Raw genomic sequence first — 350504 nt, 5'->3', positions numbered from 1 at the left:
GCACTGGTTTTTCTTAAGAGTCACAACAGCGCGTCGTTGTGTGGGGCGTATTATAGGCATTTCAGATGCCTTTGCAAGATCTTTTTGTAAAAAAATGTAAATTTTTTGCTATTTGCTTACAAACGCAGCAACACAACGAGAAAAAATCATTTTAAAACGGTAATTCCATCAAATCCCCAGAGAGCCAACGCTTGTTCTAATTGATATTTATTCTCTACATCTTGCGTACAAAAAACCTGATTTTTTACCTCAGATTTTGACCGCACTTCTAATTTATCAAGTAAATACTGCAAACGTCTGGCAATAGCGAATCCTGGGTCCATAAAATTCTTCACTTGAGGTAAGCAAATTTGAATTTCATCTTTAATTAAAGGGAAATGGGTACAGCCTAAACAAATCGTATCTAAATTCTCTATTGAGGCCCAAGGACTTAATTCATTTTTCAATGCAATCAAATCAACCGATTTCCCTTGGATTTTATGCTCTGCGATTTCAACCAGTTTAGTTGAGCCTAATCGTTCAACGACACAATGGGCGGCAAACTGATGAATAAGCTCATTAACATAAGGGCGTTTAACCGTGCCCTTTGTTGCCAATAGACCAATATGTTTCGTTTGAGAGATTTCTGCTGCAGGCTTGATGGCTGGCACGGTACCTACAATCGGAATAGAAAATTGTTCACGCAAAGGCGGTAACACCACCGTACTCGCGGTATTACAAGCAATCACAATGGCATCAAGTGGATAATCTTGATTAATTTTTTTACAAATATCCAATGTTCGCTGAATAATTGTTTCTTCTGATTTTTCTGAATAAGGAAAGCCTGCATTGTCAAAGCAATACAAATAATGGTTATCTGGCATGAGCTTTTTCGCTTCCCGATAAACGCTTAAGCCCCCCATTCCTGAATCAAAGAAAAGTACCGTTGATTTATTCATTTAAAAAACTCTTTCAAAAATAACCGCACTTTAGGCATTCGAATAAATTTCTCGATTATTTAGCCAACGACGGATTAAACTTTCTGCCACATCCGGATATTTCACTATTAATGCTTTAGCATAATGTTGAACGGTTGGAATCATTTTACGATCGCGCATTAAATTCGCCACCTTAAATTCGGCGATCCCTGTCTGCTTAGTGCCCAATACCTCACCCGGGCCGCGAATTTCTAAATCTTTTTCCGAAATCACAAAGCCATCTTGGCTATCGCGTAGTACCTGTAAACGTTTTTGCGACACTTTACCCAATGGCGGTTTATACATTAGGACACAAAAAGAAGCCGTGCTGCCACGTCCTACTCGCCCACGTAACTGATGGAGTTGTGATAAACCTAAGCGCTCAGCATTTTCAATGATCATGAGACTGGCATTCGGCACATCTACGCCCACTTCGATTACGGTTGTGGCCACAAGCAAATCGAGTTCTGCATTTTTAAAGGCCGCCATAATATCTTGTTTTTCTTGCGGTTTCATTCGCCCATGTACAAGACCAATTTTAAGCATCGGCAACGCTTTCGTTAAATCTTCCCAAATTGCCTCTGCAGCTTGCGCTTCTAATATTTCAGATTCATCAATTAACGTACAGACCCAGTAAGCCTGACGTTTTTCATTAATACAGGCGTTTTTGACTCGAGTAACGATTTCATCACGACGCTCTTCTGAAATAACAACTGTCGTAATCGGCGTTCTACCTGGAGGCAATTCATCAATAATCGACGTATCAAGATCGGCATAAACCGTCATCGCTAATGTTCTCGGGATCGGTGTTGCTGTCATAATCAGCTGATGTGGATAAAATCCTGCTTTTTCGCCTTTTTCTCGCAACATTAATCGTTGATGCACACCAAAACGATGCTGCTCATCAATAATCACCAAGGCTAAATCCGAAAATTCTACTTCGTCTTGGAATAACGCATGCGTGCCCACCACCATTTGTACCGCACCAGACTTAATTTTTTCCAATTCAGCTTGGCGAGCTTTCCCTTTCACCTTACCCGCTAGCCAGCCGACGTCAATACCAAAAGGCTCTAACCAACGTCGGAAATTATTCGCATGCTGTTCCGCTAAAATTTCCGTTGGCGCCATTAATGCCACTTGTTTACCATTATCAATCGCTAATAAGGCGGCTAAGGCTGCCACTAATGTTTTCCCTGAACCTACATCTCCTTGAACAAGTCGCATCATCGGATAATCTTTCGCTAAATCCTGTTCAATATCTGCCACGACTCTATTCTGTGCATTTGTTGGTTTAAAAGGCAAAGATGCAAGAAAATGTTGCTTCAAATCGGTTTGATAATGTAATGGTAACGCTAAAAATTGCTGCGTACCTAACCGCACTTTTTGCATCGCAAGATTATGCGCAAGAAGCTCTTCAAAGATAAGTCGTTGTTGTGCCGGATGCTGCCCTTTCTCCAAAATATCTAATGAGATATCTGGCGGTGGTCGATGCAAAAATCGAATAGCATCCTTTAAGCTAAAAGGATGCGGATTAAATTCATTAGGTAAAATTTCCGTTAATTGGATTTTATCGAGTAAAGCCAATGCTTGATCGGTTAGCTTACGTAATGAATTTTGTTTTAAACCTTCCGTTGTGGAATAAATAGGCGTGAGTGTTTCCTCTAAAACCAGTGGCGCATTATCCCTAATGATTTGGTACTCAGGATGATGTATTTCCGCCATAAAACGCCCGCGTTTAATTTCACCAAATGCTTTGACACGCGTACCAATCTGAAAACTATTTTTCATTCCCGCATTAAAATTGAAGAAACGGAGCATAATTTTGCTCGTTCCATCTGAGAGACTTACGGTTAAAATAGGACGTCGCCCAAAGGCAACTTCACAGGTTTGGACAACACCTTCAATGGTGGCATATTGTTCAGGGCGAAGATCGGCAATAGGCGTAATTCTCGTGCGATCTTCATAACGGATAGGTAAATGAAAAAGCAAGTCTTGGAGATTATGAATTCCAATACGGCTTAATTTATCGAAGATTGCCGCACCTACACCAGATAAAGTGGTTAAAGGAACGGCATCGAGAAGTTGTGTGCTCATTATGCTTCATTAATATTGCGCTTCAAACGAATCACACTGGTAATTTGTTTGATTTTTCGCATAATGTTTTCTAAATGATAGATATCTCTCGCGCCAACTTGGATAATAACTAATAGGACATTATTTTCTAATTCTTCTGTCCAAATACTTTGAATATTACTTTCGCAAGTCGTGACTGCTGTCATAAGACTACCTAATACATTTTGTTCATTAAGCATTTCAATGTGTAATTCGGCATCAAAATTGACCGCACTTTCAGACTCTTCCCATTTCGCAGCGGTGAAATCCTTCGTATTGCTTGATGTTAAATTAGAACAAGCTTGATGATGCACCACTACTCCTTTTTTCGCAGTGCTTAATGCCACGATCGGATCACCCGGAATTGGATGACAACATTGAGCAAAAGATGCTTTCATTTCGCCATCTCGGCTTAATGTTAGCGTGCTTTGTGTATTTTCAGGCACACCATCCACATCAATTTCAATGGCTTCATCCATTAATTGATGGGCAATAACGCTCGACATTTGATTGCCGACACCAATTTCTACAAAAAGCTCATTGAGGCTTGAGAGATTTAATTCATTCAGTACGGCTTGGATTTTATCTTCAGAAACCTCTGAGAGATAATGTGGTTTCAACGCCATTTCTAACTGTTTTTTGCCTGTTTGAACCGCATCATCTGCACGCAATAATTTTAAGAAATGACGAATACGGGTTCTTGCTCGAGCGGTCACCACAAAGTTTAACCAACTAACGCTTGGGTGAGCGTTTTCACTGGTCACAATCTCAACGGTTTGACCAGATTCTAAAGCTTGTGATAACGGATAAGGTTTATGCTCTACTACTGCCGCAACACAATGATTTCCCACATCAGAATGTACAGCATAAGCAAAATCGACAGCTGTTGCGCCCATTGGCAATTCCACGATGCGACCTTTCGGCGTAAAGACATAAATTTCTTTCGGGAAAAACTCGGATTTGACATTCTCAATAAACTCGAAGGAGTTACCCACGTTTTGTTGAATATCCACCAGGCTTTGTAACCAACGTTGTGCGCGGACTTGAGCGGTGGTGCTATCGTTTTTACCGCCTTCTTTATACACCCAATGGGCGGTAATTCCCATTTCGGCAACCTGTTCCATCTCTTCAGTTTGCAAGTGAACTTCTACAGGCACCCCATGAGGACCAATCATTGAGGTTTGTAGCGCTTGGTAGCCATTTGCACGTGGCACAGCAATATAATCTTTCACCTTGCCTGGGCGAGGTTTATACAAACTATGCATTTGCCCCAATCCGCGATAACAATCATCAACTGAATTCACAATGACACGGAAAGCATAAATATCCATAATTGAATGGAATTTCTGATCTTTCGTGCGCATTTTTTGGTAGATTTTATAGAGATGTTTTTCTCGCCCCCAAATACGACTTGGAATACCTGCATTTTCAAGACGCTGTGAGATATCATTAGAAATACGTTGGATCAACTCCTGACGAGAACCACGTGCCTGTTCGACGAATTTTTTAAGCACTTCATAACGGCGAGGATGCATGGCTTCAAAAGATAAATCTTCTAATTCATTTTTGATATGCTCAATGCCTAAACGATGGGCTAATGGACAGTAAATCTCTAGGGTTTCTTTTGCAATGCGACGACGTTTATCTGGACGTAATGAGCCCAGTGTTCGCATATTATGGGTACGGTCAGCCAGTTTGATTAAGACGACACGAATATCTCGAGTCATCGCTAAAATCATTTTACGGAAGTTTTCAACCTGTGCTTCTTGGCGGGTACGGAATTTCAATTTATCCAGTTTAGATACGCCATCTACAATTTCGGCTACGCTAGCGCCAAACTCATCTTTTAATTGGGATTCGGTATAAGGGGTATCTTCGATAACATCATGCAATAATGCCGCCATGACAGCTTCATGGTCTAAATGCATTTCCGCAATGATTGAAGCCACTGCAACTGGGTGCGTAATGTAAGGTTCGCCACTTGAGCGAAACTGTCCTTCGTGAGCATCTCGCGCAATGACGAATGCACGTTTGATTAATTCAATTTTATCGGCGGGCAAATACCCCTGAACAATTCGATCTAAATTGGCAAACAATTCCAAAGGACACCTGACTTTTTGTAGAGAGAAAGACTAGGCGGCCAAAATAAGCTTAATTTTGACCGCACTTTAATGAGATTATTCTGTGATTAACGCCACTGCCACTTCTTCATTACGTTGAGAAGCTGCTGCATCTAAATACTCTTTTGCATCCATGATTTCTTGGTTGATTAACCCTTTTTCGATTTCACGTAATGCAATGACAGTTGGTTTATCGTTATCTTCTGGCACTAACGGCTCACTTTGATGTAGCTCTAATTGTCTCGCACGACGAGCGGCGGTTAAAATTAAATCAAAACGGTTACCAATTTTTTCTACTGCATCTTGCACAGTCACTCGAGCCATGTTTTACTCCGATGTTAAAAATAATGTCTATAAAGAGAAATATTGTACTCAATTCAAGGTTATTTTGCTAGTAGCTGGTGAATTAAGTCTGCATTTTCTGTTTGTTGATAAGCTTTAGTCAAACGTTCTGCCTGCAAAATACTTTGCAAATCAGCCAATGCCTGTTCAAAATTATCATTCACAATAACGTAATCATATTCGTCATAATGGGAAATCTCGCTAATTGCTTTCGACATTCGTTCAGCAATCACCTCTTTAGTATCCTGTCCACGTCCAACCAAGCGACGTTCTAATTCAGGCAATGACGGTGGCAAAATAAAAATACTTTTTACAGAAGGTACCTTTTGACGAATTTGCTGTGCGCCCTGCCAATCAATATCTAAAAACACATCAATGCCTTTTGCTAAGTTTTCTTCAATTGCTGGCAATGAAGTGCCGTAATAATTGCCACCAAACACTTTTGCATATTCTAAGAAATGGCCTTTTTCAATTAAACGCTCAAATTCTTCTACGGAAACAAAATAATAATGCACACCATGACTTTCGCCTGGGCGAGGTGAACGTGTTGTGTGTGAAATCGACACCATTTTTTTCGTGCCTTGATTTTTCTCTAATAATGCTGAAATTAATGATGACTTGCCCGCCCCACTTGGTGCAGAAAGAATATATAAATTACCTTGAGACATAATTGAAACCTCTTCTTGTTGTTTGTTTTTATTATACAAAAAGAAAATGAAAAGTGCGGTCAAATTTTCATTTGTTTTACCAAATTGTTAAAAAGTGATCGAGATCACAAAAAAGTGGTATATACCCTTTTTTTTATCAAAATGCCCATGCTATAATCGGCGGGAACTCGTTAGAGCAACGATTTTGTTTAACTTAAAAAATAGAAGGTGAAAATCTTATGGCTATTAAAATTGGTATCAACGGTTTCGGCCGTATCGGTCGTATCGTATTCCGTGCAGCACAACATCGCGATGACATCGAAGTTGTAGGTATCAACGACTTAATCGACGTTGAATACATGGCTTACATGTTGAAATACGATTCAACTCACGGTCGTTTTGACGGTACTGTTGAAGTTAAAGACGGTAACTTAGTCGTAAACGGTAAAACTATCCGTGTTACTTCTGAACGTGATCCTGCAAACCTTAACTGGGGTGCGATCGGCGTTGATGTTGCAGTTGAAGCAACAGGTTTGTTCTTAACTGATGAAACAGCACGCAAACACATTACTGCTGGTGCGAAAAAAGTCGTATTAACAGGTCCTTCTAAAGATAGCACACCAATGTTCGTACGTGGTGTAAACTTCGGTGCATACGCAGGTCAAGATATTGTGTCTAACGCATCTTGTACAACAAACTGTTTAGCACCTTTAGCACGTGTTGTTCATGAAACCTTCGGTATCAAAGATGGTTTAATGACTACTGTTCACGCAACCACAGCAACTCAAAAAACTGTTGATGGCCCATCAGCTAAAGACTGGCGCGGTGGTCGTGGTGCATCACAAAACATCATCCCTTCATCTACCGGTGCAGCAAAAGCAGTGGGTAAAGTATTACCAGCATTAAACGGTAAATTAACTGGTATGGCGTTCCGTGTTCCTACTCCAAACGTTTCTGTAGTTGACTTAACTGTAAACTTAGAAAAACCAGCAACTTACGAACAAATCAAACAAGCAATCAAAGATGCAGCTGAAGGTAAAACTTTCAACGGCGAATTAAAAGGCGTTTTAGGTTACACTGAAGATGCAGTAGTTTCTACAGACTTCAACGGTTGTGCTTTAACTTCTGTATTTGATGCTGATGCGGGTATCGCATTAACTGATTCTTTCGTTAAATTAGTATCTTGGTACGATAACGAAACTGGTTACTCAAACAAAGTATTAGACTTAGTTGCACACGTATACAACTACAAAGGCTAATCAAAATAGCTAAAAAATTAACCGCTCTTTTTAGAGCGGTTTTTTTATTTCTAATCAATTTAGATTTTCTCAATATTTTATATATTCTTTATTGCTCATTTCAATATAAAAATAGAAAAATAATATGTCTATTATTTATTCTATATTCACAAAATAATAACATTTTACTAGATTTTAAATTTATTTCGTTTATATTAGCGTACAGTTGTTCGCTCAAATAAGGCTTATATGTATTTAGAACGTCATTTCGTCAATCGAATTCGCCAACAGGCAAAAATTCGTCAAAATGCAACCGCACTTCGCCATAAAATTAATGGCTTATGGAAAGATATTTCGTGGAACGCATTTCAACAACAGCTTGACCAGCTCTCATTAGCTTTGCTTGCTTGCAATATTCAAGTACAAGATAAAATTGCGATTTTTGCACACAATATGTCTCGTTGGACTATTGCCGATATTGCGGCACTTCAAGTCCGTGCTATTACCGTTCCCATTTATGCAACCAATACTGCACAACAGGCCGAGTTTATTTTAAATCATGCCGATGTCAAAATTCTGTTTGTTGGTGATCAAGAACAATATGATCAAGCGTTAGAAATTGCACATCAGTGTCCACAATTACAAAAAATTGTGGCCATGAAAGAACAAATTCAACTGACAGAAACTACCCTTTCCTGTCATTGGGACGATTTAATTCAATTAGGTACAGCCGAATTTCAGACTGAATTTGAAACTCGCTTAGCAAATAAGGCAATGGATGATTTATTCACGATCATCTATACCTCTGGCACAACAGGTGAACCCAAAGGCGTCATGCTCGATTACAGTAACTTGGCGCATCAACTTGAAGCCCATGATATTGCATTAGATGTTAATCAAGATGAGGTTTCACTTTCTTTTTTACCATTTAGCCATATTTTTGAGCGTGCTTGGGTTGCCTATGTGTTACATCGCGGAGCAATCCTTTGTTATCTCGAAGATACCAATCAAGTACGTGAAACATTAACAGAAGTGCGCCCAACCTTTATGTGTGCAGTACCGCGTTTCTATGAAAAAATTTATTCTGCCGTGCTTGATAAAGTGCAAAAAGCACCTTTTATTCGTCAGATGATTTTCCATTGGGCGATTGCAGTGGGGCAAAAACGTTTTGATCTTCTCTCTCAAAATAAAAAAATCCCGTTCTTCTTGCAAAAACGTTATGCGCTTGCCGATAAACTGGTGCTGTCTAAACTGCGTTCATTGTTAGGCGGACGTATCAAAATGATGCCTTGTGGTGGCGCAAAATTAGAACCGACCATTGGCCTTTTCTTCCATAGTATTGGGATTAATATCAAACTCGGTTATGGCATGACAGAAACCACGGCTACCGTTTCTTGCTGGGATGACCATCATTTTAATCCGAATTCTATCGGTAAATTAATGCCAAATGCCGAAGTTAAAATTGGGGAAAATAACGAGATTCTAGTGCGTGGCGGTATGGTAATGAAAGGTTACTATAAAAAGCCTGAAGAAACAGCACAAGCCTTCACCGAAGATGGTTTCTTGAAAACGGGAGATGCAGGTGAATTTGATGCTGAAGGTAATTTATTTATTACCGACCGCATTAAAGAATTGATGAAAACTTCTAACGGTAAATACATTGCGCCACAATATATTGAAGGGAAAATTGGTAAAGATAAATTTATCGAACAAATTGCGATTATTGCCGATGCCAAAAAATATGTTTCAGCGTTGATCGTACCTTGTTTTGATAGCGTAGAAGAATATGCGAAAAAACTGAATATTAAGTATCAAGATCGCATGGAATTACTCAAACACTCTGAAATTATCAAGATGTTTGAACAACGTATCGAAAGCCTCCAAAAAGAATTAGCGCACTTCGAGCAAGTGAAGAAATTTACGCTACTCTCTCAAGCATTTAGCGTAAAACTTGGTGAAATAACACCTACACTCAAATTACGCCGAAAAGTGATTATGGAACGCTATCGTCATATTATTGACTCGATGTATTCCAACAACAAAGAAAACAAGGAAAATAAAGAATAAAAAAAGTGCGGTGAATTTCACCGCACTTTTATTTTAACGAAAATGATTTATTCGACTTCTACTAATACACCAGCTTGACAAGGTTTCAATACCCCAACCTCACTAAGCTCAATATCAGCTTTTTTCGCAATCTCTAAGATTTCAGCCTCACTTTCTGGTTTAACCGCAATCAACAAGCCACCAGAGGTTTGAGGATCGCAAAGCACTGCCTTTTGATAATCCGTAAGAGGAGCAATTTTATGACCATAGCTTTCAAAGTTACGGTTGGTTCCACCTGGTACACAACCTTCTGCAATGTAATCTGCTACGCCATCTAATAATTTGATTTTATCAAAATGCACAACCGCATTGAGATTTGAGCCTTCACAGATTTCAGCTAAGTGCCCCAATAAACCAAACCCCGTTACATCCGTCATAGCTGTTACGCCTACAACTTCTGCAAATTGACTACCAATCAGATTCATTTGGCACATTGCTGCTGTTGCCAATCCTTGATGTTCAGGTTTTAATTTACCTTTTTTCTCTGCAGTAGTCAGCACGCCTATACCTAATGGTTTGGTTAAATAAAGCTTACAATCCGCTTCTGCTGAGGCATTACGTTTGACACGATCCGTTGCAATAACGCCTGTTACCGCTAAACCAAAAATCGGTTCTGGCGCATCAATCGAGTGTCCACCCGCTAGCGAAATCCCTGCTTGATGACAAGCAAAACGGCCACCATCAACAATTTTCTGTGCCACTTCTGCCGGCAATTTATTAATCGGGAAACCTAAAATGGCAATTGCCATAATTGGCTTACCGCCCATTGCGAAAATATCACTAATGGCGTTGGTTGCCGCAATACGTCCAAAATCAAAAGGATCGTCCACAATAGGCATGAAAAAATCCGTGGTACTGATAATTGCAGTACCATTACCAAGATCATAAACCGCAGCGTCATCCGCTGTTTCATTTCCCACTAATAAATTGGGGTCAGCAAATTTTTCGAGTTTAGTCTGTAAAATTGTCCCTAACACCTTAGGCGAAATTTTACAGCCTCAACCTGCGCCGTGGCTGTATTGTGTTAAACGAATCTCATCCGTCATATTCAATCCTTTGTAAAAATAACGTACTTCTTAAAAAAAGAGCGGTCAGAAAAAGTCATATTTAGGAGGCTAACTTCTCCACTTTTGCTTGCTTGATCATGTTATCGCTGACTTCTAAAATGGTAATTCTTAAGCCATTGATTTCACAAATAGTTCCTTCATCCGGAATATCTTCAAGATGCTCTAGAATCAAACCATTAAAGGTACGTGCATCTTCTGTATCCAATTCCCAACCGAACATTTTATTCAAATCACGAAGATTTGCCGACCCTTCAATAATCATCGAACCATCAGATTGCTGAACGACTTCTTGTTCAATAGTCGGCGCAGTAGTGGTTGTAAAATCACCCACAATTTCTTCTAAAATATCTTCAAGCGTGACTAGTCCTTTAATGTCACCATATTCGTCCACCACTAAACCGATACGTTCTTTTTTCGTACGGAAATTCGCTAATTGTGTTTTCAGTGGTGTCCCTTCTGGAATGAAGTACACTTCATCGACGGCACGTAGTAAAGTTTCTTTGGTAAATTCATTTTTTTCTAATAACAAACGAAACGCCTCACGCACACGTAAAATCCCTAATACTTGCTCATCAAGGCTGCATTTATACAACACAATTCGGTTATGTGGTGCATGATTAAGCTGGCGCATAATCGCTTTCCAATCGTCATCAATATCAATCCCTGCTATTTCATTACGTGGCACCATGATATCGTCGACGGTCACCGTTTCCATATCTAAAATAGAGAGCAACATTTGTGGATGCTGTTCATCCGGTGTGGCTTCTCCCGCTTCTGACACAATACTACGGAGTTCTTCACGGCTAATCACTTGTTTTTGCATATCGGGTTTTAAACCCACCATTCGCATTAACGTTTTCGTGAAAATATTCATTAACCAAACTAATGGATAGAATACTTTTAACAATAGCGACAAAATGTGACTTGAAAAAAAGCCCACTTTCTCTGGGTGCATCGCCGCGACGGTTTTAGGGAAAATTTCAGAAAAAACAAGCATCACAAAAGTTAATAAACCTGTTGCAATAGCCACGCCCGCATCGCCATATAAACGCATACCAATCATGGTTGCAATAGCTGAGGCACTGATGTTAACAAGGTTATTAAAGATCAGAATAAAACTTAACAAGGTATCAGGCTTTTCGAGCAGTTTTTCTGCTTTTTGCGCCCCTTTATTGCCTTGTTCCGCCATAAAACGAAGGCGATATTTATTGAGAGAGAGTAATCCGGTTTCTGAGCCGGAAAAATAGGCTGATAAAACTAAACAAATAATGAGTGTAATAAATAAAGTACTAAGGGGGATACTGTCCAAGGGTAAATCCTTTTGTTCGTTAATCAACAAAAAGTGCGGTTATTTTCACCGCACTTTTTACCTGTTCTTTGATTTTGATTAAATCAAACGGCTACCAAAATAGCCAATCGTGAGCAGAATGATACCTGAAATTGCGTAAATAATCATCCTTTTTCCACGCCAGCCTAGTCGCCAATGACCAAAACAAGCAATCCCAAAACTAATCCAAGCAAGGAAAGAGAAAATCGCTTTGTGCAGATTTTCTGGAGTTACCGCTTGTAATACATGATAAGTGCCCGAAATTAGCGTCAGCGTGAGTAAAACTTCTCCCATCGCAAATAAACAGAAGAAATGACGTTCTACCGCCATTAATGGTGGAATTGCTGGTGAAAATTGGATTTTACGCTTTTTCAAATTACGGTCTAACCAGACCAACTGAATCACATAAAGCGTTGCAATAAAACAAACCGCATAGGTAAAAAGCGACAAGCCGATATGGAACAACATCAATGTGTTCTGATTCAACATTTGGATGATGTGGCTTGATAAGAATGTCGCAAAGATCAAGCTAATGATCGAAAACGCATACACAATTGGTAAAACAAACCACATTGTCGAAACGAGAAACATTGAAAGCGTCGCCAATCCGGCAATAACTGCGCTCATTAAGGACGCAATTCCCATTAACGTAAAACGTTGTCCTGAGGCAAGATCCTCTAACAAAGGGAACGTGCTGACAGCATGTAGAATAATGGCTGCAAGTGCGGTCAGAAAAAACGGGATTTTACTTTGACTCAACTTCCCTTCTGACGAGTTCATCAAAAACGGGGCGATCAGCAATAGACTAAGAATGTAAAAAATAATCGAAAAAAGGGCAAACCACATAATGCGTTCTCTTTACTAGGAAGTATTCTTATTTTAACGGATCTTTTCTCTAGATCGCCATAATTTTATTTGAAATGATGAAAAACGCCCAAATTTCGGTATAATCACGGCAATTTTTTAAGAAAAAACAGGATTTAAAATGTTTGAGAATTTATCGGATCGCCTTTCCAAAACGCTACGCAACATTAGCGGTAAAGGTCGCTTAACTGAAGATAATATTAAAGAAACCCTACGCGAAGTACGTATGGCTTTATTAGAAGCAGACGTTGCGTTGCCTGTCGTACGTGAATTTATCGCCAAAGTAAAAGAAAGCGCATTAGGCGAAGAAGTCAATAAAAGCTTAACACCAGGCCAAGAGTTCTTAAAAATTGTTCAACGTGAACTAGAAAAAGCAATGGGGGAAGCTAATGAAAGCTTAAACCTGGCGACACAACCACCTGCAGTTATTTTAATGGCGGGTTTACAAGGTGCGGGTAAAACCACCAGCGTGGGTAAATTAGCTAAATTCTTACGCGAACGTCATAAAAAGAAAGTGCTCGTGGTATCTGCCGACGTATATCGTCCTGCGGCGATCAAACAGCTTGAAACCTTAGCACAATCTGTTGGCGTGGATTTCTTCCCATCTGATGTTAAACAAAAACCGGTAGAGATTGCAAAAGCGGCACTTGCTGACGCTAAACTCAAATTTTACGATGTATTAATCGTGGATACCGCGGGTCGCTTACACGTTGATAGCGAGATGATGGATGAAATCAAGCAAGTTCATGCAACATTAAATCCAATTGAAACGCTCTTCACGGTTGATGCGATGACCGGTCAAGATGCGGCAAATACCGCAAAAGCCTTCAATGAAGCCTTGCCTCTTACTGGGGTTATCTTAACCAAAGTGGATGGTGATGCGCGTGGCGGTGCGGCTTTATCCATTCGTCAAATCACCGGCAAACCGATTAAATTCCTAGGTGTGGGCGAAAAAACAGAAGCCCTCGAGCCATTCCATCCTGATCGTGTAGCATCGCGTATTTTAGGCATGGGTGATGTGCTTTCCCTTATCGAAGATCTGGAACGTTCAGTGGATCGAGAAAAAGCGGAAAAAATGGCGCAAAAATTCAAGAAAGGCGATGATTTCACCTTAGACGATTTCCGTGAACAGCTCCGTGAGATGAAAAAAATGGGTGGCATGATGTCTATGCTTGAAAAATTACCGGGTGCGAAAAACTTACCGGATCATGTCAAAAATCAAGTAGATGACAAAATGTTTATCAAAATGGAAGCTATCATTAATTCCATGACCTTAAAAGAACGTGCCAATCCAGATATTATCAAAGGATCTCGCCGTCGTCGTATTGCATTAGGTTCTGGCACACAAGTTCAAGATGTGAATAAGTTGCTGAAACAATTTGACGAAATGCAGCGTATGATGAAAAAAATGCGCAAAGGTGGCATGGCGAAAATGATGCGTGGCATGCAAGGCTTAATGGGCGGAGGCGGCTTAGGTGGCCTTGGTGGTTTAGGCGGTATGTTTAAACGTTAATTCCTTCTTCAAATAAAGTGCGGTCAAAAATCAATAGGTTTTTGACCGTATTTTTTATCTTTTTATTCAGCATTTCCTATTACCTGATTAAATTACTCAGTTTTAGGTAATATTTTCATCAATTGATAGCCGATATAATTGCTCAAGTATTTTACTTGGCGTAAAATCTAGGTCCTGATGATTATCTACGACATTTAATCATCAGGAAGTGATATTTTCTAATAATCTAGGAGTGATAAAATGGGACAGTATAAAAAGTTCTGGTACCTATTAGTCGCCGTATTGATTGGAGCCTTCTCCATCCTCGGTTACTATGGGTTCGAAGTTTATCGTGAAGCACCACCGATTCCGCAACAATATGTTTCTGAATCTGGCGAAAAAGTGATTACTCACGATGATATTTTACATGGTCAAACCGCTTGGCAAACCACTGGTGGTATGCAAGTGGGGTCTGTTTGGGGACACGGTGCATACCAAGCACCAGACTGGACGGCAGATTGGCTTCACCGTGAATTAACTAACTGGTTGGATATTACAGCGAATCAAGAATTTGGTAAAAACTTCGCTGATTTAAATGATGAACAACAAACGTTATTAAAAGCGCGTCTAACCAAAGAATATCGTGGTAGCAAAGTTGAAAACGGTACCGTTGTGCTTTCAAACACCCGTTTAGCGGCAATGGAAAAAACAGCGCAATACTACATCTCTTTATATGGTGATGATCCTGCAACCAAAGTGACCCGTGAACACTTTGCGATGAAGGATAATACCCTTCCTGATTTACAAGCTCGTAAAGACTTAGCTAAATTCTTCTTCTGGACCGCATGGACTGCATCTGCTGAACGTCCAAATACTCACGCAAGTTACACCAACAACTGGCCACATGAGCCGTTAATTAATAACGTGCCAACACCAGAAAACGTGATTTGGTCTATTGCGAGTGTGGTATTCCTCATTGCAGGTATTGGTTTCGTGGTATGGATTTGGTCATTCAAAAAACGTGAAGATGAAAAAGAACCACCAACACCTGAGTTCGATCCACTCACAAAATTACAACTTACCCCTTCTCAACGTTCATTAGGTAAATACCTCTTCACTGTGCTTGCACTTTTCCTCTTGCAAGTCACATTAGGTGCGGTTGTTGCACACTATACAGTTGAAGGTCAGGAATTCTATGGTATTGATATTTCTCAATACTTCCCATATTCATTAGTGCGTACATGGCATATTCAAGCTGCCTTATTCTGGATTGCAATGGCATTCTTAGCCGGTGGTTTATTCCTTGCACCAATCATTAATGGCGGTAAAGATCCGAAATTCCAAAAATTGGGTGTGGATGTTCTATACTGGGCATTAGTGGTATTAGTCGTCGGTTCATTCACTGGTAGCTACTTAGCAATTGCTCATATTCTCCCTGAAGAATGGAGCTTCATGTTCGGTCACCAAGGCTATGAATTCATTGACTTAGGTCGTTTCTGGCAAGCAGTGAAATTCGCAGGCATCTTATTCTGGTTAGTCTTAATGCTTCGCGGTACAGTGAATGCATTCAAACAACCTGGTGATAAAAACTTATTGGCATTATTCTTCGCCTCAGTAATTGCGATCGGTTTATTCTATGGCCCTGCATTATTCTATGGCGAGCACACTCACATTTCTGTGATGGAATACTGGCGTTGGTGGGTAGTTCACCTATGGGTAGAAGGCTTCTTTGAAGTATTCTCTGTAGCGGCACTCTCATTCATCTTTGTAAGTTTAGGTTTAGTTTCACGTCGTACTGCAACTGTGGCAACCATTACTGAAGCGGCGTTATTCTTAATCGGTGGTATCCCTGGTACTTTCCACCACTTATACTTCGCAGGTGCAACCACTCCAATTATTGCTGTAGGTGCATCATTCTCTGCGCTTGAAGTGGTACCTTTAGTGTTACTAGGTCATGAAGCTTGGGAACACTGGGCAATGCAACAAAAAACACCTTGGATGGACCGTTTAAAATGGCCTCTTTACTGCTTTGTAGCCGTAGCGTTCTGGAATATGTTAGGTGCTGGCGTATTTGGTTTCTTAATCAATCCACCAATTTCGCTTTACTATATCCAAGGCTTGAACACGACTGCTGTTCATGCTCACGCCGCATTATTCGGTGTGTATGGCTTCTTAGCACTAGGCTTCGTATTCTTAATCGCTCGTTATTTACGTCCGGATACACCATTTAACGATAAGTTAATGAAATGGGGCTTCTGGTTATTAAATGGCGGTTTAGTATTAATGATCGTATCAAGCTTATTACCAATCGGTATTATTCAAGGTTATGCAAGTATCTCTGAAGGCTTATGGTATGCTCGTAGTGAAGAATTTATGCAACAACCTCTATTCGATACCCTACGCTGGGTTCGTTTCGGTGGCGACGTGGTATTCATCTTCGGCGCACTCGCTTTCTTCTGGCAAATCTTTACGATGATTTTCTTTAAACCGAAAAAAGCAGCGTAACTAAATTTATTATCGTACAAAAGCGGCTAAGTAATTGGCCGCTTTTTATTTGTGAAAAATTCGTTAAATTTTCTGACTCTACTTTGATCTCCATCAAACTATTTACCTTCTTTTAAGTATGATTAAATTTGTCTTTAGATCTATACTTTCCATACTTTTCAACTTTTCTTATAACATTTCAACATGAGTGACAATCCATTCAACGCTAGTTGGTCATCAAAGGGCAATACGCTATGTCTAGGTCATTGGGATATTACTTATCTTGGTTTACCTGTGGTACTGCCACTTGAACGCCGTGATAAAGATATGGGAACAAATAATATTTATAATTTCATGGATCCCGAAGATGAGCTTTATCGAGAAGGCTTAATGGAAGATGATTGGATTGTGGAAAACATCGATTGGCTTTCGGATGTTTTTATCGAGCACAATATCCCTTTAGAAGAAGAAACCATGCGTGCATTCTATCAAGCGGTGAATAAGGAAGACTGGCGATGTGGGAGCTGTGGTGGATGTATTTAATAGCAAAGTGCGGTAAATTTTATCCCCGTTTTTATACCGAACTGTCATAATAAAAACACTAGGAAATTCAATATTTCTGATATAAAATTCTCCGATTTGTTTTTTAAAAGGGAGAAAAAAGATGAAACTTGTTGAAGTTAAACATCCGCTTGTTAAACATAAATTAGGCGTGATGCGCGAAGCTGATATTGATACCAAAAAATTCCGTGAACTTGCAACTGAAGTGGGTAGCTTACTTACCTATGAAGCCACTGCCGATCTTGAAACAGAAAAAGTGATTATTGAAGGTTGGAATGGTCCTGTTGAAATTGAACGTATCAAAGGCAAAAAAGTCACTGTTGTGCCAATTTTACGTGCGGGTCTTGGTATGATGGACGGTGTATTAGAGCACGTTCCAAGCGCTCGTATCAGTGTAGTCGGGATTTATCGTAATGAAGAAACCCTTGAACCTGTTCCTTATTTCCAAAAACTTGCGAGTGATTTAGAAGAACGTTTAGCTATCGTTGTGGATCCAATGCTCGCAACCGGTGGTTCAATGATCTCCACAATTGATTTATTAAAAGCAAAAGGTTGCCAACACATCAAAGTATTAGTATTAGTCGCGGCACCTGAAGGAATCAAAGCATTAGAAAAAGCGCATCCAGATATCGAACTTTATTGCGCATCTATTGATGATCACTTAAATGAACAAGGCTACATCATTCCAGGCTTGGGTGATGCAGGCGATAAGATTTTTGGGACGAAATAATTCCCTTTTAATAAGACGGCATTTATGGCCGTCTTTTTTCCGTGCGTGAAAACACAAAAGCTAAAAAAGCATTAAAACCGACCGCACTTTCAGTTAATTCAAACCGAGAGTTGAAACTAAATGAGTAATCAAACTACAACCGCACCTGTTGAGGTGCAAAGCATGGGCAAACAAGCGTTTGTCGGTTTACAGATGTTATTTGTGGCCTTCGGCGCCTTAGTATTAGTTCCCTTAATCACCGGATTAAATTCTAATACAGCCCTTCTCACAGCCGGTATCGGTACACTACTTTTCCAACTTTGTACCGGTAAACAGGTTCCTATTTTCTTAGCCTCCTCTTTTGCCTTTATTGCACCTATTCAATATGGCGTACAAACTTGGGGCATTCCAACCACAATGGGTGGACTTGCTTGTGCAGGCTTCGTCTATTTCGCACTATCAACTTTAGTAAAATTGCGTGGTAGTGCTGCACTTGAGCGCATCTTCCCGCCTGTTGTTGTGGGTCCTGTAATTATCATTATCGGTATGGGACTTGCCCCCGTTGCTGTGGATATGGCATTAGGTAAAAACAGTGCATATAGCTATGAGCATTCGGTATTGGTTTCAATGATTACCTTGGTCACTACCCTTTCTGTTGCAGTATTTGCTAAAGGTATGATGAAACTGATTCCAATTATGTTTGGTATCGTTGCTGGCTATGTGGTTTGTTTATTCTTAGGATTAATTAACTTCCAACCTGTTTTAGACGCAAAATGGTTTGAATTACCTGAGTTAACCAAACCAGAATTTAATTTAGAAGCTATTCTTTATATGCTACCGATTGCTATCGCACCAGCAGTTGAACACGTGGGTGGTATTATGGCAATCAGTTCTGTAACAGGTAAAGATTTCCTTAAAAAACCAGGCTTACACCGTACTCTATTAGGGGATGGTGTAGCAACGGCTGCAGCGTCATTAGTAGGTGGTCCACCAAATACCACTTATGCCGAAGTAACGGGTGCAGTCATGCTAACTCGCAACTTCAATCCAAATATTATGACTTGGGCTGCGGTATGGGCAATTGCGATTTCCTTCTGTGGTAAAGTAGGCGCATTCCTTTCTACTATTCCAACCATCGTAATGGGGGGCATTATGATGTTGGTATTCGGCTCGATTGCCGTTGTTGGGATGAGTACCTTAATTAAAGGCAAAGTAGATGTAACTGAACCTCGCAACCTTTGTATCATTTCGGTAGTTATGACCTTCGGTATCGGTAATATGTTTGTCAACGTAGGCGATGTTGTTTCCCTAAAAGGAATTAGCCTTTGTGCCATCGTTGCCATTGTGCTGAACTTGATTTTGCCAAAAGCGAAAAATGAAGTAGAATAAAACTTCCCAAACAAAAGGGTTAAATGAAAATTTAGCCCTTTCTTTTTTATTTTAAATCAACTCGTTAATCCGTGAATCAGCAACTTTCTTTACCTATTCATCAAATTGATGATGAAACGCTTGAGAATTTTTATAGCGATAATAATGCATTATTGCTCAATTCTTTACGCCAAAACATGACTGATTTACAACAGCAATTCTTCTACCTTTGGGGAAACCAAAGCGTCGGAAAAACTCATCTTCTACGCGCACTCTGTAATGAATATATTCAGAAACAACGGAGCGCCATTTATGTCCCATTGAGCAAATCACAATATTTTTCTACTGCAGTTTTTGAGAATTTGGAGCATCAAGAATTAGTTTGTTTAGATGATTTGCAAACAATTATTGGAAATTCAGAATGGGAAATTGCCTTATTTGATCTCTTTAATCGTATTAAGGCTAATGGCAAAACTTTATTAGTTGTCAGTGCAGATCAATCTCCAACGGCTCTACCCGTTAAATTACCGGATCTTGCTTCTCGCTTAAAATGGGGAGAAAGTTATCAATTGATTCCACTCAGCGATGAACAAAAATTTGCAGTATTGAAACAGAATGCCCATCAACGAGGCATCATACTTTCAGATGAGACTGCCAATTTTATATTCACGCGTTTAGATCGTGATATGGCAACACTAAAAGAAGCATTAGTGAAACTCGATGAAGCCTCACTACAAGCCAAACGAAATCTGACGATTCCTTTTGTGAAATCGATTTTAGGCTTATAAACAAGCAAAAAAATAACCGCACTTTTTCAAGCGCGGTTATTTTTTCTTTATTTAATTACCAGCAATGGTGACAATAGCCAAATGCCGGCATAATGGCCACTGGATAACGAGAATAGCCTGTCATTTTTGGACGATGATCGCTTGCATTCACTTCATTTGGAACGCTATCTCTTTGTGCGACTCTCGCTTTTTCTCGAGCAGTAACAGTATTACCACTTGTTACTCGAGCATTATAATCTTGTACAGTATTCATATCATACGCAGCTGCGCCATTACCAATACTTGAAGCTTCCTGAGGTGCTGTACACGCAGTTAAAACAGCTAACGCTGCAATAGAGATTAATTTTTTCATAAATTTTACCTTTTGTTACAAACCACTTTATTAAGTGTTTCTCTGCCTTCTTTGATCCGTTCGTTCGCTTTTCTTCTAACATTAGGATCTTCGTTATTTTCAATGTATTTCGCTACATTGGCATTCTTTATTGCATAAACAGGCACATACTGCGAAGTTTTCGTTTCGCTCTGTTTATAAATTGTCGCCCCTAAAACGCTTCCATAATATTCACTGGCATCATTTGGCTTAATGTAATAATTACTAGAATTTGTTACATCTACACCATCTGTGCTTTTAAAACCACTACAGATTCCCGCGGGTGACAGAAACGTTGTTTTGGATGCCGCAACTTCGTTAAATTTATATACTTCAAATTCAACACTATTGGCCAGCTCTTCCATATCTTTTTCAGATTTAGGATCTAAACTTCTTTGCCCTTTTCCATCAATATATTTCACTGTTTCAGAAATATTACTTTCAGAAACATTAACTGAAAGATTATTTTCAGGCGTTTTTACCTTTGTTGCATATACAACACTACTACCTTCGGCTGAAACAACTGACGCTGCTAAAATACAAAAAGAGTAAATCCCAATTTTTTTCTTAATATGACTCATAATAATTTGATTTTCTACGTTAATAATTATTTTCGTATAACTCAATAGGTAAATAATCTGGGTCTCGAAAGAAAGTGTACTTCATTCCAGTTAATTCATCAACCCTAATCGGTTCACAATTAATGCTATTTTCCAGAAGATAAGCAACATATTCATCAATGTTATCGACTTTAAATGCCAAATGCCGTAAACCACAGGCTTCAGGGTTGGTGACTCTTTGAGGCGGATTTGGGAAAGAAAATAGCTCTATTTGACTCCCATCAGGAAAACTTAAATCTAATTTATAACTATCTCGTTCTACCCGATAAGTTTCATTTAGCTGTTTCGCCCCTAAAATCTCCATATAAAAATGCTTCGAACGTGCATAGTTCGAAGCAATAATTGCAATATGGTGAAAACCTAATAATTGAGGTTTCATTATTTCTCCGGTGTGACGCTTTTTGCTTTTTCTTCTTCCTGTAAAGCAAGGGCATCACGTGCAGCACGAATACTCTTCTCAAGCATTGGCACACGAGGATCATCTGGTTCCAATAAACGTAACATCATTGCCCAGGTGACGGCTGCCATTTTATAATCCTCACCTTCAAAATAACTGAAAGCCAGTAAACTTAATGCTTCAGGATTAGAATGATCTTGACGAATAATCTCACGTAAAAGCTGATTACCTTTCAGTTTATCCGTTTGATCTTCAGAAGACATTAACATACGCGCATAAGAAAGCTTATAATCTAAATTATCCGGCTCAAGCTTATTCGCTTGTTGGTAACTATCAAAGGCTAATTTTCCATTACCTAAATTCATCCCTACCTGACCTAACAACCACCATTTTTTAGCATCCTTTGGTGTTTTTTGTAAATCCAAACGAAGTGCGGTCGAAAATTGTTGCATTTCTGCATCCGTCATTGGGTTTGTGTCTTCTTCTTTGATTCGTTCAAAGAAATAAGGTAATTTTGCCAATGTTTTTTCCATCATATCTTCGGCTTTCCAAGATCCCAAAGGGAAATAAGCCCCGCCAGCAATAATGGCTAAACCTAATAAACCAGAAACAAACCACAACTTACCGTAATTTTTGGCATTTTTATCGATCGTTTGTGTTTCTTGTTGAGGAATATCTTCTAATAATGTTTTTTGTAGCTCTTGTTTGAGTTGTTCAACGTTCTCAACTAAGCCTTGCTGATTATCTTGGTCAATCTCTTTTAAGCGAGAAAAATACAATGCTTTATTTAATTCATCACGCTTTTTGTCTTCTTTCGCTTTAACTGAGCGCAACAAGGGATAAAAACAAATCAATGCCACCACTAACGTGAGCACAATAATACTTAATGCAAAATTCATTATTTATCCTTTTCTTTGAGTAAAGCCGATAAACGAGCATTCTCTTCATCATCTAAAATCGCGTCAGAATTGACCGCACTTTGGCTTTTTGATTTACGTTTAAATATAAATAAAATCCCAATCAACACTAACAAAATTGGGACAATCCATAATACGATTGTTGAAGTCGTCATTGGTGGATCATAAGTCACAAAATTGCCATAACGTTGAATCATATAATCGACAACTTCACTTCGTTTTTTACCTTCTTGTAACAACTCAAACACTTTGCCACGCATATCTACCGCAATAGTTGCATTAGAGTCGGCAATATTGTTATTTTGACATTGAGGACAACGCAATTCTTGTGTTAATTGATGATAGTCTTTTTCTTGCTCTGGTGAGGCAAAATTCAATGCATCAATAGAAGCAGTTGCAGAGATACTCACAAAAAGTGCGGTTAAAAAAAGCCATGATTTTTTCATTATGGTTTCTCCGCGAGTTTGTCATAAATCGGTTTTAAGGTCTCATTCCAAACGCGTTCATTCACATCTCCTGCTAAGCGATAATGAATCACGCCTTTGCCATCCACGATAAATGTTTCTGGTGCGCCGTAAACACCCAAATCTAATGCAAAAGAACCTTTTTCATCTTTAAGCACAAGACTATAAGGATTGCCCAAATCTTTCAGCCATTTTATGGCTTTTGGTGATTCATCTTTATAGTCGATACCAATGATTGTTACACCTTGTTTAGCCAATTGATTCAAGTATTGATGCTCTGCATAACAAGTTGGACACCAAGTTGCCCACACATTTAATAGAATCGGTTTGCCTTGTTGGAAAATTTCATTACCGTAGGTTTTATTTTCCAATAAATCTGTTAATGTTTTCTGTGGCACAGGTTTTCCCACAAGCGCAGATTCTAACGCTTTTGGATCATCTCCTTGCGCATTACGTCCTAACTGAACTAAAAAAGCTGCAGCCACGGCAAGAAAAATAATAAGTGGGATAAGTAGTTTTTTATTCATAACACTATCAATTTCACATCTATTTCTAGGGGCATACGCCCCTTATTACAATTAAGACTGTTTAACTAATCGACTAAAACGATAACGACGGTCAAACATACAGAGCAAGCCACCTAATGCCATAAACAATCCGCCAATCCAAATCCAACGGATAAATGGTTTATAGTAAAGACGTAATGCCCATGAGTTATCATCTATTTTTTCACCTAAAGCGACATAAAGATCACGAGTAAAGCCCCAATTAATTGCTGCTTCCGTCATTGGCATTTTACTGACGGTATAAAAACGTTTTTCAGCAAATAATGTTGCTTCCGGTTTACCTGCTTTTGAAATGTCGATTTGTGCTTTACCGCCCATATAGTTAGGACCATTTGCATCACTCACGCCTGCAAATTTGAAGTCATAGTTAGCAATCTGTACCGTATCACCCACAGCCATTCGCACATCACGTTCTACACTGAAGTTTTGGCTAAAGGCAATTCCCCAAACGGTCATCGCTACACCAAGGTGAGCTAAAATCATCCCCCAATGGGAACGAGAAAGTTTAGTAATACCTTTAAAGAAAGATTCGCGGTGTGTTGCACGTTGTTTCATTTCATAGAGACTCAGTAACACAATAATGACGGACATCATGGTACCAAGCACAGCACTGACGGTGAGTTTATTTTGTAGGAAATACGGTAAAGCAAAACCTGCAATCGCCATCACAATGGCACTCACAACAACCGGTGTACGAATTTCAGAGAACTGATCGCGACGCCATTTTACTAACGGTCCAATACCCAGTAATAAGGCAAACGGAGTCATAATAATCAAGAACATTTGATCAAAGAATGGCGCACCGATCGAAATAGATCCCAAACCTAATTGTTTATGAACTAACGGCAATAACGTTCCTAAGAACACCACACAAAGTGCGGTCATTAATAGGATGTTATTTAATAATAATAACGTTTCACGAGAATAGCGCTCTGCATTATCACGCGAACGAATTTGGTTGCCTTTATAAGCATACAAGGTTAACGAGCCACCTATCACTACAACCAAATAAGCAAGAATATACAAACCACGTGTTGGATCTGAAGCAAAGGCGTGTACTGACACTAAGATACCGGAACGAACTAAGAATGTACCCAGTAAGCAAAGGGAGAACGCCAAAATCGCTAAAAGCACAGTCCAAGCTTTAAAAGAGCCACGTTTTTCAGTCACCGCTAAAGAGTGGATTAATGCGGTTCCCGCAAGCCAAGGCATTAAAGAAGAGTTTTCTACTGGATCCCAGAACCACCAGCCACCCCAGCCGAGCTCATAATATGCCCACCAAGAACCGAGCACGATCCCGAGTGTTAAAAACACCCAAGCAGCGATCGTCCAAGGACGTGACCATCTAGCCCAAGCTGAGTCTAATTTACCCGTCATTAATGATGCGATCGCAAAGGCAAAAGCAACAGAAAAACCAACATATCCCATATAAAGTAATGGTGGGTGGAAAATTAAGCCCACATCTTGCAACATTGGATTGAGTTCTCTGCCATCTACTGGGAAGTCAGGGAATGTACGGGTAAACGGATTTGAGGTAAATAATACGAAGAGTAAAAAGCCGATGCTAATAATCCCCATAATACCTAATACACGAGCTACTGCTTCCTGTGGCAAGTGTTTGCTAAATAAGGCTACTGCTGCACCCCAAAGTGTTAATAACCAAATCCAAAGTAATAATGACCCCTCATGTGAGCCCCAAACTGCAGATAAACGATAATAAATCGGCAAGCTGCTGTTAGAGTTATTTACCACATATTGCACACTGAAATCATTTACAGCAAACAGATAGAACAATGCTGCAAACGCAATGGTTAAAGTAAAAAATAAACCATAAGTCATTGGACGAGCCAATGACATAAGTTGCGGATGACCTTTTTCAGCCCCCCATAATGGGAGAATGGCTAAAAAGAATGAAACGGCAAGGCTTAAAGCAAGCGCATAATTTCCTAATTCAGCAATCATTAGCGACCTTCTTGCGATTTTTGCTGGGTTTCTTTATAACGACGATCGGCTTCACTCTCGCCTTTTAGTTCTGCCCCCATTGGTTTATGCATTTTCTGCATTTTCTCACCTAATTCTGGCGGCACATAATTTTCATCATGTTTAGCAAGCACTTCTGTTGCTTCTAATAAGGTTGGTTCTTTTAACACACCTTGCGCAACAATACCCTGTCCCTCACGGAAAAGATCCGGCAGGATACCTTCGTATTCAACTGTAATTGATGGACCAATATCATTCACATCAAAGCGAACTTTGAGACTTTTCGGATCTCGATTAACAGAGCCTTCAACCACCATACCACCAACACGAATACGTTGCCCAACTTCAGGTTTTTGATCAGGATTTCCGTCTTTCCCTTCTACAACTTCCGAAGGGGTATAAAATAAATCAATATTTTGGCGAAGCGCATAAAGCACCAAACCTGTCGCAATCGAAATACCTAAAATCACAAAGATGATGATCGAAAGTCTTGATTTACGTCTTGGATTCATAGCGTATTTCCTTTATTAGCTTGGTTTAAACGGGCTTCACGTTGTTGCTCGCGTAACACTTCTTTTAATACTGCTTTACGCCCCTTGACGCTTTGTATCGCCAAAATGATCATTGCCACGAGGCTAATGCCATAGGAAAGCCACACATAAAAACCGTAGCCTCCCATATTGATAAAATCACTCCAACTTTGGAAAAACATTTTCCGCTCCCTAAAATAAAAATAAAAAACTATTTCAGCTTACTTGCTAACTCTTTTACCCATGGGCGTTTGCTGTCTTCTTTTAGCAATTCAACGCGGTAACGCACAAGCGTAAAGCAAATGGATAAAAATAAAAATCCAAAAATACATAAAATCAGTGGAATTAACATCGGTGTTGCAATCGAAGGTTTTTCAAACTTAGTGATACTTGCCCCTTGATGTAAGGTATTCCACCACTCTACGGAGAAGTGAATGATTGGTAAATTCACCACACCAACAATACACAAGATACCCGCTGATTTTGCGCCCACAGCACGATCAGAAAATGCAGAATAAAGCGCTAATACACCGATATATAAGAAGAAAAGAATGAGCTCAGCAGTTAAACGTGCATCCCATACCCACCAAGTTCCCCACATTGGTTTGCCCCAAATTGCACCTGTTACCAAGGCAATAAAGGTAAACATTGCACCAATCGGTGCCATGGCTATCATTGAAAGATGAGCGGCTTTAATTTGCCAAACTAACGCAATAATGGCAGCCACAGCCATAGAACCATACACACCCATTGACCAAATTGCTGCAGGCACATGGACATACATAATTCGGAAACTATTGCCTTGCTGATAATCTGCCGGAGCATAAGCTAAACCCCAAACGATGCCAACAGCCAATAATAAAACCGCAATCACACCAAAAAATGGACTTAATTTGCCACATAAGTGATATTGGGTTTCATGTTTTGCGTAAGGATGTAACCACTTCCACATAAAAGATCCTTAATTCAAAAAATAAAAAACAGTTAAAAATCTGACCACACTTTCACCGTCATGATGATTAATTATCTAAACTAATTCGTAGTGCAGCGGCAATAGCAAAAGGCGATAAGGTTATCGCACCAGCCAAAATTGCACCTAAAATAGCAAGCTGTCCACCATAAGGGAGATTTAACGTAGCGGCATCTAAAATTGCTGAAGCAAAAATTAAAACCGGAATGAATAATGGTACCACAAGTAAACTCAGCAATACGCCACCTTTACGCAACCCCACCGTCAATGCCACTCCAATTGCGCCAATACAGCTTAAAATCGGTGTACCCACTAAGAGTGTAAGCACCAATGCCCACCAAATATTCACTTCTAACGAGAGCAATAAGGCCGCAATAGGAGAAAGTAGAATCAACGGCAAACCAGTTAACAACCAGTGTGCAACGACTTTTGCAAGTGCCGTTAATGCTAAAGGTTGAGCCGTGAGCATCAATTGTTCTAAAGAGCCATCAATAAAGTCATCTCGGAACAAGCGTTCAAAAGACAGCAAGGCAGAAAGTAATGCGGCCACCCAAGCAACTCCAGGTGCAATGCGAGAAAGTAATTTAGGATCCGGCCCAATGACTAATGGAAACAACGTGATCACGATTAGAAAGAACCAAAGCGGATTTAAAATTTCCGCTTGCTTACGGGTCGCAATCTTCAGCTCTCGCTTTATAATCTGTAAAAATATCATAAAAATCTAAGGGTTATATTTATAATCAGCAAGATTGATTTTCTTCAATAGGCTACTTGGTACTTCCTGATGGCTCGTTAAAATCACCATTCCACCTTTTTTAGCATGATTTTCAAAAAGTGCGGTCAAAACTTCAACCCCTTTTTTGTCTATTGCTGTAAAAGGTTCATCCAAAATCCAAAGTGGTGCTTCCGAGATCCATAATCTCGCCAAGGCAATGCGCTTTTGCTGACCCGCTGAAAGTTGGGCTGCCGGCAAATCTTCACGTCCAAGTAAACCTACTGTTTCCAAGACATCCCATAAAATATCGGTGCCTTGCTGGCTTTGACTAATCTGCTGATAAAATTTTAAATTTTCCCATGCCGTTAATTCAGGTTTCACTCCAGAATGATGGCCGAGATAAAGTAGCTGATGATGGTATTCTTCGCGTTGTTTTGTAATCTCTTCTGAATTCCACTGCACTTTACCTTCTACTGGTTGTGCAAGGCCGGCTAAAATCCGCAATAAACTTGTTTTACCGATACCATTGTGTCCTTCAATTTGCACGAAATCACCACTTTGAAATTGCAGTGAAAGATCAGTGAACAACACGCGATCGCCACGTTGGCACGCCAATTGTTCTAATTGAAGTTGATGAGCAGGAAACATAGTCTCAGCCTTAAAAATAAAATCTTGTGAAAAATCAGCGGGTATTCTACCACAAGGGGAAATTTTGACGAGATTTTAAGGACTAAAAGACATAACTATTTAGGCGTAGATCGGTGTATTTATTGATTTAAAACAAACTAAATTTTCCTAGCTTTTTCATCAGATAATCAAATAATTAAAAGATTTACTGATCTAAATCAAATTTTCTGCTACTATTTAGTTACTTTTTGATGTTGTTTTATCAAAAACATTACCTTAACTTCATTTAAAAAAGGAACATATTATGTCTTATACTCTACCTGAATTAGGCTACGCTTATGATGCGTTAGAACCACATTTTGATGCACAAACAATGGAAATTCACCACTCTAAACACCACCAAGCATATGTAAATAATGCAAATGCAGTGTTAGAAACTTTACCTGCTGAATTTTCTGAAATGTGTGCAGGCCAATTAATCAGCCAATTAGATAAAATCCCAGCTGAAAAACGTACTGCATTACGTAACAACGCAGGCGGTCACGCAAACCACAGCTTATTCTGGAAATCATTGAAAAAAGGCACTACTTTACAAGGTGATTTAAAAGCAGCTATCGAACGTGATTTCGGTTCTGTAGAAAACTTCAAAGCTGAATTTGAAAAAGCAGCAGCGACTCGTTTTGGTTCAGGTTGGGCATGGTTAGTGATTAACCAAGGTAAATTATCTGTTGTTTCTACCGCAAACCAAGATTCTCCATTAATGGGTAAAGAAATCGCAGGTTGTGAAGGTTTCCCACTTTTAGGTTTAGACGTTTGGGAACACGCTTACTACTTGAAATTCCAAAACCGTCGTCCAGACTACATCAAAGAATTCTGGAACGTAGTGAACTGGGATTTCGTGGCAGAGCGTTTAGCTAAAAAATTAGCAAACTGCGGATGTTCAGCTAAATAATAGCCTCTCAAAATGTAAAAAATCGCCTTTTTTAGGCGATTTTTTTATTAGTTAAATCCAACGTCTGACTTTTTTCTTATAAGCTAAATAAGACTCACCAAACTTCTTCTCTAACCAGTATTCTTCAGGCTTAATTTGCCATTGTGTGATGAAATAAATAAACAGAAAAATACCAATAAAACTGACCGCACTTTGCAAATAAACCGCCCATGCCACTAACAAACCCGTTAAGCTTAAATACATTGGATTACGGCTAAAGCGATAAATACCATTTGCTACAAATACATCACTTTTTTCTAAGTGAATTGGATTGATATTTGCTTTACTTTTATAAAATTGCCAAAGGCTGAAAAAAGCGATGACAGAAGAAACCGATACAATCAAATAAACTGCTAATACATTGATTTTTAACGGATAAGGATTAGGCAAATATGCCATGATAAGTGCACAGCCAATAAAAATGATGGGTGGTGGCACAATCGGTTTCTGAATCATCAGATCAAAAATCCAATAAAAAAGCCCGAGCAATTCGGGCTAATTAAAATATTACAGATTATTTAATTTCATCTGCGCCATTTGTTTTTCTAACGGGTTACCGTTTTTCTGTGCATTTTCAAAACTTGCTTTAGCACCATTCACATCGCCTTTTGCGACTTGAATATCACCCGCTAAAAGATCTTTACGCGCACTAAAGCCTTGGTTTTTCACTTGATTTAGACTTGCTAATGCGGCATCAAATTGACCTTGTTGGAATTGCACAGCAGACAAACGAAGCGCAGCAAGAGACGTTAAGATATCATCTTGTGATTGAGCAATCGCTTGTTTCAAGCTGTTTTCAGCAGAGGCGTAATCTTGTTTTGCTACAAAACCTTTTGCTTCATCTAATAAACTAAATACCGCATAGCTGGTTTTATCATGTGCTTTCACAAATTCAGCCACTTTAGCTTGCTGTGCTGCCGCATCTTTGTTTGTGGTATAAACTAACGCATCATATTCAGCAGACGCTTGCATGATTTGATTAGCTTGATAAGACTGCCAATAACGCCAGCCCAACATCCCGCCTACGCCAAGGATGAAAGCAGCAATAATGGCTTTGCCATTGTCTTTCCACCACTCTTTTAACTGATTCAGTTCTTGTTCTTCTTCAATGGTATATGCCATTTTCCTATCCTTCTAAAATTAAAATTGAGCTTTCACGTGTTCAATTAAATTGGCCACATCAATGGTTTGTTGCTCAGCTGCGCCAAGTAAGTGTTTTACCACCACTTGATTATTTTGCACTTCGCTTTCACCAAGCACAAGGGCAAGGGTTGCACCTGATTTATCAGCGCGTTTAAATTGTTTTTTGAAATTACCGCCGCTGCAATGCAACATGGTGCTTAAGTGCGGTAATTCTGAGCGAAGTTTTTCAGCGAGTTGGAATGCGGCTAATGTTGTGCCTTCACCTTGATAAACAACGTAAATATCTACCGCACTTTTTACCGGAATCGATTTATTCACTTCTTGAACAAGTAGCACTAAACGCTCTAAGCCCATTGCGAAACCGACACCACTGGTTGCGTGACCACCAAGTTGCTCAACTAAGCCATCATAACGTCCACCACCACATACGGTGCCTTGTGCACCTAATGCAGATGTCACCCATTCAAATACGGTTTTATTATAATAGTCTAAGCCACGAACCAATTTTGGATTAATTTCATATTGAATGCCAACCGCATCTAATAAACCACATAACTGTGCAAAATGCTCGCGACTTTCATCATCTAAATAATCCAATAATTTTGGCGCGCCGTCCAATACATCTTGTAATGCTTGATTTTTAGTATCCAAAATACGTAATGGATTTTTTACAAGACGTTCTTTCTCTTCTTCGCTCATTAAATCTTGGTGATTTTCTAAGAAAGCCACTAATGCAGAACGATAGTTTGCACGTGCTTCTAATGAACCAATCGAATTTAATTGAAGTGAAACGTGTTGATCAATCCCTAACGCTTTCCACAAACGTGCAGTTAAAATAATTAACTCGGCATCAATTTCAGGGGTTGCGATACCAAATACTTCCACACCTGCTTGATGGAATTGACGGTAACGACCTTTTTGTGGACGCTCATGACGGAACATTGGTCCCATATACCATAAACGTTGTTCATTGTTGTAAATCCAACCGTGTTCAATCGCAGCACGTACACATCCAGCTGTGCCTTCTGGGCGAAGCGTTAATTGTTCATCATTATCCCAGAATGTGTACATTTCTTTTGATACAACATCGGTTACTTCACCGATTGCACGAGCAAATAATGGCGTACTTTCCACGATTGGCATACGCACTTCTGAATAGCCGTAGCTGCTTAAAACTTGGCGAACCTGCCCTTCAATCCATTGCCAAAGTGGAGATTCAGTTGGGGAACAGTCATTCATCCCACGAATTGCTTGAATATTTTTTGCCACGAGTTTTCCTTAAATAATTCGATTTTTTGGATCTTGTTGTGCAACTTTGGCACGAATTTTTGCTTCTAATTGGTCAATAATCGCGTCGTTATCAAAACGTTCTTTTTGACGCTCGCCATCTAAATAATAGCCACTTTTCTTATTACCACCGGTAACACCGAGGTCAGACACTAATGCTTCACCCGGGCCATTTACCACACAACCGATAATAGACACATCCATTGGGGTAATAATATCTTCTAAACGTTGTTCCAGTGCATTCACCGTGCCGATCACATCAAACTCTTGACGAGAGCAAGTTGGACAAGCAATAAAGTTAATCCCGCGAGAACGAATACGTAACGATTTTAAAATATCAAAACCAACTTTGATTTCTTCTACAGGATCGGCGGCTAAAGAGACACGCAAAGTGTCACCAATACCTTCTGCTAACAACATACCCAAACCAATCGCTGACTTCACAGAGCCCGCACGTGCGCCACCGGCTTCCGTAATGCCTAAATGTAACGGCTGTTTAATGGCTTTTGCCAGTAAACGGTAAGATTCCACCGCAAGGAAAACATCTGATGCTTTTACGCTTACTTTAAATTGATCGAAGTTTAAACGATCTAAAATCTCAACATGGCGTAACGCTGATTCTAATAAAGCTTCTGGTGTTGGCTCACCAAATTTCTCTTGAATGTCTTTTTCTAATGAGCCAGCATTGACACCGATACGGATAGGGATATTTTTATCACGCGCGCAATCCACCACTGCACGAATACGATCTTCACGACCGATATTGCCTGGATTAATACGTAAGCAATCCACCCCATATTCAGCCACTTTTAACGCAATGCGATAGTCAAAATGAATATCCGCCACTAATGGCACATTCACTTGCTGTTTAATGATTTTAAAGGCTTCGGCGGCATCCATAGTTGGGACAGAAACGCGCACAATATCTGCACCGACACGTTCCAAAGATTTAATCTGCGCAACGGTCGCTTCAACATCAGTTGTGCGAGTATTTGTCATGGATTGTACGGCAATCGGTGCATCACCACCGATTGGTACATTGCCCACATAAATTTTTGTCGATTCACGACGTTTGATAGTAGGTTTTACTGCTGACATTCTTTCGTAAATTATTCGTTAAGGTTTTGGTAATTTAAATTTAGCCACACGGCCATCAACTGTAAGCGGATACGCTTCGCCTTTATAAGTAATACGAACGTTACCCGGCGCACCAATAATCAAGGCGTATTCGTCACCATTAAAGGTTAAGGTTTCACCTTGTTTATATTCTTTTTGCGCTAATACTTTACGGTTTTGATCTTTAACACTAATCCAGCTTGAATTCTTTGTGATCTCAATAACGAGATCGCCTTTCGCTGTGGTTGGTGCTTCAGAAATAGCGGGGTTTTCAACCGCACTTTGTGTATCTGGCACAGTTTGCTCTGTTGTTGGTTCAGTGTTAGGTAACGTTTGTTCCACAACAGGTGCTTGGGCTTGTTCAACGGTAGGTGCTGAAGTTGCAGCGGTTGAAACTTCTATATTTACTGGTTGAGCTTGATTTTCTTGAGTCGTTGAAACAGCGGGTTCAGCAGCATTATTTGTTTTTTCCGCTACAGGCGTAGTTTCATTACTTGACACCGCAGGCTGACTATTTACTGTTACTGGAATTTCATTCGAATGAGTAGCCGGTAGCTCTGCTGTTTTTTCTTTTTCAACGTAGGTTTGCACTAAATTATCACGTTCTTCGTTTGATTTTTGATAATTTTGCCACCACCATAAGCCAGTCATTCCAACAGCAGCGAGTAAAATAATTGTTGTGAGTGTGCCTACCCAACGGCTGTGAGAAGAATATTGGTTAACTGAACGAGTCGCACGTGTATTTTTACTTAAATCATTTTTATGTGCTTCACCAAAAGTTAAATGTGTCCATTCAGCATCAGGAATACGTAAAAATTTCGCATAACTGCGAACGTAACCTCTCAAAAAGGTTGAAGGTACATTTTTTTGGACAAATTCATTATTTTCTAATTTTGCCAAAATGCTTGGACGTAAAGAAATAGCCTTTGCCACATCTTCTAGAGAAAGGTTTAGTGCTTCGCGTGTTTGGCGAAGTTTATCCCCAAAGGAGATTTCAGTTGTTTCAGTTTGTTCGACGATTGTATTCATAGGTATAAAAATAGAGAAATAGAAATAAAAAACTAAATACCAAATTTTAAAGTCGAAAGGGGCTTTTGGCAATGATTATTTGAGCGTGCGGAGCTTTTCCGCTCTAGAAGGATCAACTTGGCGTAATTTATCCAACGCTTGTTGATAAACATCGATTTGTTTTCCAGCAAAAGCACAAAGTGCCATGTTTTCGTAAGTATCGGCTTGATGATAATAATTTGGTGCTGCAAGTGCCGCATTAAATTGTGAATAAGCTTGTTCAAACTCACCTTGCCCACATAGAAATGCACCAAAGTTGTTATACACATCGCCTTGCTTATCATCTAACTTAATCGCCTGTAAATAAGCTTGCTTCGCTTTTTCCGTATCGCCTTGTAATTGATAAAAATGCGCAAGTGCCGAGTGCACAAGATAATAGTGGTCATCATGTTCAAAGGCTTTATCTAAATTCAGTTTTGCTTGAACAAAATCCTCTTGTTGCAGATAGCCTAATGCCAATTCAACTCGGGCTTTTGCTGCTTGTTGTTTATTAAAATCAACAGAAGACTGAGAAACGCAAGCAGAAAAAACAAAAGGAAAAATGACCGCACTTAGAATGTTAATTGGGATTAATTTCATCTTATCACTCCTCTATCTTATCACTCTTCTCCTGGCCATTTTCCCTTTACAAGTATTGCTATATTTAGCTTAGTTAACAGCTTTTACGTCAATACCTTCACCAAACTTACGTTTCATTGCTGTACGTTTGGTTCGGTCGATCACATCCCCCGCCAACTGACCACAAGCGGCATCAATATCATCACCACGAGTTTTGCGCACAATTACCGTAAAACCGTATTCCATTAATGTTTTTTGGAAACGATCGACACGGCTATTTGAGCTTTTACCATAAGGCGCCTCTGGGAACGGATTCCATGGGATCAAGTTAATTTTACACGGGGTATTTTTTAACACTTGAGCTAATTGATGCGCATGCTCCGTGCCATCATTCACGTGATCTAATAACACATATTCAATTGTCACTTTACCATGGTTAGCATTCGATACTTCTAAGTATCTGTGTACCGAATCCATCAACATTTTGATGTTATATTTTTTATTGATAGGCATAATTTCATCACGCAACTCATCGTTCGGTGCGTGAAGCGAGATTGCTAATGCTACATCAATCTTTTCGCGTAACATATCGAGTGCAGGCACGACACCTGAAGTGGATAACGTCACGCGTCGTTTAGATAATCCATACGCAAAATCATCCAGCATAATTTCCATCGCGGGTACAACATTGGCTACATTTAACAATGGTTCCCCCATGCCCATCATCACCACATTGGTAATCGGACGTACACCCGTCACACCAAAATTACCGATAATTTTTGATGCGCGCCAAACCTGACCGATAATTTCAGACACCGTTAAATTACGGTTAAAGCCTTGCTGTGCTGTCGAACAGAAAGTACAAGCTAAGGCACAGCCTACTTGAGAAGAGACACAAAGTGTCGCACGATCTGCTTCAGGAATATAGACCGTTTCAACTTGCTGTTCACCTACCTGCATCGCCCATTTAATGGTGCCATCTGCAGAGCGTTGCTCAACCGCCACTTCTGGCGCTTTAATTTCAGCGACCGCTTTTAATTTTTCTCGTAATTTTTTATTAATATTGGTCATATTGTCGAAGTTATCTTCGCCAAAATGATAAATCCATTTCACTAATTGATCCGCACGAAATGGTTTCTCGCCTAATTCAGCAAAAAACTCACGCATCTGCTGACGCGTTAAATCCATTAAGTTAATCTTTTTTGTATTCGTTTCGGATGAAAGGGGTTGTTCTAACATAAAGCCTCGTTATTACACATTACGGCGATGATGTTACTCAGAATTGAGCAACAAAAAATTCGCATATTAAAAATGAGCCGAGATTTTACAGATTTACCGACGGATAAGCTAGCAGATTTGAAAAACAAAGAAAATTTTGACCGCACTTCTTTGCGATCGCTATCGCAAAAATCAAAAAAAACAAAAGAAAAAAGTGCGGTTAAAAAACTTTAAATTTTTTCTCTTTCACACATCCCAAACCCTTACAAAAACTGATAGAATACAAGCTTTGTTTTATTCTCTAAGTTGGCTATATTAAAAGATATGTTAAAAAAAGTGCTTTCTGTATTGTGTTTAGTGCCAGCAATGGCAACGGCACAATCTTATGTCGTGTATGATTTCACCCATGATCGCGTGCTCGAAAGTAGCTCACCGAATCATGTTCAACCTATCGCATCCGTCACCAAGTTAATGACTGCAAATGTGTTTCTTGAAAATAATCGAAACGCAAATTGTACTGCATCAATTACTGACGACGATTACGATTACATTAAAGGCACACATACAAAATTACCAAAATACACGCCGATTTCTTGTAATGAATTATTAAAAGCGATGCTTGTCCATTCTGACAACTATGCTGCTCACGCCCTTTCTCGCTCTGCAGGCATGAGCCGTTTGCAATTTATCCAAAAAATGAATGAGAAAGCGAGAGAATTAGGTATGCGCTCTACCCGCTTTTCAGATAGCTCAGGTTTATCTGACAGCAACATTTCAAGTGTGATGGATCTCGTAAAACTGGCTAAATACTCTCTTAACAAAGCACAAATCAAAAACCTATCGAATATGCCAAGCGCTTTCATTCAAGCTGGCGGACGTAGCGTTTTTGTTAAAAACACCAATAAATTAGTGCGTGAAGAAGTGTTTGATGCGGCAATTAATAAAACGGGTTATATTCGCGAATCTGGCTATAATTTAGTCTTTGTGAATAAAAATCCATGTAATCGCGCTACCATTGGGGTGATCAGTTTAAATAACCATTCATCTGCGTTTCGTACTAACTTTACTAAAGGAAAATTGGAACAATACGGTTGTATCGCAGGGCGTAGCATGCACAACTTTACCGTTGATGAAGCCCAATATGAAGAAGGCTATGATGAAGCGGGTATGGATCGCCTAATCCAACAAGTTGGTGGTTAATCATTTCAAAAAGAGCGGTCAATTTTGCACAAAATTTTCCGCTTTTTAATTTTAATCACCTATCGATTTGATAATTATTTTCATTTGAAAACTTTATAAAAAATGATATTATTCTGCAGAATGCTAATCGATCATTATTTTTAAGGAGATCTCATGAAGCATTTATTTAAAAGCCTATCTGTTATCGCTCTAGGTTTAGCAGCTTTACAAGCCGAAGCGAAATTTAAAGTGGTGACCACATTTACTGTGATTCAGGATATCGCACAAAATGTTGCGGGCGATGCCGCGACGGTGGAATCTATCACCAAACCTGGTGCAGAAATTCACGAGTATGAACCGACCCCTAAAGATATTGTAAAAGCTCAATCTGCTGATTTAATTTTATGGAACGGATTAAATTTAGAGCGTTGGTTTGAGCGTTTCTTCCAAAATATCAAAGATAAACCAGCCGTTGTGGTAACCGAAGGCATCACGCCACTTTCTATTTATGAAGGTCCTTATAAAGATGCCCCTAACCCACACGCTTGGATGTCGCCATCTAATGCGTTGATTTATGTCGAAAATATCAAAAATGCATTAGTTAAATACGATCCGCAAAATGCTGATACTTATCAAAAAAATGCAGCGGCGTATGCAGAAAAAATCAAACAGCTCGATAAACCTTTACGTGAAAAACTCTCACTGATTCCTGCCGACCAACGTTGGTTAGTGACCAGTGAAGGTGCCTTTAGTTATTTAGCGAAAGATTACGATCTCAAAGAAGGCTATTTATGGCCAATTAACGCTGAACAACAAGGTACGCCTCAACAAGTGCGTAAACTTATTGATTTAGTGAAAAAAAATCACATTCCAGTGGTATTTAGTGAAAGTACCGTGTCAGCCAAACCTGCTCAACAGGTAGCGAAAGAAAGCGGTGCTAAGTACGGCGGCGTGCTTTATGTAGATTCTCTTTCTGCCGCTGACGGTCCTGTACCAACTTATATTGACTTACTGAATGTCACTGTATCCACCATAGTCAAAGGATTTGAAAAATAATGACCGCACTTTCCGCTTCGATTTCCGTTAATGATGTAACTGTGCGTTACAACAACGGGCACACTGCAATTTATGATGTTGCCTTTGCATTACAAGGAGGAACCATCTGTGCTCTTGTCGGCGTAAATGGGAGCGGAAAATCAACGCTATTCAAAAGCATCATGGGCTTAATCAAGCCACAGCAAGGCAATATTGCGCTTTGTGGTTTGCCAATTAATCGAGCATTGAAACAAAATTTGGTTGCCTATGTGCCGCAAGCGGAAGAAGTCGATTGGCAATTTCCAGTCTCCGTTTATGATGTTGTCATGATGGGACGCTACGGCTACATGAATTTCCTACGCATTCCAAAAGCTGAAGACAAACAAAAAGTGCTCGAAGCGATGCAACGAGTAAACATCGAGCATTTAGCTGAACGGCAAATCGGCGAGCTTTCTGGTGGGCAAAAAAAACGCGTATTTTTGGCTCGTGCATTAGCACAACAAAGTAAAATTATCTTGCTTGATGAACCTTTTACAGGTGTGGATGTTAAAACCGAAAATGCCATTGTGGAACTCCTTCGCCAATTACGTGCTGAAGGCCATTTAATTTTAGTTTCTACCCACAACTTGGGTTCTGTACCAGACTTCTGTGATCAAGTGGTGATGATTAACCGTACTGTGATTGCTGCCGGTAAAACGGAAGATACATTCAATCAGCATAATTTGGAAAAAGTCTTTGGTGGTGTATTACGACACATCAAATTATTGGGTGAAGATCTGCATAATGATGAAGATAAACGTGCAGTCACCGTGCTTACGGATGATGAACGCCCAGTTGTCTTCTATGGTGAAACCAAAAATGATCCGCCAGCAACGGCTGTAAAATCTTGTCGTCTGCCTCCGTCTGACAAGGAATAAGCTATGCTTGAATATTTACTGGAACCTTTCTCCTATGAATATATGCAAAAAGCCATGTGGATAAGTACCGCAGTCGGTGGCATTTGTGCCTTTCTTTCTGCGTATTTAATGTTGAAAGGTTGGTCATTAATTGGTGATGCGCTTTCTCATTCCGTGGTTCCAGGTGTGGCGATAGCTTATGCCTTTTCACTCCCCTATGCTTTAGGTGCTTTTTTTGCCGGCATTTTGGCCGCACTTTCCATTTTATGGATCAAATCCATTTCTAAACTCAAAGAAGATGCTGTTATCGGCTTTATTTTCAGTACCTTTTTTGCCTTAGGTTTACTGATTATTTCCTTGAATCCAACCTCGATAAATGTGCAAAACATCATTCTCGGTAATATCCTCGGGATTGCCGATGAAGATATTTATCAAGTAGCCATCATTATGTTGATTTGCTTGGTCTTATTGCTTATTTTTTGGAAGGATCTATTACTGATTTTCTTTGATGAAACGCAAGCAATTACAGTTGGACTTTCACCACTGTTTTACAAAGTTCTCTTTTTTACACTCTTGAGTGCTTGTGTTGTTGCCGCATTGCAAACTGTCGGGGCGATTTTAGTGATTGCGATGGTAATCACACCAGGCGCAACCGCCTATTTACTTACTGACAAGTTCAAAACCCTCATCAAAATTGCTGTAACATTAGGCGCAATCACTGGTTTCGTCGGTGTCTATTTAAGCTATTATCTGGATGGCACAACAGGTGGTGTCATCGTAACATTACAAACCGTGTTATTTTTATTGGCTTTTCTATTCTCGCCTAAATACGGATTAATGAGTCAAAAACGACGCAAGGCGGTGGCCCATGAGTGAAATATTCGCTATTTTCGTTGAGCCATTTCAATTTGCCTTCATGCAAAATGCGCTACTCACCGCATTAGTGGTTGCTGTTATCTGTGCGCTACTCTCTTGCTATTTAGTATTGAAAGGATGGTCATTAATGGGTGATGCCATTTCCCATGCCGTCCTACCTGGTATTGTTTTAGCTTTTTTAGCTGGTATTCCATTAGTCATTGGAGCCTTTGTCTCAGGTATTGCCTGTGCCTTAGGTGTAGGTTATTTAAAAGAGAACAGCAGAATCAAAGAAGATACCGCTATGGGGATTGTATTTTCGGGGATGTTTGCCATTGGGTTGGTGCTGTTCACTAAAATCCAAACATCACAACATCTTACACATATCTTATTCGGTAATGTATTGGGTGTAAGCCGACAAGAGTTGATTCAAACGGCTATTATCGCCTTGATCATTTTTATTTTACTTGGATTAAAACGTCGCGATTTTCTACTTTATTGCTTTGATCCTAGCCATGCTCGTGTTGCGGGTCTCTCGCCTAAATTATTGCATTATGGCTTGCTCACATTACTCGCGCTCACTATTGTGAGTACGATGCAAGTCGTTGGGGTTATTTTGGTTGTAGCGATGCTAATTGCACCAGGCATCACTGCTCTCACACTGACGAATCGCTTCGATAAAATGCTCGTTATCGCAATCATCAGCGCCGTAACTGCAAGTCTATTAGGCGTACTACTTAGCTATCATTTTGATGCCTCTACTGGTGCTTGTATTATTTTATTGCAGGCTGCATTCTTCTTAATGGCGTTGATTTATAGCAAAATAAAAGTGCGGTTAAATTTCTAAATAAAAAAGCTAATATTTCTGTTAGCTTTTTTTGTTAACCATTGCGTTTTAATAATATCAGTGCTTCATAATGCGCTGTATGCGGGAACATATCAAATAATTGAATTTGAGTAAGTTTATAATTGGTTAGATACTGCAAATCTTTTCCCATGGAAATCGCGTTACAGCTGGAATAAAGAATAAAGTGCGGTTGCATTTCATTGAGAAACTTAGAGAGTTCCTTTCCGATACCTCGACGAGGTGGATTGACGATCACCAAATCCGGTTTATTTGCATCTTGTGTTAAAGCAAAATTAGCCGCATCCAAAGATTGAAATTTAACGTTGTTTAGCCCTAACACCTGAGCGGATTGCGTCGCCGCTTGAATAGCAGATGGGGAAATTTCAATCCCGGTCAATTCCACTTCTTGTTGATGTTTATCCTGTAAAGCTTTAGCGCAATGAAGTCCAAAACCTCCAACGCCACAAAAGAGATCCCAAAGTTTAGTAATCGGTAAATCTTGCACCCAATCTTGTGCCGTTGCATATAGCCCTTGTGCTACAAGTGGATTCGTTTGGAAGAAACCTTGAGGGCGAATAAACAACGGAATACCGTTAAAACTTTCTGATAAAGTATGTTGGTCAGTCAAAAAGATTTCTTTCTCACCTTCTAAGATCGCCGCATGTTGAGGTTGGATATTCACGCTCACCACTTCAAGTTGTGGTAATTTTTCCAATAAGCCTGCAAATTCACGTTGAATTAACGATAATTTAGTTTCTGAGCGCAATACAAAACGCAACATCAATTTTTTTGTATGTTGGCTTTCTGTAAGCAGAATATATTTCAGCTCACCTTTTTGCTTAGCCACGTTATAAGGGACTAAGCCTGCACGTCCAATAAAATCTTTTAGAATCGGAAAGAGTTCAGCAAAGCGTTTTGGATAAAGCGGGCAATCACATAAATCTACCGCACTTTGTGGATCATTAGGGGCTTGTAAAATACCTAAAATGGGACGTTCCACCGCGCCACTTACCACCATTTTCGCTTTATTACGAAAGGCAGTCTCGGAGGAATAAAAAGGCGGATGCCAAATTAAATTATCACAATCTAATTTGGCAAGTTGTTGTTTTAGATGCTCTTCTTTCTTGGCGAGTTGCTGTTCATAAGGCATTTCAAGCCATTGACAAGAACGGCAATCGCCTTTTTGATAATGATGGCAATCAATCATTTAGAAGCAAGCCACTCTTGTTGAAGTGCGGTCAGTTTTTGATGATTTTCAATCCAACGCGAAGTTTTTGTGAGTTCTGACCAATCAAAGGATTTTTGTTTAAAGAGCGATTTCAAGCGAGCTTGGCGTGCTGCGAAATGCTCTGTTGTTTCCTCTAACTTCAGATTATCAAGCACTTGAATAACACCTTCACGTTCATTACAAAGCAATAATAAGTCACAACCAGCCTTCAAGGCTTTTTCACTGCGAGCCACAAAATCGCCCATAAAGCCTGCGCCTTTCATGCCTAAATCATCAGAGAAAATCGCCCCTTGGAAGCCCAACTGTTTACGCAAAATCTCTTTTAACCAATAACTCGAACCGCTTGCTGGCTGGCTATCACATTGTGTATAAATCACGTGAGCCGGCATAATCGCATCAAGCTTACTCTGTTGAATTAATTGCTGGAATGGCAAAATATCATGATTAAAAATCACTTCTTTTGCGCGCTCATCATAAGGGGTTTCAAGATGAGAATCAGCTAAAACATGGCCGTGTCCCGGGAAGTGTTTTCCTGTTGTTGCCATGCCCGCCTGGTGCATACCATCAATAAAAGCTGCTGCTAAATTGACCGCACTTTTTACATCACAGCCAAAACTACGATCACCAATCGCACGACATTCGTGACCTAAATCCAACACCGGAGCAAAACTCAAATCAATATCTAACGCCACCATTTCAGCCGCCATTTGCCAACCCGCTTCTTTTGCTATTTGCTGTTGCTGAGCTGAGTCCTCAACTAATGCCGCAAAAGCCTGCATCGCAGGGAGCTGAGTGAAACCTTCACGGAAACGTTGCACGCGACCACCTTCTTGATCGACTGTGACCAATAAAGGCTTTTTCACTCGTTGACGAATGGATTTAATTAGTGCTTGAACTTGCTGACGATCATAAAAATTGCGGGTAAATAAAATCAAACCAGCAACTAAAGGATGTTCCAGTAATTCAACTTCTTCTTGTTTGAGCTCATGACCTTCAAGGTCAATTAATAATGTGGACATAAACTATTGTAAGTAAAGACGATAATTGCTACTTTCTGTGCTTGGTTTTGGTAGCTCAAACACTTTCTTTTCTTGTGGTTGCAATAAAATATTGCCTGATTGGCTTTCTTGCTGATTCGGCCAAACTTGCGTTACACCTTGTGTGTTATACCAATAAAGGTGGTAAAGCACATTGAGTTGTTGTGTAGTTTTATTTTTTAAAGCCGCGGTATTATCCGACAAATCAACATCTAAAGCGGGTGCTAAATTTGCCGCCATATTTAAAATTGGTTTATTTGTTCCCACAATATTTGGTGCAGATGAACAAGCCGTTAAAAATAATACCGTTGCTGTAATTAGGATCTTTTTCATTATTTTGCCAACATTCTACCTAAAGGTTCACCACCAACAAGATGCATATGAATATGGAATACTTCTTGTCCACCGTGTTTATTACAATTCACAATCAAACGATAACCGTCTTCGGCAATGCCTTCTTCTTTAGCAATTTTAGCCGCGACAGTAAATAAGCGACCCAAGGTAACTTCATCTTGTTCTGTCACATCATTAACCGTTGGAATGACTTTATTTGGGATAATCAAAATATGGGTTTTCGCTTGAGGTGAAATATCTCGGAATGCGGTCACTAATTCATCTTGATAAACAATATTGGCGGGGATTTCTTTGCGAATAATTTTGCTGAAAATAGTTTCTTGAGCCATAGTCTTCTCCTTGTTTTATATAAAAAAGTGCGGTCAAAATTTACCGCACTTTGCTTTTATTTTCCATCAGAAATTGATGATGAATGACATTTCAATCGGCTTAGTGAGCCGCACCTTCTTCTGAATCATCTTGATTAATAAAGCTGGTATTAATCTCGATTTGTGCTTTTTCACGCAATGCTTGCATTAACTGTCCTTGCAATTCGCCTTGACGCGCACGAACAAGTTGAGTGCTAAATTTCGCTAATTCTTGTTCACTTAAAGTAGGCTCTTCTACACGTTCAAGAGCAACCACAACCACATCACCTTTGCTGTTACGAGCAACTTGATAAGCCGCTTTGCCATCTTGTGGTTTTGCAATGGCAAATACACCTTCATAAAGCACCGGATCTTTATTATCCACTAACGTAAAGGTTTGTGGCTCACCAAAACTAATACCTGCTGGTAGTTTGGTTGGATCGGCAGATAGCGCTTTAACGGCTTGCTCTGCTTTTTCAGTCAATACTTTATCGGCTTTTTCACGTTTTAAGAATTGCTCAATCGTTGCTTTCGCTTCATCAAGGCTTTGTAAACCTTCAGCTTTATGATCCACTACACGCACCACAACAAATTCATTTTCACCAACCGTTAATGGCTCAGAATTTGCTCCACCGTTTGCAATATCTGATTCAAAAATGGTAGAAGTCACATTTGGGAAATTTAACGCCGCAGGGACATTATTTTTACCGAAATAATCTGTTTCCTCCACTTTCACGCCTGCTGCTTCTGCTACTGCAGCTAAAGAATCACTGCTTTCTGCTGCTTTTGCACGAACCGCTTTTTCTACCGCTTGGAAACGACTTCCTGCTAAGTTTTTACGTACGATATCCGCGATTTGCTCTTTTACTTCGTCTAAAGTACGTTCTTTACGATCTTGCACTAAAATAATATGGTAAGCCCCATCCACATTAACTGGTGTGCTATATTGACCAACATTTAATAATAATGCTGCATCTTCAAAGTTTTTCGGTAATTCGTTGTCTTTTACCCAACCTAATTCACCGCCTTGTGCACCAGAAAGTTTATCTACAGATTTCGCTTTTGCTAACTCAGCAAAATCAGCGCCTTTTTGCAGTTCTTGATAAACCGCATCCGCTTCTTTCTCAGTTGCTAATTGGATATGCGCTAATTTTTGGCTAATGAATTGCGCTTTATTTTCTTGATAATATTGTGCAATTTGTGTTTCAGTTACAGGTTGTAATTTACCTAATTCATTCGCTGAAACGCGAATATATTGCACTTTCGCCTGTTCAGGTTGAACAAGCGATTTCGCATTCGCATCGTAATACGCTTTAATTTCTTCTTCTGTCACCTTTTGTTTTGCCACTTCATCAGCTAATGGAAGGGTTGCAAGACGAGCGATACGTTTTTGGAAAAAGGTTTGTGCACTATCTTTTACTTGAGCCGGCACAACAAATTCACTGTCAGCCAAACCGTTTTGCATTTGTTCAAGTGTTAATGCATTACGTAAAATAGCCGCATAAGTATCGGACGTTAAACCATTTTGAGTCAATAATTGTTGATAACGGGTATTATCAAATTTACCGTTAGATTGTAAGTTAGGATCGCTTACAATCGCACGTTTGATCATGTCGTCACTTACACCTAATTTTAATTCTTTGGCATATTGACGGATTAATTCTTGATCAACTAAACGTTGAATTAAATTTTGACGAAGTGCGGTCACAAATTCCACAGAGTCGGTTTTCGCTAAGAAACTCTCGCCTTCTTGTTGTGCTCGCGCTTCAAACTCTTGGTTGTAACGATTTAAAAAATCTTGTTGAGAGATAGTTTCGCCATTTACTTTTGCAGCAAAACTCTCGTTGCCACCATACAAATAGCCTGACATCCCACCGATTAAAAATGAAACTGGAAGTAAAGCAAAGATCGCTTTCCCGATAAAGCTATGGGCGACGCCATGCATTTTTTCAATTAACATTCAATTATTACCCTTTTAAAAAAGACAAAGTTCGTAAGATTATAATCTAAAAGGCGAAAATTCGCACTTAAAAAACACCATGTTCGTGTAGGATTTTCACAGCTATGACTAATAACACTAAACCACCAAAAATCTCTGCTTTGCTTTTGAATTTTTTTCCTAAAAAATGACCGCTCTTTACTCCAATAAAAGAGATGACAAAGGTTGTTAAACCTATGATGAAGACAGCCAATAAAATGTCCACGGAAAGAAAAGCAAAAGAGACACCAATGGCTAACGCATCAATACTCGTTGCCACACCAAGTGTTAGCAAGTGTTTTAAACTAATCAATGAGGGAGCGGGTTCATCATTCGAGCTAAGTCCTTCTCGAATCATATTCACACCGATGAGCGCAAGCAAAACAAAGGCAAGCCAATGATCCCAATTTTGAATCATCTGACTAAATTGCAGTCCGACAACATAGCCTATCGCAGGCATGATGCCTTGGAATAGCTCAAAACAGCATGCGATAGCTAATGCTTGTTTCCATCGAAAAGCGCGCATTGCTAAGCCTTTAGAGATGGAAACTGCAAAGGCATCCATCGAAAGACCAAGTGCAATGACCCACAACATATGAAAAGTCATAAACTACAGTTTATTTTCCAATACAGAAAGAACTGAAAATATTGCCGAGCAAATCATCCGAAGTAAATTGCCCCGTAATTTCACTTAAGTTAGCTTGTACTAAACGAAGTTCTTCCGCCAATAATTCACCTGCATGAAATTCAGTTAATTGGACTAACCCAATTTGTAAATGTTCAGCCGCTTTTTCTAAGGCATCAAGATGACGACGGCGTGCTAAGAAACCACCTTCCATCCCTGTTTGGAAGCCCATAGCCTGTTTTAAATGCTCACGCAATAAATCTACACCCTGATGTGTTTGGGCGGATAAACAAACGGTCGTTGTTCCATTTTCTTCTTTTAGCCCAACGGCCTCGCCACTTAAATCTACTTTATTGCGAACGATAGTCACCGGCATATTATTAGGTAATTTTGACAAAAATTCTGACCGCACTTTTTCAATATTTTGGCTATCAGGATCGCTACTGTCTAACATTAAGATAATACGATCGGCTTGCTCAATCTCCGTCCAGGCACGCGAGATCCCGATACGTTCAACTTCATCTGTCGCTTCACGAAGCCCTGCGGTATCAATAATATGTAAAGGCATGCCATCAATATGAATATGCTCACGCAACACATCACGAGTGGTTCCTGCAATATCTGTCACAATGGCGGCCTCTCTGCCCGCTAAAGCATTCAGTAAACTTGATTTACCTGCATTTGGACGACCGGCAATCACCACTCTCATCCCTTCACGCAAAATCGAGCCTTGTTTTGCTTCGCTACGGACTAAATCAAGCTGAGTGATAATTTCTCGTAATTTTGCTTCGATTTTACCGTCTGCCAAAAAGTCAATTTCTTCATCGGGGAAATCAATCGACGCTTCCACATAAGTACGAAGATAAATCACGGAATCCACTAACTGATTCACTTTATTAGAAAATTCACCTTGTAATGATTTTAATGCTGAACGAGCAGCTTGCTCCGAAGTGGCATCAATTAAATCCGCGATCGCTTCTGCTTGAGCTAAATCTAATTTATCATTTAAAAAAGCCTGTTCAGAAAACTCACCGGGACGCGCAAGACGAACTCCATCAAGTTGTAAGATTCGTTTTAGCAACAAATCTAATACCACTTGTCCACCATGGCCTTGCAATTCCAATACGTCTTCACCGGTAAAGGAATTCGGTGATTTAAAATAAAGCGCAATGCCTTGATCTAAAACTGTACCATCAGCATCTTTAAAAGGTAAATAGTCTGCCATTCTTGGTTTAGGACATTTACCCAGTACCGCTTGTGCCACTTCAACCGCTTTCGGGCCGGATACACGCAAAATACCAATACCGCCACGTCCTGGCGCTGTCGCTTGTGCAACGATTGTTTCTTTCATAAAAACTCACTAAAAATTGACCGCTCTTATTGCGGTTATCTTGAGGAAAAATTAATTGGAAAGAGCATTAAGTTTCATTACTTCAGATGCATCAATATAGGAGACCGAGCTCGTTCTTTTTTTATAAATTTGGAGTATTTGCCCATTCTCTACCAAATTATAAACCTTTTTAGAAGTGAATCTTTCATTTCCATATTGATTAGATGAAATATAAATACTATATATCGATTTGTTTTTACGCTTATAAGTAACCTCGGCTAGATAGTTTTCTTCTTGCCCCAAAATAGAAACATAGAAAGTTAAGAAGGTGTTTGAGAGTAAGAAAAAGCAACAAAAAAACAACCACAGAGAAAAATATACCCTAATATGTTATAAAAAATATTTTCTTTGGGTTTCTTTTTATTGGAAGCTCTTTTAGGCTTTGCTTTCCTTTGTAAAAGGACATTTTCTACTTCCCAATAAATCATGACTGAAAAAAGAAGGATGCTTAATAAAAGGGAAACATAAACATCAAAACGAGCACCAAGAATTAGGCTTTTATCCGAAAGAGTAGGATATATAATTAGCCCAATTAAAATAAATAACGAAATAACTTTTAGCCTTGTATTGAACATCATAAATATATGTAAAAACCGCACCCAAAGGTGCGGTTAGTGATTATTTTTTACGGGTATGTAGCCCTTTTTTCTCTAAACCACGGTAGATCATTTGTTGTTGTACGATAGTGATTAAGTTAGACACTAACCAGTAAAGTACCAGACCTGCTGGGAACCAGAGGAAGAAGAACATGAAGATCAACGGCATGAAGTTCATCACTTTTTGTTGCATAGGATCGGCAACTGGAGTCGGTGACATTTTTTGTAACAAGAACATTGATCCGCCCATTAAGATTGGAAGAATGTAGTAAGGGTCTTGTGCCGATAAATCTTGAATCCAACCAAAGAATGGCGCATGACGAAGTTCAACTGCTTCCATAAACGTCCAGTATAATGCAATGAAAATTGGCATTTGGAGGATTAATGGTAAGCAACCGCCAAGTGGATTTACTTTTTCTTCTTTGTAAAGTTTCATCATTTCTTGGCTCATACGTTGACGATCATCACCAAAACGTTCGCGCATTTCTTGCATTTTTGGTTGCAACATACGCATTTTCGCCATAGAAGTATATTGTGCTTTTGTAAGCGGATACAAAATCGCTTTCACCACTAAGGTGACACAAATAATTGCCACACCCCAGTTAGATACAATACTTTGAATGAAAGTTAATAACCAGAATAATGGTTTCGCGATAAACCACGCCCAACCGTAATCAACGGTTAAGTCTAAGTGGTTAGCCACTTCCGCCATTTTGTTCTGCAATTTTGGACCAGTCCATAATGAGCTGGTAATTGTTTCTGTTGCACCCGCTGGAATAGATACCACTGGACCACGATAACCAATAGACGCAACGTTATTTTTGCTGTCTGTAATACTATAAAGTTGGTTATTTACATCTTGATTTGGGATCCAAGCTGATACGAAATAGTGTTGTAACACAGCAACCCAACCTGCTTTGGTATCGATAGAAAGATTTTTGTCTTTCATATCGCTGAAGCTGTATTTTTTGTAATTTGTTTCAGAAGAAGAATACGCACCACCGGTATAAGTAGGCATTGCCACGTTACCGCTACTTTCAACTAATGTATGTTTTAATTGGCCATAAGGTTCAACTTCAATTGCGCTACCACTTTGGTTCACAATTTCAAAGTTGACACCAACATCGTAACTATCACGTTTTAACACAAAGATTTTACGATAAGTCACACCATCTTTTTCAAATGTTAATGGCACAGAAAGTTCATTTTGACCCTCTGCTAATTTGAAATTGTCGCCAGTAACTTGATATTGCGCGCGACCTGCTTTTGTATCGATCCCGTTTTTACCGATTAAGCCACTTTGTGCAATATAAACATGATCGTTTGTATCTTTTAACAAGACGAAAGGCTCTTTTGAACCTAATTCTGCATCATATTTTAATAATTCAGAACTGATTACATCACCACCTAATGTATCCACTTTCAAACGGAATACATCATTTTCTAATGTGATAATGTGACCTTTTGTTTGTGAATCTGCCACTACTTCAGCAGATGAAGAAGAACTTGCCGGGACATCAGAAGAGGCGGCTGTTGTTTGTTCCGTGGTCTGTTGTTGAACAGGTGGATTTTTATCAAGTTGCCATTGCTGATAAACAAGGAAAGAAATAAAGAGTAGTGCAAGCACTAATAGGCTACGTCTTGAGTCCATTATTTTTTCTCATCGTTATTATTAATCTTTTTCGGCGGAACAGGATCGAATCCACCGGCGCTTAAGGGGTGACATTTTAATACACGTTTTAGCGTAAGCCAACTACCTTTTAACAATCCATGTGTTTTTAACGCCTCAATACCATAACAAGAACAGGTTGGCACAAAACGACAACGCGGCCCAATTAAAGGGCTAATCGCTACTTGATAAAACTTAATTAAAGCGATGAGGATTTTTGTGCCAAACGAATGTGACGTGCCCATAATTTATCCAAAGTTTGTAAAAACGTTTTATTATCAAGCTGACCAATGCCACGTTTCGCCACAAAGACAAAGTCACAAGAAGGCAAATTATGTTGGGATAAACGAAAACTTTCACGAACTAAACGTTTGATACGATTACGATCATGCGCTCGTTTAAGATGTTTTTTAGCCACAGTTAAACCTAAGCGTGGATGCTCAAGATTATTTTTGCGTGCGAGAATGGTAATTTCAGGGGTGCTTGCTCGAAACGGTTGTTCGAAGACATTTTTGAATTGAGTGGGAGTTAACAATCGTAACTCCCGAGAGAAGTTTAGCTTAATCACTAAAAGAGGTGATTATGCAGATAAACTCTTACGACCTTTAGCACGACGACGAGCTAAAACTTGACGGCCGTTTTTAGTTGCCATACGAGCACGGAAACCGTGAGTACGGCTACGTTTTAATACAGAAGGTTGAAATGTACGTTTCATTGTAATCTACCTAAATCAAAATGGTTTACTGTTTTGATATTCAAAACACAACAAGGGTTATAAAAAATAGACCGCAATTTTAATCATAAATTGGGCTTTCGTCAAATAAGAAAAGAGAAAATTCCGAAATAATCTTCCGTTTCTTCTAAAATCGTGGGGATTATACGGATTTTGGACAAAATCTCAAGCAACCTTTTTGTCTTTTTTTGATGAGCAACAGAAGATCTTTTGCCTAAATTATTGTAAAATTCTCTCCGATTTTTAACCGCACTTTTGCGGCTTTTATTTTATACGCATATAACATAAGGATAATTTATCGTGAGCCTTTCTACCCTATGGCAAGATTGCTTATCACAACTACAAGATCAAGTTTCTCCGATGGATCTCAGCACTTGGTTACGCCCATTACAAGCGGATGTCATCTCGCAAGATCAAGTAGTGCTATATGCGTCCAATATGTTTGTGAAAAGCTGGGTAGAAAATCACTACTTGGCACAAATTCATCAAATTTGCCAAGGCCTTACTAAAAATCCAAATTTACAAATTATTGTAAAAGAAGGGGTAAAACCCGCTCCCAAAGTGGCTGAACCTGCCCAGACTCAAACAGCTAATAATCAAGAAAGTGCGGTCAGTTTTCAGCAAGAATCTGATGCGACAACTAAATTTGAATCACATCTAAATCGTAAGCATTTATTTGAAAACTTTGTTGAAGGTAAATCAAACCAACTCGCCCGCGCTGTCGGTCAAAAACTCGCTCTCGCACCTGGCGAACCAACGGCAAACCCATTCTTTTTATATGGCGGGACAGGCTTAGGTAAAACCCACTTATTACACGCAATCGGTAATGGTATTTTAGCGAATAAACCGAATGCTCGCGTGCTTTATATCCATGCCAATAATTTTATGCAGCACATGGTAAAAGCGATGCGTGATAATAAAATGGATCAATTCAAAAAATTCTATCGTTCTCTTGATGCATTATTAGTGGATGATATTCAATTCTTTGCAGAGAAAGAAAAAACACAAGAAGAATTTTTCCATATTTTCAACAATTTATTTGAAACTGGTCGTCAAATTATTTTGACCTCTGACCGCTATCCAAAAGAAATTGAAAAAATTGAAGAACGCCTAAAATCTCGCTTCGGTTGGGGTTTAACGACTGCGATTGAACCACCTGATTTAGAAACTCGTGTTGCGATTTTGCTGAAAAAAGCGGAAGAACATCATATGGAGCTGCCAGAAGAAGTGGCATTCTTTATTGCCCAACGCTTACGCACCAATGTTCGTGAATTAGAAGGTGCCTTAAACCGCGTGAAAGCGATGCAAGACTTCAAGGGGGGGCACATTGATATTGATTTTGTCCGTGACACATTAAAAGATATTCTTGCCTTACAAGAACGTTTAGTAACCATTGAAAATATTCAGAAAGTCGTGGCAGAATACTATCGAATTAAAGTGGCGGATTTAAAATCAAAAAGCAGAGCAAGATCCGTCACTCGTCCCCGCCAAGTTGCGATGGCGTTAGCAAAAGAATTAACCAATAAAAGCTTACCGGAAATTGGTCGAGCCTTTGAACGTGATCACACGACTGTCTTAAATGCCTGCCGTGAAGTGCCTAAATTCCGTGAAAAAGACAGCAGTATTCAAGAAGACTGGGCGAATTTAATTCGCACATTATCTGCATAAGGAGCCAATGATGCAATTCAGCATTTCAAGAGAAAATCTACTAAAACCCTTACAGCAAGTTTGTGGCGTATTAAGCAATCGTCCGAATATTCCTGTATTAAATAACGTGTTATTACAAATTGAAGATAACCGTTTGACTATTACAGGTACAGACCTTGAAGTTGAGCTTTCTAGCTATACTCAACTTTCTTCTTCAACTGCGGATGGCTCGTTCACCATTCCGGCTAAAAAATTCTTAGATATTTGCCGCACCCTATCAGATGAATTTGAAATTACCGTTACCTTTGAAGAAGATCGCGCCATTGTAGAATCAGGTCGCAGTAAATTTAATCTCACTACTCTGCCCGCTGAAGAATATCCAAATCTAACGGATTGGCAATCTGAAGTGGATTTTGCCTTACCGCAAAGCACCTTGCGTCGTTTAATTGAAGCAACCCAATTTTCAATGGCAAACCAAGATGCCCGCTATTTCTTAAACGGCATGAAATTTGAAACGGAAGGTAATTTATTACGTACTGTTGCAACTGACGGTCACCGTCTTGCGGTTTGTACGATCGAATTAGATCAAGATCTGCAAACCCATTCAGTTATTCTCCCTCGCAAAGGTGTATTAGAACTGAATCGCTTATTAGAAAGCAGTGACGAACTTGCTCGTTTGCAAATCGGCACGAATAATCTTCGCATTCACTTAAACCACATTGTGTTTACCTCAAAACTCATTGATGGTCGCTTCCCTGATTACCGTCGTGTATTACCACGTAATGCAACTCGTATCGTAGAAGGTAACTGGGAAACCTTAAAACAAGCTTTTGTACGCGCTTCTATCCTTTCAAATGAACGTGTACGTAGTGTGCGTTTAAACTTAAGTGAAAACCAACTTAAAATTACCGCCTCTAACCCAGAACATGAAGTGGCAGAAGAAACCGTGGATGTGAATTACCAAGGTGAGGAAATGGAAGTTGGCTTTAATGTGACTTACATTTTAGATGTATTAAACGCCTTAAAATGCCAACAAGTACGTATTCGCCTCACTGATGCGTCATCAAGCTGTTTAATTGAAAACAGCGAAGATGCAAGCGCAGAATACGTCATTATGCCAATGCGCCTCTAGAAATAATGGCCATTTCCCGCTTAATTGTTGAAAAATTTAGAAATTTGAATGCCGTGGATCTTGAATTTGATCACGGCTTTAACTTTTTAGTCGGTAATAACGGTAGCGGAAAAACGAGCTTATTAGAAGCAATTTTTTATCTCGGACATGGACGCTCTTTCAAAAGTGCGGTCGCAAATCGCATCATTTCTTACGACGAACCTCATTTCACGCTTTTTGGTCAAATTCAAGAAAGCCAGCATCAATGGTCTGTTGGCTTACAAAAACTTCGTCAAGGTAATACCATTGCGAAAATAAATGGTGAAGACGGTAATAAAATTGCCGATCTCGCTCACCTTTTACCGATGCAATTAATTACGCCAGAAGGACTTACCCTATTAAATGGCGGACCTAGTTTTCGACGTGCATTTTTAGATTGGGGCTTATTCCACCACCATAATAGCTTTCATTCCTCTTGGGTCGCCTTAAACCGTTTATTAAAGCAGCGAAATGCCGCACTCAGTCAAAATCAGCCTTATTCTGCAATAAAAATATGGGACATTGAATTAGCTAAATTAGCCCATCAAGTGAGTGATTGGCGCGCTGAATACGCGGAGGCTTTACGTCCTGAGATCGAAAAAACCTGCCAGTTATTTTTACCTGAATTAGAAATTACTGTTAGCTTTCATCAAGGCTGGGAGAAAGAGACAGAATATGGCGAATTATTGGCGCAAAACTTTGAGCGAGATAAAGCCATTGGCTATACGGTTTCTGGTCCACAAAAAGCCGATTTCCGTTTTAAAGCCAATGGACTCCCCGTGGAAGATGTACTCTCTCGTGGTCAATTAAAATTATTGATGTGTGCGCTACGTTTAGCCCAAGGTGAGCATTTAATGATTCAAAAACAACGTCATTGTATCTTTCTAATTGATGACTTTGCCTCAGAGTTGGATCAACATAAACGTGCGCTTCTAGCTGAACGCTTGCAACAAAGTGGTTCTCAAGTCTTTGTTACGGCCATCACGCAAGGTCAACTCAAAGAGATGCAAGTGGGAAAAGGAAAATTGTTTCAAGTGGATACCGGTAAGATCACCGAATTGCAACCATAAAAAATAATCCGATCGGTTTAAGGATCGGATTACGTTTAAAACAATGCTATTTTTGACCGCACTTTAGTTTGGTTTCCATTCACCATTCAATACGGTACCTATCACATCATAATCTTTTGTGAATACAGCCAAATTAGCCACTTTACCGGCTTCAACAGAACCTAAACGATCATCTACGCCAATCGCTCTTGCCGGGTACAGGTTACTCATGCGAATTGCTTCCGCTAATGGAATTTCTACATACTCTACAGCATTCTTAATAGATTCCATCATGGTAATCGATGCACCCGCAATCGTACCATTTGCATCGTAGCAACGACCTTCTTTCACATAAATCGGTTTTCCTACAAAAGTGAAAGTTTCCAATTCAGGTGGTGCACCTGCAGCTGCAAGAGAATCGGTTACAATGCAAAGTTTGTCACCTTTCGCTTTTTTATCTAAGCGAACATTACCAAAATTCACATGCACACCATCTACAATAATTCCCGTGTAAACATCGGAATCTAACACTGCGCCAACTACGCCCATCGCACGTCCTGAACTGATCGGTGACATCGCATTATGCAAGTGTGTCGCAAAGGTTGCCCCTTTATGAAAGGCGGCTTTTGCTACTTCATAAGTCGCATTAGAATGACCTATAGATACGATAATCCCCGCTTTTACAAAGTCAGGAATATATTGCACCGTTGGGTTTTCAGCGGCAATGGTCAGTTTGGTGATAACATCCGCGTTATCACATAAGAAATCTTTCATCTCTGGCGTCGCTTCACGGATATATTCCGGGCGGTGTACGCCTTTTTTCTCAAGACTTAAATAAGGTCCTTCGATATGTAAGCCAAGCGCTTGGTTTTTATGCTTATTTAAATATTCACGCATAATATTTACTGCGCGTTTGATATCTTCATCTGGTGCAGTAATAAACGTTGGTAAGAAACTGGTACAGCCTGATTTTAAGTTCGTGGCTTGCATAATTTCTAATGTTTCCACGCTTGTTTGATCGTTAAACATCACGCCGCCACAGCCATTTAATTGCAAATCAATAAAACCCGCTGTGAGATTATGCCCTTTCAAATCAATGGTTTGAATTCCACTTTCTAATTCGCTTTGTGGAATAACGGCTTGAATATATTCCCCTTCAATAACTACCGCATAATCTCTTAACACCTCATTTTTAGTGTAGATTACGCTGTTAATTAATGCATACTTCATCATACCTTCCTAAAATCAAATTAAAATTAACCGCACTTATAATACACTATGAATCGCGCGACCTTCCAATTCAGTAAAATATTTCACTGTTTTGACTTTCAATTCTTGCAATGCAGGCTCATCACATACCAAAACGAAATGACGATGAAGCTGTAAAGCACTCACTGTCCAAAGGTGATTAATACTGCCCTCTACGGCTGCTTGTACAGCTAACGCTTTATTATGACCCGTTGCTAAAATCATCACTTCTTCTGCATCAAGTAATGTCCCTACACCGATTGTTAAGGCATATTTTGGTACTTGATTTACATCATTATTAAAGAAACGAGAATTCGCGATAATAGTATCTGGCGTTAAAGTTTTAATACGGGTACGCGAACTTAAAGAAGACGCAGGTTCATTAAAGGCAATATGCCCATCAACACCTACACCGCCCATAAATAAATGAATTTTGCCATAAGATTTAATTTTTTCTTCATAACGACGGCATTCTTCATCATGGTCATTGGTATTACCATTTAAAATATTGATATTTTGCGGTTGAATATCAATATGATTGAAGAAATTATTATGCATAAAGCTGTGATAACTTTCTGGATGCTCTTTTGGCAAGTCCACATATTCATCCATATTGAAGGTCACCACATGTTTAAAACTCACTTCTCCCGCTTGATTTAATTTAATCAATTCTTGATAGGTCTTAAGTGGCGTCCCACCTGTTGGTAAACCTAATACAAAAGGACGTTCTGCGGTAGGTTTAAAATGATTAATTCGATCAGCAATATGACGCGCCGCCCAACGGCTGACTTGTTGTTCATTGTTCAGAGGAATGAGACGCATAATAACCTTCCTTATCAGTACCACACCGACATTCTTTCCTCTCCGATAGAGAGAGGAAAGAAGTAAGTGCGGTCACTTTTCCATTAATTTATAAATATTTTGCTTTTAACTCTTTCGCTTTCGCTAATTGCTCTGGCGTTGCTTTCGCTGTCATTGGCTCACGGCAATAACCTGCATCCACGCCATCTAGTTTCAATAACTCTTTGATAGTGAGATATAAGCCATTCGCTAAAATGCCTTCGATAAGATCATTGGTCACATGTTGCACTTGAAGCGCATCAGCCAATTTACCTTGTTTGGTTAATTCAAAGATTTGTCTTGCTCGTACACCGTTTACGTTGAATGTACTACCGATCGCACCATCTACACCAAGAGATACAGCTGGAACCATCATTTCATCAAAACCAGCCCAAATGAGGTGATTTGGATAAGCTTTTTTCAAACGTTCTAATAAATAGAAGTCCCCAGCGGTAAATTTCACACCAAGCACTTTCGGGTTTTTATAAAGTTCGCCAAATTGCTCAATGCCCATATTCACGCCAGTTAAGAACGGAATTGAATACACGATCATGTTATTGCCTGTTTCCGCAATAATGGTGTCATAGTAATGTTTGATTTCAGGGAAACTGAATTTATAGTAGAAAGGCGTTACCGCAGAAAGACTGTCATAGCCTAATTCGGTTGCATATTTACCTAATTCCACTGCTTCATGTAAGTTCACGCTACCCACTTGTGCGATTAATGCGACTTGGTCTTTTGCTTCATCTTTCGCGATACGGAAAATTTGTTTTTTCTCTTCCGTAGAAAGCATGAAGTTTTCACCTGTTGAGCCGCCTACATATAAACCATCAATTTTCATCTTATCAATGTTATAGCGAATAATTTCACGCAAACCTTTTTCATTGATAGAGCCATCTTCATTGAATGATACTAATAACGCACTAAAAATACCTTTTAAGTTACGCATTTTTCTCTCCTATTTAATACGTTGTTCTAAAATGACATTTAATGTTTTTTGCTTTATTTTGACCGCACTTTCCTGCGATGCCTGTACCAATAAAGCATAAATCAAATCTAATACGAATAATTGAGCAATCTTCGTGCCGATAGAGTCGCCTTGTAACTTGCCTTGCTTATTGCCATTCACTAAAACAAGATCGGCATATTCAGTGATTGGAGAACGCAAGCTGTGTGTAATCGCAATGGTTTTGGCGCCATTTTCTTTGGCGATTTTCATGGTATGAGTGGTTTCTTGAGAATAACCAGAATGGCTCAAACCAATTGCCACATCTTTTTTCGTCAATAACGATGCCTGCATATACATAAAATGGTTGTTACCTGTCGCATCCACTTGCACACCGATACGCATCAGTTTATTTTTGGCATCTTCCGCAGTAATACCTGATGTACCCACACCAAATAAAAAGACACGATTCGCTTGCTGAATGGCTTTCACTGCTTCTTCCAACTGCTCAAAATCTAATAAATTAATGGTTTCATCCATCACGTTATTGATGGCAGATTTCAGCTTATGCGCAATATTCAATGAGTTGTCAGAATCGGTAATATCTGAATCTAATACAGTGTTATCTTTGCCATCTTTCGTGGCAAGCTCAATAGATAATTCTAATTTAAAATCACTGAAACCTTTAAATCCAAGAGTGCGGCAAAAACGCACAAAGGTCGCTTCCCCGACTTCTAAATGAGCCGCAATTTCAGCTAGAGGACATTGCACCGCAAGATCAGGATTCAATAAAATCGCATCCGCAATTTTCTTTTCAGTTTTCGTTAAACTGCGATATAACGAGCTGATGGTATTTAAAATATTGCCATTTTTAGCCATAAACCACTCCCGTATTTTTTGCTTGTAATAAGCAGTCTTTTACCCAGTAAGCTGCACCAATCAAGCCAGCATCTTGCCCGAATTTAGCACTTTCTAATTCACAATGATAAACATCAGGAAGCTCACTTAATAAAGATTGAACCAACGGTAAATAACCTTCTGCTAATCCGACACTACCGCCAACCACGACTTTCTGCATATCTAAGCCGATCTTCAAATCCGCAATCAAATTCGCAATGGCTTGGGCTGAACGAGTCACAAGTGCGGTCGCTTTTTCATCATTTTGACGAAAACGTGCAAAAACTTCTTTCGGATCACAAGGATCATCCCATTGAGAAGAAACTGCTTCAATCGCTCGACCTGATGCAATGGCTTCGACACAACCACGGCGACCACAGCCGCAAACGGGGCCATTAGGATCGGCCAAAGTATGACCTATATGCCCTGCAATGCCGTTTGGCTCAGTAAGTAAACGATGATTTAAAATTAAACCGCCACCCACGCCTGTGGAAACCGTAATAAAGGTAAAGTTTTGCACATCATCAGGATTTTGTAGTTGATACTCTGCATAGGCTGCAGCTTGCACGTCATTAAGCAACCCAATCGGTTTATCAGTATGCTGTGCAATGCTGTCTTTTAGCGGGAATTGGGCTAATCCACCCAAATTTTTAGGGTTAAGTGCAGTCAAAACGCCTTGGTTAATAATGCCCGTTGAAGCAACGGCAACATAATCAAACTGCCCTTCATATTCTTTTAACAACTGAGCAAGGGTTTGATGCATCGCTTGTGCGGCATCATCCTGTGGCGTGGAAATCTGTTTTCGCTGTTGAATCTCACCATTTTTTACTATAGCAGAAGCAATTTTCGTGCCACCAATATCTAATGCCAAACAACGCTGTAATGTCTGACCACTATCCACTGTTAATGACATGTCTTCTTCCTTTATTTTTTTGCTGAATGAATGGCTTTAGCAAACCAGCTTACAATATGCTCTAAACGCGTTAATGCAGAACCAACTGTCACGCAATAAGCACCAATTTCAATGGCTGTTTTCGCCAACTCTGGGGTGTTATAACGTCCTTCCGCCATGACACGACAGCCTGCCGCTTTCAAATCTTTGACTAATTGATAATCTGGCTCTTCCGGTACAGCACCACCTGTGTAGCCAGACATCGTACTACCCACGATATCAAAACCGAGTTTTTGACAATACAAACCTTCTTCTAAATTCGAACAATCTGCCATGGCTAAACAGCCTAATTCGTGGATTTTTTTGACCGCACTTTCAATATCTACCGGTCTAGGACGATTTGTTCCATCCACAGCAATAATATCTGCACCCGCTTTCGCTAAATCTTCAATATCATGCAAAAATGGGGTAATTCGCACTGGGCTGTCAGGTAAATCACGTTTCACAATACCAATAATCGGCACATTCACGGTAGGGCGTGTTGCTTTGAGATTTTCTACGCCCTCAATGCGCAATCCCGCTGCGCCACCAATAACAGAAGCCTGCGCCATCGCCGCCACGATTTCTGGTTTATCCATCGGGCCGTCATCGACAGGCTGACAAGAAGCAATAAGACCAAATTTGATTTTATCTAAGACTTCATTATGTGATAATTTCGACATATAAACTCCTATATTAGACAGTAACACTTGGTGTCCTTTTGGCTCTTTCGTCATTATAGTAAAACTCACGCCATAAAAAAATATTTTTTGAAGTTTAATTTCAAAATTTGTGATCGGCTTCTCAAATTTAAGATAAAGTGACAACATCTATACAAAATATTCTTTTTTACTTTAAAATATGAAGTAATGCTTCATTACTTATAAATAGGAGAAAAAAATGAATGTGTTAGGTTATGCGCAAAAAATTGGGCAGGCCTTGATGGTACCTGTCGCTGTTTTACCAGCAGCTGCTGTACTGATGGGTATCGGTTATTGGCTTGACCCTGATGGCTGGGGTGCAAACAGTCAACTTGCTGCATTTTTAATTAAATCAGGCGGTGCTATCATCGATAACATGGGCCTGCTTTTTGCCGTTGGCGTTGCTTTCGGTTTATCTAAGGACAAACATGGTTCTGCTGCGCTTTCAGGTTTAGTGGGTTACTATGTGGTAACCACTCTACTTTCACCAGGCAGTGTTGCTCAACTACAACATATTGATGTAAGCGAAGTGCCTGCTGCCTTCGGAAAAATCAATAACCAATTTATTGGGATTTTAATCGGGGTAATTTCGGCTGAACTTTATAACCGTTTCTATCAAGTGGAATTGCCAAAAGCACTTTCCTTCTTTAGCGGAAAACGTCTTGTGCCGATTGTTGTCTCTTTTGTTATGATGCTTCTTAGCTTCGTATTGCTCTACATCTGGCCATATATTTTCGGCGGTTTAGTGTCATTCGGTGAAAGCATTAAAGACTTAGGCGCAGTTGGTGCAGGTCTTTATGGTTTCTTCAACCGTTTACTCATTCCGGTTGGCTTACACCACGCATTAAACTCTGTATTCTGGTTTGACGTAGCTGGTATCAACGATATTCCAAACTTCTTAGGTGGTGCGAAATCACTTGCTGAAGGTACGGCAACAGTTGGTGTAACGGGTATGTATCAAGCCGGTTTCTTCCCTGTCATGATGTTCGGCTTACCGGGTGCGGCATTAGCGATTTATCTCAGTGCTAAACCAAGCCAAAAAACAAAAGTGGCATCAATTATGCTTGCGGGTGCATTTGCCTCATTCTTTACGGGTATCACTGAACCGTTAGAATTCTCTTTCATGTTTGTTGCGCCAGTGCTTTACTTCATCCACGCGGTATTAACCGGTATTTCCGTCTTTATCGCGGCGACAATGCATTGGATCGCAGGCTTCGGTTTCAGTGCAGGTCTTGTGGATATGGTGCTTTCATCACGCAACCCATTAGCAGTTGAATGGTATATGCTAATCGTACAAGGTTTAGTATTCTTCGTGATTTACTACGTGGTATTCCGTTTAGCAATCAAAGCTTTCAACCTAAAAACATTAGGTCGTACCGAAGAAGCGGAAGAAACCACTACTGCACAACCAGTAGCAAGCCAATCTCGCGAAGAAAGAGCGGTCAAATTTATTGATGCTTTAGGTGGTGCTGACAACTTCAAAAATATTGATGCTTGTATCACTCGCTTACGTTTAAGCTTAGTGGATCAACACAAAATTAATGAAGAGCAACTCAAGTCTCTTGGTGCAAAAGGCATCGTGAAAATTGGTAATGATGGCTTACAAGTGGTTCTCGGCCCTGAAGCTGAACTTGTGGCAGAAGCCATGAAACAAAAAGTGAAATAACACACACCAAATGAAATACCGACTCAGAAATGGGCCGGTATTTTTTTGTCAAAAATAAAGCAAAAAATGACCGCACTTTAACTGAAAATTTCTCGTTTGAAGTGATTTTGATGAATATTTGAAAATTGAAGATTGTTTTGAAGGGTGGTGGAACTAAGCAGAATTGGTCTTAACAGCAAGTGGCTTACTGCATCGCATCCCTGCGGGATTTCTACCTAGCCCACCATAGATTTAAAGCATCTCTGGGGTTCCAGTCTGCGATATAAAATTAAAAGATTAAGCATCTTTCAAAAGCCACTTATATATTCAGGAGACCAATCCTGACTTCCAAACAAACCACGTTGGAAGGCAGTATTATGATAGAAGTCTTCCGCAATTTTGTCAATTAAGATATTGCACTAAAAGAAGTATTTTTTCGCTTTTCGTATAAAAATTAACAAAGCCATTTCAACTATCACATCAATGTAACAAAAACAAAATAACCGTCTGATTAGAGACGGTTATTTTTGCTATCTTGTGCCATAAACCACAATGGTTTTGCCGTGTGCATGAATGAGATTTTGATCTTCCAGCATCTTAATTATTCGCCCTACGGTTTCACGCGAACAGCCTACCATCTGGCCGATTTCCTGACGCGTAATTTTAATCTGCATACCATCAGGATGCGTCATCGCTTCAGGTTGTTTTGCCAAGTGCATAAGCGCCTGAGCAATACGTCCAGCTACATCTAAAAAGGCCAAGTTCGTCACTTGTCGAGATGTATTTTGCAAACGTTTTGATAACTGAGCAGTAAGGAACATTAAAATCTCAGGATTAATTTGAATCAGCTGACGATATTTTTTATAGGAAATTTCCGCAATTTCACAAGGCGTTTTCGTTTTCACCCAAGCAGAACGTTTCGAGCCTTCATCAAATAAACCGGCTTCACCAAAAAATTGTCCGGCACCTAAATAAGATAAAATCATCTCTTTGCCTTCATCATCTTTCGATGAAACCATCACGGTTCCTTTAATTAAGAAATATAAAATATTCGCATCTTCCCCTGCATGGATTAAGGTCGATTTTGCAGGATATTTATGCAAATGACAGTGAGTTAGGAACCAATCCAGAGCAGGATCACGTTGTTGATCATCGTCCTGCGGCTTTTGTTCTTCTAATAATTCTATATTTTCTGACATATAAGCTCCTATTGATTTATTTTAGAAATTCCATTTTATCTTTTATATCAATGGATTCATGTAATTCTGACCAAACAATCACTGCACTTCCATTGTGAATTTTGTTTAGTAGGTGTTGTTTTTTTTGTTCTAAAGAAAATTCGTGTGAACCATAATCGGTACCTTCCCTAAGTATCACACTTTCCACTATATTTTCTAACGTTTCTGTTGGCAATTCTTGCCACGGAATAATCATATATTTATCAACTAAAGTCAATTAAGCAAAAAGTGGTTCAAGAAAACGCCATTGCTGTTCAAAACTTTGATTAGCGCCTAAACGGAAATTTGTTCGGACATAACGCATAAATTGTCCTTCACAAAGCGTCACTAAATGACCTGCAATAATACGTTCATCCACGTTAAAACCACGTCCTTCACGTAATTTTCGCATTTGTAAAATATTCACAAATTGCATTTCAAGACGATCGAAAAATTGGGCGACACGAGCCTGTAGAAGTGGTTCTTCAAACATTAAGGCATGTCCCGTTAAAATACGAGTTAAACCAGGGTTTTTACGCGCAAAGTCAAGGATCATCTGCATAATGTCACGCACACGATTCATGGTGTTTGTTTCATTACGAATTGATGCTGTAATACGGCTAAATAAATTCGCTTCGATATTATCGATCAACGCTTCAAACATTTTGGTTTTACTTGGGAAGTAACGATAAAGTGCGGCTTCTGACACCCCTACTTCTTCCGCCAAACGCGCCGTCGTCATCCGCTCCATTCCGCGTTCAGAATGCAACATATGGGTGAGCACCGTCAACACTTGTTGACGACGTTCTTTTACCGTACGCTTTTCGATTTTTGGCGGTTTGATTTCCGCCGCAATCTCATCAACTTCTACGAGAGATAATTGTTCTACCATAGTTTATTTTTTACCTGAATGACCAAAACCGCCTTCACCACGTTCCGTTTCGGTAAATTCACTAACAATATTGAATTCAGCTTGTACTACCGGCACAAAAACTAATTGGGCAATACGATCACCGACTTCGATTTTGAACGGTTCACTACCACGATTCCATACTGATACCATGAGTGGGCCTTGATAATCTGAATCAATTAAGCCCACTAAGTTACCTAATACAATACCGTGTTTATGGCCTAAACCAGAACGAGGCAGAATCACCGCAGCTAGATTTGGATCGGCAATATAAATTGAAAGGCCTGTTGGGATAAGTTTAGTTTCGCCTGGCTGAATCTCAATCCCCTCTTCAAGCAATGCACGTAAATCTAAACCTGCTGAACCTTCAGTTGCATAGGTTGGTAAAGGAAATTCGTTGCCAATACGGCTATCTAAAATTTTTACATCAATTTTCTTCATGCTTATTATCCTTTAAAAGAAATCTTAAATACAAAAGTGCGGTCACAAAATCTAACGAATTTTGAGCCTATTTTATTTGTGATAATGCTCAACAATTTCAGCGACCAACACTTCTGCCAATGTATTTTTATCGGCTAACGGCAATGCTTTTTCGCCTGTTTTCCAAAAAATCTGCAAGGCATTTTGATCTTGTCCGAATACTTGCCCACCCGATACATCATTCGCACAAATCATATCTAAATTTTTGCGTTGAAGTTTGCTCTTCGCATACTCAGCGACATTTTGCGTTTCAGCGGCAAAGCCCACCACAAATGGACGATCTTTTTCTAAACTTGCCACAGTTGCGATAATGTCTGGATTTTTCACCAATTTAAGAGAAAGCTCATCGTTATCATTGGTTTTCTTAATTTTTTGATCCGCAACTTCCGCAACTCGATAATCTGCTACTGCGGCACAGCCAATAAAGATACGATTTTTGACCGCACTTTCAAGGGAAGCTTGCCACATTTCATGGGCAGTTGTCACATCAATGCGATGAACATTCTTCGGCGTAGCCAAATTAACAGGCCCCGCAATTAAAGTAACATTAGCCCCACGCTTAGCAAAGGCCTCGGCAATCGCAAAGCCCATTTTGCCTGAGCTGTGATTAGAAATATAACGAACAGGATCAATAGCTTCACGCGTCGGGCCTGCTGTAATGGTAACGCTTAAATCAGCTAAATCTTGTTGAACGGCAAAAAGTGATTGAAGCGACTCAAAAATTTCAGCGGGTTCAGACATTCTCCCTGCGCCCACATCACCACAAGCCTGAAAGCCACTATTTGGTCCAACAAAATGAATGCCTCGAGCAGAAAGGGCGGTCAAATTTTGTTGTGTAATCGCCTGGCGGTACATTTGCTGATTCATAGCCGGTGCGAGCAAAATAGGCGCACTTGTCGCAAGACAAATCGTACTTAGTAAATCATTTGCCATTCCAACGGTTAAACGTGCAATAAAATCGGCGCTGGCTGGTGCAATCACAATCGCATCAGCCCATTTTGCGAGCTCAATATGCCCCATGGCTAATTCGGCTTGAGGATCAAGTAAAGACTGAGAAACCGCATTGCCCGAAATGGCTTGTAGCGTTAAAGGTGTGACAAATTCAGCGGCAGCGGGTGTTAAAGCCACTCGAACTTCTGCGTTAGATTTGCGTAATAAACGAATAAACTCAATGGTTTTATAGGCGGCAATGCCTCCTGTAATCCCGACAACAATACGCTTTCCGCTCAAGCTCATTTGCTACTCCGCTACGACTTAATAGAATGGATATGTTTTTTTGTGTGTTAGTACTTAACAACTTAAGGTTGTCTATTTTACTTCAAATTTCACCAATAAAAAATTTTATTTTTGCGATCGCTATACCAAAAATAAAACAGACTTCTCGCCAAGATTCAAAACATCATGAAAATTAACCGCACTTTTTCTTTTCATTAATTAATATGCAAACAAACTCTCCTTTAATGCCTCGTGAAAAATTATTGGAATACGGCGTTGAAGCCTTAGAAGATCATGAATTACTCGCTATTTTTCTACGAACAGGGATTAAAGGTTGCCCTGTCATGGAATTATCACATAATGTGCTGCAACATTTTGGCTCTCTTCGAACCTTATTAAGCGCAGATAAAGAAGCCTTTTGCAAAGTAAAAGGATTAGGCATTACGCAGTTTATTCAACTGCAAGCCACCACAGAAATGACAAAGCGGTATCTGAAGCAAGAATTACTGATAGAGCATGTATTTAGCGACACATCTACGGTAAAGCTTTATCTTCAAGCTGAGCTTCATCACGAAGAACGTGAAATTTTTATGGTGTTATTTCTAGATAATCAACATCGTTTGATTAAAAAAGAGCGGTTATTTTTAGGAACAATTAATGTAACGAATGTTTATCCTCGTGAAATCATCAAAGAAAGCCTTTACTGCAATGCAGCCGCCTTAATTTTGGCTCACAACCACCCCTCTGGTCTGGCAGAACCAAGCTATTCTGACAAAATGATCACACAAAAAATTATTGAAGCTGCCGAGTTAATGGATATTCGTATTTTGGATCATTTTATTGTCGGCAAAGGGACTTGTTATTCTTTTGCTGAACATAATCTGTTATAGTTTTAGGGAATTTGATGATTTTTTTATCGTTCATTTCCATTTAAAGACGGAAAAATCGCTTTTGGACTTGAGAAATGAAAATAAAGTCAGTATAATTTGCGACCTTTAATATAGTAAGTGGGTCGGATACTGCGACCTGACGAGGAAGCAAGCTTAGTTTTAAGCTTCATTATCCGAACCATAAGCTCGAGCTTATATTTAAATTATTGGAGATTATTATGTCTAGAGTTTGTCAAGTAACAGGCAAGCGTCCAGCTGTGGGTAACAACCGCTCACACGCGTTGAATGCGACACGTCGTCGTTTTCTTCCAAACCTTCACACTCACCGTTTCTGGGTTGAAAGTGAAAACCGTTTCGTAACCTTACGTTTAACTGCGAAAGGTATGCGTATTATTGATAAGAAAGGCATTGATGCAGTGTTAGCTGAAATCCGTGCTCGTGGCGAAAAAATCTAAGGAGCTAAAACATGGCAGCTAAAGGCGCTCGTGAGAAAATCCGTTTAGTTTCTACAGCAGAGACTGGTCACTTCTACACAACTGATAAAAACAAACGTAATATGCCTGAAAAAATGGAAATCAAAAAATTTGATCCAGTAGTGCGTAAACACGTTATCTATAAAGAAGCAAAAATCAAATAATTTTGCTGATTTGAAAAAAAGCCCGACATTGTTCGGGTTTTTTTATACCATAAATTCATTACTGAGATTATCTATGCCTGAACTTCCTGAAGTCGAAACTGCCCTACGCGGTGTCAGTCCCTATTTGAAAGGTTTTACCATTGAAAAAATTGTAGTGCGCCAACCACAATTACGCTGGGTTGTTTCTCCTGAATTAACAACGCTCAAAAACGTCAAAATTTTGGATACTTCTCGTCGTGCGAAATATCTAATTATTCACACAGAAAAAGGTTACATCATTGGTCATTTAGGGATGTCTGGCTCCGTTCGAATTGTGCCTCATGACAGTCCTATTGATAAACACGATCACCTTGATATTGTGATGAATAATGGCAAATTACTGCGTTATAACGATCCTAGACGCTTTGGTGCATGGTTATGGACTGAAAGCTTAAACGACTTTCATCTTTTCCTAAAACTTGGTCCTGAACCGCTTTCAGATGAATTTAATGCTGAATACCTTTTTAAGAAATCACGTAAAAAATCGACCGCACTTAAAACTTTTTTAATGGATAATGCTGTCGTTGTAGGTGTAGGAAATATTTATGCCAATGAAACGCTCTTTTTATGTGGTTTACACCCCATGAAATTAGCCGAAAACCTCACGCGAAACCAATGTGCTTTGCTCGTTGAAACGATTAAAAACGTCTTAGCAAAAGCTATTACACAAGGTGGAACAACATTAAAAGATTTCTTACAACCTGATGGTCGCCCCGGGTACTTTGCGCAAGAATTGTTAGTTTACGGAAACAAAGACAAACCTTGTCCAAAATGTGGCACTAAGATTGAAAGCATGGTTATTGGGCAACGCAATAGTTTTTATTGCCCCCATTGTCAGAAAAAGAAATAGGCGTGATACACGCCTATTTTTTTTAGAAAAAGGTGCTCCAGAAATGAGAAATTGGCATGGCGAGGAAAAGAGCCGGCAACATATTTGCCACATGGAACATTTGAATATTACAAATGCGAAAACCTGCCGCTATCATTAGCATACCGCCTACTGCGGCAAAATCACCTCGCATTTCAGGTGTCACAAAAGGAATAATAAATACTGCAGAATAAGCTAAAATCACTTGAACCAATGTTTGTGGCACAAAAATACTCGCGACAGAAATGCCGAGCGATGTAGCAAAGATCATCGCGGTGAAGAAATCTAGAAAGGATTTCACAATAAGGATATCAAAATCACCTGTCATCCCTTCATTCATCGCCCCGAAAATACCCGTTCCACTAAATGAAAACAAAACCACAATCGCAACAAATTTAGATAAGAACTCTTCTTGGTTATGCATGCTACTTGGTGTATCAGGGAACATCTTTTCAACAAGACCTTTCGCTGATGAAGCAAGCTTATTAATCCCATGTTCTAATAAAAGCAACTCGCCAATTATCGTGCCTAATAACACCGATAAAATCATTGCAGGCATATTTGTCGTTTTCGCTACCATCACAATGCCCATGCCCATAGAACACAGGCCAAAGATCAAAGTTAAATTAGTACGTAAACGTTCTGGAATGCGTCCACCTAGCATCGATCCAATAACTGCGCCACTAATAATCGCCAGAGCATTAATATAAGGTCCAATAATCATATTCTTCTCCGAGTTAAGTTCTTTCTATTATACGAAAAATAGATCGAAAATCGACCGCTCTTTTGGCAATAAAAAAGGCATGGTTTCCCATGCCTTTTGTTTATTAACGATAAATTACCAGTGGTAACCTGCACCAACTGCCACACCCACTTTACCTTGAGTATCGCTCGTACCGGCTAAACGAATAATGATTTTACCGTTGTCTGAAATACGTGACATACCTAATGCCACTGCATTTTGACCTTGGTAATTACCCGCTGCCACAGATACCATGCTCTTACCTGGAATGTAAGCCTGTGGTAATTGAGAAGCCGCTAACGCGCTTGCAGTACCCGCATTGACACGTTTACCTAACTTGTTCACTTGACCATTTAAGTGGTTGATCTTGTTATTCATGTCAGCTTTTACTTCGTGTAATTGGCTACCGTTTACCGCATCAGTACTGTCTGCTGCAATGCGTCCTGGGGCAACATTGGTAATTTGTTTATTACCTGCATCAATACCATTTTTAGTCATACTTGGACCATTTTTAATGGTTACACCATTGTTATCAATCACAGTATCACCCGCAGTGAATTTGTTTGCCGTTACACTTTCCACTTTAAGGTTTTTCTTGATACCTACACGAACATTACCGCTCTTATCAATGTTTGTCATCACATTATCACCACCATCAAACTCACTCCAGTTTGTGTTGCTATCAGCGCCTTTCACATTGATTTGACTATTTAATTTCGCACCGTAAACATCGCCTACGTTTGCGCCAAATTTTAAGCCATCACTTAATGTTGCGATAGTTTCACCACCAAAGTTCATACGATTTGGTGTTTTACCATCAATATTCGGTGCTGCATCTTTACCACTTACTACTGTAATTGGGGTTGAGTTATCACCCTCACCAAGATTAATCGTTGTGGTATTAACCGTTTTCGCATTCACATTTTCAGCTTTCAAGTCTTTTGTCGTAGAAATAGTAAAGTTAATACCATTCTGTTCAAGTTTGATATTATCGCCTGCGATATAGTTTACAGTCTCGCCAGGTGCTACATTTGCAACTGAAGTACCTGTCACTTCACCAGTTGTTCCAGCTTTCTTCGTTGCAGTAGCATTCCAGCCTTTACCTGCAAGTTCTTTTACTACGTATAACTGACTACCATTCACCGCATCTTTCGATGTGCTCGTTACATCACCATCTTGAACATTGGTTACTTTCTTATTCCCAGCATTGATACCATCTGTTGTTACAGAGACATCACCAGCTTTTAATCCATCTTTATTTAAAGCGACATTATCACCAACTTTCACACCGTCATTATTCATCACGGTATCACCAGCGGTTACACTATCAACTTTAATGTCTTTAGCTAAGTTGAACGTTACATTGTGGCCATCTTTAGTAATATCGATGTTCTTATCTGTATTTTTCAGATTAACGGTATCACCAGGTTTTACATTAGAAGAATCCTTGCCATTCGCTGTTAAATTCCAGCCTTTATTAGCTACTTCTTCTACTTTCTTAAGCTGTGAAACATTTACTGCATCAGTATTATCTTCACCTGCTTTCAAGCCTGTAATTTTCTTATCGCCCATATCAATGCCTTTGTTATTGATAGTTACACCACCAATGTCAGCACTATCTAGGTTTTTCAGATCTTTAGCTAATTTCACGTTTAATGTGCCATTACCATCAGATTCAACACCAATATTGTTATCAGATAATGCCCCCGTTGCACCACCTTTTACAAAGATTTTATCACCTAAACGACGCTCAAAGTTCTTCGGTGCATTATCACCACCAAAAGTGAGTGCTTTAAATGCCTGTTCAGCCGTTTTATTGATGGCATCATTCACATTATTAACTGTGGTGCCATTTACAGTAATAGGATCTTTAGTTACAGTAACATCACCTGCTTTCAAACCATTTGTATCAATTTTGGTATCACCCGCAGTGACACTATCAACGTTGATATCTTTCGATAAAGCAATCTTAACTTTGCCACCTTCAACCTTAGTGCTGATATTTTTATCTGCACCAACAACCTCAATCGTTTCACCTAATGGTTTCTTCACAGAATTACCATCTTGAGCAGTTAACCCAAAACCTTTTGTGGTGAGATTATTGATTGTTTGATAAAGTTGGCTACCATTTACCGCATCTTTTGATGTTTCATTCACATCACCTGCTGCAACATCAGTGATCTTCTTATCACCTGCATTAATACCATCTTTAGTTACAGATACATCACCTGCTGTTAAGCCGTCTTTATCTAGAGCAACATCATCACCCACTTTGATACCGTTACTATTCATCACAGTATCGCCAGTTGTAACACTACGGATGTTGATATCTCTTGCTAGCTTAATATTTAACGTATCTTCACCATCAGCAATTACACCAATATTATCGTCAGAAAGATTAGCGTCATCAGCCAGACCGCCTTTAATATTAACCGTTGTACCTAATTTACGTTCAACATTTAAGCCAGTATCTCCTGCAAAAGTAAGAGGACTAAATGCTTGTTTTGCAGTTTGATTGATTGCATCATTGATGTTGTTAACTGCATTACCATTCACTGTAATTGGTGAATTTGTAACAGTAATATCACCTACTTTCAGACCATTTTTATCAATTTTGGTATTACCTGCAGTCACACTGTCAACGGTGATATTTTTATTCAATTTAATTTGAACTTTATCATCTGTTGCTTCAGTTGTGATATTGTCATCACCTGAAATTTCAACACTTTCACCTAATTTTTTCGCTGTTGTAGTCCCTGTTGTGCCAGTAAAGGTTAGGCCTTTATTGGTAACGATAGTATGCGCATCAATACCTTTTTGAATATCATCTTTTGTGGCTTGAGAAAGATCCACAGCATAATCTGTTACTTCTACACCATCAGCATTTTTTGTTGTACCATTTGGTGTGACAGAAACTGCAGATGAACCAGAAACCGAAGCTGATACTTCTTTTGCAGAACTTGCATCATCAATTTTTTTACGAGTAGCATCATCAATTTTCACTTCAATGCCATTATCTTTGGCTACGGTAATTAAACCATTTGAACCTGTGATATTTAAAGATTGTGTTGCCAGATTAACCGCGCCAGTCCCTGCATTACCTGCAGTAGTCAAGTTGATGGCTTTAATGGCGGTATCAACTGCACCACTGGTTACAGCCTTATTGTCCCCTGCTGTAACAACAGTTGATTTATTTAACGTAAATGTCACATTGTTTGCATCAGCAGTACTTGTAATATCGGTACCATCCCCCACAATACCTAAAGATTCACCTAATTTTTTGACCGCACTTCCTGTATTACCCGTGAAAGTAATTGGCATATTACGCACATTATTGATAGCACTGGTCACATCACCTGCCGTAGCAATATTATTAGGATTTGTAGCTGTTGCATTACCTGTCGTCGTATTAGTCGTGATATTTGTTGTATTCACATCAAATTTCACAATAGTGCCATTTTCAGTATCAGTCACATTCGCGGTAGTTAAGTTTCCATCTTTGAAATTTACTACATCATTGTTATTGATACGTGATTTAGCGTTGCCATTTTCTTGAACATTAAATCCACTGTTATTTAACACGGTGTAAAGTTGTGAACCATTTACCGCATCTGTTGAAGTCGCAGAAATACGACCCGCAGCGACATTATGGATTTGGCGTTCGTTACCCGCCTTACCTACAGAAACTGCTCCGCCAATGCTAGATGAACTTGCTGCAAATCTCACTTCTGAATTTGAACCTGCATCATTTTTAAATACAGCACTTGTTGAGTTAGCATCAAACATATTTGTTCCTGCTTCAGAATCAGCACCAAGGGCAATAGATTTATATGCTGTACTTTTAGCATGTGGTCCCAGAGCAACGGCACTGTTCGCACTAGCATTAGCGAATGAACCTAATGCCATCGCATCTCGGTCTGTAGCTTTAGCTGTATAACCTAATGCTATAGCTGCTCGTTGAGTGGCTTCAGAATAAGCTCCTTGAGAAATAGCGAAAGCCTCTGCTGCATTCGCAGAATACCCCATTGCAATAGAATGCTCTATCGCTGCCTTCGTACCTTGGCCAATTGCAATTGAATATCGACCTGATGAATTTGCGCCTAGGCCAAACGCCATCGCAGAATAATCAGTCGCTTTACTCCCTTGTCCTAAAGCCACGGTATTTACACCACTTGCTAATGAATTAACACCGATAGCAATTGTTGTCTCATTCGACGCGTTTGAGTTGGCGCCAAAAGCCATTGCATTAACTCCAGACGCTTTTGATTGCACACCCATTGCCATAGCTTGGGTTGCATTAGCCAATGATGTTCTACCAATCGCGATCGCTTTTTCACCTGAAGAATTTGCATGTGAACCAAAAGCCATTGAATCGACACCAGCCCCTTTTGCATCTATCCCTATAGCTACAGCCTGGCTCGCGTTAGCTAGTGATTTCCAGCCAATAGCAACCGCACTATCTCCTGAAGAAACCGATGCTCTACCAATGGCAACCGCTTTTTCACCAGAGGAATTTGCATGTGAACCAAAGGCCATTGAATCCACACCTATCCCTTTTGCATCTATCCCTATTGCCACAGCCTGGCTAGCGTTAGCTAGTGACGACCAACCAATAGCAACAGCACTATCTCCTGAAGAAACCGATGTCCGACCAATAGCAACTGCCCTTTCAGCGGAGGAATTTGCATATAAACCCAAAGCCATTGAATCTACACCTGAAGCATTCGCTCGCACGCCCATAGCAACAGCATTATTGCCATTAGATAGTGATGAAGCACCAATCGCTACAGAACTATGTGCGGAAGAATTTGCACTCGTCCCCATCGCGATAGCTTGAGTATTATTTGCAATAGCAGAGAAACCTAAAGCCATCGAATTATACCCAAGTGCTTTTGAGGCATAACCTGAAGCTATTGAATATACTCCTGAAGCAGCTGAGCTAGTGCCTAAGGCTGTTGCATAATTTGCTGATGCATTAGCATAAGAGCCAACAGCTGTTGTCGATGTTGCGTTTGCATTTGATGAAACACCAATACCAACAGAAAGACTGCCTTCTACATTGGCTTTATGCCCCATAGCAACAGAATAACCACCAGTAGAAGTTGCTAATTCACCAATAGCAATAGCTGAATATTCGCTTGCATTACTATCAATACCCATCGCAATAGCTGTCTGTCCAGCTGCAGAGGCATTACGACCAACCGCAATGGTTCTGCTTGCCGCAGCGCTCGCATTATTACCGATAGCAATTGTCGCCCACGAATTTGTGTTTGCCGCATCACCAATAGCAATTGCATTGTCGTGAGATGCATTCGTTGAATTACCAATGGCAATAGAAGCAGTACCATTTGATGATGCTTTATAGCCTAATGACACACCATATCTCGCAGTTGATTTAGCATCGGGTCCAATGGCAACAAGTTTATTTTCAGCTGCCGTCGCATTTGAGCCCATTGCAATAGAATCTGCATGAGTTGTGCTCGCATTCAATCCAACAGCAATAGAATTTGCACCCTCTGTTTTTGCAAGAGTACCTATAGCCGTGGAATTATTGTTTTTAGTTTGAGCACCATTACCTAATGAAACACTATCAGCATGACTAGAAAATGCATCATTCCCTACCACAATAGATCTAGCTGAAGTAGACGCCGTACTTGCATTAGGTCCAATGGCAATAGAATCAACACCTGATGCACCAGTATTATCTCGGTTACCTGCTACATCTGATTTCACAGAGAAATAACGGATTTTTTCAATTTCTGCCATCGCAGCATAAAGCTGAGAACCATTGATTGCATCAGTCGAGTTTGCAGAAATATCACCTGGTGATAAGTTGATGAGTTGACGTTCATAGCCTTTTTTACCAATGGAAACAACGTCCCCCGCGATAGTATCAGCACCACCAGCCCAAGTATAAGTTGTCCCTAAAATAGTACGAGTAGTATAGGCAACCCCCGCTTTATCCGTCGCAGAACCACCACCAATCGCAACAGAGTTTGCAAAAGTTGCATTAGCTCCTGTACCAACAGCGACAGCATTCGTTTTTTCAGCTGCAGCCAATGAACCTAATGCTAATGAAAGATCCCCTGATTTTGTTTTTGTTCCTAATGATACAGCAGCCTCACCAGCAATCGTATTCATCCAACGGGGAGTTTGAAGATCTCCTCCAGTTAAATCTTTAAATGCTTGTTGAACCGTTCCCGTTTTATCTTGGCCATTAGTATTGATATAAGTCGTTTGTGTAGCGGCTGCTGAATCAGTATCATCCCCACCAATTGCAACTGATGCATTACCATAAGAAATAACATTACCGCCAATCGCAATTGATTGATCGCCTCGAGCCCATGCACCTTCAGTAATAGAATTACCACCAAATGTACCCGTATTACTAGCTCTAATGCCGGCTCCAATAGCAATAGACTGGTTTACTTGTCGAGAAGAAGTGCTATCGCCAACTTGAGCACTTTGACCGATGAGAATATTACGGTTACCTGTAGTTCCACCATAATTTCCTGCGCCATCACCAATCAACACACTATTGGCATAACGACCATTTACGCCATTACCAATAGCGGTAGTTTTTTCAGCGGTTGCTGATGTGGCACGGTCCCCAACCGCAATACTATAAGGATTTACATTTGTAGGTGTAGGTGCATTGTTTTCCTCCCCCACAATCACTTTTGCCTGTGCCGGCATCATCATCGCAGATAAAGAAAGTGCAAATGCTGAAAGTTTAAAAAGAGAAGACAAACGTGTTTCGCTTGTTACACGTTGTTCGGAGTTTGAAGAAGCTTTTACGGCTCCTTTTGCTAATTCTGATGTGACGACGAAAGATTGTGTCGTTTTATTCCAAATAATCTTAAATACTTTGTTCATAAAAAGTTCTCTCTAACAAATAAGTCAATAAGTCATTGCGAAGCTAAAATAATGCAAACTAAGCAAGTAAATAATAAAGTTCTTGGAGTATATAGGAGCTAAGCACAAGGTCAAGGGAATGTTTGTTTTTTGCACCGTTTTTTACACAAAATTTACATTTTAACGTTTGCGTAAAAATGAATATTAGAAAAAGCCATCTAGAGTAGCTAATCACAAAGCTTTAATCCCTCTCAAACAAGTAAAAAAAACACGATGAAAATCAACCGCACTTTTTGCCTCTTTTAGAATATTCTCCTCTACCACTTTCTCAATACTAATATACCCCTTTGTGAGTATTTTGATTTTAAAGTTTGATCAACCTCAAAGTTTTGAAAAAAAACCTTAGGAAAACTACTGCTTTTTGGTATCTTATGCTTGCGTTGAGCTATTTTTATGAGTGAATTCAAAAGCTTAATAGGAATTGTTCGCATTTAAAATTGTTTTTTTATTCTTTCCTAATGGAGTGATTATCGTGAACGCATTGAGAAAAAGCCTTGTTTTGGCCACTTCTTTCGCAGCTTTAGGTGTGTATAACTCAGCGATGGCTGAAATGGTATACAAGCCTGTTGAACAACCTGTGGAAGCACCAAACCCTAATTTAAAAATCGAAGCAGTGAATGAAAAATTTGCTGAGAAATATCCTAGCCAATTCAATTCGTGGAAAGCGACTGAAAAAGGCGACAAAATCATCTATGCTAATGAACAAGATCCTCGTTTAATCGTGTTATGGGGGGGCTATTCTTTCGCAAAAGAATATAACGCACCTCGTGGTCACGTTTATGCAGTAGAAGATGTACGTAATATTTTACGTACTGGTGCGCCCAAAAATGCAAATGATGGCCCTCAACCAATGGCATGTTGGACTTGTAAAGGTCCAGACGTTCCTCGTTTAATTGCAGAATGGGGTGAAGATGGTTACTTTGGTGCCAAATGGGCTAAAGGTGGACCAGAAATTGTCAACTCGATCGGTTGTGCTGACTGTCACGATACGACCTCTAAAGACTTTGCTGAAGGCAAACCTGCATTACGTATTGCTCGTCCACACGTTCTTCGTGCATTAGATCACTTAAATAATGCACTTCAAGCAAAAGCAAAAGCTGAAGGTAAAGAACAAGCTAACTTAAGCTTTAACACAGCTGCTCGCACTGAAAAACGTGCTGAAATCTGTGCAAACTGTCATGTTGAATACTACTTCGCGGGCGACTTAAAACAAGTAACCTTCCCTTGGGATAACGGTCAAACTGTTGATGACATCGAAAAATACTATGATGATATCGGCTTCAGTGACTGGACTCACTCTCTTTCTAAAGCACCAATGTTAAAAGCGCAACACCCTGACTTTGAAATTTGGTCTTTAGGTATGCACGGTAAAAACGGCGTAACTTGTATCGACTGTCACATGCCTAAAGTACAAGGTAAAGACGGTAAAGTTTACACCGACCACCAAATCCAAAACCCATTCGATGCATTTGATACCACATGTGCAAACTGTCACGATCAAAGCAAAGAAAAACTTAAAGACATCGTTGCTTCACGTAAAAAAGAAGTGAAAGATGTAATGGGTCGTTTAGAAGATCAAGTTGTTCGTGCTCACTTTGAAGCGAAAGCGGCATGGGATGCAGGTGCAACTAAAGAAGAAATGGAACCTGCTTTAATGGATATCCGTCACGCTCAATGGCGTTGGGACTACGCAGCAGCAAGTCACGGTGGTCACATGCACGCACCTGATGTAATGCTTCGCGTATTAGGTTCTGGTATCGACAAAGCTGCGGATGCACGTGCTAAACTTGCAGCAATCTTAACTAAACATGGCGTGAAAACTCCGGTTGAAGTACCAGATATTTCTACAGCTGATAAAGCATGGAAAGTAATGGGTATTGATATCGAGAAAGAACGTCAAGCGAAAAAAGAATTCTTAGAAACTGTTGTACCTCAATGGGTAAAAGAAGCGAAAGCCAATGGCAAATTAGCTGAAGATACCGCAACAAAACAATAAAAAAAGAACCGCACTTTGTAACTAAAGTGCCGAAGTGCGGTCATTTTTAACCATATATTTGAGGTAATCAGAATGAATTTAACTTCTTTAATCAGCAAATCGGCAAAATCCCTCGCATTGCTTGCAATGCTTGCGGCAATGCCAATGGCTGCAAGTGCGGAAGAGATGGCAAAAACACCGGCCTCTCAAATCACTTATGAGCCACAATTGGATAACCAACGTGATCCAAACCAATATTGTGCGAAATGTCACAAATTTGACCAAGTTGATAAAAACCAAACTTTAGATCAATCTGGTGGTGAATTACACTTTGGTAAATTCCACGGCACACACTTAAATCAAAAAAGCCCTAACACAGGTAAACCAATTAACTGTGTAAACTGTCACGGTAATATTTCGGAAGATCACCGTCGTGGTGCAAAAGATGTGATGCGTTTTGATGGCGATATCTTTGGTGATAAAAAACCAATGTATACCGCACAAGAACAAAACCAAGTTTGTTTTGCCTGTCACCAACCTGCAAAACTTCGTGAAAAACTTTGGGCGCACGATGTTCATGCAATGAAATTGCCTTGTGCAAGCTGCCACACATTACACCCGAAAGATGATGCGATGAAAGGTATTCAACCGAAAAATCGTGTGAAACTTTGTGTAGATTGCCACGGCGAACAACAAAAACGCAAAGCGGCAAAAGACGCACAATCACAAACGCAATCAACCGAACAAAAGGATAAATAATGACAGCTTGTTCACGCCGAAACTTTGTTTCCGGCATGGGGGCATTAATCCTTATGACGGGGACATCAGTTACCTCTTTAGCGAAAGAGGAAAAGGCGGATAAACCGAAACGCTATGCAATGGTACACGACGAAACAGCTTGTATCGGCTGTACCGCTTGTATGGATGCTTGTCGTGAAACAAACCACGTTCCTGAAGGCGTTTCACGTTTGGAAATTCTCCGTAGTGAACCTTACGGCGAATTCCCAAATCAAGAATACGAGTTTTTCCGTCAATCTTGCCAACACTGTACAAACGCCCCTTGTGTGGCAGTTTGTCCAACCGGTGCATCATTTATTGATCCTGAAACAGGTATCGTAGATGTGCATAAAGATCTTTGTGTAGGTTGCCAATACTGTGTTGCAGTTTGTCCTTACCGCGTACGTTTCATTCACCCAGTACACCGTACTGCGGATAAATGTAACTTCTGTCGCGATACAAACTTAGCAGCAGGCAAACAACCTGCTTGTGTAGAAGCTTGTCCAACCAAAGCATTAACCTTTGGTGATATGAATGATCCAAGCAGTGCAGTTTCCCGCAAAGTGAAAGAAAATCCGGTTTATCGCACTAAAGTGGAATTAGGTACTCAACCAAATCTTTACCATATTCCATTCCAACACGGGGAGCCAAGAAGATGACATTAGATTATCCTGTTCCGTTTCACACACCTAACTTGGTGTGGGATTCAACAATCGCTATCTATTTGTTCTTACTTGGTATTTCTTCCGGTGCGGTACAATTAGCGATTGCTTATAAACGTAGTCACAAATTAGAAAATCCTAGCAAAAACTGGATTATCCGAGCAGCCGCCGTTTTAGGTTCTGTGCCAACATTAATTGGTTTAACCCTGTTAATTTTCCACTTGGCACGTCCTTGGACATTCTGGAAATTGATGTTTAACTATCAATTCAACTCTGTAATGTCTATGGGGGTAATGTTATTCCAAGTTTATATGCTGTTCTTGGTATGTTGGTGTGCGGTTATCTTCAAAGAAGATATCATGGCGCTCATCCAACGTTTTATGCCAAAACTTGGCTTTGTCGGTAAAATTATCAATGTATTAGAACGTTTAACTGGTCCTGTAGAGGTTATTCTCTTCATCTTAGCCGCTGTGCTAGGGGCTTATACCGGTTTCTTGCTATCAGCATTGATCAGTTACCCAATGTTAAATAACCCTGTTCTACCAGCGTTATTCTTGGCTTCAGGTACCTCTTCAGGTATCGCTGCAACCTTCTTATTTATCCTTATTGCAGGTAAATTAAAAGGTGATAGCCATGAATCACACTTCATTCATAAATTTGAAGTGCCAATTATGGTGACAGAACTTGGTTTATTAATCTGTTTCTTTGTTGGTCTACACTTCGGTGGTGGTCAGAAAGTAGTTGCATTGCACAATGCACTTTCCGGCTTCTGGGGTGCCGTGTTCTGGATTGGGGTATTCTTAATTGGTATCATCATTCCTCTACTTGCAAACCTTGCAGCAAAAGACAGCTTAAAATACAACAAGAACTTTATTATCCTTGTATCAATCTTTGACTTAATCGGGGTTCTCTGCTTACGTTACTTCATCTTGTACGGCGGACAACTTACCGTTGCGTAAGGATAAATTTCTTATTTAATCAAAAGGCGTATACAATACGCCTTTTGTTTATTTAGAAGAATAAAGTGCGGTTAATTTTACGTATGTTTTTCATGCTTAAAATTAACCTTATTTTGTAAAATTCAACCTTTAATATAATACTGAAGAATACTATGCTTCCCGAACTCGGATTTCTCTCATTACTCTTTGCCACCACCGCGGCGCTCTTACTTTCCATCGTGCCGCAAATTGGTATTTGGCGAAATAAACCCTCTCTCACCAACACGGCTTGGGGATTAAGTTATTGCTTCGGTATTTTTACGAGCGTTTCAATCGGTATTCTTGCCTACTCTTTTGCGACAGATGATTTCACATTGGAATACGTGGCAGCTCATTCCAATTCTCAGCTACCAACATTTTTCAAAGTTGCCGCCACTTGGGGCGGACATGAAGGCTCTATTTTATTTTGGCTTTTCACATTAAGTCTTTGGTTAGTGGCTTTTGCCTTTTTCTCTCGCAAAAATGACCGCACTTTTTCTGCACAAACTCTTTCTTTGCTCGGCTTAATTTGTCTTGGGTTTGCTATTTTCATTTTGTTCTACTCCAATCCATTTGGGCGAGCATTCCCCGCCCCTGCGGAAGGGCGAGATCTCAACCCAATGCTGCAAGATATCGGCTTAATTTTCCACCCGCCGCTTTTATATGTCGGTTATGTGGGCTTTGCCGTTAACTTTGCCATGTCCATTTCAGCTTTAATCTTTAATCGTTCTGCACAAGCAATTGCGCGTGCAATGCGAGCTTGGGTGCTCGTTTCTTGGTTATTCTTAACATTAGGGATCGTGCTCGGTGCATGGTGGGCATATTACGAATTAGGCTGGGGCGGCTGGTGGTTCTGGGACCCAGTAGAAAACGCTTCACTTATGCCATGGTTATTGGGACTCGCACTTTTACACAGTTTGATGGTGACTGAAAAGCAAGGGATGTTTAGCTACTGGACAACACTCTTTTCCCTACTCGCTTTTGCATTCAGTGTATTAGGCACATTTATTGTCCGTTCAGGTGCATTAACCTCTGTTCATGCTTTTGCTTTAGATAGCTCCCGTGGTTATGTTCTATTACTGATTTTCTTCTTATTGACTGTCGGCTCGCTCAGTTTATTCGCCCTACGCACAAATACCAACGAAAGTGCGGTTAAATTTCCGCTCATTTCTAAAACCGGGGCAATTTTAGGCTTAAACATCGTATTGACCGTGGCCACCGTCAGCACATACTTAGGCACTTTCTATCCGATGCTATTCCAAGCCATGAATTGGGGAAGTATTTCCGTGGGTGCCCCTTACTTTAATAGCATTTTCTTGCCATTGCTCACGTTAGTACTTTTTGCTATGGCGGGCACTCTTTGTTTAGGCTGGTTTAAAGCCGATAAGAAACACTTTTTCAAACGCTTGTTATTACTTATTCCCGCTGCGGTGATTGCTTATGGCATGATTTGGAATGCGCTGCAAAATGACAGTGCATTACGATTCCATTTCTTCGCTTATGTGTTACTTACCCTCGCTATTTGGGTATTATTCGTCACCTTATGGCAAAATTGGGTAAAAGTAAGACTGGCCTATTTGGGGATGATTCTCGCACACTGCGGTGTAGCGATTGCCACAATGGGCGCAGTGATGAGTAGTTACTTCGGCAGTGAATTAGGTGTACGACTCGCACCACAACAAAGCCAGCAATTAGGTCAATTTGAATTCCATTATGATCGTTTTTCCAATGAAATTGGACCAAACTTTACCGCCGAAGTCGCTTTCTTTAGTGTGTCAAAACAAGGTAAACCTTACGCTGAAATTATACCTGAACGCCGCTATTACGACGTTCGTACCATGACCATGAGCGAAGTAGGGTTAGATGCTGGCTTTTGGGGCGATTTATATATTGTGATGGGCGATAACTTAGGCAAAGGCGAATTCACATTCCGCTTGCATTACAAACCGCTTATTCGCTGGTTATGGCTCGGAGGCATTTTAATGGCACTTGGCGCATTATGTTCAGCCATCAATTTGAAGAGAAAACGTGATGAATAAAAAGTTTATTTTGTTTTTACCACTGATTTTATTATTGAGCGTTTGCTTACTGCTTTTTGTTGGTTTACATAAAGATCCAAAACAAATTGCCTCTGCACTCATTAATAAGCCTGTGCCAGAATTCTATCAAGCAAATCTACTTGAACCGAGTCAAATTGTCAGCCCGAGAGATTTTCCCAAAAAACCTTTCTTGCTTAATGTGTGGGGAAGTTGGTGTGGCTATTGCCAACAAGAACACCCTCTCTTGATGGAAATTTCAAAAGACGTGCCCATTGTTGGCATTGACTATCGTGACAAACCTCAAAACGGCATTGCGATGCTCGAACGTATGGGCAATCCATTTATACTCACTATTGACGATAGCCGTGGTGAATTTGCGATGCAATTGGGCGTAGATGGTGCACCAGAAACCTATGTTGTCGATGAACACGGCATGATCCGTTATCGTCATTCTGGCTATATGGATCGTGAAACGTGGCTTACCGAAATAAAACCAAAACTTGATGAATTAACAAAAAAGTAAAATGAAAAAATTAACCCGATTTCTGACCGCACTTTTACTGACTTTCGCCCTTTTTGCTCACGCAGAAATGGTGGATACCTATGCGTTTAAAAACCAAGCCGATCGTACTCGTGCTGTTGAACTGGCAAAATCCTTACGTTGCCCACAGTGTCAGAATCAGAACTTAGTTGAGTCCAACTCCCCCATCGCTTATGACTTGCGTATCGAAGTCTATAAAATGGTAGATGAAGGAAAAACAAACCAGCAAATTATCGACACAATGACAGCACGTTTCGGTAATTTCGTGAACTATAAGCCCCCTTTCCAGTGGAATACCGCACTCCTCTGGTTATTGCCTATTTTGCTATTAATTGGGGCTTTTGCGTTGATTTTGTTTTCCACAAAAAAATCAGAAGACGAACCCAAACCGCTTGAAAATCAACCTCATATAGCGCCTAAAGAGGAAAAAAGTGCGGTTAAATTTGAAACCAAATCCGCCATTTGGGTCTTTGCTATTTTATTGGTTCTTCCTTTAAGTTATTACTTCTCCCTTGATCGTTTTGAGCGTGTTCAGCAAGGTGAAAAAGAGATGATTGAGCTTGCTAATAAAAAAGCAGATACATCAATGGTGCATAAAAAAGAAGATATGGTGCTCAAAATTCAAAATAAAATTCGAGAAGATGTGAATAACCCTGAGCTTTGGGCTCAGCTAGGTGATGCCTATATGCAAAATGATGAATTTGATCATGCACTCATTGCCTATAGCAATACAGAAAAAATTTCAGGCACAACACCGGCTATTTTAGGCCTCAAAGCGACCGCACTTTATTATCAAGCCGGTCAAAACATCACACCACAAATCCAGCAAATAATGGATGAAGCCTTAAAACAAGATAAACATGAAATCTCGGTAATCACATTATTGGCGACGGAAGCTTTTAAAAATCATGAACCCGAAAAAGCCAAAGCTTATTGGCAGCAATTATTAGACTCAGGTAATGCAGCCGTGGATCGCCGTACTGTCATCCAACGAATCAAAATGATAGACTATTTTGAAAAAGGACAAACCTCACAATAAGCTATGTCTCACTATTCAGAAAATATCATTATTGGAGCCGGTGCCGCCGGCTTATTTTGTGCCGCACAGTTAGGAAAGCTGGGCAAACAAGCCACCATTTTTGATAACGGTAAGAAAATTGGTCGAAAAATTTTAATGTCTGGCGGCGGATTCTGTAATTTCACCAATATGGAAATCACATCTGGCCGTTATATCAGCCAAAACAAACACTTCGTCAAATCTGCCTTAAAACGTTATACACAATGGGATTTTATTGCTTTAGTTGCTGAGTATGGCATTCCTTACCACGAAAAAGAATTAGGTCAGTTATTTTGTGATAACGGTGCAGAAGATATCGTGAAGATGCTCGGAACGGAATGTGACAAATACGGTGTTCACATTCAACTACGCAGCGAAGTGAGTGATGTCGAAGCCGTTGAAAACGATCCTAAAGTGCGGTTTAAATTAAAGGTAAATGCGGTTGAATGGCAATGCCAGAATTTAATTATCGCCACAGGTGGGCTCTCCATGCCTGGCTTAGGCGCTTCGCCTTTTGGCTATCAAATTGCAGAACAATTTGGATTAAATGTGATTCCTCCGCGAGCAAGCCTTGTGCCATTCACGTGGCGAGAAAGTGAAAAATTCTACGCGGCACTATCCGGCATTTCATTAGACGTAGCGGCAACAAATCAAAACAAAACCTTTACTCATCAAATGCTATTCACCCATCGCGGTTTATCTGGCCCTGCCATTTTGCAAATTTCAAATTATTGGCAACCGGGTGAGAGCATTCATTTAGATTTATTACCTTATAACAACATTCGTCATCACCTGGATGACATGCGTCAATCTTCACCTAAATTGCAGTTAAAAACTGTATTAAGTCGTTTATTACCGAAAAAGTTAATCGAACTTTGGTTAGAGCAAGGCTTAATTCGAGATGAAGTGATCGCGAACTTAAGTAAAGTGCGGTTAGAAAATTTAGAAAATTTAATCCACAATTGGCAATTCATTCCTAATGGCACTGAAGGCTACCGAACGGCTGAGGTTACGATGGGGGGTGTCGATACTCATGAGATTTCATCAAAAACGATGGAAGCAACAAAGATTAAAGGACTCTATTTTATCGGTGAAGTGCTCGATGTTGTCGGCTGGTTAGGTGGCTACAACTTCCAATGGGCATGGAGTTCGGCTGCCGTTTGTGCGATGGGAATTGCTGAAAGCTAATCTGTCTCTGCATTAATTATTTTCATCATGAATGAAAAAATCATTACTTTGATCGTGAAATATCCTTACGTTAAAATCAGCATACGAAAATTAAAAAAAGGATATAAACATGACATCAAAAACACTTCCCTTTCACGCTGATACTGTCGGTTCATACTTACGTTCTCAACCTTTAAAAGAAGCTCGTGCAAAATTTGCAGCAGGTGAAATTTCTCGTGAACAATTAACGGAAGTTGAAGATCAAGAAATTGCTAAATTGGTACAAGCTCAGTTAGATGCAGGTATTCAAGTCATCACAGATGGAGAATATCGCCGTGCATTTTGGCATATCGATTTCTTAGAAAACCTAAATGGCATTGAAGGTTATCACCCTGAACACGGTTATAAATTTAATGGTGTTGAAACCAAACCTTATAATACACGTTGCTGCGGTAAAGTATCTTGGAATCCAAACCATCCATTTATCGAACATTTCAAAAAATTAAAAGACATTGTTGGGGATCGTGGCGTCGTAAAATATACCATTCCAAGCCCAAATCAATTAATGTATCCAATCCAATGGGATACGGGCGTTTATGCTACACGTGCAGAATTTGCCAAAGATGTTCAACAGGCTTATAAAGATGCGATCAAAGCCTTCTATGATGCGGGTTGCCGTTATTTACAATTTGATGATGTGTATTGGGGTTCACTCTGTAACAATCACTTAAAACCAGAATTTGAAGCAGATAAAGCACAAGCCCTTGAAAATATTCAAGTTGTATTAGCCGCTAAACCAGCAGATATGGTTATCACAACGCACGTTTGTCGTGGCAACTTCCGTTCAACTTATTTACTAACCGGCGCATACGACCCAATTGCGGATGCGTTATTCGGCCAAACCCAATACGATGGCTACTTCCTTGAATATGATGATGAGCGTTCTGGTGGGTTTGAACCATTAAAACACTTTGCCAATAATCCACACAAAGGCCGAGTCGTATTAGGCTTAATCAGTTCAAAATTCCCTGAATTAGAAGATAAAGTGGCTATTAAAGCACGCATTGAAGAAGCGACTCAATATGTTCCACTTGAACAGCTTTGCTTAAGCCCACAATGTGGTTTTGCTTCAACAGAAGAAGGGAATATCATGACGGAAGCACAGCAATGGGCAAAAGTCCGTTACGTTGAAGAAATCGCCAAAGAAGTATGGGGTGAAGATTAATTCTTTTCATAAAAACACGCTGTTTTTTAACCGCACTTTTATAGACTGAGAGCGTAGCAATACGCTCTTTTTTATTGCTTTCTTTCAACAAATAAAAAAGCTGATGTTATTCACATCAGCTTTTTCATTATCAATTTATCACTAGATTTGCGTTAAATCGACGTTTTTCGTTTCTTTTGAGGCTAATAATGCTAACAAGGTTAAGAATGCATTAATGGCTAAATAAATCCCCACGCCCATTAAGCCATAAAGCGCATTGATTTTTAATGAAATCATTGCCGCAATGGTTGCCCCGATAATGGATGCAATGTTGTAGGCTAAAGAGGCACCGGAATAACGTACTTCTGTTGGGAATAATTCAGGTAATAACGCTGCCATTGGGCCAAATGTCATACCCATTAATGCCATACCAATTACTAAGAAAGCAAATACAGAAGCTGGTGTACCGTTTCCAAGGAATAATGGCATACATAATGCAAAAATTAAAATGCTGACCGTTGTCCAAATTAACCATTTGCGACGACCAATTTTATCTGCATAAAGACCTGAAATACTAATAAAAATCGCAAAAACGATCGCACTCATTAAAAGTAATCCCGTGAAGGTATTGGCCGGAATGCCTAATCCCATAGGATAGCCAGCTTCTGAAAGGGTTGCCGGTGTACGAGAATACGCTTGAGCAAAGGCGGTCATAATATAGAACAAGGAATAGGTTGCCACCATGATAAATGTACCAATCACCATTGGTTTAAAGTGTTTAGTGAAAACCACACTCACCGGTGCTTTTAATTTTTTCCCTTTTTCTTCCGCTTCAACGAAGACATGGCTCTCATGTAAAGTTAAGCGAACATATAATCCAACTAAAACTAAGGCTAAAGAAGAAACAAACGGAATACGCCATGCCCACTCAACAAGGGCTTGTTGCCCCCAGAAATAGCTCACTAAGAAGAAGGTCGCATTAGCCACAAATAAACCTATTGGCGCACCTAATTGAGGGAATGTACCATACCAAGCACGTTTTCCTTCTGGCGCATTTTCTGTTGCCACTAAAGCAGCGCCGCCCCATTCACCACCAAGACCAATACCCTGACCGACTCGGCAAATACATAACAAAATCGGTGCCCAAATACCAATTTGAGAATAAGTTGGCAATAAACCGATAACGACCGTAGATCCGCCCATTAAAACCAAAGAGGCGACTAAGGTTTTCTTACGACCAATCTTATCACCAAAGTGCCCAAATAAAGCTGATCCAATTGGACGAGCAAAGAACGCTAAGGCTAGTGTCGAAAGAGAAAGCAAATCATCTGAAAGCGGATCGCCACTATGGAAGAATTGCGTGTTAAAAACTAATACTGCCGCAGCGGCATAGATATAATAATCGAAGAATTCAATTGCGGTACCCACCATAGAGGCTAAAGCAACCTTAAGTGGATCATTACGAAGTTGTGAGGACATTTTGCTTCCTTAAGAGTCAAATAAAATGAAAGGGTTAAATCCTAGCATTTCCCTTAAGGTTGAGCAATTTTTAATACAATATTTTCGATTTTTTTAGCAAAATATATTGGATTTTCTAAATGGGCATTATGGCCTGCATCAGGAATCAGCATTAAATTAAGTCGATTGACTTCAGCCATTTGACGAAACTTTTGATCTCGTTCTCCACAAAAATAAAAAAATGGCAGAAAATTTGACCGCACTTTCTCTCGGAAATCAGGCTGTTTAGCAAGACTGGTGGCTAATAGCATATTGCCAATATTTGCCCCACAATTGGCTTTTCGCTTTTCCATTAATGCTTTGCGTTGCTGCTGATTTAAATGAGAAAAGACAGGCTGTTGATACCAATCTTCAAGTACGGTTTCAGGCTTTTCATGGAAAAAACGCTCAGCCCACATGTTGTCATTGACTAGACGATTTTGTTTTTCTTGTTCAGATTGTAAACCTAAATTAGCCCCTTCTAAAATCACTGCTTGTAAATTGCCTCTTTGCACTTGAGCCTGCAGTGCATAATATTGTGCGATTCGTCCACCAAGTGAATAACCAATTAAGATATAAGGCTCATCTTTTATGAGATGTTGAATTTGTTTTTCAAGGAACTGAGCGGTTTGCTCAAAATCTTCAACGGCTACACCTTTATTCTCGCCATGAAACGGTAAATCGAGAGAGAAACAACGAAAGTGCGGTAGATTTTCGATGACTTTTTGCCAATCTGATTTTGTGCCTAATAAGCCGTGAAGAAAAACAAGATTCATCATAATAATGCCATATAAAGAAATCCCCTCTATATAAGAGGGGAAAGAAATTATTCACCAATAACTGCGTGGCTGATTTGTTCAATCAAACGCTTATAGGTTGCGCTGCCATCACTTGGGTTTGTTTTGATTTCAATTAATGTCGCACGGCGGCGAGTATAAGCTTGTTTTAACACGGAGCTTAAATCTGCCCAAGTGTAAGGTAAAGCATATTTTAAACCAAACATTGCGGCGACTTGGGAGAAATCACCATTATGTGGCAAGCGATAGAACTGCTCTTTCACCTCTTCATCTACCGGCAACATATCGAAGATCGCACCACCATTATTGTTAATCACAAAAATAATAGTTGGTTGAGTCACATTCTTAAATAAGGCTAAAGAGTTCAAATCATAAAGCGTAGACGTATCACCAATCATGGCGACCACAGGTTGATCAGCACCGATACCGATACCTGCGGCCGTTGCTAATAAGCCATCAATCCCACTTGCACCACGGTTGGTGAAAATCGGATACCCTTCAGGCAATTTGGTTAAAGCATCAACCAAACGGACAAAAAGACTGTTTCCTAAGAACAAAATACCGTTGTAAGGTAAAACTCGTTCAATATGATGGGCTAATGAGGCTTCATTAAGATTGCCACCAACTTGTTGTTCGATAAAGGTTGCACAGAATTTTGAAAGCGCAAGTGGCTCGAGTAACCAAGGTTTTTGACGCAATGGCGGATGTGCACGTAACCAATGATGTGCTTTGGCGTTAAAACGAGTTTGCGTATGGTGATTTGGATCAACTGCATTTTGACTTTGCTCCACCACCCAAAATTCGCCTTGGAATTCCGCTAAGAATTGGTTAATACGTTTACTGATAAAACGAGAGCCAAATTGAATCACGATATCAGCTTGAAGTAATTTTTGCTTTACGGTTTGGTTTGCTAGCCAAATATCCGCATAAGGCATGAGCGGTTCAACACCGGATTGAATATCCGTCAGCAAAATCCATCCCATGGTATTTGCCCATGAGTTAATACCCATTGCTTGTTCAGGCGTTAATTGCCCTGCCACAATCACACCACGTTTTGTACGCCAGCTATCCCAATTCTCATGCATCAACACTTCTTGTTGCAATGGTTGATGATCAACCCAATTTTTAGACTGACTTAACCAACGTTGAATTGGCATTAACCATGGATGACCGTCAATTTCTTGATCCTGGGCATTATAAAGTGGTTCAGCAAAAGGTACATTAATATGCACCACGCCTGGTTGTTGCTTTTGTTTATAGCAAGCTTGTTCTAACGTAGAAATTAACCATTTCGCTGCATAATCGGCTTGAGGCTTCGGTAAATTGACACTTGCCACTGGGTAATCAGCAAACATATTTTGTTGCACGATCGCTTGATTTGCACCACATTCCCACAATTCAGGTGGTCGATCGGCAGTAAGAATAATTAGATTCACGCCTGTTTGGCGAGCTTCAATAATCGCTGGATATAAATTTGCTGCTGCGGTGCCCGAGGTGACAATCACGGCAACAGGTGCTTGCGTGGATTTTGCAATACCCAAAGCAAAAAAGCCTAAGCCACGTTCATCAAAGTGACTATGGCACGTTGCTCGAGAGGCATTTTGTAAACGCACAGCTTCTAGCGTTAAAGGTGTTGATCGTGAACCTGGCGCAATACAAAAGTGACTCACCCCTTGGCGAACCAAGGTTTCTAAGATCACCTTTGACCAACAACGATTAAATACGCTTACAGACATTCTTCTTATTCTCCGTTATTCTCTGCAAACAGGGAAATGAGCCCTGCCGCTTTACGTTCAATTTCCAACCACTCTTCTACAGGTTGTGAGCCTTCCACAATACCGGCTCCAGCAAATACACGCACTTGTTTTTCTTCGATAAAAGCCGAGCGAATGGTGACACAAAATTCTGATAGATGTTGATTCATCACACCTAATGTACCGGCATACCAACGACGATCAAAGGTTTCTATTTCAGCCAAAGCTTTCCTCGCTTGCTGCTGTGGTAAGCCTGATACAGCCGCCGTTGGATGGATCGCTTTCAGCAAATCGGCATCCGTACAAAGTGCGGTCAATTTTGCTTGCATTTTTCTAATTAAATGCTGCACTTTGCGTAGTGACTTTAATGCGACATCATCAACAGTAATTTGTTCCACTAAGTGACTGATATTTTGTGAAATATCTTCAACCACTAACCAGTTTTCATTGAGGTTTTTTTCGTCATTTAACAGCCAATTCGCACGTTCGTCATTTTCACTCGGATTATCACTAACAGGTGCTGTCCCCGCAAGCGCTTCCGTGAATAACTGACGATCATCACGTGCAAATAAGCGTTCTGGTGTCGATCCCACAAAACAGTTTTGAGCATTATCTGCCCATAAAAAATGGTAACAACCACTATTTTTTGCTTGGCTTGCAGCAAGAAAATCTTTTCCGCTTAGCTCACCCTGAATACCAAACACGGTTTCATTTGCCAAAACGAGCTTAGTTAATTCACCCTGTCGAATTCGAGTGAGTGCTTGATTGACCCAGTCACACCAGGTGTCTTGATTCGCTTTTGGCTCTACACTTTCGATGGTTAATTGATTAAGCGGTGAAAGTGCGGTCATTTTTTCAAATGAATTCAAAATCATTTTTGCCGAATCAAGCTCATTTGGATCAACAAAAACTGAAACCACGGTCTCACCATTTTGCTGTTCAATTAAAACTTGCGGCAAAATAAACTGACTTTCACCTTGGAACTGTAAACCGCCCACTAACGGGAAATTGTGCTCTTGAATAAATTGCTGTGCCAAATTCACATCTGAAAATGACCGCACTTTCCCTACGGCAGCGACGGTTTTATCTTCATCACGAAAACGTAAATAAAATTGTGGATAAACAAGCTGTCCTTTCATCCATGCCAAAAGATCAACACCCAATTTCATCTTCATCTGAAGACGTGCAATAGCAGGTTGCTGATCAGTTATCGCCAAAGTTTCAAATTGGCGAATTAGCTCAGGTTTAGCTTGTTCTAAAGGGCCCATGAAAAATAATAAAACACAAAAAAATTAGCCCATATTCTACCGCACTTTAATACATTCAAAAAATTTTTTTATTAAATCTTTTCAAGATAAGAATTTAAGCGTAAATTAGACACAATTTTTGAATGAAAATCTAATTATCATAGGATGTTACTAATGAGATCTTTTCCAAAATCAGACAAATTAGAGCACGTTTGCTACGATATTCGTGGACCGGTTCACAAAGAAGCTTTACGCCTAGAAGAAGAAGGCAATAAAATTTTAAAACTTAATATCGGCAACCCTGCCCCATTTGGTTTTGAAGCGCCTGATGAAATTTTAGTTGATGTTATCCGCAACCTACCATCTGCACAAGGTTATTGCGATTCCAAAGGGTTATATTCGGCACGTAAGGCTATCGTGCAATACTATCAATCTAAAGGTATTCATGATGCGACAGTAAACGATGTGTACATCGGGAATGGTGTATCTGAATTGATTACCATGTCCATGCAAGCACTTCTCAATGATGGTGATGAAGTATTAGTTCCAATGCCTGACTATCCATTATGGACAGCGGCTGTGACCTTAGCGGGCGGAAATGCAGTACATTATTTATGTGATGAAGAGGCTGGTTGGTTTCCTGCTATTGATGATATTCGCGCAAAAGTCAATGCCAAAACCAAAGCTATCGTCGTGATCAACCCGAACAACCCAACGGGTGCAGTTTATAGCAAAGAGTTACTTGAAGAAATTATCCAAGTTGCACGTGAAAATAATCTGATTATTTTTGCAGACGAGATTTATGACAAAATTCTCTACGATGGTGCTGTCCACCATCATATTGCTGCCCTTGCACCAGATGTATTAACCATTACATTCAATGGTTTATCAAAAGCGTATCGTGTTGCGGGCTTCCGTCAAGGTTGGATGATTTTAAATGGGCCAAAACAACATGCTAAAGGCTATATTGAAGGCTTGGATATGCTGGCGTCTATGCGTTTATGCGCAAATGTACCAATGCAACACGCCATTCAAACCGCATTAGGTGGCTATCAAAGTATTAATGAATTTGTTCAACCAGGCGGTCGTTTGCTGGAACAACGCAATAAAGCCTATGATTTAATTACTCAAATCCCGGGCATTAGTTGCGTAAAACCAATGGGGGCAATGTATATGTTCCCGAAACTCGATATCCAAAAATTCAACATTCATAGTGATGAAAAATTTGTGCTCGATTTATTACGTAAAGAGAAAGTGCTTCTTGTTCATGGTAAAGGCTTTAACTGGCATTCACCGGATCACTTCCGTGTGGTGACACTTCCTTATACTGGTCAATTAGAAGAAGCCATTGGCAAATTGGCACGATTCTTAGAGACTTATCGTCAATAATAAAAAAGAGCGGTTAATTAACCGCTCTTTTTTTATTTCATGATTTATAACTATGCCCAGAAATAACGCACCACATGGAAGAAAATAGGTGCGGAGAAACACAGTGAATCCATACGGTCTAAAATACCACCATGGCCGCTTATCATATTCCCCCAGTCTTTCACGCCCATACTGCGTTTCATTGCTGACATCACGAGCCCTCCTAAGAATCCCATTAAGCAAATTAACAGACTCATTAAAAAGGCTTGCCATGCATTAAATGGTGTCAGCCAATGAAGCAACATCCCTAATAAACTTGCGCTTAATACCCCACCAACAAAACCTTCTACTGTTTTAGATGGCGATAAGGTTGGTGCAATTTTATGCTTACCAAAAAGTTTACCCCAAACGTATTGCAACACATCACTTGACTGTACTACCAAGATTAAGAAGATCATTAATAAAAGATTTTTTCCTTCATAACCAGAGATATCAAGGGTCAATAAAGCGGGAATATGTGAAATACAGAATACACTAATCATCAATGCCCACTGAATTTTCGTAGAACGATCTAAGAAATGCGCCGGATCGCCGAGTAATGCGGAAAGAATCGGTAAAAATAAGAAGCCATACACGGGAATGAAAATCGTGAACATGCTAAACCAATCAATGGCGACTAAAAAATACTGTAATGGCAAAATCACATAAAAACAAGCGGCTAGCGCAAGATGATCACCTCGACGAATATTCAATAGAGAAAGAAACTCACGCAATCCCATAAATGAAATAATCAAAAAGAGCCCAATTACGCCATAAAAGCCCAATAAACTCGCAATAAAGATAATCCCAATCATCACCCACCAAGCATTGATGCGTGCATTCAGGTTATCAATAACGCTATTCGGTGTATCCACACCCGATCTGCGTTTTAAAATATATCCCACTGAGGAAGCAAAAATTAAGGCGATAAATAAACCACCGAAGAGTTGCCATATTTCTGTCATCATTTGCTCCTAAGATTTGCCTTTTTCACTGACGTTTAAACTTAATAATGCCGATTGAGCACGTGTCAGAAACATCTCTTTAGTTTCATCTGCCCCAATCTTTAATGGCTCACCTACATAAAGATCACACAACAATGGGATCGGTAAAATAAAGCCTTTTGGTAAAACATTATTCATATTACTAATCCAAACGGGTACAAACTCACAATCAGGATTTTCTTTTGCTAAATAAAACAATCCACTTTTAAACGGCTGAAGTGGTAAATCATCATCCATCTTACGAGTTCCTTCAGGGAAAATAATCAGGGAGTCATTGACTAATGCTTCACTCATTTGTCGTATGGCAGCTTTTGGATCTTGACTATTACGTTCAATCAGTAACATATTAAACACTTTATAGGCTAAAAAGCGACGAATTGCGCCTTTCGTCCAATAATCTTTGCCTGCAACAGGACGAGTTTGTTTTCTCACTTCATAAGGCAATGAAATCCAAAGTAAGATAAAATCCCCATGACTATTATGATTGGCAAAATAGACACGATGCCCTTCTGAAGATTGTTCCGCAATTGCGGCTTGTGGTCGAACGCCTGTAATAAAAGAAGCAAAACGACACAATAAAAAATCGATTAATCTCGCTAACATAGTTGCTCCTACTACTCAGTCACTTCTGCCAAGCCATTTTTTACTCGCTTAATACAAGTCACGATGAGCAAGATAATCACGATATTGGCTACCCACCAGAAAAGCGAATGCAAGCTACCATTAACAGCATAAAGTAAACCGAGTACACCAAATATGAATGCACGATCACTTTTACCCATTGGGCCATCATAACGACGCGTTTTGCCTTGAACTTGCCCTAAAATGCCACATAACTCACTCAACGCGGCAAGCCAAATAATACTTGAGATTTGAATACCATCAAAAGGCGCGACAAAAGCAAAAGGAAGGTAAAGTGCTGCATCAGAGACGACATCAGTAATCTCATTAAGATAGCCCCCTAATCGACTTTTTTGATTAAATTCACGTGCGAGCATGCCATCAATAGCATTCAACGCCATACGCAAAAACAACCAAATAGGGATAAGGAAGAAAAGAGAAGAAAATGTCGGAAATAGTGCGAGAACCACACCGAGTAAAATAGAAAGTAAGCAGGCAATTAGCGTAACTTGATTTGCCGTTACGCCTTTTGCCGCTAATTGCCGAACTAAAGGCCGAAGTAAATTCTGAAATTTGGGTTTTAAAGCATAGATACTCATCTACCATCTCCTTGTTTTTATTAAAAAACATAAATATGTTTCTAATAATAGGACGGTATAGAGTATTACTCAAGTTTTTTATTCATCCATATAACCTAAACTTCTTAAGGCACGTTCATCATCTGCCCAACCAGACTTCACTTTGACCCAAAGTTCAAGGTGTACTTTATTATCAAATAAGCGTTCCATGTCAGCGCGCGCTTCCATACCAATGGTTTTAATTTTTTGCCCTTGAGCACCGATCACCATTTTCTTTTGGCCTTCGCGTTCAACTAAAATCAAGCCATTGATTTCATAAGTACCACGCTCATTTACTTTAAATTGTTCAATTTCAACCGTTACCGAATAAGGTAATTCTTCCCCTGTGAAACGCATTAATTTTTCACGGATGATTTCTGAGGCCATAAAACGCTGTGAACGATCTGTTACATAATCTTCAGGGAAGTGATGAACGCCTTTACGTAATGATTGACGAACAATTTTCTCTAATTGATAGACGTTATTACCACGTTGTGCAGAAATTGGCACAATGTGAGCAAAATTAAACTTACTGCCTAAATCTGTAATAAATGGCAATAAATCATCTTTATTCTTAATATTATCAACTTTGTTGATGGCGAGTACGACAGGTGCTTTCGCATTACGTAATTTGTTTAACACCATTTCATCATCGGCATTCCAATGTGTACCATCCACGACGAAAATAATGAGATCTACATCCCCGATTGCCGAGCTTGCTGCACGGTTCATTAAACGGTTAATCGCGCGTTTTTCTTCGATATGAAGCCCCGGCGTATCTACGTAAATTTCTTGGTAGATACCTTCCGTTTTAATTCCCACAATACGATGACGTGTAGTTTGCGCCTTGCGAGATGTAATCGAGATTTTTTGCCCCAAAATTTTATTTAACAGGGTAGATTTCCCTACATTTGGGCGACCTACGATAGCGATAAAGCCACAATAGGTCTCTTGTTCTTGATTTAATTCGGTCATTTAATTTCCAATGTTTTTAAGATTTGTTCTGCGGCCGCTTGTTCTGCTTTACGGCGGCTAGAACCTTTCGCAATAAAAGTGCGGTCAATATTGGGTACATTTTTTACTGTACATTCTACGGTGAAGGTTTGGCAATGGGCTTCGCCTTCAATTTTTATTACTTCATAGGTTGGTAAGGCAAAATGCTTACCTTGTAAATACTCTTGCAAGCGCGTTTTGGCATCTTTTTGGTTATCACCCGGTTTAATTTCGGCGAGTAAAGTTTTATACCAGCTACGCACAATATCTGCTGCTTTATCAAAGCTTGAATCTAATGCCATTGCGCCAATTACTGCTTCAACACAATCCGCCAAAATAGATTCACGACGAAAGCCACCACTTTTCAACTCGCCAGAACCTAAGGACATATAATCCCCAAGCTCAAAATTTCGTGCAATCATCGCCAGGGTTGGCTCACGAACTAATGTGGCACGCATTCTGCTAAGTTCACCTTCATTACAACGAGGGAATTGATGATAAAGCGCATCTGCGATGACATAATTGAGAATCGAATCACCTAGAAATTCTAGGCGTTCATTATGTTGAGTGGAGGCACTGCGGTGTGTCAGTGCCAATTTTAAATTTTTTAGATCGGAAAATTGATAACCAATTTTTCGTTCTAGACGATCTAAATGATTCATATTAATTAATTTTTGTAAAGAAACGGTCTAAACGGAAGCCTGTAGGCCACTCATTTGGTTCTTTTTCTAAACTCATCCAAATATAAGTGGCTTTACCCACGATATTTTTTTCTGGTACAAAGCCCCAAAAACGGCTGTCATCACTATGATCACGGTTATCCCCCATCACAAAATATTGCCCTTCTGGCACAATCCATTCTGCAGTAGGTAAGCCTTCTTGTGGATAGAATTCAATCCCCGAATAACGGCGCATTGGCTCCACTAAAATACTGTGTGTCACGTCACCGATTTCCAAATATTCCACTTGCGTTGGGAATGCTGGATTTGTGGGTTCTTGTTTATATTCAAACGCTTTAGTTTGGCAATCTACTTCGCAAGGTTTGCCATCTTTGCCATAAACCAGTGTTAAAGCACTTTTTTCAACATCAAGGATAATGCGGTCACCGCCTTTCCCTACAATACGTTTAATGTAATCTACACCAGACATATTGTCTTTAGATGCTAACGCAAGATTTTCCGCATATGCTGCTCGCGTCGCCCCTAAACTTGTACGAAGTAACGCTTGTTCCGGCGCTTTAAACACGATTACATCACCACGTTCTGGTTTGTTACCTTCAATAATCGTATTTTGGAAAATGGGGTCTTTAATACCATAAGTATATTTGTTCACGACGAGGAAATCCCCTACGCGCAACGTCGCTTCCATTGATCCTGATGGAATTTGGAATGGTTCAAAAATAAATGAACGCACAAGGAATACCACGGATAACACAGGGAAAAGCGAAGAAATAAATTCTGAACCTTCTGAAATAGGCTCAATTTTCGCTTTTTCTTCGTCTGTTAATGCTTTGCCTGAACGTTGTTCTGCGCGTGCAATTTGACGACGACGTCTCGGTATCACGGCAAAGCGGTGATAGCACCATAAAATGCCGGAAAGTGCGGTCAAAATTAGTAACAAAATACTGAATGTGTTAGGCAGTTGGAAATAATCTAACGCTTTCCAACCAGCAAAGCCTACGGCTAACAACAGAATAAAAAATACATTCGACATTGCTCTACTTTCCTATTTATCTTTACCTACATGTAAGATCGCCAAAAACGCTTCTTGCGGCACTTCCACGTTACCTAAAGATTTCATTCGTTTTTTACCTTCTTTCTGTTTCTGTAAGAGTTTTTTCTTACGGCTCACGTCACCACCATAACATTTTGCTAATACGTTTTTACGCAATTGTTTTACCGTTGAACGCGCAATAATGTGGTTGCCAATCGCAGCTTGGATCGCGATATCAAATTGTTGACGTGGAATCAGTTCACGCATTTTTTCAACTAATTCACGCCCCCGATAAGGGGCATTATCCTTATGAACGATTAACGCTAACGCATCGACACGATCACCATTGATCATGATATCCACGCGCACCATGTCCGCTGCTTGGAAACGTTTGAAACCATAATCCAAAGACGCATAACCACGTGATGTTGATTTCAAGCGATCGAAGAAATCTAAGACTACTTCGCCCATTGGAATTTCATAGGTTAACGCAATTTGGTTACCGTGATATACCATATTGGTTTGTACACCACGTTTTTCCACACAAAGGGTGATGACATTTCCTAAGAATTCTTGTGGCACGAGCATATTACACTCTGCAATTGGCTCACGAATTTCCTCAATATTATTTAATGGTGGCAGTTTTGATGGACTGTCCACATAAACCACTTCACCATTAGTCATTTCAACTTCATAAATTACAGTTGGTGCTGTGGTAATCAAATCAAGATCGTATTCACGTTCTAAACGCTCTTGAATGATCTCCATGTGTAAAAGCCCCAAGAAGCCACAACGGAAACCAAAACCTAAAGCTGTTGAGTTTTCTGGCTCATAGAACAGCGATGCATCGTTTAGGCTTAATTTACCTAACGCATCACGGAAAGCCTCATAATCGTCAGAGCTAACTGGGAATAAACCAGCATAAACCTGCGGTTTTACTTTCTTAAAACCTGGCAATACATGGCTTGCTGGATTGTGTTGGTGCGTTAAAGTATCCCCTACTGGTGCGCCTAAAATATCTTTAATCGCACAAACAACCCAACCTACTTCGCCGGTATTTAATACGGTCGTATCCACTTGTTTTGGCGTAAAAATCCCTAAACGATCAACGTTGTAAGCCTGTCCTGTAGACATTACTTTGATTTTATCACCTTTACGCAATACGCCATTTTTAATACGAACTAATGACACCACGCCTAAATAGTTATCGAACCAAGAGTCAATAATCAATGCTTGTAACGGTGCATCAGGATCACCTTCTGGCGCGGGGATTTTCGCAACAATTTCTTCTAATACATCTTCAATACCCACACCGGTTTTCGCCGAACAACGTACCGCTTCCATCGCATCAATACCCACGATGTCTTCAATTTCTTCTGCAACACGTTCAGGATCTGCTGCCGGTAAGTCGATTTTATTTAAAATCGGCACGACTTCTAAATCCATTTCAATGGCGGTGTAGCAGTTTGCCAAGGTTTGTGCTTCTACGCCCTGTCCTGCATCCACAACTAACAATGCCCCTTCACAAGCTGCAAGAGAGCGCGATACTTCATAAGAGAAGTCCACGTGCCCTGGTGTATCGATAAAGTTTAATTGGTAAGTTTCACCGTCTTTGGCTTGATAATTTAAGGTTACACTTTGCGCTTTAATGGTAATGCCGCGCTCACGCTCAAGATCCATGGAATCTAACACTTGCGCTTCCATTTCACGATCCGAAAGCCCTCCACAGGTCTGAATTAATCGGTCAGAAAGGGTCGATTTACCGTGGTCAATATGGGCAATAATAGAAAAGTTGCGAATATTCTTCATAAATAGATTAGTTTTCTCAAAAATCATTAAATTTAACTGGCGGATTGTACCTGAAAAGCGTGGAAATCGCTAGAAAATAAAAGGATGTATATGGTGAGTTTTTTATTTAAAAATTAATGCTATAATCCCCAATATGGCTCAATCAATACCAATATCCCTAGGGAATCCTATGAAAAGATTTGTAACTATCACATTAATCAGCTTGTTTTGTATTGGTTGTTCACAACTAAAACTATTACCAAATCAAGAACTACCGCAACAAGATAGATACTTAAAAGTCCTAAATGGTCAAGATCCTCTTTATCTAGATAAATCAAGCATCCGTGTTAATTCTGATAACTCCAATGAGCTGTCGTACTATTTAATAACTAATATAAGCTCATCTGATCGAGCTCTAAAAGGCACGTCGATGAAAAAACTAACAACGGTAAATTGTGCAGATAAGACGGCTATACTCAGCGCAAACAATCAGTTTGAAGTATATACTCAGTTCTTTGCTCAAGGTGAAAAACTTTTTGACATCCCCGAAAAAGCACAAAAAATAGAAATGCAAAATACCACTCCTTTATCTCTCATATCAGCAAAAGTTTGCCAATATGCTGGGAAAAAATTTGGAGAAAAAGAAAATGCACTCATCGAAATGCAGAAAAATTAAAAAAAACAATAATAAACTAAATATTAATATGTAAAAGCCTCTTAATAAGAGGCTTTTACATTACTTAACTTTAAATATTTCTTTAAGTGCTTCTAAAAAACCATTAAATTTATTCTCAGCCTTATCTTTACGTACACACTCGCCTTCGTATGTTTTAGTAAGAGGCTGAACTACCGTGAATCTATCTCTTGAGAATTTAGTCACCTTCAACTCGATAGTATCCTCTTTACCAATATTGTTTGAATAAATGTTAAAAACACTTTTCTCAATATTCTTAAAGCTCTTTGTCTGTTGTATTTTCTCAAATGTATCAGGATAAATTAAACGTTGTGCACTTTGTTTTTTTAATTTGTATACCAAATAATTATTATTAAAACTCCAACTACCATTAGCAATAGTTAAATATTTTAACGGTGAAGAGAAATAGTCTTTAATTGGTAATTCAGCATATCTACTTAAGCTATGATCAAAAATGAAATTCTCATCTTTAAGAGAACCGTCTGATTTAAGATAAATTAAATCAATAGTTCCCACTCCAATATCTTCATATTTGATTGAGCAAGACCAATCTCCCACAAAATCTTGTTTCGTTAGGTTTGATGGAGTTGATGAACAACCTACTAAGGCAAGGACTAGACCACTAAAAAATAACTTTCTCATAAATACCTCTTTGTGTAAAAACATTAGGTATTTTACACAAAATAAAGCGAAAGTGCGGTCAAATTTTCAAACCTTTTAGATAAAACAAAACCCCGAATTACTTCGGGGTTTCTTTTTTCATTCAAACTGAAATTATAAGCTTTCAGTGAAAGTACGAGTAATAACGTCGCGTTGTTGTTCTGGTGTTAAAGAGTTGAAACGTACTGCGTAACCAGAAACACGGATAGTTAATTGAGGGTATTTATCCGGGTTGTTTACTGCATCTTCTAACGTTTCACGACGTAATACGTTTACGTTTAAGTGTTGACCACCTTCAACTTTAACAGTTGGTGCTACGTTTACCGGTAATTCACGATATTCGATTTGGCCTAATTCGCTTACTGCTACTACTTGGTCTTCTGCGAATTCAGCTTTTGCACATAAACAACGAGCTTCATTTTTTTCGCTGTCTAATAACCAGAATGAGTTTAAAAGATTGTCATTTGCTGCTTGAGTAATTTGAATACCTTTGATCATAAAGTGCCTCCTAATTTGGCGGTTGTATATTTATTAAACTGTGCAAATTTTATCAAACTATTTGAAGAATTCAATTAATTTTGACCTAAAACAGGTTCTTTTTTCTGACTAATTTTTGAAAATTGATCTAGATTAAAGTTTCAGCCACAGCAAAGCCTCAACACACTCTAACTTTTAACAAAGTATTAACATAACTCGGATGAAGCCTTTCTAAGCAATTTCATTTATAATGTGCTCAAGCTTATCCAATAAGGAAATACAGAATGAAAACCTGGACAGATGTTATCGGTCAAGAGAAAGAAAAACCTTACTTTAAACACATTCTACAGCAAGTCCATCAAGAGCGACTCGCGGGGAAGACCATTTACCCACCACAAGACGAAGTGTTTAATGCCTTTAAATATACAGCATTTGATGAGGTGAAAGTCGTCATTTTAGGGCAGGATCCCTACCATGGCCCAAATCAAGCACACGGTTTAGCTTTTTCAGTGAAACCTGAGGTTGCTATTCCGCCTTCTCTACTAAATATGTACAAAGAATTGGCTAACGACATTCCAGGTTTTCACATGCCAAATCATGGCTACTTAGTGAAATGGGCTGAGCAAGGTGTGCTGTTGCTTAACACTGTGCTAACGGTAGAACGTGGCATGGCACATTCACATGCTAAATTTGGTTGGGAAGTTTTTACAGATCAAGTGATTGCAGCACTTAATGAACATCGTGAAAAAGTCGTATTTTTACTTTGGGGAAGTCATGCACAGAAAAAAGGGCAATTTATTGATCGCAATCGTCATTACGTTTTAACTGCCCCACATCCTTCTCCTCTTTCTGCACATCGTGGTTTTTTAGGATGTCATCATTTTTCTAAAACTAACAAATACTTAAAGCAAAATGGTTTAACTGAAATTGATTGGCAAGTTTAAGATTGCGACTCAACATCAAGCGGGAGACTCTTTTCCCGCTTTTCTTCCTTTTTCTGCTCTCGTCTTTTTTTAAAAAAATCACTCAATTTCTGACCGCACTTTTCTGCGAGCACGCCAGAAGTAATTTCTAATGTGTGATTCATTTTATAATCATCAAAGAAATGAAAGCGAGAACCTACAGCCCCCGTTTTATAATCTGACGCACCGAAGACTAATCGTTTAATCCGGCTATGTAAAATCGCGCCCGCACACATGGTACAAGGCTCAAGGGTGACATAGAGCGTGGTATTGAGCAGACGATAATTTTGAATATTTTGCGCCGCGTTACGCAATGCGACAATTTCAGCGTGAGCAGTCGGATCATTTTCAATGATAGACAAATTCCAGCCTTCACCGAGAATATTTCCTTCATCATCCACCAACACCGCCCCGACAGGAATCTCACCGAGCGCTTCTGCACGATCGGCAAGCATCAGGGCGTGTTGCATAAATTTCTCGTCTAAATCTGACCGCACGTTGAATGCCTAAACGGAGAAAGGATATTTAATTGGTTCGTGAGATTGATAACCCACCACTTTGAAATCATCCATCGTCACCCAAGTTTCAAGATCTTCAAGGGTTTTAATATCAGGATTAATTTCTAATTTAGGCGAAGGGAATGGCTCACGTTTTAGTTGCACATCACGCATTAACTCAAGTTGGTCTTCATAAATATGTGCATTCACAATTTTATGATATGCCTTGCCCGGTTTATTACCAGTAATTTGCGCCATTAATGCAAGGAAAGTAAAGACTTGAATTTGATTGAAGTTTAAGCCAAGTGGTACATCGCAAGAGCGTTGGTAGCTCGTTAAGTGCAATGTATCGCCTACTAAGGAAAATGTGTGAGTGTGCATACAAGGACGCAAACAACCCAGATCAAATTCCCCCGGATTGAAGAAAGTTAGGATTTCACCACGATCGTCAATACCTCTGCTTAAATTGTTCACAATTTTACGAAGTTGATCGATGGTTTCACCATTCTGTTTACGCCATGCTCTGCCTTGCACACCATAAACACGTCCCATATCATCGGTACCTTTACGATGTGGATTGGCAAGCCATGCCGCATTTTCATTAGCATTGGCATCCCATGTTTTGGTGCCAAGCTTACGGAAATCTGCCGCATTGTCATAACCACGGATATAACCTAAAAATTCCGCAATCGCCGCTTTCCAATAGCTTTTACGCGTGGTAATTAAGGGGAATTGGTTATTGGCAACATCATATTCTAGATCCGCATTAATCACTGTTAGGCAACGCTTGCCAGTACGCTCATTAGCAACCCACTCACCTTCATTTACAATACGTCGACAAAGATCTAAATATTGTTTCATAAAAACTCCTTACTGATGAACCACACTTTTAGAGCGATTGTATGCCCATGCCATAATTAACCCACCGCCAATAATCATCGGCAAACAAAGCGCTTGTCCACGAGTCATGATGCCTAAGAAAGATTCGACTTCAGGCTCACGGACATATTCAACGATAAAACGGAAAATCCCGTAACCAACAAGGAATAATCCAGCTACCGAACCTACAGGGCGAGGTTTTTTAATAAAGACATTCAGAATAATAAACAGCACGAAACCTTCTAAGAATGCCTCATAAAGCTGTGAAGGATGGCGAGGCAACAACAATGGATCATTTGGGAAAATCATGGCCCAAGGCACATCCGTTTCTCGTCCCCAAAGTTCTAAATTGATGAAGTTACCAATTCGTCCCATCCCTAAGCCAAATGGAATCAAGGGCGCTACAAAATCTGCCGTCTGCCAGAAGCTTCTTTTTTGAGAATAAGAGGTCCAAATCATTGAGATAATCACCCCAATTAATCCACCATGGAATGACATTCCCCCTTCCCAAACACGAAATAAATACAGCGGGTCTTGCATAAAATGATCAAAATTATAGAAGAAGACATCCCCAATGCGGCCACCTAAGAATACGCCCATAAAGCCATTAAAAAGTAATGTATCCACTTGATCCACAGTCCAACCACTGTTTGGTTGATTGGCACGACGAACCGCTAGCCAACGAGCAAAGATAAAGCCTAATAAATACATTAAACCATACCAACGCAGCCCTATATTGCTATTACCAAAAGTAAAAATAGTCGGATCAAAATGCGGAAGCATCAAAAATTCTGAATTCATAACATTCCTTATTTAATAAACATATCAACTGCGATCGCAATTAATAGCAAGGCAAAGCCTTTTTTCAAGGTTGGGACAGGGAGTTTGGAGGTTGCTGTTGCCCCTAGTTTAGAAGTGAAGAATGAAGTACCCGTAATACCAAGCACGGCAGGCAAATAAACATAACCAAGGGAATAATCTGGCATGGAAGGATTACCCCAACCACTCACCATAAAGCTAAACATGCCTGATAAACCAAGAAGTGCCCCACAGAATGCAGAAGAACCGATGGCTTTTTTCATATCAATACCGCGGGAATTTAAAAATGGCACGATAAAACCACCACCGCCAACTCCAGCAGCACTTGATGCCATCCCAATTAAAATACCACCAATAACAGATGCTTGTGTTGTTAAAGGTTTGGTTTTCCCTGTGTTTTTCTTAATAGAAATCACCATTTTTGCCGCTAAATATACGACTAAACAGGCAAAGATTTTGGCTGATACATCACGATCAAGTTTGCCAATAAACAAACCAGAGATAAAGACCGAGATCATCACCATCGGTGCCAATACTTTCACGGCACTCCAGACTATATTACCTAGTTTATGATGACGCTGTGCAGAAGAAAATCCAGTAATCAGAATGGTTGCAAATGAAGTCCCTAATGCGGTGGACATCAGCAAGGGTTCAGGTACGCCTACCATCGGCAATAAATAAACCAAGGTAGGGACGATAATTAACCCACCACCAATGCCAAATAATCCCGCAAGAAAACCAACCACAGACCCGACAAGCAAACAAAGTAAAATAAAAGTGAGCATTATTGCCCCCTTAATTTATAAAACGAACGTTTTTGATATTTAGAAGAACCATTTTTACGCGGCGCATGATAAGGTTTATTTGTCTCATGCTCTTGCGAATTTTCAAGCAATGTTTTTTCGTTGCCAAACATCACTTGGGCAAACTCTTTCATCGCTTTGCGATAAACATCTTTCTTAAAGGACACAACCTGACGTACGGGATACCAAAAACTTACCCAACGCCAACCATCAAATTCTGGTGATTTTGTTGTGTTCATATTAATATTTTTTTCATCCCCCACTAATTGCAACAAAAACCAACGTTGTTTTTGCCCAATACACACGGGTTTGCTGTCATAACGCAGCAATCTTTTCGGCAGCTTATAACGCAACCAATGTTTAGACGCATAAAGCACCTTCACATCTTTGGGTTGCAAACCAACCTCTTCATATAATTCACGATACATGGCTTGTTCGGCACTTTCATTATCATTAATTCCACCTTGCGGGAATTGCCACGAATTCTGCCCGTATCGTTTAGCCCAAAGCACCTGCCCTTTGCGATTACAAATGACAATGCCTACATTTGGACGGTAGCCATCAAAATCGATCACTATCGTTCACCTTAAATTTTGTACAAAAATAATTTGCAGATTGTTTCATAAATTCGCTTTTTTATCAACCGAATGGATATATTTACCCTATTGTGGATAACTCTGTGGGTAACGCTTGGATAGTCTAAATTTAACTGTGTATAAAAATTAAAAACCGCTTTTCACACTTCATTTTTTTCATTTTTGCATAACCTTTAATCAAAAATTTTCCAAAAAAATGACCGCACTTTTTCTCATCAAAGTGTGGTCAAAAATTCAGCTATTTTTTAGTTTAAACATTTCTGGCTTGGTGAAGAAATAACAGCTGTGAGTTATTCAATATTTCTGTGGATAAAATTGTGATTGAGCAAATGGTGACTGTTGCATAACTCTTCTTAGCAATTTACCATCGATTTTTGAGAAGAAGTTTTATCTTTAATTTCATAAAGATAACGCTTATTCACAGACACCATATTATTCACATTCAAGTAAAAATTTTAGTGGTTATTTTTCATCCAAACATTTTTTGACTAACGCTAAATAGCGTTCCCATTCAAAATATTGACCTGGATCGATCTTACGACCAGGCGAAATATCGCAATGCCCAACGATACGATCGAGCGTTATTTTCGGGTAAGCTTGCATGATATCTCGTGTTAATGCAGCAAGCACTTGGTATTGCTCCGCTGTAAAAGGTTGTTCATTACTGCCCTCTAGCTCAATCCCAATCGCAAAATCATTACATTTATCGCGTCCTTCAAAGCAAGAAAGCCCCGCATGCCATGCTCTATCATTGAAACTAACATACTGTGTCACCTTGCCATCCCGTTCAATTAAACAATGGGCAGACACGCGAAATTGATAAATTTCCTCAAAATAGGGATGGATGGTTGGATCGAGTTTACCTTGGAAAAAATCATCTACATATCCACCACCAAATTGTTCTGGCGGCAAACTGATGTAATGAATGACGAGTAATGAAATATCCTCTACATCAGGACGTTCATCAAAATGTGGTGAAATCACTTTTCTTGCCTGGCTTAACCAGCCATTTTTTATCTTATTCATCTGTTTTTCTGCGATTAAATTTTATTTTTGCGATCGAGATCGCAAAAGAAGTGCGGTCAGTTTCACTTTCATTTTTTCCTTTTACACAATGTTGCAGCCAATCCTGGCATTTTTTTATTCAACCAAAAGGAAATTTAATTTAATGAAACTGACTTTTTCTAAACCTTTAAATAAAGGTTTTACGTTAATTGAATTGATGATCGTGATTGCGATTATTGCTATTCTCGCGACGATCGCCATTCCGTCTTATCAAAATTATACCAAAAAAGCGGCTATCTCCGAATTGTTACAAGCTTCTGCACCTTATAAATCTGATGTGGAACTATGTATCTATAGCACCAATGCCCCAACAAACTGTTCAGGTGGCTCAAATGGCATTGCTGCAGACATCACAACAGCAAAAGGTTATGTTAAATCCATCACCACGAAATCAGGTGTGATTACGGTGACAGGAAATGGTGCATTAGATGGGATCAGTTATTCTTTAACGGCGACAGGCTCAACCTCATCAGGTGTCACCTGGACAACTGCTTGCCCAAGCAATGCAGATTTATTCCCTGCGGGTTTCTGCTCTTCAGCTAAATAGCGAAACATGGCTTATCAAGCAATCGCAAAAAATGGCGAGATTTATCATATCTCGCCACAATATTGGCAACAAAACCAACAGCAACAAGCTTTGCTGTTGCGTTACTTTGCGCTCCCCCTTAAAGAAGATGAACACCATTTATGGCTTGCAGTGGATTCACTCAATAATCTTGCAGCTTGTGAAACCTTTGCTTTTTTAAGTGGAAAATTGGTTGAACCGATTTTATTTGAAACGACTCAACTCAAACAACTTTTACAATCCCTTGCCCCTAAAACCAATCAAATCGAAGAGCAAACGACGTTTTACCATCATTCTGAAGATGAAAACACAGCTAATTTAGCTAATGATGACGAACCCGTTATTCAATTATTAAATGGTATTTTTGAAACAGCCCTGCAAAAAAATGCCTCCGATATTCATTTAGAAACGCAGCCAAGTGGGCTCTTAATTCGTTTACGTATTGATGGCGTACTCCAACCGCAACCGATTATTAGTAAAGCGCTCGCCAATCGTGTAATTTCTCGCCTTAAACTCTTAGCCAAACTGGATATCAGTGAAACTCGGCTACCACAAGATGGCCGCTTTCAATTCAAAACCACATTTTCCGATATTTTAGATTTCCGCCTTTCTACCTTGCCTACGCATTGGGGAGAAAAAGCAGTATTACGATTACAACAAAATAAACCTGTCCAACTAAGTTTTGCTGAGTTGGGTATGACACAAAACCAACAAAGTCAATTTCAACATGCGCTCAGCCAACCGCAAGGTTTAATCCTGGTGACAGGCCCAACAGGAAGTGGAAAAAGTATCTCGCTTTATACTGCACTTCAATGGCTCAACACACCAGATAAACACATTATGACGGCAGAAGATCCCGTTGAAATTGAATTAGAAGGCATCATTCAAACTCAAGTAAATCCGCAAATCGGTTTAGATTTTAGTCGATTACTTCGTACATTTTTACGGCAAGATCCCGACATCATTATGCTTGGTGAAATTCGAGACGAAGAAAGTGCATTAATGGCATTAAGAGCGGCTCAAACCGGCCATTTAGTGCTTTCTACCTTACATACCAACGATGCCATCTCAGCCATTTCACGCTTACAACAATTAGGCATTCAATCTCATGAAATTGAAAACAGTCTCTTGTTAGTTATCGCACAGAGATTGGTGCGTAAACGTTGCTTAAAGTGCGGCCAACATTTTAGTGATTCTTGCGATTGCCATCAGGGATATCGAGGTCGTATTGGGGTATATCAATTTTTACAATGCAAAAACAATCGCTACCAAACTGATTTCGATTCACTTTATCAAAGCGCGTTAGAAAAAGTAAAAGATCACATCACCGATCTCGATGAGATTCAACGCGTGTTAGGCAAAAAATAGGAGTATCTATGGCAAAGCAAAAGCTCTTTTATTTCCAAGCCTATGATCAGCGGCAACAATGGCAAAAAGGCAGTCTGGTTGCACAATCTAAACAAGCTGCACAATTCCAGTTAATCGCAAAAGGTTTTAGCCAAATTCGATTGCAACAAGATTGGCAACTTAATCAGAAACCTAAAAATGCTGAGATCAGTGCTTTATTAAATCAGCTAGCTACACTACTCAGCTCTGCCATTCCATTAAAAAATGCATTGCACATTTTGCAAGATAACTGCACGCAATTGGGATTGCATCAGTGGCTTGGCGCCTTAATTGAATTAATTGAAAGTGGCATTTCGTTTTCACAAAGCTTGGAAATACAAGGAAAGTATTTAAATTTTCAAGAAATTCAACTTATTCAAGTGGGAGAGATGACAGGAAAACTGGCGGAGGTATGCACTAAAATCGCAGAACGTCGAACGCAATCATTAGCGCTTCAACGCAAATTACAAAAAATTATGCTTTATCCTGCCATGGTATTAGGTATTTCGCTTTCACTTACGTTAATTTTATTACTCTTCGTTGTACCGCAATTTGCTGAAATGTATGGCGAAAACTCCGCTGAACTGCCTACATTAACTGCTGTGTTATTAGCCATGTCTCAATTCCTACAACATCATTTTATCGCCTTGATGATTGTCTGCATTTTCGCTCTTTTTATGCTAAAGATGGCATTAAAACATTCTCTTTGGCTGAATCAAAAAAAGAATGCGCTGATTAGTCGCATGCCAATTTGGGGCAATATCATTTGCCTTTCTCGCCTAATCAGTTTTAGTCATAACTTACAATTAATGCTTCAATCCGGTGTAGCATTAACGCCTGCGCTAAATAGTTTTCTCCCCAAACAACAAACCTGGCAAACACAACGTACCTTAAAAGGCGATATTCTGCTACAACAAGAAGTGCGGTCAATTTTACAGTGGGTTTCTCAAGGTTATCCATTTTCAGAAAGTGTCAGTAGTCATCTTTTCCCAATGGAAGCACAACAAATGCTACAGATTGGAGAGAAAAGTGGAAAACTTGCGTTGATGTTGCGTCATATTGCTGATAACTATCAAGAAAAGCTCAATCATCAAATTGATTTACTTTCCCAACTTTTAGAGCCATTAATGATGCTCATTATTGGTAGTTTAATTGGTATCATAATGATGGGCATGTATCTGCCGATTTTTAATATGGGATCGGTAATCCAATGATGACATTCGCCTTTTTCTTATTGGGAGGTTTCGCTGGCATCTTTACTTGGCTTTATATCGATCGTTTTATCCCCAATCTCCAACAAGAAATTTATCAGAACTATATCGAATTTTATCCTGAAAACAGACCCATTTTCCATAGCGAAAAAGCAGCCATTCAATCTCAAAAGTGCGGTCATATTTTTCTTTATTTTTTAGGATTTGGACTCTGTTTTGCCGTACTCTATTACTTTCTACAAAATGAATTATTTACTTTATGGCTCACGATTACGCTTAGTCTACTCTTTGTTATCAGTTGGCTAGACTGGCACTATCAACTGATTTCACCTACACCTTGCCTGTTTTTATTTTTCCTGGGGCTATTCGGCGCACATCAAAAACTTTCAATTCTGACGCTTTCTCAAAGTTTAGAAAGTGCAGTTAGTTTTTTCGGTGTTTTTTATATCATCTATCATTTGTCTAAATGGTTTTATAAGAAGGAAGCGTTAGGCCGTGGCGATTATTGGCTTGCTTTGGGAATCGGCACTTATCTCACCATCGCGCACTTACCACTTTTCTTATTCATTGCCTGTCTATTAGGCATCATAGGTTATTGGATTTCTCGTAAACCTGTTTTACCTTTCGCGCCCTTTCTTTGCTTATCATTAATCATCACCAGTGCAATCAACCTATAAATGTAATATATTGGCAACATTGAAAAATATTATGTTTAAGAAGTGGATGTAAAACATCCTCCTCTTAAATCAAGTAGCAAGGAATATCATGACTTATATTGTAGGATTCACTGGCGGCATCGGTAGTGGAAAAAGCACGATTGCAAATCTCTTTGTTGAACTTGGTGTACCCATTGTTGATGCGGATATAGTGGCAAGAGAAGTGGTTGAAAAAGGCTCACCGCTGCTTGCTCAAATTGCTGAGCACTTTGGAAAATCAATTCTGACTGAAGTGGGCGAATTAAATCGAGCTGAACTACGAAAAAAAGTATTTGCAGACGAAAATGAAAAAAACTGGCTCAATCATTTATTGCATCCTGCTATTCGCGAAAGAATGTTAGCGCAGTTAAATGCTCAGACCGCTCCCTATACTTTGTTTGTCGTTCCACTGCTTATTGAAAACAAGCTCACCACGCTTTGCGATCGCGTACTTGTTATTGATGTTAAACCTGAAACTCAACTCGCTCGTGCATCATCTAGAGATCATAATAATATTCAGCAAATTCAAGCTATTATGAATGCACAAGTCAGCCGAGAAGAAAGATTAAAATGGGCGGATGATATCATTTCAAATGATGCAAAATTGCCAGAAAACTTACCGCACTTAAAACAAAAAGTGCTAGAATTGCACCAATTTTATTTAAGTGAATCGAGAAAAAAAGATGTCTGATGAAATTTTTGAAGTCCCTTGCCCGACATGCCAAAAGCCCGTGCCTTGGACACAGGAAAGTCAATTTCGCCCTTTTTGCAGTAAACGTTGCCAACTCATTGATTTAGGCGAATGGGCTGCAGAAGAAAAAGCCATTCCAAGTGATACTGCTGATTTTGCCATGGATCCCAATCTCAGTGATGAATGGAGTATCAAATGAGTCTTCAGCATCACGATAATGGTAAACAGGGTGAGTTTTTCTTACTCGATGAGCAAGGCAAGAAAATCGCGAAACTCACCTATTTTTATGAAACACCCGATACCATTAATGCTAATCACACGTTTGTTGATGATTCTCTTCGTGGACAAGGTGTGGCAGACAAACTCTATCAAGCCTTAATTCATTTTATCCAGGCTAAAAAGCTGACATTACACCCAACTTGTAGCTATATTGCAAGAAAATGGGAACGAACCCAATCTTCTCAATCCCAAGCTTAAACCTATTAATAAGCATTTTATTTTTAAGGATATTTTTCCGACTTCGTGGTATCCTTAGCCCCATTTATTTCTGAGAACCTGTTATTTATTATGCAAGAAAATTATTTAAGTCAGCAGCGGTTTGCTGATCTTCCATTACATCCTATCGTACAAAAAGCCCTACAAGACAAGGGATTTGAATATTGCACCCCTATTCAAGCGTTATCGTTACCTATTACCTTACAAGGAAAAGATGTTGCTGGCCAAGCGCAAACCGGCACTGGTAAAACAATGGCATTTTTAACGGCAACATTTCATCATTTATTAACGCATCAACCTGATTTTGCTACCAATCAACCTCGCGCATTAATTCTTGCTCCAACCCGTGAACTGGCTGTACAAATTAATCATGATGCAGAATTATTAGCAAAAACAAGTGGATTACGAACCGCACTGGCTTATGGTGGTGATGGCTATGATAAACAACTTAAAGCGATTGAAGCCGGTGTGGATATTTTAATTGGTACCACTGGTCGTGTAATTGACTACGTGAAACAAGGGATTATCCGTTTAGATGATATCCAAGTCGTAGTATTGGACGAAGCGGATCGTATGTTTGATTTAGGTTTCATTCGTGATATTCGTTATTTATTACGTAAATGTCCTTCTCCGCAAGAACGACTCACCATGCTCTTTTCTGCAACGCTCTCTTACAAAGTACGAGAACTTGCCTTTGAAGATATGAATTCCCCAGAATACATTGAAATTGAACCAGAACAAAAAACGGGGCATCGAATTAAAGAGGAACTGTTCTATCCGTCAAATAAAGACAAAATTCCTCTCTTGCTCACGTTAATGGAAGAGGAATGGCCAGAGCGTTGCATTGTTTTTGCGAATACTAAACATAAATGTGAAGAAATTTGGGGCTATTTAGCCGCAGATGGTCATCGAGTGGGATTGCTCACGGGTGATGTAGCACAGAAAAAACGTCTTTCATTGCTCAAACAATTTACCGATGGGGAACTCGATATTCTCGTCGCAACCGATGTTGCCGCACGTGGGTTACATATTCCAGATGTGACACACGTCTTTAACTTTGATTTACCTGATGATCGAGAAGATTACGTTCACCGTATTGGCCGTACTGGTCGAGCGGGTGAAAGTGGTGTATCTATCAGCTTTGCTTGTGAAGAATATGCGATGAATTTACCGGCAATTGAAGAATACATTGGGCATTCTATTCCCGTCAGTCAATATGACCCGAATTCATTGATTACTGATATTCCAAAACCTTATCGTTTAAAACGCAATCCTACGCCTCAAACGAGAAATACTACGACAAGAAAAACAAACTATCGTCGTAAAAACTAAAAAGAAAAGCTGATGAATATCTTCATCAGCTTTTTTTATGATTAATGCAATCCGACTCGTCGGCGTGCAGTGCGCATCAATAAGAATACCCACGGCCATAACACGCCTGATGCGATGGCGCCAAAGATTTCCTGCCAGTTAAAAAATGCCCCATGTAAAGAGAATTCAACCAAGAAAATAGCCACTCGAATGGCAAAAACGAAAAGAAGGACCAATAAACTTTGAAACCAAAGGGAAAGATTGCGCAACATTAAGTAATATTTGGAAACAAAATAGAAGGCGATAGAAAGCACTAATGCATGCACGCCTAGAATAGAGCCTAGCACAATATCCCATAAAACCCCGAGTAAAAACGCCCAACCAATGCTTACTCTATCAGGTAAAGCAAGGCTCCAGTAAAGCAAGACTAAAATCAACCAAGAAGGTTTAAAGGCTTGAAAGCCTGCTGGCCATGGTGCTAACTCCATCACTAATGCTACAACAAAGAAGCATAAAATGGTCGCCCATTGAAAAATAAAACGCCCTTGCATTAGTCTTCATCCCTATGTTCTTGTTGATCTGGAGAAACCGGTTCCTCTTGTTGAGGCATTGTGGTTGGAATTTCAGGATCCACGATTTCTTTTCCTGTATGCGGTTGAGTGCTATCCGCTTGGTCATCCGTAATTTTGGTTTTACTCACAGAATGTGTCGCTTCATGGGCTTGGCTTTCTAAACGTTGCTGTACTAAACGACGCACTTCTTCTGGTGACATGGATTTCACTTTCGACATATCAAGATTGCTCGGCCAGAGTAAAAGTAAATAACGTAAACGATCTAATTCAGCTAAAGGTTTCGCTTTCACTGTTGCAAAATAATTAGAACCATCGCGAGACACACTTTGTACAACTGCCACCGGATAGCCTTCTACAAAGCGACCGCCTAAACCGGAAGTTACCAATAAATCGCCTTTTTCAATATCCACGGAACGAGGTACATTATCTAAGGTAAGTTCATCGGAGTGTCCTGTACCACTTGCGATCACGCGCACATCATTACGTAAAACTTGCACTGGGATAGAATGGGTTACATCCGTTAAAAGCAAAACTCGACTGGTGTTCTCGCCGACAGATATAATCTGCCCAATCATTCCTTTTTCATCAATCACGGGCTGACCAACATAAGCCCCATCACGTTCCCCTTGATTAATCACCACTTGCTGACGATAAACATCAGTTTCAGCAGTAAGCACTTCAGCAATTTTTTTGTATTCATCGGTGCGTAAAGGCGAATTAAGCAGCAAACGAAGACGTTGGTTTTCTACTTTGAGTTGATCCAATAATAAAAGATCAGCATTTTTCTCACGCAATTGCTCACGCAATACTTTATTTTCAATAAGCAGTTTATTGGTATCAACCAAGTTGCTTGATACCCCATCTAGAACTGTTCTTGGCCCATTCGCAAGGTAATACAATCCTCCAACGGCAGTTTCCATCACACTACGCGCCTTTGTCATTGATGAGGTTTGTCCATCAACTAAAATGAGTGTCATCGAAGCAATCACCGCTAATGCAAGTCGGATACCTAATGGTGGTGCTTTACCAAAAATGGGTTTCATTCACTGTCCTAGGATTAAAAGGAAAAGTGCGGTCAAAAAATCAGACGAATTAAAAACGCCGATTTTTCTGACCGCACTTTTAGAGATTAAATTTCGTCGCTAAAAATATCGCCGCCGTGCATATCAATCATTTCGATTGCTTCACCGCCACCACGAGCTACGCAAGTTAATGGTTCTTCAGCGATGATTGCTGGTACGCCACATTCTTTTGATAACAATACATCAATGTTGCGTAATAAGGCACCACCACCCGTTAACACCATACCACGTTCAAAAATATCCGCTGCGTGTTCTGGTTGGCATTCTTCAAGCGCTGTGCGCACCGCTGCAACAATACCATTTAATGGTTGTTGAAGAGCTTCTTGTACATCACGAGAGGTTAATTTAAATGAGCGAGGCGCACCTTCAGCAAGGTTATGACCGTGCACTTCCATTTCTAAAATTTCATCACCTTCTTGAATATAAGCTGAACCAATTTCGTGCTTGATACGCTCTGCAGTTGGTTCACCAATCACAGAACCAAAAGTACGACGAACATAAGAAATGATGGCTTCATCAAAACGGTCACCACCGATACGTACCGAAGATGAATACACGATACCGTTTAAAGAAATCACTGCCACTTCAGTGGTACCACCACCGATATCAATCACCATTGAACCGATCGCTGTAGAAACCGGCAAGTTTGCACCGATTGCTGCCGCCATTGGCTCTTCAATTAAATAGACTTCACGTGCACCTGCACCTAATGCTGATTCTTTAATTGCGCGACGTTCAACTTGAGTTGCACCAGCCGGTACACAAACGAGTACGCGCGGGCTTGGACGCATGAAGTTACCGCTATGTACTTGTTTAATAAAGTATTGCAACATTTTTTCAGTCACAGAGAAATCGGCAATTACACCATCTTTCATCGGACGAATTGCGACAATGCTTTTTGGTGTACGACCAAGCATTTGTTTTGCTTCTTTACCTACTGCCGCAATGCTTTTGTATGCGCCCATACGGTCTTGACGAATTGCCACTACTGAAGGCTCATCAAGTACGATACCTTGGCCTTTCACATAAATTAATGTATTTGCTGTACCTAGATCGATAGAAAGATCGTTTGAAAATAAACCACGAATTTTTTTGAATAACATAAGAATTCCGTCATTAGTTTGGTGAAAAATCACTCATTTCTGAGCATAGAAAAAAATTGTGCTAAATGTACCAAAAAATCGAGCTTGATAACAGGATTTTTTGCCTTGATCCTCTACACTTACCTCGCTATTTTTTCTAACAAGGTAAGTGCGGTCAATTTTAGTGGTATTTTATACCTGATTTTGGTCAGTGAATTGCCACTTACCGTTACCTAAAATCATCAATTGCTGCTGATGGAAAGCTTGCAAGGTTGAACGATGCCCCACACTGATAACTGTTGTATTAGGTAAGCGTTCTTTTAACAGACGATACATCGAATCTTCTAAACCTTCATCCATACTCGCCGTGGCTTCGTCCAGAAAGGCGACTTTCGGTTTGTGTAACAGCAAACGAGCAAAAGCCAAACGTTGTTGCTCACCTAGCGAAAGAATTCGTGTCCAATCTTGCTCTAGATCTAAACGATCTTGTAAATGCCCTAAAGACACTTGTTTTAACACCTCAATCATCTCATCACGATTAAAGTCCTTTTCTTCATTCGGATAAGCCAGTGCCGTTAACAAACTACCTTGCGGTAAATAAGGCTTTTGCGATAAGAAAAGTTGGTGAGCTGGACAATATACATCTCCTTCGGAATACGCCCAAAGCCCTGCTACAGTTCTCAACAACGTGGTTTTACCCACGCCTGAATTACCTTGAATTAATAGGGTTGAACCTTGTGGCAACGTCAAATTTAAATTCTCAATTAAGGTTTTTCCAAATGGATTACTGATGCTCAAATCCTTAAAGATCACGTCAGTTTCATGTTCGTGTAAATGGGAAGTAGATTGACGATTTGCCATATCAATCGCATAACTAAAGCCCGTTAAACGATCTAATGTGGCTTTGTATCCGGCAAAACCATCGTAAGAATTACGGAAGAACGAAAGATTTGAATGCAACTTACCAAATACTTGTAGCGTTTGCATCAGATCGCCGAGTTTAATTTGTTTCTCAAAATAACGCCCCACTTGAATTAACAAAGGGAACACAACAGAAACTTGGCTTACTACTAGGTTAAAACCAGAGAATTTTAAGGTTCGATAAACAATATCCCACATGTTATTGATCACCGCACCGAATTGTTTATAAAGTTGGCTGCTCTCAACTTTCTCACCCGCATAAAATGCCACACTTTCCGCATATTCTTTGATACGAATTAAAGAATAACGATAGTTAGCGTTTAAGCGTTCGTTGACGAAATTCAGCATAATTAACGGACGCCCTAAACGGAATGCAATCGCGGTAGTGATAATCACATAAGCAAATACCAAGAACACCATCATGCGTGGAATTTCAGTACCAAATACCATCATTGGTCCCGCTAATCCCCACAATAAGATCGTATAAGAAATCATGGAGGTGACGGCATCTATCACCCCAGTACTTAAAGAGAGCGTGGTTCGCACATAGGATTGCACATCTTGTTGAATACGTTGATCGGGGTTATCTAAGTTAGCGGAAACATACTGCGTTTTGTAGTACGCGCGATTATTCATCCATTTATCGACTAGCTGACCATTCAACCATTCGATCCAATCAATAGAAAAACGTTGCTCTAAATAATAACTTAGCAATGCAGCAATCACTGAGCTTGTCGCAATCACACAAAACAGCACCATTTGATCCCAAAACACAGGTTCATTAAATTCCTGCAAGGATGTGTACATATTGTTATACCACTCAGAATGGACCAAGCTAATACGCACACTGACTAATGTCATCGCTACAATTAATAAGAAAAATAGCAAAGGTTTAATACTTCGACGTGGTGAAAGATACCCACCCGCAAATTGCCAAAATTGTTTACCCCAGTGGGTAAAACGGACTAATAAGAAAATACCAAAGCTAAACACGACAGCCGTCATCGCTAGTGTTTTTACTATCCATAAAAGCGAATTAATGGCCTCTTGAGCGTAATCCATAATCAACCTATAAAATCAAAAAAGTGCGGTCATTTTAGGCGGTGTTTATTTTTAAGCAAGAAAAAATGTGATGGAGATAACATTTTTTGACTTTGTCACAAGCGAGTAAGAAATCTAATTGATATAATCCAAAATAGTTAAATTTTTAATAAATTAGAGGTCGGTATGAGTGAAACTGCGATTACCATTAGTTTGCTTGCCCTCGTCGCCGTGATTGGCCTATGGATCGGGCATTTTAAAATTAAAGGTGTGGGTCTGGGTATTGGGGGCGTGCTATTTGGTGGGATTTTAGTTGCCCATTTTACCACTCAATATGGCATTAAATTAGATAGCCATACATTACATTTCGTGCAAGAGTTCGGCTTAATTCTGTTTGTTTATACGATTGGTATTCAAGTGGGCCCGGGCTTTTTTGCTTCCTTACGGCAATCAGGCTTAACCTTAAATGGGTTAGGCATTTTAATCGTTGCACTTGGTGCAGTGGTGACAATTCTCATTTATAAGCTTGCGGATATTCCTCTTGATGTCGCGCTTGGTATTTACTCTGGTGCGGTAACCAATACCCCATCTCTCGGTGCGGGTCAGCAAATTCTTTCTGAATTAGGTATGTCGCAAACGACGTCTAACATGGGGATGGCCTATGCAATGGCTTATCCTTTTGGAATTTGTGGTATTTTACTTTCTATGTGGCTTATTCGTCTTTTCTTTAAAATTAAAGTGGATGAAGAAGCAGCAAATTTTGAAAAAGAAAGTGGTCATGACAAAGAAGCACTCAAAAGCATGTCTCTGAAAGTCACCAATACTAATCTCAATGGTATCCATTTGATTGAAATTCCAGGTTTTGATGATGAAGATGTCGTCTGCTCTCGCTTGAAACGAGGTGAGCTTGTTATTGTGCCGAAAGCAGATACCGATGTTCAACTTGGGGATATTTTACATTTGGTCGGCAATCCTGAAGGCTTGAAAAAAATGCACCTTATCATTGGGGAAGAAGTTGATATCCCGGTAGCAAGCTTGAGTGGCGAAATTCGTTCTGAGCGAGTGGTCGTCACCAATGAAAAAGTACTCGGAAAACAAATTCGTCATCTTGGTATTCATCAAAAATATGGTGTAGTCATTTCGCGTTTAAACCGTGCAGGTGTGGAATTGGTGCCAACTGCCCATACTACCCTTCAATTTGGTGACGTATTGCACATGGTTGGTAAAACCGACATTCTAAACCAAGCCATTTCAGTTATTGGTAACGCGAAACAAAAACTACTTCAAGTTCAAATGTTACCAGTGTTTATTGGGATTGGCTTAGGGGTATTACTCGGCTCCATTCCTTTCTATATTCCAGGTTTCCCTGTGGCATTAAAATTAGGGCTAGCAGGAGGACCGTTAGTCGTCGCATTGATCTTGGCTCGGATTGGGTCTATCGGAAAACTCTACTGGTTTATGCCGCCGAGTGCGAACTTGGCATTGCGCGAAATTGGTATTGTGCTCTTCCTTGCTGTAGTCGGTTTAAAATCTGGCGGTAGCTTTGTGGACACACTCACCAATGGTTCCGGTCTTGAATGGATGGGCTACGGTATTTTCATCACCCTTGTACCATTAATGATTGTAGGTATCATTGCACGTTTATATGTAAAATTAAATTATCTTTCTCTTTGTGGCCTGTTATCTGGTTCGATGACGGATCCACCAGCGCTTGCTTTCGCCAATGAACTGAAAGAAGGAAGCGGTGCCGCTGCACTCTCCTATGCGACAGTCTATCCGCTCACCATGTTCTTACGGATCATTTCACCGCAATTGTTAGCGATTCTTTTATGGGTTTAATACCCTTTCAAACTTGGGGCAGAATAGCTGCCCCAATATTCATGCTAAGCACTATGACTGCCATAAAACAATTCAAATAAAATCAGCCCCAAGCCTACCCCTTTCCCTCATTCAATGATAGAATTCATCGCTTTATTTAAATAGGAAAAGAAATGTCATTAGTTGAATTTGTAATTGATAAACTCGATGATTTAAAAGGCACCGAAATTGTGCACTTTGATGTAAAGGGCAAATCATCGATTACTGAAAATATGATTATTTGTACCGGTACATCTAGCCGCCAAGTCGCCGCTATGGCCGATAACCTTATCGCAGAATGTAAAAAAGCCGGTTATGAAACCTTTGGTGAAGAAGGTCGCAATACCGCAGATTGGATCGTGGTTGATCTCGGTCAAACCATCGTTCACATTATGCAGCGCGATGCACGTGAAATGTATCAATTAGAAAAACTTTGGGCATAAAGTGCGGTCAATTTTGATGGTGTTTTAAAAGGGAAAAGGATGAAAATCACATTAATTGCAGTGGGCACCAAAATGCCGGCTTGGGTTACCACCGGATTTGAAGAATACCAACGTCGTTTTCCTAAAGACATGCCTTTTGAACTCATTGAAATCCCTGCAGGTAAGCGTGGCAAAAATGCGGATATTAAACGCATCTTAGAACAGGAAGGCAAAGCGATGCTCGCGGCTTGCGGAAAAGGCAAAGTAGTCACATTAGATATCCCTGGCAAACCTTGGACAACACCACAACTTGCTGAGCAATTAGAGAGTTGGAAAAATGATGGTCGTGATGTGTGCTTACTCATTGGCGGGCCCGAAGGCTTATCCCCTGAATGCAAAGCGGCAGCAGAACAAAGTTGGTCACTTTCACCACTCACACTTCCCCATCCGTTAGTGCGAGTTGTCGTGGCAGAAAGTTTATACCGCGCGTGGTCGCTGACGACAAACCACCCTTATCATAGAGAATAACGTATTACATTACCGATGAATTTAAAAAAATTCTTTTCTGCACCAACCAATGAACCGATCCGCGATAAAAAAGCGGAGCGGAACTTGTTTGCGCGTCGAACATTGGTCGCATTCATCGGTATTTTAGCCCTAAGTGGTGTGCTATTTGCTAATATTTACCATCTCCAAGTGGTGAATTACGACATGTATCAAACTCGCTCTAATGGTAACCGTATTAAATTACTTCCGCTTCCTCCTACTCGAGGATTAATTTACGACCGTTACGGCGAATTACTGGCTGAAAACCTCACTTTTTTCGGTTTATATATCGTGCCGGAAAAAACGGAAAATTTAGACCGCACTTTTGAAGAATTGCGCTATGTTGTAGGACTCACTGATGAAGACATTGAGCATTTCAAAAAAGAACGTCGTCGTGGTACACGCTATACGCCGATTTTACTCAAGCCTAGCCTAACGGAAGAACAAATTGCCCGTTTTGCGGTAAATCAGTATAAATACCCAAGCCTTGATGTACGTCCTTATTTCAAACGAAATTACCTATATGGCGAAGCCATGACTCATATTTTGGGTTATGTTGGACGCATTAATGACCGAGATGTTGAGCGCCTAAAAAAAGAAGAAAAATTTGCTAACTATTCCGGTTCCACGGACATGGGGAAACTGGGTATTGAACGTTATTACGAAGAACAACTCCATGGTACAACCGGTTTCGAAGAGGTTGAAATTAATAACCGTGGTAAAGTTATTCGTAAACTACGTGAACAACCAGCCACCGCGGGGAAAAGTATTCATCTGACTATCGATTTTACCCTTCAACGCTATATTATGTCGCTCCTTTCAGGCCAAAAAGGCGCTGTTGTTGTGCTTGATCCGAAAGATAATAGCGTATTAGCGATGGTTTCAACACCAAGCTATGACAATAATTTATTCGTCGATGGCATTTCTTCTAGTGATTACAAACGTTTACTCGAAGATCCAACTCGACCACTTTACAGTCGTGCGACACAAGGTGTGTACCCACCTGCCTCCACGGTAAAACCATTCGTTGCTGTTGCGGCATTAACTGAAGGGGTGATTACGCCTAATACCACAATTTTTGACCCAGGCTACTGGACATTGCCAAACTCAACAAAACGTTTCCGAGATTGGAAAAAAACAGGGCATGGTTATACGGATTTAAACAAAGCCATTACTGAATCATCAGATACCTTCTTCTATCAAACCGCCTTTAATTTAGGTATTGATCGTTTCTCCATGTGGATGAAACGTTTTGGGTTTGGTATGCCAACAGGTATTGAAATTCAAGAAGAAGCCACGGCCAATATGCCGAGTAAAGAATGGAAACAAAAACGTTACAAAAAACCTTGGGTACAAGGCGATACAATCTCTGTGGGGATTGGTCAAGGTTATTGGACAGCGACACCATTACAAGTGGCAAAAGCGACCTCTATTGTGGTCAATAACGGTAAAATTCATACGCCACATTTAATGAAATCAGTTGAAGGTGCCACCATTGAACCGTATCAAGACCCGCTTTTATATGAAGATATTACCGAGCCGAAACAAGCTTATTGGGATGCGGCTAAGCGCGGGATGTTCAATGTGGTAAACTCAGGTGCAGGGACAGGACGAAAAGCCTTTATCGGCACAAATTACCATGTAGCAGGAAAATCGGGTACCGCACAGGTATTCAGCTTAAAAGAAAACCAAAAATATAATGCAGCGGGATTGAAAAAAGAACTCCATGACCATGCTTGGTTCACGGCTTACGCGCCTTATGAAGATCCGAAATTAGTTGTCACCATTATTTTAGAAAATGCGGGTGGCGGTTCAAGTAATGCGGCACCAATTGCACGGCAAATTATGGATTTCTACTTGAATAAACGCTTGCCACAAATTGAACGTCAAGAAAATGCTGAAAAAGAGAAAAAGACGGACCAAACTGATTTAGATGCGCCAGCACTAGAATCTCAACCAAGTGAGAATGAATAATGGAAGAAAAAGTGCCTTTATGCTTGCGATTATGGCAACGCTTACATATTGATTTTTTATTATTTATTGGATTAGCCGCTATTACGGCTTATGGCATGCTTGTGCTTTATAGTGCATCAGGCGCCAGTGAAGTCATGTTCCAAAATCGTATTATTCAGGTCATATTAGGTTTTGCTGTGATGATGATTATGGCGCAACTTCCTCCTAAATTTTATCAGCGACTCGCCCCTTACTTATATTTGGTGGGTTTTATCATGCTGATTTTGGTTGATGCTATCGGTACAACCAGTAAAGGGGCACAACGTTGGTTAGATCTTGGATTTATTCGCTTTCAGCCTTCTGAAATTGTCAAACTCGCGGTACCATTAATGGTCGCGGTATATTTAGGTAACCGTCCATTACCACCGAAAATGAGCGAAACCTTTATTGCTATCGCCATGATTATTGTGCCAACTTTACTTGTGGCTATTCAACCAGACTTAGGTACATCAATTCTGGTTAGTGCATCAGGCTTATTCGTGGTATTCTTAGCAGGGATGAGTTGGTGGCTTATTCTTGCTGCAGTAGTTGGCTTAGCGGCATTTATTCCTATCATGTGGATGTATTTAATGCATGACTACCAACGCATGCGTGTATTAACTTTACTTGACCCCGAGAAAGATCCACTTGGGGCGGGTTACCATATTTTGCAATCCAAAATTGCTATCGGTTCAGGCGGTATATCTGGCAAAGGATGGATGCAAGGGACACAATCCCAATTAGAATTTTTGCCTGAACCACACACTGATTTTATTTTTGCCGTGATGAGTGAAGAACATGGAATGGTCGGTTTTCTTATTCTGATGGCAATTTATTTGTTTATTATTATCCGTGGCTTAATCATTGCGGTAAATGCAGAAACCTCTTTCGGGCGTATTCTTGCTGGTGCAACCACACTGATATTCTTCGTTTATGTCTTCGTGAATATTGGTATGGTGAGTGGCATTTTGCCTGTTGTAGGGGTGCCTTTACCACTCTTTAGCTACGGCGGTACCTCATATGTCGCCATCATGGCAAGCTTTGGTTTAGTGATGTCCATTCATACTCACAAACCTCGCTTTATGAAAGGGAACTAATTTCCCTTTTGGCTTTCTTATGAAGAGCACCGATAATCTTGAAAGTAATAAGTATGACATTAAAAAATATCTTAAAAACGACCGCACTTTTCACCTTGATAAGCAGCTCAAGTTTTTCTGCTTTTGCCGATACGCAAAAAATGTATGGTATTCAAGGGGATTCGCTGTCGATTACTACGACCGTTCAAGCGCCACAAAGCTATGAAGTGAATGGTAAAACATATACCACACAAGGTGATGAGGCAAAGTCCTATTCAAAAGAAGGGACAGCAAGTTATTACCACCATAAATTTAATGGTCGTAAAACAGCTAATGGTGAACGCTATGATTCGGCACTTTTCACTGCCGCACATAAAACCTTACCTTTGAATTCTTATGCGGTTGTTACAAACTTACATAACAATCGCAAGGTGATTGTGCGAATTAATGATCGTGGTCCGTTTAGTGAGAAACGTATCATTGACTTATCTCATTCTGCCGCAAAAGAATTAGGCCTTATTGCTCGTGGTACAGGGCAAGTAAGAATTGAAGCTTTACATGTGGATCACAAAGGTCAAATTTCAGGTGCGGGAGCAAAAACGCTTGCCAAGCATGCTAAAACGCAAGAAGCCAGTGAGCGTTTAGTCGTCAATAAAAATAGCGAAAAAAAAAATCAAAACTTAGACAGCACAAACGATGCAAAAACTGTTTTCAAGCTAAAACTACTAGCGCTGTCGTCAAAAAGCCAAGCAGAAAGCATCATCACAAAACTCGCGTTAGATGACATCAAAACGGAAATTAACCAAAATGGGCAAAACTATGAAATCCATTTTGGCCCATTAGCGGATCAAGCGGATATTAATCAATTAAAAACAAAATTACAAAAAACGATCAATGGGCAACCCGTAATCGTTTATACTTATAAAAACCAATAAGCTATTAAAGGAAATGCTATGTTAAAACAATCTGCAAAATTGAAAAAAATTGTACTCTTCTCGGGATTAATAGCAGCGTCAACATTTGCTGCCGCTGAAGATATTCAATACGGTATCGCAGTACCGGAAGTGAATGCGCAAACTTATGTTTTAATGGATTACAATTCTGGTGCGGTACTTGCATCACTTAACCCAGACCAACGTCAATACCCTGCTTCATTAACAAAAATGATGACTAGCTACGTAGTTGGTGCAGCATTAAAACAAGGTAAAATCCATAATGAAGATATGGTGACAATTAGCGAAAGCGCTTGGGGTAGAAATTTCCCTGATTCGTCAAAAATGTTCTTAAATTTAAATCAACAAGTGTCAGTGGGTGATTTAAACAAAGGGATTATCATTGTTTCTGGTAATGATGCCTGCGTTGCTGTAGCTGAACATATTTCGGGTACCGTGGCTAACTTCGTTGATACCATGAATAAATATGTTCAACAATTTGGCTTAAAAAATACTAACTTCACCACACCACATGGTTTAGACGATCCAAACCAATATTCAACTGCACGTGATATGGCGATTATTGGTGCACATATCATTCGTGATTTACCGGAAGAATATAAAATCTACGCAGAAAAAGATTTTACTTTCAACAAAATCAAACAACCTAACCGTAATGGCTTATTATGGGATAAAACCATTAACGTTGATGGTATGAAAACCGGACACACAAGCCAAGCAGGTTATAACCTTGTCGCATCAGCAACAAGTCCAAACAATATGCGTTTAATTTCTGTTGTAATGGGTGTACCAACCTATAAAGGCCGTGAAGTAGAAAGTAAAAAACTCTTACAATGGGGTTTTGCTAACTTTGAAACCTTAAAAACTCAAAAAGCAGGTGAAGAAATTTCAAAACAATCTGTTTACTACGGTGATAAAGGTGACGTTAAACTTGGTGTATTAGAAGATGGTTTTATCACTGTGCCAAAAGGTAAACAAACTGACTTAAAAGCACGTTATGAATTAGATAACAAATACTTACAAGCACCTTTAGCAAAAGGTCAAGTGGTGGGTAAAATCGTTTATCAATTAGATGGCAAAGATGTCGCTACCGTAAATCTTCAAGCATTAGAAGATGTACAAGAAGGCGGCTTCTTAGGTAAAGGTTGGGACTGGTTAGTGTTAACAGTTAAAGGATTATTTGACTAAACACCTTGAAAATTAACCGCACTTCCCCATTTATATCACATCAATAAATTCGTAAGGTGTGTGAATTTAGCTGATTCACGCACCTTATTCTTAAATTAAGGAAACAACATGGCAACCGAAAACGATTATGAAAAACTAAAAGAAGTAATGGAATTCCCCGCTGCAATGACATTTAAAGTCGCAGGTGTTAACCGTGAAGGTTTAGCGCAAGACATCGTAGCAGTGATACAAAAATATTTACCGGGTGATTATATTCCAAAGGAAAAACGCAGTAGTAAAGGCACGTATAATTCAGTTTCGATTGATATCGTCGCGCAAAACTTTGAGCAAGTAGAAACCCTTTACAAAGAACTTGCAAAAGTTGAAGGCGTCAAAATGGTTATCTAAGATGAACAAAACAGATTTAATTGTCCGTCAATTAGGATTACAAGATTATCAGGAAATCTGGCATAAAATGCAGGAATTCACGGATAATCGAAATGCAGAAACCACCGATGAAATTTGGCTAGTTGAGCATCATCCTGTTTTCACACAAGGCCAAGCTGGCAAACCGGAACACTTATTACAACGCAGTGATATTCCTGTTGTACAATCGGATCGTGGTGGTCAAATTACCTACCATGGTCCTGGTCAGCAGGTCATGTATGTGCTCATTGATATTAAACGTCATGAACATTTAAATGTTCGCCAATTAGTGACTGCACTTGAACAATCTGTTGTAAAAACCCTTGCAGACTATGGTATTGAAGGTTATCCCAAACCCGATGCACCTGGTGTGTATATTGATGGCAAAAAAATCTGTTCATTAGGTTTACGCATTCGAAAAGGCTGCTCTTTCCATGGGCTTGCGTTTAATATCAATATGGATCTCAATCCTTTCCACTACATTAATCCTTGCGGCTATGCAGGGCTTGAAATGTGTCAGCTTGCTGATTTTATCGGTAAAGAAGAGGCAACACTTGACAAGGTTTCCCCAAAATTAATTAAACACTTTGCCGAACTTTTGGGCTATAATGTTACAAATTTATAACATTCACTTTTATAACACATTTAAAAATGCCTGAATCAGGCATTTTTCTTTAGGAAAGAACAATGTCAACGCCTTTTAAAATGGAACGCGGTGTGAAATACCGTGATGCAGCCAAAACATCAATTATCCCTGTTAAAAACATCGATCCTAATCAAGAATTGTTGAAAAAGCCGGAATGGATGAAAATCAAATTGCCGTCTAGCTCATTAAAGATCGAGACCATCAAAAACGGGATGCGTCGTCATGGGCTACATTCTGTCTGCGAAGAAGCGTCTTGTCCAAATTTACACGAGTGCTTTAACCATGGTACAGCAACCTTCATGATTTTAGGGGCGATTTGTACTCGTCGTTGCCCTTTCTGTGACGTTGCACATGGTAAACCATTACCACCCGATCCGGATGAACCACGTAAATTAGCTGAAACTATCCAAGATATGAAGTTGAAATATGTGGTGATTACCTCTGTAGACCGTGATGATTTACCTGATCGTGGTGCAGGTCATTTTGCTGAATGTGTAAAAGAAGTGCGTGCATTAAACCCTGGCATCAAAATTGAGATTTTGGTTCCTGATTTCCGAGGACGTATTACTCAAGCCTTAGAAAAATTAAAAGACAATCCACCAGATGTGTTCAACCACAACTTGGAAAATGTGCCACGTTTGTATAAAGAAATTCGTCCGGGCGCTGATTATCAGTGGTCCTTAAAATTACTTCATGATTTCAAAGAAATGTTCCCAAACATCCCAACGAAATCAGGTTTAATGGTTGGATTGGGTGAAACCAATGAGGAAATTCTTCAAGTGATGGAAGACTTACGTGCAAACGGCGTAACCATGCTTACACTAGGTCAATATCTCCAACCAAGTCGCCATCACTTACCGGTTGCACGCTATGTGCCTCCAGCCGAATTTGATGAGTTCCGTGATAAAGCCAACGCAATGGGCTTTGAACACGCAGCCTGTGGCCCATTTGTTCGCTCTTCCTACCATGCTGATTTACAAGCAAGTGGTGGATTAGTGAAGTAATCAAAAACAGATAAAAAAATGACCGCACTTTGAATCTCAAGTGCGGTCATTTCTTATATTATCCTTTCAACTAGTCAGTTGCTGCTGGCTTCTCTTCTTCGCCATCATCACTCTCCATCATGCTTTCTTGACGAAGATCTTCAAGGGTGCGACCATTAATTAAGTAGCCATTTTCCGTTTTTTCCACTCTAGAAACGTAATTATCACCTTCTTCTACAAATTCTCGGTGAAGTTTTCCATCATGTTTCACAAAGCTACTTAAATATTGCCAAAAGTATGAATTTTCCTTAATAGCTAAGGCTTTTTCATTTTGATCATCAAACAACATTTTACTTAATGTCAGATTAAATGTGCCTTCAATATTATCTGGAATCATGTCTGATGAATCATCTTCAGGCACTTGAGGCACAATACCACTCACTTCCAATTTAACTGGATAAGCATTAGTCTCCGGATAAGTATTAAGATTTAAATTCAACGTTGCATTATCAACGATTAAATCAAGCTCTTTCCAGGAGTTTTTGATGTATTTATCAAATGTGGCTGACGTTAAATGCGTGCTGCATAAGGCCCCATAAAATGGTGCTGAGCAAAATCTTGCTGATAAATGCGCTTTGCTGTGATTAATTTTAAATGGTGCATCAACCGCTAATTTTTCAAATTGGAATCCTGCACTTGGATAACTGGCTTTATTCGCAGACAATGTGATATGTTCATTATATTGATCATTGTCTAGTGTTTCCGTCTTATCACTGGCAGATACGTCATCAAGCACTAAATCGGCCATATTAAATGATTTTAATGCTGCCTCAATATTGGTTTTACCACTGAATTCTTTCACCCATTTATCTTTGGCATTCAAAAAGTCTTTATTGTCTTTTGCCGGTGCCTCTTTCTCAGCAAAAGCATCTAATAAAAACGGTACAAACGCCAATTCGTTTGCCACGTTGTAATCATCTAACTGAATATTAACTTTACCGCCTTTAGCTTCCCATTTACGCTCTTCATCGGCAGGGGTTTGCTTCACACTATCAACATTCAGTTTAAAATCTACATTAGCCTTGGTTAAATCCGTATTCGCCAACTTAAGTTCAAGACCGGCATTTTGTAAGTTAAAGTAAGGTTGATTATTTTTAGGCACATTGACAGAAAGCACGGATAACGAACCATCAAAACGATCATTTTGTGTAAAAATTTTCGTTAACAAATTGACGCCGTCTTTAATGTCTAGTGAGCCATCACTTAATTTTTTAAATTCATGATGAAAATTGACCGCACTTGGCACGCCATTTTGTTTAATGAATAAATTCAAACCACCCGCTGTCGCTTGACCTTCCTCTGTCGTGCGGGTTTTATTGGCAATGCGTAAAATATCACTACTGAATTTCGTACTCAGATCACGCTTATCTGCCTCACCTGATTTTACGTCAAAATGGTAAGTCGCATTTTTCATATAAACATGAGTGTTTTCCCCATTTAACAATGCCACTTCGGCATTTTTCGCGGTTAAGTCAATACTTGATAGGTCGTATTGATTTGCACCGACAGGCACAAGGCGAGCTTCACCATCAATTTGTTCCAGTTTAGTTTCTTTATCGTAATTAAAACCACTTAGAGTTGTTTTTAGCTCAACTTCTTTATTTTTTAAGAAATGAAGACCGATAGAAAGGTTTTGGGACTTATTCGCAAAATCACGGAATTCCGTCAAAATATCAGACTGTAAATAATCCCCTACCGGCGAAAATTTACTATTAATCGTGTTTTTATCAATCGTGATATTTAATGTTTTATTTAATTGGCGAACTAATTGATCAGATAACTGAGACTCCGCTGTAATAAAGAAAGGCAGTGCGGTGAGCTTAGTTGAAATCACATTTGTGCTTTTCGCATCGCTATCTTTTACACTAAAGATCAACTCACGAATAAAAAAGTTTTTCGCGGTTTGCGTCACATTCAATGTTGCTTGGTTATCCAAAGAATAAGGGAAATTTTTTAACACCTGATCGATTTTATGATTGGTGTAAAATTGTGCGCCGATCCCAAGTACCACTGCGATAGCCGAAATAGTCAATGCTATTGTTCTTTTCTTGCTCATAATGTCCCCAAATACGATCTCAATTTACGATCTCAAAATCCTTTTGAAAAATTAACCGCACTTTTCTCTTCAAAGTGCGGTCAGTTTCCAGCCTATTTTAGCCTAAGATTTTATCTAACTCTTGGCTTACAGCTTCCACTTTTTGAGTACCATCTAAACGGAAATATTGAGTATTACCTGCTTTTGCTTCAGCTTGGTAATAATCAATTAATGGGCTAGTTTGTTTGTGGTAAACCGCTAAACGATCTAACACAGTTTCTGGTTTATCATCCGCACGGATAATTAAATCCTCACCCGTTACATCATCTTTACCTTCCACTTTTGGTGGGTTGTAAACGATGTGATAAGAACGACCAGACGCTTGGTGTACGCGACGACCACTCATACGCTCAACAATCACTTCATCCGGTACATCAAACTCTAAAACGTAGTCAATTTTCACGCCAGAATCTTTTAATGCATCCGCTTGTGGAATCGTACGTGGGAAACCATCTAATAAGAAACCATTTGCACAATCTGGTTGAGAAATACGATCTTTTACTAATGCAACAGTTAATTCATCCGGTACTAATTTCCCTTCATCCATTAATGCTTTTGCTTGTTTGCCTAATTCTGTCCCCGCTTTAATCGCTGCACGGAACATATCCCCTGTTGAAATTTGTGGGATGCCAAACTTGTTCATAATAAATTGTGCTTGTGTGCCTTTTCCTGCACCAGGTGCACCTAAAAGAATAATTTTCATACGAATCTCCAATAAATAATAGACCTGTTTAAAATACCGTTAAAGCCTTGTTTGGTCAAATGATTTTGCTGTTAATTTTGACCGCACTTTATTTTATTTTAAGCTTTTTCATTTCCTTTTTCATTCCATGGAGCCACCCAGAATAAACAAATCATTCCTGGGATAGCGAGGAATAAACAAATCCAGAAAAAATGATAGTAGCCCACTGCCTTAACCAAGTAACCCGATAACATACCAAGCCCTTTACTTGGTAAAGCGGAAAGGCTGGTAAATAAGGCTAATTGAGTGGCTGTATAAAGCGGATTCGTTTCACGAGCCATAAAGGCGACAAAGGCGGCTGTGCCGAGACCAACACCAATATATTCACCCGCAATCACGAAACCTAATTTCCAAAGCTCTGCTGCACCGATATGGTCAAAATGTCCAAATGCAGCTAACCAAATAAATCCACCAATAGTAATCAATTGGATAAAACCAAATACCCATAATGCGCGATTAATGCCTAGGCGTAACATAATCACGCCACCCACGAGACCTGCAGAGATACTTGCCCAAAGTGAGGTACTTTTTACCACCAACGCAATATGCTCTTTTTCAAAGCCCATGTCATAGACGAATTTCGTTTGTAACGTAGTAGCAAATGAATCACCAAATTTATACAAGAACAAAAAGAGTAAAAAACCGATGGCTTGGGCAACACCTTTGCGTTGGAAGAACTCTTTCAAGGGTATCCAAAACACCATATAGAAAGGTTGATCACAATCGACCTGTGCAATCTGCGGTTCTTTCGCCAAAAAGAGCGTCATAAATATGCCCGCTAGCATACAAAGTGCGGTCAATAAAAAGACAGTTTCCCATGGATAAATCGTCGCTAAATAAAGCGAGAGTCCCCCAGGAATTAAGCCCGCAACGCGATAAGCATTAATGTGGATGGTGTTCCCCAATCCTAATTCATTATCCGTTAAAATCTCACGACGGTAAGCATCGAGCACAATATCTTGTGTCGCAGAGAAAAAGGCAATAAATGTGGCAATTTTAGCTACCGTACTTAACTCAGCCACGGGATCAAACTGACTAATCGCATAAAGGGAAATCAGCAAAACCACTTGAGAAATTAATAACCAACTACGACGACGCCCTAAAAAATGCGGGAAATAGCGGTCTAATAACGGTGCCCATAAAAACTTCAAACCATATGGCACCATCACCCCTGTCAATGCACCGATTAATTCAACGGAAAGTTTCTTATCTGTCAGCCACACTGGCAACATTTGCAATAACACGAAAAGTGGTAAGCCCGAACTAAATCCAGTGAAAACACAGATCAGCATTTTGCGGGTAAATATTTGACTAGAAAGGGATTGTTCTGACATAAAGTGCGGTTATTTTTGAGCGTGTTTTATCTGATTAAAATATTAAGGGCGGAATGATACTCCGCCCAATAAGAGTGAGATTAATCTCGGTATCCTTTCGGATTATTTTTTTGCCAATTCCAAGTGTCTTTCATCATTTGCTCAAGACCACGTTCTGCTGTCCAATTTAACTCTTTCGCGGCGAGACTTGGATCGGAATAGCATGTTGCAATATCGCCTGGACGACGTGCCACAAGACGATATGGAATTTTAATATTGTTTGCTTGTTCAAACGCTTTCACCATATCAAGCACAGAATAACCGGTACCTGTACCTAAGTTATAAATGTGTAAACCTGCGTCATTTTCATGGCGATTTAATGCTTTTAAGTGACCAATCGCTAAATCCACTACGTGAATATAATCACGTACACCTGTGCCGTCATGAGTATCATAATCGCTACCAAATACCGAAAGTTGCGGTAATTTACCGATCGCAACTTGGCTGATGTAAGGTAATAGGTTATTTGGAATACCATTTGGATCTTCACCAATCAAGCCACTTGCGTGTGCGCCCACTGGGTTGAAATAACGTAAGATCGTCATACTAAATTGTGGTTCAGCTTTCGCAACATCGGTCAGAATTTGTTCCACCATGTATTTAGAGGTACCGTAAGGGTTGGTTGTCCCGCCCACTTTACAGTCTTCTGTAATTGGAATAATTTCCGGATCACCATAAACTGTTGCAGATGAACTAAATACAAAGTTCCACACACCTGCTTTTTTCATCTCTTGAATGAGAACAATCGTGCCTGCGACGTTATTCATATAGTATTCAGCAGGTTTTTGAACACTTTCACCCACGGCTTTTAAACCCGCAAAATGGATTACCGACTGAATGCTGTTTTCAGCAAAGATTTTTTGTAATAAAGCACGATCTAAAATATCGCCCTCATAAAATTTCACGTCTTTGCCCGTGATTTCTTTTACGCGTTCTAAAGATTTTGGGGATGAATTGCATAAATTATCTAATACCACCACTTCTTTATTTGCATTTAATAATTCCACTACAGTATGTGAACCGATATAGCCTGCGCCACCCGTTACTAAAATAGCCATGAGTTACTCCTTAATCATTTTTGTTCGCAAATTATAACATTGATTTCTACGATACATAAATTTATCCCCTCTTTTGACCGCACTTTGGTGTGATCGTTGTCACAGAATAAACATTTTTCTCTGGAATTTTGATTTGAGTCATTGAAGCGCTTCGCGATGAAGCGAATAATAGCCTCCTAAAATCAAAAAGATAAAGGAAGACAATATGAAACCTCAAACACTTCAAAAAACCGCACTCGCACTACTTGTTGGTTTGTATGCTGCGAATGCAGCCGCTTATTCTGAACAAGGCCAAGCCGGTAATACCAAAAGTTGGGAAAGCGCTGAATACCTCAAAGACTGGGGCTTAACCTCAATGAATGCTTCCACGGCTTACGCTCTTGGCTTTAATGGCTCAGGCGTGAAAATTGGTGTGATGGATTCTGGCGTGCTATTAAACCACCCTGAATTTCAAGACGGTCGAATCCACGTAGTAAAAACAGAAGGGACTTATAGTAAAGATGGCATGCGTTATCCTGATGCCTCTGTGGGCAATGGCCCAATTAATAAAAACGAACCCGTAAAAAACGGCAAACGTAATTTTGATAAAACAGATAACGGTGTATTCACCAAAGGTGAAGCCTTCAATATTGATGGGGCATGGCATAAATATACCAATGATGCGCACGGTACGCACGTTGGCGGTACAATGGCGGCAAGCCGTGACGGCAATGAAATGCACGGTGTGGCTTTCGGCGCTAACCTCTATTCTGCTAACACAGGTGGTAACGACAACATGACCTATGGTCCAAACCAAGACTATAGTTTCTTCTTACAAGGCTACTCTGCTCTCGCCGATGCGGGCGCCAAAGTAATTAATAACAGTTGGGGTTCAAACCGTCGTGTCAATTCATCCTTTGCCGGTGCACAAGGCTACAAACCCAAATATGATTGGCGTGATGTGCCTGAATATGGCGTGCAGTACTACGATGTACCAAAAGCACCAGAGCCAATATCCAGTCCTGCGGCACATATTTATTTAAGTAACTTAGGTGAAGCTGAAAAAGCTTATTATCAATTTGTGACCAGTGGTGAGAAAAACTTTGTTGATGCGGCTTATGAAGTGGCAAAAAATAAACAAGTGATTCAAGTTTTTACAGCGGGTAACCGCAGTATGATGGCGGAATCCTTTACGCGTGCGATGTTGCCTTATTTCAGACCTGATGCAGAAAAATACTGGGTAAACGTCACGGGGCAAGTGGGTGGTGAAGGCTATCCTAATGATTCGAATGACGATGTGAGTGATGAAAAAGCAGGTGCAGATATTCAAGAATTTAACCTAGCCGGCCATTCAAAATGGTGGACGATTGCAGCGCCATCCGCCAACATCTATTCCTCCTACATTCAATTACAAGACAACAATACTTATGGTGACCCTATTTATAAATCAGCCGGAGGTACCTCAATGGCTGCCCCACACGTAAGTGGTGCATTAGGCGTTATCTTTTCTCGCTATCCATACATGACAACCGATCAAGCTCGCGATGTTATGCTTACCACAGCACGACAAACCACACTTCGCAAAGGGCTCGAAGGTAAACCATTAGAACGTTGGGAAACTGAACAAGGTGTACCAAGTAACGTTTGGGGTTGGGGTATTTTGGATCTTGGCAAAGCCATGTTTGGTCCAGGTCAATTCTTAGGAAACGTGAAAATCAACCTCAACCAAAATGATGTTTGGTCAAATGATATTAGCGATAAAGCCATCAAAGCACGTCAAGTCGAAGATCAAGCTGAAGCAGCTACTTGGACAACACGCAAAGCAGAATTACAAGCGTTAATGCAAAACCGTACAGGTGCGACAGCAGAAGAAAAAGCGGAATATCAAGTCGGTTTAGCGCGTGAGGCCGCTCGTAATGAACGTGCTGCACAAGGCTATATTGGTGCATTAACTAAAAATGGTGCTGGCACCTTAACGCTCACCGGTAATAACAGCTTCACCGGTGAAATTACCGTAAATGAAGGTCAGCTTTCAGGGTTAAATCAATCCCTTGGTTCGGCACAACAAGTCATCGTAAAACAAGGTGCAACATTGGAAGTGTTACCAAAAGCGGAAGTCACTAAACCAAGTGAGAATGGATTTGTCACCGAAATCTTAACCAGTACCGCGAAAACGGTCACTGCAACAGTGGAAAAAGGTGGTCGTTTCTTACTGAATAATGGTATTGCTAACGTCAATGCAACCTTTGCAGACGGTTCTGTTTTAGTGCCAAATAAATTTGATGAAGAAATTCTGCCTCAATTACAAAAAGATCCACAAAAAGCGGTATCTGTGCAAGGTACTGGCTCATTTGTGGGGGCTGAAAATGCGGTAGTTGAAACACTTCGTACTTATGATTTCTTTGCCGTTAAAAATGAAAGTAATGCAAATACGTTGAAAGTGACCGTTCAGAAAAAAGCCCTTTCATCTGCAGCTACTACTGAAAATGAAGTGGCTATCGCCAATGCATTAGATGCAGCAACAAAAAGCCCGGCTTACCAAAGTCTCATTTGGGGAACAAAAGAGAACGCTCGCCAAGCCTTTGCTCGTTTAAGCTATGATGAAGATCTGGCGACACAACAACACAACGTATTAAACGGCTTATTGCTTCGTCAGCAACTTGCTCAACCAGACGCAGTAAGAGCTCAACTTAATGTAGGTACACAAATTTGGACAAGTGGCACCTTCACCCACTTCAGCACGGATAGTTTAAGCAGCCATGCGTACAATCAACTTGTGGGTATTGATGCAACCATTGATACAAACAAACATTTAGGTGTATTTGTTGGCTCAACACAAAACAGCCACAAAATTGACCGCACTTCGAAAGATCGTGCTGTGCATTTAGGCTTAACAGCTGAACATCGTTTCAACGTGTTAACACCGAAAATTGGCTTTATTCAAAGTTGGGGTAAACACGAACAACGTGCAGAATTTGCGCAAGGTGTGAAAACTCATATCCAAACACAAAATGTCTTTGCTGAGCTTGCCTACACTGGCTTAAAAGGCGAACATTTTGCGATTGAACCTTATGCTGGCGTAAGCTATATGCACATCAAAAATAAAGGTGTGACAAAAGGCGAAGTGCAGTTAAAAGACAACAATCGTGATTTAATCGTCACCTCTGTAGGTTTACGTCCATCCATTCCATTTGCAATTGGTGGCATTCAATTAAATCTATTAGGTGATGTGGCTTATCATCGTTTCCATAAAGATAAAGCCGCTGAAGGCAGCTTGGTGCTCAATAACCAAAGTGTAGCGAATCTTTATGGTAAAGAATTGAAAAATGTCGTCACGACAGGTGTGGCATTACAAGCGCAGTTCACACCAGTATTGAGTGTGAAAGTCGGCTATCAAGGTGCTTATAACCACGATACCAAAGCGAATAATGTGAATGCAGAACTACGCTTCTCGTTTTAACGATATCTAATGATGCAAAAGTGCGGTCAATTTTTGAGAGGTTTAAAAACTCTTTGAAAATTGACCGCACTTGATATTTCCATTTTTCCAATCTACTTATAAATAATTAAAAATGAGCTTTATATAACACACCTTTAAATTTATTCCCAAAGTAAATTAAATTCCCTTTTTGGAATACTTTTCCATTAACTCAATCACTGGTTTAAATTTAGGATCTTGTGAACGATATTTTTTGATCCCTTCTAAAATACCATGCTGTCCAGTAAAGAAATCTATATCTCCCCCGTTATCTAGCATTAATTGAAGCAAATCCAGTCTTTCAGGGAAACCATTAATATAGGATAAAGGTGTAATTCCTCTTTCATTTGGTAAATTAGGGTTTGCACCAGCCTTAAGTAACGCTATTGCAGCATCAATATTTTTACCTCTTAACGCATAATGCAAAGGAGTCATTCCATATATATCCTGAGCATTAATATCTATACCCTTATTAATTAGATAATTAATAACATCAGAGGATGGTTTATTTGACTCAAATCCTAATAAGGCTTTATGTAACCAATTCCAATGCTCTACAGGAGTTACTTCCATGATATTCCTTTCCTTATCTTGAAAAAGCTCTTCTAATAAAGTTAAATCACCAGAATCCATTGCATCTAAAATTTTTATGCCCATCTCTAACTTATTATTCATTTATTTTCCTCTTTCAAAGTTTTTCATATCACGAACAATTCGTTCAATATCATCTTTACCAGGCATCTCATTTCTATGACTACGATTTTCAGAACGATTCTCTAGCCTAAAAATGTTGGGTCTTGAATTTACGTAATCATTAAATTCCTGTCTTGTTAAACTCAATTGTTTAGCGGCCTCTTCTAATCTTCTATGCTCCCATCCTGGAATATGCCCTATATCAAACGGACCATTCACTATTTCACCTTTTCTTTATGAAGTAATACATTATCTGAAACCGGCTCATATTGTGAAAGAATATTTTTTCTTATAGTGAATAAAAACAAAAGGCATCAATCCGATGCCTTTTTAATTCATTAACATGAAAAATTAACGTTCATTCCAACGTTTGATTGATTCACGAATCACTTCTTTCGCTTCTTCTACATCGCCCCAGTGAGTCACTTTCGTTGAGCCTGGTTTTTTCAATGCTTTGTAGTTATTGAAGTGGAATTCAATTTGTTTGATTAATTGCGCTGGCACATCTGCAAGGCTGTTATATGCATTGCCGGTATCGCGATCATCTGCTGGCACACAAACGATTTTATCGTCCACTTCGCCATCATCAACGAATTTCATCACACCGATTACTTTGGCTTCAAGGAATACACCTGTCGCAAGTGGTTGGCGAGTTAATAATAAAACGTCTAACTCATCGCCATCTTCGTCTAAAGTTTGCGGAATGAAACCATAGTTAGTTGGTTTTGCGAAGATCACTGGCTCAACACGGTCTAATTGGAACGCTGCAACTTTACGGTTCCATTCGATTTTGTGGCAGCTCCCTTCTGGAATTTCATTTACCACATTGATAATGCCAGCATCTACATCGCCTGGCGTTAAAATTTGATTAAAATCAGCCATTGTTTTTCCTTTTTTTGATTACGTTAAAAACTTTCAGAGTATAGCAGTTTTTAGTCGATAAAAAAATATGGAAAAAACATCCTCAAAACTGACCGCACTTTCCTATCCAACGTCAATAAAACAATTGCGCAAACGTTTACTTTTAAATGATTTACTATAAAATAGCACATCTTTTTGATTATTAACCTAGGGGACTTTATGTCAAGTTTAGAAAAAACCTTTGAACTCAGCAAACGCGGTTCAACGGTTCGTCAAGAAATCATTGCGGGTTTAACCACCTTCTTAGCCATGGTGTATTCCGTGATTGTTGTGCCTAAAATGCTTGGTGATGCAGGCTTTCCGGCTGAATCTGTCTTTATCGCAACCTGTTTAGTGGCAGGGCTTGGTTCGATCTTAATCGGCTTTTGGGCAAATGCGCCAATGGCGATCGGCTGTGCCATTTCATTAACCGCTTTCACCGCATTTAGCTTAGTGATAGGTCAACATGTTTCTATTCCTGTGGCATTAGGTGCCGTATTCCTCATGGGTTTAGTGTTCACCTTAATCTCTGCGACAGGTATTCGTTCATGGATCTTACGTAACCTTCCATCAAGTATCGCTCATGGTGCAGGGATCGGGATCGGCCTATTCTTACTTTTAATCGCCGCAAATGGCGTAGGCTTAGTGGTCGGTAACCAAGCGGGTTTACCGGTTAAATTAGGCGATTTCACCTCATTCCCAGTAATGATGTCTTTAATCGGTCTTGCATTCATTATCGGCTTAGAAAAAATGAAAGTGAAAGGCGGGATTTTATGGGTTATCATCGCGATTACTATCGTTGGTTTAATCTTCGATCCAAACGTAACATTCAATGGCCAAATCTTCAAAATGCCAACCTTTGGTGAAAATTCACTTTTCTTACAATTAGATTTACAAGGCGCATTACAACCGGCTATTTTACCAATTGTCTTTGCTTTAGTGATGACAGCGGTATTTGATGCAACAGGTACTATTCGTGCAGTTGCAGGACAAGCTGACTTATTAGACAAAGACGGACAAATCATCAACGGTGGCAAAGCTTTAACCTCTGACTCCGTAAGTAGCTTATTCTCAGGCTTATTCGGTACTGCGCCAGCAGCCGTTTATATCGAATCTGCAGCAGGTACAGCTGCGGGCGGTAAAACCGGTATCACTGCTATCGTCGTCGGCGTATTGTTCTTATTAATGTTATTCTTCCAACCACTTGCATTCTTAGTACCAGGTTACGCAACTGCGCCGGCGTTAATGTATGTGGGCTTATTAATGCTAAGCAATGTAAGCAAATTAGACTTCGATGATTTCGTGGGCGCAATGAGCGGCTTAGTTTGTGCGGTATTCATCGTGTTAACGGCAAACATCGTAACCGGTATCATGCTTGGCTTTGCGGCATTAGTGATTGGTCGCATCGTGAGCGGCGATGTGAAAAAACTCAACATCGGCACAATTATCATCGCCATTGTACTTGTCGCATTCTACGCAGGCGGCTGGGCGATTTAATTAAATACAATCTTGATAAGGCGAACAATGGTTCGCCTTTTTTATTTCTAGCCTTAAAAAAACAATCGAAAAACCAACCGCACTTTTACTTTACAAATCCCTAAATCCGCCTAAAATACAGGCCTTTAATACGGCTTGCCAAAAGCAAGCTACTGACCTGAAATCAGACAAGAGAACATTATGACAACCCCATTTAAACCTGAATTACTCTCCCCTGCGGGCTCCCTCAAAAACATGCGCTACGCTTTTGCCTATGGCGCAGATGCTGTTTATGCAGGCCAACCACGTTACAGCTTACGTGTACGTAACAATGAATTTAATCATGCCAATTTAAAAATCGGGATTGATGAAGCCCATGCACTTGGCAAAAAATTCTATGTGGTCGTAAACATTGCACCGCATAACTCTAAACTCAAAACCTTTATCAAAGATTTACAACCTGTGATCGACATGGGCCCTGATGCCTTAATTATGTCTGACCCAGGCTTAATCATGTTGGTGCGTGAAAACTTCCCGGATATTGATATTCACCTTTCTGTACAAGCAAATGCGGTAAACTGGGCAACGGTAAAATTCTGGAAACAAATGGGATTAACTCGTGTGATTTTATCGCGCGAATTGTCCATCGAAGAAATCGCTGAAATTCGCCAACACGTGCCTGATATCGAACTCGAAATTTTCGTACACGGTGCGTTATGTATGGCGTATTCTGGCCGCTGCTTGCTTTCTGGCTATATCAACAAACGCGACCCAAACCAAGGTACTTGCACGAATGCTTGCCGTTGGGAATACAAAATGGAAGAAGGCACCACAGATGAAGTAGGCAATATCGTGCCGAAAATCGATCCCGCTCAACAAATCGAAGTGAAAAATGTGGCACCAACCTTGGGTGAAGGTGCAGTAACGGATAAAGTTTTCCTTTACACCGAATCACAAAAGCCTGATGAACAAATGACGGCGTTTGAAGATGAACACGGCACTTACTTTATGAACTCAAAAGATCTACGTGCAGTACAACACGTGGAAAAATTGACCGCACTTGGTGTGCATTCTTTAAAAATCGAAGGCCGTACTAAATCATTCTATTACTGTGCAAGAACCGCACAAGTTTACCGCAAAGCCATTGATGATGCGGCAGCAGGCAAACCATTTGATGAAAGCTTAATGGATACCTTGGAATCCCTTGCTCATCGTGGTTATACCGAAGGTTTCTTACGTCGCCATACGCACGATGAATACCAAAATTACGAATACGGCTACTCTATCTCTGAACGCCAACAATTTGTCGGTGAATTTACCGGTAAACGTAATGAACAAGGTATGGCTGAAGTAGCGGTGAAAAATAAATTCTTGCTTGGTGATGAGGTCGAAATGATGACCCCACAAGGCAACATCGTCTTTAAAATTGAAAAAATGCTCAATCGCAAAAACGAAAATGTGGAAGCCGCACTTGGCGATGGCCACTTTGTCTTTTTAGATGTACCACAAGACATTCAACTTGATTATGCCTTGTTGATGCGTAACTTGGTCAACACCAACACGCGCAACCCACACAATTAATTGTTAAAAAATTGTTGCATTTATTAACAAATTCGCTATAATACACTCCATACCTGATTTGTTAATTCAACAACTCATAGTATGACTCCAAATATTTTGCCCTTTCACCTTTTTGAAAGGGCTTTTTTTCTTGTTCTTTCCTCCGAATAGCTCTAGACTATGCCCCATTTTTAGCTTTCATGATTTACAATTATGCGTGTTTCTGACTTTCATTTTGACTTACCTGATGAGCTGATTGCTCGTTATCCTAAAGAAGATCGCTCTTCTTGCCGTTTACTACAACTCAATGGCGAAAACGGGGAAATTTCTCACCGCACTTTTACTGATGTATTAGATTTAATCGACGAAGGTGATTTGTTGATTTTTAACAATACACGCGTAATCCCTGCCCGTATGTTTGGTCGTAAAGCTAGTGGCGGGAAAATTGAAGTGTTGGTGGAACGTGTTTTAAGTGAACACCATTTCTTAGCGCATATTCGTTCATCAAAAGCCCCGAAAGAAGGTGCAGAATTATTTTTAGGCGAAGATAAGCTCGGTGAAAATAATGGCGTAAAAGCGATTATGGTGGGTCGTCAAGATGCACTTTTTGAAGTGGAATTAGCAGATAAAAGTCGCAATGTGCTTGATGTGTTGCAAGAAATCGGTCATATGCCTTTGCCGCCTTATATTGATCGCCCTGATGAAGAAGCGGATCAAGAATGCTATCAAACCGTGTATAACAAAGTGCCTGGCGCAGTGGCGGCGCCAACGGCTGGCTTGCATTTTGATGATGAACTTTTACAAAAATTATACGAAAAAGGTGTCAATTTTGAATTTGTGACGTTACACGTTGGCGCGGGTACATTCCAACCCGTACGTGTTGAAAATATCGAAGATCACATTATGCACGCGGAATACGTAGAACTTTCTCAAGAAGTCTGCAATGCCATTATTGAAACGAAAAAAGCGGGTAAACGTGTCATTGCGGTAGGTACAACATCAGTGCGCTCTGTTGAAACGGCAGCCCTATCTGCAGAAGAAAATGGCAACCCAGATTTAATTGAACCTTATTTTTCTGATACGTCCATTTTTATTTACCCAGGCAAATCATTCCGTGTGGTGGATGCGTTGATTACTAACTTCCACTTACCGGAAAGTACATTGATTATGTTGGTCTCTGCCTTCGCAGGCTTTAGCCACACCATGAACGCCTATAAAAGTGCGGTCGAAAATCGCTATCGTTTTTTCAGTTATGGCGATGCGATGTTCATTACTAAAAATCCCAATGTGAAAGGCTTAGAATAAGTGGTTTGACTTATTTTCAACCAACTCATAAAATACCTATCAAGAAGCCTGTACTAACAGGCTTTTTTATTGAACAACAACCTACGAACTGTTTATTCGTTGAGGAAAAAAATGAAATATGAATTAGATAAAACCAGCGGCAGTGCACGTCGTGGTCGCTTAGTGTTTGAACGTCCACAAGGCACGTTCAGCGTAGAAACCCCGGCATTTATGCCAGTAGGCACCTATGGCACCGTAAAAGGCATGACGCCTGAAGAAGTGCGTGCGACGGGTGCAGAAATCTTATTGGGTAACACCTTCCATTTATGGCTTCGTCCTGGACAGGAAGTGATGCGTAAACACGGTGATTTACACGACTTTATGCAATGGCATCGTCCGATTTTGACTGACAGTGGTGGCTTCCAAGTATTTAGTTTAGGTAAATTACGCAAAATCACTGAAGAAGGCGTGAAATTCCAAAACCCAATTAACGGTGAGCGAATTTTCCTTTCGCCTGAAAAATCCATGGAAATTCAATATGATTTAGGATCTGACATCGTGATGATTTTTGATGAATGTACGCCTTATCCAGCCACTTTCGATTATGCGAAAAAATCCATGGAAATGTCTCTTCGTTGGGCAAAACGCAGCCGTGATCGCTTTGATGAATTAGGCAATAAAAATGCGCTATTCGGTATTATCCAAGGCGGCGTATTTGAAGAATTACGCAAAATATCATTAGAAGGCTTAGTGAATATTGGCTTTGACGGTTATGCGGTGGGCGGTTTAGCGGTAGGCGAACCAAAAGAAGACATGCACCGTATTTTAGAATATATCTGCCCACAAATCCCTGCAGACAAACCTCGTTATTTAATGGGTGTGGGTAAACCTGAAGATTTAGTGGAAGGCGTGCGCCGTGGTATTGATATGTTTGACTGCGTAATGCCAACTCGTAACGCTCGTAACGGTCATTTATTCGTGACAGACGGCATTGTTAAAATCCGTAATGCAAAATATCGCGATGATACAAGTCCATTGGATCCAGAATGTGATTGCTACACCTGTAAAAACTACACCAAAGCTTATTTATATCATTTAGATAAATGCGGTGAAATTTTAGGTGCACGCTTAAATACCATTCACAATTTACGCTATTATCAACGTTTAATGGCGGAAATTCGTCAAGCTATCGAAGACGATCGTTTTGATGATTTTGTAGTGGAATTCTATGCTCGCATGGGCAAACCTGTTCCTCCATTACAGTTAGATCCTACTCAATCTTCTGAAACACAATTATCAGAATAACACATGCAAAGTGCGGTCAAAAATGACCGCACTTTTTAACAAAGGAAACCTTATGCAAATCCTTGAACCTCAACAATTTGTCACTTGGAATGAGCCGATTGATATGCTTTATGCCTGTCATAGCAAAGTGAGACGCTTTTGTAAGCAACTCACCATTCTTCCTGGCTACTTAGAAAAAAATGGCGTGAATCAAGCCGTATTAAATGATGTGAAAACCATTTTGCAGTATTTTAATCACGCGGCACCACTTCACCATGAGGATGAAGAAAAAGACTTCTTTCCCGCTTTAATTGAAAAAGCACCTCAAGCGAAAGAATCAGTGGATGAATTAGAACGCCAACACGTTACTTTGCATGAAACTTGGGCAAAACTTTCTGAACAGCTAGAAGAATTGATTGCAGAGAAACGTACTGATGTAGATGAAAGGCTGATTACGCTATTTGTGGCGAGCTATGATAGACATATTGCCCTTGAAGAGCCGTTATTTGAGCTCGGTAAGCAATATTTATCCGCAGAACAACTCACGGCTATGGGCAAAATTATGTTTGCTCGTCGCCAAGCTTAAATCATGAAATATCAATTAGATTTGACCGCACTTTCCTGCCCGATTCCGCTTTTAACGGCGAAGAAGGCGTTGGCAAATTTAGCGCCGAATGATGAATTAGTTTTGCAATTAAATCGTCAAAGTGCGGTAGAAAATTTTGTTGTTTTTTGTGAAGAAAATCAATGTGAATTAGTGAATCAGCATTGGCTTTCCGAACAAATCTTCGAGGTTTGCTTGAAAAAAATCAATTAATCCTAAAATTCTGGTTGTTATTGCCTTCCTCGGCTTTTACTGAATGCCGTTTTATGGTATTTTACGCACACTTTTAACTTTTCATTTATAAGGAAAACACAATGGAAGCACAAAGCCCAATGTCCACGTTATTTATTTTCGTGATCTTCGGTTTAATTTTTTATTTTATGATTTACCGCCCACAAGCGAAACGTAATAAAGAACACAAAAAATTAATGTCTGAATTAGCGAAAGGCACTGAAGTATTAACCGCTGGTGGTTTGATTGGTAAAATCACTAAAGTAACCGAAGGTGCTGAAATTGTTATCGCTTTAAACGATACCACTGAAATCACGATTAACCGTAACTACATCGTTTCAGTATTACCGAAAGGTTCTGTAAAATCTCTCTAATTTAAATTCCTAAAGGGAAAACTATGTTAAATCGTTACCCATTATGGAAGAATCTAATGGTGATCCTTGTGGTCGCCATTGGTGCTTTATACTCTCTTCCAAATATCTATGGTGAAGATCCAGCGGTGCAAATTTCCGGTACTCGCGGACAACAAGCAGACACCACCGCATTAACTGAAGTACAAAATGTACTGAAAGAAAATAACCTTCCAACCAAATCTATCGTTCTTGAAAATGGCTCCATTCTTGCCCGTTTCACCAACACAGATGACCAACTTCTTGCCAAAGATAAAATTGCAGAAAAACTAGGCAACAACTACACCACGGCATTAAACCTTGCACCGGCAACACCGGCTTGGTTAAGCAGCATTGGGGCTAACCCGATGAAATGGGGGTTGGACTTACGTGGTGGTGTACGCTTCTTAATGGAAGTGGACATGAATTCTGCGCTTGCTAAACGTCAAGAACAGTTACAAGACACATTACGCAACGAATTACGTAAAGAAAAAATTCAGTTTACGGCGATTAAAAATGGCGACAAATTTGGTACAACGGTCACATTAGAAAACGCAGACCAAATGTCAAAAGCAGCGCGTATTATTCGTCAGTTACACCCAACATTAGACGTGTCTGACATTGGTGACAACACCTTAAACCTTGCCCTTTCAGAAGCGGCATTAACAGAATCACGTAACTTAGCCATCGAGCAAAACTTAACGATTTTACGTAAACGTGTCGCTGAATTAGGCGTAGCTGAAGCGGTTATCCAACGTCAAGGTGCAGAACGTATCGTTATCGAATTACCGGGTGTTCAAGATACTGCGCGCGCAAAAGAAATCTTAGGGGCAACCGCAACACTTGAATTCCGCATTGTGAATTCATTAGTGAACCCTGAATCCGCTGCTCGTGGTATGTTGCCTTCTGATACAGAAATCAAATATGACCGTCAAGGTCGCCCTGTTGCGCTTTACAAACGTGCGGTATTGGGTGGTGAACACATCATCAACTCAAGTTCTGGTTTAGACCAAAACACCAGTACGCCACAAGTAAGTGTAACCTTGGACAGTGAAGGCGGCGAAATCATGTCGCAAACTACCAAGAAATACTACAAAAAACCGATGGCAACCTTGTATGTAGAATACAAAGACAACGGTAAAAAAGACGAAAATGGCAAAACCATTTTAGAGAAAAGTGAAGAAGTCATTAACGTGGCTACCATTCAAGGTCGCTTCAGTTCTAACTTCCAAATTACAGGTGTAAGCAGTTCTGCAGAAGCACAAAACCTTTCTATGTTATTAAAATCAGGTGCATTAATCGCACCAGTGCAAATTGTTGAAGAACGTACAATCGGTCCTTCTCTTGGTGCACAAAACGTAGAACAAGGTATTGATGCAAGCTTCTGGGGCTTAATTGCCGTCATAGTCTTCATGCTGATTTACTATAAAATCTTCGGTATTATCGCAAGCTTTGCCTTGGTGATTAATATCGTTTTATTAGTCGGTTTGATGTCTATCCTACCAGGTGCAACACTCACCATGCCGGGGATTGCAGGTATCGTATTAACCCTGGGGATGTCGGTGGATGCCAACGTGCTTATTTTTGAACGTATCAAAGAAGAAATTCGTAATGGTCGTCCAATCCAGCAAGCCATTAACGAAGGTTATAATGGTGCATTCACCTCTATCTTCGATGCGAACTTAACCACAATTTTAACAGCAATCATTCTTTATGCTGTGGGTACCGGTCCAATTCAAGGCTTTGCAGTAACCCTTGCATTAGGTGTAGCAATTTCAATGTTTACAGCGATTACAGGAACACGTGCTATCGTGAACTTCCTATACGGTGGTAAACGTCTTGAAAAATTATCAATTTAGGTAGGATAAGATGAGATTATTTGCAAAAGATAAAAACGGACATTTTATCCGTGAAGTGAATGGGATTAAATTGCCATTCCCTCTCACTGAATTTATGAAAGTGAGATTTGTAGGGTATGCATTTTCCGCAATTTTAATGGCGATTTCCCTTTTCTTCATTGTGACAAAAGGCTTTAACTGGGGCTTGGATTTTACCGGTGGTGTGGTATTTGATACTCACTTCTCACAACCGGCTGATTTAGAGAAAATCCGTGGCACATTAAATCAAAATGGTATTGCAAGTCCAATTGTACAAACAACCGGTTCTGTACAAGACGTGATGATCCGTTTACCAGCTGATAATAACGATTCTGCTATTGGTGATCACGTTAAAAGCATGCTCCAAACGATTGACCCGAATATTCATATTAACAGTATCGAATTCGTCGGTCCAAACGTTGGTGAAGAACTGGCTCAAGGTGCGGTTTATGCGACCCTTGCAACCCTAGCAATGATGTTAATTTACGTGGGTTCACGTTTTGAATGGCGTTTAGGTTTTGGTGGTATTGCCTCACTTGCGCATGACGTGGTGATTACACTCGGTGTATTCTCTGCATTACAAGTCGAAATGGATTTAACCTTCGTGGCGGCGATTCTTTCCGTTGTAGGTTATTCTATCAACGATAGTATCGTGGTATTCGACCGTGTGCGTGAAAACTTCCGTAAAATTCGCCGTGTAGAAACCATCGATATTATTGATATTTCCTTAACGCAAACCTTATCGAGAACCATAATGACATCTCTCACAACGCTTCTTGTTGTGATTGCCTTGTTCTTCTTTGGTGGTCCATCAATTCATAACTTCTCATTAGCGTTATTAATTGGTATCGGTTTTGGTACTTACTCATCAATCTTTATTGCAATTGCGATTGCTTATGATATCGGCCTACGCCGTGAACATATGATTCCACCAAAAGTGGATAAAGAAGTAGATGATTTACCTTAATCTATCGAACATGAGATAAAAAGAAAGCCACCAATGGTGGCTTTTTTATTGCTAAAATTACGTGATTTTTGACCACACTTTAGTCATTTACATCACCTAATAAAGCCGCATATTTCTTCGTTGATTCAGAGCTTTCCAAAGTGATTTTAAACGCCATTGTCAGCGGCACTGAAAGCAACATACCAACCGTACCGAGCAACCATCCCCAGAAAAGCAATGAAAAGAATACGACCAAGGTAGAAAGCCCTAAGGTTTTTCCCATCATTTTCGGTTCAATAATATTACCGATCACAATATTTGATGCAATGATACCGACGGTTACACCCATACCCACACCAAATCCATTCAGCAATAACGCTTGAACAACAATCGGCACGGCTGCAATAATCGAACCAATATTTGGAATGTAATTTAATAGGAAGCTTAAGGTTGCCCATAAAATCGCATATTGGACATCCATTACATCCAACAAAATCCACGTCGAAACGCCGGTAAGCAGACTAATCACCGTTTTCACACCAAGATAACTAATCACACCGTCTAAAATACGATCGATGTGATGTTCTTCCGCGACAACATCATGTTCATTATCACTTAAAACTAAAGCAAGTTTATGCTTCATGGTTGGTGCTTCAAGCAGCATAAAAATCACCGCTAAGATCAACACAAAAACATTCGTCACCACACCAGAAAAGTTTAATAACAAACGGCTCACAAAGTTCATGATCACACTTGGATCAAAATGCTCCATAATGGCTTCGCGAGAAATTACAATCGGCAATTTCAGTTTTTGAGCTAATGCCATGGCGTCATTTATACGCTCTGAAAGCAACACTTTATATTGAGGAATTGAGCGAGTGAATTCCTGCACACTGCTGTTAATTAATCCTGCCAGGAAAAAGAATACGATTAAAATTAAGATAAACAACAAGGCAATCGCAATACCATGTGGCACTTTGCGTTGTGTCATCGCTTTAATTACCGGCGAACAAATAATGGCGATAAATAATGCCAATAAAAAAGGCACGACAATCTCCGCCGCCAATTTAATTCCCGCAAATACAATCACTAAAGCTGCCATTGCGACTAAAGTGCGGTTAAAATTTAAGTTTTTTTCCACTAAATGGCTTCCTCATTTTCTTCGCCTGTACGAACACGGATCACGCGTTCTACATCATAAACAAAGATCTTCCCATCACCGATTTTCCCTGTTTGGCAAGTTTCAACAATGGTTTCAAGACATTGTTCAAGTAAATCATCCGGCACGACAATTTCCATTTTCACTTTAGGTAGAAAATCCACCATATATTCCGCACCGCGATAAAGCTCTGTATGCCCTTTTTGGCGGCCAAAACCACGGACTTCAGTCACGGTCATTCCGCTAATACCGATATCAGATAAATTTTCACGCACATCATCTAATTTAAATGGCTTAATAATGGCTTCGATTTTTTTCATCTTATTTCTCCAAATTTTCACGGCGCGCGGCTTTCGGGCGGAAGCTTGTAATCACTTCAGGTTTGGTATCAATATAAATACCATCAATTAATTGCAAACAGTAAGGCACTGCACTAAAAATCCCTTTCACTAAGACTTTGCCTTGTTCATCTTTCACGCCTTCTAAGGTTTCTTTGATGGCTTTTGGTTGACCAGGTAAATTCAAGATGAGACTGTTTTTACGAATCACACCAACTTGACGAGATAGAATCGCTGTCGGCACAAAATGCAAACTTACTTGACGCATTTGCTCGCCAAATCCTGGCATTTCACGATCGGCTACCGCTAACGTTGCATCTGGTGTCACATCACGTTTTGCCGGCCCTGTACCACCAGTGGTTAGCACTAAATGACAATGGTGCTCATCCACCAATTCTTTCAACGTTTGTTCAATTAATGGCTGCTCGTCTGGAATTAATCGTGTTTCCACTTCAAAAGGATCTACCAACGCTTGCTCTAGCCATTGTTGTAATTCGGGAATCCCTTGATCTTGATACACACCACTTGATGCACGATCTGACACTGAAACCAAACCAATTTTTAAAAGTGCGGTCATTTTTTTCCTCATTTTTATACGCTATAAACAGCGTCATTCTACCTTATTTTATCTTTTACCAAAGCATAAAAAAGCCATTTAGCTTTCACTAAATGGCTTTTCATTTTACAAATTATTGTCTGGCTTGAACTTTGCCATCCACATAATCCACTGTGACCACTTTACCTGGTAATAATTGACCAGATAGAACTTGTTGTGCCAAGCTGTTTTCGATCTCTTGTTGGATTGCACGTTTTAATGGACGTGCCCCATAAATTGGGTCATAACCTACTTCACCAATGAAATCTAATAACGCTTCAGTAAACACTAATTCGTAACCACGAGTTTCTATACGTTTTGCTAAACGTTCTAATTGGATGCTTGCAATCGCACGGATGTTGTCTTTATCAAGTGGGTGGAATACAACAGTTTCGTCAATACGGTTGATGAATTCCGGACGGAAATGTTGGCTAACCACTGACATCACTAAGGCTTTCATTTCGCCATAGCTTTCGTCTTTACTACCTTGGATCAAATCAGAACCCAAGTTAGAGGTCATAATCACGACTGTGTTACGGAAGTCCACAGTACGACCTTGACCATCAGTTAAACGACCATCATCCAATACTTGTAACAAGATATTGAATACATCTGCATGGGCTTTTTCCACTTCATCAAGCAAAATCACCGAATATGGACGACGACGTACAGCCTCAGTTAAGTAACCACCTTCTTCATAGCCTACGTAGCCTGGAGGCGCACCCACTAAACGAGATACGCTGTGTTTTTCCATAAACTCTGACATATCAATACGCACCATCGCATCTTCGCTGTCAAAGAGGAATTTCGCCAATGTTTTGCAAAGCTCTGTTTTACCTACACCAGTTGGACCTAAGAATAAGAAAGAACCAATTGGGCGGTTAGGATCTGAAAGCCCTGCACGGCTACGACGAATTGCGTTCGCGACGGCATCAACTGCTTCTTCTTGACCGATCACACGTTTGTGCAATTCTTCTTCCATGCGTAAGAGTTTTTCTTTCTCACCTTCCATCATTTTAGAAACTGGAATGCCAGTTGCTTTAGAAAGTACTTCCGCAATTTCTTCATCTGTCACACGATAGCGTAATAGGCTCATTTCTTTGCCTTCACCGGTTTCAGCGGCAGCAAGTTGTTTTTCCAATTCAGGAATACGACCGTATTGAAGCTCAGACATTTTGCTTAAATCACCAGCACGACGAGCTTGCTCCATTTCAGTTTTCGCCGCATCTAACGCTTGTTTGATGTGTTGAGAACCTGAAAGTGCTGCTTTTTCTGACTTCCATACTTCTTCAAGTTCCGCATATTCACGTTCTTTGTCAGAAAGTTCTTTTTCTAACATTTCTAAACGTTTACGGCTTGCTTCGTCTTCTTCTTTTTGTAATGCCTGTTGTTCCAATTTTAATTGGATAATACGGCGTTCAAGACGATCAAGCGGCTCTGGTTTAGAGTCAATTTCCATACGGATACTAGAAGCCGCCTCATCGATTAAGTCGATGGCTTTATCCGGCAATTGTCGATCGGAAATATAACGATGTGAAAGTGTTGCCGCTGCTACGATTGCTGGGTCAGTAATATCTACATGGTGATGGATCTCATAACGCTCTTTCAAACCACGTAAGATCGCAATGGTATCTTCTACACTTGGTTCATCTACAAAGACTTTTTGGAAACGACGTTCAAGCGCCGCATCTTTCTCGATATATTGACGATATTCGTCTAACGTTGTTGCACCCACACAGTGTAATTCACCACGTGCTAAACTTGGTTTTAATAAGTTACCTGCATCCATCGCACCGTCAGTTTTACCTGCACCAACCATGGTATGGATTTCATCAATAAAGAGGATCACGCGACCTTCTTCTTTTGCAAGTTCATTTAATACCGCTTTTAAACGTTCTTCAAATTCACCACGATATTTAGCACCTGCAATCAAGGCACCCATATCTAAAGAAAGGACACGTTTGTTTTTCAAGCCTTCCGGTACTTCACCATTGACAATACGTTGTGCCAAACCTTCTACAATAGCGGTTTTACCTACACCAGGCTCACCGATTAATACTGGGTTGTTTTTGGTACGACGTTGCAATACTTGAATGGCTCGACGAATTTCTTCATCACGACCAATAACCGGGTCGAGTTTGCCACTTTCAGCACGAGCTGTTAAATCAATCGTATATTTTTCAAGAGCTTGTCTGCTTTCTTCTGCATTTTGATCGTTCACGCTTTGTCCTCCGCGAATATGTTGAATCGCTTGTAAAATTTGTTCTTTTTTCGCACCACATTTTTTCAAAATGTCATTTAATGCACCGCGCTCTTCAAGCGCCGCTAATAAGAACAATTCACTGGAAATAAATTTATCTTGTTTTTGTTGTGCTAATTTGTCACATAAATTCAATAAGTTGAGTAATTGACGAGAAATTTGCACGTCTCCGCCATTACCTGACACTTGTGGCAATTTATTCAATTCTGCGTTTAATTCATTACGTAATAACGCGACATTCACGCCACTTGCTGTCAAAATCGGTGCAATTGAACCGTCTTGTTGATTTAAAAGTGCGGCCAATAAATGCACTGGTTCGATAAACTGATTATCTTTACCAAGCGCTAATGACTGTGCTTCACTGAGTGCTTGTTGGAATTTAGTGGTAAATTTTTCAATATTCATATCTTATCTTCTCCTGCATAAAATTGTTGGGGTCATCCCCTTTATGAGTAATTAAATAAGACCCTTTTTTGGTATTTCAAGAGAAAAAATCAACTATTTTTAATTTTTTCTATCAAACTTTACTTCTTGATAGGTTTAAGCAACTAAGATTTGATGAAGTGGCACGTCCCACGCTTCTGTTGGAAGCTGTTCGACTTGCTGACATTGATGAGCTAATCCCACTGGGATAAAAGAAGACTTCTGCCAATGTTGTAAGGTGCGATCATAAAAACCACCACCCATACCTAGACGATTTCCTTGTTTGTCAAACGCGACGAGTGGCGTAAAAAGAATATCTAATTCCTCTAAAGGCAATACGCTCTGAACATTGAGTTTGGGCTCCCAAATGCCAAATTTATTTTTCAGCATTGGTGTATCTGGCAAATAACGTAAAAACAAAAGGTGATTCGGATTGAAAGGGTGTAATACCGGCAAATAAGCCTGTTTGCCTTGCGCCCAAAGGGTTTTAATAAGTTTATCTGTGGAGATTTCACCATCAAAGGAAACATACAAGGCAATATGCTGCGCATTTCGTTCTTCAATTAATGCAAGCGCTTGTTGAGTGATGGAATCTTCCGCCTGTTGTTGCTGAAGTGCGGTCAAATTTGCTCGTGTTTTACGAATTTGTTGACGGAGTTGATTGCGAAGCGCTTGCTGTGTTGATTTCATTCGATTAGAAAGAATGGATTTTAAAGGAAGGTCCCAGAGTGCCGCTACGAGTAGTAGTCCTTGAACCCGACGGTCCAAGGAAACCGGTAAGGCCATTTTTAGGTTTCTTTAGTCCAATGACAAAGTCAAAGGTCAAGCCTACACACCAATGGCGGGAAACCGATTTATAAAGTTCTAAGTATCGGCTCAGGGACATAACCCATCCACGAACACCCCAGGAAATCTTTTAAATTTATACTAGCTCAATTTGATTGGTTTGACTAGCCTTTATTTGAATAATTTTGCTTATTCAAGCACGTCCCACAAGGGACGGGATTATTTTTTAACCGGTTGAATTAAATCAGACTCTTCCGGTTTTTTCACGTCCGCAAATTGTTTATCTTTATTCGCATCGATGACTTGTTGAGTTTGACTCGCTAATTGTTGTAAACCCATTTTTTCATAGGCTTCTTTCATTAAGAATAAACCTTCGTAAGTCGCTTTGGCATCTGGATATTGTTGTAGCATACCCACTACACGGTTTGATACCGCTACCCATGCATCACGTTTTGCATAGAATTTCGCAATTTCTAATTCATGACGAGCTAATGAATCTTTGATGTATGCCATACGTGCTACTGCATCTTGTGAATATGGGCTATTTGGGAACGCACGCACTAAGCTTTGGAAGTTTGAAAACGCCGTTTTCATTGAAGTTGTTTCACGCGTTGCACGATCGATACCAAAGAAGTCTTGAATCATGTTATCGGCCGTTGCTAAGTTAGTTAAACCCGCCATATACACTGCATAGTCACGGTTTGGACTTTGTGGGAATTGGTGTAAGTAGTTATCTACGGTTACCAACGTTGCGGTGTAATCTTGCGTTTTATAGTTTGCATAAATTAAATCAAGCATTGCTTGCTCTTGATAAGTACTACCAGGGAAACGCTCTGTTGCTGCTTTTAAATAACGAATCGAGTCAGAATAGCTTCCTTCTTGCAATGCTGCCGCCCCTTTTGCATAAAGATCATCAACAGAAGCTTGTTCCACTTCTTTATTACCACTGCTACAAGCTGCAATCGCGAATGAGGTCAATGCAATAAGTGCAAGAGATTTTATTTTACGCATTCTTTTTTCCTTAATTTTTACGAAAATCAATAAATAAGTTACAATTAACGAATATTGTATAGAACATTACACAATAAGCCAACTTTTTAAATTTTTAGATGGATTTTTTATGCCACAAATTACCTTAACGGCTGAAATTCAGCCCGAACAAATGGGACAGCGTTTAGACCAAACCCTCGCAGAGTTGTTCCCAGAATATTCCCGTTCGCGTTTAAAAACCTGGATTGAAGCAAAACAGGTAAAAATGAACGGTGAAATTGCCGATATTCCACGTGCAAAAGTTTATGGCGGAGAGCAAATTGAAATTTCGGTAGAAGTAGAAGATGAAAACCGTTTTGAGCCACAAAATATTCCACTTAATATCGTTTATGAAGATGACGATATTATCGTGATTAACAAACCTAAAGATCTCGTGGTTCACCCAGGTGCGGGCAATCCGGATGGCACGGTACTTAACGCGCTACTCTATCACTATCCACCTATTGCCGAAGTACCGCGCGCAGGAATTGTGCATCGTTTAGATAAAGACACAACAGGTCTCATGGTTGTTGCTAAAACCATCCCCGCACAAACTAAGCTCGTGCGTGACTTACAAAAACGTAAAATCACTCGGGAATACGAAGCTGTTGCAAGTGGCATTATGACCAAAAGTGGCACAGTAGATCAGCCAATGGCTCGCCACGCAACAAAACGCACATTGATGGCGGTTCACCCAATGGGTAAACCGGCTGTGACGCACTACCGCATTATGGAAAACTTCCGTAATTACACGCGTCTACGCTTACGTTTAGAAACGGGTCGAACTCATCAAATTCGTGTGCACATGGCACATATCGCACACCCATTGTTAGGTGATCAAACTTATGGTGGTCGTCCTCGCCCTCCTAAAAATGCCAGCGAAACCTTCAATGAGGTTCTGCGTAATTTTAAACGCCAAGCTTTACATGCGGTTATGTTGCGTTTAGCTCACCCAATTACAGGTGAAATGATGGAATGGTATGCCCCATTGCCAGATGACTTTGTTGAATTACTGCATGCCTTAAAAGCGGATTACCTCGAACACAAAGACGAATTGGATTATTAAGATGAGAACCATTGCTCCAAACTGGACTGTTCCGCCACATATTCAAGCTTTTACAACCACAAGAGAAGGTGGCGTAAGCTTGCCGCCTTTCGAGAGTTTCAATTTAGGCGATCATGTCGAAGATGATAAAAGTGCGGTCAAAACTAACCGCACTTTATTGGTCGAAAAATTTAATCTGCCACACTTTCCGTTATTTTTAACCCAAACACACAGTACTCGTGTAATCACGGTGCCTTATGAGGGCAATAATTTAGAGGCTGATGCAGTTTACACCAATCACCCTAACCAAGTCTGTTTGGTGATGACGGCTGATTGCTTGCCGGTTTTATTCACCAATAAACAAGGCAATGAAGTAGCTGCCGCCCATGCTGGCTGGCGCGGACTCTGTGATGGGGTGTTAGAAGAAACGGTGAAATGTTTCCAATCTGCCCCCGAAGAGATTATTGCTTGGTTTGGGCCGGCTATTGGCCCCAATGCATTCCAGGTAGGTAAAGAAGTGATTGAGCAATTTATGGCTTTTGATCCAATTGCAGAAACGGCTTTTCGACCAGATCCGAATGAAGCAGGAAAATACCTCGGCAACCTTTATCAAATCGCCACACAACGCCTCAATAAATTAGGTATTACCCAAATTTACGGCGGTGAACATTGCACATTCACAGAAAAAGAGACCTTCTTTTCCTATCGTCGAGATGGCAAAACAGGTCGAATGGCGAGTCTGATTTGGATAAAAAAATAAACTCATAAATACAACAAACCGCACCTTAAAGTGCGGTTTATTTTTGGCTTATTCTGAATAGTTTTCGAACCAACTTTCTAAAATCAAGCAAGCAGAAATCCCATCGACTTTGCCTTTATTGAGAGCGCGATAACCGCCACGCTGGAAAATTTCATCGCGTGCAGAAACCGTCGTTAAGCGCTCATCTTGCAGTTCTACTTTAATACCGAAACGACCATTTAAGCGATTGGCAAATTTTTTCGCACGAAGTGTTAAATCTTGCTCGGTACCATCCATATTTAAAGGCAATCCCACCACAATAACATCAGGCTTCCAATCCTTTAAACATTTTTCAATGGCATCCCAGTTTGGAATCCCATCTTGCGCTTTAAATGCGGGCAAGGCTTGCGCTGTACCCGTGATACTTTGCCCGACCGCACAACCGATACTTTTTGTGCCAAAATCAAACGCGATTGCCGTGATGCCCATTAACTATGCCCTACTTGTGAAAAGACAAAATTATGAGGATTAATCCCTAATAATTGATTCGCGGCAGGATAACGATCTTCATAAATAGTTTCAAATAAAATGGTGTCTGAAGCAGGTGCAACTAACCACGCATTATCTGCAATCTCTTGTTCAAGCTGCCTTGCTGTCCAACTTGCACAACCGAGAGCCACAAGATATTTCTCAGGCGCATCCGATGAACCAAAGGTTTCCACAATATCTGCTGACGTGGTGAGATACATCCCATCAGTAATTTTATAACTATGCTCAAATTCTTTCGCTGTTTTCTTATGCAAAATAAAACCACGCTCGGAATGTACAGGTCCACCCACAAGTACAAGTTCATTGCTAAAAGTGCGGTCATTTTTCATCATAAAATTCATTTTTGAATATAGCTCTGCAATGCTTAAATCGGTGGGCTGATTAATCACTAAGCCCATCGAACCTTGCTCATTATGCTCGCACATATACACCACGGTATTTTGGAAATAATCCTCCAACTGTGGCATCGCAATTAAAAATTGCCCTTGTAAATCCATCATTATCCCAAATCTCCAAAACAAATTTGTAACGCACTAATGGCTGCTAAAGAAGCCGTTTCTGTGCGTAGCACACGCTTTCCTAATAAAATTTCAGTAAATCCTTGTTGTTCAGTTTGAGCAATTTCTTGAGGTGATAAACCACCTTCTGAACCAATAAGCAAACGAACACCTTCTTTTGGAATGGAAGGCAAGGTTTTAATAGAATATTGGGCTCTTGGGTGTAAATTCAATTTCAGCGCACCATCATTTTCTGCACACCAATCTTGTAATTTCATTAATGGACGGATTTCTGGTACGACATTACGGCCACATTGTTCACAAGCGGCAATAGCAATTTTTTGCCATTGCTGGATTTTCTTATCCATGCGTTCGCCATCCAACTTCACCCCACAGCGTTCCGACCATAATGGTGTAATCACATTCACGCCCAACTCTACGGACTTTTGAATGGTAAATTCCATTCGATCGCCACGTGAAATAACCTGCCCTAAATGAATCGATAAATTCGACTCTTTATCACTCAATTCACAACCAAGAATGTCCACCTTAACGGCTTTTTTGCTCGCTTCAATAATTTTTGCTGGATAAATATGATTACTTCCATCAAATAATTCAATTTGCTCACCTTCAGTCATACGAAGTACACGTCCTACGTGATTAGCCGCATCCTCTGAAAGTTGGCAAGTAGATTGATTTTTAAGGGATTCTGGATGATAAATTCTTGGAATACGCATAATATTGAGTCTTTGATATAAGGAAAAAGTGCGGTCATTTTCAACCGCACTTTTAATATTATTCTGTTGCTAAATCTTTTGGCAAGCTTTCTAAAATGGCTCGCCAGTAGGCGGAAGTCACTTGCTTATGTTTACGAATACATTCCACCACTAAATCGGATTGACCTCTTTCACAAATATCACGCAATTCTACATAAAAATCATGTGTCACTTGGCGATGTTTTTCATCACTAAAGAATAGCAAACCAATTTTATGATAAACCCCACGCAAGCTATTGAAAATTAAACGATAAAAAGGTTTATTAGCCATTACTGTAAATTGACGGAATAAGGCATAGTCAAACTCCATGTAACTTTCAGCGGTGTTTTCTAATGAATCTAGCCCTTTAAACAAAGCAACCGAGGCTTTAGGCGAATTTTTTATGGCTTCATAAATATAAGATTCAGACATACGACTACGCAACGAAAGCATATTTTCAATGATTAATGGCGCACTTTGACGATCTAAAGTAATTAAGGTTTCAATAATGCTTGGACCAGCTGTATCCCAAATATTATTGACTTTTGTTGGCTTGCCGTGTTGAATGGTAAGCCAGCCATCACGAGCCAAACGCTGCAATACTTCGCGTAACGTGGTGCGTGTTACACCAATTTTATCAGCTAAATCACGCTCAGAAGGAAGATTGGTGCCTGCGGGAAATACATTATCCCAAATACTTCTAACAATATATTCTTCGGCAAGAGCGGCTGGGCTTTGAGCCCGTAAAAGGGTATTATCTGTTTGCATGAGTATGAAATAAATATAAAAAAATCTAAAAAGATCAAAAAAATGTGATTTATTCAATAAATCTTCAACTGGTCTATTATCCTTTAAAGCAGTATATATTACAATGACAGGACTATAAAAAAACGGAGTTCGATATGACTTACACACAAGCATTCATGAAAAACTTTCTGGGCGCAAGTCCAGATTGGTATAAATTAACCATTATTGCCTTCTTGGTAATTAACCCGATTTTATTCTTTTTTGTTAGTCCATTTTTTGCAGGCTGGCTACTCGTTGCAGAGTTTATTTTCACGCTAGCCATGGCATTAAAATGCTACCCTCTTCAACCAGGTGGTTTATTAGCATTTGAAGCCATTGCCATTGGCATGACGAATGCCGAACACGTTAAAGCGGAGATCGTGGCAAACTTTGAAGTGGTTTTACTTTTAATCTTCATGGTCGCCGGCATTTATTTTATGAAGCAACTTTTGCTTTATGTCTTCACCAAATTATTAGTGCGTATCCGTTCTAAAATCGTTCTATCTTTAGCATTCTGTTTTAGTGCAGCATTTCTTTCAGCTTTCTTAGATGCACTAACTGTTGTGGCTGTAATCATCAGTGTTGCCATGGGTTTCTATGGGGTTTATCACAAAGTCGCATCAGGTAAAACACTACAAGATGCGGTTGATATTTCCGATGATAACAAAATTAAAAATCACGAAACTCTCGAAAAATTCCGCTCTTTCTTACGTAGCTTAATGATGCATGCTGGTGTCGGTACTGCACTCGGTGGTGTAATGACCATGGTGGGTGAACCACAAAACTTAATCATTGCAGAACAAGCCAAATGGAATTTCATTGAATTTTTCTTCCGTATGGCTCCTGTGACAGTCCCTGTATTTATCTGCGGATTACTCACTTGTATTTTAGTCGAAAAATTTAAATTATTCGGTTATGGTGAAAAACTACCGGAAGAAGTATGGCAAGTCTTAGCGGATTTAGATCGTGAAAACGCACAAAAAATGTCTAAACAAGATAAGATTCGTCTTTCTGTCCAAGCGGTTATCGCGGTTTGGTTGATCTTAGGTTTAGCCTTCCACTTAGCGGCTGTAGGCATGATTGGTTTAAGTGTGATTATCCTTGCAACAACCTTTACTGGTGTAACTGATGAACACGCTATTGGTAAAGCATTCCAAGAAAGTTTACCTTTCACGGCATTATTAGTCGTATTTTTCTCTGTCGTTGCGGTGATTATCGATCAAAAACTCTTTGCGCCAATTATTCACTTTGTATTAAGTTCTGAAGAGAAAACACAGTTAGCATTATTCTACTGTTTCAACGGTTTACTGTCTGCGATTTCTGATAACGTATTCGTAGCAACAGTTTATATCAATGAAGCGAAACATGCCCTTGCGACAGGCGCAATTGCACCGCACCAATTTGAATTACTTGCGGTAGCAATCAATACAGGTACAAACTTACCTTCTGTCGCTACACCAAATGGTCAAGCAGCATTCTTGTTCTTATTAACATCATCGCTTGCACCGTTAATTAAACTTTCTTATGGTAGAATGGTCTACATGGCATTGCCTTACACTATCATATTAACGCTAGTTGGTTTCCTTGCAATCGAATTTATCCTACCAGGAATGACGATTTGGCTTGCAAACCTTGGCTTAATTCTTCCAATTTAATGAAGCATAAGGAGAAAGAATGCTCGACTTTTTTAAGCAATTATCCCTTAAACGTTCAGCGTGGATCTTTTTGGCATTTTCCGCATTTGCCTTAGAATCGACCGCACTTTACTTTCAATACGGCATGGGTTTACAACCTTGCGTACTTTGTGTTTACGAACGTTTAGCTATGGTAGGGTTATTTATTGCTGGTTTTATCGGCGCCTTAGCCCCTAGTTCGCTTATTGTCCGCATACTTGCTCTTATTATGGGTTTATTTAGTGCAATCAAAGGATTAATGATTTCCATTCGTCATCTTGATTTACAAATGAACCCTGCGCCATGGAAACAATGTGAATTTATACCAAACTTTCCAGAAACGTTACCATTCCATAAATGGCTACCTGCGGTGTTCAATCCAACAGGTAGCTGTAATGAAAGCCAATGGTCACTTTTCGGCATCACGATGGTGCAATGGTTGGTATTTATTTTCGCTGTCTATATCATTGTGTTGGGATTAATTACACTTTCACAAGTGAAGAAAAGTCGAAATCGACGTCTCATTTTTAAGTAGTCTAATCGCATACTAAAAAGCCTAGAGATATTCTCTAGGCTTTTTTATTACTGAAAGTCATTCTGTACTCAACATTATTCAAGAAAGAAATACCAATAAGGCATTAAGATCAACCAAATAAAGGCACTGAGAATAACAACAAATTTAAAACTGAAGTGTTTGGTTTTATGACGAAAGCGTTTCATCCCGCAATAAACACCAATAAAACCACCAAGCAGGCTTAATAGAAAGAAAGTATTTTCAGAAATTCGCCAGCCATGACGAACCGCGCGGACTTTGTCTTTCCACATTAAAAAATAAGCGGCGATATTCACCGCCGCTAACATCACAAATAAAAGCTGAATCAGCATTATGCGTAAACTGGAAGACGTTTGCAGATTGCCAATACTTTTTCTTTGGTTGCTGCAATCACTTGTTCTTCGTTTTCTTTGCCTAATGCATCTAATACATCACACATCCAGCTGGCTAACTCACGACAGTCTTGTTCATTAAAACCACGACGAGTCACTGCTGGTGTACCGACACGAATACCAGAGGTCACAAATGGTTTTTGTGGGTCATTTGGTACTGAGTTTTTATTCACCGTGATATTCGCTTTACCTAACGCAGCATCAGCCGCTTTACCGGTTAAGCCTTGTTTGATGAAGCTCACTAAGAATAAATGGTTTTCTGTGCCGTTTGAAACCACGTCATAACCACGTTGTTTAAACACTTCTACCATTGCTTTCGCATTTTTAATCACGTTTGCTTGGTATTCTTTATAAGCTGGTTCTAACGCTTCTTTGAAACATACTGCTTTCGCCGCAATAATGTGAACTAATGGACCACCTTGGTTTGCAGGGAAAACAGAAGATTGTAAGCGTTTATAAAGCTCTTCATCACCGCAAGAAGAAAGGATTAAACCACCACGTGGACCACCTAAGGTTTTATGGGTAGTTGTTGTGACAACATGTGCATATGGTAATGGGTTTGGATATAAACCTGCTGCGATTAAACCTGCAACGTGCGCCATATCCACAAATAAATATGCGCCCACTTCATCGGCGATTTCACGCATTTTTTTCCAATCTACTACTTGAGAATAAGCAGAGAAACCTGCCACGATCATTTTTGGTTTATGTTCTAATGCTTTTTGACGCACATCTTCATAGTCAATTAAACCATCAGCAGTGATACCATAAAGTACAGAATTATAGATTTTACCGGAGAAGCTCACTTTCGCCCCGTGGGTTAAGTGACCACCGTGTGCTAAATCCATCCCTAAAATGGTATCGCCCGCATTGATTAATGCACCATATACCGCCGCATTAGCTTGTGAACCAGAATGTGGTTGTACGTTTACATAATCCGCACCAAACAACTCTTTAGCACGATCAATCGCTAACTGCTCTACAATGTCTGCGTACTCACAACCGCCGTAGTAACGTTTACCTGGGTAGCCTTCAGCATACTTGTTAGTAAACTGTGAACCTTGCGCTTCCATTACGCGTGGGCTCGCATAGTTTTCAGATGCGATAAGCTCGATATGCTCTTCTTGACGACGATTTTCGCCCTGAATGGCTTGCCATAGAACCGGATCGTAATCAGCGATGTTCATACTTTTTTTAAACATTGTGTTTTCCTCGTTGTTTGAATTATTTGTGTATAGTTTACCTGTTTCCAAGTAAAAACTTAATCAAAAATTTCGATCATATTTTTCATTATTACAATGAAAAACATTCATTTATCTAAATCGAGCCTTTTTCTTTCACTAACTTTTCAATTAGTTTAACTTCTTTTGTTTTCTCACCAGCTTCCAGTTTACGGCATTGGCTGGTTTCTTTCGTATAGGTATTAAAATTTGTCATCCTTGTTGGGCTTTTCATTTTAATCTTCATCTCCAAATGATTACCGCAGCTATTACAAGGTGAAACAAATTCCTTATCTAATTCTTTAAATTCTGGAGATTGTTCAATAATTTTCGCGACTTGTGGTGAATGCGCTGTTTTAAATAGACGATCCGTAAAGTCATAACTTAACTTGCCATCATTCGCCTGCCATTTGGCTTTAGCTTGCAATAAATAACGCATCCAGCCTTCTTTTGTATCAATCTGAGAGATACCACGCATCAGCACAGTTTGATCCGCTCGATAAGTGACATAATCAAAATGCTCAACAGGTAAAGGGGATTTGGCTGCAGGTTTTACATGGCAAATCCAATCGCCGACTAAGGCTTTTTCCTGTTCTGTTTGTTGATGTGCCGTTGCACATCCCGATAACAATACTGCGACAAGACTACTTAATACTAATTTTCTCATCATAATTCTCCTTTTATTAATCAGATATCCGCTCCTAAAAATAAAGTGCGGTTGAAATCGTATTTGTTTTTCTTAATCGTGCCTATTTCTTCACAAACCACTTATTTAATAACTGAATGTCCTTGTCATTCTCGGTGACTCGTCGACAGGTCGCATAATCCTTACCGAGAATAAGTTGATTGCCATTTTTTTTCAGTTCAATTGGCATATCCGTATGATTAGCTGATTTACTATAAAATGCTGCCAACTCTTCTTTTTCTTGTTTTTGTAAAGCTTTATTTTGCTTGATGACTTTAGCCACATTTTTACTATGAGCCGGCACCATAGCACGATCGATAAAATCGAAACTCAAGACATTATTTTGAGCCTGCCATTTCACCTTACCTTTGGTTAAATAACGAATTGTGCTCTCTCTATCTAATTCAATGCTAGAAATGCCTCGCAATAGCCCGGTTCCATCAGATTTCAAAACAAAATGATCTAAACGATCATAAGTTTGTTTATCTTTCGTCGGGATCGTATGACAAATCCACTCGCCATCTAACGTTGAGCTTTTTGAAACGCTTGAAGCCCCGGCACAACCTGTTAATAATACTGCGACGATACTACCCAATATTAACTTTCTCATAAGATACTCCTTTTATTGACTGTAGGGATAACATTCATCACTACAAAGTAGGGAAAATTTTGTTTAATCTGGAATACGCAAAAGGCGGCAGTTGCATAAATCATCACTTTCAAATTCTGATATTTCACCTGCAACCTTATTTGGAATCGGGAATAAACGCACAGTTAGCGGTTTATTTAAGCGAAATGCCATCGTCCCCGTATCACGCATAATCGCCGCGATGCTTTCAGCCTTAGCATTTCCCTCCACTGGGACTGTGTCTAAACCGATACCACATACAGCGCTATAAGTCAGTAAAGATCGAATATCGAAATAGTGTTTTTGTGTCCCTTCGGCTAAACCTAAATCTTCTGTCACCGCCAACATTAATCCGGAAAACCCAACCAATGGTACACGTTGGATTGATTTAAACACTTTTGTCAGTAAGGCTGAAACCTCTACTGAACCAGCTGCACCAAAATAGGGCAATCCCATTAATTCATACACTTTTGTCATGGATACACAATTTTTCGATGGTGCAGCCGAACTATCAATGCCTGCAAATTCAAATTTGCCCGATAATTTGACCGCACTTAGCATCTCTAATACTTGATCTACATGATATTGCAGAGCCTGAGACATCGCTCGATAACAATCCGCGTAAAATTCATTATGAGACGATTTTGGTACAGATTTTAATACTTCGACTAATAAATCTGGTGTTTCTAACCCAATGACAAAACTATTTGGTAAATGACTTAGATGATAACCGGCGGGGAAATAAGGAATAAATGGCTTGCAGTTAAAATTCACCGTAAAGTTAAAATTACCTTCGCCACGTGGGGTAATATTGGCAATTCGTTGTACCGCATAAACAGATTGCTCGATAAGTTCATTATCTAACACGCCATTTTCATCTAATGGCACATTAACACAAGCATTACACAAGTCGCCATAAGCTGCGATTAACTCTGGCAATAACGCGATTTCCTCTTTATTTCTCGCCGCACCTATCGCAAATCGAAGACGAATGCCACTTTCATTAAACTTATTCAGTAACTCTGTTAAATACTGCAAATCTGCTTTTGCTGTTTGCAAATTGGTTAAATCCAAATATTCACCAAAAGGATTGGTAATGACTCGAATCGATTGCAAGGTATAACCAGCTTTCTGCACAGCAGGCAATAACAAATCCACATCACGTTTCACCGAATAAAGGGCGTCTTCCCATTGCGTTTTATCTTTATGTAACGTCAGAAAAAAACTTATGGTACGAAGACGACATAATTCCTTATTTTTATAATCCATTCGAGCCCTTACCATTAAAGTAGTTAATTTTTATTGTTCACGAGCGACGGCACGATGACCAATATCTCGACGATAAAAACGTCCAGTCCATTGAATTTGCTCAGCGAGTTTTAAGGCTTTTTGTTGTGCTTCAAATACGCTTTCGCCTAACGCAGTAACACAAAGCACACGACCGCCGTTCGTGACTAACTTACCTTCTTGTTCTGCAACACCCGCTAAGAAAACTTTCTCATTTTCGACCACACTTTGTGGCAAACCGGTGATTTCATCGCCCTTGCGATAATCGCCTGGATACCCCTCTGCAGCTAACACAATACCTAAGGACGCTTTTGGATTCCATTGGGATTTCACTTCATCCAATTTTCCCTCGCAAGCTTTAAGGCAAAGCTCAACGAGATCTGATTCAAGGCGTAGCATAATCGGTTGCGTTTCCGGATCACCAAAACGACAGTTAAATTCAATTACTTTCGGCTGACCATTTGGCATGATCATTAATCCGGCATACAAGAAACCTGTGTAAACATTGCCTTCCGCAGCCATGCCATTGACCGTTGGATAAATCACTTCACGCATAATGCGATCATGAATTTCTGGTGTTACCACTGGCGCAGGTGAATAAGCCCCCATACCGCCAGTATTTAAGCCTGTATCATTTTCACCCACGCGTTTATGATCTTGACTAGTTGCCATAGGTTCGACGTTTTTACCATCTACCATGACAATAAAACTTGCTTCTTCGCCATCTAGAAACTCTTCAATCACTACTCGGTTACCCGCTTCGCCAAAGGCATTGCCAGAAAGCATATCACGTACAGCCTCTTCCGCTTCTTGCAATGTCATTGCAACAATTACGCCTTTGCCCGCCGCCAAACCATCCGCTTTTACGACAATTGGCGCACCTTTCTCACGCAAGTACGCTAACGCAGGCTCAACTTCGGTAAAGTTTTGATATTCTGCCGTTGGGATTTTATGACGAGCGAGGAAATCTTTGGTAAATGCTTTTGAACCTTCCAATTGTGCAGCCGCTTGAGTTGGACCAAAAATTTTTAATCCTGCAGCCCGAAATGCATCGACTACCCCAATTACTAATGGGGCTTCAGGGCCAACAATGGTTAATCCAATTTGTTTATCTTGAGCAAATTTCACTAAAGCAGGGATATCTGTTGCAGCAATATTCACGTTTTCTACTTTGTGTTCTAATGCTGTCCCCGCATTGCCCGGTGCGACGAAAACTTTGTCTGCCAATGGAGATTGCGCTGCTTTCCATGCTAAGGCGTGTTCACGACCGCCATTTCCGATGATGAGGATGTTCATGTTATAGTCCTTGCGTATGCCTAATTTAAAAAAGTGCGGCTATTTTTTCCTGTAATTCCCCCCTCTTTTGTAAAGAGGGGGCTAGGGGGAGATTTAAACGATATTGAATTTAGTATGAGCTTGAAATCACTTCTGCCAAATCTCCCCTTCCCCTCTTTGCTAAAGAGGGGGATAGTTAGATAAATTAATGTCTAAAATGACGCATTCCAGTTAATACCATCACCATATTATGTTCATCCGCTGCATCGATGACTTCTTGATCGCGCATTGAACCACCTGGATGGATAACACATTGAATTCCCACTTTCGCCGCTGCATCAATACCGTCACGGAATGGGAAGAATGCATCAGATGCCATCACACAACCGGCTACAGTTAAACCTTCATCCTGTGCCTTAATCCCTGCAATCTTCGCAGAATATACACGGCTCATTTGGCCAGCACCGATGCCGATAGTTTGATTATCTTTAGCATAAACAATGGCATTTGATTTCACAAATTTCGCCACTTTCCAGCAGAACAATAAGTCTTTTAGTTCTTGTTCAGTTGGCTGACGTTTACTTACCACTTTTAAATCATCCACACCAACCATGCCTAAATCCGCATCTTGTACTAATAAACCGCCGTTTACACGTTTAAAATCTAGACGTTCAGAACATGAAGTCCATTCACCACATTCAAGTAAACGAACATTTTTCTTACGTTTCACCACTTCTTGCGCTTCAGCTGATACTTTCGGCGCAATAATCACTTCAACAAATTGGCGCTCCACGATTTCAGTCGCTGTTTTTTCGTCTAATTCACGGTTGAAAGCAATAATGCCGCCAAATGCAGAAGTTGGATCGGTTTGGTAAGCACGGTTATAAGCTTCTAAAATATCTTTGCCTAAAGCCACACCGCATGGATTCGCATGTTTAACGATCACGCAAGCCGGCTCATCAAATTCTTTCACGCATTCAAGTGCTGCATCAGTGTCAGCAATATTATTGTAAGACAAGGCTTTACCTTGTAATTGATGAGCGGTGGCTACGCTCGCTTCTTTCACATTTAAATCAACGTAGAAAGCCGCATTTTGATGGGAGTTCTCGCCGTAACGCATAGTTTGTTTACGAACGAAGTTAAGGTTTAAAGTACGTGGGAATTGACCGCACTTCGCATTCGCGTCTTCTTCCTCTGCTACATGATATGGTTTCACCATTTGTCCAAAATAGTTGGCAATCATAGAATCATATTGAGCGGTATGTTCAAATGCTTTAATCGCAAGGTCAAAACGAGTTTCAAGTGTTAGGCTGTTGTTGTGTTTATCCATTTCAGCAAGAATATTGTTAAAATCATGATTATTCACCACGATCGCCACATCTTTATGGTTTTTCGCTGCAGAACGCACCATGGTTGGTCCACCAATATCGATATTTTCTACTGCGTCTTCTAACGTACAATTTGGCTTCGCTACTGTTGCGGCAAATGGATATAAATTCACAACGACCATATCAATGCCTTCTATGCCATGTTGCTGCATGATAGCGTCATCTGTACCACGACGACCAAGAATACCGCCATGTACTTTTGGATGTAAGGTTTTCACACGACCGTCCATCATTTCTGGGAATCCCGTATAATCAGACACTTCTGTCACCGGTAAACCATGTTGCTCCAATAATTTTGCGGTACCGCCTGTGGAAAGTAGTTTTACACCACGCTGTACTAAGCCTTGAGCAAATTCTACGATACCGGTTTTATCAGAAACACTCAGTAAAGCCTGACGAATTGGACGATCTGTCATTACATTTTCCTTTCATTAAATGGTTAAAAATAAGCGGGGGGAATTATAGCGCAAACGTTTGCGTTTATGTAGAAAAAATTTTTCTGGTAAGCGCACTTAAAAGTGCGGTGATTTATTTAAACGATTTTAAAAATAAAAAAGCCCGCGAAATGCGAGCAATAAATGAATGAGATAATTGATTAACGTTTGCGATTGTCTAGAGAAAATGCACCAGCACCAGCAAACACAAAATAGAAGAACACGAGAGAGTAAAGTAAAGCAAGTTCACCACCGTTCGCGATTGGGAAGAATAAATTCCCTTTACCTGCAGCGTGCATAAAGAAATACGCATAAGCCATTTGACCTGAAAGAATAAATGCCGCTGGGCGAACAAATAAACCTAAAATTAATAGGATTGAGCCGACAATCTCAATTACCCCACCGACAATCATCAGTGGATCGCCCACTGCGCCGTTACCGCCCGTCATTGAAATTGGGAATTCCCAGAATTTCGCTGTGCCGTGTAAGATAAACATATACGCGGCGACGATACGTAATAAAGCTAAAACATACGGAGAGTATTTTTCTAAGTTTTTCATAAAGTTTTCCTAATAAAAATAAAAAGTGATTTGAGAACGGGGTGTATATTAATGATTAACTCAAAGCCAAACAATACCTCAAATCGAAAAGGACTTTTTACTATTAGGAAATAATTTTATGCTTTACTGATTTTCTCAATCCATTGTAAAAACTCAACTGGTGGCATGAATCCGTTAACACGACTCCCCTCAATTTCTTTTCCATCTCGGTTAAAGAACAAAATAGTCGGTAAACCTAACACTTTATATTTTGCCATTAAAGCGCGGTTTTCTTCGGAGTTTTTTGTCATATCAACCTGAAGGAGCAGCATGTCACCAAAGGCTTTTTGTACACTTTGATCACTGAATGTTTCTTTTTCAAACTCTTTACAAGCGACACACCAATCCGCATAAAGATCGAGCATTACAAGCGATTTGTTATTTTCTGACAGTGCTTGTTGTAATTCAGCTTCACTTTTCACTTTCTTAAATTCAACATGAGAAACCGCTTTATTTTCGAGCGCACTTGGTATTGAGTTTTCACCCCAAACCCAAGCTTGAAGCGGTTTAACACTAATCATTGCTGCCACTAAAAAGAGAATTCGGAATACCCAACCTGTGCCATTTTTCGGCATTTGGAAAGCAAACCAGATGAAAAATGCGGTACCGAGCATCGCCCATAATCTTGGTGTCCATTCATCCGGCAAAATACGAGAAATTAAGAATACTGGTAACGCGAGCATCACAAAGCCAAAGAGCTTTTTAACGGTTTCCATCCACATGCCTGATTTAGGCAAGATTTTATTCCCAAATAAAGTGATTAAAATCAGCGGTACGCCCATACCCAACGCGAGCAAATAAAGCGTGAGCGCACCCGTAAATAAATCACCACTCTGCGCCACATAAAGCAAGGCGCCAGAAAGCGGTGCTGACGTACAAGGCGAAGCCACAAGCCCTGCAATCATCCCCATTAAGAACACGCCACCAAAGGCACCAGCTTTTTGCTGTTGGCTAAGTAAAGACAGTTTTGTTTGTAAGGAGCTTGGAAGCTGTAAAGTGAATACACCGAACATCGATAACGCTAACAAGACAAAGATGATTGATAAGCCAATCATCACGTAAGGATGTTGCAACGCCACTTGGAATGGCAAACCAATTGCAGCGACAATTAAGCCTAATAAGGTATAAGTCAGCGCCATTCCCTGCACATACACAAAACTTAATGCGAAAGCGCGCCACATATTAGGGCGTTGATTTTGACCAATCACTATCGCTGAAAGCAACGGCAGCATTGGCAACACACAAGGGGTAAAAGCCAAACCTAAGCCCAATAAGAAAAAGCCAAATACGGCATATTTGCTATTAAATAAGCTTTCCGCTAAACGATCTTGCTCTGCTTTAGGTTGTGCGGAAAGTGCGGTCGATTTTTCCGATGTTTTTTCAGTATTAGCGATCTGTGCAACTGGCAAATCCGCCACTTTGATTTCTTTCACTTCAGGCGGATAACAAAAGCCCGATGTACAACCTTGGTAAGCAATTTCAACCACATCTTCGGCTTTTAATGGCGGATGGCTTGCTTTAAAAATAGCTTGCACGGGCTTTTTAAAAATCTTCATTAAGCCAAAATAAGGATCGTTATAATCTTCAGGTGAAATAGAAAATGTCGGCACATCAAATGATGAGGTTTCCTCTTGGTTGAGCTTCACGGATATTTTTTCTTGATAGAGATAATACCCTTCTGCTATCGACCAATTGACGATCACATTTTCTTGATTCTCGCTTTTCGCAGCTGAAAATTGAAAAGCGTCATCCACAGGTAAGAAAGCCGGTTTCTTATCAAAAAGACCGGCTTGAGTGGAAAGAGCGGTAAAAATAAAAAATAAAAAAAGAAGAATTCGCTTCATCATAAAGTTCCAACTATTGTTCCTACTAAAATTCTAGCATAGTTCAAAAGAATGTTAATAATTTATGACTTAGATCATAAAATTAAATGTAATTTAAACAATGACCGCACTTTTCTGTTGTTACAGCAATGTTACAATTATAGAATATGCCCATAACAAAGAATAACAAGGAGCAACGAATGGCTACCCCAAAAATTCTCATCGTGGAAGATGAAGCGGTAACCCGTAATACGTTAAAAGGAATTTTTGAAGCTGAGGGCTATGAGGTATTACAAGCACAAGATGGTGCGGAAATGTATCGTCAGTTAAACTCAGAAACGGTCAATCTCATCGTATTAGATATCAACTTACCTGGTAAAAATGGTTTATTACTGGGGCGTGAATTACGTGAGAAAGCTGCAATTCCATTAATCTTCCTCACGGGACGAGATAACGAGGTCGATAAAATTTTAGGCTTGGAAATTGGGGCAGATGATTATCTCACTAAGCCATTTAACCCAAGAGAGCTCACCATTCGTGCGAGAAATTTATTACATCGTACCATGACACTAAATGGCAAAGAACCCCATTTACAACGTGAGAACTATCGTTTTAATGGGTGGACGCTGGATTTAAATAGCCACAATTTAATCACACCTGAAGGCGTTGAATTTAAACTGCCTCGTAGTGAATTCCGTGCCATGTTGCATTTCTGCGAAAACCCTGGCAAATTGCAAACTCGTGAAGAATTATTGCTAAAAATGACAGGACGTGAATTAAAACCACAAGATCGTACTGTGGATGTGACAATTCGTCGCATTCGAAAACATTTTGAAGATCATCCTAATACCCCAGAAATCATTGCTACCGTGCATGGTGAAGGCTATCGTTTCTGTGGTGAATTAGAAGAATAATCTATCATTTAGTAATAAAAGGCTGAGTCAAATCAGCCTTTTGTTTTTTGCTATCCACGGCGAGATTCGGTAAAATCAACACCAATTTAAGATTAATGAACAACGGATAATAATGACCAAGAAGAAAGTCAAAGTCGGCTCCAATACCATTGCGTTAAATAAACGAGCTCGACACGAATATTTTATTGAAGATGAAATTGAAGCCGGCCTTGAATTACAAGGTTGGGAAGTGAAATCAATGCGCGCAGGTAAAGCCAATATCAGCGACAGCTATATCATTTTTAAAAACGGGGAAGCCTATTTATTTGGTGCGACCATTCAACCATTAAGCTTGGCTTCTACTCACGTGGTTTGCGATCCGACGCGTACACGTAAGCTTTTATTGAATAAACGTGAACTGGATAATCTTTTCGGTAAATCAAGCCGTGATGGTTTTACCATTGTTGCCCTTTCTCTTTATTGGAAAGGCCCTTGGGCAAAGATCAAAATCGGCCTTGCGAAAGGTAAAAAACAACATGATAAACGTGATGATATTAAAGAGCGTGAATGGAAAGTGGCGAAAGAGCGTATTATGAAAAACGCGCACCGTGGATAACTCCCCCTCCAAACAGACAAAATGCCTTTCAACCGAAAGGCATTTTTCTTTTTCTCAATATGAAAAAAATTCTCATGATTATGAATAAAATTATATTGATAATCATTCTCTTTTGAATTAGTATCTTCGCCCAATTCTTTTCGTTATATAAGGAGCTCTAATGAAAAAAGGCATTCACCCTGAAAATTATCGTACCGTTTTATTTTATGATTCTAACGCGAAACAAGGCTTTCTGATCCGTTCTTGTGCTAAAACTAACAACACCATGAAATGGGAAGATGGTAATGAATACCCTGTATTTATGTGTGATACTTCATCTGCTTCCCACCCGTTTTATACTGGTAAAACTCGTCAAATTGGTAACGAAGGTCGTGCAAGTGAATTTGCAAGCCGTTACGGTAAATTTGGCGCATTTAAATCAAAATAGGAATATTCAATGAAAGTATTATCTTCACTCAAAAGCGCAAAAAACCGTCCTGGCTGCAAAATTGTTCGTCGCCACGGTGTCGTTTATGTCATTTCGAAAACCAACCCTCGCTTTAAAGCGCGTCAAGGTGGGAAAAAGAAAGGTTAACCCCAATAAAAAAAGAGCGGTCAAATTTCCGCTCTTTTTTCATTTAGGCATTAAGGTTTGTAAATAAATTCAACGCCTTCTTCATCTTCTTCGTCCCAATCATCCCAGTCGTCATCTTCATCATCAAATTGATGTTCAGCGAGTTGTTCTTGATGGTAATCTTCCCATTTGAATTTCACTTCTTCTGGTTTATTTTCTTCTACTTCAACGTCACGCGGATTTGCTTCAATGAAATCCATAATATCACGACAAAGTGGTGGCACATTTTTACCGGTTGCGGCGGAAATAAGGTGATAGCCTTCTTCCCAACCAAGACGTTCGGTAATCTCTTGAGCACGTTCATGCGCCTCTTCTTCTGTCATCGTATCAATTTTATTGAAGACTAACCAACGTGGTTTATCTGCCAATTTTTCGCTATATTGGAATAATTCTGACTCGATGATCGCAATATTATCTGCCGGATCGGATTCATCAATTGGGTTAATATCTACTAAATGAATTAACACACGACAACGTTCTAAGTGTTTTAAGAAACGAATCCCTAAACCCGCACCATCCGATGCACCTTCAATCAATCCAGGAATATCTGCCACTACAAAGCTATGGCTCTCATCCACTTTCACTACACCTAAACTTGGCACTAAAGTGGTAAATGGATAATCAGCGACTTTTGGTTTTGCAGCTGAAACGGCACGAATAAAGGTAGATTTACCCGCATTCGGTAAACCTAACATCCCGACATCCGCAAGAAGCATTAATTCTAATAATAAATCGCGTTTTTCACCTGGTGTCCCCATGGTTTTTTGGCGAGGCGCACGGTTCACTGAAGATTTGAAACGTGTATTACCTAAACCATGATAACCACCTTTCGCCACTAACATTTTGGCGCCATGCTTTGTTAAATCGCCAAGTACTTCTTTAGTGTCATTATCAATTGCACGCGTTCCCACTGGCACACGTAACGTAATATCTTTACCGCGACGACCAGTACAATCTGAACTATGGCCATTCTCACCGCGTTCTGCGGCAAAACGTTTCGTAAAACGATAATCGATCAAGGTATTTAAGTTTTCGTCTGCAACCAAATAAACATCACCGCCATCACCGCCATCACCGCCATCAGGGCCACCTTTTGGGATAAATTTTTCACGGCGGAAACTTACACAACCGTTTCCACCATCCCCTGCTTCCACACGAATCAGGGCTTCATCAATAAATTTCATAAAAACTCTCCAATATTTAACCGCACTTTACTTTGATTGCGGTAATAACTTATGTCCGATTGCCGACAAAATTGCTCCGCATACTACAACAAACGCCCCGATATAGCTAATCATATTTAATTCTGGCGCGGCAAAATTATCAGGGCTCGCATAATGCGCAAGATGAGCAAAGAAAATTGTAAATAGTGGTACTAAGGTAATCACAACGCTTACTTTAGAAACTTCCCAACGATTAAGGGCTTCAGCATAAGCGCCATAGCCAAATAAGGTATTTAAGCAACAATAAACTAAACAACCGAATGCTAACGGGCTGAGCTCTCTCACTTGGGAAAATTTAGCAACAGGCGTAAATACCAAAAGACAACCGAAATAAATCATTAATAAAATTTGTGGTGAACTAAAACGGCGAAGCATTAATTTCTGTGCCATACCATAAGCAACCCAAATTAACGAGCCCGCTAGACTTAATAATACACCCGTTAAATAGCGACTTTCCCCTTGAAACCCATCTAGCTTATCATTGAAGAAAAGCACTAATCCTACAAGTAATAAGGCTAAACCTATTTTTTGGTGTAATCCGAGCTTTTCTTTAAAGACAAAAAGACCACAAATCAACATGCCAAAAGAGGAAAAGTGAATAAAAATTTGAGCCGAAGAAGGATCGATAAACTTAAGTGAGCTATTAAATAAGAAGAAGTTACCAGACAACCCTATGACGCCAATTACTACCAACCAAATAAATTGACCGCCTTTCAAAAATTGTGGCAATTTTTTCTTATAAGCAAGCAAAATAAAGAGTGCTAGAAATGCCACAATAAAGCGATACCACACGATCGTTTGTGGCGTCATCACGGATAAAACCTGTTTTAACGCAATAGGTAAAGATCCCCATGCCATCGCTGTAATTAAGGCAAATAGAAATCCTAGAAGAGGTTGTTGTTTCATGATGTCTTCCTTTATTTGGCTAAAGCACAGCTAGGAATTCAGGTAAATTTCATTCTAAGAAATATTGAAGAGAATGAATGACAGTGCCAAGATAACAGATTTGATTAATGATTGTACAGGTAAGAAAACAAAGAAAACGCCCCACAGATAATGCGGGGCGTTTATCAAATCGATGTAAAATTATTCAGTTACAATACTTACGTATTTACGGCTTTTCTCGCCTTTCACTTCAAATTTTACTTTACCGTCAGCGGTAGCAAATAAGGTGTGGTCACGACCCATACCTACGTTGTTACCTGCGTGGAATTTAGTACCACGTTGACGTACAATGATGCTACCTGCTAATACAGATTCGCCACCGAAACGTTTAACACCAAGGCGTTTAGCTTCAGAATCACGACCGTTACGAGTTGAACCACCAGCTTTTTTAGTTGCCATCTACTTGATCTCCTCTGAAATTATGCTTGAATCCCAGTGATTTTCACTTCTGTGAACCACTGACGATGACCTTGTTGTTTACGGCTGTGTTTACGACGACGGAACTTAACGATTTTAACTTTATCGCCACGACCTTGTGCCACAACTTCAGCCACTACTTTCGCGCCAGCTACTACTGGTGCACCAATTTTAACATCTTCACCATTAACGACCATCAACACTGAGTCGAACTCAACTGTTGCGCCAGTTGCAAGTTCAAGTTTTTCTAAACGAACTACTTGACCTTCGCTCACACGGTGTTGTTTACCGCCACTTTGGAAAACTGCGTACATAAATACTCCGCTATAATTGTGCTTCTCCGTTACTATTTTCGGTCCGCACTTCAAAATTCATATAAATAGGTCGCAAATTCTACGGAAAAAACAACTCGATCGCAAGCACTTATTTGCAATAAAATAAAAAAAAGCGCTTTTCCTCGAGTTTAATTTCAGAAACCTTGAAAAATCGGGTAAAATTCACCGCACTTTTCTTTTATATACACAACCATCGAACCAAATGAAGATGAACAAACAAGATTTAATGGATATGCATGCAATCCAAGCATTAACCGATGCGGATATGCAGAAAGTCAACCAAGCTATTTTAGCACAAATTAACTCAGACGTGCCGATGGTTAATCAGCTTGGTTTTTATATTGTACAAGGTGGCGGAAAACGTATTCGACCACTTATTGCGGTCTTAGCGGCGCGTGCATTAGGCTACGAAAGCGATAAAGTAGCAACTTGTGCGACCTTTGTAGAATTTATTCACACTGCTTCTTTATTACATGATGATGTGGTAGATGAATCGGATATGCGTCGTGGTCGCGCAACGGCAAACTCTGCCTTTGGTAATGCGGCTAGCGTATTAGTAGGAGACTTCATTTATACGCGTGCATTCCAATTAGTGGCGCAGTTACAATCGCTAGATATTCTTCGCATTATGGCTGACGCCACCAACGTGTTGGCGGAAGGTGAAGTTCAACAATTAATGAACGTGAATGATCCGGATACCACCGAAGAAAGCTATATGCGTGTGATTTATAGTAAAACGGCACGCTTATTTGAGGTGGCGGCACAATCTGTTGCAATTGTTGCAGGTGCTGAAAAATCAATTGAAACCGCATTTCAAGAATATGGTCGCTATCTTGGTACCGCATTCCAATTAGTGGATGACGTGCTAGATTACAGCGCAAACGCTGCAGCATTAGGCAAAAATGTGGGTGACGACCTCGCCGAAGGTAAACCTACTCTTCCTTTATTACACGCAATGCGTCATGGTAATCCACAACAAGCCGCACTTATTCGCGAAGCCATTGAACAAGGCGGAAAACGTGATGCGATCGATGACGTACTTGCAATTATGGCAGAACATAAATCCCTCGATTACGCGATGGATCGCGCGAAACAAGAAGCCCAAAAAGCAGTCGATGCCATTGCCTTATTACCTGAAAGCAAATACAAAAAAGCCTTAATTTCACTGGCTTATCTATCGGTAGACCGAACTTATTAATATGACTGAAGAACAAATTCAACCGCAAAGTGCGGTCGATTCTCAACCTAAATTTCAAAAACCACGTAAACAAAAAGTGCGCAAGGATCCCAATGCGCCTTTTATTCGTGAAAAACTCGAATTACCTGAAGGGCATAATAAGCTACTTCTCCACTCTTGCTGCGCGCCTTGTTCGGGTGAAGTGATGGAAGCCATTTTGGCCTCAGGTATTGAGTTTACGATTTATTTTTACAACCCGAATATTCATCCATTAAAAGAATATTTAATTCGTAAAGAAGAAAACATCCGCTTTGCCCAAAAATTCGGAATTCCGTTTATTGATGCAGACTACGATCGCCAACAATGGTTTGATCGCGCAAAAGGTATGGAATGGGAACCTGAACGTGGCATTCGCTGTACCATGTGTTTTGATATGCGTTTTGAAAAAGCCGCTGAATATGCTCATGAAAATGGTTTCCCTGTATTTACTAGCTGCCTTGGTATTTCTCGCTGGAAAGACATGGATCAAATTAATGGTTGTGGTCACCGTGCGGCTGAAAAATATGATGATGTGATTTATTGGGATTACAACTGGCGTAAAGCAGGTGGATCGCAACGCATGATCGAAATCAGTAAACGCGAACGTTTTTATCAGCAAGAATATTGTGGCTGTGTTTATTCTTTACGAGATAGCAATAAATGGCGTGAAGAAACAGGGCGGCAAAAAATTGAAATTGGTAAACTCTATTACACGCCAGATTAAAAAACGCATAAAAAAAGAACCGCACTTTCAACATGCGGTTCTTTTTTTATTTAATCTACGATGGAACGCCCACCTAATGCATTCTCTAAAGAATGATCTAACTGCTGAATTCGCGTACATAACACGTTTTCAATCTGGGCATTTTTATTCTTTTCTTGGGTTAATTCAAAACTTAAATTCAAGGCAACAATAGAAAGCACTCGGTCTAATTGCAATAAACCTGTACGCTCTTTCATTTCAGACACTTGAAGATCTAAATTACGCGCTGCTTGACGCAAAATCTCTTCTTGTTCTGCAGGGACATTCAAGCGCAGCACTTGCCCTAATACAACAACTTCAACCAGTTTTAATGACATGTTATTCCCTTATGTTGAATGCTCAAGTAAGCCTATTATGCCACAGCCAAATGCCTTCGTCATACTTTTTACGTTTAATTGACCGCACTTTATCCGTTCGCCCCATTTCGCAATTTACGCTATAATGCGACACTTTTCATTATTTTTGAACGGAATATTTATGCCAACTATCGCTCCTAATCCATTAGTCCTAGTGGACGGTTCATCTTATTTATATCGTGCTTTTCACGCATTTCCACCACTCACAAATTCAGCCGGCGAACCAACCGGTGCCATGTACGGTGTGTTAAATATGCTCAAAAGCCTGATTTCGCAAGTGCAACCGAGCCATATTGCGGTGGTCTTTGATGCGAAAGGTAAAACCTTCCGTGATGAAATGTTTGAACAATATAAATCCCATCGTCCACCGATGCCGGATGATCTACGCAAACAAATTCAGCCATTGCACGATATTATACGCGCCCTTGGCATTCCTCTTTTAGTCATTGAAGGTGTAGAAGCCGATGATGTCATTGGAACCTTAGCGGTAGCGGCTTCCAAAGCGAATCAAAAAGTTTTGATCAGTACCGGCGATAAAGACATGGCGCAGCTAGTGGATGACAACATTATGTTGATCAATACCATGAATAACACCTTATTAGATCGCGAGGCCGTGATTGAAAAATACGGTATTCCGCCAGAACTCATTATTGATTACTTAGCGCTAATGGGCGATAGCGCCGATAATATTCCAGGCGTAGCGGGTGTCGGTGAAAAAACGGCACTAGGTCTCTTGCAAGGTATCGGCAGCATGGCAGAAATTTATGCCAACTTAGACAAAGTGGCCGAATTGCCAATTCGTGGCGCAAAAAAATTAGGGGATAAATTATTGGCGGAAAAAGAAATGGCCGATTTATCCTATCGCCTTGCCACTATTAAAACCGATGTCGCTCTCGATATCACTCCGGAGCAACTTACCCTTGGTGCAAGCAATAACGATCAACTTACCGAATATTTCGGCCGTTATGAATTTAAACGTTGGCTCAATGAAGTAATGAATGGCGCCGATTCCATCACTAATAATAACGAACAACCGACCAAGATTAATCACTATCAAGCTACACCAGCGCTCGCTCAAGACAATAGCGATGAAGCATTACCAGCAATTCAAATTGATCGTAGCCGTTATGAAACCTTGCTCACTGAAGCAGATTTAAATCGTTGGGTGGAAAAACTCAAGCAAGTCAAACTTTTTGCCCTAGATACTGAAACCGATAATTTAGATTATATGGCTGCCAACTTAGTGGGTATTTCCTTTGCGTTAGAAAACGGTGAAGCAGCTTACTTACCGCTGCAATTAGATTATTTAGGCGCACCAAAAACTCTCGAAAAAACAACCGCACTTGCATTGTTAAAGCCGATTTTAGAAAATCCTACTATTCAAAAAGTCGGGCAAAACTTCAAATACGATCTCACCATCTTCGCCCGTAATGGCATCGATGTGCAAGGTGTGGCTTTCGATACTATGCTCGAATCCTACGTTCTTAATAGCACGGGGCGTCATAATATGGACGATCTGGCGAAACGTTATTTAGGGCATCAAACAATCACTTTTGAAGAGATTGCAGGCAAAGGTAAAAATCAGCTGACTTTTAACCAAATTCCGTTGGAAAAAGCCGCCGAGTACGCGGCAGAAGATGCTGATGTGACAATGAAGCTGCAACAAGTGCTATGGGAAAAACTCTCTAAAGAACCCACTCTGGAAAAACTCTTTAAAGAAATGGAATTGCCGTTGTTAGGTGTACTTTCCCGTATGGAACGTCGTGGTGTCTTAATTGATAGCGATGCGCTATTCCTACAATCCAACGAAATTGCTAACCGTTTAAGTGAATTAGAAGAACAGGCCTATGTCTTGGCGGGACAGCCATTTAATTTAGCCTCTACCAAACAATTACAGGAAATTTTGTTTGATAAATTAGGTTTGCCGGTTATTCAAAAAACACCAAAAGGCGCGCCATCCACCAACGAGGAAGTATTGGAGGAACTGGCATTTAGTCATGAATTACCGAAAGTGTTGGTAGAACATCGTGGTCTCAGCAAACTAAAATCCACCTACACTGATAAATTGCCGCAAATGGTAAATCCACAAACGGGTCGAGTGCATACTTCCTACCATCAAGCGGTGACAGCCACCGGTCGTCTTTCATCAAGTGATCCGAATCTACAAAACATTCCGATTCGTAATGAAGAAGGCCGTCGTATTCGTCAAGCTTTTATCGCCCGCGAAGGCTTTACTGTTGTGGCAGCCGACTATTCACAAATCGAGCTGCGCATTATGGCGCACCTATCACAGGATCAAGGCTTAATTAACGCCTTTACCCAAGGCAAAGATATTCACCGCTCTACCGCAGCAGAAATCTTTGGTGTCGCACTGGATGAAGTAACGTCCGAACAACGCCGCAATGCCAAGGCAATTAACTTCGGTTTAATTTACGGTATGTCAGCCTTTGGCTTATCGCGTCAACTCGGTATTGGCCGTGCCGATGCTCAGAGCTATATGGATTTGTATTTCAAACGCTATCCGGGCGTACAAACTTTTATGCACGATATTCGCGAAAAAGCCAAAGCACAAGGCTATGTAGAAACCCTATTCGGCCGTCGTTTATATCTGCCAGATATTAACTCTTCTAATGGTATGCGCCGTAAAGCAGCCGAACGTGTCGCGATCAATGCGCCAATGCAAGGTACCGCCGCAGACATTATCAAACGTGCCATGATTCAATTGGATCAAAAACTACAAAACGATCCCGATATTGCGATGATTATGCAGGTGCATGATGAATTAGTGTTTGAAGTGCGGTCAGAAAAAGTCGCGTTTTATAGCGAGCTCATCAAAACACACATGGAAAGCGCGGCTGATTTAGTGGTGCCATTGATTGTAGATGTGGGGCAAGGCACTAACTGGGATGAGGCTCACTAACAAATTTAGTCATGAATAAAGTTATTAGAAGTCACCTATTTACGGCTGAACGCGCTTGGGGAGCCCTTGATATTACCAATATGAATGGCATTTCCGTGCGTCTGCACTGGACAGATAAACCTTACAAATGGCATATCAATGACGGTGAAGAAGTCTTTGCTGTCATGGATGGTACGGTGGAAATGCGCTACAAAGAAGAGGACCAAGAGAAAGCTATATTGCTCCATACGGGTGATATTTTTTATGCGGGTATCGGTACCGAACATGTAGCTCATCCACAAGGCGAAGCGCGCATATTAGTCATAGAGAAAGAAGACAGCATTTAACAGACTTAAAAAGAATTTTATGAATCAAGAAAGACTCAACGAAATCGAAAAACCATTACTTCACCTTGTGGAACGTGATGTGGTTCCCGCACTTGGCTGTACTGAACCTATCTCTTTAGCGCTTGCCGCAGCAACAGCGGCCAAATATTTAGGTAAAACACCTGAACGTATTGAAGCCAAGGTGTCGCCAAACTTAATGAAAAATGGTTTAGGTGTTGCGGTACCGGGAACAGGCATGGTGGGTTTACCTATTGCCGCGGCAATTGGTGCTTTAGGCGGTGATCCTGAGGGTGAGTTGGAAGTGTTAAAACACATCACACCCGAGCAAGTATCCCAAGCCAAGGCGATGCTTGATAAAAAGCTCGTTAATGTGGATATTCATCAAACCGATCATATTTTATATTCGGAAGCTGTGTTGTTTGCGGATAATGACTGGGTGAAAGTAGCGATTCAAGATCAACACACCAACATCATTTTGATTGAAAAAAATGGCGAGATCATTTTTGAGAAAGAACACGATGAATGCGCTGATTGCGACCCTTATGATATTTTCAAACAGGTGAGCGCACGTGAAATCTTTGAATTTTCTTGCGAAGTAGAGCTCGATAAAATCCGCTTTATAGGACAAGCTGCCGCGCTCAACCGAGCTTTGTCTGACGAAGGATTACGCGAAAATTACGGTTTGCACATTGGCAGAACATTACGCAAACAAGTTGGTAGTGGCTTAATGTCAGATGATTTACTCAGCAAAATCATGATTGAAACCACTGCAGCCTCCGATGCGCGTATGGGCGGGGCTACATTGCCAGCAATGAGTAACTCAGGTTCAGGCAATCAAGGTATTGCCGCGACTATGCCCGTGGTTGTGGTCGCCGATTATTTAAACGTGAATGAAGAAAAACGTCTCCGAGCTCTCTTCTTATCACACTTAATGGCTATTTATATCCACAGTAAATTACCCAAACTGTCTGCTCTTTGTGCGGTAACAACTGCCTCTATGGGGAGTTGTGCGGGTATCGCCTATTTACTTACGGGTAAATTCGAAACCGTGAGCATGGGGATTTGCAGCATGATTGGTGACATCAGCGGAATCATCTGCGATGGCGCATCCAATAGCTGTGCCATGAAAGTGTCCACCAGCGTGGCTTCTGGCTATAAATCGGTACTCATGGCCATGGATGAAACCCATGTTACGGGCAATGAAGGTATCGTTGAACACGATCTCGATCGCACTATCGACAATCTATGCTCAATTGCTTCTAAGAGTATGCATCACATCGATCGCCAAGTGATTGAAATTATGGTGAGTAAACCCTGCCCTTAATATCGTGATAACTTACGATAAAGTGCGGTCAGAAAAATATACCAATTTCTGACCGCACTTTTTTTATATCAAAAAAACATATTTTCTAGCCAAAAGTTATTGGCGCTACCTTCTTATTTTTTTAGAAAATACCGACCTACTTAGTTCTAAAAGAGAAGGAATATTTATGCTTTTAACCGGATTACTTTGCGGAATTTTACTCGGATTTGTGATGCAGCGTGGGCGCTTTTGTATTACCGGCGCATTTCGCGATATGTATGTCACCAAAAATAACAAAATGTTTGTAGCCCTTCTATTGGCGATTACCGTGCAATCCATTGGTTTCTTCCTCTTAAAAGAAATCGGTGTTTTAAATGTCGATCCAGCTGAAAATTTTGCCTTTTTAGCGGTGATTATCGGTGCCTTTGTATTTGGTATCGGCATTGTTCTTGCTGGCGGTTGTGCGACAGGTACATGGTACCGTGCTGCAGAAGGCTTAGTCGGCAGTTGGGTTGCGTTATTCACTTATATGTTATTAAGTGCCATCATGCGCACTGGCCCATTAGGGGAATTCAATAAAACTTTACGCAGTATCAATATCGAACAACGCAACATTTACGATACATTCGGCATTTCACCTTGGTGGTTAGTGGCACTATTAACTTTAGTGACAGCCTTTTATGTATACAAACATCTCAGCAAACCCAGCGTAAAAGTTGCGGTATTAAAACCGAAGAAAACGGGGCTTGCCCACTTATTATTTGAAAAACGCTGGCACCCATTTTTCTCAGCCGTGTTAATTGGATTAATCGCGCTTGCCGCTTGGCCACTCAGTGTTGCTACTGGTCGTGAGTTTGGACTTGGTATCACCGGCCCATCAGCTAATATTATGCAATTCCTCGTTACTGGCGACGGTAAATTTATTAACTGGGGCGTATTCTTAGTCTTAGGGATTTTTATCGGGTCATTCATCGGTGCTAAAGCGAGCAATGAATTCCGTGTCCGTGTACCAGATGCCACCACGATTCTACGCAGCGGACTCGGCGGTATTCTCATGGGTATCGGGGCAACCCTTGCAGGTGGCTGTTCTATCGGTAATGGCTTAGTCGAAACAGCCTTTTTCTCTTGGCAAGGTTGGGTATCATTGCCATTGATGATCCTCGGCACTTGGGTGGCCGCCTACTTCACCATTATCCGTCTACAACGTTTAAAATTAGCAAAAGCATCATAAGGAGTTTATATGATCGTTAAATTACCTACACTCGGCCTTGTTTGCCCCTTTCCTCTCGTTGAAGCTAAGGAAGCCATGGCTAAGTTAAATAAAGGCGATGGCCTAGAGATTGAATTCGACTGCACCCAAGCCACTGAAGCCATTCCCGCTTGGGCTGCTGAAGAAGGTTATGAAGTGACCAACTTCGAACAAATTGATGATGCGAAATGGTCAATTACGGTGATTAAATAATAAAAAAGTGCGGTCAGAAAAATACATAAATTTCTGACCGCACTTTTGCTTTAATGAATCGAAATAATTAAATCAATTCTACCGGTACTTTCACCACCAGTTTTTTCACAAAACTTGATTTGCCATTTACGGTGCAACCCGGCTTATGGGGTTCATAAGGGAAAAAGACGGCGAACATTTTTGGTAAAAGTGTTACCGTGCTTTTATCTTCAATTTGCGGGGTAAGTTGGTAGTCATCGGCATCACGATATTCATCGTATAAGCTGAGGTTTGGATAAATCGCGCTTACTTCAACATTTTCTTCACCACGAATAAGTAATTGAATATCCAAATATTTATGGTGAAGTTCAGCTTGTTTGCTATCCGCTTCAACCGTATCAAATTCCATGACATTCATATAGACTTGCTCGCTTAAATCATGACGACCATTTTCTAATGCTTCAAGATCTAAAGTATTGAGATGATCGCAAATGTCAGCGATAACTTTTGGTAAACCCACTTTGAAATTTGGGTTATTTAATGCACTGATAATCATAGTGTCTCCTTACGTATGTATTTGTATGAGAATATGATAACAAGTTGCTTATATTAAATAAAGTTACCAATAAATTTAAAACTCTGTATAATAAGCGAGCTTTATTTTCTGCATTAGCGTGCGGCTATCAAAAGAAATTTTTAAACGCCAAAAGTGCGGTCATTTTTTTCGAGAGATTTCTTTTGCTAGTCGCAATCTGGAAAATAAAGCTTTGTTTTAAATATTATTTTGAAGGAAAACATTGTGAATCCAATTGTTAAACAATTTAAATACGGTCAACATACCGTTACTCTAGAAACCGGCGCAATTGCACGTCAAGCAACTGCTGCGGTTATGGCAAGCATGGACGATACCACGGTATTCGTGACTGTTGTGGCTAAAAAAGATGTGAAAGAAGGTCAAGACTTCTTCCCATTAACCGTAAACTACCAAGAGCGTACTTATGCGGCAGGTAAAATCCCTGGTGGTTTCTTCAAACGTGAAGGTCGTCCATCTGAAGGCGAAACTTTAATTGCACGTTTAATCGACCGTCCAATTCGTCCATTATTCCCAGAAGGTTTCTTCAACGAAATCCAAGTTGTGGCAACTGTAGTTTCTGTAAACCCACAAATCAGCCCAGACTTAGTGGCAATGATCGGTGCTTCTGCAGCATTAACTTTATCAGGTGTACCTTTCAATGGCCCTATCGGTGCTGCGCGCGTTGGTTTTATTGACAACCAATTCGTATTAAACCCAACCATGGCTGAACAAAAACAAAGCCGTTTGGACTTAGTGGTTGCAGGTACTGACAAAGCCGTATTAATGGTTGAATCTGAAGCTGACATTTTAACTGAAGAACAAATGTTAGCGGCGGTAGTATTCGGTCATCAACAACAACAAGTTGTGATTGAAGCAATCAAAGAATTTGCAAAAGAAGCGGGTAAACCACGTTGGGATTGGGTTGCGCCACAACCAAACACAGATTTAATCAACAAAGTAAAAGCGATTGCAGAAGCACGTTTAGGCGATGCATACCGCATTACTGAAAAACAAGCTCGTTACGAACAAATTGATGCGATTAAAGCAGATGTGATTGCACAAATCACAGCTGAAGATGAAGAAATCAGCGAAGGTAAAATCGTGGATATTTTCACCGCACTTGAAAGCCAAATCGTTCGTGGCCGTATCATTGCAGGTGAACCACGTATTGATGGTCGTACCGTTGATACCGTTCGTGCATTAGATATTTGTACTGGTGTATTACCACGTACTCACGGTTCTGCAATTTTCACCCGTGGTGAAACACAAGCATTAGCCGTTGCAACGTTAGGTACTGAACGTGATGCACAAATCATTGATGAATTAACGGGTGAACGTCAAGATCACTTCTTATTCCACTACAACTTCCCTCCATACTCTGTAGGTGAAACCGGTATGATCGGCTCACCAAAACGTCGTGAAATCGGTCACGGTCGTTTAGCAAAACGCGGTGTAGCGGCTGTTATGCCAAGCCTTGCAGAATTCCCGTATGTAGTGCGTGTTGTATCTGAAATCACTGAATCTAATGGTTCTTCTTCTATGGCCTCTGTATGTGGTGCGTCTTTAGCATTAATGGATGCGGGTGTTCCAATCAAAGCCGCTGTTGCAGGTATCGCAATGGGCTTAGTAAAAGAAGAAGAGAAATTCGTGGTGCTTTCAGATATTTTAGGTGATGAGGACCACTTAGGTGATATGGACTTTAAAGTAGCTGGTACACGTGAAGGTGTCACCGCGCTTCAAATGGATATCAAAATTGAAGGTATCACCCCTGAAATTATGCAAATTGCATTAAACCAAGCAAAAGGTGCACGTATGCACATTCTTGGCGTAATGGAACAAGCAATCCCTGCACCACGTGCGGATATTTCTGACTACGCGCCGCGTATTCACACCATGAAAATTGATCCGAAGAAAATCAAAGATGTTATCGGTAAAGGTGGTGCAACTATCCGTGCATTAACTGAAGAAACTGGCACTTCTATCGATATCGATGATGATGGTACAGTGAAAATTGCTGCAGTAGATAGCAGTGCAGCGAAAAACGTGATGGCACGTATTGAAGAAATCGTTGCTGAAGTTGAAGCGGGCGCAATTTACAAAGGTAAAGTGACTCGTCTTGCTGATTTCGGTGCATTCGTGGCTATCGTAGGAAATAAAGAAGGTTTAGTTCATATTTCTCAAATCGCTGAAGAACGTGTAGAGAAAGTGAGTGATTATCTTCAAGTGGGTCAAGAAGTGACTGTTAAAGTGGTTGAAATCGATCGCCAAGGTCGTATCCGCTTAACCATGAAAGATCTTGCACCAAAACAAGAAACTGAAGCAGAATCTGCACCAGCAGAAGAGACTTCTGTAGAACAAGAATAATCTCACAGGGTGTGTAAAAAACCTTACACACCCGTTTTGATTATCAAACTAACTTATAAAACAATGCAATATTTTCGGTTATTCCGTTTTCTAGTTTCATTATCTAGCCTAAGTCTGACTTTATTTATTTCCGGTTGTGTGCAATCGGGAAACGTGTTTGTCGCACCAAATAAAGTCGTGCTTGCGGATCAAACGCCGAATACGCACTTCGAACAAGAAGTGATGATTACCCGAATCGGGCAGGTTTTATTAGTTGGAAAAATGAGTAATGAAGAACGGGCGACGCTTCACTTTGAACGTGGCGTATTATACGATTCCCTCGGTTTATGGGGCCTCGCACGTTATGACTTTACACAAGCCCTCGCGTTACAGCCAAAGATGGCTTCTGTTTACAATTATTTAGGGCTTTACTTATTACTTGAAGAAGATTACGACAGTGCATTAGAAACCTTTAATGCGGTGTTTGAATTGGATCCAAGTTATGACTATACCCACCTTAATCGTGGTTTAAATTTTTATTACGTCGAACGCTATAATCTTGCTGAAGACGATTTTATGAAGTTTTATGAAGCCGATACCAAAGATCCTTATCGCGTACTCTGGCTCTATTTGAACGAACAAAAATTAAAACCACAAGAAGCCCATGCCAACCTTGTTGAACGAGCTAAAGGGCTATCTAAGGACTTCTGGGGAACAAATATCGTTCAATACTATTTGGGTAATATTTCCGTGAGTGACTTGCAAGAACGGGCAACTAAATTTGCAGAAAACTCACAACAATATGCAGAAATATTAACCGAAACCTACTTTTATCTAGCAAAACAAAAACTCAATTTGGGGCAAATTGATGAAGCTGCGGCTTTATTCAAACTCGCTATTGCGAATCAGGTATATAACTTTGTTGAGTATCGTTTTGCCGTGTTAGAGCTGATGAAATTGAAACCGGCTCAAACTGACGACGAAAAAGAAGAAAAAAGTGCGGTCACAAAAACTGCTGTTTTTTAGACTTGCCTCTTTCTTGTGTAACAAATAAACCTGAAAGCGAAATTGAGCTTTCCTTACTTACATTCGAGTATTTTAATGACAGACAAAATCACTTTTAATGATTTAGGCTTGCCTGAATTCATTCTAAAAGCCGTTTCTGACCTTGGTTTTGAAACACCTTCGCCAATCCAACAAGCTTGTATTCCTGCTCTTTTAGAAGGCAGAGATGTACTTGGTATGGCACAAACTGGTAGTGGTAAAACTGCCGCATTCTCTTTGCCTATTTTGGCAAAAATTGATCCTGCCGCAAAACATCCACAATTATTGGTGATGGCACCAACGCGTGAACTTGCCATTCAAGTTGCTGATGCTTGTGAACACTTCATGAAATATGCAAAAGGCATTAACATCGTGACTCTTTATGGTGGTCAACGCTATGACATTCAATTACGTGCATTAAAACAAGGTGCACAAGTTGTTGTAGGTACACCGGGTCGTATTTTAGATCACATCCGTCGTAACACATTAAATCTATCTGAATTAAAAGCAATCGTACTTGATGAAGCAGATGAAATGCTTCGTATGGGCTTTATTGATGATGTAGAAACCGTTATGGCTGAATTACCGGAAGAGCACCAAACTGCCCTTTTCTCAGCAACCATGCCTGAGCCAATTCGTCGTATCACAAAACGCTTCATGAACAATCCACAAGAAGTGAAAATCAAAGTAAATAACGATAATGCGCCGGATATTGAACAAAACTGTTGGTATGTTCAAGGTTTCCGTAAAAATGAGGCGTTATTACGCTTCTTAGAAGTGGAAGAGTTTGATGCGGCAATCATTTTTACCCGCACTAAAACAGGTACACTTGATGTGACCGAATTATTAGAAAAACACGGTTTCCGTGCTGCGGCATTAAACGGTGATATGACTCAGCAATTACGTGAGCAAACCTTAGATCGCTTACGTAATGGTAGCCTTGATATCGTGGTTGCAACTGATGTGGCTGCGCGAGGTATCGATATTGAACGAATCAGCCTTGTAGTGAACTATGACATCCCGCTTGATGCAGAGTCTTATGTTCACCGTATTGGCCGTACCGGTCGTGCAGGTCGTTCTGGTCGTGCATTATTATTCGTTGAACCACGTGAACGCCGTTTACTTCGTAATATCGAACACCTGATGAAAAAACCAATCAATGAAGTTGAATTGCCAAATCATGAAGTGTTACAAGCTTGTCGTCGTAAAAAATTCCAAGACAAGATTACTAAACAATTGGAACATCACGATCTCGAAATGTATCGCAGCCTATTGGAAGATTTATTCACCGCAGATCAGGATCAAGAAGATATTGCTGCGGCCATGTTGATGTTGCTTCAAGGTAAACAAAAACTCATTCTTCCACCAGATCCACCAATGGATAAACGTCGTCGTGACCGTAATGATCGCGGTGATCGTCGTGAAAATCCACGTTCGGCTGAACGTCGTGGTGAACGTAAAGGCTACGGCACACCACAACCGATGGATTTATATCGTATCGAAGTGGGTCGTGCGGATGGTGTAGAAGTGCGTCATATCGTAGGTGCGATCGCAAATGAAGGTGATATTAACAGCCGTTATATTGGCCATATCAAACTTTATGATGACTACTCTACCGTTGAATTACCACAAGGCATGCCAAAAGAATTGCTTCAACAATTCGGTAAAACGCGCGTTTTAAATAAACAAATGCAAATGAGCTTTATGGGCGCAGCACAGTCAGACAATAGACGTGCTGGCAATGACTTTGGTGGAAAAGGTCGCCGTAATGAACGTGGAGACCGTGGTCAAGATCGCTTCCGTGGTGAACGTAACGGTGAACGTCGTCAGCGTAAATTTAACGATAAAAACGACCGCACTTTTAATGAACGTGGTCGCCGAGATCGCCAACGTTAATCCTTATTTAACAGCCCCTTGAAGTAAAAGGGGCTTTTTTATTGTCTTAATTCTCGTTACAATCGTCTCTTATCTCAATTTATAAGGTTTATCTATTGAAAGGTCTATTTTTACGTATTATTGCGGCTTTTGCATTATTACTTTGGGCAATTGATATGGTCTTCCCTTGGCAAAAAATTATGCAATCGGAGCAAAACCCTTACACCACGATCAAAAATCGTGGTAGCTTGATTGTCGGCACCATTAATAATCCCATTTACTATTTTATTGGGAATGAAGGCGAATCTGGCTTGGAATACGAATTAGCAAAAAACTTTGCTGATTATTTAGGGGTTCGTTTACAAATTAAAACCTTAGAAAATAATGATCAACTTTTTAACGAATTAGAAAATAATAATATTGATATTGCTGCTGCGAATCTTTTGTTCCAGCCTCAACGGGCAGAAAAATTTCAGTTAGGGCCATCTTATACTTCCGCCTCTTGGCAGCTTGTGTATAAAAAAGGTGAAAATCGCCCGAAAGATTTAGCGCAAGTCCAGCAAGAAATTATTATTTCTGCAGGGGAAGACTTAGAAAAATTACTATCCCTTGCACAGAAAAAACTTCCTGCACTAAAATGGCAGAATAACAAGCAGTTGACCCAAGAGGAATTATTGATTCAAGTGGCGGAAGGTAAAATTCCTTATACCATTGCAAACAGTATTGACGTGGCAGCAGCACAACAAATTCGTCCTAACTTAGCAATTGCATTTGACTTAACCGATGAAATGACCGTGCATTGGTATCTTTCCAATCAATCCTATAATGAGCTACAAGCAGGCTTGTTGGATTTTATGAATAATGCCATTGAAACAGGATTAATTGATCGTATTGAGGAAAAATATTTCCGCCATATTACTGCCTTTGACTATGTAGATACTCAGGCTTATTTAGAGGCAGTTGAAAAAATTCTCCCTCAATATCAACCGCTCTTTGAAAAATACAAAGGGAATTTAGACTGGCGATTATTAGCCGCGGTGGCCTATCAAGAATCGCATTGGGACCCTTATGCCACCTCTCCAACTGGCGTACGTGGAATGATGATGCTTACCAAGGATACGGCTGTGCGGATGAATATTAATAATCGCACGGATGCCGAACAAAGCATTAAAGCAGGATCAGAGTATCTGCATTGGCTACTCGACCAAATGCCAGACAGTATTCCAGAAGAGGATCGAATTTGGTATTCTTTAGCAGCATATAATATGGGATTAGGGCATATTTTAGATGCTCGTCGACTAACTAAAAAATTAGGTGGCAATCCTGATAACTGGTTAGATGTAAAAAATAATCTTCAACTATTATCAGAAAAGCGTCATTATTCAAACTTAAAATATGGCTACGCTCGCGGCTATGAAGCCTACCAATATGTCGAGAATATCCGCCGTTACATGAACAGTATTGTGAATTATCATCGCGTTCAAGAAAACCAAGCGACTGCGACAGAGTAAGTGCGGTCAGAAAAAGCAACGTTTTTATTGAACTCAAAGAAAACAAGGAGAAAAAGATGTTAAAAAGAAAAACTTTTTTAAAGAAAAAAGCATCAAGAGATATCTCTGCTTCACGTAACTTACGTTTACGACGCTTAAAACACCGTAAAGCAAAACAATTCCAACGCCATGCGTTACAATTAGTGATTCAAGATATCTAAAAAAGGGCGAACATCATGTTCGCCCTTTTATTATTTGTGATTAGATGTTATTGCTTAATACCACCGAATGCACCACGAGACTGATCTGCTTCATTCGTAAATAAGCCTGTCATTTCTTGTGCATTTTCACCAAAGAAACCACCTTGGGTTTTAATGCCATTTACTTCACCAGCAAAGCTATTACCCGTAATTTTACCGCCAAAATTCATACCTGGTACGGCATTAGCTTTTTCCGTAATATTAATATCAATGACTTTATTAGCAAAATCAGCTGTAGCTTTCATTTCACTAATCTCGCTATAATTTTGGTTGCCATCTTTTTTATAAACAGCTCCACCTTTATACTCTACTAATCCTGTTTTAGGAATTTGTGTTACTGCTGTTGGTAAACCTTGCGCATAGAAATATTGATTACCTGTTAATTTATCAACATAGGTACCAAATGCGCTTGATTGTAAATTACTATTACTTAAAATAGTTTGCCCTTCTTTTCGAAGATTATATAAATCGTCATATTCTTCATAAGTCCATGGATCAATATCTCCAGCTCTTCTCAAGATATTAATATCAACTAATTTACCTGATTCATCAATTATCGTAAGATCTCGCACATCACGAGCTAATGGGCGGCTTGCCTCATTTTCTTCTCCAATTAAAACCCCACCAGAAATGACATCTTTCATCTCACCACTAATCCCGCCAAAAATCTTATCACTTAGAGGAATACGTGCTTTTTCATCAGCTTGTAAATTTTCAAGTTGTTTCAATCTTTCTTCAGCGGCTTTTTTTTCAGCTTCAGTTTGGTCGCTATTATTTTTTGCCGTTTTAATTGCTGCTTCGGCTTTTTTCACAGCAGCTTCAGCTTTCTTATTTGCTTCGGCTATTCTTTGATTTAGTTCAATCTCTGCTTGACGAATCTGCTCAGAATTATCTGAACCTCCTTTTGAACTAGAAGAACAAGCACCTAATGCCATAACACATGAAAGCGCAATGATGGAAAGTTTAATTTTGCTCATAAAAAAGATCCTTATTATCTTGTTTTTTTTAGACTAAATGATGACTTCACACAATTTAAATGAAATGAAAATAATTTTCAATACCATTGTAAGATTTATTTAAATTTTGTAAACTTTGCTCCAGATTCTACTAAATCAAAATAATATTTCAGGTAAAAATATGATTCATAAATTTCCCCTTTCTTTAGGTGCACTTTGTGTCGCTTTTGCTGCGCACGCTTACGCTGAAGAGCAAACTACATTAGATACAATTACTGTTAATGCCAATGCTTCTGAGCTCAAAGCAAATCAAATAAAAAAAACGCGTAAAGCAATTCAAGAAGAACTGATTTCTGATAACTATGACTTAGTTCGTTACGCCACTGATGTTGGCATTAGTGATAATGGTCGTCGTAACAAAGGTTTTGCAATGCGTGGCGTTGAAGGAAATCGTGTTGGCATCAGTGTTGATGGCGTCAATTTACCCGAATCAGAAGAAAATTCACTATACGCACGTTACGGTAATTTTAATAGCTCCCGTCTAAGTATCGATCCAGAATTAGTACAGGGTATTGATATTATGCGAGGAGCAGATTCTTTCAATTCAGGTAGTGGAGCAATAGGCGGTTCCGTTAACTATCGAACCTTAGGTGCTGATGATATCATTCTGCCAAATAAAAAATGGGGTGTATTGCTTAAAAATGGTTATGCCAGCAAAAATAGCGAATGGACACATACTTTGGGTGTTGCTTATAAAGATGACAAATTTGATGCAACCTTACTCTATTCCTATCGCCATGGATATGAAATGAAAAGCCATGGAAAAGGTCAAGATATCGTAGGTAACGCTCGCGGCATCCCAGACCCATCACATCATAAAAACCATAGCTACTTAGCTAAAATTGGCTATTTTATTACGCAGACACAACGTGTAAGTGCATCATTTAATGCTCAAAAAGCAAATAACTTTGTTGATGAAAAATCTTACCAGCTGGCAGGGCTCTGGCGTGAATCCAATGATATAAGTAAACGCTATAATGCCAATATTGCCTACGAATATTTTCCAGAAAACAGTAAATGGTTAAGTTACCTAAAAACAGAATTAGATTTTCAAAAAACAAATATTGGCTCAAAAAACTATAAAGGCGGATATCGCTATAATGCTGATTTTACTGCATATTCAGGAAAAGATTTAATCGAAATTCAGGATACCAGCATGAATAGTCGCTTTATGAGAGCCTCTCTGCGAGCCGATCTCATGCCATGGGAAACTAGATTTGGTAGCCATCAATTTACGCTAAGAACCGGTATTTCACAAAAAGATTTTGATAATCGGAATGATCATGAATATCCAAATATAAATACAGATGGTAGCAGTGCAAAAGATAATGAATCAATTCAGCACCCGATCAGAACTCGTTCTTTCTTTGCTCAATTACAAGACAATGTGATATGGAATGATATCTTTTCTAGTCAATTAGGTATTCGTTATGATTGGGATGAATTAGTACCACAAGATTTAAAAGCTTTTTGCAGGGCTTGTAGCAGTAAACCTGCATCAAACACTTTCCAAAGCTTAAGTGGCTCATTGGGATTAGATGCTCAGCTGACTGATATTTGGAAGATCGGCTATAACATTTCTACTGGTTTCCGTATTCCAACTGCTTCAGAGATGTATTTCTCTTTCGAACATCCTGCCGGTAACTGGATACCAAACCCTGATTTAAAAGCTGAACAAGCACTAAATCAATCTATTTATATTCAAGCTGAGCATCGATTAGGCTCATTTGGGTTAACGTTTTATCATACTCGTTATAAAAACTTCTTAACTGAGCAAGAATCAACTTATAAAAAACGTAACCCCTATTACAATGCCTATAGTGCAAGTTATGGTCAACAAGCTTATTACACAACAATCGCTCAGAAAGCAGTTAACATTGACCGAGCTCGTATTTCTGGTGTGGAATTCACGAGCAAAGTTAATTTAGATCAGATTATTTCAGCTATTCCGCAAGGTTGGAAATTTACAGCAAATCTCGGTTATGCCAAAGGAAAACTTAGTGGTACTGAAGCGAGCTTACTTTCCATTCAACCTATTAAAGTGATTTTAGGAATTGGGTATGAAGATCCAAATGATCGCTGGGGAGTTAACGTCAAAGCTAGTTATCTTGGCGCGAAAAAAGCTAAAGATGCCCAAATAGTACAATACTCTACCAACTTTGTTAGAGAAGTAAAAACTTACCCTTATCTTAATAATTCTGCAGTACTATTTGATCTATACGGTTTCTATAAAATCAATCAAAATATTACGCTACGCGCGGGGCTTTATAACTTATTTAATCGCAAATATCACACCTGGGATACCCTACGCGGCATTAACAAAATAAGCACGACTGATTCAGTTGATAAAGAAGGAAAAGGTTTAGAGCGTTTTTATGCACCAGGACGTAATTTTGCAGCATCTGTTGAAATTCGTTTTTAATTGATTATATCCTGAATAAAAAAGGGCGAACATGATGTTCGCCCTTTCAATTTATTCATTATCCTTTATTTTTCAATAAGAATCTTTCAAACGCTCATCTGCTCGGCGAGATTCGCCTTTATGTTGAAGTTTATTTAATTGACGTTCTAATTTTTCTTCGACTTCATTGATCGCTTTATACATATCATCTGCCGTTGCAGTAGCTAACAGATTACCTAATGGAGTTCCAATTGAAGCCTCTACAGAAAAGCCGTTTGGTACTTTACTTAAAACAAAGTGCGGGCTAATCAGTTGAGTGTGCCATTTCTCTAATTTTGCAAGTCTCCCCTCCACATGTTCACGAATTGCAGGGGTGATTTCCATTTGTTTACTTGTGATATTGAGTGTCATAGCATTTACCTCTTTTGCTTAAATGAACCCTTCGGTTCCGTTCATCTTTAATTACAACATATCGACCTTGAACCACTTTTTCAAGTGCTTTTAGGTAAATAAAAAAACAAATGTTCAAAAATATGATCGGGATCTAATTTCTAAAAAAAATGTGATTTCATTTCCGTGTAAACTTGTTATGATGTAAAGCTGTAAACAACAAAGGGAAGCACTCGACTTCCCTTTTCTTTTTATGAGCCTAAATTAGGCTAATTCATCTTGATCATGTTGCGTCGCTTTTAAACGTTCGAAGTAATCTTTGGTTTCTGAAATAATCTCTTTGCGTAAACCAATTAATGCAACTAAGTTCGGGAAGGCCATTAAACCATTCACAATATCCGCTAAGATCCAGATTAAATCTAAGGTGAGGAATGAACCCGCTCCAACCAGAACAATAAATATGAAGCGATACAATTTAATACCACGGATACCAACTAAGTAAAGGAAACAACGCTCACCGTAGTAGCACCACCCTAAAATTGTGGTGAAAGCAAAGAATAATAATCCTACTGTTACAATCGTTGCACCAAATGATGTACCTAATCCCTGCGCAAAAGCATAGTTAGTCACGCTTGCGCCTGAAAGCTCAGGATTACTCCATGCTCCCGTAATCACAAGCACTAAGCCCGTCATCGTACATACGATGATGGTATCTAAGAATGTCCCTGTCATCGAAATTAAACCTTGGCGAACAGGCTCTTTCGTTTGTGCCGCAGCAGCTGCAATAGGCGCACTCCCTAAACCAGATTCATTTGAGAAAATACCACGTGCCACACCTGATTGAATCGCTTTCATCACGGTAAAACCAACTGCTCCGCCTAAAGCTGCTTGTGGATTAAACGCACTCTGAATAATTAATGAAATTGCAGCAGGTAATTTATCGTAATTAACGATTAAGATGATAATTGAGGTCGTCACATAACCCAGTGCCATAAAAGGCACAATGACGGCAGAGGCTCTCGCAATACGTCTTACTCCACCAAGAATAATCATAGCGACCAATACCGTCACCACTGTTGCAGTAATCACAACAGGCACATTAAAGGTATCTTGCATTGCATGCGTAATCGCATTGACTTGAGGGAAAGTACCGATACCGAAAAAGGCCACCAACACCCCAAATAGCGCAAATAATTTTGCTAACCACTTAATACCAAGACCACGTTCGATGTAGTACATTGGTCCACCTGCCATAAAACCGTATTTATCGCGCACACGATATTTCACTGCAAGCAAACATTCGGCATATTTGGTTGCCATGCCTAATAATGCAACTAGCCACATCCAAAAAATCGCGCCAGGTCCACCCGCTTGTACTGCGGTCGCTACACCCACGATATTCCCTGTACCAATGGTTGCCGCTAATGCGGTACAAAGTGCAGCAAAAGAAGACACGTCCCCTTTGCCTTTATTTGCACCACGAGCAAATAAATAGCCCAAGGCACGAGGCAAATAACGAATTTGCAAAAAGCCTAAACGAAGGGTGAGATAAAGTCCGGTTCCGGACAATAGAATAAGTAGGGGAGGTCCCCATATAAAGCTACTAATAGCCGATAAGATTGTCTGTAATGACATTGATGATTCCTCGTCGTTTAAAATACAAATAAACTCGACAAGGAGACAAGAAGAATCCCGATAGAAATATTTTTGATAATACCGATTGTCTTTTGCCCCTGTCCTTTTGCCTGAGCGTTTGGAAAACAATCGAAAAATCGACCGCTCTTTTGCGCCTTCGGCGTCCATTTACATCAATAAAATGCAATGGATCTCTCCAAGGGTTCGTCCAGTAACAGTCCCTGCAATCTTGCGATTGCGCCTGAAAGATTTTACCTCGTCGGCGTAGGGGCAATTCCCTACTCTCCAGCTACCTTCTTCCGAACTCACTTTTTACGTTTTATTCTTATTGCAAAAAGTGTTGCAAATTTTAACAAACTTAAAAAGCGAACTCAATGGATTGACGAAAAAAGGCTTAGATAACAAGGTGAAAGCAGATAAAAACAAAGTGCGGTCAAAAATTTTCTTATTTTTTGACCGCACTTTTTTCAAATCAAAAAAGAAAGGCAGGTCATTGCCTGCCTTTATCTATTTTAATAATTATAAAATCTCTTTTGCTTTTGCTACCACGTTATCCACGGTGAAGCCAAAGAGTTTGAATAATTGATCTGCTGGTGCTGATTCACCAAAGCTATTCATACCAACCACGCGACCTTCAAAGCCAACGTATTTATACCAGAAGTCTGCAATACCTGCTTCGATTGCAACACGTTTGGTTACGGCTGCAGGTAACACACTTTCACGGTACGCTGCATCTTGTTTGTCGAAACGGTTAGTACTTGGCATAGAGACGACACGCACTTTTTTACCTTCAGCAGTCAATACATCTGCTGCTTTCACTGCCAATTCCACTTCAGAACCTGTCGCAATGAAGATTAACTCTGGTGTACCCTCACAGTCTTTTAACACATAAGCACCACGTTTAACGGCATCTAATTGTGCAGAAGTGCGGTCCATTTGTGCTAAGTTTTGACGGGTAAAGATCAACGCACTTGGGCCATCTTGACGCTCAACCGCTTGTTGCCATGCGATGGCTGATTCCACTTGGTCACATGGACGCCATGTTTCAAGATTTGGAATTAAGCGTAATGATGTAGTTTGCTCAACTGGTTGGTGAGTTGGACCATCTTCGCCTAAACCAATCGAGTCGTGCGTATAAACGAATAAAGTGCGTTGTTTCATTAATGCTGCCATACGCACTGCATTGTGTGCATATTCGTAGAACATTAAGAAGGTTGCGCCATAAGGAATGAAACCGCCGTGTAAAGCAATACCATTCATAATCGCTGACATACCGAACTCACGCACACCATAGTTGATATAGTTACCACCTAGGTTTTCGTGGGCACGAATTGGTTTAGAACCGCTCCATAACGTTAAGTTAGAGCTTGCTAAGTCTGCAGAGCCGCCTAAGAATTCAGGCAACACGTGTGCATAAGCCTCAATGGCATTTTGTGATGCTTTACGGCTTGCAATACTTGCAGGATTCGCTTGTAATTTTTCAATGAACGCTTTAGATTCTGCCGCCCAATTTGCCGGTAATTCACCGTTTACTCGACGTGTAAATTCTGCGGCAAGTTCAGGGTATGCTTTTGCATAAGCAGTAAATTTTTCTTCCCAAGATTTTTCTGCTGCTGCACCTTTTTCTTTTGCTGACCATTCTGCATAGTACTCTGCTGGAATTTCAAATGGACCATATTCCCAGCCAAGTGCTTTACGGGTTAATGCAATTTCTTCATCACCTAATGGTGCACCGTGACAATCATGAGAACCTGATTTATTTGGTGAACCGAAGCCGATGATGGTTTTACAAATAATTAACGTTGGTTTTTCTTTTTCTGCTTGAGCAAGAATGGTTGCAGCACGAATTTGTTCTGCATCGTGACCATCTACATTACGGATTACTTGCCAGCCATAAGCTTCAAAACGTTCTGCCGTATCATCGCTGAACCAACCATCAACATGACCATCAATTGAAATGTTATTGTCATCGTAGAATGCGATTAATTTGCCAAGACCTAATGTGCCTGCTAAAGAGCAAGCTTCGTGAGAAATCCCTTCCATTAAACAGCCATCACCTAAGAACACATAAGTGTGGTGATCGACAATTTCATGGCCTTCACGGTTAAATTGGCCTGCTAAGGTTTTCTCAGCAATCGCCATCCCTACTGCATTAGTGATACCTTGGCCTAACGGACCAGTTGTGGTTTCAACACCTGGCGCATAACCATATTCTGGGTGGCCTGGGGTTTTAGAATGTAATTGACGGAATTGTTTTAAATCTTCGATAGAAAGATCATAGCCTGTTAAATGTAATAAGCTATAGATCAACATTGAACCGTGGCCATTAGAAAGTACAAAACGGTCGCGATCGGCCCATTTAGGATTGTTTGGGTTGTGTTTTAAGAAATCGCGCCATAATACTTCAGCGATATCCGCCATTCCCATCGGTGCACCTGGGTGGCCTGATTTCGCTTTTTGTACTGCATCCATTGATAGCGCACGAATTGCGTTGGCGAGTTGTCTACGAGTTGCCATGTTTTTCTCCTATCTAAATAATTCTAAGTATTCTACCCTATTTACTGATTGGCTTAACCAATATTTGCAATTTTATTTAACTTGATCAAATTCTTCGACGACGTTGATGGAAACGCTGGCTACTCGATTTACCTTGTAAATTAACGACCGTTTTAGTTTCCACTGGTTTTCGATATGTTCGACGATAATGACTTAAAAAATAATGAATGGAACTGGCGAATAAAGCACCTAATAAAAAGACCACGACAATTTCACCATATAAGCGGTGGAAGACTTGATTAATTTTGCTCTGCGTCGTTTGAGCATATTGGGCATCAAATGTTACCCTCAAAAAGCCACGAACGGCATTATTGGAAGCGGAATAAATCGGCTCAACAATTTGTTGTGTTGAAAATTCACCTTCATTTTTATGTTCTAGGCCAAGTTGCTCACGAAGATTGCCGGTATTAGTACTTTGTGCCAATTCTTTGCCGTTATAATCATAAATGGTCGCATCAAGCACAAAATTCTCTTTAACTAAATTATCTAAATTTTCAACGAGCTGATCGGATTTCGCATTATTGGTTAATAAAACTGAAAATAAATTGGCTTGCTGACGAACCAAAGTATGCGATAAATTTGCTACTTGATTCACACTTGAAAGCTGTGAACCAATCTTAAATTGTTTCACACCAAATAAAATCACCGCCATGGCACCGATACAAAGCAGAATGATGAGTCCAAACATCAGTGATTTTTGAAGTTTTTCTTTAATTAATTGCACGTTGTTTTTCCATTTTTTCGCCAAGATCGGCTAGAATAGATGAGTATTCACAATTTACAGGATTTTCTATGCAAATTCAAAACCTTGCAAGCATTACCCAAAAATATCCCCAATTCCCCACCGCACTTTCGTCTGGTTTGCCTCACTCCGATGAATCGCATGCGTTTATTTTATACGGTACAACGCTGAATTTAGCCAAATTACTCGAATTCCAACAAAAGTGCGGTCAATCTTTCCTGTGTTTTGATGCATGGAACGTTGAAAAAAATACCGTTGTTCTTTTAAAAGGCAAATGGCTAGACGATTTTATTGCCCATGCTCACGACCTGCAATTAGACATCGCCAAACTGGATTTTGATGCAAAATTATCAGAAAAAGGTTTATTGGTAATGGATATGGACTCTACCGCCATTCAAATTGAATGCATCGATGAGATCGCTAAACTGGCTGGCACGGGTGAACTGGTTTCTGCCATTACTGAAAGCGCCATGCGTGGCGAGCTAGATTTTGAACAAAGTTTACGTCGTCGTGTCGGTACGCTTAAAGGCGCGCCAGAAAGCATTTTGCAACAAGTACGTGAAAAATTACCGTTAATGCCTGGCTTAATTGAAACCATTAAGACATTACAACAACATGGTTGGAAAACCGCTATTGCTTCTGGTGGTTTCACCTATTTCGCCGATTATTTAAAAAGTTTATTAAACCTCGATTTTGCGGCGTCTAATCAATTTGAAATTATTGATGGCACGCTTACCGGCAATGTAAAAGGTAGCGTGGTCGATGCACAATACAAAGCGAATACCTTGCAAAAACTCGCTGAAGAATACGGTATTCCACGCAAAAACACCCTTGCTATTGGAGATGGAGCCAATGATTTGGCGATGATGAAGGTCGCAGGATTAGGCGTGGCATTTCATGCGAAACCGAAGGTGCAACAACAAGCACAAATTGTGGTAAACTTTGCTGACTTAACCGCACTTTTATGTCTTTTAAGTGCAAATGATCGAATTTAATTCATTTTGGGAGAAAATTTATGCCATCTTTTGACATCGTATCTGAAATTACTATGCACGAAGTGCGTAATGCGGTTGAAAATGCAAACCGCGTATTAAGTACACGTTATGATTTTCGTGGCGTGGAAGCGGCCATTGAATTAAATGAAAAAAGCGAAACGGTGAAAGTGACGACCGAATCAGATTTTCAATTAGAACAGTTAATTGAAATTTTAATTGGGGCGTTTGTAAAACGTGGCATTGAGCATAGCTCGTTGGATATTCCAACAGAAAGTGAACACCACGGTAAACTTTACACCAAAGAAATCAAATTAAAACAAGGGATTGAAACAGAGATGGCGAAAAAAATCACTAAATTAGTGAAAGATTCAAAAATCAAAGTTCAAACCCAAATTCAAGGTGAACAAGTACGCGTAACTGGTAAATCTCGTGACGATTTACAAGCTGTTATTCAATTGGTGAAAGGCGCTGAATTAGGCCAACCATTCCAATTTAATAACTTCAGAGATTAAGAAAACGAAAGAGCGGTCAAAAAACACAACATTTTTGACCGCTCTTTTTATTTGCGCTAATTAAGCTAATCTCGCTTTTGCTTCTGCAATCGCTTCTGCGACACGAAGTGGTGAAACCCCACCTTTCGCACAACGTTTATCTAAACAAGATTGTAGTGAAAGAATGTCATATACATCATCCCCCACTACATCGCTGAATTGACGGAATTCAGGAATGGTTAAGTCTTCCAAGGCTTTTCCTTTTTCAATGGCATAAACCACGGTTTCACCGACAATATGATGAGAATCACGGAATGGTACACCTTTTGCCACAAGGTAATCTGCTAGCTCTGTTGCATTTGAGTAACCTTTTAAAGCGGCTTCACGTGTACGGTCGGTATTCACTTTTAATTCATCTAGTACAAAAGTCGCCATATCTACGCAATCTTGCCAGGTATCTAACGCATCAAAGATCCCTTCTTTGTCTTCTTGCATATCTTTGTTATACGCTAATGGCAACCCTTTTAAGGTCATCAACATACCGGTTAATGCACCCATGACACGACCCGCTTTACCACGAATTAATTCACAAGCATCCGGATTTTTCTTTTGTGGCATTAAAGAGGAACCAGAAGTCACACGATCCGATAATTCCACAAAATTCGCTTCACCACTGTTAAAAATAATCATATCTTCTGCGAAACGAGAAAGGTGAACCATACTTAAAGAAGCTGTTGAGAGTAATTCCACAATATGGTCACGATCAGAGACGCTATCCAAACTATTACGCGTCGCAAAAGCAAAACCCAAATCTGCGGCTAATTGTTCACGATCGACCGCATAGGCAGTTCCCGCAAGTGCACCACTGCCTAATGGGCAACTATTCATGCGTTTATAAGCATCGGCAAGACGAGAATAATCACGCTCAAACATTTCCACATAAGCCATACACCAATGGGCAAAAGTAATTGGTTGAGCACGTTGTAAATGAGTATACCCCGGCATCACCGCATCTTGCGTATTTTCAGCAGTTTGTACCAAGTGACGTTGAAGATTACGAATAGACTCTTGCAACTCCGCTACACGTTGTTTGCACCACATTTTAATATCAAGTGCAACTTGGTCATTACGGCTACGACCCGTATGTAATTTTTTACCTAAATTACCTACTTTATCGATAAGCTTACTTTCCACCCAACTGTGAATATCTTCTGCATCATCTTGTAAAATCGCCTGTGGATTTGACCGCACTTCGATTAATAATTCATTTAAGGCAACTTCTAGCTGTTGTTGCTCTTCAGCACTTAATACACCAACATTGACTAAAGCTTTAGACCAGCCAATGGAGCCTTCAATATCTTGCTCTGCCAAGCGATAATCAAAACGCAGGCTATCATTAAAATCTTTAAAACGTTTATCTGCCGCTTGTGTAAAACGACCACCCCAGAGAGCCATAGGTTATCCTTCTTTTAATTTTGACGCTGATTAATTATTCAATTATTGCGCATAATTAATCAACATGCAATAATAATCTCTTCATAGTTTGCTATTTTACCCTGTTTTTTCTAACAAAAACTAGACAGTATTAAATTTTAGTGGTAATTTACGCACCATTCTTAAGGGCATTGCCCACCATTCAAACATTTCAGTATTATCAACTCTTATTCGTTCCAACATTATTAATTATGCATCTTACAGAACTTAAAAATACGCCTGTTTCTGATCTTGTGAAACTTGGCGAAGAACAAATGGGTTTGGAAAATCTTGCCCGTTTACGTAAACAAGATATTGTTTTTGCTATTTTGAAACAACACGCCAAGAGCGGTGAAGATATTTTTGGCGGCGGCGTGTTGGAGATTTTACCCGATGGTTTCGGTTTCTTACGCTCCGCAGACAGTTCCTACCTTGCTGGTCCTGATGACATCTACGTTTCTCCAAGTCAAATTCGTCGCTTCAATCTTCAAACTGGTGATAAAATTGAAGGCAAAATCCGTCCACCAAAAGAGGGCGAGCGCTATTTTGCACTTTTAAAAGTCGACCAAGTCAACGATGACAAACCAGAAGTCTCTCGTAGTAAAATTCTTTTCGAAAACTTAACCCCATTACACGCAAATTCTCGTTTAAGAATGGAACGTGGTAATGGCTCAACCGAAGATTTAACCGCGCGTATTTTGGATTTAGCCTCTCCGATTGGTAAAGGTCAGCGTGGTCTTATCGTAGCACCACCAAAAGCCGGTAAAACCATGTTGCTACAAAATATTGCACAAAGCATCACGCACAACTACCCTGAATGTGAACTTATTGTGCTTTTAATCGATGAGCGCCCTGAAGAAGTAACGGAAATGCAACGTTCAGTAAAAGGTGAAGTGATTGCCTCTACCTTTGATGAACCAGCTGCTCGTCACGTTCAAGTAGCTGAAATGGTTATCGAGAAAGCAAAACGTTCTGTTGAGCACAAAAAAGACGTGGTGATTTTACTCGACTCTATCACGCGTTTGGCACGTGCTTACAATACCGTTACACCAGCATCCGGTAAAATTCTTTCTGGTGGTGTGGATGCAAATGCGTTGCATCGTCCAAAACGTTTCTTTGGTGCTGCACGTAACGTAGAAGAAGGTGGTAGTTTAACCATTATTGCAACCGCACTTGTAGATACCGGTTCAAAAATGGATGAGGTTATCTTTGAAGAATTTAAAGGTACCGGTAACATGGAATTACATCTTTCTCGTAAAATTGCAGAAAAACGTGTGTTCCCTGCAATCGACTTCAACCGTTCAGGTACGCGTAAAGAAGACTTACTTACCACACCAGATGAATTACAAAAAATGTGGATTCTTCGCAAAATCCTTAACCCAATGGGTGAAGTGGAAGCGATGGAATTCCTCATCGACAAACTTATGGTGGCAAAAACTAACGATGAGTTTTTTGAAATTATGAAGCGGTCTTAATGTTGACCGCACTTAAAAACAAAAAAGGCTTGGAAAACCAAGCCTTTTTTATTTTGCGAATTATTCGCCCAAACGCTCTTTAATACGAGCTGATTTACCTGAACGTTCACGTAAGTAGTAAAGTTTAGCTTTACGTACTGCACCTTTACGTTTAACAGCGATAGAATCTACAGCTGGAGAGTGAGTTTGGAATACACGCTCAACACCTACGCCGTTAGAAATTTTACGTAAAGTGAATGCTGAGTGCAAGCCACGGTTACGAATTGCAATAACCACGCCTTCGAATGCTTGCAAACGACGTTTGCTACCTTCAACTACCCATACTTTAACTTCTAAAGTATCACCTGGGCGGAAGCTAGGTACGTTTTGTTTTAATTGTTCTTGTTCAAGTTGTTTGATAATGTTAGACATTGTTTGATCCTTTATTGATCCTAGATGTAACTGAAACTAACTGTTATGTTCGGCTTGCGCCTCTTTTAACAGCTTACGTTGTTCGTCAGTCAGAGCTAGGCCTTCTAAGAGCTCAGGGCGTCGGAGCCACGTTCTTTGTAGCGATTGTTTTAATCGCCATTTCCGAATTTCTTCGTGATGTCCCGACATCAGCACGGGTGGTACAGTTAATCCTTCTAACACTTCCGGTCTGGTGTAATGCGGGCAATCTAATAAACCATCAGCAAAAGAATCTTCTTCTGCGGAGGCTTGCTTACCTAATACACCGGGAATAAAACGCGCAACAGCATCAATTAATGTCATTGCCGGCAACTCCCCACCGGTCAGAACGTAATCGCCGATTGACCATTCTTCATCAATTTCAGTTTGAATCAATCGCTCATCAATACCTTCGTAACGCCCACATACCAAAATCAATTTCTGATTTTGAGCAAGTTCGGTTACGCCACCTTGATCGAGTTTACGTCCTTGTGGCGAAAGGTAAATCACCTTTGCGCCTTCTCCTGCAGCTGCTCTCGCAGCATGAATCGCATCCCGTAAAGGTTGCACCATCATCAGCATTCCCGGGCCACCACCATAAGGACGGTCATCCACGGTTTTATGCTTATCGAATGTAAAATCTCTTGGATTCCAACATTCTACTTGCAGAAGATTATGTTTTACGGCTCTACCTGTAACCCCAAATTCCGTAATCGCTTTAAACATTTCGGGGAATAATGAAATCACCCCTATCCACATAAAAAGCCTACTACATTACGTTTGTGCATACTTGAGATTAGAAACCAGCGTCCCAATCCACTTCAATAGTTTTCGTGGTGAGATCGACTCTTTTAACTACTTGTTCATACAAAAACGGAATTAACCGCTCTTGTTTTCCAAAAGCATCTTTGGTATTGGCTTTAACCACTAACACATCATTAGAACCGGTTTCCATCATCTCTGTTACCGTTCCCATTGTATAACCTTCTAGGTTGACGACTGAACAACCGATTAAATCGTGCCAGTAATAATCGCCCTCTTCCAGTTCAGGGAAAACAGATAAATCCACACCAATTTCAACATTCGCTAAAGTTTGTGCAGCTTCACGATCATCAACGCCTTTTAATTTAACGATGATTTCGTGATTATGATGACGCCAGTTTTCTAATTCAGTTGGCTGCCATTCACCTTTGATTTTTAAAAACCAAGGTTTATAATCAAAAATGCTTTCAGCTTGTTCTGTTGATGAATAAATACGTAACCACCCACGGATACCGTAGGTTGAGCCTAATTTGCCCACAACTTCAATGCGTTGTTGTTCCATATTTTTCACCTATCTTAGTTTAAGAACTAAATCAAAAAGCGAGATTATGCTTTTTGAGCTTCTTTTACCAAAGTTGCAACACGATCTGAAAGTGATGCACCTTGAGCAACCCAGTGGTTTACACGCTCAAGATCAACACGAAGACGTTCTGCATTACCTTGTGCGATTGGGTTGAAGAAACCTACACGCTCAATGAAACGACCGTCACGTGGTGAACGACTGTCAGCTACTACGATTTGATAAAATGGGCGTTTTTTAGCTCCGCCACGAGATAAACGAATGGTTACCATAACCTTCCTCTAAATGTTTAATTACTAAAAGAATATTCTCAAACTCGAAAGTGATTTAAGAATATAGCTTACTTTTTTCTCTGTATATATAGACAAAAAGCCTGAAGATTTTACACTTTTTGAGCAAAAAAGCAAGCCAATAGCCTATTTCTACTTGAGAAATTCCCCATAAAAAATGACCGCACTTCATCACAAAGTGTGGTCAATTTTTTATTCATTTTGTGAATTAATAAACCCCTTGTGCCAACATTGCATCGGCTACTTTTACAAAGCCAGCTACGTTTGCGCCCACTACATAGTTAATGTTTGCTTGGCCTTCTGCTGAACCGTATTTTTTACAGTTTGCATGAATATCTAACATGATGCGATGAAGCTGTCTATCCACCTCTTCAGCTGTCCAGTATAAACGTTGTGAACTTTGCGCCATTTCTAAACCTGATGTAGCAACACCACCTGCATTAGCCGCTTTACCTGGGCCAAATAATACACCAGCTTCTAAGAATGCTTCTGTCGCTTCGATAGTGGTTGGCATGTTTGCACCCTCAGCAACCAATTTCACACCGTTTGCAATTAGAGCTTTAGCGTCTGAAATCTCTAATTCGTTTTGGGTTGCGCAAGGAAGTGCAATATCTGCTTTCACTTCCCAAGGGCGTTTACCTGCAAAATATTGAAGACCAAATTGTTTTGCAAACTCTTCTACTCGACCACGTTTTACATTTTTGAGCTCTAATAACGCTTCTAATTTTTTACGATCGAATCCTTCTGGTAAATACACGTAACCCGCAGAGTCAGAACAGGTTACGACTTTCGCACCGAGCGCCATCGCTTTTTCAATCGCATATTGCGCCACGTTACCCGAACCGGAAACTAAAACCGTTTTACCTTGGAAGCTATCCCCTTTCTCTGCAAGCATTGCTTGGGCAAAATAAACCAATCCATACCCCGTTGCTTCTGGACGAATTAAGCTCCCCCCAAATGAAAGACCACGACCAGTAAAGACACAAGCCGCATGGTTTGATAATTTTTTCATATAGCCTGCAAGATAGCCTACTTCACGACCACCTACACCAATATCACCGGCAGGCACATCAGTATCCGGGCCTACATGACGATATAATTCGGCCATTAACGCTTGGCAGAAACGCATCACTTCAGCATCTGATTTTCCTTTAGGATCAAAATCTGAGCCGCCTTTTGCACCGCCCATTGGCAATGTGGTTAAGGCATTTTTAAATATCTGTTCAAAACCTAAGAATTTTAAAATAGATAAGTTAACAGATGGATGAAAACGCATCCCCCCTTTAAAAGGACCAATTGCACTGTTGAATTGCACACGGAAAGCACGGTTTACTTGAACTTGGCCTTTATCATCAGTCCATGCCACACGGAATTGGATTGCGCGCTCTGGCTCAACTAAACGCTCTAATAAAGCTTCTGAACGGTATTTAGGGTTTGCTTCCAAGAAAGGCCAGATTGACGTGAAGACTTCACGAACGGCTTGTAAAAATTCAGGTTGGTGGCCGTCACGTTGAGCCACTTTTTCAAGAAATGCGTCTAATGATGCTACTGCTGACATAGGATTTTCCTTCTAGTAGTGAGTTAATATGATGTGTGTAACGTTATTTTATTTATCACCGTCTTGTTGCGGCGTGTCATCAATATAACAATAGAAAAATCAACTAGGCAATAGTTTTTTTATAGAAAAAATGAAGAAAAAATAAAAAACGAGAAAATGTTTAATATTTTCTCGTTTTTATTAGATGAGATCTAAAATTAACACCTAGATTAGCACTTCAAGTTAAAAAGTGCTTATTTATTTTTACCTTCTAAGTAAAGCCATTCAGCGACTTGCTTCGCAAAATACGTCAAAATACCATCCGCACCCGCACGCTTAAAGCAAAGCAATGATTCCATAATGCATTCTTTTTCTTTCAGCCAACCATTTTGAATGGCCGCCATATGCATCGCATATTCACCAGAAACTTGATAAGCAAAGGTTGGCACGCCGAAATAGTCTTTCACACGATATACCATGTCTAAATATGGCATACCTGGTTTCACCATCACCATATCTGCCCCTTCTTGTAAATCAAGAGCCACTTCTTGCAAGCCTTCATTACCGTTGGCTGGATCAAGTTGATAGGTTTTCTTGTCACCACCTTTCAGATTGCCCGCAGAACCGACTGCATCACGGAATGGACCATAATAATTAGACGCATATTTTGCAGAATACGCCATAATTTGCGTATTGATATGACCATTTTCTTCCAATGCCTGACGAATACGACCAATACGTCCATCCATCATATCACTTGGTGCCACAATATCAGCTCCTGCTTCAGCGTGTGAAACAGCCTGTTTAATCAGGATATCTGTTGTGATATCGTTTAAGACATAGCCTTCTTCATCAATGATCCCGTCTTGTCCGTGTAGTGTATAAGGATCGAGTGCGACATCAGTTAATACCCCTAATTCTGGATAAGCGGCTTTCAATGCTCTCACTGCGCGCTGTACCAAACCATTCGGGTTAAACGCTTCATCTGCCATTAAAGATTTTTTATCTTGTTCAACTACTGGGAATAATGAAATCACTGGCACGCCGTATTTCACTAAAAGGCCTGCTTCGATTAATAACTGATCGATCGTTAAACGTTCAACTTTAGGCATAGAAGGAACTGGTTCACGATGATTTTCACCTTCAATGATAAATACCGGATAAATTAAATCATTCGCGGTTAAAGTATTTTCTGCCACTAAACGGCGACTAAAATCATGTTTACGTAAACGACGAAGGCGACGGGTTGGAAAACCGCCTAAAATTTGTTGAGTCATAATAATATTTCCTGTTTTTATGATGTTAAAAGGGCGTATCACCTACGCCCATTTTCTTAATCTTTGTGATTCAAATCACCCTGATTTTCTACCGCACTTTCTTCATCAGTTGCCTCTTCTTCATCCTCTTTCGGTTGATAGAAACGTGCAACTAACAAGCCTAATTCAAAGAGAAGACACATTGGTACAGCAAGTAAAGTTTGAGAGAACACGTCTGGTGGCGTTAAGATCATGCCAACAAAGAACGCTCCCACAATAATATAAGGGCGTTTTGCCGCCAATGCTTTCGTGGTTGTGACACCTGTCCAGCAAAGCAAAATAATGGCAACGGGTACTTCAAAGCACACACCGAAAGCCAAGAATAATGCTAGCGCAAAATCAAGGTAACTGCTGATATCTGTTGCGATAGCTACCCCTTCTGGTGCAGTTTGCGTAAAGAAACTAAACACGAAAGGGAAAACAACATAATAAGCAAACGCTACACCGCAATAGAATAAAACTGTACTGGAAAATAATAACGGATAAATTAAACGTTTTTCATGTTGATACAGTGCTGGTGCAACAAATGCCCAAATTTGATAAAGCAAATAAGGTACAGAAATAAACACCGAAACAATCGCGGTTAATTTAATTGGCGTAAAGAAAGGCGTTTGGATATTGGTTGCAATCATCGTTGCACCTTTTGGCATCACCGCGGTTAAAGGTGCGGCGACAAAATGATAAATATCATTAGAAAAATAAACCAACGCCACAAAAACCACTAAAATACAAATTACACAACGTAATAAGCGGTTTCTTAGTTCAACAAGATGGGTAATTAACGGTTGGGAATCGTCCGTCATATTGCTCATAATTATTCTCTAGGACTTCGCTTCAGATTTCGGTGCTGGCTGTAGCTCCACATCATCCGGCGAATAGTAATCGGATAAACGCTCAGTTAATTCAGCTTGTTCATGAGGTTCAAGTGCGGTCAAATCCACTTCTGTTTTTTCAGATTCCAAAACTTCGGCAGTTTCATTCTCTGCATGTTCTGTGGATGCTGTTTCAACCGGTTTCGCTGCTGTTTCTTGTGCGCTTACCTCAAGTTTTTCCGCAGAATCAGCCGGATTTTCAGCCGCACTTTTAATTTCTTTAATTTGCTCTTCCACCGTTGTACCTGCTGCAGCCGCTTTTTCTTCTAACTCTGCACGCATTTTTTGAGCTTGCTCTTTCAGCTCTTCAACGGTTTTACTTAAATCTGGGGAAAGCTGTTTGAGATTAAGTTGTTCCGCTTTCTTAATACTATCTTGCAACTCTTGCAATTTAAGCTCTTGTTTTAATTCATTTTGAACATTAGCTGCCAATCCACGGATCGTTTTCACCCAGCCCATTACCGTGCGAATAGCCACAGGTAAACGCTTAGGGCCTAGCACTACCAAGCCCACAAGCATCAATAAAACAAGTTCGGAAAAACCAATATCAAACACGGTTATGCCTGTTCTTTATCTTTTACAGTTTCAGTTTTTTCAGCGGTGGTTGTACTGTCTTTAATTTGAGTAAACTCAGCATCTTTTTTCAGCTCGTCATCAGACATCGCTTTTTTAAAGCCTTTTACTGCTGCGCCAAGATCAGATCCCGCATTACGTAATTTTTTGGTACCGAATACTAATAAAATCACGACTAATAAAATAATCATTTGTGCTGGGGATAAACCAAACATAGAAAAACTCCGTTAGAATTAAATTGAAAATTTGGGCTTGAATATACTCTTTTTATGCATTTGTCTCAAGAGGTAATTTTAAAAGTGCGGTCAAAAAATTAGAGGATTTTCAACCGCACTTTAGTCTTATTATTCAGCCAGTTCTGTTTATTCATCAGACATTAACTCTCGTCCACCATATTAAGCTTATGTGACAGAAATTATGAAATAACAAAATCCAGTTCTTTCATGTATCGCTCATAACATTGCAAGATGTCTACGATCAAATCCTCTTCATTTGTAATACTCAAAGGACAACCTTCCAATTGAATATTGGTTGAAACCATTAATGCATGTTGAACTTGTGCAGTTTCAGGCTCAGGCTTCTCGAACAAGGTAATTTGGTAAAAAAAATCTTCTGCTAAACCATTTTCAATAGAAAGAACCAGTTGATTATTATCACGACCAAAATGTTGCTGTAAGGTCACATTTAAACCATAGGTACCGATGAGTAACTGGCGCAACTCTCTCATTGCCAAAAGCGCCGTTGTTTTTAAATGTAAAATGGCATCATCTCGCTTAGGTTCAATCACTAACTGTCTTAAACGGCTACGCCAGTTTGCACCTGTCCACAAATCTGAAACCTCTGTGGAATAATATTGACGCTCAAATCGTAAACCTTTCAACAAACTCCATGCCATCACTGACATCAACAGAGCGAAAGGTAAAGAAAAAAACAACATCGTTGATTGGAGTATTTCAATACCACCAAAAAGGTAAAGAACAAACGTAACTGCTGACAATAGCCCACCCCAGAACATAGATTGCCAACGAGGTGAAACCTGGCTTTTGTCTTCAATCGCAATATTATTAAGCGTATAAATACCAAAGTTAATGGTGACGATAAAAAAGAGTGTGATAATAAATAAAGCTAACGTTTTAGTTAAGCCGGAATAGGGTAAATAACTCAGAAAATCAAAAAGGAGTGACCCCACATTATTTACAGCTTGACCTAATGCCCCCTTAGCAAGATGCTCATTAACCCAAATGGCTCCATTACCAAATACCGTGAACCACAAAACGAAGAATAAACTTGGCACCATCAATACGCCGAAAATAAACTCCCGTAAAGTTCGTCCGCGAGAAATCCGTGCGATAAAAATCCCAAAGCCGGGTGCCCATGAAAACCACCATGCCCAGTAAAAAACCGTCCAATCCATAAACCAGTCTAGATGTTCTACATCATAGGCATAAGCCTTGAAACCGACTCTAATTAAACCGCTTAAATAGGTACCAATATTTTCCGTAAAAGCAGAAATTAAATATATTGTCGGACCGAATAGCAAAACCAATAACATAAAGAGAAAGGTAACGCCTAGATTTAGCTCACTAAGAATACGGAACCCGTTGGCAATCCCTTGCAGTGAAATTAATATAGCAATGATAAAAACACTCACCAAAATAAAGGGAACCAAATACGGTGAGTTATCCAATAAATGCATGGAATGGAACGCTGCCGCCAACCGAATTGCACTGTAACCTAAGGTTGCGACTACGCCAAATAAGGTGGTACAAATCCCGAGAATATCAATGACATCCCCCACTTTTCCATTAATCTTTTCTTTCAGTAAGGGATAAAAACAAGAGCGTAAAGAAAAGGGTAATTTATAGCGAAATCCGAAATAAGCAATCGTAAGTGCAATTAATCCATAAATAGCCCAAGCACTGATACTCCAATGAAAAATACTAAAAAATAATGCCGTTCGAACTTTCTCATATTCACCTATTGGTGAAAGAAAATGTGAAAGCGGTTCAGCAACGCCAAGAAAAACAATACCAATACCAATTCCAGAGGTAAAGAGTAATGCAATCCAAGAGCCTAATTTAAACTCTGGTTCTTCCTCATCGCCCCCCAGCTTAATATCACCATATCGTCCTAATGCTAAGAAGAGTAAAAAGAATAGAAAAAATGCACTCAGTAAAATATAAAACCAGCTAAATTGAGAGAAAATAAATGCTTTCGCCGCAGCAAGATAAGATATCGTTTGCTGCGTATCAAATAAAAGGGCTGCAATAATCGCTAAACTAAAACCTAAACTGCCCCAAATAACATTTGCTTTGAAAGTATTTTGTATCTTCATATTTGTTTTAAGATAAAAAGTGCGGTTAAAAACTTAGAGGATTTTCAACCGCACTTTAGTCTTATTATTCAGCCAATTCTGTTTGCTCGTGTGCCATCAATTCTTGACCAACATCGTCTAGCAAACTTAAATAACGTTCATAATGTTTCAACATATCAGCAATTAATTCATCTTGATCCATATATTGCACATCATAACCCACTCGACCATCAAAGAAATAAGTGTATGGCTCATAAGTCATACTATGCTGGATATGTGGCAAGTTATCGTCATTAATTAATTGCTCTGACACCTCACGACCGATAGATTTCACCCCGTACATAAAGTCTCTCATCAAATCTTTCTGAATGACTAACTCGACTGCAGGTTCATCTTGATCAAATAACGTGTTAATTTGCACACTCAAGTCATATTTACCAATCAATTCTTGGCGTAGCTCACGCATTGCCGGCAATACCGTATGTTTAAGGAAACGTAAAATATCTTTTTCTTGCGTTTGGTTCATCATTTGTTCCAAACGTTCTTTCCACTTATCACCTGTCCAGAAAATACTGGTTGGATTAACTTTGGTATCAAAATATTTTTTATCTGCACTCAAGCCTTTCCATAAACTAAAGCACATCAGCAACATCAACATCGCAAAAGGTAATGCTACCAACAAAGTCATTGCCTGCAGGTTTGCCAAACCACCCGATTGCATTAAAACAATCGCGACGACTGACATTAATATACCCCACATTACGGCCTGCCAACGAGGTGCTACAAGGCTTTTATCGCGTGATGCTATGTTATTTAATACATAAATACCGGAGTCTGCCGAGGTGATAAAGAATAAAGAAATCACCACTAAACTCACTAAACCGGTCACACCAGAAAGCGGTAAATAATCTAAGAATTTAAAGAGCAACGTTTCAGGCGAGGAAATCATTTGTCCTAACGTACCTGCAGCTTCACCATCATTCAACCAAATGGCCGTATTACCAAATACGGTAAACCACAAGATACCGAACATGCTAGGAATCACCAACACGCCAAAAATAAATTCGCGAATGGTACGTCCTTTCGAGATACGCGCAATAAATAAACCGACAAATGGCGCCCAAGAACACCACCATGCCCAATACAGAATTGTCCAACCGCTAAACCAGCCAGTATGTTCTTGTTCATAAACATAGGTTTTGAAGCTTAATTGTACTAAGTTGCTGAGATAAGTTCCGATATTGTCGCTAAAAGCGGATAATAAATAAAGTGTTGGCCCCGCCACTAAGACGAAAATCAACAAACAGAAAGCTAATGTTAAATTCAGCTCACTTAAGATTTTTACCCCTTTCCCTACACCGGAAATCGCGGAAAATATCGCTAAACTCATTACCACGGCAATTACGACAACTTGCAAGCTGAAGCTATTTTCGCTAATCCAGCCTAATTGATGTAAGCCTGCACCCAATTGTGATGCACCAAAACCTAATGTTGTGATAACACCAAATAAGGTGGCAAGTAACGCCATAATGTCGATAAGATCGCCTAACTTGCCATTAATACGCTCTTTCAATAACGGATAGAAACAAGAACGTAATGCCAAAGGTAATTTGTAACGGAATCCAAAGTAAGCCAATGCCAACGCAATCGTGCCATACACCGCCCAGGCATGAATTCCCCAGTGGAATAAGGTGTGTAACAAGGCTTCTTGTTGCTTATGCTCTGCACTGCCTGTGGTAATATCAGATAAGTAATGCGTCAATGGCTCTGCGACACCAAAGAACATCAACCCTACACCCATGCCGGCAGCAAATAACATTGCCAACCAAGAGAGAAAACCGAATTCAGGCTCTTCTTCATCATTGCCTAATTTGATATTACCTAGGCTACTGACTGATAAAATGACTAAAAAGCCCAAAAACACTGAGAATGCTAATACGTAAAACCAACTAAAGTTGGCAAAAATGCCCGATTTGGCAGCATTTAATAAAGTTTGTGTTTGTTCCGGTGCAATTAAAATCATTGCTACCAGTAACACCACAAAAAATAACGTTGCACCAATCACTAAAGGATTGAACGACGTTTGCTTTTCCATAAATTTAGATAAAGACAACGCTTCCCCCTTAAAAATTAAGTGAATAAAAATAAAATCAGATTAAATAAAATAAGGTCTTAAACCCTAAATGGTGAGATGGAACCATCGCAAATGATAGCACGGAGAAGTGCGATTTTGAAGGAAACGCTCAGTAGGATTTGAGTGGATTGTTTCCAAATACGAAATATATATTATCAAAACATCAATATTTTTTCAAATTGCCGAACATTGAAACATCATGAAAGAAAAAGTACGGTTAAAAAATCTTTAAATTTCTGACCGCACTTTATTCAATATTGATTAAATTCGTTCTTCGATAATTCCGCCACCCAAGCAGACTTCATCTAGGTAAAACACGGCTGATTGACCTGGTGTGACCGCGGCTTGTGGTTCGTCAAAAATCACTCGAATGCAATCGTCATCAATCGGCTCAACCAAACAAGCAATATCCGTTTGACGATAACGAGTTTTCACCGTGCAACGGAACGCTTCACGCACAGGTTCGCGACTCACCCAATGTAGCTGTTTGGCAATTAAGCCTTTGGAGAACAAACGTGGATGATCATGGCCTTGTGCCACAATCAATTCATTATTTTCCACATCTTTATCTACTACATACCAGGCTTCATCACCGGCATTTTTTAATCCACCGATCCCTAGCCCTTTTCGCTGCCCCAGTGTGTGGTACATCAATCCTTCATGACGACCAATAATCTCGCCATCTACGGTACGGATGTCACCTGGTTGAGCCGGCAAATAACGCGCTAAGAAATCCTTAAACTTACGCTCACCAATAAAACAAATACCCGTAGAGTCTTTTTTCTTCGCGGTAATTAAACCTAAATCTTCTGCAATAGCACGTACGATCGGCTTTTCAATTTCACCAACAGGGAAAAGGCTTTGGCCTACCTGATTTTTACTCAACGTGTAAAGGAAATAGCTTTGATCTTTGTTGCTATCTAAGCCACGCAATAGCTCTGCTTGATTATCTACACCACGACGACGCACATAATGGCCGGTAGCAATATAGTTAGCGCCCAAATCTTCTGCTGCATATTCCAAGAAAGCTTTAAATTTAATTTCTTTATTGCACAAAATATCCGGGTTTGGCGTACGACCAGCTTTGTATTCCGTTAAGAAATGCTCAAACACGTTATCCCAATATTCCGCCGCAAAATTGATTTTATGTAGCTTAATGCCTAGCTTGTCGCATACTGCCTGCGCATCAGCAAGATCCGCTGCGGCTGTACAATAATCGGTATCATCATCTTCCTCCCAGTTTTTCATAAACAGGCCTTCCACTTGGTAGCCTTGTTGTTGAAGAATAAAGGCAGACACCGAAGAATCTACCCCGCCGGACATACCGCAAATGACTTTTTTAGTGGAGTTTTCGGCAAGTTGTTCTGCACTCAATGGTGCGAAATGTTGATTATAAGTATTTGAAGTTAACATAAGTCTCCCGTAACTTCGGTTAAGGCGAAGCACATTGGTGATAATGATTGAAATATGGCGGAATGACTTCCGCCCCATAAATTAAGATTATTGCACAAAGTGCGGTTGATTTTGCGTGAATTATTTCACTTCATAAAATTGCGAATTATCGTCTTTCTTCGCAAATTTTTGTTCGTATTCAGCTTTGGCATTTTCATCGCCAGCATCTAATTTTTCTTGTAAAGTGTCGCAAGGTTTATCGCAGTCACAGGCTTTGGCAATACCGAGTGATGAAAGCCCGCCACAGCTGCCCTTTAAGCTTTGTTTTTTAAAGATAAAGCCTACAGACATTAATACAATAATGGCCACAAAAGCGATTAGGGTAAAAAATAAAGTTTGCATGATTATTCCTTATTTGCGAGTAACTTTTGGAAGGCTGAGGACATTTTCGTTTCAAAGCCTTGTTCGGTTTTCATAATTAAATAAACCGGAATATTTTCTTTCTCAGCCACTTCCAATGCTTTATCTTCACCAAGTACAAATAGGCCTGTAGATAAGCCATCAGCAGTCATTGAGCTTGGTGCAAGCACGGTAATTGAGGCTAAATGATGCTGAATTGGATAGCCGGTTTTCGGGTCAATTTCATGTGCAAAACGTTGGCCATTTTCCTCAAAATAAATACGGTAATCGCCTGAAGTGGCCATCGCCATATTATTTAAACCAATCACTTCTTGAACTGATCTTTCACCCGTATTATTCGGTTTTTCAATAGCAATTTGCCAAGCTTTATTTTCGGCATTTTTACCTTTTGCACGGATTTCTCCGCCAATTTCCACCATATAGTTTTGTACGTGATTTTGCTCTAAGACATCCGCAACTTGATCCACACCAAAACCTTTAGCAATAGATGATAAATCAATATAAACCTGTGGCACGGCTTTACTTAATGTTGGGGTTTTACCACTCATATCAAGGTGAATCTTATCAATTCCGACCCAACTTTGACGTTCAGCAAGTTGCTCTGGGGTTGGCTTACGCTCTGGGCGTTTTTCTGGTCCAAAGCCCCATAAATTCACTACAGGCCCCACAGTCACATCCAATGCTCCTTCAGTAACCGTATTTAAACGAATCGCCTCTTGTAAGACTTTGGCAAAATCAGCCGATATTTCAATCGGTGTATTCACTTGCGTATTTTGATTAAAACGGCTCAATTCGGAATCTTTAATGTAAGTGGACATTTTCTGATTCACATCTTTTAAAACTATCTCAATCTGCTCATGTGTTTTTTCAGCATTTTCTTTAACTGAACCGTCATCAATATAGCGGATATGGTAAGTGGTTCCCATGGTTTTACCGCTAAGTGAAATAATTTCAGGATCTTTCTTACACGCACTTAATGAACAAGCTAAGACAACCGCAATCAATCCGCTTAATACTTTTTTCATCTATTCCTTCCTAAATATATGAATTACAGGCAAACCGACGCATCTATCAGCTTGCCTGTAATCCATCTTAAATATTGACCGCACTTCATCACAAAGTGCGGTCAGTTTTCATGATGTTTTGATTAACTAAAATCAACCACCGAAGTCATCTAATAAGATGTTTTCATCTTCAACACCGAGGTCTTTCAACATTTTGATTACCGCAGCGTTCATGACTGGAGGTCCACACATGTAGTATTCACAATCTTCTGGTGCTTCATGATTTTTCAAGTAGTTTTCATAAAGTACGTTGTGAATAAAGCCAGTGTAACCTGTCCAGTTATCTTCTGGTAACGGATCAGATAATGCCACGTGCCATGTAAAGTTCGGATTTTCGGCTTGAAGCTGATCAAAATCTTCTACATAGAACATTTCACGTTTAGACCGTGCACCATACCAGAATGACATTTTACGTTTAGAGTGTAAACGTTTTAATTGGTCAAAGATATGAGAACGCATTGGCGCCATACCCGCACCACCACCGATGAAGACCATTTCGTTGTCGGTTTCTTTCGCAAAGAATTCACCGAATGGACCTGAAATTGTCACTTTATCACCTGGTTTTAATGACCAAATGTAAGAAGACATTTGACCTGGAGGTGCATCAGGTTGACGTGGTGGAGGCGTTGCAATACGCACGTTAAGCATAATAATTCCTTTCTCTTCTGGGTATGAAGCCATAGAGTAAGCACGGATAATATGCTCATCCACTTTAGACACATAACGCCATAAATCGTATTTGTCCCAATCTTCGTGGTATTCTTCTGGAATATCGAAATCTTTATAGTAAACCGTATGTGGATCAGCTTCAATTTGGATATAACCACCCGCACGGAAAGGTACTTCTTCGCCTTCAGGAATCGCTAATTTAAGCTCTTTGATGAAGGTTGCTTTGTTATCGTTAGAAATAACAGTACATTCCCATTTTTTCACACCGAAAATTTCTTCTGGAAGTTCAACGTCCATATTGCCTTTTACATTAACTTGGCAAGCTAAACGATAGCCTTCTTTTGCTTCACGTTTATTAATATGAGAAAGCTCGGTTGGTAGAATTTCACCACCGCCACTTTTCACTTTCACAATACATTGACCACAAGAACCACCGCCACCACAAGCAGAAGAAACGAAGATACCTTTACTTGCTAAAGCACCAAGTAATTTGCCGCCAGCTGGTAAAGTGATCGCTTTTTCAGGATCGTCATTAATAGAAATGGTGATATCACCAGAATCCACTAATTTTGATTTAGCGAATAAAATAATCGCAACGAGCACTAAAAGGATGACCGTAAATGCCGCAACACCTAATAATAAAATTGAAGATTCGCTCATTTATGCCTCCTTATAACTGAATACCAGAGAATGACATAAAGCCAAGCGCCATCAAGCCTGCAGTGATAAAGGTAATCCCTAATCCTTTTAAGCCTGCCGGTACATCGGCATATTTCATTTTTTCGGTTAAGCCTGCAAGCGCAACGATTGCTAACATCCAACCAAGCCCCGCACCTACACCATAAACTGCAGATTCTGCAAAAGTGTATTCACGTTGTACCGCAAAAGATACACCACCAAAGATCGCACAGTTTACGGCGATAAGTGGAAGGAAGATACCTAATGCGTTATAAAGTGCCGGGAAGAATTTATCTAAAGTCATTTCAAGTAATTGAACAAGACCCGCAATAATCCCGATAAAGGTAATGAAGTTTAAAAACTCAAGGCTTACACCTTCTACCAATGCGCCATCTTTTAATACATGTTCATACACAAATTGGTTCGCAGGTACCGCAATACCAAGTACTACTGTTACCGCAACACCAAGGCCAAATGCCGTAGAAACTTTCTTAGAAACCGCAAGGAAAGTACACATCCCTAAGAAGAAAGAGAGCGCCATGTTTTCAATGAAGATCGCCTTCACGAATAGGCTAATATAATGTTCCATTGATTATTTCTCCTGTTGCTCAGGTTTCCACGTTCTTAAGCCCCAAATAACGAAGCCGATAATAAAGAACGCACTTGGTGCAAGAAGGAATAAACCGTTTGGTTGATACCAACCACCGTCTTGAATTGTTTGGAATACAGGGAAACCAAATAAACGACCAGAACCGATTAGTTCACGTAATGTTGCAACAATTAATAAGATCGCACCATAACCTAAACCGTTACCGATACCATCAACAAAGCTTTCTAGCGGAGGTGATTTCATCGCAAACGCTTCTGCGCGTCCCATTACGATACAGTTTGTAATGATAAGACCAACGAATACAGAAAGTTGTTTAGATAAACCATAAGCATAAGCTTTTAATACTTGGTCAACCAAAATTACTAAAGACGCAATAATCGCCAGCTGCACAATGATACGGATACTATTTGGAATATAGTTACGAATCAATGAAATGAACAAACTGGAGAAACCGGTTACCAAACTTACCGCAATCGCCATAACGATCGCTGTTTGTAATTGGGTTGTTACCGCTAATGCAGAACAGATACCCAAAATTTGCAAGGCAATCGGGTTATTTTTAACAATAGGATCGAATAAAAGACCTTTTAAGTTTACTTTTGCATCAGCCATTATTTGATTTCTCCTGCTTTAAATTTCGCTAAGAATGGACCAAAGCCATTTTGGCTGAACCAATAATCAAATGAACCTTGAACACCGTTACTGGTTAACGTTGCACCTGATAAACCATCTACACCGTGCTCTTTATCTGCAGCAGAGCTACCTTTGTAGATTTTGAATTTTTGGTTACCTTGTTCATCGAATAATTTTTTATCAACGAACTGTGCTTGCCAACGTGGGTTCGCAATTTCGCCCCCAAGACCAGCTGTTTCACCTTGATCATAGTAAGTAATACCTTTGATGGTATTCGCATCTGGTGCAACAGAAACAAAACCATACATGGTTGACCATAAACCACGGCCATACATTGGTAATACAACTTGGGTTACATTGCCTTGTTCATCTTTTACAAGATAAACACGCGCTTGGTTTGCACGAACCTTAATTCCTGCTTTATCTGCCTCAGCTGGGATAGCTTGGCTTTTAGCTGGATCTTTAACGGCATCTTTAGGTTCAAATTTATTAATTTCTTCTGCTGAAGCTTGAACGTAATCACCACTTTGCAAATCCACTAAACGTGGTTCAATAAATTTGCTGTAAGTGTCTTTAATTACTGATGCATTATCTTCTTTCATTAAGCCAGCAACAGTTAAAATGTTACGTTGAACGTCGAGTGCTTTTTGTTCATCTTGTTTGGATTTTAATGCTACTGCAGCACCAGAAACCACGATAGAACACACTAAACTTAGCAACACAACAACGGTAACTGTACCGCTAACGCTATCTTTATTAAATTTAGCCATTTGTTCTTGCTCTCCGACGTTTGATATTTGCTTGAACCACGATGTAGTCGAAAATTGGTGCAAATAAGTTTGCAAATAAAATCGCTAACATCATCCCTTCTGGATAAGCTGGGTTCACTGTACGAATTAATACAGCCATCACGCCAATTAACGCACCGTACCACCATTTACCCGTGTTGGTAAATGAAGCGGATACAGGGTCTGTAGCCATGAAGATCATACCAAGTGCAAAACCACCTAATACAAAGTGCCAATGCCAAGGCATTGAGAACATTTGGTTAGAATCAGAACCGATTAAGTTGAATAAGGTTGCAGTACCAATCATACCGATCATGACACCAGCCATAATGCGCCAAGAAGCAATTCGAGTGAATACAATCACTGCACCACCGATTAATAACGCAAGGGTTGAAACCTCACCCATTGAACCAGGGATATTACCAATGAATGCATCCATCCAAGTAATAGGTTGACCGGTTACAGTGTGTTGTAATGCAGCTTGACCACCTTGAGACCATTGTGAAAGTGCGGTTGCGCCTGAGAAACCATCTGCAGCAGTCCATACTAAGTCACCGGAAATTTGAGCCGGATAAGCGAAGAATAAGAATGCGCGACCAGCAAGTGCAGGGTTCATAAAGTTACGACCTACACCACCAAAGATTTCTTTCGCAACCACGATACCAAAGGTGATACCGAGTGCCGCTTGCCATAATGGCAATGTTGGTGGAACGATTAACGCAAATAAAATGGTTGAAACGAACATCCCTTCATTTACTTCATGACCACGCACCACTGAGAATAATAATTCCCAAATTGTACAAACGGTAAATACCACTAAGTAAATTGGTAAGAAGAAGATCGCCCCTAACGCCATTTTTGAGCCCCAAGTTGCATTATTGGTTAAATCTAAACCTAATGAACTTGCAAGTGCATAGTGCCAATCGTTAGCAATTAATTGATCTAAATTGCCTAATTGATTTAAGGCAGGGATCGCTTGGTTACCCACATTGTACATCCCGTAGAAAATCGCTGGGAACAACGCAAGGAAAACCGTAATCATCATACGTTTTGAGTCTAACGCATCACGAACGTGTGTGTTTTTGTGCGTTACCGTACCTGGTGTATAAAGCAAGGTATAAATCGATTCAAAGACCGGATAAAGCTTGCTGTATTTACCACCTGGCAAAAACGCGGGTTCCATTTTTTCAAAAAGATTTTTTAAACCCATTTTTAACCTTCCTTCTCAATCTTATCTAATACTTGACGCAAGATTGAACCGTATTCATATTTGCCCGGACAAACGAAAGAACATAATGCTAAGTCTTCTTCATCTAATTCAAGACAACCTAACGCTTGTGCACCATCGGTATCGCCCACGATTAAATCACGTAATAATAATGTCGGTAAAATATCCAACGGCATCACGCGCTCATAGCTACCGATTGGTACCATTGCACGTTCACCACCATTTTCTGCTGTAGTGAAGTTGAATAATTTTTTACCAAAGTGACCTAATACGGTACGGGTAATCGAATATTTGTTCGATTGTGGTGTGATCCAACCTAAGAACTCTTTCTCATTACCTTCCGCAATCACAGAAACTTGTAATGCATAACGACCTAAATAGTCATGAGCACCTTTTGCAGTTTGACCACAAAGCACAGAACCAGAAATCACACGGTTATTACCGTCTTTTAACTCACCAGCTGTTAATTGAGAAAGGTTTGCACCGATTACGGTACGAACTAAACGAGGCTCTTTCACTTGCGGACCAGCAAGAGAAACAACACGTTCTACATAAAGTTCGCCCGTAGTGAATAATTTACCTACAGCAATCACATCTTGGTAATTGATATGCCATACGGTTTTATTCACACCAACCGGATCGATAAAGTGAATATGTGTTCCCACTAAACCAGCAGGATGAACGCCGCCAAAATCATGTACTTTTAGGTTAGGTAAATCCACGGTTGGGATATTGCTATCACCCGCTTTACATAAATTTAATGGTTTATTTGGAAATAGACGACTTAATACAGTTAAACCGTCAATAAAATCTTGCCAATGCTCTTTTAACACTACCTCTGGATTTGCCGCCAAAGGATTGGTATCCATCGCATTTACAAACAGAGAAGATGGTTCTGCATCTAAGGCAGGCACTTTGCTGAACGGACGAGTGCGGAACGCTGTCCACAAACCGGATTCAACGAGGTTTTGTTTAACTTGTTCAGAAGAAAGCGTATTGAGCTCACCTGCGTTATATTTAGCGAAAGTAACTTGATCGTTACCTTGCACATCAATGACCACAGATTGTAATACACGTTTTTCGCCACGATTAATTACAGTGATAGTACCACTCGCAGGGGCTGTGAAAACCACTCCAGGGTTTTTCTTGTCTTCAAAAAGCACTTGGCCTTTTTTCACGACATCGCCTTCGCGTACCTTCATAGAAGGACGCATACCCACATACTCTTCACCAAGAATCGCAACCTGATTCACAGCGTTACCGCTATGGATTACTTGTGCTGGTTTTCCTGCAATAGGAAGGTCCAAGCCTTTTTTGATTGTAATCATACTGTTTGCACTACTTTTCTAGGTTAAAAACACGATTGCAATCAAAGCCTATGCCTTAAGAGCAATCTCGCGATTGAGCGTGACAGAAAACACTTTGAGATCAAAGCATTATTAACTGACACATAAATTTAAAAACTCAAACCTGTTTAATTTCTCGACGAGTAAGGAATCACTCACACATCCAGAAATTGAAATTCGAAAATTAAAAGCGCCTTATTCTATCGGAAAATGGGCTTTTATTCCACTTTACCCCCCCATTTTTTGTGAAATATTTGTGAACTTTTTAGACAGATATTTATCTGGAGTAAAAATAAATCTCCATCAAAATAAAAAGAGAGAACGCTTATCGCCTTCTCTCTCCTTATGAAAATCTAATATAGGGAACGTAAGGGAATACTTACTGTCCAACACCAAGACAATTTGGTGATTTTGGAAATGCTTCACCTAGGCTCTCCCATTCGCTTTTTGTATAAAGATGAAGCGCTAATGCGTGAATGCCATTTTTTAAATCATCGGCAAAAAGTTGGTAAAGTTTTTGGTGGCGTTGAACCTTGCGTATACCTTCAAAAGCATCGCTAACAATCACTAATTTAAAATGAGAATCAGCCCCTCGACCGGAACTGTGCATATGACTTTCATTTTCTACAGTGGCAAAGTGCGGTTGAAATTCGGCTTGAATTCTCTCTAATAATTCTTGCTGTTTTGACATAAATAAACTCCCTAACTTTTTGCTATACATTCAGCGTTAAGTTTGTAAGAATAACACAAATTAACCTAATTCAATGAGGAAATTATGAAAGTAACAAACAAAATCAAAGCATTATCAACAATGACGTTGGCCGCTGCGACATTATTTTTAGCGGGTTGCCAAGCACAATCCAATACCTTAACTTTTGCGCCTCAATCACCGACTGCATCAATGAATATTAACCAATCCGCAGTGGTAACAGTTAATACTCGCGATTCTCGTCCACAACAAGAAATTGCAACTTATACTAAATCAGGTGAGCTGATTAAATTAAACGCCTCACCAAGCGTTACTCAACTTTTCCAACAAGTGATGCAACAAAATTTGGTCAGCAAAGGTTTCCGTATTGGACAAGCGAATAATGCGAATGCTGGCGTAACTGTTGATGTAAAAGAATTCAACGCTAAAGTAGAGCAAGGTAATTTACGTTATACCTTGAACAGCAAAATTCAAGCGGTTGTTTATGTACAAGGTCCACGCGGACAATACAACAAAACCTTTAATGCAACCCGTTCACAGTCTGGCGCATTTAATGCGAGTAATGATGAAATTCAAAAAGTGTTAGGCGAAACCTTCAAAGATATTGTTAATAATATTTATCAAGATCAAGAAGTTACTAACGCCATTAATCAATATACCAATTAATTAAAAAGTGCTGTGTCCTTTTCAATAATCACTTGACGAATACGCCTTTCAAGCGTAACATTCGACCGATTTTTTAACGAGAAGGACACACACTTTGGACAGTCATAGTCGATACCGAATATCGCTCTAGACTCTCGCCTCTTATCAGCGAGAGCTCGCTGGTAATCAATTTACCTTTCTTCGGCATCTTTTATCGAACGAAACCCATTTTAAAACATTCAAAAATTTGACCGCACTTTTCTCTAGTGCCAATTTCGTTTGAGCTTTTTTTGTTCACAGTTGGATCTTCATAATCCCAAAAGGAGTATGACCAATGATTAACGCTTTTGCCATTAACGATTCCCGCTTGGTTCGTATTGATGACGAACCAGCCGATCTCAGCTCTGCCATTTGGTTAGATTTGCTGGAGCCGACAGGGGAAGAACGTGAAATGTTGCAAGAAGGCTTAGGACAAAGTCTCGCCTCATTCCTCGAATTAGAAGACATCGAAGCATCCGCACGTTTCTTTGAAGACGAAGACGGCTTGCACTTGCACTCATTCTTCTATTGTGAAGACGAAGAAAACTACGCCGACCTCGCAAGCGTAGCGTTTACTATTCGTGATGGCCGTCTATTTACCCTGCGTGATCGTGAATTGCCGGCATTCCGTTTATATCGTATGCGTTCTCGTAGCCAGCGCTTATTCGAATGTAATGCATATGAAGTCTTACTCGACTTATTTGAAACCAAAATTGAGCAATTAGCCGATGTTATCGAAAACGTTTATGCCGATTTAGAAAAATTAAGTCGCGTAATTTTAAACGGTACGCAAGATGAAGCTTTCGATGAAGCCTTAAATACCCTAACAGAACAAGAAGATACCAGTTCTAAAGTGCGTTTGTGTTTGATGGATACACAACGTGCATTGGGTTTCTTGGTACGTAAAACGCGCTTGCCGCCAAACCAGTTAGAACAAGCACGAGAAATCTTACGAGATATTGAATCCTTGCAACCGCATAATGAGTCTTTGTTCCAAAAAGTAAACTTTTTAATGCAGGCGGCAATGGGTTACATTAATATTGAGCAGAATAAAATCATGAAATTCTTCTCGGTGGTATCGGTTATGTTCCTACCAGCAACACTTGTGGCATCTACTTATGGGATGAACTTTGAATTTATGCCGGAGCTCCATTTTAAATATGGTTACCCAATGGCTATTGGATTAATGATTGGTGCGGCGCTTACGCCTTATATCTATTTCAAACGGAAAGGTTGGTTATAATGGAAATTTCCCAAACTGCATTATTTTTAGGATCGATTATCGATCTGTATTGTTTAGTGTTAATTTTACGCGTATGGCTTCCCTTAGCGAACGTGGATTATTACAATCCTATTTCTCAATTTTCGCTGAAATTTACCCAACCGGTTATTGCGCCATTACGTAAAGTTTTTCCTGTGGTGAAAAAAGTGGAAACTGCGGCACTGTTTTTAGTCTTCTTGCTTTGCGGGCTAAAATCGATTCTCTTTGGCGGATTAAATCTCAGTTTCTTCTTACTTTTGGGTATATTAGGACTAATTAAAAATATCGGTGTGGCCATTTTCTATGTGTTAATCGCCGGTGCAATTTTAAGTTGGTTTAATCGTGGCAATAATCCTGCATTCTATGCGTTATATCAACTTACCGAACCATTATTGAAACCCATTAAACGCATTTTACCAACTGTTGGCGTGATTGATTTTTCACCGATGGTTATTGCCATTATCCTGTTATTTTTGAATAATCTCTTTTACGATTACTTTAACCTTTTATGGGCAATTGCTGCGTAAAGTGCAGTTAAAAATAACATTATTTTTTCGGGCTGGATTTTCCAGCCCTTATTGTAAATATGGTAAGTAAATTTAGTTATGTCAGCAATCGAACAAACACCTGAAGGACTACGCCTTAAAATCATTCTGCAACCCAAAGCCAGTAAAGATCAAATTGTGGGATTACATGATGATGAACTCAAAATCACGATCACCGCACCGCCTGTTGATGGTCAAGCAAATGCTCACTTGATGAAATTTTTGAGTAAAGCATTCAAAGTACCTAAAAGTGCAATCATACTTGAAAAAGGTGAATTAAACCGACATAAACAAGTTTGGATTCCTTCGCCTAAATTAATTCCATCTGAAATTCAAAATCTCTTATAAAATCAGTAAAAAAATCACCGCACTTTCTACCAATTTCCCCCGTTTTACGCTATCCTATACCACATTTTATAAAGCAAAATATGCCGCAAAGTGCGGTCAAAATTTAAGGTGATTTTCTATGCAACAACATTACCGTCCTGATTTGATTGAACCCGCCGTTCAACAATATTGGGCTGAAAATAAAGTCTTCAAAGCAATCAAAGATACGTCTAAAGAAAAATATTACTGCCTTTCTATGTTTCCTTACCCATCTGGTCGTTTACACATGGGCCACGTGCGTAACTACACGATCGGTGATGTGGTTTCTCGTTATCAACGTATGAACGGCAAAAACGTATTACAGCCAATTGGTTGGGATGCATTCGGTTTACCGGCTGAAGGGGCTGCGATTAAAAATAAAACCGCGCCCGCAAAATGGACTTACGAAAACATTGAATACATGAAAAACCAGCTCAAAATGTTGGGCTTTGGTTATGACTGGGATCGCGAAATTGCGACCTGCCGTCCAGAATACTACAAATGGGAACAATGGTTCTTTACTGAGCTTTATAAAAAAGGCTTAGTTTACAAAAAAACCTCAACTGTAAACTGGTGTCCGAACGATGAAACCGTATTGGCTAACGAACAGGTGCACGAAGGTTGCTGCTGGCGTTGTGACACTCCGGTTGAACAAAAAGAAATCCCACAATGGTTTATTAAAATCACCGACTATGCAGAACAATTATTAGGTGGATTAGACCAACTGCCACAATGGCCAGACATGGTTAAAACTATGCAACGTAACTGGATTGGTCGTTCTGAAGGGGTAGAAATTACGTTTGATGTAGCAGATACCGCAGAAAAAGTTGCGGTTTATACCACACGTCCTGATACGTTCTATGGTGTGAGTTATTTAGGTATCGCAGCTGCTCACCCATTAGCAGAATTAGCAGCAGAAAAAAATCCTCAATTGGCTGAATTCATCCGTGAAGCAAAAAATGCCAAAGTGGCAGAAGCAGACCTTGCCACTATGGAGAAAAAAGGAATGGCAACCGGTTTATTCGCCATTCATCCATTAACCGGTGAAAAATTACCAATTTGGGTCGCTAACTTCGTGTTAATGCACTACGGTACTGGTGCGGTAATGGCGGTTCCAGCACATGATCAACGCGACTTTGAATTTGCTCAAAAATACAGTTTGCCAATTAAACAGGTAATCGCACCGCTTGCAGATGAAGAAATTGATTTAACCAAACAAGCTTTTGTTGAACACGGTAAATTAGTGAACTCTGCTGAGTTTGATGGTTTGGATTTTGATGCTGCATTCAACGGTATTGCGGACAAATTAGAAAAATTAGGCGTGGGTAAACGCCAAGTTAATTATCGTTTACGTGACTGGGGCGTTTCTCGTCAACGTTATTGGGGTGCACCAATTCCAATGCTCACCTTACCAAACGGTGAAACCGTACCGGCACCAATCGAAGATTTACCGATTATTCTGCCGGAAGATGTAGTCATGGATGGCGTGAAAAGCCCAATTAAAGCAGATCCAAACTGGGCGAAAACCACCTTCAATGGTGAGCCTGCGTTAAAAGAAACCGATACCTTTGATACCTTTATGGAATCCTCTTGGTACTACGCGCGTTACACCTCACCAAGCTATGCTGAAGGCATGTTGGATAAAGATGAAGCTAACTACTGGTTGCCGGTGGATCAATATATCGGCGGTATCGAGCACGCGACAATGCACTTGCTCTACTTCCGTTTCTTCCACAAATTATTGCGTGATGCAGGTTTCGTAACGAGCGATGAGCCGGCACAAAAATTATTATGCCAAGGCATGGTATTAGCCGATGCGTTCTATTACACCAGTCCGACCAACGAGCGTATTTGGGTAAGCCCAACGCAAGTGACCCTTGAGCGTGATGAAAAAGGTCGTATTATCAAAGCAACCGATCCAGAAGGCCGTGAATTGGTGCATACCGGTATGACCAAAATGTCGAAATCCAAAAACAATGGTATCGACCCACAAGAGATGGTGGAAAAATACGGTGCAGATACTGTGCGTCTATTCATGATGTTCGCTTCTCCTGCAGAAATGACGCTTGAATGGCAAGAATCCGGCGTAGAAGGGGCAAAACGTTTCTTAGGTCGTGTATGGAATTTGGTGTATGAATACAGTCAAAATCCTGCAAAAACCGCTTTAGATGTGACCACACTTTCTGCAGACCAAAAAGCGCTTCGCCGTGATGTGCATAAAACGATCGCCAAAGTGAGCGATGATATTGGTCGTCGTCAAACGTTCAATACCGCTATCGCAGCAGTAATGGAGTTAATGAATAAATTAACCCGTGCGCCATTAGAAAGCGAGCAAGATCGTGCTGTGATGGCAGAAGCATTAAGCGCAGTCGTGCGTATGCTTTACCCAATCACACCACATATCTGCTTTGAGTTATGGAAAGCTTTAGGTAACGAAAGCAACATCGACCATGCAGAATGGGTGAAAGCTGATGAAGCGGCGATGGTAGAAGATGAAAAACTTATCGTGGTTCAAGTCAACGGTAAAGTACGTGGTAAAGTGACTGTCGCAGCTGATGCGGATGAAGAAACCGTGAAAACGGTTGCATTTGCAGATGAAAATGTGAAGAAATTTACTGACAATACACAAATCGTGAAAGTGATTTATGTACCTGGTAAATTGTTAAATGTGGTGGTTAAACCGCAATAATCCATAAAATAACCGCATTTTATTCCAAGAGTTGCATAAACGACTCTTAAACAAAATAAAGTGCGGTGAATTTTACAGGTAATTTTTATGATGAAATCAATCAAAACGATCTGCTTTGTTGGGGCTACTGCCTTTTTAACTGCTTGTGGTTGGCACTTCGATAATGGTGCGGCTGTTCCTGCAGAATTAAAAACAATGGCTCTTGAAAGTAGCGACCCATACAGTGAAATGTCAATGGCAATGCGTAAGCAACTGCTTAGCAACAACGTAAACCTTGTTCCTGCAAAACAAGGTGTGCCAGTGTTGCGTTTAAATAAACAGACTTCAAGCGATAAAGTCGCATCTGTCTTTAAACAAGGCCGTGAAGCAGAAAAAGTACTGACTCTTGATGTTGAAGCAAGTGTACGTTTGGCAAACGGAGAAACCTATCCAATCTCTGCAAAAATCAACCGTACTTTCTTTGATAACTCACGTGCTGCATTAGCAAAATCAGCTGAGCGCGATGTGATTTGGAATGATATGCGAGAACAAGCGGCTCGCCAATTAATTAATAAAATGGCCGCCTTGCAACATCAAGTTCAAGGAAAATAATGAACCGCATTTTTTCTGAGCAACTGGCCTCTAACCTGAACAGCCATTTAGCGAAAGTCTATTTTTTGGTTGGGACAGATCCCCTGTTGCTCAGTGAAAGTGAAGACCTCATTCACCAAGCCGCCCTTCTTCAAGGTTTTGATGAAAAAAATCAAATTACCATAGATACTAATACTGACTGGCCTACATTAATTGAGGCTAGTCAATCTATGGGGCTCTTCTTTAATAAGCAAATTTTCATTCTCAATTTACCCGAAAATTTGACCGCGCTTTTGCAGAAAAACCTTCAGCAATTTATTAGTGGATTAAATGAAGATAGCTTGCTTGTTCTCACCTTGCCTAAATTGTCTAAAGCAGCCGAAAAACAAGAGTGGTTTATTCAGGCAAATCAACTTGAGCCACAAGCTGTTATTGTTAACTGCCAAACACCAAATTCAGAACAGCTTTCTCGCTGGGTGAAGCATCGTACAAAAAACATGGGATTATCAGCTGATGAGGAAGCCATTCAACTACTTTGTTACAGCTATGAAAATAATCTACTGGCATTGAAACAAGCATTACAGCTTTTAGATTTGCTTTATCCTGATCACAAACTCACGTATAACCGCGTAAAATCCGTCGTAGAGCAATCTTCTGTCTTTACCCCTTTCCAATGGATTGATGCATTGCTATCAGGCAAAGCAAACCGCTCAAAGCGAATTTTACGTGGTTTACAAGCTGAAGATGTGCAACCTGTCATTTTATTGCGTACTTTACAGCGTGAACTACTCACGTTGTTAGAATTAACAAAACCACAGCTACGCAATCCATCTCTTCAAACGAGTTTGCCAACACAGACACTCAAAGCAGATTTTGACCGCCTCAAAATTTGGCAGAATCGTCGTCATCTTTATACTGCAGCGATACAACGACTCACCTATCAAAAGCTCTTTGAAATATTGCAAGAATTGGCCGATATTGAGCGCACAACCAAGCAAGAATATGATCAAGACGTGTGGGTAAAATTGGCCGACTTATCGGTTAAAATTTGTTTATAAAAAAATCTCGGCGTTAACCGAGATTTTTTATTATTGCGCAATTTTTAAATCTTGATACAGATAATTTCGATAGCTATTCACTAAATCCATATCCTCTGCATCTTCGAGCTTACCTTGGCTTAGCTGACGCATCGCGATATTCGCTCGCATAAAGTCATCTTTCGGTGATAAACCTGCCACATCAAGTAATACGCCACCAACAAAGGCTAAATCTAAGAAATCTTGCTGTTGAACAAAGTCAGTCTTACGATTAGTTCTAACTACAAATTGAGTCACATAATCCGGGTTCGCAAAGTTACCTTTTTTCGGTGGAAGCTGATTATCAAAAGCGACTTGGTGATCACCAAAATAACCGAATACATAAGGCGTTTCACGTGATTTTAAATAATCATTTAAACCTTCGATTGCCTCATTAAGGCTAGCAATGCGATCAATATAATCGTTCAAGCAAGAAATCGCTTTTCCCCCTAAACGCTTACTTGCCAAATTAAAATGGTTTGGCATGTTCGTGTTGTAAGGGCCATGCTCTTTCATGGTGAGAACATAAACAAACATTGGCTGCTGTACATTTTCCAATGATGGATGTTGTTTCTGTAAAATAAGCTTGGTGTAGTACATCATCTCTTCACTGCTAATATGCCAGAGATTTTTGCTGATTGATGCTGGATAGCCTAAATCTTGTGGTTGCAACATCAAATCAAAACCAAAGTGGTCATAAGCAGGTTTTGCATTGTAGTTACCTTTCGTAAAAGGCGATAACGCCACACAAAAATAGCCTTGCTCACGAAGATTTTTAATAAAACCCGTCTGTAAGTGTGGCACAACCGAATAAAACACCCCACTTGCCAAAGCACCAAAATCGGTTGAAGGCACCCCTGCAAGAAAAGCAAATTCAGATTTCCACGTTGCACCGCCCACCGTATGTACACGCAATGGACTTACAAATGCGGTATCTTCTTGCTTATTAAACATTGAAAATGGCGGGATGGTTTCTGCATCAAAATCAAATTGATGGGGATTCAAGGTTGATTCTTGTAAACAAACCACAATATCAGGCTTTTCTGCACTTTCAGTTTTGCTCTCAGACTTTTCATTTAAAAGTGCGGTCAGTTTTTCTTTAAATTTTTGACTATTACCTTCAAATTCTGGCACTTTAAAGAATACACCACGACAAGACATTGGCAGGTTTAAGAAAACATCTCGACCATCATCCGGCAATGAATCTAGCCAGACTTTTGTCGCATCCGGATCTTTAGAATAATGCCACATTAAACCAAAGCTTGTTGCTGCGAGTATTGCTGCAAATACACGAAATCCAGTTGAGGCAGTTTCAACATCTGACCAGCCAAAGATAGCATACCCCAACAGACCTAATAGCCCCAACACGCCGAAAATGGCCCCTTTATAATGTAAAAGGGTTTCCCAATTTCGCCAGTCTGTTACGAGCCAAAAATCTGAAATGAGTAAAGGTTGTTTGTAGTAATGAATTTTCATTCGATGGAATAGCATCAACACCACAAAAAGTACGGACGCAAAATTCAATCCGCGTTGCCATTGACCTGTTATCGCAAACATTGAACTAAACAATAAGACGAATAATGCAATCGCAAAAAAATATGTCCAACGATAATGCGAATTGACGATAAAAATCACCGTCGCAATAAAAAATAAACTCAGAAAAATACTTGGAATCATAATAAATAAATTTGATTAAATGTTATTTGACACTTTCAGCCACTAAACGCTGAATCAGCTTTAAATTGGCTGGTGGGAATTGCCCAGCATCAAGCTCACTTTGTTCAAGCCAAAAACCTTCTTGTCCTTCTCGACCAAACGGCTCACCAATCCATTCTGTGACCAGATAAAAACTAAAATCTAAAATTTTGGTTGGATATTCAAATTGAAAACGTTCATACAGTTCAGCATTTAAAATATGAATGCCAATCTCTTCTTCCAACTCTCTTTTTAAGGCTTCTTCAGGGGTTTCACCTGCATCAACTTTGCCACCAGGAAATTCTAATGCTTGTGCAAAATCTTGCCCTTCTAAGCGTTGGGTCAAATATAGCTGCCCAAATTCATTACGAATAATTCCTGCCGCAACTTGAATGATAGGCTTACTCATCGTCTTTCCTTATCTCAAAAGTAGAAAGAGCGGTCATTTTTAGCGGTGTTTTAAACACGCAAAAATTTAACCGCTCTTTACCTTAACTAAGCATATCGGGCTTTACTGCCGTGACAATGCTTGTATTTTTTACCTGACCCACAAGGACAAGGTTCATTACGCCCAATATGACGATCAGAATAGTCCTCGCTTTGAGCTTGCTCTGTATTTTCATCTACAGGTTGATGAGTTAATGCTTCACGTTCAGCCATTTCCTGACGTGCACGTTCCGCTTCTTCAATCTCTTCCTGTGTACGGACTTTCACTCGAGTAAGTGTCGTAATCACATGATGTTTTAAAGAATCCAACATTTCAGTAAACATACGGAAAGATTCTTTTTTGTACTCTTGTTTTGGATCTTTTTGCGCATAACCACGTAAATGGATACCTTGACGTAAATAGTCCATTGCTGCCAAGTGCTCTTTCCAAAGCTCATCAAGAGTTTGTAACATCACACCTTTTTCGAAATGACGCATGGTTTCTTCACCCGCAAGCGCTTCTTTCGCTTTGTATTCATCTTCGGCTTCTTGAATAATGCGCTCACGCAAGTTTTCTTCGTGAAGATTATTATTTTCTTCTAACCAACGTTCAATTGGTAACTCAAGACCAAACTCTTGCGCTAAACGCTCTTCTAAGCCTTTAATATCCCATTGTTCTTCCAACGATTGTGGTGGAATATATTGGTCAATCACATCATTAAATACATCGCTGCGGATAGCTTTGATAGTCTCTGAAATATCATCGTTATCGAGCAAGTAATTACGTTGTTCGTAAATCGCATGACGTTGGTCATTAGCCACATCATCATATTCAAGCAAGTTTTTACGACCATCAAAGTGGAAGGCTTCTACTTTCGCTTGCGCCGATGCAATCACTTTAGCGAGAAGTTTAGACTCCATCGCTTCACCTGGTTGGGTGAAGGCTTTACGCATCATATTTAATTTACCTTCATTGAGATAAATACGCATTAAGCCATCTTCCAAAGAAAGGTAGAAACGTGAAGAACCTGGGTCACCTTGACGACCTGAACGACCACGCAACTGGTTATCAATACGGCGTGATTCGTGACGTTCTGTGCCGATAATGTGTAAGCCACCGGCTTGCATCACGATCTCGTGATTTTTCTCCCACTCAGCTTTAAGTGCCTCAATTTGCTCTGGAGTTGGGTTCTCTAATTTTGCAGCTTTTGCTTTCCAGTTACCACCGAGGATAATATCGGTACCACGCCCCGCCATGTTGGTTGCAATAGTCACTGCACCTGGTGCCCCCGCTTCAGCAACAATTTCCGCTTCTTGTGCGTGGAATTTTGCATTCAACACATTGTGTTTGATACCCGCTTTATCTAACGCTTGAGAAAGCATTTCAGATTTTTCAACCGACACGGTACCCACAAGAACTGGTTGATTACGTGCGACGCAGTCTTTGATATCTTCAATAATCGCATTGAATTTGTATTCTTCATTCTCAAACATGACGTCCGTACGATCATCACGAATCATTGGACGGTTGGTTGGGATAACAACAGTTTCTAAACCATAAATCTGTTGGAATTCAAAGGCTTCGGTATCTGCTGTACCTGTCATACCCGCTAATTTGTCGTAAAGACGGAAGTAGTTTTGGTAAGAAATCGACGCAACAGTTTGGTTTTCGCTCTTAATCTCCACCCCTTCTTTTGCTTCGATTGCTTGGTGTAAACCATCAGACCAACGACGCCCAGTCATAGTACGGCCAGTATGCTCATCGACGATCACGATCTCACCATCTTTCACGATATAGTCTACATCGCGCTCAAATAAGGTGTTCGCACGTAATGCAGCCATAACGTGGTGTAACAACACAATACGTGCAGGAGAATAAAGTGAATCACCTTCTGGCATTAAACCTTGTTCAATTAACCAATTTTCAACTTTTTCTTGACCACGTTCAGTCAAATACGCCTGTTTGGTTTTAAGATCTAAGGTGTAATCGCCTTCACCGGTATATTCTTCCGTATCTTCTTTTTCTTGCTTAATTAAATTCGGAATTAATTTATTTACCGCAATATAAAGCTCAGAGCTGTCTTCTGCCTGACCCGAAATAATCAATGGTGTACGTGCTTCATCGATTAAGATAGAGTCCACCTCATCCACTAAGGCATAGCCTAAATGACGTTGGAAACGTTCTTCTTTAGAATGAGCTAAGTTATCACGAAGATAATCGAAACCTAGCTCGCTGTTCGTCGCGTATGTAATATCAGCCGCATAAGCTTCACGTTTTGCTTCAGGCGGTAAACCAGGGATATTCACCCCAACAGTCATACCTAAGAATTCAAATAACGGACGGTTAGTATCCGCGTCACGACGAGCTAAGTAATCATTCACTGTCACAACATGTACGCCTTTACCTTCCAACGCCATCAAATAACAAGGCAAGGTTGCGGTTAAGGTTTTACCTTCACCCGTACGCATCTCTGCGATACAACGGTTTGTTAGCACCATACCACCGATTAATTGCACATCGAAATGGCGCATACCGAGTACACGTTTACCCGCTTCACGCACGGTAGCAAAAGCTTCAGGTAAAAGTTGTTGTAAAGTTTCACCATTAGCTAAACGACTACGGAATTCTTCTGTTTTTGCTCTTAATTCATCATCACTTAATGCTTCAAAAGCTGGCTCCATTTTGTTGATTTTCGCAACTTGTTTTCTTAATCTGCGTAAAATACGTTCGTTACGGCTGCCAAAAATTTTTGTTAAAAAACTCATAATTTCTCTTTCAAATAAAAAATAAAAAGGATCATCCGATTAAAAAATCGGTTCGTTCAAAGATAAAAGAAAATTAAATGATGGCTGGGCCGGCACGAATAGGGGCAAAAACAGGAAACTCTGCCGCGATAAAGTGCGGTTGAATTTTTTCGTGTTTTTGATTGGAATGGGTTTTATGATTTGTTGGCTGAGGTTGAACCTGCAATGCTTGACGAATTTCACGCACCGCAATCAACATATGTTGTTCAGATGATGTTTGGTAATTTTCGCCACTCATATTTGATGAAGGCGGCGCCTCCAATCCCTGAGCAACAGGTAAAGCAAAAATCGCAATCATGCTTAACAGCAACTGCGACCAGAAATTTGTTTTACCTTTGTTTGATTTCATCATCTTATTGTCTCTGACAAAATTTGTGTGTATTGTATCGGAAATTCAACGTAAAGTCATTATTGGGGTATTTTTGTGGAAAACAAGCATGAGCGTTATCAAAAAGCCATGAATATTATTGATGTGCTAGAAGGATCACAATTTGCCAAAATCATGCAGAAAGGGTTAATGTTGAATGAACTGAACCAAAACATCAGTCGTCTTTTCCCTCAAGAATTTAAAGGACTTTTTCGTTTAGGCTCCATCACAAATGGCAAACTCTTTATTGAAGTCAAAAGTGCGGTCGTTCGCCAAGGGATTTTATTTCGACAAAGCGAATTACTCACTGCAATTCAACCGACTTATCCCGAAGTAAAAGGCTTTGAGATTAAAATTAATCCTGAATTAACCTGCTAAACTTAACCTTTAAAGATAGCGATTAATTCTTTTACTTTAACTCGTTTTTCTGAGGATTGACTGATCGAGCGCTGTACTTTAACGCGTTTAAATTTTGCCCCTTTATAAATCTCACGCGTAAATTTCGTATCGTGGTTAGAAATCACAACAGAAATTTGCTTTTCTTTTTGCGCTTTCTTTGCACATTCCGCTAAATTCTTTTGATGTTCAAGACCAAAAGCATTCCCTGCATATCCAGTAAAATTGGTATCTTGCGGAAGCGGTGCATAAGGCGGATCACAATAGATCACGCTGTGTTTATCCGCTAATTCAAAGGTCTGTTGAAAATCAGCGCATAAAAAGACCGCACTTTGTGCTTTATGGGCGAAATAGCGCAATTCATCTTCAGGGAAATAATGGGTTTTATAAGCGCCAAATGGCACATTGAATTCATTTTTACTGTTATAACGGCACAATCCATTAAAACCAAAACGGTTCAAATAAAGAAACAATACCGAGCGCTCGAAAGGATCGCTTGATTGATTAAAGGCATCACGCTGGACGTAATAATAGTCGGCTGTATTCGCATTTTCGGCGAAGAAAATTGGCTTGCACGCCTCAATATAGGCATCCACATTTTCTTTGACAATATTAAACAAGTTAATCAAATCCGGATTAATATCTGCCAAAATATAACGCTCAAAATGAGAATTAAGAAAAACAGCACCAGCGCCCACAAAAGGTTCGATCAAACACTGTTTTCTTTTAGGAAAGACGCGATTGAGATCGTCCGTTAAACGAAATTTACCGCCCGCCCATTTCAAAAACGGGCGGTGTTTAATTCGAGGTTTCGTTTTATTATTTTTCGGACGCAACATGGAGCAATGACAGTTAGTCATGTTGTGTGCAACGCTCAATCGCGTTTAGCACAAGAGATTTGTCAGTATCAGTCGCCACGTAGGCTTGTCCAAGCGCTTTTAGCAACACAAGACGCAACTTGCCTGCCAGCACTTTTTTATCTCGCATTATATGCGGTAAATAATCTTCTGGCTGCATAGTATCAGGAGAAACGGTCGGCAAATTAGCACGCGCTAAAAGCTTTTCTAAACGAGCAACATCTTCAAAAGAAAGATCGCCTAATTGTTCAGATAACACAGCTGCCATCATAGTTCCAGCTGCAACAGCTTCACCATGTAACCAGTTTCCATAGCCTAAATGTGTTTCGATCGCATGACCAAAAGTATGACCGAGATTTAATAATGCACGATCGCCTTTTTCAGTTTCATCGCGAGCAACAACATCAGCTTTAATTTGGCAACAACGCGCAATGCAATGCTGCAGCGAATGTTGATTTAATGCGACTAATTCATCAATATGAGCTTCAAGCCATTCAAAAAAGGCATAATCTAAAATCGCCCCATATTTAATGACTTCCGCAAGTCCCGCATTCACTTCACGTTTTGGCAAAGTATTGAGTGTAAGGGTATCAATGATCACCGTAGAAGGTTGATAAAATGCCCCAATCATATTTTTGCCTAATTCATGATTAACGGCAGTTTTGCCACCAACAGAAGAATCCACTTGGGCTAATAATGTGGTAGGCATTTGAATAAAACGCACGCCACGCTGATAACTTGCTGCGGCAAAACCTGCTACATCACCAATCACGCCACCACCTAATGCAACAATCGTAGTATCTCGCCCATGATTATGCTTTAAAAGTGCGGTAAAAATGAGGTTTAAAGACTCGAGCGTTTTATATTTTTCGCCATCAGGCAATAATACCGATTCAACCTGACAACCTATTTTTTCTAACGTTTCTGTAACGGGCTCAAGATAATATTGTGCGACAGTTGGATTAGTCACAATCATCACTTTATCCCCTTTCTTCAGCGGGTAACAGGTTTCATCTTTAAGTAAACCTTCGCCAATATAAATAGGATAACGACGTTCTTTTAATTCAACATTTACGCACAACATTTTTAATCCTTAGAGTGAACCGTTTAAGCCGTTTAGATTATCAATTAAATCAACAATTTGATTAACCATTACTTTGGCATTTTGCTCATCTGTTGGCAAAGTAATATCTGCAATTTCTTCGTATAACGGATTGCGTACTTTGGCTAAATCTTCCAACACTTGGCGCGGGTTATCCGTTCCTTGTAATAAAGGACGTTTTTTATCACGTTGCGTACGTTGATATTGTTTATCTACTGAGGTTTCTAAATAAATCACAATACCACGAGCAGAAAGATAATTACGATTTTCTTTTGACATCACTGCTCCACCACCAGTGGAAAGCACAACGCCTTGTAATTGGGTTAATTCATTGATAATACGCTCTTCACGCTTACGAAAACCTTCTTCGCCTTCTAAATCAAAAATCCAGCTAATGTCTGCTCCCGCACGTTCCTCAATTACTGCATCTGAATCGACAAAGTCCATATTCAATTGTTGCGCAAGCTGACGGCCAATGGTGCTTTTACCTGCGCCCATTGGACCTACTAAAAAAATATTACGTTTTTCAGCCATTGTTATTCTTCTAACTTACTTAAATAATGTTCAATTTAATCTTTCCTAATAAAAACTGGCCACCTGAAAAAATGGCAGCCCGAAAGATCACCCCAAAAATAATGAAGATTATCGCAATAAATCCCCCTATGTTTCAACCTTTAGCGGGAATTTATTTTAAGAAAAGCAAAAGTGCGGTCAGTTTTTGAGGGATTTTTATGAATGATAAAGTCAAATAGAGCATCGAGATAAAACACCCTAAAATTTAACCGCACTTTACAAACAAAAAAGGCCATTCAAACGAATAGCCTTTTCTTTTATCAGTGAGTTAATTATAGATAACCAAACAAGCTTGTGAAAATGTAACCAAAGATACATGAAGTGATTACACCGATTAAGCCCGGTAAAATAAAGCTGTGGTTAATTACAAACTTACCGATATGCGTTGTACCTGAACGGTCGAATTGGATTGCCGCAAGGTCGCTTGGGTAAGTTGGTAAAATGTAGTAACCGTAACAAGCTGAAGCAAAGGCTAAGATAATCGCAGGGTCAACACCGATACCTAAAGCTAGTGGAACAAATGCAACCAATGCTGCCGCTTGTGAGTTTACGAATTTAGAGATTAATAACAACATTACTGCGTAAGTCCAAGGATGTGCTTTTACCACATCACCAAGTGCTGCTTTCATCATTGGGGTGTGAACAGTAAACATGGTTTCCGCCATCCAAGAAATCCCGAATACAGCGACTAACGCAATCATACCTGAACGGAAAATTTCATTTTTACTGATTTTACCTGCATCAGTTTTAGTAAAGATAACAATTAATGCACCCGCTAATAACATGAAGATTTGAATAACGTGAACCATACTTAAATTCACTTTTTTCTTCGCTGTATCTTTTAAGACGATTGCAGCGTTATCGATAGTTTCAGTTTTATCTCCCGCTGTAATTACAACACTGTTATCTTGAGCAGTAATTGTTTGAGCCACTTCACCTTTCTCGTTATAGATTGCAACGTTGTCGTAAGCTGTTTTTGCTTTTGCTTTGCTGTCTTTAACATCAAGTACTAATGTACCATCTTTTGCTAATGCAACAATTTTACCGTCTTTAATATTGAAAGATTTCACGGCTTTATCGGCAGAAACAATTTCAACCACTTGAGCTGGTGCTGATTTTTCGAAAGCTGGACGTAAATCTTTAAAGTAACCTAATACTGCTACTACTAAAATTGCACCAAAGAAGATCCACATCGCATTCCAGCTAGATTGTGGCAATTTTTTATCTAATAATGATGTGCTATCACCATAAACATATTTTTTGAATTCTGGATCTTTTAATTTCTCTTGGAATTCTGGGTCTTTATCTAAATCTTTACCGCGGAACCAGCTGAAAATACCGATAGCTAATACACCACAAAGGGTTGAAGGAACGGTAATTTTTAATAAATCTAAATAACCATCAAAACCTGCTAATGGTGTTTTAGCATTCACTAAGAATGTGGTTAAAGTCACTACTGCCACAGAAACAGGTGATGCGATGATACCCATTTGAGAAGCAATTGAACTTGCCGCCATTGGACGTTCAGGGCGAATATCATTTTTGATCGCGATATCATAAATGATTGGTAACATGGTATAAACCACGTGTCCTGTACCACATAAAATAGTTAAGAAACAAGTGACGAATGGTGCTAAAATACTGACATATTTCGGGTTACGACGAAGCATTTTCTCTGCAATTTGTAACATTACATCTAAACCACCACTGGCTTGTAATGTTGCCGATGTGACCACTACCGCAAGGATGGTTAACATAACATCGATAGCTGGCTTACCTGGTTCAATGCCGAAGCCGAAAACAAGAACAATTAAGCCTACCCCACCGAGCATACCCAGTGCGATACCACCTTTTTTTGCCCCGTAAAACAAACAGATAAGAACGATAACAAGCTGAATAGCAAACTGGCTACCTTCACCGAGGTTCATTAGAAAATCCATAAGATACTCCGAATCATTTTATGGTTAATTAGAAAAAAATTTTGATCGAATACTAGCATCAAAATTAACTCATAATAAGTATTTTTAGGGTAAATTTTGTTTTAAATCAAAAAATAGGGGAACTAAATAATAAAAACAAATCTGAGTGAGATTAAATAAAGGAAAGTGCGGTCAGAAATTTAAGAGATTTAGATATATTTTGTTTTATTTGAAGATAAAGAATTTAGAAAAGAAAATTAAAGAAAAAAATTAGGCGACCTAAAAGATCGCCCAACTTAAAAATTACTGATTGTTTTGAACGTAGTCAATCGCAGATTGAACAGTTGTGATTTTTTCAGCTTCTTCATCAGGAATTTCGATATCGAATTCTTCTTCTAAAGCCATTACTAATTCAACTGTATCTAAAGAGTCCGCACCTAAATCTTCAACGAAAGAAGCTTCTGGTTTTACGTCTTCTTCTTTAACACCTAATTGTTCAACGATGATTTTTTTCACGCGTTCTTCAATACTCATTTGTTTTTCCTATTGTTGTTTTAACTCATTTAAGAGCGGTTAGTGTATGCATTTTTGATAAAGTTGCAACTATTTCTTAGGTGGTCGCACCACAAAAAAACAGGCAATGTAAAAACACATACAGAGAAAAAGTTACATTGCGGTTGGGATTTTATCATTAACTAAACTGCTTTGCTATATTTTATAGACAAAATCCCAGATATATATGCCCTAAAGGGTTAGCTCATATATAAGCCGCCATTCACATGTAATGTGGTACCGGTAATATAAGCCGCATCGTCAGAAGCTAAAAACGCTACCGCTTTTGCGATATCTTTTGGTTCACCTAAACGGCCTGCCGGTACATTACCAAGAATACCTGCTTTTTGTTCTTCAGTAAGCACTTCAGTCATATCTGTTGCGATAAAGCCGGGTGCTACAACGTTTACGGTAATGCCACGTGATGCCACTTCTTTCGCTAAACCTTTAGAGAAACCAATCAAGCCTGCTTTTGCTGCACAATAGTTAGATTGACCTGGGTTACCCATTGAACCCACCACTGAACCGATAGTAATGATACGACCAAAACGTTTTTTCATCATGGAGCGTAACATTGCTTTAGAAAGATGGAATACAGAAGTTAAGTTAGTTTGCATAATATCGAACCATTCTTCATCTTTCATACGCATTAATAAGTTATCGCGTGTGATACCTGCGTTATTCACAAGAATATCAATATCACCAAATTGCTCTTTAATTTGTTCTAATACGGCATCAATACTTTCTTTGTCTGCCACATTTAATACTAAACCTTTACCTTTATCACCAAGGTAAGCAGAAATGGTATCAGCACCTTTTTCAGAGGTTGCGGTACCAATTACAAATGCACCTTTTGATGCTAATTCTTCTGCAATTGCGCGCCCAATACCACGTGTTGCACCTGTTACTAATGCGATTTTATTTTGCATTTTAAATCCCCTTTTATGCTAATAATGCTTCAACAGCATCTAATGATGCCACATCGTTTACTGATGTTGCTTGTAATTCTGCCACGATACGTTTTGTTAAACCGTTTAATACTTTACCTGGGCCGATTTCAACTAAAACCTCTACGCCATCTTGTGCCATTTTCTCAACAGTTTCAGTCCAACGAACTGGGCTATATAATTGACGGATAAGTGCGGTACGAATTTCTGCACTTTCTGTTTCCGCTTTGACATCTACGTTGTTTAATACTGGTGTTGCTGGCGCATTAAGCGTAATACCTTCAAGTGTTACAGCTAATTGATCCGCAGCTGGTTTCATTAATGCGCAATGTGAAGGAACACTTACCGCTAATGGTAAAGCACGTTTTGCGCCCGCTTCTTTACATAATGCAGCTGCACGTTCTACTGCCTCTTTCGCTCCAGCAATGACTACTTGACCAGGTGAGTTAAAGTTTACCGCAGATACCACTTCACCTTGCTCGGCTTGTTTACATGCATTGATAATCGCTTCATTATCTAAGCCAATAATCGCATACATTGCACCAGTACCTTCTGGTACTGCTTGTTGCATTAATTTACCGCGTAATTCCACTAATTTAATCGCATCTTTAAAATCAATGACACCTGCACAAACTAATGCTGAATATTCGCCTAAACTGTGACCAGCCATCACACTTGGTTGTAATTGTGGGTATTTTTCTTGCCATACACGGAAGATCGCAACGGATGCCGCTAATAATGCCGGCTGAGTTTGCCAAGTTTTATTTAATTCTTCTGCTGGACCTTGTTGAACCAAGTTCCATAAATCATAGCCAAGCGCTTCAGATGCTTGTTTAAAAGTCTCAGTGACTACCGGATATTCGTTAGCAAGATCAGCTAACATGCCAACAGCTTGAGAACCTTGTCCTGGAAAAACCATTGCGAATTTTTTCATGTTTTCTTCCTATTTCTTCATCGTTTAAATGTTGAAAGTGCGGTCAAATTTAACCGCACTTTTAAAATTCTGTCGGGATTCTAACAAATTAATTAGAATCGCACCAATGCTGAACCCCAAGTCCAACCACCGCCAAAAGCTTCGAGTAAAAGCAATTGACCGCGTTGAATTCGGCCATCTCGTACCGCTTCATCTAAAGCAGTTGGCACAGTCGCCGCACTGGTATTAGCTGTACGATCAAGCGTTACCACGACTTGCGACATATCCATCTCTAATTTTTTCGCTGTCGCGGTGATAATACGTAAATTCGCTTGATGTGGAACAAGCCAGTCGATATCTGTTTTTTGGAGATTATTAGCAGAAAGGGTTTCTTCCACCACATTAGAAAGCTCACGTACCGCTAATTTAAAGGTTTCGTTACCTTGCATTTCAATATAACCAGATTTCTCCACACCACGTTCAGCTTGTGGAAGTAGTAATGCCGCATTGTTACCTGGCGATGCATGTAAATGCGTTGAAATAATGCCTTCTTGCTCTGATGCCTCTAAGATCACCGCCCCCGCACCATCACCAAATAACACGACAGTGCTACGATCAGTTTCATCTAATTTACGCGAGTTAAGATCTGCACCAATCACAAGGGCTTTTTTCACGCTACCTGAACGAATAAATTTATCCGCTACACCTAAAGCATAAACAAAACCGGTACAAGCCGCTGCTAAATCAAAAGAAATCGCGTCTTCAATACCTAATAAACCTTGAACTTGGCAAGCTGAACTTGGATAAGCGTGAGAACCACTGGTTGTCGCAACGATGATCAATTCAATTTCTTGAGGATCAAGATTAGCCATTTCAAGTGCTTTTTTGGCTGCTTCACATCCCATTGTTGCGACAGTTTCATCTGCTGCTGCAATACGACGTTCACGAATGCCTGAACGTGTCACGATCCATTCATCTGAAGTATCAACCATTTTTTCCAAATCCGCATTGGTACGAATATGGCTCGGCAAATAGCTACCGGTGGATAAAATTCTACTATTCATAATATCAAAACTTATTAATTAATAACGTTGTAAACCCGCCAAGATTTTTTGTGGAATTTGCAAACGCGCTTGAAAAGCTGCATCCGCAATTGCACGAGCAAATGCATCCACATTTGCGCTGCCATGGCTTTTCACCACAACAGCCGTTAATCCGAGTAAAGATGCCCCATTATATTCATCTGGATTAATGCGTTTCAAGCGATGATAAGCATCCTTAAAGAAAAAACGCAGAATAAATTTGGCAAATGATTTAAAAATAGGCCGTTTTTCTTTTCCTTTCAGAAGAGATAACAGATTTTTAGCAGCCCCTTCAAGGGTTTTTAATGCAATATTTCCCGAAAACCCATCACTCACGATCACATCAGCCACACCATTTAATAAAAAGTTACCTTCAATAAAGCCGGTATAATTAAGTGCGGTTGATTTTTCTAATAAATTCGCAGCTTCACGAATGGATTGATGCCCTTTAATTTCTTCCACGCCGATATTGAGTAAGGCTATGCGTGGATAAACTAAGTTCAATCGGTTTTCGGCAAAGATCGAGCCCATGATGGCAAATTCATAAAGATTTTGAGCAGAACATTCTACGTTTGCTCCTAAATCTAACATCACGGTTTTATCACCCGTCATCGACGGTAATAAGGATACCAACGCAGGACGTTGAATTCCCTCTAAAGGTTGTAAGAGTACCTTTGACAATCCCATCAACGCGCCCGTATTTCCTGCACTCACACAACCTTGCGCCTCACCTTTCTGAACCATTTCAATAGCTAAACGCATCGACGTGCCTTTGCTATGACGCAATGCATGAGAAATACCTTGATTATTATCAATAGTCTTAGTGCAATGATGAATTTGAATACGTTCTAAAAGAGAAGAAGGTGCATTTTCCAATAAAGGGGAAATTTGTTGGCTATCGCCAAACAGCACTAAAGAGAGCATTGGATCTGCTTCCAACGCTGAAAGAGATGCGGGGATAGTAATACGGGGACCAATGTCCCCGCCCATCACATCTAACGCTAAGGTTAGACGGTTCAAGTGAATACCTTATAAGTAAAATTACTTATTGATCACTTTGCGACCACGGTAGTAACCGTCAGCAGTTACGTGGTGGCGTAAGTGAGTTTCACCGCTTGCTTTATCCACTGATACTGCAGCAGTAGTTAATGCATCGTGTGAACGACGCATATCACGACGTGAACGAGATTTTTTGTTTTGTTGAACAGCCATTGGCTATACTCCTAAATTTAATTTACTTTTGCTTTAAATTAGCTAATACAGCGAACGGGTTCGGTTTTTTTGCCAATTCTTCAGGCAATTCGCCAAAAACCTGTTCGTGCGCGGACACTTCACAGTGTTCAGATGAATGCATTGGAACAAGCGGTAGAGCTAAAATAAGTTCGTCTTCCACTGCACCAAGTAAATCTATTTCACCAAACTCATTAAATTCGATTGGCTCATAAATTTCCGGCAAGTCATCAGCCTGATCCCAATTAGCCACTGGACTATACATAAAATGACATTCCAATGTTTGTTTGAATGGCTCGCCACAACGTTGACACTCTAATTCAACATCAACTTGTACTTGCCCTTTCATCACCACTAATTTTTGTGGATCAATATAAAACGATAATGTTACCTGTGCATCGCTGAGCACTTTCCCCGTAGATTCAGCTAAACGCACTAACTGACTAGCGGTATAGTAACCATCATAATCAATTCTTTGTTGAGCGTCTTTAACCGGATCAACGGTTAGGGGTAGTTTTACCTTTTGCATAGGGTGCGAATATTACCTGTTGTCAATAAAATAGTCAAAGGAAATTCGCACTAATTATGAGAAAAGTTCAATCGCTATCTAAACTCTCTTAAGATTTACGCCTTTGCAAAGTGCGGTCATTTTTTCCTGTGTTTTACTCGGCATGCTCACTCAAGAAGCCACCACTTTGATGTTTCCAAAGGCGAGCATAAAGGCCATTTTGTTCAAGCAATTCTGCGTGAGTCCCTTGCTCGACAATTTGACCTTTATCTAACACGATTAAACGATCCATTGCTGCAATAGTGGATAAACGGTGAGCGATCGCAATAACCGTTTTATTTTCCATCATTTTGTCAAGGCTTTCTTGGATCGCCACTTCCACTTCTGAATCTAACGCACTGGTCGCTTCATCTAACAGTAAAATTGGTGCATCTTTTAACATGACACGCGCAATAGCAATACGTTGGCGTTGACCTCCCGACAGTTTCACCCCTCGTTCACCAACATGGGCATCATAACCTTTTCTGCCTTGAGCATCGCTGAGATAAGGAATGAAATCTGCCGCTTCTGCACGTTTAGCTGCATTGATCATTTCTTCATCTGTCGCTGTTGGGCGACCATAAATGATGTTATCGCGAACAGAACGGTGTAAAAGCGAGGTATCTTGTGTTACAAGACCAATCTGACTACGAAGGCTTTCTTGGCTTACATCTAAAATATTTTGACCATCAATAGTAATTGAGCCTTCTTGTGCCTCGTAGAAACGTAAAAGTAAATTCACAATGGTTGATTTGCCTGCGCCAGAACGCCCAATTAAGCCCACTTTTTCGCCCGGTTTGATGGTGAGATTAAAATGGTTAAGTAACGGTTTATTCGGATCATAGGCAAACGAAATATCACTAAATTTGATTTCACCTTGTTTCACTTCTAATGGAACACAATTTGGCTTATCAACAATGGTGTGTGGTTTAGTCAACGTTGCCATACCATCATTCACCGTCCCGATATTTTCAAATAAGCGAGCAGACTCCCACATAATCCAGCGAGAAAGGCCATTTACACGTAACGCCATCGCAGTTGCAGTCGCCACTGCTCCCACGCCTACTTGACCGTTTTGCCATAACACCACACCTAAAATTGCAGTGCTTAACGTTAAGAAGATATTGGTTGCGTAAGTTAAGGTATCTAATGAACTTGCCAAACGCATTTGTGCATGCACGGTAACCATAAATTCTTCCATGGAACGTTTTGCATAATTCGCTTCTCTCGCATCATGTGAAAATAGTTTTACCGTTGCAATATTTGAGTAAGCATCCGTAATACGCCCTGTCATGAGAGATCGCGCATCAGCTTGTCGTTGTGCGGTTTTCGCTAAGCGTGGAATAAGCAAACGTAAAATAGTCACAAATGCTACAATCCATAAGAAAAACGGCACTAAAAACCAAGTATCTAAAGCTGCAAGCACCAAACCTGAAGTAATAAAATAGACGGCAACATACACCAACATATCCGCAATGGTCATGACGGTATCACGCACTGCAAGGGCGGTTTGCATCACTTTCGCCGATACACGGCCTGCAAATTCATCTTGGTAGAAACTTAAGCTTTGTCCTAGCATCAAACGGTGGAAATTCCAACGCAAACGCATTGGGAACACCCCTTGTAGCGTTTGTAAGCGCACATTCACGCCCACAAATGACCATACAATACTGAAAATAAGCAAGGCTGCCATACCGGCGAGTAAATGCCCTTTTTCTTGCCAAAGTGTGGTTGGTGAATAAGCACCCAGCCAATCTACCAATAATCCCATAAATTGGAAAAGTAAGGCTTCCATCACACCGGTACCGACCGTCAATACCGCAAGTAAAAAGATCCAGCCTTTCATGCCGTCAATGCTTGACCAAATAAAACGGAACAAGCCTTTTTCAGGCGTCGTTGGATTGCTTTCCGGATAAGGATTTAAACGGTTTTCAAACCATGAAAATATTTTATTAAACATAACAATACCTTAAAAAATTAAAGGCGACAGAGCCGCCTAAAGTGCGGTCATTATAACGCAAGTTTTAAACGATGGGCTAGGTTTTGCGAAATTGGCTCGGTGAAAGCCCATAAATTGCTTTAAACGCCTTACTAAAATGTGCTTCTGATTGATAACCCACTTCAAGAGCAATAGCTAAAATGGTCTTTTGCGTATTTTTCAATAAAACAGCCGCCATTTCCAACCGCACTTGTGTGAGAAATTTTCCTGGTGGCATCCCTAATTGCTGTTGAAAGATCCGCATAAAGGTCGCACGAGACATGGAAGCCAACTCTGCTAATTGCTCAATATTCCAATCTAATTGAGGTGAAAACAGGATTTTTTCAAGGACTTGATTCAGCCTTTTATCCTGCAACGCTGCTAGTAAGCCTTGATTGAGCAAACCTATTTGCTGAGCATGACGCAAAATATAAATAAACAATACATTTGATAGTGCGTCTATCACGGATTTTGTGCCTTGCTCTGGTTTCTCGGCTTCTTGTAAAAAAAGTGAAACCAAAGGCTGCACAGGGGTATTTTGTAGCGAAAGATGCAAATAATCTGGTAACGAATCAATTAATAATGACGGTTTTTGGTAATAAAATGTCCCACAAAACATCTTCAGATCGGGTGTACCTGCTCCTATTTGATGGACATTAAAAAGTGCATTTGATTGCGCTCTCTGTAGACTATTCTCTCTTTTTTGTTGAGAACTGCCCAAAAAGTGCGGTCGATTTTGAGGGAGAAAAAAGAGATCGCCTTTCTTCAAATGAAACTGTTTTCCCGCCAAGGTTACCCAGCACTCACCTTGCTCGATTAAATGAAATAAACCTTGATATTCCGCCGCATCTGGCTGATGTTCAACTTGCCAATCCCCTTGAAACAAGCAGCGAATATTGATTTCCCCGCGCACTTGTGCCAGTTGTGTTAATTTATCTAAATAATCCATTGTGAGATTTTCCGTCTAAAAGTTAAGACAATTTGACAAGTATCATACGCTAATCTGCTTATAATTCCTCTCGAAATTTGTACTAAATTTAAGGAGAAGAAATATGTTTGCAGATTGGAAAAATGATGTAGCACACGTTAAAAAATCATTCGGTGCATTAGGTAAAAAATACCCTAAAATGTTACAAGCTTACGGCGCATTAGGTGCGGCTGCGGCAGAAGGTAACGTATTAGATGCCAAAACCCGTGAATTAATTGCATTAGCGGTTGCCGTAACAACACGTTGTGAAAGCTGCATTGGCGTGCACGCTGATGAAGCAGTGAAAGCAGGTGCAACTGAAGAAGAAGTGGCAGCAGCATTAGCGATGTCTATCGCATTAAATGCAGGTGCAGCTTACACTTACTCTCTTCGTGCATTAGAAGCTTACAACGCACAAAAAGGCGAATAATTCGCAAGGAACTTTATGATTCTTTTAGCCCTCATTTGAGGGCTTTTTTATGTCTAAAATTGACCGCACTTTAAAATAAATTCAAGGCTCTCATCTGAGCCACCACTTGCTCTACCTGAATTTCAGCCATTAAATTTTTGCCTTTTAATTTAGTTGCCCAAGGCAATTCGCTTGAAGGTTTTCCTTGTTCTTTTTGCACATTTTCTTCATATACTGACACCACATTATCCAGATTATGATAAGGCGCAGTGCGCAATGGATTGTGATAAGCATACAATCCAATGACAGGTGTTCCTTGCGTGGTCGCGATATGAGCTGGCCCAGAATCAGGCGAGATCACTAAATTTGCTTGATGAATTAATGCGGCAAGTTCTTTCAAACTGGTTTTTCCTGAAGCATCAACCGGCTGAAAATTACAAAGTGCGGTAATTTTTTTCACCATTTCTAATTCGCGTTTTGCCGGTGAGCTACAAAAAATCACATTCACATTATGTTGATGAGCAATATTTGCCACTTCCGCATAACGCTCCACCAACCAATCTTTCTCGGCTTTACTAGAGCAAGGAGAAATAATCAGATTTTTGCGCGTTGGATTAATAAACTGTTTAGCGTATTCCCGATCGGAATCAGAAATCGCCAATTGCCAAGAAAGCATTTTCGCCGGTGGCACGCCTAGATAATCCGCAAAAGCCATGAAACCATCTAGCACATGAGGCGTTTCAGGATCTTGCACTCGACGATTCACAAATAACCATTGTCCTTCTCGAGAACGTTTTTTGCCAAACCCAATTTTATATTTCGCTTGAATACCAAGAGAGATAATAGAAGCACGAAATGCCGTCTGCATATTCAAAAGCGCATCAAATTGATTATTTTTCAAAAACATCCATAAATTCCACACGCCTTTCCAACCGCTCTTTTTATCGTAAGAAACCAGTTCCACGCCTTCAATGCCAGAAAGCAAGCCCATTTCTGTTTTACCCACAATCCACGTTAATTTCGTTTGCGGCCAATGACGTTGAATATGCTGCACCACAGCAAGTGTATGGCAAACATCACCCACAGCAGACAACCGCAAAATACAAAGTGATTTAGGGGGAGAGGTAAAAAGTGGAGAATGGGACATTTGAGTTCCTCGCGCATTTAATTTCCGTCTATTTTAAAGTAGAATGAAGGCATTTTCTATTATTCGGTTCAACTAAAATGCTTGAATTCCAACAAGATAATCAATTCTTTCTTTTTAATCTCACGGAAAAACCAACAGAGCCTGCTTCATTTTTTGAATCGGCTTTTTGGGAAAAACAACAACGTATTACCGGTTCAGCCAAAGGACGCGGCACAACCTATTTCCTGAATACAAAAGATCTGTTTGGGGTAAACACTGCCCTTCGTCATTATTATCGCGGTGGTTTATGGGGCAAATTCAACAAAGATCGCTATCGTTTTCAATCATTTACTGAAACTCGCAGCGTGGCAGAATTTCAACTGCTAAATCAACTCCATCAAGCAGGTGTAGCCGTACCCAAACCGATTGCTGCACGTGTTAAAAAAGGCAAATTAGGAATTTGCTACCAAGCGGATATCTTGATTGAAAAGATCGAAAATGCCCAAGATCTGACCGCACTTTTACAAATTCATCAATTACCTAATGATATCTGGCAAGCCATCGGCAAATTAATTCGCCAGTTACATGATTTGCAAATTTGCCATACGGATCTCAACGCTCACAATATTCTCGTTCAACAACTCGGAAATGAACAAAAATGTTGGCTCATTGATTTCGATAAGTGCGGTCAAAAATCAGGAGATTCTTGGAAACAAGGCAACTTGGAAAGATTACACCGCTCTTTTATCAAAGAAGTCGGCAGAATGAATATTCAATTCAATGAAGAAAATTGGGATGAATTGTTGAAAGGTTACAATCACTAAAACCAGCAAAAAACGAACCGCACTTTTGTGCGGTTTGTTGCATTTTAAGCTTCATGCTCTTCTAATTCTTCATACTTAGGCTCAGTACTTAAAAGAATCTCTTGAATATTCTCTGCCATTTTTTGATCGCATTCACGAGCAATATCAACCATAGCTGGATTTTTAAATATGCCTTTGTCAGGATCATAAACTTGCGACATTAAGGCCACTTCATGGCGATCTGCGTCAAAATAATATTGACTGACTGCTTTTGCCATTTTAGGAGCCATGCCTAAATTGATAAGTGCTCGTTTACCTGCTCGGACTGCTGAATCAAAGGTTTCACGAATCACATCATCAGCTCCCGCTTGATATAGTGCGAAGGTATCAAAACGATCGAATGCTCGTGCGATGATTTTAATGCGAGGATTAATTTCTCGAGCAAAATGGACGATTTGATTTGCTTGCGCCGGATCATTGATCGCGACGACAAGCAAATCAGCCTTTTCCAATCCTGCTGCAATTAAAAATTCTGGACGAGAAGCATCACCAAAATAGGATTTTATTCCGTAATCATTAAAGCCTTTAATCATGGAAGGATCTAAATCTACGATGGTGGTATCGTAGCCACTTAATCGCAGTAAATCATTCACAATTTGGCCGAAACGCCCCATCCCCAGAATTAAGATTGGATGCTGTTCATCAATTTCATCCGGCTGAATATCATCTGTCTTCGGTTTAGGCATCAGTTTTTCATAAAGAATTAATATAATCGGCGTAAACACCATCGAAAGCACAACAATCGCGGTCATATTCGCATTCACGGTTTGATCAATCACGCCTTCTGATGTAGCAGCAGCAAATAAGACAAATGCAAACTCCCCACCTTGAGCCATTAAAAATGCTCGTTCCAATGCGGTTTTATGTGAGCTTTTTGCTACGCGAGCAACCAAGTAAATACAGAGACCTTTTGTGAGCATGAGAGAAATCACGCCCAATAAAATCAATGACCAGTTTTCAATAACCACATCGAGATTTAACGACATTCCCACACCAAGGAAGAAAAGACCAAGTAGCAAGCCGCGGAAAGGCTCGATATCGGCTTCAAGTTGGTGACGGAAAGAAGACTCTGATAGCATGACTCCCGCCACAAAAGCGCCCATTGCCATCGAAAGCCCGGCTTCTTCCATTAATAACCCCGCACCTAACACAACAAAGAGTGCAGCCGCAGTCATCACTTCGCGTGCTTTAGAGTTAGCGAGAATTTTGAAGACTGGATTTAGAATAAAACGCCCAATGAAAACCAACGCTCCTAATGCCACCATCGCAATAAGCGCAGATTGCCACCAAACGATTTGTGATTCACGTTCAAAAGGTGATAAGAATGTAATCACCGCTAATAAAGGTACAATCAGCAAGTCTTCAAATAATAGAATTGAAACAATTTTTTGACCCGGTTTTGTTGAAAGTGCTTTTCGTTCCCCAAGTACCTGCATCACAATTGCTGTTGACGTTAAAACAAAACCCGATGAACAAACAAAAGCGACTTCCCAAGATAAGCCAAATTGAGTCGCAACAACAGTCATCAGTACCGCAGAAATGACGACTTGCAAGCTACCTAATCCAAAAATCTGACGACGTAAACTCCAAAGATGAGAAGGCTTCATTTCAAGCCCAATCACGAATAAAAACATCACGACGCCAAATTCAGCAAGATGAATAATCGCTTGTGGATCATGAATAATATGCAATCCAAAAGGCCCAATAACTAATCCAGCCGCTAAATAACCTAGTACAGAACCTAATCCGATGCGTTTAAATAACGGCACGGCAACAACTGCAGCCCCCAATAGCGCCACAACCCGGATGAGATCACCCGCTCCTTCCGCAGCCATAGTTAACTCCTCAAATATTTTAAATATAAAAAAAGATCGCACGGTGCGATCTCAATAAGTGGTCCCCCCTACCGGACTTGAACCAGTGACCAAGCGATTATGAGTCGCCTGCTCTAACCGACTGAGCTAAGGGGGGAAAGTGCGGTTGATTATAGAGAAATAATCATTTGAAGTCTATATACAAAAGGATGGTCGTTGGAAAATTGACCATCCTTTTTTAGATTCATTATTGCAACACCGAAATATCCGCCACTTGTAAGAACAAGTCTTGTAACGTATTTAAAATCGCTAAGCGGTTTTGGCGTAATGCTAGATCTTCAGCATTTACCATTACGTTATCAAAGAAACTGTCTACTGGTGCACGTAAGTTCGCTAATTTATCTAATACTGTCGTGTAATCGCCTTGTGCGATAAGCGGTTGAACTTCAGTACGTAATGCAAGTACCGCTTCAGCAAGGGCTTTTTCTGCAGGCTCTACGCAAGCGGTCAAATTGATCTCGCCAATTGCAGCATCCGCTTTGGCTAAGATATTGCTTACACGTTTGTTTGCTGCCGCTAACGCTTCCGCTGAATCTAAAGTGCGGAAGTGTGATACCGCACGTACACGCGCATCAAAATCAGCAGGGCGAGTTGGACGACGCGCCAATACCGCTTGAATCACATCCACTGCAATGCCTTCATCTTGATACCATGCACGGAAACGGCCGAGCATGAAGTCTACCACATCAGCAACCACATTTTGATTCGTGAGTTTATCACCGAAAAGTGCGGCTGATTTTTTCACTAAATCTTCTAGATCAAGTGGTAAGTTTTTCTCTACGATAATACGTAACGCACCTAATGCCGCACGACGCAATGCAAATGGGTCTGCGCTACCTTTTGGTGCTTGGCCAATGCCGAAGATACCCGTTAAGGTGTCAAATTTATCCGCTAAAGCAACCGCACTTGCCACCAACGATTTTGGCAACTCATCACCTGCAAAGCGTGGCATATATTGTTCGTTTAATGCCACTGCAACTTCTTCATCTTCACCATCATGACGGGCATAGTGCATGCCCATCACGCCTTGCGTATCGGTGAATTCAAACACCATGTTGGTCATTAAGTCACATTTTGACAGCAATCCCGCACGTTTTGCTTTTGCTTCGTCTGCACCGATTTGTTTTGCAATTTCGCCTGCCAGTTGCTCAATGCGGTCAGTTTTGTCTTTCAATGTACCGAGTTGTTGTTGGAACAATACGGTTTCTAAACGTGGTAAACGATCAACCAGTTTTTGTTTTAAGTCGGTTTTGAAGAAGAATTCCGCATCGGTTAAACGTGGGCGAACCACTTTTTCGTTCCCTTCAATAATCGCAGTTGGATCTTCAGGGTTTATGTTCGATACGAAAATAAAGTGCGGTAATAATTTGCCGTCTTTATCATAAATCGGGAAATATTTTTGGTCGCCTTTCATGGTGTAAACCAAGGCTTCCGCAGGCACTGCTAAGAAACGCTCTTCGAATTTTGCCGCTAATACGTTTGGATATTCCACCAATGAGGTTACTTCTTCAAGCAGGCTTTCTTCAATATCAGCCACACCGCCAAGTGCGGTCGCTTTTGCTTGAGATTTTGCAAGAATTTCGGCTTTACGCTCGTTGAAATCAGCTACGACAGAACCTTTTTCACGTAATAATTGTGGATATTGGTCTGCATGTTGAATTTCAAATTCTTTCTCGCCTAAGAAACGGTGACCGCGAATAGTGCGAGCACTTGCCACACCTAAAATTTCGCCTTCGATTAACTCATCACCTAACAACATAGTCACAGTGTGTACCGGACGAATAAATTGCACAGTTTTGTCTGCCCAACGCATTGGTTTTGGAATTGGCAATTTCGCCAACGCATTTGCCACAATGTCATTAAGCAAGTTTTTGGTCGGTTGACCTTCAATTTTTGCACGATGAACGAGCCATTCGCCTTTATCAGTTGCAATGCGTTCTGCTTGGTCAACGGTAATCCCACAACCACGCGCCCAACCTTCTGCCGCTTTGGTCGGTTTACCTTCTGCATCAAAGGCTGCAGATACTGCCGGCCCGCGTTTTTCGATTTCTTTGCTCGGTTGTTGTGTGGCTAAGTTCAACACTTTCACCGCTAAACGACGAGGCGCCGCAAACCATTCGATTTTGTCGAATGATAAACCCGCTTGGTTTAATTCCGCCTCAACGTTATCCGCAAAAGAGGTCGCTAATGTTTTGAGAGCTTTTGGTGGCAGCTCTTCCGTGCCGATTTCTACTAGGAAGTTTTGGGTTGTCATTTTGTTTCTCTTATTTAAAAATTCTGTAGGTTTAAATTCTTATTTTCTTCGTTATCACTTCTGCCAAATCTCCCCTACCCCTCTTTGCTAAAGAGGGGATTGGATCTTTGGAGAGTTAAATATTTATGTTCTACTTTAACGTTTTTTGAAAGCAGATAATTTAATCTCTATTGAAATTAAAATGTAAATGAGCCAGTTACTATCAATTTACTCAAGAAATCCCCCTCTTTAGCAAAGAGGGGTAGGGAGATTTGGCACCAGTTAATCCAACCTCATACTCAATCAGCCGTTACATTCTCTAAAAACAAATAAATCTGCTCCACTACCGCTTCAATTTTACGCATGACTTCATCATTGTTAAATCGCATCACCGTAAAACCAAGTGAATTTAATTCTGCATCTCGCAATGCGTCTTTTTCCTGATAATCAGGTTCATAATGCTGACTACCGTCTAATTCAATAATCAGCTTTGCTTTCGCACAATAAAAATCAACGATATAACTTAAAAGTGGCTTTTGTCGATTAAATCGAAATCCTAATAATTGATCTCGATTGATGCGTTGCCATAATTTTCTTTCCGCATCCGTTTGATCCACTCGCAATTTCTGCGAATTCTCTTTTAAGTATTTTTCATAGGCTTGCATGAACGCTATTTCTTACCGTTCTTAATACTCTCACTCAACACCTGTTGAAAACGCTCGTAATCACAAAAGCCATTTTCATCTTTTTCACAGCCTTTGAGCGTTAATGCAGTTTGGTTTGGTGGTGTTGCTAAACTTAATGGCGTGATGTTAATCAGCTGTTCAGTAGTTTGATACACATAATCCAACTTAAATTTGAGCTTACCACTTGGTTTGTGCTTCCACACTTCAAATAGCAACTTGCCACCGATTGGGATATTTTCCAATGAATCATTCAACTCATAAGGCTCAACACCTAGTGCGGCAAGCAGTGCAACGATATTCGAATCGTGTCCAACTAATAAGCTAATTTTATTTTTGCTATTTAACTGTTGCTGGATAAATGCTAACAACGGATATGAGGCATTTTGTGCCAACAGTTCGTTATTTTTAAATAACGTGCGGTAATATTCGTTTTTAATTTCGTTAATTGCACGCCATTTTTCTTGACTATCCACGCGGCCGTTTGCGATTTCTGAATCAGGCTTGCCGACATAATGCGCGAGCAATAACGCACTAACAATTTTCTTCCCGGTGCTGATAGAACCAGTAATCTTGACCGACTTGCCGTCTTTAATACTATATTCACCGACTTTTCCACCTAAATCACACTCGCCTTTTTGCAAGCAGTTTGGTGAGTTTTTGTAATCGATAATTTCACTCAATAGCGCATAATTTGGCGCTAATTTTTTCTGTAAAGCGGTTAAATCTACATTATTTTTTGCTGATTCGATTAAGGCTTTACTTGGGTTGTGGACTTTTGTCGTAAAAATTGGATCTTTTTCTGAGCCAATTTCACCACGATGTTGTAATTGCACATTACATCCAGCAAAAGCACCTGCCACAATCGCTTGCCCCGTTGCAACTGTGCGTTGTACCGCATTCGCATAAGCGAAAATACCTTCACCCGATGCACAACGATCTGTTGTTAATAAGCCTTTATCCGCAAGCCATTGCCCTAAATATTGGCCGAAATAGGTTTCTAATACCGTCCCTTTTGCAGTGAGATAGCCAGATGGTACATTCCATTTTGCCCATTCATAAGGGGAATATTTCGCCATTTCTTGCGGATCTTTTTCCACTGGTGAACGCAATCCGTGTCGGCTGAAAATCAATACTTTCTCTAATTCATAATCAGAACTTGAGGAAGTTTGACCATTTTCTGTTGCAAACGCACTACTTGCTAAAGCTGAGCCAAGCAAAAGTGCGGTGAATTTTAGGGTTATTTTTTTCATATTCGAGACCTAATCATTTAATGCTGAAATTGAGCTATAAAAATTCAAGGCATATTTGGTGCCGTAAACTAACACCATAAATACTGCAACAATATTGACTACCGCAAAAAAGATTAGTTGTTTACTGTTGCTCTCCACCCAGAGCATTTTAAATAATGCGAGCGTACCAATATTTTCATCAAGTTCGCTCTCTCCGCCTAGTGTTCTTAAGGTTTTCAGCATCTCGCGTACGAAAGAGACAGTATTTATTGCCATGACGCTGAGTGCAATAAATCCTGAAGCCAAACTTAAAAACAGCACTAACACATTACTCCACGCCCAATGTGTCCAATTCAGCTCAGAATACATAAATAACGCGAGTGATAAAAACAACACAGCGGGTGTTAAATTTCGCAAAAACATTAAATAGTCATCACCAATGCTAAATAAAAATTGCAAAAAACTGACTTTCTTCATTACTTACGAATTTTCCAACTTTTCTTGGTTTTCATTAAACGCACTTTGCCGTCTTTGGAGACATAGCCGCCTTTTACCACATCTAAAATCGTGTTTTCTGGCAAATCAGAAGCAAACACCTCAACCTGTTGCTTATCTTCCGAAATAATACCGTAAACCGCTTGAGTTTTATTGGCGGGATCATCTAACTTAATATCCGCCACATCAAACACTTGTACACAGGCTTTTTTCAAATAAGAATAAGATTGGCCCGCACTGGGTAAGCAACCGTGAGCATCGGTTTCCCCGCCCACAGTTGGTATTTCAGCTTGCGGTTGTGCATTGCTGCAAGCGGTCAAAATCATCGCTGAAGTTGCAAAGGCTAAGGTTTTTTTCATCATTTTAGAAAATCTCTTTTAATTTGGATTCATCTAAAATAACGCGATCATCATCCAACAATAATGCCGGAAAGCCTGCATAGCCTTGTGCTTTGGCATTATCAAATGCGGCGTGACGATCACGCAAGCGTAACCATTGTTTCAAATTTGGAATGGAAGATAATACTTCCACCGCCTCATAATCCACGCCTAAGCGTTTTAACTCTGCCACAAATGGCGCAGTATCCGGGCAATCTGCCGCATAATAAAGAATAGGTTTCATTATTCACCTTCTTGTTCGGCTGCCGCGGTTGGGTTCAATTTCGGTTCGCCAATTTTGCTTAAGCGGTTACGATCACGATGTTCAAATGGCGCATCATAATTCGGGATAATCATGGTTGTGGTTTGATCATATGACCAAGTGCCATCATCATGGAATTTCACCGTCATTTCAAAACGTTCCGTGGTAAATGAACGCTCTAAGAACGGATTCGAAATAATACCGTTTGTTAGTGAACCACGTACTGCTTTTACCGTAAACTCTTTCGCATCAGCCGGTGCATTACCGACAGCAATAAACGTTTGGCCACGTGGAATGCTACCTGTTAATAAAATATTGCCTGTTTCAGGCTCCCATAACCAATAGCCCACTTGATCGTGGAACGTCTCCACTTCGCCTGGTTGTACAATATGGGTGTGATAGCGTAATCCATAATAGAGTTGCGGACCATTGGTTTGCGCATCCGTTGGATGGGCTTCGTAACGTTCGATATAAGGATCTTTTTCTGGCCCTTCTGCTTTCGGGTTGACATCCACACCACGCTTACCTTCCCAAACACCCGCTAATCTAGCCAATGGGCCTAAATTCGCAAGCGTATTCGGATCAGTTTCTGCTTCCGTGTAGATATCATCTGGGTATTGAAAATCTTTCATGCTCATCTCCTTATATCGTTGTGTTAATGCTTAAAGTGCGGTTGTTTTTGCCTATTTTTTACAGCCTGGGAAACCTAAGGCTTCACGGCTTGCATAATACGCTTCTGCCACACCTTTAGTTAATGCACGAATGCGTAAAATATAGCGTTGACGTTCTGTGACCGAAATCGCTTTACGTGCATCTAACAAGTTGAAGCTGTGTGCCGCTTTTAAGATACGCTCGTAAGCCGGTAATGGTAACGGACGTTCTAATTCTAATAAGCTTTTTGCTTCTTTTTCGTATTGATCAAAGCAGTAGAATAAGAAATCAGTATCCGCATATTCAAAGTTGTACGTGGATTGCTCCACTTCGTTTTGATGGAACACATCACCGTAAGTGGTTTTGCCAAGCGGGCCGTCAGACCAAACTAAGTCATACACAGAATCTACGCCTTGAATGTACATTGCTAAGCGCTCTAAACCATAAGTCACTTCACCTGTTACGGGTTTACATTCTAAGCCACCCACTTGTTGGAAATAGGTAAATTGGGTCACTTCCATACCGTTTAACCACACTTCCCAGCCTAAACCCCAAGCCCCTAAGGTTGGGTTTTCCCAGTTATCTTCCACGAAACGAATGTCATTTTGTGTTGGATCAAAACCAAGCATTTCAAGTGAACCTAAATAGAGCTCTTGAATGTTATCTGGAGACGGTTTAATCACCACTTGGAATTGGTAGTAATGTTGTAAACGGTTGGGGTTTTCGCCATAACGACCATCGGTCGGACGACGTGAAGGTTGCACATAAGCAAATGCCATCGGCTCAGGGCCTAATGCGCGTAATGCGGTCATTGGGTGAGAAGTTCCTGCGCCCACTTCCATATCAAAAGGTTGAACAACGGTACAGCCTTGATTTGCCCAATATTCTTGCAAGGCTAAAATCATGCCTTGGAATGTTTTTACGTTGAATTTTGTACTCATAATTTTTTTAATAACAATGTGATGAAAAATACAGGCATTATACTTGAAACTATAAGGCGGATAAAGGCGAAAAAGTGCGGTCAGAAAAATCCTTAAATTTTTTATTTCTCTTAAATTTCATTCATTTTGATGATGAGTTATTTTCATCGCTAGAAGTTTGCGCGCTAAGCGTCTAATGTGTAAACTGCTAGCGCTTTTATACAGACTTTTATCCTAGGGATTTTACAATGAAAAAAAATGTGATTACTTCAGCGATTTTATTAGCGATTCCAGCATTGGCGGCGGCTGAAGACGTGGCAAAATTAGATGTGATTAATGTCTATTCTGCCTCAGCCACCCCAACTAGCCTTCATCAAACCGCCTCATCTGTTACTGTTTTAACTGAAAAAGATTTCGCACAACGCGATGCAACTTATGTCAGCGACGTATTGAAAACTGTGCCAAGTTTAGCCGTGAGCGCATCGGGCGGTCGTGGCACCCTAACCAATGTATTCTTACGTGGTGCGGATGCAAACCACACTGCAGTGATTATTGATGGCGTGAAAGTGAACCCAGTTTCTGGTTATGGCTTTGATTTCGGTGGCTTAGCATTAAGCAATATTGACCGCATCGAAGTATTGCGCGGGGAGCAATCAGCTCTTTGGGGAAGTGATGCGATGGGTGGTGTGATTTATATCACCACGAAGAAAGGCTTAGAAAAAGGCAAAACCTTCAACGTCGATTACGATTTTGGCACAGGCTCTAATCGCACGGTAGATGGCTCATTAACCCTTTCAGGCTCAAACAACAATTTCTATTATGCTTTACATGGTGATAGCCACCACACCAAAGGCATTTCGGCACTCAGCAAAAACCGCTTTAACTACACCGCGCAAGATGGTACAGCAGTAAGTACCGGTGGCTCAAACGAACGCGATAAATTCCATCGTGATAATGCCTCTCTTCGTTTTGGCTATGACGATAATCAAAAAGGTTTTGATTTCTTAACCTCTCACAGCAGCCAAACCGCTAACTTTGATAACAGCGCAACAGATGAAAAAGGCCACTACACTCGCACACGTGACACCTTGTTCAAATTAAGTGGTTTCTTGGGTAACGATGATGAATTGCTTAAACACAAGGTTGGGGTAAGCCATCTCAAAACTGACAGCGATACCGTTGGCTACACATCGGCTTACGATGCGAAAAAACTCAATGCGAACTATCAATTAGATGTCAATTTCGATCGTGAAGGCACTCTCACGCAAGGTTTAAGCTTCTTAACTGACTATCAAAAAACAGATTTCAACTCGTCTTATTTTAATAATGCAGGCAATAAAAAACTTGTTGAGAAAAGCTTAGCGGCAGAATATCGCTTATTGCACGATGCAGATCATAGTTTAAATATTAGTGGTCGTTACACTGACAGCTCTGAATATGAAAACTCATGGACTGGCCGTATCGCAGGCGCTTACCGTTTACACAATAACGTGAAAGCACACGCAAGTTTCGGTTCAGCGATTCAAAACCCAACGATCACTGAATATTACGGTTACAACGCACGCTATATCGGCAACCCGAATTTACAACCAGAGAAAAGTTTAGGTGGCGATGTTGGCTTATTATTTGAAACTAATGATGGTCGTCACAGCTTTGATGTGACTTATTTCGCTCGCAACGTGAAAAACGCGATTAGCAGCGAAGTAATCAACTTTACCACTTATGCAAGCCGTGCAGTAAACCTTGAAGGTAAAAGCAAAGTGAAAGGTGTTGAAGTGGCTTACAACGGTAAAATCACCGATGCATTAACTGCTTATGCTAACTACACCTACACGCAAACCCGAGACAGCAAAGGCGCTGAATTAGCACGTCGTCCAAAACATTTGGCGAACGCGGGCTTAGCATACCAAATCACTGAAAAATTGGGTGCGGATGTAAATGTATCTTACACAGGTAAACGCATGGATACCTACTATTCACCGACCTACAGCACGCATAAAGTGAAATTGCCATCTTACACCTTGGCAAACTTAGGCGTGAACTATAAAGTGGCGGATAGCTTGACGATTTATGCAAATCTTAACAACGTATTCAATAAAAAATATGAAAATGTACTTGGCTATGGCCAAGAAGGACGTAATGTTTACGTTGGGTTGAAAGGATCGTTCTAATTATTACCTACTAACAAGGGCGTGCTTAGCACGCCTTTTTACATTATTGATGACGTAGCGTATCATTATCTATATGCAAAAAACTCGCTTAATTTTAACCGCACTTTGTCTTCCGTTTACAGCACAGGCTTCGGAACAATTTGTCTCGCTTACGCTTTGCAGCGACAGATTACTTATTGAACTGGCTGAGCCTTCACAAATTGCTGCACAGTCACCTTATTCAAAAAATCCGTTGATGATGTTGGATAAAATTAATACCGACAAACCTGTACTAGAACCGCAATTAACGGAATTATTGCCCTATTTGGATAAAACGATTCTGATTAACGAAACCTTTTATCCACAATTAGTCGCAGAGCTGAAAAAACTCAATGTGAAGATTATTCCCATTAACGACAGCCCACAAACGCCAGATGAATTATTTACGTTGATTCTAGACTTAGGCAAACAACTGGGTAATGAGCAAAAAGCGGCTGATTTAGTAACAAAACTCAAATCGCAAAACTTTCACTTAAATCGACCGCTTACTGATACACTGATTTTGTCAGAAACTGGTGTGGTAGAAAGTTATTATCCGCAATATCCCGTGCTGTTAAGTTTACTCGGATTAACACCGTTAAAAACACCACTTACCGCACAAAATTTCTCGTTAGAAAAAGTGATTTTAAGCCAACCGAATGTGCTCATTTCACTGACTGACAAACAAGGTTACAATGCACAAGCCGAATTACTGCACCACCCTATGTTGCAAGATTTTTTCAAAAACCAACCGCTTGTCAGCATCCCGATGAAATATACCTATTGTTTCGATCATGGCGTATGGCAAGGGGCGGAGAAGATTTATCAACAGTTAAAATAATGTAGCTGACAAATCTCCCCTAACCCCTCTTTGCTAAAGAGGGGGATTTCATTATTAAATTAACCCTAGATGGCATATTTATATGTCTTTATGTATAAATGATTAGAATAAAACATCAGAATTATAAATCTTGACACTATAATCCCCCCCTCTCTACTAAAGAGAGAAATTGCATGATTAGATTAGCCCAAGATAATGTATTTACAGCTTTTATGTATAAATGATTAAAATAAAACATCAGAATTATAAATCCCGACACTATAATCCCCCTCTTTAGCAAAGAGGGGTTAGGGGAGATTCGACAAACTCAAATTAACAAATGATATTTGGATTACATAGGAAATCGATCATTGACCAAAACACTAAAATTAAATACCGTACTTTTCCTTGCGTTGCTGTTGATTAGCGGCTTTGCGATTTATCATCAGCTCGGTGACTTTGCCCATCTTAAAAATGCGGATGGTGTGCTCACTGATATGCGTTCGATGGTACTGTGGGATATTCGTTTTCCGCGCATTGGTTTAGCTTTATTGACGGGCGCTAGCCTAGCGATTGCCGGCAATGCGATGCAAGGTATTTTCCAAAATCCATTAGCAAGTCCAGGCTTACTCGGCAGTAGCGCTGGAGCAACAGCGGCTAGTGTATTTATCCTTTATTATTTTGCCGTGCCATTTTCACTGCTCTTAGCTGGTGGTGTGATTGGTGCACTTTTAAGCTTTTTAATCGTGTATTTGATCGCTAAAAACTACGGCACCACGATGATGATTCTAAGCGGCTTAGCGGTCAATATGTTGCTTGGGTCAGCAATTGCATTACTGCTCTCCAACGCTGAAAGCCCATGGGCATTAGCCGAACTTTATCGATGGCTACAAGGCTCATTGATGTGGGCGAAATTAGATACACTGCTCATTTCACTCCCGATTGTTCTGGCGGGAATTTTTTGTTTATACCACACTCGCCGATACTTAGATTTACTTACCTTTGGTGAAGAAACAGCGAGTACCATGGGCGTAGATCCAAAACGTAGCTTTTTCATCAGCACCTTTGGTGTGGCTTTATTAGTTGGGGCGACCATTCCACAGACCGGCACTATTGGCTTTATCGGCTTAATCGCGCCACACTTCGCCCGTATTTTACTGAAAGCTCGCCCGTCACAGCTTTATCTCACCAGTGCATTAATTGGAGCATTATTGCTGTTACTAGCCGATTTAGCGATTTTATACATACCGCTGTTCTCACATATTTACATCGGCACGTTAACTGCGCTTATCGGTGCCCCTTGCTTGATTTGGATGTTATTAACGCAACAGAGAAAAATCTATGATTAGAATTGAAAAACTCACCCAATCCTATTGCTTAAGTGACATCAACTGTACGCTTCCATCAGGTAAATTGATCGGCATCATGGGTGCCAATGGTGCGGGGAAATCCACATTATTGAAAACTATTGCGGGTATCTTGCCTCTCAAACAAGGGGAAATTTGGTTTGATAATCAGCCATTAAGCAAAATGAATGCAACTGAAAAAAGCCAACACATTGCTTACCTTGCACAAAATACGCAAATTAATTGGGATTTATCTGTTTATGATGTGATAGCCTTAGGCTTAGCTACACCCTTACCAAAAGAAAAAGAGCGGTCAAAAATTCAAGCGTTTTCAGAAAAATTTGCGGTAACGCATTTACTCAATAAGCCATTTCAACAACTTTCAGGTGGTGAGAAAGCGCGTGTACAACTTGCTCGTTGCTGTATTAAAGAATCCCCTGTTTTATTGGTCGATGAGCCGATTGCGCCACTCGATCCTTATTATCAAATTGATATGATGGAACAGCTTAAATCACTCACACCACAACATACGTGTGTCGTCGCCATTCATCACCTTTCATTGGCTTATCAATTTTGCGATGAAATTGTTCTATTAGAACAAGGCAAATTGTTAGCTGTCGGTGAAACGAAAGCTGTATTAAATTCGGAAAATTTGGCGAAAGCCTTTCATATTCGGGCTGAAATTGATCCTCTGGAAAAGACTATCTCAAAAATTGAAAAGCAATAAAATAAAAGCACTTAGCGATTCACTAAGTGCTTTTTTTATAGAAATGAATTACGGTTGAATTTCTGAATCTACAAAGAAATAAGCAATTTCTCGTTTTGCGCTTTCAACGCTATCAGAACCATGAACGGAGTTTTCACGCTGATTTAACGCAAAGTCTTTACGGATAGTACCTTCTGCCGCCTCCGCCGGATTCGTTGTGCCAATCAAAGTGCGGTAATCTTTCACGGCATTTTCTTTTTCCAATACAGAAACCACTATTGGACCAGAGAGCATATACTCCACCAATGGGTCAAAAAATGGTTTACCTTGATGTTCTGCATAGAAACCTTCCGCTTGTTCTTTGGTTAATTGCACCATTTTAAGGGCAACGACACGGAATCCCTGTGATTCAAAACGTCCTAAAATAGCACCAATTAAATGACGCTTTACTGCATCGGGTTTGATAATCGAAAAAGTACGTTCTACCATAAAATCCTACTTAACTTGCTTTCGTTACTAATAAATTTGCTAAAGTTTTCACACCAATTCCGGTTGCACCTACCGCCCATAAATCACTACCTGATTTACGATAAGTAGCCGAACAGTCAATATGCAACCAACGTTCTTGATAGTTCTTCACAAAATACGATAAAAATGCCGTTGCAGTACTTGCCCCCGCCACAACTGGTGCTGTACCTGTATTTGCGATATCAGCAAAAGAAGACGTGATTTGGCTACGATGAAACGCTTCAAAAGGTAAACGCCAGAATGGTTCATTTTCTTCTTTGGCGGCTTGAAATAAGCTATTTACTAACGCATCATCCATAGAAAGTACACTGTGGTAATCATTACCGACAGCGACTTTCGCCGCACCGGTTAAGGTTGCACAATCGACAATAAATTGTGGATTTTGGCTATCAGCTTCAATTAAACCGTCTGCTAATACTAAACGCCCTTCCGCATCAGTATTTAAAATTTCAGCGGTTACACCATTTTTATACGTGATGATATCACCCAATTTGAATGCATTACCGCTCACCAAGTTTTCCGCACAGCATAGATAGAGTTTTACACGTTGATTTAAACCGTGTGCAATAGCAAATCCTAGCGCGCCTGTTAATAACGCAGCGCCGCCCATATCAGTACGCATAGTGCTCATGCCATCACTTGGTTTGATGCTGTAACCACCACTGTCAAAAGTAATACCTTTACCCACTAGACAGGCTAATACGGGCGCATTTGGATCATTAGTTGGGTTAAAATCTAATTGCAACATAGCTGGTGGATTAACAGAACCTCGACCCACAGTAAAGATCCCGTGATAGCCCTGCTCTTTTAATGCTTCACCAGAAATGATTTGAAAACTGACCGCACTTTTATCGGCATAACTTTCGGCTTGTTTAGAAATAAACTCAGCCGCGCGTTCAGCTAATTTAACCGGCGTAAGGGTTTGTGCCGGTTCATTAATAATGCCACGCACAAAATCACCGCACTCGATACGAGCTAATAATTCATCTTGTGGCTCATCATCTAAATGAGGAAATTCAACAGAATAATCTTGCTTCGCCGTGTAAAAACCTTGATAAAATGCCCAGCAATTTTCTAATTCCCATGCATCCCCCACAAGTTCAACGTCTTTAATGCCTTGCCCACGTAACTTACGTGCGGCTTTTTGGACTAAAACAAGGTTCGATTTTTCATCATCTTTAAGATGAATAACGGCTTGATCTTGATTAAAACTTAAAATGGCATTTTTGCCCCAACTCTCCGAAGAGGGAGTAGTTGATAATGTAATTTGCATGAGGTTCTTCTCCTTTATTTATCTATTATTCTCTAGGTACCATTTTACCGTCTGACGAAGTCCTTGTTCAAAGGTTATTTGCGGTCGCCAACCTAATTCTGCATGAATTTTAGAACAATCCAATGAATATCGCACATCGTGACCAGGTCGGTCTTTTACAAAAGTAATTAAATCTTCGTAATACTTAATGTGATTAGGCTTATTTGGCACTAGTTCTTCGAGTAACTCACAAATCATTTTAACTACTTCAAGGTTCGTTTTTTCACAATTTCCGCCAATATTATAGCTTTCCCCGACTCGACCTTTTGTTAAAACTAAATATAAAGCTTGAACATGATCTCCCACAAATAACCAATCACGAATTTGCCGCCCATCACCATAAATCGGCAAAGGCTTCCCCATCACAGCACTTGAAATCATTAAAGGGATAAGCTTTTCAGCGTGTTGATAAGCCCCATAGTTATTGGAACTGTTTGTGATAATCACCGGCAAACCATAAGTGCGATGCCAAGCATGCACCAAATGGTCACTCGCTGCTTTTGAGGCTGAATAAGGGCTACTCGGATGATAAGGGGAATGTTCAGTAAAGGGCGGTTCAGAAAAGGATAAATCCCCATACACTTCATCTGTAGAAATATGGTGGAATCGAAAGACAGATTTTTTAGCCTCATCTAAGGTATGCCAATAATTCTTAGCAACCTCTAACAATGTATAAGTACCAACAATATTGGTTTGAATAAAATCAGCCGCTCCTGTAATAGAACGATCAACATGACTTTCTGCCGCCAAATGCATCACTGCATCTGGCTGATATTTCTCGAAAACGCTTTCTATCTCTTTAAGATCACAGATATCAACTTTTTCAAAAGCATACCGAGGGCTATTTTTTACCTCTTTTAAGGATGATTGATTTGCCGCATAAGTCAGCTTATCAATATTGATAACAAAATCTTGGGTCTGATTAATGATATATCGAATAAGGGCGGAACCGATGAAACCGGAACCGCCGGTGATGAGGATTCTTTTGCTCATAAAAGGAAGTAGAATTTATTCGGATCTAGTACTTTCATTAACCATGAAAGAATAAAATAGAAATAGAACAAAGAAGTAAAAGATATTTCCTGAATTATGTGCAAGAAATGCCTGACTCATGCAGTAAATAATCGTTGATAGTACATGAATAATACCTAATATCGAAATAAATTTTATTCTTTTATTCCTCTGGCCCACTACTTTTCTGTAGAATAAGTGTAAAGGGACAATAAAAATACTTAATATGGCAATTCCTCCCAATATCCCTTTCTTTGCTAATTCGTCTATAAATTGATTATGTAAATGTGAAAAGGAGATTGACGCCTTAGTTACAACATCTTTATCAGCTAAATCTTTTTTATAATAATCTAATTCTTTTAAACTCCACCCAGAAATTGGGTGCTCTAAAAAAGCTTTTGAACCAATCTTCCACATATCTAAACGTTCACCGACAGAGCTTACTTTATTATAACCAGATAAATACACATCTAATTGATATTTTGCATCAGAAATTCTCCCAGTAAATTGATTATTCATCATCAATAATGCTCCACAAAAACACAAAATCAGCGAAAGTCCTATTAATACCTTTCTTGATAATAAATATCTATATAAAAAAAGAAGGATTATTACTATGAATGGAGCACTAATCCATCCTCCACGAGCAAATGAAAGGATACTAGCCAAAACGCCGAATAAACCACAACCAACTGAAAATAAAGCCAACTTACTTTTCTTTACGTCTAAGAAATAAAAAGCGATACCAAAACTAAATAAGCCTAATGACATCGCAATATCCCCAGACTGTATCTTCATTTGGTTATAAAAAGCACTTTCTAAGCTTAAAATATAATACTGATAGAGCGCTACAACACCTGAAATAAAAGAACCTAAAGGAATGCTATAGAGCAAAATATCAAACTTAACTAAACTATAAACTATAAAAATAATCACAGAAAGAAATAAAAATGCTCTTAATGGATTATCTATTAGCTTAATTTTTTCCCCATGAAAGAAAATAAAGAAAAGTGAAACTAAAAAATAAAAAGTAGTCACCAAAAAAATGGCTTTATTCTGCCTTACCACCTCTAAAAAACCTACTCTCTTATAGAGCAAATAACACAAAAATAATATACTTAAAACTAATAATGCCGTCGAACCGTAGTTATATCCTTTAGGAAACATCAAAAGTAAAGTAAAAAATAAAAATATTGATGCATTAATAAACAACTTAGGGGAAATTCCTATATTAAGCATAAATCTTAATCCTTATATAATACATCTACAATTTCTGTCGTAGGCTTAAAGCCTGTAGGGGCATTTAACAATGTTTGACGAATAGCAATATAATCTGCAGCTTTACAAGCATCCTCTAATTCAAGCAACACGTCTGATAGTTGTTCAAATGGTAAATAAACCTCTTCAGCTGTCATAATACGAGGATGACTTGTTTTACGAACGTTATCACCACCAATTAACAACTCTTCATACAATTTCTCTCCTGGTCGCAACCCAGTATAAGTAATTTCAATATCACCTTTCGAGTTGTTTTCATCCTTAACCGATAGCCCTGACAACTGAACTAAGTTTTTAGCTAAATCCACTATTTTAACTGGTTCTCCCATATCTAAAATGAAAACATCACCACCTTTTGCCATTGCTCCAGCCTGAATAACAAGCTGAGCTGCTTCAGGAATAGTCATGAAATAACGAATAATATCAGGGTGTGTAATGGTAATAGGACCACCTTTTAGAATTTGCTTTCTAAACAAGGGAATAACTGAACCTGATGAGCCCAATACATTACCAAAACGAACCATACTGAAACAAGTTTGGTAGTCTTTCAATTGTTCTGATAGCGCCTGTAAACACAGCTCAGCCATACGCTTACTCGCCCCCATCACATTCGTTGGGCGAACTGCTTTATCTGTTGAAATGAGTACAAACGATTTAATATTATGTTCTGCGGCACATCTTGCAACATTATATGTACCAAATACATTATTTCGCACACCTTCAATCATATTATACTCAACCAAAGGAACATGCTTATATGCTGCAGCGTGGTAAATAGTATCAATATTAAAATGGGATAAAACGCGATCTACACGTTCAATATCCTGTACATTTCCTAAAACAGGATAAATCTTAGTGTTTATAATATTATTTTTATTTGCAATTTCTAATAACTCTTGATGAATGGAATAAAGAGAAAATTCTGAAAGTTCAAATAGAATTAAAACATTTGGCTCATTTAAAATAATTTGACGACATAACTCAGAACCAATTGAACCACCAGCCCCTGTTACCATGACAGATTTATGAAGAATATTTTTCTGTAATAAATCTTTATTTGGTAATACTGGCTCTCGACCTAACAAATCCTCAATGTGAACTTCTCGTAGCTCATCAATTTTTGCATTCCCTTGCAAGATATCTTCCATATCTGGAATAGTTTGGACCTTAATTTTTAAAGGAATTAAGCTATCAATTATTGTCTTACGCTCGCTACGTGATGCACTAGGAATCGCTAACAAAATAACTTTAATATTATATTTTTGAACAAGCTTTGAGATATCATTTGGTGAAAATATTTGATTCCCTAAAAGATAAGTACCATGTAACTTCACGTTATCATCAATAAAGCCTCTAATACGATAACGATAAGCATGTTTAAGCAGTAGTGCTAACTGTCGTCCTGTTGTTCCTGCGCCATAAATCAGGACTGATTCATTATCTTTATCTAAAATTAAACTAACATAGTAACGAACCAACATCCTTGCACTACCACATAGCAAGAATACATAAGAAAAATAAATAATAGGAACAGTTCTAGGTATATCCGAACCAATGAAGAAAGAAAAGAAAATAAGACTAACCGCTGAAACGAAAGCACCTCCAGCCACCATTGCTAAAGCCTTAAAAGATATGTAACGCAGGACCGCACGATAAAGCCCTAATTTAATAAACGTAAAAAGAGTTATCGCAATTGTGCATAATAGAGTTGTCCAAATTTCCGTATCATCAAATGCAACTATTCCACCTAATCGAGTCCAATAAGCTAGAAAAAATGCAGATATTAATAAGACCACATCAATAAAAAGACTAATTACTCTCTTTTTAGTTCTCGACATTCCAAATACTAGAGAATAAATCATACAAATATCCTTAAGTTAGTAAAATTGGTTAAACAATCTACCTAACAATCTTCAACAATGTTAGAAAGATTATTTTAAAGTATTCTGATACATTTTTATTCTGAATGTACTTCATATTATATTTAATCTTCTCAGGCATGATCTCTTCAATATAAGTCTTTTCAGGATCATTAGACTTCCCTAAAATTTCATTTTCATCCATATACTCAATAGAAGCATAATCAGTAATCCCCGGCTTTACAGAAAGTACTTTTTGTTGTTCATCAGTATAAAGCTCAACATATTTTCTTACTTCTGGACGAGGACCAACTAAACTCATATCTCCAACAAGTACATTAATCAGCTGTGGTAACTCGTCAAGTTTATACTTACGAATAAAATAACCTGAACGGGTAATTCTAGGATCTCGACCACCTACAGTGATTAACCCTTTTTTATCAGCATCAACCACCATTGATCGAAACTTAAACAGACCAAAATCGATACCATTCTGTCCAACTCGAACTTGCTTATAAAAGACAGGACCTTTTGAATCTGTCTTAATCCAAATGGCTAATACAATGAAAATAGGGGCTAGAACAACTAGCCCAACTAAACTTAAAATAAAATCAAAAAAACGAATCACTTTTACTTAACCTTATTATAGGCACTCACAACCGTATCAATTACAAATTTCACCTGCTCATCTGTTAATTGAGGATAGATAGGAAGAGAAATCTCACACTTATAGTTATTATATGCTTGCGGGTAATCTTCAATTTTATACCCTAGGTTCTTAAATAAAGTAAGCATTGGCATTGGGATAAAGTGAACATTTACAGCCACTTCACTCTTCGCTATTTCATCAATCATCGCATCTCGTTGCGCTTCAGTAAAATCTTTAATACGTAAAGCATATAAGTGATATGAAGTTTCTTTTTCACCTTGTTTTGATGGTGGTAAAATTGCCCAATCATATTGTTTAAATGCTTCGCCATAAGTATCAAAAACACGTTTACGCTCTTTCAATAAATCTTCATAAATACGAATTTGTGCTAAGCCGATAGCAGCATTCACATCTGCCATATTAATTTTCATACCTAGACCAGTAATATCGTATCGCCAACCACCAGCTTTACTCTTAGAGAAAGCATCTTTAGTTTGACAGTTTAATGCCATTTGGCGAAGTTCACTATAGAGCTTAGCATTATCAAAAGGTGCAGGTAAGTTAATACAAATTGCACCACCTTCAGCTGTGGTAACATTTTTTACAGCATGCAATGAGAAAATAGCAATATCAGTTTCACTTCCTGTTCTCATACCCTTTTTGTACCAAGCACCTAAAGAGTGTGCTGCATCATTCAATACTAAAATACGGCCAAGTTTTTCTTGATTCTCGCTTTCAGCCTTAAAGAGTGGTCGAATTTCTGAAGATTTTACCAAATCCATAATTTCGTCATAATCGCAAGGGAACCCAGCAATATCAACAGGCATAATAGCTTTCGTTCTTGGTGTAATTGCTTTTTTAATCGCATCTAAAGAAATATTAAAATCTTCTGAAGTATCTACCATTACTGGCTTAGCTCCCGCATGCAATACTGCTAAAGCTGTTGCACTATAAGTATAAGCAGGCACAATTACCTCATCGCCTTCTTTTACGCCAAACCAACGAAGCATCATAATCGCTGCAGAAGTCCAAGAGTTTACACAAAGCACTTCTTTGGCCCCTGAGAATTGTTTAATTTCCTCTTCTAAAGCTTTAACTTTAGGCCCTGTGGTAATCCAGCCTGAACGTAAAGAATCTACAACTTCATTGATTACATCTTCATTAACATATGGAGGAGAAAATGGAATTTTCATGTTTTTATCCTTTCTATCTAAATAATTTATATAATAATTTTTTCACAAAACTTGGAGAAATAGACATCAAAAAATAAGCAATTGCGTAGATATCAGCTTTAATACCATAATTTAAATCTCTATTTATATGAAATAGGCGGAATTTTAGTAGCCCAATTGTTTTTTTCCAATTTGCCCTGCGCTTATAAAAGTCGGAACTGCGTCTGAATTTCAATCCAATATAATCAATATTTGCCAATCTGCAGTTATTTAAGAATGCTTGATACCACAATAAAGTATCTTCCGCTAAAGCAACTTCCTTACTATACCTTCCCGCTTTATCAAAAAAAGTCTTTCTGAACATAGCTGTTGGATGAGCTATCGGATCTCGTTTTTCAAAAAATTGATATAACTCGTTATGAAGAAGAGGATATTCTACTTTATCATTGATAACACTATCATTTTCATCAATTTCACAAATCCAGCAACCAACCGCATCAACATCTACATGCTGTTGTAAGAACTCAAGCTGTAGTTTAAAACGGTCTCTTTCAGCTATATCATCCGTATCCATTCTAGCAATAAAATTCCCCTTAGCAACCTTCAACCCTTCATTTAATGCTAAAGCAAGCCCCATATTTTTAGGTAATGGAACAGATACTAACTTAGTTCCTATTTTTTCTTTCCAGTAGTTAACTGCTGAATACAAATGATCTGATAAGATACCATCTTCAACCAAAATAATTTCATCAGGCCTTAAAGTTTGGTTAGTCCATATACTTTCCATGGTTTTATGGAAATATTCTGGTTTCTCTTTATGATAAATAGACATCAAAACTGAAAGATTCATATTGCACCCTATGTCGATTTATACAACTTAACTAAAATACTTAATAAAAGACTAGATAATCTAAAGCCCATATATGTTAAACAAAAATAAATAATCCTTTTTTTGCTATTTCTCGTATTCTTTGAATACTTAGAAAGCCATTTATATTTACTTAACATACGTTTAACATTAGGATTTTTTAAAAATGGTTTCACATAAGGGATAACTTCCAAATAATAATGCGATAAATACAAATAATCAGCATCCCTGATCTTCTTTGAACCTGAAAGCACATTTTCTATATTTAAAAATAGATCTTCCAAATTTTTCATTTTAAGCTTATAACTAATACTTCCTTCCCTATTTTGTCTATACATATAAACTCCTTTATTATAAATATAATAAGAGGCTATATGCTGTGAAAGCTCAAAACACCACTGCACATCTTCTGATGTCATATTTAATGGAAATGAAATATTATTAATAGCTACAATATCCTTTCTTATACATTTATTACATGCAGATGGATACCATATACCATTATCAATCAACGAATATAAGTTATCAGAAAAGTTATTTGAAGTGGAAGACATTTCAGACAAATCAAACTGATACTCCTTAATTCTATCCTTGCCGTAATAATAAGAGTAGGGAAAAATAATAGTATCTGGTGAATGAGTTTCAATTATACAATTAAGATTTTCCAAGAAATCATCATCTCTCCAAAAATCATCACCATCTAAAAATAATAAGTAATCACCTTCTGCTTGATTTATCGCCACATTCCTTGCGCTAGAGAGGCCACCATTTTCCTTATTAACTAATTTTATACATCCATTTTTTTCACTCAGTTCTTCGCAATGCTCAAATGTTGCATCGGTAGAACCATCATTCACCAAGACAATCTCATAATCTTTAAAAGATTGCTTTAAAATACTATCTATACAACTAACGATATAATCCTGCACATTATAAGCAGGCACAATTACAGAAAATTTCATAACTTTCCTTTCTAGTTATTTTTAGTTATAATGAAATATGCTCGTATAAGGAGATATTTGTTTATTTTTTCCAAATTCTTTATTACTATCTAAAATATCTTTATGATACAACACAACCCAAAAACTAAAGCATAAAAATAGAATAATTTTATTTAACTTCAACCTTGAATCAACCAATAATTCCACTGACAAAATCAAAGCTATGCTAAAAGCAGACAATATTCTATTAAATATATAGAACTTTATAGATATAAAAAGAGATAGTAAAACAAATATATTTATTAGAACCACTATATTATACTTTTCCGTGGCAAATCTGTCCTTTCTCAAGAAAATAAATGGAAGTAATATAAAATACTGAAAAATCATACCTAATCCACTCCCTATATTAGTTTCTCTTGCGTACTCATCCATAGATAAATATCCTTGATATTTTGTGCCAGAAAGAATATTTAACTCTAAAACTAAGTCAATAATATTAAAACTTAAAACAAAATAGCATAAAAATATAACAACCATCATGGCTATTCTAGACACCCGGAAAAATCTTAATAAAATCAACGGGAAAAATAAAAATGATACATTGTGAAATAATGAAGACAAACCCACCAGTAAAATATACTTCATATACTTATTTTCAAATAATAAAAAACAAGCATAAAGAATTATCACCATAGATAAGCTCTGTCTCATTTCATTCAGACTACTAAGATAAAAAAGTAAAATATATGAAGCCAAAAATAAGCTAGGACATTTGGATTTAGTTAAACATAGATATAGAAATAAACATTGAATAGCAGCCATAGTCACAAAAATAAACTGATGGTGAAGACCAAATAGCATATATAGTTTATTTAAATAATAAAATCCTATCTCTAAGGGCCAATTCTCATTGTAATAGTCTAAATTATTATAGATATCTACGTAATGCGAATAATCAGCTCCTGTATTCTCTCTTAATGCTGAAACCAAAAAGAGAGGAAGTAGGGCTAAGATAAAAAATACATGTTTTAACTTTATAACCTTTGCAATCTCAGCAAAAAAAACTAATATAATGCTAATAAATAACATTAAATCATATATAAAAAATGTTTCTAGCATAGATTAGCCAAACCTATAATTTCTCAATCGGGATATCAAACTTTCTCATCAATTCCGATTCTTTTTCAAATCCTTCTACCTGAATAGACACTGGATGAATTCTATTTTCACCCAATATATTTATAATCGCTGAACTATATATAGTATATACATATATCTCTTTATAATTATTTAATTCATTACAGATGATATCTTCAAAAATTAAATCTGAATTATAATACTTCACTCCATCGACAACAAAGCTCTCTTTGGGGTGGGGGAGGTAATAATCAATATTATATTTATCTATTATTTTTTTAAACAAATCTACATTTTTAGTATCATCATCATACAATCTTTGCCCTAAACATATTTTTAATACACCGTTAAGAGCATTACCAACACTATTATTAAATTTAAATATAGAGATTCTTTTGGTATTTTTTATGATATTATCCATATCATATATAGTATAATGTAAAGACGATATATCTTTTAATGTATTAATATCATGATCGATCATAAAGATAAACTTAATAAACTTAAGCTTCCAGCTTTCATTATTTTGATAAAGCATACTGTTTTTCAAAATATTAGCAGTTCCATCATCAAATGTTATTAGCTCATTAAACTTGAGAGATGAAATAATTGATTGAATCAATATATTTTCTATATTTGCAACAAAGATCTTATCAAATTTTTTATTAAAGAATCTAATCTTGTAATACAAAATAAGGCATACTAACTTTATTGAACTTTTACAATAAATCTTATTTAAAATATTACATAAAACACCAAATAAATTAAAATATCTATCTACTTTCTCGGAAAAATGATTAGAAAATAATATTCCGTAAAATTTATCATCTTCATAGTTTTTAACTATCTCTTTTGCTAAAAGAGTTTGTAAAGGGGTTGTGCATATAATTAAATTCATATTTTATTTAACTCTCGATGTCATGACATATAAAAAAGGAAGTATAATACCTGCTCCTAATATGCTAGCAAAGGGGACATATTCAACCCCAAATTGCATAAAGATCGACAACCCTCCTAAATACAGTATTGTAGAAAGGATTGAGCATAATGATATCCATTTATTCTTTCCGTAAAAGAAAAGGTAATTTACTAAAATTAGATAAGGTACCGAGAACATTGTGGCAATAAGGAACATAATAATATAGTACTTTGTTCCCCAGAACTGTTCCCCTAAAACAAAAATCACAAATTCCTCTGGAATTGCCCACATAATAATAGAAGGAATAGGAATTAAAAGTAATGAAAGCAATGTTAGTTGGTGTACTTTCTGTAAAGTAATCTTCTTTTGTTTTAATGCTTCATAAAAATAAGGTATTGCAGCCTTATTTATTGCTTGAATAATGACTGCAAGCACCAACGCAATTTGAGCCCCCATAGCATAAAGACCTAATTCAGATTCAGTAAATTTATTATAAATAAATACTCGATCTAATTGACCTTTTATAAACATGCTGATCTGATGAAAAGCTAACGGAATACCAAATCCTAGAAAATATAGAAAACCTTTTTGATACTCTGCTATATTAAAAGACTTTCTTCTATGCTCCCTAAAATAGGAAAAATAAACCAATATAAATATTATTAAGTTACCTAAGAATAGTGCAAGAAATCGCTTGCCAACAAGATCACTATGAGAGAACTCCAAAAATAATACCGTTAATAATGTTGTCAACAATGCACTTCCAATTTGAATTAAAGTATACGAGATTGCCTTTTTCTGACACTGTTTTATACATAATTGAACTGTTAAGAAAGTTTGGAAAATTGAGATCAAAATTAAGTATGCTAAAATTTCAGAATGAAAAAAATAGCAAAATAACAATCCTACGGAACCTATCAGTAAGGCGTAAGCATATCCTGAAAATAAGATCAAATTTATCGAGCGCTTTCCATAAAAATAAAAGTACCTTGTAACAGCACCTTCTTGACTGAAACTAATAATAATAATAAGTAAAGATAATATTGTTTGATAATAGGATAATTCCCCAAAGCCGTTTACACCTAATTTTCTAGACAAATAAGGTAACAGTAAAAATGGGAAAATTTTAGCAACTATCTCACCTATTAAGTAAATAACACTATCTTTTAAGATCATAAATTATCATTTATAAATGAAAGTATTAAAACCAACAACCGTTGTGCCATCAGGAACATCTTTTGTAACTACAGCATTAGCGCCTATTATGCAATTTTTACCAATAGTAATATCACCTAAAACCTTTGCCCCACATCCTATAATAGTATCTTGACCAACAATTTGCTGACATGGTATACCTCTTTTTTCTTTCTCATCAAACCTTAATGCACCGAAAGTAACATTCTGATGGATAATAACTCCATCAGCTAGCACTGCTCCACCACCAATGACAATTCCTGTAGGATGGCGAAAAACAACATTACCTAATTTACAACTAGGCGTAATATCACAAGCAAACTTACGAAATATCCTTTTATGCAATAAAAAGACCAATAGACTATTAATTTTACGAAGAAATTTACTGTCTTTATATCTTTCTATATTTTGATTAAAACGTTGCATCAATCTTATTAAAAAGATCAACTCCTCACTTAATGACCTTAAAAAAAATCTATACAATTTCATTACTTATTCTCTAAATCATAAAACCGCTTCGGTTTATTTTCATTCTCACCAGCTAAAAATGCTTTAATCAGCCCATAAGCCTTTTCCGATGAACTATCTTGATAATATGGATTTACCATTGTAGGCAAGCGTTTTTGGAAATCATCAGATAATAAATGTTGAATCCCTTGTTCAATAGATTGTCGATTACTTTCTACATCAATAACTGATTCGCCACGAACGCGTCCTTCTTGCCTTTTCCCAATATTTACTGTTCCTACTTGTAAAGAAGGCGCTTCTAACAAACCTGATGAACTATTACCTATTAACCCTTTTGAATACTTAATTAAAGCTAAATATTCCTCCGGTTTTACCGATGTGAAAAATGCAAATCGATTTTCATCTGCATAACTTTTTACTTTGGCAAATATGACATCGGAATGCGTGTCAGAATTAGATCCAATAAACACAAATTGATAATCTGACTTAAAGGAATCTAATGCTAAAAGAAGCTGATCAACTTGCTCTTCTACAGATTGCCCAGTAATAGTTTCAGGATGAAATGCAACCATAAAATACGGTTTATTTTGCAAATTTAACTTAAAAAACAACCGCTCTTTTGATGGCAATTCTAAACTTAGTCCATTTTCAGCCCCAAGAGAGCCAATGTTATGCACACTTTCAGGAAGTTCGCCAAGCTGAATCACTCGTTTACGATATACTTCTGTCGCTGTGAGATGCAGTTTTGCCATTTTTGTAATACAGTGGCGAATAAACTCATCATAATTGCCTAATGTTTGCTCGCCACCATGCAAATGAATTAATGGAATGTTATGTATTGCAGCAGCCGTTGCTACAGAAAGTATTTCATAACGATCACCTAATACCATTACTGCATCATAATGATTTTTCTGGAAATGTTTACCAAAGAGATCGAGGGTTTCAGCCATTGAAGTTAAAATTGTTTGGTTATTTTGGCTATCAAGTTTTACTGCTATTCTCTCAGCAATATTAAACCCATCTTGCTCAATCACATTTACGGTATTTCCATATTGAGGAGCAAGGTGCATAGCGGTTACAATCAATGAAAAATCCAACTCATTGTCTTCTTGTAATCGTCTTAGTAAGCGCTTAACAATACCGTATTCAGCACGTGAGCCTGTTACATAGGCAATTCTCTTTTTCGTCATAGCTCTGATTTGATGATCTCTTCCAATAACTGATAGCCTTGTTCATTCAAATGTAAGCCATCATTAGTGTAATCTAAGTTTAATTTGCCATAGTGATCACTAAATCTGCTATCTAGAGCAATCCATCTTGCAGATTTAAGATTTTCTTTTAGAAATGCGTTAAGTTCTCTAATCACTGCATTATTACGATCAATCCTTAAGGCCACAGGGGTAATTTCTAAGAAATAAAGCTGAATGTTATTATTGATTGCTTTTAGTTTTTCAATAACTTTCTGAATGTCTGATAAAATTTGCTCTTTTGTCCAATTAGCATACACGATATCATTAGTTCCAAACATCAAAATAGCTTTATTACCTAAAGATTTAATCAATCCTTGATCTAGAATCAAATCAATATATTGTTTAGTAGTAATCCCCGCAATAGCTAAATTATTAACGGCTTGGTTGTTAACTTCTTCAATATTCCAATAATCTAAAATTGAGTGACCAATTAAGCTGATTTCTTTTGTTTGATTAAAATTATCTTTCTTAGCGGATATTGTTTTTTTGATTGTTTCTAATAGGATTTTATCTTTATTACGTTGCTGAAGAATAAAATAGAAATATTCGAAATCAAGACGATCATCAATATCAACTGAAACTTCTTTAGCCATAAAATACGCAACACACTTCTCTCCATAGAAGTGTTTTTGCTCTAAATAAGCCTGAGGTTTTGCAGAAAAAATTGCCCCATTTGGTGAATACTCTGGATGATATTGCTGGCGAGCATAATTAGAATAATCTAATTTAAAGTTTTTTAAACTCTCATCCTCATCAATTGGACGGGTTAATGTTGTTGGTTTATGCGCATCAGATACAGAAACTAAAAAATCAAATTTATCAAAATGTGCTTCAAATTTTTTATTCGCTTCTTGAATATGTTGAGCAGTTCTTAATGGTGAAGTCGGTTGCAGCAATACAAAATAATCATAATCAACATGACTATATCGATTCAATACATCTTCAATTACGACAAAAGAACTTGCTTTATCTGAGGATAGCTCGGCAGAACGTTTTATAAATTCAATCGGATAATGAGAAAGTAAATCAATATATTCTTGAGAATCTGTACTTACGATAATCTTTTCAAACTCTTCACTTTCTAATGCTGCCTCAATACTATAGGCCATTAGTGGTTTACCATTTGCAAATAAAACATTTTTATTAGGTAACCCTTTTGAGCCTGATCTCGCTGTAATAATTGCAATTTTCTTCATAATTTTAACCGCTCTTATTCTTGATTTGAGAAACGACTATCTTGAATTAATTGATCTTCTTCAAAATCCATTTCCGCATCTTTACCTAAAATATCATACCAACGCATCGGACTAATACCATTTCCTGGACGTTTAGTGGTCAAATTCTCAGTCGTATAGGTTTCGCCTTTTTTAATTGGGCGAGCTGCAATAATGGATTTGCGGGCCACAATTTTGTTTTTAGCTTCAGAAACAGTAACAATTTTCTCAGAAGAACCTAATGATTTTTCGACAGCTCGAATTCCTTCGCAAAGCAATTTCAATTCCTCTGGTGTCACAGATGCTTTATGATCTGGACCTTCAAAATTTTTGTCTAAAGTAAAATGTTTTTCAATGAAAGTAATACCATACGGGACAGCTGCAAGCCCTGCAAAATAACCTACCGAATGATCTGAAAAACCCAAATTATAATCAGAGAATAATGTTTTTAACTGATAAAACGCATTTAAATTTACATCTTCATAAGGGGTTGGGTATTCGGTATTGCAGTGAAGAATAGTAATCTCTTCTTTCTTCATACCATTTTTTTCTAATACAGATAAGGCATCTTTGATCTCTTCAATAGTCGCCATTCCTGTTGAAATTACCACGCTTTTTCCTTCAATCGGCAAACTAGCAATTTTCTCTAAGTAAGGTAAGTTAGTTAGTTCGCCAGATGGAATCTTCCATACTTTTTGCTTTTCACTAGCAAGAAAATCAATGGACTCCATATCAAATGGCGTAGAAAACACTTCTAACTCTAAAGAACGCGCATAAGCTTCTAATTTACGAAACTCATCATAAGAAAGCTCTAGTTTACGAGTCATTTCAAGCTGACTATCTGCAGTACCTGTAGTTACTTTTTGGTATTCCGCTTTCGGAGCATATTTTGAAATCAGTTTATCTGCTTTAAATGTTTGAAATTTAACTGCATCAACACCACATTCCTTTGCAACATCTATCATTTTCTTTGCTAACTCAGGATTTCCATTATGATTACAACCAATTTCTGCAACAATAAATACTTGACTCATTTTTATTCTACTTCCTTAATAAATTTTGCTGGAACACCAGCAACAATAGTACGAGGTTTTACGTTACGAATTACAACTGCACCTGCACCAACTACAGCACTTTCCCCAATTCTCAATTGGCCAGTGATCACCGATGAGCTTCCAATAAAACAATAATCTTCAATTATAACATCACCATTTAATGTACTATTTGTAGAAATATTACTGTGATCACCAATACAACAACCATGCTCAATTAATGACTTAGTATTGATAATGACATTATCTCCAATAGTAACACCGCTATTTACTATGGCCATTTTCCCTACAAAAACCCCTCTACCTAGAGAAGAGTTGTTAGATACGACCGCTGTTTTATCAATGATGTTAATAACGTCACATTGATATTTCATAAGCTTTAAATATTTATCTAGGCGATAAGTGTTATTTCCTATACTTATAAAAAAACTGTAATGTTCCCTTTCTTGGAAATCATCAATCGTTTTAGCAAGAATTGGATAACCTAAATGACTCGTTCCTTCTGGTTTAAAATTATCAATGAACCCACAAAATTCATATCTTGATAAATCTAAAGAATCTAGTACAGACTTCGCATAGCCACCTGCGCCAATAAAAACTACTTTCTTTTTCATTATTAACGTTTTTTAGTACTTTGAATCAATGAACTCAACAAAATAATAAAACTAGAAATCATCAAACCAATAATAAACCCAATTACAATAATTAATCCTTTTTGGGGCTTATCTTTAATCACGGGATAGTCTGGCTCACTTAAATAATAATACCCACTAACAGCACCTTCTTTCTCCACTTTTTTCTCTAACGCACTTAAGAGATTAGCTTGTTTTTCAATATTATAGTAATTCAACGGATAGACTAAAGACGCATTTTTTAAGGTATTAACTTGAGCTTGCAAATATTGTTCCCCAAGCATAAATAAATATGTACCATCACTCAACTTTGAGTCAGTAGATGGCACTCGTGTATCACCGAGAGAAACTTCTAGTAAACTTATATTTCCACTTAACGACTTGGAATAATCTTTAATCCCTGCTGATTTAGCAATATTTAAAGCTGTTGTAAGATTTTCTAATTGAATTTGGCGAGCATTTTCAGCATCCTGCTTAATCTTGTTCTTTTGTATTTCTAAACTACCACGTACTACACTAATATCAGCTAGAAAATCTTTTTTATTTTGAATAACCACCCATTGGTTTACAAATTGGATATAAGCTGATAATACATCCTGTGCTTCTTTTGGCGTCTCGGCAGAAAAACTAACATTCACACCAATTGCATTTGGATCTTTTTTAGGATCTGGTACGGTAACAATCAGATTTTTATCGACCAAATTAGATAACAGCTTATGTTTAGTCTCTTCAGAATTAGCATTTTTATCAGCATAAGTGTTAAACCATTTTGATTGAGAAAAGAATGCCTCTTTCAAACTACGTGAAAATAAAGCTGTTTTAAAGTCATTAAATACGTTTTCGGAAACTTTATCTTGAGAAAAATCTTTGATATCTAGAATAGATGCATATTCGCTACGGAATGATAAATAATCACCTAAATTAGCGACTTTAGGCGGAATTACTACCGATTTGGATGTCCATTGTTCTTTGGCTGTAAAAGCATAGCCTGCCGCAATGGCGGTAAAAACGAAGGCAGATAAAATAATCCATAGTTTTTTCCTCCATAGATTTTTAACTAATTCAATCAAATCAATCTCATCTGACTCATTTATTTTTTGATAACGACTATCATTCATTATTAATCCTTTCAGGTCTCTTGAACATACTATAAATTCACCACATTCTACCTGAGTTCCCCCATGCTAACAAGGGAATTAGAATGATCTTAATGAATAATTATTAATTGTAATAACGAAAGAAATCATTAATATAAATAAAAAAGACACCACTAAAAAAGTGATATCTTTTACATTTAAAAATCAATTAATTATATACTAATTAAGCATAATACATCTCAAACTCAACAGGATGTGGTGTCATATTTAAACGTTCTACTTCTTTACGTTTGATATTAATAAATGCTTCGATAAAGTCTTTAGCAAACACACCACCTTGCGTTAAGAATTCATAGTCTTTTTCTAATGAATTCAACGCTTCTTCTAACGAGCTTGCGACTGCTGGAATATCTTTTAATTCTTCTGGTGGAAGATCGTAAAGATTTTTATCCATTGCATCGCCTGGGTGGATTTTGTTAACCACACCATCAAGACCTGCCATCAATAGCGCCGCGAATGCAAGATATGGGTTTGCCAGTGGATCTGGGAAACGCGCTTCAATACGGATCGCTTTCGGGCTAGTTACTGCCGGAATACGAATTGACGCAGAACGGTTGCTTGCAGAGTAAGCCAATAATACAGGTGCTTCAAAGCCAGGCACTAAACGTTTGTATGAGTTCGTACTTGGGTTAGTGAATGCATTTAATGCTTTAGCATGCTTAATGATACCACCGATGTAATAAAGTGCGGTTTCAGAAAGGCCTGCATATTTATCACCTTGGAAAATGTTTTTACCGTCTTTGCTTAATGACATATTACAGTGCATACCTGAACCATTATCACCCGTGATTGGTTTTGGCATAAAGCAAGCGGTTTTACCGTGTTCTAATGCAACGTTTTGTACCACATATTTATAGATTTGTGTTTCATCTGCTTTTAAGGTTAGGCTGTTGAATTTCGTTGCAATTTCGTTTTGACCCGCTGTCGCCACTTCATGGTGGTGAGCTTCGATGACTAAGCCCATTTCTTCTAAAATCAAACACATTTCAGAGCGAATATCATGAGCCGTATCAATTGGAGCAACCGCACAGTAACCACCTTTTTTCAATGGACGATAAGCGTTGTTACCACCTTCGTATTTTTTGTTGGTGTTCCAAGCCGCTTCAATGTCATCAACGGCAAAAGAAGCGCGGTTCATTGATACATCAAAACGTACATCATCAAATAAGAAGAACTCTGGTTCAGGACCAAAGAATGCTTGATCTGCAATACCAGTTGAACGCATATAGTTTTCAGCACGAATAGCAATTGAACGCGGATCACGATCATAGCTTTGCATGGTTGTTGGCTCATAAACGCTACAACGAATTGAAAGTGTTGGGATCTGCGCAAATGGATCGACTACTGCAGTCTCAGCGATTGGCATTAAAAGCATATCGGCTTTGTTAATGGTTTTCCAACCTTCAACAGAAGAGCCATCGAACATTTTGCCATCTTCAAACATATCTTCATCGACAAGGCTAACTGGGATGGAAACACCGTGTTCTTTACCTTTAATGTCGGTGAAACGAAGTAGCACGAACTTGATGTCGTTCTCTTCGATCAGTTTGAATACGTTGGCAATGGCATTTGCATTTGGCATAGGGAGTCCTCTATTTTGCTATGTATATAATCTTTATAAAAATTAAAAGAGCATTATAACGCAATCGCTTGCCTTTTTCATAAGATTTATTTTATCCCATGGCATAGCAGAACAGCGAAATATCGTGTATAATTTTTGCCCTTTCGAGATTCTCGTAGGGTGAGTTTACTCACTAATTCAAACTACTTGGACTATTCGGTGGCATAAAAATTCCACCCTACCAAACTTAAACTTTAAGAACGTAATAAATGAAAAACGACATTGATATTAATAAATTGCGCAATATCGCAATTATCGCTCACGTTGACCATGGTAAAACCACCCTCGTTGACAAACTCCTTCAACAATCCGGTACATTTGAATCAACTCGTGGTGATGTTGATGAACGCGTAATGGACTCAAACGATCTTGAAAAAGAACGTGGCATTACCATTCTTGCAAAAAATACTGCAATTAATTGGAATGGTTATCGCATTAACATCGTAGATACCCCAGGACACGCCGACTTCGGTGGTGAAGTGGAACGTGTACTTTCTATGGTAGACTCTGTACTTTTAGTGGTTGATGCTTTTGATGGCCCAATGCCACAAACACGTTTCGTGACCCAAAAAGCCTTTGCTCACGGTTTAAAACCAATTGTGGTTATCAACAAAGTTGACCGTCCAGGCGCACGTCCTGATTGGGTTGTGGATCAAGTATTCGATTTATTCGTTAACCTTGGTGCAACCGATGAGCAATTAGACTTCCCAATTATCTATGCTTCAGCATTAAATGGTGTTGCGGGTCTCGAACACGAAGAATTAGCGGAAGATATGACGCCGTTATTTGAAGCGATCGTTCAACACGTTGAACCGCCAAAAGTAGAACTTGATGCACCATTCCAAATGCAAATCTCACAATTAGACTATAACAGCTATGTGGGTGTTATCGGTATCGGTCGTATCAAACGTGGTGCAATCAAACCAAATCAACCTGTAACGATTATTGATGGTGAAGGCAAAACTCGCCAAGGTCGTGTAGGTCAAGTATTAGGTCACCTTGGTTTACAACGTTATGAAGAAGATATCGCTTATGCAGGTGACATCATTGCAATTACCGGTTTAGGTGAATTAAATATTTCTGACACCCTTTGTGATATTAATGCGGTTGAAGCCTTACCTTCATTAACCGTTGATGAACCAACCGTAACCATGTTCTTCTGTGTAAACACCTCTCCGTTTGCGGGTCAAGAAGGTAAATATGTGACTTCTCGTCAAATTCTTGAACGTTTAAACAAAGAGTTAGTTCACAACGTGGCATTACGCGTAGAAGAAACACCAAACCCAGATGAATTCCGTGTTTCTGGTCGTGGCGAATTACACCTTTCTGTATTAATTGAAAATATGCGTCGTGAAGGTTATGAACTTGCGGTTTCTCGTCCTAAAGTAATCTACCGTGAAATCAACGGCAAAAAACAAGAGCCTTACGAGCAAGTTACCATCGATGTAGAAGAACAACACCAAGGTTCTGTCATGGAAGCATTAGGTATCCGTAAAGGTGAAGTTCGTGACATGATGCCAGATGGCAAAGGTCGTGTACGTTTAGAATACATCATTCCAAGCCGTGGCTTAATCGGTTTCCGTGGTGAATTCATGACGATGACATCCGGTACAGGTTTACTTTACTCCAGTTTCGATCACTACGATGCCATCAAACCAGGTGAAATCGGTCAACGTAAAAACGGTGTATTAATTTCTAACGCAACGGGTAAAGCACTAGCTTATGCGCTATTTGGTTTACAAGAGCGTGGTAAATTAATGATTGAAGCTAACGTAGAAGTTTACGAAGGCCAAATCATCGGTATTCACAGCCGTACAAATGACTTAACCGTAAACTGTTTACAAGGTAAAAAACTCACCAATATGCGTGCATCGGGTAAAGATGATGCCATCGTATTAACTACACCGGTAAAATTTACACTTGAACAAGCTATCGAGTTTATCGATGATGACGAGTTAGTGGAAGTGACACCAGAGTCGATCCGTATCCGTAAAAAACTCTTAACGGAAAACGATCGTAAACGTGCAAACCGTACGACAACTAGTACGAGTACTCACTAATTAAAAACGTGCGGAAATTTGACCGCACTTTTAAACAAACAAAAGGCGAACATCATGCTCGCCTTTTTTATTTCATGAGTAAAACTAGCCTAATCTAACTTTCTCACCACCGAATTCATCGAGTAAGTTTTCTGTCAGTTTAGATAAAATACCTGTCATTAATACAAAATCAGCATCAAAGCGTTGCGCATAGTCTTCTTTTAAAATATCGGCATTTTTCTCACGCACCGCATCTGCAAATTTTAAACGTTTGAGCGTGCAATCTTCATTAAATACAAACGTCAGCGTATCTTCCCACTCCAATGCGAGCTTGCTCACCACCTTTTTGCCATCTTGTAAAAGTGCGAGAATCTCTTCATTTTCCAAAGGCTGTTTTTTACAGCGAATCACGCTGTCTTCTTGGCTTCCTCGAAGTTCGGCTTCTTCTAATGCCACCAACCAATGCGGAATTTTTTCCTGCACAATCCAATCCGTTAAAATGGTCGAAGGTTCATTTGCAAAAGCCAACGGTACAACGGGTAACGAACCAAGTGATTTACGCAATAATGCTAAGGCATCTTCTGCACGTTTACTGGATGCCGCATCGACATGAACAAGGTTATTCTCCGTATCAATCCACACAGAAGTTTGCTGGTTTTTAGTGAATGCACGCGGCAATAAATTCATCACCACATCATCTTTTAACGTTTGTTTTTCCGTTTTCTTCAATTTACGGTTTTCTTTTTGTTCAAGGCTTTCAATGCGTTCATCTAATTCACGTTTCACCACATTTGCCGGCAACATTTTCTCTTCTTTTTTCGCAACCAATAAAATGTGTTTCCCCACTGAAAAATGCAATAGCTCACTACCTTTCAAGGGACTCGCCCAACCGAATTTACTTTGATCTTGTGAGCCACAAGGATGAAATTCACAATCTGACAACTGACGTTGCAATTCATTAAGCTCCCAATCTAGGGGCTTAGTCAGCCTATATGACATTAAATTTTTAAACCACATCGTAACACTTCCTTCATAATAGGGTAAAATACGCGACATTGTAGCCCATAAACTCACGGGAAAAAATGATGCAACAGAAATTAATTGCCTTCATCGGCGGTGGCAATATGGCACAAGCCATTGTGTTAGGCCTATTAAAACAAGGTTATCCAGCCGATAAAATTATTGTGAATGATCCGAACGAAGAGAAACGACACTTTTTTGCTCAATATGGCGCCGCGGTTTCTACGGATAACGAGCAATCCATCACACAATCTCAAGTAGTCTTATTTGCCGTTAAACCGCAAGTCCTCGCTGATGTTTGCAAGCCATTAAGTGCGGTTGATTTTTCTGATAAATTAATCATTTCCATTGCTGCAGGTATTTCGACCGCCCGATTAGCCGAACTCATTCCAACAGCAAAATCCATTGTTCGCGTGATGCCAAACACCCCGGCGTTAGTTGGAGAAGGTATGGCAGGCTTATTTGCTGACAAAAACACGCCTGAAACTGACCGCACTTTTGCGGAAGATTTACTTTCAGCTGTAGGAAAAACCACTTGGGTGACGAATGAAGATCAAATGCATGCTGTCACCGCTGCATCTGGCAGTAGCCCAGCTTACTTCTTCCAATTTTTAGAAGCCATGCAACAAGGCCTAATGGAAATGGGCTTAGATGAAAACCAATCTCGTGAGTTAGTACAACAAGCCATGTTAGGCTCTGCGAAATTGGTGATTGAAAATCCACAGACGGCTCTTTCCACTTTACGAGAAAATGTCACCTCAAAAGGCGGTACCACCGCAGCCGCGTTAAATGTGTTCAACCAGCACCAATTTAACGACATCATTAAACAAGCAATGCAGGCCTGTGTGGCACGCTCACAAGAAATGGAAAAATTATTCTAATGCAAGTTCGTCCTTTTACTTGGCTCGCCTTGAGCTTTTTGGGCTACTATTGTGCCTACGGTGTGTTTCTTCCCCTTTTCCCAGCATGGTTGAAAACGCAATCTTATAGCGAAGAAAGTATCGGCTTATTGCTTGCCTGTGCCTACATATTCCGTTTCAGCGGCAGTATTTTATTTTCCGGCTTAATAAAACGTGTTTCCCTCTTAGTAAATGGCTTACGTTATTTAGGTGTGGCTAGTGCGATTACAATGGCGTTAATTGGACTGATGTCACACAATTTCTGGCTATTGTTTATTGGACTCGCCTTGTATTCCATGGTAAATGCAGCGGGGATGCCGATTGGTGATAGCCTCGCCAGTACGTGGCAGCAACAAATTCATTTAGATTACGGCAAAGCACGCTTAATTGGTTCCTTTGCGTTTGTTGTTGGTGTCATGGTATTCGGGTATTTCGTTGGACTCGTGGGTGAACAATATATTACTTGGATGATCACGGGCATACTCGTTTTCTATAGCATTGTTCAACTACTTCATCCAAATCCAATGCCACAAGATGAGCCACAAAGTGCGGTCGAAAATTCTGTTGGATTCTTAGGCTTACTCAAAAATAAAACGACACTTCGTTTATTTATTGCTATCGCACTGATTCAAGGATCGCATGCCGCTTATTACTCATATAGCACTATCTTCTGGACAAGCCACGGTCATTCTGTTTCCGATGCGGGCTTATTTTGGGGAATCAGTGTATTAGCTGAAATCGTCGTCTTTTTCTTCTCTACCCGATTATTCAAAAACTGGAGCATTACGGCCCTTTTCTATCTCACTGGCATAGCCGCCATCATACGCTGGCTTGCTTTTGGTTATGCCGATACCTTTGTTGAAATCATCCTATTGCAATGTTTTCACAGCCTTACTTATGTTGCGGGACATTACGCAACCGTGCGTTACATCACCACGCAACCACAAACCTATATTGCGAAATTACAAGGTTTATATAATGCCTTAGCTGGGTGTGCAGCCATTGCTATTTTCACCGCACTTTCTGGCGTACTTTATCCAATTTCGCCAGTTTATGCATTCAGCTTAATGGCCGCCTTTGCCTTCATTGGTTTATTTATCACCCCACGAGGTGTAAAAGCCTTTTTACCTCATAGAGTGTAAACATGAATAATCTCACGCTAGTCGATTTGTTCTTGAATGAATATTGGATCGAAAAAGGATTGTCTGAAAACACCGTGCAGTCTTATCGTCTCGATTTGACCGCACTTTGTGATTGGTTGGATAAACAAAATTTATCCCTCGAAACCCTCGAGCCATTAGATCTACAGCAATTTCTAGGTAGCCGTTTAGAACAAGGCTATAAAGCGACTAGCACCGCACGAATGCTAAGTGCGATGCGGAAATTATTCCAATATTTATACCGTGAAAAATATCGTACAGATGATCCCAGTGCCGTACTGAGCTCGCCTAAATTACCAAGCCGTTTGCCTAAGTATTTAACCGAGCAACAAGTCACAGATTTATTAAATACACCAGATGTAGAAATTCCGCTCGAGTTACGCGATAAAGCCATGTTGGAATTGCTATACGCTACTGGATTACGTGTCACGGAATTGGTCACGCTCACTATTGAGAATATGAATTTACAACAAGGTGTCGTGCGTGTGATTGGTAAAGGTAACAAAGAACGCATCGTACCAATGGGAGAAGAAGCCGCGTTTTGGGTGCGACAATTCGTACTTTACGGTCGCCCTATTTTGCTCAATGGACAAAGTTCTGATGTGGTCTTTCCAAGTCAACGGACTCAGCAAATGACTCGCCAAACCTTTTGGCATCGTATAAAGCATTATGCCGTGCTAGCAGGAATCGATACGGATGCGCTATCTCCACACGTTCTCCGTCATGCCTTTGCGACACATTTGGTGAATCATGGTGCGGATCTCCGTGTTGTGCAAATGCTCCTCGGACATAGCGATCTCTCCACCACACAAATCTATACTCATGTGGCTAAAGAACGCTTGAAACACCTCCATGAAAGATTTCATCCGAGGGGATAAAATAAAAAAGTGCGGTCAAATTTATCGTTATTTTTGACCGCACTTTTGTATGAAAAGCTTATTTCAATGACAACAATCTCGCCACATTTTGAGCTGTTGAGATTAAATTCTGCTCGCCTTGCTTGAGAATTGTTGGTAAATCCCCCAGACTGCGAATTATCGGGAACACCGCATCAATGCCATGTTCATACACCACGTCATAATCCTCACGCAAACAACCCACAATCGCAATGACAGGCTTATTAAATTGTTTCGCCGTGCGTGCCACACCAATTGGGGTCTTACCTAAGATACTTTGCGCATCCATACGACCTTCACCAGTAATCACTAAATCAGCATCTTTAACTTGCTCAGCGAGTTTCAAATTATCTAACACGATCTGCACACCGGCTTTGAGTTGCACATTAGGTAAGAGCAATAAGCCACCGCCCATACCACCTGCCGCCCCCGCGCCTGGTTGCTCTTTAATTTGTTTGCCACAATCTCGCTCAGCGATTTTAGCAAAATGGGCTAATGCAGCATCGAGTTCCTTCACCATCTCAGGCGTCGCACCTTTTTGAGGGCCAAAAATCGCAGAAGCGCCTCGTTCGCCACAAAGTGGATTATTCACATCACAAGCCACTTCAATTTGTACGTATTGCAATCGAGGATCTAAATCAACCAGTTGAATTTCAGCAAGATTAGATAATTCCGCACCACCAAAGCCAATGGATTGACCATTTTTATCCAATAAACGTAAGCCTAATGCTTGCAGCATACCCGCACCACCGTCATTTGTGGCACTCCCACCAATTCCTAAAATGATATGTTGTACGCCAAGATCTAGGGCTTGCTTAATCAGCTCCCCCGTACCAAAACTGGTGGTTTTACAAGGGTTGCGTTTATCCATCGGGACAAGATGCAATCCCGATGCTGCAGCCATTTCAATGATCGCTGTTTTACCATCACCCGATAAACCGAAAAAGCTTTTTACTTGGTTGCCTAACGGTGCAGTGACTTCCGTTTCAATCAGGCGGCCTTGAGTGGCATCTACCAAGGATTGCACGGTACCTTCCCCCCCATCTGCCATTGGTAATTTTACATATTCAGCGTTTGGGAAAATACGTTTAAAACCAGTTTCAATAGCATTAGCCACTTCAAGTGCGGTTAAACTTTCTTTAAATGAATCAGGCGCAATGACAATTTTCATATTCTCTCCTTAAACTAACTAAATACACCAAAAATTAAGGTGGATACAATGGTCATAATTAACCCCACTGCACTTTCATAAGGAATCAATTTTAAGCGTTCTTTCATATCCATATTTACGCTACCACCAGTTGCATGGAAGAAAGAACCATGTGGCATATGATCAAAAACTGTCGCCCCCGCATGAATCATCGCGGCACCTGCCAGACTACTCACCCCCAACTCTAATAGCGTTGAACTAAACACATTCGAAGCAACCGCTGTCCCTGCAGTTGTTGATGCTGTGGCAAGCGACATGAGCGCACCTGAAATTGGCGCAAGGATATAAGAAGGTAAGCCCGAATGTTTTAAGCCTTCAATAAGCACATCTTTCATACCGGAATTGGCAATAATACCGGCTAAAGCTCCCGTACCAAGTAGCATAATTGCCACCGGAGCCATTTTCCCTAAACCGCTAATCGCATAGTTATTGGCTTGGCGAAGCTTGCCCATACATAATGCGCCAATCAGCCCACCAAGTGGTAAAGCGATTAAAGGATCGACTTTAATATCGGCTAACGGACGAAGTGCCAGTAAGAAGATAGCAACCAAAGGCGCCACAAGTGCGGTCAAAAATGAGGGTAGATTCTGTGTTTCTACAGCGACAACTTCTTGGGCTGAAACACGTGAACCTTTATTTCTTAACCGTTTTGCTAAGAAATACGTCAATATTAAGCCAAAAATAGCGGGGATAATCCCTGCCATCATCACTGACGTTAAAGGAAGATGGAATGTATCTGCTGCAGCAATCGCATTAGGATTAGGTGACATTAAGTTTCCTGCTTTTCCCCCACCAATCATCGCTAAGAGAATGGCAGGTTTTGATAAGTCAGTACGACGAGCAAGTGCTAAGGCAATTGGAGAGACCGTAATCACGGCAACATCAATAAATACACCAACAGCGGTTAAAATTAATGTAGCCAACGCTAACGCTAATAATGCTCTGGTTTCACCTAACTTGTTTGTAATGGTTTCAGCAATGGTATTAGCCGCACCTGATTCAATCAGTACTCCCGCCAATACCCCTGCTGCGAGAATTCGCATGACTGCGGTAGTTATACCTTGAGCGCCTCCGATCATGAGACTCACGGTTTGAGATAAATCAGCGCCGCCAACTAATCCCCCTACTAAAGCCCCGACTAACATACCATAGGCTGGTGAGACTTTTTTCAAAATAAGGAAAATAGCGACAATGAGTGCAATAAGTGCACCTAAGGCTGAGACTGTAGGCATAGCGTCCTCCTGTTGATATGAATATGCAAAAATCTTTCTTATTTATATCAGCAAAAGTAGAGGAATAAAATCTTGTCCGACTTCCACCTACAAAAACGGCTTATGTAAAACACATAAGCCGAAATTGTTACTGAAAATTGACCGCACTTTAGAAAAATAAAATACTTCCCCAAACCACTATAACAATGCAAAGGGCAATGAATACCGCTGCTGAGCCTTGGTCTTTGGCTCTCCCTGAAAGTTCATGGCGTTCTGTGCCAATACGATCTACCACCGCTTCAACTGCACTATTTAACAGCTCAACTGCCATCACGAGTAAAACCGATGAAATCATCAGCGCGATTTCAATTTTAGTGTCGCCGAGCCAAAAGGCGAGTGGAATCATAATACACGCAAGAAAACATTCGTGGCGGAATGCAGTTTCATTTTTGAATGCACTTTTTAAGCCTTGTAAAGAATATTTTGTAGAGTTAATTAAATGGGTTAACCCCGTGGTTTTATACATAAAAGTTCCTATGTTGTAATCTATAAACGTTTTGCTTCGATAACGTCGTCTAACTTCGCTAATCTGGCTAGTATTTTACTTAAACTTTCGACATTTTTCAGTTCAATTTCCATATCCATCGTTGCCACTTGTTTTTTGGTGTCTGCACGGCTTGAAACCCCTAACACGCTGACTTTTTCATTCGCGAGCACGGTAGTAATATCGCGTAATAAACCATTGCGATCACTGGCCACAATGCGGATATTAATATGGAACCCCGCCGCATAATTATCTCCCCAAAGGGCTTCCACTACACGTTCCGGATGGGCAGCTTGTAATTCAATGAATTGCTCACAATCGCAGCGATGAATTGAGATACCACGTCCCATCGTAATGTAGCCTGCAATCGCATCACCTGGAATAGGCTGACAACAACGCGCCATGTGGTGCATTAAATTACCGACCCCTTCAACAATGACATAGCCTTTATTCTGTTGTTGCTCGGCTTTCTGCTGCGCCTTTTGCTGTGCAGTATTTGCACTTTTGCTCGCCACATGACGGAGGATTTCTTGATCTGCTTCTTCAGCCGTCACTTTGATCAATCGGCTTTGCAAGAAATTTATCAACTGATTTAAACGAATATCTCCGCTACCAATGCCCGCATATAAATCTTCGAGGTTTCTTAAGTTATAACGTGGTAAGGCAAGCTGCTCAACCTGTTTCAAACTGATATTCAAACGAGCAAGTTCATTATCTAACTGCTCTTTACCAGCAGGAACATTTTTATCGCGATCTTGTTTCTTAAACCATGCTTGGATTTTCGCACGTGCTTTTGAAGTATGCGTAAACCCTAAATTCGGATTGACCCAATCTCGGCTTGGATTTGGGTTTTTCTGTGTGATGATATCCACTTGCTCACCCATTTGCAGGTGATAAGTGAATGGCACAATTCGTCCCCCAACTTTCGCTCCAATACAACGATGACCAATTTCACTGTGGATCGCATAAGCAAAATCGAGAGGCGTGGATCCCGCGGGTAAATCAACCACTTCACCTTTCGGTGTAAACACATATACGCGATCATCAAACACTTGGCTACGTAATTCAGCCATCACTTCGCCAGAGTCCGTAATATCATCTTGCCATGCAAGTAATTTACGCAACCAAGTGATTTTTTCTTCATAAGCGGAAAGGCTACCTGTCGTGCCCTCTTTGTATTTCCAGTGGGCGGCTACACCAAGCTCCGCATCATCATGCATTTGCTGGGTACGAATTTGCACTTCAATTGGCTTACCACCTTTGCCTAACACCACAGTATGAATGGATTGATAACCATTTGGTTTCGGGTTGGCGACATAATCATCAAATTCTTTTGGCAAGTGTTTGAAATGTGTGTGGACGATACCGAGCGCCGTATAACAATCTTGCAATTTCTGTACGATCACTCTAACCGCTCTGACATCATATAAGCCACTGAATTCCAAATGTTTCTTCTGCATTTTTCGCCAGATGCTATAAATATGTTTAGGACGGCCGTAAACCTCAACCTGATCGATATTTTCTTTTAAATAACCGGTTAACTCTGTGACAAAATCTGCAATATACTGCTCACGATCTAAGCGGCGCTCATGTAATAATTTGGCAATATTTCGATATTGTTCTGGATGCAAATAACGGAAGCAGTAATCTTCAAGCTCCCATTTCAATTGACCGATCCCTAAACGGTTGGCTAATGGGGCATAAATATTGGAACATTCTTTGGCTGCCAATACTTTTTCTTCTTCACAAAAGTGATTTTCCGCATTACGAAGAAACGTAATGCGTTCAGCAAGTTTGATAATCACGCAACGGAAATCGTCCACCATCGCAAGGAGCATACGGCGCACATTATCCACTTGAGAGGCATTGGCAGAATGGCTGGCGTTGAGCTGACGGATATTATCCATCTCCTCCACACCTTTAAGCAGTTTGGTGATTTTAGGACCAAAATGTTCTTGAATTTGCTCCCAATCGACAATTTTATTTGCTACTAAGGGGAATAGCATAGCGGTGAGTAAGCTTTCGCTGTCCATATTCATTTCATGCAGAATTTCCACCATTTCCACACCGGATTGCAATGTGAGGATTGCATTCTCCATTTGATCGGCATGTTCAGCTATTTTGGCTTGGGCATAATACCATGCATCAATCAGAGACTTTTCTACGGGGGCAGCAAGTTTAAGGCTCGAACACCATTGTTCGATCTCAAAATCATGTGGATTTGATAAGTGAGAACCACGAACTGCAACCATAATACCCCCTTGTTGATGAATATGGCTCGGCAACATCCTGTCAGCCGAGTTGTCTTTTTAAGACAACAAAAAAGTCTGATTATTCTATCAGAATTTACACCTTATTTGATAAATAATGTCACCGACTCCAAATGACTGGTATGCGGGAACATATCAATCATGGCCGTTTTGATGATGCGATACCCGAAAGCACGGAGAATTTCTGCATCTCGTACTAAGGTTGCAGGGTTACAAGATACATAAAGAATGCTTTCTGCACCCAGCTCACACAACGCATTCAGTGCAAATGCTGCGCCACTACGAGGCGGGTCGAGAAGAATTTTATTGAAATGTTGTTTTGCCCAAGGTTGTTCTGAAAAAGTTTGGTCTAAATCGGCTTGATAAAATTCAACATTATCGATGTGATTAAATTGTGCATTTAATTGGGCTTTTTGTACCATATCCAAAACCCCTTCAATTCCAACAGCACTTTTCACGCGTTTGGCTAAAGGCAACGTGAAATTGCCCATGCCACAGAACAAATCTAAAACGTGATCGTCCTGATTCAAATCAAGCCAATCTAAAGCCGTCTCAACCATTTGTTGATTTAAGTGGGTATTCACTTGAATAAAATCGCGGATATCAAAAGATAAACGAATACCGTCTAACGCATAATAAGGCATTTCACCATGCACAAGTTGGATGTTTTGATCATCTTGCAGAAACAAATTCACAGCATTAACGCGTGCAAACTCGAGCAACAAAGTGCGGTCAGTTTCGGCTAAATTTCCTTTGTAACGTAACAACATGGCTACGCCATTATCCACTGAAACTAATTCAATATGCCCTAATTGTTTCGGGGTTGAATATTTAGCCCAAAGTGCGCTCAATTTGGGGATAAGATGATTAATCGCAGGCTCTGCGACTAAGCATTGCTGAATACTCACTAGCTGATTGGAGTTTTTCTGACGAAATCCCATTTCAACGGTTTTGTTTTTAGCATTCCATAGCAAACTTAATCGTACACGACGGCGATAGCCCCATTGTTCGCCACAAATCATTGGCATTAATTGAATAGGCTCTGCTTGCAGTTTACTTAAACGAGAAAAAAGAGCTTTCTCTTTCGCTTTACGCTGCATTTCTACAGGGATATGCTGACCTTGGCATCCACCACAACGTCCATAATAACGACATTGAGGCTCAACACGCTGATTACTCTTTTGTAGCCATTTTTGCGCAGTGGCTAATCCATATTGACGTTTTTCATCAGTCACTACCGCTTCCACTTTTTCCGTTGGCAAAGCATTTTCAATGAACCAGGTTTTACCTTGAGTTTTAGCGACTCCCAACCCTTGATAATCTAAATCCTGAATTTCAGCGACAACTTTTTGGGTGGTTTTCTGTTTTTTTTGTGGAGCGTAAAGTAAAGCCATGATGGTGTTTTTAATCTGTTTGTATTAAAGAAAGGGATTATTTTAAATAAAGTACGTTTTGCGTAAATAACTCTCGGCTTTTCAGTGGCTTATCACCTAAATAAGGTTTGAGCGCGATTCGAGTAAAGCGCTTTGCTGCTTGCAAGACGGACTCATCGGTGAATTCCAAACGGTCAAACGCAAGTAAATCTCGGCCATAAAAGGTTAAGTTATCTTTCACTAACGAGGCGATAAAACCCTTTTCCGCACGATATTGGTAAGTCATCGATTCATCTACTGGTAAACCTGAGCCTGCACAATGCAAAAAATCGATACCATAACCTAAGATTTTAAGTAAATGAAATTCAAATAGACGTAATGTAGGCTCAACCTGTGGTTGAGTGGCTAAACCTGTTAAGCATTGAAGATAATGCTGAAAAAGTTGTGGATTGACCGTTTCTGGCTCGATCACTCGAGTAATCAGCTCATTTACATAAAACCCGCTGTATAAAGCCGTTTGCTGTAAAGGCAGCGTAATTGCTGCGGGCTCTGCTTTCGTGAGTGTTTTTAATGCGCCTTTTCCTGACCAACGAAGAAATAATGGCGTAAAAGGCTGTAAGACAGATTTCCATGCCGAACGTTTCGCTCGTGCACCTTTTGCAATAACCGTCAAACGCCCCGTTTCTTCAGTGAATAAATCCACTAAAAGGCTGGTTTCACTATAAGGACGACGATGTAACACAAAGCCGCGTTGGAGATCCATAAAAGAATTATTTGCCTGATTTTAATTCACTTGGTTGTTTCACACAGCGTTCAGCAAGCACTTCACCTACGCTAGTTTGTAATTGACTGAAGTCATCACGCTCCTGCCAATACCAACGAATATTCGCATAATTTCTCCCACGCTCAGAAATCACTCGTGTCAATTTTTCGGTTACATCATTAAAAGTAACGGTCACCTGACTGAGTGTTTTTTTACTTTTCTGTTTTTGCTTGGTATGAACCACACTCACTTCTTTATTGCCTTTACACAAATAAACCGTCGCCGAACCCTTTTGGGACTTTTTATCCACGGTTTGCACTTTCATTTTCTGTGGTGCTGGTTTGCTTAATTCAACATTTTGTGAACAAGCAGAAAGACAAAGTGCGGTAAAAATTACGCTTAATTTTTTTAACATGAATTCTATTTCCATCAAGGTTTGTTTATGATTGCTCACTTTGCGAAATGAGCAAGGATAAACAATCTTATCTAGAAAAATGGGCGATTACTCGCCCACTAAAAATTATTTTTTATACTGATATGAACCATCGGCTTGACGAATGAACTTGCCACCATTTGATAAACGAAGCTCACTCACTCGACCTTGACTATTCACCGAAACCTGTACTTTGTCACCAGGTTTGAAGTTACTTAATGCATTGCCTGCACCGCTTGCTTTTGTCATGGCATTCACATCTGAAATATTCAATTTATTATCACGGAATACTTGCATCAATGAAACACCTTGCGGCACCGTTAATGTTTTTGTTGCACCGGTTGAAGCGGTTTGTGCTGCAGGTTCAGCTGCTTTCACTGTATTGTGGGTTGCTGATTTTGCTTCCACAATTTGAACCTTACTGTCTTTAGTCGCAACCGGTTTTGCTTCTTGAATTTTGCTTGACTCTTTTTTCACGGTTTGAGTCGGCTGAACTGTTGCTTTTTCAGCTACAGGTTTAGGCTGTTTTTTCTCTTGAACCACAGATGTCTGTTCGCGACGAGGTTCTGCTTTATGCTCAACTGTTGCGGTATGTTTTTCTACAGCTGGTTGCACTGTTTTCACAGGTTCTTTAACTGGTGCAGGAGCAACAGCCGGTTGAACCGGTGCTGGTTGAGTTGCTGGTTGTTGACCAACAGTTTGTTGTGCAGGCTCTGCAGGTTGTGATTTCGCCGCATCTGCTTTATCACCTACGTACTCCATGGCTGGAGGTGTATCTGATTTAGCGTCATTTGCAGCTTGTTCTGTCGTTGCCGGCGCTGCATTGTTATTGTTATCTAATACTGTGGTTTCAACCGGTTGAGACTGATCCAATGATTGGAATTGAACTGGAATTTCATTGCTGTTTTGTTGTTCAAAAGACTCTACCGTATCTGAGTTTGGTTTTAGGGTGAAGAAAATGATCAGCAAGACCACTAACCCCAAGATAGCAATAAATAAACGGCGATGTTTTTCTGGTAACATTTGTAGAACCTTCCATTTTTCAGGTGATTTCAAGCTTGCTGCTGCAGCAGCTGTTGCTGGTGCAACGGTTTCTGCTTGAGTTTTCACTTCTTCCACAATCTCTTCTGCAGGTGAATTTTCAAAAATCACTTTTTCTTCCGCTGCGTTTTCTACTTGAACATTTTCAACAGGTTCTTGAGCGCCGAAAGCACTTGATTGCACTGACTGTTCAGTATTTTCACTTTGGTATGCTTGAGAAGGTGAAAAAGGTTGACTTGCTACCGCACCAAAAGTTGGTTCGCGACGAACATGGAATTGTGTATCTGGCTGTTCTTTTTTACCAAATAAACCTTTGGCTTTATCAAAAATTGAGCCACTTTGTTGAACCGGTTTTCTTGGTGTCACAGAGTCAGAGTGATTAAATCCTAAATCTAATTCATTTTGAGATGAATTGTCGTTAGGTTGATTTTTATTATCCACGGTATTACCTCGATTTGCTAAACTAAAGATCGCACAAAAGTGCGGTGAAAAATTGAATCGTATTTTATCGGATCTTAAGCGGTGTATAAAGTCTTATTTGGCTCTCCGCCAATTTCTCGTGCTAATTTGGGCACTAAATAGCCAGAAGTGAGAGCCTGTAATTCTTTGTAAATTTGTAATGCTTTCTCATCTGAGATATAAAAATGGCTCGCCCCCTGCACTTTATCCAATAAATGCAAGTAATAAGGCAAAATTCCCGCTTGAAATAGCTTATCGCTCAATACTTTTAATGTATATGGGTTATCATTCACATCTTTTAAAAGGACTGATTGATTAAGTAAGGTAACTTTAGCGCCTGCCAGTTTTTGCATAGCCAAAGAAAGCGCCTCATCAATTTCATTTGGATGATTGATATGTGTTACAAACACCGCTTGTAATCGGCTTTTTAGCAATAAATCACAAAATTCATCCGTAATGCGCTCTGGAATCACGACCGGCAAACGAGAGTGAATACGCAAACGCTGTAAGTGCGGTATTCTTTCAAGGCGTTCTAATAGCCATGCCCATTCACTATCCTTTGCCATCATCGGATCGCCACCCGAAAAAATCACTTCTTCAATTTCTGAATGGGCCGCAATATAGTCTATTGCTTGTTGCCAACTCGTTTTATTGCCTGGGTTTTGATCATAAGGAAAATGGCGACGGAAACAATAACGACAGTTAACGGCACAGCCTCCTTTTGCCATGAACAGCAAGCGATTTTGGTATTTATGCAGAATATTAGGCACCGCATTTTTTTGCTGCTCATCTAAAGGATCTTGGCTAAACCCTTCCGCTTCAATAAATTCTTGTTGAGCCGTCATCACTTGCAAAAAAAGTGGGTCTTTCGGATTCCCTTTTTCCATTTTATCAACAAAAGGCAAAGGCACTCGCATAGCAAAAAGTTTACGAGCAGTGATATCCTCGGCAAAATCTTCAACAGACAAATTTAAGGTTTTTAACAAGATTTTCGGATCAGAAATCGCATTTTTTAGGGTTTCTAACCAATTTTGTTCTTCTCTAATCGCAATATTTTGGGTTAAAATACGCACTTTCAAACAATCTCTATTTTTTTAGGATATTTTTAATATGGCTACATATACTACCAGTGATTTCAAACCAGGTCTAAAATTTATGCAAGACGGTGAGCCTTGTGTGATCGTTGAAAACGAATTCGTTAAACCAGGTAAAGGCCAAGCTTTTACTCGTACTCGTATTCGTAAATTAATTTCAGGCAAAGTATTAGACGTAAACTTCAAATCTGGTACTTCGGTTGAAGCTGCTGATGTTATGGATCTTAACCTCACTTATTCATACAAAGATGATGCATTCTGGTACTTCATGCACCCAGAAACATTTGAACAATACTCAGCTGATGCAAAAGCAGTGGGTGATGCAGAAAAATGGTTATTAGACCAAGCAGATTGTATCGTGACTTTATGGAACGGTGCGCCAATTACTGTCACTCCACCAAACTTCGTAGAATTAGAAATCATCGATACTGACCCTGGTCTTAAAGGTGATACTGCGGGTACAGGCGGTAAACCAGCAACATTAAGTACTGGCGCTGTGGTGAAAGTACCTCTTTTCGTTCAAATCGGTGAAGTAATTAAAGTCGATACTCGTTCAGGCGAATACGTTTCTCGTGTGAAATAATCTTTCATGGTGAAATAAAAGAGCGGTCAATATTTGATGAATATTGACCGTTTTTTATTGCTTGCATATTAGTTTTAGAAAGATAAAAAATGCGGTTATTTCTAACCGCACTTTGATTGATTATTTCGCTTTTGAGCCTTCTAAATCTAAAGAAGGTTTTCTATCTGAGTTCACACAAATGATTTGTGCCGCCGCATAGAGCGTTGTATTAGGTTTTAAGCTAATAGTGTATTTCTCTTGTTTTTTCGGTGCGGTACGTAAGCCTTCGCCCCAGAAATCATCATAAAAATCAGTACGAACTTGGGTTAAATGGTAGTTCTTACAGTTTAAGATTTTATATTGGCGAACAGAACGTGCATAACGTCTTTTCTCATTTGGATACACATATAAACCTTTATCCAAATTCACCACTGCATCAAAATGCACTTGGTTTAAATCTTGGTTATCCACCCAAATTGAATCGGTATCAATGTAGTAATTTTTATCTTTTACTAATCGAATATACCCTACTCTATCTTTTGAAGGTGGCGTTAAGGTCACCTCTTCTTGTGTAACTGGCGATTGAACAGCTGAACAGCCTGCTAAAAGGGCTACACCTAAAAACGTTAATGCTAATTTTTTCATTTTTCCTCCTTAAAGCTTTCTAAAGCCTGCTGTTAATCTTTTTACACCTTAGCTTAATATTTTACCGTATGTCCATATCCTTCAAGGATTGTTTTAATATGCTCAAGTGATTCTTTTGTCGGTGGTAAAACATCTTCGAGCTCATAGTCAAAGCCAAGGGTTTTCCATTTATGAGCGCCTAATCGATGATAAGGGAGAAGTTCGACTTTTTCAATATTGGTCATACCTTCAATAAACTGTCCGAGCAGATGAACATCATGATCGTTATCGGTATAACCTGGAACGACTACATAACGAATCCAGGTACGCTGATTACGTTTTTGCAAATATTTCGCAAATTCCAGTGTCCGTTTATTTGGTACACCGATCAGATTTTGGTGTACTTTGTCGTTAAGTTCTTTTAAATCAAGCAAAACGAGATCAGTTACATCGAGTAGTTCATCAATAATGTGGTCATAATGACGTACAAACCCATTGGTATCTAAACACGTATTAATTCCTTCTGCTTTACACGCTCGGAACCAATCACGAACAAACTCAGCTTGAAGAATGGCCTCACCACCTGATGCTGTCACACCACCACCAGTTGCATTCATAAAATGGCGATAGCTCACGACTTCTTTCATGAGTTCTTCCACACTGATTTCGCGGCCACCATCAAGATCCCAAGTATCACGATTGTGACAATATTTGCAACGCATCAAACAGCCTTGCATAAATAAAATAAAACGAATACCCGGACCATCCACGGTGCCACAGGATTCAAAGGAGTGAATTCTTCCTAGAACAGACATACATAAATTTCCAAAAAATAAATCTAGCTAAATTTTATCAAAAATATCATCTATAAAAAATGAGCCTGACTTAAAATCAGGCTCATAATTAAAATATATTTGTCAAAGTGCGGTCATTATTCGCTAACTTTTTGAAAGGTTTGCACCACCGGCGCTTGTTCACAATACTCGACCAATACAGGTACAATTGAGGTAAAGTGTGGTGTTGCAAAATGTTGTTCTAAATCAGCTTTGCTTTTCCATTGCTCAATAAAAACATAATGATTAGCTTGTTCGCTATTTTGTTGTAATTCGTAAGATACGCATCCTGTTTCTTGGCGAGTATGCTTAATCAACTCTTGGCATTGAGCTAAAAAATCATTGATTTTATCTGCTTTCACTGAAAATTGGGCAATAACTGTTAGCATAATTTGATCTCCTATATAAAACCACTTATAAAACTAGTCTATAAGTGGTTTGTATTAAAGCATAATTTTATTTAGAACGATTCTGTGAATGTACGAGTGACGACGTCTTGTTGTTGCTCTTTAGTTAAAGAGTTGAAACGTACTGCGTAACCAGATACACGAATGGTTAATTGCGGATATTTATCCGGATTTTCCATCGCATCTAATAACATTTCACGGTTTAATACGTTCACATTTAAGTGTTGGCCACCTTCTACTGCGGCTTCATGGTGGAAGTAACCATCCATTAAGCCAGCAAGGTTACGACGTTGTGCTTCTGGATCTTTACCTAACGCATTTGGTACGATTGAGAAGGTATAAGAAATACCATCTTTCGCGTAAGCAAATGGAAGTTTAGCCACAGAAGTTAATGATGCTACCGCACCTTTTTGGTCACGACCGTGCATTGGGTTAGCACCTGGTCCGAATGGCGCGCCTGCACGACGACCATCTGGGGTGTTACCTGTTTTCTTACCATAAACCACGTTAGAAGTAATGGTTAATACAGACTGTGTAGGCACAGCATTGCGGTAAGTTTTAAGTTTTTGAATTTTCTTCATGAAACGTTCAACTAAGTCACAAGCGATGTCATCAACACGGTTGTCGTTGTTACCATATTGTGGATATTCACCCTCGATTTCGAAGTCGATCGCGACGTTGCTTGCTACAACATTGCCATCTTTATCTTTGATGTCGCCACGAACTGGTTTAACTTTCGCATATTTAATTGCTGAAAGAGAGTCTGCTGCAACAGAAAGACCTGCGATACCACAAGCCATAGTACGGTATACATCACGATCATGTAACGCCATTAATGCGGCTTCATATGAATATTTATCATGCATATAGTGGATGATGTTTAAGGCAGTCACATATTGTTTTGCCAACCAATCCATAAAGCTGTCCATACGAGTCATTACGGTGTCGAAATCTAATACTTCATCAGTGATTGGTGCTGTTTTCGGACCTACTTGCATACCTAATTTTTCATCGATACCGCCGTTGATTGCGTATAACAATGTTTTCGCTAAGTTTGCACGCGCACCGAAGAATTGCATTTGTTTACCAACAACCATTGGTGATACACAACATGCGATTGCGTAGTCATCATTGTTGAAGTCTGGACGCATTAAATCATCGTTTTCGTATTGAACTGATGAGGTATCAATCGATACTTTCGCACAGAAACGTTTGAAGTTTTCAGGTAATTGTTCAGACCAAAGAATTGTTAAGTTTGGTTCTGGAGAAGTACCCATGTTGTAAAGGGTGTGTAAAATACGGAAGGTATTTTTGGTTACTAATGTACGGCCATCTAAACCCATACCTGCGATGGTTTCAGTTGCCCACATTGGGTCACCAGAGAATAATTGATCGTATTCAGGTGTACGTAAGAAACGAACCATACGAAGTTTCATGACTAAGTGGTCAACTAATTCTTGCGCTTCAGTTTCAGTAAGTTTACCTGCTTTTAAATCACGTTCGATATAGATATCGATAAAGGTTGCAGTACGACCGAATGACATCGCTGCACCATTTTGTGATTTGATTGCTGCTAAGTAAGCAAAGTACATCCATTGGATTGCTTCTTTAGCGTTAGTTGCAGGGTTAGAAATATCGTAACCGTAGCTTGCTGCCATTTGTTTCATTTGGCCTAATGCACGGTGTTGTTCTGCGATTTCTTCACGTAAACGGATAGTTGCTTCTAGATTTACGCCATCTTCTAAGTCTTTTTGTAAAGAAGTAAATTGTGCGTATTTATCTTTCATTAAGAAGTCAACACCATAAAGTGCGACACGACGGTAGTCTCCAATGATACGACCACGGCCGTAAGCATCTGGAAGACCAGTTAATACACCTGATTTACGACAACGTAAAATGTCTGGCGTATAAACATCGAATACACCTTGGTTGTGGGTTTTACGATATTCAGTGAAGATTTTTTTCACTTCAGGATCTAATTCGCGACCGTAAATTTTGCATGATCCTTCCACCATTTTAATACCACCAAATGGCATAATGGCACGTTTTAATGGAGCATCAGTTTGAAGACCTACGATTTTCTCTAAGTCTTTATTGATATAACCTGGTGCGTGAGAAGTAATCGTTGAAGGCGTATGTTCGTCAAAGTCTAATGGCGCATGTGTGCGGTTTTCAACTTTAATTCCTTCCATTACGGTTTCCCAAAGTTTTGTTGTAGCTTCGGTTGGACCAGCTAAGAAAGAATCATCACCTTCATACGGGGTGTAGTTCTTTTGAATAAAATCACGCACGTTGACGTTTTCTTGCCAATCACCGGCAACGAATCCTGCCCACGCAACTTTTTGTGCTTCATTAAGTTCTGACATAGTCATTTCCTTTTTTAATTGATAAAAAATAAGTCTTGTTTAGTTCGTTAGTACATTAGTGCGCTTTGGTTAAATAACGTTGGAATAAGCCGATACAAACCGCACCACCCACAATGTTTCCTAACGTTACTGGAATCAAATTCTTAACAATGAAATGATAGAGATCTAAATCTGCATATTTCATTGGATCCACACCAATTTGTTGCCAAAATTCTGGCGTACTAGAATGAGCTGTGATAATGCCTAGTGGAATCATAAACATATTTGCCACACAGTGTTCAAAACCAGATGCGACAAATAAACCAATCGGCATGATCATAATAAATGCTTTGTCTGTAACAGTTTTACCGGAATAAGACATCCATACCGCTACACACACCATAATGTTACATAAAATACCAAGGTTAAATGCTTCAAACCAAGTATGATGAATCTTATGTTGAGCGGTTGCCAAAATGGTTAAACCCCATTGACCATTTGCTGCCATGGTTTGTCCCCCAAACCAAATCACTGCAGCAATAAATAAACCGCCCACAAAGTTGCCCAAATATACCACAATCCAATTTCGGATCATTTGAGTTGTGGTTATCTTACCGCCTACGCGGGCAACTAAGGTTAAAGTAGAAGAGGTAAATAATTCAGATCCTAAAATTACCACCATAATTACGCCTAAAGAGAAGACTAACCCACCGACTAACTTGGTTAATCCCCAAGGCGCTCCTGCGCTTGCTGTTTGTGTCGTCGTATAGAATACAAAGGCTAAAGCAATACAAGCCCCAGCACTAATACCAGACAGAAATGATAAAAATGGGCGTTTTTGCGCTTTATACGCAGCGACGCTTTCAGCATAATCCGTTGCTTCAACTGGTGTGAGAGCAACAGAAGATTGATTTAAATTTTCTGATGCCATATCTAACTCCAAATAGTTGGTTTATTATTTCTTATACTACAACATAGGTATTCCTATACCCATTTGGTATTCTACTCTCTTATAAAACCATTGCAAGAAATCCCCGACTTATTCCAAAAAAATTTGATATTTTGCAAGTTTTGGTAAATTTTCTGCTCGAAAAATAAAAAAAGCGGAATATCACTATTCCGCTTTTCATATAAAAATAACAACATTAAAACACGATACGATCTCGGTTTTTTTCTAGTGTGGCTTTGCCAATGCCTTGTACTTCAAGTAGTTGTTCTGCTACAGTGAAATTACCGTGTTTTTCACGATACTGCACAATGGCTTCTGCTTTTTTTGCCCCAATACCAATCAGTGCTTTTTGAATTTCTGATGCGCTAGCGGTATTGATATTTAATTTATCACTCACCGTTTGTTGTACAGTTTGTGATGGTGCTTGCACAGCAGTTTGTTGCTGCACTTGCGTTTGCGGTTGAGCCTGCTCTGCTGTCTTTTCTTCTGCAATTGCTTGTGTACTCAACATCGCGCCTGCAATAAATAATGAACTAAATAAATGTTTCATCAATTTCATAAAAATGCCCTTTATTAACAAATAAGTACCGTTGATTCATATCAACAGTGACATTTTTAAGAAACATGGAAAACACGCAAGAAATCGACCGCGCTTTTGCGATCTTGATCGCAAAAATTACATTTAAGCAAATAAAAAAACAACCTTAGCGAACCACTACAGCTGTGCCACTCGCAATCACCATAAACATACTTTTATTGCTTACTGTTGCGTAATTAATCTCTACGCCAACCACGGCATTTGCTCCTAAAGCAATCGCTTTTTCTTCCAACTCTTTCAAGGCATCTTGGCGTGCACGACTAATACGACGCTCATAAACACTCGAACGCCCACCAATCACATCGGTAATAGCCGCAAAAAAATCACGGATGAAGTTTGCCCCAGCAATCACTTCCCCAAAGACGACTTGTTTATATTCTACGATTTGTTTACCTTCAATATTAGGCGTAGTGGTAATAATCATTTTGTATCCTTTAATTCTCGTAAAAAATCAACCGCACTTTAGGCTGTTAATTTTGATTTTAAAACAGCTAATGCCTTCGCACGATGAGAGATTTTCTTTTTCTCTACGGTTTCTAATTCTGCAAAAGTACAGCCTTTTTCTGGGCTAAAAAAGAGCGAATCATAACCAAAGCCATTTTCACCTTTCTCTTCATAAATAATCTTACCATCACATTCACCTTGAGCAATGATTGGAGAAGGATCACTTGGGTGTTGTAATAACACAATCGTACTCACAAATTTTGCTTGGCGACGTTCAGTTGGAACATCAGCTAATTCTGCCAGTAATTTTTCACGATTTTTCGCATCGGCTTCATCACCATCTACACCCGCATAACGTGCAGAATACAATCCTGGCGCACCATTTAACGCATCCACCACGAGACCGGAATCATCCGCTATTGCCGGTAACCCTGATTTTTCAGCCGCATAGCGTGCTTTAAGGATCGCATTTTCGACAAACGTTAAGCCCGTTTCCTCTGGACTTTCGATGCCTAAATCCGTTTGAGCAATCACTTCAAAACCGAAATTGGCTAATACATCCGCCATTTCTTTTACTTTGCCTTTATTACCTGTGGCAAGCACAATTTTTTGTTTCATGATTCTGTCCCTCATATCAAACATTGTCTTATTTTAGCATCTCACCAAAAATTTTCGGAATAAATATTGACCTTAACCTTAGGTCAAAGTTTATGATTGGTGCTCATTCAGTTATCACATAGGAGAAAAACATGAAAAAACTTATGACTTTTATCACACTTAGCGCTGCTGCAGTTTCAATTTATGCCCAAGCTAATGAACAACCGCATCAAGCACACATGAATATGCCAATGTCGACAGATTCTGCAATGCAACAAGAATTAATGCAAGGTATGAGTCAAATGCATCAAGACATGATGGCAGCTGCACAATATAAAGATCCTGATGTTGCTTTTGCAGCAGGTATGTTGCCACACCATATTGGCGCAGTAAAAATGGCGGAAGTTGAATTAAAATACGGAAAAGATCCTGAGATGCGTAAGCTTGCTGAGAATATTATTAACGCTCAACAAGCAGAAATTGAACAAATGCAAAAATGGCTTAAAGTGCACAATAAAAAATAAAATAACACAAAAAAAGTGCGGTAAATTAACCGCACTTTTTTAATAGAATTAGTTTACTTCTTTTATTCGTAGCTCTTTTGGCACTTCAAAGAACATATTCTCTTCTAAGCCTTGAAGCTCTTCGATACTATCCGCACCAAATTCTTTTAATCGAGCAATCACGGATTGCACCAACTCTTCTGGTGCTGAAGCCCCCGCAGTCACACCAATTGTTTCAACGCCTTCAAACCAATCTGCTGCCACATCATTTGGATCATCAATCAATTTTGATTTCACGCCCATACGTGATGCCAACTCAGCTAAACGGTTAGAATTTGATGAGTTTTTAGAACCTACAACAACCACTAAATCACATTGTTTTGCTAATTCACGCACCGCTTCTTGACGATTGGTTGTGGCATAGCAAATATCGTTTTTATGTGGGCCTTGAATAGCAGGATATTTGTCTTTCAATGCACTGATAGTTTCTGCCGTATCATCAAGAGAAAGTGTGGTTTGCGTCATAAAGGTTAAATCATCATTTTCTTGAACCGGCAAACGAGCAATATCTTCCACGCTTTCAATTAAGAAAATACCACCTTCCTCGTTGTTGTACTGCCCCATTGTGCCTTCCACTTCTGGATGGCCTTTGTGTCCGATCAAAATCGCTTTCGTCCCTTTACGGCTCGCTCGAGCCACTTGCATATGTACCTTGGTTACCAACGGACAAGTTGCATCAAATACTTTTAACTGACGATCTTTCGCTTCCTGCCGAACGGCTTGTGACACACCATGAGCAGAAAAAATCACAATGGCGCCATCTGGCACTTCACTTAATTCTTCTACAAAAATCGCCCCACGCTCACGCAAACCATTCACCACAAAACGGTTGTGCACCACTTCATGACGCACATAAATCGGTGCGCCATGAATTTCAAGTGCTAATTCAACAATGCTAATGGCACGATCGACACCCGCGCAAAATCCACGAGGGTTAGCTAAAATTATCTTCATTTTTGACCGCTCTTTTTATCACCTTTAAAGGCATCTAATGCTAATAAACCCGCACCAATACAAATTGCAATATCTGCCACATTGAATACCGGATAATGATAAATATCCCAATAAAAATCGAAGAAATCCACCACAAAACCGTTATACGCACGGTCCACCATATTGGCTAATGCGCCACCGATAATCAGTGCATAAGCTGAGTTTTGTAATTTTTGTTCTGCAGAATTCTTTTTCATAAAGTACGCTAGCATTAAAGAAATCCCGATTGCTAGCACGATAAAGAAATATTTCTGCCAACCATCATGCTCAGCTAAAAAGCTAAACGCTGCACCATAGTTACGCACATAGGTTAAATTAAAAATGGGCAATATGTTTACGCTTTCATAGAGATCAAAGCGTTGCACTACAATATATTTGGTCAGTAAATCAAGGATAAATGCGACCGCACTTAGCCAAAGGAATGATAGTCCTGTTTTATTTTTTGTCATAGGAAATTATCTGTCTTTATAAATGGACGATGATTTTAACAACTCGAATAGCCTTTATAAAGTAAAAGGCATCAAATTATAAAAGGCGAACACATTGGTTCGCCTTGCAATGTTAATTACTTTTTCTTCACCGGTCTTTGCCAACCTTGAATATGACGTTGTGGCACGCGAGTAATCACCAGCTCATCTTTCTCAATATTTTGAGTAATCGTTGAACCTGCCCCAATAGTTGCACCATCTGCCACGGTAACTGGTGCAACTAACTGCGTATCCGACCCCACAAACACATTGTTACCAATGATTGTTTTAAATTTATTCGCACCATCATAGTTACAAGTAATCACCCCCGCACCGATGTTACAGTTTTCACCGATTTCAGTATCACCCACATAAGTGAGATGGTTTACTTTAGAACCTTTACCTACTGTGGATTTTTTAATTTCCACGAAGTTGCCTACATGGGTTTCAGCGGCTAATTCAGCACCTGGACGTAAACGAGAGAACGGACCAATCGCCGCTTTCTCACCAATTGTCGCATCTTCTAAAACAGAATAAGGCTTGATCTCAACATCATCACTAATAGTCACGTTTTTCAATACACAACCTGCACCAATTTTTACACGGTCGCCCAAGCGCACATTGCCTTCCACAATTACGTTCACATCAATTTCAACATCTTTACCGTGCTCTAATGTGCCGCGTAAATCAAAACGCTCAGGGTCAATCAACATCACGCCTGCAAGTAAAAGTTTTTCTGCTTGTTTACGTTGATAATAGCGTTCCATTTTGGCTAATTGTAGGCGATTATTGACCCCTTCAACTTCCATAAAATCAGTTGCTTGAACAGCTACAATCGGACAACCATCTTGATGAGCTAAGCCAATTACATCAGTAATATAAAACTCGCCTTGTGCATTATTATTATCTAAACGCGCTAACCATTTTTTGAAACTTGCACCATCTGAAACTAACACACCTGTATTAATCTCTTGAATTTTAAGCTGCTCAGGCGTTGCATCTTTTTGTTCAACAATCCCTACAACTTTGCCATTTTCACGTACGATTCGACCATAACCCGTTGGGTTATCTAATACGACCGTTAACACTGCAATACCATTTTCAGGTTTCGCATCGATTAATTTTTGCAATGTTTCTGGTGTAATCATTGGACCATCGCCATACACCATTAAAACATTTTCATCATCACGGAAAAAAGGCATTGCTTGTTGCATAGCATGTCCTGTACCCAACTGTTCCGCTTGGAATACCCAATTCACGCTTTCATTAGCCAAACGTTCACGCATTAATTCGCCACCATGACCATAAATTAAATGCACGTTTTCTGCACCTAATTGATTTGCCGTATCAATCACATGTTTTACCATCGGTTTACCTGCCACTTTGTGCAAGACTTTAGGTAAATCAGAATACATACGAGTGCCTTTACCGGCCGCTAAAATCACCACGCTTAATGCTTTATTTGTCATAAATTCTTCTCTTCTTTATAAAAAATTTGGGCGTATTCTATCGTAGAATGGAGAATATGATAAGCCATTTAATTTTCATACATTCCTGACAAGACAAGATTGTATAAAAATCTCAAATCCTGTAAACTATCCTCCCGTCTTGATAGCTAATCATCTTTTTCTTTTATTTTTGACCGCACTTTTCAGCATTCTGCACAAATTTGCATAAAAGATGATTGGCTATAATCATTTTTATCCCAACATTTTAGGTCTCTCACTATGGCTACAAATTATATTTTCGTCACAGGCGGCGTGGTTTCATCGTTAGGTAAAGGTATTGCTGCAGCATCATTGGCAGCAATTTTAGAAGCACGTGGCTTAAACGTGACTATTATGAAATTAGACCCTTACATCAACGTGGATCCGGGCACAATGAGCCCAACTCAACACGGCGAAGTATTCGTGACACAAGACGGGGCGGAAACCGATTTAGACTTAGGTCACTACGAGCGTTTTATTCGTACTAAAATGACAAAACGCAATAACTTCACGACAGGTAAAATTTATTCTGAAGTATTACGCAAAGAGCGTCGTGGTGATTATTTAGGTGCGACAATTCAAGTTATCCCACACATCACCAATGAAATTAAAGATCGCGTGATTGCCGGCGCACAAGGCCATGATGTGGTTATCGTGGAAGTAGGCGGAACAGTGGGTGATATTGAATCGCTTCCATTCTTAGAAGCACTTCGTCAACTTGCCGTACAAGTCGGCCGTGAGAATACTCTCTTTATGCACTTAACGTTAGTGCCATACATCCCAACGGCGGGCGAAGTGAAAACCAAGCCAACCCAACATTCTGTAAAAGAATTACTTTCGATTGGTATTCAGCCAGATGTGCTTATCTGCCGCTCAGATCGCATGATTCCACCAAACGAACGTGCAAAAATCGCCTTATTCTGTAACGTACCAGAACGTGCGGTCATCTCATTAAAAGATGTAAATTCAATCTACCAAATTCCTGCGTTATTGAAATCACAAGGTTTGGATGAATTCATCTGCCAACGTTTCCACTTAGACTGTCCAGAAGCGGATCTTTCAGAATGGGAACAAGTGCTTTATCAAGAAGCAAACCCAGTGGGCGATGTGACCATAGGTATGGTAGGTAAATATACTGAATTACCAGACGCTTATAAATCAGTGAATGAAGCCTTAAAACACGCAGGTTTGAAAAACCGTTTAAGCGTGCATATCAAATACATTGATTCTCAAGATATTGAAACCAAAGGCACTGATGTATTAAAAGGTGTCGATGGTATTTTAGTACCGGGCGGCTTTGGCTATCGTGGTGTAGAAGGCAAAATTTTGACCGCAAAATATGCGCGTGAAAACAATGTTCCTTACCTAGGCATTTGTTTGGGGATGCAAATTGCGTTAATCGAATACGCGCGTAATGTCGCTGGTCTTGAAAAAGCCAACTCATCTGAATTTGATCGTCACTGTGAGCAACCTGTTGTGGGTTTGATTACAGAATGGCAAGATGCGGAAGGCCACATTGAAACCCGTGACGACAATTCAGATCTCGGTGGTACGATGCGTTTAGGGGCACAGCAATGTCATTTAATTGAAGGCTCAAAAGCGCGTGCATTATATGGCAAAGAAACCATTGAAGAACGTCACCGTCACCGCTATGAAGTGAACAATAACCTGCTTCCACAAATTGAAAAAGCGGGCCTTAAAGTGACTGGCTTATCTGCGGATCGTAAATTAGTGGAAATTATTGAAGTACCAAACCACCCATGGTTTGTAGCATGTCAATTCCATCCAGAATTTACATCAACGCCACGTGATGGCCACCCATTATTCGAAGGCTTTGTCAAAGCAGCCAGAGAAAATCAGTTAAAAACTGAAAAGTAATTTGCTGATAATTCCATAAACAAGTGCGGTCAAAAACTCTTGTGTTTTTGACCGCACTTTGTATTAATAGGGAATAATATCATCTGCGCCTTATTCACTCATTTAATAATGGATAACTAAAAATGAAACTTGCTGTTATTTTACCCGCATATAATGCAGAAAATTTTCTCACTGAATGTTTAGATTCATTGTTGAATCAAACCTTTAGTGATTTTTGTATTCTGGCAGTTAATGATGCTTCTACTGATAACACAGGTGACATTCTCGAAAGCTATGCGACAAAAGATGCTCGCTTACGTGTTTACCATTTACCTCAAAACCAAGGTGAACCTGCTGTCATGCAATTTGCCATGGATATGCTTAACTATATGAATGTGGAATATGTTGCACGTATGGATGCCGATGATATTTGTGTGCCACATCGTTTTAAAAAACAAGTTCAATATTTAGATGAGCATCCCGAAATTGATATTTTAGGAAGTAATGCACTTCTCTTTAATGATGGGCAAACTGATAAAATGTCTAAAGTAAGTACACTTCCTCTTTTAGATAAAGATATAAAAGCACATTTTTCTTTAGCTCGTGACAATATCATTAATCCCTCTTCAATGTGGCGACATTCTAGTATCAAAGCGCTCAACATCAATTATGCACAAACCGCCACTGCGCCCGATTTTCATATGTGGGTACAATGCGCATTACACAAAAAGGCATTTGCGAATTTACCAGAGCCCTTATTGCTTTATCGACTACATCCAGGGCAAGAAAGTAAAAAACAAGAAAAAATGAGTGAAGCCGTTCAATACTCGATGGAACTCTGGATCAGTCATTTATTTCCAGAATTAACATCGAAAGAAGTGAGCTTGCTAAGCCGAACATTACACGAGAAATCCATTAAACTCAGCAAGGAAGAGTTTGAAATGGCATTTTCGGCTTACGATAAGGTTCAATCTACTTGTGAGATTTCATTATTTGGAGAAGATCGACATACGATGTTCAGCATTTTAGACCAACGCATCCAATTATTGAAAAAACTTTTATATCAACACGTTCAATAACTCTTTGATTTCCATTATCTAACTTCCCCAATCTAAATAGGATTGGGGAAATTTTATTAGTTTAATCTCAAAGTGCGGTCATTTTTAGCCAAATTTTTTGCAATAACATCACCGTACTTTACATATCTAACCTATTTCTCAAAAATAGCTTCGACGGTTAATTCCTTGTAGTGATAGCCCTTTTCTTGACTAAATTGCATTTCAAGTGAACCTAAATAGATAGCAAAACTTGGCGCATCAATTTTTAGTAAGTCTTTGCTAATTAGTTTAAGATCTGATTCCGCCAGTTTTTTCATTGAATCTAAATAATGTTGTTGAAAGACCTGTTTAATATGCTGATCCATATCGGTACAATATCTATCATGTTCTTCAACAAAACAAACTTCGGCTCGTTCTTTTGGCTCATTCTCTTCTTTTTTCGAGCTGTTATCGTCCACACGATAGAATTGATAGACTGGCACATGTATCCATTTTTTATACGAACTCACATCAATTGATGACCATTCAAACTCAGCTTCTCTAACCGGACTATTTTGCAGAGCCATAATGTCGCTATCATTGATACGGAAAGAATGCTCATAAACATCCAATGAAATCAGTTCATTCGCTTTTTCACCATATCTTTGTACAAAGGCTTTTCGTTTCTCTTCATAATTAGAGCTGTCATAAGGCCCTAAGTCCAAACGATGGACTAAATAATCAGATACATCATCTAATTCATTCCAATCTTGGCGTTCGTTTTCGGGCATATTTTCTAAACGACTTAAAAAATCCACATCATCACGAATTTTTCCTTGCCCATCAGATAAATTAAGCTTTGTGAGTAAATGCTCAAAACGTTCCGTTTGGCTTTGATAAGTGATTTCTTTTGGTTCCACCACCCAAGTCATGGCAAAAATGGCCGCGATCACAACGACAGAAATCAAACGATATTGACGAATTTTAGGGATGATTAAAATGGCATAAGCCACCGTAATCGCCGAGGCTAATGCCACTAAATAAATCCGTTGTTCAGTCCAAGCATAGGCACTAATTCGACGGTCAATTGCCAACCATAGCAGTACAATGGGCACAATGGAAAGGCATGGGAAAAACTTAAAGAAACTGTCCCAATTTGCTTTAACACTAATACTACGTAAAGCGTAAACACCTAAGCCTACAACTAAGTAAGGTAACGCAATATTCGACACCATTCCTTTTGGCAACGCCCCTGCTAAGATAATTTTGCCCACATAAGCATAAAGTAGAACAGTAAAAATCATTAAGGCTGGCGCTAAGATAAAATTTACTAAAATTTCAACGCTACGATTTAGCGTCATCCCTATATTTTCTTGGCGCTGTTGAAAGACCAAAAAGAACAAAGGAAGACAAAATGCGGTAATTGAAGAATAAAGATGCTTTTGAAACCATTCACTAAAATCAATGTTAAATAATGCACTGATTGAAGCCAAAATTGCAGCTACCAAACCAGAGACGAGCCCCCAGCCAGCAATGGATGACGTGATGTAATATAGCGTCGTAAAATTACGATAAGTAAAGGCTTGATTGTTTCTGACAAATGGAAAGCCACATAATATCAATAATACAATAAATTGAGCGCCCCAAAACTTAGGGCTATAAGCATAAAAATCAGCATTATCATTCACTTGCCAAATGGTGAAAATGGCAACAAGCGGCACAACCCACGAAAAACGATACCAGGCATAAGGACGAGACAAATAAACAAAGGCAAACAGCATGGGCTCAAATAGCCAATAAGCTAAATGATCTTTTTCTGAATTCATATCCACAAACCAAATCCCAAGAGCAAACGTAGCAATCATGAAGATTTCAATCGGATGAGTTGATATCGCTGATTTTATTCGTGTTTTGGTTTGGTGAAAAAAAGTCGAAAGAGACATAATGATTCCTTTTTCAATGCAAGAAAGTCTCAATTAAGAATAAATAATTCGTCGTAAAATAATATGAAATTTCGTGCAACTGTAACCAACTTTTGAAGGCAATTCCACTGAAATAAAAGAAATAATTGGCGAAAAAGAGACAAAAACTCACCGCACTTTATTGAAAAACAAGACGCAGATCAAAGTGCGGTCATTTTTCCAAGACAAATTTCTAAATTTGCTTTATTATATTCCTGTTTTAGGTTCGCCTAACTAATTTTAATTAACTTTAAACAGAGGAAAACAAAATGGCAAAAATCGTTAAAGTCATTGGTCGTGAAATCATCGACTCTCGTGGTAACCCAACTGTAGAAGCTGAAGTTCATCTTGAAGGTGGTTTCGTTGGTTTAGCAGCTGCTCCATCAGGTGCATCTACTGGCTCTCGTGAAGCATTAGAATTACGTGACGGCGACAAATCTCGTTTCTTAGGCAAAGGTGTATTAAAAGCGGTTGCGGCTGTAAACGGTCCTATCGCAGATGCATTAGTGGGTAAAGAAGCGTCTAACCAAGCTGAAATCGACCAAATCATGATCGATTTAGACGGTACTGAAAACAAATCTAACTTCGGTGCAAACGCAATCTTAGCTGTATCTTTAGCAAACGCAAAAGCAGCAGCTGCGTCTAAAGGTTTACCTCTTTACGCTTACATCGCAGAACTTAACAGTACGCCAGGCGTTTACTCTATGCCATTACCAATGATGAACATCATCAACGGTGGTGAGCACGCAGATAACAACGTTGATATCCAAGAATTCATGATTCAACCAGTTGGTGCGAAAACATTACGCGAAGCACTTCGTATCGGTGCTGAAGTATTCCACAACCTTGCGAAAGTATTGAAATCTAAAGGCATGAGCACGGCTGTAGGTGATGAAGGTGGTTTCGCACCTAACTTAGCATCTAACGCTGACGCTTTAGCATGTATCAAAGAAGCTGTAGAAAAAGCAGGTTATGTATTAGGCAAAGACGTCACTTTAGCAATGGACTGTGCATCTTCTGAGTTCTATAACAAAGAAACTGGCAAATACGAAATGAAAGGCGAAGGCCGTTCATTCACTTCTCAAGAGTTCACACACTATCTTGAAGAGTTAACTAAACAATACCCAATCGTGTCTATCGAAGATGGTCAAGATGAATCTGACTGGGATGGTTTCGCATACCAAACTAAAGTGTTAGGCGACCGCGTTCAATTAGTGGGCGACGACTTATTCGTAACTAACACCAAAATCTTAAAAGAAGGTATCGAAAAAGGTATCGCAAACTCTATCTTAATCAAATTCAACCAAATCGGTTCTTTAACTGAAACTTTAGCAGCAATTAAAATGGCTAAAGATGCAGGTTACACAGCAGTTATCTCTCACCGTTCAGGTGAAACCGAAGATGCGACTATCGCTGATTTAGCGGTTGGTACAGCAGCAGGTCAAATCAAAACTGGTTCTATGAGCCGTTCTGACCGTATTGCGAAATACAACCAATTAATCCGTATCGAAGAAGCATTAGAACGCGCTGGTACACCAGCTCCGTTCTTAGGTTTAAAAGCGGTTAAAGGTCAAGCGTAATTCACGCTGAATTTACTGTAAAATCTCACCGCACTTTGCACAAAAGTGCGGTGTTTTTTTAAGGTGTTTTTATGAAGACACAATCTGATTCACTTCTTACTGAACCTTGGCTATCTTGGGCGATCGAAATCCAAAGCATTGCACAAAACGGGCTAACTTATTGCAAAAATATCTATGATATTGAGCGCTATGAACGTTTGCGGGATTTGTCTGCTGAAATGCTCGCTTATAAAACAGCAATATCCAAAGAAACTGTCAAATCGTTTTTCTGCAATGGGGCTGGTTATCAAACCCCTAAAATCGATTCGCGCGCAGCTATTTTCAAAGATGATAAAATTTTATTAGTACAAGAAAATGATGGGCTTTGGTCACTGCCTGGCGGCTGGATAGATGTGCTAGAAACCATTCATAGTAATACGATTAAAGAAGTACGCGAAGAAGCGGGGCTTAATGTTGAACCGACTTTCATTATTGCTATTCACGAACAACATAAACGCAATTTTCCGCCTTTTGCGCATCCTGTACTCAAAACCTTCGTCATGTGCGAACCATTAAGTGGTGAATTTCAACCAAATAGTGAAACCGTTCAATCTGCCTATTTTGCATTAAATGAACTGCCACCAATGAATGAAGAAAAAAATACGCCCGCACAGGTTGAACTTTGCTTTCAGGCACACCATAGTAGTCACTGGACTACACAATTTGATTAGGAAATACCATGTTACATTTAACCCTCGAAGATCAACTATTTCTCGGTCAACCAAAGCAAGTCGGCACACACTCGACTGTGCACGATCATCTGGCAGTGATGTTTGAAGATGACGGCGAAACTGGCTATTTTTATGCGTTAGATATGCGTCAAAACGCACAACCGATTGTCGATTCCTTACACGTTTATAACGTTGATAACACTCGCAATCATCATGAAGCCCGTAAATTAGAAATCTGCTGGGATGAGAGTGGTTATTTAGCCTTATTGCTTATTAACGGCTATCCACACGCTGTATTTGATTTTGCTCATTTGATCGGCTATAACACCAACAAGCATCCTCAGCCTGACTTAATGAGCATGTGGACACACGAAGAAATTACCAATGAACGTGCGATCGCATGGCTTGGTGTGAATACCATTAAATAGGATTTACTATGCGATTTTACCGCAGTCTTCAGCCTTTCAAAGTCATGAGTTTTGATCTTGATGATACCCTTTACGATAACAGTGATGTCATCCGTTTGGCCGAAGAACGCTTTCTTCAATGTGTGCAAGAACACGCACAACTGAGCGATCTTACCTCAGAATATTGGCGAGAATGTAAATGGCAACTGGCGGAGAAAGATCCCTTGATTGCTGAAGATGTGATTGCCTGGCGTGTCGAAACGTTACGCAACTTACTTGCGCATCATGGTAAAAGTGCGGTTGAAATTGACCGCACTTTGGCCCTCGCGATGGAAGAATTTATTGAATGGCGACACAAAATCGATGTGCCCACTGAAAGCATTGAAGTATTAAACCAACTTAAAGAGCGTTACCTATTGAGCGTGATAACCAATGGTAATGTGGTTGCAACACGTATTGGGTTTGAACACTTTCAGCTGAACTTACGTGGTGGAGAGCAAGGCAGAGCGAAACCTCATCAAGATTTGTTCCACCAAACCGCCCATTATTTTGGCGTAAAACCAAGTGAAATTTTACACATCGGTGACAACTTAACCACGGATGTTCAAGGCGCTATTCAAGCTGGCTGCCAAGCTGTATGGATTAATTTATCGGGCAAAAACCTCAATTCATTTACTGAAGCAAGTGTTTTGCCTACATTAGAAATCAATCATTTAACTGAATTATTAACACTTTAACCCTATGATGAAAAAGAAAAATCAAGTTCTCGTCAGCCTTTCCATTGTGGCTTTATTGGGCGGCTGCTCAGAAGAGCAAGTTCAACGTGATGTTTATAACAGTCTTGAGGATTGTTTAGCCGATTGGCAAAAAATCGAATTATGCGAAGCTGACCAATCTAATGAAAATAACAGCGGTACAACTGCACATGCTGGATCTGGTTCCTCTCTCTCGGGCAATTTAAATACACGTCCAAGCAATAATAGTGAATGGTCAGAAGACAATCAGACTGTCAAACAAACCTTAAATCCTGATGGTGCAACTCACTCTAGCAATTCAAACGGTTCTGAGGGAACAGGCCACACGAGCTCTGCAACAGGAGAAGGACACGGTAGTATGGGCAGTGCGATTGCAGGCGCCGCAATGGGTTATATGATCGCGCGTACGATGGGTTCATTTTTAGGCCCTAGCTACAATCCAAGCAATCGTGCCGTCTCAATGCCAACGGGTCAAGTTATTCAACCGCAAACTAATCGTTCTGTCGGTAAGCCTGTATTAGTTAAAGGTAATGCAGGCAGCACTTACAGCAAACCGGTTTCACGCGGTGGCTTTAAAAGCTCTAGCTCAAGCAGCAGCCGTAGCTCAGGTGGTTAAATATGAAACGAATCACGGGCTTTCCTACTCGTCCTAATATGGTGCAACAATTATTAGATGTGGGCTTTGATTACTATAATCTGCCTTCCTCTGATTGTTCGCATTATTGGTCGGACAATGTAGCATATGAATTTACCCTAGCGGAAATCGATCGTATTGAAGACGCCACCAACGAATTGCACGCGATGTGTATGGACTTTGTTGCCGATGAAATTAAACAAGGTGATTATGCCCATTATCGCTTCACCGATTTACAGAAAAATCTGATTGAACAAACATGGGCTAAAAACGTACCGCACTTATATGGCCGTTTTGATTTTGGTTATGGCGGTGAAAACCTGAAAATGTTTGAATACAATGCCGACACCCCTACTTCCCTGCTTGAAGCGGCTGTGGTGCAATGGCAATGGTTAGAGCAAATTGAAGGCTTAGCGCATCGTGACCAATTCAATTGGATTCACGAAGAATTGCTTAATCGCTTTCAGTTTATTCAACAGCAAACTGGATTAAAAGATTTCCATTTTAGTGCCATGCAAGAAGCAGGCCGTGAAGATTGGGGCAATATTGATTACTTGGCGGATGTGGCTTACAACGCAGGTTGGCATATTCATCAGCTCGCTATTGAAGATGTGGGCTACGATAAAGACAGTCAGCAATTCCTCGATCTGAATAATCAGCCTATTGATTGTTTATTTAAGCTCTATCCGCTTGAATGGATGACCACGACAGAATATGCACCACACATGCTTAATTCATCCACCACCTTTATTGAACCGGCGTGGAAATTACTATTAAGCAATAAAGTGCTATTAGCGAAATTATGGCAAAAACATCCAAATCATCCATTATTACTACCCGCTTACTTTAGCAAGCATGATATTACAGATCGCCAATCAATATGGGTGAAAAAACCAACCTTAGGCCGTGAAGGCGCCAATGTTTCTTACTATGAAAAACGTAATGGTCTAGAATTTGCCGCCAAAGGTAGCGAACATTCTGCCTTTTACGATCAAGCAGGTTACATCTATCAACAAAAATTTGAACTGCCAAATTTTGATGGTATGTACCCTATGATTGGTTCTTGGGTAGTGGGTGATGTGGCTTGTGGCATTGGATTAAGAGAAGATTTTACCCCAGTTACTGGCAATGATAGCCACTTCATTCCGCACTATTTTGTGGAATAAAAACTACGCCAAAATTGACCGCACTTAACAGATAATAAGGAGATAAATATGTATCCATTTAGTTTTCAAAACCCTACTCGCATTGAATTTGGCCTCGATAAAGAAAAGGAGATGGGTAATTATATGCACGAATACGGTGCAAAAAAGGCCTTAATTATCTATGGCAGTGAGCGTGTCAAACAATCCGGTTTATTTGAAGATGTGGCAAAAAGTTTGCGTGAGCATGGCATTGAATACATTGAATGTGGTGGCGTAAAAAGCAACCCGACAATCAGCAAAGTTCGTGAAGCTGTTGCAATGGCGAAAGACTTTGGAGCTGACAGCGTGTTGAGTATCGGTGGTGGCTCTTGCCTTGATAGTGCGAAAGCGATCGCAGCTGGTGCATGCTATGACGGCGATACTTGGGACTTCTTTAAAGGCACACCAGTTCAAAAAGCATTGATGATTTTCGATGTGATCACCCTTGCAGCAACAGGCAGTGAAATGAACTGGGGCTCAGTCATTACTAACGAAGAAACGCAGCAAAAATATTCAATTCACAGCAATTATTTATTTCCGAAAGTATCAGTCATTAATCCGAAATTACAAGCGACCGTTAGTCGTGATTATTTAGTGTATTCTGCTGCAGATATCATCGCTCATTCGATTGAAGCCTATTTCACGGCGGAATATCGCCCTGAAATTATTGATTTCTTAGTAGAAAGCAATATTAAAACCGTTATTCGTACGACTGAAATCTTGCTCAATAATCCACAAGATCTCAATGCACGTGGTGAATTTGCCTGGGCGGCTACACTTGCGTTAAATGGTTTAACGCATTTAGGTATCTCACCTTATGGTTTCCCAAATCATATGATTGAGCATTCCATGAGTGCGATTTCAGATGTGCCGCATGGCGCGGGCCTTTCCGTGATTATGCCTGCGTGGATGCAATGGTATCAATCTCAAAGACCTGCTCAATTCAAACGCTTTGCTAAAGAAATATTTGGTTTAGATAAGGCTGAAGATGGTATTCAAGCCTTAAAAGCTTGGTTTGATAAAATCGGTACACCAACTCGTCTTGAACAACTTGGTGTTGATGATGAAACCTTAGCCGAAATTATTGAAAATGCGGCTCAAACTGCAATCAGAGCGAAAGTGGAAAAAACGTATACTAAAGAAGCTATTGAAGCCATTTTCGCTTTAGCGAAGTAATCTCTCATAAAAAAGAGCGGTCAAATTTCATTGTATTTTGAATTTGACCGCTCTTTTTATATTCTCAACATTTCACTGATTGAAAAGCATGTAAAAAATAACCGCACTTTAGTTACCCAAAGTGCGGTTAATTTGAATTAAGTTTTAACGCTTAATTATAGTGAAGCTTGATCAACAGCCACACCAGCACCCATAGTTGTAGAGATGCTTACTTTCTTGATAAAGATACCTTTTGCAGTAGTTGGTTTTGCTTTGTTTAAAGCAGCCAATAATGCTTGAAGGTTTTCTTTTAATTGAACTTCAGAGAAGTTTGCTTTACCAATTGTTGTGTGGATGATACCGTTTTTATCGTTACGATAACGGATCTGACCAGATTTAGCATTTTTAACTGCTTCAGCAACGTTTGGTGTTACGGTACCAACTTTAGGGTTTGGCATTAAACCACGTGGGCCTAATACTTGACCTAATTGACCAACAACACGCATTGCATCAGGAGAAGCGATAACAACGTCAAAGTTCATTTCGCCTTTTTTGATTTGCTCTGCTAAATCTTCCATACCGACTAAATCAGCGCCAGCTTCTTTAGCTGCATCTGCGTTAGCACCTTGGGTGAACACAGCTACGCGTACTTCACGACCAGTACCGTGTGGTAATACAGTTGCACCACGAACGTTTTGGTCTGATTTACGAGGATCGATACCTAAGTTTACTGCAACGTCAACACTTTCAACGAATTTAGCCGTTGCGAATTGTTTTAATAACGCGATTGCTTCGTTGATTTCGTATGCTTTAGTAGAATCTACGCCAGCTTTGATTGCTTTCATTTTTTTAGTCAATTTAGCCATCGTATTATTCCTCCACCACTAAGCCCATTGAGCGAGCAGTACCAGCAATTGATTTCATTTTAGTTTCGATAGTCGCGCCAGTCATATCTGCTGCTTTAGTTTCAGCGATTTGACGAACTTGATCTAAAGTTACTTTACCCACTTTATCTTTGTTCGGTTTACCTGAACCAGATTTGATACCTGCAGCTTTTTTCAATAATACTGCTGCTGGTGGAGTTTTAGTAATGAAAGTGAATGAACGGTCTGCATATACAGTGATAACAACTGGAATTGGTAAACCTTTTTCAATGCTCTCAGTACGAGCGTTGAATGCTTTACAGAATTCCATGATGTTCACACCTTGTTGACCTAATGCTGGACCAACTGGTGGTGATGGGTTTGCCATACCAGCTGCAACTTGCAACTTAACGTATGCTTGGACTTTTTTTGCCATTTTTTAGTTTCCTCTAAATGGGTGATAACGCCGAAATCGGCTCCCCTGTTAATGAAAGGCTGTATTTTAATTAATCAGCCTCGAAATTTCAAGCAGAAAAACTACTCGAAAAACAACCGCACTTTATTTTTTAAGTGCGGTCATTAAATTTCTTATTTTGGCAAAGGGAAATTAACGTGTTTTTTCCACTTGACCAAATTCAAGCTCAACTGGTGTTGCACGACCGAAGATAGATACAGACACTTTTAAGCGGCCTTTTTCGTAATCCACTTCTTCAACCGTACCATTAAAGTCAGCAAATGGACCTTCTGTCACACGTACTTCTTCACCTGGTTGATATTCTTTACGATGACGTGGTTTTTCAGCACTTTGCTCTAAACGATTTAAAATTAAATCTGCTTCACGTTTAGAAATTGGCGCTGGCTTATCTGGTGTACCACCAATAAAACCCATTACACGTGGTACACTTTTCACTAAGTGCCATGTGTCATCGTTCATTGCCATTTCAACTAATACATAGCCAGGGAAGAATTTACGTTCACTTTTACGACGTTTACCTGCTACGTTTTCAACGACTTCTTCAGTCGGCACTAACACTTCGCCAAACTGATCTTCCATTTGTTGTTGTTTGATATATTCACGCAAGGTGATTGCAACACGACTCTCAAAGCCTGAGAATGCTTGCAATACATACCAACGTTTTTTGGATACGTTTTCAGTTTCGCTCATTTTAGAATCTCAAATCAGTTAAGAAGTTAATCAATGCAATGATAATTGAATCAATTGCCCAGAAGAATAAAGAGGTAAGCACGGTTACCGCAATCACGATTAAAGTGGTTTGACGTGTTTCTGCACGAGTTGGCCATACCACTTTACGACCTTCAACTTTTGCTTCGCTAAAGAATGTACGTGCTTTTGTACCTTGGTTGGTAATTGCAGCGAAACCAAAGGCAATTAATAAGGCGACAACTACGCCAACTACACGTACAGGTAAAGAGAAGGCGTCTTTAAAATAAACGTTACCAATTGCTGCAGCGGTAAAAAATGCCACAGAAAGAATCCAAAGAAGCGTGTTTAGACCTTTTGATTTTCCTTCTACGACTTGTTCTTGGTCGTGTTTCTTTTTCTCAACAATTTCAGTTGCCATAATTGAATCCGTATAAAATAAGGGATAAATAATTTTTAGATTAATTTCAGAACGTGCGATTGTAGCATTTTCTTTCGGAATTGCCTATGAAAAATGTTAGAAAAAACAACCGCACTTTCCGTTAATTTTTATATTCAAGTTTTGGTGGTTTGTTATCAACGATGGTTTCTTCATCCACAATCACTTTTTGCAAGTTTTCGATTGAAGGTAAATCATACATCGTATCTAACAATACAGCCTCAACGATTGAGCGTAAACCACGCGCACCGGTTTTACGTTCAAGGGCTTTTTTCGCCATCGCTTTCAATGCTTCTGGTGTAAATTCAAGCTCTACATCTTCTAAGCCAAATAATGCTTGATATTGTTTGGTCAGTGCATTTTTCGGTTGAGTCAGGATCTGAATCAACGCTTCTTCATCTAATTCGCTTAATGGCGCAATCATAGGAAGACGACCAATAAACTCTGGAATCAAACCAAATTTCATTAAATCATCCGGCTCAACTTGACGGAATAATTCAGAAAGATTTTCTTTCTCTTCTTCTTTCTCTACTTTCGCATCAAAACCAATTCCGGTATCAGTTTGTGTACGCTTACCGATGATTTTATCTAAGCCAGCAAATGCCCCACCACAAATAAAGAGGATTTTTGAAGTATCCACTTTCAACATTTCTTGTTGTGGGTGTTTACGTCCACCTTGTGGTGGTACAGATGCGATAGTGCCTTCAATTAATTTCAACAAGGCTTGTTGCACACCTTCACCAGACACATCGCGAGTAATAGATGCGCCTTCTGATTTACGGCTAATTTTATCAATTTCATCAATATAGATAATGCCCTGCTCTGCTTTTTCTGTATCGTAATCGCAGTTTTGCAATAATTTTTGCAGAACATTTTCCACATCTTCGCCCACATAACCCGCTTCGGTTAACGTCGTCGCATCAGCCATAGCAAAAGGTACATTTAAACGACGCGCTAAGGTTTGTGCTAATAAGGTTTTACCGCTACCTGTTGGACCAATTAACAAGATGTTACTTTTACCTAATTCCACATCATTACTTTGGTGATTCGTGCGTAAGCGTTTATAGTGATTGTAAACCGCCACTGACAAGACCTTTTTCGCATAATCTTGCCCAATCACATAATCATCTAAGTGAGCACGAATTTCGTGTGGGGTTGGTAATTTTTCTTCAACTGCCAGTTCGCTAGGTGTTTCGATTTCACCACTGTCTTCTAACATACTGTGGCAAAGCTCGATACACTCGTTACAAATATAACCATCTGTACCTGCAATTAATTTACCTACTTCACTTTTCTCTCTTCCGCAGAAAGAACAGTGAAGATCGTTATCATTTGTTGTCATGTTAAATCCTTAACGTTTAATCAACACATCGTCCACTAAGCCGTAAGCTTTTGCTTCTTCCGCCGACATAAAGTTGTCACGATCGGTGTCTTTTTCGATACGCTCAATGCTTTGGCCAGTATGGAAAGCAAGACGCTCGTTTAAGGTTTGTTTAATTTTTAAAATTTCTTGGGCGTGGATCTGAATATCGGATGCTTGTCCACGGAAACCACCTAACGGTTGGTGAATCATTACTCGTGCATTCGGTAATGCAGCACGTTTTCCTGCTGTACCACCCGCAAGTAAGAATGCGCCCATTGAGCAAGCTTGACCAATACAAAGGGTACGCACATCCGGTTTAATAAATTGCATGGTATCGTAAATTGCCATACCCGCAGTCACCGAGCCACCCGGTGAGTTAATATAAATATTGATGTCTTTTTTCGGATCTTCTGATTCTAAGAAAAGTAGCTGTGCCACGATCAAGTTTGCCATACGATCTTCTACTTCACCACTCAAGAAGATCACGCGCTCTTTTAATAGGCGGGAATAAATGTCGTACGAACGTTCACCACGAGAGGTTTGTTCGACAACCATAGGAATTACACTCATTTTTGCCCCTAAATATGTGCTAAAAAATCGGGCAATATTCTACCCGAAAATCAGTAAAAACAAAAATGCGGTCGCTTTTCATTGAAAAAAACAACCGCACTTTTCGATGATATGCCTGTGAATTTAATTCACGTTCTATCAATTATTATGCTTGTGGATTCATAATCTCATCAAATGAAGACGCTTTTTCAGTCACTTGAGCTTTAGCAAGAACGGCATCAACTGCTTGTTCTTCTAATACTACGTTGCGAATGTTGTTCATTAACTCTTCATTTTTGCTGTAATATTCAACTACTTCTGCTGGTTGTTCGTAAGCAGAAGCGATATCCGCAATCATTGCTTTCGCACGTTCTTCATCCGCTTTCAATTCGTTTGATTTGATCACTTCAGAGAATAATAAACCGACTTGAACACGACGTTTTGCATCAGCTTCAAATAATTCACGTGGTAATTGTGCCGCTTGTTGCGCATTGCCACCGAAACGTTGTGCAGCTTGGTTACGTAATACATTGATTTCTTCTTCTACTGCAGAAGCTGGAACATCAATTGGGTTTTGTTCGATTAAACCGTTGATTACTTGTTGTTTAACACGTGAAACTAATGCGTTTTTCAATTCACGTTCCATGTTTTTACGGATTTCTGCACGTAAATCTGCCACAGTTTTGGTGTTTGGACCAAATTTAGCAACGAATTCATCTGTTAATTCTGGTAATTCCATTTCTTCTACTTTTTTCAAGGTGATCGCAAATTTTGCATCTTTACCTTTTAAGTTTTCAGAATGGTACTCCGCTGGGAAAGTCACATTGATATCGAATTGTTCGCCTGCTTTGTGACCTACGATACCTTCTTCGAAACCAGGAATCATGCGGCCTTGGCCCATGAAGAGAACGAAATCAGTTGCTTTACCACCTTCGAACTCTTCGCCATCAACATAACCAACGAAGTCGATTGTTACGCGAGAATCTGCTTTCGCTGCGGCTTTGCTTTCAACCCAAGTGGCTTGTTGTTTACGTAATACCTCAATCATTTTATCGATATCAGCTTCAGTGATTTCAACAGTTGGTTTCTCAACTTTGATATTTTCTAAGCCTTTTAATTCAACTTCTGGGTATACTTCGAAAGTTGCTGTGAATGATAAATCTTTACCTGGTTCAAACGTTTCGATAGCGAAAGTTGGACGACCTGCGATGTTGATTTTCTCAGCAATGACTGCATCAAAGAAATGACGTGGTAATAGATCGTTTAATACATCTTGACGGATTGATGCGCCAAAACGTTGTTCAATGATGTGAGCTGGCACGTGACCTTTACGGAAACCATCAACACGTACATTTTTTGCTGCACGTTTGAATTCTTCACGAGTTGCTTTTTCTACAGCTTCAGCTGGAACGGTGATCGTCACACGACGCTCTAAACCTTGAGTTGTTTCAATATTTAATGACATTTGTAACCTCAATTAATGTTGCACTCGGTAAAAACCACACCGAACACGTTATTGTTTGTAAAAATAAAAAACCGCCAAATTATAGCGAAAGAAAATCAAACAGTCGATAGAAACCAGAAAATTCAATAGAAAACTAGCTAAAATTGCACAATTTATCAACAATTTTTGATAAAGAAAAAAGTGCGGTCAAAAATAACCGCACTTTTTATCGAATTATAAACCTTTCGGTAAACGAATTTTTTGACCTGGGAAAATCTTATCCGCGTCTTTAATCACTTCTTTGTTTGCTTCAACGATTGCGGTGTATTTCGCACCGTTTCCATAAGCTTTCTCTGCGATTTTCCACAAGGTATCACCCTTTTGGATTACATAGAATGTTTCATCACTGCCTAAGGTTTCGCCGTTATTGATGCTTGCATCGCTGGTTACTGAATGGATGCCTTGAATGTTACCCGCCATTAATACTGCTTTTTCTAATGCCGCTGCGGTTGATGCAACACCTTGGATATTTGCTACACCATTTTCAACGGTAACCGATAAGTTTTCCACGCCTGGATTGTCTTCCGCGATGTGTTGCGTCACTGCTTTAGATACATCTTCTTCTTTAGAGAAAACTTTCTTACCAATGTCACTGACAAAATCAAATAAACCCATTTTAAAGTTCCTTTTGTATGTTTGTTTAAGGGAGTATTACGATACTGAAATTCCCTTAAGAAGTCTATAAATCAGAGTGTAAAGCTATGTAAATATTTCAAGAAAACTGATCTAAAATTGACCGCACTTTGATAGAATACGCCGATTTTTAATTTACTCACTCAGAAAGGACAAATTATGCGTTGGGAAGGTCGTAGAGAAAGCTCAAATATTGAAGATAGACGTGGCTCTGGCGGCGGTAACTTCGGTGGCGGAAAAGGCACCGGTGTACTCGGTATTATCATTCTTTTAGTCGGCGCTTATTATGGTGTGGATCTTTCAGGCTTAGTGGGTACGCCTGATTTTTCAGGACAAAGCTCTCAACAATTAGAAACCCAAGAAGAACAGCAGCTTGCGAGTCTTTCTAAAGTTGTATTAGCAGATACTGAAACCGTTTGGGGACAATATTTCAGACAAATGGGTAAAACCTATAGCGAGCCAACCATGGTGCTTTACAATGGTGTAACGCCGACCGCTTGTGGTACGGGTCAATCTGCAATGGGTCCATTCTACTGCCCGAGCGATCGCAAAGTTTACCTTGATTTATCATTCTATAACGAAATGAAAAATAAACTGGGTGCAGCAGGTGATTCAGCCTTTGCTTATGTGATTGCACACGAAGTTGGTCACCACGTACAAAATATGCTCGGCATTCTGCCGCAAGTGAATCGCGCACAACAAAGCAGCGATCGTAAAACTGCAAATCAACTTTCTGTTCAATTAGAACTTCAAGCTGACTGCTTCGCCGGTGTTTGGGCGAGCCAAGCGGTAAAAAGTGGTTTATTTGAACGCGGTGATGAAGAAAAAGCGTTTAATGCAGCAGAAGCTGTGGGCGATGACCGTTTACAAAAACGCAGCCAAGGTTATGTGGTGCCTGATAGCTTCACTCACGGCACATCTGCACAGCGTCTAGAATGGTTTAGAAAAGGCTTACAAAGCGCTAATCCTTCTGTGTGTAATACTTTTAACCAATAAAATCTTTAAGGCTGATTCATGTCAGCCTTTTTTATTTCTGTGCATTTCAGCATAAAAAAAGAGCGGTCAATTTTGACCGCTCTTTTTCTTTATGGTGTTAAGCTTACGCGAACTGACGTACTTCGCCGTTACCCGCTACGTTTTCCACACAACGTGGACAAAGTGTCGGATGTTCAGGATTCACGCCGATTTTGTCAGAATAATGCCAGCAACGTGGACATTTTTCACCGTTAGAACGTGCAACGCTTACAGCAATTCCCTCTAACTCTCCCGTAGCTACATCTGCAGGTTTGTCAGCTAATGGTTTCACTTCCGCTTTTGAGGTAATTAACACGAAACGTAATTCATTGCCTAATTGTTCTAACAATGCTCGATATTCATCGTTAGCATAAACTGTTACTTCTGCTTCTAAACCACCACCGATCACTTTGTCGTTACGGGCGATTTCTAATACACGGTTCACTTCAGAACGAACTTTAATCAGTTGTTGCCAGTAAGCATCATCTAATTTTTCATTCTCGCCTAAACCAAATAAGCCTTCGTAGAATTCTTCAGTAAAGACAAATTCAGCACGTGGCGTTGCTGTTTGTGGTAAGTAGCCCCAAATTTCATCTGCCGTGAATGACAAGATTGGTGCCATCCAACGTACTAAAGCTTCCGCAATGTGCCATAACGCTGTTTGGCAGCTACGACGAGCAAGACTATCCGCTTTGGTGGTGTATTGACGGTCTTTGATAATATCAAGGTAGAACGAACCCATTTCCACAGAACAGAAACGCATTAAACGTTGTACTACTGTGTGGAATTGATAGTTATCGTACGCGTCTTTGATTTCTTTTTGTGCATCTAACGCACAAGCTACCGCCCAACGATCTAAGCTAATCATGTCTTCCGGTTTAACCGCATCACGTTGCGGATCAAAACCGTTTAAATTCGCTAATAAGAAACGCGCAGTGTTACGAATACGACGATAGCTATCCGCGGCACGTTTTAAGATCTCATCAGAAACGGTCATTTCACCCGTATAGTCGGTAGATGCCACCCATAAACGTAAAATATCACCACCGAATTTATCCATGACTTCTTGTGGGGTCACGATATTACCAATAGATTTTGACATCTTACGGCCTTGACCATCCACGGTGAAACCATGGGTTAATACTTGTTTGTATGGTGCTTTGCTGTCTGTTGCGGTAGAAAGCATTAAAGAAGACATAAACCAACCACGGTGTTGGTCAGAACCTTCTAAATACATATCGATATCTTGACCGTTAAATTCCGGACGATTCGCGACAACAGAAGAATAGGTTGATCCTGAGTCAAACCACACGTCAAGGGTATCAGGCACTTTGCGATAGGTTTCTGCATCAGCCCCTAATAATTCTTTTTCGTCTAAATCCCACCATGCTTGAATACCCGCTTTCTCAACACGTTTCGCTACTTCTTCAAGTAACTCTAAGGTACGCGGATGAAGCTCTTCGGTTTCTTTGTGCACGAATAAGGTCATCGGTACGCCCCAAGTACGTTGACGAGAAATACACCAGTCTGGGCGGTTTTCAACCATTTTCTCGATACGTGCTTGACCCCAATCAGGAATCCAACGTACGCCTTTGATTTCGCCTAATGCTTGTTGGCGTAAACCCTGTGTTTCCATACCGATAAACCATTGTGGTGTCGCACGGAAAATAATCGGAGTTTTGTGACGCCAACAGTGTGGGTAACTGTGTTTGATTTTCTCAACTTTTAATAAGTTGCCCACTTCTTGTAATTTTTCAACAACCAATGGATTAGCTTCAAATACACCTTTGCCTGCGAAGAATTCAGTCGTTGAAATAAATTTACCGTCATTCGATACAAGGCCCGCCATTGGTAAATTATATTTTTGTCCTACAATAAAGTCGTCCAAACCATGATCTGGTGCAGTATGTACTAAACCTGTACCGCCATCAGTGGTCACGTGATCACCTAAAATTACTGGTACAGTGAAATCATAGAACGGATGGTTAAAGCGTACTAACTCAAGCGCTTGACCTTTTACTGAACCTAACACTTCAACTTGTTCTACACCCACCGCTTTTGCCACAGACTCAACTAATTCAGCGGCTAAGATCACACGCTCATCGCCAAGTTGTACTAAGTTGTATTCTAAGTCTGCATTTACCGCAATCGCACGGTTAGATGGCATTGTCCAAGGTGTAGTTGTCCAAATCACCGCAGATAATTTGCCATGGCCTTTGCCTACTGCATTAAATTTCTCTTCAATTTCAACCGCACTTACTGCAGGGAAACGCACATAGATAGACGGAGAAACTTTGTCTTCGTATTCCACTTCTGCTTCCGCTAAAGAAGAGCCACAATCCAAACACCAATGCACTGGTTTTGAACCTTTGTATAAGTGACCATTCGCAATCACTTTACCGAGTGTACGAATGATGTTTGCTTCGGTGTCGAAGTTCATCGTTAAATAAGGATTATCCCAATCACCCAATACACCTAAACGGATAAAGTCTTTTTTCTGACCTTCTACTTGTTCCGCAGCATATTCACGACATTTTTGACGGAATTCAGCTGCTGTAATTTTCTCGTTTGGTTTGCCCACTAAACCTTCTACTTTTAATTCAATTGGCAAACCGTGACAGTCCCAACCCGGAATATAAGGCGAATCAAAACCTAACGCCGTTTTAGATTTAATAATAATATCTTTCAGAATTTTATTAACGGCGTGACCGATATGAATATTGCCGTTCGCATATGGAGGGCCATCGTGCAAAATAAAGGATTTTTTACCTTTAGTCGCTTGGCGGATTTTTTGATACAACTGTTTGTCATACCAATTTTTTAACATTACAGGTTCGCGTTTGGCTAAATCGCCACGCATAGGAAAACCTGTTTCAGGTAAATTTAACGTGTTTTTGTAATCAACTGTCATGTTATTTTCCAATTTTATATTTCAATATAATTCTATTTTGCAAAAAATGCTTTTGCTGTTTTTACGTCTTGTTCAATTTGAGCTTTCAACGCTTCAAAAGACGGAAACTTTATCTCATCTCGAATCTTCTGGCAGAATTCCACTTCGACCATTTGCCCATAAATATTCTGAGAAAAATCAAATAAATGGACTTCTAATAATTGTATCGTACCGTTAATAGTTGGGCGTTTTCCCATGTTTGCAACGCCGTTAAAAATCTCGCCCGATTTTAACCGCACTTTCACCGCATAAACCCCTTTTACTGGATTCACTTGGCGATGTAAGCGAACATTCGCGGTAGGAAAACCAATGGTTCGCCCTAATTTATTGCCGTGGATCACACGACCGAAAATACGATAAGGCTTACCGAGTAAATTTTGTGCGTGCTGTAAATCATCTTTAGCCAACGCTTCACGAATAGCAGTGCTACTAATACGTAACTCGTCTAAACAGAAGGTGCGACTGTCTTCCACTTCAAAACCAAACTGCTTTCCGGCTTGTTGCAACATCGCAAAATTGCCTAAACGTTTCGCACCAAATTTAAAATCATCGCCAATACTGAGAAATTTCACATTTAATTTGCGAACAAGCCAATCTTCAATAAATTGTTCTGCAGGAAGATCAGCAAAAGTGCGGTCAAATTTCGCGACGATCACCACATCCACACCCGCCTGAGCCAAATAATGTAATTTATCTCTTAATCGCATTAAACGCGCTGGGGCTTTGTCACCCATAAAATATTCGCGCGGTTGCGGCTCAAAAAGCATCACCGCCATGGGTAAATTCAGCGCATTCGCTTTCTGACGAAGATGACGCAAAATCGCCTGATGCCCCAAATGCACCCCATCAAAATTGCCAATGGTTAATGCGCACCCTGACAAATATGGCTGTGAATTATGGAGCCCACGAATTAATTGCATTACATCTTATTCCAAAAAACGAAAAATAATCGGTGCATTATAGCGGTAACTTAATGTTTTGTCAGTAAATGGTGTTTACGAACACCTAATAGCACCAATACGCCTAAATAAACGACCGCAGCCAGTCCAATTAACCAAACCAACCAATAGATACGCATTAAAAATGTCATGGCGGCCCATTCTTGAATCGGTGGGCAGTTATACCAAAGCAAGCCGCCCATGGCTAAGGCTGCCCCTAAAACTTTCAGAAAAAAGACCGCACTTTTACGTGAAAAATGGTATACATCCTCTTTTGCTAAACCACGATAAAGCAAATAAGCATTTAAGGTTGCTGACATCGCAGAAGCAATCGCCAAGCCTACATAGCTAAATGGAATTGCCAATACATTAAAGCCCATATTGCTCACCATGGCGATGATCCCGATTTTTACTGGCGTTTTGGTGTCTTGGCGTGCGTAATAGCCGTTAGCCAAGATCTTAATCAACATAAAGCTAAGTAAACCCGCATTGAATGCCCATAAGGAATAAGAAGCTGAGTGCACATCTGTTAAGGTAAAACTGCCACGCATAAATAACACCAATAACATTGGTTGGGCTAACACGGCAATACCAATCGCGGCCGGCACACCAAGTAATAAAATCATTCGTACGCCCCAGTCCATGGTGTTGCGAAAATCAACCGCACTTTGGGAAGAATTGTCTTCTCGATTTACATGATGGCGAGCAAGCGTCGGTAAAATCACAGTGGAAATGGCGATACCAAATAGACCAAGTGGAAACTCTAATAGACGATCAGAATAATAAAGCCAACTAATAGAGCCCGTCATTAAGAAACTGGCAATGACCGTATCAAGCAGCAAGTTGATTTGACTGACGGAAACCCCGAACAAGGCAGGAATCATCAATCGTCGGATTTTCGCTACCCCTTCATCATGCCACGCCCATTTCGGTTTTACGAGCAAGCCCGCTTTCTTCAAGAAAGGGATTTGGAATAAAAATTGTAATAAACCGCCTAAGAAGATCCCGATAGCAAGGGCAAGATCAGGATTGTCTAATTTTGGCGCGAGGAAAAGTGCGGTTGCAATCATGGCTATATTTAACAAAACAGGCGAAAACGACATTACGCCAAATTTGCCTATCGTATTTAAAATTGCGCCAGAAAGTGCCACGAAGGTGACAAACCATAAATAAGGAAAAGTAATTTTTAAGAGTAAAGACGCTTGTTCAAATTTATGTGCATCGGGCCCGTCATTTAGCCAATCGGTAAACCATCCCATCCCGAAGATCGCCGCAACAACAGGTGATCCCACCATGGCAAGCAAAGTAACAATACTGACTAAACCGCCTAGCGTACCCGATACTTTTCCGATAAATTCTCGCGTTTTAGAAAGATCGCCCGATTTTTGATATTCGGCTAACACAGGGACGAAAGCCTGAGAAAATGCCCCTTCTGCAAATAAACGACGTAAAAAGTTTGGGATCCGGTTAGCGAATAAAAACACGTCTGCCGCCGCGCCTGCACCGATTAAATGGGCAATCACCACATCACGGACTAAACCTAACACACGGGACACTAATGTCATCCCACTCACAATAATGCCGGATTTTAAAAGTCGTTTACTCAAAATAGGGGTCTCTTCAAAAAAATTTGCCTTAATTGTATAGAATTTTTGTTTTTACGCTATATTCCAACGAAAAAAACTGATAAAATCCTGCCCACATCGTTTGTGTGAGCCAATAGAAAGCGCTTTTTTTAAATAACGATGCTTACTTTCGGTTGTGTCTCACCGAAATCAACACAAATTATTCATTGACAAAAGTATAAAAAATCGGCATATTCTACGCCCTTATTTTGTCATAATCATCTAACAGAAATTTTAGGAGTTTGACCTTGGCTAATATCAAGTCAGCAAAAAAACGCGCGGTTCAATCTGAAAAACGCCGCCAACACAACGCAAGCCAACGCTCTATGATGCGTACTTACATCAAAAAAGTATATGCTCAAGTAGCAGCAGGTGAAAAAGCAGCAGCTGAAGCAGCATTCGTTGAAATGCAAAAAGTTGTTGACCGTATGGCTTCTAAAGGCTTAATCCACGCTAACAAAGCAGCAAACCACAAAGCTAAATTAGCTGCTCAAATCAAAAAATTAGCGTAATTAAAGCATTAAAACAGCTTAAAAATAAAACCGCACTTTGGTGCGGTTTTTGTTTGCCTTAAACCGTCCTGTCACAAACGCCCGATAACAAGCTTGCATTCCCCCCTTTAACCTGTAAACTACCCCACAACTTAAAAATTAATCATAAAATAAACAATAAATGACAAAAAAATCTTTTAAAAAAGCGGATCCGAATTATCAAAAAGAATTAGCCAAATACGGTAATCCGATCCCAAGCAGAGACTACATTCTGCAAATTATCCGTGAAAATAATGCCCCGATGAGTCGGGAAGAAATTCTGACTGCACTTTCAATTAAAAGTGACGAACAACAAGAAGCCATGCGTCGCCGCTTACGCGCCATGGAAAATGATGGACAATTAGTTTTCACTAAACGTAAATGCTATGCCTTGCCTGAAAAATTAGATTTATTCAAAGGCATGGTCATTGGCCACCGCGAAGGCTATGGTTTTTTACAAGTCGAAGGCAAAAAAGAAGATCTCTTTATTCCTAATCACCAAATGCAACGTGTAATGCATGGTGATTTTGTGTTAGCACAGCCTGCCGGCTTGGATCGTCGTGGTCGCCGTGAAGTCCGTATTGTTCGTGTACTTGAAAGTCGTAAAAAACAAATTGTCGGCCGTTTCTTCTTAGAAAATGGTTTTAGCTATGTGGTGCCTGATGACAGTCGTATCGGACGAGATATTTTAGTCCCTAATGAACACCGCAATGGTGCACGAATGGGACAAGTTGTCGTGGTTGAATTGCAAGAACGATCTGCCTCCTTTACTCAACCTGTTGGTATTATTACCGAAATTCTGGGTGATAATATGGCAAAAGGGATGGAAGTGGAGATCGCCCTTCGTAATCATGACATTCCTCACCAATTCCCAAGTGCGGTTGAAAAATACGTTAAAAAATTCACGGAAGAAGTGCCTGAAGAAGCAAAAAAAGGCCGTGTGGATTTACGCAATCTGCCACTGGTTACCATTGATGGCGAAGATGCACGCGATTTTGATGATGCCGTATATTGCGAAAAAAGTGGTAAAGGCTGGAAGCTTTGGGTGGCAATTGCCGATGTCAGCTACTATGTACGTTTACGTTCTGCATTAGATACTGAAGCTTATAACCGAGGTAACTCCGTTTACTTCCCAAATCGTGTTGTGCCAATGCTGCCTGAGATTTTATCAAACGGATTATGTTCACTGAATCCACAAGTCGATCGCTTGTGTATGGTGTGTGAAATGCACATTTCTGCAAAAGGTAAACTCACGGACTATCGTTTTTATGAAGCGGTCATGAACTCTCATGCACGTTTAACCTATACGAAAGTCGCAGCGATTTTAGACGGCGATGATGAGCTCCGCACGCGTTATCAAGGACTTGTGCCACATTTAGAAGAATTGCATCATCTCTATCAAGCATTACTCAATGCCCGTAAACAACGTGGTGCTATCGATTTTGAAACCATTGAAACCAAATTTATTTTCAATGCCATGGGACGAATTGATCGCATTGAACCTGTTGTGCGAAATGATGCTCACAAAATCATTGAAGAATGCATGATTCTTGCGAATATTGCAGCAGCAAACTTTATGGAAAAACATAAAGAACCTGCACTCTATCGTATTCATGCCACACCGAGTGAAGAAAAACTGACATCTTTCCGTGCATTCTTAAGTGAATGCGGTTTAAGCCTTGAAGGTGGCATGAAACCTACCACAAAAGATTATGCGAAATTGTTAGAGCAAGTGAAAGATCGCCCAGATCACGAACTCATTCAAACCATGTTACTGCGTTCATTAAGCCAAGCCGTTTATCATGCGGATAATATCGGCCACTTTGGTTTGGCGTTAGAGGAATATGCACACTTCACTTCCCCGATTCGTCGCTATCCGGATTTAACCCTTCATCGTGGAATTAAATATTTATTAGCAAAAGAAAAAGGCGCTAAACGTAAAACCACAGATACTGGCGGCTATCACTACTCCTTTGATGAAATGGATTTATTAGGCGATCACTGCTCGATGACCGAACGCCGTGCCGATGATGCCACTCGCGAAGTAGCAGATTGGCTGAAATGTGAATATATGCAAGATCACGTGGGCGCTGAATTTAGCGGAGTGATCTCATCTGTAACAGGCTTTGGCTTATTTGTACGTTTAGATGATTTATTCATTGACGGCTTAGTCCATATTTCCACTTTAGATAACGACTACTATCAATTTGATGCAGCTAAACAACGTTTAATCGGTGAAAATAGTGGTATGATTTATCGCCTTGGCGATAAGGTCAAAATCCGCGTGGTCGCCGTTCATTTAGAACAAAAAATGGTCGATTTCAGTTTAGTCGAAAGTGCGAGAAAACCACGTCGAGTGGGAAAAACAGCAAAACAAAAAGCGAAAAAAGTCTTTAAGGAACTGCCACCTAAAGCGTCAAAAAAACGTAAAAGTGCGGTCAAAAATAAAGACGTTTCTAAGAAACCGACGAGAAAACGGAAGAAATAATATTTTTACCCAATCTTCCCTGGCCCCTCTTTGCTAAAGAGGGAGGATAATGACAAAAAGAATAAATAAGAGAACCCTATGTCAGAAAATATCTATGGTATCCATGCTGTAAACAGCATTTTAGCAAATAGCCCTGAACGTTTAATTGAAGTTTTTGTGCTGAAAGGCCGTGAAGATAAACGCCTACAACCCTTACTCAATGAGCTCTATGCTTTAGGCATTGCGGTGCAATTTGTAAACCGCCAAACATTAGATAAAAAATCCAACGGTGAAGTGCATCAAGGTGTGATTGCGCGTGTGCAAGAAGCCAAAGAGCTAAATGAACATGATTTGGATGAACTTCTTACTCGTAAACAAAATCCACTTTTATTGGTGCTTGATGGCGTGACGGATCCCCATAACCTAGGAGCCTGTTTACGTACTGCGGATGCAGCTGGTGTGAGTGCAGTCATCGTGCCAAAAGATAAATCGGCTCAACTTACCTCTATCGCACGTAAAGTGGCTTGCGGCGCTGCGGAGACTGTACCATTAATTCGTGTGACTAACTTAGCGCGTACTTTGCGAGATCTACAACAAAACCATAATATTTGGGTAGTGGGTACAGCTGGTGAAGCAACAGAAACCATTTACCAAACTAAACTTACGGGTTCTCTTGCCTTGGTGATGGGAGCCGAAGGTGAAGGCATGCGTCGCCTTACTCGTGAACATTGTGATCAACTAATTAGTATTCCAATGGCGGGATCAGTTTCATCCCTCAACGTTTCCGTTGCAACGGGGGTATGTTTATTTGAAATTGTGAGACAACGTCTAGCCGCCTAAAAACGCGTGAAAAAACGACCGCACTTGATATAAAAAATGCCGATAAATCATTATCGGCATTTTTGTTATTTTGAAATGGTTTTCCCTAATAGTATGGAAAGCACTAAAGTACATAATGCTGGCACCAACCAAGCTAATCCTTGTGAGTAAAGCGGGAAATGAATCATGACTTGATGCAATCCTTCAGGCAAGACATCTAAGTTTTTCAAACTATCAACCAAACTAAAACAAACCGTTACAAAGATGGTTACGTAATAGCTCAATCGAATAGAAGGCAATTTATTACGCACAAGCTGTAAAACCACTAACATGATCGCCATTGGGTAAATCAACAACAAGGCTGGAATTGTCACTCGGAGTAATTTTGTTAAGCCATATTGTGAAATAATTGTCGTCATGGCGGTGAAGAAGACAATCCAAAATGGATAAGAAAAACGTGTCGAAAACTTGGAGAAGTAATCGCCACAAGCACTGGTTACGCCCACTAATGTGGTTAAGCTTGCTAAAGTGATAATACCCGCCATAATCCAGGTTCCCGCCGTACCAAATAAACTGTTCACATAACGAGAGAAGATTTGACCACCATTTGTTGCACCTTGTGCCACAGCATCAGAAGTCGCTCCTAAGTAGAATAAGGCAAAATATAGACATCCTAATAAAATGACAGAAACAAAGCCCGCTGAAATCGTATATTGGACAATCTTTTGTGGATTGGTCACATTTTTGGCAGACAACGCCCGTGCAACAATACCACCAAAGGCAATCGCGGCCAGTACATCCATCGTTTGATAACCACTAATTAATCCTGTAGTTAATGCTGAATTCTCGGCATACGCCTGCGATGGGGCAACAATCTCAGAAAGAGGTGAAACAAAAACCGTGATCCCAACAACGAGTAATAATACCAACAATGCCGGCGTCATCACTTCACCCACTGTTGAAATAATGGTACTTGGGCGAATCATGAACCCCATGGCGATAATATTAAAGATCACAGAGAAAATAAGACGTGTCGTCGCACTATCTTCAATGAGCCCCAATGGTAGCCATGCCATTTCATAAGCGACATTGGTAATTCGAGGCATTGCAAAGGTTGAACCGATGACTAAATAAAGAATGGTTAAAAAGGATACGCCTGCCCACTTGGGTAAGTCCTTAGTCAGTTCTTCGCCACGTCCTAACACTGACACAACAACCAATGTAATAAATGGCATAAGCACACCTGTTATCACAAACCCTAGCGAAGCTGTTGCCCAATGGTTACCTGCGGAGTACCCCTCCATCGGTGGGAAAATAATATTTCCCGCGCCTAAAAATAAAGCAAAAATCATCATACCTAGTACGATGATGTCTTTTTTTGAAAACATAAGTATTCTCGAATAAATAAATTTTAAGGATTTTACTATTAAATTGTTTTTTATTCCAAAAATGAAAATAAATTCTGTGAAATAGATCACGAAATCTATCACATCCCGATTAAATCACACATTATCCACAGCCTATTTTCCCTAAATTAGTAAATTTGTGATAGTATCTAGGCTCTATTATTTTTTATTACTTTTTTAGGAGAGAATGAATGAATAAACTGAGTTTGATTCAACAAATTCAGCGTTTTTTCAAATTGGAATCAGCTGGCGGAATTTTATTACTTTTTTCAGCAGTAGTTGCAATGCTATTAGCCAATTCACCGCTCAATCAAAACTATAATGACTTTTTAAACTTACCAGTCAGCATTCGAGTAGGGATTTTTTCTATCGATAAAACCTTAATTCACTGGATCAACGATGGTTTTATGGCGGTATTCTTTGTTTTAGTTGGAATGGAAGTCAAAAGAGAATTATTTGAGGGCTCCCTTTCAAGCTATCAACAAGCGGTATTCCCTGCTATTGCTGCCGTTGGCGGAATGGTTATTCCTGCCTTGGTTTATATTTTTATCGCCCAACAAGATCCCGCTTTAGCCGATGGCTGGGCAATCCCAATGGCAACCGACATTGCCTTTGCACTCGGTATCATGGCGTTATTAAGCAAACAAGTGCCACTCCCATTAAAAATCTTCTTACTTGCTTTAGCCATTATTGATGACTTAGGCGCCATTGTCGTTATTGCACTGTTTTTCTCACACGGATTAAGTGTACAAGCACTCATTTTTGCTGCAGTTGCTATTGTTGTACTTATCGCATTAAATCGCTTTAAAGTGACCGCACTTTGTGCCTATATGCTGGTGGGAACAATCTTATGGGCTTCGGTATTAAAATCAGGCGTACATGCCACTCTTGCAGGGGTTATCATCGGATTTTGTATTCCATTGAAAGGCAAAAATGGCGAAACACCATTACACGACTTTGAGCACATTCTTGCCCCTTGGTCATCCTTTGTTATCCTGCCATTATTTGCGTTTGCTAATGCAGGTGTAAGCTTCGATGGCATTGATTTCAGCATGCTGACATCACCATTATTGCTCGCGATTTCTCTTGGCTTAATTATCGGAAAACCTCTGGGTGTATTTGGTTTCAGTTATCTTTCCGTTAAACTGGGCATAGCAAAACTTCCACAAGGCATCAATTTTAAACAAATTTTTGCCGTAGCGATTTTATGCGGTATCGGTTTCACCATGTCAATGTTCTTAGCAAGCCTAGCCTTCAATGCCGATGCCGGTGAAAGCATTAACGCCCTTTCTCGATTAGGGATCTTATTAGGCTCCACTGTTTCAGCTATTGTGGGGTATATCGCGTTGAAAGTGACTACCGCGAAAAATAAAGGGTAATCAAAACGATGGAAAAACTAACCTGTTATGTTATTTATGCATCTGAAAAAATAGAGAGACTGAGTCATTTTTTACAATGCGCCTCTGACTCTCATGTTATTCCTATTTCTGCAGTAACTAAAGAACAGGTTAGCTTACTCGGTAATTCTTCGGCCTTATTTAATATAAAAAAAGCAGAAGAACTACTTAATCGCACTCCCAATAACAAAGAAATCGCTCACACGCTATCTCATATTCAATGCTGGAAAGCGATTGCTGAAAATGAACAGCTACAAAACAATGATTTTGCTTTAATTGCTGAAAGTGAAATACAACCTGTTGAAAACTTCATTCTGCATGCTATCAATTATGCTAATAAATACTCTTCTTATGGAGTTATCAAATTACAGCATGATGGTGAGGGTCGTTCTGGAGAGCGTCTATTCCAAATAGGTGATGAACCTGATGCATTAATCTATGGTGATACAAATCAATACAATTATGGTTGTTCACTCTATCTCATCCGCAAAGATGTCGCAAAAAAATTAACTGCACTTTTAAGTGAAACGAAACCCTACTGGCTTGCAGATCAATTCACTGCTTTTCATGAACCTCAAAATATAGCCCAAGCTCGCTATCTATTAGGTAAAAATCCAAACAAAAAACAACAAGACAAGATTGAAAATCCGTTGTTTAGTATCATTGTGCCAATTTACAATGTTGAACGTTATCTTGAGCAATGTATTGAATCTGTCTTAGCGCAAGATTATCAAAATTATGAACTTATTTTAGTTGATGATGGATCACCTGATAATTCTCTCGATATCTGCACTCAATATGCTAAACAACACCATAACATTGTATTCATTCGTAAAGTCAATGGAGGTCTTTCCGATGCAAGAAATGCGGGGATTAAAATGGCTAGAGGCGAATACTTGATGTTTTTAGATAGTGATGATTATTGGAACGGAACAAGTATTCTTTCTGATTTACAAAATATAATTAATGAAAATAATCCCGATGCTATCTTTAATTATATGAGCAGCGTTTATCCCGACAAAATTGTGAACCATTACATCAACCGAGATAAGCTGATAGGCTCTTTTAAAGAAGACTTTCAAAGCCTTTATCAAGATGGAATTTATCTTGGGTTTGCCGTTACAAAAACAATGAAAAGAGAATTAATTTTAAAAAATCATCTTTTATTCATAAAAGGCCGACATTTTGAAGATATTCCTTGGAGCTTCTCACTGGTTAAACATATTAAAAATTATGCCATATATCAAAATTGCTTTTATATGTATAGAAGAGAAAGAAAAGGTGCAATTAGTTCAGTTATAACTGCCCAAAACCAAATAAGCCTATTTCAAAATTTATCTAATGTTATAACTGAAATCAAAGATATGAAACTTAGCAATGAATTATTACCTGGATTAAAAAAATATGCAGATGATATTTATGGGTATGTAATGACATGCTATAACTTGCTTTCAAATGAAGAAAAAACAATGTTTTATGAAGATATAGAAAAAATAAATAAAGAATGGATTAAAATAAACATACTATAATTTAAAAATATAAAATAAAAAATGAAAAACATTTTAATTATTCACCCAGCACTAGTTGTTGGCGGTGCAGAAACAGTATTAATAAACTATTTAAAAATACTATCAAAACTAGATAAAAAATACAACACAACTCTATTACTAATAGAGGATAGAGTTAACTTTAACATTAACGAAATACCTAAAAACATAAAAGTAGAATTTATTTTAAGTGATGTAGAATCAGAATTCTTTATCTATTCATTCTTAAATCTAAAAAAAGAAAATAATAACTATTATTCAGCCTGGTTTAATGGAATAAAAAATAGAATAGATCAACGCATCTTAAAAAAAATAAATTCAACAAACTTTGACATCATCATCGATTTTCATAGAAACATATCTAGCTTTGACCACTTTATGAACCACTTTGATATTTCAAAAAATATCAAAAAAATATATTGGATACATAGCCAATACCTCTTAGATTGCTGGATTAAAGACAAGTCGTATTACTCTTTCATTCTAAGCAAATACGATAAATTTATTTCAATAAATAACAATATGTTAAATTCATGCAATCAAATTCTAAAAGAATTTAATATAGGAAATAAGCCATCATATTTTTTATATAATCCATTAGATATAGAAAGAATAAAAGAAAAATCCTTAATAACACTTTCAGAAGATCAGAAGCTTCTAGATAATGATTTTATATTACAAGTATCTCGCTTAGATGCAGGAAAAAATCATATTGAGATGATAGACATATTCCATGCCTTGAAACAAAAAGGTATCAAAGAAAAATTATATATTATTGGCGAAGGTAATACAGAGCAATTAGAGGCTAGAATCCAAGAATTAAACCTAGAAGAAGAATGTTTATTATTAGGAAAAAGAGATAATCCATTTCCTTTTATGAAAAAAGCAAAACTCTTTATTCACACTTCACTTTTCGAAGGATTAGCAATGGTATTGATTGAGAGTATGGTATGTGGAACGCCTGTAATAGCTTACGACTGCCCAACTGGTCCAAAAGAAGTATTAGAAAACGGTAAATATGGAGAACTCATTCCATTACATGACAAAGAAAAATTTATTAACGCTACATATCAATTATTAACTAATGAAAATAAAAGACAATCTTATATTTCATTACTACCCGAAGCCATCCAGCGCTTTAGCTTTCAAAGTATTGGAGAACAGTTAGAACAAATTTTAGATAATGCATGAGAAATGCCCTTTAAAAGGGCATTTACAAATTTTATTAAGAAAACAACCGCTTGATCTCTTTCTCATACAAATAAATATTCATTGGATTAGTTGGTAATTGAGAATCCAAGTATTCATTTGCTCTTTTGACATATTCTTCATGGTGTTTATCATGATTATCAATCACATCAAGTAATACTTTCGCGCCTTCAAATGCATCAAACTGATCGTAATAATACCCTACACCTTTCGGAATCAGTTTTGAATTATGAATAAATGGATAACCGCCATACAAAGCATCATTGTAAGCGTAATTCAAGCCATTTTCCCACTGATGACTTAGCACAATATCCACATAGCGAGTAAGAAAATCAGGCATTTGATAGCGCCCCTCTACCGTCATCACCCCGTTTTTAACAAGATTAGTTCGACCTATGAAATTGAAAAAGGTTGGATTATCTTTTTTATCATAGGTGTTGCACATGTAGACATTTTTAATTTTCTCAGGCGCTTCACGATAGGCTTGTTCAGCAATTAACACTGGAGTAAAGCAGGTTTTAACCACATTAATATTAGCTTCAAAAGAAGCAATACGCTTAGCTTTTTTCTCTACATCGGGTTTATAGCCAAAGGTAAGATTATGCTTCTCTTTGATTCGCTTAATCACCTGATCACAGAATACTGGCGACCAAATTGCTGGTACAACATAAGCAGGGCAGCGATACATAATAGAAAAATAAGATTTGCAGGTGTTCTCATGCTGTGGAATCATCCATACAGAATCAAATAACGTACCATTAAACACTCTTCCTGCTTTCTTATCAAAAAGGAAATTTTCCATATCCATAATAAAGTCATTACCCATTTTATAGCAAACAACTTTACCACCATGTTGATGCATTCGAGTAACTTGATGAGGTTCAATCACCAATGTTCCCTCAATCAATACGTCTAATTGATCAATTACATCCTCAATATAAGCATATTTCAAATTTAATCCATCAAGCATAAACCCTTCTGGAGGAGTAGTGCGTTTCTCTGGCCCCCAAGAGACCAAAACTACATCTTCTACAATGTCAGAGTGTTGAAACAAATGATAAAGCTGAATCACATTTTGGTTCGCACCATTTGCCCAAATATCTGTCACTTTTGCTTCTAAATTAAAAGTAATCCCAATTTTATATTTACGCATGCTTTCTTCCTTCTTCTATTACTTAAATTATCTAAAAGTGCGGTCAAAAATAAAACTGTTTTTTAAATAACTTAAATAATAAAAATCACTCGGATATTCCTACCCGAGTGATTTATCTAGTTTAGTGAGCGACTACCATTGATAACCTACACCGGCACCAACATTGTAATCACCTTGAGTGGTTGCAGCCCCGCTCACTTTGAAGATAACTTTATTGTTATCGCTCGCACGAGAGTAACCTACTGCAACGGCACTTTCACCTTTGTAGTTACCTACACCAAGGCCAACCATTGAACCACCTGCTTTCGTTACTTGTGGGATGTTAGCTGCGGCTGTTGCACCAGCAATACCACCACGAAGTTTCTTATCAGTTTTTCTCAAGTCACTACGTACGGAACCAATTTTGCTATCAACATATTGTTTATTAGCCGCATCAGTACCACGAACAGGATCTGCGACATTTGTGATTCGACGTTCATTACCGACTGAACCAACTGAAACAGTATTTGCTTCATTTGCTACAGAGCCTTGACCTAGAGCTACTGAGTTAGCTGCAGTTGCTTTCGCACCTTGACCCACAGCGGTTGAGTTTTTACCTGAAGCTTGTGAGTTATTGCCTAATGCAGTGCCGTTTTCGCCACTTGCATTTGATCCATAACCAACCGCAGTTGCATCTTTACCTTTCGCTTTCGCACTATCACGTTTGCTGGTGTTATCCGCTGCAAATGCTGTTTTACCATCTTTGCTGATCAAACCAGAATCTTCAATACGTTTTGCTGTGCTTTCAGCTGCTGATGCTGATGAGCTTGCTGCTGTTGCTGATGAGCTTGCTGCAGTCGCTGAGCTGTCTGCTGCTGACGCTGATGAGCTTGCTGCAGTCGCTGAGCTATCTGCTGCTGAAGCGGATGAGCTTGCGGCTGTCGCTGAGCTATCTGCCGCTGAAGCGGATGAGCTTGCCACGGTTGCAGAGCTATCTGCTGCTGACGCTGATGAGCTTGCTGCTGTTGCTGAGCTGTCTGCTGCTGACGCTGATGAACTTGCCGCTGTTGCAGAGCTGTCTGCCGCTGAAGCTGAAGAGCTTGCAGCTTTCGCTGA

At 39.6% G+C, this 350504-nt stretch carries 339 protein-coding genes, 1 tRNA gene, 1 other RNA gene and 1 riboswitch; of the genes, 123 read left to right on the top strand and 218 right to left on the bottom strand.

Annotated features, from left to right (window positions below; all coding sequences use genetic code 11):
- Nucleotides 1-146 precede the first annotated feature (146 nt).
- From murI to gmk, 5 genes are all read right to left on the bottom strand, one after another.
- Entirely contained in the window at nucleotides 147-938 is a 792-nt protein-coding gene (gene murI, locus AC979_RS03790) for a glutamate racemase (RefSeq protein WP_049372915.1), read from the bottom strand.
- Between the two features lie 30 nt (nucleotides 939-968).
- The gene (recG, locus tag AC979_RS03785) at nucleotides 969-3050 is read right to left on the bottom strand and encodes an ATP-dependent DNA helicase RecG (RefSeq protein ID WP_049372914.1); all 2082 of its coding nucleotides are present in this window, start codon (nucleotides 3048-3050) and stop codon (nucleotides 969-971) included.
- On the bottom strand, nucleotides 3050-5170 hold the full coding sequence (spoT, locus tag AC979_RS03780) for a bifunctional GTP diphosphokinase/guanosine-3',5'-bis pyrophosphate 3'-pyrophosphohydrolase (RefSeq protein ID WP_049372913.1): 2121 nt from the start codon (nucleotides 5168-5170) through the stop codon (nucleotides 3050-3052). The genes recG and spoT overlap by 1 nt, the downstream gene beginning before the upstream one ends.
- Before the next feature lie 75 nt (nucleotides 5171-5245).
- Nucleotides 5246-5512 (bottom strand): DNA-directed RNA polymerase subunit omega, encoded by a 267-nt coding sequence (gene rpoZ, locus AC979_RS03775; RefSeq protein ID WP_049372912.1) that lies wholly within the window; start codon nucleotides 5510-5512, stop codon nucleotides 5246-5248.
- A 59-nt stretch (nucleotides 5513-5571) separates the two neighbouring features.
- On the bottom strand, nucleotides 5572-6198 hold the full coding sequence (gene gmk, locus AC979_RS03770) for a guanylate kinase (protein WP_049372911.1): 627 nt from the start codon (nucleotides 6196-6198) through the stop codon (nucleotides 5572-5574).
- 218 nt (nucleotides 6199-6416) lie between these two features.
- Here gmk and gap point away from each other — a divergent pair, with 218 nt between their 5' ends.
- Both gap and AC979_RS03760 read left to right on the top strand, forming a co-directional pair.
- Nucleotides 6417-7436 (top strand): type I glyceraldehyde-3-phosphate dehydrogenase, encoded by a 1020-nt coding sequence (gap, locus tag AC979_RS03765; RefSeq protein WP_049363694.1) that lies wholly within the window; start codon nucleotides 6417-6419, stop codon nucleotides 7434-7436.
- Nucleotides 7437-7664: 228 nt separating this feature from the next.
- Entirely contained in the window at nucleotides 7665-9482 is a 1818-nt protein-coding gene (locus AC979_RS03760; RefSeq protein WP_049372910.1) for an AMP-dependent synthetase/ligase, read from the top strand.
- A gap of 47 nt (nucleotides 9483-9529) precedes the next feature.
- Here the strand turns inward: AC979_RS03760 and selD are convergent, their stop codons facing one another.
- From selD to AC979_RS03745, 3 genes are all read right to left on the bottom strand, one after another.
- Nucleotides 9530-10567 carry a selenide, water dikinase SelD gene (gene selD / locus AC979_RS03755; protein ID WP_080971301.1) on the bottom strand — a complete coding sequence of 346 codons (1038 nt, stop codon included), beginning with the start codon at nucleotides 10565-10567 and terminating at the stop codon, nucleotides 9530-9532.
- Between the two features lie 61 nt (nucleotides 10568-10628).
- Nucleotides 10629-11897, bottom strand: a complete 1269-nt coding sequence (locus AC979_RS03750) for an HlyC/CorC family transporter (protein WP_049372908.1) — start codon at nucleotides 11895-11897, stop codon at nucleotides 10629-10631.
- A gap of 78 nt (nucleotides 11898-11975) precedes the next feature.
- Nucleotides 11976-12761, bottom strand: a complete 786-nt coding sequence (locus tag AC979_RS03745; RefSeq protein WP_049372907.1) for a cytochrome C assembly family protein — start codon at nucleotides 12759-12761, stop codon at nucleotides 11976-11978.
- A 139-nt stretch (nucleotides 12762-12900) separates the two neighbouring features.
- Here AC979_RS03745 and ffh point away from each other — a divergent pair, with 139 nt between their 5' ends.
- From ffh to hda, 6 genes are all read left to right on the top strand, one after another.
- On the top strand, nucleotides 12901-14292 hold the full coding sequence (ffh, locus tag AC979_RS03740) for a signal recognition particle protein (RefSeq protein WP_005698426.1): 1392 nt from the start codon (nucleotides 12901-12903) through the stop codon (nucleotides 14290-14292).
- A gap of 240 nt (nucleotides 14293-14532) precedes the next feature.
- Nucleotides 14533-16776 carry a nitric-oxide reductase large subunit gene (locus AC979_RS03735; protein WP_049372906.1) on the top strand — a complete coding sequence of 748 codons (2244 nt, stop codon included), beginning with the start codon at nucleotides 14533-14535 and terminating at the stop codon, nucleotides 16774-16776.
- A 183-nt stretch (nucleotides 16777-16959) separates the two neighbouring features.
- Entirely contained in the window at nucleotides 16960-17298 is a 339-nt protein-coding gene (locus AC979_RS03730) for a hypothetical protein (RefSeq protein ID WP_049372905.1), read from the top strand.
- Between the two features lie 121 nt (nucleotides 17299-17419).
- On the top strand, nucleotides 17420-18046 hold the full coding sequence (gene upp, locus AC979_RS03725; protein WP_005695610.1) for a uracil phosphoribosyltransferase: 627 nt from the start codon (nucleotides 17420-17422) through the stop codon (nucleotides 18044-18046).
- Between the two features lie 120 nt (nucleotides 18047-18166).
- Nucleotides 18167-19414: a nucleobase:cation symporter-2 family protein gene (locus AC979_RS03720; protein WP_049365006.1), complete on the top strand. Its 1248-nt coding sequence runs from the start codon at nucleotides 18167-18169 to the stop codon at nucleotides 19412-19414.
- A gap of 71 nt (nucleotides 19415-19485) precedes the next feature.
- On the top strand, nucleotides 19486-20181 hold the full coding sequence (gene hda / locus AC979_RS03715) for a DnaA regulatory inactivator Hda (protein WP_049372904.1): 696 nt from the start codon (nucleotides 19486-19488) through the stop codon (nucleotides 20179-20181).
- Nucleotides 20182-20236: 55 nt separating this feature from the next.
- Here hda and AC979_RS03710 read toward each other — a convergent pair whose 3' ends face one another.
- The 12 genes from AC979_RS03710 to ccmA all read right to left on the bottom strand — a co-directional run bounded on the left by AC979_RS03710 (nucleotide 20237) and on the right by ccmA (nucleotide 28358).
- Nucleotides 20237-20533 carry a hypothetical protein gene (locus AC979_RS03710; RefSeq protein ID WP_049372903.1) on the bottom strand — a complete coding sequence of 99 codons (297 nt, stop codon included), beginning with the start codon at nucleotides 20531-20533 and terminating at the stop codon, nucleotides 20237-20239.
- A 5-nt stretch (nucleotides 20534-20538) separates the two neighbouring features.
- A complete protein-coding gene (locus AC979_RS03705) occupies nucleotides 20539-21177 on the bottom strand; it encodes a hypothetical protein (protein ID WP_239657831.1) in 639 nt (212 codons plus the stop codon).
- Nucleotides 21152-21550 (bottom strand): VOC family protein, encoded by a 399-nt coding sequence (locus tag AC979_RS03700; protein ID WP_049372901.1) that lies wholly within the window; start codon nucleotides 21548-21550, stop codon nucleotides 21152-21154. Before AC979_RS03700 ends, AC979_RS03705 begins: the two co-directional genes overlap by 26 nt.
- Nucleotides 21550-22467, bottom strand: coding sequence for a c-type cytochrome biogenesis protein CcmI (gene ccmI, locus AC979_RS03695; RefSeq protein WP_049372900.1), 918 nt, complete (start codon nucleotides 22465-22467; stop codon nucleotides 21550-21552). The genes AC979_RS03700 and ccmI overlap by 1 nt, the downstream gene beginning before the upstream one ends.
- Entirely contained in the window at nucleotides 22467-22931 is a 465-nt protein-coding gene (locus AC979_RS03690; RefSeq protein ID WP_049372899.1) for a cytochrome c-type biogenesis protein, read from the bottom strand. The genes ccmI and AC979_RS03690 overlap by 1 nt, the downstream gene beginning before the upstream one ends.
- Nucleotides 22931-23476 carry a DsbE family thiol:disulfide interchange protein gene (locus AC979_RS03685; RefSeq protein ID WP_049364999.1) on the bottom strand — a complete coding sequence of 182 codons (546 nt, stop codon included), beginning with the start codon at nucleotides 23474-23476 and terminating at the stop codon, nucleotides 22931-22933. The genes AC979_RS03690 and AC979_RS03685 overlap by 1 nt, the downstream gene beginning before the upstream one ends.
- Nucleotides 23477-23527: 51 nt before the next feature.
- Nucleotides 23528-25477 (bottom strand): heme lyase CcmF/NrfE family subunit, encoded by a 1950-nt coding sequence (locus AC979_RS03680; RefSeq protein WP_049372898.1) that lies wholly within the window; start codon nucleotides 25475-25477, stop codon nucleotides 23528-23530.
- Entirely contained in the window at nucleotides 25477-26007 is a 531-nt protein-coding gene (ccmE, locus tag AC979_RS03675) for a cytochrome c maturation protein CcmE (protein WP_049364997.1), read from the bottom strand. The genes AC979_RS03680 and ccmE overlap by 1 nt, the downstream gene beginning before the upstream one ends.
- On the bottom strand, nucleotides 26004-26207 hold the full coding sequence (gene ccmD / locus AC979_RS03670) for a heme exporter protein CcmD (RefSeq protein WP_005699972.1): 204 nt from the start codon (nucleotides 26205-26207) through the stop codon (nucleotides 26004-26006). The genes ccmE and ccmD overlap by 4 nt, the downstream gene beginning before the upstream one ends.
- A 29-nt stretch (nucleotides 26208-26236) precedes the next feature.
- Nucleotides 26237-26977 carry a heme ABC transporter permease gene (locus tag AC979_RS03665; RefSeq protein ID WP_049372897.1) on the bottom strand — a complete coding sequence of 247 codons (741 nt, stop codon included), beginning with the start codon at nucleotides 26975-26977 and terminating at the stop codon, nucleotides 26237-26239.
- A 67-nt stretch (nucleotides 26978-27044) separates the two neighbouring features.
- Nucleotides 27045-27710: a heme exporter protein CcmB gene (gene ccmB / locus AC979_RS03660; RefSeq protein WP_049372896.1), complete on the bottom strand. Its 666-nt coding sequence runs from the start codon at nucleotides 27708-27710 to the stop codon at nucleotides 27045-27047.
- A 6-nt stretch (nucleotides 27711-27716) separates the two neighbouring features.
- Complete coding sequence (gene ccmA / locus AC979_RS03655; RefSeq protein ID WP_049372895.1) at nucleotides 27717-28358, bottom strand: cytochrome c biogenesis heme-transporting ATPase CcmA; 642 nt, start codon at nucleotides 28356-28358, stop codon at nucleotides 27717-27719.
- A 283-nt stretch (nucleotides 28359-28641) separates the two neighbouring features.
- Here ccmA and sodA point away from each other — a divergent pair, with 283 nt between their 5' ends.
- A complete protein-coding gene (gene sodA / locus AC979_RS03650) occupies nucleotides 28642-29289 on the top strand; it encodes a superoxide dismutase [Mn] (RefSeq protein WP_049364993.1) in 648 nt (215 codons plus the stop codon).
- A 51-nt stretch (nucleotides 29290-29340) separates the two neighbouring features.
- Here sodA and AC979_RS03645 read toward each other — a convergent pair whose 3' ends face one another.
- From AC979_RS03645 to AC979_RS03615, 7 genes are all read right to left on the bottom strand, one after another.
- Nucleotides 29341-29784: a methyltransferase family protein gene (locus AC979_RS03645; RefSeq protein ID WP_049372894.1), complete on the bottom strand. Its 444-nt coding sequence runs from the start codon at nucleotides 29782-29784 to the stop codon at nucleotides 29341-29343.
- Nucleotides 29785-29835: 51 nt separating this feature from the next.
- A complete protein-coding gene (locus AC979_RS03640; protein WP_049372893.1) occupies nucleotides 29836-30450 on the bottom strand; it encodes a YfgM family protein in 615 nt (204 codons plus the stop codon).
- A gap of 18 nt (nucleotides 30451-30468) precedes the next feature.
- Nucleotides 30469-31740, bottom strand: a complete 1272-nt coding sequence (gene hisS / locus AC979_RS03635) for a histidine--tRNA ligase (protein ID WP_049372892.1) — start codon at nucleotides 31738-31740, stop codon at nucleotides 30469-30471.
- Nucleotides 31741-31749: 9 nt separating this feature from the next.
- Nucleotides 31750-32856, bottom strand: a complete 1107-nt coding sequence (gene ispG / locus AC979_RS03630; protein ID WP_005695590.1) for a flavodoxin-dependent (E)-4-hydroxy-3-methylbut-2-enyl-diphosphate synthase — start codon at nucleotides 32854-32856, stop codon at nucleotides 31750-31752.
- 18 nt (nucleotides 32857-32874) lie between these two features.
- A complete protein-coding gene (locus tag AC979_RS03625) occupies nucleotides 32875-33903 on the bottom strand; it encodes a RodZ domain-containing protein (RefSeq protein ID WP_049372927.1) in 1029 nt (342 codons plus the stop codon).
- 75 nt (nucleotides 33904-33978) lie between these two features.
- On the bottom strand, nucleotides 33979-34521 hold the full coding sequence (gene pilW / locus AC979_RS03620; RefSeq protein ID WP_049372891.1) for a type IV pilus biogenesis/stability protein PilW: 543 nt from the start codon (nucleotides 34519-34521) through the stop codon (nucleotides 33979-33981).
- A gap of 69 nt (nucleotides 34522-34590) precedes the next feature.
- Entirely contained in the window at nucleotides 34591-35739 is a 1149-nt protein-coding gene (locus tag AC979_RS03615) for a bifunctional tRNA (adenosine(37)-C2)-methyltransferase TrmG/ribosomal RNA large subunit methyltransferase RlmN (protein ID WP_049372890.1), read from the bottom strand.
- A gap of 27 nt (nucleotides 35740-35766) precedes the next feature.
- Here AC979_RS03615 and AC979_RS03610 point away from each other — a divergent pair, with 27 nt between their 5' ends.
- The 6 genes from AC979_RS03610 to AC979_RS03585 all read left to right on the top strand — a co-directional run bounded on the left by AC979_RS03610 (nucleotide 35767) and on the right by AC979_RS03585 (nucleotide 40530).
- Nucleotides 35767-35952, top strand: a complete 186-nt coding sequence (locus AC979_RS03610) for a hypothetical protein (RefSeq protein ID WP_239657830.1) — start codon at nucleotides 35767-35769, stop codon at nucleotides 35950-35952.
- Nucleotides 35953-36042: 90 nt separating this feature from the next.
- Nucleotides 36043-36918, top strand: a complete 876-nt coding sequence (locus AC979_RS03605; RefSeq protein ID WP_049363744.1) for a D-alanyl-D-alanine carboxypeptidase family protein — start codon at nucleotides 36043-36045, stop codon at nucleotides 36916-36918.
- A gap of 153 nt (nucleotides 36919-37071) precedes the next feature.
- Complete coding sequence (locus AC979_RS03600; RefSeq protein ID WP_049372888.1) at nucleotides 37072-37953, top strand: metal ABC transporter substrate-binding protein; 882 nt, start codon at nucleotides 37072-37074, stop codon at nucleotides 37951-37953.
- Nucleotides 37953-38849, top strand: coding sequence for a manganese/iron ABC transporter ATP-binding protein (locus AC979_RS03595; RefSeq protein ID WP_049372887.1), 897 nt, complete (start codon nucleotides 37953-37955; stop codon nucleotides 38847-38849). Before AC979_RS03600 ends, AC979_RS03595 begins: the two co-directional genes overlap by 1 nt.
- 3 nt (nucleotides 38850-38852) lie before the next feature.
- Nucleotides 38853-39704, top strand: a complete 852-nt coding sequence (locus AC979_RS03590) for a metal ABC transporter permease (RefSeq protein WP_049372886.1) — start codon at nucleotides 38853-38855, stop codon at nucleotides 39702-39704.
- Nucleotides 39697-40530: a metal ABC transporter permease gene (locus AC979_RS03585; RefSeq protein WP_049372885.1), complete on the top strand. Its 834-nt coding sequence runs from the start codon at nucleotides 39697-39699 to the stop codon at nucleotides 40528-40530. The genes AC979_RS03590 and AC979_RS03585 overlap by 8 nt, the downstream gene beginning before the upstream one ends.
- 34 nt (nucleotides 40531-40564) lie before the next feature.
- Here the strand turns inward: AC979_RS03585 and rlmC are convergent, their stop codons facing one another.
- The 12 genes from rlmC to rpmH form a co-directional block, all read right to left on the bottom strand.
- Nucleotides 40565-41737 carry a 23S rRNA (uracil(747)-C(5))-methyltransferase RlmC gene (gene rlmC / locus AC979_RS03580; RefSeq protein WP_049372884.1) on the bottom strand — a complete coding sequence of 391 codons (1173 nt, stop codon included), beginning with the start codon at nucleotides 41735-41737 and terminating at the stop codon, nucleotides 40565-40567.
- The gene (gene nagZ / locus AC979_RS03575; RefSeq protein ID WP_049372883.1) at nucleotides 41734-42777 is read right to left on the bottom strand and encodes a beta-N-acetylhexosaminidase; all 1044 of its coding nucleotides are present in this window, start codon (nucleotides 42775-42777) and stop codon (nucleotides 41734-41736) included. Before nagZ ends, rlmC begins: the two co-directional genes overlap by 4 nt.
- A gap of 3 nt (nucleotides 42778-42780) precedes the next feature.
- A complete protein-coding gene (locus AC979_RS03570; protein WP_049363082.1) occupies nucleotides 42781-43128 on the bottom strand; it encodes a DUF1425 domain-containing protein in 348 nt (115 codons plus the stop codon).
- Complete coding sequence (hinT, locus tag AC979_RS03565) at nucleotides 43128-43478, bottom strand: purine nucleoside phosphoramidase (RefSeq protein ID WP_005695575.1); 351 nt, start codon at nucleotides 43476-43478, stop codon at nucleotides 43128-43130. Before hinT ends, AC979_RS03570 begins: the two co-directional genes overlap by 1 nt.
- A gap of 100 nt (nucleotides 43479-43578) precedes the next feature.
- On the bottom strand, nucleotides 43579-45456 hold the full coding sequence (gene ppiD / locus AC979_RS03560) for a peptidylprolyl isomerase (protein ID WP_049372882.1): 1878 nt from the start codon (nucleotides 45454-45456) through the stop codon (nucleotides 43579-43581).
- 67 nt (nucleotides 45457-45523) lie between these two features.
- The gene (locus tag AC979_RS03555) at nucleotides 45524-46081 is read right to left on the bottom strand and encodes a manganese efflux pump MntP family protein (RefSeq protein WP_049372881.1); all 558 of its coding nucleotides are present in this window, start codon (nucleotides 46079-46081) and stop codon (nucleotides 45524-45526) included.
- A 10-nt stretch (nucleotides 46082-46091) separates the two neighbouring features.
- Nucleotides 46092-47450: a tRNA uridine-5-carboxymethylaminomethyl(34) synthesis GTPase MnmE gene (mnmE, locus tag AC979_RS03550; protein ID WP_049372880.1), complete on the bottom strand. Its 1359-nt coding sequence runs from the start codon at nucleotides 47448-47450 to the stop codon at nucleotides 46092-46094.
- Nucleotides 47451-47749: 299 nt separating this feature from the next.
- Nucleotides 47750-48067, bottom strand: coding sequence for a hypothetical protein (locus AC979_RS10370; protein ID WP_152670485.1), 318 nt, complete (start codon nucleotides 48065-48067; stop codon nucleotides 47750-47752).
- Nucleotides 48068-48107: 40 nt separating this feature from the next.
- Nucleotides 48108-49736, bottom strand: a complete 1629-nt coding sequence (yidC, locus tag AC979_RS03545; RefSeq protein ID WP_049372879.1) for a membrane protein insertase YidC — start codon at nucleotides 49734-49736, stop codon at nucleotides 48108-48110.
- On the bottom strand, nucleotides 49736-49999 hold the full coding sequence (yidD, locus tag AC979_RS03540) for a membrane protein insertion efficiency factor YidD (RefSeq protein WP_005695569.1): 264 nt from the start codon (nucleotides 49997-49999) through the stop codon (nucleotides 49736-49738). Before yidD ends, yidC begins: the two co-directional genes overlap by 1 nt.
- Nucleotides 49954-50322: a ribonuclease P protein component gene (gene rnpA / locus AC979_RS03535; RefSeq protein ID WP_049369437.1), complete on the bottom strand. Its 369-nt coding sequence runs from the start codon at nucleotides 50320-50322 to the stop codon at nucleotides 49954-49956. The genes yidD and rnpA overlap by 46 nt, the downstream gene beginning before the upstream one ends.
- Nucleotides 50323-50334: 12 nt before the next feature.
- Nucleotides 50335-50469: a 50S ribosomal protein L34 gene (rpmH, locus tag AC979_RS03530; protein WP_005539760.1), complete on the bottom strand. Its 135-nt coding sequence runs from the start codon at nucleotides 50467-50469 to the stop codon at nucleotides 50335-50337.
- Nucleotides 50470-50787: 318 nt separating this feature from the next.
- On the opposite strand from rpmH, the gene dnaA reads away from it, so the two are divergent.
- From dnaA to recF, 3 genes are read left to right on the top strand one after another with little or no spacing between them, the layout of a single operon-like run.
- Nucleotides 50788-52155 carry a chromosomal replication initiator protein DnaA gene (gene dnaA, locus AC979_RS03525; protein ID WP_049372878.1) on the top strand — a complete coding sequence of 456 codons (1368 nt, stop codon included), beginning with the start codon at nucleotides 50788-50790 and terminating at the stop codon, nucleotides 52153-52155.
- 10 nt (nucleotides 52156-52165) lie between these two features.
- Nucleotides 52166-53266, top strand: coding sequence for a DNA polymerase III subunit beta (gene dnaN, locus AC979_RS03520; protein ID WP_049372877.1), 1101 nt, complete (start codon nucleotides 52166-52168; stop codon nucleotides 53264-53266).
- Between the two features lie 5 nt (nucleotides 53267-53271).
- Nucleotides 53272-54354 carry a DNA replication/repair protein RecF gene (recF, locus tag AC979_RS03515; protein WP_014064019.1) on the top strand — a complete coding sequence of 361 codons (1083 nt, stop codon included), beginning with the start codon at nucleotides 53272-53274 and terminating at the stop codon, nucleotides 54352-54354.
- Nucleotides 54355-54417: 63 nt separating this feature from the next.
- Here recF and nagA read toward each other — a convergent pair whose 3' ends face one another.
- From nagA to AC979_RS03485, 6 genes are all read right to left on the bottom strand, one after another.
- A complete protein-coding gene (nagA, locus tag AC979_RS03510; protein WP_049372876.1) occupies nucleotides 54418-55563 on the bottom strand; it encodes an N-acetylglucosamine-6-phosphate deacetylase in 1146 nt (381 codons plus the stop codon).
- A gap of 36 nt (nucleotides 55564-55599) precedes the next feature.
- Nucleotides 55600-56403: a glucosamine-6-phosphate deaminase gene (gene nagB, locus AC979_RS03505; RefSeq protein ID WP_049372875.1), complete on the bottom strand. Its 804-nt coding sequence runs from the start codon at nucleotides 56401-56403 to the stop codon at nucleotides 55600-55602.
- An 88-nt stretch (nucleotides 56404-56491) separates the two neighbouring features.
- Nucleotides 56492-57370 (bottom strand): N-acetylneuraminate lyase, encoded by an 879-nt coding sequence (nanA, locus tag AC979_RS03500; RefSeq protein WP_005695560.1) that lies wholly within the window; start codon nucleotides 57368-57370, stop codon nucleotides 56492-56494.
- A gap of 9 nt (nucleotides 57371-57379) precedes the next feature.
- Entirely contained in the window at nucleotides 57380-58246 is an 867-nt protein-coding gene (locus tag AC979_RS03495; RefSeq protein WP_014064022.1) for a MurR/RpiR family transcriptional regulator, read from the bottom strand.
- Complete coding sequence (locus AC979_RS03490) at nucleotides 58239-59177, bottom strand: N-acetylmannosamine kinase (RefSeq protein ID WP_049372874.1); 939 nt, start codon at nucleotides 59175-59177, stop codon at nucleotides 58239-58241. The genes AC979_RS03495 and AC979_RS03490 overlap by 8 nt, the downstream gene beginning before the upstream one ends.
- A gap of 11 nt (nucleotides 59178-59188) precedes the next feature.
- The gene (locus AC979_RS03485; RefSeq protein WP_049372873.1) at nucleotides 59189-59878 is read right to left on the bottom strand and encodes an N-acetylmannosamine-6-phosphate 2-epimerase; all 690 of its coding nucleotides are present in this window, start codon (nucleotides 59876-59878) and stop codon (nucleotides 59189-59191) included.
- A gap of 217 nt (nucleotides 59879-60095) precedes the next feature.
- Here AC979_RS03485 and nagE point away from each other — a divergent pair, with 217 nt between their 5' ends.
- Nucleotides 60096-61562: an N-acetylglucosamine-specific PTS transporter subunit IIBC gene (gene nagE, locus AC979_RS03480; RefSeq protein ID WP_049372872.1), complete on the top strand. Its 1467-nt coding sequence runs from the start codon at nucleotides 60096-60098 to the stop codon at nucleotides 61560-61562.
- A 509-nt stretch (nucleotides 61563-62071) separates the two neighbouring features.
- On the opposite strand, the gene crp is transcribed toward nagE, so the two are convergent.
- The 5 genes from crp to coaBC form a co-directional block, all read right to left on the bottom strand.
- Entirely contained in the window at nucleotides 62072-62740 is a 669-nt protein-coding gene (gene crp, locus AC979_RS03475; protein WP_049372871.1) for a cAMP-activated global transcriptional regulator CRP, read from the bottom strand.
- Nucleotides 62741-62756: 16 nt separating this feature from the next.
- A complete protein-coding gene (locus tag AC979_RS03470; RefSeq protein WP_049363060.1) occupies nucleotides 62757-62975 on the bottom strand; it encodes a YheU family protein in 219 nt (72 codons plus the stop codon).
- A 21-nt stretch (nucleotides 62976-62996) separates the two neighbouring features.
- Nucleotides 62997-63650 (bottom strand): nucleoid occlusion factor SlmA, encoded by a 654-nt coding sequence (gene slmA, locus AC979_RS03465; RefSeq protein ID WP_049372870.1) that lies wholly within the window; start codon nucleotides 63648-63650, stop codon nucleotides 62997-62999.
- A 3-nt stretch (nucleotides 63651-63653) separates the two neighbouring features.
- Nucleotides 63654-64109: a dUTP diphosphatase gene (gene dut, locus AC979_RS03460; RefSeq protein ID WP_049372869.1), complete on the bottom strand. Its 456-nt coding sequence runs from the start codon at nucleotides 64107-64109 to the stop codon at nucleotides 63654-63656.
- 72 nt (nucleotides 64110-64181) lie between these two features.
- Nucleotides 64182-65384 carry a bifunctional phosphopantothenoylcysteine decarboxylase/phosphopantothenate--cysteine ligase CoaBC gene (coaBC, locus tag AC979_RS03455; protein ID WP_049372868.1) on the bottom strand — a complete coding sequence of 401 codons (1203 nt, stop codon included), beginning with the start codon at nucleotides 65382-65384 and terminating at the stop codon, nucleotides 64182-64184.
- 203 nt (nucleotides 65385-65587) lie between these two features.
- Here coaBC and radC point away from each other — a divergent pair, with 203 nt between their 5' ends.
- From radC to mutM, 4 genes are all read left to right on the top strand, one after another.
- Nucleotides 65588-66253, top strand: a complete 666-nt coding sequence (gene radC / locus AC979_RS03450; protein ID WP_049372867.1) for a RadC family protein — start codon at nucleotides 65588-65590, stop codon at nucleotides 66251-66253.
- A gap of 218 nt (nucleotides 66254-66471) precedes the next feature.
- Nucleotides 66472-66708 (top strand): 50S ribosomal protein L28, encoded by a 237-nt coding sequence (rpmB, locus tag AC979_RS03445; RefSeq protein WP_005599762.1) that lies wholly within the window; start codon nucleotides 66472-66474, stop codon nucleotides 66706-66708.
- A gap of 11 nt (nucleotides 66709-66719) precedes the next feature.
- On the top strand, nucleotides 66720-66890 hold the full coding sequence (gene rpmG, locus AC979_RS03440) for a 50S ribosomal protein L33 (protein WP_005613503.1): 171 nt from the start codon (nucleotides 66720-66722) through the stop codon (nucleotides 66888-66890).
- A gap of 73 nt (nucleotides 66891-66963) precedes the next feature.
- Complete coding sequence (gene mutM, locus AC979_RS03435) at nucleotides 66964-67779, top strand: DNA-formamidopyrimidine glycosylase (RefSeq protein ID WP_049372866.1); 816 nt, start codon at nucleotides 66964-66966, stop codon at nucleotides 67777-67779.
- Between the two features lie 22 nt (nucleotides 67780-67801).
- On the opposite strand, the gene AC979_RS03430 is transcribed toward mutM, so the two are convergent.
- On the bottom strand, nucleotides 67802-68521 hold the full coding sequence (locus tag AC979_RS03430; protein WP_049372865.1) for a DUF554 domain-containing protein: 720 nt from the start codon (nucleotides 68519-68521) through the stop codon (nucleotides 67802-67804).
- Nucleotides 68522-68635: 114 nt separating this feature from the next.
- A complete protein-coding gene (locus AC979_RS03425; RefSeq protein WP_049372864.1) occupies nucleotides 68636-75415 on the bottom strand; it encodes a YadA-like family protein in 6780 nt (2259 codons plus the stop codon).
- Between the two features lie 511 nt (nucleotides 75416-75926).
- On the opposite strand from AC979_RS03425, the gene nrfA reads away from it, so the two are divergent.
- The 9 genes from nrfA (at nucleotide 75927) to AC979_RS03380 (ending at nucleotide 85874) form a co-directional block, all read left to right on the top strand.
- Nucleotides 75927-77450 carry an ammonia-forming nitrite reductase cytochrome c552 subunit gene (gene nrfA / locus AC979_RS03420; RefSeq protein WP_180363118.1) on the top strand — a complete coding sequence of 508 codons (1524 nt, stop codon included), beginning with the start codon at nucleotides 75927-75929 and terminating at the stop codon, nucleotides 77448-77450.
- A 72-nt stretch (nucleotides 77451-77522) separates the two neighbouring features.
- A complete protein-coding gene (nrfB, locus tag AC979_RS03415) occupies nucleotides 77523-78188 on the top strand; it encodes a cytochrome c nitrite reductase pentaheme subunit (RefSeq protein ID WP_049372863.1) in 666 nt (221 codons plus the stop codon).
- Complete coding sequence (nrfC, locus tag AC979_RS03410; RefSeq protein ID WP_005695543.1) at nucleotides 78188-78865, top strand: cytochrome c nitrite reductase Fe-S protein; 678 nt, start codon at nucleotides 78188-78190, stop codon at nucleotides 78863-78865. The genes nrfB and nrfC overlap by 1 nt, the downstream gene beginning before the upstream one ends.
- Nucleotides 78862-79827, top strand: a complete 966-nt coding sequence (nrfD, locus tag AC979_RS03405; protein WP_049357764.1) for a cytochrome c nitrite reductase subunit NrfD — start codon at nucleotides 78862-78864, stop codon at nucleotides 79825-79827. The genes nrfC and nrfD overlap by 4 nt, the downstream gene beginning before the upstream one ends.
- 152 nt (nucleotides 79828-79979) lie before the next feature.
- On the top strand, nucleotides 79980-81884 hold the full coding sequence (nrfE, locus tag AC979_RS03400) for a heme lyase NrfEFG subunit NrfE (RefSeq protein WP_049372862.1): 1905 nt from the start codon (nucleotides 79980-79982) through the stop codon (nucleotides 81882-81884).
- On the top strand, nucleotides 81877-82407 hold the full coding sequence (locus AC979_RS03395; RefSeq protein WP_049372861.1) for a DsbE family thiol:disulfide interchange protein: 531 nt from the start codon (nucleotides 81877-81879) through the stop codon (nucleotides 82405-82407). Before nrfE ends, AC979_RS03395 begins: the two co-directional genes overlap by 8 nt.
- Nucleotide 82408: 1 nt before the next feature.
- On the top strand, nucleotides 82409-83464 hold the full coding sequence (gene nrfF, locus AC979_RS03390) for a heme lyase NrfEFG subunit NrfF (protein WP_049372860.1): 1056 nt from the start codon (nucleotides 82409-82411) through the stop codon (nucleotides 83462-83464).
- Between the two features lie 3 nt (nucleotides 83465-83467).
- Nucleotides 83468-84670: an NAD(P)/FAD-dependent oxidoreductase gene (locus AC979_RS03385; RefSeq protein WP_049372859.1), complete on the top strand. Its 1203-nt coding sequence runs from the start codon at nucleotides 83468-83470 to the stop codon at nucleotides 84668-84670.
- Nucleotides 84671-84779: 109 nt separating this feature from the next.
- The gene (locus AC979_RS03380; protein ID WP_049372858.1) at nucleotides 84780-85874 is read left to right on the top strand and encodes a 5-methyltetrahydropteroyltriglutamate--homocysteine S-methyltransferase; all 1095 of its coding nucleotides are present in this window, start codon (nucleotides 84780-84782) and stop codon (nucleotides 85872-85874) included.
- Nucleotides 85875-86015: 141 nt separating this feature from the next.
- On the opposite strand, the gene AC979_RS03375 is transcribed toward AC979_RS03380, so the two are convergent.
- From AC979_RS03375 to AC979_RS03360, 4 genes are read right to left on the bottom strand one after another with little or no spacing between them, the layout of a single operon-like run.
- Complete coding sequence (locus AC979_RS03375) at nucleotides 86016-87332, bottom strand: MFS transporter (protein ID WP_049363035.1); 1317 nt, start codon at nucleotides 87330-87332, stop codon at nucleotides 86016-86018.
- Nucleotides 87333-87385: 53 nt separating this feature from the next.
- Nucleotides 87386-88129, bottom strand: coding sequence for a 2-succinyl-6-hydroxy-2,4-cyclohexadiene-1-carboxylate synthase (gene menH / locus AC979_RS03370; protein ID WP_049372857.1), 744 nt, complete (start codon nucleotides 88127-88129; stop codon nucleotides 87386-87388).
- 47 nt (nucleotides 88130-88176) lie between these two features.
- Nucleotides 88177-89883, bottom strand: a complete 1707-nt coding sequence (gene menD / locus AC979_RS03365) for a 2-succinyl-5-enolpyruvyl-6-hydroxy-3-cyclohexene-1-carboxylic-acid synthase (protein WP_049372856.1) — start codon at nucleotides 89881-89883, stop codon at nucleotides 88177-88179.
- 5 nt (nucleotides 89884-89888) lie between these two features.
- On the bottom strand, nucleotides 89889-91169 hold the full coding sequence (locus AC979_RS03360; RefSeq protein WP_053085711.1) for an isochorismate synthase: 1281 nt from the start codon (nucleotides 91167-91169) through the stop codon (nucleotides 89889-89891).
- A gap of 153 nt (nucleotides 91170-91322) precedes the next feature.
- Here AC979_RS03360 and AC979_RS03355 point away from each other — a divergent pair, with 153 nt between their 5' ends.
- Nucleotides 91323-92537, top strand: coding sequence for a pyridoxal phosphate-dependent aminotransferase (locus tag AC979_RS03355; RefSeq protein ID WP_049372855.1), 1215 nt, complete (start codon nucleotides 91323-91325; stop codon nucleotides 92535-92537).
- Nucleotides 92538-92587: 50 nt separating this feature from the next.
- On the opposite strand, the gene AC979_RS03350 is transcribed toward AC979_RS03355, so the two are convergent.
- From AC979_RS03350 to lepA, 7 genes are all read right to left on the bottom strand, one after another.
- Nucleotides 92588-93520 carry a phosphatidate cytidylyltransferase gene (locus AC979_RS03350; protein WP_178161010.1) on the bottom strand — a complete coding sequence of 311 codons (933 nt, stop codon included), beginning with the start codon at nucleotides 93518-93520 and terminating at the stop codon, nucleotides 92588-92590.
- Between the two features lie 9 nt (nucleotides 93521-93529).
- On the bottom strand, nucleotides 93530-94162 hold the full coding sequence (locus tag AC979_RS03345; RefSeq protein WP_049372853.1) for a lysophospholipid acyltransferase family protein: 633 nt from the start codon (nucleotides 94160-94162) through the stop codon (nucleotides 93530-93532).
- Nucleotides 94163-94173: 11 nt separating this feature from the next.
- A complete protein-coding gene (locus tag AC979_RS03340) occupies nucleotides 94174-94779 on the bottom strand; it encodes a CDP-alcohol phosphatidyltransferase family protein (protein WP_049372852.1) in 606 nt (201 codons plus the stop codon).
- Nucleotides 94780-94857: 78 nt separating this feature from the next.
- A complete protein-coding gene (gene era, locus AC979_RS03335; protein WP_049372851.1) occupies nucleotides 94858-95772 on the bottom strand; it encodes a GTPase Era in 915 nt (304 codons plus the stop codon).
- Nucleotides 95769-96452 carry a ribonuclease III gene (rnc, locus tag AC979_RS03330; RefSeq protein ID WP_005699979.1) on the bottom strand — a complete coding sequence of 228 codons (684 nt, stop codon included), beginning with the start codon at nucleotides 96450-96452 and terminating at the stop codon, nucleotides 95769-95771. Before rnc ends, era begins: the two co-directional genes overlap by 4 nt.
- Nucleotide 96453: 1 nt before the next feature.
- Nucleotides 96454-97503: a signal peptidase I gene (gene lepB / locus AC979_RS03325; RefSeq protein ID WP_049372850.1), complete on the bottom strand. Its 1050-nt coding sequence runs from the start codon at nucleotides 97501-97503 to the stop codon at nucleotides 96454-96456.
- A gap of 12 nt (nucleotides 97504-97515) precedes the next feature.
- Nucleotides 97516-99312 (bottom strand): translation elongation factor 4, encoded by a 1797-nt coding sequence (gene lepA, locus AC979_RS03320; protein WP_049372924.1) that lies wholly within the window; start codon nucleotides 99310-99312, stop codon nucleotides 97516-97518.
- A 169-nt stretch (nucleotides 99313-99481) separates the two neighbouring features.
- Between lepA and AC979_RS03315 the strand changes: the two genes are divergently transcribed.
- Nucleotides 99482-99967, top strand: coding sequence for a surface-adhesin E family protein (locus AC979_RS03315; RefSeq protein ID WP_049372849.1), 486 nt, complete (start codon nucleotides 99482-99484; stop codon nucleotides 99965-99967).
- Nucleotides 99968-100027: 60 nt separating this feature from the next.
- Here AC979_RS03315 and AC979_RS03310 read toward each other — a convergent pair whose 3' ends face one another.
- A complete protein-coding gene (locus tag AC979_RS03310) occupies nucleotides 100028-100651 on the bottom strand; it encodes a hypothetical protein (RefSeq protein ID WP_152670483.1) in 624 nt (207 codons plus the stop codon).
- Nucleotides 100652-100759: 108 nt separating this feature from the next.
- Nucleotides 100760-101143 (bottom strand): autonomous glycyl radical cofactor GrcA, encoded by a 384-nt coding sequence (gene grcA / locus AC979_RS03305; RefSeq protein ID WP_005697846.1) that lies wholly within the window; start codon nucleotides 101141-101143, stop codon nucleotides 100760-100762.
- A 248-nt stretch (nucleotides 101144-101391) separates the two neighbouring features.
- On the opposite strand from grcA, the gene ung reads away from it, so the two are divergent.
- Nucleotides 101392-102066 (top strand): uracil-DNA glycosylase, encoded by a 675-nt coding sequence (gene ung / locus AC979_RS03300; RefSeq protein WP_275042246.1) that lies wholly within the window; start codon nucleotides 101392-101394, stop codon nucleotides 102064-102066.
- On the opposite strand, the gene tadA is transcribed toward ung, so the two are convergent.
- The 6 genes from tadA to ampD form a co-directional block, all read right to left on the bottom strand.
- Nucleotides 102063-102581: a tRNA adenosine(34) deaminase TadA gene (gene tadA, locus AC979_RS03295; RefSeq protein ID WP_143422670.1), complete on the bottom strand. Its 519-nt coding sequence runs from the start codon at nucleotides 102579-102581 to the stop codon at nucleotides 102063-102065. The genes ung and tadA overlap by 4 nt on opposite strands.
- A 9-nt stretch (nucleotides 102582-102590) precedes the next feature.
- Complete coding sequence (locus AC979_RS03290; RefSeq protein WP_049372845.1) at nucleotides 102591-103442, bottom strand: thymidylate synthase; 852 nt, start codon at nucleotides 103440-103442, stop codon at nucleotides 102591-102593.
- Between the two features lie 9 nt (nucleotides 103443-103451).
- Nucleotides 103452-104261 carry a prolipoprotein diacylglyceryl transferase gene (gene lgt, locus AC979_RS03285; protein WP_049372844.1) on the bottom strand — a complete coding sequence of 270 codons (810 nt, stop codon included), beginning with the start codon at nucleotides 104259-104261 and terminating at the stop codon, nucleotides 103452-103454.
- Nucleotides 104262-104269: 8 nt separating this feature from the next.
- Nucleotides 104270-105064 carry a sulfite exporter TauE/SafE family protein gene (locus AC979_RS03280; protein ID WP_049372843.1) on the bottom strand — a complete coding sequence of 265 codons (795 nt, stop codon included), beginning with the start codon at nucleotides 105062-105064 and terminating at the stop codon, nucleotides 104270-104272.
- Nucleotides 105064-105657, bottom strand: a complete 594-nt coding sequence (rppH, locus tag AC979_RS03275) for an RNA pyrophosphohydrolase (protein ID WP_049372842.1) — start codon at nucleotides 105655-105657, stop codon at nucleotides 105064-105066. The genes AC979_RS03280 and rppH overlap by 1 nt, the downstream gene beginning before the upstream one ends.
- Nucleotides 105658-106140: 483 nt before the next feature.
- Nucleotides 106141-106704 carry a 1,6-anhydro-N-acetylmuramyl-L-alanine amidase AmpD gene (gene ampD / locus AC979_RS03270; protein WP_049372841.1) on the bottom strand — a complete coding sequence of 188 codons (564 nt, stop codon included), beginning with the start codon at nucleotides 106702-106704 and terminating at the stop codon, nucleotides 106141-106143.
- A gap of 142 nt (nucleotides 106705-106846) precedes the next feature.
- Here ampD and AC979_RS03265 point away from each other — a divergent pair, with 142 nt between their 5' ends.
- From AC979_RS03265 to rhlB, 8 genes are all read left to right on the top strand, one after another.
- Nucleotides 106847-107290, top strand: a complete 444-nt coding sequence (locus AC979_RS03265) for a prepilin-type N-terminal cleavage/methylation domain-containing protein (protein ID WP_049372840.1) — start codon at nucleotides 106847-106849, stop codon at nucleotides 107288-107290.
- Between the two features lie 6 nt (nucleotides 107291-107296).
- Nucleotides 107297-108676 (top strand): GspE/PulE family protein, encoded by a 1380-nt coding sequence (locus tag AC979_RS03260; RefSeq protein ID WP_049372839.1) that lies wholly within the window; start codon nucleotides 107297-107299, stop codon nucleotides 108674-108676.
- Nucleotides 108677-108684: 8 nt separating this feature from the next.
- Nucleotides 108685-109908, top strand: coding sequence for a type II secretion system F family protein (locus AC979_RS03255; protein ID WP_049372838.1), 1224 nt, complete (start codon nucleotides 108685-108687; stop codon nucleotides 109906-109908).
- Nucleotides 109905-110582, top strand: coding sequence for a prepilin peptidase (locus tag AC979_RS03250; protein ID WP_049372837.1), 678 nt, complete (start codon nucleotides 109905-109907; stop codon nucleotides 110580-110582). The genes AC979_RS03255 and AC979_RS03250 overlap by 4 nt, the downstream gene beginning before the upstream one ends.
- Nucleotides 110583-110670: 88 nt before the next feature.
- On the top strand, nucleotides 110671-111291 hold the full coding sequence (gene coaE, locus AC979_RS03245) for a dephospho-CoA kinase (RefSeq protein WP_049372836.1): 621 nt from the start codon (nucleotides 110671-110673) through the stop codon (nucleotides 111289-111291).
- Complete coding sequence (yacG, locus tag AC979_RS03240; RefSeq protein ID WP_005695505.1) at nucleotides 111284-111490, top strand: DNA gyrase inhibitor YacG; 207 nt, start codon at nucleotides 111284-111286, stop codon at nucleotides 111488-111490. Before coaE ends, yacG begins: the two co-directional genes overlap by 8 nt.
- Nucleotides 111487-111768 (top strand): GNAT family N-acetyltransferase, encoded by a 282-nt coding sequence (locus AC979_RS03235; RefSeq protein ID WP_049357723.1) that lies wholly within the window; start codon nucleotides 111487-111489, stop codon nucleotides 111766-111768. The genes yacG and AC979_RS03235 overlap by 4 nt, the downstream gene beginning before the upstream one ends.
- 90 nt (nucleotides 111769-111858) lie before the next feature.
- A complete protein-coding gene (gene rhlB, locus AC979_RS03230; protein WP_049372923.1) occupies nucleotides 111859-113118 on the top strand; it encodes an ATP-dependent RNA helicase RhlB in 1260 nt (419 codons plus the stop codon).
- Between the two features lie 41 nt (nucleotides 113119-113159).
- Here rhlB and mreD read toward each other — a convergent pair whose 3' ends face one another.
- From mreD to AC979_RS03210, 4 genes are all read right to left on the bottom strand, one after another.
- Nucleotides 113160-113648, bottom strand: a complete 489-nt coding sequence (gene mreD / locus AC979_RS03225) for a rod shape-determining protein MreD (protein ID WP_049372835.1) — start codon at nucleotides 113646-113648, stop codon at nucleotides 113160-113162.
- Complete coding sequence (gene mreC, locus AC979_RS03220) at nucleotides 113648-114712, bottom strand: rod shape-determining protein MreC (RefSeq protein ID WP_049372834.1); 1065 nt, start codon at nucleotides 114710-114712, stop codon at nucleotides 113648-113650. Before mreC ends, mreD begins: the two co-directional genes overlap by 1 nt.
- Nucleotides 114713-114798: 86 nt before the next feature.
- Complete coding sequence (locus AC979_RS03215) at nucleotides 114799-115854, bottom strand: rod shape-determining protein (protein WP_014064069.1); 1056 nt, start codon at nucleotides 115852-115854, stop codon at nucleotides 114799-114801.
- Between the two features lie 171 nt (nucleotides 115855-116025).
- Nucleotides 116026-117816 carry an ABC transporter ATP-binding protein/permease gene (locus tag AC979_RS03210; RefSeq protein WP_049372833.1) on the bottom strand — a complete coding sequence of 597 codons (1791 nt, stop codon included), beginning with the start codon at nucleotides 117814-117816 and terminating at the stop codon, nucleotides 116026-116028.
- A 165-nt stretch (nucleotides 117817-117981) separates the two neighbouring features.
- On the opposite strand from AC979_RS03210, the gene AC979_RS03205 reads away from it, so the two are divergent.
- From AC979_RS03205 to lipA, 10 genes are all read left to right on the top strand, one after another.
- Nucleotides 117982-119634: a putative transporter gene (locus AC979_RS03205; protein WP_049372832.1), complete on the top strand. Its 1653-nt coding sequence runs from the start codon at nucleotides 117982-117984 to the stop codon at nucleotides 119632-119634.
- 152 nt (nucleotides 119635-119786) lie between these two features.
- Nucleotides 119787-120095, top strand: coding sequence for a ribosome silencing factor (gene rsfS / locus AC979_RS03200; protein WP_049367137.1), 309 nt, complete (start codon nucleotides 119787-119789; stop codon nucleotides 120093-120095).
- A gap of 39 nt (nucleotides 120096-120134) precedes the next feature.
- Nucleotides 120135-120602 (top strand): 23S rRNA (pseudouridine(1915)-N(3))-methyltransferase RlmH, encoded by a 468-nt coding sequence (gene rlmH / locus AC979_RS03195; protein WP_049372831.1) that lies wholly within the window; start codon nucleotides 120135-120137, stop codon nucleotides 120600-120602.
- Nucleotides 120603-120617: 15 nt separating this feature from the next.
- On the top strand, nucleotides 120618-122594 hold the full coding sequence (mrdA, locus tag AC979_RS03190) for a penicillin-binding protein 2 (RefSeq protein ID WP_049372830.1): 1977 nt from the start codon (nucleotides 120618-120620) through the stop codon (nucleotides 122592-122594).
- The gene (gene rodA / locus AC979_RS03185) at nucleotides 122594-123709 is read left to right on the top strand and encodes a rod shape-determining protein RodA (RefSeq protein WP_049364923.1); all 1116 of its coding nucleotides are present in this window, start codon (nucleotides 122594-122596) and stop codon (nucleotides 123707-123709) included. The genes mrdA and rodA overlap by 1 nt, the downstream gene beginning before the upstream one ends.
- 53 nt (nucleotides 123710-123762) lie before the next feature.
- On the top strand, nucleotides 123763-124623 hold the full coding sequence (locus AC979_RS03180) for a septal ring lytic transglycosylase RlpA family protein (RefSeq protein ID WP_005699977.1): 861 nt from the start codon (nucleotides 123763-123765) through the stop codon (nucleotides 124621-124623).
- An 18-nt stretch (nucleotides 124624-124641) separates the two neighbouring features.
- The gene (locus tag AC979_RS03175) at nucleotides 124642-125829 is read left to right on the top strand and encodes a D-alanyl-D-alanine carboxypeptidase family protein (protein WP_049369508.1); all 1188 of its coding nucleotides are present in this window, start codon (nucleotides 124642-124644) and stop codon (nucleotides 125827-125829) included.
- Between the two features lie 108 nt (nucleotides 125830-125937).
- A complete protein-coding gene (gene ybeD, locus AC979_RS03170; protein WP_049372829.1) occupies nucleotides 125938-126216 on the top strand; it encodes a DUF493 family protein YbeD in 279 nt (92 codons plus the stop codon).
- Between the two features lies 1 nt (nucleotide 126217).
- Nucleotides 126218-126859: a lipoyl(octanoyl) transferase LipB gene (gene lipB / locus AC979_RS03165; RefSeq protein ID WP_049372828.1), complete on the top strand. Its 642-nt coding sequence runs from the start codon at nucleotides 126218-126220 to the stop codon at nucleotides 126857-126859.
- Nucleotides 126860-126921: 62 nt separating this feature from the next.
- The gene (gene lipA, locus AC979_RS03160) at nucleotides 126922-127884 is read left to right on the top strand and encodes a lipoyl synthase (protein WP_005695484.1); all 963 of its coding nucleotides are present in this window, start codon (nucleotides 126922-126924) and stop codon (nucleotides 127882-127884) included.
- A 70-nt stretch (nucleotides 127885-127954) separates the two neighbouring features.
- On the opposite strand, the gene AC979_RS03155 is transcribed toward lipA, so the two are convergent.
- The 4 genes from AC979_RS03155 to galE all read right to left on the bottom strand — a co-directional run bounded on the left by AC979_RS03155 (nucleotide 127955) and on the right by galE (nucleotide 133191).
- Nucleotides 127955-129979 carry a hypothetical protein gene (locus AC979_RS03155; RefSeq protein ID WP_049372827.1) on the bottom strand — a complete coding sequence of 675 codons (2025 nt, stop codon included), beginning with the start codon at nucleotides 129977-129979 and terminating at the stop codon, nucleotides 127955-127957.
- A gap of 97 nt (nucleotides 129980-130076) precedes the next feature.
- Nucleotides 130077-130721 (bottom strand): adenylate kinase, encoded by a 645-nt coding sequence (gene adk, locus AC979_RS03150; protein ID WP_005695482.1) that lies wholly within the window; start codon nucleotides 130719-130721, stop codon nucleotides 130077-130079.
- Nucleotides 130722-130819: 98 nt separating this feature from the next.
- A complete protein-coding gene (locus AC979_RS03145; protein WP_049372826.1) occupies nucleotides 130820-132094 on the bottom strand; it encodes an MFS transporter in 1275 nt (424 codons plus the stop codon).
- Between the two features lie 80 nt (nucleotides 132095-132174).
- The gene (galE, locus tag AC979_RS03140) at nucleotides 132175-133191 is read right to left on the bottom strand and encodes a UDP-glucose 4-epimerase GalE (RefSeq protein ID WP_014064082.1); all 1017 of its coding nucleotides are present in this window, start codon (nucleotides 133189-133191) and stop codon (nucleotides 132175-132177) included.
- A 205-nt stretch (nucleotides 133192-133396) separates the two neighbouring features.
- Between galE and AC979_RS03135 the strand changes: the two genes are divergently transcribed.
- Nucleotides 133397-136630 (top strand): S8 family serine peptidase, encoded by a 3234-nt coding sequence (locus AC979_RS03135; protein ID WP_049372825.1) that lies wholly within the window; start codon nucleotides 133397-133399, stop codon nucleotides 136628-136630.
- Between the two features lie 156 nt (nucleotides 136631-136786).
- Here AC979_RS03135 and AC979_RS03130 read toward each other — a convergent pair whose 3' ends face one another.
- The 3 genes from AC979_RS03130 to AC979_RS03120 form a co-directional block, all read right to left on the bottom strand.
- A complete protein-coding gene (locus AC979_RS03130) occupies nucleotides 136787-137323 on the bottom strand; it encodes an ankyrin repeat domain-containing protein (RefSeq protein WP_049372824.1) in 537 nt (178 codons plus the stop codon).
- A complete protein-coding gene (locus AC979_RS03125; RefSeq protein WP_049372823.1) occupies nucleotides 137324-137560 on the bottom strand; it encodes a GH-E family nuclease in 237 nt (78 codons plus the stop codon).
- A gap of 132 nt (nucleotides 137561-137692) precedes the next feature.
- Nucleotides 137693-138223 (bottom strand): inorganic diphosphatase, encoded by a 531-nt coding sequence (locus AC979_RS03120; RefSeq protein WP_049372822.1) that lies wholly within the window; start codon nucleotides 138221-138223, stop codon nucleotides 137693-137695.
- A gap of 198 nt (nucleotides 138224-138421) precedes the next feature.
- On the opposite strand from AC979_RS03120, the gene AC979_RS03115 reads away from it, so the two are divergent.
- From AC979_RS03115 to secF, 9 genes are all read left to right on the top strand, one after another.
- The gene (locus tag AC979_RS03115; protein ID WP_005700018.1) at nucleotides 138422-139738 is read left to right on the top strand and encodes an NCS2 family permease; all 1317 of its coding nucleotides are present in this window, start codon (nucleotides 138422-138424) and stop codon (nucleotides 139736-139738) included.
- Nucleotides 139739-139918: 180 nt separating this feature from the next.
- The gene (gene yegQ, locus AC979_RS03110; RefSeq protein ID WP_005695474.1) at nucleotides 139919-141298 is read left to right on the top strand and encodes a tRNA 5-hydroxyuridine modification protein YegQ; all 1380 of its coding nucleotides are present in this window, start codon (nucleotides 139919-139921) and stop codon (nucleotides 141296-141298) included.
- A 192-nt stretch (nucleotides 141299-141490) separates the two neighbouring features.
- Nucleotides 141491-142582: a tRNA preQ1(34) S-adenosylmethionine ribosyltransferase-isomerase QueA gene (queA, locus tag AC979_RS03105; protein ID WP_049372821.1), complete on the top strand. Its 1092-nt coding sequence runs from the start codon at nucleotides 141491-141493 to the stop codon at nucleotides 142580-142582.
- Between the two features lie 111 nt (nucleotides 142583-142693).
- Nucleotides 142694-143866, top strand: coding sequence for a tRNA guanosine(34) transglycosylase Tgt (gene tgt / locus AC979_RS03100; RefSeq protein WP_049372820.1), 1173 nt, complete (start codon nucleotides 142694-142696; stop codon nucleotides 143864-143866).
- Between the two features lie 52 nt (nucleotides 143867-143918).
- A complete protein-coding gene (locus AC979_RS03095; protein WP_049372819.1) occupies nucleotides 143919-144431 on the top strand; it encodes a hemerythrin domain-containing protein in 513 nt (170 codons plus the stop codon).
- A 3-nt stretch (nucleotides 144432-144434) separates the two neighbouring features.
- Nucleotides 144435-144662, top strand: a complete 228-nt coding sequence (locus AC979_RS03090) for a sulfurtransferase TusA family protein (protein WP_005697892.1) — start codon at nucleotides 144435-144437, stop codon at nucleotides 144660-144662.
- A 101-nt stretch (nucleotides 144663-144763) separates the two neighbouring features.
- Nucleotides 144764-145054, top strand: a complete 291-nt coding sequence (gene yajC, locus AC979_RS03085) for a preprotein translocase subunit YajC (protein ID WP_005695468.1) — start codon at nucleotides 144764-144766, stop codon at nucleotides 145052-145054.
- Nucleotides 145055-145077: 23 nt separating this feature from the next.
- Complete coding sequence (gene secD / locus AC979_RS03080; protein ID WP_049372818.1) at nucleotides 145078-146928, top strand: protein translocase subunit SecD; 1851 nt, start codon at nucleotides 145078-145080, stop codon at nucleotides 146926-146928.
- A gap of 10 nt (nucleotides 146929-146938) precedes the next feature.
- Nucleotides 146939-147913 (top strand): protein translocase subunit SecF, encoded by a 975-nt coding sequence (gene secF, locus AC979_RS03075; protein ID WP_005697896.1) that lies wholly within the window; start codon nucleotides 146939-146941, stop codon nucleotides 147911-147913.
- A 79-nt stretch (nucleotides 147914-147992) separates the two neighbouring features.
- On the opposite strand, the gene AC979_RS03070 is transcribed toward secF, so the two are convergent.
- From AC979_RS03070 to AC979_RS03045, 7 genes are all read right to left on the bottom strand, one after another.
- Nucleotides 147993-149033, bottom strand: a complete 1041-nt coding sequence (locus AC979_RS03070) for an AI-2E family transporter (RefSeq protein WP_049372817.1) — start codon at nucleotides 149031-149033, stop codon at nucleotides 147993-147995.
- A complete protein-coding gene (glnB, locus tag AC979_RS03065; protein ID WP_005697836.1) occupies nucleotides 149033-149371 on the bottom strand; it encodes a nitrogen regulatory protein P-II in 339 nt (112 codons plus the stop codon). The genes AC979_RS03070 and glnB overlap by 1 nt, the downstream gene beginning before the upstream one ends.
- A gap of 1 nt (nucleotide 149372) precedes the next feature.
- Complete coding sequence (gene mog, locus AC979_RS03060; RefSeq protein WP_049362318.1) at nucleotides 149373-149966, bottom strand: molybdopterin adenylyltransferase; 594 nt, start codon at nucleotides 149964-149966, stop codon at nucleotides 149373-149375.
- A gap of 112 nt (nucleotides 149967-150078) precedes the next feature.
- Nucleotides 150079-152649 carry an ATP-dependent chaperone ClpB gene (clpB, locus tag AC979_RS03055; RefSeq protein ID WP_049372816.1) on the bottom strand — a complete coding sequence of 857 codons (2571 nt, stop codon included), beginning with the start codon at nucleotides 152647-152649 and terminating at the stop codon, nucleotides 150079-150081.
- A 135-nt stretch (nucleotides 152650-152784) separates the two neighbouring features.
- A complete protein-coding gene (locus AC979_RS03050) occupies nucleotides 152785-153357 on the bottom strand; it encodes a 5-formyltetrahydrofolate cyclo-ligase (RefSeq protein ID WP_049372922.1) in 573 nt (190 codons plus the stop codon).
- 26 nt (nucleotides 153358-153383) lie between these two features.
- Nucleotides 153384-153581, bottom strand: a non-coding RNA gene (gene ssrS, locus AC979_RS10135) — 6S RNA.
- 91 nt (nucleotides 153582-153672) lie between these two features.
- Nucleotides 153673-154464 (bottom strand): outer membrane protein assembly factor BamD, encoded by a 792-nt coding sequence (locus AC979_RS03045; protein ID WP_005700035.1) that lies wholly within the window; start codon nucleotides 154462-154464, stop codon nucleotides 153673-153675.
- A 109-nt stretch (nucleotides 154465-154573) separates the two neighbouring features.
- Between AC979_RS03045 and rluD the strand changes: the two genes are divergently transcribed.
- Entirely contained in the window at nucleotides 154574-155548 is a 975-nt protein-coding gene (gene rluD / locus AC979_RS03040) for a 23S rRNA pseudouridine(1911/1915/1917) synthase RluD (RefSeq protein ID WP_049372815.1), read from the top strand.
- Between the two features lies 1 nt (nucleotide 155549).
- Entirely contained in the window at nucleotides 155550-156287 is a 738-nt protein-coding gene (gene pgeF / locus AC979_RS03035) for a peptidoglycan editing factor PgeF (RefSeq protein WP_049372814.1), read from the top strand.
- 48 nt (nucleotides 156288-156335) lie between these two features.
- On the opposite strand, the gene ruvX is transcribed toward pgeF, so the two are convergent.
- Genes ruvX through fadR form a run of 4 tightly spaced genes read right to left on the bottom strand, consistent with a single transcriptional unit; the run spans nucleotide 156336 to nucleotide 158836 of the window.
- Entirely contained in the window at nucleotides 156336-156755 is a 420-nt protein-coding gene (ruvX, locus tag AC979_RS03030; protein ID WP_014064097.1) for a Holliday junction resolvase RuvX, read from the bottom strand.
- The gene (locus tag AC979_RS03025) at nucleotides 156755-157315 is read right to left on the bottom strand and encodes a YqgE/AlgH family protein (RefSeq protein ID WP_049372813.1); all 561 of its coding nucleotides are present in this window, start codon (nucleotides 157313-157315) and stop codon (nucleotides 156755-156757) included. The genes ruvX and AC979_RS03025 overlap by 1 nt, the downstream gene beginning before the upstream one ends.
- Nucleotides 157315-158049, bottom strand: a complete 735-nt coding sequence (rsmE, locus tag AC979_RS03020; RefSeq protein WP_049362330.1) for a 16S rRNA (uracil(1498)-N(3))-methyltransferase — start codon at nucleotides 158047-158049, stop codon at nucleotides 157315-157317. Before rsmE ends, AC979_RS03025 begins: the two co-directional genes overlap by 1 nt.
- 58 nt (nucleotides 158050-158107) lie before the next feature.
- A complete protein-coding gene (gene fadR / locus AC979_RS03015) occupies nucleotides 158108-158836 on the bottom strand; it encodes a fatty acid metabolism transcriptional regulator FadR (RefSeq protein ID WP_049372812.1) in 729 nt (242 codons plus the stop codon).
- Nucleotides 158837-158970: 134 nt separating this feature from the next.
- On the opposite strand from fadR, the gene nhaB reads away from it, so the two are divergent.
- Together nhaB and dsbB are read left to right on the top strand one after the other, a co-directional pair.
- Nucleotides 158971-160509 carry a Na(+)/H(+) antiporter NhaB gene (nhaB, locus tag AC979_RS03010; RefSeq protein WP_049372811.1) on the top strand — a complete coding sequence of 513 codons (1539 nt, stop codon included), beginning with the start codon at nucleotides 158971-158973 and terminating at the stop codon, nucleotides 160507-160509.
- Nucleotides 160510-160528: 19 nt separating this feature from the next.
- Nucleotides 160529-161062 carry a disulfide bond formation protein DsbB gene (gene dsbB / locus AC979_RS03005; protein ID WP_049372810.1) on the top strand — a complete coding sequence of 178 codons (534 nt, stop codon included), beginning with the start codon at nucleotides 160529-160531 and terminating at the stop codon, nucleotides 161060-161062.
- 74 nt (nucleotides 161063-161136) lie between these two features.
- Here dsbB and AC979_RS03000 read toward each other — a convergent pair whose 3' ends face one another.
- From AC979_RS03000 to AC979_RS02960, 9 genes are all read right to left on the bottom strand, one after another.
- A complete protein-coding gene (locus tag AC979_RS03000) occupies nucleotides 161137-161412 on the bottom strand; it encodes a DUF1294 domain-containing protein (RefSeq protein WP_049372809.1) in 276 nt (91 codons plus the stop codon).
- Nucleotides 161412-162674 carry a serine hydroxymethyltransferase gene (glyA, locus tag AC979_RS02995; RefSeq protein WP_049372808.1) on the bottom strand — a complete coding sequence of 421 codons (1263 nt, stop codon included), beginning with the start codon at nucleotides 162672-162674 and terminating at the stop codon, nucleotides 161412-161414. The genes AC979_RS03000 and glyA overlap by 1 nt, the downstream gene beginning before the upstream one ends.
- A 115-nt stretch (nucleotides 162675-162789) precedes the next feature.
- On the bottom strand, nucleotides 162790-163362 hold the full coding sequence (locus tag AC979_RS02990; protein WP_239657829.1) for a hypothetical protein: 573 nt from the start codon (nucleotides 163360-163362) through the stop codon (nucleotides 162790-162792).
- A 79-nt stretch (nucleotides 163363-163441) separates the two neighbouring features.
- The gene (locus tag AC979_RS02985) at nucleotides 163442-163987 is read right to left on the bottom strand and encodes a hypothetical protein (RefSeq protein ID WP_049372806.1); all 546 of its coding nucleotides are present in this window, start codon (nucleotides 163985-163987) and stop codon (nucleotides 163442-163444) included.
- 63 nt (nucleotides 163988-164050) lie between these two features.
- Complete coding sequence (locus AC979_RS02980; protein WP_049372805.1) at nucleotides 164051-165274, bottom strand: DUF711 family protein; 1224 nt, start codon at nucleotides 165272-165274, stop codon at nucleotides 164051-164053.
- 30 nt (nucleotides 165275-165304) lie between these two features.
- Complete coding sequence (purD, locus tag AC979_RS02975; RefSeq protein ID WP_049372804.1) at nucleotides 165305-166588, bottom strand: phosphoribosylamine--glycine ligase; 1284 nt, start codon at nucleotides 166586-166588, stop codon at nucleotides 165305-165307.
- A 184-nt stretch (nucleotides 166589-166772) separates the two neighbouring features.
- On the bottom strand, nucleotides 166773-168371 hold the full coding sequence (gene purH, locus AC979_RS02970; RefSeq protein WP_049372803.1) for a bifunctional phosphoribosylaminoimidazolecarboxamide formyltransferase/IMP cyclohydrolase: 1599 nt from the start codon (nucleotides 168369-168371) through the stop codon (nucleotides 166773-166775).
- A 179-nt stretch (nucleotides 168372-168550) separates the two neighbouring features.
- Nucleotides 168551-168949, bottom strand: a complete 399-nt coding sequence (locus AC979_RS02965; RefSeq protein WP_049372802.1) for a DoxX family protein — start codon at nucleotides 168947-168949, stop codon at nucleotides 168551-168553.
- 116 nt (nucleotides 168950-169065) lie between these two features.
- Nucleotides 169066-170832: a protein-disulfide reductase DsbD gene (locus AC979_RS02960; RefSeq protein WP_049372801.1), complete on the bottom strand. Its 1767-nt coding sequence runs from the start codon at nucleotides 170830-170832 to the stop codon at nucleotides 169066-169068.
- Between the two features lie 179 nt (nucleotides 170833-171011).
- On the opposite strand from AC979_RS02960, the gene arcA reads away from it, so the two are divergent.
- The 4 genes from arcA to ykgO all read left to right on the top strand — a co-directional run bounded on the left by arcA (nucleotide 171012) and on the right by ykgO (nucleotide 172894).
- Nucleotides 171012-171725, top strand: a complete 714-nt coding sequence (gene arcA, locus AC979_RS02955; RefSeq protein WP_049372800.1) for a two-component system response regulator ArcA — start codon at nucleotides 171012-171014, stop codon at nucleotides 171723-171725.
- 112 nt (nucleotides 171726-171837) lie between these two features.
- On the top strand, nucleotides 171838-172320 hold the full coding sequence (gene smpB / locus AC979_RS02950; RefSeq protein ID WP_014064114.1) for an SsrA-binding protein SmpB: 483 nt from the start codon (nucleotides 171838-171840) through the stop codon (nucleotides 172318-172320).
- Between the two features lie 160 nt (nucleotides 172321-172480).
- Nucleotides 172481-172747: a type B 50S ribosomal protein L31 gene (locus AC979_RS02945; protein ID WP_014064115.1), complete on the top strand. Its 267-nt coding sequence runs from the start codon at nucleotides 172481-172483 to the stop codon at nucleotides 172745-172747.
- Between the two features lie 9 nt (nucleotides 172748-172756).
- Nucleotides 172757-172894: a type B 50S ribosomal protein L36 gene (ykgO, locus tag AC979_RS02940; protein ID WP_005695435.1), complete on the top strand. Its 138-nt coding sequence runs from the start codon at nucleotides 172757-172759 to the stop codon at nucleotides 172892-172894.
- A gap of 50 nt (nucleotides 172895-172944) precedes the next feature.
- Here the strand turns inward: ykgO and cgtA are convergent, their stop codons facing one another.
- The 4 genes from cgtA to rplU all read right to left on the bottom strand — a co-directional run bounded on the left by cgtA (nucleotide 172945) and on the right by rplU (nucleotide 175832).
- Nucleotides 172945-174117: an Obg family GTPase CgtA gene (gene cgtA, locus AC979_RS02935; RefSeq protein WP_049372799.1), complete on the bottom strand. Its 1173-nt coding sequence runs from the start codon at nucleotides 174115-174117 to the stop codon at nucleotides 172945-172947.
- A 27-nt stretch (nucleotides 174118-174144) separates the two neighbouring features.
- Complete coding sequence (locus AC979_RS02930; RefSeq protein ID WP_049372798.1) at nucleotides 174145-175062, bottom strand: DMT family transporter; 918 nt, start codon at nucleotides 175060-175062, stop codon at nucleotides 174145-174147.
- Between the two features lie 180 nt (nucleotides 175063-175242).
- Nucleotides 175243-175500, bottom strand: coding sequence for a 50S ribosomal protein L27 (rpmA, locus tag AC979_RS02925; RefSeq protein WP_005539872.1), 258 nt, complete (start codon nucleotides 175498-175500; stop codon nucleotides 175243-175245).
- Between the two features lie 20 nt (nucleotides 175501-175520).
- Nucleotides 175521-175832, bottom strand: coding sequence for a 50S ribosomal protein L21 (gene rplU, locus AC979_RS02920; RefSeq protein WP_005695431.1), 312 nt, complete (start codon nucleotides 175830-175832; stop codon nucleotides 175521-175523).
- Nucleotides 175833-176061: 229 nt separating this feature from the next.
- On the opposite strand from rplU, the gene ispB reads away from it, so the two are divergent.
- Nucleotides 176062-177051, top strand: a complete 990-nt coding sequence (gene ispB, locus AC979_RS02915) for an octaprenyl diphosphate synthase (protein WP_049372797.1) — start codon at nucleotides 176062-176064, stop codon at nucleotides 177049-177051.
- A 1-nt stretch (nucleotide 177052) separates the two neighbouring features.
- Nucleotides 177053-177793 carry an epoxyqueuosine reductase QueH gene (locus tag AC979_RS02910; protein WP_049372796.1) on the top strand — a complete coding sequence of 247 codons (741 nt, stop codon included), beginning with the start codon at nucleotides 177053-177055 and terminating at the stop codon, nucleotides 177791-177793.
- A gap of 50 nt (nucleotides 177794-177843) precedes the next feature.
- Here AC979_RS02910 and AC979_RS02905 read toward each other — a convergent pair whose 3' ends face one another.
- A complete protein-coding gene (locus AC979_RS02905; RefSeq protein WP_049372795.1) occupies nucleotides 177844-178149 on the bottom strand; it encodes a cell division protein ZapA in 306 nt (101 codons plus the stop codon).
- Nucleotides 178150-178309: 160 nt separating this feature from the next.
- On the opposite strand from AC979_RS02905, the gene polA reads away from it, so the two are divergent.
- The 5 genes from polA to AC979_RS02880 all read left to right on the top strand — a co-directional run bounded on the left by polA (nucleotide 178310) and on the right by AC979_RS02880 (nucleotide 184199).
- The gene (gene polA, locus AC979_RS02900; protein WP_049372794.1) at nucleotides 178310-181108 is read left to right on the top strand and encodes a DNA polymerase I; all 2799 of its coding nucleotides are present in this window, start codon (nucleotides 178310-178312) and stop codon (nucleotides 181106-181108) included.
- A gap of 11 nt (nucleotides 181109-181119) precedes the next feature.
- Complete coding sequence (locus tag AC979_RS02895) at nucleotides 181120-181434, top strand: cupin (protein WP_049372793.1); 315 nt, start codon at nucleotides 181120-181122, stop codon at nucleotides 181432-181434.
- Between the two features lie 19 nt (nucleotides 181435-181453).
- Complete coding sequence (locus tag AC979_RS02890) at nucleotides 181454-182758, top strand: serine dehydratase subunit alpha family protein (protein ID WP_049372792.1); 1305 nt, start codon at nucleotides 181454-181456, stop codon at nucleotides 182756-182758.
- Nucleotides 182759-182924: 166 nt separating this feature from the next.
- Nucleotides 182925-183968: a YeeE/YedE family protein gene (locus AC979_RS02885; protein ID WP_049372791.1), complete on the top strand. Its 1044-nt coding sequence runs from the start codon at nucleotides 182925-182927 to the stop codon at nucleotides 183966-183968.
- 9 nt (nucleotides 183969-183977) lie between these two features.
- A complete protein-coding gene (locus AC979_RS02880) occupies nucleotides 183978-184199 on the top strand; it encodes a sulfurtransferase TusA family protein (RefSeq protein WP_005631077.1) in 222 nt (73 codons plus the stop codon).
- 67 nt (nucleotides 184200-184266) lie between these two features.
- Here AC979_RS02880 and nanQ read toward each other — a convergent pair whose 3' ends face one another.
- Nucleotides 184267-184734, bottom strand: a complete 468-nt coding sequence (gene nanQ / locus AC979_RS02875) for an N-acetylneuraminate anomerase (RefSeq protein ID WP_049372790.1) — start codon at nucleotides 184732-184734, stop codon at nucleotides 184267-184269.
- Nucleotides 184735-184977: 243 nt separating this feature from the next.
- Here nanQ and pnp point away from each other — a divergent pair, with 243 nt between their 5' ends.
- The 5 genes from pnp to AC979_RS10485 all read left to right on the top strand — a co-directional run bounded on the left by pnp (nucleotide 184978) and on the right by AC979_RS10485 (nucleotide 191725).
- Entirely contained in the window at nucleotides 184978-187116 is a 2139-nt protein-coding gene (gene pnp / locus AC979_RS02870; protein WP_049364873.1) for a polyribonucleotide nucleotidyltransferase, read from the top strand.
- Between the two features lie 63 nt (nucleotides 187117-187179).
- Nucleotides 187180-188121 (top strand): lipoprotein NlpI, encoded by a 942-nt coding sequence (gene nlpI, locus AC979_RS02865; protein ID WP_049372921.1) that lies wholly within the window; start codon nucleotides 187180-187182, stop codon nucleotides 188119-188121.
- 75 nt (nucleotides 188122-188196) lie between these two features.
- Nucleotides 188197-190035, top strand: a complete 1839-nt coding sequence (locus AC979_RS02860) for a DEAD/DEAH box helicase (protein ID WP_049372789.1) — start codon at nucleotides 188197-188199, stop codon at nucleotides 190033-190035.
- A 95-nt stretch (nucleotides 190036-190130) separates the two neighbouring features.
- The gene (gene mltF, locus AC979_RS02855; protein WP_049372788.1) at nucleotides 190131-191525 is read left to right on the top strand and encodes a membrane-bound lytic murein transglycosylase MltF; all 1395 of its coding nucleotides are present in this window, start codon (nucleotides 190131-190133) and stop codon (nucleotides 191523-191525) included.
- Nucleotides 191526-191581: 56 nt separating this feature from the next.
- Complete coding sequence (locus AC979_RS10485; protein ID WP_005697833.1) at nucleotides 191582-191725, top strand: hypothetical protein; 144 nt, start codon at nucleotides 191582-191584, stop codon at nucleotides 191723-191725.
- A gap of 47 nt (nucleotides 191726-191772) precedes the next feature.
- Here the strand turns inward: AC979_RS10485 and AC979_RS02850 are convergent, their stop codons facing one another.
- Complete coding sequence (locus tag AC979_RS02850) at nucleotides 191773-192741, bottom strand: transferrin-binding protein-like solute binding protein (protein WP_049372787.1); 969 nt, start codon at nucleotides 192739-192741, stop codon at nucleotides 191773-191775.
- A 160-nt stretch (nucleotides 192742-192901) separates the two neighbouring features.
- Between AC979_RS02850 and AC979_RS02845 the strand changes: the two genes are divergently transcribed.
- Complete coding sequence (locus AC979_RS02845; protein ID WP_049372786.1) at nucleotides 192902-195202, top strand: TonB-dependent hemoglobin/transferrin/lactoferrin family receptor; 2301 nt, start codon at nucleotides 192902-192904, stop codon at nucleotides 195200-195202.
- A 72-nt stretch (nucleotides 195203-195274) separates the two neighbouring features.
- Here AC979_RS02845 and hpf read toward each other — a convergent pair whose 3' ends face one another.
- The 4 genes from hpf to AC979_RS02825 all read right to left on the bottom strand — a co-directional run bounded on the left by hpf (nucleotide 195275) and on the right by AC979_RS02825 (nucleotide 200486).
- Nucleotides 195275-195592, bottom strand: a complete 318-nt coding sequence (gene hpf, locus AC979_RS02840) for a ribosome hibernation-promoting factor, HPF/YfiA family (protein ID WP_049372785.1) — start codon at nucleotides 195590-195592, stop codon at nucleotides 195275-195277.
- Nucleotides 195593-195835: 243 nt separating this feature from the next.
- Entirely contained in the window at nucleotides 195836-197206 is a 1371-nt protein-coding gene (locus AC979_RS02835) for an alanine/glycine:cation symporter family protein (RefSeq protein ID WP_049372784.1), read from the bottom strand.
- An 88-nt stretch (nucleotides 197207-197294) separates the two neighbouring features.
- Nucleotides 197295-197416, bottom strand: a riboswitch (glycine riboswitch).
- A 309-nt stretch (nucleotides 197417-197725) separates the two neighbouring features.
- On the bottom strand, nucleotides 197726-199723 hold the full coding sequence (gene tkt, locus AC979_RS02830; protein ID WP_049372783.1) for a transketolase: 1998 nt from the start codon (nucleotides 199721-199723) through the stop codon (nucleotides 197726-197728).
- Between the two features lie 85 nt (nucleotides 199724-199808).
- Complete coding sequence (locus AC979_RS02825; protein WP_143422669.1) at nucleotides 199809-200486, bottom strand: YtjB family periplasmic protein; 678 nt, start codon at nucleotides 200484-200486, stop codon at nucleotides 199809-199811.
- 68 nt (nucleotides 200487-200554) lie between these two features.
- On the opposite strand from AC979_RS02825, the gene serB reads away from it, so the two are divergent.
- Nucleotides 200555-201499 (top strand): phosphoserine phosphatase, encoded by a 945-nt coding sequence (serB, locus tag AC979_RS02820; RefSeq protein ID WP_049372782.1) that lies wholly within the window; start codon nucleotides 200555-200557, stop codon nucleotides 201497-201499.
- A gap of 20 nt (nucleotides 201500-201519) precedes the next feature.
- A complete protein-coding gene (locus tag AC979_RS02815; RefSeq protein WP_049372781.1) occupies nucleotides 201520-202011 on the top strand; it encodes a YajQ family cyclic di-GMP-binding protein in 492 nt (163 codons plus the stop codon).
- 60 nt (nucleotides 202012-202071) lie between these two features.
- Here AC979_RS02815 and argH read toward each other — a convergent pair whose 3' ends face one another.
- The gene (argH, locus tag AC979_RS02810) at nucleotides 202072-203445 is read right to left on the bottom strand and encodes an argininosuccinate lyase (RefSeq protein ID WP_049372780.1); all 1374 of its coding nucleotides are present in this window, start codon (nucleotides 203443-203445) and stop codon (nucleotides 202072-202074) included.
- A gap of 230 nt (nucleotides 203446-203675) precedes the next feature.
- Between argH and rho the strand changes: the two genes are divergently transcribed.
- Nucleotides 203676-204938 (top strand): transcription termination factor Rho, encoded by a 1263-nt coding sequence (gene rho, locus AC979_RS02805; protein ID WP_005695393.1) that lies wholly within the window; start codon nucleotides 203676-203678, stop codon nucleotides 204936-204938.
- A 60-nt stretch (nucleotides 204939-204998) separates the two neighbouring features.
- Here rho and rplS read toward each other — a convergent pair whose 3' ends face one another.
- The 21 genes from rplS to AC979_RS02700 form a co-directional block, all read right to left on the bottom strand.
- Nucleotides 204999-205349 (bottom strand): 50S ribosomal protein L19, encoded by a 351-nt coding sequence (rplS, locus tag AC979_RS02800; protein ID WP_005697898.1) that lies wholly within the window; start codon nucleotides 205347-205349, stop codon nucleotides 204999-205001.
- A 36-nt stretch (nucleotides 205350-205385) separates the two neighbouring features.
- Nucleotides 205386-206126, bottom strand: a complete 741-nt coding sequence (trmD, locus tag AC979_RS02795) for a tRNA (guanosine(37)-N1)-methyltransferase TrmD (protein WP_049372779.1) — start codon at nucleotides 206124-206126, stop codon at nucleotides 205386-205388.
- A gap of 37 nt (nucleotides 206127-206163) precedes the next feature.
- Nucleotides 206164-206691, bottom strand: a complete 528-nt coding sequence (rimM, locus tag AC979_RS02790; protein WP_049372778.1) for a ribosome maturation factor RimM — start codon at nucleotides 206689-206691, stop codon at nucleotides 206164-206166.
- A gap of 44 nt (nucleotides 206692-206735) precedes the next feature.
- On the bottom strand, nucleotides 206736-206981 hold the full coding sequence (rpsP, locus tag AC979_RS02785; protein WP_005697005.1) for a 30S ribosomal protein S16: 246 nt from the start codon (nucleotides 206979-206981) through the stop codon (nucleotides 206736-206738).
- A 226-nt stretch (nucleotides 206982-207207) separates the two neighbouring features.
- Complete coding sequence (gene gdhA / locus AC979_RS02780) at nucleotides 207208-208557, bottom strand: NADP-specific glutamate dehydrogenase (RefSeq protein ID WP_049372777.1); 1350 nt, start codon at nucleotides 208555-208557, stop codon at nucleotides 207208-207210.
- Nucleotides 208558-208790: 233 nt separating this feature from the next.
- The gene (gene hemB, locus AC979_RS02775) at nucleotides 208791-209813 is read right to left on the bottom strand and encodes a porphobilinogen synthase (RefSeq protein ID WP_049363661.1); all 1023 of its coding nucleotides are present in this window, start codon (nucleotides 209811-209813) and stop codon (nucleotides 208791-208793) included.
- 56 nt (nucleotides 209814-209869) lie between these two features.
- The gene (gene tatC / locus AC979_RS02770) at nucleotides 209870-210664 is read right to left on the bottom strand and encodes a twin-arginine translocase subunit TatC (protein ID WP_049372776.1); all 795 of its coding nucleotides are present in this window, start codon (nucleotides 210662-210664) and stop codon (nucleotides 209870-209872) included.
- Between the two features lie 9 nt (nucleotides 210665-210673).
- Nucleotides 210674-211279 (bottom strand): Sec-independent protein translocase protein TatB, encoded by a 606-nt coding sequence (gene tatB / locus AC979_RS02765; RefSeq protein ID WP_049372775.1) that lies wholly within the window; start codon nucleotides 211277-211279, stop codon nucleotides 210674-210676.
- A gap of 2 nt (nucleotides 211280-211281) precedes the next feature.
- Nucleotides 211282-211512: a twin-arginine translocase TatA/TatE family subunit gene (gene tatA / locus AC979_RS02760; protein ID WP_049372774.1), complete on the bottom strand. Its 231-nt coding sequence runs from the start codon at nucleotides 211510-211512 to the stop codon at nucleotides 211282-211284.
- A 200-nt stretch (nucleotides 211513-211712) separates the two neighbouring features.
- Complete coding sequence (locus tag AC979_RS02755; protein WP_049372773.1) at nucleotides 211713-213632, bottom strand: BCCT family transporter; 1920 nt, start codon at nucleotides 213630-213632, stop codon at nucleotides 211713-211715.
- A gap of 64 nt (nucleotides 213633-213696) precedes the next feature.
- The gene (locus AC979_RS02750; RefSeq protein ID WP_049372772.1) at nucleotides 213697-215724 is read right to left on the bottom strand and encodes a BCCT family transporter; all 2028 of its coding nucleotides are present in this window, start codon (nucleotides 215722-215724) and stop codon (nucleotides 213697-213699) included.
- Between the two features lie 282 nt (nucleotides 215725-216006).
- Nucleotides 216007-217158, bottom strand: a complete 1152-nt coding sequence (mnmA, locus tag AC979_RS02745) for a tRNA 2-thiouridine(34) synthase MnmA (RefSeq protein ID WP_049372771.1) — start codon at nucleotides 217156-217158, stop codon at nucleotides 216007-216009.
- A 120-nt stretch (nucleotides 217159-217278) separates the two neighbouring features.
- The gene (gene nqrM / locus AC979_RS02740) at nucleotides 217279-217539 is read right to left on the bottom strand and encodes a (Na+)-NQR maturation NqrM (RefSeq protein WP_049372770.1); all 261 of its coding nucleotides are present in this window, start codon (nucleotides 217537-217539) and stop codon (nucleotides 217279-217281) included.
- Between the two features lie 2 nt (nucleotides 217540-217541).
- Complete coding sequence (locus AC979_RS02735; protein WP_049372769.1) at nucleotides 217542-218582, bottom strand: FAD:protein FMN transferase; 1041 nt, start codon at nucleotides 218580-218582, stop codon at nucleotides 217542-217544.
- 132 nt (nucleotides 218583-218714) lie between these two features.
- Entirely contained in the window at nucleotides 218715-219950 is a 1236-nt protein-coding gene (gene nqrF, locus AC979_RS02730; protein WP_049362635.1) for an NADH:ubiquinone reductase (Na(+)-transporting) subunit F, read from the bottom strand.
- 10 nt (nucleotides 219951-219960) lie between these two features.
- Nucleotides 219961-220557 carry an NADH:ubiquinone reductase (Na(+)-transporting) subunit E gene (gene nqrE, locus AC979_RS02725; protein WP_049362633.1) on the bottom strand — a complete coding sequence of 199 codons (597 nt, stop codon included), beginning with the start codon at nucleotides 220555-220557 and terminating at the stop codon, nucleotides 219961-219963.
- A gap of 3 nt (nucleotides 220558-220560) precedes the next feature.
- A complete protein-coding gene (locus AC979_RS02720; protein WP_005695375.1) occupies nucleotides 220561-221190 on the bottom strand; it encodes an NADH:ubiquinone reductase (Na(+)-transporting) subunit D in 630 nt (209 codons plus the stop codon).
- Nucleotides 221190-221981 (bottom strand): Na(+)-translocating NADH-quinone reductase subunit C, encoded by a 792-nt coding sequence (locus AC979_RS02715; protein ID WP_005695373.1) that lies wholly within the window; start codon nucleotides 221979-221981, stop codon nucleotides 221190-221192. Before AC979_RS02715 ends, AC979_RS02720 begins: the two co-directional genes overlap by 1 nt.
- The gene (locus AC979_RS02710; protein WP_014064157.1) at nucleotides 221974-223209 is read right to left on the bottom strand and encodes an NADH:ubiquinone reductase (Na(+)-transporting) subunit B; all 1236 of its coding nucleotides are present in this window, start codon (nucleotides 223207-223209) and stop codon (nucleotides 221974-221976) included. Before AC979_RS02710 ends, AC979_RS02715 begins: the two co-directional genes overlap by 8 nt.
- Nucleotides 223210-223211: 2 nt before the next feature.
- A complete protein-coding gene (locus AC979_RS02705) occupies nucleotides 223212-224555 on the bottom strand; it encodes a Na(+)-translocating NADH-quinone reductase subunit A (protein ID WP_049372768.1) in 1344 nt (447 codons plus the stop codon).
- 397 nt (nucleotides 224556-224952) lie between these two features.
- The gene (locus AC979_RS02700) at nucleotides 224953-225264 is read right to left on the bottom strand and encodes a BolA family protein (protein WP_049372767.1); all 312 of its coding nucleotides are present in this window, start codon (nucleotides 225262-225264) and stop codon (nucleotides 224953-224955) included.
- A gap of 84 nt (nucleotides 225265-225348) precedes the next feature.
- Between AC979_RS02700 and AC979_RS02695 the strand changes: the two genes are divergently transcribed.
- The 7 genes from AC979_RS02695 to holA all read left to right on the top strand — a co-directional run bounded on the left by AC979_RS02695 (nucleotide 225349) and on the right by holA (nucleotide 232455).
- Nucleotides 225349-225948, top strand: coding sequence for a YajG family lipoprotein (locus tag AC979_RS02695; protein ID WP_049364852.1), 600 nt, complete (start codon nucleotides 225349-225351; stop codon nucleotides 225946-225948).
- A 313-nt stretch (nucleotides 225949-226261) separates the two neighbouring features.
- Nucleotides 226262-227209, top strand: a complete 948-nt coding sequence (corA, locus tag AC979_RS02690; protein ID WP_049372766.1) for a magnesium/cobalt transporter CorA — start codon at nucleotides 226262-226264, stop codon at nucleotides 227207-227209.
- Nucleotides 227209-227754, top strand: a complete 546-nt coding sequence (locus AC979_RS02685) for a YggT family protein (protein ID WP_049372765.1) — start codon at nucleotides 227209-227211, stop codon at nucleotides 227752-227754. The genes corA and AC979_RS02685 overlap by 1 nt, the downstream gene beginning before the upstream one ends.
- 78 nt (nucleotides 227755-227832) lie before the next feature.
- Nucleotides 227833-228120, top strand: a complete 288-nt coding sequence (gene yggU / locus AC979_RS02680) for a DUF167 family protein YggU (RefSeq protein ID WP_049372764.1) — start codon at nucleotides 227833-227835, stop codon at nucleotides 228118-228120.
- 118 nt (nucleotides 228121-228238) lie between these two features.
- Nucleotides 228239-230827, top strand: coding sequence for a leucine--tRNA ligase (gene leuS, locus AC979_RS02675; protein ID WP_049372763.1), 2589 nt, complete (start codon nucleotides 228239-228241; stop codon nucleotides 230825-230827).
- Between the two features lie 87 nt (nucleotides 230828-230914).
- A complete protein-coding gene (gene lptE, locus AC979_RS02670; RefSeq protein ID WP_049358012.1) occupies nucleotides 230915-231418 on the top strand; it encodes an LPS assembly lipoprotein LptE in 504 nt (167 codons plus the stop codon).
- Nucleotides 231418-232455 (top strand): DNA polymerase III subunit delta, encoded by a 1038-nt coding sequence (gene holA, locus AC979_RS02665; RefSeq protein WP_049372762.1) that lies wholly within the window; start codon nucleotides 231418-231420, stop codon nucleotides 232453-232455. The genes lptE and holA overlap by 1 nt, the downstream gene beginning before the upstream one ends.
- A gap of 30 nt (nucleotides 232456-232485) precedes the next feature.
- On the opposite strand, the gene AC979_RS02660 is transcribed toward holA, so the two are convergent.
- The 4 genes from AC979_RS02660 to secM all read right to left on the bottom strand — a co-directional run bounded on the left by AC979_RS02660 (nucleotide 232486) and on the right by secM (nucleotide 237751).
- A complete protein-coding gene (locus tag AC979_RS02660) occupies nucleotides 232486-234150 on the bottom strand; it encodes a sulfatase-like hydrolase/transferase (protein ID WP_049372761.1) in 1665 nt (554 codons plus the stop codon).
- Between the two features lie 22 nt (nucleotides 234151-234172).
- Nucleotides 234173-234577, bottom strand: coding sequence for an 8-oxo-dGTP diphosphatase MutT (gene mutT, locus AC979_RS02655; protein WP_005699596.1), 405 nt, complete (start codon nucleotides 234575-234577; stop codon nucleotides 234173-234175).
- 86 nt (nucleotides 234578-234663) lie between these two features.
- Nucleotides 234664-237360 (bottom strand): preprotein translocase subunit SecA, encoded by a 2697-nt coding sequence (secA, locus tag AC979_RS02650; protein ID WP_049372760.1) that lies wholly within the window; start codon nucleotides 237358-237360, stop codon nucleotides 234664-234666.
- A 73-nt stretch (nucleotides 237361-237433) separates the two neighbouring features.
- Nucleotides 237434-237751, bottom strand: a complete 318-nt coding sequence (secM, locus tag AC979_RS02645) for a secA translation cis-regulator SecM (RefSeq protein ID WP_005698080.1) — start codon at nucleotides 237749-237751, stop codon at nucleotides 237434-237436.
- A 72-nt stretch (nucleotides 237752-237823) separates the two neighbouring features.
- Between secM and AC979_RS02640 the strand changes: the two genes are divergently transcribed.
- The gene (locus tag AC979_RS02640; RefSeq protein WP_049372759.1) at nucleotides 237824-238144 is read left to right on the top strand and encodes a DciA family protein; all 321 of its coding nucleotides are present in this window, start codon (nucleotides 237824-237826) and stop codon (nucleotides 238142-238144) included.
- Nucleotides 238145-238146: 2 nt separating this feature from the next.
- Here AC979_RS02640 and AC979_RS02635 read toward each other — a convergent pair whose 3' ends face one another.
- From AC979_RS02635 to AC979_RS02575, 13 genes are all read right to left on the bottom strand, one after another.
- Nucleotides 238147-239001 carry a Dam family site-specific DNA-(adenine-N6)-methyltransferase gene (locus tag AC979_RS02635; protein WP_049372758.1) on the bottom strand — a complete coding sequence of 285 codons (855 nt, stop codon included), beginning with the start codon at nucleotides 238999-239001 and terminating at the stop codon, nucleotides 238147-238149.
- A gap of 13 nt (nucleotides 239002-239014) precedes the next feature.
- Entirely contained in the window at nucleotides 239015-240103 is a 1089-nt protein-coding gene (gene aroB, locus AC979_RS02630; protein ID WP_049372757.1) for a 3-dehydroquinate synthase, read from the bottom strand.
- Between the two features lie 9 nt (nucleotides 240104-240112).
- Complete coding sequence (gene aroK / locus AC979_RS02625) at nucleotides 240113-240655, bottom strand: shikimate kinase AroK (protein WP_005699620.1); 543 nt, start codon at nucleotides 240653-240655, stop codon at nucleotides 240113-240115.
- 311 nt (nucleotides 240656-240966) lie between these two features.
- On the bottom strand, nucleotides 240967-242634 hold the full coding sequence (locus tag AC979_RS02620; protein WP_049372756.1) for an anaerobic C4-dicarboxylate transporter: 1668 nt from the start codon (nucleotides 242632-242634) through the stop codon (nucleotides 240967-240969).
- Between the two features lie 282 nt (nucleotides 242635-242916).
- Nucleotides 242917-243147 carry an acyl carrier protein gene (gene acpP / locus AC979_RS02615; protein ID WP_005544465.1) on the bottom strand — a complete coding sequence of 77 codons (231 nt, stop codon included), beginning with the start codon at nucleotides 243145-243147 and terminating at the stop codon, nucleotides 242917-242919.
- Nucleotides 243148-243365: 218 nt separating this feature from the next.
- The gene (fabG, locus tag AC979_RS02610) at nucleotides 243366-244094 is read right to left on the bottom strand and encodes a 3-oxoacyl-ACP reductase FabG (protein WP_005695317.1); all 729 of its coding nucleotides are present in this window, start codon (nucleotides 244092-244094) and stop codon (nucleotides 243366-243368) included.
- A gap of 13 nt (nucleotides 244095-244107) precedes the next feature.
- Nucleotides 244108-245046, bottom strand: a complete 939-nt coding sequence (gene fabD, locus AC979_RS02605) for an ACP S-malonyltransferase (protein ID WP_049372755.1) — start codon at nucleotides 245044-245046, stop codon at nucleotides 244108-244110.
- Between the two features lie 92 nt (nucleotides 245047-245138).
- On the bottom strand, nucleotides 245139-246089 hold the full coding sequence (locus tag AC979_RS02600; protein ID WP_049372754.1) for a beta-ketoacyl-ACP synthase III: 951 nt from the start codon (nucleotides 246087-246089) through the stop codon (nucleotides 245139-245141).
- An 18-nt stretch (nucleotides 246090-246107) separates the two neighbouring features.
- Complete coding sequence (gene plsX, locus AC979_RS02595) at nucleotides 246108-247127, bottom strand: phosphate acyltransferase PlsX (protein WP_049372753.1); 1020 nt, start codon at nucleotides 247125-247127, stop codon at nucleotides 246108-246110.
- A gap of 21 nt (nucleotides 247128-247148) precedes the next feature.
- Nucleotides 247149-247319 carry a 50S ribosomal protein L32 gene (rpmF, locus tag AC979_RS02590; protein WP_005544470.1) on the bottom strand — a complete coding sequence of 57 codons (171 nt, stop codon included), beginning with the start codon at nucleotides 247317-247319 and terminating at the stop codon, nucleotides 247149-247151.
- 22 nt (nucleotides 247320-247341) lie between these two features.
- Nucleotides 247342-247866: a 23S rRNA accumulation protein YceD gene (yceD, locus tag AC979_RS02585; RefSeq protein ID WP_005695312.1), complete on the bottom strand. Its 525-nt coding sequence runs from the start codon at nucleotides 247864-247866 to the stop codon at nucleotides 247342-247344.
- 133 nt (nucleotides 247867-247999) lie between these two features.
- The gene (locus tag AC979_RS02580; protein WP_049372752.1) at nucleotides 248000-249844 is read right to left on the bottom strand and encodes an ABC transporter ATP-binding protein; all 1845 of its coding nucleotides are present in this window, start codon (nucleotides 249842-249844) and stop codon (nucleotides 248000-248002) included.
- A gap of 76 nt (nucleotides 249845-249920) precedes the next feature.
- Nucleotides 249921-250811 carry a cupin domain-containing protein gene (locus tag AC979_RS02575; protein WP_049372751.1) on the bottom strand — a complete coding sequence of 297 codons (891 nt, stop codon included), beginning with the start codon at nucleotides 250809-250811 and terminating at the stop codon, nucleotides 249921-249923.
- A 103-nt stretch (nucleotides 250812-250914) separates the two neighbouring features.
- Between AC979_RS02575 and AC979_RS02570 the strand changes: the two genes are divergently transcribed.
- Entirely contained in the window at nucleotides 250915-251259 is a 345-nt protein-coding gene (locus AC979_RS02570; RefSeq protein ID WP_005698020.1) for a carboxymuconolactone decarboxylase family protein, read from the top strand.
- Between the two features lie 70 nt (nucleotides 251260-251329).
- On the opposite strand, the gene AC979_RS02565 is transcribed toward AC979_RS02570, so the two are convergent.
- Nucleotides 251330-252385, bottom strand: coding sequence for a glycosyltransferase family 9 protein (locus AC979_RS02565; protein ID WP_049372750.1), 1056 nt, complete (start codon nucleotides 252383-252385; stop codon nucleotides 251330-251332).
- Between the two features lie 77 nt (nucleotides 252386-252462).
- On the opposite strand from AC979_RS02565, the gene AC979_RS02560 reads away from it, so the two are divergent.
- Entirely contained in the window at nucleotides 252463-253188 is a 726-nt protein-coding gene (locus AC979_RS02560) for a 3-deoxy-D-manno-octulosonic acid kinase (RefSeq protein ID WP_049372749.1), read from the top strand.
- 44 nt (nucleotides 253189-253232) lie between these two features.
- Here AC979_RS02560 and AC979_RS02555 read toward each other — a convergent pair whose 3' ends face one another.
- The 10 genes from AC979_RS02555 to glyQ all read right to left on the bottom strand — a co-directional run bounded on the left by AC979_RS02555 (nucleotide 253233) and on the right by glyQ (nucleotide 261975).
- On the bottom strand, nucleotides 253233-255062 hold the full coding sequence (locus AC979_RS02555; RefSeq protein WP_049372748.1) for a monovalent cation:proton antiporter-2 (CPA2) family protein: 1830 nt from the start codon (nucleotides 255060-255062) through the stop codon (nucleotides 253233-253235).
- Between the two features lie 59 nt (nucleotides 255063-255121).
- Nucleotides 255122-255198: transfer RNA gene (locus AC979_RS02550), tRNA-Ile, on the bottom strand.
- A gap of 90 nt (nucleotides 255199-255288) precedes the next feature.
- On the bottom strand, nucleotides 255289-257355 hold the full coding sequence (gene glyS / locus AC979_RS02545; RefSeq protein WP_049372747.1) for a glycine--tRNA ligase subunit beta: 2067 nt from the start codon (nucleotides 257353-257355) through the stop codon (nucleotides 255289-255291).
- Between the two features lie 278 nt (nucleotides 257356-257633).
- On the bottom strand, nucleotides 257634-257999 hold the full coding sequence (locus tag AC979_RS02540; protein WP_049372746.1) for an endonuclease domain-containing protein: 366 nt from the start codon (nucleotides 257997-257999) through the stop codon (nucleotides 257634-257636).
- A 5-nt stretch (nucleotides 258000-258004) separates the two neighbouring features.
- Nucleotides 258005-259270 carry a histidine-type phosphatase gene (locus AC979_RS02535; RefSeq protein WP_049372745.1) on the bottom strand — a complete coding sequence of 422 codons (1266 nt, stop codon included), beginning with the start codon at nucleotides 259268-259270 and terminating at the stop codon, nucleotides 258005-258007.
- A gap of 9 nt (nucleotides 259271-259279) precedes the next feature.
- Nucleotides 259280-259726 carry a hypothetical protein gene (locus AC979_RS02530; RefSeq protein ID WP_049372744.1) on the bottom strand — a complete coding sequence of 149 codons (447 nt, stop codon included), beginning with the start codon at nucleotides 259724-259726 and terminating at the stop codon, nucleotides 259280-259282.
- Nucleotides 259726-260106: a hypothetical protein gene (locus AC979_RS02525; protein WP_049372743.1), complete on the bottom strand. Its 381-nt coding sequence runs from the start codon at nucleotides 260104-260106 to the stop codon at nucleotides 259726-259728. Before AC979_RS02525 ends, AC979_RS02530 begins: the two co-directional genes overlap by 1 nt.
- Before the next feature lies 1 nt (nucleotide 260107).
- Complete coding sequence (locus AC979_RS02520) at nucleotides 260108-260365, bottom strand: hypothetical protein (RefSeq protein ID WP_049372742.1); 258 nt, start codon at nucleotides 260363-260365, stop codon at nucleotides 260108-260110.
- Nucleotides 260365-261015, bottom strand: a complete 651-nt coding sequence (locus AC979_RS02515) for an FABP family protein (RefSeq protein WP_049372741.1) — start codon at nucleotides 261013-261015, stop codon at nucleotides 260365-260367. Before AC979_RS02515 ends, AC979_RS02520 begins: the two co-directional genes overlap by 1 nt.
- Nucleotides 261016-261066: 51 nt before the next feature.
- Entirely contained in the window at nucleotides 261067-261975 is a 909-nt protein-coding gene (gene glyQ, locus AC979_RS02510; RefSeq protein ID WP_005695296.1) for a glycine--tRNA ligase subunit alpha, read from the bottom strand.
- A 227-nt stretch (nucleotides 261976-262202) separates the two neighbouring features.
- Between glyQ and AC979_RS02505 the strand changes: the two genes are divergently transcribed.
- From AC979_RS02505 to AC979_RS02490, 4 genes are all read left to right on the top strand, one after another.
- Nucleotides 262203-264125, top strand: coding sequence for a TonB-dependent receptor plug domain-containing protein (locus AC979_RS02505; protein WP_049372740.1), 1923 nt, complete (start codon nucleotides 262203-262205; stop codon nucleotides 264123-264125).
- Nucleotides 264126-264198: 73 nt separating this feature from the next.
- Nucleotides 264199-264984 carry a helical backbone metal receptor gene (locus tag AC979_RS02500; RefSeq protein ID WP_049372739.1) on the top strand — a complete coding sequence of 262 codons (786 nt, stop codon included), beginning with the start codon at nucleotides 264199-264201 and terminating at the stop codon, nucleotides 264982-264984.
- Nucleotides 264985-265334: 350 nt separating this feature from the next.
- Entirely contained in the window at nucleotides 265335-266312 is a 978-nt protein-coding gene (locus tag AC979_RS02495) for a FecCD family ABC transporter permease (RefSeq protein ID WP_049372738.1), read from the top strand.
- A complete protein-coding gene (locus AC979_RS02490) occupies nucleotides 266305-267036 on the top strand; it encodes an ABC transporter ATP-binding protein (RefSeq protein WP_049372737.1) in 732 nt (243 codons plus the stop codon). Before AC979_RS02495 ends, AC979_RS02490 begins: the two co-directional genes overlap by 8 nt.
- Before the next feature lie 48 nt (nucleotides 267037-267084).
- Here the strand turns inward: AC979_RS02490 and ndk are convergent, their stop codons facing one another.
- From ndk to glnA, 19 genes are all read right to left on the bottom strand, one after another.
- Entirely contained in the window at nucleotides 267085-267504 is a 420-nt protein-coding gene (gene ndk, locus AC979_RS02485) for a nucleoside-diphosphate kinase (RefSeq protein ID WP_049372736.1), read from the bottom strand.
- 10 nt (nucleotides 267505-267514) lie between these two features.
- Nucleotides 267515-268816, bottom strand: coding sequence for an aminopeptidase PepB (pepB, locus tag AC979_RS02480; RefSeq protein WP_049372735.1), 1302 nt, complete (start codon nucleotides 268814-268816; stop codon nucleotides 267515-267517).
- Between the two features lie 18 nt (nucleotides 268817-268834).
- Entirely contained in the window at nucleotides 268835-269848 is a 1014-nt protein-coding gene (rfbB, locus tag AC979_RS02475) for a dTDP-glucose 4,6-dehydratase (protein ID WP_049372734.1), read from the bottom strand.
- 15 nt (nucleotides 269849-269863) lie between these two features.
- Entirely contained in the window at nucleotides 269864-271105 is a 1242-nt protein-coding gene (locus AC979_RS02470) for an O-antigen ligase family protein (protein WP_049372733.1), read from the bottom strand.
- A 5-nt stretch (nucleotides 271106-271110) separates the two neighbouring features.
- Nucleotides 271111-273006, bottom strand: coding sequence for a nucleoside-diphosphate sugar epimerase/dehydratase (locus AC979_RS02465; protein WP_049372732.1), 1896 nt, complete (start codon nucleotides 273004-273006; stop codon nucleotides 271111-271113).
- 37 nt (nucleotides 273007-273043) lie between these two features.
- Nucleotides 273044-273631: a sugar transferase gene (locus tag AC979_RS02460; RefSeq protein WP_049372731.1), complete on the bottom strand. Its 588-nt coding sequence runs from the start codon at nucleotides 273629-273631 to the stop codon at nucleotides 273044-273046.
- Nucleotides 273632-273633: 2 nt separating this feature from the next.
- On the bottom strand, nucleotides 273634-274845 hold the full coding sequence (locus tag AC979_RS02455; protein WP_049372730.1) for a DegT/DnrJ/EryC1/StrS family aminotransferase: 1212 nt from the start codon (nucleotides 274843-274845) through the stop codon (nucleotides 273634-273636).
- A 13-nt stretch (nucleotides 274846-274858) separates the two neighbouring features.
- The gene (locus tag AC979_RS02450) at nucleotides 274859-275674 is read right to left on the bottom strand and encodes a glycosyltransferase (protein WP_049372729.1); all 816 of its coding nucleotides are present in this window, start codon (nucleotides 275672-275674) and stop codon (nucleotides 274859-274861) included.
- An 8-nt stretch (nucleotides 275675-275682) separates the two neighbouring features.
- Entirely contained in the window at nucleotides 275683-276654 is a 972-nt protein-coding gene (locus tag AC979_RS02445; protein WP_049372728.1) for a glycosyltransferase family 2 protein, read from the bottom strand.
- Between the two features lie 21 nt (nucleotides 276655-276675).
- Nucleotides 276676-277755 carry an EpsG family protein gene (locus AC979_RS02440; RefSeq protein WP_049372727.1) on the bottom strand — a complete coding sequence of 360 codons (1080 nt, stop codon included), beginning with the start codon at nucleotides 277753-277755 and terminating at the stop codon, nucleotides 276676-276678.
- Between the two features lie 13 nt (nucleotides 277756-277768).
- Nucleotides 277769-278671: a glycosyltransferase family 52 gene (locus AC979_RS02435; RefSeq protein WP_049372726.1), complete on the bottom strand. Its 903-nt coding sequence runs from the start codon at nucleotides 278669-278671 to the stop codon at nucleotides 277769-277771.
- 3 nt (nucleotides 278672-278674) lie between these two features.
- Nucleotides 278675-279868, bottom strand: a complete 1194-nt coding sequence (locus tag AC979_RS02430) for an oligosaccharide flippase family protein (RefSeq protein ID WP_014064206.1) — start codon at nucleotides 279866-279868, stop codon at nucleotides 278675-278677.
- Between the two features lie 6 nt (nucleotides 279869-279874).
- Entirely contained in the window at nucleotides 279875-280375 is a 501-nt protein-coding gene (locus tag AC979_RS10610; protein ID WP_014064207.1) for a serine O-acetyltransferase, read from the bottom strand.
- A complete protein-coding gene (neuC, locus tag AC979_RS02420; RefSeq protein ID WP_049372725.1) occupies nucleotides 280375-281544 on the bottom strand; it encodes a UDP-N-acetylglucosamine 2-epimerase in 1170 nt (389 codons plus the stop codon). Before neuC ends, AC979_RS10610 begins: the two co-directional genes overlap by 1 nt.
- A complete protein-coding gene (locus AC979_RS02415; protein WP_049372724.1) occupies nucleotides 281541-282800 on the bottom strand; it encodes a cytidylyltransferase domain-containing protein in 1260 nt (419 codons plus the stop codon). The genes neuC and AC979_RS02415 overlap by 4 nt, the downstream gene beginning before the upstream one ends.
- Before the next feature lie 14 nt (nucleotides 282801-282814).
- Entirely contained in the window at nucleotides 282815-283852 is a 1038-nt protein-coding gene (neuB, locus tag AC979_RS02410; protein ID WP_049372723.1) for an N-acetylneuraminate synthase, read from the bottom strand.
- 2 nt (nucleotides 283853-283854) lie between these two features.
- Nucleotides 283855-284484 carry an acetyltransferase gene (locus AC979_RS02405; RefSeq protein WP_014064211.1) on the bottom strand — a complete coding sequence of 210 codons (630 nt, stop codon included), beginning with the start codon at nucleotides 284482-284484 and terminating at the stop codon, nucleotides 283855-283857.
- A 2-nt stretch (nucleotides 284485-284486) separates the two neighbouring features.
- Nucleotides 284487-285620 (bottom strand): LPS O-antigen chain length determinant protein WzzB, encoded by a 1134-nt coding sequence (locus tag AC979_RS02400; protein ID WP_049372722.1) that lies wholly within the window; start codon nucleotides 285618-285620, stop codon nucleotides 284487-284489.
- 202 nt (nucleotides 285621-285822) lie between these two features.
- Nucleotides 285823-287241 (bottom strand): glutamate--ammonia ligase, encoded by a 1419-nt coding sequence (gene glnA / locus AC979_RS02395; protein ID WP_049372721.1) that lies wholly within the window; start codon nucleotides 287239-287241, stop codon nucleotides 285823-285825.
- A 248-nt stretch (nucleotides 287242-287489) separates the two neighbouring features.
- Here glnA and typA point away from each other — a divergent pair, with 248 nt between their 5' ends.
- Complete coding sequence (gene typA / locus AC979_RS02390) at nucleotides 287490-289340, top strand: translational GTPase TypA (protein ID WP_049372720.1); 1851 nt, start codon at nucleotides 287490-287492, stop codon at nucleotides 289338-289340.
- An 84-nt stretch (nucleotides 289341-289424) separates the two neighbouring features.
- Here the strand turns inward: typA and rdgC are convergent, their stop codons facing one another.
- Nucleotides 289425-290336 (bottom strand): recombination-associated protein RdgC, encoded by a 912-nt coding sequence (gene rdgC / locus AC979_RS02385; protein WP_049372719.1) that lies wholly within the window; start codon nucleotides 290334-290336, stop codon nucleotides 289425-289427.
- A 68-nt stretch (nucleotides 290337-290404) separates the two neighbouring features.
- On the opposite strand from rdgC, the gene proC reads away from it, so the two are divergent.
- From proC to xerD, 3 genes are read left to right on the top strand one after another with little or no spacing between them, the layout of a single operon-like run.
- Nucleotides 290405-291220: a pyrroline-5-carboxylate reductase gene (proC, locus tag AC979_RS02380; protein ID WP_049372718.1), complete on the top strand. Its 816-nt coding sequence runs from the start codon at nucleotides 290405-290407 to the stop codon at nucleotides 291218-291220.
- Nucleotides 291220-292380, top strand: a complete 1161-nt coding sequence (locus AC979_RS02375) for a 3-phenylpropionate MFS transporter (RefSeq protein WP_049372717.1) — start codon at nucleotides 291220-291222, stop codon at nucleotides 292378-292380. Before proC ends, AC979_RS02375 begins: the two co-directional genes overlap by 1 nt.
- 2 nt (nucleotides 292381-292382) lie before the next feature.
- Complete coding sequence (gene xerD / locus AC979_RS02370) at nucleotides 292383-293276, top strand: site-specific tyrosine recombinase XerD (protein ID WP_049372716.1); 894 nt, start codon at nucleotides 292383-292385, stop codon at nucleotides 293274-293276.
- Nucleotides 293277-293334: 58 nt separating this feature from the next.
- Here the strand turns inward: xerD and AC979_RS02365 are convergent, their stop codons facing one another.
- From AC979_RS02365 to epmB, 9 genes are all read right to left on the bottom strand, one after another.
- On the bottom strand, nucleotides 293335-294465 hold the full coding sequence (locus AC979_RS02365) for a glycerate kinase (protein ID WP_049372715.1): 1131 nt from the start codon (nucleotides 294463-294465) through the stop codon (nucleotides 293335-293337).
- A gap of 14 nt (nucleotides 294466-294479) precedes the next feature.
- Nucleotides 294480-295736: a GntP family permease gene (locus AC979_RS02360; protein WP_049372714.1), complete on the bottom strand. Its 1257-nt coding sequence runs from the start codon at nucleotides 295734-295736 to the stop codon at nucleotides 294480-294482.
- Nucleotides 295737-295884: 148 nt separating this feature from the next.
- A complete protein-coding gene (locus AC979_RS02355; RefSeq protein WP_049372713.1) occupies nucleotides 295885-296241 on the bottom strand; it encodes a diacylglycerol kinase in 357 nt (118 codons plus the stop codon).
- A gap of 20 nt (nucleotides 296242-296261) precedes the next feature.
- Nucleotides 296262-298511, bottom strand: a complete 2250-nt coding sequence (gene relA, locus AC979_RS02350; protein WP_049372712.1) for a GTP diphosphokinase — start codon at nucleotides 298509-298511, stop codon at nucleotides 296262-296264.
- 101 nt (nucleotides 298512-298612) lie between these two features.
- Entirely contained in the window at nucleotides 298613-299923 is a 1311-nt protein-coding gene (rlmD, locus tag AC979_RS02345; protein ID WP_049372711.1) for a 23S rRNA (uracil(1939)-C(5))-methyltransferase RlmD, read from the bottom strand.
- A gap of 37 nt (nucleotides 299924-299960) precedes the next feature.
- Nucleotides 299961-300665 (bottom strand): DNA repair protein RecO, encoded by a 705-nt coding sequence (gene recO, locus AC979_RS02340; protein WP_049372710.1) that lies wholly within the window; start codon nucleotides 300663-300665, stop codon nucleotides 299961-299963.
- A 7-nt stretch (nucleotides 300666-300672) separates the two neighbouring features.
- Entirely contained in the window at nucleotides 300673-301080 is a 408-nt protein-coding gene (locus AC979_RS02335; protein ID WP_049372709.1) for an MliC family protein, read from the bottom strand.
- A gap of 105 nt (nucleotides 301081-301185) precedes the next feature.
- Entirely contained in the window at nucleotides 301186-302580 is a 1395-nt protein-coding gene (oapA, locus tag AC979_RS02330; RefSeq protein WP_049372708.1) for an opacity-associated protein OapA, read from the bottom strand.
- Between the two features lie 74 nt (nucleotides 302581-302654).
- Complete coding sequence (gene epmB / locus AC979_RS02325) at nucleotides 302655-303671, bottom strand: EF-P beta-lysylation protein EpmB (RefSeq protein ID WP_049372919.1); 1017 nt, start codon at nucleotides 303669-303671, stop codon at nucleotides 302655-302657.
- Nucleotides 303672-303708: 37 nt separating this feature from the next.
- On the opposite strand from epmB, the gene efp reads away from it, so the two are divergent.
- Entirely contained in the window at nucleotides 303709-304275 is a 567-nt protein-coding gene (gene efp / locus AC979_RS02320; protein WP_005695259.1) for an elongation factor P, read from the top strand.
- A 120-nt stretch (nucleotides 304276-304395) separates the two neighbouring features.
- Here the strand turns inward: efp and AC979_RS02315 are convergent, their stop codons facing one another.
- The 8 genes from AC979_RS02315 to rdgB all read right to left on the bottom strand — a co-directional run bounded on the left by AC979_RS02315 (nucleotide 304396) and on the right by rdgB (nucleotide 311072).
- Nucleotides 304396-304899: a surface-adhesin E family protein gene (locus AC979_RS02315; RefSeq protein WP_049372707.1), complete on the bottom strand. Its 504-nt coding sequence runs from the start codon at nucleotides 304897-304899 to the stop codon at nucleotides 304396-304398.
- A 53-nt stretch (nucleotides 304900-304952) separates the two neighbouring features.
- Nucleotides 304953-305693, bottom strand: coding sequence for a pyruvate formate lyase 1-activating protein (pflA, locus tag AC979_RS02310; RefSeq protein ID WP_049372706.1), 741 nt, complete (start codon nucleotides 305691-305693; stop codon nucleotides 304953-304955).
- A 116-nt stretch (nucleotides 305694-305809) separates the two neighbouring features.
- Nucleotides 305810-306100 carry a putative quinol monooxygenase gene (locus tag AC979_RS02305; protein ID WP_005647085.1) on the bottom strand — a complete coding sequence of 97 codons (291 nt, stop codon included), beginning with the start codon at nucleotides 306098-306100 and terminating at the stop codon, nucleotides 305810-305812.
- A 71-nt stretch (nucleotides 306101-306171) separates the two neighbouring features.
- Nucleotides 306172-308484, bottom strand: a complete 2313-nt coding sequence (gene pflB / locus AC979_RS02300) for a formate C-acetyltransferase (protein WP_049367282.1) — start codon at nucleotides 308482-308484, stop codon at nucleotides 306172-306174.
- 55 nt (nucleotides 308485-308539) lie between these two features.
- Nucleotides 308540-309394, bottom strand: a complete 855-nt coding sequence (gene focA / locus AC979_RS02295; protein WP_049372705.1) for a formate transporter FocA — start codon at nucleotides 309392-309394, stop codon at nucleotides 308540-308542.
- Nucleotides 309395-309608: 214 nt separating this feature from the next.
- The gene (locus AC979_RS02290) at nucleotides 309609-309971 is read right to left on the bottom strand and encodes a helix-hairpin-helix domain-containing protein (RefSeq protein WP_049372704.1); all 363 of its coding nucleotides are present in this window, start codon (nucleotides 309969-309971) and stop codon (nucleotides 309609-309611) included.
- 145 nt (nucleotides 309972-310116) lie between these two features.
- Nucleotides 310117-310434: a heavy metal-binding domain-containing protein gene (locus tag AC979_RS02285; RefSeq protein ID WP_005695251.1), complete on the bottom strand. Its 318-nt coding sequence runs from the start codon at nucleotides 310432-310434 to the stop codon at nucleotides 310117-310119.
- 38 nt (nucleotides 310435-310472) lie between these two features.
- Nucleotides 310473-311072 (bottom strand): RdgB/HAM1 family non-canonical purine NTP pyrophosphatase, encoded by a 600-nt coding sequence (gene rdgB, locus AC979_RS02280; RefSeq protein WP_049372703.1) that lies wholly within the window; start codon nucleotides 311070-311072, stop codon nucleotides 310473-310475.
- A gap of 131 nt (nucleotides 311073-311203) precedes the next feature.
- Between rdgB and copM the strand changes: the two genes are divergently transcribed.
- Nucleotides 311204-311575 (top strand): CopM family metallochaperone, encoded by a 372-nt coding sequence (copM, locus tag AC979_RS02275; RefSeq protein ID WP_049357924.1) that lies wholly within the window; start codon nucleotides 311204-311206, stop codon nucleotides 311573-311575.
- A gap of 48 nt (nucleotides 311576-311623) precedes the next feature.
- Here copM and ispH read toward each other — a convergent pair whose 3' ends face one another.
- The 3 genes from ispH to glmU all read right to left on the bottom strand — a co-directional run bounded on the left by ispH (nucleotide 311624) and on the right by glmU (nucleotide 314543).
- Nucleotides 311624-312568: a 4-hydroxy-3-methylbut-2-enyl diphosphate reductase gene (ispH, locus tag AC979_RS02270; RefSeq protein ID WP_049372702.1), complete on the bottom strand. Its 945-nt coding sequence runs from the start codon at nucleotides 312566-312568 to the stop codon at nucleotides 311624-311626.
- Entirely contained in the window at nucleotides 312565-313056 is a 492-nt protein-coding gene (lspA, locus tag AC979_RS02265) for a signal peptidase II (protein WP_049372701.1), read from the bottom strand. The genes ispH and lspA overlap by 4 nt, the downstream gene beginning before the upstream one ends.
- 116 nt (nucleotides 313057-313172) lie before the next feature.
- A complete protein-coding gene (gene glmU, locus AC979_RS02260) occupies nucleotides 313173-314543 on the bottom strand; it encodes a bifunctional UDP-N-acetylglucosamine diphosphorylase/glucosamine-1-phosphate N-acetyltransferase GlmU (protein ID WP_049372700.1) in 1371 nt (456 codons plus the stop codon).
- Nucleotides 314544-314801: 258 nt separating this feature from the next.
- Here glmU and pyrG point away from each other — a divergent pair, with 258 nt between their 5' ends.
- A complete protein-coding gene (gene pyrG, locus AC979_RS02255) occupies nucleotides 314802-316439 on the top strand; it encodes a glutamine hydrolyzing CTP synthase (protein WP_049372699.1) in 1638 nt (545 codons plus the stop codon).
- Between the two features lie 122 nt (nucleotides 316440-316561).
- Entirely contained in the window at nucleotides 316562-317497 is a 936-nt protein-coding gene (locus AC979_RS02250; RefSeq protein ID WP_049372698.1) for a glycosyltransferase family 2 protein, read from the top strand.
- 131 nt (nucleotides 317498-317628) lie between these two features.
- Here the strand turns inward: AC979_RS02250 and AC979_RS02245 are convergent, their stop codons facing one another.
- On the bottom strand, nucleotides 317629-319398 hold the full coding sequence (locus AC979_RS02245; protein WP_049372697.1) for a DUF4153 domain-containing protein: 1770 nt from the start codon (nucleotides 319396-319398) through the stop codon (nucleotides 317629-317631).
- 287 nt (nucleotides 319399-319685) lie between these two features.
- Here AC979_RS02245 and eno point away from each other — a divergent pair, with 287 nt between their 5' ends.
- The 7 genes from eno to AC979_RS02210 all read left to right on the top strand — a co-directional run bounded on the left by eno (nucleotide 319686) and on the right by AC979_RS02210 (nucleotide 325862).
- Complete coding sequence (gene eno, locus AC979_RS02240) at nucleotides 319686-320996, top strand: phosphopyruvate hydratase (protein ID WP_049372696.1); 1311 nt, start codon at nucleotides 319686-319688, stop codon at nucleotides 320994-320996.
- A gap of 71 nt (nucleotides 320997-321067) precedes the next feature.
- Nucleotides 321068-321706, top strand: a complete 639-nt coding sequence (locus tag AC979_RS02235; protein ID WP_049372695.1) for an NUDIX hydrolase N-terminal domain-containing protein — start codon at nucleotides 321068-321070, stop codon at nucleotides 321704-321706.
- Between the two features lie 8 nt (nucleotides 321707-321714).
- Entirely contained in the window at nucleotides 321715-322134 is a 420-nt protein-coding gene (locus AC979_RS02230) for a DUF2251 domain-containing protein (RefSeq protein WP_049372694.1), read from the top strand.
- Nucleotides 322135-322142: 8 nt separating this feature from the next.
- Nucleotides 322143-322850: an HAD-IA family hydrolase gene (locus AC979_RS02225; protein WP_049372693.1), complete on the top strand. Its 708-nt coding sequence runs from the start codon at nucleotides 322143-322145 to the stop codon at nucleotides 322848-322850.
- Nucleotides 322851-322857: 7 nt separating this feature from the next.
- Nucleotides 322858-323484, top strand: coding sequence for a hypothetical protein (locus AC979_RS02220; RefSeq protein WP_049372918.1), 627 nt, complete (start codon nucleotides 322858-322860; stop codon nucleotides 323482-323484).
- A 2-nt stretch (nucleotides 323485-323486) separates the two neighbouring features.
- Entirely contained in the window at nucleotides 323487-324668 is a 1182-nt protein-coding gene (locus AC979_RS02215) for a glutathionylspermidine synthase family protein (protein ID WP_049372692.1), read from the top strand.
- A gap of 48 nt (nucleotides 324669-324716) precedes the next feature.
- On the top strand, nucleotides 324717-325862 hold the full coding sequence (locus AC979_RS02210) for an iron-containing alcohol dehydrogenase (RefSeq protein WP_049372691.1): 1146 nt from the start codon (nucleotides 324717-324719) through the stop codon (nucleotides 325860-325862).
- Nucleotides 325863-326017: 155 nt separating this feature from the next.
- Here the strand turns inward: AC979_RS02210 and rplA are convergent, their stop codons facing one another.
- From rplA to lysM, 8 genes are all read right to left on the bottom strand, one after another.
- Nucleotides 326018-326707 (bottom strand): 50S ribosomal protein L1, encoded by a 690-nt coding sequence (gene rplA, locus AC979_RS02205; protein ID WP_005695230.1) that lies wholly within the window; start codon nucleotides 326705-326707, stop codon nucleotides 326018-326020.
- Nucleotides 326708-326711: 4 nt separating this feature from the next.
- The gene (rplK, locus tag AC979_RS02200) at nucleotides 326712-327140 is read right to left on the bottom strand and encodes a 50S ribosomal protein L11 (RefSeq protein ID WP_005695228.1); all 429 of its coding nucleotides are present in this window, start codon (nucleotides 327138-327140) and stop codon (nucleotides 326712-326714) included.
- Between the two features lie 171 nt (nucleotides 327141-327311).
- Nucleotides 327312-327869: a transcription termination/antitermination protein NusG gene (gene nusG, locus AC979_RS02195; protein WP_005695227.1), complete on the bottom strand. Its 558-nt coding sequence runs from the start codon at nucleotides 327867-327869 to the stop codon at nucleotides 327312-327314.
- A gap of 1 nt (nucleotide 327870) precedes the next feature.
- On the bottom strand, nucleotides 327871-328287 hold the full coding sequence (gene secE, locus AC979_RS02190) for a preprotein translocase subunit SecE (protein WP_049372690.1): 417 nt from the start codon (nucleotides 328285-328287) through the stop codon (nucleotides 327871-327873).
- Nucleotides 328288-328408: 121 nt separating this feature from the next.
- Nucleotides 328409-329647 carry an ATP-dependent protease ATP-binding subunit ClpX gene (clpX, locus tag AC979_RS02185; protein WP_005698128.1) on the bottom strand — a complete coding sequence of 413 codons (1239 nt, stop codon included), beginning with the start codon at nucleotides 329645-329647 and terminating at the stop codon, nucleotides 328409-328411.
- Nucleotides 329648-329656: 9 nt separating this feature from the next.
- On the bottom strand, nucleotides 329657-330238 hold the full coding sequence (clpP, locus tag AC979_RS02180; RefSeq protein WP_005695224.1) for an ATP-dependent Clp endopeptidase proteolytic subunit ClpP: 582 nt from the start codon (nucleotides 330236-330238) through the stop codon (nucleotides 329657-329659).
- Nucleotides 330239-330383: 145 nt separating this feature from the next.
- Complete coding sequence (gene tig / locus AC979_RS02175) at nucleotides 330384-331682, bottom strand: trigger factor (protein ID WP_049369843.1); 1299 nt, start codon at nucleotides 331680-331682, stop codon at nucleotides 330384-330386.
- Nucleotides 331683-331895: 213 nt separating this feature from the next.
- Nucleotides 331896-332336 carry a peptidoglycan-binding protein LysM gene (gene lysM / locus AC979_RS02170; RefSeq protein ID WP_049372689.1) on the bottom strand — a complete coding sequence of 147 codons (441 nt, stop codon included), beginning with the start codon at nucleotides 332334-332336 and terminating at the stop codon, nucleotides 331896-331898.
- 177 nt (nucleotides 332337-332513) lie between these two features.
- Here lysM and AC979_RS02165 point away from each other — a divergent pair, with 177 nt between their 5' ends.
- Nucleotides 332514-333350: a KPN_02809 family neutral zinc metallopeptidase gene (locus AC979_RS02165; RefSeq protein WP_005699634.1), complete on the top strand. Its 837-nt coding sequence runs from the start codon at nucleotides 332514-332516 to the stop codon at nucleotides 333348-333350.
- Nucleotides 333351-333453: 103 nt separating this feature from the next.
- Here the strand turns inward: AC979_RS02165 and ileS are convergent, their stop codons facing one another.
- The 3 genes from ileS to murJ are packed head-to-tail and all read right to left on the bottom strand — an operon-like array spanning nucleotide 333454 to nucleotide 338863.
- A complete protein-coding gene (gene ileS / locus AC979_RS02160; RefSeq protein ID WP_049372688.1) occupies nucleotides 333454-336279 on the bottom strand; it encodes an isoleucine--tRNA ligase in 2826 nt (941 codons plus the stop codon).
- 32 nt (nucleotides 336280-336311) lie between these two features.
- Entirely contained in the window at nucleotides 336312-337238 is a 927-nt protein-coding gene (gene ribF, locus AC979_RS02155; RefSeq protein ID WP_049372687.1) for a bifunctional riboflavin kinase/FAD synthetase, read from the bottom strand.
- A 50-nt stretch (nucleotides 337239-337288) separates the two neighbouring features.
- A complete protein-coding gene (gene murJ / locus AC979_RS02150; RefSeq protein WP_049372686.1) occupies nucleotides 337289-338863 on the bottom strand; it encodes a murein biosynthesis integral membrane protein MurJ in 1575 nt (524 codons plus the stop codon).
- A gap of 266 nt (nucleotides 338864-339129) precedes the next feature.
- Here murJ and rpsT point away from each other — a divergent pair, with 266 nt between their 5' ends.
- The 3 genes from rpsT to rlmB all read left to right on the top strand — a co-directional run bounded on the left by rpsT (nucleotide 339130) and on the right by rlmB (nucleotide 342718).
- Nucleotides 339130-339393 (top strand): 30S ribosomal protein S20, encoded by a 264-nt coding sequence (gene rpsT / locus AC979_RS02145; protein WP_005695217.1) that lies wholly within the window; start codon nucleotides 339130-339132, stop codon nucleotides 339391-339393.
- A gap of 160 nt (nucleotides 339394-339553) precedes the next feature.
- Nucleotides 339554-341899 carry a ribonuclease R gene (gene rnr / locus AC979_RS02140; RefSeq protein WP_049372685.1) on the top strand — a complete coding sequence of 782 codons (2346 nt, stop codon included), beginning with the start codon at nucleotides 339554-339556 and terminating at the stop codon, nucleotides 341897-341899.
- Nucleotides 341900-341977: 78 nt separating this feature from the next.
- Nucleotides 341978-342718 carry a 23S rRNA (guanosine(2251)-2'-O)-methyltransferase RlmB gene (rlmB, locus tag AC979_RS02135; RefSeq protein ID WP_049372684.1) on the top strand — a complete coding sequence of 247 codons (741 nt, stop codon included), beginning with the start codon at nucleotides 341978-341980 and terminating at the stop codon, nucleotides 342716-342718.
- A gap of 65 nt (nucleotides 342719-342783) precedes the next feature.
- Here rlmB and brnQ read toward each other — a convergent pair whose 3' ends face one another.
- The gene (gene brnQ, locus AC979_RS02130) at nucleotides 342784-344085 is read right to left on the bottom strand and encodes a branched-chain amino acid transport system II carrier protein (RefSeq protein WP_049372683.1); all 1302 of its coding nucleotides are present in this window, start codon (nucleotides 344083-344085) and stop codon (nucleotides 342784-342786) included.
- 209 nt (nucleotides 344086-344294) lie between these two features.
- Between brnQ and nhaA the strand changes: the two genes are divergently transcribed.
- From nhaA to AC979_RS10545, 3 genes are read left to right on the top strand one after another with little or no spacing between them, the layout of a single operon-like run.
- Nucleotides 344295-345482, top strand: a complete 1188-nt coding sequence (nhaA, locus tag AC979_RS02125) for a Na+/H+ antiporter NhaA (RefSeq protein ID WP_049372682.1) — start codon at nucleotides 344295-344297, stop codon at nucleotides 345480-345482.
- 8 nt (nucleotides 345483-345490) lie between these two features.
- Nucleotides 345491-347029, top strand: a complete 1539-nt coding sequence (locus AC979_RS02120) for a glycosyltransferase (protein WP_049372681.1) — start codon at nucleotides 345491-345493, stop codon at nucleotides 347027-347029.
- A 21-nt stretch (nucleotides 347030-347050) separates the two neighbouring features.
- Nucleotides 347051-348238: a glycosyltransferase gene (locus tag AC979_RS10545; protein WP_049372680.1), complete on the top strand. Its 1188-nt coding sequence runs from the start codon at nucleotides 347051-347053 to the stop codon at nucleotides 348236-348238.
- Nucleotides 348239-348272: 34 nt separating this feature from the next.
- On the opposite strand, the gene AC979_RS02110 is transcribed toward AC979_RS10545, so the two are convergent.
- Both AC979_RS02110 and AC979_RS10540 read right to left on the bottom strand, forming a co-directional pair.
- Entirely contained in the window at nucleotides 348273-349409 is a 1137-nt protein-coding gene (locus tag AC979_RS02110) for a DUF2827 family protein (protein ID WP_049372679.1), read from the bottom strand.
- A gap of 132 nt (nucleotides 349410-349541) precedes the next feature.
- Nucleotides 349542-350504 (bottom strand): YadA family autotransporter adhesin (locus tag AC979_RS10540; RefSeq protein ID WP_193387047.1); only part of this gene is annotated, 963 nt, incomplete at its 5' end.

Origin of the sequence: Parahaemophilus parainfluenzae (genome assembly GCF_001053575.1) — a bacterium.
Lineage (GTDB): Bacteria > Pseudomonadota > Gammaproteobacteria > Enterobacterales > Pasteurellaceae > Haemophilus_D > Haemophilus_D parainfluenzae_S.
Note: the sequence above shows the minus strand (reverse complement) of the source record. Positions and strands in the feature narration are given on the sequence as shown.

Coding starts and splice junctions, on each gene's coding strand:
- efp (WP_005695259.1), top strand. CDS start 303,709: ATGGCTACATATACTACCAGTGATTTCAAACCAGGTCTAAAATTTATG.
- xerD (WP_049372716.1), top strand. CDS start 292,383: ATGAATAATCTCACGCTAGTCGATTTGTTCTTGAATGAATATTGGATC.
- AC979_RS02445 (WP_049372728.1), bottom strand. CDS start 276,654: ATGAAATTTTCTGTAATTGTGCCTGCTTATAATGTGCAGGATTATATC.
- AC979_RS02430 (WP_014064206.1), bottom strand. CDS start 279,868: ATGATCTTAAAAGATAGTGTTATTTACTTAATAGGTGAGATAGTTGCT.
- rluD (WP_049372815.1), top strand. CDS start 154,574: ATGCCACAAATTACCTTAACGGCTGAAATTCAGCCCGAACAAATGGGA.
- AC979_RS02525 (WP_049372743.1), bottom strand. CDS start 260,106: ATGATGAAAAAAACCTTAGCCTTTGCAACTTCAGCGATGATTTTGACC.
- AC979_RS02235 (WP_049372695.1), top strand. CDS start 321,068: ATGAAGACACAATCTGATTCACTTCTTACTGAACCTTGGCTATCTTGG.
- ispG (WP_005695590.1), bottom strand. CDS start 32,856: ATGTCAGCAGTAAAACCTACTATCAAACGTCGTGAATCGACAAAAATT.
- corA (WP_049372766.1), top strand. CDS start 226,262: ATGATTAACGCTTTTGCCATTAACGATTCCCGCTTGGTTCGTATTGAT.
- holA (WP_049372762.1), top strand. CDS start 231,418: ATGAACCGCATTTTTTCTGAGCAACTGGCCTCTAACCTGAACAGCCAT.
- glyS (WP_049372747.1), bottom strand. CDS start 257,355: ATGACAACCCAAAACTTCCTAGTAGAAATCGGCACGGAAGAGCTGCCA.
- glmU (WP_049372700.1), bottom strand. CDS start 314,543: ATGACAAATAAAGCATTAAGCGTGGTGATTTTAGCGGCCGGTAAAGGC.
- tatC (WP_049372776.1), bottom strand. CDS start 210,664: ATGAGCAATATGACGGACGATTCCCAACCGTTAATTACCCATCTTGTT.
- ribF (WP_049372687.1), bottom strand. CDS start 337,238: ATGCAATTAATTCGTGGGCTCCATAATTCACAGCCATATTTGTCAGGG.
- gmk (WP_049372911.1), bottom strand. CDS start 6,198: ATGTCTCAAGGTAATTTATATATTCTTTCTGCACCAAGTGGGGCGGGC.
- rpmA (WP_005539872.1), bottom strand. CDS start 175,500: ATGGCAACTAAAAAAGCTGGTGGTTCAACTCGTAACGGTCGTGATTCT.
- rpsP (WP_005697005.1), bottom strand. CDS start 206,981: ATGGTAACCATTCGTTTATCTCGTGGCGGAGCTAAAAAACGCCCATTT.
- ccmE (WP_049364997.1), bottom strand. CDS start 26,007: ATGAATCCAAGACGTAAATCAAGACTTTCGATCATCATCTTTGTGATT.
- AC979_RS03590 (WP_049372886.1), top strand. CDS start 38,853: ATGCTTGAATATTTACTGGAACCTTTCTCCTATGAATATATGCAAAAA.
- AC979_RS02375 (WP_049372717.1), top strand. CDS start 291,220: ATGCAAGTTCGTCCTTTTACTTGGCTCGCCTTGAGCTTTTTGGGCTAC.
- smpB (WP_014064114.1), top strand. CDS start 171,838: ATGACCAAGAAGAAAGTCAAAGTCGGCTCCAATACCATTGCGTTAAAT.
- ccmB (WP_049372896.1), bottom strand. CDS start 27,710: ATGATATTTTTACAGATTATAAAGCGAGAGCTGAAGATTGCGACCCGT.
- AC979_RS02400 (WP_049372722.1), bottom strand. CDS start 285,620: ATGAATGATAGTCGTTATCAAAAAATAAATGAGTCAGATGAGATTGAT.
- sodA (WP_049364993.1), top strand. CDS start 28,642: ATGTCTTATACTCTACCTGAATTAGGCTACGCTTATGATGCGTTAGAA.
- lipB (WP_049372828.1), top strand. CDS start 126,218: ATGAACAAAACAGATTTAATTGTCCGTCAATTAGGATTACAAGATTAT.
- yajC (WP_005695468.1), top strand. CDS start 144,764: ATGGAAGCACAAAGCCCAATGTCCACGTTATTTATTTTCGTGATCTTC.
- AC979_RS02500 (WP_049372739.1), top strand. CDS start 264,199: ATGCAAAAAACTCGCTTAATTTTAACCGCACTTTGTCTTCCGTTTACA.
- ybeD (WP_049372829.1), top strand. CDS start 125,938: ATGGCAACCGAAAACGATTATGAAAAACTAAAAGAAGTAATGGAATTC.
- AC979_RS10545 (WP_049372680.1), top strand. CDS start 347,051: ATGAAAAACATTTTAATTATTCACCCAGCACTAGTTGTTGGCGGTGCA.
- AC979_RS02520 (WP_049372742.1), bottom strand. CDS start 260,365: ATGAAACCTATTCTTTATTATGCGGCAGATTGCCCGGATACTGCGCCA.
- AC979_RS03000 (WP_049372809.1), bottom strand. CDS start 161,412: ATGCTGATTCAGCTTTTATTTGTGATGTTAGCGGCGGTGAATATCGCC.
- AC979_RS02960 (WP_049372801.1), bottom strand. CDS start 170,832: ATGAAGCGAATTCTTCTTTTTTTATTTTTTATTTTTACCGCTCTTTCC.
- AC979_RS02570 (WP_005698020.1), top strand. CDS start 250,915: ATGTTTGCAGATTGGAAAAATGATGTAGCACACGTTAAAAAATCATTC.
- AC979_RS02120 (WP_049372681.1), top strand. CDS start 345,491: ATGGAAAAACTAACCTGTTATGTTATTTATGCATCTGAAAAAATAGAG.
- yidD (WP_005695569.1), bottom strand. CDS start 49,999: ATGGGCACGTCACATTCGTTTGGCACAAAAATCCTCATCGCTTTAATT.
- AC979_RS02465 (WP_049372732.1), bottom strand. CDS start 273,006: ATGATTTATTCTCTAGTATTTGGAATGTCGAGAACTAAAAAGAGAGTA.
- AC979_RS02965 (WP_049372802.1), bottom strand. CDS start 168,949: ATGAAAAACTTAGAAAAATACTCTCCGTATGTTTTAGCTTTATTACGT.
- aroK (WP_005699620.1), bottom strand. CDS start 240,655: ATGGCTGAAAAACGTAATATTTTTTTAGTAGGTCCAATGGGCGCAGGT.
- AC979_RS03735 (WP_049372906.1), top strand. CDS start 14,533: ATGGGACAGTATAAAAAGTTCTGGTACCTATTAGTCGCCGTATTGATT.
- AC979_RS02250 (WP_049372698.1), top strand. CDS start 316,562: ATGAAACTTGCTGTTATTTTACCCGCATATAATGCAGAAAATTTTCTC.
- slmA (WP_049372870.1), bottom strand. CDS start 63,650: ATGGTAGAACAATTATCTCTCGTAGAAGTTGATGAGATTGCGGCGGAA.
- AC979_RS02305 (WP_005647085.1), bottom strand. CDS start 306,100: ATGCTAACAGTTATTGCCCAATTTTCAGTGAAAGCAGATAAAATCAAT.
- nagE (WP_049372872.1), top strand. CDS start 60,096: ATGAATGTGTTAGGTTATGCGCAAAAAATTGGGCAGGCCTTGATGGTA.
- rnc (WP_005699979.1), bottom strand. CDS start 96,452: ATGAATCATTTAGATCGTCTAGAACGAAAAATTGGTTATCAATTTTCC.
- AC979_RS03495 (WP_014064022.1), bottom strand. CDS start 58,246: ATGGCTAAAAATGGCAATATTTTAAATACCATCAGCTCGTTATATCGC.
- rfbB (WP_049372734.1), bottom strand. CDS start 269,848: ATGAGCAAAAGAATCCTCATCACCGGCGGTTCCGGTTTCATCGGTTCC.
- AC979_RS02885 (WP_049372791.1), top strand. CDS start 182,925: ATGCTTTTAACCGGATTACTTTGCGGAATTTTACTCGGATTTGTGATG.
- AC979_RS03680 (WP_049372898.1), bottom strand. CDS start 25,477: ATGATTGCTGAATTAGGAAATTATGCGCTTGCTTTAAGCCTTGCCGTT.
- coaBC (WP_049372868.1), bottom strand. CDS start 65,384: ATGAGCTTGAGCGGAAAGCGTATTGTTGTCGGGATTACAGGAGGCATT.
- AC979_RS03280 (WP_049372843.1), bottom strand. CDS start 105,064: ATGCTCACTTTTATTTTACTTTGTTTGCTTGTCGGGTCTGTGGTTGGT.
- AC979_RS03315 (WP_049372849.1), top strand. CDS start 99,482: ATGAAAAGATTTGTAACTATCACATTAATCAGCTTGTTTTGTATTGGT.
- rpmB (WP_005599762.1), top strand. CDS start 66,472: ATGTCTAGAGTTTGTCAAGTAACAGGCAAGCGTCCAGCTGTGGGTAAC.
- AC979_RS03130 (WP_049372824.1), bottom strand. CDS start 137,323: ATGAATAATAAGTTAGAGATGGGCATAAAAATTTTAGATGCAATGGAT.
- menH (WP_049372857.1), bottom strand. CDS start 88,129: ATGATGAATCTTGTTTTTCTTCACGGCTTATTAGGCACAAAATCAGAT.
- hemB (WP_049363661.1), bottom strand. CDS start 209,813: ATGACTCAACAAATTTTAGGCGGTTTTCCAACCCGTCGCCTTCGTCGT.
- rpmF (WP_005544470.1), bottom strand. CDS start 247,319: ATGGCTGTTCAACAAAACAAAAAATCTCGTTCACGTCGTGATATGCGT.
- ccmA (WP_049372895.1), bottom strand. CDS start 28,358: ATGTTTCCTGCTCATCAACTTCAATTAGAACAATTGGCGTGCCAACGT.
- nrfE (WP_049372862.1), top strand. CDS start 79,980: ATGCTTCCCGAACTCGGATTTCTCTCATTACTCTTTGCCACCACCGCG.
- crp (WP_049372871.1), bottom strand. CDS start 62,740: ATGTCAGAAAATATAGAATTATTAGAAGAACAAAAGCCGCAGGACGAT.
- mreC (WP_049372834.1), bottom strand. CDS start 114,712: ATGAAACCCATTTTTGGTAAAGCACCACCATTAGGTATCCGACTTGCA.
- nrfB (WP_049372863.1), top strand. CDS start 77,523: ATGAATTTAACTTCTTTAATCAGCAAATCGGCAAAATCCCTCGCATTG.
- AC979_RS02685 (WP_049372765.1), top strand. CDS start 227,209: ATGGAAATTTCCCAAACTGCATTATTTTTAGGATCGATTATCGATCTG.
- AC979_RS03425 (WP_049372864.1), bottom strand. CDS start 75,415: ATGAACAAAGTATTTAAGATTATTTGGAATAAAACGACACAATCTTTC.
- nqrM (WP_049372770.1), bottom strand. CDS start 217,539: ATGCAAACTTTATTTTTTACCCTAATCGCTTTTGTGGCCATTATTGTA.
- yidC (WP_049372879.1), bottom strand. CDS start 49,736: ATGGACTCAAGACGTAGCCTATTAGTGCTTGCACTACTCTTTATTTCT.
- secM (WP_005698080.1), bottom strand. CDS start 237,751: ATGATGAAATCAAACAAAGGTAAAACAAATTTCTGGTCGCAGTTGCTG.
- AC979_RS03760 (WP_049372910.1), top strand. CDS start 7,665: ATGTATTTAGAACGTCATTTCGTCAATCGAATTCGCCAACAGGCAAAA.
- nrfC (WP_005695543.1), top strand. CDS start 78,188: ATGACAGCTTGTTCACGCCGAAACTTTGTTTCCGGCATGGGGGCATTA.
- murI (WP_049372915.1), bottom strand. CDS start 938: ATGAATAAATCAACGGTACTTTTCTTTGATTCAGGAATGGGGGGCTTA.
- tgt (WP_049372820.1), top strand. CDS start 142,694: ATGAAATATGAATTAGATAAAACCAGCGGCAGTGCACGTCGTGGTCGC.
- AC979_RS02455 (WP_049372730.1), bottom strand. CDS start 274,845: ATGAAAATTCCATTTTCTCCTCCATATGTTAATGAAGATGTAATCAAT.
- purD (WP_049372804.1), bottom strand. CDS start 166,588: ATGAACATCCTCATCATCGGAAATGGCGGTCGTGAACACGCCTTAGCA.
- AC979_RS02110 (WP_049372679.1), bottom strand. CDS start 349,409: ATGCGTAAATATAAAATTGGGATTACTTTTAATTTAGAAGCAAAAGTG.
- AC979_RS03685 (WP_049364999.1), bottom strand. CDS start 23,476: ATGAATAAAAAACTACTTATCCCACTTATTATTTTTCTTGCCGTGGCT.
- AC979_RS03350 (WP_178161010.1), bottom strand. CDS start 93,520: ATGACAGAAATATGGCAACTCTTCGGTGGTTTATTTATCGCCTTAATT.
- AC979_RS02490 (WP_049372737.1), top strand. CDS start 266,305: ATGATTAGAATTGAAAAACTCACCCAATCCTATTGCTTAAGTGACATC.
- AC979_RS02910 (WP_049372796.1), top strand. CDS start 177,053: ATGACTGAAGAACAAATTCAACCGCAAAGTGCGGTCGATTCTCAACCT.
- lipA (WP_005695484.1), top strand. CDS start 126,922: ATGTCAACGCCTTTTAAAATGGAACGCGGTGTGAAATACCGTGATGCA.
- trmD (WP_049372779.1), bottom strand. CDS start 206,126: ATGTGGATAGGGGTGATTTCATTATTCCCCGAAATGTTTAAAGCGATT.
- AC979_RS02450 (WP_049372729.1), bottom strand. CDS start 275,674: ATGAATCTTTCAGTTTTGATGTCTATTTATCATAAAGAGAAACCAGAA.
- rho (WP_005695393.1), top strand. CDS start 203,676: ATGCATCTTACAGAACTTAAAAATACGCCTGTTTCTGATCTTGTGAAA.
- rlmC (WP_049372884.1), bottom strand. CDS start 41,737: ATGATTGATTGCCATCATTATCAAAAAGGCGATTGCCGTTCTTGTCAA.
- nqrE (WP_049362633.1), bottom strand. CDS start 220,557: ATGGAACATTATATTAGCCTATTCGTGAAGGCGATCTTCATTGAAAAC.
- AC979_RS03470 (WP_049363060.1), bottom strand. CDS start 62,975: ATGATTATTCCGTGGCAAGAATTGCCAACAGAAACGTTAGAAAATATA.
- AC979_RS03745 (WP_049372907.1), bottom strand. CDS start 12,761: ATGTGGTTTGCCCTTTTTTCGATTATTTTTTACATTCTTAGTCTATTG.
- recO (WP_049372710.1), bottom strand. CDS start 300,665: ATGGATCTCCAACGCGGCTTTGTGTTACATCGTCGTCCTTATAGTGAA.
- AC979_RS02165 (WP_005699634.1), top strand. CDS start 332,514: ATGCGTTGGGAAGGTCGTAGAGAAAGCTCAAATATTGAAGATAGACGT.
- argH (WP_049372780.1), bottom strand. CDS start 203,445: ATGGCTCTCTGGGGTGGTCGTTTTACACAAGCGGCAGATAAACGTTTT.
- AC979_RS03615 (WP_049372890.1), bottom strand. CDS start 35,739: ATGTTAGAACAACCCCTTTCATCCGAAACGAATACAAAAAAGATTAAC.
- glnA (WP_049372721.1), bottom strand. CDS start 287,241: ATGCCAAATGCAAATGCCATTGCCAACGTATTCAAACTGATCGAAGAG.
- secD (WP_049372818.1), top strand. CDS start 145,078: ATGTTAAATCGTTACCCATTATGGAAGAATCTAATGGTGATCCTTGTG.
- AC979_RS03700 (WP_049372901.1), bottom strand. CDS start 21,550: ATGAAACCTCAATTATTAGGTTTTCACCATATTGCAATTATTGCTTCG.
- nqrF (WP_049362635.1), bottom strand. CDS start 219,950: ATGAGCGAATCTTCAATTTTATTATTAGGTGTTGCGGCATTTACGGTC.
- nagZ (WP_049372883.1), bottom strand. CDS start 42,777: ATGTCCACATTATTAATTGACCTTGAAGGTCATGAGCTCAAACAAGAA.
- purH (WP_049372803.1), bottom strand. CDS start 168,371: ATGACAGATCGTCCAATTCGTCAGGCTTTACTGAGTGTTTCTGATAAA.
- AC979_RS02565 (WP_049372750.1), bottom strand. CDS start 252,385: ATGTCCCATTCTCCACTTTTTACCTCTCCCCCTAAATCACTTTGTATT.
- dnaN (WP_049372877.1), top strand. CDS start 52,166: ATGCAATTCAGCATTTCAAGAGAAAATCTACTAAAACCCTTACAGCAA.
- rdgB (WP_049372703.1), bottom strand. CDS start 311,072: ATGAAACAAAAAATTGTGCTTGCCACAGGTAATAAAGGCAAAGTAAAA.
- AC979_RS03145 (WP_049372826.1), bottom strand. CDS start 132,094: ATGTCAGAACAATCCCTTTCTAGTCAAATATTTACCCGCAAAATGCTG.
- mog (WP_049362318.1), bottom strand. CDS start 149,966: ATGACCGCACTTTTAAAAATTGGTTTGGTTTCAGTGTCAGATCGTGCA.
- hinT (WP_005695575.1), bottom strand. CDS start 43,478: ATGGCTCAAGAAACTATTTTCAGCAAAATTATTCGCAAAGAAATCCCC.
- neuC (WP_049372725.1), bottom strand. CDS start 281,544: ATGACGAAAAAGAGAATTGCCTATGTAACAGGCTCACGTGCTGAATAC.
- coaE (WP_049372836.1), top strand. CDS start 110,671: ATGACTTATATTGTAGGATTCACTGGCGGCATCGGTAGTGGAAAAAGC.
- queA (WP_049372821.1), top strand. CDS start 141,491: ATGCGTGTTTCTGACTTTCATTTTGACTTACCTGATGAGCTGATTGCT.
- rlmH (WP_049372831.1), top strand. CDS start 120,135: ATGAAAATCACATTAATTGCAGTGGGCACCAAAATGCCGGCTTGGGTT.
- leuS (WP_049372763.1), top strand. CDS start 228,239: ATGCAACAACATTACCGTCCTGATTTGATTGAACCCGCCGTTCAACAA.
- adk (WP_005695482.1), bottom strand. CDS start 130,721: ATGAAAATTATTCTTTTAGGTGCACCTGGTGCAGGAAAAGGCACACAA.
- AC979_RS03385 (WP_049372859.1), top strand. CDS start 83,468: ATGTCTCACTATTCAGAAAATATCATTATTGGAGCCGGTGCCGCCGGC.
- gdhA (WP_049372777.1), bottom strand. CDS start 208,557: ATGTCAGCAGTAGCATCATTAGACGCATTTCTTGAAAAAGTGGCTCAA.
- AC979_RS02860 (WP_049372789.1), top strand. CDS start 188,197: ATGACAGACAAAATCACTTTTAATGATTTAGGCTTGCCTGAATTCATT.
- AC979_RS03090 (WP_005697892.1), top strand. CDS start 144,435: ATGAAATATCAATTAGATTTGACCGCACTTTCCTGCCCGATTCCGCTT.
- AC979_RS03345 (WP_049372853.1), bottom strand. CDS start 94,162: ATGTTAGCGAGATTAATCGATTTTTTATTGTGTCGTTTTGCTTCTTTT.
- AC979_RS02360 (WP_049372714.1), bottom strand. CDS start 295,736: ATGCCTACAGTCTCAGCCTTAGGTGCACTTATTGCACTCATTGTCGCT.
- ffh (WP_005698426.1), top strand. CDS start 12,901: ATGTTTGAGAATTTATCGGATCGCCTTTCCAAAACGCTACGCAACATT.
- grcA (WP_005697846.1), bottom strand. CDS start 101,143: ATGATCAAAGGTATTCAAATTACTCAAGCAGCAAATGACAATCTTTTA.
- pepB (WP_049372735.1), bottom strand. CDS start 268,816: ATGCAAATTACATTATCAACTACTCCCTCTTCGGAGAGTTGGGGCAAA.
- era (WP_049372851.1), bottom strand. CDS start 95,772: ATGACCGAATTAAATCAAGAACAAGAGACCTATTGTGGCTTTATCGCT.
- brnQ (WP_049372683.1), bottom strand. CDS start 344,085: ATGTTTTCAAAAAAAGACATCATCGTACTAGGTATGATGATTTTTGCT.
- eno (WP_049372696.1), top strand. CDS start 319,686: ATGGCAAAAATCGTTAAAGTCATTGGTCGTGAAATCATCGACTCTCGT.
- radC (WP_049372867.1), top strand. CDS start 65,588: ATGCAAACAAACTCTCCTTTAATGCCTCGTGAAAAATTATTGGAATAC.
- AC979_RS10485 (WP_005697833.1), top strand. CDS start 191,582: ATGTTAAAAAGAAAAACTTTTTTAAAGAAAAAAGCATCAAGAGATATC.
- clpX (WP_005698128.1), bottom strand. CDS start 329,647: ATGACAACAAATGATAACGATCTTCACTGTTCTTTCTGCGGAAGAGAG.
- AC979_RS02535 (WP_049372745.1), bottom strand. CDS start 259,270: ATGAAAAAAATAACCCTAAAATTCACCGCACTTTTGCTTGGCTCAGCT.
- rsmE (WP_049362330.1), bottom strand. CDS start 158,049: ATGCGTATTCCAAGAATTTATCATCCAGAATCCCTTAAAAATCAATCT.
- rnr (WP_049372685.1), top strand. CDS start 339,554: ATGACAAAAAAATCTTTTAAAAAAGCGGATCCGAATTATCAAAAAGAA.
- pflB (WP_049367282.1), bottom strand. CDS start 308,484: ATGTCAGAACTTAATGAAGCACAAAAAGTTGCGTGGGCAGGATTCGTT.
- AC979_RS03045 (WP_005700035.1), bottom strand. CDS start 154,464: ATGCGTAAAATAAAATCTCTTGCACTTATTGCATTGACCTCATTCGCG.
- polA (WP_049372794.1), top strand. CDS start 178,310: ATGCCAACTATCGCTCCTAATCCATTAGTCCTAGTGGACGGTTCATCT.
- dut (WP_049372869.1), bottom strand. CDS start 64,109: ATGAAGAAAATTGATGTAAAAATTTTAGATAGCCGTATTGGCAACGAA.
- AC979_RS03640 (WP_049372893.1), bottom strand. CDS start 30,450: ATGGCATATACCATTGAAGAAGAACAAGAACTGAATCAGTTAAAAGAG.
- AC979_RS02285 (WP_005695251.1), bottom strand. CDS start 310,434: ATGATTATTACCACTACGCCTAATATTGAAGGTAAACAAATCGTAGAA.
- AC979_RS03355 (WP_049372855.1), top strand. CDS start 91,323: ATGAGATCTTTTCCAAAATCAGACAAATTAGAGCACGTTTGCTACGAT.
- AC979_RS03095 (WP_049372819.1), top strand. CDS start 143,919: ATGCAAATCCTTGAACCTCAACAATTTGTCACTTGGAATGAGCCGATT.
- hpf (WP_049372785.1), bottom strand. CDS start 195,592: ATGACACTCAATATCACAAGTAAACAAATGGAAATCACCCCTGCAATT.
- AC979_RS03665 (WP_049372897.1), bottom strand. CDS start 26,977: ATGTGGAAGTGGTTACATCCTTACGCAAAACATGAAACCCAATATCAC.
- AC979_RS03555 (WP_049372881.1), bottom strand. CDS start 46,081: ATGACTTTTCATATGTTGTGGGTCATTGCACTTGGTCTTTCGATGGAT.
- fabD (WP_049372755.1), bottom strand. CDS start 245,046: ATGAAAAAATTCGCAATGGTTTTTCCAGGACAAGGTTCTCAAGCTGTT.
- AC979_RS03490 (WP_049372874.1), bottom strand. CDS start 59,177: ATGTCATTAACAGTGGATAGTGGTCAGACATTACAGCGTTGTTTGGCA.
- AC979_RS02505 (WP_049372740.1), top strand. CDS start 262,203: ATGAAAAAAAATGTGATTACTTCAGCGATTTTATTAGCGATTCCAGCA.
- secE (WP_049372690.1), bottom strand. CDS start 328,287: ATGGCAACTGAAATTGTTGAGAAAAAGAAACACGACCAAGAACAAGTC.
- AC979_RS03250 (WP_049372837.1), top strand. CDS start 109,905: ATGATGACATTCGCCTTTTTCTTATTGGGAGGTTTCGCTGGCATCTTT.
- AC979_RS02845 (WP_049372786.1), top strand. CDS start 192,902: ATGATTCATAAATTTCCCCTTTCTTTAGGTGCACTTTGTGTCGCTTTT.
- AC979_RS02435 (WP_049372726.1), bottom strand. CDS start 278,671: ATGAATTTAATTATATGCACAACCCCTTTACAAACTCTTTTAGCAAAA.
- AC979_RS02515 (WP_049372741.1), bottom strand. CDS start 261,015: ATGAAAGATTTTCAATACCCAGATGATATCTACACGGAAGCAGAAACT.
- AC979_RS03585 (WP_049372885.1), top strand. CDS start 39,697: ATGAGTGAAATATTCGCTATTTTCGTTGAGCCATTTCAATTTGCCTTC.
- AC979_RS03135 (WP_049372825.1), top strand. CDS start 133,397: ATGAAACCTCAAACACTTCAAAAAACCGCACTCGCACTACTTGTTGGT.
- relA (WP_049372712.1), bottom strand. CDS start 298,511: ATGGTTGCAGTTCGTGGTTCTCACTTATCAAATCCACATGATTTTGAG.
- rdgC (WP_049372719.1), bottom strand. CDS start 290,336: ATGTGGTTTAAAAATTTAATGTCATATAGGCTGACTAAGCCCCTAGAT.
- AC979_RS03115 (WP_005700018.1), top strand. CDS start 138,422: ATGTCAAGTTTAGAAAAAACCTTTGAACTCAGCAAACGCGGTTCAACG.
- mnmE (WP_049372880.1), bottom strand. CDS start 47,450: ATGAAAGAAACAATCGTTGCACAAGCGACAGCGCCAGGACGTGGCGGT.
- tig (WP_049369843.1), bottom strand. CDS start 331,682: ATGTCATTAAATATTGAAACAACTCAAGGTTTAGAGCGTCGTGTGACG.
- yacG (WP_005695505.1), top strand. CDS start 111,284: ATGTCTGATGAAATTTTTGAAGTCCCTTGCCCGACATGCCAAAAGCCC.
- mutT (WP_005699596.1), bottom strand. CDS start 234,577: ATGAGTAAGCCTATCATTCAAGTTGCGGCAGGAATTATTCGTAATGAA.
- AC979_RS02945 (WP_014064115.1), top strand. CDS start 172,481: ATGAAAAAAGGCATTCACCCTGAAAATTATCGTACCGTTTTATTTTAT.
- cgtA (WP_049372799.1), bottom strand. CDS start 174,117: ATGAAATTTATTGATGAAGCCCTGATTCGTGTGGAAGCAGGGGATGGT.
- dsbB (WP_049372810.1), top strand. CDS start 160,529: ATGCTCGACTTTTTTAAGCAATTATCCCTTAAACGTTCAGCGTGGATC.
- ndk (WP_049372736.1), bottom strand. CDS start 267,504: ATGGTAGAACGTACTTTTTCGATTATCAAACCCGATGCAGTAAAGCGT.
- mrdA (WP_049372830.1), top strand. CDS start 120,618: ATGAATTTAAAAAAATTCTTTTCTGCACCAACCAATGAACCGATCCGC.
- focA (WP_049372705.1), bottom strand. CDS start 309,394: ATGGCATCAGAAAATTTAAATCAATCTTCTGTTGCTCTCACACCAGTT.
- glyA (WP_049372808.1), bottom strand. CDS start 162,674: ATGTTTAAAAAAAGTATGAACATCGCTGATTACGATCCGGTTCTATGG.
- rpmH (WP_005539760.1), bottom strand. CDS start 50,469: ATGAAACGTACATTTCAACCTTCTGTATTAAAACGTAGCCGTACTCAC.
- AC979_RS02440 (WP_049372727.1), bottom strand. CDS start 277,755: ATGCTAGAAACATTTTTTATATATGATTTAATGTTATTTATTAGCATT.
- rplS (WP_005697898.1), bottom strand. CDS start 205,349: ATGTCTAACATTATCAAACAACTTGAACAAGAACAATTAAAACAAAAC.
- AC979_RS03340 (WP_049372852.1), bottom strand. CDS start 94,779: ATGAGTATCTATGCTTTAAAACCCAAATTTCAGAATTTACTTCGGCCT.
- AC979_RS02210 (WP_049372691.1), top strand. CDS start 324,717: ATGTATCCATTTAGTTTTCAAAACCCTACTCGCATTGAATTTGGCCTC.
- ppiD (WP_049372882.1), bottom strand. CDS start 45,456: ATGTTAATTGAAAAAATGCATGGCGTCGCCCATAGCTTTATCGGGAAA.
- nlpI (WP_049372921.1), top strand. CDS start 187,180: ATGCAATATTTTCGGTTATTCCGTTTTCTAGTTTCATTATCTAGCCTA.
- copM (WP_049357924.1), top strand. CDS start 311,204: ATGAAAAAACTTATGACTTTTATCACACTTAGCGCTGCTGCAGTTTCA.
- rplA (WP_005695230.1), bottom strand. CDS start 326,707: ATGGCTAAATTGACTAAAAAAATGAAAGCAATCAAAGCTGGCGTAGAT.
- AC979_RS02980 (WP_049372805.1), bottom strand. CDS start 165,274: ATGGATTATAAAAATAAGGAATTATGTCGTCTTCGTACCATAAGTTTT.
- glyQ (WP_005695296.1), bottom strand. CDS start 261,975: ATGAGTACAAAATTCAACGTAAAAACATTCCAAGGCATGATTTTAGCC.
- rpmG (WP_005613503.1), top strand. CDS start 66,720: ATGGCAGCTAAAGGCGCTCGTGAGAAAATCCGTTTAGTTTCTACAGCA.
- ampD (WP_049372841.1), bottom strand. CDS start 106,704: ATGAATAAGATAAAAAATGGCTGGTTAAGCCAGGCAAGAAAAGTGATT.
- rodA (WP_049364923.1), top strand. CDS start 122,594: ATGGAAGAAAAAGTGCCTTTATGCTTGCGATTATGGCAACGCTTACAT.
- AC979_RS02355 (WP_049372713.1), bottom strand. CDS start 296,241: ATGTATAAAACCACGGGGTTAACCCATTTAATTAACTCTACAAAATAT.
- AC979_RS02930 (WP_049372798.1), bottom strand. CDS start 175,062: ATGAAACAACAACCTCTTCTAGGATTTCTATTTGCCTTAATTACAGCG.
- AC979_RS03025 (WP_049372813.1), bottom strand. CDS start 157,315: ATGATGGATTTACAAGGGCAATTTTTAATTGCGATGCCACAGTTGGAG.
- AC979_RS02890 (WP_049372792.1), top strand. CDS start 181,454: ATGAATCAAGAAAGACTCAACGAAATCGAAAAACCATTACTTCACCTT.
- AC979_RS02290 (WP_049372704.1), bottom strand. CDS start 309,971: ATGAAATTGATGAAACATTTATTTAGTTCATTATTTATTGCAGGCGCG.
- lysM (WP_049372689.1), bottom strand. CDS start 332,336: ATGGGTTTATTTGATTTTGTCAGTGACATTGGTAAGAAAGTTTTCTCT.
- AC979_RS10610 (WP_014064207.1), bottom strand. CDS start 280,375: ATGAAATTGTATAGATTTTTTTTAAGGTCATTAAGTGAGGAGTTGATC.
- AC979_RS03600 (WP_049372888.1), top strand. CDS start 37,072: ATGAAGCATTTATTTAAAAGCCTATCTGTTATCGCTCTAGGTTTAGCA.
- AC979_RS03255 (WP_049372838.1), top strand. CDS start 108,685: ATGGCAAAGCAAAAGCTCTTTTATTTCCAAGCCTATGATCAGCGGCAA.
- pflA (WP_049372706.1), bottom strand. CDS start 305,693: ATGTCTGTTCTAGGAAGAATTCACTCCTTTGAATCCTGTGGCACCGTG.
- AC979_RS02895 (WP_049372793.1), top strand. CDS start 181,120: ATGAATAAAGTTATTAGAAGTCACCTATTTACGGCTGAACGCGCTTGG.
- AC979_RS02710 (WP_014064157.1), bottom strand. CDS start 223,209: ATGGGTTTAAAAAATCTTTTTGAAAAAATGGAACCCGCGTTTTTGCCA.
- AC979_RS02225 (WP_049372693.1), top strand. CDS start 322,143: ATGCGATTTTACCGCAGTCTTCAGCCTTTCAAAGTCATGAGTTTTGAT.
- aroB (WP_049372757.1), bottom strand. CDS start 240,103: ATGTTGTGCGTAAATGTTGAATTAAAAGAACGTCGTTATCCTATTTAT.
- AC979_RS02850 (WP_049372787.1), bottom strand. CDS start 192,741: ATGAGCAAAATTAAACTTTCCATCATTGCGCTTTCATGTGTTATGGCA.
- AC979_RS03180 (WP_005699977.1), top strand. CDS start 123,763: ATGACATTAAAAAATATCTTAAAAACGACCGCACTTTTCACCTTGATA.
- recF (WP_014064019.1), top strand. CDS start 53,272: ATGGCCATTTCCCGCTTAATTGTTGAAAAATTTAGAAATTTGAATGCC.
- ccmD (WP_005699972.1), bottom strand. CDS start 26,207: ATGTTTTTCCAAAGTTGGAGTGATTTTATCAATATGGGAGGCTACGGT.
- AC979_RS03205 (WP_049372832.1), top strand. CDS start 117,982: ATGAGTGAAACTGCGATTACCATTAGTTTGCTTGCCCTCGTCGCCGTG.
- galE (WP_014064082.1), bottom strand. CDS start 133,191: ATGGCTATTTTAGTAACGGGTGGCGCAGGCTATATCGGTTCACATACT.
- AC979_RS03360 (WP_053085711.1), bottom strand. CDS start 91,169: ATGGGCCCTTTAGAACAAGCTAAACCTGAGCTAATTCGCCAATTTGAA.
- AC979_RS03485 (WP_049372873.1), bottom strand. CDS start 59,878: ATGTCGAAATTATCACATAATGAAGTCTTAGATAAAATCAAATTTGGT.
- AC979_RS02405 (WP_014064211.1), bottom strand. CDS start 284,484: ATGAAAAAGAAAGTAGTTTTTATTGGCGCAGGTGGCTATGCGAAGTCT.
- lgt (WP_049372844.1), bottom strand. CDS start 104,261: ATGAATTCAGAATTTTTGATGCTTCCGCATTTTGATCCGACTATTTTT.
- AC979_RS03730 (WP_049372905.1), top strand. CDS start 16,960: ATGAGTGACAATCCATTCAACGCTAGTTGGTCATCAAAGGGCAATACG.
- AC979_RS02880 (WP_005631077.1), top strand. CDS start 183,978: ATGATCGTTAAATTACCTACACTCGGCCTTGTTTGCCCCTTTCCTCTC.
- AC979_RS03260 (WP_049372839.1), top strand. CDS start 107,297: ATGGCTTATCAAGCAATCGCAAAAAATGGCGAGATTTATCATATCTCG.
- AC979_RS02905 (WP_049372795.1), bottom strand. CDS start 178,149: ATGTCATTAAAACTGGTTGAAGTTGTTGTATTAGGGCAAGTGCTGCGC.
- AC979_RS02335 (WP_049372709.1), bottom strand. CDS start 301,080: ATGTTAAAAAAATTAAGCGTAATTTTTACCGCACTTTGTCTTTCTGCT.
- lptE (WP_049358012.1), top strand. CDS start 230,915: ATGATGAAATCAATCAAAACGATCTGCTTTGTTGGGGCTACTGCCTTT.
- AC979_RS02990 (WP_239657829.1), bottom strand. CDS start 163,362: ATGATGAGAAAATTAGTATTAAGTAGTCTTGTCGCAGTATTGTTATCG.
- rimM (WP_049372778.1), bottom strand. CDS start 206,691: ATGGAACAACAACGCATTGAAGTTGTGGGCAAATTAGGCTCAACCTAC.
- AC979_RS02705 (WP_049372768.1), bottom strand. CDS start 224,555: ATGATTACAATCAAAAAAGGCTTGGACCTTCCTATTGCAGGAAAACCA.
- AC979_RS02755 (WP_049372773.1), bottom strand. CDS start 213,632: ATGAAGATACAAAATACTTTCAAAGCAAATGTTATTTGGGGCAGTTTA.
- ruvX (WP_014064097.1), bottom strand. CDS start 156,755: ATGGGCATCACGGCAATCGCGTTTGATTTTGGCACAAAAAGTATCGGT.
- AC979_RS02835 (WP_049372784.1), bottom strand. CDS start 197,206: ATGTCATTACAGACAATCTTATCGGCTATTAGTAGCTTTATATGGGGA.
- AC979_RS02245 (WP_049372697.1), bottom strand. CDS start 319,398: ATGTCTCTTTCGACTTTTTTTCACCAAACCAAAACACGAATAAAATCA.
- AC979_RS03720 (WP_049365006.1), top strand. CDS start 18,167: ATGAGTAATCAAACTACAACCGCACCTGTTGAGGTGCAAAGCATGGGC.
- AC979_RS02470 (WP_049372733.1), bottom strand. CDS start 271,105: ATGCTTAATATAGGAATTTCCCCTAAGTTGTTTATTAATGCATCAATA.
- AC979_RS02735 (WP_049372769.1), bottom strand. CDS start 218,582: ATGAAAAAAGTATTAAGCGGATTGATTGCGGTTGTCTTAGCTTGTTCA.
- arcA (WP_049372800.1), top strand. CDS start 171,012: ATGGCTACCCCAAAAATTCTCATCGTGGAAGATGAAGCGGTAACCCGT.
- rplK (WP_005695228.1), bottom strand. CDS start 327,140: ATGGCAAAAAAAGTCCAAGCATACGTTAAGTTGCAAGTTGCAGCTGGT.
- nanA (WP_005695560.1), bottom strand. CDS start 57,370: ATGCGTAACTTAAAAGGTATTTTTAGTGCGTTATTAGTATCATTCAAT.
- AC979_RS02220 (WP_049372918.1), top strand. CDS start 322,858: ATGAAAAAGAAAAATCAAGTTCTCGTCAGCCTTTCCATTGTGGCTTTA.
- rhlB (WP_049372923.1), top strand. CDS start 111,859: ATGCAAGAAAATTATTTAAGTCAGCAGCGGTTTGCTGATCTTCCATTA.
- AC979_RS03595 (WP_049372887.1), top strand. CDS start 37,953: ATGACCGCACTTTCCGCTTCGATTTCCGTTAATGATGTAACTGTGCGT.
- AC979_RS03265 (WP_049372840.1), top strand. CDS start 106,847: ATGAAACTGACTTTTTCTAAACCTTTAAATAAAGGTTTTACGTTAATT.
- tkt (WP_049372783.1), bottom strand. CDS start 199,723: ATGGCAACTCGTAGACAACTCGCCAACGCAATTCGTGCGCTATCAATG.
- rlmD (WP_049372711.1), bottom strand. CDS start 299,923: ATGGCTTTACTTTACGCTCCACAAAAAAAACAGAAAACCACCCAAAAA.
- AC979_RS03215 (WP_014064069.1), bottom strand. CDS start 115,854: ATGTTATTCAAAAAAATTCGTGGTTTATTTTCAAACGATCTTTCTATC.
- AC979_RS03375 (WP_049363035.1), bottom strand. CDS start 87,332: ATGTCCTCACAACTTCGTAATGATCCACTTAAGGTTGCTTTAGCCTCT.
- menD (WP_049372856.1), bottom strand. CDS start 89,883: ATGTCTGTAAGCGTATTTAATCGTTGTTGGTCAAAGGTGATCTTAGAA.
- AC979_RS02620 (WP_049372756.1), bottom strand. CDS start 242,634: ATGGATTTTCTAATGAACCTCGGTGAAGGTAGCCAGTTTGCTATTCAG.
- fadR (WP_049372812.1), bottom strand. CDS start 158,836: ATGCAAACAGATAATACCCTTTTACGGGCTCAAAGCCCAGCCGCTCTT.
- AC979_RS03235 (WP_049357723.1), top strand. CDS start 111,487: ATGAGTCTTCAGCATCACGATAATGGTAAACAGGGTGAGTTTTTCTTA.
- nhaA (WP_049372682.1), top strand. CDS start 344,295: ATGAATAAACTGAGTTTGATTCAACAAATTCAGCGTTTTTTCAAATTG.
- nanQ (WP_049372790.1), bottom strand. CDS start 184,734: ATGATTATCAGTGCATTAAATAACCCAAATTTCAAAGTGGGTTTACCA.
- AC979_RS02720 (WP_005695375.1), bottom strand. CDS start 221,190: ATGGCTGATGCAAAAGTAAACTTAAAAGGTCTTTTATTCGATCCTATT.
- lepB (WP_049372850.1), bottom strand. CDS start 97,503: ATGTCGAATGTATTTTTTATTCTGTTGTTAGCCGTAGGCTTTGCTGGT.
- AC979_RS02985 (WP_049372806.1), bottom strand. CDS start 163,987: ATGAGAAAGTTAATATTGGGTAGTATCGTCGCAGTATTATTAACAGGT.
- clpB (WP_049372816.1), bottom strand. CDS start 152,649: ATGAATATTGAAAAATTTACCACTAAATTCCAACAAGCACTCAGTGAA.
- nrfD (WP_049357764.1), top strand. CDS start 78,862: ATGACATTAGATTATCCTGTTCCGTTTCACACACCTAACTTGGTGTGG.
- AC979_RS02695 (WP_049364852.1), top strand. CDS start 225,349: ATGAAAGTAACAAACAAAATCAAAGCATTATCAACAATGACGTTGGCC.
- pilW (WP_049372891.1), bottom strand. CDS start 34,521: ATGAAATTAATCCCAATTAACATTCTAAGTGCGGTCATTTTTCCTTTT.
- AC979_RS02415 (WP_049372724.1), bottom strand. CDS start 282,800: ATGAAGAAAATTGCAATTATTACAGCGAGATCAGGCTCAAAAGGGTTA.
- ispB (WP_049372797.1), top strand. CDS start 176,062: ATGAACAAACAAGATTTAATGGATATGCATGCAATCCAAGCATTAACC.
- yggU (WP_049372764.1), top strand. CDS start 227,833: ATGTCAGCAATCGAACAAACACCTGAAGGACTACGCCTTAAAATCATT.
- AC979_RS03050 (WP_049372922.1), bottom strand. CDS start 153,357: ATGAAATCAACACAGCAAGCGCTTCGCAATCAACTCCGTCAACAAATT.
- serB (WP_049372782.1), top strand. CDS start 200,555: ATGCAAATTCAAAACCTTGCAAGCATTACCCAAAAATATCCCCAATTC.
- ileS (WP_049372688.1), bottom strand. CDS start 336,279: ATGACAGTTGATTACAAAAACACGTTAAATTTACCTGAAACAGGTTTT.
- nrfF (WP_049372860.1), top strand. CDS start 82,409: ATGAAAAAATTAACCCGATTTCTGACCGCACTTTTACTGACTTTCGCC.
- AC979_RS02700 (WP_049372767.1), bottom strand. CDS start 225,264: ATGTCAAAACAGCAAGAATTATTAGAGAGAATTCAAGCCGAATTTCAA.
- AC979_RS02315 (WP_049372707.1), bottom strand. CDS start 304,899: ATGAAAAAATTAGCATTAACGTTTTTAGGTGTAGCCCTTTTAGCAGGC.
- pgeF (WP_049372814.1), top strand. CDS start 155,550: ATGAGAACCATTGCTCCAAACTGGACTGTTCCGCCACATATTCAAGCT.
- nusG (WP_005695227.1), bottom strand. CDS start 327,869: ATGAGCGAAACTGAAAACGTATCCAAAAAACGTTGGTATGTATTGCAA.
- AC979_RS03380 (WP_049372858.1), top strand. CDS start 84,780: ATGACATCAAAAACACTTCCCTTTCACGCTGATACTGTCGGTTCATAC.
- rpoZ (WP_049372912.1), bottom strand. CDS start 5,512: ATGGCTCGAGTGACTGTGCAAGATGCAGTAGAAAAAATTGGTAACCGT.
- AC979_RS02540 (WP_049372746.1), bottom strand. CDS start 257,999: ATGCAAGCCTATGAAAAATACTTAAAAGAGAATTCGCAGAAATTGCGA.
- rplU (WP_005695431.1), bottom strand. CDS start 175,832: ATGTACGCAGTTTTCCAAAGTGGCGGTAAACAACACCGTGTGAGCGAA.
- mnmA (WP_049372771.1), bottom strand. CDS start 217,158: ATGTTAACTTCAAATACTTATAATCAACATTTCGCACCATTGAGTGCA.
- AC979_RS02230 (WP_049372694.1), top strand. CDS start 321,715: ATGTTACATTTAACCCTCGAAGATCAACTATTTCTCGGTCAACCAAAG.
- lepA (WP_049372924.1), bottom strand. CDS start 99,312: ATGAAGAATATTCGCAACTTTTCTATTATTGCCCATATTGACCACGGT.
- AC979_RS02560 (WP_049372749.1), top strand. CDS start 252,463: ATGCTTGAATTCCAACAAGATAATCAATTCTTTCTTTTTAATCTCACG.
- AC979_RS03710 (WP_049372903.1), bottom strand. CDS start 20,533: ATGAAAAAATTAATCTCTATTGCAGCGTTAGCTGTTTTAACTGCGTGT.
- nagB (WP_049372875.1), bottom strand. CDS start 56,403: ATGCGTCTCATTCCTCTGAACAATGAACAACAAGTCAGCCGTTGGGCG.
- nhaB (WP_049372811.1), top strand. CDS start 158,971: ATGACTTACACACAAGCATTCATGAAAAACTTTCTGGGCGCAAGTCCA.
- AC979_RS02600 (WP_049372754.1), bottom strand. CDS start 246,089: ATGAATAGTAGAATTTTATCCACCGGTAGCTATTTGCCGAGCCATATT.
- AC979_RS02660 (WP_049372761.1), bottom strand. CDS start 234,150: ATGATTCCAAGTATTTTTCTGAGTTTATTTTTTATTGCGACGGTGATT.
- secA (WP_049372760.1), bottom strand. CDS start 237,360: ATGAGTTTTTTAACAAAAATTTTTGGCAGCCGTAACGAACGTATTTTA.
- AC979_RS03625 (WP_049372927.1), bottom strand. CDS start 33,903: ATGAATACAATCGTCGAACAAACTGAAACAACTGAAATCTCCTTTGGG.
- AC979_RS03605 (WP_049363744.1), top strand. CDS start 36,043: ATGTTAAAAAAAGTGCTTTCTGTATTGTGTTTAGTGCCAGCAATGGCA.
- yceD (WP_005695312.1), bottom strand. CDS start 247,866: ATGCAAAAGGTAAAACTACCCCTAACCGTTGATCCGGTTAAAGACGCT.
- AC979_RS02555 (WP_049372748.1), bottom strand. CDS start 255,062: ATGGCTGCGGAAGGAGCGGGTGATCTCATCCGGGTTGTGGCGCTATTG.
- pyrG (WP_049372699.1), top strand. CDS start 314,802: ATGGCTACAAATTATATTTTCGTCACAGGCGGCGTGGTTTCATCGTTA.
- AC979_RS03430 (WP_049372865.1), bottom strand. CDS start 68,521: ATGATTATTGGACCTTATATTAATGCTCTGGCGATTATTAGTGGCGCA.
- AC979_RS02215 (WP_049372692.1), top strand. CDS start 323,487: ATGAAACGAATCACGGGCTTTCCTACTCGTCCTAATATGGTGCAACAA.
- AC979_RS02715 (WP_005695373.1), bottom strand. CDS start 221,981: ATGGCTAAATTTAATAAAGATAGCGTTAGCGGTACAGTTACCGTTGTT.
- AC979_RS10370 (WP_152670485.1), bottom strand. CDS start 48,067: ATGATGTTCAATACAAGGCTAAAAGTTATTTCGTTATTTATTTTAATT.
- AC979_RS02815 (WP_049372781.1), top strand. CDS start 201,520: ATGCCATCTTTTGACATCGTATCTGAAATTACTATGCACGAAGTGCGT.
- tatA (WP_049372774.1), bottom strand. CDS start 211,512: ATGTTTGGTTTATCCCCAGCACAAATGATTATTTTATTAGTCGTGATT.
- ispH (WP_049372702.1), bottom strand. CDS start 312,568: ATGAAGATAATTTTAGCTAACCCTCGTGGATTTTGCGCGGGTGTCGAT.
- mreD (WP_049372835.1), bottom strand. CDS start 113,648: ATGCAAGGGCGTTTTATTTTTCAATGGGCGACCATTTTATGCTTCTTT.
- gap (WP_049363694.1), top strand. CDS start 6,417: ATGGCTATTAAAATTGGTATCAACGGTTTCGGCCGTATCGGTCGTATC.
- acpP (WP_005544465.1), bottom strand. CDS start 243,147: ATGAGTATTGAAGAACGCGTGAAAAAAATCATCGTTGAACAATTAGGT.
- yegQ (WP_005695474.1), top strand. CDS start 139,919: ATGACAACCCCATTTAAACCTGAATTACTCTCCCCTGCGGGCTCCCTC.
- upp (WP_005695610.1), top strand. CDS start 17,420: ATGAAACTTGTTGAAGTTAAACATCCGCTTGTTAAACATAAATTAGGC.
- AC979_RS03210 (WP_049372833.1), bottom strand. CDS start 117,816: ATGGATTACGCTCAAGAGGCCATTAATTCGCTTTTATGGATAGTAAAA.
- AC979_RS02575 (WP_049372751.1), bottom strand. CDS start 250,811: ATGGATTATTTAGATAAATTAACACAACTGGCACAAGTGCGCGGGGAA.
- rlmB (WP_049372684.1), top strand. CDS start 341,978: ATGTCAGAAAATATCTATGGTATCCATGCTGTAAACAGCATTTTAGCA.
- proC (WP_049372718.1), top strand. CDS start 290,405: ATGCAACAGAAATTAATTGCCTTCATCGGCGGTGGCAATATGGCACAA.
- lspA (WP_049372701.1), bottom strand. CDS start 313,056: ATGACAAAAAATAAAACAGGACTATCATTCCTTTGGCTAAGTGCGGTC.
- mutM (WP_049372866.1), top strand. CDS start 66,964: ATGCCTGAACTTCCTGAAGTCGAAACTGCCCTACGCGGTGTCAGTCCC.
- clpP (WP_005695224.1), bottom strand. CDS start 330,238: ATGAGTGTAATTCCTATGGTTGTCGAACAAACCTCTCGTGGTGAACGT.
- AC979_RS03290 (WP_049372845.1), bottom strand. CDS start 103,442: ATGAAACAATATTTAGATCTTTGTCGACGTATTGTAAATGAAGGTGAG.
- rsfS (WP_049367137.1), top strand. CDS start 119,787: ATGTCATTAGTTGAATTTGTAATTGATAAACTCGATGATTTAAAAGGC.
- AC979_RS03310 (WP_152670483.1), bottom strand. CDS start 100,651: ATGTTTTTACACAAAGAGGTATTTATGAGAAAGTTATTTTTTAGTGGT.
- fabG (WP_005695317.1), bottom strand. CDS start 244,094: ATGCAAAATAAAATCGCATTAGTAACAGGTGCAACACGTGGTATTGGG.
- recG (WP_049372914.1), bottom strand. CDS start 3,050: ATGAGCACACAACTTCTCGATGCCGTTCCTTTAACCACTTTATCTGGT.
- AC979_RS03690 (WP_049372899.1), bottom strand. CDS start 22,931: ATGAAAAAATCATGGCTTTTTTTAACCGCACTTTTTGTGAGTATCTCT.
- AC979_RS03610 (WP_239657830.1), top strand. CDS start 35,767: ATGATGTTACTCAGAATTGAGCAACAAAAAATTCGCATATTAAAAATG.
- AC979_RS03155 (WP_049372827.1), bottom strand. CDS start 129,979: ATGAGCAAGAAAAGAACAATAGCATTGACTATTTCGGCTATCGCAGTG.
- ccmI (WP_049372900.1), bottom strand. CDS start 22,467: ATGAATTTTGCATTAAGTATTATTGTGCTCACGTTAGTGGTGGCATTG.
- ykgO (WP_005695435.1), top strand. CDS start 172,757: ATGAAAGTATTATCTTCACTCAAAAGCGCAAAAAACCGTCCTGGCTGC.
- AC979_RS02635 (WP_049372758.1), bottom strand. CDS start 239,001: ATGTTGCGTCCGAAAAATAATAAAACGAAACCTCGAATTAAACACCGC.
- AC979_RS03570 (WP_049363082.1), bottom strand. CDS start 43,128: ATGAAAAAGATCCTAATTACAGCAACGGTATTATTTTTAACGGCTTGT.
- AC979_RS03175 (WP_049369508.1), top strand. CDS start 124,642: ATGTTAAAACAATCTGCAAAATTGAAAAAAATTGTACTCTTCTCGGGA.
- glnB (WP_005697836.1), bottom strand. CDS start 149,371: ATGAAAAAAATCGAAGCCATTATTAAGCCATTTAAATTAGATGATGTG.
- AC979_RS03120 (WP_049372822.1), bottom strand. CDS start 138,223: ATGGCTGATTTTAATCAAATTTTAACGCCAGGCGATGTAGATGCTGGC.
- AC979_RS02580 (WP_049372752.1), bottom strand. CDS start 249,844: ATGTTTAATAAAATATTTTCATGGTTTGAAAACCGTTTAAATCCTTAT.
- neuB (WP_049372723.1), bottom strand. CDS start 283,852: ATGAGTCAAGTATTTATTGTTGCAGAAATTGGTTGTAATCATAATGGA.
- nagA (WP_049372876.1), bottom strand. CDS start 55,563: ATGAAGTATGCATTAATTAACAGCGTAATCTACACTAAAAATGAGGTG.
- AC979_RS03395 (WP_049372861.1), top strand. CDS start 81,877: ATGAATAAAAAGTTTATTTTGTTTTTACCACTGATTTTATTATTGAGC.
- typA (WP_049372720.1), top strand. CDS start 287,490: ATGAAAAACGACATTGATATTAATAAATTGCGCAATATCGCAATTATC.
- AC979_RS02530 (WP_049372744.1), bottom strand. CDS start 259,726: ATGAAGAAAGTCAGTTTTTTGCAATTTTTATTTAGCATTGGTGATGAC.
- AC979_RS03645 (WP_049372894.1), bottom strand. CDS start 29,784: ATGATTCAGAAACCGATTGTGCCACCACCCATCATTTTTATTGGCTGT.
- secF (WP_005697896.1), top strand. CDS start 146,939: ATGAGATTATTTGCAAAAGATAAAAACGGACATTTTATCCGTGAAGTG.
- AC979_RS02365 (WP_049372715.1), bottom strand. CDS start 294,465: ATGAAAATTGTCATTGCGCCTGATTCATTTAAAGAAAGTTTAACCGCA.